Genomic DNA, 454724 nt, shown 5'->3' on the forward strand with positions numbered 1-454724 from the left:
CCCTGCAGACGCGCGAGCTGGAGGTGACGGGCACCTTCCGCTACGCCAACACCTGGCCGGCCGCCATCGCGCTGGCCGCCGCCGGGCGCGTCGAGCTGGACGCCCTGGTCACCGGCCACTTCGGGCTGGACCGGGTCGAGGACGCGCTCACCGCGGGAACGCGCGACCCCGAGCTGGTCAAGGCAGTGGTCCGGCCGCAGGAGTGAGCGCGTGGCCAGGGCCAGGACCACGACCGCCGGTCTGGAGGAGCGCAGGCGGGCGGTGCTCGCCCGCGTGGCCGAGAAGGGGGAGATGGGCATCGCCGAGCTGGCGGAGGAGTTCGGGGTCAGCGTCATGACCATGCACCGCGACCTGGACGCCCTGGCGAGCGGCGCGCTGCTGCGCAAGTCGCGCGGCCGCGCGGCGGCCGTCGCCGCCGTGACCATGGAGGTCGCCCCCGAGCTGCGCAGGCGCACGCGGCTGGCGGAGAAGGAGGCGATCGGCGAGGCCGCCCTGCGCGAGCTGCCGCGCCGGGGCGTGCTCCTCATGGACGACTCGACCACGCTGTTCCCGCTGGCCCGGCGGCTCGACGAGCGCGGCGCCTACACCGTGGTGACCAACTCCGTGGGCATCGCCCGGCTGGTCGCGGCCACCGAGCACAGCTCGGCGATCCTGCTGGGCGGCGACTACCACGGCGTCTTCGACTCGACGACCGGGCCCGAGGTGACCCGCGCCCTGCAGCGCATCCGCGCCGACGTCGCCCTCATGTCGGCGGTCGCGGTCACGGCCGGCCGCCTCTACCACCCCATCCAGGGCTACGCCGCGGTCAAGGAGGCGATGCTCGACGCCGCCCAGGGGCACCTGCTGCTCGTCGACTCCTCCAAGTTCGGGCGGCACGCGCCCTTCAGCCACCGCGACGTGAGCGCGTACGACGTGGTGATCACCGACAGCGGTGTGCCGCGCGACGAGGAGCGGACGCTGCGCAAGCTCGCCGCGCGGCTGCTGCTCGTGGACGTCGGGCACGGCCGCTCGTCGCCCCTGACCACGACGGGCTCCTACCGAGGTCCGTACTGATCGTTTGAGGAGAAGACCGATGGCCAAAGTTCTCTACGACGAGGCGACCCGCGTCTACCCGGGGTCCGAGCGGCCCGCGGTGGACGCCCTCGACCTCGACATCAAGGACGGCGAGTTCCTGGTGCTCGTCGGCCCGTCCGGCTGCGGGAAGTCCACCTCGCTGCGCATGCTCGCCGGGCTCGAACGCGTCGACGGCGGCAGCATCAGCATCGGCGAGCGGGACGTCACGCACCTCGCGCCGCGCGACCGGGACATCGCGATGGTGTTCCAGAACTACGCGCTCTACCCGCACATGACGGTGGCCGACAACATGGGCTTCGCCCTGCGGGTGATGAAGGCGCCCAAGGAGGAGCGCGACCGGCGGGTGCGCGAGGCCGCCCGCCTGCTCGACCTGGAGGAGTTCCTGGACCGCAAGCCCAAGGCGCTGTCCGGCGGCCAGCGGCAGCGCGTGGCGATGGGCCGCGCCATCGTGCGCGAGCCGAAGGTGTTCCTCATGGACGAGCCGCTGTCGAACCTGGACGCCAAGCTGCGGGTGCAGACCCGCACGCAGATCGCCGCCCTGCAGCGCCGGCTCGGGGTGACGACGGTGTACGTGACGCACGACCAGGTCGAGGCCATGACGATGGGCGACCGGGTGGCCGTGCTCAAGGACGGCATCCTGCAACAGGTGGACACGCCGCTGCGGCTCTACCAGCACCCGGCCAACGTCTTCGTCGCCGGCTTCATCGGCTCGCCGGCCATGAACCTGGCCGAGTACCGCGTGGAGGGGGAGGAGGCCGTGCTCGGCGACCAGCGGATCCGGCTCGGCCGCGAGACGCTCCAGGCGCTGCGCAAGGAGGGCGGCGACCGCGTCATCCTCGGCTTCCGGCCGGAGTCGGTCGAGATGGTCGGCGACGGCGAGGGCGACCCCTCCACGTTCCCGATCACCGTCACGGTCGTCGAGGAGCTGGGCTCGGACGCCTTCCTGTACGGCCAGTACGCCCAAGCCACCGACCCGGCGCTGGCCGCGCAGACGGTCATCGCCCGCGTCGACCCGAACGCCCCGCCCGGCAAGGGCGACCGGGTCAACCTGCGGATCCTGCCGGGGAAGGAGCGGCTGTTCTCGGCGGCCACGGGGCGTTGCCTGCCCACGTGAGCGGGTTGACTATCCGGACCGCGGTCCGGTACGTTCCTGCCAAACATCCGGACTGCGGTCCGATTATTGGCAGGAAGGCATCCCCATGCTCAAGAAGCTCGTGCCGGCCACCCTGGCCGCCTCGCTGGCCCTCGTGGCGGTCGCGACGCCCGGCTCGTCCGCCCAGCCGCGGCCCGCGCCGGCGTCCGGCGCGGTCGTCTACCACCACCACGGCAAGGGCGGCTCGCCCTGCGAGGGCCTGGCGGGCTGCACGTTCGTCCAGCTCCAGGGCGACCCGAAGACCGGCGCCTCGGAGGCGATGTTCACGCTCAAGGCCGGCACGCCGTTCTCCCCACACTGGCACACCAGCCCCGAACGCGTCGTCGGCGTCTCCGGGGTCATGCTGTGGCACGTGAAGGGCCACAAGACCTACCGGGTCGGCGCCGGCGACTACCTGTCCTACCCGTCGAAGGCCGTCCACTGGGGGAGGTGCGCCGCGGGCGCCGACTGCGTGTACTACGTCCACGACGAGCGGCCCTACGACTTCCACCCCGCCGAACGCTGACGCGGCTCCCCGGACGCCCGCGTTGTCCGGAACGGGCCTCGATGATCACATCGGCTGTTACAGTGAGCGCTCCATCAGCTCCCCCCGAGCCGGAGGATCATGGACGTGGACGTCGGGATCCTGGGCCCGCTGGAGGTGACCGCGGGCGCGACCCGGCTGGAGCTCGGCGGCCCGCGCCGGCAGATCGTCCTCGCGCTCCTCACGCTGGAGGCGGGCCGCCTCGTGCCGGTCGACCGGCTGATCGACGCCGTCTACGGGTCCGATCCGCCCTCCACCGCCCGCGTGCAGGTGCAGATCTGCGTCTCCGCCCTACGGCGGCTGTTCGCCCCGTACGGGGACGGCCCACGGATCGCCACCCGGCCGGAGGGATACCTGCTGCGGATCGCCGGCGAGCGCGTCGACCTGCGCCGCTTCGAGGACCAGGCGGCGCGCGGCCGGGACCTGCGCGACGCCGGGCGCCCGGCCGAGGCCGTCGCCTCCTACCGCTCGGCCCTCGCCCAGTGGCGCGGCCCCGCCCTGCACGGCCTGGACGGCGAGCTGATCCGGGCGGTCGCGAGCCGCCTCGACGAGCAGCGCGCCGGCGTCCTGGAGGACCGCGTGGAGCTGGAGCTGGAGCTGGGCCGGCACCGCGACCTGATCCCCGAGCTGACCGCGCTGGCCGAGCGCCACCCGCTGCGGGAGCGGCCGCAGGGGCTGCTCATGCTGGCGCTCTACCGGTCGGAGCGGCAGGCCGACGCCCTGGAGGTGTACCGGCGCGCCCGCCGCACGCTCGTCGACCAGCTCGGCATCGAGCCCAGCGCCTGGCTCCAGCGGCTGGAGCGCGACATCCTGACCCGCGACCCCCGCCTCGGCCCGCCGCCCGCACACGATCACAGGCTCCCGGCCGTCACCGTGCCCCGCCTGCTGCCCACCGACATCGCCGACTTCACCGGCCGCCGCCCCGAGACCGCCGCCGTCGAGCGGCACCTGACCGCGGCGGGGGAGGCCGGGCTCGCGGTGCCCCTCGTCGTGGTGAGCGGACGCCCCGGCGTCGGCAAGACGACGCTCGCGGTCCATGTGGCGCACCGCCTCACCGCCGTCCACCCCGACGGCCAGCTCTTCGTGGACCTGCGCGGGCACACCATCCGGCCCGTGGACCCCATGCGCGTCCTGGAACGGTTCCTGCGCGTCCTCGGCGTCCCCGGCACCATGCTGCCCGGCACGCTGGACGAGCGCGCGGAGATGTACCGGCACCTGCTGTCGGGCCGCCGGATCCTGGTCGTGCTGGACAACGCCGGCGACGAGGGGCAGGTGGTTCCCCTGCTGCCGGGCACGCCGCCGTCCGCCGTGCTGGTCACCAGCCGCAGCCGGCTGGCCGGGCTGCCCAGGACCGGCCACGTCGAGGTCGGGCTGCTGGACGCGGAGCACGCCGTGGAGCTGCTGTCGCGCGTCGCCGGCGCCGAACGCGTCCGCGAGGAGCCGGAGGAGGCGGCGGCGCTGGCCGGGCTGTGCGGGCGCCTGCCGCTCGCGCTGCGCGTCGCGGGGGCGCGCCTCGCCACCCGCCCGCACTGGACGCTCGCCCAGCTCGTGGAGCGGATGGAGAACGAGACGCGCCGCCTCGACGAGCTCGACCACGGCGGGCTGGGCATCCGCGCCAGCTTCTCGCTCACCTACGAAGGGCTCGGCCCGGACGCCCGCCGGCTGTTCCGCCGCCTGGCCCTTCCGGACTTCCCGCTCGTGTCCGGCTGGGCCGCCGCCGCGCTGCTCGACCGGCCGTACGCCGCGGCCCAGGACGTGCTCGACACGCTCGCCGACGCGCACCTCGTCGAGATCGCCGGCGAGGGGCGCGGCCTGCGCAGCCGGTACCGCCTCCACGACCTGATCAAGGTGTTCGCCCGGGAACGGCTGACGGCCGAGGAGCCGGAGCCCGAGCGGGACGCGGCGCTGGAGCGGGTGCTCGGCGCGCTGCTGTTCCTCACGGAGGAGGCGCACCGGAGCCTGTACGGCGACGACGCGCGCGTCCTCAGCGCCGCGCCGCGCCGGCCCCTGCCCGGCCCGCTGACCGGCCGGATCCTGGCGGAGCCGATGGAGTGGCTGGAACGCGAGCGGGGCGTCATCCTCGCCGGGGTCCGCCAGGCCGCCCAGGCCGGGCACGCGGGCCTGGCCTGGGACCTGGCCGAGTCGGCGGTGGCGCTGTACGAGGCGCGGGTCCACCTGGACGACTGGCGGGAGACGCACGCCGTCGCCCTGGAGGCGGCGCGGCGCGCGGGCGACCGGCGCGGCGAGGCGGTCATGCTGGCCTCGACCGGCTCGCTGCACATCGTGGAGCGGCGCTTCGGCGAGGCCCGGCGGAGGCTGGAGGACGCGGCCGGGCTGTTCCGCGCCGTCGGCGACGACGTGGGGGAGGCCCTGGCCGTCCGCAACATCGCGTTCGTGGACCGGCTCGGCGGCCGGCCGGACGACGCCGCGTCCCGTTACGCGCGGGCACTGGAGACCTTCCGGCGCGCCGGCGACCTGGTCTCCCAGGCGTACGTGCTGCAGAGCGTGGCCGTGATCGAGCTCGAACGCGGCGACGCGGAGGCGGCGCGGCGGACCCTCGCCGAGGCGCTCGACCTGACCCGGCGCGGCGGCAGCCGCCGCGTCGAGGCGCAGGTGCTGTACCGCCTCGGCGAGACGTACCTGGCGCTGGACCGGCCCGACGACGCGGCCGGGGCCTTCGCCGACGCGCTGGCCGTGGTGGAGGACGCCGGCGACCCGATCGGGCGGGCGTTCGCGCTGTGCGGCCTGGCCGCCGCCCGGCTGCGCCGGGGCCGGCTGGAGGAGTGCGCCGCCGCGTTGGACGACGCCCTGCGCGCCGCCGTGGACGCGGGGGACCGGCTGACCGAGGCGCGGGCCCTGCTCGGGCTGGGGGAGCTGGACCTGGCGCGGGGCGAGCCGGCGCGGGCGGCGGGCCGGCTGCGCCGCGCGCTCGGCCTGTCGCGCGGCATCCACGCCCCTGCCCTGGAGTCGCGGGTGCTGGCCCTGCTGGCCCAGGCCGACGGCGCCGGGTCCTGACGCGCCGCGCGGACGGCATCGCCGGGGCGCCGCGGCCGTGGCTTATCGCGCGGCGCCGGGCGCGATAAGCCGCCGAAAGCGCGCCGATAAGCGGGCCCTCCAGGCTGAGGGCGACCAGCCGGACGGCCGGCTGGCACGCCTCCCGAAAGGAACGGGCCATGACCGAATCGGCGACGACTCCAGGCGCCACCACGGAGTTCACCATCGTCCGCCTGCTCGACGCGCCCCGCGACCTCGTCTTCCGCGCCTGGACGGAGCCAGGGCACCTCACCCACTGGTTCGGTCCGCGCGCCCTCACCACCCCGCTGTCCATGATTTCCACGGACGTCCGGCCCGGCGGCGCCTGGGGGCTCAGCGTGGTGGACGGCGAGGGCAACGCGTACCCCCTCAGCGGCTCCTACCGCGAGATCGTCCCGCCCGAGCGGCTGGTCTTCACCACCGGCGACCCGGCCAACGGCGAGGGCGCCCTCGCCTCGGTCGTCACGCTCACCCTCGCCGACCTGGACGGCAAGACCGAGATGCGCTTCCACCAGGCCGGCGTCAACACCGACGAGGCGCACGCCGAGGCGTCCAAGGCCGGGTGGGTGGAGTTCTTCGACCGCCTGGCCGAGCACCTGGCCGCCCACGCGGACTCCCGGGGCGTCGCCCGGCGACTCGGCGACTCTCCGATGTAGCGGCGCGCGCTCCCCCGGCGACGTGAGCTGGATTCCCTCGTACGGGGGAGCCCCCCGCCGCCTCCTGACGGAAGCCTTGTGGTGTCACAGGATTCGACGTCTGGAGGGTGTGTGGCTGCTTCGCTGCGGGTTCGGGTGACGGTCTTTCTCCTGCTGTGCGGGCTGGTGCCGTGGTCGGCCGTGAAGACGGTGTGGACCCTCGGCGGGGACGCCCTGGGGGTGGCCGGGGAGGCGTGGTTGCGCGGGGTCGAGAGCGACGGGGACGCCGTCTACCGGGCGCTGGCCGCCGTCGGCGTCGATCTGACGGTGCTGGCGGCGCTGCTCGGGGTGTTCCTGGCTCTCGGACTGGTGCACCGGTGGGGGATGGTCTTCCCGCGGTGGACCCTGTTCCTCGCCGGGCGGCGGGTGCCGGCCCTGCTGCCGCTGGTCCCGGCGTGGGCGGCGGGATCGTGCCTGCTGGTGTACGGCGTGGTGCTGGTGGCCATGGTGCCGCTCAGCCTTGCCGGGATGATCGCGCGGTTCGCCCCGCTGGGGCCCTTCACCAGCGGCGCGGGCGTGACCTGGATGGTCCTGTTCGGCGGGCTGGCCTTCGGCGGGCTCGGGGGCGCTCTCGTCGTGGGGGCGTGGTCCTACGGACGGCGCGTGTCCGCGGCGAAGCGGGCCGCCGCGACGCTCATCGCGTGACCGCGGCGAAGCGGGCCGCCGCGACCCTTGCCGCGTGACCGCGGCGCGGTCGGTCAGCCGGCCCCGGTGGCGACGGGGCCGCCGTCGCCGGGCACCGGCCGCGCGGGCCGGTCGCCGCCGGCCTGCGCGCCGTCCGGGCCGAAGCGGCGCCGGTACGACAGCGGCGTGAGCCCGATCTCGCGGCGCATCAGCGCGCGCAGGTTGGCGGCGCTGCCCAGGCCGCTGCGCCGCGCGACCGTCTCGAAGCGCGCCTCGCCCAGCTCGATGAGCCGGCAGGCCAGGGCCAGCCGTTCCCCGGTGAGCCAGGCCAGTGGCGTGGTGCCGAGCTGGGCCCGGAAGCGGCGGTGCAGGGTCGCGGGGCTGACCGCGGCGTGGGCCGCCAGGTCGGCCACGGTGAGCGGCGCGTCCAGCCGCTCCTGCGCCCAGGCCAGCAGCGGCGCCAGCGACTCGTCCGGGATGTCGGGCACGGGGCGCTCGACGAACTGCCGCTGGCCGCCGTCCCGGTGCGCGGCGAAGACGAGCCGGCGGCTCACGGAGTTGGCGACCTCCGCGCCGTGGTCGCGGCGCACCACGTACAGCCCGAGGTCGAGCGCGGCCGCGCTGCCCGCCGAGGTGAGGATGTCGCCGTCGTCCACGAACAGCACGTCCGTCTCCAGCCGTACGGACGGGAAGCGGGCCCGGAAGGCGTCCGCCCACTGCCAGTGGGCGGTGGCGCGGCGCCCGTCGAGGACCCCCGCCTCGGCCAGGGTGAAGGCGCCGCTGCAGAAGCCGATCAGGCGGGCACCGCGCGCGTGGGCCGCGCGGACGGCGTCGAGCACGGCCGGGCGGCGCGGCACCTCGACGTCGGGCCGGTTGGGGACGATGAGGGTGTCCGCCGTGGCCGCCGCCTCCAGCCCGGCGACCCCCGTGAGCGTGAAGAACCCGTCGCGCATCAGCGTGCGCGGCTCGGGTGAGCACAGGCGGAAGTCGTACAGGTCGCGCCCGATCTCGGGCCGGCGCAGGCCGAAGACCTCGGTCGCGCAGCCGAGCTCGAAGGGGTTGGAGTTCCGGTCCACGACCACGACGACGCGGTGCGGTGCGGTGTGCGAGGATTCTTGCGCCATGTGCGATTCCTAGCACTCACGCCGGTCGCGCGCCAACCCCCAGAATGGGTTCATGACCACTGAACCCATCGCTCTGAGCAGCGCACTTGCCTCGTTCGACGCCCTGTGGAGCCCCCGGGTCGTCACCCGGGTCAACGACTACGACGTCCGCGTCGCCAAGGTCGAGGGCGAGCACGTCTGGCACGTCCACGACCACACCGACGAGTTCTTCCTCGTGCTCGACGGCGAGCTGTCCATCGCGCTGCGCGAGCCCGGCGGGGAGCGCACGGTCCGGCTCGCCCGCGGGTCGGTCTTCACGGTCCCTCGCGGCACGGAGCACCGGCCGTCGTCGCCCGGCGGGGCGGCGATCCTCATGTTCGAGCCGACTGGGACCTCCTCGGTGGGTGACCGCCACGACGGCGCGATCCCCGGCCACGTGGACGCCACGACGGGACACGCGCTCGGCCTCTGAGCCGAGGGCGGTCAGTCCCCGGGCTCCAGACCCAGCGACCGGACGAGCTGGGTCAGTTCTTCCTGGAATAGCTTGTCGGGGTCGACGGTCTGGGTGCGCAGGTGCCCGTAGACCTCCAGCGACACCAGGCCGTGCAGGTGGCCCCAGAGGCGCAGCGCGAGGGCGACCCCGGCCGGCGGCAGGTCGGGGAACGCGGGGCGGACCTTGCCGAGGAGCCCGTCGTCGAAGTCGGACCACTGGAAGTCGCCGTGCGCGTGCAGATGTCCGGCGTGCGGCCAGGCGGCGTCGGCGAGGGCGGCGATCCCCGTGCAGACCCGGTACGCGGCGTCCGGGGCGGCGCCGCCCTCGGGAGCCTGGTAGCCGGGCACCGGGTCGCCGTAGATGAGGCGGAACCCCTCGGGGTTGGCCAGGGCCCAGCCCCGGAAGGCGCGCGCCCACGCCTGGATCCGCCCGGCCGGACGCCCGGCGGGAGCCTGGGCCCAGGCGGCGTCCACGGTGTCGGCCAGCGCGGTGTACACCTCGTTGATCAGCGTGGTGACCAGGTCGTCGCGGGTGGCGAAGTAGCCGTAGATCGCGTTGGCGGTCATGCCCATCTCGCGGGCGATGGCCCGCAAGGTGATCGCGTCGGGCCCGCCGGAGGCCATCAGCTTGAGCGCGACCCGCTTGATCTCCGCCGTCGTCTCGGCCCGCAGCCGCTCGCGGCGTCCTCCCGTGGTTCCCACGGTCATCACTCTACAGCGTCACCTCGATGCGTTGCCGTACAGAAACTTCACGCCGTATAGTCTCCTCACACCACGCAGACACAGCGAACCGGGGGAGACCCATGCACGTCGGAGTCATCGGAGCCACGGGCGGCATCGGCAGCCGGGTCGTCGCCGAAGCCCTGGAGCGGGGGCACCACGTCACGGCGCTCACCCGCGATGCCACCGGGATCGAGGAGGAGCGCGAGAACATCGTCTGGAAGACCGTCGACGTCCTCGACGCCGGGAGCGTCGCCGCGGTCCTGCCCGGGCTGGACGTGCTGATCAGCGGATTCCAGCCCGGCAACGCCGCGCGTGACTTCGCCGACACCGTGTCGCGCTCGATCGCCGACCCCACGGTCTACGCCACCGCCGCACGGGCCCTGCTCAAGGCGCTGGAGAGCCGTCCCCGGACCCGCCTGATCGTGATCGGCGGCGCCGGCAGCCTGGGGATCGAGCCCGGCCTCACGCGAGCCGACTCCGACGAGCTCCTCCACGCGACCCTCGACGAGCTGGGGCTGCCGAGAGAGTACGCCGCCGCCGTGCGCGGGCATCGGGACGCCCTGAACGTCCTGCGCACGTCCAACCGGCTCTGGACCTACTTCAGCCCGGCCGAGGAGATCGCCCCCGGCCGGCGCACCGGCCGCTTCCGCATCGGCGGCGACCAGCCCGTCCTCGACGCCGAGGGCCGCAGCCGGATCTCCTTCGAGGACGCCGCCGTCGCCCTCGTGGACGAGGCGGAGCTTCCCCGCTTCGTCCAGCGGCGCTTCACCGTCGGCTACTGAAACCGTCGGCTGCTTGCTCGACGAGGCGGACCCGGACGGCGCCTGGACCGTCCGGGAGCGCCGCGTGAGGGCGAGGGTCAGGAGCGGACGAGGGTGAGACGGGCGACGCGGCCGTTCTCCCCGGCCGCCCAGCAGGACAGGTCGGGCGTGCAGGAGACGGTGTCGAAGGAGCCCGTGTCGAACGTCCGCCACGTCCTGCCGCCCGTGAGCGTCACGTCGCTGCCGGACGGGCCGACCGCGATGGCCGCGAAGGGCAGGTGCGGCAGCCACGTGACGCCCGACCGGTAGGCGGGAGGCGGCGTGGCGGCGGGCCGCCAGGTGGCGCCGCCGTCGCCGCTGACCGCGGCCGCCGCGGGGGACGGCTGGCCGGGCCGGTAGTCGCCGCCCACGGCCAGGCCCTGGCGCCGGTCGCGGAAGGCCAGCGCGAACACCCCGCGCGCCGGGTCGCCCGCCGGGATCGGCGTGTCGGCCACGGTCCAGGTGCGGCCGCGGTCGGCCGAGTGGAAGACGCGGGAGCGCTCGGCGCCGCCGGAGGCCAGCCAGGCGTCCCGGCCGCCCGCCGTGACCAGGCACTGGCCGCTCGCGGCGAAACCGGCCTCGCCGGGCAGCGCCTCCGGCATGCCCGAGGACGGCAGCACCCGCCAGCTCCGGCCGCCGTCCTCGGTGGCGAGGATCCGGAACCGGCCGTCGACGGGGTCGCTCATGGCCAGCCCGTGCCGTTCGTCGAAGAAGGCCATGCAGTCGTAGAACGCCTTCGGCTCGCCGTTGCGGTACGTCTCGCTCCAGGTGCGCCCGGCGTCGTCGGTCCGGTAGACCCGCGAGTCGCCGCCCTCGCCGATCGACAGCACCACGGCCCGGCGCGCGTCGAACGCCTGCACGTCCCGGAACTGCAGCGTCTCCGTGCCGGGCGGCGACACCCGCTCCCACGTGCGCCCGCCGTCGGCGGTGCGCAGCACGGCGCCCTCGCTGCCGGAGGCCCAGGCGACGTCCCGGCTGACGGGGGACAGGCCGCGCAGCCGCGCGGTCACCCCCGTCGGCCGCGGGTCCCAGCGGAGCGAGACCCCGTCGGCGTCGGGGGCGGGGCCGGGCGCGGAGGCGGGGTCGTCGGCGTGGGCGGGCAGGGGGGCGGCGAGCGCGCAGGCCGCCGCGAGCGCCGACAGCGCGATACGAAGCATCATGCGGGGCAACGTAGCAGCCGGTTTCAGGGGTGTTGAGGCCCTTGTGCGGGCTGCTTCATCGGGCCTCTCGGCCGGGTTTGATGTCCTTCATCGTGAAGTGCGAGTTGATGTTCCGCACGCGCGGGATGGTCATGACGTACCGGCTGAGGAAGGTCTCGTAGGCGGCCAGGTCGGCGACGGCCACGCGCGCGAAGTAGTCGGGGCTGCCGAACAGCCGCCGCAGCTCCAGCACCTCCTCGGCGCGCGCCAGCGTCTGCTCGAAGTAGGCGACCGTCTCGGCGTCCTGGGAGTCGAGGGTGAGGTCCACCAGCACCTCGAACGAGCGGCCCACGGCGGCCGGGTCGACGACGGCCCGGTAGCCGCGGATGACGCCCTCGGCCTCCAGCCGCTGCACCCGCCGCAGACAGGGCCCGGGCGTGAGCCCCACCCGATGGGCGAGCTCGACGTTGGTCAGGCGCCCGTCACGCTCCAGTTCGGAGATGATTGCTCTGTCTATCGCGTCCACGGTGCAAACATTGCCGTACGGGCTGGCTGTTGAGCAATTTTCGCAACCATATGGCGGCGATTCTGCGGGACCATAGAGGTGTGCAAACCGACATTTCACCCCAGATCGCCGCGCCGGCTCCCAGCCCGGCGCCGGTCACCCGGCGGCAGCAGATCGCCGCGGGGGTGCGCGACTCCTTCTCGGCGGGGCTGGGGATCTTCCCGCTGGGCATCGCCCTCGGCCTGCTGGTCCTCCAGGCCGGCCTGCCCGCGTGGTTCGCCCCGGCCCTCTCCATGGCCGCCTTCGCCGGCAGCATGGAGCTGCTGCTGGTGGGCATGGTCGCCGCCGCGACGCCGCTCGCCGCGGTCGCGCTGACCGTCCTGGTGGTCAACTTCCGGCACGTCTTCTACGCCTTCTCCTTCCCGCTGCACCTGGTCCGCGGCCGGCTGGCGAAGACGTACTCCGTGTACGCGATGATCGACGAGGCGTACGCCGTCAGCGCCTCGCTGCCGGAGTCGCAGCGCTCGGCCCCCCGCCTGCTGGCGATGCAGATCGCCAGCCAGGCCTACTGGGTCGGCGGCGGGCTGGTCGGCATCGCGCTCGGCTCGGCCCTGCCCGCGCCGGTCAAGGGCCTGGAGTTCGCCCTGTGCGCCCTGTTCACCGTGCTGACCCTGGACGCGTTCCGCTCCCGCGCGGAGATCCCGTCGGCGGTGCTGGCCGGGGTCAGCGTGGCGATCGCGCTCGTCCTCACCCCGAAGATCGCCCTGTTCACCGCGCTGCTGCTGTTCGTGGCCCTGCTGCTGGCCCGCCACGCCCTCATCGCCCGCCGCGCCGCCGCCGGCCGTCAGGCCGCCTCGCCGGCCGCCTCCCGAACCACTCCGCGGGCCTCTTCCCACGCCGCCTCCCACGCAGCCCCGCAGATCGCCTCCCACGCCGCTCCGCAGATCGCCTCCCGCGCCGCCACGGAGACCGTCGATGCCTGACGCCGCCTACCTCGCCGCCGTCCTCGCGATCGCCTTCGGCATCACCTTCGCCCTGCGTGCCGTCCCCTTCGCCGTGCTGCGCACGCTGCGTACGTCGGCGATCGTGCAGCGGCTGTCGCTGTGGATGCCGGTGGGCATCCTCGGGATCCTCGCCGTGACCTCCCTGCGCGGCGCCGTCGCCGCCGAGCCGCACACGACGCTGTACGCGCTGCTCGCGGTCGCCGTCACCGCGGGCGTCCACCTGCTGTCCGGGCGCCGGACGATCCTCAGCGTCGGCATCGGCACCACCGTGTACGTCCTGCTCGTCAACCTCCTCTGAACGCGCCCCGGCATGGCCGAGGCGGCGGCGCGAGCTGGCCGCCGCTGACACCCCGCCCTGCACCGCCCGTCAGGCGCGGTGGCGCTCGGTGCCCCGCCCCTTGCCGTAGCGGCTGAGGAGCGGCCGGCTGCGGTCCCACCGCTCCAGCCGTCCGTCCCGTTCGGCGCGCCGCCGGGCGATGCCCGACAGCGCCTCCAGCACCACGCGGCCCCCGAGCATCGCGGTCACGTCGGCGTGGTCGTGGTCCGGCGCCACCTCGACCACCTCGACGCCGACGACCGGCAGCTCGTACGACAGCCGCCGCACCGCGTCCAGCAGCTCCCGGGAGGTCAGCCCGCCCGGCTCCGGGGTGCCCGTCCCCGGGGCCATCCCCGGGTCGACGACGTCGATGTCCACCGACAGGTAGACGCCGTCGCAGTCGTCCAGGGCGGTTCGCGACGCCTCGGTCAGGCACTCGTCCAGGCCGCGTTCCACGATCTCGGTCATCTCGTACGAGCGCATCCCCTGGTCGGCCATCCAGTCGAGGGTCTCCGGCCCCGGCCAGTAGCCGCGCAGCCCGATCTGGAGGAACCGGTCGCCGCGCGCCGCCCCCGACTCGATGAGCCGGCGCATGGGCTGGCCGTGCGCGATGAGCGAGCCGTACGAGCTGTCACCGGTGTCGGCGTGCGCGTCGAAGTGCAGCACGGAGACGCGTCCCCAGCCGACGGCGCGGGCGACGCCGGTGACGTCGGGCAGGGCGATCGAGTGGTCGCCGCCCAGCACCACCGGGATGCGGCCGGCCGCCGCGACGGTGTGCACCGCCCGCTCCAGCGCCGCGTGGGAGCGCTCGGCGTCGCCGCTGAACATCATGACGTCGCCGGCGTCCTTGACGCGCAGGTCGAGCAGGCCGTCCACGTCCAGGGCCAGGGACGGGCGGGCCCCGTCGTGGCCGAGGTAGCAGGCCCGGCGCATGGCCGAGGGCCCGAACCGGGCGCCCGCCCGGTAGGTGGTCCCGCCGTCGAACGGGGCGCCCAGCACGACGACCTGGGCGTCGTCCCAGGTGGCGGGCTCGTCGAGGTCGCAGGCGGGCACGCCGAGGAAGGTGAGGTCGGGGCCGTACATCGCGCCATAACGGGTCATCGGCTGCAGATCCTTCGCAGAGGAGGTGGTCGGGCGCCGCGGCCCTTCCATCCTCACCGACGCCGGTCCGGCGCCGGAATCCCCCCGCTCTCGTCAGCGCCTCCATACGCCCTATGGAGCTCGCGCCCCGCGGCGCGCAGTTCCGCGCCGAGGCGCTCCACGACGGGAGGCGGCGGACCGGCCGGCCAGACGAAGCGGACGCTGCGCGCGCCGACGTCCTGCACCGGCACGCGCGCCACGGTGTCGTAGCCGGGCTGGAGCGCCAGCTCGGGCACGAGGGCGACGGCGCCGCCCGCCCCCACGAAGCCGTGGATGACGCCGTAGTCGTCGCTCCTCAGCACGACGCGCGGCCGGAACCCGAGGGCCTGGCAGGTGGCGAAGAGCGTCTGGTCGCTGGGGTCGTACGAGCCGCGCGAGATGATCCAGCCGTCGGCCGCCAGCGTGGCGAGGTCCACGGGCCCGGCCACCGCGGCCCGCGGATGGCGGGCGGGCAGCAGCAGCCGGTACGGGTCGTCGAACAGCGCCTCCACGTGCAGGTCGGCACCATAGCGGGCCTCGCCGCCGATGTCGTAGATCACGGCGCCGTGCAGCGACCTGGCGCGGGTCAGCGCGACCAGGTCGAGGGGCTCGGCCTCGGTCAGCTCGATCCGCACGTCCGTGCCCGCGGTGGCCCGCCGCAGCGCGCCCGGCAGCAGCCGCGAGGCCGCCGTGCCGAACGCGCCGACGCGCAGCGTGGAGACGCCGTGGCTCAGGCGCGCCTCGACGTCGGCCTCCACCGCCTCCAGGCGGTCCAGGACGAAGCCCGCGTGCTCCAGCACCAGCATCCCCACGTCCGTCAGCACGGCCCCGCTGGGACGCCGCTCCACCAGCCGCGCGCCCAGGTGCGCCTCCAGCGCGCCGAGGTGGTAGCTGATCGTGGGCTGCCCGTAGTGCAGCCGGCGGGCCGCCCCCGCCAGCGACCCGGTGACCGCGATGGCGCGCAGAACCTCGAACTGGCGGATGTCGAACATCCACACATGCTATGGAGCGACCGGCCGTCGGGTTCACGTAAGCGGTTGCAAATATTTGCGTGATCCGGCGTATAATTTGCGCATGACGCGACGACTGGCCGAGGTGGCCAAGAAGGTCGGGGTGAGCGAGGCGACCGTGAGCCGCGTGCTCAACGGCAAGCCGGGCGTGTCCGAGGCCACCCGCGAGGCCGTGCTGACCGCGCTCGACGTCCTCGGCTACGAGCGGCCCACGCAGCTGCGCGGCGACCGGGCCCGGCTGGTCGGGCTGGTGCTGCCCGAGCTGCAGAACCCGATCTTCCCGGCGTTCGCCGAGGTCGTCGGCGGGGCGCTGGCCCAGCAGGGGTTCACCGCCGTGCTGTGCACGCGCACGGTCGGCGGCGTCTCCGAGGCCGACTACGTCCACCTGCTGCTCCAGCAGCAGGTCAGCGGCGTGGTCTTCGCCGGCGGCCTGTACGCCCAGGCCGACGCCGCCCACGGGCACTACGAGCTGCTGCACGAGCGCGGCCTGCCCACGGTCCTCGTCAACGCGGCGGTGGAGCGCCTCGACTTCCCGCAGGTCTCCTGCGACGACGTCGTGGCCGCCGAGATCGCCCTGGCCCACCTGCGGGCGCTCGGCCACGAGCGGGTCGGCATGGTGCTCGGCCCGAAGGACCACGTACCGTCGCGGCGCAAGCTGGAGACGTTCCGGGCCGGCGGCGGCGACCCGGAGCTGGTCGAGCACACGATGTTCTCGCTGGAGGGCGGCCACGCGGCGGCCGCCCGGCTGGTGGCGCGCGGCGTGACCGGCGTGATCTGCGCCAGCGACCTGCTGGCGCTGGGCACCGTCCGCGCCGTGCGGCGCGCCGGGATGTCGGTGCCCGGCGACGTGTCGGTCATCGGCTTCGACGACTCGGCGCTGATGAACTGCACCGACCCCGCGCTCACCACCGTGCGCCAGCCGATCGACGCCATGGGCCGGGCCGCCGTCGACCTGCTGGTCGCGCAGATCGACAAGGCCGTGGTCCCCGCCGACGAGCTGCTCTACGAGCCGGAGCTGGTGGTCCGGGCCTCGACCGCCCGCGTCCGTGCGTAACACAGTCGTTATCTTGCAATAATTCGTCGAGATATTGCAGTTCGCGATGGGCGATCCTATGGTGTGGGCACCTCGCACCAGAAGGGTCGAACCCATGCAGAGATCCACCGGGCTCTTACTCGTCACCGTCCTCGGCCTCTCCGCCACCACCACCGCCTGCGGCGCGAGCGAACCCGCCGCGCCTTCGCCGGGCGGCGCCGCGGTGACGATCACGGTCGCGTGCCAGCCCGCGAAGACCGCGCCCAAGGAGCGCGCGGCCTGGGACGACGACGTCGCCGCGTTCATGAAGGCGCATCCCGGCGTGACGGTGAAGAGCACCGACCAGCAGCCGTGCTTCGACCCCAAGACGTTCGGCCCGAAGCTGGCGGGCGGCCAGATGGAGACCGCGTTCGTGGTGCCGGTGACCAACTACGCCGACGTGATCGGCAAGGGCCAGGCCCTGGACATCTCCGCGTACACCGGCGAGATCAAGAACTGGGACGACCTGCGCGCCGACGTCCGCGCGCTGGTCACCAAGGACGGCAAGGTCTACGGCGTCCCGAACGTCCACTACAGCGTCGGCCTCGTCTACAACCGCAAGCTGTTCGCCCAGGCCGGCCTCGACCCCGACACCCCGCCGGCCACGTGGGCGGAGATCCGCGAGGCCGCGAAGAAGATCGCCGCGCTCGGCCCCGGCCACATCGGCTACGGCGAGTACTCCGGCGGCAACACCGGCGGCTGGCACTTCACCCAGGCCCTGTACGGCCGCGGCGGCGCCGTCCTCACCGGCGACGGCAAGAAGGCCGCCTTCAACTCGCCCGAGGGCAGGGCCGTGCTCCAGACCCTGCACGACATGCGCTGGACCGACAACAGCATGGGCAGCCGGCTGCTGGTCGGCTGGGAGTCGCTGATGATGGCGATGGGCAGCGGCAAGGTCGGCATGATGCTCGGCGCCCCCGACGTGGTCACCGACGTGGTCACCAAGTTCAGGGGCGACGTCGCCGACTACGGCATCACCGGCTTCCCCGAGGCCAAGGCGTCGCTGAGCGGCGGCGAGGCGTTCATGATCAACCCGAGGGCGACCCCCGAGCAGGCCAAGGCCGCCCTCCAGTGGCTCGACTTCCGCTACAACACCGTCGGCAAGGGCCGCTTCGACTTCGCCCGCGGCAAGACCCTCGGCAACCCCGTCGGCGTCCCCGACAACGACGTCTACGGCGACTCGGCCACCGGCAAGGCGATCCAGGCCGAGCGGGAGAAGAACGCCACGCTCCCCGTGCGGAACTACGCGCCGTACGTGCGGGCCGCCGCCGGCGTGCCGCCCAAGGCCGAGCCCGCCCACGCCCAGGAGCTGTACGCGATCCTCGACGTGGTGATGTCCGGGGTGCTCAGCCGCCAGGACGCCGACCCCGGCAAGCTGCTCGCCGACGCGGAGGCCAAGGCCGACGCGCTGCTGGCCGCCAAGGGCTGACCGCGTGCGCGTCCTGAAACGCAACCTCACGGCCTACGGGTTCCTGTGCGCGGCGCTGGCCTGCTTCGCGGTGTTCGCCTGGTACCCCATGGTCAGGGAGTTCGTGCTGAGCTTCCAGCGCACCAACCTGGTGGACCCGCCCGCATGGGTCGGCCTGGACAACTTCGCGGCCGTCGTCCGGGACCCGGCGTTCGGCACGGCGTGGCTGAACACCGTGGCGTTCACGGTGCTCGCGCTGGTCTGCGGCTACGCCGTGCCGTTCGTGACCGCGCTGGTCCTCAACGAGCTGCGGCACGCCCGCGGCTACCTGCGCTTCGTCGTCTACCTGCCGGTCATGCTGCCGCCCATCGTCGCGGTGCTGCTGTTCCGGTGGTTCTTCGACCCGGGCCCCGGGCTGTTCAACCAGATCCTCGGCCTGTTCCACCTGCCCGGCCTCGCCTGGCTCGACTCCTCCTCCACCGCGCTGGTCTCGCTGGTCATCGTCTCGACGTGGATGAACATGGGCAGCGCCACGCTCATCTACCTGGCGGCGCTGCAGAACATCCCGCCCGAGCTGTACGAGGCGGCCGAGCTGGACGGGGCGGGCATCCTCGCCCGGATCCGGCACGTCACGATCCCGCAGACCCGGCTCATCCTCATGCTCATGCTGATGCTGCAGATCGTGGCCACCATGCAGGTGTTCATCGAGCCGTACATGCTGACCGGCGGCGGCCCCGAGAACGCCACCGTCACCGTCGCGTACCTGATGTACCAGTTCGCCTTCACCTACGGCGACGGCTACGGCCAGGCCGGGGCGCTCGGCATGATGCTCATGCTCGTGCTGCTGGTCTTCGCCGCGTTCCAGCTCCGGCTCACCCGCGACGAGCGCGAGGTGACGGCATGATCTCCGTCGGCGCCCGCGCCACCGAGCGCCGGGCCCGCGAGCGGCGCCGGCCCCGGCCGATCGAGGTGCGCTTCCGCACCATCGTCTCGCCGCACCAGCTCAACAGCCGGTGGGGACGGCGGATCTACTGGGCTGTCCTGCTCACCGTGCTGACCCTCTCCACGCTCGCGTTCGTCTTCCCGCTGTACTGGATGGTCACCGGCGCGATGAAGTCCGGCGAGGAGCTCGCCCTGATGCCGCCCACCCTCGTGCCGCGGGCTCCCACGCTGGACGCCTTCGCCGAGGCGTGGGAGCTGTTCGACATCGGGCTGCTGCTGCGCAACACCGCCTTCTACGCGCTGGGCGGCTGGCTGGTCACGATGGCGGTGGACGTGAGCGCCGCGTACGCGCTGTCGAAGCTGCGGCCCGCGCTCGGCAACGTCGTGCTCGGCGCCATGCTGGCGACCCTCATGGTGCCGCCCATGGTGGTGCTCATCCCGCTGTACGTCACGGTCTCCGACCTCGGGCTGCTCAACGACCCGTGGGGCCTGTGGCTGCCGGCGGCGGCCAACGGCTTCAACATCTTCCTGCTCAAGCGCTTCTTCGACTCCATACCGAAGGAGCTCGTCGAGGCGGCGCTCATCGACGGCGCCGGGCCGCTGCGGGTGCTGTGGTCGGTGATCCTGCCGGTGTCGCGGCCCATCCTCGGGGTGGTGTCCATCTTCACGATCGTCACCTCGTTCAAGGACTTCGTCTGGCCGCTGCTGGTCATGACGGACAGCGACCGGATGACGATCAGCGTCGGCCTGTCGCAGACCGCCGGAGCGGTCCCGCAGAACACGATCATGGCCGGGCTGGTGATCGCCGGGATCCCGACGGTCGTCGTGTTCTTCTTCTTCCAACGGCACATCATGGCGGGCCTGACCGCCGGAAGCATCAAAGGATGAGCATGTCGCGTACGTGGTGGCGGGGGGCCGCGATCTACCAGGTGTACCTGCGCAGTTTCGCCGACGGCAACGGCGACGGCTGCGGGGACCTGGCCGGGCTGCGCTCCCGCCTGGGATACCTCAAGGACCTCGGGATCGACGCCGTCTGGCTCAACCCGTGGTACCCGTCGCCGATGGCCGACGGCGGCTACGACGTGGCCGACTACCGGGACATCGAGCCCGTCTTCGGCACCCTGGCCGAGGCGGAGGCGTTCATCGCCGAGGCACATGAGCACGGCATCAAGGTCATCATCGACGTCGTGCCGAACCACAGCTCCACCGCCAGCGCCTGGTTCCAGGAGGCGCTGGCCGACCCGCGGGCCAGGGACCGGTTCTGGTTCCGCGACGAGCCGAACGGCTGGTCGTCGATCTTCGGCGGGCCGGCGTGGACCCAGGTGCCCGACGGGCAGTGGTACCTGCACCTGTTCGCCCCGGAGCAGCCCGACCTCAACTGGGACAACCCGGAGGTGCACCAGGAGTTCGAGGACGTGCTGCGCTTCTGGTTCGACCGGGGCGTCGACGGGTTCCGCGTGGACTCGGCGGCGCTGCTGTTCAAGTCGGAGGACGCGTACGAGGACCTGGACGGCGTGCACGACGTGTACCGGCGCTGGCGCGAGATCGCCGACGAGTACGGCGGCGTGCGGGCCGGGGACCAGGACGGCGGGCAGGGCGAGGAGCCGGGTGGCGGGCAGGGCGGCGAGCGGGTGCTGATCGGCGAGGTGTGGCTGCCCGACCAGGAGCGCTTCGCCCGCTACCTGCGCCCCGACGAGCTGCACACGGCCTTCAACTTCGACTTCCTGGCCTGCCCCTGGGACCCGGCCGAGCTGCGCCGGGTCATCGACCTGACCCTGGCCACGCACCTGCCGATCGGCGCCCCGCCGACGTGGGTGCTGTCCAACCACGACGTCACCCGCCCCGTCACCCGCTACGGCAGGGCCGACACCGGTTTCCAGCACGGCGGCCGGCTCCACGGCAGCCCCTCCGACCTGGAGCTCGGGCGGCGCCGGGCCCGGGCGGCGGCGCTGCTGGCGATGGCGCTGCCCGGCGGCGTGTACGTCTACCAGGGCGAGGAGCTCGGCCTGCCGGAGGTGGAGGACCTGCCGGACGAGGCCCGGCAGGATCCCATGTTCGCCCGGTCGGGCGGCGCCAACCCGGGCCGCGACGGCTGCCGCGTGCCGCTGCCCTGGTCGGGGGAGGAGCCGCCGTTCGGCTTCGGCGGGCCCGGCCCGTCCGCGCCGCCGTGGCTGCCGCAGCCGGAGGGCTGGCGCAAGCTCACGGCGCAGGCGCAGCTCGCCGACCTGGACTCGATGCTCAACCTCTACCGCTCGGCGCTGCGCCTGCGGCGCGAGCTGCTCGGGGACGGCACGCTGACCTGGCTGCCGTCGGAGGCCGGCGTGCTGGCCTTCCGCCGCGAGTCGGGCCTGGTGTGCGTGTCCAACCTCGGCCCCGCAGCGGTGCCGCTCCCGCCGGGGGAACTGCTGCTGGCCAGCGGGCCGGTGGAGGGCGGCGCGCTGCCACCCGACACGACCGCCTGGCTGACCGGCGCCGGGCCGGGTGTCAGCGGACGATGACCGCGGTGTCCATGCCGAGGTCGCGGTGGTCGTCCACGGGGCACCACACCTCGTAACGCCCCGGACGGAGCTTGACGGTGAGGCTGGTCCGCTGCCCCGGCGTGATCGTCCCGGACTGCCTGACACCGGGGATGCCGGGACCGTCCACGGCCATGGCGTGGGGTGTGGTGCCGGCGTTGCTCAGCAGGAAGGTGTAGGTGCCGGCGGTGAGGTCATGCCAGGGGGCCGGTCGATGCTCACATGGCGTCGCGCCGCCGCCGGTGGCGGACCCACGCGGGGAGGGTGGCAGCGGCCAGCACGGCCGCCAAGGGAAGCACCGTGACCAGGTACGCCGTCCGCAGGTCGAGCGCCGCGCCCAGCGAGGCGAGCACCGCCGGGGCGGCCAGGATCGCGGTCCCGGAGGCGAGCGCCCCGTACGCCGCCGAACGCACCGCCGGGAGCCCCGGCACCTGCAGCAGCCGGGCGAGCGTCACCGGATAGAACGGCGCGATCCCCAACCCGGCCACCACAAGCCCCGCGGCGACCGGCAGCGGGGCGTCGGCGAGGGCCACCGCGAGCGTCCCGGCCGCCGCCAGCCCGCACCCCAGCGGGACGACCGGCAGGTGCCGGGCGATCAGCCGCGGCGCCACCAGCCGTCCCGCCGCCATCCCGACCAGGAAGGCGGTGGCCGTCGCCGCGGACGCGCCCGCAGGCAACCCGGCGGCCTGGAGGCGGGCGGTGGCCCAGATCGTGAAGCAGAACTCCATGGACACGCCCACCACGATGGCCCCCCACCTCCCGGCGACCCGCCATCGCCGCGACACGCCACCCCGGCCCACCTCAGCGTCCGCTGGCGTGTCCCGGAGGTCGTCGCTTGCTGGTGCGCTATTGAGCCTGTCGTCCGTCGGCGCACCCTCGACGTCCTCGCCCGCTGGTGCGCTGCGGAGGTCGTCGTCCGCCGGTCCGCCCTTGAGGGTGTCGGACGCGAGGAGCAGCAGAGGCGGAACGGCCAGCAGGAGCGCGAGCCGACCGTTCACGGCGGGCGTGTCGAGGGCGCCGATGGCGAGCGGGCCGAGCAGGGCGCTGACGCTGCCGGCGGCGTTGGCCCGAGTCAGTTTCGCCGCCGCGTCGGGTCCGCGAAGCAAGGCCGGGATCACGAGGACGAGCCCGGCGGCGCCGAGGCCGAGCAGGAGCGCCCCGGCAGCCGCGGGCAGGGCGACGGGCGCGGTGGCGAGCAGCGCGGCCCCGGCGGCGGCGACGAGAGCGGAGCCCAGCATCGCCCGCCGCAGCCCGTACCCGAGCGCCCAGCGTCCCACGACGCCCACGACCAGCAGACCGGCCCCGAACGACGACGCCAGCCACGCCAGTTCTCCCGCGGGCGTGCGCAGGTCGCGGGCCAGCAGCACCAGACACGCGCCAAGACTGTTGACCATGAACCCGAGCGCCACCTGGGCGAACGCGACCTGCCTGACCAGCCGCCGCCCTCCCGAGCCCGCCTTTGGCTTCCGCCCCTCTTCTGCTCGGGTCGCCGGGCTCTCTCTGCCTGTCCCCGCCTTCTGCGTCTCTGCCGCTCGGGGCGCCTCGCCCCCTCCCGCCCCCGGCTCGTGCCTCTTCACCGACTCGCCCTGGGCCTCGACGTGGGCACCGGCCTGGGCCTCGACGTGGGGCCTGGCTTGGGCCGCGACCTGGGTCTCGGCTTGGGTCGGGGTCGCCCTTCCCTCCTCCCGCTCCGGTCTCTCGGCCGCACCCAAGCGGGCCACGTCGTCATCCCGCGCCTGCTGGAAAATCTCCGACGATCCCTGGAACCCCTCGCAATCCGGTACGGCCTGACGCGTCGCCTCCACCCGAGGATCCTCGTCCGGGAGCCGGCCATCCCGCGTGGCCATGTCGTCCTGACCGGCGCCCGGCTGATCACAGGCGCGGCCGGGGCTCATCGGACCCACAGGGAGGGAGCGCGTCGCGCCGCGCCACGACAGGAGGGGAGGCGGCCGGAGGCCGACACATCAGGGAAAATCGCAGGGAGCGTTTCGAGATCCAGCCGTTGTCGCCGCACAGGGGGCTCCTCCCGTTAAACTCGTGCGACGAGCATAAAGGAGGCGACCACACCCATGGCAAGCCCCGCAGGCCGTACCAGGTCCGTACGCGCCCGCGACGCCCGCTGGCGCGGTGCCCTCGCCGTCCTGGACGAGTTGCGCCGCCACCCCGGCGTCACCAGGGCGGACGTCGCCCGGCGGCTGACGCTGTCCACCGGGTCGGCCACCGAGATCACCGCCCGGCTGCGCGAGCTCGCGCTGCTCTCCGAGACCCCGGCCGCCGCCACCGGGCGGGGACGCCCCACGACCGTGCTCAACCCCCACCCCGACGGCCCGGTCGTCATCGCCGTCGACCTCCGCCAGGAGGACTGGCGGTGCGCCGTCGCGGAGATCGACGGCAGGCCCCGCGTCAGCGAGGAGGGCAGGCACGCGAGCCGTCACCCGGCCAGGGTGGTCGCCGCGGTCGGCGAGGCGGTGCGCCGCGTCCACGACCGGCTCGGCGGACGCGTGCGGGCCGTGGCGGTGGCGGTCGCCGCGACCGTACGGCATGGCGGTGTCGTGCAGTCCGCCACCCTGGGCTGGGGCGCGGTGGACCTCGGCGGGCTGGCTCCCGCTCCGGGCCTCCCGCTGCTCGTGGGCAACGACGCGACGCTGGCCGGCGCGGCCGAGGCCCGTTACGGCGCCGCCGTCGGGACCGGCACGGCGTTGCACGTCACGATCGAGGTCGGCGTCGGCGGGACGCTGGTCGTGGACGGGCTGCCGATCGAGGGGGCGACCGGAGCCGGGGGCGAGTTCGGGCACCTCCCGCTCGGCGATCCCGAGCTGCGCTGTCCCTGCGGCGCCCTGGGCTGCTGGGACCTGGCCGTGGACGGCCGCGCGATCGCCCGTCACCTGGGGGAGCCGCCGCCCCGGGACCCGCGCAGCTACGCGCAGGCGGCCCTGGCCAGGGCGGAGGAGGACCCGGCGGTGCGGTCGGCCGTGGGACGCACGGCGAGCGGGTTCGGGCGGGGGATCGCCGGACTGATCAACGCGTTGGATCCCGGCATCGTCACGCTGGGCGGCTTCGCCGAGCCGCTGCGCGCCGCGGCGCCCGAGGAGTTCGCCGAGGCGCTGACCGACGGGCTGATGCGGTTCCGTCGCGCGGATCCGCCGCCCGTGGTGGCCGCCACGCTCGGCGACGACGGCGCCCTGCACGGGGCGGCGGCCCTCGCGCTCGACCGCGTCCTCACCGAGGAGGGCCTCGACGCCTGGGCGGCCGACCACACCGGCTGACCGCCCTCCAAGCGCCCGGCTTTTGGGGTCGCCGGGGTCTCTGGGGTCGTGGTCTACGGCCTGTGACCCGCCGGAGGCCCGTGTCGTGATCCCCGCCTCTGAGTAGCGATGATCCCTGGGGCAGGTGGTCCCTGACGACCGGCCGGAGAGCGCAGGCCACACACCTCCTGCCAGTGGTGCGCACGGCGTCCTGCCGACGTCAGCCGCCTTCCTCCGCGACGGCCGCGCCCCTCGGCCTCGAAGGCGTCTGCGTCCCTCGATCGACCGGTCGGCATCGCGGGGGCGAAGGTCGTGGCGTCCTCGCGGCTCAAGGTGCGGGGAGTCTGCCTGCAGGCGTACGCCCTCGGGCCGATGTCCGACCGGCGGGTGATGGCTACGATCGACCGCGTGCTCCATGACCCGCCCCGTCCCTCTCTGCCGCAACGCGTGGACGTACGGCGGGCGCCGCCGCTGCGCTGCCCCTCACCCGGGCGGCACGCCGCACCGCCGCCGGTTCCGGAGCGGACCCCGTGACCGCCTGCGAGGAAGCGGCAGGTCAGGAAGGAGCGGCGGGCCGGGAGGTGGCGATCCGGGTCGTGCTCGCCGACGACCAGCCGCTCGTCCGCGCCGGCCTGCGCACCGTCATCGAGAGTACGGCGGACGCGCACGTGGTGGGAGAGGCCGGTACCGGCGCCCAGGCCGTACGGCTGGCCAGGGAGCTGCGCCCCGACGTGGTGCTGATGGACATCCGCATGCCCGGCATGGACGGCATCGAGGCGACCCAGATGATCACCTCGGGCGCGCCGGCGACGCGGGTCGTGATCCTCACCACCTTCGACGACGATGACAACGTCTACGCCGCGCTGCGGGCCGGGGCCAGCGGGTTCCTCGTCAAGGACATGGCGCTGGACGACATCCTGACCGCCGTCCGCGTGGTCGCCCTCGGGGACGCGCTCATCGCGCCCGGGGTCACCCGCCGCCTCATCGAGGAGTTCGCGGCCCGCCCCGCCGCCGCCCGGCGCACGCGAGGGGTCCACCGAGACCCGCATGGGCTCGGCGACGTCCAGCGCCCGCGCGAGCTCGCCGGTGTCACCGGGCGCGAGCGCGAGGTGCTGACCCTCGTCGGCCGCGGCCTGGCCAACGCCGAGATCGCGGCGAGCCTGCACATCAGCCCCGGCACCGCCAAGGCGCACGTGGCGAGCCTGCTGGCCAAGCTGGGCGCCCGCGACCGGGTCCAGCTCGTCATCGCCGCGTATGACGCCGGCCTCGTGTCGCCGTCCCGATGAAGCCCACGTGACAGCTGACAGCTGACAGCAGATGACGGATGACCGCGGTGGTCGGTCGTCGCCGCAGCCGTGTGCGGCGTCGTCGGCACCGCGGCTCAGCCTCGACGGCACGAAACCGATCAAGCCGGGCTGTGGTGCGCAAAGTGTGGAGCAGGGCCTGCATGCCCGAAGCACCCCTGACCGACACGCGTGGCGTCCCTGACCGGCTACTCGGGAAGCGGGCGGTCGGCGATGACGTGTTTCATGACGAGGGTGGACGTCAGCCGCTGGACTCCGGGCAGTCGGGCCAGCTGCTGGTCGTAGAGCTGCTGGTAGGCGGCGAGGTCGGTGATGGCGACTCGGAGGAGGTAGTCCGGTTCGCCGAAGAGGCGCTGCGCCTGGAGCACGTGCGGGACGGCCGTCACCGCCTCTTCGAAGGCGTTGACGGTGTCGGGGTTCTCCCAGCGCAGCGTGGCGAAGACGAGGGCTTCGAAGTTGAGGCCGACGGCGGCCGGGTCGACGACGGCGCGGTAGCCGCGGATCGCGCCCTCTCGTTCGAGGTCGCGCAGGCGGCGGTGGCAGGGGGAGACGCTCAGCTGCACGCGGGCGGCGAGTTCGGTGATGGTGAGGCGGCCGTCCTGCTGCAGCTCGGTAAGAATTCTCCGATCAAGGGCATCCATGGGGAGATTCTCCCCCTCCAGAGCCGATCATGGGGTAAATACGGCAACACTTTCGGGCATATCCGTCATAGCGTTCCTCGCATAGCAAAACGGGTGAGAGGGACAGGTTCGATGGACGCGACCACGCTGGCGGCCTTCCTGGCGGTGGATCTGCTGCTGGTGTTCACCCCGGGCGCGGACTGGGCCTTCGCGATCGCGGCGGGCCTGGGGGAGCGGTCGGTCGTCCCGGCGGTCGCAGGGCTGATCGCCGGGTACGCGGGATATACGCTGCTCGCGGTCGCGGGCCTGGTGGTGATCGTGGCGAGCTCGCCGACCGTGCTCACCGCGCTGACCGTCGCCGGGGCCGGTTACCTGGTGTGGCTGGGCTGGGGCGTGCTGAGGCGGCCGGCCGCCGTGGCCGCCTCGGGGGAGGCCATGGGCTCCTCCCATGCGCGGATCATGCTCAAAGGAGCCGGGACCAGCGGCCTGAACCCGAAGGCGTTGCTGCTGTACTTCTCGCTGTTCCCCCAGTTCGTCGACACCACCGGCGGCTGGCCCGTCGCCGCGCAGACCGGGCTGCTCGGTACGGTGCACATGGCGGCCTGCGCTCTGGTGTACCTCGCCGTCGGTGTCTTCGCGCGCACCGTCCTGAGGACCCGGCCCTCGGCGGCCCGGACGGTCACCCGGGCCTCGGGCGCCATGATGATCGCCATCGGCGCCTTCCTGCTGATGGAACGCCTGGCCGGCTGACGATTCTGCTGGTCCTCTTCGGAGTACACGACCAATCTGCCGGGAGGACGGCGGCCGGCGGACGTTGATGCGCGCGAGCGCATCCGCGCGGTCCGCCCGGCGTTTCCGGCATTGTGATAGCTGCGAAGCGTTCAAGGGAGGCGGTACCGGATGAGTTCCACCCGCGCGGCCGTGGGCGAGGAGGCCGGCGAGGTCCGCCGGTTCTGGGACGGGCTCGGTCTTCCCGGGCTGATCGACGTGCACACCCACTTCATGCCCGAGCGGGTCCTGCGCAAGGTCTGGGACTACTTCGACGCCAACGGGCCGCTGATCGGCGGGATGACCTGGCCGATCACCTACCGCGGGCAGGAGGCGGAGCGGACGGCTCTGCTGCGGGAGTTCGGGGTCCGGGCGTTCACCGCGATGCTCTACCCCCACAAGCCCGGCATGGCCAGGTGGCTGAACGGGTGGGCGGCCGACTTCGCCCGCCGCACCCCCGACTGCCTGCACACCGCCACCCTCTACCCCGAGCCGGACGTCGGGACTTACGTCCGCGAGGCCGTCGAAGCGGGGGCGCGCGTGTTCAAGGCTCATGTGCAGGTGGGAGCGTACGATCCGGCCGACGAGCGACTCCAGCCGGCATGGGGGCTGCTGGCCGAGGCCGGCGTCCCCGTGGTGATGCACTGCGGCTCCGGGCCGGCGCCGGGCGAGCACACCGGCCCCGAGCCCGTGGCGCGTGTGCTGGCGCGCCACCCCCGGCTGCGGCTGATCGTCGCGCACATGGGCATGCCCGAGTACGAGGACTTCCTCGGCCTCGCCGACCGGTACGACGAGGTGCGGCTGGACACGACGATGGCGTTCACCGACTTCGCCGAAGCGTTCACGCCGTTCCCCCGCCGGGCCCTGCCAAGGCTCGCCGCACTGGGCGACCGCATCCTGCTCGGCTCCGACTTCCCCAACATCCCCTACCCCTACCTGCACCAGTTGCGGGCCCTGGAACGGCTGGGGCTCGGACAGGACTGGCTGCGGGCCGTATGCCACGACAACGCGGCGAAGCTGTTCGGCCGGTAGCGCGGACAACCGCCCGAGGCTCGGGGTCTCAGCTCTCGGACTTGATGACCTCCATGGTCTGGTGGGAGATCACCCGGCTGACTCCGGGGATGGTGACGAGCCGGGTCATCTGGAAGACGGAGTAGGCGTCCGCGTCGGCGACGGCGACCCGCAGGAAGTAGTCGGGCACGCCGAACACCCGGCGTACCTCGAGGACCTCCTCGAACGAGGCGACCGTCGCCTCGAACTGCCGCAGGGTGGTGACGTCGGTGACGGCGACCTCGACGGACACGATCACCTCCGTCTTGCGCCCCAGGGCCGCCGGGTCGACGACCGCCCGGTAGCCGGAGATGACCCCCCGCTCCTCCAGTCGCTTCACCCGCCGCAGGCACGGCGGGGGCGTCAGCCCCACCCGGGACGCGAGGTCGACGTTCGACAGCCGCCCGTCGCGGCGGAGATGAAACAAAATGTCGCGATCAATGGCATCTAGCGCATCATTATTACTCACACGCGTCATATTACGTGGAAAGAGGAAATCGGATAATACATCCCTTGAATTAAAATTGCCGAGAGAAAGGGGCCGGGCGGCCGGTCTTCGGCCGCGGGTCCGACCGTGAGGGGAGACACCGATGAGCGCCCGATCCGAGCTGGTCGACGCATGGCTGGAGCCGCGAGCCGAGGAGATGACGGACTTCCTCGCCCGCCTCGTCGCCGAGCCGACCGAGAACCCGCCCGGGGTGGGGCTGGGCCGGTGCGCGCGGCTGCTGGCCGAGGAGATGCGCCGCCTCGGCCTGGAGCCGGAACTGATCGAGATCACCGGCCCGCACACCCTGGAGGAGCCCTCCATCGTGCGCGGCAGCGCCGGCGCGGGCGCCAGGCTGCTGTACTTCCACGGCCACTACGACGTGGTGCCGGTCCAGAACCGCGGGCAGTTCACCCTGCGACGTCAGGACGGCAGGCTGATCGGCCGGGGGACGGCCGACATGAAGGGCGGCATCGTCAGCATGCTCTACGGGGCGGCGGCCGCCAAGGACCTGGGACTCGTCCGTGACGGCCGGATCGTGATCCACCTCGTCCCGGACGAGGAGACCGGCAGCGTCGCCGGCGCGGGGCACCTGCGCGACCACGGCCTCATCGACCCGTCGGCGCTGGCGATGGTGACCGGAGAGCCCAGCGGCGGCACCATCTGGAACGCCGCGCGGGGCGCCATCAGCCTCAAGGTCGGCTTCGAGGGCCGGGAGGCGCACGTCGGGCAGGCCACGTTCGGCACCAACACCTTCGCCCACATGGTCCACGTGGCCCGGCCGCTGCTGGCCTACGCCGAGGAGATGGCCGGCCGGCCCACCGGCCACCCCATGGACCCCGCCGACCCGAAGGGGTCGATGGTCGTCGTCGGCGGGCTGTGCGGCGGCGGGTCGAACTTCAACGTCGTGCCCGCCGACGCCTGGTTCACCGTCGACGGCAGGTTCAACCCCGAGGAGGACCTGGACGCCGAACTGGACCGGATGACCACGATCATCCGCGACGCGGCGGCCGAGGCAGGCGCGAAGGTCACCATCGAGGTCACCCAGTTCCAGCCGCCCGCCGGGACCCCGGCCGACCACCCGGCGGGGCTCGCGCTGGCGCGCTGCGTCGGCGAGGTCCGCGACCGGCCGGCCACCTTCGAGATGTGCGGCGGCATCCTGGAGACCCGCTGGTACGACCAGCTCGGCATCCCCGCCTTCGGGTTCGGCGCCGGCCGCCTGGACGTCTCCCACGGCCCGCACGAGTACGTCGACGAGCGGGAGCTGTTCCGGGTCGCCGCCGTCTACGCCCTCTACGCGGCCGAGCTCCTCGGGTGAGACGACCGGCGCGTCACCCGGTCCCGCCGGCCCCAGCCGCGCACGACGTCCCCAGGACACTTGATCTTTCAAGGACAGGTGCCCACCATCGGAAGGGTGAGGATGAACCTGATCAGTCGCCTCATCGAGCGCAGGCTGGAGCTTCCCCCGCCGCTGACCCGCGACCTCGCCGTCCGGCGTGACCTGCGCGTGCCGATGCGTGACGGCGTCGAGCTGCTGGCCGACCGGTGGGCGCCGCGCGCCGGGGGAGAGGCGCTGCCGACCGCGCTGATCCGCTGCCCGTACGGCAGGCGCGGGCTGCTCGCCCAGGTCCTGGCCAGGCCGCTGGCCGAACGCGGCTACCAGGTGCTGATCCAGAGCACCCGCGGCGGCTTCGGCTCCGGCGGCGCGTTCGACCCGCTGCGGCAGGAGCGCGAGGACGGCCTGGCGACGCTGGACTGGCTGATCGCGCAGCCGTGGTCCGGCGGCTCGATCGTGCTGGTCGGCATGAGCTACCTGGGCTACGTCCAGTGGGCGGTGGCCGACCGGCTGCCGCCGCAGGTCAAGGCCATGATCCCGCAGGTGAGCGAGTCGGCCCTGACGCTGGAGTTCCTGCGCGAGGACGGGCTGTCGCTGGAGACGCCGTTCGAGTGGGGCGCGCTGATCGCCGTCCAGGAACGCCGCGGCGCGCTGCTCCGCCGGCCGTTCCAGACGCGCAGGGTGCGGCGCGCGCTGTCCACGCTCCCGCTGAACCGGGCCGACGTCGTCGCCGTCGGCCGGCGCTCGGCCTACATCCAGGACGTCCTCGCCCGCCCCGCCGGCGACCCGCGCTGGGCCGGCCTCGACCACCGGCACCGGGTGGCCGCGACGAGCGTGCCGGTCAGCTCGATCGCCGGCTGGTACGACATCTTCCTGCCCGGCCAGCTCCGCGACTTCCGCGCCCTCCAGGAGGCGGGCCGGCCGGCCCGGCTGACGGTCGGGCCGTGGACGCACGCGTCGTTCACGAACACCGCGGTGATCGAGGCCGTCGAGTTCGGGCTCGCCTGCGCGCGCGGCGAGCGGCCACCCGAACGCGCGCCCGTCCGCCTGTACGTGACGGGCGAGGAGACGTGGCGGGACTTCTCCTCCTGGCCGCCGGACGGCTACCCCGAGCGGCGCCTCCACCTCCAGCCGGACGGCGGCCTGTCCGCCGCTCCGCCGCCGGGGTCGGAGCCCGACCGGTACCGCTACGACCCGGCCGACCCGACGCCGGCGGTCGGCGGCGTGCGCATGTCCGGCGGCGGCCGCGCCGACAACACCGCCCTGGAGGCCCGGGCGGACGTGCTCACCTACACCACCGAGGTGCTCGACGCGGACGTCGAGGTGGTCGGCGAGATCGGCGCCGAGATCTGGTTCCGCTCCAGCCTGGCCCACGCCGACGTCTTCGTCCGGCTCTGCGACGTCGGCCCGGACGGCCGCTCGGTCAACGTGTGCGACGGCCTGACGAGCCTGTCCGGCGCCACCACGCTCACCCGCGCCGGTGTCCGGCTCTGGCCGGCCGCCCACCGCTTCCGGCGCGGCCACCGCATCCGGGTGCAGGTCTCCAGCGGCGCCTTCCCCCGTTACGCCCGCAATCCCGGCACGGGCGAGCCGCACGCCACCGCCACCACCCTCCGGGCCGCCGACCAGGCCGTCCACCACGACCCCGGGCACCCGTCCGCGGTGATCCTGCCTGCCGGGGACATCGCGCCCTGACGCGGTCAGTCCAGCGGTTGACCGCGATCATACGGACGACGCGGAGGTGGTCACGCCGTTGTCAAGGCGTGAGGCGCCACAGATGCACTCGCTCTCCGGGCCCGTTGGTGACGACCACATGAGCGCCCGTCGCCAAGGCGTGGTCCTTCACGCCCCGGATGCGTGGGGAGAGCGGTTCGCGCGCAGTCAGGTCCCACAGCTGCGAGTCCTCATCCGGGGAGAACGACACGAGCACGACGCTTCTTCCGTGGACGGTCGTCACCGTCCCGTCGTGGAGCCGCGAGCTGAACGCCTCGTCGCGAGGCTCGACCCGCAGCGGCGGCGCCAGGTCGCGACCGGTGCGCGCGTCCAGGACGCGGACAATCTTCTGGCCGGATGCGAAGACGGCGGGCGCGCATCCGAACAACCCCAGCCCCGCGATGGAGAAGTCCATCCCTGGTGGGACGTCCTCCTCCGGTGAGACGACGGTGAAGGAGGAGAGCCGGCGCCGACCCGCCACATCCCAGATCCTGACCTTTCCCGGCCGCTGCCCTGGGTCCCATGCGGCGAACACGGCGCGCCCGTCGATCAGCGACAGAGCCGACGCCGACTCCTTGGCCCCGGGGTCGAACGTGTCGATCAATCGCCGGGTCCGCAGGTCCCACGTGTACAGGACGTTGCCGCTGGAGGCTGTGACCAGAGGCTGACCGTCCCGTTGCACGAGCACCAGCCTGTCCACCGACTGTGCGTGCCGGAGGGGCAGCCGCCCCACCTCGGTCGAGGTCCTGAGATCCCAGATCCTGATGCCGCCCTGCTCGCCGGCCACCGCCACGGGGACGCCGCCCAGATCGGCCGTCACCAGCGAGGTGAGTCCCACCTGGTCCGCCTGGGGGCTCCGCCCCATCATGGGAGCGCCGGTAAGCCTGCCCGTGCTCGCGTCCCAGGTCCGCACTACGCCCCTCTCCTCACCCGTCACGACCACCGGCTCGCCGCCGACCTGGGCAACCGCTGCGAACTGCACACCGTCGACCGGCCCCCCGGGAGTGGGGCCGCCGATCTGCCGCCGGGAGGACAGGTCCCACAGCCGGACCGTGTTGTCGCCGCTGCCGCTGAGCAGCACGGGCCGCCCGTCCAGCCGCCCGGCCGCCAGAGCGGTGATCTCTCCGTCGTGGCCCCGCAGGGGTCCGAGACGTTCGCCGGTCGTCGCGTCGAACAGGTCGATGGAGTTGGGCGACGATCTGTGCTCGTCACGCCGGGAGCCACCGGCCGCGAGCGTCAGGCGGCCGTCGACATCGGTGACGGCTATGGAACGGTAGCTCCCTCCCTCCCTTCGCGCGTCTCCCTCAACCCTCAGCACGGTCTTCGGATCCTGCTCGCGGCTCAGGTCCCAGCGGTCGACCCGGGTCTCGCCGTGTGAGGCCCAGAGGAGGGGCTTGCCCGCGATCTGGCGGATGACCAGCCCGTCGGGATGGGCGTCCTCCTCCTCCCAGTCATCGAGGAAGAGATCCCGGTCGATCCTGCGACGGGACGTGAGGTCCCACAGGTCCAGCTCGGCCTGGCTGTACGACCCGCCGCCGGAGACCAGGACCGGGCGGCCGTCGAGCTGCCCGACGGCCATCATGTCCGCGCCGGGGATAGGGAGCGTTTCCAGCAGGGCGCGAGTGCGCGGGTCGACGACGCGGACGGTGCTCCCGTGGCTGACGAACAGCGCCTCGATCCCGCGGAAGGTGCCGACCGCGTAGGCCGTCTCCTTCGGGAAGCGCATCAGTACGCGGCGGCTGGTCAGATCCCACAGCCGTCCACCGTAGGTCCCCTCGGTGACAACCCCGGTCCGGCCTCCTCCCAGATCCACCGCGGTGGCCGCGGTGCCCTCCAGCGGCTCGGCCACGGGCTGCAACCCTGGCAGGCTCCAGAACCGGACGGTGCCCTCTTCGCCCGCGGAGATGGCGATCGGCTCGCCCTTCAGCCTGCCGAACGCCACGGAAGTGACGTCGGTGTGACCACCGGCGTCCAGGTATGCGGGACCGGTGAGCTCGATCTCGCCTCCGGCCGCGGGGCACGGGCCGGGGGCCGCCCACGGATCCCGCGCGGGCTCTGAGGCGCCGGAGCAAGCCGCGACTGCCGCACACAAGCATGCCAGGGCCCATCGATTGATCATCTTCACCGCTGTTAGACGCGGCCGCGTCGGCAGCAGTTGCCTGGTCCCCATGAACGTGGACGCGGGCTGTCCTGTACCGGTCGTTGAGTGCGGCGGCGAAGGCGCGGTCGCGTGGACCGGGCGGGCGGTGGCGCGGCGCCCCGCGAGGACGCCGCGCCGTACCGCTGTGAACCGCTACACGTGCCGCTTGGCGTACACCCCCGCGGCGAGGGCCACGCCGAGGGCGGCGAGCACGACCTGGATGATCAGCTCGATCCAGTCGATCCCCTTGGTCGCGGCGACGCCCAGCGCGCCGGCGATGGCGGTGCCGATGAGCGCCGCGACGATGCCGATCACGATGGTGAGCCAGATGGGGATGTTCTGGCGGCCCGGTACGACGAGCCGCCCGACGATTCCGATGATGAGCCCGATGATGAGGGCGGAGATGATGCCGGTGACCTCCACGCTGCACGCTCCCGTCAGTCGCTGCAGGTCTCGCCGAGGCCCTGAACATACCCCGGCACCTTGTGTGCTTCCCCGGCGCGGAACCCGGAAACCGCCTCGTACCCGCACATTCCGCTCACCGGCTCCCGGAGGGCCGGTGCGGACGTCAGCGGGCGCTCCACCTGATCTCGTACGGCTGGAGCGAGACCTGCCGGCCGTCCACGGTCGCGGAGACCGGCGCGTCCGCCGTGTTGACCATGAGCAGCTCGCGCGGCTGCGCCAGCACGCGGACCCGGGGGTCGGAGGAGGCGACGGCCTCCAGTTCGGCCCCCGCCGGGAACCAGCGGGCGAACTCGGCGACCAGTGTCCCGCTGGGCTGCGGCTCGCCCGTGCGGGGAGCCCACATGCAGCCCACGCAGGGGCCGTCCTTGGCCTGCGGGTTCCAGTACAGGGCGGTGGCGACGCCGGCGCGCGCGAGCTCCATCATCGAGACGGCCTGCACCGCCAGCCGCCTGGGCTCGTCCCAGGTGGTGCCGTCCTCCGGCACGAAGTACCACTCCGACCACCAGACGGGCAGGTCGCCGGTCCGCTCGCGCAGCCACGCGGTGACCGCGCCGAACTTGCCCAGGGCGCCGAACTCGTCCGGCCGCAGCTCGTGGGTCTCGGTGGGGGAGGCGCCGTCCACGACGACGAAGTCGGCGCCCTTCTTGTGCTTGAACCAGTAGTCGAAGGCGTCGAGCGCGTTCTGGTTGACCACGCCCCAGGGGCCGCGCAGCTCCGACGCGCCCTCGCTGTCGCTGTCGAACCCGATGTACGGCCCGCCGACCTGGGCGTCCGGCCGGGCCGCCTTCACCGCCGCGTACACCTTGTTGTAGAGCTCGGTGTAGCCCTTGAAGTCGGCGGGCTTGGAGTGGTCCCGCCAGAAGCCCTTGAGCTCGTTCCACACCATGAAGTACTTCACGTCGGTGTAGCGGGTGGCGACGGCGGCGGCGAGCCGGGCGAAGTCGTCGTAGTGCTCCGGGTACGGGGCGTCCTCCAGGTGCTGCTTCCAGGCCGACTCCTCGGTCGGGCCCTCGGGGCCGCCCTTCATCCAGTCGGGGGCGCAGCACAGCGTGAGGACCGGCGTGGCGCCGGACTCGCGCATGAGGCCGAGCCGGCTGTCGAGGTCCTCCCAGAAGAACTCGCCGGGTCGCGGCTCGGGGTTGAGCGCGCCGAAGCCCATGATGTGCTGGTTCTGCAGCATCGGGGTACGGGCCAGCGTCCCGGCGACCGTCCGCTCGAAGTCGGGGGTGACGTTGTTGGCGCTGACGCCGGTGTGGGTGAAGCCCCAGCGCGGCCAGCCGGCGTCCACGGGCGGGGGTTCGGCGATGGCGCCGTGCTCGGGCGGCGGGGCGGCGGACGCCCGCCCGGCCGGGGGCGTGCCGCCGGTGGCGCCGCCCGTGCCGCCGCCGGGGGAGCAGCTCGCCAGGGCGAGGGCCACCGCCATGACCGCCGCCACCACGAGCGGCCTCCGTCCGGGACGCCGGCGTGCCGCCGGCGGGAGGAAACCCGATGTCACCTGATCCCCATCCGATCCTCGGTCGATGCAGGGATGTAGCGTTCCATGCCGGGCGTAAGGCCGTCGTATCGCGGGCCCGGTTCACAGCCAATCGTTATCACCGGGCGTGAGGGGGCGAATCTACGACGTAAAGGCTGGCGGTACGGCTCAGCTGGGCAACACCGTCCATTCGAGCTCGCCGGCGACCACCTCGGGCTTCCAGTAGCCGATGGCTCGGCCCTTCTCCAGGGCGTCGGCGGTGGCCTTCAGCAGGGTGTGGTAGGAGCGGACGCGGACACCGCCGGGGGTGAAGTCCATGGTGCCCTCGTTGTCGGTGTCGCCGACGTCGTGCCGCACGGAGTCGACGACGAGGTGGTTGCCGGTTCCGTCGGAGCCGACGGGGAGCATGCGCCCGTCCCACCATTCCGAGCGCGGGTCCGACTCCTCGCCGCCGTAGTCCTGGCCGTCGACGTCGCAGAGGCCGCGCCAGGTGTCGAGCATCTCCCGGACGCTGAGGCTGGTGTTGCCGAGGAAGCCGAAACCCCAGGTGTCCTTCGAGGTGACGGCCCCGTCGTGCCGCAGGAGCGAGGCGCGCAGGTCGGCGGGCAGGCGCCGGCCCATCCGGGCCTCGACCGCCGCGACCGTGGCGGGCTCGGCGGGCCCGGCGAGCGTCCGATGGCTCTTCGGGGCGTGGGTCTTCAGCCATCGCTCGATGCGCCGCCACTGCCGGTGGACCGCCCGGGTGACTTTCGCGTCCGGCGCGAGCGCGGGGAGCGCACGGCTCCCGGGGTGGCAGTCCGGGTCGGGAGCCGTCCACGACTCCGGGTCCGGCTCCACCGGGCCGGATGCCGTCCCTCCTTCACGCAGCTCCGCGAACAGGCAGTCGGCGCCGGGCGGGTCCGTGGAGCAGGGCTTGTCCTGGGAGAGGCCCGGCTGCTTGGAGAAGACCGCCGACTCCACGAGCTGGCCGCCGCCGGCGACCAGGCAGAGCGCCAGGGCGACGGCGGCCCAGCGGATCAGGCGGCGGCGGGTGGCCGCGTCCAGCGGCTCCCTGGCGGGGCGGTCGTGGCCGCCCTGGAGGAACGCCGGGATTGTGGGCGGCCCTGCGGCGGCGTAGCGGGCGAGGTCCTCGGCGGTGGGCGTGCCGAGGACCGGGGCCGGGGGCCACCGGTCCACCGGCCGGCCGGCGGGGGGCGCGGGCTCGGCGGGCGCGTGCTCGTGCTCGTGCCGTACGGGAGCGGGGAGCGCCGGGCGGCGGCGGGAACGGACGATCAGGACGATCGCCGCCGCGACCGCGACCGCCGCGAGGGCGAGCCCCACCCTCCGAGAGATGATCATTCGCCGCACGCCCGGCAGCGTACCCCGGATCGGGCTCCAGCGTGATCACGCTTCCCCGGGCTCCCGGCGGAGCCTCACGCGGCGGCGCGGTCGCGCTGGAACAGCCGGACCCCGGCGACCGCCAGCGGCAGGAACAGCAGGGTGAACGCGGCACCCACCACATAGGTGAGCTGGACGGGGATGACCGTCATCCCGGCGAACGCGGCGAGGTAGACGGCGGTCAGCCACCAGCCGGCGACCCCCGCCCGCGCCAGCCCGGCCGACAGCGCCAGCAGCCCGAGGAAGGCGAGCATCTCGGTGCCGCTCCACAGCGGCATGAACGCCGAGCCGTCCACCGTGTCGGAGATGCGGACGGCCACGTCGAGCGGAAGCTGCCGCCCGGTGACCATCCGCCACCAGTCGTCGCGCACGGCGCCGGAGACGTTCAGCAGGCCGATCACGGTGGCCAGCGCGCCGAACAGGGTGAGCCAGGCGCCCTTGCGGCCGCGCACCAGGCCGGGCACGGCCAGGGCGCCGAGGGCCCCGGCGAGGAGGCCGTAGTGCAGCAGCATGGCCGACAGCTCGGTCGGGAACGTGTCGCGGGCCAGCGAGGTGATGTAGTCGGCCGCCGAGTCCGACGCCTGCGGCGGGCAGGCCATCATCCCGGCGAGCATGAGCGCGGGCCCGGCGACGAGGGCGCCGGCGGCCACGCGCCGCAGCACGCGGGCCGGGCGTCCGGTGTCGCCCGGCGCGCCGGCGTCGCCGTTCGCGGGGCTGGTCGAGGCGCCGTTCGCATGGCTGTGCGTGGGGTTGTTCGCGGGGCCGGTGGGGTTCGCGGCGGGGGAGAAGGCGGTCATGTCGTACCTCCGGTGAGGGGTGGCGTCTCGTTGACGTGGACCACTGTCGCGTCGGGGCCGTGCGCGGCGCGTCCGCCGTTTCGCACCGTCGTCCCTCGGCGTCCCGGCGGACGGCGGAGCGGCCGGGTCCCCCTCATGGCGGACCCGCGGGGCGGGACGGGTCCGCCGCCCGGCGGAGCCGCCGGGCGGCGGCCCTGGTTACGATCGGTGGCCATGACGACGAGACGGCTGCCCGACCCCCGCCTGATACCGCTGGTGTTCGGGCCGGTCATCGGGGTGCTGGCGGTGCTGGAGACGCGGCTGGACGACGGGTTCGGCGCGGCGGCGACGGCCACCTGGGTGACGGGGGTGCTGCTGGCCGCCGGTGTGGTGCTGGCGGCCTGGGCCCCGCTGGCGGGCGCGGTGGCGGCGGCGGTGTGCCTGCCGCTGAGCGTGGTCGTCTTCGACGGCCCCGGCATGGGCGGGGCGGGCATGATCGGGCTGATCGGCGTGGTGGCGTGGGTGGGGTGGCGGGAGCCGCCGCGTCGCTCGGCCGTCGCGCTGGGCGTGGCGGCCGTGTCGTTCACCGTCGTGTCGATCGCGGCCGGCGGCTCGGCGTGGGAGCTGTTCTTCGTGCCGGCCGTGCTGCTGCCGGGCTGGTCGATGGGGCTGCTGGCGCGGCGCAGCGGCGAGCGGGCGGTGCGCCTGGCCGAGCTGGCGGCGGCGCTGGACGCCGAGCGGGAGGCGAACGCGCAGGCGGCCGTCGCGCAGGAGCGCACGCGCATCGCGCGCGAGGTGCACGACGCGGTGGCCCACTCGGTGAGCGTGATGACGCTCCAGCTCGGCGGGCTGCGGCGGCTGCTGGCGGACCGGCCGGCCGAGCAGGAGGTCGTGGCCGGGCTGGAACGGCTGGGCCGGCAGACGGTGGAGGAGATGCGCGGCCTGGTCGGCATCCTGCGCGAGCGGGTGGACGGCGGCGAGACGGCGCCGGTGCCGTCGCTGGAGCGGGTCGAGGAGCTGGTCGGGGACGTGCGGGCCGCCGGGCTGCCGGTGCGGCTGGACGTCGCGGCGGACCTGCCCCGGCTGCCCCCGGTGCTGGATCTGACCGCGTACCGGGTGCTGCAGGAGGCGCTGACGAACGTGCTGCGGCACGCCGGGGCGGCGCCCACGACCGTCGTGCTCGGCCGCGAGGGTCAGGCGCTGCTGCTGGAGGTGCGCAACGATCCCGCCCCCGGGAGCGCCCCGGCGGCGGGCCGGCCCGCGATCCCGTCGCCGGGCGGGACGGCGGGCGGGACGGCGTCCGTGACGGCGGGCGCGGCGGCGGGCCGGACAGCGGGCGGTGGCCACGGCCTGGTCGGCATGCGGGAGCGGCTGGCGATGGTGCAGGGCACGCTGCGGACGGGCCCCGAGCCGGACGGCGGCTTCGCCGTGCGGGCCCGCTTCCCGCTGCCCAGGACGTGGGAGAGGACGACGGCGTGACGGTCTCGGTGGTGCTGGTCGACGACGAGGCGATGGTCCGCGTCGGGCTGCGCATGGTGCTGAGCGGGGAGCCGGACATCGAGGTCGTCGGCGAGGCGTCCGACGGGCTGGAGGCGCTGGACCTGGTCGCCCGGACGCGTCCCGACGTGGTGCTGATGGACGTGCGGATGCCGCGCATGGACGGGCTGGCCGCGGCGCGCCGCCTGGTGGCGGAGCATCCGGGCAGCAAGGTCGTGGTGCTGACCACGTTCGACGAGGACGAGCACGTGGCGGCGGCCCTGCGGGCCGGGGTCAGCGGGTTCCTGCTGAAGGTGTCGCCGCCGGAGCAGCTCGTCGAGGCGGTCAGGACGGTGGCGGCCGGCGGCGGGCTGCTCGACCCGGGGGTCACGCTGCGCGTCATCGCCGCGTTCGCCGGACAACCCGGCAAGGGCGACGCGCCGGACCGTACGGCGGAGCTGGCGTCGCTGACGAGCCGGGAGACGGACGTGCTGCGGCTGCTGGCGCGGGGCCTGACCAACACGCAGATCGCCGCCCGGCTCTACCTGGGGGAGGCGACGGTCAAGACGCATCTGTCGCGGGTGCTGATGAAGCTGGGGCTGACCAGCCGGGTGCAGGCCGTGGTGTTCGCCTACGAGAGCGGGCTGGTGCGTCCCGGGGAAACCGCTGGAGGCGGGGACGATTCTGGAGTATGCAGGACACCGTGACCGACGACCTGGACGTGGACGCCTTCACCTCGGCGATCGAGAACTTCAACCGCTTCTACATCCGGCTGCCGGTGCTGGAGAAGCTGTCGTTCACGACGCTGTCGGTGCTGGACACCCTCGCGTTCGCCGACGGGCCGATGCGGCTGACCGAGCTGACCAGGACGGAGCAGGTCAGCCAGCCGGCCGTCACGCAGCTCGTCACCCGTCTGGAGCGCGACGGGCTCGTGGAGCGCCGCCCCGACCCGCGTGACGGACGCGCCGTGCTGGTGCACATCACCGAGGCGGGCCGGCGGATCGGCCGGGCGCGGCACGAGGACCGTACCCGCCACCTGCTGCCGCTCGTCGCCCGGCTCACCCCCGAACAGCGGCGGGCCATCGCGGGGGCGCTGCCGGCGCTGACCCGGCTCGCCGAGCTGGGGCGGGGCGAGGCGGCGGGGGAGGGGTGACGGCGCACCGCCGGCCGGAGGCGGCGCCGGAGCTGGTCGCCCGGGCGCGGGAGGCGTTCGGATGGGGCGCGGACGTGGTGGTGACGGCGGGGCCGCGCGGCGCGCTCGGGCAGATCTGGCGGGTGGAGACCGGCGGGGCGCGCTACGCGCTGAAGGAGATCTTCGCCGAGCCGCCGTCGGTGGCGCTGGTGGAGGCGGAGCTGGACTTCACGCGGCGCGCGGCGGGAGCGGGCGTGCGGATGCCGGCGGCCCTTCCCGACCGCGCCGGACGGCACCTGCTGCCGGCGCCCGGCGGGGGATGGCTGCGCCTGTACGAGTGGGTGGACCTGCGGCCGGTGGATCCGGCGGACCGGGCGACGCCCGGCGAGCTGGGGGCGTTACTGGCGCGCCTGCACCGGTGCGCGCCGGCGACGGCCGCCGAGGCGGGTGGCGGGCGGCCCGACCCCTGGTACGACCGGGTGCCCGCGCCCGGGGCGTGGGAGCCGGTGGCGGCGTCGGACGCGGAGTGGGCGAAGCGGCTGGCCGGGCGGCTGGCCGGGCTGCCGGAGCTGGCCGCGGCGGTGGCGCCGGCCGACCCGGCGGCCCTCGTCGTGTGCCACCGCGACCTGCACCCGGAGAACGTGCTGGCCGGCCCCGGGGGCGCTCTGGTGGTCGTGGACTGGGACAACCTGGGTCCGGCCGCGCCGGCGCGTGAGCTGGCCCAGGCGTTGTTCGACTGGTTCTGCGACGGGCCGGGCCCGGACCTCGGCGCGATGCGCCGCATGTACGACGCGTACGTGCGCGAGGGCGGGCCCGGGCGGATCACCGGGCCGGCCGACTTCTCGATGCTGGTGGCGTCCCGGCTGAACTTCCTGCTGACGCAGGCCGGTGTCGCGCTCGACCCGGAGGCCGAGCCGCGGCACCGCGCCTGGGCCGAGCGGGAGATCGACCAGATGCTGCGCCTCCTGCCGGACCCGCGGTGGCTGGCCGAGACGCTGCACCTGCTGCGCGGCCGAGGCCGGGAGACGTAGTGGGCTCGGCGCCGAGGTCAGGCGACGGAGCCGTACGGGGGCTGGGCGTCGAGGTCAGGCGACGGAGCCGTAGAGGGGCTTGCCGGCCCACTCGTAGGTGACGTAGACGACGCCCGCTCCGGTGGTGGACGAACCGGTCAGCCGCAGCCCGGCCGGAGCGGTGCCCTCGGCGAACAGCCGCTTGCCCTCGCCGAGGACGACGGGGAAGACGAGCAGCCGGTACTCGTCGACCAGCTCGGCCCGCTGCAGGGTGCGGATGAGGTCGCTGCTGCCCTGGACGAGGATCACACCGTCGGTGTCGCGCTTGAGGTCGGCGACGGTCTGGGCGGCGTCGCCCACGAGGACGTGGGTGTTGTTCCACGTGGCGTCCATGGGGGTCCGTGTGGTGACGTACTTGGGCATGCCGTTGATCGTGGCGCCGCCCTCCTCGTCGGGCACGCCGGGCCAGTACGAGGCCAGGATCTCGTAGGAGCGGCGGCCGAGCAGCATGCTCGCGGCCTGGTCGAGCTGCTTGCCCATGATGCGGCCGAACCCCTCGTCCACGTGCGGGGGCAGCCAGCCGCCGTGCGGGAAGTCGTTGGAGTCGTCCTCGCCGGGGCCGCCGGGCCCCTGCATGACACCGTCCAGCGACACGAACGTCGATACCACCAGCCTGCCGGCCATCTGTCACTCCCTCGGTCGTGTTGCGTCGTTGTGCCTTCAGCCTGCCCGAACGCGTTTAAGGATTCCTTACGGTATCCCTAATGCCTCCGCGGCGGCCAAGAGCTCCTCTCTTATTCAAGAGCACTGCTCTTGACTTGTCCGCGGCCTTGCGAGAGCATTGCTCTCATCGAAGAGAGCCGCTCTGGAGGGTGTCATGAAGGTTCTTTACGCCGGTCCGTCGATCGAGCGCCTGCACGAGGAGTACGCCAAGAAGGGCCGGCTCGACGACGACGCGCCCGTCCGGTCCTCCTCGTCCGTCGTCGTGGACGCGCCCGCCGGCAAGGTGTGGCGACTGCTCGCCGACATGCGCAACTGGCCGGACTGGCGCTCCGACGCGTACGTCGTCGAACTCGGCGAGATCGAGCCGGACGCGACCTTCCGCTGGAACATCCGCGGCTCGGCGATCAGGTCCACCTTCGCCGTGGTCGACCCCGAGCGGGAGCTCACCTGGACCGGTGTGGCGATGGGGTGCTTCAAGGCCATCGACCGGATGCGGCTGGAGGAGACCGGGGACGGGCGGACCCGGGTGACCGTCGAGGAGTCCATGTCCGGTCCGCTGCTGACGCTCTTCTACAGCGACGCCAAGCTCCGGCAGGGCCACGACGACCTGCTGCGCGTGCTCAAGGCGGCGGCCGAAGCGTGAAGTGCTCTCTGTCCTGCTCGTAGGAGGCGAGCAGGGCTCGTGTCACCGTCATGCTCGACCATGGCGGTATGACGGGGCGGCGGGCAACGGGTTTGGTGGAGCGCGGCGCGGCGGGCGTCAGGCGACGGAGTGCCGGATCGTGCCCGTGTAGGTGCCGGCCACCGCGCCGCCCGGGATGTTGACCACGATGGTGGGATTCCAGGTGCAAGAGTTGCTGCCGGCCCCGCTGGTCTTGCTGAACGCGGTGTACGGCGCGTAGAGATGCTCGGCGGAGGCGGCGTTCGGCTGCCCGGGCACGAAGGTGCCCGCGCCCGTGGTGCTCGTCGCGGGGCCCGACCAGTAGGAGATCGCGCCGGCCGGGATCGTCTCGGCGCCGCTGCCGCCGCCGGTGGTGAAGCTGGTGCCGGAAACGGTCGCCACCCACGTGGCGTTCAGCGCGGCGCGCGCGTCCGACACGGTGACCGAGCCGAGGGGGCCGCTGATCTGGTCGCCGGGCGCGCCGGTGCCGATGCCGACCGGCCCGTCCGGGACGCTGATCGCCAGGCCCTGCGCCGCCGACACGCCGAACACCACCGTGGTGTCGCAGGTGGTGGCCGCCGGGCAGGTCTCGGCCAGTGCCGGGCCCGCCGTCATCCCGCCCGCCAGCGCGGCGGCCACGCCGGCCCCCATAATCCCGAAACGGCTCAAAGCCATGGTTGATCCCCCATCCACCCCGGATGACTACAAAGCACAATGTGTGATCACATCCTGCTCCTCCCGTGAGGTGCGGAAACGGGGCCTGCGCACACCTGACGACTCCTTTGTCATGATCTGATGCGTGTCCGCTTGTGAGCAATGTCGCCGTGTTCCTCGCCTCCCGGCCGCGAAGGTGTAGCGCGCACTACTGCCCCCGTCGTACGCGGAGCCCCCCGACCGGGCCCGGTGCGGTAGGGGCGAAAGCCTCCCGTGGGCGGACGCCCGCACCCGTCGCCGCGGGCGACGATGACGGGCCATGAGTCACGTTCACGAGGCCGTCGCTCGGCCACGGCCCGCCCGAGGGGAAACACCGATGTTCCTGCGTGTCGCGATCGCGCTGCAGACGCTGGCCGTCCTGGCCCAGGCCGTCACCGCCGGGCTGCTGCTGTCCTCGCCCGGAGGGCGGGCGCTGCACGCCACCACGGCGATCGTCGTGGCGGTCGCCGTGCTGTTGCACCTGGTGGCCGCGATCGTCACCCGGGGCCGGGCCGCCATCGTGCCCGCCGTCGCCATGCTGGTGATGACGCTGGTGCAGATCGCGCTCGGCGTGGGCCACGTCAAGGTCCTGCACGTGCCGGTCGGCGTCCTGATGTTCGGCGCGAGCATGATGCGGCTCGGCCAGGTGTGGCCGGCCCGCCGCGTCCCGGCGGCCACGGCATGACGACGCCACCGAGCCCGACGGATCACCGCGCCCCGGTGGCCCCGGCATGACGATGAGCAGAAGGCGGGCCCTGCGCCTGCTCGGCCTCGGCACGGCCGCCGCGCTGGCCGCGCCGGGCTGCTCGCTGCTGAGCCGCACCCCGCTGCCCCAGGTCCTGGCCAGCCGCGCGCCGCTGCCCAAGCCGTACGGCGTGCCGCTGCCGCTGCCCGTGACGGCCCGCCCGGCCAGGAGCGACGCCACCACCGACTACTACGAGCTGGTGCAGCGGGAGGCCGACGCGCAGATCCTGCCCGGCCTGCGCACGCGGGTGTGGGGCTACGACGGGCGCTTCCCCGGGCCGACCATCCGGGCCCGCTCCGGGCGCAGGACCGTCGTGCGCGTCACCAACGCCCTCGGCGCGCCGACCGTCACCCACCTGCACGGCGGTCACACGCCGCCCGAGTCCGACGGCTACCCCACCGACCTGGTGGGGCCGGGCGGCCACCGCGACTACGCCTTCCCGCTCGACCAGCGGGCGGCCACGCTGTGGTACCACGACCACCGCATGGACTACACCGGCCCGCAGGTCTGGCGCGGGCTGGCGGGGTTCTTCCTGGTCGGGGACGAGGAGGAGGCGGCGCTGCCGCTGCCGTCGGGCGAGCGGGACATCCCGCTGATGATCTGCGACCGGTCCTTCGGCGCCGACGGGAGCATGCCCTACCCGGCGAGCCCCGAGGGGCCCGGCGCGCGGGAGGCGTTCATGGGCGGCGTGCTCGGCGACGTCATCCTCGTCAACGGCGCGCCGTGGCCGTCGCTCGGCGTCGACCGGGCCCGGTACCGCTTCCGCCTGCTCAACGCCTCCAACGCGCGGGTCTACGAGCTCGCCCTGGCGCCCGCCGGGCGGCTGGTGCGCGTCGGCGGCGACGGGGGCCTGCTGGCCGCGCCGCGACCGGCGGACCGGGTGCGGCTCGCGCCGGGCGAGCGCGCGGACGTGGTCGTCGACTTCGCCGCCCACCGCGTGGGCGAGCACGTCGAGCTGCGCAACCTCCTCGGTGAGGGGCCGCAGGCGCGGGTGATGCGCTTCACCGTCGAGCGCGACGCCCGCGACGACTCGGCGATCCCCGCCACGCTGTCGCGGGTGGAGCCGCTCGACCCGGCGCGGGCGGCGGTGACCCGCGACTTCGAGTTCAGCAGCGGCAGCATGAACGGCCACAACGGCTGGCTGATCAACGGCAAGCCGTTCGACGCCCGCCGCGTGGACGCCCGGCCCAAGCTCGGCCAGGTGGAGGTCTGGCGGCTGACCAGCGACGTGGCGCACCCCGTCCACCTGCACCTGTCGCCGTTCCAGGTGCTCTCGGTCGGCGGCGAGCGGCCCGCGGGGCCGCCGGAGTGGAAGGACACCGTCGAGCTGCGGGAGGCGCAGACCGTGGAGATCGTCACCAGGTTCACCGGCTACCGGGGCCGCTACGTGATGCACTGCCACAACCTGGAGCACGAGGACATGGCCATGATGAGCACGTTCGAGGTGGTCTGACCCCCGGGCGTCCCCGGCGGCCCGCTCAGTCCAGGTCGGCGAGGTCCTCCGCGGTCAGCTTCAGCGAGCCCGCGGCGACGTTCTCCTCCAGGTGCGCCAGGGAGCCGGTGCCGGAGATGAGCAGGATGTTCGGCGAGCGGGCCAGCAGCCACGCCAGCGCCACCTGCGGCACGGTGGCGCCGTGGCGGGCGGCGACGGCGTCCAGCCGCGCGGCGGTGAGCGGCTGGAACCCGCCGACCGGGAAGAAGGGGACATAGGCGATCCCGGCCTCCGCGCAGGCGTCGACCAGCGGGTCGTCGTCGCGCCGGGCCAGGTTGTAGAGGTTCTGGACGCAGGCGATCGGCGCGATCGTCCGGGCCTGCTCGAACTCGGCGGCGGTGACGTTGGAGACGCCGAGGTGGCGGATCAGGCCCTCCTCGCGCAGCGCGAGCAGCGTCTCCAGCGGTCCGGCCAAGGGGGCCTGGTCGCGGTCGAGGTCGCCCATCCGCAGGTTGACCACGTCGAGGCGGTCCACGCCGAGCGAGCGCAGGTTCGCCTCGACGCCGCGGCGCAGGCCGTCGGGGGTGAGGCCGGTCTTCTCCGCCGCGGGCCGCGCCAGGTCGGCGCCCTCGACCAGCGCCCCGACCTTGGTCACGATCACCAGGTCGTCCGGGTACGGGGACAGGGCCTCGCGGATCAGCTCGTTGGCCGCCACCCCGTCGCGGGAGTAGTAGTGCGAGGTGTCGATGTGGTTCACCCCGAGCTCCACGGCCCGGCGCAGGACGGCCAGGGCCGTCTCCCGCCCGGGCCGCTCGCCCCTCGGCCAGCCGGTCAGCTTCATCGCGCCGTAGCCGATCCTGGCGACACCCAGGTCGCCGCCCAGCGTCCATCGTTCAGTCGTCACGACCACCCACCCTAGAGGCGGCGGCGTGAAGGGGACGCCCCGGCGTCGGCGGCGCGTGACGACCTTCCCCGGGCGGCGCCCGGATGAAAGTTTCACCTCCGTACGTCCTCCCGCCCGAGGTCCGTGCCGGTGCCCTCGCCCGCCCGGCGGGGGAGCGTTGCACGGCGGCCCCGCTCAGGAGATCGTTTGGGAGCGCTCCCACCCAACCGGTCTCACGGAGAACCGCCATGTCCATCCTTCGCACCACCACCTGGCGCCGGGTCCTGACGGCGGCGGCCGCCGCCCTGCTCGCCGGGTCCGGGCTCGCCGCCGTCCCGGCCGCCGCCGGCGCCGCCGTCTCCTGCACGGCCTCGTACGCCAAGAGCTGGGACAACGGCAGCGCGTTCGGCGCCACCATCACGGTCACCAACACCGGCGACCCGCTCACGACCTGGAGCCTCGGCTTCGACTTCCCGGACAGCCAGGTGATCACCCAGATGTGGGGCGGCGTGCCGGCCCCCGCCGTCCCCACCCCGGCGGGCGCGGCCATCACCGTAAGACCGGAGTCCTACAACGCCCGCCAGGGCACCGGCGCCACCTGGACCGTCGGCTTCAACGGCACCTACACCGGCGGCGCCAACACCGCCCCCGCCGTCTCCTGTGCCGGCAACGGCGGCGATGGCACGCAGCAGGCCCTGGTCGTCTCCTCCACCGGCGTCAGCGTGCCCGAGGGCAACACCGGCGCCTTCACCGTCCGCCTGCGGGCGCAGCCGTCCGGCAACGTGACCGTCACCAGCACCGCCGGCGCCGGTGACGGCGACATCACCGTCACCGGCGGCGCCGCCCTGACCTTCACCACCGCCGACTGGAACACCCCGCAGAGGGTGACGCTCGGCGCCGCCGAGGACAGCGACCGGACCAACGGCAGCAGGCCGATCGTCGTCGCCTCCGCCGGCCTGCCCTCCGTCACGGTCACCGCCACCGAGGCCGACAACGACGGCCCGCCCACCGGCGGCGCGGCCCCCGCCCTCCGTGTGTCCGGCAACCGGCTGGTCACCTCGACGGGCGCCACGTACCGGCTGCTCGGCGTCAACCGGGCGAGCGGCGAGTTCGCCTGCGTGCAGGGCAAGGGTATGTGGGACGGCGGCCCCGTCGACCAGGCGTCGGTGGACGCGATGAAGGCGTGGAACATCCACGCCGTGCGCGTCCCCCTCAACGAGGAGTGCTGGAACGGCACCACCGGCACGCCCAGCGGCGCCGCCTACCAGCAGAACGTCAAGGACTACGTCGCCCTGCTCGTCGCCGGCGGCATCACCCCGATCGTGGAGATGCACTGGAGCCACGGCCAGTACACCGGCCAGGGCGCCGGCTGCTCCGACACCGCCGCGACCTGCCAGAAGCCCATGCCCGACGCCCAGTACGCGCCCACCTTCTGGACCGGCGTGGCGAACGCCTTCAAGGGCGACGACGCGGTCGTCTTCGACCTGTTCAACGAGCCGTACCCGGACGCCGCCGCCAACTGGAACGCCACCGCCGCCTGGACCTGCTGGCGCGACGGCGGCACCTGCACCGGCATCGGCTACCAGGTGGCCGGCATGCAGTCCCTGGTCAACGCGGTGCGCGCCACCGGAGCCACCAACGTGATCATGCTCGGCGGGCTCGCCTGGTCCAACGACCTGAGCCAGTGGCTGACCTACAAGCCCGCCGACCCGACGGGCAACCTCATGGCCGCCTGGCACACCTACAACTTCAACTCCTGCTCCAGCGTCTCCTGCTGGGACAGCCAGGTCGGGGCCGTGGCCGCGCAGGTGCCGGTGCACGCCGGCGAGATCGGCCAGAACTCCTGCGCCCACGACTACATCGACCAGGTCATGGCCTGGGCCGACGCGCACGGCGTCGGCTACACCGCCTGGACCTGGAACCCGTGGGGCTGCGGCCAGGGCAACGTCCTCATCGAGGACTACGCCGGCACCCCCACCGGCACGTACGGCGCGGGCTTCAAGGCGCACCTGCTCACCCGGAACCCCACCTCCTGAAGGTCCCGGCCCACCGGCGCCGCTCAGCCGGTGGGCCGGGCGGCCTGGAGGCGCTCGTTGAGGTAGCGGCGGGCCGCGTTCGCGCTGACGACCATGTCGGCGACCAGGCCGGCGGTCAGGTCGGCGCAGGCCCGGGCGCCCGCCGCGGCCCGGGGCAGCATCCGGTTCTCGTAGGCGCGCACCGCCTCGTCCAGACCGTCGTGGACGACGACGGCCTCGGCGAGGTCGGCGCCGTCGAGCATGGCGAGGTTGGCGCCGATGCCGGCCGGGGGCATGAGGTGGGCGGCGTCGCCGAGCAGCGTGACCCCCGGGACGTGGTCCCAGGTGTGCCCGACGGGCAGGACGTGCAGGGGCCGGTTGGCGAAGCCGCCGTCGGAGTCGCGGATGAGGTCGAGCAGGCTGTCGTGCCAGCCGTCGAACACCGCGAGGAGGTGGCGGCGCACGGCGGCGTCGTCGTCGAGGTCCACGCCGGCGGCGACGTGCCAGTCCCGGGGGACTTCCAGCATGGCGTAGACGCGGATGTGGCCGCCGCTGTTGCGCTGGGCCGACAGCATGGTGCGGCCGGACTTGGCCACCATGGTGCCGTTGCCGATCAGGCGCGCCGACGCGGGATGGCGGGTGTCGGCGTCGTCGAGGCGGGTCTCGACGATGGTGTCGCCCAGGTAGGCGGGTCTGGCGTCCGAGAGCGCGGGCCGGATCCGCGACCACGCGCCGTCGGCGCCGACGACCAGGTCGAACTCCTCGGTCGTGCCGTCGGCGAAGCGCAGGCGGGCGGTCCCGTCGCCGGTCGGGGTGACCCCGGCGGCCGGGCGTCCCCACCGGACCGTGCCGGGGGCGAGGGATTCGAGGAACAGGCCGCGCAACTGGCCGCGGTCGATCTCGGGCGCGTTGCCCGGCCCGTCGGTGGGGTGCTCGTGGAAGATCAGCTCGCCCGTGAAGGGGTCCAGGCCGCGCAGTTCCTGCCCTTCGGGGCGGGCCAGGGCGCCGAACTCCGCGAACAGGCCCGCGGCGCGCAGCGCGGCCTGTCCGGTGTCGACGTGCAGGTCCAGCATGCCGCCCTGCCGGCGGGCGTGGGCTGAGGTCTCGCGCTCGAACACGGTGACCTGCCGGCCGTGCCGCTGGAGGGTGCGGGCGCAGGTGAGGCCGCCGATGCCGGCGCCGACGACGGCGATGCGGGGAGAGGTCATGGCGCGAAGGTCCCTTCGTCTCGGAACGCGCCGGAGGCCCGGCGCGCGACCAGGAAACCATATCCACTTCGAAAGTGTAGTGACTAGCCTTTCGAAGTAACTGCGCGTTGACGGTAGGCTGAGCCCGTGACCGAACCCCTCGGGCGCCGCGAACGCAAGAAGGCGCAGACCCGCCAGGCGCTGGCCGACGCCGCGCTGCGGCTGTTCCTCGAACGCGGCTACGACAACGTCGGCGTCAAGGACGTCGCCGAGGCCGCCGACGTGGCGGTGACCACCCTGTTCAAGCACTTCCCCAGCAAGGAGGCCCTGGTCTTCGACCTCGACGCCGACCTCGAGGCCGCGCTCGTCGCGGCGGTGCGCGAGCGCCCCGCCGGCCGGTCGATCCCGGCGGCCCTGCGGGAGCACGTCCTGGAGTGGGCGGTCAAGGTCGCCGCGGACGAGCGGGGTGCCCGCCTCGCGCGCATGGTCGAGGACACCCCGGCGCTGAGCGCGTACGCGCGGCGCATGTGGACGCGTCATGAGAGCGCCCTCGCGCGCGCCATCGCCGAGGAGACCGGGGCGCCGGCCGGCGACCTCGCCTGCGCCGCGCTGGCCCGCTTCGCGCTCGAAGCCGCCGACCTCGTCCAGCGGGACGCCGACCCGGGCGGGGCCGCGACGGTGGTCTTCGACCTGCTCGAACGGGGCTGGACGGCCGCCGGTCGCGAGCAGGCCGGCGGCGCCGAGCCATGGGCGGCGGCTACGCCGGAGGGGTGACGTACTGGGCGATGCCGTGGCCGAGCGACCAGTCGATCGGCTCGTTCTCGGTCACGGTGACGAACACGTTGCGCGGGTCGGTACCCGCGTAGGCGTGGGCGAGCTCGGCGATCCGCCGGTACATCGCCTGCTTCTGCTCGGGCGTGCGGCCGGAGCGCATGGTGATCACGACGTAGACGATGCCCTCGTCCCGGTGGATGCCCAGGTAGTCGCCGTAGCGCAGGGTGCCGTGGGCGCCGTCGTGGCCGGTGAGGATGTGGAAGCGGTCGTCGTCCGGGATGCCGATCGTCTCGACGAGGGCCTCGTGCACGGCGCGGCTGAGCGCGTCGAGCCGTCCGGGGTCGGCTCCGAGCGCGTCGATGCGGACGAGAGGCATGTCAGCGGCCCTCCTTCGCAGGGGTCTGGCGGGTGAGCAGGGTGAGGGCGCCGTCCACGGCGCGCGCGTACGCCTCGGCGGAGCCGGCGGCGCGGGCGAGCACGTAGCCGCCCTGCACCACCGCGACCAGCGCGGCGGCCGTGGCCGCCGGGTCGAGCCCGGGGCCGAGCTCGCCGCCCGCCCGGCCCTGCTCCAGCAGCCCGGCGAGCCGGTCGGTGAGCCAGGTGAAGTACTCCTCGACCGGCGCCCGCAGCCGGGGGTCGGCCATCACGTCGGGGTCCTGGGTGAGGCGGCCGACCGGGCAGCCGCGCAGGGCGTCGCGTTCCCGCCGCAGGTAGGCGGCGATCCGCCCGGCCGCGCTCCCGGGGCCGCCGAGCTCGGCCTCGGCCCTGCTCCGCGTCTCCTCGGCGCTGCGCGTGATCGCGGCGAGCGCCAGGTCGGGCTTGCCGTGGAAGTGGTGGTACATGCTGCCCTGGCCGGCTCCGGCCCGCTCCTGGATCGCCTTCGGGCTGGTGCCCACGTATCCCCGCTCCCACAGCAGCTCACGCGTGCTCTGGATCAATCGTTCCCTCGTGTCCACATCCACGAGTGTACATACTGGTAGGTACAGAGCTTGGTCAGGCGCAGATCTTCTTCTCCGGGACGCAGTGCTTGACCTCGGGGTAGCTCGCCGACGGCGCGTCGAGCAGGGGCTGCGCCGTGTTCAGCAGGTGCCGGTCGAAGAACGCGGCGACGTACGTCCGGGTGATCGCCAGCCCGCGCTCCGCGGGCAGGTCCGCGCCGGTGTCGATGCCGACCTCGGCCGCGAGGACGCCGACGTCGTTGAACGAGGCGTGCTCGGCGCCCGTCACGAGCAGCCAGCGCTTCCAGCCGGTCATGAGCTTCCAGTCCCGCTCCCAGGTGGCGGCCGGTTCCATGCCGGGGGTGTAGGTGGCGGGCTTGCCCAGGAACATGAAGGGCCGCTTCAGCTCATGGGTGAGGGCGTCGGGGGGCGTGGTGCCGTCGATGTCGATCCCGGCGCGCAGCCGCGAGTCCAGGGAGAGCGCGGTGACCGTGCTCGCGCCGCCGATGGAGTGGCCCGCCATGCCCATCCGTGACCTGTCGATCAGCCGGCCGCCCTTCCACGCCGGACGCGGCCCGGTCAGCCGGTCGAGCACGAACGAGACGTCGGCCGCGCGTACCTTGACCTGCTTCGTGGACATCGACGGGTCGTGGTCGCCCTCGCAGGGGACGCAGGTGGTGACGCGCCCGTCGGGGAAGGTCGTGGCCACGGTCTCGTAGGTGTGGTCGATCGCGGCCACCACGTAGCCGCGGCTGGCCAGGTCCTCGGCCAGGCCGGTCAGCGTGCTGCGGGGCTTGCCGGACCCGGGGGAGAGCACGACGAGGGGCAGGCCGTGCGCGCGCCCCGCCGGCTTCGCGCCGGTGAAGGCGTTGGTGCGCGTCGTGCTCAGCAGGGCGGGCGGGAGATCGGTCAGCTTGGCGTCCTTGAGGAACAGCTCGGACTCCTTCGGCGTCATGTAGGGGGCCCGCTGCCGGCCGGGCGAGCGGGCCGGGTACCACAGCGAGACCATGAGCTCGCGCGCCTTCACCGAGGGCACCCACGGGTCGGCGCGGGAGGTGTCCTTGAGGTGGAGCGACGTGGTGCCGACCGGGTGCGGGCCGGTCGGCGCGGGCAGGTGCAGCGTGTCCGGGGCGGCGGCCGGGGCGTTCGAGGCGGTCCCCGGGGCGGCGGGGGAGGCCGAGGCGGGGGACGCGGGTGACGCGGCGGCCAGGGCGCCCGCGAGGAGGAGCGCTGTCACACGACGCATGGAACATCCGTTCTTCGGAGGGGGACGGCCGCCCCGTGGGCGGCCCGGTGACGGCTTAGAAGCTAGGCGGGCGGGGCCCTCGCGCACGTCGGCCGCCGCGCCGATCTTGGATACCCCGCGCGGACGACCCGGGCCGGAGGTCATCCCTGCGATGTACTCCTCAAGGAGACCTCCCCGGTCATTCAGGACGATGCGGCACAGACCATGCCGACGCGACAATGTGCCGGTGACTGCTGACGAACGACGGCCCTGGTGGCGGCGGCTGATCGACCCGCGACTGCTCCCCTCGCGGTTGCTCTCCCTGCCGTTGCCCGACCTGGCGCGGGCGCGGGCGCGGACCGCCCGGCCGTCCCGCGAGGCCCTGGTCGCCGACGCGGTGCTCGCGGCCGTCCTGACCGTCGCGGCGCTCCTCGCGGCGGGCTCCGGCGGCGCCGGCGACCAGGCGGGGGACCGGGCGCATCCGGTGTCGGAGCTGTTGCGGCTCGGTGCCGCGCCGCTCACCTCCGTGCGGCTGCCGACGCCCCCGACGCCCCCGACGCTCCCGACGCCCCCGGAGCTCCCGAAGCCGCCCGAGCCGGGGCGGCCGGGAGACATCCGGATCGTCCCCGCCCTTCCCGACCTGGGGCCCGCGCCGGGCGAGGACGAGCCGGGACCGCCCCTGGCCCTGGCCGCGCTCACCACGCTGCCGCTGGCGGCGCGGCGCCGCTACCCCCTGGGCACGTTCTGGGCGGTGATGGCCGCCGCGCTGGCCATGACCGGCGCGCAGACCTGGATCACCGTCGCGGCCGTCGCCGTCGCCGCGTACAGCGCCGTGGCCCACGGCCGCGACCGGGTGCCCGCGGTGGCGTCCCTGCTGCTCGCCGCCGTGCTCGCCGGGGCGGCGGCCCGGGGGATCACGCCGAGCGTGCCGAGCGCCCTGGGACCGTACGTGGTGCTGGTCAGCGCCGGTGCGCTGGCCGGCTTCATCCGGTTCTGGCGGCACAGCAGGAGCCGCATCGACGAGATGCGGCGGGCGCAGGAGGAGGCCATGCGCGAGGCGGTGCAGGCCGAGCGTTCGCGGATCGCCGGCGAGCTGCACGACGTGGTGACCCACAATGTCAGCGTGATGGTGATCCAGGCCGGCGCCGCCCGCAAGGTGATGGACACGCACCCGGAGCAGTCGCGGGAGGCGCTGGTCGCGATCGAGGCCGGCGGCCGGGCCGCCATGGCCGAGCTGCGCCACGTCATGGGCCTGCTGGCCGGCTCGGAGAGCGCCGCGGCCGGGACGGGTGACGGGCTGGAGCCGCAGCCGGGGCTCGACCGGCTCGACGGCCTCGTGGAGCGGGTCCGCGCCGCCGGGCTGCCCGTGGACGCCACGGTCTGCCTGCCGGAGGAGCCGCTGCCCGCCGGGGTCGAGCTGGCCGCGTACCGGGTCGTGCAGGAGGCGCTGACCAACACGATGAAGCACGCGGCCGGCGCGGCGGCCGCCGTCACGATCGGCCATCGCGGCGGCGGCCTGGAGATCGAGGTCACCGACACCGGCGGCGCGCCGGGCCCGCAGTCCCGCACCGGGAACGGCCGCGGGCTGATCGGGCTGCGCGAGCGGGTCGCCCTCTACGGCGGGACCCTGGAGGCGGCGCCCATGCCGGGCGGCGGATTCCGCCTCAGGGCCGAGATCCCGTGGCGGCAGGCGTGAACCCGCGCGGCGGGGCGGAAGGAGCGGACGGCGTGAGCGTGGACGCGGGGAGCGGGGAGAGCCGTCCGCTGCGTGCGGTGATCGCCGACGACCAGGCGCTGGTCCGCACCGGCTTCCGGATGATCCTCATGGCCGACGGCATCGAGGTGGTGGCCGAGGCGGCCGACGGGGGCGAGGCGGTGGCCGCCGTGCGGCGCACGCGGCCTGACGTCGTGCTCATGGACGTCCGCATGCCGCACATGGACGGCATCGAGGCCACCCGCCGGATCGTGGCCGGGGGAGCCGACGACACGCGCGTGCTCATCCTGACCACCTACGACCTCGACCAGTACGTCTACGCCGCCCTCACGGCGGGCGCCAGCGGATTCCTGCTCAAGGACGTCACCCCCGAGCACCTGGTGGCCTCGGTGCGGCTGGTGCGCTCCGGCGACGCGCTGCTGGCGCCGGCGATCACCCGCCGCCTGGTGGAGCGCTTCGCCCGTCCCGCCCCGGCCGCGCCGGCCCTCCACGGCGACCTCGCCGAGCTGACGCCGCGGGAGCTGGAGGTGCTGCGCCTGCTGGCCACCGGCCTGAGCAACGCCGAGCTGGCCGACCGGCTGACGCTCAGCCCGACGACGGTCAAGACCCACGTCGCCCGGATCCTGGCCAAGCTGGGGCTGCGTGACCGGGTCCAGGCCGTCGTCCTGGCCTACGAGAGCGGCCTGGTCGCGCCCGGCCGGGGCGCCGGCTGACCCGCCGGCGCGGCTCGGTTCAGGGGGCCACGGGGACCCGTGGCCTGGTCAGGGCGTCGAGCAGGCCGGGGAACGCCTCGTCCATCTCGGCCCGGCGCAGCGCGTTCATGCGCGAGGTCCCGACGTAGTACTGCCGGATCAGCCCCGCCTCGCGCAGCACCTTGAAGTGGTGGGTGGCCGTGGACTTGCTGACCGCGATGTCGAACGTCCCGCACGCGAGGTCAGCGCCGGCGGCGTCGAGCTGCGTGACGATGCTCCGGCGTACCGGATCGACCAGGGCCTCCAGCACCTGCTGGAGGTCGAACTGCGACACGTCGGGGTGCGGCGGCGTACGTCCCATGAGCCCTATAGTACGACACTCATCGAAGTTTGACGACGGTCGTACTTCTGTGCTTCAGTTGCCCCGTTGCCAGCGGAGTGAAGGACGAGGACATGGCGAGAACGGTGCTGTTCCACGAGGTCGGCGGCCCCGAGGTGATGCGGCTGGAGGACGTCGAGCCGGGGGAGCCGGGGCCGGGCGAGGTGCTGATCCGGGTGGACGCGATCGGGGTGAACCGGGCCGAGGCGCTGTTCCGCGGCGGCCACTACATCGAGCCGGTCCGGCGGTTCCCGGGCCGGCTCGGGGCCGAGGCCGCCGGGGTGGTCGAGGCCGTCGGCCCCGGGGTGACCGGGCTGGAGGCGGGTCAGGCGGTCAGCAGCGTGCCGGCGTTCTCGCAGAACGACTACGCCGTCTACGCCGAGCGGGCCGTCGTCCCCGCCTCGGCGCTCGTGCCCCGTCCCGACGGGCTGGACGCGGTGTCCGGTGCCGCCGTGTGGATGCCCTACCTCACCGCGTACGGCGCGCTGGTGGAGGTGGGCGGCATGCGGCCCGGTGACGCGGTGGTGCTGACCGCCGCCTCCAGCGGCGTCGGGCTGGCCGCCATCCACACGGCCAACCGCGTCGGCGCCACGCCCATCGCCGTCACCCGTACCGGCGGCAAGAAGGAACGGCTGCTCAAGGAGGGCGCCGCCCACGTGATCGTCTCCGACGAGGAGGACGTGGCCGCCCGCGTGCTGGAGCTGACCGGCGGCCGGGGCGCCGAGTACGTCTTCGACGCCGTGGCCGGGCCGGGCGTCACCGGCCTCGCGCGCGCCGTGGCGCCGGGCGGGACGCTCTTCCTGTACGGGGCGCTGAGCGGGCAGCCGACCCCGTACCCGGGCTTCGACCTGGGCATGCCCGCCCTGAACATGCGCACGTACACGGTGCTGGAGACCATCAGGGACCCCCGCCGGCTGGAGCGGGCGGTGGCGTTCGTCGCCTCGGGGCTGCGCTCGGGCGCGTTCCGGCCCGTGGTGGACCGCACGTTCCCGCTGGAGGAGGTCGTGGAGGCGCACCGGTACATGGAGTCGGGCAGCCAGATCGGCAAGATCGTCCTCACCGTGGACCACTGACGCGGGCCCTCCCGCATGGCCGGTCAGGCCCGCGGCCGCTCCGGACGGGCGGCCGCCAGGGCCGCCGCGAGCTGCGCCTCGGCCTCCGGGCCGAGCGACGTCCGGATCAGCCGGCCGTGCTGCCGCAGGCGCGGCAGGATCTCCTCGGGCTCCAGGTCGCGGACGAGCAGGATCAGCGCGGCGCCGCCCGGCGGGAGGCCCTGGCGCAGCTCGTCGACGAACTCCCGCGTCACCCCCGTGTCGCCGAACGCGCTCTTCCAGATGACGCCGCCCGCGACCGCGCCGACCGCCATGCCGAACAGCGGCGCGAGCAGCAGCAGCCCGATCACGCCGCCCCAGACGGCGCCGCCGGTGACCGCCATGCCGACGCCCGGCCCGCCCTGGCGCACCTGGACGGTGCCGTCCTCGTCCCTGGTCATGACGACCAGGTCCTCGACCTGGAGCGCGCCCTCGGCGTCCGCCTCGCGGGCGTGCCGCTCGGCCAGCTCGGCGGCGGCCCGGTCGGGATAGGCGACGGCGATGAGGTCCCTCACGTGCGCACCCCTTTCGGTTCGGGTCGCCTGGTCGAGGGGAGGCGGGCGGCGGCGGCCAGGCCGACCAGGGCGAAGACCGCCAGCGTGGCCATCGCGAGCGCGTACGAGCGGTTGCCGGCGGCCAGGTCGGAGACGAGGATCGTGCCGGCGATGGCCGTGCCGAACGACGAGCCGAGGTTGGAGACGCTGCGCGACAGCCCCGAGATCTCGCCCTGCATGCTCTCGGGCACGCTGGACTGGACGATGTTGACCGACGGCGTCAGCGACACCCCGAGGCCCAGCCCGATGAGCAGCAGCCCCGGCCCGAACGCGATCACGCCCGGCGAGACGCGCACCAGGGCGAGCAGGACCGCGATCCCGCCCACCGTCACCGCGAAGCCCGTCACGATCAGCATCTTCTGGGAGCGCCTGGCGGCGAAGCGCTCGGCCGCCAGCGAGGCGACGAGCACGCCCGCGGTCGCCGGGGTGAAGATCACGCCGGTCTCGATCGCGTTGTAGCCGCGCACGGTCTGGAGGAACACGGCCACGACGAACGAGACCCCCATGAGCAGCACCCACTGGATGTTCTGCGTCACCAGACCGAGGTTGGACGTGCGGTCCCGGAACAGCGCGGTCGACAGCAGCGGCTCCTTGCCCGCCCGCTCCCACGAGCGCACGTGGGCGAAGAACCCGAGCAGGAACACGACGCCGAGGACGAGCGAGACCGTCATGAGCGCGGTGTTCTCGTCGGCCTGCAGGATGCCGAACACGACGAAGAACATGCCGGCCGCCGACAGGACCGCTCCCGTGATGTCGAAGGGACGCTGCGGGTCCGGCTCGATCGGATCGACGATCCGGCGGCTGAGCAGGATGATCGCCACGATGACGACGGTCTGGAAGAAGAACGCGGCCCGCCAGCTGATGGCCGTGGTGATGAACCCGCCGATCAGCGGCCCGGCCGCCGCGCCGATGCCGCCCATCCCGCTGATCACGCCGAAGGCCCGCGCCCGGGAGACGGTGTCGCTGAAGGCGAGCGTCGCGAAGATGTACACGGGCGGGATCAGCAGCGCCGTGCCCACGCCCTCCAGCACCGAGTTGCCGAGGATGAGGATCCCGAGACCGGGCGCGACCATGCTGAGCACGGCGCCGGCTCCGTAGAGCTGGAGTCCCAGCAGGAAGCACCGCTTGCGGCCCCAGCGGTCGGTCAGCTTGCTGCCCGGGATCATGAAGATCGCCATGATGAGCAGGAACAGCGTGATCGTGATCTGCACGCCCTTCACGGTCGTGCCCAGGTCCTCGCTGATGTCCTTGATCATCACGTTCATGTTCGAGCCGGCGAAGCTGCAGATGAACTGCGCGAGCGCGAGGGGCGCCAGCAGGCTCCGTGACGAGGCGGCGGAGCCGGAGGCGGCGGGCGTGCTGGTCATGGCCCGCTCTCCGGTGTGAGCCGGGCGATCCTCGGGGGAGGCGCGGCGACCCGGCCGGCGGGCACGCGGTGCCGCAGCACCGCCTTGATCACCTCTTCGACCACGACGAGGCTCGCCGCGATCCCCAGGCAGGTCGCCCACTGGGCGACCACCAGGTCGGTGGTGCCGAAGACGCGCTGCAGCAGTCCGATCTCGGTGACCGCGACGATGAGGACCAGCGCGAGGGCGTACCGGCGCAGCTGGGTCGGGCCCGGCAGCGCCGCCCGCGACAGGATCGTGTTCACCTGGTCGCGCGCCAGCAGCCCGGCCGCGACGTGGAAGAGCGACAGCGTCGTCAGCAGCATGGTCGCGCCCACGACGGCGCCGCCCTGCCGGGCCCCGATCTGGTACGCGGCCAGCGACCCGGCGGTCATGACGAACCCCTGGACGCACAGGCGCACCCAGTTCCCCCGCGACAGCACCGGCGCGCCGACCGGCCGGGGAGCGCGGTTCATGAGGCCCCGCGTCGGCTCGTCGAAGCCGAGGGCGATCGCGACCGGGATGTCGATGAGCATGTTGACCCACAGGATCTGCAGCGGGGTGAGCGGGATGCCGCCCGCGATCCCGAACGCCGCCGCCCCGAGGAAGATCGCGATGTAGGCGACCAGGGTGGACATCTGGAAGCGCAGGTACTTCAGCAGGTTGTCGTAGAGCGCGCGCCCGTACTCCACGGCCCCGACGATCGTCGCGAAGTTGTCGTCGGTCAGGATCATGACGGCGGCTTCCTTCGACACCTCGGTGCCGGTGATGCCCATCGCCACGCCGATGTCCGCGGCCTTCAGGGCGGGGGCGTCGTTGACCCCGTCGCCCGTCATGGCGACCACGTTGCCGGCGCGCTTGAGCAGCCGGACCAGGCGCAGCTTGTCCTCGGGGGCCACCCGGGCGACGACCCCGATCTCGTCGATCCGCGCGCGCAGCTCGTCGTCGCTCATGGCCGCGAACTCGGCCCCGGTGATCGCCCGTCCGGGGATGCCGAGCTCGCGGGCGATGGCGCCCGCGGTCGTCACGTGGTCGCCGGTGATCATCCGGACCCGGATGCCGGCCTGCGCGCAGGTGGCGATCGCGGCCTTGGCCTCGGGTCGCGGGGGATCGACGATCCCGACCATCGCGAGCAGGGTCAGCTCCCCGACCAGGCCGAACAGGTCGCCGTCCGGGTCGAAGGCCGCCGGGTCGAGGTCGCGCTGGGCCACCACCATGACCCGCTCGCCGGCCGCCGCCATGCGGTCGTTGGCCTCCAGCGCGAGCGGCCGGTTGGCGTCCGTCACCGGCACGAGCGTCCCGTCCGGGGAGCGGTAGGTGGCGGCGCGGGCGATGAGCACGTCGGGGGCGCCCTTGACGTAGCAGCGGACGACCGGCTTGCCGTCCGGGCCGGTCATCTCGTGGAAGGTCGCCATGAACTTGTAGTCGGCGTCGAACGGCACCTCCCCGACGCGGGGGTAGCTGTCGCGCGTGCTGTCGAGGTCGAGGCCGCCCTTGGCGGCCAGCACGATGAGCGCGCCCTCCGTCGGGTCGCCGATCAGGCTCTCGCCGTCCAGGACGGCGTCCGCGCACAGGATCATCGGCAGCAGGTACGGGTCGAGGTCGACGTGCGCCCCGCCCACGTGCTTGATCTCCCCGGCGGTGGAGTATCCCTCGCCGGACACGGCGTAGCGGTTCAGCCCCGGGATCACCATCTCGCGGGCCGTCATCTTGTTGAGCGTCAGCGTGCCCGTCTTGTCCGAGCAGATCATCGAGGTCGAGCCGAGGGTCTCCACCGCGGGCAGCCGCTTCATGATGGCGTTGCGGCGGGCGATCTCGCGGGTGCCGATCGACAGCAGCGCCGTCACGACCGCCGGCAGGCCGGTCGGGATGGCGGCGACCGCGAGCGCCACGCCGGTGATGAACAGGACGTCGAACGGCTTGCCGCGGATCAGGCCGAGCACGATCACGAGGGCGAGCGCGATCCCGGCGATCGTGGCGATGATCTTGGACAGGCCGTCGAGCTGCTTCTGCAGCGGCGTCTTGTCGGCCTCCGTGCCGGCGAGCAGGCCCGCGATGTGGCCGATCTCGGTGTCCATCCCGGTCTCGGTGACGACGAACTCGCCGCGCCCCCGGGTCACGGAGGTGTTCATGTACGCCAGGCAGACCCGGTCGCCGAGCGGCACGTCCTCTTCGGGCACCGGACCGGTCCGCTTGGCCACCGGCAGGCTCTCGCCGGTGAGGGCGGACTCCTCGATCTCCAGGGCCGCGGCCAGGCAGATCCGGCCGTCGGCCGGCACCCGGTCGCCCGCCTCGACCAGCACCACGTCGCCCGGCACGAGCTGCTCGGCGTCGACCTCGACGGCCTGGCCGTCCCGGCGGACCCGGGCGACCGTCTTCATCATCTGGGCCAGCGCCTGCACGCTCTCCTCGGCCTTCGCCTCCTGGCGCAGCCCGACCACCGCGTTGAAGACGGTGAGCCCGGCGAGGACGACGGAGGTCCCGGCCTCGTGCGTGACGACCAGGCTGATCACGGCCGCGGCGAGCAGCACGATCTGCATGAAGTCCCGGTACTGGCGCAGCCACGCCTGCAGGACCGACTCCTTCTTCCGGCTCGCCAGCCTGTTCGGGCCGTGGGTCTGCAGCCGGTCGCGCGCGTCCTCGGCGGTGAGGCCGCGCTCGGGCCGGACGCCGAGCTCCCGGGTCACCGCCGCCGTGTCGAGCGCGTGCCACGCGCGGTGGCCGTCATGCATCTGTTCCACGGCTGCGTCCTCCGTTGCGGAAAGCCGCCGGTCGACCCGGCGGACGTGCGCACTCGTGGGGGAGGCTCCGACCTGACTCCGAAGAAAATGCCGATACTTCGAGAAAATGTCTGGAATGTAGGTATATGTCCCTTTGGCGGCTGCGGTAACCCTGCTGCCGCCGGTGACCATGCCGGCGCTCCAGGGGCAGCACCGCGGAACCGGGCGAAGGACGGGGGCATCCATGAACGACTATCCGCCGATCGCGGACCACGGCATGATCGGAGACCTGCAGACCGCCGCTCTCGTCTCCGGCACGGGCACCATCGACTGGTGGTGCACCCCACGCTTCGACTCCCCGAGCGTCTTCGCCTCCCTGCTCGACAGCGAGCGCGGCGGCCACTTCGGCTTCGCCGCCGACCTCGACCTCATCGCCGGGGAGAGCGTCCGGCAGCTCTACCTGCCCGACACCGCGATCCTGGTGACCCGCTACATGGCGCCGAGCGGCGTCGGCGAGGTCGCCGACTTCATGGAGCCGAACCCCTCGACCGTCGCCACCGACCGGCACCGCGTCATGCGCGTCGCCCGGGTCGTCCGCGGCAGCCTGCCCTTCACCCTCGCCTGCCGCCCCCGCTTCGACTACGCGCGGGCGCCGCACACCCTGACCATGCTCGACGACGGCTCCGCCCTCTTCCGCGGCCCCGCCACGGACCTGCATCTGAGGTCCAGCGACCGCATCGCCCTGCGCCCGGACGGCGACGACGTCGTCGCCCAGTTCACCCTCCAGGCGGGCGAGACCGCCGCGATCGCCCTGACCGCGGACCGCCCCGGCGCCCACACCCCGAGCCCGCTGACCCCCGCGGAGGTGCGCGGCGGCATCGAGGCGTGCCATGACTTCTGGCTCGGCTGGCTGCGCGGCTCCCGGTACCGCGGGCGCTGGCAGGAGATGGTCAACCGCTCGGCGATCACCCTGAAGCTGCTCACGTACGCGCCCACCGGCGCGCCGATCGCCGCCGCCACCATGGGCCTGCCGGAGCAGATCGGCGGCGAGCGCAACTGGGACTACCGCTACACGTGGATCCGCGACGCCTCCCTCTCGGTCCGGGCCCTGATCGACCTCGGCTTCACCGAGGAGGCCCACGCCTTCCGCACCTGGCTGCGCGACCGCCTCGACGCCGGCGGCACTGCCTCCGGCGAGCCGCTGCAGATCATGTACCGGATCGACGGCGACCCTCACCTGACCGAGGAGGTCCTCGACCACCTGGAGGGCTATCGGAAGTCGGCGCCGGTCCGGGCCGGCAACGCCGCCGCCGACCAGATCCAGCTCGACATCTACGGCGAGGCCGCCGACGCGCTGGCCCAGTCCCAGGACATCGGCGGCATCCACGGCTGGCGGGCCTGGGCCCGGATCCTGGACTGGCTCGCCGACACCTGGGACCGCCCCGACGAGGGCATCTGGGAGACCCGCGGGGGGCGCCAGGACTTCACCTACAGCCGCCTGATGACCTGGGTCGCCTTCGACCGCGGCATCCGCATGGCGACGACCCACTCCCGTCCGGCCGACATCGTCCGCTGGACGAACACACGTGACACCGTCTTCAACCAGATCGTGCGGCGCGGCTGGAACGAGCGGCGGCAGGCGTTCGTCCAGCACTACGCCACCGACGTCCTGGACGCCTCGCTGCTGCTCATGCCCCGGGTCGGCTTCGTCGCCCCCCATGACCCGGCCTGGCTGAGCACCCTGGACGCCATGGACCAGGAGCTCGTCAGCGACAGCCTGGTCTACCGCTACGACCCCGTCGCCTCCCCGGACGGGCTGCGCGGCTCGGAGGGGACGTTCAACCTGTGCAGCTTCCTCTACGTCGAGGCCCTCGCCCGCGCCGGGCGGGTGCGGCAGGCCCGCTACGCCTTCGACAAGATGCTCACCTACGCCAACCACGTCGGCCTGTTCGCCGAGGAGATCGGGCCGTCGGGGGAGCAGCTCGGCAACTTCCCGCAGGCGTTCACCCACCTGGCGCTCGTCGCCGCGGCCATCGCCCTCGACGAGCAGCTCGACCGCGGCGACGGGCCCGCCGCCCGCCCCTCCCCGCCCTACGGCACGTGAACAGGGCCTACGACGCGTGGGCAGGGACGGCCCTCACGACGCGTGAACAGGGGCGACCGGTACGAACGCGTGCAGCTCGTAGTGGCCGTCGTGGACGACGCCGTACGTGCTCTCGGGCAGCTCGTTCCAGGCGCCCTTGAGGTCGCGCAGCGGCTCGGAGACCACGAAGCGGGACTTCGGGCCGAGCTGCTGCAGGGCGTCCAGCTCCGGGTGGAGCGCGCGGAGTTGGGAGACGCCGGTGGAGTAGAACAGCGACCTGGGCGGGCCGACGCTGGCGTAGCGGAACATCCAGAGCCGTTCGCCGTCGGCGGTGGCCACCGTCATCTGGACGGGGTCGGCGACGCCGTGGCGCCGGGCGACCTCCTCGACCAGGCCGACGGCGCGGGCCACCGCGCCCGGCGGGTCGTCGGGCAGGCCGAAGGTGAGCGCGAGGAAGAACAGCACCTCGGAGTCGGTCGATCCCTCGATGGCCGGGTACAGCACCGGGTCCACCGCCATCACCAGGTCGCGCTTGAGCCGGAAGAAGTCCCCGATGAACCCGTTGTGCATCCACAGCCAGCGCCCGTACCGGAACGGATGGCAGTTGCTGCGCTCCACCGCGGTGCCGGTCGAGGCGCGGACGTGCGCGAACAGCAGGGACGTGCGGATCTCCCCGGCCAGCTCGCGCAGGTTGCGGTCGTTCCACGCCGGCAGGATGCTCTTGAACACGGCGGGCGCGACGCCCTCGCCGTACCATCCGATGCCGAACCCGTCGCCGTTCGTGGTGTTCGGGCCGAGCCGGGCGTGCATGCTCTGGTCGATGACCGAGTGCACGGGCTGGTACAGCAGCTCGTCGGCCAGGATCGGATCTCCGCTGTACGCCATCCACCTGCACATGATCGCCCTCCGCCGTCTCGCCGGTCAGGTCTGCGGGTAGCCGGGCCGCTGGGGGTAGCCCGGCATCATGCGGTTGCGCGCCGCCATGCTCGCCCAGTGCAGCAGGTCCAGCACCACCGCCAGCGCGATCCAGACCCAGTCCCCTCCGCTGAGGTGGGCGCCGGAGATGGACAGGACGATGTACATCAGGGTCGCGAACGGCAGGAAGATCAGGCCGAGCAGGGGCCAGATCCACGTGTGGAAGACCGCGCCGACCAGAGCCGGCCGCGCGATCCAGATGATGAAGACGGCCATGCGCGGAAAGATCCCGGCGAATATGGCGAACAAGCAACCCATGGGCGCCTCCACCCCGAAAAAGCTGTCGGACCATGGTCAATGCCCTACGTCCGGCCGCGTAAAAACCGCTGGCCGCGTGTCCATCAGGAATTGGGACGGCCTTGGGAAATACGGGAGGATGCCTCATACCGGAGGGCCTGTCGCGTGAAGAGCTTTACTTCATTAGGGCAATATGTCGCCACAGGTCCGGAAATGTCCCCATGGCTCGAAAACCCAGAAGGAAGAGAGCCATGAGCAATCTCATCGTCATCGCCTACCCCGACGTCGCCACCGCCACCACCGTCCGCGACCGCCTCCTGGACCTCCAGCGGCAGAACCTCATCACCATGGAGGACGTGGCCGTCGTCGAGCGCCGCCCCGACGGCAAGATCAAGCTCCACCAGAGCGCCAACATGACCGGCATGGGCGCCGCCAGCGGCGCGCTGTGGGGCGGCCTGATCGGCCTGCTGTTCTTCATGCCGCTGTTCGGCATGGCGCTCGGCGCCGCGGCCGGTGCCGCCGGCGGCGCGATGACCGACGTCGGGGTCAACGACGACTTCATGCGGCAGGTCGCCGCCAAGATGGAGCCCGGCTCGGCCGCGCTGTTCGTGCTCGTCGTGCAGAGCACCCCCGACAAGGTCATCCCCGAGATCCAGCCGTACGGGGGGCACATCCTGCAGACCTCGCTCAGCCAGGACCAGGAGGCCCAGCTACGGGAGATGGTCCAGGGCGCGGCGGCCCCGCACTGACCGGCCCGCACGCCTCGGCGGGGAGCGCTGCGCTCCCCGCCCGCAGGCCGGCTTCGGGAAGCTGCCTTCTGGACTCGACCTCGGCCTCATGGCCCAGCGCCTCGGCCATCGGGCGAGCAGCTTCCTGGTAAGCGGCTTCCTCCGCCTTCTCGCCCTCTGTGAAGATTGACCGGATGTGGCATTCGGTCATACGGTGCATCGCGTGGAACGACTCCGTGACCCCCGCGACCGGGCCGAACGCGCCACCCGCATCCTCGACGTGGCCGCCGGGCTGCTGCTGCGCCACGGCTACCGGCGCGTGACCATCGACGACGTGGCGGCCGGGGCCGAGATCGGCAAGGGCACCGTCTACCTGCACTGGAAGACCCGCGAACAGCTCTTCGGCGCGGTCTTCACCCGCGAGGTCTGCCTCGCCATGGACGAACTGCGGCGGGCCCTGCTGGACGACCCCCGCACCTGCCTGCTCCACCGCTTCGCGCGCGTCTACTTCCTGGCCATCGCGCGGCGGCCGCTGCTGCGCGGGTTCGTGCTCGCCGACCCCGAACTGATCGGCAAGCTGACCGCCACCCTGGACGATCGGCACACCGCGATGGCCCGCGGCTACTTCGACCTGCTCGTCCGTCACGGCCTGCTCAGCGACGACCTGGGAGCGGAGGAGGCCGGTTTCGCCTACCAGGCCACGTTCGAGGGCTTCCTGCGCGCCTCCGACGACGAGCACGCCTCCGACGAGGCGTGGGAGCGGCGGGCCGACCTGCTGGCACGCACCGTGCGACGGGCCTTCGAGAACGACGCGGCACCGGACGACGCCGTGGTGCGGGAGGTCGCCGACGCGGCCGCGGCGCTGCTCACGGAGGTGATCGACGCCGACCTCGCCGCCTCCGGCATCACCGGGGAGTGAAGCAGGGGCGGGGCAGATCGACGATCCTCGCGTCGGCGTCGGCACATCGACGTGACTCGCGGCGGAGCGTGGCGACTCGCCCCCGGGCCCGTCGCACCGCCACGGTGGCGCGCTTTCCGAGCCCACAGAGACCCTGCCGTCCGGAGACTCGGCGGCCGTCCCTCCTGCGCGCCGTCGTGAGCTGCCCAGACGGCCCCCACCACGCTCGCCTTCCCATCAACCGGGGTGACCGGTCCGCCTGTCCAACAGGGCCACGAACACCCATGCCGGGCCGCACCGCACCCGAGCTCCAGGCCAGGTCCCGCCACCAGAGCCTGGCCGGCCTCGGCCGCTCCGTCCGCCTGGCGGAGGAGGGCCTCCGCCTGTATCGCCGCCCGCCATCGTGCGGCACGATGGTGGGCGGCGAGGGACGGGCGTGCGGTGCCCTTGCCGGCAACCGCTAGGCTCCAGCGTCATCTCGTCCAGCAGCCGGGGTTCCATGAGACGGCCTTGTTGCCGGAATATGTCCCCTGAGTGGTGTCGGCGACCTCGATGTGCCCGTCGCCATACTTGTAGACCAGCTTGACCGCGTACGTCTGCACGATCTCGGAGATCGTCGCGGAACGGTTCGGACCGGTGGGCATCCAGTACGGGCACTTCGACTGCAGGACTTGGGGGTGTGGCTCCCCATAGGACTGCTGAACGATGTGCGTTGTCGCGGTGGCGTTGTACGCGGTGCCGAGTCCCTTCGCCCACGGGTTGATCGACACACCGCTGCTGACGTATCTGCACACCTGGTAGTTGCCCTCGCGCCGGTAAGGGCTGCCCTCGCCGGCCGCCACTCCCCAGGTCTCCGTATCGGTACAGGATTCGTAGTAGCGCGTGGAGCCGGTGGCCGTCAGCTCGACCGTGATCGACGCGACCGTGGTCGACGGGTCGTCGGCCATGGCCGCGGTCGGTACGCAGAACAATGCCGCGGTCATGACCGCTGCGGCCGCGCCGGCACGTGCTGCCGTGTTGACGTTCATCTGATTTGTCCTTTCCTCACGAGTGTCCTTGCGACGTGTCCGGCCCTGTTGAGGGACCGTTCTGAGGTCCGGCCTCTCGGCGGAAGCGGTGTCCTCAGTGCCTGCTCGACAGTAAGGAAACGGACTTGGAGCGTGCTTGGAGCTGATCTCGCAGAACATGAGGCTGACTTGAGCATGACTGGGCGCTCGCTCGCGGCTCATCCGGCACACAACGAGGCAACGCCACCGGCCCGCCTGCTGCCCCGGCCTTCCCCAAGGTCGCACAGGCGGGCCGGCCACTCGCCGACGACTCCCCGGCACCAGCCAGCGACAAGCCGCCTCCGGCCCGGACGCCGTTCGCCTGCCGACGTGGGCCGCTTGACGTCGCGAGGCGCCCGCGTCAGCTGTGATCGCGGGCGGCGCGCGTTGACGGTGGGCGCGGTGTCCTGGCGGACGTGCGGTCCCGCTCAGGCAGCGGTGCAGGCGGTGCCGTTGAGGGTGAACGCGGTCGGTGCGCCGGCGTCGCCGGTGTGGGTGGCCTGGAAGCCGATCTGGGTCGAGCCGCCCGGCGGTATCGAGCCGTTGTAGGACAGGTTGGCCGCCGTGACCCGGCCGCCGGACGGTGTGAACGTGGCGTTCCACCCAGAGGTGATCGCCTGACCGGCGGGCAGCGTGAACGCGAGCGACCAGCCGTTCACGGCGGAGGAGCCGGTGTTGGTGATGGTGAGGTTCGCGGTCAGGCCGGTGCCCCAGGCGTTGACGGCGGTGCCGACCCGGCAGCCGCCCTGCCCGCCCCCGGGCGGCGGGGTCGGAGTGGGCGTCGGGGTGGGCGTCGGGGTCGGGGTCGGGGTCGTGCCGCCGCCTCCGTCGAGGCCGAGGAAGGCGACGGCGTAGGCCACGATGCCGTCCGTCGGCAGGGAGTGGCCGTATCCCGCGATGCTGACGCCCTCGACGGTGGCGCGGGTGCCGGCGGTCCCGTACCGGGTGCGCGTCCAGCCCGCGCGCGGCTGGTCGGTGGAGACCGGCGTCTGGCTCACCCCGTTCAGGTTCGTCCACTGCTTGATCTCCTCGCCGAAGTTCGGGTAGGCGAGCGTGGTGTCGAGGGTGCCGTGCCAGAGCTGCATCCGCGGGTAGCGGCCCGAGTAGCCGGGGTACATCGCCCGCGCCCGGTCGCCCCACTGCTGCGGGGTCCTGATGAGGTTGCCGCCCGAGCACTGGCTGTTCCACAGGGATCCGTCGGTGGTGGCGAAGCAGCCGGCCGGCACGCCGGAGAACGCCGCGCCGGCGGCGAACACGTCCGGGTACTCGGCGGCCAGCACGTTGGTCATCATCGCGCCGGAGGAGAAGCCGCTGACCACGATCCGGGCGGGGTCGACGTTGTAGCGCTGCCGGGCGTAGGCGACCATCGCCATGATGCCGGTCGAGTCGCCGCCGCCGTCGCGCCGGAGCGCGGCGGGCGTGGACACGTCGAAGCAGTGCCCGTCGCGGGTCGCCTCGGGGACCACGATGACGTACCCGTACCGGTCGGCGGCGGTGACGTAGTCGTGGCCGACGCCGTTGAAGACCCCCGCGGCCGAGCCGGTGCAGTAGTGGACCAAGAGGAGCAGGGCCGGGCGCGCCGCGACGGTGTCGGGAACGTAGAGGTACATGTTGAGGTTCGTCGGGTTGGTGCCGAAGTTGGTCACCCGGGTCAGCGACGCGGCGCCGGCGGGCCGGCCCGCCAGGAACAGGCCCGCGACGATCAGCGACGTCAGGGACACCAGGACGGCCGCCAGCCGGCTCGTGCGTGTACGCATGCTCAGGCCCTCCCAGGGGTCAGCGGGGACCGCCGCGAACGGCGCTGCGAGCGTTGACATCCATGCTGCCGATCCGTCCTTCCGTGGGCGTGCGTGGCGGTGGTGGTGGTGTGCCCGGGAGCAAATACGACCCCCGCCGAAGCCGTCAAGCGCCTCTCGGGGCGCCGGGCCCGGCGGGCGCGTTCTCCGCCGTCCTGGCTGCGCGTCGTCACTCCGGCCCTGGCGGACGGTGCTGAAAGTTTCACGGGCCCGCCGGGGACGAGAGCGGGCGAGGGCGGCACCGGCCGAAAGTTTCGGAGCCTGCGAGGCTGATCAGCGCGGCTCGGAAATCCCCTCACGGCGATGGGCGCCGAAACTTTCTGGTCACACTCTTGACATGTTTCGCCGCCCCTTCCCACACTGAGGCTCCGAGGCGGCTTCCCCGCCGGCGCTCGGTGGTGAGCGGCGGGGCCGCCCTCCGTGACACGAGCCGGAGACGGGCCCGCGTCGGCGCCCGCCGACGCCGCCTCCCGCGCTCTCCCACGTCATCCATCATGGAGGCTCAGGCATGGGCGAGAACCCCTTACATCCGCGCGCATCCGCACGTCCGCGGAGCGGCCCGCGCCGCGCCCTGGTCGCCGGCGCCCTCGCGGTCCTCGGCGCGGCCACGGCGCTGGCGGTGGCCGGTCCGGCGGGCGCCGCCGCGTCGACGCTGGGCGCCGCGGCGGCGCAGAGCGGCCGGTACTTCGGCGCCGCGATCGCGGCCGGACATCTCAACGACTCGGCGTACGTGGCGACCTGGGACCGGGAGTTCAACGCGGTCACCCCGGAGAACGAGATGAAGTGGGACGCCACCGAGCCCTCCCGCGGCTCGTTCACCTTCGGGGCGGCCGACCAGATCGTCGGCCACGCCCAGGGCAAGGGCATGCGCGTCCGCGGCCACACGCTGGTGTGGCACAACCAGCTTCCGGGCTGGGTTCAGGGGCTGTCGTCAGCGAACGACGTGCGCACCGCGATGGTCAACCACATCAACGGGGTGATGGGCCACTACAAGGGCAAGATCTACGCCTGGGACGTGGTCAACGAGGCGTTCGCCGACGGCGGCGCGGTCGGCACGCTGCGCAGCAGCGTGTTCCAGCAGCGGCTCGGCAACGGCTTCATCGAGGAGGCGTTCCGCGCCGCCCGGGCGGCCGACCCGAACGCCCGGCTCTGCTACAACGACTACAACATCGACGACGCCGCCGCGGCCAAGACCCGCGGCGTCTACAACATGGTCAAGGACTTCAAGGCACGCGGCGTGCCGATCGACTGCGTCGGCCTGCAGTCGCACTTCGGCCAGGTGCCGTCGAACTACCAGCAGAACATCGCCCAGTTCGCCGCCCTCGGGGTGGACGTCCAGATCACCGAGCTGGACGTCGGCGGCTCCGGATCGGCCCAGGCCGACGCCTACCGCCGCGTCACGCAGGCGTGCGCGGCCGTCTCCCGCTGCACCGGCATCACCGTGTGGGGCGTCACCGACAAGTACTCCTGGCGCAGCGGCGACACCCCGCTGCTCTTCGACGGCAACTACGGCAAGAAGCCCGCCTACGACGCGGTCCTGAACGCCCTCAACGCCGCGAACCCGAACCCCGACCCCACCCCGACCCCCACGCCCACCCCGACCCCCACGCCGACCCCTGTTCCGGGGTCGTGCTCGGCGACGATCGAGACGACCAACACCTGGCCGGGCGGGTTCCAGGCGACGGTGACCGTCCGCGCGGGTGACGCGCCGGTCGACGGCTGGACGGTGCGCTGGACCTGGCCGGGCGGTCAGAGCATCAGCAGTCTCTGGAACGGCGTGCAGAGCGGCTCCGGCTCGGGCGTGACCGTCCGCAACGCCGCGTACAACGGCTCCGTCGCGGCCGGATCCTCCACCACCTTCGGCTTCACCGCCAACGGCGCCGCCGCGGCCCCGGCCGCCACCTGCACCAGCCCCTGATTCCTGCGAGCGCGACCGGCCGGACAACGGACGACGAGGAGACGACAGATGCGCTCACCCTGGCGCCCCCGCGCACCGCGCCATCCCGAAGCCCCGGCGTCTCCGGAGCGGGCCGCGCCCGCCGCGTCCGTCCGGCCGGGGGCCCGGCGCCGGCTCGCGTCCGGCGCGGTCGCGCGGGAGGCGACTACAACGCGCTGCCCTGGCGGCTCGGCCTGCTCACCCAGGCGAACGCCACCTGCTGACCCGCCGCCCTCCCGGCCGTGACGCTCCTCAGGAGCCCGGGAGGGCGGAGGGCCGGGGTCAGGACAGGCGGGACTCGATGGCCTCGATGATCCGTGGGCGGAGTTCCGCGGCGCGGATGACGGCGTCGACGGAGCCCACCTCGACCGCGCGCTGGATGTTGTGCACGCGGTCGAACTCCGCGGCCACCTCACCGAGCTTCTCCGCGCGGACCGCCGAACGGAGCTCGTCGAGCTCGGCGGCCAGCGCGGCACGGTCGGTGCCGGTGGCGGCCGCGACGCGGGCCTCCAGGTCGCGCACGCGCGGGTCCGCCGCGGTGCGGGCGTTGACGTCGCCGGAGAACACCACCGCGGCGGCGGGGGCGCCGCCGAGCACCGAGGCGAATGATCCCTCCAGGGCGAGCACGGTCATGTTCGGGTTCAGGGCCTTGGAGAACACCACGAAAGCGCCGCCGTGGTAGCGCGAGATCACGCAGAACACGATGGGACCGCGGAAGTTGACGATCGCGCGGCCGATCTCGGCGCCGTACTCGAGCTGGAGCTTGCGCATGGACTCCGGCGAGCCGTCGAAGCCCGACAGGTTGGCCAGCACCACCAGCGGCCGGTTGCCGCTGGCCGCGTTGATCGCCCGGGCGACCTTCTTGGACGAGCGGGGGAACAGCGTGCCCGCGGTGTAGGTGTCCGGGCCGTCGGTGGGCGGGAAGCCGCGCCGGGGGATCGGCCGTGACTCGATGCCGAGCAGGCACACCGGCCTGCCGCCGAGATGCGCGTCCTGCACCGCCGCGGTCTCCGCGCCGGCCATGCCCGCCCAGCGCTCCAGCGTCGGGTGGTCCTGGTCGGACAGCGCGCGCATGACGGTGCGGATGTCGAACGGCTTCTTGCGGTCCGGGTTGAGCTCGGTGGAGAAGATCTCGCCGACGGTGGTGAAGTCGCTGCCCTCCACGGAGTGCGGGAAGGTGGTGATGTCGCGGTCGACGGGGTCGGTGGTCTCGGTCCGCCGCGGTGACCGCTCGCCGGGCGCGACGTAGGTGTGGTCGTAGTGCGCCATCAGCACGTCGCGCGCGGCGGCCAGGTTCGGCGCCCAGTACTGGGCCTGCCCGTTGGGGCCCATCACGCGGTCGTAGCCGCCGATGCCGAAGTTGTCCTCGGCCGAGACGCCGCCGGAGAAGTCGAGGGACTGCTTGCCGGTGAGCACCATGGCCGAGTCGGGTGTCATCACGAGGATGCCCTTGGTGTGCATGAGCATCGTCGCCTCGGCGTTCCAGTACGGCTGCGCGCCGACGTTGATCCCCGCGACGACGATGTTGATCTCGCCGCCGTCCTGGGTGAACTCCACGATCCGCTTGAGCGCCGCGGCCACCCAGTCCATGTTCTCGGTGCCCGACTCCATCGAGATCCGGGCTCCGGCCGACAGCGCGTACCACTCCAGCGGCACGCGCATCCGCTCGGCGAGGTCCAGCGCGGCGATCACCCGGCGGCACTCCGGCTCCGACAGCGCGCCGAGGGACTTCGTCGGGTCGCCGAGCAGCACGACCCTGGTGATGCCTTCGGGGTGGCGCGGGGTCGGCGTGGTGACGACGCCGGCGACGATCGCCGCGGTGTTGCGTCCCTTCGGCCTCTGGACCGGCACCAGCGTGTGGTCGTCGTCGAGGTCGTGTTCGGTGAAGTCACCGAGCAGGCCGGTCAGCTCGTACGGGTAGACGGTGTTGCGGCTGCTCGCGCGGAGCACCTTCTGCCGGTAGTCGTCCAGCGGTTCGATCGGCTCGTTCGACGGCTCGCCGATGGTCAGCTCGGGGCGCCCGGTGGCGTCGAGGGAGATGCGCACGGCGATCTTGGTGAGCAGGCCGGTCCGCGGGTCGCGTTGCCGCGCGATGAACAGGGTCTCCTCCAGGCCGGCGCCCGTGGTCGTGGGGAGCACGCGCCGGGCGATGGTCTCGATCTCCGCCCGGGTGATGCCGCTGGGCGGCCAGACGTAGATCACGATCCGGTTGGTGTCGGGGTGCTTCCTGGACGGGCGTCCCACCTGGGCGCGGCGGATGGCGTCGACGCAGGCGGCGACGGCGGTCTCGGCCGTCGGCAGCGCGACGAGGCGGCCGTCGTGGTCACGCAGCTCGGTCAGGTCGCGTACCTGGGCGAACGCGACGAGGCGGTCGTCGGACGGGTTGCCCCGCGCCACGCACCGGAAGAGGTAGACCTCCTCGTCGGTGGACGGGAGCCTGGTCAGGTCGAACTTGCTCAGCCGCTCCAGCTGCATGCGCTGCGCGATGTAGGGGTGCAGGCCGCGGATCAGCCGCTCCTCGGTCATGCCGGTGGCCGACGGGCGGTAGGTGAAGTGGTGGTGCATCACCGCCCCGCCGCGGCCGGCGAGGGTGATGGTGATCCTGCGGACCTGCTCCGGCAGCGGGTGCGCGCCGATGACCTCGTGCAGCGCGGCCGCCATCGCGTCGGACTCCTCCGGCCGCCCCTCCCAGACGAGATAGATGTCCGCGTCGACGGCGCTCTCGTCCTCGGCCAGCTCCGCCAGCCCGCGCAGCGCGCCGCTCAGCGCCTCGAAGCTCACCGCGCAGGAGACCACGCAGGAGTCGGCGCGCCCGGCGATCACGAAGGTGCAGCCCGCGGTCTCGCTGGTGCGGACGCCGGTCAGCTCCTTGTTGCCGTAGTAGCGCCGGGTCAGCACCTCCAGCATGATCGAGTTGTCCACGTCGTCGCGGACGAGGCGCTGGCCGAGCAGGCGCACCAGCGGTTCGGTGCTGCGGACCATCTCGGCGATGCGCTCGGCGCGGTCCGGCGCGTCGGGGTGGGCGTCGAGGTGGCGCAGGTGCTTGCGGACATTGGCGTAGACGCGGGCGCGGGTGCGGCGCAGCAGCGGCTGGCCGAACCAGGCGAAGACCACGCCGCGCGCCAGGTCGGAGACCACGGGGAAGCGGACCTGGGTGGCGGCCAGCAGCCGTTCCAGCGCCAGCCCGGCGGGCTCGCGCAGCGCCTCCTCCGGTGCCGTCTCCCGCAGCCAGGCCCGCAGCAGGGTCGCGACGACCGTGGCGTCGGCGGACGCGCGTTGCTGGGCCAGGAAGACGCGGAACACCGCGGCCTCGAGCTCCTTGGTGCGCTTCAGCTCGGTGACGCCGTAGTGCCTGAGCACCTTGGCGAGCTTGGCCTGGAAGGTCTGCGGCAGCCCGGCCCGCTCGACGTCGAGGCTCTGCAGGTAGGTGTGGAAGAACTCGCGCGGGCTGCGCACGTGGTCGTCGCCACCGCCGTCCTCACCCGCCGGCCGGTTACGGCTGAGCTCGGCGAGGTCGGTGAACACCTCGATCAGTTCGAGCTCCTCGGCCAGCGGCCGGTGGCCGTCCTCGGCGACCGCCCGGCGCGCGGCGAGGTAGTCGTCGAGCACGCGCTGCTCGTCGTGGGGATCGACGTCGAAGCCGAGCAGCAGGCTGCGCAGGTCCTCCTGGCCGCGGGTGGCGCGCTGCCGGGCCGTGATCCGTCCGGGCGGCTCCGGCAGGTCGAGGTGGGCGGCCGTCTCGGCCGAGGTGTCCTCGGCCTCGGCGTCGGCGAGCGGCTCCAGCCGCAGCAGCGGCGCGCCGGTCTCGACCTGGCTGCCCACCGACACGAGGCATTCCTTCAGCCGCGCCTTGAACGGCGCCCGCAGCACCGTCTCCATCTTCATGCTCTCCAGCACCAGCACCGGCGCGCCCGCCTCGACCTCGGCGCCGGCCTTGAGCGGGGTGGCGACGACCAGCGCGGGCGCGGGGGAGCGGACGACGCCGCCCTCGTCGCGGCTGACCCGGTGCGTCACGCCGTCCACCTCGACCAGGTGGATCGGCCCGTGGGTGCCGGTGAGCAGGCGGTACCGGACGCCGTTGACGATGATGTGCCCGGTGTGCCGGTCGAAGCGGTCGAGCTCGACGTCGCAGGTGAGTGCGCCGTCACCCGCTTCGAGGCCGACGCGGAAGCGGCGGGCGCCGACCCGCGCGACGCGGGCCCGGTAGCCGACGCCGCGCAGCCTGAGGTCCAGCGGCCGGCCGCTCTTGTGCTGCACCTGCGGGCGTCCGCCGAACGCCGTGGACAGCAGCCGCTGCCGCTCGGCGCGTTCCTCCTCCTCGTAGGCCTCGATGGCGGCGGCCGCCAGCGCGACGGCGGAGTGGCGGTGGGAGACGAGCCCGCCCTGGCCGCGGACGCGGTCGATCCAGCCGGTGTCGGCCTCGGCGTTGATCACTTCGGGCTGGTCGAGCAGGTCGAGCACGAAGCTCTTGTTCGTCGCGCCCCCCTCGATGATCACCGTGGTCTGCGCCATCGCGCGGCGCAGCCGGCCGAGCGCCTCGTCGCGGTCGCGGCCGTAGGCGATGATCTTGGCGATCATCGAGTCGAAGTCGGCGGGGATGGTGTCGCCCACGCTGACGCCCGTGTCGACGCGGATGCCGGGCCCGGCGGGCAGGTCCAGCCGCGCGATGCGGCCGGGCGCGGGCGCGAAGTCGCGGTCGGGGTCCTCGGCGTTCAGGCGGGCCTCGATGGCGTGCCCGCGTTCGACCGGCGGCGCGCCGTCGAGCCTGCCGCCGGAGGCCACGTGCAGTTGTGCCTTGACCAGGTCGAACCCGGTGGTGGCCTCGGTGATCGGATGCTCGACCTGCAGGCGGGTGTTGACCTCGAGGAAGGCGAACAGCTTGTCGCCGGGGTGGTAGAGGAACTCGACGGTCGCCGCGCCGCGGTAGCCGACGGCGACGGCCAGCCGCTCGGCCGACGCCTTGAGCTCGGCCGCCTGCTCGGGGCCGAGCACCGGCGACGCCGACTCCTCGATGACCTTCTGGTTGCGCCGCTGCACCGAGCAGTCGCGGACGCCGAGCGCCCAGGCCGTCTCGCCGTCGGCGATGACCTGGACCTCGACGTGCCGGGCGCCGGTGACCAGGCGCTCCAGGAACACGACGCCGCTGCCGAACGCGCGGGCGGCCTCCTGGCTGGTGCGCTCGTAGGCGTCGGCCAGCTCGGCCTCGTTCGTGATCACGCGGATGCCGCGCCCACCGCCGCCGGCGGTGGCCTTCAGCATCAGCGGGTAGCCGATCTCGGCCGCGGCGGCCAGGGCGGCGTCCAGGGACCCGACCGCTCCGCGGCTCCACGGCGCGACCGGCACGCCGACCTCCTCGGCGATCAGCTTCGCGCCGATCTTGTCGCCGAGCTTGCGCATGGCCTCCGCGCTCGGCCCGATGAAGGTGACCCCGACCTTCTCGCAGAGCTGCGCGAACGCCGGGTCCTCCGCGACGAAGCCCCAGCCGACCCACGCCGCGTCGGCGCCGGTCTCCACCAGGGCGCGCTCCAGCACCTTCAGGTCGAGGTACGGGCGCGCGGACGCGGGGCCGAGGTCGTAGGCGATGTCGGCCTCTCGGACGAACCTGGCGCCGCTGTCCACGTCGGTGTGCAGGGCGACGGTCTCGATCCGCGTGCCGGTCTCCGCGGCGATGTCCCGTACGGCGTGGATGAGCCGCATGGCGGCCTCACCACGGTTGACGATGGCGACACGACTGAACACGCGACCCAAGCCCTCCTGTAGACAACGACGTGCGCGCCGGTGACATGACGGCACCCGGCACTATGCACCCTTTCGCTTACCCGCCCGCGGCGCCATGTCGCAGACATCGCACGCCGGCCCGCTCCCATTGTGGGAAAGCGACCAAAAGCCGTGCGACCCGGGTGAGGATCCCGGCGCCGGGCGGAGCCTAGCACTGGCCGCCGCTGAGCTCCGTGGACGAGGACAGGCTCACGGTGTACGTGTCCGCCCGGTCCTCCATCGACAGCTCCATGCCGACGTCGACGCCGTCGATCACCTTGGTGTAGCAGACGTCCTCAGCCCCCGCCTCCTCGCCGGGCCTCCAGCCGTCTCCGGTGGCGGCCTCGCGGTAGAAGCCGCGCACGTCGACACGGGCCGGGGGCAGGCGGTAGACCTGTACGACGTTCACCCACAGGTCGTCGTCCTCGCAGCTCGTCGCGCGCGGCCCGGCCGGCTGGACCCCGGCGGGGCGCCGCTGGAGGACGTCCTGCGCCGCCAGGGCCTCGGTCAGCCGGTCCTCCTCCGCCCCGCAGCCGTACGACAGGACGCCGAGGACGACGACGGCGGCCCCCGCGCCGGCCAGCGCGACGGACGCGATGACGAACTGGGTCAGGAACGCCGCGACCGGGCGCAGCGGCTTCATGCCGTCACCCTACGCCTCGCAGTGTGGCCGGCGACCAGCCCGCGGTGCCCGCCACGATCCGGACGGCCGCGCGGGCCAGCGGCTCCAGCCCTTCGACGTCCACTTTGTCGAGGGTGTCGGCCGAGTCGAACAGGTACATGGGCGCCGACAGGAAGTGCACCAGCGGCACCCCCTCGGGGTGGAAGAACGCCCCGTCGGTCGGCGGCATCGGCGAGAACACGTCGGGCGGCAGCACGAACGAGCGGCGCAGCCGCTCGGCCTCCAGGGTCGTGGCGACCAGCTTCTCCAGCCGCGGCTCCGGCGTCGTGAACCACCACCTCACCTCGGGGTCGGAGGTCGGTCGCAGCACGCCGTCCACGCTCTCGCAGCGCAGCGCGGCGTGCTCCAGGTGCACCTGGAGCACCACGTCGTCGAGCAGGGGGCGGTGCCGCTCGATGAACGCCCTGGTGCCCGCGGCGTGGGCCATGTGCCCGGAGGTGAGCAGGAACATGAGGTTGTGCGGGCGCTGCGCGGCCGGCACGCGCGCCCAGTGGCGGGCGGCGGCCAGCACGAGCGCGAGCCCCGAGGCGTCCTCGACCGCCGACGCCCAGGGGCCGTCGTGGTGGGAGGCGACGACGACCCAGTGCGGCGAGGCGCCCGGCAGCGTCGCCACCACGTTGTGCGTCGTCACGGTGTCGCGGGCGGACTCGGCGACCAGCTCGCCGTGGCAGGGCAGCCGGGGGAGGAGCCGCCGGGCGTCGCCGGCGGACAGCCACAGCCCGGGGATGGGCCGCTCGACGGCGTCGTAGGGCACGTAGTAGTCGCGCGTCTCCCACGGGACGCCCGTCAGCGCGCCGACGAAGCCCGCGGCGCCCGCCTCCAGGGCGGGCTCCACCACCTCCATCATCCGGGGGCCGAACGGGATCGTCTGCACGAGCGTGTCGAAGACGCCTTCCGGGTCGTACGCCGAGGTGGCCAGGGTCCGGACGAACGACTGCGGTACCTCGGTGAAGGCCAGCTCGTCCACCGCGATGTCGCCGGGGCGCGCGTCCGCGAGCCGGGCGAGCCGCGCGCGCAGCCCGGCGGCCGGCGCGGTGAACGGCAGGGGCAGCCCCGGCAGCTCCGTGCCGTCGTCGAGCCGCAGCACCCCGGCGCCCGGCTGCCAGCGGGTCACCTCCACCGGCTCCAGCTCCGCGTCCAGCCCGAACGCGGCCAGCCGGTCGGCCAGCCACCGCTCCGTCCACGCGTCGGCCGGGTAGCCGGGGCGGCGGATCCCCTGCGACACGACGGTCTCGATCCAGCCGAGCATCTCGGCGGCGGAGGGCACGTGGTCCATGACCCCGATCCAACCATTGACAACCGCCCCCTGTGAAGCGAGAGTTCCGGTCATCCGTACAAATCTTCCGGGAGGCTGTATGAGGCTCCTTGCGGCAGCCGTCTTACTCGTGCTGGGAGTCGTCGCGAGCCCGGCCCAGGCCGCCGGCGGCGCGACGTCCCGCGCCGCCGCCGACACCGTCGAGGCCCACTACAAGGTCGCCGGCCCGTGGGCGGTCGCCACGGCCGACGCGCCGGGTGTCCGGCTGTACTACCCGGCCAACCTCGGCGCCGGGGGCTTCAAGCACCCGATCATCACCTGGGGCAACGGCACGAACGCCGTGCCCACGCAGTACAACGGCGTGCTCAACCAGCTCGCCTCCTGGGGCTTCGCCGTGGTCGCCTCGACCGACACCACGACCGGCACCGGTTCGGAGATGATCGCCGCGGCGCAGTACCTCATCGACCGGAACGCCGACTCCTCCAGCGTCTTCTACGGCAAGCTCGACGTGACCCGGGTCGGCGCGGTCGGCCACTCGCAGGGCGCCGGCGGCTCGGTCAACACCGCCACCAAGTCCGGCGGCCTCATCGACACGGTCGTGCCCATCGCCCTGCCCGCGCCGATCTGGGTGAGCTCGGGCGACGCGTTCTCGGTGAGCAGGGTGACCTGCCCGGTGCTGTTCCTCAGCGGCGCGAACGACGTCATCATCTCGCCCAACTCCGCGGTCCAGGCGTACTACGACCAGGTGCCCGGCGCCGCCGCCAAGGCGCTGCTCAAGGGCGCCGACCACAACACCATCCAGGGCACGGGCGGCGGCTTCCTCGGCTACCTGACGGCCTGGCTGATGTACCGGCTGCAGGACGACGCGTACGCGCGGGGCGCGTTCGCGGGCGCCACCCCCGAGATCAACACCAACGCGAGCTGGCAGAACCAGGCCGAGAAGAACCTGCCCTAGGGCAACCCCTGCACCCCCTCCTGGGGAGCCGGGCGGCCACCAGACGAATGAGGCGACCTTCTCCGGGCCTCCCGTTCAGGACGCGCCGGGCGGCGTGGCCGGGACCGGCGTGGCGGGCAGGACGCCGGCGTGGCGGAGGTGGTCGCGGGCGGCGGCGATGGCCTGCGGGGTGGTGGCGAAGACATGGCCCGCCTGGTCGAGGCGGGCGATGGCACCCAGGGCGTGCAGGGGCTGGTGGTGGCCGTCGCGGATGCCGGAGACGTAGACGGTGATGCCGCGCCGCTGCAACCGGGTGATCGCGTCGGCCAGCACCAGGGCGCCGCTCGCGTCGACGGTGGTGACGCGGGACATGCGCAGGACGACCACCGACACGTCGGCGACCTCTGACAGTTGCAGCAGGAAGCGGTGGGCGGCGGCGAAGAACAGCGGCCCGTCCAGCCGGTAGGCCACGATGTGCTCGGCCAGCAGCGCGTGTTCGGCGTCGGTGTGGTCGCCGGGCAGGTCCGGGCGCAGCGGCACGGTCTCCAGGCGGACGTCGCGGGCGATGGCCCGCAGCGCCAGCCCGCCGGCGACGAGCAGACCGAGGATGACGGCCTGGACGAGGTCCAGGACGAGGGTGGCCAGGGCGGTCAACACCAGCACGACGGCGTCGCCGCGGGTGGAGCGCAGCATGGCCGCGACCGAGCCGACCTCCACCATCCGGACCGAGGTGGCCAGCAGCACGCCGGCCAGCGCGGCCAGCGGGATCTTGGCGACCACCCCGGCGGCGGCGAAGACGATCAGGCCCAGCACGGCGGCGTGGACGAGGGCGGCCAGTCGCGAGTGGGCGCCGGAGCGCACGTTGACCGCGGTGCGGGCGATCGCTCCGGTCGCCGGGACGCCGCCGAACAGCGGCGCGGCGAGGTTGGCCAGGCCCTGGCCGAACAGCTCCCTGTCCGGGTCATGCCGGTGGCTGACGCTCATGCCGTCGGCGACCGAGGCCGACAGCAGCGACTCCAGGGCGGCCAGCGCGGCCACCGCCACGGCCGGGGCGATCAGCGCGCTCAGCGCGGTGGGATCGAGGAAGGCCAGCGAGGGCGCGGGCAGCCCGGCCGGGATCTGCCCGATCCGGGCCACCGGCAGGTCGGCCAGCTCGGCGGCGAGCGTGGCGACGGCCACCGCGATCAAGGAGAAGGGAGCGGTGGGGCGCCAGCGGGCTCCGGCCAGCATCAGCACGGCCACGGCGACGGCCATCGCCGGCGCCGCCCACCCGCTCGGAGCGGAGGTGAAGCCGAGCACGGCCTTCCAGGCCACCACCACGACCTTCTCGCCGTCCGGAGCGGGCACGCCGAGCGCGGCCGGGATCTGCTGCAGCCCGATCACGCAGGCGATGCCGAGGGTGAAGCCCTCCACCACCGGAGCCGGGACCAGCGTCATGTAGCGGCCGGCCCGGGCCAGCGCCAGCGCCAGCAGCATCAACCCGGCCAGCAGGCCGACGGTCAGCACGCCGGAGGCGCCGTGCTCGTGCATGATCGGCACCAGCACCACGGTCATCGCGCCGGTCGGGCCGGACACCTGCAGCCCGGACCCGCCGAAGACAGCCGCGACCGCGCCCGCGACCACCGCGGTGGCCAGCCCGGCGGCCGCGCCCAGCCCGGAGGAGATGCCGAACCCGAGCGCCAGCGGCAACGCCACGATCGCCACCGTCAGCCCGGCCAGCAGATCCCGGCGCGGCCGCCGGCCCATCGAGACCAGATCGGCGCGGCCGGGCAACAGCGTGCGCAGGCGGGCCCAGGCCGCCCCGGTCGCGGCACTCATGAGACGCGGTCCCCGGCGCCGCGGCCCCGGTCGTCCAACAGCTCGCTGAGCAGCTCGTGCTGCCCGGTCAGCTTCTCGGCCAGCAGCTCACGCGCCGCCCGCAACAGCCCGGCCACCCGGCCGCCGGCCAGCGCGTACACCACGGTGGCGCCCTCACGCTGCGCGGTGACCATGCCCGAACGGCGCAGCACGGCCAGGTGCTGCGAGAGCCCGGTCGGCTCCACCTCGATCGCGGCGAGCAGGTCGCGCACCGGCATCGGTCCGTCCTGCAGCAGCTCCAGCACCCGAATCCGGACCGGATGGCCCAGCAGCCGGAACAACTCGGCCTTGGCCTCGTACAACGGCACCGACATCATCGGGCCGCCTTCCCCGGGCCGCTCGCCCGGCCGTCGTCCTCGCAGCCCGCCTCGATGGGCACCGCGTGCACGCGGGCCAGGCGTTGAGCGTCCTCCCACTCGGCCTCGGCCACCATGAGCGCGTGCGCGTCGTCCCCCTGACGACAGGCCTGCACCTCCTGCCATGCCAGACGGGCCCGCTCCCGGATCGCAGCAGCCAAAGCCGTGACCACGCCACACCTCCACCAGCCCGTGCCGCGCGCCCACACCGGCGCCCACCACATCACGCAATTACGAATCTTCGCAATTACGATACCGCACCCCCTCGGGGCGCGCCCCACAGATGTGCCGTGCCGGGCCTCAGAGCGCCGGGCCGCGGAGCGCGAAGGCGGCGGCCGGGTTGCCGGTCAAGGCCGCCGCCGCCACGTCGCCGAGCCCCGCGGCCTTCAGCCGCGGCACGAACCTCTCCAGCAGGTACGTCAGCCCCGGCCCGCCGCCCAGGCTCGGCCAGTACGACCGGCGCGCCAGGTCCATGCCGAACAGCAGCCGGTCGCCCAGGCCCTGCCCGGCCAGCTCCGCGACGAGCGCGACGATCTCGCCGTCCGTGCCGTACTTGATCCGGCCGGGCCGGTCGAAGGCCAGATAGGCCCCTCTCTCCGCCAAGGAGATGAGATGTCCGGCGTCGGGGTTGTGGTCGATGTGGCCGAGCACCACCCGGTCCGCCGCGACCCCCTCGGCCGCCAGCGCGTCGAGCAGCTCGTGGCCCATCGTGCCCTTGTCGCAGTGGCTCACCACCGGCACGCCGGTGGCCAGCGCGGCGGCAGCCACCGCCCCGACCAGGCGCCCCACCCCGCGGCCGAGCGCGTGGTAGCCGGTGGCGATCTTGATGGCGCCAGCCCGGGCGGGCGAGCGCCGCACCAGCGGGCCGACCAGGCCGTACTCGTCCATGCCGAGCTCGATCTCCGCCACCAGCAGCTCGGTGATCTCGTCGGCCGCGTAGCGGTGCAGCCAGTGGTCGTCGGCGTAGTAGCGGCTCTTGTGGAAGCCGGTCACGGCGACGACGTGCAGGCCGGTCCGCTCGGCCAGCTCCCTCATCAGCGACGGGCTGCGGCCGAATCCGAGGGGCGTCATCTCCACCACCGCCGACAGGCCGAGGCGGCGCGCCGCCGACACCTCCGCGACGGCCGCGTCGAGGGAGTCGAGCCGGTAGTCCGGCTCCTCGCGCACCGGCCAGCCGCCGGTCATGAACAGGTGCTCGTGCGCGTAGGTGACGCCGAGCTCCTCGACGTCTCCCAGCACGGTGCGAACCGTCACAGCGCCACCTTCCGCCCGAACCCGGCCGTCACAGCAGGGCCCCTTCCTCGCGCAGCCGCTCCCGCAGCAGGTCCGTGTCCACCTCGGCGGGCTCCACGCCCGCCTTCACCGCCAGCGCCGCGGCGGTCCCCGCCGCCTGCCCCATCGCCATGCACTGGCCCATGGAGCGGGCCGAGGCGTGCGCGTCGTGCGTGGCCGACAGGCACCGCCCGGCCACGATCAGGCCGTCCACCTCGACGGGCAGCAGGCACCGGTACGGGATGCCGTAGGTCCGGAAGTCGCGGACGTACTCCCACCGCGTGCCCGACCCCGAGTCGTGGTCCTCGATGGGCGCGCCGCAGCGGGCGATCGCGTCGGGGAAGTCCCGCCCGGCCAGCACGTCGTCCCGGGTCAGGACGTAGCGGCCGGCCAGCCGCCGCGACTCGCGCACCCCGATCCGCGTGGAGGTGCCCAGCAGCACGGCCGCGCCGTACCCGGGGACCTTCTCGCGCAGGAACCGGACGTACGCGCCGACCTGCCGCCGTCCCTCCCGCTCCGCCCGCGACAGCTCGAACGGGTCGGTCGGGTCGAGGCCGCTGACCCGGGTGAGGTTGGTGTGCACGATGCCGTCGTTGACGGTCCGGTGGATCGACCCCTCACGGCGCGGCAAGTCCGCGCCGGCCATGAGCGCGTGCAGCTCCGCCGTGCTCGTGAGCGACGGGTCCACCCCGCCGAGCCGGAAGGTCGTCGTCATCGGCTGGCGCCGCATGCCCGGACGGTCGAGGGCCGCCCCGGCCCGCCAGGCCACCTCGGCGTCGCCGGTGGCGTCCACCACCACCCGCGCCCTGACCAGGAACCGCCCCGCCACCGTCTCCACGACGACGCCCTCGCCCGGCACGACGTCGCAGACCCGGGCGTGCAGCAGCACCTCGGCGTCCGCGGTCAGCTCGTCCCAGACGACCTTGAGCTCCTCCGGCTCGTACGTCACCCCGGTCCCCGCGCCGTAGGTGTTGGGCCGCTCGAAGGCGGCCCCGGCCGCGAACAGCCGCTCGCACACGTCCCAGCCGACGCCGCCGACGACCCGCGGCGCCTGCGGGCCGGGGGAGTAGAAGCCGTAGAAGGTGTCGAGCACCGCGGCGCCCGTGCCGCCGAGGAACCCGGCCGACTCCACCAGCAGGCACGACGCCCCGGACCGCGTGGCGGCCACGGCGGCCGCGCATCCCGCGCTGCCGCCGCCCGCCACCACCACGTCGCCTTCCCACAGCACGTTCATCGCAGGTGCCACCCTCCGTCGACGGGGATCACCGCGCCCGTGGTCCGCCCGGAGGCCGGTGACAGCAGCCAGAGCACGGCCTGCGCCACCTCCTCCGGACGGCACGGCCGGGCGCCGAGCGGCATGAGCGCGGGCATCCGGGCCCGGATGGCCGCCGACTCCCGCGCCCGGCGGCTCATCGGCGTGGCCACCAGCCCGGCCGAGACCAGGTTGATCCGCACCCCGCGCGGCGCCGCCTCCCGCGCCGCCACCCTGATCAACGGGATCAGGCCGCCCTTGGCCGAGGCGTAGGCCACGGTGCGGAAGTCGTCGTCGATCGAGCTGCCCAGCGCCGAGCCGATCACCACGATCGACCCGCCCTCCGGCATGGCCGGGATCGAGGCGCGCAGCAGCCGGAACACCGACTCGTGGTTGACGCGGTGCACCTCGCTCCACGCCGCGTCGGTGCACTCGGCCACGCCGCCGTCGCCGAGGGACCTGCCGGACATGCCGATCGCGTGGACGACGCCGGAGACCGAGCCGTGCGCCTCGGCCGCGCGGGCGAGCGCCTTCTCCGCCCCGCCGGGCCGGGTGATGTCGATCCCGTCGGCCAGGTCCACCCCGACCGCCGGCATCCCGGACGCCTCCACCGCCTCGACGCAGGCGCGGCCGATGCCGCCCGCCGAGCCGGCCACCAGGACCGCGCTCATGGCTTCCTGAGCACGTCGGCGGCGCGGCGGGCATGCTCCAGGTAGGCGGCCTCGAACAGCTCGTCCGAGCGGGGACCGCCGACGAGCTTGGCGCTGGAGATCACCGGCGGCGTCCACCCGCCCGCGACCAGCAGCTCGGCCGTCCGCACCTTGATCTCGTTGACCACGGAGACCGCGGCCAGCGTGCTGCCAGGGCCGACCGGCTCGGCCAGCCCCTCCACCGAGCACAGCGCGTCGCCCACCGGGGTGCGCAGGTCGATCACCACGTCGGCGTGGTCGGCCAGCCGCGTCCCGCTCGGATGGCCCGGCGCGACGGCCATGGTCTCCCGCATCGAGGTCACGGCCACCACCGACAGCCCGGCCTTGCGCAGCCCCATCGCCATCTCGATCGGCACGGCGTTCAGCCCGCTGACGCTGAAGATGATCGCGGCGTCGCTCGGCCGCAGCTCGAAGTTGGCCAGGATGGCGTCGGCCAGCCCCTCGACCCGCTCGATGAACATCGCCTGCCGCATCCCGTTCGACCCCGCGACCTGCGTGTAGAACGTCGTCGACAGGTCCACGACGGGGTGGAAGCCCGGGTAGGAGCCGTAGCGGGGGAACATCTCCTCCACGCCCATCCGCGAGTGGCCGGTGCCGAACGTGTGCACCACCCCGCCGCCGCCGATGGCCGCCGCCGCGATGCGCGCCGCCGCCGCCAGCGACTCCTCCTGTGTCTCCTCGATCTCGCCGAGCAACTCCATCGCGCGCCGTATCCACCTCATCGGCGTCTCCCTCCGTAGCCGTTCATCCGGACATCCCTCCACACAGCGCGGCGCCGATCGCCCCGGCCCGCGGGCCGAGGACGGCGGGCAGCACCGCGACGTCACCGATGAGCGGGCGCCGCCGCCCCAGCTCGCGTTCCAGGGCGGGACGCATGAGGTCGAGCGCGCCGGAGACGCCGCCGCCCACCACGGCCGCACTCACGCCGAACAGCGCGGCGGCGTCGCCCAGCGCCACGCCGAGCGCCCGGCCCGCCCCGGCCAGCACGTCGGCGGCCCGCTCGTCGCCGGCCCGCGCGGCGGCGGCGACCGCGGCGGCCGGCCCGGAGCCGAAGGCGCGCACGATGCCGGGCCCGCCGGCGAACGTCTCCGCGCAGCCCCGGTTGCCGCAGCAGCACGGCGGCCCCGACGGGTCGACCGTGACGTGCCCGATCTCCCCGAGGTTGTCGCGCGGCCCGACGAGGACCGCGCCGCGCAGCGCCACCGCGCCGCCCACCCCGGTGCCGAGCACGGCGAACAGCGCGTCCGCCAGCCCCCTGGCCGTGCCCAGCAGCAGCTCGGCGTGCGCGAACGCCCGCGCGTCGTTGACGACGGCCACCGGCCGGCCGGTCAGGGCGCTCAGCCGCGGGCCGGCCGGGTAGCCGTCCCAGTCTCCCGGCGGGTTCGGCACGAACAGCGCCGTCCCGCTCGCCCGGTCCACGTGGCCGGGCAGCGCGATCCCGATGGCCTCGACCGACGGGTCGGCCAGCGACGCCACGAGCGTCATCGTCTCGCCGGGGCCGGGCGGTGTGGGCACCGTGCCCGCCGCCGCCACCGTGTCGCCGTCGAGCACGACCCACTTGGTGTCGGTCCCGCCGACGTCGACGCCGAGCCGGCGGCCGGCGTGCGTCACGCGCCCACCGTCAGGACGCGCGAGGAGAAGACGGCGCCGTCGCCGCGCGGGGCCGGGCCGAAGGGCTCCACGCCGAGCAGCCGCAGGTAGGCCAGCAGCGGCTGGGAGTGGCTGTGCAGGTTGGCGACCGGGTACGCCTGCATGGCGACGCCGAGGTCGGCCAGCTCCCAGGTGCGGCCGGGGCGGTCGGTCTCGGGCGCCAGATAGGCGTCCGGGCCGGACAGGGTGCCCTCCCAGACCTCCGGGTAGGCGGCCGTGTGCGCGGCCAGCGTCATCCGGCGCCACCAGCGCCAGCCCAGCTCTGGCACGTGCCGGGCGGCGGCCCAGACGAGGGTCATGTTGATCGCGTACCAGATCGTGCCGATGCCGCCCGGGCCGTACCTGTCGAGGGCGGGCCAGCGCAGCCGGGCGCCCAGCGGCGAGTCGGCGGCGGCGGTGGCCTCGATCGTGCGCAGCAGCTCCTCCGCCCGGTCCGGCGAGGCGGCGCCGCAGAGGATGGCCCACGGCTGCACCTCCAGCCACAGGTCGGCGTCGCCGACGACCGCCTCGGGGCCGTAGGCGCGCCGGAACCACCGCCCGTTCCACTCGCCGGCCACCAGCCTGCGCAGCTCCTCGCCGAGCTTGCGGGCCTCCGCGCCGGTCGCCTGGTCGCCGAGCCGCTCGGCCAGCACCGCGTAGCGCGGCAGCACCCAGGCGGCCATCGCGGAGTTCAGCACGGACTCGCCCCGCTCGATCATCAGGTCGCGCCGGACGCCGCTCTCGGTGATGGCCAGGTCGTTCCAGTCGGCGTTGAGGATGCGCACGTGGCCGTGCTCGCCGCGCCCGACCACGTCGGCGAAGAAGCGGAACTGGCGGCGCAGGTGCTCGCCGAGCGGCGCCGGCGCCGCCCCGTGGACCGGGTGGTACGGCACCGGCTCGGCGAAGGCGGCCGCGTCGCCCGTGGCGGACAGGTACTCGGCCGCCAGCCACAGGGCCCACAGGTTCTGGTCCGACGGCCGGAACAGGTCGGTCCACGGCCGCTTGTCCGGCCCGAGGGCGTAGGGCAGGTCGCCGTCGGGACCGCCCCAGGCGCACGTGTTGCGCAGCACCGACAGGGCCAGGTCGGGCTCGATGTGGACCAGCGGCAGCGCGTGCTGGAGCGGGTCGCGGGCGGCGCCGTTGAAGCCGTGGCGGAAGGAGTAGCAGGAGCCCTGGTCGAGGGTGTGGCCGCCGAGCACGCCGTCGGCGCAGGCGCCGCCGGTCAGCAGGGCGGCGTGCCACGGGATCTCGCGCTCGGCCTCGGGCGCCCGGGGCGCGGACGCGCGCGGCAGCCGCTCGCGCAGGGCGGCCAGGCTCTCCTCGAAGTCCGGGCTCTCCTCCAACAACGGGGCCCCGGCCTCCGCCGTCGGGGGGAGCAGGCCGTAGCGGAACTCGACCAGCCGCTCGCCGCCGCCCTCCAGGTCGAGGGCGACGTCCATCCTTCCGGACGCGGTCCGCCGCGGCCCGTCCTCGCCGCCGGTCAGAAGCTCCAGCTCCAGGCCGGGGTCCTCGGCGGGCTCGGCGCCGGTGATGAGCGCGATCCGGGCGGGCCTGGCCGCCCACTCCTCGGTCAGCGTCAGCCGTACGGGCTCGCCGAGCAGGTTGCGCACGCGCAACCGGACGAGCACCCACGGCGCCTCGCCCTCGGGGCAGAGCACGGTGCGCTCCAGCGCCACCCGCTCGCCGGCGACCCGGACGGTCGCGAACGTGGGCCCGAACGTCCGCTCCGACGTCGAGACGTCCGTCGCCAGGCCGTCCACCCGGCTGACGCCCGCGCCGCGGGTGAGCCACAGCAGCCCCGTGTGCTCGTCGAACAGGTCGCTCAGGCCCTGGTTGTCGGCCACCAGCGTGATCCGCCGGTTGCCCAGGTGGACCATGTGCCGCCGGGTGGGCGGGTCGAGGACGGGGTCCCACTCCGCGCGCGGGTCCCGTTCCTGGTCCGTCGTGTACGAGAAGGCGGGCAGCCCGTACGCGGTGGTCCACGCGCCGAACGCGCTCATTTCTTGACTCCTCCAAGCGTCAGCCCGGCCACGTAGTAGCGCTGCAGGACGAACATGAGCACCAGCGGCGGCACGGCCGTGACCAGCGCGGCGGTGCCGACGAGGCCGGCGCTGAAGTCGTACTCCGTCTGGAGCTGCGACAGGCCCACGGGCAGCGGCCACAGGCCCGGCCTGTTGGCCACGACGAGCGGCCAGAGCAGGTTGTCCCACTGCGCGAGGAACTGCAGCAGGAAGAGCGTCAGCAGCGCCGGCCGCAGCAGCGGCACCGCGACGCGCAGGAAGACGCGCAGCTCGCCCGCGCCGTCCACGCGCGCCGACAGCAGCAGCTCGCGCGGCAGGGAGAGCGCGAACTGCCGGACGAGGAACACGCCGAACGCGCTCATCGCGAACGGCACGATCATCCCCTGGAACGAGTCGATCCAGCCGAGCTGCCTGACGACCAGGTACATCGGCACGAGCACCACGATCGGCGACAGCGACAAGGTGCCCACGACGACCGCGAACAACACCCGCCGGCCGGGGAAGGGGAGCTGCGCGAGGGCGTACCCGGCCGCCCCGGAGAAGACCACCTCCAGGACGGCCACCCCCAGCGACAGGATCACGCTGTTGCGCAGGTAGAGCGGGAAGCCGCCCTGGCCGAACAGCTGCGACAGGTGCTCGCCGAAGCGGGCGGCGTCGAAGCCGAGCCCGCCGAGGTCGGTGGCGTCGGAGGCGGAGGCGACGGCGAGCATCGCGTACACCGGCAGCAGCATGACCGCCACGACCAGCGACAGCAGCGTGCCTCGCACGGCGCTCCCCAAGCGGGACGGCCTCATCCGTCATCGCCTCCCCGCAGCACGCCGAACTGGACGAGCGACAGCGCGAGCATGGCCACGAGCAGCACCATGGCGATCGCCGAGGCGTATCCCATGCGCTCGAAGCCGAAGCCGGTCGCCCACAGGTAGAGCGGCAGCACCTCGGTGGCGCCCGCCGGGCCGCCCTTGGTCAGCAGGAAGGCCGGCACGAACGACTGCATCGCCCCGATCACCGCGATGACCAGCACGAACAGCAGTGTGCGGCGTAACAGCGGGAGGGTGATGCGGGCGAAGATCCGCACGGGCCCGGCGCCGTCGATGGCGGCCGCCTCGAACACGCCGGACGGCAGCCCCTGCAACCCGGCGGTCAGGATGATCACGAACAGGCCGAGGTGCTTCCACGTCGTCATGATCACCAGGGCCCAGAGAGCGAGCCGCTCGTCGGTCAGCCACGGCCGCGGCCCGATGCCCACCAGCCCGATCAGCGTGTTGGCCAGGCCCTCGTCCGCGAAGATCGCCGACCACACCATCGAGGTGGCCACGAGCGGCATCGCCGCCGGGATCATGACCAGCGCGCGCAGCACGCCGTTGACCCGGCCCGGCCGGCTCAGCGGGACCGCGATCGCCAGCGCGAGCACGATCGACGGGACCACGGAGGCGACCGTGTACAGCGCGGTCACCCGGGCCGAGTTCCAGAAGCCGGGGTCACCGAGCAGCCGGCGGTAGTTGTCCAGGCCGGTCCACGCGGGCACGCCGGCCAGCTCGTAGTCGGTGAAGCTGAGCCAGACCGCGCCGGCGAACGGCACGACCCAGAAGACCAGGAAGTACACCGCCGCGGGCAGCGCCAGCAGGCTCCCGGCGCGCGCCTCGGCCCACCGCTGCCCCCGGCCGGAGACCGTGGCGGCGGGCCCGGGCAGCCGGACGGTGAGGGTCACAGCGCGATCCGCATCGCCTGGTCGAAGTCCGCGGCGGCCCGCTCGGGCGGCTTCTTGCCGAAGGCGACCGCGTCGCCGGCGTCGGTCAGCGCCTTGGCCATCTCCTGCCAGACCGGCGTCCGCGGGCCGAAGTCGGCGTGCGGGGCGGCGGCCGCCATGATCTCCATGGCCTTGGGGTCGGCGCCCGGCAGCTTCTCCCAGCCCTTGACCGGGGTGAGCAGGCTCGCGTCCTTGAGCTGCCGGGCCGCGACGTCCTCACGCTGGAGGTAGTCGATGAAGTGCCAGGCGGTGTACGGCAGCTTCGACTGCTCGGCCACGGCCCAGCCCCAGGTGTAGGCGGGGGCGACGGGCTGCCCGCCGTCCCAGTGCGGCAGCGGCGCGATGTCGAAGGACTCGCCGAAGACGAGCTGCTTGTTCAGCGCCGGGAACAGGTCCATGGCGAACAGCCCGGAGACCACCATCGCCGCCTGGCCGGTGGCGAACAGCCCGAAGCCCGACAGCGGGTTCGACAGCTTCGCGTTGCCCACGCTGCCGTAGTAGCGCAGCGCCTCGACGCCGGCGTCCGAGGCGAGCGTGGCGGTGCCCGCGTCGGCGCTGAGTATCCCGCCGCCCTTGCCCTTCACCAGCGCGAGCAGCTGCATCAGCGTCCACTGCGGGTTGCCCAGGATCCACTGCAGGCCGACCTTCCTGCCGTCGGCCGAGGTGAGCCGCTTGCTGTACTCGGCGACCTCCTCCCAGGTGGCGGGCGGCTTGTCCGGGTCGAGCCCGGCCTCGGCGAACCTGTCCCTGCGGTAGTAGAGGCAGCAGATCGTGTAGTCGATGGGGACGCCGTAGAGCCGGCCCTGGTAGGAGAGGGAGGAGATGGCGTTCTGGTCGTACTGGGCGACCAGCGCCTTCTCGTCGGGCACGCCCATGGCCTTGGGGATGATCGGGGCCAGGCGGCCCTTGCGGGCGTGGCCGGCGATCGTCCAGCCGCCGATCTTGAACAGGTCGGGGGGCGCGTCGCCCGCGAAGGCGGTCAGCAGCTTGGCGTCGAGCTTGTCGACCGGCACGTAGAGGGGGGTGACGTCGACGCCGCCGAACTCCTGGACGTAGCTGTGCAGCAGCTTCGTGAACACCGCGTCGTACGCCTTGGTCTGGTGCAGCCAGACGGAGAGCTTGCCCCGCGGGACGCCGTCGGCCGGGACCGCCGCCTCGGGTTCGGAGCCGCCGCACGCGGCGAGGAGGCCGGAGGCCGTGGTCAGCGCGGCCGCGGCGAGCAGGCGGCGCCGGGTCAACAGGGTCATGCTCAACCTCCGGAAGGCAGCGCTTCGCCGCCGGGGCGGCGGCGCCGCACCGGGATCCGGCGAGGGGGGTTACTGGCCCATCAGGGCGTTGTTGGCGTCGTTGAGCTCCACGGAGAACACGGCGACGTCGCCGCGGGCGTGGCGGATGGTGTACTCGAGCGCGACCGCGCTCTCGGTGCTGGTGCTGCGGGAGGTGACCAGCAGGGCCGCGGCGATCGGCACGCGCAGCAGCTCGGCGAGCCGGTAGTCGGCGTTGACGGCGCCGATCGTCTCCCGGCCGCTGGCCGGGGTCAGGCCGTACTTCATGCGCAGCAGGTCGTACAGCGAGCCGGTCAGGTCCTCGTCGAGGATGTCCGGCACCAGGTCGGCGGGCAGATGGGCGCTCTCCACCATGCAGGGGGCGTCGTCGAGCAGCCGCAGCCGCTCGATGAAGACGACCTCCTGCGACTCGCTCAGGCCGAGCGCGACGCCGACGTCGGTGCCCGCCGGCTGGCGGTGCGCCCTGAGCACGCGCGTCGTGGGCCTGCGCCCGAGCCGCGCCATCGTCTCGGTGAAACCGGCCGGGCGCGCGCCCAGTTCGGGGGCCACGGCCATCGGGGCCGTGTAGGTGCCGCTGCCCTGCCGGGCCACGAGCAGCCCCTCCTGGACGAGGTCGCCGATCGCCCGGCGGGCCGTGGCCCTGCTCACGCCCGCGTAGACCATGAGGTCCTTCTCGGCCGGGATCAGGGTGTCGGGCTCGCAGTCGCGGATGACGGCCCGCAGCCGCTCACGCAGCTGGTAGTAGAGCGGCACGGCGGCTGACGGGTCGAGGGCCAGGCGGCGTTCCCAGTCGGTCATGTCGTCCATCCTTATTTGTACGGACGACCGTATCTTTTCCGTCCGGGCGGGTCGTGTCAACAGGTGGAGTGACCTCCGTTACGGCCGGACCTCGTAGACGAGGTTGAAGGGCGTCTCGGCGGCCCGCCGGAACCGGGTGAAGCCCGCCTCGCGGGTCAGCTCGCGCAGCCTGGCCTCACCCGCCTGCGCGCCCAGGGCGTACCCGCCCGGCTGGGACAGCGCGTTGGGCACGCAGAGGAACGTGGACCCGCTGTAGTAGATCCGGCCCACGGGGGTGAAGTTGTCCTCCACCGCGTCGGCGGCGTACGGCTCGACCAGCAGCCACGTGCCGTCCGGGGCCAGCGCCTCCCGCACCCGCCGGGCCGCGCCCAGGGGGTCGCCCATGTCGTGCAGGCAGTCGAACATCGTGACCAGGTCGTAGTCGGCGCCGGTGAAGGTGTGCGCGGTGGCCACCTCGAAGTCGACCCGGTCGTCCACCCCGGCCTCGGCGGCGCGCTGGCGGGCCAGCTCGACGGACTCGGCGTGGTAGTCGGAGCCGGCGACGGTGGTGCGCGGGTAGGACTGCGCCATCAGGATCGAGGACGAGCCGAGGCCGCAGCCGACGTCCGCGACCAGGGCCCCCGCCCTGAGCTTCTCCTCGGCGTCCGTCAGCGCCGGGATCCAGCTCGACACCAGGGCGGCCACGTACGCGGGCCGGTAGAACGCGTCGCACCCGACGAAGACGTCCTCGGCGTGCTCGTGCCAGCCGAAGCCGGCGCCGGTGCGGAACGCCTCGGTGATGTGCGGCTCGGCCCGCAGCATGCCCAGCGCGATCAGGAACGCGGCCGGCACGTTCGGGCCGGCCGGGTCGGCCAGGCAGAACGCCTGCTCCTCCGACAGCGAGAACCGGCCCGTGCCCGGGTCGTAGGAGACGTAGCCACCGGCGGCCTGGCCGCGCAGCCACTCGGTGAGGTAGCGCGGATGGCACCCGGTGCGCCCGGCGAACTCCTCGGGCGTCGCGGGACCCTCGGCGAGCGCGCGGTACAGGCCGAGCCGGTGGCCGATCACGACGCAGCCCGCCGCCTCGGTCGCCCCCAGGTCGCTCACGAACCTGCCCAGGAACTCCGTCACCCTGTCGTCGTCCATCTGCGGGCCTCCTCCCGCCCGAGGTGCTGACAGGGGTGAGTTTTCCCTGGTCACAGAGGTGTTAGTCGTGCCGGGGCCGCGGCCGGGCGCGCAGGCGGTCCATCTGGACGTGGCTGAGGTCGTGCGCCCGGCGCATGTGCCGGGTGATCACCTCCAGCTCCTCCTCGGTGTGCTCGTCGTAGAGCGCCTGCCAGGAGGCGCCCAGGTCGTCCCAGAGCGCGCTGACATGGGAGAGGCGCTCGGGAACCGGGGCGACCAGGACCCGGCGCCGGTCCTGCCGGTCGGGGGTGCGGGCCACGTAGCCGCCGCGTTCGAGCCGGTCGACCAGGCGGGTCGCCGAGCCCGTGGTCAGGCCGGTCAGCTCGGCGATCTGCTTCACGGTGAGCGGCTCGGGCGACGCCGTCAGCAGGCTCAGGCACTGCACGTCGGTCGGGTGCAGCCCGAGGTGGTCGGCGACGGCCTGGTTGAACAGCACGTACGCCGCCATGTAGCGGCGTGAGGCCATAGCCAGCTCCTCGTACAGCCGCTCCCGGCGTGTGCCCGTCATCGCGATCACCGTCCTCCAGATAGCTGCACGACGCAGCTATTTGTGTGTTAATCTTCTGCGTGACGCAACTAATGCGTCACGCAGAAATCTTACCCACCTGGAGACCTCCATGCTCACCGTCGCCGTCACCGGTGCCACCGGCGCCCAGGGCGGGGCCACCGCCCGCGCCCTCCTCGACAGCGGCCACCGGGTGCGCGCGCTCACCCGCGACCCCGGCTCGCCCGCCGCCGAGGCGCTCAAGGCCCTCGGCGCCGACGTCCGCCGCGCCGGCTTCGACGACCGCACCTCCCTCGACGCCGCGCTCGCCGGAGCCGACGCGCTGTTCGCGGTCACCACCCCGTTCGGCACCGACATCGCCACCGAGGTCCGGCAGGGCAAGGCCCTCGTCGACGCCGCCGCGGCCGCCCGCCTCGGGCACGTCGTGCTCACCTCCGCCGCCCACGCCGACCGCGACACCGGTGTCCCGCACTACGAGAGCAAGCGGCTCGTCGAGCAGCACCTGCGCGCCTCCGGCGTGCCGTGGACGGTGATCGCGCCGGCCGCGTTCATGGACAACTACGCGAGCGGCTGGACCCTCGACGGGCTGCGCGAGGGCACGTTCGCCTGGCCGATGCCCGCCGACCGGCCGCTCACGCTCATCTCCGCCGCCGACATCGGCGCGTTCGCCGCGCTGGTCCTCCGGCGCCGCGAGGAGTTCACCGGCCGCCGCGTCGACATCGCCTCCGACGAGCGCACCCCCGCTCAGATGGCCGAGATCCTCACCGCCGCCATCGGCGCCCCGATCGCCCACCGGGAGGTGCCTCTCGCGTACGTCAGGCAGCGGTCGGACGACCTGGCAGCCATGTTCGCGTACTTCACCGAGGTGGGCCTCGACGTGGACGTCGCCGGGCTGCGCCGCGACCACCCGGAGGTCGGCTGGCACGGCTTCGCCGACTGGGCCGCCGCGCAGGACTGGCCCGCCCTCCTGTCGTCCGCGCCCGCCGCCTCCCACCACTGAACGGAGCACTCTCCATGAAGCCGATCGGCTACTGGCTCAACCGCGCCGACCAGGCCCTGACCCGCCACATGAACGGCATGCTCGCGGAGTTCGGCCTGACCCGGCTCGCCTGGCAGGTCCTGAACGTCGTCCAGGACGGCTCGCGCGTCACCGAGATCGCGGACGCCGTCCGAGGCGGGTCGTGGGTCGCCGGGCGTCCGGGCGCCGCCGTCCGGGACGCCCCGGATGTCGCCGACGCCGAGGTCGTGTCGGTACTCGCCGCCAACGCCGACGCCGCCGCGCTGGCCGCCGCGATCGACGCCGTGCTGGCCGACGGATGGGCGGCCCGCCCCGCGCCGGGCCGGCTCGCCCTCACCCCCGAGGGCGCCCGGCGCCTGGAGCGGGTGGCCGAGCGGGTCGGCGCGTTCCGCGAGCTGTCCATGTCGGGCATCTCGCTCGACGAGTACCGGACGGCCGTCAGCGTGCTTGAACGCATGACGGCCAACCTCGAACCGGCCCCCGACCCTCGCCTCGCGCCGTGAGGCCGTACCGGCGCGGCGTGAGGTCCTCGGCGGGGCCGCGTTCCTAGGGCGTCGCCCCGGCCCTGTCGCGTCCGGACCCGTCGCGTCCGGCCCCGTCACGCCCGGTCCTGTCGCGTCCGAAATGGTGCGCCGCCAGGTGGTCGGCCCAGCGCAGGAGCGAGGTGGTGACGTCGGGCATGGCCAGGCCGTGCCGGGCGGCCAGGGCGTTCGCCGGCCCGGTCGGGTAGCGGTCGCTCGACAGGAACGTCAGCGTCTCCGGGTCCGTCTTCGTGATCCGGCGGGGCAGCCGCCTGAGGAGCGGCACGGGCACGCGCGCCCACGGCACCTTGACCCCGTAGTGCCGCGCGACCAGGGTGAGCAGGTCGGGCAGCGCGGGCGTGTCGTCGTCGAGCACCCAGTACGAGCCGCGCTCGGCGCTCTCGTCCACCGGCAGCAGCGTCATGAACCGGGCCAGGAAGTCCACCGTGACGACCGGCACGAACGTGCGCGCACCGCCCGGCAGCGCCGGCATGGCGCCCCGCCAGATCTCCTCCACGCTCGACGCGAGCCCGAGCAACTGGTCCGACTCGCCGGTGACGCTGTCGCCGATCACGCTGGACGGGTTCACGACCGACCACGGGACGCCCGCCTCGTCCGCGACCGCCTGCAGGACGGCGTCCGCCTCCACCTTCGACGCCTCGTACGCGCCGAGGGCCCGATAGACGCTCCTTCGCCGCTCGTCGCTCCAGGGGACCAGCGCGGGATCCTGCCCGCCCACCCGGTAACCGGAGACGTGGACCAGGCGGCGCAGCCGCGGCAGCCGCGCCGCGAAGGCGACGACCGCGCGGACGCCGTCGACGTTGGCGCGCCGGGCCTCCTCGGCCGTCATCCCGAACCGGTAGGCGCCGGCGCAGTTGTAGACCTCGGTGACGTCGTCCCACGCCGTGACGTCGTCCCGGGTGAGCGTCGGCACGCCGAAGTCGACGCGCAGATCGGCCGGAGCCGGGTGGTGACCGTGCCCGGCCAGCCAGGCGGCGAGCCGCCGGTACGACTCGCCGCTCCGGGTGGCCGTGGCCACCCGCACGCCGGCCCGGCCGAGGGCGAGGACCAGGTGGCGGCCGATGAACCCGGTCGCCCCGAACACCAGGGCGCGCCGCTCCTCCGGCCTGACGCCGGGGCTCTCTCTGTCGCCGCGCCGGTCCGGCCTCACGACGCCGCCCTCACTGCCGTCGCGCCGGTCCGATCTCACGACGCCGCTCTCACCGGCGCCGCCTCGGGGCGGCCTCACGACGCCGCCTTCGGGGTCGTCGCGTCGGGCCCGTCCAGCAGCAGGGTGACGGCGTGGGCGGCGCAGCGCAACGGCTCCACCGACCGCTGGGCGCGCGAGACGATCATCGCGCCCTCCACCGTGCTGACCACGGCCGTCGCCAGGACGCGGGCCTCGGGCAGGGGGCGGCCGTGGGCGGCGAGGTGGTCGGCCACGGGCGTGATCCAGGAGTCGAAGGCGTTCGCGCAGGCGTCGCGCAGCCGCTCGCTCTGCGCGCCCATCTCCAGCGTGACCACCGAGACCGGGCAGCCGAGCTGGTAGTCGCTGTCCTCGACCATCCGGGCCAGCACGTCGATCACCCGCCACACCACGGCGCCGGCGCCCTCCGCCCCGGTCGCCGGGCCGTCCGGGGCCGCCGCCGACTCGGCCAGCAGGTCGCGGAACCTGCCGGCCGCGAGCTCCACGGCCCTCTCCCCGAGGGCCTCCTTGCCCTCGGGGAAGTGGAAGTACAGCGAGCCCTTGGGGGCGCCCGCGTGCTCCACCACGGTGTTGAGACCCGTGCCGGCGTACCCCCTGGCCTGGATCAGCTCCAGCATCGCCTCCACCAGCCGCGCGCTGGTCCTGGCGCCCTTCGTTTCCGTCATGCGCCAATAATAGACCAGTCTATATATTCTGTGCGACCGACAGGGAGACGTCCCACGCCTCCTGACGTACCTCCAGGTGAGGGCAGGCGCGCAGGCCGAGGAGGACCTCCCGCCACGGGGTCGCCCAGCCGGTGCGCCCGCCGAAGGCCCGGGTCAGTTCGAGGGCGAACAGAGCTCCGGACAGGTCGCCGCGGTCCGCCAGGCGCCGCGCCGCGGGCAGCGCCGTCGCGGGCGGCATGGGGCGTCCCCGGCCGTATTCGTACAGCAGCGCCGACGTGACCCGACCCGCCGTCCGCGCGGCGAGGAGCGGCCGGTCCCGGAGGAGATCGGCCAGGGCGCACAGGGCGTCGCCGAGCGCCGCGGCCCGCCCGTCCTCGTGCGCGGCGACCTCCTCGTGCGTGGAGACCTCCGCGTACGCGGCGACCTCCGCGTACGGCGAGTCCTCCTCGTCGGCGAAGCCCTCGTAGTCGTCCTCGGAGGAGTCCGCGCCCGCGGAGTCGGCGGCCAGCAGGGCCACGGCGAGCCGGGCCGCCTCGCCGAGCAGGGGCGGATGGGCGGCGAGCAGGTCCATCGCGTCCTGGGCCAGCCGCCGCTGCCACGGCTCGGCCTCTTCCTGCGTCGCGGCCAGACGCCGGACGATGACGCCCACGCGTTCCCTGGCCGGCGTCTCCACCACCTCGCCGGGCACGGCGGCGGCCAGCCGTTCCAGCACGCCGAGCGTCCTGGAACGGATCGTCCCGGCGTCCAGCAGCGCCAGGAACACCTCCACGACCCGCTCGTCCGCCCCCGGATCGGCGACCGTGTCGGCGATCTCATCCAGGTCGCCCTCGTACCAGCGGGCCCACAAGCCGAACGCCTTCCTCCCGCGGAAGCCCACCCCGGGCGCGTCGGCGGCCAGCAGCAGGCGCCGGACCAGGTCCGCGTAGCGGGGACGCGCGGCCGGGGCGTACTCCATCGGATGGGCCTGGAAGAGCGTGCGCAGCATCGCCTCGCCGGAGTGCCGCAGGGACGGGGGGACGCCCCGGCAGCAGCGCGCCAGGGCCGCCACGGCGACCCGGGAGGCGTGGCCGCCGGCGTGCGCGGCGATCACCGGCAGCGCCCGGACGGGGGCGTCCGTGTCGGCCATGGTGGTGACGGCGGCCTCGGCCAGCGGCGTCTCCTCGCGTTGCGCCCACCGTTCGAGGAGGTCGAGGTCGCCGCGGGCGCGGCCGGTGGCCCGCACCGCCGCCGCCCGGGCGGCCATGGGCAGCCGCTCGTCGTGGACGACGGCGACGAGCCGTGCCCGCACCCGGCCGAGCTGGTGCGGGGTCCAGCGGCCGGCGTCGCCGCCGCCTGTCGGAGGCACCCAGGCGGGGTCCGCGAACCGGCCGTCCCGGTCGCCGTCCAGCAGCGCGACCAGCAGGTCGGTACGCCGTCCCGCCACGGTGCGCCAGACGGCGGGCAACGTCACCACGGACGGGTCCTCGCGGAGGAGCCGGACGACCCGCTCCACGCGCTCCTCTGCCGGGTCCACCGCGGTGAGGGGAACGGTCGGCGACTCCGGTTCCGCTCGGGAGGGTGGAGGACCCTGGGTCTCGCCTTGGCGTGCCGGTCGTTGCGTGGTGAGGGGGATGGCCCGCGGCCCCGGTACCTCTCGGGAGAGCGGAGGGTCCTGGGGTTGGGGGTCGCGTTCACCTCTGGAGGACGGGGGGACCTGGGCCTGGGGGTCGCGTTCACCTCCGGAGGGCGGGAGGACCTGGTCAGGTGGCGGGGCCGGAGTGGCGGGGCGGCGGCGGGCGCGCGGGCGGGTCAGCCACAGGTCGGCCGCCTCGCGGGCGAGCGGTTCCGGTGCCGCGCCGATCGCCGCCCGCAGGTCCTCCTGGAGCTCGCCCAGCGCCCACGCGCGGCGGCCGAGGGCCCGGGCGAGGGCCACGGCCGGCGCGAAGTCCGCGCGCTCGCGCGCCGCCCGGAGGTGCGGGCGCAGGACGGTGAGAAGATCGTGCTCCTGGCCCGTGCGCAGCACCCTGTCCAGACGAAACGAATCCGGGGGAACGTCGGAATCCTCCCAGGGGCGGCGCGGGACGCGCTCCGGCGCGGGCAGGGCGGCGGCGCCGTGCCGGGCCACCAGCTTCCCGTACGCGCCCAGCGCCCACGCGGTCAACGCGGGCGCGACCGCCGGGTCGTGGTGCCGCAGGACCCGGCCGGCCAGACACCGGAGCGCCTCCCCGGTGGCGGGGGAGGAGTCCGACGCTCCGGCCACGTCGGCGGCGAGGCGTTCCAGCGTCGCGGCGCAGGAGTCGTCGAACAGCGCCGGTGAGACCTCCAGCAGGGCGGTCAGCAGGTCCCGGCGGAGCGGATCCTGCTCGTTGGCGACGCGCGGGACCAGCTCGGTCAGGAGCGTCCGGAACACCGCCCGGTCCCGGGTGCGGGCCGCGCACCGGATCAGCAGCGACCTCGCCAGGCCCCGCCGTCGCGGGTCGCCGCCCACGGCCGCCTCCCGGAGCGGCCCGGCCGCCTCCTCGTACGGCAGGTACGAGGTGATGGTCAGAGGGATGTCCGGATTGTCCAGCCGGCGCCGGGCCGAATGCCAGACCGACCCGTACCAGGCCAGCATGCGCCGGGCCTCGGCCGCGGCCATGTCGGCGCGCAGCCACCTGAGCAGCCGCAGCCCCCACAGACCGGTCGATCCGCCCCGCCGCGCGGCGACCGCCTGGAAGACCGCGCCCCGGCGGGCGGGCGGCAGCGACCGCAACACCGGCCCGATCCGGTCCTCGGCCGAGGCGAGGCGCAGCACCTCGGCGTCGGGAGCCGACCGGAGGTGGCGGAGCAGCGCCTTCGGCGGTTCCTGCCAGCGAATGAGCGAGGCGTCGACGAGCAACGCCCGGGCCCGGCCGGCGTCCGCCCTGAACAGGGCGTTGAGCGCCGGAGCGGGCAGCTCGCCGGCGGCGCGCCGCAGGTCGTACCGTTCCAGCAGGGCCAGCATGCGTTCGGGCTCGGCGGGCGCCGCGAGCTCCACGCCCGTTCCGCGGCGCCGCCACCAGGTCAGCGCGTGGACGCCCCTGGACAGCTCGTCCTCGGCCACCGCCATGACGGCGCCCGGGTGCCGCTTGGCCAGCGCCCGCCAGGACGTCACCGCGTGCGCGACCTCGGGCAGCCCGCGCGCGACCGTGGCGGGGCCGCAGGCGGGCAGCAGCGCGGCGGCCTCACGGTCCCCCCACCGGGCGCGGACCTCCGGCAGCAGCGCCTCGGCCAGCGCGCGCCGGCAGGAGTGCGCCAGCGTGCGGTACAGCGCGAGCCGCAGCCGGGTGGGCGCGTCCCGGAGCGCGGCGGCCACCGCCGCGTCCGGCACGGGGAGGGTGCGCGCCGCGCGCAGGGCCGCGCGCCGCAGCTCCAGGTCGGGTCCGGCGAGGACCCGTTCGATGTGTCCGAGGTCGCGGGCCGCCATGGCCAGGTGCAGCGCCGTGCGCCTGGCGTACCGGTCCTGCCCGGACAGCTCGTCCAGCAGGACACGCAACCGCGGGGTGCCCGCCAGACGGCGGGCGTGGAGGGCCAGCGCCCGCATGCGCAGCGGGTACGGGAGGGGTTCGAGCAGCGCCGCCAGGGCGTCGGCGCGGATGTCGAAGGGGACGTCGATGTCGTGGGCCGGCTGCTCAGCCGGCTCCAGAGGCCTCAACGGCCTGGGCGGGGACCGCCCTTTCCACTCGTCATGCCGACGATGGTGGCCGATCATCCCCTTGCCGCGCAACCCCGTCCTCGCGCCGGGCAGTACGGTTGATCATGTGGGCCGCGAGAACGAGGAGTGTGGCCGACGACATGACGAATCCCCCCGAGGAGCCGAAGCGGAGACCCGCCTGACCTTCACCGGGTACCACGGGCCCTTCCAGCCCGCGGCGTCCTTCGTCGCCGAGGACGAGGGCCGCGCCGCGGGCGCCTCCCTGGTGACGGTGTGGCAGGAGGTGCCGCTCCTGGCGTTCGTCTTCACCGCCCCCTCGCACGCGGGGCGCGGGCTGGGGCGGCGGCTGGTCGAGGCGAGCATGCGCGCGCTCGGCGAGCGGGGCCACGGCCTGCTGTCGCTCGCGGTCACGGAGGACGACGTCCGGGCCCGCCGCCTCTACGAATCCCTCGGTTTCGCCCCGCACCAGGACGGCTGAGCCCGCCCGGTCACGACGGCGTGGCGGCGAAGACGCAGGACAGGGCGCGGGTCAGGACGGCGGCGAAGGAGTCGGTGTTGCCGGGCGCGAGCCAGTGGCGTCCGGCCACGCGGATCGCGCCGGCGACCGAGGCCGCCGTGACGGCCGGGAACAGGTCGCGCGCGGGGTCGGTGCCGGTGCGCGCCGCGATGGCCTCCGCCAGCGGGCCTTCGGCCATGGTGAACGCCTTCAGCGCCTCGCCCTCCAGCTCGGGCGTCGACATGATCATGCGCAGGCCGGCCCGGTCGGGTTCGGGGTCGGTGTAGAGCTCGACCATCGCGGCGACGACGGCCCGTTCGAGCGGCTCGTCGTCGGGTCGCGCCCGCAGCGCCTGCCCGGCGCGCCCGGCCTGGTCGGCCTGGAGGGCGCAGATCGCCTCCTCCCTGCTGGAGAAGTAGTTGTTGTACGTGCGGGGGGAGACGCCCGCAGCCGAGGCGATGTCGTGGACGCGGACCAGGGCCAGCCCGCTGGGGCCCTGCTCGATGGCCAGGCGCAGCGCGGCGTTGCTGATCGCGTCCCGGGTGGCCCGCTTGTTGCGCGCCCGCAGATCCATGGCGTCGTCGGTCATGGGCACACTCTATCCGATGTTGCGTGGCACGCACTTGATGCGCGGCACGCAAGTATGTGGGTAGAGTGCGGGAGACGCCTGGCACTCACCTGTCGAGAGTGCCAACCGCACACGTGTGCCGGGAGGGCGAGGACCGTCGTGCCCGGCGGGCCGTCCGTCGCGGGCGCCGTCCCGGCATGCCCCCATCATGAGCAGGAGCAGCGATGACCCCGAAGATGATCGCGTTCGACGAGGAGGCCCGGCGCGGCCTGGAGCGCGGCATGAACCGGCTCGCCGACGCCGTCAAGGTGACCCTCGGCCCCAAGGGCCGCAACGTCGTGCTGGAGAAGAAGTGGGGCGCCCCCACGATCACCAACGACGGTGTCTCCATCGCCAAGGAGATCGAGCTCGAGGACCCGTGGGAGAAGATCGGCGCCGAGCTGGTCAAGGAGGTCGCCAAGAAGACGGACGACGTCGCGGGCGACGGCACCACCACGGCCACCGTGCTCGCCCAGGCGCTGGTGCGCGAGGGGCTGCGCAACGTGGCGGCCGGCGCCAACCCGATGGCCCTGAAGAAGGGCATCGAGATCGCCGTCGAGCGCGTCGGCGAGGAGCTGTCCCGTCTGGCCAGGGACGTGGAGACCAAGGAGCAGATCGCCTCCACCGCCTCCATCTCCGCCGCCGACCCCGAGATCGGCTCGCTCATCGCCGAGGCGATGGACAAGGTCGGCAAGGAGGGCGTCATCACCGTCGAGGAGAGCAACGCCTTCGGCCTCGAACTGGAGCTCACGGAGGGCATGCGTTTCGACAAGGGCTACCTCGCCCCGCACTTCGTGACCGACTCCGACCGGCTGGAAGCGGTCCTGGACGATCCCTACGTCCTCGTCGTCAGCGGCAAGATCGCCGCGAACCGGGACCTGGTGCCGCTGCTCGACCAGGTGGTCCAGGCGGGCGGGTCGCTGCTCGTCATCGCCGAGGACGTCGAGGCGGAGGCCCTGGCCACGCTGATCGTCAACAAGCTGAAGGGGGTCCTGCGGTCGGTGGCGGTCAAGGCGCCGGGCTTCGGTGACCGCCGCAAGGCCATGCTCGGCGACATCGCCATCCTCACCGGTGGCCAGGTCATCGCCGAGGAGCTGGGCCTGAAGCTGGAGAGCACCACGCTCGACCGGCTCGGCCGCGCCCGCAAGGTCGTGGTGACCAAGGACGAGACCACCGTCGTCGACGGCGCCGGCGACCCCGGCGCCATCGCGGGCCGCGTCAACGAGATCCGCGCCGAGATCGAGCGCACCGACTCCGAGTACGACCGCGAGAAGCTCCAGGAGCGCCTGGCCAAGCTGGCCGGCGGCGTGGCCGTCATCAAGGCCGGCGCCGCGACCGAGGTCGAGCTCAAGGAGCGCAAGCACCGCATCGAGGACGCCGTCCGCAACGCGAAGGCGGCCGTCGAGGAGGGCGTCGTCCCCGGCGGTGGCGTGGCGCTGCTGCAGGCGGGCGCCAAGGCGTTCGACGAGCTGGAGCTCGACGGCGACGAGGCCACCGGTGCCGCGATCGTCCGCAAGGCTCTGGAGGAGCCGCTCAAGCAGATCGCCGTCAACGCCGGGCTCGAGGGCGGCGTGGTCGCCGAGCGCGTGCGCGGCCTGGAGCCCGGCCGGGGGCTCGACGCGGTGACCGGCGCGTACGTGGACCTGTTCGAGGCGGGGATCATCGACCCGGCCAAGGTGACGCGCTCGGCGCTGCGCAACGCCGCCTCCATCGCGGCGCTCTTCCTCACCACCGAGGCCGTCATCGCCGAGAAGCCGGAGAAGACCCCGGCCGCCCCCGCCCTGCCCGGCGGCGGCGACATGGACTTCTGAGCGCGGGCGGTCGGAGTGCCGGGGCGGGCCGGGCCCGCGCCGGCACGCGGCGTATGTGCCAGTCCATAGATTTTTCCAGTTGCTGGAACTTTCCAGTGAGCGTATATTCGCGGTCATGGAGGAGTCGCGGCGCGATCGGAAGAAGCGGCTGACCCGGCAGCGCATCGCCATGGCGGCCGTCGCGCTGTTCGTGGAGCAGGGGTACGAGGAGACCACGGTGGCGCAGATCGCCGCCGCCGCCGACGTCGACCCCAAGACGTTCTTCAACTATTTCGGCAGCAAGGACGAGGTGCTGTTCGCCGACCTGGACCACGTCCACGAGCTGCTGCTCGGAGCCCTCGTCCGGCGCCACCCGGACGAGGGCCCGGGCGAGGTGCTCGTGCGGATGGTCCAGGACTACGCCGCCCGGCGCCGGCCCGAGGTCGCCCCGAAGCGGCCCGAGGAGCTGTCGGCGTGGTCCAGGCTCGTCCTGACCAGCCCGGCCCTGCAGGCGAAGGGGCTGTACGTGCTGCTCGACCTCCAGCGGCGGATCGCCGCCGCGCTGCTGGAGGCGTTCCCCGGCGAGCTCGACCCGATCACGGCGGCGGCCATGACGGGGGCGCTGATCGGCGCCATCCAGCAGACGACGCTGGAGAGCGTCCGGCTCGGCCGCACGCAGGACGAGATGTGGGAGGCGTCCCGGCGCGCCGTCGAGGTCGCCGCGCGCGGCCTGCTCTCGGTGCGGCCGTCCGCCGAAGGCCCCTGACCCGAAGCCCCCTGACCCGCGTCTCCTGACCCGAGTTCCGTGACGTGAGTTCCCCTGACGCGACGTCTCTGACGCGACCTCACTGACGCGACTTCACTGACGCGAGTTCCCCGACGAGGACGCGACCCAGCCCCGGCGGCGCCCGAGCGGTGCCGGCGTGCCGCGCCCGCGATCCCGGAGAAAGGACCCGATTCATGATGAGCGAAAGCGTCCGGCGGATCGCCCGCGACGCCCGGCAGGCCGTCCGGCAGGGCTCCGAGGCGATCGAGCGGCGGCGGCGCGCGCGGCTGGCCGAGATGGTGGCCCACGCCCGCGCCTCCTCGCCGTACTACCGCGAGCTGTACCAGGGCCTGCCGGAACGGGTCGACGACCCGGCGCTGCTCCCGGTCACCGACAAGAAGGCGCTGATGGCCCGTTTCGACGACTGGGTCACCGACCGCGAGGTCACGCTGGAGCGGGTGCGGGAGTTCGTGGCCGACCCCGCGCGGGCGGGGGAGGCGTTCCTGGGGCGGTACATGGTGGCCACCACCTCCGGCACCAGCGGCGTGCGCGGCCTGTTCGTGCAGGACGAGCGGTGCCTGGCCGTGCACACCGCCCTCGGGTCGCGCGCCGGCGGCGGTCTCGGCGTCCGCGACGTGCTCCGCCTCGCCGCCCGCGGGGGCCGCACCGCGATCGTCACCGCGCCCGGCGGCCACTTCTCCACCGTCGTCTCGGCGGCGTGGTTCCGCAGGGAGAGGCCCCTGATGGGGCGGGTCCTCCGGGTCTTCTCGATCAACCAGCCGCTTCCCGGCCTGGTCGCCGAGCTCAACCGCTACAACCCCGCCAGCGTCGCCGGTTTCCTCGGCATGCTCACGCTGCTGGCCCAGGAGCAGGAGGCCGGACGCCTGCGCATCCGCCCCGCGATGGTCATCCCCGGCGGCGAGACGGCGACGCCGGAGGCCCTGGAGCGGCTGGCCAGCGCCTTCCGGGCCAAGGTCCGGGCCGCGTACGCCGCCACGGAGTGCGGATACCTCAGCTCCGGCTGCGCGTACGGCTGGTACCACGTCAACAGCGACTGGGCGGTGGTCGAGCCGGTCGACGCCGACCACCGGCCGGTCCCCGCCGGGCAGCCGTCGCACACGGTCCTGATCAGCAACCTCGCCAACCGGGTCCAGCCGATCCTGCGCTACGACCTCGGCGACAGCGTCGTGCTCCGCCCCGACCCGTGCCCGTGCGGCAGCCCGCTGCCCGCCATCCGCGTGCGGGGCCGCGCCGCCGACCTGCTCAGCTTCCCCGCCCGCGACGGCGAGCAGGTGAGCCTCTCGCCCATGCTGTTCGGCACCCTGCTGGACCGGTCGCCCGGCGTGGAGGGGTTCCAGCTCGTCCAGACCGCGCCCACCACCCTGCGCGTACGCCTGCGGGTCGGCGACGGCGCGGACGCCGACGCCGTGTGGGGGACGGTGCGCGGCGAGCTCGCCCACCTGCTGGCCGAGCACGAGGCCGGCAACGTCACGCTGGAGCGGGCCGAGGAGCCGCCGCAGCAGTCGCCGGGCGGCAAGCTCCGCAGGATCATCCCCCTGACCAGGCCCTGACGGCGGCGCGTCATGGAGGACCGAGCACCGGCGGGCTGATGAGGGCGCGGGCGGCGTCGGCGAAGTAGCGCTCGGAGGCGCGCTCCTCGCCCGCGTCCCCCTCGGAGGCACCTCCCTCGGAGGCGTGCGGCCCGGACACGTCCGGCTCGGGGGAGTCGGGCTCGGGCGCGTCGGGTCCGGACGCGCCGGGTTCGGGGGCGACGGGTTCGGGGGCGACGGGTTCGGGGGCGACGGGTTCTGGGGCCGCGCCGATCAGGCCCAGGACCACCCCCTGGCTGAGGCCGACGAGCAGGCCCCGCAGGGCCGTGGCCAGGCGTCGCGCCTGACGCGGGGTGAGCGCGGCCCCGTCGTGGACGCGGCCGGTGAACAGCGCGGTCAGCCGCTCCTCGTGGGCCCGTACGGAGGCGGCGAACCTGGGCCCCAGCCCGGGGTCACGCAGCGCCATGTCCTGCACGCTGATCTCGAACGACAGGTGCCGCCGCGCGTCGGGGTCGTCGCACAGACGGCGGTAGTGGCGGGCGAAGGCGCCGACCGCGTCCGCCAGGCCGAGCTCCGGCGGGACTGCCTGCTCCAGGTCCTCGTAGTGGGGGCCCAGGTAGTCGGCGAGCAGCGCGATCAGCAGTCCGTTCTTGCTGCCGAACAGCGAGTAGACGGCGCCGGTCGTCAGGCCCGCCAGCTCGGCGATCTCCTCCAGCCTGGCCCGGTGGCCGTCCCTGGCGACGATCCGGCGCGCGGAGTCCAGCAGCGCCCGCCGGTTGCGCTCCTTGGCCTCCGCCCTCGACACTCTCATAATCCTATTATTACCGTAATCTCGTTATTAATCCGGCCATAGGAGCACCACCATGGACGTCGCCGCCGCCATCGCCGCCGAACGCCGGGAACTGGCGGACCTGCTGGAAGATCTCCCGCCCGCGCTGTGGGAGGCGCCCAGCCTGTGCGCCGGCTGGCGGGTGCGGGAGGTCGCTGCGCACATGTCGCTGGGCTTCCGCCTCTCACTTCCCCGGATGGCCCTCGAACTCGTCAAGGCGCGCGGTGGCATGAACCGGATGACCGACCGGCGGGCCCGCCGGGACGCCGCCGCCATGTCCGCGGCCGAGCTGGTCGCCGCGATCCGCGACAACGCGCACCACCCCTGGCGGCCGCCGGTCGGCGGGCTCCCGGCCGCGCTCGGCCACGACGTGGTCCACGGGCTCGACATCACCGTCGGCGCCGGGATCGATCGCCGGGTCCCCGAGGAGCGCGTACGCCTGCTGCTGGAGCAGGTCACCCCGCGCGGCGCGCGGTTCTTCGGCGCCGACCTGAGCGGCGTGCAGCTGCGCGCCGACGACCTCGACTGGACCTTCGGCGCCGGCGCGCCCGTGACCGGCGCCGCCCAGGACCTCCTGCTCGTCGCCTACGGCCGCAGACTCCCGCCGGGACGCCTGCGCGGCGAGGCGAGCGACCGCTACGCCACCGCGTGAGTGACCACTACGCCACCGCGTGAGCGACCGCCACGCCGCCGCGTGAGTGACCGCCACGCCGCCGCGTGAGTGACCGCTGCGCCACCGCATTAGCGACCGCCCTCACCAGCGCGCGGACCGCGCCGCAGCCGGCCCGCGCGGGTCCGTGCTTCGCGCCGGCCGCGCGAACTGCTCCGGCCGTGCGGAGTGCTCCGGCCGCGCGGAGTGCTCCGGCCGTGCGGAGTGCTCCGGCCGTGCGGCCGGCGTGGGTCACACGAGGCGGCGGATCTCGCCGTACGCCCGGTAGAAGCCGCCGCGCCCGGACCGGCGCACGCCGTCCACGACGTACCGGGCGCCCGCCTCCCGGATCTCCCGGGGGAACTGGACGTTCCAGTCCTCGTACCCGGGAGTGGCCACCCGCACCCGCAGCCGGTCGCCCTCCCGCACGCACTCCACCAGCACGCCGCCGCTCGCCTCGGTGGTGGTCTCGACGACGACCGACGGCTCGACCGGGGCGAGCGTGGCCGCGGCCTTGACGTCCACCGGCCGCGGAACCGTGCCCTCGCGGGCCGCCGCGATGGCCGCCGGGCTCGCGTCGATGCAGGCCAGCGTGCCGTCGGTGGTGACGATGTAGAGGCGGTCGTCGAGGAACTGCATGGACAGGGCGGAACCGCAGCCGGTGCCGAGCTTCCACAGCCGCTCGCCGGAGGCGTCGAAGCAGTACACCGAGGAGTGGTTGTCGCCGGCGAAGACGTGCCGGCCGTCGGGGGAGGTGGCGCAGGAGTAGACGTAGCCGTCGCACCGGTACACGGCCTCGGTGCGGCCGTCGCCCTTGGCCAGCCGGTAGACGGCCCTTCCGGCGGTGCCCGCGTACACCGAGTGCCGCTCCTGCCAGCCGAACAGCACGTCGTCGGCCTCCTTGTTCTCCCACACCAGGGAGCCGTCGGAGGCGTCGTAGCGGGCGACGCCGTTGGAGTGGCCGTGGTAGACGGCGTCGTGGTCGCACCGGACCATCCAGGCGGCGCCGCCGCGGCCGGTGCGCGCCCACTGGAACTCGTCCTCGTAGTCGATCGTGGTGATGCGCCCGTCGCGGTCGGAGACGCCGAGGATGCCGTCGCGGATGTCCAGCCAGTAGATGTCCACGTCGGCGGCGATCTCGTACGCCGAGCGCGGCACCTTGCCGCTGAGGTCGTAGACGCGGCCGTCGTCACACCCGGCGTAGATCCAGAAGTCGTCGGCGACGATGCACTTGACGCCGTCGGGCAGGCGGAAGCGGTTGGTGACGGCGCCGGAGTGGGCGACGGTGTAGACGTCGCCGCGCTGGTTGCCGACCCAGCAGCGCTCGGCGTCCACGAAGACGCCGAACGCGGCGGCGCCGCTGGCGAAGCGCCACAGCACCGGCGCCTGCCGGGCGGTGGAGCGGCTGCTGGTGACCGACCGGCGGGTGATCGCCCGGCGCTGCCGCACCCCGCGCACGGCCGGCGCGTACCCCTTGCGGGTCTTCTCGCCGATCTTCTTGTCGGCCGCCGCCCGCGCCTTGGCCTCCGTCGGGAAGGCGGTGACCTTGGTCTGGCCGGCCTCGCCGATGCGTCCGTACGTGATCGTCACCTGGGTGCCGGAGACCGTCACCTCGTAGAACTTGTGCGATCCGCCGTCGTCCTCCGACAGCTCCAGGTACGTCATGTCCGCTCTCTCCGCCCTCGGGGTGATCAACTGCCCGGGAGACTAGAGGACCACGGCGACAAATCATGATCTGTCCTGTTCAGCGGGTCTTCCACGGCCCTCGGCCGGCGACGTCCAGCGCCACCAACAGGACCGCCAGGGCGGCCGTCCAGCCGTGGTGCACGGTCTCCCAGGCCGGCTCGCGCGGGTAGAGCCACGGCCAGTACGGCCCGCGCAGGACCAGCGTGACCGCGAACACCGCCAGCAGGCCGCCCATCCCGGCCAGCGCCGCGGCCCTGCCCTCGTACCGGCGCGCGGCGACCGTGGCCGCCAGCAGACCGGCCACGACGCACGCCGCGGCCTCCACCGCGATCCCCGGCACCGGCAGGACACCCCCGGCGGGGAGCCGCGCCACCGCGATCGCGCACGCGGCCGCCCAGCACGCCCCGGCGGTCAGGGCGCCGGCCGCGCAGCGGATCCGGTGACGCAGCACGCGGGGGACCGGGCTCGCGGCGGTGCTCGCGGCCATCTCGTCGAGGACGGTGAAGCCCGCGGCGGCGCCCAGCAGCGGTCCGGCCATCCTGAGCAGGGTCAGGGCGGTGCCGGAACCCAGCGGGGAGCCCGCGTCGAGCACGCTGACCAGCACCACGACCAGGAGGCCGGAGACGAGCACGGGGATCCAGTCGACGGCCCGCGCCACCGGCCCGATGAGGCGGATCACCCGCACGGCCGCCCCCTCACGGGCCCGGCGGCCGTCTCGGGGCGCTTGGGCGCCGGGGTCGCCTCCGGGCGCAGCCCGAGCAGCGGCAGCGCCTGCTCGATGCCGGTGCGCGGGTCCATCAGCGTGTCCCAGTGCGCCCAGACGCGTGCCCGCGCGCCGGGCGAGGCCAGCAGCCGCCTGGCGTACCCCACCTCGGCCGAGCCGTAGCCGACGCCGAGGGGGAAGGGCCCCGCGGCGTAGGAGGAGCCGCCGATCTGGACCAGCCGGTCCTGCGGCAGCGCGGGCGGGACGACCTGTCCGAGCAGCCAGAGCGCCACGACCGTGCGCGCCTGGCCGCGGGCGTCGCAGCCCTCGCCCCCCGAGGTGTTCCCCCGCCGCAGCCCTGTCACCAGGTCGATCAGGCCGGCGGCGAGGAGCGCGCGGTGGTCCTCTCCGGTGCCGCCGCGGCCCCACACCATGAACGCCCTGACGGACGGCGCGTCGTCGTCCTCGTACGTCGCCCAGCTCTCGGCCCACTGCCGCACGACCGGCAGGCGGTCGCGCCGCCACGGGGGCAGCGCCTCCGCGACCGGTCCGGCAGCCGCGGCCCACAACGGGATCCACGGCTCGTAGCCCGGGAAGGCGCAGTACGTGAGGAGCCCGCGCCGCTCGCACCGCCGGCTCCCCGGGGCCAGGTAGTGGTCGCGCACCCAGGCGGGCAGCCGCTCCGGCCGGGCGGCCGCGGCGAAGCGCAGGGCGTTGACCTCGGCGCCGGGGGCCCGCGCCGTGGCGACGGCCCCGGCGGGCACCGCCACCGCCGCGGCGGCCACCGCCGCGACCACCCGCGCCGGACGCGGTCCGTGCCGCAGCAGCGCCAGCGCGCCCATCAGCGCGACCGCCGCCACCAGGTAGACCACGTGCAGCCCCGACGGCCGGCCGGGCCAGTCGGGGCCGTGGAACAGCACGACCGGCAGGAACCAGCCGCCGTAGCCGCTCTGGTTGCCGTCGAGGTACGTGAACGCGCCCACCACGAACACCGCCAGCGGCGCCGCGACCGCCCACCGGACCCAGCGCGCCAGCACCGCGCCCAGGGCGGCGGCGAACGGCACCGCCAGGACCCCGGCCACCGCCTCGAACGGGTCCAGCCTCCCGGCCACCGGCCCCATGAACGCGCGGATCACCAGGTAGAGCGCCATCACCAGGGCCGCGATGCCGGTACCGGCGGCCACGACCGCGGCGACGGCGGCCGAGGTGCGCGACGCGGCGCGGCCGGGCAGCGCGGCCAGCGCCTCCGGCACGCTCCGGCGCCGGTCGCGGGCGACGGCGAGGTGGGCGGACAGCAGCCCCGCCGCGGCGAGCAGCAGCATGGCCCCCGACATGCTCACCGGATCGATCGTCAGGTCCGGCAGCCACTCCCACACGGCCACCAGCCGCAGCACCAGGCAGAGGACGGCCGCGCCCCACAGGAGGGGGCTGCGCAGCGCCCTGCGCAGCTCGAAGACGAACAACGCCGCCGCGCCCGGCCACCCCCCGGCCGCTCCTCCTGCGCCCGGCGGCCTCCTGGCCGTCTCTCCTCCGCCAGGCTGCCTCCTGGCCGCGTCTCCTGCGTCCGGCCATCTTCTGGCCGTCCCTTCTCCGGCCGGCCACCTCCTGAGCGCCCCTCCTCTGACCGGTCGTTCCGTGGTCGACCCCTCTCGGCCCGGCCGTTCACGGCCCGGCCACACCATCCGGCGCCCGGTCATGCCACGGCCTCCGCCCGCGCGCCGAGCAGCAGCAGGTAGCCGTCCTCGATGGCGGGCTCGGCCGGGGCGGCGCCCGCGGGGCGCTCGCCGACGACGCGGTGACGGCCCTCGGCCGTCCGCCACCGCAGCACGGCGCCGGTGGGCGGCTCGTCGCAGATCCACACCTTCCCGGCCGCGACCCCGGCCAGGCCGCGCGGCGTCCCGTCGAACACGACACCGCCGCCGGACATCACGACCACGTGGTCGCACAGGGCGGCCACGTCCTCGGTCTGGTGGGTGGACAGCAGCACGGTGCGGTCCTCGCCGAGCCGGGAGACCAGGGCGCGGAAGCGCATGCGCTGCTCGGGGTCGAGGCCCACGGTGGGTTCGTCGAGGACGAGCAGCTCGGGGTCGGCGAGCAGGGCCTGCGCCAGCGCCAGGCGTTGCCTCATGCCGCCCGAGAGCGTGCGCACCTTCGCGTGGGCGCGCCCGGCCAGGTCCGTCTCCTCCAGCACCCGGCGCACCTCGCGGTGGCGGCGCGCGCGGTCGGTCAGCTCCTTGAGGATCGCGACGTAGTCGAGCAGCTCGAAGACGGTGAAGCGCGGGTAGAAGCCGGGGTCCTGCGGCAGGTAGCCCAGGCGGCGGCGCAGCGCGGTGCGCTGCTCGCGCCGGGCCGGGTCCAGGCCCAGCGCGGTGATCCGGCCGCCGTCGGGGGCCAGGGTGGTGGCCAGGCAGCGCAGCAGGGTCGTCTTGCCCGCGCCGTTCGGGCCGAGCAGCCCGGTCACGCCGGGCCCGATGCTCAGGTCGGCGCGGTCGAGCACGGTGTTGCGTCCGAAGCGCTTGGTCAGCGCGCGGATCTCCACGGTGGCGTTCACCGGCGTTCTCCCAGGGTGAGGCGGCGGTGCCGCAGGCGGACGAGGACGAGCAGGGCGAGCACGGCGCCGCCGTACAGGGGCTGTGACGCCGGATGGAACGGCAGGAACCGGTCGTGGAGCGCGCCGTCGCAGAGCAGCACCGCGGCGAACCACCCGGTGGTGAGCAGTGCGCCGGCGAGCAGCGGCGGCAGGCGACCCGACAGGGCCAGCAGGGCGAGGCCGAGCGTGAGCGCCGGCAGCAGCCAGGCGGCGCTCAGCCCGAGCGGCCCGGGGAGCAGCAGCGTCGCCGCGCCGGTCATCCCGAGCGCGACGGACAGCACGGAGACGGCCCGCAGCAGGAAGAGCCGCGCCCCGGCCATCGGGGTGGCGGCGTGCAGCTCGTACGCGGGGTCCACCGAGCGGCCGTAGGCCAGCGCGATCCCCGCCACCGGCAGCACCGGCGCGGTCACCAGGAAGGCCAGCAGCACGTCGGGGTCGCCGGAGGTGGCCCGGGCCGCGACCACCGCGAACGCCAGCACGGCGGTCACCGCCACCAGCCACGCGCGGGTCAGGGAGGGCGTGGCCGTGAGCAACCGGGCCGTGTGCTCCGGCACCCCGGCCCGGACCAGGAGCCGCGTGCCGGGTCCCGGCCGCGGCCGGTCCACGACGTCCTCGATCCGTTCCCAGGCCGCCGCCAGCCACTCCTCCTCGTACGGCACGGCCGCGCGGCAGCGGGCGCACCGGGCGACGTGCGCCTCCACCGACATGACCTGGACGGGATCGAGACGCCCCGCCGTGTAGCGCCGCACCAGGTCGGCGGGCGGATGCCAGACAGCGCTCACGCGAGGAACCCCCTGAGCTGTGCTTTGGCCCGCATGACGCGGGTCTTGACGGTGCCCTCGGGGACGCCGAGGAGGCGGGCGGCCTCGCGCACGGTCAGGCCGTCCAGGACGGTCGCCTGGATGGCGGCCCGCAGGTCGGGGGAGAGCCGGGCCAGCGCCGTGCCGAGATCGCCGTGCTCGACCCCGACCAGGACCGCGTCCTCGGCCGACTCGGTGACGCCGCCCGCCGCGCCGATCCAGCCCGCCGCACCGATCCAGCCCGCCGCGCCGGACCAGCCGTTCCCCGAGCCGGACCAGCCGCTCGCCGTGCCCGACCCGACGCCCGACCCGACGCCCGGGAGGCCGCCCGGCGCGGGGGCGGCGCCGCTCTTGCGCAGCAGCGAGACGAGCCGGCGGACGGCGATCGTCCACATCCACGCCGCGGCGTCCCCCTGAGTGGCGCGGTAGCGGTGGGCGCCGCGCCAGATGGCCACGAAGGCGTCCTGGAGCGCCTCGTCCACCAGGCCGGGATCCGCGCAGCGGCGGGCCAGCCGGGCCCGCAGCCAGGGCGCGTGCCGCCGGTGCAGGATCTTCAGCGCCTCGGTCCGCTCGGCGGCCACGGCCTGGAGGAGTTCGGCGTCGTCACTGTCGGGCCCGATGGGAGGGGGCTCCCTGCGCCGGGCGAGGAATCGGTGCACATCTCCCTCTATCGCGGCGCCGACGCCGTCCGGTTCCCCGAACCGGGAAAAAGTGCTACTTGACGTTCATGAGCAAGTACTTGCTATCGTCTGTCAAGTGAGTACGAGTGAGGAGCACGTCGCGCTCGCCAGGGAGCTGGCCGCGCTGGTCGAGCGGCGGGTCGTCGATCCACTGGAGATCCTCTTCGGCGGCGGCCCGGGTGACGGGGACGGCGACCCCGTCGGCCTGGTCCGCGAGCGCCTGCGGATCGAGTCCGAGGTGTGGGCCGCGCAACTGCTGGGGCCCGACCAGCGGACGGCGGTCCACGCCGCGGCGCGGCTGATCGCGGCGCTCTATCCCGGCGACGGCCCGTTCGACCCGCCCGACGCGTGGTGGGGCACGGCCTTCGGCAGGGCGGTGGCCCGGCGCGCCGGTCACCCCGGCCGGGACGCGGTGCCGTTCGCCACCGCCGGGGCGATGCTCGGCATCACCCGGCAGGGCGTCCACGACCTCGTCAAGCGGGGCAAGCTCGACCGGCACCCCGACGGCGGGGTGACCACCCGATCCGTCCAGGAACGACTCAACCGACCTCAGGAGCGCCATGCCGCACGACCTGACCATCACTGACCACGACGTCCCCCTCGCCGTGCGCGACCACGGCGGGCCCGGCGACCCGGTGCTCCTCCTCCACGGGCTCGGCGGCACGCTGGACGCCTGGGACGGTCTCGACCTGGGTGGCCGCCGGGCCGTGGCCGTGGATCTGCGCGGCCACGGCCGCTCCGGCGACGGGCCGTGGACGTGGGAGCGCGTGCTGGACGACGTCGAGGCCGTGGCGCGGGCCCTGGACCTCGGGGAGCCGGCGATCGTCGGGCACTCGCTCGGCGGGATGCTCGCCGTCCAGTGGGCCCTGCGCCATCCCGCCTGCCCGGGCGTCGTGAACCTCGACGGCCTGCGCTCGGCCGAGAGCGACCCGGGCGACTACCCGGGCATGGACCCGGCCGCGCGGGACGAGGAGCTGGCCAAGCTCCGGGCCATGTTCGACGCGCAGGCCGCGGCCATGGGCGGCCCGCTGCCCGCCGAGGCCCGGGCGATGTTCCCCGCCAGGGCCCTGGTGGAGAGGGACGGGGAGACGTACGCCCGGCCCGGCCCGGAGCTGCTGGAAGCGGTGCGGTACACGCCGGAGTTCCGCGACACGATCCCGCTGCTGCGCCGGGTGGCCTGCCCCGCGCTGGTGGTGATCCCCACCCAGGACCCGCCGGGCATGCCGGGCGGTGAGCTGATGGCGGCCTTCCGGAGAGGGGTGCGGCGCGACCTCGCCGGGCTGCCGCCCCACATCCGCGTGGAGGAGCTGGACGCGAGCCACGACATGCTCGCCGAGCGGCGGGACGCGGTCGCCGCGCTCGTACGCGACTTCCTCGCGGCCTGACCGGACGGGCGGCGGGACCAGACGGGCGGCGGGACCAGACGGGCGGCGGGACCGGACGGGCGGCAGGACCGGACGGGCGGCGTGACCGGGCCCCGGGGGCTCAGCCTCTGCGGGTGAAGCCGCCCTGCGGCCCGGTGGCGATGTCGGTGAAGTAGCTGTCGTGCTCGACGAAGAAGCGGGCGCGTTCCTCGTCGGTGAGCCCGGCCAGTTCGGTGATGCCCTCGAAGTAGCCCTCGCGCGGCGCCCCCGGCGCGAACAGCATGAGCATCGAGGCCGGCTCGCCGGAGTCGTTGCGGAAGGCGTGCAGCCCGCCGACGGGGACGTAGAGGAAGTCGCCCGCGGTGGCCTCGACCCAGCGTTCGCCGTCGAACAGGCTCATCCGGCCGGACAGGATGAAGAACGACTCCGAGATCGTCCGGTGGAAGTGCAGGCTGGGCCCGCCGGGGGCGCCGTTCATGTCGACGCGGTACAGGCCGAACTCGCCGTCGGTGGAGGCGGTGGTGGCCAGGTAGTGGTACGCGCCGCCGCCCGTGACCAGGTCGGGTGTCGCGGTCGCGGGACGGAAGGCGGCGTTGATCTCGCCGGTCTCGCCGTAGTAGCGGGGGCTGGGGTAGGTCATGGCAGGCTCCTCAGGCGGTGATGAAGTCGCGGGTCAGGCCGATGATCCGGGAGGGGTCGGTGAACCAGTCCATGTGCCCCTCGCCCTCGATCTCGACCAGCCGGCTGTCCTTGATCCCGGCGTGCAGGTGCCGGGAGCCCTCGATGGGCACCATCTCGTCGGCGGTGAAGCCGACGACCAGGGTGGGCGCCACGACGCGGGACAGCCGCTCGCGCAGGTCCACCTGCAGGCAGACCTCGATCTGCTTGTCCACGCCCGCGGGCCACACGTCGTTCTGGGCGGCGGCCAGCGCCTCGTGGCCCCAGCCGTCCAGGACGCGCGGCGCGAACCCCTGCAACGCCATGAACCGCTTGTAGAGGCCGAGGTCGGTGGCGTACAGGTCGCGCCAGAAGGAGAAGTTGAACCGGTCGCGCGGTCCGGTGGTGTGCGCCCACGAGCCGACCAGGACGAGCCGGCGCACCAGCTCGGGGTGCTCGGCGGCGACCGCGGCGGCGATGGCGCCGCCGAGGGAGAAGCCGAGCAGGTCCACGGGCTCGCCGCCGCCGGTCGCGCGGATGGCGGCGACGGCCTGGGCGGTCAGCAGTTCGACGCTCGGCGCCGCGGTGCCGTCCTCGGTGTCGCCGCTGCCGGAGAAGTTGGGCCGCACCACGGTGCGGATGCCGGTGAAGTGGTCGACGACGTTGCCGAACACCCGGTCGGCGTCGCCGCCGGTGCCGTGCAGCAGCACCAGGCCGGGGCCGTCGCCGGCGATCTCGTAGTGGACGCGGCCGCCGCCGAGCGCGACAGAGGTCATGGGCATGACGTTCTCCAGAACGATCAGAGGGAGGGCAAGGCGGCCGCCTTTGCTAAAATCTCAACGTTAAGAGAACATCACATCGACCGTCTCAACGTCAAATCTCTTAATGTTGAGACAGTGAGCATTGAGGGATCTGCCGTGGATGACGCGACCGACATGCTGATGGCCCAGTGGCGTCGCGAACGCCCCGACCTGGACTTCTGGCCGGTGGGGGTCGTGGGCCGGGTGACCCGGCTGGCCGCCCTGCTGCAGAAGGAGTTCAGGGAGTTCTTCGCCCGGCACGGCCTGGAGAAGGGCGAGTGGGACGTCATGGCGCTGCTGCGCCGGTCCGGCGAGCCGTACGAGCTGAGCGCGGGCGCCCTGCTGAAGGAGACCATGGTCACCTCCGGGGCGATCACCAACCGCATCGACCGGATGGAGGCCAAGGGGCTGGTCGAGCGGGTCCGGGATCCCGCCGACCGCCGGTCCGTCATCGTCCGCCTGACGCGGCGCGGCGTGGAGGCGTGCGACGAGGTGATCGCGCTGCACATGGCCAACGAGGCGCGCCTGCTGGCGGCGCTGGGCGAGGACGACCGCGAGGACCTGGCGGCCCTGCTGCGCCGGGTCCTGGTCGACCTCGGCGACACATCCCTGTGACGCCCGGGGCCGGGTTCCCGCGCGCGCGAGCCCGGCCCCGGACGAGTGGTCAGGAGGCGGGGATGCGGGACATCATGCGCTCCATGCCGTTGACCCAGTTGTCGCGCAACGCCTGGACGGCCTCGGCCCGGTCGCCGGTCATGAGCAGTTCGGCCACCCGGCAGTGCTCGGCGGCCTCGCGTTCGAGCGGCGTGTCGTCGCTCGCCAGCAGGTGGGCGTAGCGGCGCAGCCCCGCCTTGACGCTGGTGATGAGGTCGATCAGCCGCTCGTTGCGGCAGCCGCTGACGAGCAGGTCGTGCCACTCGTCGTCGTGGCGCTCTATCACGTGCTGCTCGGCGATCCGGTCGGGGAAGTCGCGCGCCATCCGCAGCAGCTCGGGCGCGATCTCGCGCAGGTAGGCCGGATCGGAGCGGTCGAGGGCCAGCGCCTCCAGCCCCGCCACGATCTCGCAGAGCTCCCTGAACTCCTTCCTGCTCACCGGGGCGAACCGGAATCCGCGCCCCTGGGTGCTCTCCAGGACGCCCTCGCCCGCCATGGTGATCAGCGCCTCGCGCAGGGGGGTGCGGCTGACACCGAGCTCGGCCGCCAGCGCGACCTCGTTGATGTCGGTGCCCGCGGCGAAGTCTCCCCGGTCGAGCCTGCCCAGCAGCTCTTCGCGGATCTGCTCGCGTAGCGGTCGCCGGTCGATCGGCATGACGCTCCTTCGGTTTCGGCCGTGCCCAATACTAGCCCTTGACGTGATTCAAAATACTGCACTATGAATTCTGAATACAAAAGACAGGAGGGAGTGTCGAGTGGGTCTGACCCGGGTGCCGGGGCTGCTGTACGGCGGCGACTACAACCCCGAGCAGTGGCCTGAGGAGGTCTGGGCCGAGGACGTGCGCCTCATGGCCGAGGCCGGGGTCACCATGGTCACCGTGGCGGTGTTCGCCTGGTCGCGGCTGGAGCCCGAGCCGGGCGCGTACGACTTCGGCTGGCTCGACCGCGTGCTCGGCCTGCTGCACGAGCACGGCATCGCCGCCGACATCGCCACCGCGACCGCCACCCCGCCCCCGTGGCTGGTGCGCCGCCATCCCGACGTCATGCCGGTCGACGCCGCGGGCACCCGCCTGGAGTTCGGCTCCCGGCAGGGCTACTGCCCCAGCTCGCCGGTCTTCCGCGAGCACGCCGTACGGCTGGCGACCGCCATGGCCACCCGCTACGGCGACCACCCGGCGCTGGCCCTGTGGCACGTGGGCAACGAGTACGCCGACCACACCCTCGAATGCTTCTGCCCCGAGTCGGCCCGCCACTTCCGCGCCTGGCTCCAGACCCGCTACGGCACGGTCGCCGGGCTCAACGCCGCCTGGGGCACCTCCTGCTGGGGCCAGCACTACACCGGCTTCGACCAGGTCGAGCCGCCCCGCAAGGCGCCGGGGCCGGTCAACCCCGCCCAGCTCCTCGACTGGCGGCGCTTCTGCAGCGACGCCCTGCTGGAGCTGTTCACCGCCGAGCGCGACGCGCTGCGCGCCGTCACCCCGGACGTGCCGGTCACCACGAACTTCATGAGCATCCTGCACGGCCTCGACTACTGGGCCTGGGCGCAGGCCGAGGACCTGGTGAGCGACGACGCCTACCCCGACCCGGCCGACCCGGCCTCGCACGTGGCGGTCGCGCTCAGCTACGACCTCATGCGCTCGCTCAAGCGGCGGCCCTGGCTGCTCATGGAGTCCGCGCCGTCGGCCGTGTCGTGGCGCGAGGTCAACGCCCCCAAGCCGCCCGGCGTGATGCGCCTGCACAGCCTGCAGGCCGTCGCCCACGGCGCCGACGGCGTGATGTTCTTCCAGTGGCGGCAGGCCAAGTACGGGCCGGAGAAGTTCCACTCCGCGCTGCTGCCGCACGGCGGCACCGCCACGCGCGGCTGGCGCGACACGCTGCGGCTCGGCGCGGACCTGCGCCGGCTCGCGGAGGTCGCGGGCGGCCACACCCGCGCCGACGTGGCGCTGGTGTTCGGCTGGGACAGCTGGTGGGGGCTGGAGGCGCCCGAGTCGATGCCCTCCGACCGGCTCAAGCTCAAGGACCTGCTGCTGTCCTGGTACGCGCCGCTGCACGCCCGTGGCATCGCCGTCGACCTCGCGCCGCCCGGCGCCGACCTGTCGGGCTACCGCGTGGTGATCGTGCCCAACCTCTACCTGTGCACCGCCGAGCAGGCCGCGGCGCTCGCCGACGTGACCGGGGAGCTGGTCGTCGGCCCGTTCAGCGGCGTGGTGGACGAGGCCGACCAGGTGCACGACGGCGGCGCGCCCGGCCCGCTGCGCGACCTGCTGGGCGTCGCGGTCGAGGAGTTCTGGCCGCTGCCCGACGGCGTCACCCAGCCCCTGCGCCACGCCGGCGGCGGCGCGGGCGCGGCCCGGACCTGGGCCGAGTGGCTGCGCCCCGACGAGGGCACGGCCGTGCTCGCCCGCTTCGAGGGCGGTGACCTGGACGGGCTGCCCGCGATCACCCGCAAGGGCAACGCCACCTACCTCGGCTGCCTGCCCGCCGACCTGACGCCCGTGCTGGACCGCGTGCTCGCCGGGGTCCCGGCGATCGCCGTGCCCGCCGGGGTGGAGGCGGTCCGGCGGGGCCGCCACCTGTTCCTGCTCAACCACACCACCGACGAGCAGCGGATCGCCCTGCCGTACCCCGGCCGGGACCTGCTCACCGACACCGACCTGCGAGGCGACGCCGTCCTCGCCCCGCGCGACGCCGTCGTGCTCAGGATCGAAGGAGACACGTGACGCACCCGTACATCCCGAACGCCGAACCCGGCGTGCGGGCCGAGATGCTCGCCGCGATCGGCGCGGAGAGCGTCGAGGAGTTCTACGCCGGCATCCCCGCGGACCTGCGCCTGGACCGGCCGCTCGACCTGCCGGAGCCCCTCACGGCCGAGTCCGACCTGGTCCGCCACATGAACGGCCTGCTCGGCCGCACCACCGGCACCGACGAGGCGCTGAGCTTCCTCGGCCACGGCTGCTACCCGCACCACGTGCCCGCCGTCTGCGACGAGGTCAACTCCAGGAGCGAGTTCCTGACCGCGTACGCCGGCGAGCCGTACGAGGACCACGGCCGCTTCCAGGCCCTGTTCGAGTACGTCAGCATGATGGGCGAGCTGCTCGAGATGGACGTCGTCAACGTCCCCACCTACGACGGGTTCCAGGCGGCGGGCACCGCGCTGCGCATGGCCTGCCGTTACACCGGCCGCTCGAAGGTGCTGGTCAGCGCGGCCGTGGCCGCCGACAAGCTGAGCAAGCTGCGCGACTTCCTCGCCCCGGACGTCGAGATCGTGCCCGCCCCCGTGGGCGACGACGGCCAGCTCGCCGTCCCCGCCTTCGACGACTCGTACGCCGCGATCTACCTGGAGACGCCGAACGTGTACGGCGTCGTCGAGACGCGCGGCCGGGAGCTGGCCGACCTGGCCCACGCCCAGGGCGCCCTGCTCGTCGTCGGCGCCGACCCGATCTCCCTGGGCGTGCTCGCCCCGCCCGCCGCGTACGGCGCCGACATCGCCTGCGGCGACATCCAGTCGCTCGGCATGCACCAGAGCTTCGGCGGCGGCCACGCCGGCTACATCGCCACCCACGACCACGAGCCGCTGGTCGCCGAGTTCCCCTCCCGGCTGTTCGGCATCGCGCCGACGAAGGTGCCCGGCGAGTACGGCTTCGGCGACGTCTTCTACGACCGCACGTCCTTCGCCCACCGCGAGGAGGGAAAGGAGTGGGTGGGCACCGCCGCCGCCCTGTGGGGCATCACGGCAGGCGTCTACCTCGCGCTCATGGGCCCGCACGGCATGCGCGAGCTGGGGGAGACGATCCTCGCCCGCACCAGGTACGCGATGGACGCCCTGGCCCGGTCTGTTACCGTTCTGCACCCGGACGCGGTGCACTTCCGCGAGTTCGCCGTGGAGGTGCCCTCCAGCGCCGCCCTGCTCGACCGGCTGCGCGAGCGCGGCATCTACGGCGGGGTGCCCCTCGACGACCGCACGGTGCTGGTCTGCGTGACCGAGCGCCATTCCATCGCCGACATCGACCGCCTCGCCGCAGAAATCGCCGAGATCGCCGCCACCCAGGAGACGCTGTGAACACCGCGGAGCCCTTCGCCGAGCTGCCCGTCGCGCCGAAGCCGCCGCTGCGCCGCTTCCACCAGGCCCGCTGGGACGAGCCGATGATCTTCGAGCTGTCCAGGCCGGGCCGCCGCGGCGTCGCCGTGCCCGAGCCCGGCGCCCCCCGGGTCGAGCTGCCGGAGTCGGTGCGCCGCGCCGAGCCGCCGAAGCTGCCCGAGCTGGCGCAGCCGCACGTGGTCCGCCACTACCTGCGCCTGTCGCAGGAGAACCTGGGCAACGACCTCAACATCGACGTCGGCCAGGGCACCTGCACGATGAAGTACAGCCCCAAGGTCAACGACCGGTTCGCCGCCGCGGTCGCCGAGCTGCACCCGCTCCAGCACGAGGACACCGTGCAGGGCGTGCTGGAGATCTACTGGCGGATGGAGCGCATGCTGGCCGAGATCTCCGGCATGTCCCGGGTCTCGCTCCAGCCGGCCTCCGGCTCGGCCGCCATCTACGCGAACATCGCCATGATCCGCGCCTACCACGCGGCCCGCGGCGAGACCCACCGCGACCAGGTCATCACCACGATCTTCTCCCACCCGTCGAACGCGGCGTGCGCAAAGGTCGCCGGCTTCGAGGTCATCACCCTGATGCCGGACGCCGACGGCCTGCCGGACATCGAGGCGCTGCGCGCGGCCGTCGGGCCCCGCACCGCCGCCCTGATGATCACCAACCCGGAGGACACCGGCATCTTCAACCCGCGCATCCGGGAGTTCGTGGACCTCGTCCACGAGGCGGGCGGCCTGGCCTGCTACGACCAGGCCAACGCCAACGGCATCCTCGGCATCACCCGGGCCCGCGACGCCGGGTTCGACCTGTGCCACTTCAACCTGCACAAGACCTTCTCCACCCCGCACTCCTGCGGCGGGCCCGCGGCCGGGGCGTGCGGCGTGTCGGCCGACCTGGCGCCCTTCCTGCCCGGCCCGGTCGTCGTCTTCGACGGCTCGGCGTACCGGCTGGAGACCCCGGAACGTTCCATCGGCAAGGTGCGGCCGTTCCTCGGCGTCACCCAGAACATCGTGCGCGCCTACGCCTGGATCATGTCGCTCGGCGCGGAGGGCCTGCGCCAGGTGGCCGAGACGGCCGCGCTCAACAACAACTACCTGATGCGCAAGATCATCGCCATCCCCGGCGCGTCGGCGCCCTGGGGCACGCGGCGCATCGAGCAGGCGCGTTACTCCTGGCAGGAACTGGCGGAGGAGACCGGGGTCCACTCCGAGGAGATCGGCGTGCGGGCGGCGGACTTCGGCGTGCACTACTGGACCAGCCACCACCCGTACCTGGTGCCGGAGCCGTTCACGCTGGAGCCGACCGAGTCGTACTCCATGGAGGACCTCGACGAGTACGCCGCGATCCTCGCCCACGTCGCGGACGAGGCCCGCCGCGATCCCGAGATGGTCAAGGGCGCCCCCTACAACCAGAGCGTGCACAAGATCGACCCGTCGCCGCTCGACGACCCCAAGGCGTGGGCGCCCACCTGGCGCGCCTACGTCCGCAAGCACCTGTCATGAGCGCGGGGGTGTCGGTGGGCCTGGTCGTCAACCCGGTCGCCGGGCTGGGCGGGGCGGCGGGCCTGAAGGGCAGCGACGGCGCCGAGGTGCAGCGCGCGGCCCTGGCCCGGGGCGCCACGCCGCGGGCGGGGGAGCGGGCCGAGCGGGCGGTGCGCGCGCTGCTGGCGCGCCGTCCCGGCACGCGCCTGGTCACGGCGCCGGGCCCGATGGGCGAGCACAGCGCCCGTGCCGCCGGCGCCCCCCATGATCTGGTACGTTCCACGGCCGGCCCGCACTCCGCCGGAACACCGGCGGACTCCCTCGGCTCAGGGGCCGGCGCGCCCACGACGGCGCGGGACACCCGGGAGGCCGTCCTGGCGATGGCCGGGGTGGACCTGCTGCTGTTCGCGGGCGGCGACGGGACGGCGCGCGACGTGCTCGACGCGGTCCGCGAGCTGCGCGAGCGCGGCGAGCGCGTCCCGCCGGTGCTGGGGATCCCGGCCGGGGTGAAGGTGTACTCCGGCTGCTTCGCGGTCAGCCCGGCCGCGGCGGGGTTCCTCGCCGCGGCGTACCTCTCCGGGGCCTCCGGCGTCTCCGGCCCGGCGCTCGCCGAGGCCGAGGTGGTGGACCTCGACGAGGACCGCTACCGGCAGGGGCTGGTGAGCCCGGTCCTCTACGGCGCCGTCCTGGTTCCCGCCGCCCCCGCCGCGCTGTCGGGCCGCAAGGCCGGCTCGTCCGGGACGGCGCCCGGCACGGTCGAGGGCATCGCCCGGGAGGTCGTCTCCCGGATGCGGCCCGGCGTCCGCCACGTCCTGGGACCCGGCGCCACCACGCGGGCCGTCGGCCGCGAGCTCGGCCTGGCCACCACCCTCCTCGGTGTGGACGTCGTCGAACGCGCCGAACGCGACGGACGCGACGGCCACGGCGAACGTGACGGCGGCGGCCGGCTGGTGGCGGCCGACGTCTCGGAGGAGGAGCTGTCCGCGCTGGTCGCCGGCCGGGAGACGGTCCTCGTGCTGTCGGTGATCGGCGGCCAGGGGTTCGTGCTCGGCCGCGGCAACCAGCAGGTGTCGCCGCGCGTGCTGCGCGCCGTCCTCGGCGACACCCCCGGCGCGCGGGCCGACGGGCGGCTGCTCGTCCTGGCCACCCAGCAGAAACTGGCCGCCCTCGGCGGCCGCCCGCTGCTCGCCGACAGCGGCGACGAGGACCTCGACCGGATGCTCGCCGGGCACGTCCAGGTGATCACCGGTCACCACGAAAGCACGATCTACCGCATCAGTGCGGCAAGTGAGGAGTTGAACGGATGAACGCCCAGCTCGAGGGCAAGGTCGCGATCGTCACCGGCGGTGCCTCCGGCATCGGGCGCGCCACCGCGCTGCTCTTCGCCGGGGAGGGCGCCCGGGTGGTCGTCGCCGACATCGACGGCCCGGGGGCCGAGACCACCGCCGCGCGGATCAACGACGCCCGGCCCGGGGCCGCGGTGGCGATCCGCGCCGACGTGTCGGCCCCCGACGACTGCCGGCTCGTCGTGGACACCGCCACCGGGACCTTCGGCGGGCTGCACGTCCTGTTCAACAACGCCGGCATCATCCGCCGCACCACGGCCCTGGACCTCGACGTCGAGGAGTGGGACCGCGTCATGGCGGTCAACGTCCGCTCCGTCTTCCTCATGTGCAAGTACGCCGTCCCGGCGATGACCGAGGGCGGCTCGATCGTCAACACCGGGTCGGGCTGGGGCCTCAAGGGCGGCGGCAACGCCCTGTCCTACTGCGCCTCCAAGGCGGCCGTGGTCAACATGACCCGGGCGCTGGCCATCGACCACGCCCGCGCCGGGATCCGGGTCAACTCCGTCAACCCCGGCGACACCGACACGCCCATGCTGCGCGACGAGGCCCGCCAGCTCGGCGAGGACTGGACCGCGTTCGCGAGCGACGCGGCCGACCGGCCGATGGGCCGCGCCGGAACCCCGGAGGAGATCGCCCGCGCCGTGCTGTTCCTGGCGGCCGACGCCTCCAGCTACGTCACCGGATCCGCCCTCGTCGTCGACGGCGGCGGACTCGCCTGACACCCCCCGCAAGAAAGATCGAAGGAGCCACCATGAAGCGTGCGCTGACCGTCCTGGGCGCCCTCGCCCTCGCCACCACCGCGTGCAGCGGAAGCGGCGGGAACGTTCCCGGCGCGGGCACCGGCCAGGGCCCGGTGACCGTGCGCTGGTCCACCTGGGGATCGGCCGAGGACGTGAAACTCTACGAGAAGTTCACCGAGGACTTCCAGCGGCGCCACCCCGGCATCCGGCTCAAGCTGGAGTCGGTGGCGAAGTACGAGGACTACCACCCCAAGCTGCTCACCCAGCTCACCAGCAAGACCGCGCCCGACGTGTTCTTCGTGGGCGACGACAACATCGGCAAGTTCGTCTCCGCGGGTGTGCTCACGCCGCTCGACGACAAGCTCGCCGGCCCCGACTCCAAGAGCCGCCCCGAGGACTTCTTCGACGGCGTGTACGGCGGCGCCAAGCGCGACGGCAAGATCTACGCCGTGCCGAACGACACCAACCCCGAGGTGCTCTGGTACGACAAGAAGGCGCTCAAGGACGCCGGCATCACCGAGGACCCGGCCACGCTCAACGAGAGCGGCCAGTGGACCATGCCGAAATATCTGGAGATGAACGCCAAGCTCAAGGCCGCGGGCAAGGCCGGCTCCATCTTCTGGAACTGGTACGGCTCCACGTACTCGATGATCAACGGCTTCGGCGGCAAGGTCTGGGACGGCGGCAAGTTCGTCGCCACCACCGACCCCAAGGCCCGCGAGGCGCTGAGCACGCTCGCCAAGGGCTACCAGGACAAGACCTTCCTCAGCGCCGACACGCTGCCCGACAGCAACGGCCCGAGCACGCAGTTCCTCAAGCACAAGGCCGGCTTCTACGCGGGTGGCCGCTGGGTGATCGACTCCCTGCGCAAGGGCGGCGAGCTCGACGACTACGACATCGCGCCGTTCCCCTCGCCGACCGGCGCGCCCATGCCGGGCGCGGTGGCCGCCTCCTACCTGGCGCTCAACAAGGACACGAAGCTGCCCAAGGAGGCGTTCACCTTCCTCACCGAGTTCGTCGGCAAGGAGGGCCAGATCCTGCGGCTCAAGGACGGCGGCGCCGTGCCGTCCGTCAAGGGCGCCGAGTCGGTCGTGCTGGCGGACAACTACCCCAAGCACGCCCAGACCTTCATCGACGTGCGCGACACCGGCTTCGCCAACTACCCCGAGGAGGTCGCGGTGCCCGGCCTCACCGCCGCCATCAACGAGCACCTCATGAAGGTGTGGAGCGGCAAGGTCGGCTTCGACCAGGGCATGACCGAGCTCCAGCAGCTCGTCCAGGGCAAGCTGGGCTGAGGCCGTGGCAGTTCTCACCCGTGCCCGCCCCCGGGCGGGCCGGCGCCGGGCCCCCGGCGTGCGCAACCGGGACGGCTGGTGGGCGGCGTTCTTCCTCGCCCCGCAGGTCGTGGCCCTGGCCGTGTTCCTGGTCTTCCCGCTCGGCTTCGCCGTGGTGCTGGCGTTCATGCGCTGGGACGGCCTCGGCCGCAAGGAGTGGGCCGGCCTGGACAACTTCGCCGCCCAGCTCTCCGATCCCGAGTTCGGGCTGGCGGTGTGGAACACGGTCAAGCTCGCCCTGCTCACCGTGCCCGTCGGCCTGGCCCTGGCGCTGCTCATCGCGGTCGCGCTGAACAACGTGCGCGGCGGCTCCTTCTACCGGGTGCTCTACTTCATGCCGGTGGTCACCAGCTCGGTGGCCGTCGCGCTGATGTGGCAGATCATCCTGGCCGGCGACGAGAACGGCGTGCTCAACAACACGCTGCGGAGCTGGTTCGGCCTCAATCCGCCCGACTGGCTGGGTGACACCGGCTGGGTGATCGTGGCCATCGCCGTCGTGACGATCTGGTCGTCGCTCGGCCTCAATGTGGTGATCTTCCTGGCGGGGCTGCAGACCATCCCGCCGCAGATCGTCGAGGCCGCCCGGATGGACGGCGCGGGCAGCCTGCGGATCTTCCGCTCGGTCACCCTGCCGCTGCTCTCGCCCACGATCTTCTTCTCCACCGTGGTCGCCGTGATCAGCTCGTTCCAGGCGTTCGACCAGATCTACGTGCTGGTGCGGCCGGAGGACAACGAGGGTGCCCGCACGATCGTCTACCAGGTCTACGAGCTGGGCTTCAAGGACTTCGAGTTCGGCATGAGCAGCGCCGCCGCGCTCATCCTGCTGGTGCTGACGCTGCTCGTGACGCTCGTCCAGTTCGCCGCGCAGAAGCGCCTGGTCCACTACGACTCGTGAGGGAGAGCTGATGCGACTCCGGCAGGCGGCCCTGCACGCCGCGCTCACGGCCGGCGGGCTGGCCATGGTGTTCCCGTTCGTCTGGATGCTGCTGACGTCGTTCAAGGGCGTGCGGCAGATGCTGAACAGCCCGCTCGACTGGCTGCCCCACCCCTGGCGCTGGCAGAACTACCCCGACGCGCTCGCGGCGATGCCGTTCGGCACCGCGTACTGGAACAGCTTCTACATCGCCGCGCTCAACGTCACGCTCACCCTGCTGACCTCCGCCATGGCGGCCTACGCCTTCGCCCGGATCCGCTTTCGCGGCTCGGGCGTGCTGTTCGTGGTGTTCCTGGCCACGCAGATGGTGCCGGCGCAGGTGACGATCGTGCCGCTGTACCTCATGCTGGCCCGCTTCGGCTGGATCGACTCGCACCTGTCGCTGATCCTGCCGTCGGTGGCCAACCCCTTCGCGGTGTTCCTGCTGCGCCAGTTCATCAGGGCCGTGCCGGTGGAGCTGGAGGAGGCGGCCCGCATCGACGGGGCGGGCCGCTGGCGGTGCTTCTGGAACGTCGTGCTGCCCAACATCCGCCCCGGCCTGGGCGCCCTGGGCATCATCGCCTTCCTGGCCTCGTGGAACTCGTTCTTCTTCCCGTTGATCTTCCTGAACTCGCCCGAGCTGGCCACCGTGCCGCTGCTGCTCAGCCAGTTCTCCGGGCAGCACACCGCGGTCGACTACGGGCTCATCCTGGCCGGGTCGGCGATCGCCGTGGTGCCCACGCTGATCGCCTTCCTGTTCGGCCAGCGGAAGATCATCAATTCGATGGCGGCCTCCGGACTGGGCGGGCGATGATGCTGGACCTGCGCGAACGACCGTTCACCGACCGCGGGTCGCGGCTGCTGGTGATGGCGGCCGACGACGGCTCCCTGTGGATCGCCGCCGCCCGCTACGAGACGCCGCTGCGCGAGACGACCGTCCTGACCGGCCTGCGGGTCCTCGCCGGCGACCGGGAGCTGCCCGTACGGCGGGCGCTGCCGGACCGGGTGGAGTTCGCGGGCGGCGTGGCCCTGGCCTTCGCCGGCCCCGACACGCTCGTGCTGACCGGCGACGGCGGCGACGGCGGTGAGGGCGGCGACGGCGTGCGGGCCGTGTGGGACGGCGGCCGGGCATCCGTCGGCGACGCCCTCGTCCTGGTGGGACCCGGCGGGGACGGCACGCACGTGGCCGCCCCCGGCGGCCCGCCGCCCGACGGCCGGGCGGTGCTGGAGGCGGCCGCCGCGCGCTGGCGCGACTGGTTCGCCCGCATGCCCGCCGTCCCGTCCGATCTGCGGGAACGGGCCGAGCAGGCGTGGTGGACGCTCGCGGTCAACCTCGTGCCGATCCAGGGCCGGGAGTCGCTGATCCCCTCCAAGTACGGCTACGTCGGCCTCTGGAACTGGGACTCCTACTTCCACGCCATCGCCCTGCGGCACGCCGACCCGGGCCTGGCCAGGGAGCAGATCCGCATCCTGCTCGACCACCAGCGCCCCGACGGGCTGATCCCCGACGTGGTCCACGACCACGGGGTGCTGGCCGAGACCACCGACCTGCCCCGCTCCGACCTGGCCCGGCTGGCCCAGCACGTCGGCGGGCCGCCGGTCCGCGAGGCCGTGCCGGTCACCAAGCCGCCGCTCACCGCCTGGGCCGTGTGGAAGATCCACCAGGCCGACCCCGACCCGGGCTTCCTCGCCGAGGTGTACGAGCCGCTGGTCCGGGCGCAGGAGTGGTGGTTCACCCGCTCCGACCCCGACGGCGACGGCCTGGCCGAGTACCTGCACCCGTACTCCTCGGGCCTGGACGACAGCCCGATCTGGGACGGCGGGCCGCGCGCCGAGCCGCCCGACCTCAACTCCTACCTCGCCCTGCAGTACGACCGGCTCGGCGACATCGCCGAGGCGCTCGGCCGCGACCCGGGGGAGTGGCGGGCCAGGGCCCAGGCGCTGGTGGACCGCATGGTGGCGCGGCGATGGACCGGCGCCCGCTTCGCCACCCTGGTCGGCGGGCGGGAGGCGGACGTCCGCACCCCGCTGGACCTGCTGCCGCTGCTGACCGGACGGCTGCCCGCCGACATCGCCGACCGGCTCGTGGCCGACCTGCGCTCGCCGAGCTTCTGGGGCGAGCGGCCGGTGCCCACGGTCGCTTTCGACGACCCCCGCTTCGACCCGGACGCCATGTGGCGTGGGCCGGTCTGGCTCAACGTGAACTACCTGCTCATCGAGGGCCTGCGCCGCTCCGGCCATCCGGGGACGGCCCGCGAGCTGCGCGAGCGCACGCTGGCGATGGTGCGCGACGGCGGCGGCCTGTACGAGTACTGGAACCCGCTGACGGGCCGCCGGGCGGGCCGGGCGACGAGCGGGTTCGGCTGGTCGGCCGCGCTGTTCCTGGACCTCGCCCACGAGGCGTTCACCGACTCGGCCGGATCTGCCGGCTCCGCCGGCCGGGAGGGATGACGGCGTTCAGACGACGGGGTGGGACTCCGGGTGGGCGTCCCACCACCGCCGGAACGCCGGGTTGTCGTCCACGTGGTCCGCGAAGGCGGCGGCGAACCCGCGGTACAGCGCGGCCGCGTCCGCCGGCCCGAGGCGGTCGCGGCGCCAGGCCACGGAGAGCCGCGCCACCTGCGGGTCACCGGCCAGCGGCAGCACCACCGTGCCCTCCGCCGCGGGCCAGGTCGGATCGACGAGGCGCACCCCGTGTCCCGCCGCCACCAGCGGCCGTCCGGCCCCGCTCGGGGCGTCGTAGCGGATGTCCGGCTCGAAGCCCGCGGCGCGGCAGGACGCGCGCAGCGCCGCCAGCGAGCCGTCGTCGCCGCCCGGCGGGCTGATCCACCTCTCCCGCGCCAGGTCGCACAGCCGTACGGCGGCGCTGCCCGCCAGCGGGTGCGCCGCCGACAGCGCCACGAAGATGGGATGGCGGGGGATGAGCGTGCGCGTGACGATGGGCGAGCGCAGCGGGATCTCCGTCCCCTCGATGACGCCCAGGAGGGCCGCGTCGAGCTCGCCGTGGGCCAGCGCGTCGGCCAGCAGCGCCGTGGACGGCTCGATCCACAGCGACACGGTCCGCCCGGGCAGCGCCTCGCCGACCCGCTCGACGACGCTCGCGACGCACGCCAGGTGGTTGCAGCCCAGCCTGAGCGCCGAGGACGGCGCGTGCGTCCCGCGCAGGTCGTGGACGAGCGCGTCCACCTCGTGCAGCACGATCCGGGCCCGGGCGACGACCTGGTGACCCAGCGGGGTCGGCCGGGTGCCCGTACGGGACCGGGCGAACAGCTCGCCCCCCAGCAGCCCCTCGATCTGGCGGAGCTGGTGGGTGGCCGCGGGCTGGGACAGCTCCAGGCGCGCGGCCGCCCTGGTGAGGCTGCCGGTCTCGGCGATGGCGCAGACCAGGCGGAGGTGTCTCAGGTCAAGGTCCACAAATAGGAGTATGTGACATACGACAACCCGCTTCCATAGGGGCACAAAATGCCCGCCCCCGGGTCAGCTCCGCGCCGGATCGTGCTTGCTGACCCAGACAGCGACCTGAGTACGGGAGTCGAGCCCGAGCTTGTCCAGAATGTGCTCGACGTGTCCCTCGGCGGTGCGCTGGGCGATCATCAGGGACCTCCCGATCTCCTTGTTGCTCAGCCCCTGGGCGATCAGCCGGGCGATCTGCGTCTCCCGCGCCGTGAGCGGCGGCAGCCGGTCGTCACCGTCCGCCGACCCGGGATCGGCCGGCTCCTCCTCGTCCAGGGCGTACGCCAGCGCCTCCTCGTAGTCCAGCTCGGCGCCCCTGGCGTACTCCGCCTCGAAGGCCGGCTCGCCGAGGTCGTGCCGGGCCCGGGACCTCGACTGCTCACCGTGCGCGGCGGAGTGCAGGTATCCGGAGGGCGGGGGGTCGCCGATCCGCGCCCAGAGCGTCCCCAGGATCCCGTACAGGCGGGCCGCCCGCCGCAGCCGGCCCTGCGTCGTGGCGATCCAGGCGAGGATTTCCAGGTCCAGGCCGACGCCCCGCTGGTCGCGCAGCGACCGGTTGAACCGCACCGCCTCCGACACGAGCGCGGCGGCGTGCCGGGCGTCCCCCTGCTCGCAGACCGCGACGCCCAGCACGGCCAGCGTGTACGCCTTGTGCCAGCCCAGCCCGTGCCGGTCGCAGACGGCCAGCGACTGCTCGCCGATGGAGACGGCGAGCGCGTGCTCGCCCGTGGAGCGGTGGGCGACGCAGAGCCGGATGAGCGCCTCCACGACGCCGATCGGGTCGTCCGCGGCGCGGAAGAGCCGCACTGCCTCCTCCAGGAGGGGGATCGCGGAGACCGCGTCCTCGCGGCCCAGGGCCAGCAGCCCCTCGCCCAGGGCGACGTAGGCCAGGGCCATCAGGTCCCCGGGGCCATCCGCCAGAGCCCGGCATTCCCGCAGGTCCGCCTCGGCGGAGGGCAGGTCCGCCTGGATGATGGCCAGGACGCCGTCGGTCCACAGCGCCCGGACGCGGACGTCGCTGGGCTCGGTCTCGACCGCCAGCCCCCGCCTGAGCCAGGCGCGGCCTTCCCCCAGGTAGACGCCGTTGACCCAGTGGTACATCAGGTCGGCGGCCATGGCCAGGCCGGTCCGCGTCTGCCCGGGCTCGGTGTAGCAGTGCTCCAGGGCCAGCCGCAGGTTCGCGTGGTCGGCGCCGAGGCGGGCGAGCCAGGACATCTGCTCCGGGCTCGTCATCCGGGCCCGGCTCTGGCTCGCCAGCCGCCGGTAGTGGTCCCGATGGCGCCGGCGCAGCGCCGCCGCCTGCCCGGACTCCTCCAGCCGCTCCAGCCCGTAGTCGCGGATCGTCTCCAGGAGCCGGTAGCGGACGCCCTCCCCGTCGTGCCGCGAGATGAGGATCGACTTGTCGACCAGGCTGCTCAGCAGGTCGACGACGTCGTGGGCGGCGAGCCCGTCACCGCCGCACACGGCCTCGGCCGCCTCCAGGTCCAGGTTCCCCGCGAAGACCGACACGCGGGACCACAGCAGCCGCTCCTCCTCCGTGCACAGCCCGTGGCTCCAGTCGATCAGCGCGCGCAGTGTCCGATGATGCGCCGGCCGGGCCCCCGGAGCGGGCAGCAGCCCGAACCGGTCCTCCAACTGGGCGAGCAGCCGCTCGATCGACAGGGTCCGCAGCTGCGCCGCGGCCAGTTCGATGGCGAGCGGGATCCCGTCGAGGCGGCGGCAGATCTCCACCACCGCGTCGCCGTTGGCCTCCGTGACGGCGAAACCGGGCGCGGCGGCCGCGGCCCGTTCCGCGAACAACCGCGGCGCGTCGGCGCGGGCGAGCCGCGCGGCGGACGGCCGCGCGTCACCCGGCAGGCCGAGGGGCGGCACCTCCAGCAGCCGCTCGCCGGGGACCCGCAGCGACTGACGGCTGGTCGCGATGATCCGCAGGTCCGGAGCCGACCGCAGGACCGCCCGCGCCACGACGGCGCACTCGCCGACCAGGTGCTCGCAGTTGTCGAGGATCATCAGCAGCCGCCGGTCCTTCAGGTGGCCGGTGAGCACCTCCAGCGGCGGTCGGGCGGTCTGGTCGCGGATCCCGAGCGCCTCGACGATCGCCGGCGCCAGCAGCTCCCGGCTGCGCAGTGCGGCGAGGTCGACCATCCACACGCCGTCGGGGAACGCGCCTTCCAGGGACGCCGCGGCCCGCGAGGCGAGTCTCGTCTTGCCCACGCCTCCCGGACCCGTCAGCGTCACGACGGGCGCGGCCGACAGCATCCGCCTGATCTGGGCGATCTCCCGCCGGCGGCCGACGAAGCTCGTCCGCTCCGCCGGGAGCCCGTGCGTGCGCCCCCGCGTGCCGGTGTCCCTCGTCCCCATCCCCCCAGGTCATGCTCGGTGCCGCCGACCGGTCCGTACCCCAGCACCCCAGAATTACCCGACATGTCACCTAAGCGCCTCCTGGGGGTCATCCACGAGATTTATGGGACCACTGATGACGACGCGGCGCTCGCCGCCCCGACACTCGAAACGGCCGCGAACCCAGCCGAACACCCCCAGGAGGTTCCCGTGCGCCGCCTCTTATCCCTGCTCGCCACCTGTCTCGTCGCCTGCTCCCTGACCTCGGCGCCCGCGCGGGCGCAGGCCGAGCCGCCCCCGTCCCTCCCCGACACCGCCTCCCGGCACGCCGCGTCCCCGCATGACCCGCCGCACGTGCGCAAGACGCGGCAGGACCTCGCCGACCGCCCGCCGCGACCCGCCGCCACCGACGCGCTCCGCGAGGACTACGACGAGCCCGCCAGCGCGCCGCGACACCCCAGACCCTCGGCCAAGGTGAAGGCCGCCGCGGCGGCCTGCAGCGCGGCCGACTTCACCAGCCGCACCGGCGGTGCCCTGGTGCAGCAGATCAAGGCGAGCACCACCGACTGCGTCAACACGCTGTTCACCCTGACCGGCGCCGACGCCTACCACGCCTTCCGCGAGGCGCAGATGACGAGCGTCGCCTACGCCCTGCGCGACAACGCCGCCTCCTACCCGGGCGACAACACCACCTCGACCGCGCAACTCGTGCTCTACCTGCGGGCCGGCTACTACGCGCACTGGTACCACCCCACCGACGTCGGCGGCTACGGCCAGGCGCTCACCACGGCCGTCCAGGCCGGCCTCGACGCGTTCTTCGCCAACACCCGTGCCTGGACGGTCAGCGACGCCAACGGCGAGGTCCTGGCCGAGTCGGTCACCCTGATCGACAGCGCCGAGCAGAACGCCCGCTACCTCTTCGTCGTCAAGCGCCTGCTCGACGGCTACAACAGCTCCTACGACGCCTCCTGGTGGATGCTCAACGCGGTCAACAACGTCTACACCGTGCTCTTCCGCGGCCACCAGCTCCCCGCGTTCGCCGCCGCCGTCCAGGCCGACCCCAGCGTCCTGACCACCCTGCGCTCCTTCGCGGCCGGCCACCTGGCGCTCCTGGGCACCGACCGCGCCTACCTGACCTCGAACGCGGGACGGGAGCTCGGCCGCTTCCTGCAGCACCAGCCCCTGCTCGCGACGGTGCGGCCGCTGGCCAAGGACCTGCTCGGCCGCAGCTCCATGACGGGCCCGACCGCCCCGCTGTGGGTGGGCGTCGCGGAGATGACCGACACCTACGACAAGGCCTACTGCGCCTCCTACGACACGTGCGACCTGCAGCGGCGCCTGGCCGCCGGCGTGCTCCCGATCACCCACACGTGCAGCGCGAGCATCAGGATCCGCGCCCAGGACATGACCTCGGGCCAGCTCGCGGGCACCTGCGCCAGCCTGGCCAACCAGGACGCCTACTTCCACAACCTGGTCAGGGACACCGGCCCCGTCGCCGGTGACGGCAACACCACCCTCGAAGTGGTCGTGTTCGACTCCAGCACCGACTACCAGACCTACGCCGGAGCCCTGTTCGGCATCGACACCAACAACGGCGGCATGTACCTGGAGGGCGACCCGTCAGCGGCCGGCAACCAGCCGCGCTTCATCGCCTACGAGGCCGAGTGGCTGCGCCCCGACTTCCAGATCTGGAACCTCAACCACGAGTACACCCACTACCTCGACGGCCGCTTCGACATGTACGGCGACTTCAACGCCGGGGTCAGCACGCCGACGATCTGGTGGATCGAGGGCTTCGCCGAGTACGTCTCCTACTCCTACCGCAGGCAGACCTACGACGCCGCCATCACCGAGGCGGGCCGGCGCACCTACGCCCTCAGCACGTTGTGGGACACCACCTACGCCCACGACACCACCCGCGTCTACCGCTGGGGCTACCTGGCCGTCCGTTACATGTTCGACAGGCACCCCGGCGACCTGTCCACGCTGCTCGGCCACTACCGGACCGGCGCGTGGAGCGCCGCCCGGTCGTTCCTGACCGGATCGATCGGCAACCGCTACGACTCCGACTGGTACACCTGGCTGGCCGCCTGCGCCTCGGGCGCCTGCGCCGGCGGGGACGGCGGCGGCTCCGCCTCCGAGTGCACCGGCGCCGACACCCGGCAACTGGACCGCGGCTGCCGGCGCAGCAACCTGTCGGGCCGCCAGGGCGACTACGCCTACTTCTACCTGTACCTGCCCGCCGGCGTCTCCAGGCTGACCATCACGGCCTCCGGCGGCACCGGCAACGCCGACCTCTACTACAACCCCACCGGCTGGGCCACCACCGGCTCGTACACCCAGCGCTCCACCGCCTCGGGCAACGCCGAGACGCTGACCGTCACCGGCCCGCCCGCCGGGTACGTCTACATCAGCCTCTACGGAGCGGCGAGCTTCTCCGGCGCGGCCGTCACGACCGAGTACTGACACGCCGGTGGCGGGGACGGGGGTGACCCCGTCCCCGCCACGCCGGGTCACCTCACGAGATAGGCGTCGGAGACGACCTGCTGGACGGCGTTGCCGTCCCTGTCCTTCGCCTCCACCTTGACCCACACGCCGCCCGGCCCCTTGGGGTTGAGCGCGACCACCCGGTCACCGGGCAGCACGGCGGCCTTCGTCCAGTGCGCGCCCTTGTCGCCGGAGACCCAGGCGGCCCGCAGCGACGGCGAGCGGCCGCCCTCCGGCGTGACGGTGAAGGTGAACGGCCTGCCGCCCTGCACGGTGTCGTCCCCCGGCAGCCGCAGGCCGTACCGCAGCCGGATCAGCGGCACCTGGGCGCACGGCTGCTTGTCGCCCCACAGCACGGTGTCCAGGCAGGGGTACGGCGTGCCGCCGCTCGCCGGGCGGGCCGAGCGGAACGTCCACGTGGTCTCCACGCCCGTGCCGGGGTGCTTGCCGGGGAAGGCGTCCTTCCACGAGTCCGTCAGCCGGTACGTGCCCGGCCCGGCGGGCACGGTGTAGTAGGGCACGCCCAGGTCGTCGTAGCCCGGCTTGACCTCGGTGTCGCCGTCGAACAGGTGGACCTCCTCGGTGCCCGGCGCGCTCTGGTAGGTGTGGCTCGGGTCGGAGGCGTCGGAGTAGTACCCGAAGCCGACCGCGCTGAGCGCCCGCAGCCGGAGCCGGTCACCCTGGCGGCAGCCGTCGCAGTAGAAGCTCTCGCCGAGCCAGCCCGGCATGCCGGGACCGGTCGTGAGCTGGGCCGGCACGACGGCCTCGTTCCAGTCCTCCCGCTCCTGCGTGGCCCGGGTGAACCCGCGCAGGGAGGAGGCGAAACGGGTGGCGTCCGTGCCCGGGTCGAAGAACATGTAGGCGCGCTCCCACAGCACGTCCTCGCCCGTGGTGTTGTAGTACTCGGTCCGCGCCGCGGGAGCGGCGAAGGCGTGCGAGCCGCGCACGCTGAGCCGCTGGTCGTTCGTGTAGGTGTGGCTGACCTCGGTGAAGTTCGAGGTCGGCCCCCACGTGCCCGCCAGCGGGGCGAACTGGGCGTGGTAGGTGGTGTCGATCGCGGTGAGGTCGCGCGCCTTGGGGGCGAAGCGGAGCCGGCCCGCCGTGGTGCCCTGCACGTAGTGGACCAGCTTGTACTCGTACGGGGTGGTCGGCGTGACGTGCAGCGCCGCGCTCGGGTACGGCTTGCGGGCCAGGACCTTGCCCAGCCGGTCGGCCTCGCCGCTGTCCAGCCACAGCACCGGGATCTTGTTCTGGGCCGTGTACGCCGAGGCGCTGAGCACCCAGGCGAACCGGTCGCTGGTGACCACGCCCGCGGCCCCCGCCTTGATGGCCAGGTCCAGGTCCGCGAGCAGGAGCTGGAGCGAGTCCCGGGCGGGGAGGTGGACGAGCCGGCCGCGGACGTCGGCGCCGGCGCGCAGGTCGTCGCCCGTGGCGAGGGGGAGGCGCCGGTCGGCGGCGAACTTCGGCATCAGCGCGTCGTGCTCGCTGACGTAGCGCGGGTTGAGCGAGACGCCGGGCACGCTCAGCTCGACCTCGGGGGCGCGGCGCACCTGGTCGAACAGCATCGTGAAGGTGCCGACCGCGGGCGCCTTGGTGACCGGGGTGACCCAGTAGCGGCCGGTGACGGCCGGCTCGTAGCTGAGCACCGACGCGCCGGCGTACATGCGGCCCCCGGCGGTCGTGCGGGCGAAGTTCACGTTCAGGAACACCGGCTCCGACGGGCGGGGCGTGCTGATCTCCAGCGGCTCGGCCTTGGTCGCGTCCATGATGACCGTGGTGTCGGCGTCGAGCTTCAGCTCGGGCACGGTGAGGAAGCCGTACTGCAGGACGCGGTCGGGCTTGGTGTACCACCAGGGCGTCTCGCCGATGTAGTAGACGCCGCCGTGGGCGAGCCTGAGCTCGGTCTCCAGGACGCCCGGCGTGCCGGTGGTGTGCCAGTCCTCGGTCCACGTGGCCGTCGGCTCGCCCTCGAGGAGCGGGTCGGTGTCGCTGATGCGCGCGGCGGACACGGCCCCGGGGTTGATCGTCCACTCCGGCCGGCCGACGAACCTGACCTTCAGGGTGTGCATCCTGGCCTGCTTGCGGAACGCGATCGGCGCCGTCAGCCGGGTGGCGCCGGCGGTGGCGGTCAGGCGTCCCTCGTACCAGCCGGGCTCGCCCAGCGTGGGCTCGACGGTGAGGTCCGCGGTCGCGGTGCCGCCCGCCGGGACGGTCAGCGACGACGGCGTCAGCGTGGCCATCCCGGCCGGCGGCTGCGCGTCACCGTGCTTCAGCGTCAGCGACAGGTCCAGGGTGACCGGCTCCTTGCCGGTGTTGCGGAAGGTCACCTTCCTGGTCATCGTCTGGCCGGTGTACGGGTCGGTGAACCCGGCGTAGACCGACGCCACGTCGTCGAAGACCTGCTGGGTGACGGCCTGCCCGATGTCCAGCCGGCCCGCGCCCTGGTCGTAGACCGTGGCGTCGCCCGGCTTCGCGGTCGCGGTCAGCGCGGTCTTGAGCTGCTCGGGCGTCCAGTCGGGGTGCTGGGCGGACAGGATGCCCGCGGCGGCCGCCACGTGCGGGCTGGCCATCGAGGTGCCGGACGCCGCCGTGTAGTGCTCGTCGATCGGGCCGCCGCCCGGGACGCTGCTGCCCTCGCCGAGCGAGGTGCCGGCCGCGCGCGCCGCGACGATGTTCACGCCGGGCGCGGTGATCTCCGGCTTGATCGCGAAGTCCTCGCTCAGGCGCGGCCCGCGGCTGGAGAACGAGGCGATCCGGTCGGCGGAGTCCACCGCGCCGACGGTGAGCGCCGCGGCGGCCGCGCCGGGGGAGGCGATGGTGTAGCGGCCGGGGCCCGCGTTGCCCGCGGCGACCACGAACAGCGTGCCGTACGCGGCGGTCAGCTCGTTGGCCGCCTGGCTCAGCGGGTCGGTGCCGTCGGTCGGGTTGCTGCTGCCCAGGCTCATGTTGACCACGCGCACGTGCTGGGTGGCCGCCTGCCACTGCATCGCCGCGATGATCTCGGAGTTGTTGCCGCTGCCCGTGTCGTCCAGGGCCTTGGCGATGGTGAGCCGGGCTCCGGGCGCGACGCCCTTGTACTTGCCGTTCGAGGCGGCGCCGCTGCCCGCGATGATGGACGCCACGTGGGTGCCGTGGCCGACGCGGTCGGTCACCTCGTCGGCGTTGCCGCCGCCGGGGCTGCCCGCGGGCACGAAGTTGCGGGCGGCGGCGATCCTGCCCTGCAGGTCGGGGTGGGCGGCGTCGACGCCGGAGTCGATGACGCCGACCGTCGCGCCCGTCCCGTCGAAGCCGGCCGCCCAGGCCGCGGGCGCGCCGATCTGCGGGTTGCTGACGTCGTCGAGCGCCTTGACCTTGCCGTCGAGCCACACCTTGCGCAGGTCGCCGGTCAGGGCCTTGGCGGCGGCCTGGCCCTCTCCGCCGAGCGACCGCCAGAAGGCGGTGGCCTGCTTCTTGTCCACCTTGACGGCGGCCCCGTCGATGCTCTCCAGCGCCAGCGGCTCCGAGCCGCCCTTCAGCGCCCTGGCCTTGCCCGCCAGGTCGGCCGCCTTGGTCCGGGGCCCGTACTGGACGATGAGCGGGATCTTCGGGGACCCGGCGTCGGCGTAGCCGTTGGCCGCCAGGTAGTCCACGTTGAACAGCTCCTTGTCCAGGAGCCCCTTGGCGAGGTAAGGACCGGCGTCAGCGGGGATGACGTAGTAGCCGTGCTCGTCCTGCTGAGCCTGGTACGTCCGCGCCTCCCCGCTCTCGCCGGGGTCCAGGGTGGCCGACGCGCGGCCCGCGGCGTCCTTGGAGTAGACGACGGTGTCGCCGGTGATCAAGGTGATCCGGACCGGCGGTATGGCCTTGACCGGCGCGTTCGCAGGCGCGGCCGGCGGTGTGAACGTTGTCACGGTCGCCGCGCCGGCCGTTTCCGGGAGCGCGACGAGAGGTACGGCGAGAACAGCCCCGAGTAAGGCCACGAGTCCGCGGCGCCGGGGGGATGGCAGCATGCGCACAACTTTCTCCAGACAGGTGAAACACGGCCATCGTCGCCCGCGCGCGATGGAGATCGTTTCAACGCTGACCTAATCTGGTGATCAGTCAGGGCACAAGTCCGCCGGACGGGCCAAAACCCGCCAGGTGGCGGTAACCCGCCAGCGCCGTCGGCGCGCGCAGCGCCGCCCGGCGCCGCCCGGCGGGAGAAGGGGGGCGCGCCGATGCTCGAAGCGATCGGCCTGTCACCGGCCGAGAGCCGCCTGTACGCGACGCTCGTCGAGAACCCGCGCTCGTCCGCCGCCGAGCTGGCCCCGCTCTGCGGCGTCTCGACGCTCCTGGCGGCCCGCACGCTGGCGGCCTTCGCGCGGCGCGGCCTGGCCAGCAGGCTGCCCGGCCGACGCGCCCGGTACGTCGCCGTCGCCCCCGACATCGCGATCAGGCCGCTGCTCACCCGCCAGGAGGAGGACCTGCACCGGGTGCGCACGGCGATCCACGAGCTGACCACGTCGTTCCACCTGGCCTCGCGCTACGCGACCCACCCGGCCGAGCAGGTCGAGGTCGTCACGGGCACCGACAACATCATCAGCCGGGCGTACGCGCTGCAGGACAGCGCCCAGACGATGTTCCGCAACATCGACAAGCCGCCGTACGTCATGCGCGACCACGGCGACAACGTCGAGCGGGAGCGGCGGATGCTCAAGTCCGGCATCGACTACCGCAGCGTGTACGACCTGGAGTCGCTGGCCGTGCCGGGGAAGCTGCGGCTGGTCCAGGACTCGATGGCGCGCGGCGAGAAGGTCCGCGTGGTGGCCGACGCGGCGGCGAAGATGTGGATCGCCGACGACGCGCTCGCGCTGATCCCCATCCGCAACGGGGCGTACGCGATCGACGCGGCGTTCATCCTGCACCAGTCGGCCCTGCTCGACGCGCTGATCGCGCTGTTCGAACGGGAGTGGAGCCGCGGCTTCCCCTTACGCGCCGCCCCCGCGTCCGCGTCCGCGCCGGCGGTCGCGGAGCCGGACGAGCCGACCAGGGAGCTGCTGGCGCTGCTGGCCGGCGGCCTGACGGACGAGGCCATCGCGCGGGCCCTGGGGCTGGGCCTGCGCACGGTGCAGCGCCGCATCCACGCGGTCATGCGCGACCTGAACGCCATCACCCGCTTCCAGGCGGGCCTGGCGGCCAGGGAACGCGGCTGGCTATAAGTCGTGTAATTTTCACGAAAATGCCCATTCCCGCCGTCTGGAACGGTCCGGGAAAGGGGATGATGTTGACAAGGAATGGGAGCGCTCCCATATTGAACTCCATTCGTGGGAAAGGGGAGTTCGGTGGAGTTGCTGAAGAAGAACCAGGACCTTTTCCTGGCCCTGTACCGGATCGTGCTGGGCCTGCTGTTCGCCTGCCACGGCGCGGCCACCCTGTTCGACGTGCTGGGAGGATCGCAGGGCGGGACGCCCGGCTTCGGGCAGTGGCCCGGATGGTGGGCCGCCGTCATCGAGCTGGTCGGCGGCGTCCTCGTCCTGCTCGGGCTGGCCGCCCGCGCCGCCGCCGTCATCTGCTCGGGCACCATGGCCTACGCCTACTTCACCGTCCACCAGCCGCAGGCGTTGTTCCCGATCGAGAACGGCGGGGAGAAGGCCGCGCTCTTCTGCTGGGGCTTCCTGCTCATCGCCGTCCTCGGACCCGGCCGCTGGGCGTTGTCCGCACTGTTCACGCCGGCGCGAACCCTCGTGGAGGACAGAGGATAGGCCGCCTTCCCCCAGGGAGCGGGGGCCGGAATATGCGCGACCCCGTTCCGGGACAATGGGGTCTTTGATATTGCTACCGTCATGGACACCAGCCAGTTGCTGCCCTACGGCGGCGCCCTGCTCGGGTTGTTCGTGGTCCTGTGGTTGCTCGACAAGTTCACCGGCGGCATCGTCGAGGAGCTCGGCAAGCGCACCGTGGACCGCCTCCTGCGCGGGCCGAGGCGGCCGGCGCTGGGACGGCGCGCGCTGGGCCGCTACGCCAAGCTGGTGCGCCACACGTTCGGCACGCACACCATGGGCTTTCGCCCGGGCGACGCCCCGGTGACGGTCGAGGAGGTCTACGTCCCGCTGCACTACGAGTCCGGCGGCCTCCGGCTGGACATCGAGCGGCTGGTCCGCTCCCGCGATCGCGTGGTCATCCTGGGGGAGCCGGGCGCGGGCAAGTCGATGCTGCTCAAGCACCTCATGCTCGACTGGGCGAACGACCCGCGCCAGGACCGGCCCGTGCCCATCCTGATCGATCTCCACCGCTTCGGCAGAGCCACGTTACGCGAGCTGCTCGCCGAGACGCTGGGGCACGGCAGAGGGCCGGTCCGCGACGACCGGCTGCACCACGCGCTGACGGGCGGGCGGCTGCGCCTGTTCTTCGACGGGCTGGACGAGGTGCCACGCGACCACCTGCCCGCCGTGCTGGGCGAGCTCAGAGAGCTGGCCGGCCGCTACGAGCGCTGCCCCATGGTGGTCACGTGCCGGGAGTCCGTCTACAAGGGGGCGCTGGCCGCGGAGTTCGGCGCTCCCGTCATGGTGGCCGACCTCGACGACGCGTCGCTGCGGGTGCTCGTACGCCACCTGGTCGCCGACGACGTGCGCGCGCACCACCTGATCGCCGCGCTGAGCGACACCCGGCCGGTGCTGGAACTGGCGCGCAGCCCCATGCTCCTCACCATGACCTCCTATCTGTTCCTGGAGGGCGTCTTCGGCGAGCAGGCGGAGGGACTGCCCAGGTCCCGGACCGGGTTCTACGAGCTGGCCATCCGCTACCTGCTCGGCCGCGACACCGCGCGCGGGCTGGAGGCGATGACCCGCTTCGACCCCGACGTCAAGCTCGTCGTCCTGCGGCGGCTGGCGCTGCTGCTGATGAACCAGGACGACGGGCGGACCGTCGCGCACCGCGACCTCGTCGCGCTGATCAGGACGGAGGCCGCCGACCTCCTTCAGGAGGCGCAGGCCGACCGGCTGATCGACGAGATCGTGGACCGTGGCCGCCTGCTGGTCCGGCTGTGGCAGGGCGGCGGCCGCAGTTACGTCTTCCGCCACCTCACGCTGCAGGAGTACCTCGCCGCCGTCGAACTCGCCGGGCGCGGCGAGGAACTGCTGGACCACTACCGGCGTTCCCCGGCGCTCTGGCAGGAAGTCGTCCGCCTGTGGTGCTCCATCGTCCCCCACGACTGCACCTGGCTGCTGCGCGAGCTCTACGCCGACCCCAGCTCGCGGGTGCTCGTCCTGCGGTGCCTGGCCGAGGCCGGGAAGGTCGAACCGGCCTTCGCCGACGACGTCATCGTCGACTTCGTCGCCCCGGTCTCGTGCGGCATCGAGCTTCCGGGGCCCGCGCTGCGCGCGCTCGGCGCGCTGGCCGCCGTCGACAACGCCCGCGGCAACCAGACGCTCGCCCAGCTCGTGGGCAGTGCGCAGGCCGACCACCCGGCGATCTACCACGTCCTGGCCGCCTCCGGCCGGCGCGAGGCGCTGGACCGGCTGCTGGAGGCCGCGGGCACCTCCACCCACGCTCGCGGCGCGCTGCGCGCGATGGGCGACCTGGCCGTCCCGGAGCTGGAACGCGTGAAGCGTGCCTGGGCCGTCGACGAGCTGGGACGGATCGGGACGCCGGCCGCGGCCGAGGCGCTGGCCGGGCTCACCGATGACCCGCGCGCCGTGTGGTGGCTGGCCGCGCTGCTGAACAGCGAGGACGTTCGCGCCGCCCTGGCGTTCGGGGCCGGCCGGGGAGGGACGACCTGGGTCAGCCGGCCGTACCGCGACGACTGGCCGCCCCGGCTGTGCGAGATCATGGAGTCGGTGGTCAGCCGGTTGCGCGCGCACGACACGCCCGTACCCGCCGATCTGGACCTGCCGCCCGTCTTCCCGCCCGTCGCGCTCGCCGTCCTGGCCCACGACGACCTGATCGGCTCGGGGACGCAGGCGCTGCCCGTGTCCGAGGAGGAGGAACAGGCCCTCTACTGGTTCGAGAGAGCCGGGGTGCTGCCGCCCAGCCTCCGCAAACGTTCGATGTCCGAGCAGGTCTACCGGGGGCTGGCCGCCATCACCGCGGACCACGCCGGCAACGCCCGGCTGCGGCGCGCGGCCCTGCACCTGGCCGGCTTCGTGATGCAGCACCGCCCCGTGCGCCCCGCCACGTCCCAGTGCCTGCCCGCGCTCGACTGGACGATCTTCGCCGCCGTGGCCGGGCGTCTCGACAGGCCCTGGGGCGGCCGGCAGCGATGGAGCCTGCTGGGAGAGGAACGGCCGGAGCCCCGGACGCCCCGCCGCCTCCTGGTGACGGGCGTGACCCTGGGCACGCTGTTCACGGCCGGCACGGGGATCTTCGGCGCGATGCGGACCCTGATGGGCCACGGGACGTGGGGGCCGGTGTGGCCGGCGATCGTCACGGTGATCGCCGTGGCCGTCACCGTCGCCGGCGTGGTCGTCATCAACTCGGGGCTCGGCTGGATCTTCTTCCCCGGGGCGCTGGTGTCCTCGGCCTGTCTCATCGCCTACAGCGGAGCGATGCTCGACGACTGGCTCGCCCCCTACGGCCCCCACGCCGGCTGGGCGGCGTACGCCGTGACGGCCGCCGCCCTCGCCCTGCTGAGCGCCTACTACTTCCGCCTGAAGCGCCGCTGGGCCAACCCCTTCCGCCAGGTACTGGCCCAGTGCGCGCCGCACTGCCTTCCGGCGTCCCCTCACTGACGCCGGTTCCCCGGACGGGTCGCCGCGTCCGGCTCAGCGCAGCGGGCCGGTGACGATCCACAGGTGGCCGAACGGGTCCCGGACCCGGCCCGAGCGCCTGCCGTAGGGCCGGTTCTCGATCGGCACGACCACCTCGCCCCCGTGGGCGGTCATGCGGTGGCCGGCCGCGTCCGGGTCGTCCACCTCGATCTCCAGGAGGACCGCGGAGCCGCCGAGATCGCCGGGTGAGAGCCAGCCCCACGACGAGACGGCGGGGGAGACCCGGAAGGACGCCCCACCGGCGCGGAGCTCGACCACACTCGGCCGGCCGTCGTCGCCCGGCGGCGCGCGGAACACCTGCTCGGCGCCGAGGGCGTCCTGGTAGAAGGCCGACGCGCGGTCCGGGTCGGCCACGATGAGACGGGGGTGGAGCTGGATGTCCGGTGTCATGGACCCATCGTGCGGGCGGGGCGGCGGCGCGGTCTTGAACATCTGGGAACGGGCGGTCGGCTCACCCGCGCCGGCCGGGGCCTTCCGCGCGCAGCCACTCGGTGGGCGTGCACCCGGCCATGGCCCGCCACTCCCGGGTGAAGTGCGCCTGGTCGGCGAACCCCGACGCGGCGGCCACCGCCGCCAGATCGGCCCGTCCGGCGCCGGCGGCGGCCACCAGCCGGCCCCGGGCGGTCTCGAAGCGGACGAGCCGCTGGTACTCCTTCGGCGTCACCCCGAGCTCGGCGCGCACCGTGCCGCTCAGGTGCCGGCGGGAGCACCCGAGCAGGTCGGCGGCCTCCTGCACCCGGGCGGTCGCGGACAGGGCCGCCAGCGCGGCCCGCAGCCCGGCCGGATCGGGGCGCGCCCCGTGGCGGGCCAGGCCGGCCAGCAGGCGGCGTTCGACGAGCGCGCGGCGTTGCGGCCACGACCGGCAGGCCGCGAGCCGTTCGGGCAGGTCGGCCAGCTCCGGGGCCACGTCGGCGAGCTCGGCGACGTGGCCGGCCAGCGCCGCGGCCGGCAGCCCCAGCAGCGCGCCGGCGCCCGCGGGGCTGAGTGTCAGCCAGACGCCTCGGGTGCATCCCGGTTGTCTCAGCTCGGCGGCCTCCAGATGGAGCCCGGCCACGGCCGCCCGGAGCCGTCGCCGCGAGCCGGGCCGCCCGGCCCACGCGAGCTCCAGCGGGTCCTGCTCCGGGATCGTGACCGACACGGTGGAGGAGGGCAGCCCGCGATGAACGCCGGCCGGACCGGACCCCAGATCATAGGCGGCCAGCCGCACCACGAACGGCGCCAGGGCCGCGGACATCCGATGAGCAGGCACGTCGATCCCTCCCCGGACACCGTACCGTCCGCATGAGATCTACAATGTAAAGGCGTTCGGTCGATTGCCCCTTCCCACGCGTCATCACTGCAATACCGTGATCGACGACAAGAAGGGAAAACCGATGAGACGCACGACCGCGGCCGCCTCGCTGGCCGCCACCCTCCTGCTCGCCGGCTGTTCCGTCACCATCCCCGAGCCGGACGAGAAGGGCATCGTCTACGACGCCGGCATGTTCTCCGACACGACGTTCCAGAACTGCGTCGACCCCGGCGTCCGCGACGTGTCCGGCTGGGGCGACAAGGGCTACGTCTACCCGGCGGGGCAGCGGACGTTCGAGTTCGCCGCCGACCCGAACGACCCCGACGGCGTCAGGACCAAGCCGGGCGCCGAGTCCGGGCCGCTCACCATGTGGACCAAGGACCCGCTGGAGATGCGCGTCTCGGGCGTCGTCACCTTCTCCCTGACGGGCGACTGCAAGACGCTCCAGCAGTTCCACGAGCAGATCGGGCTCAAGTACGAGGCCTACACCGACGCGGGCTGGCGCAAGCTGCTCAGCGTCTACGTCGGCCAGCCGCTGGACCGGGCCCTCGACGCGGCCAGCAAGGAGTTCGCCTGGCGCGACCTCACCTACGTCAACCCGCAGGCCAAACAGCAGTGGGAGGCGAAGGTCGGCGAGTACATGGGGCAGTTCCTGCGCGAGCAGGGCGGCGCCGCGTTCTTCGAGAAGTTCTCGGTCACCCTGCAGCAGCCGCAGCCGCCGCAGAAGGTGCGGGAGGCGATGGCGGCGGTCCAGCAGGCGCAGGAGGAGAACACCGCCCAGAAGGCGAAGAACGCCAAGGCCCGCACCGAGCTGGAGGCGATCAAGGAGCTGAAGGACGTGCTCGGCCCGCAGGGCGCGGTGATGTGGCAGGCCGTCAAGGACGGCCGCATCCAGATCATCGTCACCGACAGCGGCCAGATCAACGTCACTCCCAACAAGCCGGGCGGCGACTGACCTCGGACCGGCGGCGGAAATTGTCGTCGCCGTGGTGCACGATGTGATCTTCCCCGAGGTGTTGAGGAGGGTCACGGGCATGGACGACGACGTGGTGGACCTGCACGAGGCGGCCGAGGACGGCTCGCTCGCGGAGGTCGTGGAGCTGGCGGGACGCGTGGCGGACGTCGACGCGGAGGACGAGGGGCGCAGTGCGCTCTGGGTCGCCGTCTACGGGGGGCGCCATGACGTCGCCCGCGCTCTCGTGGCCGCCGGGGCCGACCCGTGGCGGCCGATGATGAGCGGCTGGTCGCCCGGCCGCCTCAGCCTGGCCGGCCCGGACCCGCACCTGTTCGAGCGGCCGGCCGGGGCGCCGGGCCTGTCGGAGGACGAGGCCGCGCTGGTGGCGGAGGCCGGCCGGCTGACGGAGGCGCTGGGCGGGATCGAGCACGACGGTTTCTCCGTGGCGTGCGTGGCGGGGATCGACGCGGCCGAGGCGGTGCGGCGGCTGGAGGCCACGGTCGAGGTCATCGACCCGGAGGAGTTCCTGGACGAGATCGACCCCTTCGCCGAGGAGAGCATGCGCTTCGTCGGGGTCACGGACGTGCCCGGCGGTTGCGTCGTCAGCCAGCCGTGGGGGTACGTGCCGCGGACGCCGGACGTCGTGCGGCGCCTTTCCGCGGGCACGCTCTGCTACGCCATGTACGCCAATCCCAAGAGCGGCGACCAGGGGTGCGTCGCCCGCGACGGGGAGGTCGTCGGCTGGGACCTGCACCCCGGCGGCGAGCCGTGGGAGGACGACGAGTCCCGGGAGGTGCTCCTGTCGTACCTGTTCCAGGGCGAGCCGGTGGCCTACTGCTGCGCGTACGCGGGGCTGCGGGTGACGGAGGAGCGGGCGGTCATCGGGCCGCCCGACGTGTGGCTGTGCCTGCCGGAGCGCGACCTGTGGTCCTGAGGGCGCGGTGGCGGCGTACGGCGTCGCGGTTGGCGCACCGCTGGGAGCAGTAGCGCTGCCGTCCGGTGCGTGAGGTGTCGGCGAAGACGGTGGCGCACTCGGTGACGGCGCAGCGGCGCAGCCGGTGCATGCCGCGTCCCACCAGGTGCAGCGCGGTGCCCACGGCGATCAGGGAGGACAGCACGGTGCCGAGCGGCACCAGGTCGTCGCGGTAGTGCAGGTGCCAGCCGCTGCCGGCGTGGTCGGTGAGCCGGGGGTGGGCGGTCCAGCGCGCCAGCATGCGGTTGACCAGTTCGGCGCGCTCGTGCTCGTCGGTGGCGTCGACGACCTGCTCCCACACGTCGAGCGCGGCCAGGGTGAGGTCGAGGTCGTCGGGGAGGACCGGGCGTTGCAGCACGAGTCCGGCGGCGCGGCAGCGGTCCGCGAGCTCCTCCGCGGTCGCCGGGCGCCGGTTGGCGAGGTCCGCGGCGAGGTTCACGGCGTCCTCGCCGTAAGGGTTGAGGTGCATAAGACCATTACATCAGGGTGGTCGGCGTGACACAGCACAGGGATGTACGGCTGGGCGCGCCGGCGCGATACCGGTGGGTGGTCCTCGGGGTCGCCACCTTCACCCAGGCCGCCTCGGGTTTCTTCGTGCAGGGCATCGGGGCGATGGGCGTCCACCTGCAACGCGACCTGCACGTGGGCGCGGCGGAGCTGGGGCTGCTGCTGTCGGCGGCGCAGCTCGTGCCGCTGGCCGGGTTGCTGGTGGCGGGGGAGCTGCTGGACCGCTACGACGAGCGGTGGGTCGTCGGGATCGGCGCCTGCGTCGTGGCGGTGAGCCTGGTGGCGGGGAGCGTGGCGCCGGGGTACGCGGCGCTGCTGGTCGTGCTGCTGGTGGTGGGGGCGGGGTACAGCACGGTGCAGCCCGGCGGCAGCAAGTCGGTGGCGTCCTGGTTCGACGCGTCGCAGCGGGGGCTGGCGATGGGGGTGCGGCAGGCGGGTCTGCCGCTGGGCGGGGTCGTGGCGGCGGCGGTGCTGCCCGCGGTGGCCGCCGGGTCGGGCTGGCGGGCGTCGCTCCTGGTCGGCGGGCTGGTCGCGCTGGCGGGGGCGGTCGCCTTCATGGGCCTGTACCGCCGGCCGCCCGCTCCCGGCCTTCTTGGGGAGGGCCGGTCGCCCGTCCCGGGCCCTCCCGAGGCGGCAGGGTCGGGTGGCGGGGAGACGTCGCTCGGCGCGCGGCTGCGGATGCTGAGGGAGCCGGCCATGGTGCGGATCCTCCTGTCGGGGGCGTGCCTGGTCTCGGTGCACAGCGGCATCGGCGTCCTGACCGTGCTGCACCTGCACGAGGTGGCCTCCGTCGAGGCGGGGGCGGCGGCGCTGGTGCTCGTGGCGGTCCAGGGGGCGGGCGCCGCCGGGCGCGTGTGCCTGGCGGCCTGGAGCGACCGCGCCGGGTTCGGGCGGTACGCGTGCGTCCTGGTCTGCATGGTGGCCGTGACGGCCGGGATGGTGGCGCTGATGACGCCGCTGGGGCGTTCGCCGGTGGCGGCCTGCCTGCTGTTCGTCTGGCTGGGGTTCTTCGGCATCGGCTGGTACGGCCCGTGGGTGGCCCATCTGGCCGAGTCGGCGCCGTCCGCTCGGACGGGGTTCGCGCTCGGTCTGGCCATGGCCGTCACGCAGGTCGCCGTCATCCTGGCGCCGCCCGCGCTGGGCCTGCTCAGGGACGTGACCGGTGGCTTCGGTGCGGCCTGGGGGCTGTTGTCGGCGATGACCGCCGTCGCCGTGGCGGTCACGGCGCGGGGTGGCGGGTTCAGGCGGAGGGCCAGTTCCTGAGGGAGAGGTCGAGGGCGTCGAGTGCTCTGGACCACGAGGCGTCCACGTCGCGCGAGTGGCGCTGGAACCCGCCGGCCGTCTCCAGGCTCACGTACCCGTGGAAGGTGCCGTGCAGCATGCGCACCGCGTCGGTCTCGGCGGGCTCGGGCAGGTCGTAGCCGCGCAGGACGGCCCTGGTCAGCTCCGCGTGGCGGCGCGCGGGGGCGACGATGACGGTCTCGTCGTGGAGCTCCATCTGGCAGGCGGCGTAGCGGCCGGGGTGCCGCTTGGCGTAGTCGCGGTAGGCGTTGGCGAAGGCGGTCAGCGCGTCCTTGCCCGCGCGGCCGGCCAGGGCGGCGGCGGCCTGGTCGGCCAGCTCGGTCAGGGCCAGCGCCGCGACCCTGACCCGGAGGTCCTGGATGTCCTTGACGTGGGCGTACAGGGCCGCGGGCTGGACGCCGAACCTGCGCGCGAGCGCCGAGACGGTCACGTTCTGGAAGCCGATCTCGTCGGCCAGCTCCGCCGCGGCCCGGGTCAGGCGTTCGGCGGTGAGTCCGGCTCGCGCCATGCGTCACCTTCCCTCTGCTTACAGGTTTTAAGTATTTGCATACTACCCTTAAGGACGGCTAGCGTCGCGGCCCATGAAGCCTGTCACCGAATCCGACATCCGCTCGTCGTTCCTCAACTGCTCCAAGGGCGAGGCCAAGCGGCTCGGCCCGCCCAGGGAGCTGGACGGCCAGCCCTGGGACGACCTCGACTTCCTCGGCTGGCGAGATCCCGGCGCGCCCGAACGCGCGTACCTCGTCACCGAACGCGACGGCCGCCTCGTGGGCGTCGCGCTGCGGGTGACCTCCGGCGCGCAGCGCGCCTTCACCTCGCGCAGCATGTGCTCGCTGTGCCTGACGACGCACACCAGCGGCGGCGTGGCGCTGATGACCGCCCGCCGCACCGGCGAGGCCGGCCGCCAGGGCAACACGGTCGGGCAGTACATGTGCGCCGACCTCGCCTGCTCCCTCTACGCGCGGGGGAGGAGGGAGGCGGCGGGCGGCGGCGTCGTGGACGAGTCGCTCACGCCGGAGGAGAAGGTGGCCCGGGTGCGGGCCAACCTGTACTCCTTCCTGGACAAGGTGACCGGATCGGCGTCGTAGCGGGTCTCGTTCGCCCGGCCGGCTGCCCGCTCAGCGCGCCGGCGATCCGTGGCGTCCCGTCATCCGGCGGTCAGGCGCCACAGGGAGGTGACCTCCGCGCTTCTCGCGGCGTGGAGCGGGTCGGCGGCGTCCCTCGCCCGCGGATGCCGGGGCCGGGTGTCGATCCTGCCGAGCACACGCAGGCCGGCCGCCGCGATGGCGGCCCGCAGGTCGCCGCGCGTCCGCAGCCCGAGGTGCTCGGCCAGGTCCGACAGGACGAGCCAGCCCTCGCCGCCCGGCCGCAGGTGCCCGGCGAGCCCGTCGAGGAAGTCGCGGAGCATGGCGCCGTCCCGGTCGTAGACGCCCAGTTCGAGGGCCGAGGTCGGCCGGACGGGGAGCCACGGGGGGTTGCACACGACCAGGTCGGCGCGCCCGCCGGGGAACAGGGCCGGGCCGACGACCTCCACCCGCCCGCCCAGCCCCAGGCGGCGGACGTTGTCGCGGGCGCAGGCCAGCGCGCGGGGGCTGATGTCGGTGGCCACGACGCGGCCGGCACCCCGGCGGGCCAGGACGGCCGCGAGCACCCCGGTGCCCGTGCCGAGGTCGAACGCCGTGAGCGCCCCGGCGCGGGACCCGGCCGGCGTGGGCAGCGGAGCCCGCGCGACCAGGTCCACGTACTCTCCGCGGACCGGGGAGAAGACCCCGTAATGCGGATGGACGCGGGCGCCGAGGGCGGGGACCAGCACGCCCTTCCTGCGCCACTCGTGCGCGCCGATCACGCCCAGCAACTCCCGGAGGGGGACGAGCATCGGCTCGCGCGCCGCCCCGTACGCCTCCGCGCAGGCCAGACGCACGTCCGGCGCCCTGCGCAGGCTCAGGGAGCGGTCCTCCTCCAGGAGCACGAGCAGCCGGCCCAGCAGCCGGGCCCGGCGTCCTCGCGCCCGGCGGTGCAGGTGGAACGTCTCGGCGGGGCCGTCACCCGTGCCGGGGGGTACGCGGTCGAGACGCCGGCCCATCGCCTGCAGCAGGTGGCGTCCGTTGGGGAAGTCGCCCCGCCACAGCAGGGCGGTGCCCTCGCGGGCCAGGCGGCAGGCCGTGTCGGCCTTCGTGCGGTCGTCGGCGACGACCACCCGGGCGGGGGGCGGCGTCGCGCTCTCGGAATGCCAGCGGGCGGATCGGGGCGTGCCGGCTTCGGTCCAGTGGACGGTGGCCACCAGATGCTCCTCGTGGTCGGGCGTGCGGATGGGGCACGAGGCGCACGTCGACGAGGAGCGGGCCGGAGGCGTCCGTGCCGTGGCACGGACGCCGGGGAAAGGGCAGGAAGGGCTACCGCTCCCGCGTCGAAGCGCGCGAGGAGCGGTCGCCGAGAACCATGCCGAGTGTCACGGGTCAGCCCTTTCCGAAGACGGACCCCAAGGCTCGCACAGCCCCGCGCCCACCGGCAAACCGGCGCGGCGCGGAGCCCTGGCCGTACGGACGGGACGACGCTCGGCCGCGTCTCCCTCCTGGACTTCGGGGACGATGGGGGCGAGGGTGGAAGGGAGGCCCCCCGTGACACGACGGCGGCCGGCGGCGCGTCCGGCCGCCGGCACCGGACGGGAGGAGCCGACGCCGTGGACATGAGACTCGAGGTCGTGGTGGTCCCGGTGGCCGACGTGGACCGCTCCAAGGAGTTCTACAAGGCGCTCGGGTGGCGCGAGGACGCCGACGTCGCGGGCGGTGACGGCTTCCGGGTGGTGCAGCTCACTCCGCCCGGCTCGGCCTGCTCGGTCATCTTCGGCTCCGGGGTCACCTCGGCGGCGCCCGGCTCGGCGCAGGGCCTGCACCTGGTCGTCGACGACATCGACGCGGCACGGGCCGAGCTCGTCGGGTGCGGGGCGCGGGTGAGCGAGGTGTTCCACGACGCCGGCGGGGTGTTCCACCACGCCGGGACCGACGCGCGGGTGCCGGGTCCCGCGCCGGAGCGCCGCAGCTACGGCTCCTTCGCCTCGTTCAGCGATCCCGACGGCAACGGCTGGCTGCTCCAGGAGGTCACCACCCGCCTGCCGGGCCGGTGACGCCGGGCGGCCGTCCCACCAGGGAGGAGAAGCGAGATGTCAGTGACCTTCGAGTCCGCTGCCGAGCTGGCCGACGCGCTGCGCCGCGCGGAGGCCGCGCACGGCCGGCACGAGCAGGAGCTCGGGCACGCCGACCCGGACTGGCCGGGCTGGTACGCGCGGTACATGGTGGACGAGCAGGGCGGCGACGCGGATCCGGCGGCGAGCGGGTGACGACCGGCGCGCGCCGAGGGCGAGGGGCCGGTGGGAGGGCCGGACCTCTGGGGGCACGGGCCCTCTCCACCGGGGTGGCGGCGCTCGGCGCCGCTCAGCGGTCCACGTGTACCTGGCCGAACTCGACCAGCGGGGTGGCGCCGGCGAAGTTGCGGTCCACCTCGGCCCGCTCGGCCGCGCTCGGGTTCGCGTTCGTGCAGCTCACCGGGGCGCTGGAGCCGGACATCAGGTCGGAGCACAGGCCGGTGCGCCGGTCGGGGAGGCCGAGGATGTGGCCGATCTCGTGGGCGGCGATGCGCACCGGGTTGTAGCCCTGCGAGGTGGCCTGCCGGCCCATCCAGATGGTGCCCCGGCCGAGGCTGGTGGGCAGGGTGCGCGGCCAGCCGTTGTCGGCCGTGACGACGAAGTGGGCGGGGGTGCCGGCCACCAGGCGGACGTTCCCGACGCTGGAGTTCCAGATCTGCGCGGCCTGGTCCACCGCGCCGCGGAACTCGGCCGCCCGGCCGGCGTCGTACCGGAGGACCGTGACCAGGGCCGCGGCCTGCGCGGGCGAGGTGGCCAGCAGGAAGGCGACGGTGAGGACGAAGGAGAGCGCGAGACGGAGGGGTCTTGGCATCGTGTCACCTCGGACAGTGGGGGGTGCTGTCACGGTAGGCGCGCCGGCGCCGCCCGGGGACAAGCCAGTTTTCCTCTATCGCGGTGCTATGGCGGCGCGATGCACGCCGACGCCCGGTCCGGCGTACGCTGCGCTGGTGCACACGGTGGCGATCCTGGCGCTGGAGCGTACGGTGGTCTTCGACATGGCGGTGCCGGTCGAGGTGTTCGGCCGGGTGCGCCTGCCCGGCGGGCGGCGCCCGTACCGGGTGCTGGTGTGCGGGACGGGGCCGCGGGTGCCGACCGAGACCTTCACCATCCACGCCTCCCACGGGCTGGAGGCCCTCGCCGCCGCCGACACGATCATCGTGCCGGGCCGCGAGATCGACGGGCCGCCGCCGCTCGACGTCCTGGAGGCGCTGCGCGACGCGGCCGCCCGCGGCGCGCGCATCGCCTCCATCTGCGGCGGCGCCTTCATCCTCGCGGCCACCGGGCTGCTGGACGGCCTGGCCGCGACCACGCACTGGCTGGCCGCGCCGCGGCTCGCGCGCCTGTTCCCGAAGGTGGAGGTGCGTCCCGACGTGCTGTACGTGGACAACGGGCAGTTCCTCACCTCGGCGGGGGCGTCGGCGGGACTGGACCTGTGCCTGCACATGGTCCGCCGCGACCTGGGCTCGGCCGTGGCGGCCGACGCCGCCCGGATGGCCGTGGCCCCTCTGGAGCGCGAGGGCGGGCAGGCGCAGTACATCGTGCACGAGCAGCCGCCGCTGCCGCGCGGCTCGCTGCTCGAACCGACGCTGGCGTGGATGGAGGAGCATCTGGGCGACGAGCTCACCCTGGAGGTCATGGCCGCCCGCTGCGGCATGAGCGCGCGCACGTTCAGCCGCCGCTTCCGCGAGCAGACCGGCACCACGCCCGTGCAGTGGCTGCTGCGCGCCCGGGTCAGGCGGGCGCAGTACCTGCTGGAGCACACCGACCGCGCCGTGGAGCGGATCGCCGCCGAGGCCGGGTTCGGTTCCGCGACGGCCTTCCGCGAACGCTTCAGGCGCGTCACCGGCACGACCCCGAAGGCGTACCGCGCCGCCTTCCGCGGCACCCGCTAGAGCGGCGGCCCGTCACGACGCCGGCAGCTCGGTGGGAACGGGGCCGGAGGGGGCAGGGCCGGAAGGGACGGGCTGGGAGGGGAAGGGCTCGGCGGGAGCGGGCCGGGAGGGGACGGGCTGGGAGGGGAGGGGCTCGGCGGGAGCGGGCTCGGACCGGGACGGCCGGGGGCGCGGGTCGGCGAGCTCGTGGGCGGTGCGGGCCAGCCAGATCACCATCAGCACGCCCGTGGCCGCCGGTGCGTAGGCGTAGACGCTCGCCACGCCGCCGAGCAGCTCGCCCACCGCCCCGCCGGCGATCGGCGCCACCAGGGCGGCGACGCCGTACCGGAAGGTGGCCGGCCGCCAGCGGCCGTCCCCGCGCTGCGCCCGCAGGATCAGCGCCAGCCAGAGCAGGGCCGCCAGGGCGCAGAGCACGGACAGCACGCGGGGCACCGGCAGGCCGAAAGCGCCGAGCACCTCCAGGACGGCGGTGCCGCCGTAACCCAGCAGGCCCACGGCCCGCGCGAACCCGGCCGGCTGCAGACTGTCTCCCAGCACCGGCTGGAACAGCACCACGGACATCGCCGTCATGAGAGTGGTGAGCACCCCGGCCCACCAGGGCCATACCGGCAGGACAAGGGCGAGCGGCGTGGACGCGGCGCTCGCGTACAGCACCTGTCGCAGCAGCCGCGTGTCGCGGTCGAGCTCGGGCGGCGGTCCCGCCAGCGGGCCGCGCAGGCCCTGCCACAGCCCCTAGGCCCACGCCGCGCCGGCCAGGAGCGGGACGAGCACGTTCGGCGACGTCGCCGTGGCGCCCTCGTCCGCCCCGGCGAGCAAGGTCGGCCACCACAGCGGGCCGAGCTCACCGGTGGCCGGCGCGACCACGGCGGCGGCCACGACGGCGACGGCGTACGCGCCGGTGACGAGCAGGGCGGGAACGCCCGAACGGTATCGACGGAGCACGTGACACTTCCCAGGGGGTGAAGGGGGAGGAAAGCCTCCACCCTAGCGATCATGCACGGCTCGTCAGGGCGTCCACGAGCTCACCGGCTGTCCGCGCGCCGATCCCCGTGCGAGGATGTGCCTCCAGCCGTCCCCCTTGTCCGCGCGGAGCGGAGGCCGATGAGCGACGTCCACGACGAGGTCTACCCCAGGCTTCTCACCCGCGCCCTGCGCGATCCCGAGATCGTCGCCGCGCTGGCCGAGCCCGGCGCCCCTTCCGCCGACGAGCTCAAGCGGACCGCCTTCGAGCATCGCGCGTTCGTCCTCGCTCAGGCCAGGGCCGCGGAGGAGGAGTGGCGGCGGGCCGAGGCCGACCTGCGGGCCACCCGCCGGCGGCGGCGCCTGCGGCGGCTCGCGGCGTGGGTGTCGTGGTGCGTCGCCGTCGTGCTCGTGCTGGCGTCGTTCGTGGCGACGGCCTGGGCCGACAGGCTGCAGGCGGCGTACGGCGAGCACCGCGCCGTCGAGGTCGGCGAGGTGCTGGAGTACGTCCTGTACGCCCTGCTCGGGCTGGCGGTCATCGTCGCGGCGGTCGCCTTCGTCGTCTGGTGGGGGTACCTGGTGATGGCGGAGGCGCCCTCCGACGGCTCGCCGGACGAGATCCGCCGTCTGAAGGTGACGGTCACGACGACGGCGGTGGTGGCGTTCCTCCTTTCCGCGTTCTGGCTGGGCGAGGGCGCGAGCGACATCGTCTGGCAGTTCACCACCGGTCACGTCCCCGGCGACGACGACCGCTACGCCTGGGAGTGGCTGGTCGTCCTCGGCACGCTGGCCGTCTACGGGGCGGCCTGCACGACCGCCCTGGAGGAGCTCCAGCAGCTCGACCGCGACGACGAGGTCACCCGGCTCGCCACCGTCTGGCAGGAGACCCTGCGCGAGAGCCTGCTCGGCTTCCTGCGCGGCGAGATCAGCGGCAAGGTCACCCGCCCGCACGCCGTCAGCCTGAGCATCGGCGCCGCCCCCGGCCTCAGCAACGTGCGCTCGCCCGACGTCCACGTGCGCACCGCGGCGGAGGCCGCGCTGCTGTCGATCGCCGACGCCATGGCCGGCGGCAGCGTGGCGCTGGCCGGCCCGCGCGGGGTGGGCAAGACGGAGCTGCTCAAGGAGCTGTGCAACCCCGCCCGCAAGAACTGGCTGAGCGTGGAGGTCATGGCGCCCGTCGCCTACGACCGCCGCGAGTTCATGCTGCACCTGCTGGAGGTGCTCTGCCGCCGGGTCAGGGCGAGCGGGCTGAAGACGGCCGCGCTGGCCGAGCGGGAGCTGCGGCGCGTGCGCAGCGTGCAGACCCGCTCCAACGAGTCCAACGCGAACCTGGGCTGGAGCGGCTTCGGCGTGTCGATGAAACGCGGCACCAGCCTGGCCCACCAGCCGATGACGTACCCCGAGATCGTGAACGCGCTGCGGACGCTGCTGCGCCGGGTGGCGGCGGAGCTGCACGACGCCCCCGAACGGCGGCGGCTGGTGGTCGGCGTCGACGAGCTCGACCGCATCGCCCCGGCCACCGCGGCGCGCGACTTCCTCAACGAGCTCAAGGCCGTCTTCGACGTGCCGCACTGCCTGTTCGTCCTGTCGGTGTCCGATGAGGCGCTGCGCGAGGCCGATCTGGCCCCGCTCGGCCGCCGCGACGCCTTCGACAGCGCCATCGACGAGGTCGTCCGCGTGGACCCGCTCGACTACGAGACGTCCGTCCGCCTGCTCGACACCCGCGTCGTCGGCCTGCCCGCGCCGTTCTCGGCGCTGTTCCACTGCCTGTCGGGCGGCAGCCCCCGTGACCTGCTGCGCATGGCCCGCGCCGCGATCGCCCGGGTGACGCCCGAACGGCCGTGCCCGCTGTCGGAGGTGACCGCCGCGCTCGTCGGGCGCGAGCTGGAACGGGTCGCCAACAGCGCCGTCCCCGGCGGCCACGGGGAGGAACTGCTGCAGCTCTTCCACGCGCCGCTGGTCGCCGCGCACGGGGGCCTCGGCGAGCTGGCGGCCAACATCACCCGCCAGGCCGCGCTCACGCCCGGCGGCGACAAGCTCGGCGCCACGCTCGCCAACCGCGCCCACCACCTCGACACGATCAGCGGCATCTTCACCGACGACCTGACCGAGGCGGCGGTCACGGCGGCCGCGGACCCGGACTTCCCCGGCTCGTTCGCGGCCCTGGCGCGGGCGCAGCGCGAGATCGGCCGCACCGACGTCCTGGCCCGCTCCAGCCTCCAGCGGATCAGGGCCGCCTGGGGCCTCGCCGCGCTGCCGGAGACCGGCTAGGCCCGGCCGGGGTGCCTTCCGGACAAGGCCGAGGCCGAGGCCGGGAAGCCTTCCGGAGACGTCAGCGGGGCCGGTCCGGGATGCGCACCGTGAGCAGGGCGACGTCGTCGTCGTTGTCGGCGGGGCGTACGCGGTCGATGAGCACGTCGCCCAGCGAGCCGACCGGCCGCTGGGCGAGCGAGGCGGCGTACCGGCTCAGCCGGGCCATCCCCTCGTCCAGCGACCGGGTGGGCGACTCGATCAGGCCGTCGGTGTAGAGCACCAGCGTGGACAGGGGCGGCAGGTCGACGGCGGCGTCGGTGCGGACGGTGGGGATGCCGGTGCCCAGGAGCAGGCCGTGCCCGTCCTCCAGGAAGCGGGTGCGCCCGTCCCGCTCGACCAGCAGCGGCGGCGGGTGGCCCGCGTTGGTCCAGTGCAGCCGCCATACGCCGTCGTCGCGGTGCTCCAGCCGGGCCAGGACGGCGGTGGCCATCGTGGTCTCGGCCATGCGGGCCACCGCCCAGTCGAGCCGGTCCACGATGACGCTGGGCGGCTCCCGCTCCGCGCCCGCGTAGGCGCGCAGCATGTTGCAGACCTGCGCCATGCCGGCCGCGGCGTCCAGGTCGTGGCCGACCACGTCGCCGATCACCAGGGCGGTGGCGCCGTCGGGCAGGACGAAGGAGTCGTACCAGTCGCCGCCGACCTGCGAGGCGCGGGGCGCGGGCCGGTAGGAGGCGCTCATCTGCAGCCCGGGCACCGTCGGGAGCTGGGGGAGCAGGTGGCGCTGCATGGTCTCGGCGACCCGCCGTTGCCGCTCGTACAGGCGGGCGTTGTCCAGCGCCAGGCCCGCCCGGCGGGCGATGTCCTCCACGAGCAGCAGGTCGGCGGTGGTGAACGTGGCCGGCTGACCGGAACGTCCCACCGTCAGGGCGCCGACCACCTCCCGCACGCCGCGCAGCGGGGCGATGCACGCCGAGTGCATGCCCGTCGCCCGGAACAGCTCCTGCTGGATGACCGCGATGCCGGAGTCGGGCGGCCCCTGGTAGGTCTGCGGGCTCACGAGCGTGGCGGTGACCCCGCGCAGGGCCCGCGACAGGGGCATCGGCGACTCCTGGGGGACGGGCGGCATCGGCCCCTCCAGGTCGTCCCGGTACGTCACGAGACCGCCCTCGTGGTGCGCGACGGTGGCGCGCGCCACCCCGCCCTCCTCCGTGAGCAGGTCGACCACCGCCCAGTCCCCGAGCAGCGGCAGGACCAGGTGCACGAGCTGGCGCAGCGTCTCCTCGACGTCCAGGCTGGCGGTGAGCGTCGCGGTCGTCTCCGCGAGCAGGGCCAGCCGGTCAAGCTGCGACATCGAGGCCGTGGCGCCGGCGGCCTCGTGCGGGGGCGGCGCGGAGGCGGGCGTCTCGTGGAAGAGCACCAGCGCTCCCGTCTCTCCCGAGTCGAGCCGGCAGGGGGTGACCATCCAGGCGACCCGCATCAGCAGGCCGTCGCCGCGCTCGAACCACTCGCCCTCGCCCTGGGCGCTGCCGCCGCTGATGAGGGGCTGGCGCATCGCGCAGCGGCTGCGCGGCAGGGCCTCGCCGTACCTGCCGCGGTGCAGCAGGTCGTGGGCGTCGCGGCCGAGCAGGTCCGCGGTGGGGCGCTGCAGCAGGCGTTCGGCCTGGTCGCTGACCTCCACGATCCGACCGCGCTCGTCCACCACGTAGGCCCCGGCGTGGGCGAGGTCGGGCAGCCGGCGCAGGCGCCTGTCCTGCGCCGTCCAGGACGGCGCGGTGTCGTCGGGCACGTTCATGGACGCCGCTCCTTCCTCTGCCGCCGGTGACCGTATCGCCACAGGCAGCCTAGAGGAACGCCGCTTATGCCCGGCAAGCGTGGTCGGTCGGGAACGCGACGCCGGGCATGGGCCGGCCCCGGCCGCTGGGCGACCGGGGCCGGGTGAGCCGGAGGTCAGTCGGCGCAGATGGCGAAGACGCTGATGCCGACGTCGCTGTAGCCGTCCTGGCGGCCGAGGGCGATCCAGCCGTGGCCGTCATCGGTGGGGAACGACCCGACCAGGATCGCCCGGTTGCCGCGGGCCTCGGCGCCGCCGCCGAGGACCTTCTTACTGCCGGGGCAGTAGAGCGTGCGGCGCTGGAAGTTGGGGACGTTGGCGTTGGGCAGGGTGACGAGCTGGTAGCCGGGTGGCAGAGCCGATGGGCGGGCGGCCGCCGCGACCGGAGCCGAGGTCTGGCTGGCCATGGCGGTCGTCGTCAGGCAGGCCCCCGCCGCGAGGACGGTGAGGGGGAGGGCCAGGAACCACTTCGACTGCATCGTTCTCCTTCTGTGCTGTCCCCTGACGGCCACGGCCCCGGGCAGCGCGGCACGCCGGCGAATGCGCGCACTGGGGGTGACGGTGTGATCGCAGGGGGCAAAGGGCTGACACGATGAGTATCGGTTCTGTCACGGACCGTGTCTATGCGTAATTGTGTTCGGGTGACCTTGAGGCGGGTGGCCGACACGGCCGGCGTGACCGCCATGGCCGTCCACAAGCACTACGCGAACCGCCAGGCGCTGCTGGACGACGTGGCCGAGCGCGCCTTCCGGCGGCTGGGGGAGAGCCGGGGCCAGCGCGCCGAGGGCGCCGACGGGGAGAGCCGGGTGTTCGGGCTGCTGGAGGACTTCCTGGACTTCGCCCTGGGCGGCCCGCATCTCTACACGTTCCTGATGACCGAGCCCAGGGAGCGGACCCGGCGCTTTCCCGACGACTTCGCCGGCGACGCCTCTCCGGCGTTCACGCACCTGGTGGTGCCGTGTCCGGGCACGTACCAGGCGGGAGCGGGGCCGAGCTCGGAGACGGCACCACCTGGGTCGTCGCGGTGCACGGGCAGAACGGCAGGCGCACGGCCGAGCTGAAGGTCCTGTCGGGGGTGCGGGAGCTCGGGCTGCCGTTCCTGGTCATCTCCTACCGCAACGACGAGGGCGCTCCGCGTTCACCGGACGGGCTGATCCACCTCGGGGCCGACGAGTGGCGCGACCTGGAGGCGTCCGTACGGGCGACCCAGGGCATGGGGGCCAGGCGTTTCGTCCTGTAGGGCACGTCCATGGGCGGGGCGGTCATCGGCCGGTTCCTGACGCGCTCTCCGCTGGCCGGGACGGTGGACCGGGTCGTGCTGGACGCCCCCATGATCGACGCCGGCGTGACGAGCGACCAGGGCGCGCGCAAGCACGGCATGCCGGTGTTCTTCGGCCGGCTCTCGGCCCGCGTCGCCGCGTGGCGCACCGGCGTGGACCTCGACCGGCTCAGCCTCATCCGCCACCCGCCCGCGGTGCCTTCGTGGTGGACGGGCGCGGGACGAACGCGGGAGACTGCCTCAATGGCTGCTGAGTATGCCCAGAGTGACCAGTTCCGCGGTGCCCGCATTCATTTGTGCGACCTTGCCGGTCTGGAGATCCGCGATTGCGAGGTCAGCGGTCTGAAGATCGTCGACTGCTATGGGAGCGACGTTTACCTCGGTGGCGACTTCGAGCGTCTCGTCGTCAACGACGTCGACGTGACCGCGTACGTCGAGGCTGAGCTCGACCGGCAGCACCCCACTCGGGTGCTGGCGCGTGACGCCACGTCCCCCGACGATTACCGGGCTGCTTGGGAAGCCATCGAGACGGTGTGGGCGGAGACACTCGACCGCGCTAGGCTGCTGCCCGAGGCCAAGCTGCACGAGCAGGTCAACGGCGAGTGGTCGTTGGTCGAGACCCAACGGCACCTGCTGTTCGCCGGCGATGCCTGGCTCGGCAATGCCGTGCTGGAGGAGGAAGCGCCGTACCACCCGTTGGGCTTCCCTGCCGGCGGGATGCCGCCCGACGCGACGGCGAAGCTCGGTCTCACCCTCGAAGCCACCCCGACGCTCGACGAGGTGCTCGCGCCCCGGCTCGCCCGGATGGCCACGATGCGGCGTGCCGTCGATGGGCTCACTGAGGCCGAGCTCGACCGGGTATGCGGTCGCAAGCCCGCGGACCCGTATCCCGACCAGGAGTACGTCGTGCGCCGCTGCCTCAAGGTGGTGCTGAAGGAAGAGGCCGAGCATCACCGTTATGCGGTGCGCGACCTCGCCGTGCTCGAGGTCGGTGCCTGAATTGGCGCTGACCCGGCTTCTGCCGCGCTACCGCCACTGATCGTTCCATCCCTCCTCCAGGGCCAGGAAGCGCGTGGTGGCGGAGTCCAGGAGGGCGCCGAACTTTGCCGGGGTGGTGATCTGCGGGCATTCGATGGCGATCTCATCGTTGGTCAGGGCATCAAGGTCTGCCCAGCCGCCGCGGTACAGAACGATCTGCACCTCGGCCCATTCGTCGGCGCCACGGACACGCACGCCGATCGAGTCAGGGTCGGCAACGGGAGCGCGGTCGGTCTCCAACGGTTGAGGCCAGGGTGCGCTCTCATCGCGCCAGGTGATCGGTCCAGGGCTGAGCCCTCGCGCGGTCCAGGCAGGGAGGCGTGCAGTGATCTCGGCGGCGGCCTGATCCAGGTCGATGACGTGGTCCATGAAGAGATCTTCGCCTGTGACGCTATCTCGCGCCTCGCTCGCCCGGGCGGTCGACGTCCGGCCGTCAACAGAGTGAGGCGCGGCGACGCCTCGCCGGGCGTCAGGGCTTGCCGAGCCCCCGCGCCAGGGCCGTGGCGGTCCTGGCGATGGTCTTCTCGTCGATGGGCAGGCCGGGGGTGCGGTTGGTGTATACGGCCATCACGATCGGGGCCGCGTCCTGGCCGGGCCAGATGACGGCGATGGCGTTGCCGCCGCCGAATCCGTCGGAGTTGGTGCCGGTGCGGTCGGCGATCGTCCACGTTTTGGGCAGGCCGGCCCGGATGCGGTTGCTGCCGGTCTTGTTGGCCAGCAGCCAGGCGACGAACTGCTTGCGGTCCTCGGGGTGCAGGGCGTCGCCGAGCGCGAGCAGCCGCAGGTCGGCGGCGATGGCCGCGGGGGTGGTGGTGTCGCGCCGGTCCTTGGGGGTCCAGTCGTTGAGCGCGGGGTGCCAGCGGTCCATGCGCGAGACCGGGTCCTTCAGCGAGCGGAAGTACCTGGTCAGGCCGGCGGGGCCGCCGATCTGCCTGAGCAGCAGGTTGGAGGCGGTGCCGTCGCTGACGCTGGTGGCCGCCTCGCAGAGCTGGGCGACGGTCAGGCCGTCCTCGACGTGCTTCTCGGTGACCGGCGAGCCGGGCGTCAGGTCGTCGGTGGTCCACTTGATCAGCTTGCCCATCAGGCCGGGCTCGGCGGTGCGGGCCTTGTGCAGCACGGCGGCGCAGAGCGGCGCCTTGAACGTGGACAGCAGCGCGAAGCGCTCACCCGCCCGATAGGTGAGGGTCTTACCCGTGGCCGTGTCCACCGCGTACGCGCCGATGCGGCCCTGGAAGGCCGACTCCAGCGCGCGCAGTTCCTTGCGCACCTGGGCCTCGCCCGGAGCCGTCGCGACGACGGCCGGCGCGGCGGCCAGTGCGCCGGCCGGTGCGGCGGCGGCCGTGCCGGGCGTGGCCCCCGACAGGAGGGAGATCGCCAGGACGGCCGCGGGCAGCGCCGCGGCGGCGCGCCGGAGCCGGCGGGACTCGCGTGGCTCCGAGGACTCGGGAAATCGCATGTCGCATCCTCTGCTGATGATCGGTCAGAGGGCAGGAGCAAAACAGATGCGATCACGCGATGTCCAATACCAGTATCGAACCCGGACCCATATCGGCTCCCGTATCACCGCTGGTCGGAGACCTGCTCTCCCACCCGGCCGACGGCGGCGGCGGACACCGCTCCGAGCACCGCGAGAGCGACCAGGGCGACGGAGGCGGCGCCCGCGTCGAAGAGCCGCCCGACCAGCAGGCCGCCCGCGAACGCCACCGTCCCCGCCAGGAAGTTGACCACGCCGATGGCCGCACCGACCCGCTCGCGGGGAGCGCGACCGGCGATCGTGTGGAAGGTCCCCGTCTGCGTCAGCCCCGTGCCGAGCCCGTTGAGCACGGCCGCGGCCACCAGCACGGCCCCCTGCCGGTCCGCCGCGAGAGGCAGCGCGGCCACCAGCGGATAGCTCAGCCCGGCGCAGAGCAGCCCGGCGCGCAGCACCCAGGGCCGTCCCCCTCGCTCGCGCCGGGACAGGAACGGCTGCACGCCGGCCGCGCCGGCCGCCCCCACGCAGAAGAACAACGTGGCCTGGCCGGAGTCCGCGACGCTGAGCGGCACCACGGTCGTGACCTGGGTGGCCAGCAGGGTGCTCGGCGCGGTGACGGCGGCGAAGCGCGCGAACGCCCGGTCGCGCACGACGTCCGCCACGCCCCGCACCAGCGCGCGGGGATCGACGGGCCCGGCGCTTCGGCCGGCCCCGAGCAGCAGGCCGAACAGCACGGCCGCGACCGCCCACGCGCCCGCGGCCACGGCCGCCAGCAGCCCGAAACCCCCCGCCAGCAGCGCCAGCCCCGCCGGAGGACCCGCCACCGCCGCGATCTGACCGGACACCACGTAGATCCCGAAGCCCCCGGACCTGCTCGCGGACGGCAGCCGGGCGAGCAGCGACTGGGCGCAAGGATGCAGCAGCGCCCCGCCCACGGCGAGCGCCATCGCCGAGCCGAGGAGCGTGCCCACGTCCTGGGCGACCGCGAGCAGGCCGAACGCGACCGTCCTCAGCCCGCAGGCCAGCATCCCGGCCCGCCGCGGCCCGAGCCGGTCCACCAGCGGACCGAACGGCAGGAACAGCGCGTACTGCACCGCGACCCGCAGGCCGAGCACCAGCGCGATCGTCCCCGCGGCCAGGCCCACGCCGTCGCGCAGGTGCGCCACCAGGTGGGCCATCACCGCGTAGTAGCCGAGCGCGGCGGCCAGTTGCATGCACACGACGACCGCGACCGCACGACGCCCCGAGACGGACTCCGCGTCGGGAGACGTGGACGTACGGAGCAAGGTCACCAGCCGGGGGAGAGGGAGTCCCCAGATGATAGCCGTCGCCGGTCCACCCGCTGACCGGTCCGCCCGCGGTTGCGCTCACCCGCTCCTGAGCCGGGGAGTGATCAGAGCCGCTGGTGGTACGCCGACAGCGCGGGAGCGGTCTTGGTGGCGAGGAACTCGGTGATCTCGTGGGTGGCGACGCCCTCCACGGCGAACGGGTCCTCGGCCACGATCGCGTCCAGCTCCTCGCGCGACACGCCGGCGGCCAGGACGACCCCGCCCGTGCGCGGCACCTTGCGCCCCGATGCCAGGAACACGCCCGCCGCGTAGTTGCGGTCCAGCCACTCCACGTGGGCGGACATGAGCGCGTCGATCCGCTCCAGCGGCGAGGTGTAGTGCACCGAGACCACGAACATGACCCGAGCCTAGCTCGGCGTGCCCGGGCCGGTCACGACGCTCCCGCGGTGACCGCCCGGCGGTGGGACCCCGCGGTCACGGCGGACTCCTCGGGACGGGGCTCGTGCTCGACGTCGGAGCACTTCCCCTGGCAGAAACCCTGGGAGACGATCAGCCGAGCGCGGGCCGGCGTGTAGGCGGCGGGGTCCGCGGCGGCGATCACACCCTGGCACTTCGGGCAGATGAGCGACTGATCGGCTGTCATGAGAGCCCCTCCACGAGCCGTGTGAGCGATGAACGCCGACACCTATCCCGTGAGGCGACTTTCACACCTCCCGCAGCGCAAGAACCCGTTTGTCACCCAAGATCGGACCCCGGCGGGGTCGGCCCTGGCGTGCAGAACCCTACGGCGTGAGGACGATCTTCCCGGCCACCGTGCCCGACTCGGCCAGCCGCATGGCGTCGGCGACGCGGGCGAGCGGCAGCTCGGCGGCGATCCGCGCGGTGACGTCGCCGCGCCGCAGCGCCGCGAAGACCTGGGTGAGGTCGGCGCGCAGCCGCGCACGGAACGCGTTCCTGGCCAGGGCCCGCCCCGCCCAGACGTTGAAGAAGTACGCGCGGCGGCGGTTGGGCAGCGCGTTCCACAGCCACACCCGGGCCAGCAGCTTGAGCACGGGCCACTGCTTGGACCCGTCGTCGTCACGGGTGGAGGCGCTGCCGTACGAGACCAGCGTGCCGCCGGGCGCGAGCAGGCGCCAGGAGGCGACGATGCCGCGCCCGCCGACGTGGTCGAAGACGGCGTCCACCCCGCCGGGGGCCAGCTCGCGGACGCGCGCGGCGACGTCGGCGCGGTAGTCGACCGGGACGACGCCGCGCCGCCGCAGGGTGTCGTGGTGGCGCGCCGACGCGGTGCCGATCACCTTCACGCCCGCGGCCAGCGCCAGGTCGGCCAGGACGGAGCCCACGCCGCCGTTGGCGCCGTGCACCAGGATCGTCCGCCCCGCGCGGACCCGTGCCTTGCGGTGCAGCATCTGCCAGGCGGTGACGCCGTTGACCACCATGGTCTCCGCCTGCGCGGCGCTGATCCCCTCCGGCACCTCGACCACGTCCGCCGCCTCGACGACCACGTGGCTGGCCCAGCCGCCGACCTTGACCAGCGCGGCCACCCGGGTGCCGGCCAGCCCGGGATCGACGCCGTCACCGGTCGCGAGCACCGTGCCGACCACGTCGTAGCCGGGCACGAACGGGAACGGGGGCTGGTCGTAGTACCGGCCGCGGCGCATCTGCTGCTCGGCGAAGGAGACGCCGGTCGCCTCCATCCGGATGACGACCTGGCCGGGGCCCGCGGCCGGGACGGCTCCGTGCCTGATCAGCAATCCTTCCGGCTCCACCTTGCCGGGCAGGACGACCTCGACGAGCTCTGCGGCGTTCATGGCGACCTCCATGGGTCTGTTAGTAGCTCTCGCTTTAGTTAGAAGTTGTAACTCAAGGAACGGACGGCCGTCAAGCGCGGACGACCCACGGCACACTCCGGAACATCCGGAAGGTCTCGTTCGTCCTTCGAGATGTGACGAGCACCCCGGATCTCGACGAGCGGCTGCGCGAGGCGGCCGCCCGCACGCACCGCGCCGACCACCTGCGGCGGCTGTGTGAGGCCACGGCGGAGCAGATCCGGCAGGCCCGGGACACGCTCGCGGAGCTCGAACGGGAGCTGGCCCGGGAGGAGCACGACGTCTCCCGCCTGGAAGGCGGGCTGTCCGCCGCCCTGGCCCGTCTGCTCGGCAACCGCGAGGAGCGGCTGGCCCGCGAGCGCGCCGAGGCGGCCGCCGCCGGGCAGCGCGTCGAGGGCCACCGCGCCCGCCTGGCCCAGCTCGAGGCGGACGCCCGTGCGGCCGAGACCGAGCTGGCCGGACTGGCGAGCGCCCCCGAGGAGTACGCGCGGTTACTGGCCGAGAAGGAGCGGCTCCTCGTCAACGGCGGCGATCCCCGCGCCAGGGAGCTGGCCGACATCGACGCCGCGCTCCGCCGCGTGGCGGCGGACACCCGCGAGCACACCGAGGCCCACCGCGCCGGCCGGGCCGCGCAGGACGCCCTCGGCACGGTGCTGCGCCACCTCACCTCGGCCCGGAGCGCCTCCACCTGGGACCTGTTCGGCGGCGGCCTGATCGCCGACAGCATCGAGCACGACCGGCTGCGCACCGCCGACCAGGCCGCCTGGCACGCCCAGCGCGCCCTGGACGTCTTCTCCCGGGAGCTGGCCGACGTCGGCTTCGCCGCGCAGCCCCGCCTGCCCAAGGTCGACACGCGGTGGTTCGTCGACACCTTCTTCGACAACATCATCACCGACGCGATCAAGCATCAGCGCATCGAGAACACCCGCGCCGAGGTCGAGAAGACGGCCCGCTGGGTCCACGACATGAGCACGCTCATGAACAACCGCTGCGCGCAGTTGCTGGCCGAGCGCGGACGGCTGCTGGCCCGGCGCGAGCGGCTGCTTCGTGACTGACCCGGCCGGAGTCTCCTCACCCCACTTGTGAAGATCGGCATCGATGGGTGATCATGAACCCTCGTGACGAAAAAGATCCTTTCCAGCGTGGCCGGCATCGCCCTGGGGGCCACCGCCCTCATCGGTGTCACCGCGTCCCCCGCGGCCGCGATCAGCGGCTGCTCCAAGACCGCGAGCACCGACCACTCGGTGAGCGTGAAGTGCACCAGCGGGCTTGAGACCTACTTCCGGGTCTACGGCTACTTCTGCTCCACCTCGTCCTGCTCGTACATCCCGGGTGGCCTGGCCCCCAAGGGCGGTACGAGCAAGGCGTCCAGCGGCGCCTACTACAGCGGCAAGTGGTACGTGAAGGGCTGCTACGTGACCGACGGCTGCTGAGCCGTCCGGGCCTGGACTCCCTCTGGGGTCCAGGCCCTCATGCTTTCCGGAACACTGTTCCGACTACTGCGGTACGCGCATTCCCGCGATGAGGAGCTCGACCAGGCGGCGCGCGTCGTAGCGGGGGTCGTTGTCCGCGCCGATGCAGAGGTTGCCGACGCCGCGCATGAGCTCGTAGGCGTCCAGGCCGGACCGGATCTCGCCGGCGGCGGCCGCGGCGTCGAGCAGCCGGGCGCACACGGGCACGAGCCGGTCGAGGAAGTAGGCGTGCAGCGCGTCGAAGCCCGCCTCGTCGGACCGCAGCACCGCGGCCAGCCCGTGCTTGGTGACCAGGAAGTCGACGAACAGGTTGATCCAGCGGCCCAGCGCGGCGTGCGGAGTCGTGCTCGCCAGCAGGGCCGGACCCGCCTCGGCGCACGCCTCGACCTGATGCCGGTAGACGGCGATGATGAGCTCAGCCCGCGTCGGGAAGTGGCGGTAGATCGTGGCCACCCCGACGCCCGCCCGGGCCGCGATGTCGCGCACCGGCGCCTCCACTCCTGAGGTCACGAAGACCGCGGCGGCGGCGTCGAGCAGCGTCCGCTCGTTGCGCCGGGCGTCGGCCCGCTTGCGCGGCGCCGCACCTCCTGTGGCCTCGTGGCTGCCGTTCACCGTGCCGTCCTCTCCGTAGCCGGGCTTGCCAACCGGAACCGTGTTCCGTATCTTACGGAACACGGTTCCGGTTTCTCATGATGCCAGAGCAACCGCCCGAGCCGCCACGATCGCCTCGCAGTGGAGGAACACCCTCATGCAGTACCGCACCTTGGGCCGCACCGGCGTGCACGTCAGCTCCCTCGCGCTCGGCGCGATGAACTTCGGCGCCATCGGACGCACCACCCAGGACGAGGCCACGGCCATCGTCGACGCCGCCCTGGAGGCGGGCGTCAACCTCATCGACACCGCCGACATGTACGGCCAGGGCGACTCGGAGGAGATGGTCGGCAAGGCCATCGCCGGCCGCCGCGACGACATCGTGCTGGCCACGAAGGCCGGCATGCCGATGGGCGACGAGCGCAACCATCAGGGCGGTTCGCGCCGCTGGCTGCTCACCGCGCTGGACGACAGCCTGCGCCGCCTCGGCGTCGACCACGTCGACCTCTACCAGATCCACCGCTGGGACCCGAGCACCGGTGACGAGGAGACGCTGTCGGCCCTCACCGACCTGCAGCGCGCGGGGAAGATCCGCTACTTCGGCTCCTCGACGTTCCCGGCCTACCGGATCGTCCAGGCCCAGTGGGCCGCCCAGAGCCACCACCTGAGCCGCTACGTCACCGAGCAGCCCAGCTACTCGATCCTGCAGCGCGGGATCGAGGCCCACGTCCTGCCCGTGACCGAGCAGTACGGGCTCGGCGTGCTCGCGTGGAGCCCGCTGGCCTCGGGCTGGCTGTCAGGCGCGATCCGCGAGGGCCGGGACATCACCACCCATCGCTCGACGATCCTGCCGCAGCGCTTCGACCTCTCCCTGCCGGCCAACCGCGCCCGGCTGGACGCGGTCGAGCGGCTGGCGAAGGTCGCCGACGAGGCCGGCCTGACGATGATCCAGCTCGCGCTCGGCTTCGTGACCGCGCACCCCGCCGTGACCAGCGCGATCATCGGCCCGCGCACGCTCGACCACCTGCGCGCCCAGCTCGCCGCCGCGGACACGGTGCTCTCCGCCGACGTCCTCGACGCCGTGGACGCGATCGTCGCGCCGGGCGTGGACCTCGCCGCGCACGAGAAGTTCGATACCCCGCCCGCCCTGCTCGACCCGTCGCTGCGCCGCCGCTGAACGACCGCCGCGATCGCGTCCGTCGCGACGTCCACGCACCGGAAAGTGGCTGAGAAATTTCTCGGAGATCGTGTCGATTCCGCCGGCCCCCGATCGACGCGTAGGCGAAAGGGCAGGTGAGGAAGCCTGTCCGCGTCACACGGAGGAACCGACATGCAGAAGATCACCACCTACCTGTGGTTCGACCACCAGGCGGAGGAGGCCGCGGAGTTCTACACCTCCCTGTTCGCCGGCTCGCGCGTCCTGGACGTCGTGCGCCACGGCGAGGGCGGCCCCGCCATGATGGTGACGTTCGAGCTGGCGGGCCAGCGCTTCCTCGCGCTCAACGGCGGGCCGGAGTTCCGCTTCACCGAGGCGATCTCGCTGTACGTCGACTGCGAGTCGCAGGAGGAGGTGGACGACCTGTGGGCCAGGCTCACGGCGGACGGCGGCGAGGAGTCGCGGTGCGGCTGGCTCAAGGACAGGTACGGCCTGTCCTGGCAGATCATCCCCAGGCGGCTCGCCGAGCTCATGAGCCACCCGGACCCGGCCACGGCGCGGCGGGTGGCGGCCGCCATGCGGACCATGAACAGGATCGACGTGGCGGAGCTGGAGAAGGCCGCGGCCGGATGAGCCCGCCCGGCCGTGGGTCGCCGCACCAAGTCCGGTGCGGCGACCCACGGCCGCCCCGCTGGGCACGTCACAGAGCGGCGAGGTCGACGGCTTCGGCGATCGCGCGGTAGCCGGCGTCGTTGAGGTGGATGCCGTCTCCCGAGTCGTAGTCCGCCCGCAGGGCGTCGGGGTCGCCGGGCTCCCTGACCACGGCGTCGAAGTCGAGGACGTGGTCGTAGACGCCGCCGGTGCGGATCCACGCGTTGACCTCCTCGCGCACGGCCTCCGCAGCCGGGCTGTAGGCGAGCGCGGCGTTCTTCATGGGCATGACGGTGGCGCCGACGACCTTGACGCCCCTGGCGTGGGCGGCCTGGACGAGCCGACGGTGGCCGTCGATGAGCCGCTCGGCGGACGCCTGGTGGGGCTTGTTCCATTCGGCCAGGTCGTTGACGCCGTCCATGACGATGACGGTGCGGACGCCGGGCCGGTCGAGGACGTCGCGCCGGAAGCGGGCGAGACCGTTCTCGCCGTACTCGGGGGAGTCGGTCAGCAGGCGGTTGCCGCCGATGCCGGCGTTGACCACCGCAAGGGGACGGCCGAGGCCGGCCAGACGTTCGGCGAGCCGGTCGGGGTAACGGCGGTCGGCGCCGACGGTGGAGCCGACGCCGTCGGTGAGGGAGTCGCCGAAGGCGACCACGGTGCCGGCCCCGCGCGGGGAGGCGACCTCGACGCCGGTCAGGTAGTACCAGGAGTTCGTGGTGGCGGTGAACGCGTCGCCGCCGGTGTCGGCCAGGTGGTCGCCGCCGGCCCGGTAGGAGGTGGCCTGCGCGAAGTGGTGGAAGGTGGCCGCGCCCGTGGGCCGGGTGAAGCGCAGGGTCACCGCCAGCTTGCCGAGGGCGCGGACCGGCAGGGGGACCGGGTCGCTGAGGAGTTCGCGGCCCGGCAGGACGACGGTCGCCTCACGGCCGGCGAAGGTCAGGGGACGCGGCCGGCTCGTGGCCGCCCCCTGGAGGGCCGGGGCGATCGCGGCTCCGTCGACGGCCAGCGGGGCGGTGCCGTACACGTTGGAGAGCCTGACCCGCACGGAGGCCCCGCCGGTGCCGACCCGGACGACCTGGCGGAGGGTCTCGGCGCCCTGGCGGGCGAAGCCCTCCCGCGACCAGTTGGGGCCGTACCAGGACGTGCTCGCGGTGGCCGGCTGGGCGGCGGTTCCCCAGGCCGCCGCCCACCGCCGGGGCGCGGCCTCGGCGGGGGCGGCGGCCAGGGTCAGGGCGAGTGCGGCGGCAAGGACGGGGACGGTGAGGTTGCGCATGACGGACGCTGTCACTTTCGGGAACGCTCGCGGACGGTGGGTCAGACGGTCTTGACGGCCGACAGGTCGAACTCGAGCGTGATCTTCTCGGAGATCATCACGCCGCCCGTCTCCAGGACCGCGTTGTAGGTCATGCCGAAGTCCCTGCGGTTGATCACGGTGCCGCCCTCGAAGCCGACCCGGGTCATGCCCTGGGCGTCGACCGCGGTGCCGGTGTGGTCGAGGGAGACGGTGACCCGCCGGGTCACGCCGCGGATGGTCAGCTCGCCGGTGACCTCGAAGGTGTCGCCGCCGACGTGCTCGACGTCGGTGGACTCGAAGGTGATGTACGGGTGGGCTGCGGCGTCCAGGAAGTCGCCGGTGCGCAGGTGGTCGTCGCGCGTCTGGTTGCCGGTCTGGATGCCGGCCACGTCGAGGACCACGCGGACCTTGGAGGCGGCCGGGTCGGCGGCGTCGAGGGAGGCGGTGGCCTCGTGGACCGGGATGCTCCCGCGGACCTTGGTGACCATCGCGTGGCGGGCGGTGAAGCCGAACCGGCTGTGCGCCGGGTCGATGGCGTACGTGCCGGTGAGGTCGCTGGGGTACATGCCGAGCTCCTATTAGTTCAGCGCTGGAAGATTGAGCACGACAGTACACAGCGATATTTCAGTACGCAACTTTCCAGTACGATGACGTCCGTGACCCGATGGCTCGACGACGACGAACAGCACGCCTGGCGCACCTTCGGCCTGGCCACCCGCCTGCTGACCGACCGCCTCGAACGCGACCTGCTGACCGCGGCCGACATGCCCCCCACCTACTACGAGCTCCTGGTCCTGCTGTCGGAGGCGCCGGAGCGCACCCTGCGCATGAGCGAGCTGGCGACCTGGACCAACTCCAAGCCCAGCCGCATCACGCACGCGATCAACAAGCTCGAACAGAAGGGCTGGGTGCGCAGGGAGCACTGTGCCGACGACCGGCGCGGGTGGCTCACCGTGCTCACCGACGACGGCCTGGCCGCGCTCCGGGCCGCCGCGCCGCGCCACGTGGCCAGCGTCCGCGAGCACCTGATCGACCTGCTCACCCCCGAGCAGCTCCGGCAGCTCGCGGACATCAGCCAGGCCCTCCTCGACCACCTGACCGGACCGGCGGCGAAGGCCGGGGACTAGGAGGGCGACTCCCAGGGCCTCGGGGCGCTGCGCCGGGCGGGCCTGGTGGTGACGCGCCGGGCGGTGTCGCCGGACGGCATGATCGCAGGTCGGCAATATTCCATGTATATCCTGTAGGGAATATTGACTTTGGTCTCCCGGGCTCGTAGGTTCAGGGGCATGAGCCAGGGCCTTTACCTGACCCGGCGCCCGCACGTGGACTTCTGCCACGTCGCCAGCGCGCAGTGTCGTTGATCACGGACAGCCGACCGCGCACCTCTCCCGTTCCCGTCCCGGCGTGGCCGACGGCGCCCACGCCCTGTGCGACCCCCCTTCTTCCGCGTGCCGGCCCACCGGCGCGCCCTTCCAGAGGAACCATCCGTGATCAGAATCAGACATGCCCTTGTCGCCGTGCTGCTGGCCGCCGGAGCGGCCGCCTGCGGCTCGGCCCAGGGCGCGGCGAAACCCGGCGGAGCAGAGGTCAAAGAGCTGCGCTACCAGGGGAACGTCGGCAGCGTCACCTACCCCGAACTCGCCGAGGACCTCGGCTACCTCGGCGACATCAAGCTGAAGTGGGTCGGCAACACCACCAGCGGTCCCCAGGACATCCAGTCGGCCGCCACCGGCCAGACCGACTTCGGCGGCGCCTTCAACGGCGCGATCATCAAGCTCAAGGCCGCCGGGGCGCCGATCAAGGCGGTGATCGGCTACTACGGCTCCGACCAGCGCTCCTTCAACGGCTACTACGTGACCGAGAACAGCCCCATCCGGACCGCCCGCGACCTCATCGGCAAGAAGATCGGGGTCAACACCCTCGGCGCGCACCACGAGGCCGTCATCAAGGAGTACCTCAAGCGCGCCGGCCTGACACCGCAGGAGATCCGGCAGGTCCAGCTCGTCGTGATCCCGCCGGTCAACACCGAGCAGGCCCTGCGGCAGGGACAGCTCGACGTGGGGACGCTCGGCGGCGTCCTGAAGGACAAGGCGCTGCAGCGCGGCGGCCTGCGGCCGCTGTTCACCGACATCGACCTGTTCGGGCCGTTCACCGCGGGCTCCGTCGTCCTGCGCGAGGACTTCATCGCCCGCAACCCCACCACCACCAGGAAGTTCGTCGAGGCGTACGCCAAGGCCATCGACTGGGCGCAGACCCACCCGCGCGAGGAGGTCGTCGCCCGCTTCCAGAAGATCATCGCCAAGCGCGGGCGCAACGAGGACGCGACCACGGTGGCGTTCTGGAAGAGCACCGGCATCGCCGGCAAGGGCGGAGTGATCGCCGCCAAGGAGTTCCAGACCTGGATCGACTGGCTGGCCCGCGAGGGCGAGATCAAGCCCGGCCAGGTCAAAGCGGCCGACCTCTACACCAACGCGTACAACCCCTACGCCAACGGGAGTGGGTCATGACCACCACCGCCGTCACCAGCAAGATCGGCATCCGCGACGTGCGCAAGGTCTTCCAGGTCCGGGACGGCGGCGAGCCGTTCGTCGCGCTGGACGGCGTCGACCTCGACGTGCGCGAAGGAGAGTTCCTGGCGCTGGTGGGGCCGAGCGGCTGCGGCAAGTCCACGCTCCTCGACCTGGTCGCCGGGCTGACCGCGCCGACCGCCGGCGAGATCGTCATCGACGGCGCGCCGGTCACCGGCCCCGGCCTCGACCGGGGCATCGTCTTCCAGCAGTACGCGCTGTTTCCCTGGCGCACCGCGCAGGCCAACGTCGAGTTCGGCCTGGAGGCCAAGGCCGTGCCCCGGAGGGAACGGCGCGAGCGGGCCCGGCACTACCTCGACCTCGTCGGGCTCACCGGGTTCGAGGAGCGCTACCCGCACGAGCTGTCCGGCGGCATGCGCCAGCGGGTCGCGATCGCCCGCAGCCTCGCCTTCGACCCCGACGTGCTGCTCATGGACGAGCCGTTCGCCGCCCTGGACGCCCAGACCCGCGAGTCGCTCCAGGAGGAGCTGCTGCGCATCTGGGACAAGACCGGCAAGACCATCATCTTCATCACGCACGGCATCGACGAGGCCGTCTACCTGGGCCAGCGGGTCGCGGTCATGACCTCCCGCCCCGGGACCATCAAGGAGGTCGTCGAGGTGGCGTTCGACTCCCGGGCCGGTGACCTGCGGGCGGATCCCGCGTTCGGCGAGTACCGGCACCACGTGTGGACGTTGCTGCGCGACGAGGTCGCCGCGGCGCAGGTGCTGGAGCGGAAGGCGGCGACCGCCCGTGGCTGACCAGCGAAGCGCCCCCGCCACCGGCACCGCCCTGAGCGAGCGGGAGCCCCAGGAGCTCCCCACCGCCATCGACCGGTACGAGGCACCGGACGGGGCGGCGGCCCCCGCCGGGCCGGTGGGCGCCGCCGACCTCGTGGAGCCCGCCGTCGCCGGTGAGCCGGCCATCGCCGAAGAGTCGGTCGTCGCCGGGGAGCCGGCCGTCGCCCCTGCCCGCCGGCCGTCCGCGCTCGCGCGCCGGGCGCGCCGCGTGGCGTCGCGGGCGGCCACGAAGTCGGGGGCGATCCTGCTGCTCCTGGCCGCGTGGGAGGTGCTGCCCCGGATCGGCGTGTTCGACCGGGTGTTCGTGCCCCCGCTGTCGGAGGACCTCGTCGTCTGGTACGGGCTCCTGCTCGACGGGCCGCTGCCGGAGCACCTGCAGGCGTCGCTGATCCGCTCGCTGTCCGGGTTCGGCCTGGCCATCGCGCTGGCCATCCCGCTCGGCCTGCTGATCGGCTGGTACCGGCCGGTGGCCGACGCGCTCACCCCGCTGCTGGAGGTGTTCCGCAACACCTCGCCCGTGGCGCTGCTGCCGGTGTTCACGCTCATCCTCGGCATCGGCGAGACCTCGAAGATCACTTTCGTCCTGTACGCCTGCTCCTGGCCGATCCTGCTCAACACGGTCAGCGGCGTGAAGACCGTCGAACCCCTGCTGATCAGGTCGGCCCGCTCCATGGGCCTCGGCCCGGTCCGGCTCTTCCAGAAGGTCATCCTGCCCGCCGCCGTGCCGGCCATCTTCACCGGGGTCCGGCTGGCGGGGGCCTACTCGATCCTCGTGCTGCTGTTCGCCGAGATGGTCGGGGCCAAGGCCGGGCTCGGTTACCTCATCCTCGACACCCAGTCCAGTTTCCGCATCCCCGAGATGTACGCCGGGATCATCACGATCTCCGCGCTCGGTCTGCTGTTCAACCTGCTGCTGCTCAGGATCGAGCGCCGCTTCTCCACCTGGAGGACCACGTGACGAGAAAGCTCCACCTCAACGCCTTCCTCATGGGCGTCGGCCACCACGAGGCGGCCTGGCGGCACCCGCGCACCGAGCCGGCCAGGATCGCCGACGTCCGCCACTACCAGAACCTCGCGCAGATCGCCGAACGCGGCAAGCTCGACTCGGTCTTCCTCGCCGACGGCGTCGCCCTGTGGGGCAACGTCCGGCACAACGCCCTCGGCGGCCTGGAGCCGCTGACGCTGCTGTCGGCGATCGCCACGGTCACCGACCACATCGGCCTGATCGCCACCGTGTCCACGACCTACAACGAGCCGTACCACGTGGCCCGCAAGTTCGCCTCGCTCGACCACATCAGCGGCGGGCGGGCGGGCTGGAACATCGTCACCTCCGCCAGCGAGGCCGAGGCGCACAACTTCGGCGTCGAGCGGCCCGCGCACGCCGACCGCTACGCCAGGGCCACCGAGTTCCTGGACGTCGTCACCAAGCTCTGGGACAGCTGGGAGGACGACGCGATCCTCGGCGACCGCGCACACGGGCTGTACGCCGACACCGGCAAGATCCACCCGATCGAGCACGAGGGCGAGCACTTCCGGGTGCGCGGCCCCCTGAACGCCTCCCGCCCGCCGCAGGGGCACCCGCTCCTGGTGCAGGCGGGGTCGTCGGAGGACGGGAAGGAGTTCGCCGCCCGCTTCGCCGAGGCCGTCTTCACCGCCCAGCAGACCCTGGAGGAAGGCCAGGAGTTCTACGCCGACCTGAAGAGCCGCCTGGCCGCGTACGGCAGACGGCCGGACGAGCTGCTCGTCCTGCCCGGCATCTCGCCGATCATCGGCTCCACCGACCGGGAGGCGCGCCAACTGGAGCAGGAGCTCGAAGAGCTCATCATCCCCGCGTACGGGCTGGCCCAGCTCTCCCACATGACCGGCATCGAGCTGGGGGAGGACGCGCTCGACCGCCCGCTGCCGGACATCCCCGTCGAGACCGAGGGCGCGCAGAGCCGCCGCAAGCTCGTCGTCGACCTGGCCCGGCGGGACGGCCTCACGGTCAGGCAGCTCATCGCCCGCCTGGCCGGCGGCCGGGGCCATCGCGTGGTGGCCGGCACCCCGGAGCGGATCGCCGACGAGATCCAGGAGTGGTTCGAGGGCGGGGCCGCCGACGGCTTCAACGTCATGCCGCCGATCCTGCCCGGCGGCCTGGCCGACTTCGTGGACCACGTCGTACCGGAGCTGCAGGTCCGGGGCCTGTTCCGGTACGAGTACGAGAGCCGTACGCTGCGCGGCACCTACGGGCTCGCCCGGCCCCGCTCCCGGTACGCCCCGCAGGGTGAGGCGGAGCTGGAAGTGGCGGTGGCCGGATGAGCGTCGTCACCCTGGTCGGCAACCCCCGCGAAGGCTCCAGGACCCTGGCCGTGGCCGTGCGGGCCACCCGGGCCGTCGCCCGGCGGATCGGGTACGACGACGCCGTGCCCGGTGAGGTCGTGGACCTGTCGGCGCTAGGGCCGCACCTGCTGTCGCCCGGGCCGTACCCGGGCGTGGAGGCGGCGCTGCACCTGGTCGCCCGGTCGAGCCTGCTGGTGGTGGCCAGCCCCACCTACAAGGGCACCTACACCGGCCTGCTGAAGGTGTTCCTCGACCGGCTCCCGTCCGGGGCGCTGGCCGGGACCACGGCTCTGCCGCTGCTGGTCATGGGCGATCCCGCGCATTCCCTGGCGGTGGAGGTGCACCTGCGGCCGCTGCTGGTGGAACTGGGCGCCACCGTGCCCACCCCCGGACTGGCCCTGCTCGAATCGCAGCTCACCGACCTGGACGAGCGCCTGGACGCCTGGGCCGACCGCGTCGCGCCGCAGGTGGCGGCCGCCACGGGACCGGCCGGCGCGCCGGAAGGGGAGCCCAGGACGGGACCGGCCGGTGCTCCGGAAGGGGAGCCCAGGCAGGCGGCGGCCACGGTGGGGGCGGCGCCATGACGGAGACCCTGCCCGGCCATGCGGTGGACGCCGACCACTACCGCCGTGCCCTCGCGGTGCACGCCGCCGGCGTCGTGGTGATCACCGCGCAGTCCGACGGCATCCCGGTCGGGCTGACCGCGACCTCGTTCTCCTCGGTCAGCCTGGATCCCCCGCTGGTGTCCTTCTACGTCGACCGCGGCTCGACCACGTGGCCCTGGCTGCGCTCGGCCGACCACTTCGCGGTCAACGTGCTGGCCAGCGACCAGGAGGAGGTGGCGGCCAGGTTCGCGCGCAAGGACATCGACCGGTTCGCCGAGCCCACCCGCTGGCGTCCCGGCCCGCTGGGGGCGCCGCTGCTGCACGACGTGTCGGCCCACCTGATCTGCCTGCCGCACGAGACCGCCGACGTCGGCGACCACGTGCTGGTGGTGGGCCTGGTGGCCGAGGCCCACGTGTACAGCGCGGGACGTCCGCTCCTGTACCACCAGGGCAGGTTCGGGCGTTTCCTCGCTCATTCCTGACGCGGCTGGCGGAAGAGCAAGGCCCTCACGGGGGCGCGCTTCGCGCGAGGGTCGCTCGTGGGGGCCTACCGGTCCCCACACCCCCGGTCCTTGACGAGCCGTTCCGCGGCGAGGGGCATCACCCTGACGCCACAGGAGCACTTCTCGCCTGGAGGAACTCGGCGTCCCCCTGGGAGAGGTCCTGCCGACCAGGAAGGGCGCTCAAGCTCTCGGCGGGCTGGCGTCGGTTCCCTGGTGGCCTTCAAGAAGGCGACGGCGACCGTCCAGGCAAGCCCGAGAAGGCGACGGCGGCCGTCCGGGCGAGCCGCTGGTCGCCGTCCACCAGTGGTCCCCCGCTCAGGATGCTCCGTGTGCCCGTGGGAGTGCGTCGTCGCCGAACACGGTCGTCTGCGGGCGCAGCGCCGCGCCGCGCATCTGGCCACCGTCGCGGCGACGCACCCCGGGCAGCGCCTCCTCGGCCAGGGCGAAGAGGTCCTCGGTGACCGGGTGGCCGGTCACCGCGCGAGCCTTTCGAGGAGCCTCCCGTCGAGCTCGGCGACGGGAGGCTCCTCGCGTCTGCCCGTGCCCCGCCCGGCTCTCCAGACCTTCACGAGACAGCCGCCCCGGTCACTGTGGCGTGACCGGGGCGGCAGGGGAGGGGTGGAGGGGGAGAGGGGGGCTCAGGGGGGAGGGGGTGTCAGGCGGCGAGCGGAGAGTAGGACCCGGCGTCGCCGGACAGCACCGTGCTCGTCCGGCCGTCCACGCCGACCGGGATGTCACCGGCGATGGTCACCCGGTGCAGGCGGCGCGGCTGGTCGCCGAAGTCGTGCACCACCCGGTGCTGGGTGGCCCGGTTGTCCCAGACGGCCACGTCGCCGGGGGACCAGCGCCAGCGCACGGTGTTCTCCACCTGGGTGACGTGGCTCTGGATCAACTGGATGATCGCCGCCGACGACTGCGCGGGCAGGCCCACCAGGCGCTTGGCGAAGTCGCCGAGGAGGATCGCGCGCTCGCCCGTCTCGGGGTGGACGCGGACGACGGGATGCTCGGTCTCGAAAAGGTCGAGGTGAACACCTCCGCCTGCGCGCGGGTCCGTTCCGGATCGTCGGAGGCGGCGATGCGCACGTAGTCGTACTGGTTGGTGTGGACCGCCCGCAGCCGGTCGAGCAGGTCGCGCAGCTCGGCGGGCAGGTGCTCGTAGGCGGTGACGGTGTTGGCCCACAGCGTGTCGCCGCCGCTGGGCGGCACGGTGATCGCCCGGAGCACGGAGGCCAGCGGCGGCCGGTCGACGAAGGTGACGTCGGTGTGCCACCGATCGACCTTCTGACCGTTGCTGTAGTCCAGGTCCAGGACATGTGTGTTGCCGGCGAGCGCCGGCACGGTGGGGTGGGCCCCGGTGGGCTCGCCGAGCAGCCGGGCGAAGGCGACCTGGCGGTCCGTGTCCAGGTGGTCCTGGGCGCGGAAGAAGATCACTTTGTGCTCGAGCAGGGCGGAGCGGATCAGCGCGACGGCGTCGGCGGGCAGATCACCGTCCAGGCGCACGCCGGAGATCTCGGCGCCTATCCGGCCTGCGACGGGGCGGATGGAGAAGGGTGACATGGGTGTGGTCCTTCCGTGGGAGAGGTGGTCGCTGGAGGGCGGGGCGGAAGGAGGGACACAGGGCGCTGGCCACGCGGCAGAAGTCCACGTGACCTCGGATGGTCAGTGCCGTGGTCGTCACGCTCGCCAACGTAGACCGGCCACTCTCTAAAGTCAACACAACAGGTAGGGAATTAGGGTTTTGCTGTTACTTTCCGTTGAATCAATGTTACTCTTCGTGGTGAACGGCCGTGATGACGGCCCGACAGCATGGGAGTGGGAGTTGTCCGTGCGACGCTTTGTCTCCGCGATCGGCGTCCTCGTGGCGGCCGGGACGCTCGCCTTCGCGCAGCCCGCCGCCGCGACGCAGTCCGTCGCGGCGACCCGGGCGGCCGCGCCCGCCGCCGAGGCCCTCTTCGAGTTCGACTACCCGCCGGCCCCCGACAGGTTCGTCGTCAAGCTCACCGAGCCCGACAAGATCCAGGAAGCCAGGGACATCCTCAGCGGAGCCCAGCGGGACAGGACCCACGTCCTCGGGAGGATCGTCAAGCGGCCCGCCCCGTACAACCCTGGCTGGCAGTACCACCTCGACCCCACGTCGGTCTCGTTCTTCACCCACGCCATCGAGGTGTGCGACGCGTCCCCGCGGTATGTCGACGACCATCTCGACGAGGCGGGCGGCGCGTTCCTGCCCGGCCTGCTCTGGTGCCCCTGGGGCTCTCGCCTGCTGCGGGAGGTCTCCGTGGAGTAGGCGCTCCGCCCGTCCGGCGGCGTCGCGCCGCACGTCGCCGCCGGACGGGATCACCGCGTCCCCGCTGGACGGGCCGGCCTCGTCCCGGGCGGAAGGGACACCCCGTTCACCCTTGGACGGGTTGACCCCGTTCCGGCAGGGGCGGGGAGACCGCAGTGACCGCAGACGGGATCACGGGTTTCCCGAGAGCGGATCACGAGGTTCCTGCGAACGGGATCACGGCCCTCTCGCAGGCGGGGTCACCGCGCTGACGGAGCCGGGAGATGGGCGTCGTCACCCTTCGGTCGTGACACGTACGCCACGACGAGCAGGAGCAGGCCGCATGCGGTCACCATGATCCAGCCCGGGCGGGACGCCTGCGCGAGCCCCGCCGGGCCGGCTCCGGCGACCAGGCCGCCCGCGATGGCGATGCCGAGTGCGGAGCCGAACTGGCGCGCGGTCGAGGTGATGGCCCCGGCCACGCCGGCCCGGGCCGGAGGCAGCCCGCTCACCGCCGTGTTGGTGATCGGGGCGTTGGCGAAGCCGAACCCGATGCCGATGAGCGCGTACGCCGCCAGCAGCAGGTGCACGCCCGTGCGCTGGTCGAGTCCCACCAGGCAGAGCCCGCCCGCCGCGATGAAGCCGCCGGCCAGGGCGAGCGGCGGCCGCGGCCCGAGGCGGCCGACCAGATGCCCGGACAAGGGGGCGCAGAGGGTCGCCCCCACGGCCATGGGCAGGGTGGCCGCCCCCGCGGCCAGCGGCGTCCATCCCCGGGCGTGCTGGAGGTAGAGGGTGGTGAGCAGCAGCGTCACGTTCAGCGCGACGAAGACCGCCACCGCGCCCAGGACCGCGCCGCCGAAGACCGGCCGCCGGAAAAGACGCGGGTCCATCAGCGGCTCGCCCCGGCGGCACTCCACCCGCACGAAACCGGCCGTCGCCACGGCGGCCACCGCGTACGCGACCAGCGCCACGGGCGACGTCCAGCCGATGCGCGGCCCCTCGATGAGGACGCCCACCGAGACCCCGATGACCACGGTCAGCAACGCCTGGCCGGGCAGGTCGAGCCGCCGGGCGAGCGGCGCCCGCGACTCCGGCACGAAGATCATGCTGAGCGCGAGAGCGGCCACGATGACCGGCGCGTTGATCCAGAACACCGACCGCCAGCCGAACTCCGCGATCAGGGCGCCGCCCGTGACCGGGCCGGCGGCCATGCTGAGCCCGAAGACCGACGCCCAGACCCCGATCGCCTGCGCCCGCTCCTTCGGGTCGGGCATGGCGTTCACCACGATCGCCAGGGCCACGGGGCTGAGCATGGAGGCGCCGACGCCCTGCACGGCGCGGGCCGCGGCGAGCGCGCCGACCGACGGGGCCAGCGCGCAGGCCAGCGAGGCGGCGCCGAACACGGCCAGCCCGAGCTGGAACACGCGCCGTCGTCCGAACCGGTCCGCCAGCGCTCCGGAGGAGATCAGCAGGCTCGCCAGCACGAGGGTGTAGGCGTCCACGACCCATTCCAGGCCGCGCGTGCCGACGCCCAGGCCGCGCCCGATCGCGGGCAGGCCCACGTTGACGATGGTGGTGTCCAGGCCGACGAGGAACATGCTCAAGCAGCAGACGGCCAGCACCGTCCAGCGTCTGCGCACGCTCAGAACGGGCTGAACGGGGTGGGTTGTCGCGGTCACGGCCGGCCTTTCGGGTTCGGGAGCACTTGCCCGGCCATGCTCGGCTCGGAGGACGGCCGCCGCCCAGCACTTTTGCGGAGACTGCAAAACTGGACCCCGTGGACACGGAGCTGGAGCAGATCCTCGACGCCATCGGGCCCCGGTTGCGCGCCCTGCGCCGCGATCGCGGGCTCACCCTGGAGTCACTGGCGGGGGCAACCGGGATCTCGGTGAGCACGCTGTCGCGGCTGGAGTCGGGCAAGCGGCGTCCGACGCTGGAGCTGCTCATCCCGCTCGCGCGTGCGCACCGCGTCGCGCTCGACCAGCTGGTGGCCGCTCCGGCCAGCGGTGACCCGCGGGTGCACCTCAAGCCCCTGCGCAAAGGCCGCGGCAGCGTCCTCGTGCCGCTGACGCAGTATCCGGGGCGGGTGCAGGTGTTCAAGCAGGTGCTGGCTCCCCGCGAGCCGAAACTGGTGACCCACGACGGCTACGAGTGGCTGTACGTCCTCGCGGGCGAGCTCCGCGTCATCATCGGAGAACGGGAGTGCACCCTGCGTCCCGGCGAGGTGGCCGAGTTCGACACGCGGGAGCCGCACTGGTTCGGCCCGGCGGGCACGAACGCCGTCGAGATCCTGCACCTGTTCGGCCCGCGGGGCGACCAGGCCGTCGTCCGCACGACTTCGTCCCCGACCGGCCCCGCCTCACCGCCGGGAATGACGGCCTGACGGCCCGACCCCCGTCAGGCCGTCCCACAATCCCGGCTCCCACGCCCCGCTCACCGGCCGGTCTCATGGGCCTGTCCCTCAGGCCCGGCTCGTCAGGCATGTCGTCTCTCAGGTGGACGTCTGCCCGTCGAGCGTCTCCCGCAGGATGTCGGCGTGCCCGGCGTGCTGGGCGGTCTCGGCGATGACGTGCATGAGCACCGCGCGCACGCTGCGCGTCCCTCCCGGCTCGTGCCAGGGCGCCTCCGGCAGCGGGTGCGTCGCCGACAGGTCGGCCACGGCGGCGACGATCTCCTCGCTACGGGCGGCGACCGCCTCGTACCGGGCGAGGATCGCGGCCGGCGTGTCGCCGGGCAGCATGCGGAAGTCGTTCTGGTGGTCGATCATCCACTGCGGGATCTCGCGCGCGGTGCCGGCGGCGAGGTCGGCCCAGGTGACGCCGTCGGGCAGGTCGTGGTTCATGGCCGAGGGGCCCTCCACCACGAAGCGCATCCATCCCTCCTCCATGGACGCGACGTGCTTGATCAGGCCGCCCAGGCACAGCGCGCTGACGGTCGGGCGCTCGCCGAGCTGCTCGTCGCTCAGCCCGCGCACGGTGGTGGTCAGGGCGGAGCGCGCGGAGGCGAGCGCGGCGAGCAGTTCGCGCCGCTCGGCGTCGAGGGCCGAGGGTGAGGTGGCGGTGGTCATAACGTTCGGATCCTTCCGGTGGTCGTCTCTGACGGGCACGCGACAACTCTCACAGGGGTAGCGGCCAGGGAGTGGCCTCTTCTCCCGGCAACATGGGACCGTGCCGAAGACTTCAGCGCGACTGCTGGCGTTGCTCTCCCTGCTTCAGACGCGCCGGGACTGGCCGGGCGCGCTGCTGGCCGAGCGGCTGGACATCAGTCCGCGCACCCTGCGCCGGGACGTCGACCGCCTGCGTGAGCTGGGGTATCCCGTCGTGGCCTTCAAGGGGCCCGACGGCGGGTACCGGCTGGACGCCGGCACGGAGCTGCCGCCGTTGCTGTTCGACGACGAGCAGGCCGTCGCCCTGGCCATCGCGCTGCAGATCGCCACCACCACCGGCGCCGGCATCGAGGAGGCCGCGGCGCGCGCGCTGACCACCGTCCGGCAGGTCATGCCCGCGCGCCTGCGCCGCCGGATCGACACCCTCCAGGTCACCGCCGTCGACCAGTCCGCGACCCGGCCGGACCCCCAGGTCGACGGCGGCGTGCTCATGGCGCTCGGCGCCGCCGTCCACGCCCGCGAGGTGCTGCGGTTCGACTACACCGCCGCCCCGCCGGCAGGGGAGGAGGGCGAGGCGGTGGCGGCGTCGCCGCGCCGGGTGCAACCCCATCACCTCGTCACGTGGGGCGGGCGCTGGTACCTCGTCGCCTGGGACCTCGACCGCGAGGACTGGCGCACCTTCCGCGCCGACCGGATCATCCCGCGCACCCCCACGGGGCCCCGCTTCACCCCGCGCGAGCTGCCCGGAGGCGACGTGGCCGCCTTCATGCTCGGCAGGTTCCGCGGCTCCGACGGCTCCGGCCACTGGCCCTGCCGCGGCGAGGTGATCCTCGCCCTGCCCGCCGCCGCCGTGTCCCGCTACACCCGCGAGGGCACCGTCGAGGAGCTCGGCCCGGACCGCTGCCGGCTCGTCCTGAGCTCGTGGTCGTGGACCGCCCTGGCCTCCGCCGTCGGCAGGTTCGACGCCGACATCGAGGTCGTCGGCCCGGACGAGCTCAGGGAGGCCTTCGCGACGCTGGCCCGCCGCTACGCCCAGGCGGCTGCCCCGCCCGAAGAGAGCTGACCGAGCGTTACTGACAACGGTTTCAGTTAGCCGATCAGCCGTGCGGAGGCGGCAAGGCTTCGACGTGGGATTACGTGGGGATCTGTAACGAGTTGGAAACGCGGCATTGACACTCCGTGGCCATCTCCTGCCATCATCACTGACATCGATTTCAGTTGGGAGCTCACGTGGTCACCATCCATGACGTGGCGGCTCGGGCGGGAGTCTCTTCCGCCACGGTCTCGCGCTTCCTGCGGGGCCAGCGGGTGCGCTCGTACGAGGCGATCCAGGCCGCCATCGACGAGCTGGGCTACTGGCCGAGTGCCGCGGCGCAGTCGCTGAAGTCCGGGCGCACCAACACCATCGGCGTCGTCGTCCCGGACATCACGAACCCGTACTTCGCCGCGGTGGTCAAGGGCATGGAGTCCGTCACGCGTACGGAGCCCTACCGGATCCTGCTCGCCAACAGCGACGAGAGCAGCGAGCAGGAGGACGACGTGCTGGCGGACCTGGTGCGCCGGGTCGACGGCATCATCCTGGCCCCCGCCACCGAGCAGGACGAGACGCCGCTGCACGTCCGCGACGCCGACGTGCCGCTGGTGTTCGTGGACCGCGACCTGGCGGGCGGCGAACGGTTCGACGCCGTGCTCGTGGACAACGACGGCGGCGGCCGGCAGGCGGCCGAGCACCTGCTGTCCCTCGGGCACACCCGGGTGGCCGCGATCAGCGGCAACCTGGACACCACTCCCGGCCGGCTGCGGCGCGAGGGGTTCGTCGGCACGCTCGCCAAGGCGGGCGTCGAGGTGCCGCCCGAGTACGACCTGGTCGGCGACTTCAAGGAGCACAGCGGCTACCAGCTCACGCTGTCCCTGCTGTCGCTCCCCGAGCCGCCCACCGCCGTCTTCGCCGCCAACAACCTCATGACCCTGGGCGCGCTCAAGGCGCTGCACGACATGCGGATCGACATCCCCGGCCAGATCAGCCTGATCGGCTTCGACGACCTGGACACCGGCCCGCTGCTCAGGCCGCCGCTGACCGTCGTGGACCGGCCGATGTTCGAGCAGGGCGTGCTTGCCATGCGCCTGCTGCTGCGCCGGCTCGATCCCGGCGACGGCGGCGGCCTCGCCAGCCGCGTCGTCCTGGACACCAAGCTGATCGAACGCGCCTCCACCGCCCCGCCGGGCGGGCACCCGTCCCCGGCACGTACGAGAAAGACCCGATCGCGATGAGCGTTGCGACCACCCCGCTCGCGGACGTGGCCTCTTCGGAGGCGGCGTTGCGAGCCTTCCTGCACGGCCTGCCCGGTGTCGACCGGGTCGGCGCGGACCAGCGGGCGGCGATGCTGGGCACCCGTTCGATCAAGACGACGGCCAAGGCCCGGGCGATCGATCTGGCCATCTCCATGGTCGACCTGACCACCCTGGAAGGGGCCGACACGCGCGGCAAGGTGCGGGCCATGTGCGCCAAGGCCCTGCGCCCCGGCGGCGACGCTTCCCGCGTGGCGGCCGTCTGCGTCTACCCGGACCTGGTCGCGGTGGCGGCCGAAGCACTGCGCGGCTCCGGGGTGAAGGTGGCCTCCGTGGCCACCGCGTTCCCCAGCGGCCGTTCCTCGCTCGACGTCAAGGTGGCCGACACCGCGTTCGCGGTGGCCGCGGGCGCCGACGAGATCGACATGGTGATCGACCGGGGCGCGTTCCTGTCGGGCGACTACCTGAAGGTGTACGAGGAGATCGTCGCGGTCAAGGCGGCGTGCGGCGAGGCGCACCTCAAGGTCATCCTGGAGACCGGCGAGCTGGTCACCTACGACAACGTGCGGCGGGCGTCGTGGCTGGCGATGCTGGCCGGCGCCGACTTCATCAAGACCTCCACCGGCAAGGTCTCGCCCGCGGCGACGCTCCCGGTGACGCTGATCATGCTGGAGGCGGTGCGCGACTTCCGCGACCGGACCGGCCGTCAGGTCGGCGTCAAGCCCGCGGGCGGCATCCGCACCACCAAGGACGCGATCAAGAACCTGGTGCTCGTGCAGGAGACGGCCGGTGCGGACTGGCTGACGCCCGACTGGTTCCGGCTGGGCGCGTCCTCGCTGCTCAACGATCTGCTGATGCAGCGCGAGAAGCTGGCCACCGGCCGTTACGCCGGCCCCGACTACTTCACCCTGGACTGAGGATGACGATGTTCGAGTACGCGCCGGCCCCCGAGTCGCGCGAGATCGTCGACCTGCGGCCGTCCTACGGGCTGTTCATCGACGGCGAGTTCACCGAGGGCTCCGGCCCCGCCTTCAAGACCGTCAACCCCGCCACCGAGGAGACGCTCGCCGAGGTGGCCTGCGCCTCGGCCGACGACGTGGACCGCGCGGTGCGGGCCGCGCGCAAGGCGTTCGGCGGCTGGAGCGGCCTGCCCGGCTCCGAGCGGGCCAAGTACCTGTTCCGGATCGCGCGGATCATCCAGGAGCGCGCGCGTGAGCTGGCGGTGCTGGAGTCGCTGGACAACGGCAAGCCGATCCGCGAGTCGCGGGATGTGGACCTGCCGCTGGTGGCGGCGCACTTCTTCTACTACGCGGGCTGGGCCGACAAGCTGCAGTACGCCGGGTTCGGCACCAAGCCGCTCGGGGTGGCGGGTCAGGTCATCCCGTGGAACTTCCCGCTGCTGATGCTGGCCTGGAAGGTGGCTCCGGCGCTGGCGTGCGGCAACACGGTGGTGCTGAAGCCGGCCGAGACGACGCCGCTGACGGCGTTGCTGTTCGCCGACATCTGCCGGCAGGCCGAGCTGCCGCCGGGGGTGGTCAACATCGTGACCGGCGCGGGCGAGACCGGCGCGGCGGTGGTGGCGCATCCGGAGGTGGACAAGGTGGCCTTCACCGGCTCCACCGAGGTGGGTCGGCTGATCGCGCGCACGGTGGCGGGCACCGGCAAGAAGGTGACGCTGGAGCTGGGCGGCAAGGCCGCCAACATCGTCTTCGACGACGCGCCGATCGACCAGGCGGTGGAGGGGATCGTCAACGGGATCTTCTTCAACCAGGGGCACGTGTGCTGCGCCGGGTCGCGGCTGCTGGTGCAGGAGTCGGTGCAGGAGGAGCTGCTGGCCGCGTTGAAGCGGCGGTTGGGCACGCTGCGGCTGGGTGATCCGCTGGACAAGAACACCGACATCGGCGCGATCAACTCGGCCGAGCAGTTGGCCAGGATCCGTTCGCTGAGCGAGACCGGGGAGAGTGAGGGCGCCGAGCGGTGGTCGCCGGCGTGTGAGCTGCCCGAGCGGGGGTTCTGGTTCCCGCCGACGCTGTTCACCGGGGTGGCGCAGTCGCACACGATCGCGCGGGAGGAGATCTTCGGGCCGGTGCTGTCGGTGCTGACGTTCCGTACGCCGGCCGAGGCGGTGGAGAAGGCCAACAACACGCCGTACGGGTTGTCGGCGGGGGTGTGGACCGAGAAGGGTTCGCGGATCCTGTGGATGGCCGAGCGGTTGCGGGCCGGGGTGGTGTGGGCCAACACGTTCAACAAGTTCGACCCGGCCTCGCCGTTCGGTGGTTACAAGGAGTCCGGTTACGGCCGTGAGGGCGGCCTGCACGGGCTGGAGGCATACCTCGATGTCTGATCGACGCGTGAGCGTGCGCAAGACGTACAAGCTGTTCATCGGTGGAGCGTTCCCGCGCTCGGAGAGCGGGAGGTCCTACCCCGTGACGAGGACGGAGCACGCCGCCAGGGCCTCGCGCAAGGACGCCCGCGACGCGGTGGTCGCCGCGCGCAAGGCGTTCCCCGGCTGGTCCGGCGCCACCGCCTACAACCGCGGCCAGATCCTCTACCGCGTGGCCGAGATGCTGGAGGGCCGCCGCGCCCAGTTCGCCGACGAGCTCGGCGGCCCGCGCAAGCAGGCGCTGGAGCAGGTGGACGCCGCCGTGGACCGGCTCGTCTGGTACGCGGGCTGGTCCGACAAGATCGCCGCCGTGCGCGGCACGGCCAACCCGGTCGCGAGCCCGTACCTCAACCTGTCCTCGCCCGAGCCGGTCGGGGTGGTCGCGGTCGTCGCGCCCGCCGACCCGCTGCTGGGGCTGGTGTCGGCGGTCGCCCCCGTGATCGTCACCGGCAACACCTGCGTCGTGGTCGCCGCCGAACGGGCGCCGCTGCCCGCGATCACGTTCGCCGAGGTGCTGGCCACCTCCGACCTGCCGGGCGGCGTGGTCAACATCCTCACCGGCCACCAGGCCGAGCTGGCGCCCTGGCTGGCCGCGCACATGGACGTCAACGGGCTCGACCTCACCGGCGTGACGACCCCCGAGCAGGCCCTGGCCTGCGAGCGGGCGGCCACCGAGAACTTCAAGCGCGTGCTCACCGCGGCCGAGGACCGGGGGACGAGACGCATGACCGCGTTCATGGAGACCAAGACGGTCTGGCACCCCGCCGGGATCTGATCGACCCCGCACCCGCAAGGACACGGCGCATGGGCCGTGGCCTCGGGTCACCCATCCCCGAATCTGGAGGAACCCCCATGGAACCCACCGGTGTTCTCGTCGTCGGGAGCATCACCGCGGACGTCACGGCGTTCAGCCGGCGGCTGCCGCGGCGCGGTGAGACCGTGCTCGGCGACGACTTCACCCTCGTCCTCGGCGGCAAGGGCGCGAACCAGGCCGTGGCCGCGGCGCACTCCGGCGCCCCCACCTGGATGGCCGCCTGCGTGGGCCGGGACCCGTTCCGCGACATCGTGCTGTCCGGCCTGGAGGCCCACGGCGTCACGCTCAGCGAGGTCCGCACGGTCGAGGGCCGCACGGGCGTCGCCCACATCCGCGTGGACGCCTCGGGCGAGAACGACATCGTCATCACGCCGCTCGCCAACGCCTCCCTCGACGAGGCGATGGTCACGCAGAGCATCCAGCGGGTCCGCGACCGGGTCGGCGTCCTGCTGCTGCAACTGGAGATCCGCACCGAGGTCGCCTGCCACGCGGCGCGGGAGGGCGCGGCGGCCGGGCTGACCGTGGTCCTCGACCCGGCGCCCGCCCAGGAGCTGCCGGACGACGTGTGGCCGCACCTCGACATCGTCACCCCCAACGAGAGCGAGGCCACCCTGCTGACCGGCGTCCAGGTCACCGACCTGGAGTCGGCGGAGCGGGCGGCGGCCTGGTTCCTGGAGCGCGGCGTCCGCCACGCGATCATCACGCTGGGCTCCGGCGGCGCCCTGTCCGTGACCCGGGAGCGCACCCGCCACTTCCCCGCCTACGCCGTGACGCCCGTGGACACCACGGCGGCCGGCGACGCGTTCACCGGCTTCTTCGGCGGCGCCCTCGCCGCCGGGCTCGACGTGGACACCGCCACCCAGTACGGCATGGCGGCCGGCGCCCTGGCCACCACCAAGGCCGGGGCCAGCCCCTCGCTCCCCGGCCGGGACGAGGTCGAGCCGCTGGTCACCACCTCCATGGAAGGAGCCGCCCGATGAGGCGCAACCAGGGAACCCTCAACGCCCAGCTCGCCCGCGTCATCTCCGAGCTCGGCCACACCGACACGCTCGTCGTCACCGACGCGGGCCTGCCCATCCCGCCCGGCGTGGAGCGCGTGGACCTCGCCGTCCGGGAGAACCTGCCGCGCTTCCTCGACCTGCTCGACGCGGTCCTCGACGAGGTGGCCGTGGAGGGCGTGCTCCTGTCGGAGGAGATCAAGCAGCACAGCCCCGACATGCTGGCGGCCATCGAGGAACGCTTCGAGCGGCTCGGCCTGGCTCCGGCGTTCGTGCCGCACACCGCGTTCAAGCAGGCCACCGCCGGCGCCAGGGCGGCCGTCCGCTCCGGCGAGTTCACCCCGTACGCCAACGTCCTGCTCACCGCGGGCGTCGTGTACTGACCGCGTACTGACAGGGAGCCTGGCATGCATCTCCAGCTTGCCGATGTGCGCAAGTCCTTCGGCGACAACAGCGTCCTGCGGGGCGTCAGCTTCGACGTCGGTCCCGGCGAGGTCGTCGCGCTCGTGGGGGAGAACGGGGCGGGCAAGTCCACGCTCACCCGGGTGATCTCCGGCGCGCACCAGCCCGACTCCGGGCGGCTGCTCATCGACGGGACCCCGACGGTCCTCAAGGACCCGCAGGCCGCGATGGCCCAGGGCATCGAGGTCATCTACCAGGAGTTCCAGCAGAACCTGTTCCCGCACCTCAGCGTGGCCGAGAACATGTACGTGCTGGACCGCGAGCGTGTCTTCGGCCGCCTGTTCGTCTCCAAGCAGCGCATGGCCGCCGAGGCCGCGCGGGCGCTGCGCCGCCTCGGCATGGAGATCGACGTGCAGCGCCAGGTCGGCGAGCTGAGCGTGGCCGAGCGGCAGATGCTCGAGATCGCCAAGGCCATGACGCACGAACTACGGCTGATCATCCTCGACGAGCCCACCGCGGCGCTCGACGAGCAGGAGTCCGAGCAGCTCTTCGCCCAGGTGAACCGGCTGCGCGAGGCCGGCGTCTCGGTGATCTACATCAGTCACCGGCTGGACGAGGTCTTCGCCCTGTCGGACCGCGTCGTCGTGCTGCGCGACGGCCGGGTCACCCTCGACGCCCCCACCGGGCAGCTCACCCCGGCCCGGGTGGTCACCGCGATGGTCGGCGACGCCGTGGACGACTTCTACCCCAAGGAGCGCAACGCCCGGGACGAGGTCGTGCTGGAGGTGCGCAACGGGAACGGCGCCCGCTTCCACGACATCGACCTCCAGGTCAGGGCCGGCGAGGTGGTCGGCATCGGCGGCGTGGTCGGCTGCGGGCGCAGCGACCTGCTGCGCGCGCTGTTCGGCCTGCAGCCGCTGACCGGGTCCGTGCGCGTGGGCGGCTCCGCCGTACGCGTGGCGAGCGTCGAGGACGCGATCGGCAGCCGGATCGCCTACCTGTCGCCCGACCGGCAGGCGGAGGGCCTGTGCATGGGCCAGTCGGTCGAGGCTAACGTGTCGCTGGCCTCGCTGCGCGAGCTCAGCACCGGCGGCGGTGTGGTCTCGCGCGGCAAGGAACGCGCGGCCACCGGCGCGGTCATCTCCGACCTGCGGGTGCGCGCCGCCTCCCCGTCCATCGCGGTCAGCTCGCTGTCCGGCGGCAACCAGCAGAAGGCGCTGTTCGCCAAGTGGGTGATGACCCGGCCGCGGGTGCTGCTCATGGACGAGCCGACCCGCGGCGTGGACGTCGGGGCCAAGACCGAGATCTACCGGATCATCAACCAGCTCACCGCCGACGGCGTCGCCGTCCTGCTGGTGAGCTCCGACCTGCCGGAACTCGTCGCCATGTCCGACCGCGTGGTCGTGATGCGCGAGGGACGGTTCGTCGCCGAGCTGACCGGCGACGGCCTCGACGAGCAGTCCATCCTCAAGCACGCACTGGTAGGTGCCGCATGACCTCGAAACTCAAGACCGTCGCGGGCCGGCTGCGCGCGGTGTGGATGCTCCTCCTCGTCGGGGTCGTCCTCTCGGTGACCTCGCCGGTCTTCCTCACCCCGACGAACCTGCTCAACGTCGCGCTCGCCACCTCCGTGGCCGCGCTGCTGGCCGCCGGGCAGACGTATGTGATCATCCTCGCCGAGATCGACCTGTCGGTGGGCTCGGCGCTCGGCTTCTCCGCCGTCGTCACCGCCCTGACGCTCGGCCCGTACGGGCTGGTCCCCGCGCTGGCCGCGGGCCTGGCGACCGGCGCCGCCATCGGGCTGATCAACGGCCTCCTCGTGACCAGGACCAGGATGCCGTCGTTCATCGCGACGCTGGCCACGATGTCGGTGTTCGCCGGGCTCACCCTGCACATCACCTCGGGCAACCCGATCCCGGTGACGGACTACGACTTCCAGGGGATCGGGCAGGCGAGGTTCGCGGGCGTGCCCGTCCCGGTGTGGATCATGCTGGTGGCGTTCGGCGTCTTCGGGTTCGTCCTGGCCCGCACCCGCTTCGGCCGCTACGTCTACGCCACCGGCGACAACGTCGAGGCCGCCCGGCTGTCCGGCATCAGGGTGCACCGCGTCAAGATCCTCGCCTTCGTCATCAGCGGCGTGCTGGCGTCCCTGGCCGGGTTCATCATCACCGCCCGGCTGTCCACGGCCCAGCCGACCGCCGGCGCCGGCCTGGAGCTGGACGCGATCGCGGCCGTCATCATCGGCGGCACCAGCCTGGCCGGCGGCCGCGGCACCCTGCTCGGCACCCTCGTCGGGGCGCTCGTCCTCGGCGTCATCGACAACGGGATGAACCTGCTCGACGTCTCCCCGTTCCTGCAGGACGTGGTGAAGGGCCTGGTCATCCTGCTGGCCGTCTTCCTCGACCGCAACGTGGACGTCCTGCGCCGGCTGCTGCCGCGCAGAGCCCCCGAGACCCCCGCCCGTACCCCCGAACTCGCCCAGCACATCTAGCCGGCACATCCCTAAGGAACAGACATGCGCACTCCCCGCAAGCTCGTCGCCGTCGCGCTCCTGGCCGCCGTCTCCCTGACCGCCTGCAGCCGCGGCGGCGAGGAGACGACCACGGGCGCCCCGCAGGCGTCCGGCAAGAAGGACGCCACGATCATCATGAGCACGCTCGGCAACCCGTTCTTCATCAGCGTGAAGGACGGCGCCGAGGCGCAGGCCGCCAAGAGCGGCATCACCCTGAACGTGCAGAACGCCGACAACTCCGACGCCACCTTCCTCAACCAGGCGACGACCGCCATCTCCAAGCAGACCGGCATCCTCATCCTCGACCCGGTGGGCAGCCAGTCCGCGAGCAGCTCGGTCACCCAGGCGAACGCGGCGAGCATCCCCGTGATGGCCTTCGACCGCAAGCCGTCCGGCGGCAAGCTGGCCACGTTCGTCGGCTACGACGCCGTCCAGGCGGGCAAGAACGCGGCCGACGCGCTGGCCGAGGCCGTCGGCGGCAAGGGCAAGGTCGTCGAGATCCAGGGCATCCTCGGCACCAACGTCGCCCAGGACCGCAGCAAGGGCTTCCAGCAGCAGATCGCCACGCACCAGGACATCAAGGTCGTCGCCACGCAGGCGGCCGACTTCGACCGGGCCAAGGCCCTGAACGTGATGACGAACGTGCTGCAGGCCAACCCCGACATCGACGGCGTGTACGCGGCCAACGACGAGATGGCCATGGGCGTGCTGTCCGCGCTCAAGGCCCGCAACCTGGTGGGCAAGGTCAAGGTGGTCGGCAACGACGGCATCGCCGACGCCCTGGCCGCCGTCGCGGCGGGGGAGATGTACGCCACCAACGCCGAGTCGCCGTTCGCGCTCGGGCAGAAGGTGGTCTCGCTGGCCGGCGACGTCCTGGGCGGCAAGCAGGTGCAGGCCGACGAGACGCTGCAGGGCAAGCTGGTCACGAAGGACAACGTGAAGGAGTACGCGGACTACCTCGTCGGCCTCGGCGACAAGTCCGGCGTCCCGGACAGCCTCAAGAAGTAGCGGGCGGGCTTCCCCGGCGCCCGGCCGGAGCACTTTCGCGGTGCCCCGGCCGGGCGCCGGCGTTCACGGGAGGGTCAGCACCTTGCGCAGCAGCTCGCCGAACTCGGCGGGGTGGGTGCTGAGGCCCGTGTGCCCGCCGGGGAAGTGGACGAGCTCCGTGCCGAACCGGTCGGCCAGGAACGCGGCCGGGCGGTAGGGCAGCTCGCCGCGCGAGTCGGCCCCGCCGGCGAGCACGAGCCGGTCCGACAGGGCCTCCAGCCGGTCGAGATCCGGGGTGTAGGCCATGAAGCTCGGCACGATGCGCCCGAGGAAGTACGGCATGTTCGCCATCGTCCGCTCGACGCGCGCCCTCGCCTCCGGCGGCAGCTCGGCGATCGCCGCCCGCGGGTCGGCCGGCGGGCCGGCGGGTGGGTCGGCGGGCTCGGCGCCGGGCGGGACGGCGGGCCGGTTGGTGGGCTCGGGCTCGGCGCCGGGTGGGTCGGCGGGCTCGGCGCCGGGCCGCCTGAGGCCGGCGGCGAACACGGCCGCCGCGGGCATCAGCCCCTCCCGGCGGAAGGTGTCCTGGACGCGGGCGAGCATCGCGCGGTGCTCGGCGGCGTCCGGCAGCACCTCCACGATCGGCGGCTCGTGCGCGACGACGCGCGCGATCCGCTCGGGACGGGTGGTGAGCAGGTGCAGCGCGACGATCGCCCCCGAACTGCAGGCGGCCACGCGGGCGGGCGCGTCCGGGGACAGCAGCTCCAGCAGCCACAACGCGTCGTCGGCGTGCCGCTCGACCCGCTGCGGCGCCTCCGGGTCGTCCAGGGGGCTGCCGGACATGCCGCGCGGGTCGTAGGAGACGACCGTGTAGTCGGCGGCCAGGTCGTCGGCGACGCTGTCGAAGGCCGCCGCGCCGCCCGTGCCGCCGGGGATGAGCAGCAGCAGCGGGCCGCTTCCGCGTACCTCGTAGCGCAGGGTGGCGCCGTCCACGCGCAGGCTGCCGATGGTGGGACTGGTCATGCCGGGTCTCCTTCACGGTGTGCGTGCCAGTTGTCCAGGAGGGCGTGCAGGGCGTCGAGGCAGCGCACCCAGGAGTCCTCGACCGGGCGCGCGTGCGCGAAGCCGCCCGCCGCTTCGAGGTTGATGAAGCCGTGGAGCATGCTGCGCATCATCCGGACGGCGTCGGTGAGGTCGGGCTCGTCCAGGTGGTAGGCGCGCAGCATGCTGTAGGTCAGCTCGATCGCGCGGCGCGGGCCGGGCGCCTCGGCCAGCAGCTCGGGGTCGATGCGCATCGGGATCTGCGTCGCGGTGTACCGGCCGGGATGCTCGTGGGCGTAGTCGCGGTAGGCGTTCGCGTACGCCACCAGCGCGTCCTTGCCGGCGCGCCCGGCGGTGGCCTCCGCGATGCGGATGGTCTTCTCGTCCGCTGCCAGCAGGGCGATCCGGCCGCGCAGGTCCTCGAGGTTGCGGACGTGCACGTACAGGCTGGCGTCCTTCACCCCGAGCCGGCGCGCCACCGCCGACATGGTCACGTGGTCGAGCCCGACCTCGTCCGCCAGCTCGGCGCCGGTGAGCGTCACCCGGTCCGCGGTCAGCCCGGCCCGTGCCATGCGTGCCCTCTTTCCTAGAGTCATTAGGAAGTAACTAATGAGGCTAGGTTATATCTCGGGCATCAAGGATGTGGCAAGCCCATTCGGGCGATGGGCGGACCCCCGTCGTCGGCGTCGCCGTCAGCACCTTCCACCGCGCCCGGAAGGGTTTCTGGCATCATCCGCCCCCACGGTGTGGCCGCCGCTGGTGACGTACGGGCAGATGCGAGGCCTCGCCGCCGAGTTGCTGCCCGGCTCGGAGTACCGTCGGCACCTGCTGCTGCGCTACAGCGTCGTCTGGCGCGAGCCGTGAAGCTGAGGGATCAGGCGGGCCGGTCCTCGCCCGTGGCGGCGCGCAGGCTGCCGGCCAGGTCGGTGACCGCGGCGAGAAGCCGGTCGACCGGGGTGGCGGTGAGGTGCGCGACGGTCTCGTCGGCCAGCTCGCACCACAGGGCCTTGAGCGGCCCGATGACGTCCCGCCCGGCGTCGGTCAGGGACACCACGACGGCGCGCGCGTCCTGCTCGGACGGATGCCGGGCCACCAGGCCGGCCGCCTCCAGCTTGCGCACCATGAGGGTGATGCTCGGCGGCTCGCACCCCGCCCCGACGGACAACTGCCGCTGGGTCTGCGGGCCGTCCGCGTCCAGCAGCAGCAGGACCGCCTCGTGCCCGGGGTGCAGGCCCAGCTCGGCCAGCTTGACCGCCGCGCGGGCCCGGTGCCGGATGCTGATCGTCCTGATCGCGCCGTTGAGGGCGTCGGCCTGCTCGAAGTCCACGTTGCTCTCCCGGGGTGCCCGCGCGTCCGTCGTCCGCACAACGCTTATGCGGATAACACATTCCCACGGGAAACCCTACGCCAGGTCAGGCGACCTTCGGCGCGGCCCGCATCCCGACGTACACGCACGGAGTGCCGTTCGACAGAGTGGCGAAGACGACCGGCATGTAGTCCTCGCTGAAGGACGGACCGGCCCCCGAGGCGGCGAAGACGCCCGGCGTCACCGGGACGAGCTCCATGTCCAGCGGTGGCGACATGTCCTTCATGCCGTCCACGAACTCGTAGCGCATGCGCGGGCCGCCGTCGCCGCGGCGGACCGTGATGACGACGCCCTCGCGCCGGTAGGTCCCCAGGAGCGGGTCGAGGTCGACTGCGGGCGGCTGCGCGGGCGGTCCGAAGGGGGCGGGCATGGTGACGCCGGCGAGCTCGGCGAGGAGCTCGCGGAACAGGTCGGCGTAGAGCAGGCGGGCGCTGCCGCCGTTGGTCATCAGGACCAGGGCGAGACCGGCGTGCGGGACGACCCGCAGGTAGGCGTACTGGCCGATGGCGGCGCCGTCGTGGCCGTAGCCGGGGAGGCCGTCCCAGTCGTACAGGGTCCAGCCCAGGCCCCAGCCGTCGGCGGAGACCGTCCACTTGTCGGGGACGTCGGTCTCGCGGCGCGTCATCGCGGCGGCAGCGGCGGCCGACAGCACCCGGGTGCCGTCGGGGGCGAGGCCGCCGGCCAGGTGCATGCCGGCGAAGCGCGCCATGTCCCCGGCCGAGACGATGACCCGGCCGTACGGTCCGGCCGAGCGCGGCATCAGGTCCCAGGCCGGGGCCGGGTCGGGATCGGCGCCGTCCTCGCCCACGTGGCTCATCGCCACCCGGAAGCGCAGCGCCTCCTCCGGCAACGTCATCGAGCGCTCCAGGCCGAGCGGGGCGAACAGCAGGTCCTTGAGCGCCTGGTCCCAGGTCCGGCCGGTGAGCATCTCGACGAGGCGGCCGAGAACGACGTAGCCGAGCCCGCCGTAGGAGACGGCGGTGCCGGGCGGGCAGTCGAGCGGCACGTCCCTCGCGGCCTCGACGTATCGCGCCAGGCAGTCGTCGCCGCGGCCGCTGTCGTGGTTGAAGTCGTTGGTGACGCCGCCGGTGTGCGACAGGAGCTGCCGGACGGTGATCGTCCTGGTGGCCTCCGGGTCGGGGGTGGCGAACTCCGTCAGCACGTCCGCGACCGGCGTGTCCAGGGTGAGCCGGCCCTCGTCGATCAGTCGCATGACGAGCGTGGCCGTGTAGACCTTGGCGATCGAACCCGACAGGAACACCGAGTCCGTCGTCACCTCCACGCCGGTGCCGCGATGCAGCACGCCGCTCGCCAGCTCGTGCACCTGGCCGTCGACCAGCACGGCGAGCGTGGCGCCGGGGACGTGGTGGGCGGCGCGCAGCTCGTCCAGGCGGGCCTGCCAGCGGTCGCGCTCGAAGCGGCGGCCCGCCGAGTCGCGCATGCCCCACTCGTCCTGGGCGGTCCACTCGCCGTCGGAGTTCCAGTTCAGGGTGGCGGGCATGATGCTCTCCTCGAGATCTCGCTGGGGACGCTGTGCTCCCCTTGCGAACAGTGTACGCAGAAGCGTGGCCGCAGGGCACGGCCGCCGCGCGCCCGCGCCCCCGCCGCGCCGGTGGGGCGGAGGGGGCGGGACCTGCCGGGAACCGAGCTATCCGAGCACCGGGTAGTTCGCGCGCAGCACGTTGTGCGGGTCACGGGCCCGCTTGATCTCCCGCAGCCGCGTGAGCGTGCCGCCGGAGAAGGACTGCGCCGCCGTGTCACCGGGGGACAGCACGGTGTACGGCTTGCGACCGCTGACGTAGGCGTCCAGGTCGGCCACGACCTCGGCCTGCCTGGCGCGCGTCGCATCGGCCGCGTGCGGCAGGCCGAGACCCAGCAGGCCGAGCAGGTACGGCTCAGCCACCGCGCCGCTCGCCCCGGCCCCGTCGCCCGGCTCGGCGAGCGCTCCGCCCAGGTGCCTGATCTGCAGGTTGATGAGCGGTGCGACCGGCTTGGCCAGCAGGAGCTCCACCGCGTCCGCGTCCAGGCCGGTGAGCAGCTCCGCACGAGCGATGGACGGGGCCGGATCGGTGGGCTCGGCGGTGATGGCCCCCAGGTCGGCGACCGGGACGACGCCGCGGCTGTCGGAGATCGCGCCCCCGATCTTGTCGATGCGCGCCAGCAGATTCTCCCCCTCGGCCGCCTCACCCAGGTAGGCCAGATCCAGCGTCACCATCGGCGGTGCGCCGGGGGGCTGGAGCCGGTTGATCCAGACGCTGAGTTCACGCGGCGCCTCGGCGGTGATCTCCAGGAACGCGTCGTACACCTCCCTGGTCCGGTGCTCCGGCCAGATCACCCGCCCGCCGTACAGGACCGGCGCGGGATACAGGTCGAGTTCGAGCGCGGTCACCATCGCGAAGTCCCCGCCACCGCCGCGCAGCGCCCAGAACAGCTCGGGATCGGACTCGGCGGTCACCCGGCCCGGCTCGCCGTCGGCGTCCACGATGTCGAAGGCCCGCACGCTGTCGGAGGCGAAGCCGTACTTGCGGCTGAACCAGCCGACCCCACCGCCCAGGGTGTAGCCGGTCACGCTGACCCCCGGCGCGCTGCCGGTCAGGCCGGTCAGGCCCAGCGGACCGGCCGCCGCCAGCACCTGCCCCCACTTCACGCCCGCGCCCACCCGGACCACGCGCTCCTCCGCGCGTACCTCCACCTCGTCCAGCCGGCCGGTACGCAACAGGATCAGGCCCTCCACGTCGCCGGAGGCGCCATGCCCGCTCGGCTGCGCGGTCACCGTCATGCCCGCCCGCCGCGCGTAGCGCACGAGCGTCGCCACGTCATCGGCGTCCGCGGCCTCCACCACGGCCGCCACGGGCTGCCGGACCGTCAGATTCCACGCGGTGGCCGCCTGTTCGAAGCCGTCGTCGCCGGGCAGGAGCACGCGCCCCTTGAGGACACCGCGCACATCGTTGATCGTCATAGTCGTCTCCTTTTTCGAGTTCTCAGAAATGCGAAGGAATAAAGGAATGCCGTGCCGCACCACGGGGACGTCAGGCGGGCTGCGCGGCGGGCGCCGGGGTGGCGGTCTCCTGGGCCTTGCGCGCCTTGCCGGTCTCACGGAGGATCAGCGACCCCGTGACCGCGATCAGCGCCGAGGTCAGGCCGTGGATGCCGAACGCGGCGGCCGTGGAGCCGTGGTGGGCCAGGACGTTGACCATGTCGCCGAACGGGGCGACGGCCACCATCAGCAGGACCAGGCCCAGGGCGCGGCGGTGGCCCGTCACCAGCAGGATGCCCATGGCCAGGCCCATCGCGATCTCGCGGCTGCCCTTGATGAGAGGGAAGCCGCTGCCGTCGGAGGGCCAGGTCGGCAGGCCCGGGAAGACCGTGCCGAGAGGCAGGACGAAGGACGCTCCGAGGTAGAGCGTGAACAGGACGACGGCGGCGGCCAGGACGGTATTGATCTTCTTCGGCGACATCGTTCTTCTCCTTGCGAATGGTGTGAGCTTTGGTCAGGCGGCGCGGACGCGGCTGATGTGGCGGGCATAGCGGGGGCGGCCGATGATGTGCCAGATGCCGCGTACCGGAGCAGGAAGGGCGGACAGGAGGGTGGCTCGTTCGGCCGGGTTCGCGTCCTCCAGGACGAGACCGACGAGGGTGAGCAGGGTGAGCTTGGGCGTGTTGGCCACCAGGTGGTCACCCAGGGAGGCCCATTCCTTAGCGGTGATGTGCTCGGCCGCGAGCGGAAGGAGGGTGGCCTCCTCGTCATCGAGGTGCTCGAGAAGCACGGCCCGGTGGTCGGCCAGGGCGGCCACGAGCGTGTCGCGCTCGTCCGCCCCGGCGGCGGCCTCCCACGCCGGGACCGCCGCGTCCAACCTGGTCAGCGTGGCCGCGACGCGCTCGTGCTGGACCTCCATGCGCAGCACGATGTCGGCCTCCAGATCCACCCGGGCCAGCAGCGGCGGCCACAGCAGCTCGTCCTCGCCCTCGTGGTGGTTCTTCAGTCCCAGCCGGTAGTCGCGGAAGTGGTCGGCGATCACCTTGGCGCGAGCGGTGTCACCGGGGGCGACCGCCGCGACGAGCTCCATCAGCAGCCGCGACTCGCGACGGAAGGCGCGGTGGACGATCTCCATGTCGTGGGTGTCGACGCTCATGTGGTTCCTGCCCTTCATCGGTTGCGACGTGTCAAGCCTGCTCCGGGCGTTTGGAAGGCACTTGGAGGCGGCTTGGAACACCCACGTGCGTAGGATGATCCACGTCATGGTCTTGATCCGGGTTCTGGGCTCTTTCGGCGCCGAGGTCAACGGCGAGTCCGTCCCCCTGGGCGGACCGCGGCAGCGCGGCGTCCTGGCCCTGCTGGTCGCCGCCCGCGGACACGTCGTGTCGGTCGACCGGATGATCGAGGACCTCTGGCGCGGCGAGCCGCCATCCCGTGCGCTGGCCTCCCTGCAGGCGTACGTCTCCAACCTGCGCCGGCTGCTGGAGCCCGGCCGCCCGCCCCGAACCCCGGCCCGCCTCCTGGTGAGCGCCTCCCCCGGCTACGCGCTGCGGCTGCCGCCGGAGTCGGTGGACGCGTGGCGTTTCGAGGACCTGCTCGACGAGGCCCGCACGCTCACCGAGCCGCAGGCCGCCCGCGCCCGGCTGGCCGAGGCACTGGGCCTGTGGCAGGGGCCAGCGTTCGCCGAGGTCGCCGACGAGCCATGGGCCGCCGCCGAGACCGCCCGCCTGAACGAGCTGCGCCTGGTCGCCCGCGAGCTCCACGTCGCGGCGGGCCTGCGGACGGGCGACGCCGCCTCGGTGGTCCCCGAGGCCGAGCGCCTCACCCGTGACGAACCCCTGCGCGAGGAGGGCTGGCGGCTGCACGCGCTGGCACTGTGGAGCAGCGCCCGCCAGGCCGACGCCCTGGCGACGCTCCGCCGCGCCCGCGCCACCTTCGCCGACGAACTCGGTCTCGACCCCGGCCCCGACCTGGTCGCCCTGGAAGAGGCGATCCTCGCCCAGCGCGTCGACATCCTCCGCGCGGCCGTCCTCCCACCCCCGGCCGCCCGGCCCTCACAGGCCGCGCCTCCACGGGCCACACCCTCACACGCCACGCCCTCGCACGATGCGCGCCTGCTCGACGCGTCCGCGCACCGCACCGCCTCGTTCGACGCGTCCGCGCACCGCGCGGCCTCTTTCGTGGGGCGGGAGGGCGAGCTCGCCGCACTGACCTCGGCCGCCGGGGAGACCGCCGCCGATGGGGCTCGCGTCGCTCTGATCACCGGGGAAGCGGGGCTGGGCAAGTCGACGCTGCTGGAGCACCTCGGCGCGCGGTTGGAGCGCGACGGCTGGCTCGTCGCCGCCGGACGTTGTCCGGAGGTCGACGGCGCGCCGCCCGCGTGGGCGTGGGTCGAGGCGCTGCGGGCCGTCGCCGCGACCGTTCCTCCGGGGGAGTTCGCGCAGGACCTGGCGCCGCTGCTCTCCGACTCCATGCCGGTGGACGGAGACGCCGCCGCCGGGCGGTTCCGGCTGCGCCGGGCCGTGTGGGGCTGGCTCGCGGCGGCCGCCACGGAACGGCCGGTCGCCGTCGTGCTGGACGACCTGCACTGGGCGGACACGACCACGCTGGGGCTGCTCGGCGGCGTCGTCGGCGTGCGGGCCCCGATCCTGGTCGTCGCGGCGTACCGCCCGGACGAGGGCGAGCACCTCACCGACACGCTGGGTGCGCTCGCCCGCAGCGCACCGCTGCGGATCGCGCTGCCCGGGCTCGACGTCGCGGCGGTGGCCGAGCTCGTACGGGCCGAGAGCGAGGCCGACGACGCGACGGTGACGCGGATCGCCGAGCGCACCGGCGGCAACCCGTTCTACGTGCGGGAGAGCGCGCGGCTGCTGAACGGCGAGGGTGCGCTGGTCGCGATCTCCGAGGTCCCGGAGGGCGTACGGGACGTGCTGCGGCGGCGGCTGGCAAGGCTTCCCCCAAGCAGCGTGTCCGTCCTGCGGCTGGCGGCGGTGGCCGGCAGGGAGAGCTCGGTGGACGTGCTCGTGCGGGCCGCCGACTCCGACGGTGACAGCGTGCTGGACGCGCTGGACGCGGGCGTCATCGCCGGGTTGCTCGACGAGCCGGCGCCGGGGCGCGTCCGGTTCGTTCACGCGCTGGTCCGGGACACGCTGGTCGCCGACGTCAGCCGGTTGCGGGCCGCGAGGATGCACACCCGGATAGCCGCCGCCCTGGAGGGCACCGGCGACGTCGCGGCGCTCGCCCATCACCATGCGCGAGCGGGATCACCGAAAGCCGTCGGCTATTGCGTGCGGGCCGCCGAGCTGGCCGAGGCGCGCTACGCCCACGACGTGGCGGCCGCCCTCCTCACCGACGCGGTCGCCAACTCCAGCGAACCGGACGAGCGCGTCGGCCTGCTGGGCAGGCTGCTCCGGGCGCAGATCAGGGCCGGGGCCGTCGCCGCGGCCAGGGACACGCGCCGGCAGGCCGTGGAGTACGCCGAGTCGATCGGCCGCGACGACCTGATGATCGCCGCGTTCACCGCCTGGACCGAGCCCACTCCCTGGCAGGCCCGCAGGTACGGCACGGTCGACCGTCCCGTCGTCGACCGCCTCAGCCGCCTGCTCAAGCGGACCGATCTCGCCCCCGACGTGCGCTCCCGCCTCCTCGTCGCGTACGCCAACGAGCTGGTGGGGGAGGACGACCCGACGGTCATGGCGGCGGCGCGGGAAGCCCTCGACCTCGCCCCCGATCCCCGCCTCCGGGCCGCGGCGCTCCTGGTCCTCGCCGGCGACCCCGAGCGGGTGGAGTACTCCCGCGAGCTGACGGAGATCGGCGTCGAGCACGACCTGCCCGTCTACCGCGTGACCGGGCTGCTCAGCCAGGCCCTGAACGCCGCCGCGGCCAACGACCCGGTGACGATGCGCCGCGTCACCGAGGAGGCGCTCGACCTCGCCCGCGCCTACCGGATGCCGGAGGCCATCGGCGCCGTCGAGATCGCGCTGGCGACCCTGGCGCTCATCGAGGGCCGGTCCGCCGACGCCGAGCGCCTCTACGTCGAGGCCACCCAACGCATGGAACGCGCCGGATCGGTGCACGCCGGCTTCGCCGGCCTCGCGCTGGCGGTGATCTGGCTGAACGACGGCACGCTCGGCGACCACCTGGACGACGTGCGCGCTCTCCACGAGGCGCTCGGCCCGATGGTCGCCGACCTGTTCACGCTCGCCCTCCACGCCGCCGGCCGCAGCGACGAGGCACGCCGCGCCCGCACGTCACCGAGCCCGATCCGGCCTGACTTCTTCTTCCCCTTCCTGACCACCCTGCGCGCCATGGCCGCCATCGCGCTGAACGACACCGGCGCCGCCGAGGAGTGCTACGCGGCCCTGCTGCCCCATCGCGACGGTCCTCCGGCCGGCGCCACCAGCCTGTCGCTGGCGGTGCGCCCGCCCGCTCACACGCTCGGTGAGCTGGCGCTGCTGCTGGGCCGCGACGACGAGGCCGCCGCGCACTTCGCCCGGGCCGCCGCCATCGCCGACCGCTGGAACGCCCCTCACTGGTCCGCCTCGGCCCGCGCACATCTCTGACCGGACCGGCTCGGACGGAAGACTCACAAACCCTTGGCGCGCGGATATCCCGCGCGGATACCCTCCTCGCCATGATCACGTCTCCCGAGCGTCTTGAGCGCGGGCATCCGTTCCGGCAGTGGAAGACGTGGCGGCCGCCCGGCGCCCGCCTGACGCTCACCGGCTACTCACGCGCCAACGACAAGACGTTCTTCCACGTCCCCGAGCTGAAGCTGGCCCTCGACGCCGGGCTGGCCGAGGGCCGCCAGGTCGACACGGTGCTGCTGACGCACACGCACCTCGACCACTCCAAGGACCTCGACTACCTGGCGACCAGGCCCACCGGCGTGGACATCTACGTGCCCGGCGAGGCGTTGCCGTACGTGCGCGACTACCTGCGCGCCACGACCGAGCTGAACCAGGTGGCCGCCTTCGACCCGGCCCTCGCGGCCGGGGCCCGGCTGCACGGGGTGCGGCCGGGGGAGGAGTACCCGTTCGGCCGGAACGGCTCCCACACGGTGCGGATCCTCCAGACCGAGCACAAGGTGCCCAGCGTGGGCTACGGCGTCGCCGAGAACCGGCGCGCCCTGCTGCCGGAGGTCGAGGAGCTCAGGGCGAGGCTCGGCCCCGCCGAGTTCGGCCGGCTCGTCGCCGAGCGGCGCAGGCGGGGCGTCGCGGTCGACCGCCAGGTCCGGCGGCCGCTGTTCGCCTACCTCGGGGACACGCACGCCGGCGCGCTCGGGCGCGACGCCGCGCTGTTCGACTATCCGGTGGTCATCACCGAGTGCACGTATCTGGACGATTCCGAGCTGGATCGGGCGCGACGCGTCGGCCACACGGTGTGGAGCGAGCTCAGGCCGTTCGTCCTGGCCCATCCGGGCACCCTGTTCGTGCTGACCCACTTCAGCCTGCGCCACTCCGACCGTGAGGTCCTGGCCTTCTTCGAACGGGAGAACCTGCCCAACGTGCTGGTGTGGGCGCACGCCGAGAGCTACCTGCCGGAGCAGCACCAGCACTGACCCGGCGCCGCCGGATCGCCGCCGGCCGCGGGGATCGGCCCCCGTCAGGGATTGTCGGCGGTGGCGAAGTCGGGCAGTTCGGTGGACATCAGCCCGTCGGCGGCGCCGTCGAGGAGCCGGGCCATCTCGGTGGAGCGGGGGAGCATGGTCTGCTCGTAGGCGCGGACGGCTTCCCCGACGGTGTCGTGACGGGCGACGGCGAGGGCGAGGTCGCACGCGTCCAGCATGGCGAGGTTGACGCCGACGCCGAGCGGGGGCATGAGGTGGGCGGCGTCGCCGAGCAGGGTCACCGTGGGGTCGTGCTCCCAGATGTGGGGGACGGGCAGGGCGAAGATCGGCCGGTCCACGTACAGGCCGTCGTTGTCGGTGATCAGCCGGCGCAGGCGGGGCGACCACTCGCCGTAGCGCTCCAGGAGGAGGGCGCGGATGCCGTCGGTGTCCTGCGGGGTGAGGCCGCGGTCGGTGATCCAGCCGGCCGGGACGCGCTGGATGAGGTAGACGCGGATGTGGTCGCCGCCGTTGCGCTGGGCGAACAGGCCGCGCTCTCCGTCGGCCGCGGCGGCGCTGCCCTGGCCGACGAGCTCGGCGATCTCGGGATGCCGGGTCGTGACATCGTGGAACCAGGCTTCGAGGAAGCTCACGCCGGTGTGGCGGGGGGTGGCCTGGGAGACGGCGTGGCGGACCTTGGACCAGGCGCCGTCGGCGCCGACGACGAGGTCGGCCTCGAAGGTGGTGCCGTTCGTGAAGTGCAGCCGCCGTGGGCCTTCGGCGGGGCCGCTGACGGTCCGCAGGGTGTGGCCCCAGCGCACGGTGCCGGGCTGCAGCGAGGTGAGCAGCAGCTCGCGCAGCCGGCCGCGGTCGATCTCGGGTTTGAACCGCTCGTCCGGCTCGGGGACGTGGTGGAAGAGGATCGTGCCGGCCGGGTCCATCTGGCGCATCTCCTGGCCCTCGGGCCGGGCGAGCCGGAAGAACTCCTCCAGGAGGCCGGCTTCGCGCAGCGCGATCTGGCCGTTGTCGGCGTGCAGGTCGAGGGTGCCGCCCTGGTCGCGGGCGGTGGGGCCGGCGTCGCGGTCGTGGACGGTGGCGGTTACGCCGTGCTGCTGGAGGATGCGGGCGCAGGTCAGGCCGCCGGGGCCGGCTCCGATGATGGCGATGCGGGGGGCCGGGGTGGTGTTCATGGTGGTGCTCCGTTCGTTCGTGCGGCATCGCCGTACGGGAGGAGTCGCAGGGGGACGGCCGGGCAGCGCCTCGGAACCGCGGCTCAAGAAAAACACACCGACTCAATAAGTGCAACAGTACAACTTTTGAAGTCGGTTAATCGAGGGAGTAGGGTGCCGGTATGCCCAGCACCACGACCCACGCCGCGACGGGGCCCGCTCCCGCTCCGGTGGGGCGCCGCGAGCGCAAGAAGGCCGCCACCCGCCAGGCCATCGCCGACGCCGCGCTGCGCCTGTTCCTGGAGCGCGGATACGACGAGGTCGGCATCCGCGAGATCGCGGACGCCGCCGACGTGTCCACCACCACGCTGTTCAAGCACTTCCCGGTCAAGGAGGCCCTCGTCTTCGACGAGGACTCCGACCAGGAGGCCCGCCTGCTCGCCGCCGTACGCGAGCGGCCCGAGGGCCGGTCCATCCCCGCCGCGCTGCGCGAGCACGCCCTGACCACCCGGCTGGCCACCGGCGCCGCCGAGGACGGCGACTTCGCCGCTTTCGCCAACCTGGTGGCCACCACCCCCGCGCTGCGCGACTACGCCCAGAACATGTGGCTGCGCCACGCCGCCGCGCTCGCCCGGGTCATCGCCGAGGAGAGCGGCCTCGCCGCGGACGACCCCGTCTGCGCCGCCCTGGCCCACTTCGCCCTCGAAGCCCCCCGCGCGGCCTCCACCCACGACAACCCTCGCCAAGCCATCGTCCGGGCCTTCGACCTGCTGGAACACGGCTGGAGCGGCCACGCTCAGGCCGACGCGTGAGCAGGCGCCGCGCCGCGCGACGGCGCCGGGGCGGATCTCCCGGGACGGTCAGTCGCGGCGGTGGCGTGGCAGCAGCAGGCTGACCACCGCGATGGCCAGGCCGAGCCCGGCCGCGACGAGGAAGACCAGGTCGTAACCGGCGGCGAGAGCGGCGGGCGAGGAACTCCCGCCGGCCTGTGACGACGCCTCGATGCCGGCGACCGTCGCGAGCACCGCCAGGCCGACCGACCCGCCCACCTGGCTCGCGGTGTTGGCCAGACCGCCGACGATCCCCGCGTCACCCCCGGCGACGTCGGCGGTGGCCGCGGCCATGAGGGTGGGGAAGGTGAGCCCGATGCCGGTCGCGACGAGCAGTGTGGGCCCGAGCACGCCGGTGAGGTAGCCACTGCCGGCGTGGGCCTGGGCGAGCCAGCCGAAGCCGGCCAGGAGGCAGGCGCTCCCGGCCAGCACCAGGGGTCGCACGCCGGTGCGCGGCAGCAGGGGAGCGGCCCACCGCGCGACCACCAGGAACGTCACCGCCGCGGGCGTCTGCCCGAGCCCGGCCTGCAGGGCGCTGTGGCCCAGCACGTTCTGCAGGAAGAGCGACGTGAAGTACCACATCGCGATCGGAATCGCGCCGAACAGCAGCAGCATGCCGTTGCCGACGGCCACCCCGCGCAGCCGGAACAGCCGCAGGGGCATCATCGGCCGGCCGGCGAGACGCGCCTCCACCACGGTGAAGACGACGAGGAGGACCAGGGCCGCGGCCACCGGCCCGATGACCGGCGCCGACGTCCAGCCGTGATCGGCGCTCTGCATGAGCCCGTAGATCAACGCGGCCAGCCCGGCCGTCCCGGTGACCGCTCCGGCGAGGTCGAGCGATTCGCGCCGGGCGGTGCGCGCGCCGGTCAGGGCCATCATGGCCACGACGATCAGCGCCGCGCCGATCGGCACGTTGATGAGGAAGACCCACCGCCACGACAGGCCGGTGGTGATGGCGCCGCCCGCGATCGCGCCGGTCATCCCGCCCACGCCGCCGGCGGCGGACCATGCGCCGAACACCTTGGCCCGGGCGTTCGGCTCGGTGAAGGAGGTGTTGATCACGGCGAGCGTCGCCGGGGCCATCATGGCGGCTCCGACGCCCTGCGCGACGCGGGCCGCCACCAGGACCTGCGGAGCGGCCGCCAGGCCGCCGACCAGACTCGACGCGGAGAACACCAGCAGGCCGGCGACGAGCATCCGCCGCGGGCCGAACAGGTCGGCCGCGCGACCACCCAGCAGCATGAACCCGGCGAAGGTGAGCAGGTAGCCGTTCACCACCCAGGCCAGGCCGGTGGGTGTGAAGCCGAGTTCGTCGCGGATCGCGGGGAGGGCGAGATTGACGATGGACGAGTCCAGGATGACCATGAACTGGCAGGCGCACGCCAGCGCCATGATCATCCATGGCGGGACGGTGCGGGGCCCGGCCGCCTGAGGTGCGGCATCGGCGCGCGTCATGACCTTTGTCCTTGCCGGATGTCCTCGTCGGACGCCGCCGCTCACGCGGTCGGGGAGGTCGTCGCGGCCAGGGCCTCGGGGGCGTCCGGTGCGGCGGCGCGGTCGCCCTCCCGCAGCCGGATCGCCGTCCGGGCCAGCCTCCGTCCCTGGTACCTGGCCGCTTCCAGCGTCACGGCGTCCGGGCCGTCCATGGCGGGGCCGGTCATCGACGTGCCGTAGGGGTTGCCGCCCGCGGCGTAGACGGCCGGATCGGTGAACCCGGTCGGGACGATCAGCGCTCCCCAGTGGTAGAAGACGTTGGCCAGCGACAGGATCGTGGCCTCGCTGCCGCCGTGCCGGTTGTAGGCCGAGGTGAAGGCCGTCACCGGCTTGTCCGCCAGCTTCCCTTCCCGCCAGAGCCCGCCGGCCTGGTCGATGAACTGCTTGAGCTGCGCGGCCGGCCCGCCGAAGCGGGTCGGCGTACCGAACGCGAACGCGTCGGCCCACGCCAGGTCCTCGACCGACGCCTCGGTGATCGAACGGGTGGCGTCGGCATGCCGCCGCCACGAGGGGTTCTGGTCGATCGCGTCGTCGGGCGCCAGTTCGGCGACCCGCCGCAGCCGCACGTCGGCACCGGCCGAGGCGGCGCCCTCGGCGACCGCCTGCGCGAGTGCGTGAACGGTGCCTGTCGCGCTGTAGTAGATGACGGCGACCCTCACGGTCATGCCTGACTCCTCGATGCCCTAGGATTTTGGTTACGCAAATAATAGTTATTCAAATAACCAAGATGTCAAGGCGGTCCCGTCGACGGCGCGGAGCGCGATGAGTTTTGCGGGGACCGGCGGTCTGAGTGTGTGAGTGACCAACCGCTGAGCACGAGCTGACCCGACAAACGGAGGCACCACATGCGTCAGTTGATCCTGGGCTTCTACGTCTCGCTCGACGGCAAGAGCGCTGACGCGGACAACGGGATCCGGGACGTCATGATGAGCATCGACGACCCGGAGCAGGAGGAGTACTTCGTCAGCCGGCTGTGGGAGGCCGGGGCGTTCCTCATGGGCCGCACCACCTACGAGAGCATGGCCGGATACTGGCCGACCTCCGACCATCCGTCCGCCAGGGCCATGAACGAGATCCCCAAGGTCGTGTTCTCCCGCACCCTGAAATCGGCCGAGGACTGGCCCGAGACCCGGATCGCCAGGGGTGACACCGCGGAGGAGATCGCCAAGCTCAAGGCCGAGCCCGGCAAGGACCTCGTCGCCGCCGACGGCACCCGGTTCATGCACGCGCTGATCAGGCTCGGGGTGGTGGACGAGTACCGGCTGTGGGTGCTGCCCGCCGTCACCGGCAAGGGGGCGCCGCTGTTCCCCGAGCTGGACCAGGCGGTGAAGCTGCGGCTGGTGAAGAGCACGGCCTTCCCGTCGGGAGTCCTCGAACTGGTGTACACGCCAGTCCGGTAGCCGGCCCGGAGCGCCTGTCCGCCAGGTTGGCAGGATCGGAGAAGCGCAGGTCGTGTGGTCCGGCTAGCCTGAACGGCCCAGGGGAGCGTTGCCGTGACAGGGATGGAGACAGGGATGAGCGGGGCCACGAGGACGGATGCGGAGTCGGCGGACGGGCGGCCGGTGGCGCATGTCGCCGACAGTCATGACGTGATCCGCGTGCACGGCGCGCGGGAGAACAACCTGAAGGACGTCAGCATCGAGATTCCGAAGCGCCGGTTGACGGTGTTCACGGGTGTGTCGGGGTCGGGGAAGAGCTCGTTGGTGTTCGACACGATCGCGGCGGAGTCGCAGCGGTTGATCAATGAGACGTACAGCGCGTTCGTGCAGGGGTTCATGCCGGTGTTGCCGCGGCCGGACGTGGACGTGCTGGAGGGGCTGACGACGGCGATCATCGTGGACCAGCAGCGGTTGGGCTCTGATCCGCGTTCGACGGTGGGTACGGCGACGGACGCGAACGCGATGTTGCGGATTCTGTTCAGCCGGTTGGGGCGGCCGCACATCGGTTCGCCGAACGCGTTCTCGTTCAATGTGCCGTCGGTGCGGGGCACCGGTGCGGCGACGGTCGAGCGTGGTGCGGGCAGGAGCGTGCAGCAGGAGTTCGTGCTGACGGGCGGGATGTGCGCGCGGTGTGAGGGCCGGGGCCGGGTTTCGGACATCGACCTGACGCAGTTGTACGACGATGCGAAGTCGATCGCCGGTGGGGCGTTCACGATTCCGGGCTGGAAGTCCGACAGTTTCTGGACGGTGCGTGTCTACGCCGAGTCGGGTCTTCTCGATCCGGACAAGCCGATCCGGGAGTTCTCGGAGCAGGAGATGCGGGACTTCCTGTATCGGGAGCCGACGAAGGTGAAGGTGGAGGGGGTCAATCTCACGTATGAGGGGTTGATCCCGAAGATTCAGAAGTCGTTCCTGTCGAAGGACCGGGAGGCGATGCAGCCGCACATCCGGGCGTTCGTGGATCGGGCGGTGACGTTCACGGCGTGCCCGGACTGTGGCGGGACGCGGTTGAGTGAGGCGGCGCGTTCGTCGCGGATCGGCGATGTCAACATCGCCGACGCGTGTGCGATGCAGATCAGCGATCTGGCGGCCTGGGTGCGGGGGCTGGACGAGCCGTCGGTGGCGCCGCTGGTGGGGGCGTTGCTGCGGACGCTGGAGTCGTTCGTGGAGATCGGGCTGGGTTATCTGTCGCTGGAGCGGCCGTCGGGCACCCTGTCGGGCGGTGAGGCGCAGCGGGTGAAGATGATCCGGCATCTGGGGTCGTCGCTGACCGACACGACGTACGTCTTCGACGAGCCGACGGTCGGTCTGCATCCGCATGACATCCAGCGGATGAACGATCTGCTGCTGCGGTTGCGGGACAAGGGCAACACGGTGCTGGTGGTGGAGCACAAGCCGGAGATGATCGCGATCGCGGATCATGTCGTGGATCTGGGGCCGGGTGCGGGCGCGGCGGGTGGCGCGGTGTGCTTCGAGGGCGGTGTGGAGGGGTTGCGGGCCTCGGGCACCATCACGGGGCGTCATCTGGACGACCGGGCGGCGCTGAAGAAGGTGGTGCGCGAGCCGGTGGGCGCGTTGGAGATCCGTGGCGCGTCGGCCAACAACCTGCGGGGGGTGGACGTCGACATTCCGCTCGGAGTGCTCGTGGTGGTGACGGGTGTGGCGGGATCCGGCAAGAGTTCGCTGGTGCACGGGTCGATTCCGGCGGGGGCGGGGGTGGTCTCGGTCGATCAGGGGGCCATCCGTGGTTCGCGGCGCAGCAACCCGGCGACGTACACGGGGATGCTGGATCCGATCCGTAAGGCGTTCGCGAAGGCCAACGGTGTGAAGCCGGCGCTGTTCAGCGCGAATTCGGAGGGTGCCTGTCCGGGGTGCAACGGCGCGGGGGTGGTCTACACGGATCTGGCGATCATGGCGGGGGTGGCCACGACGTGCGTGGAGTGTGACGGCAGGCGGTTCCAGGCGTCGGTGCTGGAGTACCGGCTGGGTGGGCGGGACATCAGCGAGGTGCTGGCGATGCCGGTGGAGGAGGCGCGCGAGTTCTTCGGTTCGGGGGAGGCGCGCACGCCGGCCGCGCACGCGATTCTGGGCCGGCTGGTCGATGTGGGGCTCGGGTACGTGAGTCTGGGGCAGCCGCTGACCACGTTGTCGGGTGGTGAGCGGCAGCGGTTGAAGCTGGCCACGCACATGGCGGACAAGGGCGGTGTGTACGTGCTGGACGAGCCGACGACGGGTCTGCATCTGGCGGATGTGGAGCAGTTGCTGGGTCTGCTGGACCGGCTGGTGGACTCGGGGAAGTCGGTGATCGTGATCGAGCACCATCAGGCGGTGATGGCGCATGCCGACTGGATCATCGATCTGGGGCCGGGGGCCGGTCATGACGGTGGCCGGGTGGTCTTCGAGGGGACTCCGGCGGATCTGGTGGCGGCTCGTTCGACGCTGACGGGTGAGCATCTGGCGGCGTACGTCGGCGCCTGAGGCGGCGGGGAGGGCACCGGCGCAGGTGGCGGGGTGTTCTGTCGGTGGGCGTTGCTAGGGTCGGTGCATGACCCCGGAAGAGCTCGCCAACCTCGCTCACCTGCGCCGGGCGCGGGATCTGATCGATCGTGAGTACGCCAGGCCGTTGGACGTGCCGGCGATGGCCCGTCATGCGTTGATGTCGCCGGCGCATTTCGCGCGGCGTTTTCGGGCGGCTTACGGTGAGACGCCGTACAGCTATCTGATGACGCGCCGGATCGAGCGGGCGATGGCGTTGCTGCGCGCGGGGACGAGTGTGACCGACGCGTGCATGGCGGTGGGTTGTACGTCGCTGGGGTCGTTCAGTTCGCGTTTCACCGAGTTGGTGGGGGAGACGCCGAGTGCCTACCGTCGCCGTGAGCACAGTGCGGTGGCGGCGATGCCGGCGTGTGTGGCGAAGGTGCGGACGCGGCCGACACGCAGGCGGGTGAGCAGGATCGAAGAAGCGGGCAGGGCGGCGGCGGCCTAACGTGGGTGGCATGACCATCTCACTGAGGTACTTCCACATCACGGTCAACGACGTGGACGAGTCGCTCGGTTTCTACCGTGACGCGCTCGGTCTGGAGGTGCGTAACGACGTCGCTTCGGGCGGGTTCCGGTGGGTGACCCTGGGCAGTCCGGATCAGCGCGGCCCGGAGTACGTGCTGTCGGAGCCGCACGCCGGTCGGCCGCAGGGCGACGGTGACGCGCTGCAGGAGCTGCTGGTGAAGGGCGTCCTGCCGATGATCGTTTTCGGTACGGACGATCTCGACGCGACGTTCGAGCGGGTGCGGGCGTCGGGGGCGGAGGTGTTGCAGGAGCCCATCGACCAGCCGTGGGGGCCGCGCGACTGCGCGTTCCGTGACCCGTCGGGCAACATGGTGCGTTTCCAGCAGGAGGCCAAGGCGTAGGGGTGGGTCGTCCGGGCGCCGCCCTGCCGGGCCGCGGGTGGGGCGGGTCGGGTGTGCATATGCCGGCGATATGCGGGGCTGTCTAGGCTGCGGGTATGCGGGTGCCGGTCGCAGTGGTCATGAGGAGTCGCCCGAGGTCCAGTGCCCGGCTGAAGCTGACTCTCAGTTACGCGGGGTTCCTGCTTCTGGCCGGTGTTGTGCTGCTGGCGGTGGTGTGGCTGTACATGGTGCGGTACGCGCCCCAGGTGATCAGCACTCCTGAGGGGACGCTGGCGCACTCGGTGCGTCTGCGTTTCGCTCCCGCGGTGGCGGCGGCGCTGGCCTTCCTTCTGGGGTTCGGGCTGGTGGGGGGATGGTTCCTCGCGGGGCGGATGCTCGCGCCGCTCACCCGGATCGCGGACGCGGCGCGGATGGCGGCGAACGGATCGCTGTCGCACCGGATCCGGTTGGAGGGGCGTTCGGACGAGTTCGGGGAGCTCGCCGACGTGTTCGACACCATGCTGGAACGGCTGGAGTCGCACGTGGCGGAGCAGCAGCGTTTCGCGGCGAACGCCTCGCACGAGTTGCGTACGCCGTTGGCGATCTCGCAGGCGTTGCTGGAGGTCGCGCGTGACGATGTCACGGCCGGCCGGGCGGAGCTCATCGAGCGGCTGCGCGTGGTCAACGCGCGGGCGATCGACCTCACCGAGGCGTTGCTGCTGCTCAGTCGCGCCGATCGGGGGAGTTTCGCGCGGGAGAGCGTCGATCTGTCCCTCGTGACCGAGGAGGCCGCCGAGACGCTGCTTCCGCTCGCCGAGCAGCGGGGGATCACGCTTGAGGTGACCGGCGAGAAGGCGCAGGTGCTGGGGTCGGCGGCGCTGTTGCTGCGGATGGTGACCAATCTGGTGCAGAACGCGATCGTGCACAACGTGCCGGTCGGCGGCGTCGTCCGGGTGCACACGCGCCGGCAGTACGGGGTGTGTGTGGTGTGGGTGGAGAACACCGGTCCGGTGCTTGCGCCGGCGCTGTTGCCGACTCTCACGGAGCCTTTCCAGCGGGGGACGACGCGTATCCGTGGTGATGGGCATGCCGGTGTCGGTCTCGGGCTGGCCATCGTGGCCAGCATCGTCCGGGCGCACAGCGGAGCCCTGGATCTCACGGCTCGTCCGGCCGGCGGTCTGCTGGTCACGGTTCGGCTGCCAGGTGCGCCGCGAAAGCCATAAGCAACTTATATAAGTTGGTGATATGTTCTCCTCTGTGTCGACGTGCGAGGAGAACGGAGAGGCCGTGGGCGGCGAGCCCGGCCCGGCGAGCGCGCCGCGAGCCCGCGCCGCCGGCGTGAGCGTCACCGACCTGACCCTGGCGCTGGAGGAGTTCACCCGGATGTTCATCCGGCTGCCGTCGGTGCAGCGGCTGAGCTTCACGACGCTGTCGGTGCTGCACACGCTGGCCGGCCGCGGCCCGCAGCGGCTGACCGCGCTGGCCGCCGGCGAGCAGGTCACGCAGCCCGCCATGACGCAGATGGTGACCAAGCTGCAGCGCGACGGCCTGGTGGAGCGCCGGGCCGACCCGTCCGACAACCGCGCCGTCCTCGTGCACCTCACCGCGGCGGGCGCCGCCGTCGTGCGGGGGCGCCGCGCCGACCGCGTCGCGCACCTCGCCGAGCTCGCCGCCCACCTGACGCCGGGGGAGCAGGCCGCGATCACGGCGGCCCTGCCGGCCCTCAGGCGCCTGGTGGAGGCCGACCGGCGCCGGCAACGGGAAAGCCGGCAACAGGAGAAAGGACCATGATGACGCCGCTGCGACCGACCCCCATCCACGTACCCGACGAGGTGCTGGCCGACCTGCGGCGGCGCCTGGAGCTGACCCGCTGGCCCGATGACGCGGGCAACGAGGACGGCTTCTACGGCGTCCCCCGCGCCTACCTGCGCCCGCTCGTCGAGTACTGGCTCGACGGCTACGACTGGCGCAGGGCGGAGGCCGCGATCAACGCCTACGAGCACTACCACGTCGAGGTCGAGGGCGTGCCGGTGCACTTCATGCGCAGGCCCGGGGTGGGGCCCGCGCCGACGCCGCTGATCCTCACGCACGGCTGGCCCTGGACGTTCTGGCACTGGTCCAAGGTCGTCGACCCGCTGGCCGACCCGGGCGCCCACGGCGGCGACCCGGCCGAGGCGTTCGAGGTGATCGTCCCGTCGTTCCCGGGCTTCGGCTTCTCCAGCCCGCTGCCCGGACGCCCGGACATGAACTTCTGGAAGGTCGCCGACGTGTGGCACACCCTCATGACCGAGGTGCTCGGTCACGAGAGGTACGGGGCGGCGGGCTGCGACGTGGGCGCCCTGGTCACCGGGCAGCTCGGCCACAAGTACGCCGGCGAGCTGCACGCCATCCACATCGGTTCCGGGCAGAAGCTCACCCTGTTCAACGGCGACCGGGCCTGGGACCTCAGCGGCGGCCAGCCCATCCCCGAGGGCCTGCCCGCCGACGTCCACGCCCGCATCGTCGCGCTGGACAGGCGCTTCGCCGTCCACCTGGCCGCGCACGTGCTCGCCCCGAGCACCCTGTCCTACGGCCTGACCGACTCGCCGGCCGGGATGCTCGCCTGGATCCTGGAACGCTGGATGAAGTGGAGCGACAACGGCGGCGACGTCGAGACCGTCTTCAGCCGCGACGACCTGCTCACCCACGCCATGATCTTCTGGGTGACCAACTCGATCAGCACCTCGATCCGCACCTACGCCAACAACAACCGCTACCCCTGGACCCCCTCCCACCCCCGCCGGCCGGCCGTCGAGGCGCCCACCGGCCTCACCCTCGTCGGCTACGAGAACCCGCCCGGCGTCACGACCGACCGGCGCGTCGAGCACTTCCTGGGCAGCGACCGGGCCGGCTGGTACAACCTGGTCAACGTCGCCGCCCACGACCGCGGCGGCCACTTCATCCCGTGGGAGATCCCCGACGCGTGGGTGGATGACCTGCGGCGGACCTTCCGCGGCCGGCGCTGACCCCTGGCCCCTGGCCTCTCCCTGTCCGGCCGGTCGGCCGGGCATCCCCTTGACGAAGGAGCCCTCATGCCCGCTTACGCCCTGGCCCACCAGTTCCCCCCGGCCGAGCTGCACGAGGAGGTGTACGCGTACATGGAGCGGGTTCAGGCCACGCTGGACCCGTTCGGCGGCACGTTCCTGGTGCACGGGCAGCCGGTGGAGGTGCGCGAGGGCGACTGGCCCGGCGCGCTGGTGATCATCGAGTTCCCGGCGATCGAGCAGGCCCGGGCCTGGTACGACTCGCCCGCGTACCAGGCCATCGTCCGGATGCGCGCCGATCACATCCCCGGCGTCGTGCTGCTGGTCGACGGGGTCGAGCCGGGGCACGACTCGGCGGCGATGGCGGCCGGGATGCGCGCGGCGGCCCAGGCCGCCGCGCGCACCCGCTGACCCGCCCGGACCGGATCCGGGGTCAGTACAGCCAGACGGCGCCGCGGCGGTGCCGCGCGGGTGCGACGTCGAGCTCCTCGGCCGCCTCGACGGCGAGTCGGCCGCCGGTGGTGGCGTTGACCGCGCGGCGGATCGTCTCCAGTTCGAGCCGCAGCCGCCCGCGCGCCCGGCCCTCCTCGATGCCGGCCTGCCGCGACACCCACCGGTCGCGGAGGTCGGCCCTGGCCCAGGAGTAGACGGCCGCCCTGCTCCGGACGACGGCCGGGCGCGCCCGGCGCCCGGCTCGCCGCCCCTCGCGCAGGCAGGCGGCGCTGTAGCGCAGGTCGACGACCGTCACCGCACGGAAGGGGGCGCCCCGGGGGCCGGCCCCGCCGGGAAGGGGACGACGGATGTGATGAGCGGTGCGCGCCATTCGGATCTCCTCACGGCACCGCCAGGCATCTCCTGGCGTGCCTACGTGAAGCCGGCCGGCCCTGTTGATCGTTTGAGGGTCATGGCCGGACCCTAGCAGCGGCGCCCGTCTCCTCGACCGCGAACAGCGCCGCCGCCCGCGCCGCGGTGTCCTGGGCGCGGCGTCCGGTGCTGAGCAGGGCCAGGGCCACGATGCCGGCGCCGAGGCCGAGCGCCATCCACCACACGCCGCGCACGGCACCGGTGTAGGCGGTCGCGCCGCCGGTCAGGGACGTGCCCGCGACCGTTCCGGCGATGGCGACGCCCAGGGTGGTGCCGGTCTGCCGGCCGGCCGAGGCCAGCGAGGCGGCCACCCCGGCCATCGACCGCGGCATCGCGGAGACCGCCGTGTTGGTGATCGGGGGGTTGACGGCGCCCAGGAAGACGCCGAACAGCAGATAGCCCGCCAGCACGGCCGGCAGCGCGGTGGCGGGCCCGACCCACAGTTGCGCGCCGCCGCCCAGCGCCAGCGCGGCGCCGGAGACCACCAGCGGCAGACGGGGCCCGCGCGTCCCCACCCACCGGCCCGCCCGCGGGGACAGCGCCACGACCAGCAGCCCGACCGGCAGCAGGCACAGCCCGGCGCCGAGCGCCGACATGCCGCGTACCTCCTGCAGGTACTGGGTGGTCACGAACAGGAACGCGCCGAACCCGCACAGGGCGAACACCGCCATCACGATCGCCGCGCTGAACGGCACGCTGCGGAACAGGCGGAGCTCCAGCAGCGGGTCGGCGCGCCGCGGCTCGTAGGCCAGCACGCCCAGCACACCGAGCGCGGCGACGGCGAGCAGGCCGAGGATGACCGGGGACGTCCAGCCGAGCCACCTCGACTCGATGATCGCGTAGACGACGGCGCCCAGGACGACGACCACCAGGATCTGGCCCACCGGGTCGAACCGGCGCGCCCGGGCGGCGCGGGACTCGGGCACGAACAGCGCGGCGGCCACGATGGCGGCGGCCACGACGGGCACGTTGACCCAGAAGACCGAGGGCCAGCCGAAGGCGTCGACCAGCGCGCCGCCGAGGATCGGCCCCAGCGCCAGCGACAGGCCCGACACCGAGCCGAACACGCCGATGGCCCTGGCCCGTTCGGCCGGGACGGTGAAGGTGTTCGCGATGATCGCCATCGCGACCGGGTTGAGCATCGTCCCGCCGGCGGCCTGCAGGGCGCGCGCCGCGATGAGCCAGCCGACGCTCGGCGCCAGGCCGCACAGCAGCGACCCGACCCCGAAGGCGGCCAGGCCCGCCTGGAAGACGCGGCGGCGGCCGACCCGGTCGGCGGTGGAGCCGGCCAGCACCAGGAATCCGGCCAGGACCAGGGTGTAGGCGTCGACCGTCCATTGCAGGTCCGGCACCGAGGCGTGCAGGTCGCGGCGGATGGCCGGCAGCGCGACGTTGACGATGGAGATGTCCATGACGACGACGGCGATGGCGGCGCAGCAGATGACGAGCACCAGGAAGGGCCGGCGTCCGGCGGACTCGCCGGGCACCGGTGGCGGCAGCGGAGGAGAACTCATGACCATCGACGCTAGGATTTAGAGCGTGCTCGAAGTCAATGCGCTGCCCGGACCGGGCTCGGCCGGCCGCGGCCTGGACGGCGGAGTTCACGCGGACGCCGTCCCCGCGGACGCGGCGCAGGAGGGGCTGAGCATCGCCGAGGCCGCCCGCCGTACCGGGGTCAGCGTGCACACGTTGCGTTACTACGAACGCGCCGGCCTGGTCGTCACCCCCGTCGACCGCACCGCCGGCGGCCGGCGCCGCTACCGGCAGCTCGACCTCGACTGGATCACCGTCTGCACCAGGCTGCGGGCCACCGGCATGCCGATCAGGGCCATCCGCCGCTACGCCGAGCTGGTGGCGGCGGGGCGCGGCAACGAGGAGCAGCGGCTGGCCCTGCTGGAGGCTCACCGCGCCGAGGTGGTCGCGCGGCTGGCCGAGCTGCGGGAGAACCTCACGCTCATCGACCGCAAGATCGGCGTCTACCGGGGGCGGCTCGCCGCCGGCGACGCGGACCGGCTGTGGGCGCCGCGTCCCCAGGACGGCGCCCGCTGAGCGACGCTCCCCGCGCTCACGCGCCGGGGAGCAGGGGAGGCGCGGACGGGGTCAGCGGAACTCGGTGGTGACCTTGGCCGGGTCCGGCGCCTTGACCGACACCTTCGCGCCCCACCCGCTGTAGCGGGTGTCCACGCCGATCGTGGCGCTGCGGCCGTTCTCCGTCGCCGTGTACGAGCTCCGCAGGCTGCTCGCCAGGCCCTCGCGGGTGAGGGTGAGGGTGTAGGAGACCTTCGTGCCGTCGAACGACTTGTCCGCCTTGGCGCCCGCCCACCAGGGCGAGACCTGCTTGAGCTCCTTGAAGGTGATGGTGCCGGTGATGGAGCTGTTCGTCGCCTTCCCGTGCTTGATCAGCGCGGCGAGGGTGGTGGGCTCGGCCGGGTTGATGACCTGGCCGTAGGAGTCGTTCAGCCCGTACCTATTGACCTTGTACCAGGTCTTGCCCTCGGGGAGGACCCTCGGCATGACTCCGCCGTTGTGGTAGGTGGTCCTGCCGATGCCGATGGCGCGCTGCCGCCCGTAGTCCTCGTCGTTCCAGTGGACCTTGATGTCGAACGCGGCGACGCCCTTGCGGTCGAACTGGAAGACGCCCTGGCGGTCCTGGAGCTCCTCCTCGTCGGTGCCGTCGGACCAGGTGACCTTCTCGGTGAAGCGCACGCCGTGCCCGGGGACGAGCTCGGCCTTCAATGCGCTGACGGGGTCCTGGGGCGCCGCGTGCGCGGGGGCGGCGGCCAGGGACAAGGCGGCGGCGCACGCCGCCACCGTCGTGATCGTCTTCTTCATGGTCGGCAATCATGCCGTACGCCGATCATGAAAGATACCGGCCGCCGACCTGGCTGCGGGCGATGAGGCCGAGCACGAGGTCCCTGCTCCGGCCGAAGACGGCGAGCGTGGCGCCGGCGGCGGCCGCGACGGCCTGCCCGTCCGGGGCGACGGGCGGCTCCAGGAGCTGGGCCACGGCGTCGGCGAGGACCGCGTACGGGTCCTCGACGCCGAGCGGCGCGGTGGCCGGGGCGGACATGGCGGTGCCGAACCCGGTGAGCAGGGCGTGCATGGCGTAGCACTGGTCCGGCAGCGGGCGGTCGTGGCGGATCAGGCCGTGGCGGCGCAGGACCGGCATGACGGCCTCGCACAGGGCGCTCGGCTTGAGGCGGGCGAACACGTCGAGGTCGGCGGCCTGTCGCGTGAGCGTCCGCATCAGGTCGGTGTCGCCGTGCTTCAGCCGCGACGCCAGGGGCAGCCGCAGGCCCGCGCCGACCAGCAGCGGCGCCAGACGGCGCGGCAGCACCGTGGCCGGGTCGGCGCCGACGCGGGCGATGATCTCGTCGAGGAACGTCAGCAGCTCGCGCGCGAACAGGCCGAGGATGAGGTCTTCCTTGGCCGCCCAGTACAGGTAGACGGTGCCCTTGCCGACGCCGGCCGCGTGGGCGATCTCGCTGACCGTGACCTTGCGCACGCCGTGGTCGAGCACGAGCTCGCGCGCGCTGTCCAGGATGCGGGCGGCTTTGCGCGAGTGGTGCTCGATCAGCTGGCTCACTGGTGTCGTCCCCCGTCGTCGGTGTTGGCCGCATGAACGCGCGCGCCGGCGCTCTTCGCCCATGATGTCAGCCGCCTGACCGACGTACTGACCAAAACGGTTCTCTTGGTCAGTCGGCTGGGTTAGGCTCCCGTGCATGGGCGAGGCGCTGAGCGTGGTCGTGACGGGCGGGAACCGCGGCGTCGGGCGGGCGGTGGCGGCCGAGGCCGTCCGACGGGGGCATGAGGTGACGATCCTGGCCCGGCGGGCGGACGAGGGGGCGGCCGCGGCGCGCGAGATCGGGGCACGGCTTGTCGTCGGAGACCTGTCGTGCGTCCGCACGGCGCGCCAGGCCGCCGGGGAGATCGCCGCGGCGGTCCCCGGCATCGACGTGCTCGTCCACAACGCGGCGCTGTGGCCCAGCCGCCGCGTGCTCAACGAGGACGGCTTCGAGCAGGCGTTCTTCACCAACCATCTCGCGCCGTTCCTGCTCAACCATCTGCTGGAGGACCGGCTGCGCCGGGTCGTGCAGGTCAGCGCGGGCCTGTACGTGACGGGAAAGGTGGACCCCGAGCGGACCCCGGCGGGCGAGGACTTCCATCCCATGAGGACCTACGCCGGCACCAAGCTGGCCAACCTGCTGATGGTCCCGCTGTTCGCCGAGCGGTGGAGGCAGGCCGGGGTGACGATCGACGCGGTGCACCCCGGCGTCCTGCGGACCGGGCTCGGCGACCGCGGCGGGGTCCTCGGGCTGGTCCTGAAGGCGGTCAAGCGGACATGGAAGCCCGCCGAGCACGCCGCCCCGACCGTGGTGGACCTGCTGGCGGCGGAGGGGACGGGCCGGTACTTCGAGGAGTCCGAGCAGGTCCCGTTGCGGCCGCCGGCCCTGGACGCCGCCCTGGCGCGCCGGCTGTGGGACGACGCCGCCCGGGCCCTGGACATCGCCTGACGCTCCACGGTGAGGCGGCGCGGGGGCGACGGCGTAGACTTCGGCCGGTGAACCTCCTCTTCCGCCAGGTGGGACCTTCACCATGAGACCGGTGGACCTGGCGCGCGAGCACGGCCTGTCCACCCAGGCGATCAGGAACTACGAGGACGCCGGCATCCTGCCGGCCGCCGAACGCACCGCCCACGGCTACCGCACCTACACGCCCCTGCACGCGCAGGCCCTGCGCGCGTTCCTCGCCCTGGTCGCCGGGCACGGCCACCAGACGGCGACGTCGATCATGCAGGCGGTCAACCGGGACGCCACCGACGACGCGCTGCGGATCATCGACGAGAGCCACGCCCAGCTCCTGGACGACCGCCGCACCCTCCTGGCCGTCGAGGCCGCGCTGCGCGACCTGGCGCCCGTGCCGCAGGAGCGCGGCGACACGTTCATCGGCCCGCTGGCCAGGAGGCTGGGCATCCGCCCGGCCACGTTGCGCAAGTGGGAGCGTTCCGGGCTGGTCCGGCCGCGCCGCGACCCGCAGACCGGCTACCGGGTCTACGGCGCGGCCGACGTGCGCGACGTCCGGCTGGCCCACCAGCTCAGGCGCGGCGGCTACCTGCTGGAGCAGATCGCCCCGCTGATCGGGCAGGTCCGCTCGGCCGGGGGTGTCGCGCCGCTGGAGTCGACGCTGCGTGAGTGGGGCGAGCGGCTCTCGGCGCGGGGCCGCGCCATGCTCGCCGGCGCCGCCGCCCTGGACGCCTACCTCGACTGCCGCCCGGCCCCGAGCCCGCGCGGCGAGTGATCGCGCGGCGAGTGATCGCGGGGCGTCACTCGCCCCGGCCGTGGCCGCGGACGGCATCCTGCGCGGCTTCGGGTTCTGGGCCGCCCGGGGTTTCGAGCGCTGGGCCGCGGCGGGTGTCGGGTCCCGGGTCCCGCCAGGCCGAGGGCGTGTGTCCGCGGGCGCGCCGGAACGCCACACTGAACGCGAACGGATCCTGGTAGCCGACCCTGCGGGCCACGGCGGCGACGCTGTGCCGGCCGTCGCGGAGCAGGTCGGCCGCGAGGGTCATGCGCCAGTCGGTGAGATAGCCCAGCGGCGGCCGGCCGACCAGGTCGGCGAAGCGCCGGGCGAAGGCGGCGCGGGACATGCCGACCTTGGCGGCCAGCGCGGCGACCGTCCACCGATGGGCGGGGTCCTCGTGCAGCAGGCGCAGCGCCTCGCCGATCGCCGGATCGCCCAGCGCCCGGTACCAGGCGGGCGGCGTCGCCTCCGGCCTGGTGCACCAGGCGCGCAACGCGATCACGAGCACCAGGTCCAGGAGCCGGGCGAGGACCGCGTCCTGGCCCGGCTCGTCGCGGGCGGCCTCGGCGGACAGCAGGTCGAGCGCGGTGCGGGTGCGCGGCCCGGCGGGGACGACGGCCAGCGGCGGAAGCAGGCCGAGCAGGCGGGCGGCCACGTCGCCGTGCAGCTCGTACGCGCCGCGCAGCATGACGGTGACCCCCGGCATGCCGATCTCCTCCACGTCGGCCCCGTTCGGAGACATGTCGGCGCCGCCGCCGTACGTGCGGGGGGCCGGCATCGGACGGACCGGCGCCGGCGCGCCCGTGGGGAGGTGCTTGCGCCCGTCCCGGATCACGAACTCGGGTGAGGTCGCCGGGTCGTCGGCGATCGTGTACCCGCCGGGGGCGGTGATGAGGGCGATGTCACCCGCGGCCAGGCGGGTGGGTGCGCCGCCGGCGACCCGGATCGCGGCGTGGCCGCCGAGCGTGGCCGCGACCGTGAGCGGCGGCGCGTCGGCGTAGGTGACGCCCCATGGCGGCCGCCGGATCAGCCGCCTGACCAGGGCGTTCTGCGCGCGGGCCCGGTTCAGGAGGTCGGTCAGCACGTCCACCCGCCCAGCGTAGACGATCGCAAAGGCATTTCAGACATTCACCCATGGATCGTCTGTGGGCGATGGAGTTGACTGAGCCGCATGACGAAATCCATCGCAGTGTTCGGAACCGGTCCGGGTGTCGGCCAGGCCGTCGCCCGCCGCTACGGCAAGGAGGGGTACGAGGTCGTCCTGGTCGCCCGCCGCCGGGAGCCTCTGGAGGCGCTCGCCCGGGAGTTGACGGCCGGCGGCGTCACGGCGCACGTGGTCACCGCCGACCTGGCCCGGACCGGCGACGTCCCGGCGCTCGCCGCGCGGATCCGCGCGTGCGTCGGCGACCCCACGGCCTTCTACTACGGCCCGGCCTCCGCGGGCCCCATGTTCGTCCCCGCCGTCGGCCTCACCCCCGAGCTGCTCCGGGAACGCATGCCGATCACGATGGACACGCTCCTGGCCCTGGTCCGGGAGTTCCTGCCCGCCATGGTCGAGCGGGGCGACGGCGCGATCCTCAGCGCCCAGGGGGCCGCCGCCGTCCGGGGCCGGCCGAACATGAGCGGCTGGCCCACGGTCCTGGCAGCCCAGCGCAACTACCTCCAGTCGCTGGCGGCCGAGGTCGCCGGCAAGGGCGTCCATGTGGGCGCGCTCTACATCGGCGCCCGCATCGCCGGCACCCCTGTCGAGGCCGACTACGAGCGCCGCCGCGCCCAGGGCGAACCGGTGCCGGACATGCCGGCCGCCGACCCCGCCGAGCTGGCGGACATCCTCTGGGACATGCACACCAGGCGGGACCGCCACGAGACCGTCGTCCCGGCGGGTCTGCTGGACGGATGACGGATCACGTGGATCCGTGAGGATGCCCGGCCGCGCACGCTGCCGTGGCTCGGGTCGTACCCGAAGGTGTGACCGCGGCAGGGCACGATCACCCGGCCGCTGAGATCCGGGGGACGGCGGCCGGTGCGCCTCGCTGGTGGTGGGCGAGCGGAAAGCCGCGACGTCCAGCGAGTCGCTTGCACGAGCGTGACCGCCACCCCGCGGAGCGCGGCTCGCGGGCCGGGCCGACGGTCCTGCCGGGCTCGGGGCGGGCGGTGAGGTCAGTAGGCGAGCTCTCCGATGCCGCCATCGACGCGCAGGACGGTGCCCGCGGTGTACGCGGACTCGTCGGAAGCGAGGTAGACGGCCGCCTTCGCCAGCTCGGTGGCGGTGCCGATGCGATGCAGCGGCACGGTCTGCCGGAGTTCGTCGTAGATCGCGGCCTGCCGCTCGGGGCCGAGCGAGGCGAACGCGTCCGTGAAGGTCGGCCCCGGGCTGAGCCCGTTGACCCGGATGCCCCGATCCCTCAGCTCATAGGTCAGTCCGCGGGAGAACGACAGCAGGCCCGCCTTGGCGGCGCCGTAGACCGCCGCGTTCTCGTGCCCGATGTACGCGGAGACGGAGCCGACGAGGATGACCGAGGCTTGCCGTGACAAGAGCGGCAGCAATGCTCTGATCAGGAAGAACGGTCCCTTGAGATTGGTGGCGACGAGCCTGTCGAACGCCTCCGGAGCCCGGAACGGGTTGCGGATCCTATGGTCGCGCCTCGCGGCCGGCCTGGGCACGATGGGGCGGGCGGTTCCCGGGGACGGCGGCCGGAGGGGTGCGCGGCCGTAGGCGCTCTCCCTGCGGTCCGAACATGATCAGATACTCCACCGGTCCGCCGAGTCCGGCGTTCGCCACCCCGTGCGGGGTGCGCGTGTCGAACTCGGCGACGTCCCCGGGGGTCAGGACGAGATCTTGGCCGCCGAGCGCGAGCCACAGCCGCCCGTACAGGACGCACAGCCACTCGTAGCCGTCGTGGGAGACCTGACGGGGCCGCGCGGGCGGGTCCTGGAGGGCGGGCAGGACGTGCTTGTGGGCGTGCAGGCCGCCGACGTACCGGGTCAACGGCAGCACCACCTTGTCATCCCCGAAGCTCAGCGGCGCCGTGGCCCGCGGCTCGGCCGGGCGGGCGCGCGCGGTGCCGGCCAGCTCGTCCAGGGAGACGCCGTACTCCTTCGACAGCTGCAGCAGCGCCTCCAGGGTGGGCTTGCGCCGGCCGGTCTCCATCCGGGACAGCGTGCTGGCCGAGATGCCGGTCGCGCAGCTGACACCGGCGAGCGTCGCGCCGTGGTGCTCGCGCGCGGCCCGCAACCGGGGTCCCATCGCGGCCAGCGTGCCGTCCACGTCGTCGCCTGCCACCTTCGCCGCTCCTTCCCGCCATGCCGCTCCACCGCTCTGTCCTGTGAGTTTGCCAGAATGGCAACGCTGATCGCGTCGGGCGGGTGCCGCGCCGCATGATCGATGGGTAACGCCTCCGCCCGCGAACCGAGGAGAAGCCCATGCAGCCCGAGCCGACCGCCGAGCTCCGCCACCGCACCGTCGAGGCCCCGGCCGGGCGCCTGCACCTGGTCGAGCAGGGCACCGGCCCGCTGGTCCTGCTCGTGCACGGCTTCCCCGAGTCCTGGTACTCCTGGCGCCGCCAGCTCCCGGCCCTCGCCGCGGCCGGCCACCGGGCGGTGGCGATCGACGTGCGTGGCTACGGCCGCTCCTCCAAGCCGGAGGCGGCCGACGCCTACCGGATGCTCGACCTGGTGGAGGACAACGTCGCCGTTGTGCGCGCCCTCGGCGAGGAGAACGCGGTGGTCGTCGGCCACGACTGGGGCTCCAACATCGCCTCCGCCTCCGCCCTGCTCCACCCCGAGGTCTTCCGCGCCGTCGCCCTGCTGAGCGTCCCCTACGCGCCGCCCGGCGGCCCCCGCCCCACCGACGTCTTCGGCCGGATCGGCGGGCCCGAGCAGGAGTTCTACGTCTCCTACTTCCAGACGCCCGGGCGCGCCGAGGCGGAGATCGAGCCCGACGTCCGGGGCTGGCTCGCGGGCTTCTACGCGGCTCTGTCCGCCGACACCATGCCCGCCCAGGGCGAGCCCGACCCGCACTTCGTCGCCCGCGACGGCGGCCGGCTGCGTGACCGCTTCCCCACAGGGGTCCTCCCGGCCTGGCTGGGCGAGGACGACCTCGACGTCTACGCCGGGGAGTTCGAGCGTACGGGGATCACCGGCGCACTCAACCGCTACCGCAACATGGACCGGGACTGGGAGGACCTCGCCCCGCACCGCGGAGCCCCGATCAAGCAGCCGTCCCTGTTCATCGGCGGCGCCCTGGACGCCTCCACCACCTGGATGTCCGACGCCATCGACGCCTACCCCACCACCCTCCCCGGCCTGTCGGCCTCCCACCTCCTGGACGGCTGCGGCCACTGGATCCAGCAGGAGCGCCCCGACGAGGTCAACCGCCTGCTGACCGACTGGCTCGCCACCCTCCGGGACTGAACCAGGCGGGCCGGCCGCGTCCGGCACGCACCACATCCCGGGGCCAGGCCCTTCCCCTGCCCGATCACCCGCCGCCCGGATCGCCGACCGCGGCCGCCGCTATCTGCCCGCCGGTCTCCTTCACCACCTCGTGGACGGTTCCGTCGACGCCGAAGGTGAGGAAGCGGTCGAAGCCGGCGGGGGTGCGGCCGTGCAGGTCGGGCCGGGCGTGGGTCTGCGCGACGTGGCCGGGCGCCACCCGGGCGCCCAGCCGGGCGGACCGCTGTGCCGTACGGAGGGGAGCGCGCCGTCCGCCGCCTCGGCCGGTGCGGCGGGATCAGGCCAGATGGCGGGTGAAGAAGCGCACCGCGTCGTCGGCCTCGAAGGCCGGGACGTCCTCGTGCTTGCCGGGGTTGGCGTGCAGCGTCTTGTCGCCCGAGGCCAGGGCGTCGAACAGCGCCAGCGCGTCCGCGCGCGGGACCCGCTCGTCGTCCCACTGCACCAGGAACTGCACGGGAACGGTCACCCGCGCGGCGGCCTCGGCCGAGGCCAGGGACGTGCCGCTCAACCCCAGCACCGCCGCGCGGACACGCGGCTCGGCGGCGACCAGCGGAATGCCGAGGGCGCAGCCCAGCGACATGCCCCAGTAACCCACCGGACCGAGATCGCCGAGCGCGTCCAGGACCGAGCGCCATTCCGGGACGGTCTGGGCGGCCAGCAGCGTGTGGAGTTCGGCCAGGAGGGGGAGCGGGTCGCCGGCGCCGGCCATGCGCTCCCGCATCTCGGTGATGACGCGCTCGTGTTCGGCGCTCTTGGGGCGGCCGCCGTGAGCGGGGGCGTCGATGGCCGCCGCCGCGAACCCGCACTCGGCCGCCAGCCGGACGGCGCGGGCCGTCACGCCGGGGGCCAGCTTGTGCTGTCCGCCGCCGTGCCCGATGAGGACCAGGGCGCCGGGTTCGGCTCCGTCCGGCGTCCACAGCACGCCGGGGATCTCGCCGAAGGTGAAGGATCGTTCGGTGACGCCGTCGGCCGACGTCCGGGTGGTGAAGCGCATCTGCGTCTCAAGCCTTTCGGGATGGGGCTTGCGCGGGCGCTCCCTAGGCCATGCGAGGGAGGGAGCTCCGACCTGTCACAGCGTTGATCGGTCTCACCTCCTCCGGTTCGATGCGGTGCACGGCGCCGCTGAAGCTATCACATGGCGGGTCCGCGGCGTCGGCCTCGACAGGGGCCACGAATCGAGTCCGTGCTCCAGGGGGACGGCGGGCGCAGCACGCGCGTCCGGTTCAGCCCAGGTCGAGGCGGGCGAGTTCGGTGCGGGTGGTGACGCCGAGCTTGGGGAAGGCGCGGTACAGGTGGTGGCTGACGGTCTTGGGGCTGAGGAACAGCTGCGCGGCGATCTCCCGGTTGGTGACGCCCGTGGCCGCCAGGCGTACCACCTGCAACTCCTGTGGTGAGAGCGCGGCGGCCAGGTCGGGGGCGGCTCGCGTCACCGTCTCGCCCGCCGCGCGCAGCTCGGCGCGCGCCCGCTCGGCCCAGGGGGCGGCGCCGGCGCGTTCGAAGGTCTCCAGCGCCGAGCGCAGCCGGGTCCGCGACTCGCTCTTGCGGCGGGCGCGGCGCAGCCACTCGCCGTGCAACAGGTCGGTGCGCGCCCGTTCGAACGGCCGGTTCGCCTCGGCGTGCGCCCGCGCGGCCCGCTCCCAGTGCTGCTCGGCCGCCTGCTCGTCGTCGGCGAGCAGGGCGCGGCAGCGGTGCAGGACGGCCCGCGCCCACGGATGGCCGGCCGCCGTCGCCCAGGACTCGAAGCGGGCGAGCGGCTCGGCGGCGCGGCCCGGCAGGCCCAGCCGTACGGCGGCCTCGATCTGGTCGGGAGCGAAGTAGAAGGGCATGATCTGGTGCCGCAGCGGCCCGCGGGCGGCGGCCTCGAACCGTTCCAGCGCGACCTCGAAGCGGCCCTGCCCGAGCTCCAGCAGCCCGAGCGCCCACTCGGCCCAGCCGACGATCGTCGCCACCGGATGGGTGCTGACGTGCGCGATCGTCCGCTCGGCCAGCTCGCGGCAGTCGGGTTCGCGGCCCTCGACGGCGGCCACCATGGCCAGGACGCTGTCGAAGTGCGCGATGCGGTGCGTCTGGCCGATGTCGCCCGCCAGGCGGCGGCCCTCGGTCGCGGTGGTGCGGGCGTCGCGGAACCGCCCGAGGTACATCTGGTGGATCGCCAGCACCGCCTGGCCGAGCGGCAGCAGCCCGATGAGGCCGTCGGCGCGGCATTCCCCGATCACCGAGTGGGCGATGGCCAGCCCGTTGTCGAAGTCGCCCGAGATCCCGGCCAGCGAGCAGATGTGGATCCGCAGCGCGGCCAGGCCGGAGGGGATGGCCGCGGCCACGGCGATGAGCTCGCGAAACGGCGGCAGCGCCCGGTCCAGGTCGCCGGCCAGGAAGTCGGCCATCGCGCGGGCCGCCCCGACGAACCCGTCGAGCCCGTCCTGCGGCGTCAGTGGCAGCGCCGCCAGCCGGGCCGCGGAGTCGCCGACGGCCGCCGGGTCGCTGAGGTACCAGGCGTTGCGCACCGCGTCGAGCAGCAGCAGCGCCGCGCCCTTGCGGTCCGGCTCCGCGATGGAGGCGGCGCCGTCGAGCAGGATCCGGTGGGCGTCGTGGACCGCGCCGCGGTCGAAGGCGATCCGGCCGCGCAGCCCCGCCAGGCGGGCGAGGGTCAGCGGGTCGTCGCCGATGCGCCGGGCCTGCTCGGCCAGGACCTGGGCGTGCTCCAGGTCGCCGGCGTCGGCGGCGGACTCGGCCGCCAGGGCCAGCCGCCGGGCGCGTTCGGCCAGGGCGGGGGTGAGCCGGGCGGCCCGTTCCAGGGCGGCGGCGGCCGCGGCGTGGCCGGCGCGTTCGCGGGCGCGGCCCGCCGCCTGTTCGAGCGCGGCGGCGATCGGCTCGTCGCGGCCGGTCACGGCGGCGGCCAGGTGCCAGGCGCGGCGGTCGGCGTCCTGCTCGTCGTCGAGCGCCGCGGCCAGGGCGCGGTGCGCGGCCAGCCGCTCGTCGTAGGCCGCCCGCCGGGCCGCCGCCGTACGCATCAGCGGGTGGCCGAAGGCCAGGCGCCCGCCGGTCGTGGACAGGAAACCGGCGCGCTCGGCCGGGCCCAGGGCGGCGGCGTCGAGCCCCAGCATCCCGGCCGCGCGCAGGACGACGTCGAGATCCCCGGCGTCGTCCAGGGCGGCGACCAGCAGCATCGTCTGGGCGCCCGGCGGCAGGACGGCGATCCGCACCTCGTACGCCTCCTGGATGCGCTCCGGCAGCGGCAGCTCGTCCGGCGCGTGCCGCAACGCCTCCGCCATCCGGGGCAGCTCGATCAGGGCGAGCGGGTTCCCGCCGCTCGCGGCGAGGACCCTGTCGCGTACGGCGGGGCCCAGACCGGGCGTGTGCTCGCGCAGCAGGTCGCCGGCGGCCCGCCGGTCGAGACCTTCCAGCCGCAGCTGCGGCACCCCGTGCGCGGGGAAGGCGTCGCGGGCCGCGAACAGCAGCGCGATCCCTTCCGAGTGCAGCCGCCGGGCCGCGAACAGCAGCGCGTCGGCCGACGGCCGGTCCATCCACTGGGCGTCGTCGATGAGGCACAGCAGCGGGCCGTCCTCGGCCAGCTCGGTGAGCAGGGACAGGGCGGCCAGGCCGATGAGGAAGCGGTCCTCGGGGGCGGCGGCGCGGCCGAAGGCACCCTCCAGCGCCCTGGCCTGCGGCGCGGGCAGCCGGTCGATCCGGTCGAGGGCCGGGCGCAGCAGCAGGTGGAGCGCCGCGAACGGCAGCTCGGCCTCGGTCTCGATGCCGGTGCCGCGCAGCGGCCGCAGGCCGGGCGCCGTGCGGGCGGCGTGGTCGAGGAGCGCGGACTTGCCGATGCCGGGCTCGCCGCGCAGGATCAGGCTGCCGCTGCGGCCGGCCGCGGCCCGCGCGATCAGCGCCGCGATCTCCGCCTGTTCCCGTTCCCGCCCCACCAGCACCATCAGAATGTAGCGTCCCGGCCCTGGACGGGCCGCCAGAGGGCGCACCAGACATTCGTCCGATACCGGGCGGACGGTCCCGATCCCTAGCGTCGTCCTGTGTGAGACGCGGTCCGTACGGAGCCGCGCTCCATGCGCGGATGCCTCGGCCGACTTAGGGAGATAATCGTGGATTTCCTGATCTTTCTGGTGTTATTTGCCGCTTTGTGCGGGTGGCTCGACCAGTGGGCCACCCGCGCCGCCGAGCCCACCTCCGGAAAGGGGCACTGAGATGTTCGTCGGACACTTCGGTCTGGCCGCCGCGGTCAAGGCGTCCCAGCCGCGCGTCCCGCTGTGGTCGCTCATGCTCGCCACGCAGTTCCTGGACGTGGTCTTCGTGGTCCTGTACCTGGCGGGCGGGATCGAGTCCTTCCGCGCCGTCGCCCCGGGCACCTACGGCGAGGCGCTGATCGACGCGAGCTACACCCACTCGCTGCTGGGCGCGCTGCTGCTGTCGGCCCTGTACGGCGGGCTCGGCGCCTGGCGGTGGGGCCGCCGGGCCGGCTGGGTGCTGGGCGCGACGACGTTCAGCCACTGGCTGCTCGACCTGCTCGTCCACCGCGCCGACCTGCCGCTGCTGCCCGGCAACGCCGGCGACCTGCCGCTGCTCGGTCTCGGGCTGTGGCGGGCTCCGTGGGCCACGGCCGTCGTCGAAGGGGTCCTGCTGGTGGCCGGCGCCGTCCTGTACTTCCGCTCGGTACGGCGGCGCGCCCCGATCACCTGGCGCGCCACGCTCTCCGGCGGCGTCATGGCGCTGCTGCTCGTGCTCGGCCTGGCCGTCGACGTCCTCACCTAGGCGCGCCGAGATGTTCGTTGACGTGCCGGGCGGCCGCCTGGCCTACGACAGCGCCGGCCAGGGGCCGCTCGTCGTGTGCGTACCCGGCCTGGGGGACACCCGCGCGGCCTACCGGTCGCTGCGCCCGCCGCTGGTGGAGGCCGGCTACCGGGTGGTGACGACGGACCTGCGCGGCCACGGCGAGTCGTCGGCGGGGTGGGACGACTACTCCCAGGCCGCGGTGGGCGGCGACATCGTGGCCCTGCTGGAGGAGCTGGACGCGCCCGGGGCCGTCCTGCTCGGCAACTCCTACGCCGGGGGCGCGATCATCCACGCCGCCGCCGAGACGCCCGAGCGGGTGGCCGGCGTCGTCCCGATCGACGGATTCGTCAGAGCCGTCCCGCTCAACGTCGCCGTCCGCGCGCTGCTCAGGCTGATCGCCGCGTCCCCGCGGCTGTGGAGCGGCTACTACGCGATGGCGCACCGCACCGCCAAGCCCGCCGACCTGGCCGAGCACCGCGCCCGGCTGGTGGCCATGCTGCGCGACCGGAGCCGGCGCGAGGCGATGCGCGCCATGCTCCTCAACCGCGAGCTCGACGCCGAGCAGGCCGTCGGCCAGGTGCGCTGCCCGGCTCTGGTCCTCATGGGCGGCAAGGACCCCGACTTCCCCGACCCGGCGGCGGAGGCGCGGGCCCAGGCGTCGCTGCTGCGCGGGCAGGCCGTCGTGATGGCGGACGCGGGCCACTACCCGATGTCGGAGTTCCCGGAGCGCACGGCCGAGGCGCTGCTGCCGTTCCTGAAGAACGTCTTCTGACCGTTCCCGAGGGACCCTCGGCGCGTTCTTCGACCCGCACCTGAGGGCGGGAAGCAGCCGCTGCTCGACGGGCCGTCCCCGGCGAACCCCGAGGTCGCCTTCCACAACCCGTAGCCGCCCCGGGCGGCCGTCACCGCGCGGACGGCGTGCTCCGCGCCGGCGCCGTGACGGCCGAGCCCGCCGCGGCCCGCCGCCTCGTGACGCGGCGGCGCCGGCCCGGCAGCGCGAACGTCGGGTTGGCGACGCTCCAGGCGGCGCTCCTGCAGACCAGCTCCTTGTAGACGGCGGCGAGCCGTCCCGTCAGGACGGCCGGCACGGCGCGGTCGTCGGCGGTGACGAACTGGATCAGGCCCTGCTTGCGGCCCAGCGAGACGCACTGGTTGAAGTAGCGCGGCGACGTGTTCGGCAGCTTCCCGCCGGTCAGGCGCGCCGCGATCGCGTCGGCGGCCTGCCAGGCGGTCGGGACGCCCGAGGCGCACGACATCCGCAGCGGCTTGTCGCCGGGGCCCATCGCCAGGGCCGCGTCACCGATGGCGTACACGTCCGGGTGGGAGACCGAGCGCATGGTCGCGTCGACGACGATCTGGCCGGTGCCGCTGACCTCCAGGGCGCTGGCCCGCGCGATCGGGTGGACGGCGAAGCCGGCGGTCCACACGGTGACCTCGGCCGGGATGGCCCTGCCGTCGGCGGTGACGACGCGGTCGGCCTCGACGCCGGTGACGGCGGCGTGCTCGTGCACGGTGATCCCGAGCCCGCCGAGGACCGTCCGCAGGTGGGCGCGGCCCTTGGGCGAGAGCCAGTCGCCGAGGGCGTCGTGGGTGGCGAGGGCGACGCGGAGGTCCGGGCGGGCCTCGGCGATCTCGGTGGCGGCCTCCAGGCCGGTGAGCCCGCCGCCGACGACGACCACGCGGCCTCCGGCGTCGAGGCGGGCCAGGCGCTCGCGCAGCCGCAGCGCTCCGGCGCGGCCGGCGATCTCGTGGGCGTGCTCGGCGGCGCCGGGGACGCTCTGGGGGTTCCAGCCGCTGCCGAGGGCGTAGACGAGGGTGTCGTAGGGGAGCTCTTCGGCGCCGGGAGCGGGCGCGGTCGTCGTGGCGTCGCGCGCGGCGGTGACGGTGACGGTCTTGCGGTCGACGTCGATGCCGGTGACCCGCGCCTGCCTCAGCTCGACGCCGGTGCCCGCGAACATCTCGCCGAACGGCCGCGGCTTGAGGTCCTGGCCGGCGGCGAGCTGGTGCATGCGGACGCGTTCGACGAAGTCGGGCTCGGTGTTGACGAGGGTGATGGCGACGTCCTCGGGGTGCAGCCGCCTGGCGAGGCGGCCGGCGGCGAAGGCCCCGGCGTATCCGGCTCCGAGGACGACGATGCGGTGCCGCATGTGCTTGCTCCTGTCTCGCGGGGGTTCGCCCCTTGAACCGGGCGGCCCGCCGTTTCCTGACAGGTCCGCGGTGTGAGGCGCCTCACACCGCGGTCACCAGGAAGAGGACTCACCAGGAGGAGGACAGCGGCTCTCCGTGCTCGCCGGCCGCCCACTGGGCGGTGGCGCGGGCGAGCTTGTCGGGGTTGACCTGGCTGCGGCACGCGGTGATGCCCTCGGCGCCGACCTCCAGGCACATGACGGCGACGACCCGGCCGTCCACGACGGCCACGACGGCGGGGTCGCCGTTGGCGGTCCAGGCGTAGATCTCGGGTGTGCCGCCGACCATGGCGCGTTTGGCGTCGCTGGGTCTGAACAGGCCCCGCAGGAACGTGGCGACCGCCATGGCGCCCTCGAACGGCTTGACCCGGGCCGGGATCTTCCCGCCGCCGTCGCCCACGGCGATGGCGTCGCCGGCGAGCAGACGGACGAGCGGCTCGGTCCGGCCGCTGGCGGCGGCCACCAGGAACTCCTCGACGACCCGCCGGGCGGCGGCCTCGTCGATCTCGGCACGGGCCTTGCCGTCGGCGACGTGCTTCCTGGCGCGGTGGAAGATCTGCTGGCTGGCGGCCTCGGTGATGTCGAGGATCTCGGCGATCTCCCGGTGCGGGTAGTCGAAGGCCTCCCGCAGCACGTACACGGCGCGCTCGTTGGGGGACAGGCGCTCCATGAGGGTGAGGACGGCGTACGAGACCGAATCGCGCTGCTCGGCGGTCTCGGCGGGGCCGAGCATCGGGTCGCCGGCGAGCAGCGGCTCGGGGAGCCACCGGCCCACGTAGGTCTCGCGCCGCGCCCGCGCGGAGGTGAGCTGGTTGAGGCACAGGTTGGTGAGGACCTTCGTCAGCCAGGCCTCGGGGACCTCGATGCGGTCGACGTCGGCGGCCTGCCAGCGCAGGAACGTCTCCTGCACGGCGTCCTCGGCCTCGCCCGCTGAGCCGAGGAGGCGGTAGGCGATGGCCTCCAGGCGCGGCCTGGACGTCTCGAACCAGGTGACGTCGTCCATGGTCAGGGGCATGGCCCGATCCTAGTCGAAACGATTCCGGACCCCGCGCGACGCGGACGGCCGAGGCTCGGCCGGGTCAGCGGTCACCCGGTTCCCACCACACCAGGTGGGCGGCCGCCTGGGCCACCGGCTCGATGATCTCCCACGCCTCGGCGATCAGGCCGTCGGCGATCCGCCAGATGTCGACGACCGCGATCTCCGGCCCGCCGCCCGGGAGCCGGCGCAGTGAGTGCATCACGACGTGGTCGCCGTCGGCCAGCACGTGCCGGATGTCGACCTGCATGCCGGCGAGCGGGGGGAGCGCGGCGCGTACGGCGGCGAGCCATTCGGTCTTGGTTGAGGAGGTCGCATCCGGCCGGTGATGGAGGAAGGCGTCGCTCAGCAGCGGCGCCAGCGCATCGACGTCGCCCGTCGCGACCAGTGCCGTCAGCGCCCGCTGGACGATGCTCTTGTTGTCCGGGGTGGTGCTCTGTGTGGTCATGGGCAGCAAGTGTCGCCGTCGTCGGGACGGCTGTCGATGAAATCGCATGTCATGGCGTTCCGCCGGGTGAGGAGTAGCATCGGCGGCCATGCGCACGGTGGGGGAGATGTTGCGGCACTGGCGGCGGCGTCGCGGGCTCAGCCAGCTCGATCTGGCGATCGCCGCCGACGTCTCGGCCCGTCACGTCAGCCTGGTGGAGACCGGCAAGTCCAACCCGAGCGCCGACATGATCCTTCGGCTCGCCGCCCAGCTCGACGTGCCGTTACGGGAGCGCAACCGGCTGCTGCTCGCCGCCGGCTTCGCGCCCCGCTACGCCGAGCGCCCGCTCGACGGGCAGGCGCTGTCGGCGGCCTGGGACGCGGTCGCGAGGGTGCTGCGCGCGCACGAGCCGTACCCGGCGCTGGTCATCGACCGCCGGTGGAACATCGTGATGACCAACCGCGCCATCGACCCCTTCCTCGCGCACGTCGCCCCCCACCTGCTCCGGCCGCCGATCAACATGCTGAGGCTGGGGCTGGACCCGCGCGGGCTCGCCCCGCACATCGTCAACCTGGCCGAGGTGCGCTCACTGCTCCGCACCCGGATCACGCGCCGGCTCGCCGCCGCCCCCGACCCCGAGCTCACCGCGCTCTACGAGGAACTACTGGCGCCCGGCCGAGACGACGCGAGCCACCCGCTCGCATCCGAGGTCACGGTCCCGATGATCTTCAATTTCGGGGGACGGGAGCTGCGGCTGTTCTCGACCACCACCACGTTCGGCACCCCGATGGACATCACCTTGGACGAGGTCGCGATCGAGTCGTACTACCCGACGGACGCCGAGACCGCCGCCTACTTCACCACGCCCGAGACCGGCGCTCCAACCGCCACGTAGCCCGTCACTCGCTGAACGCCTCGAACAGCTCCGCGAAGGCGGCAGATGACGCGGCCACCCCGGACTCGGTGCGGGCCATCCACGACTTCTGGACCACCCTCTACCAGGCGATCGACGACTGACCCGCCCTCACGCCCCCATGATCGAACCGGCCAGGAGGAGGAACAGGGGCACGCGCCGGCGGCGGGCGAACTCGGCCGGGTCACCGTCGAGACGATCGTGACGTGGGGCGCACTCGCGCAGCGCGGTGACGGCGAAGCGCGCGCGGGTCAGGGCGGTGACGTAGTCCTCGACGGTGCGGTGGTACCAGGTGACGGTGTCGCCCATCCAGTCGCGCCGGCGCGGGCCGGTGTCGAAGTAGTCGTCCACGACCCAGTCGGTGCGCGCCTCCTTCGCGCCCCGAGGGGTCTCGTGGGAGGTGATGACGGGATGGACGACCGTGACCAGCAGCCGCCCGCCCGGGGCCAGCGCACGCCGGCAGGCCGCCAGCACGGGGTCGAGGTCCTCGACGTAGTGCAACGCCAGCCGGGAGACGATCAGATCGAAGGTGTGCGGCGGGGCCGAGAACGCCTCGATGTCCATCCGTTCCACGCGGCCCGGGGTGCCTTGGAGGGTGGCGGTGGCCGCTCGGACCATCTCGGCCGAGCCGTCGATGCCGAGATAGCCGCGGCAGCCTGAGGCGAGCAGGGTCCGGCCGATGGCGGCGTCACCGCAGCCGAGGTCCAGCACGCGCAGGCCGGAGACCGGGCCCAGTTCGTCGAAGAGCGCCGGTTCCTCCATGACGTGGTTGGGGCTGCGCGTTCCGCTGTGGCGGTGCCGCAGGTAGCGCTCCAGCACCTGGGGCGCGTCGTAGAAGGCGCCCCCTCGAACGGGATCAGGCTCCCCGGCCGCATTCGACGTGATCATGATGCGAAGGGTATTCGGCTCGTCCGGCGTCACAGCCAGCCGCGTTCCTCCGCGATCAGGGCGGCCTCCGTGCGGGTGGCCGCGCCGAGCTTGCCGATGGCCGCCGACAGGTGGTTGCGCACCGTCCCGTTGGACAGGCTCAGCGCCCTGGCGATCTCTGCGACGGTCCCGCCGCGCCGCGCCACGCGCAGCACGTCGCGCTCGCGGGCGGTCAGGGGACTGGCCCCGCTGGTCAGCGATTCGGCCGCCAGCGCCGGGTCCACGACCCGCAGGCCCGCGTGCACGCGGCGGACCGTGTCGACCAGGTGCTCGGGCGAGGAGTCCTTCACCACGAAACCGGACGCGCCGGCCCGCATCGCCCGGGTGAAGTAGCCGGGCCGTCCGAACGTGGTGCAGATGACGACCCGGCACGACGGCAGGGCGAGGCGCAGGCGTTCGGTCAGGGCCAGGCCGTCCATGCCGGGCATCTGCACGTCGATCAGCGCGACGTCGGGCCGGGTGCGCAGCGCCGCCTCCAGCGCCTCCTCGCCCGTCGCGGCCTGGGCGGCGACCTCGATGTCGGGTTCGAGGGCGAGCATCGCGGCGAGCGCGCCCCGTACCAGCGCCTGGTCATCGGCGAGCAGGAGCCTGATCATGCGCGGCTCCCCAGGAGCGGGAGCCCGGTCATGCGCGGCCCGCCCGAACGCCGGAGCCCGGTCATGCGCGCCCCGTCCGGAGCCCGGTCATGCGCCGCTCGCCCGAACGCCGGAGCGCGGTCATGCGCGCCCCCCGGAGCCCGGTCATGCGCGGCTCGCCCGGAGTAGGAAGCCGCCCTGAGGCAGCGGGCCCGCCTCCAGCAGGCCGCCCACCGCGCGGAGCCGCTCCGCCAGCCCCGCCAGACCGCTGCCCGCCAGACCGCTGCCCGCCAGGCCGCTGCCCGGCGGTCGCCCGGCGGCGCCCGTGGCGGCGGCACCGGCGGCACCGGCGGCGGTGGCGTGGCCGTTGTCGCGGATCTCCAGGCTGGTCTCGGTCAGGGTGACCTCGCAGCGGGTGGCGCCGCTGTGCCGGATGACGTTCGTGACGCCCTCGCGCAGCACGTACGCGAACGGCTCCCTGAGGTCCTCGGCCACCTGATCCACGCTCTCGGGCAGCACCGCGCCGATGCCCGCCGCCCGCAGCGCGGCCCGGACCCCGCTCAGCTCCGCCGTCAGGGACGGCCTGCGCGAGCCCGAGACCGTGGCGCGGATCTCCGCGTGCGCCTGCCGGGAGAGCCGTTCCACGTCGCGGACCTCGGCGAGCGCGAGCCCGGGATCGGCGCCGCGCTCCAGCAGGCGGCGGGCCAGCCCCGCCTTGGCGGTGATCGTGGTGAGGCTGTGGCCGAGCACGTCGTGCAGGTCGCGGGACAGGCGCTCGCGCTCGGCGGCGGTGGCCAGCGCCTCGATCTCCTTGTTGGCCTGGCCGAGCTGGACGAGCAGGCGGATCAGCAGCAGCACCGCGACCGGGGTCACGATCTGGGTCAGCACGGGCGGGAGCAGCTCCCACGACAGGGCGCCCGCCGCGCCGTACAGGGTGAGCAGCCGGATCACCGCCGCCGCCCCGGCCAGCATCAGCGCCCAGACGGTGGGCAGCAGCCAGGCGGCCGCGCTCAGGGTGAAGCCCAGCAGCGCAAGCGGCTCGCCGCCGTGGGCCGCCGGCACGGACACGCCGAGGGCGGACAGCCACACCAGCAGCGCGATCCTGGTCCTGGGCGTCCACGTCACGCCGTACGCCATGGCGGCGATCCAGCTCGCCGCGTACGCCAGCGCCAGCACGACGGCCAGCGGGCCGCGCCCCGGCCGGAACGCCTCCCACAAGGGCCAGACCAGCAGCCCGGCCAGCACCGCCAGGCCGCGCGCCCACCGCCACCGCTGGGACTCGTCGCGCTGCGGACGCCACGAGGGCCACGCACGTTCCATGCCCGCCAGCCTAAGGACGATCAGCCTGGGGACGGTCAGCGTGGGAACGACCAGCCTGGGAGCGACCAGCCTGGGGACGGTCAGCCACGGGCGCCGTCACGCCGGTAGCGCGCGATGACGGCCACGCCCAGCGCCACCGTGTACGCCGCCAGCACCGCCGGCGCCGACCCCAGCCGGCCGGAGCCGGACACGGCGCCGTGCCCGATCTCGGCCAGCCAGTAGCTCGGCAGCACCCTGGCCACCCCCGCCAGCACCGGCGGGAAGGAGGCGACCGGGATCAGCAGCCCGCCGACGAAGCCGAGCAGGAGCAGCAGCCCGCCCTGGTAGGTCTGCACGTTCCGCGCCGAGCAGAGCTGCCCGACGAGCAGCCCGAGCAGCGCGAACGGCGCCGTGCCTAGCCAGATCCCGAACACCGCCTGCGCCCACCCGGCGAAGGGCAGGCGCACGTCGGCGGTGAGCGCGGCCACCAGCGCCACCCCCACGACCGGCGGCAGCGCCACCAGCATCGCCACAGCACCCTTGGCCACCAAGTAGCCCGCGCCGGACAGCGGCGTCAGCCGGAGCTGCCGCTGCCAGCCCGCGCCCCGCTCCACGGCCGTGCGCGCGCCGGTGTCCAGCGCCGCCTTGAACGCCCCGAACGCCGCCAGCCCGCCCATCAGGTACGCGGGCGTGGCCCCCTGACTCTGGTACAGGTGCGACAGCAGCACGAACAGCCCCACCGGGAGCGCCACGGCGAACACCAGGAACCTGGAGTCCCGCACCGCCCGCCTGATCTCGAAGCGCAGGTAGCCGCCCCTCATCGCGCCGCCACCTCCTCGCCGGTGCGGCCCGCGCCCGTCAGCAGCACGAACGCCTCCTCCAGGCTCGCCGAGCGGATCTCGACGTCGCGGGCGCCGGGGTGGCGGGCCAGCAGCGCGCGCAGCGCGCCGTCGGAGTCGGAGCAGCGCAACGCGACCCGGTGGCCGTCGCCGGCCGGCCGGGCGTCCACCACGCCGGGCAGCGCCAGCAGCTCCGCCGGACGGGCCCCGGGGACGAGCGCGGTCACCGTCCGGCCGCCCACCCGCGCCATGACCGCGCCCACCGGCCCGTCGGCGACGATCGTGCCCTCCCGCATGAGCACGACCCGGTCGGCGTGGGCCTCGGCCTCCTCCAGGTAGTGGGTGGTGAACAGCACGGTGCGGCCCGTGGCGGCGAACTCGCCCATCGCGTGCCAGAACTCGCGCCGCGCCGTCACGTCCATCGCCGCCGTGGGCTCGTCCAGCACCAGCAGGCCGGGGTCGGGCACCAGCGCCATGGCCAGGCGTACGCGCTGCGTCTGCCCGCCCGACAGCCTGGCCGCCCGCCGCCGCGCGAGATCGCCGATGCCGGCCAGGCGCAACGCCTGGTCCACGGGCATCGGCGTGCGGTGCATCGAGGCGATCATGGTGAGGATCTCGCCTACGGTGGCGTCCTCCAGCAGGGTGACCTCCTGGAGCATGGCGCCCACGAGGCCGGCCGCGAGCGCCCGGCGCGGGTCCTGGCCGAAGAGGGCGATGTCGCCGGAGTCGGGCGGGGTGAGGCCGAGCAGGAGGTCGACGGTCGTGGACTTGCCCGCGCCGTTGGGGCCGAGTAGCGCCACGACCTCGCCGGGCGCGATCAGCAGGTCGATCCCGGCGACCGCCGGCCGGTCGCCGTAGCTCTTGCGCAGGCCGCTGAGGGCCACCGCGTGGGGTGTGATGCGTTCCATGCCCGCCAGCATGGGCGCGGCCGGGCGCACGTTCCTGGGCCGCCTGTCACGGTTCCGCTGTGACAGGCGTCACACGGGTAGGCGCCGCCGATCAGGCCGGGCGGTCGCCGTGCTCCAGGGCCTCGTCGGCGCGGGCGCCGGACAGGATGGCGTCGAGCAGGCCCGGATAGCGGGCGTCCAGGTCCTCGCGCCGCAGGACGAGCAGGTTCTCCCGCCCGGAGGGCCGCTGCCAGATGACGCCGCTGTCGCGCAGCACCCGCCAGTGATGGGTCATGGTCGACTTCGCGGTGATCCCGAGCGTGTTCAGGACGCTCGTGCAGTTGTGCTCGCCGCCGGCGTCGAGGACGCGCGCGACGGCCAGGCGCACGCCGTTCCCCAGCGCCGACAGCACGTCTTCGATGCGGATCTGGTCGCGGTCGGGATGACGGAAGGCCATGGTCCCACTGTACCGCGATTGTCGAACAAAGGGCTCTCGCTGTGGCATAGTTCGATCGTACGTATATCCGCGTACAGTCGTTCCAGCTCCCTCCGAAGGGCGTCGCATGTCCACACCATCCGCGCTGTCCGCACCAGCCGCCGGCCGGGCCAGGCCCCGGCTCGGCTGGACCCTGGCGCTGCTGGCCCTGGCCCAGCTCATCTACGCGCTCGACCTCAACATCGTCTTCGTCGCGCTCCCGAAGATCGGCGCCGACCTGGGCTTCCCCGGCCAGACCCAGCAGCTCGTGGTCAGCGCCTACGTCGTCTTCGCCGGCGGCTTCCTGCTGCTCGGCGGCCGGGCGGCCGACCTGCTCGGCCGCCGCCGCATGTTCGTGCTCGCCCTGGCCCTGTACGCCGTCTCCTCGCTGGCGGGCGGGCTGGCCGGCGGTCCCGTCGTCATCATCGTGGCCCGCGCCATCCAGGGCATCGGCGGCGCGCTGCTGCTGCCTTCCACGCTGGCGCTGCTCAACAGCCTGTTCGCCGAGGGCCCGCAGCGCAACCGCGCGCTGGCGGTCTGGGGCGGCGCCGGCGCCAGCGGGCTGACCATCGGCGCCCTGCTCGGCGGCCTGCTGACCCAGAACTTCGGCTGGCCCGCCGTCTTCTTCGTCAACGTCCCGCTGGCCGGGCTGGTCGCGCTGGTCGCGCTGGCCGTCATCCCGCGCGACCCGGCCAGGGGGGAGCGGCGCAGGTTCGACGTGCCGGGGGCGCTGAGCGTCACCGGCGGATCGACCCTGCTGGTCTTCGCCCTGGTCGAGGGGCCCGAACTGGGCTGGGGCAGCCCCCTGGTGGCCGGCGCGTTCCTGCTGGCCGCCGCGCTGCTGGCGGTCTTCGCGCTGGTCGAGGCCCGCAGCGCCGACCCGCTCATGCCCTTCCGGCTGTTCCGCAACCGCAGCCTGACCGTCGGCATGCTGGTGACCTTCATCTACATGGCCACCTTCGGCGTCCTGCCGTACTTCCTGACCGTGCTACTGCAGAGCATCCACGGCTACAGCGCCCTGCAGACCGGTCTCGCCTTCCTCATCCCCTCCCTGGCCATCGCCGCCGGCACCCAGGCCGGCGAACGCCTGGCCACCCGGATCGGCACCCGCACCACGCTGCTGATCGGCTTCGCGGTCGGCGTGGCCGGCACCGCCGTCCTGGCGCTCGGGTTCGACGCCGAGGCCGGCTACGGCCTGCTGGTGCCCGGCCTCGTCGTCTCCGGCGTCGGCCAGGGCGTCGTCTGGACCGCCATGTGGATCGCCGCCGCGACCGGCACCGCCGCCCACGAGCAGGGCGTGGCCAACGGCATCGCCTCCACCGCGCTCAACATCGGCAACGCCATCGGCCTGGCCGTCTTCACCGTCATCGCCGACCTCGGCACCGCGGGCAAGAGCGGCCAGGCGCTGCGCGCCGCCACGGCCGACGGCGAGTTCGTCGTCGTCCTGCTCACCGCGGCGGCGATGATCGCCGGCCTGCTGATCACGCTCACCTTGCCGCGCCTCGCCCGCCGGTCCTAAGGGCGCCGGACGCCGGCCGGGGCGTCCCTGCGCGAGCGGAAGGTGCGGCGGTAGGTGTCCGGGGGCACGCCGACCGTGCGGGCGAAATGCCGGCGCAGCGTCGTGGCGGTGCCCATGCCGGTGGCCGCCGCGATCGCCTCGACGCTGTCGTCGGTGGTCTCCAGCAGCTCCTGGGCGTGGCGGATCCGCTGCGTCAGCAGCCATTGCAGCGGGCTGGTGCCGGTCACCGCGCTGAAGTGGCGGCTCAGGTTGCGCGCGCTCATCCGGGCCCGGCGGGCCAGGTCCTCCACGGTCAGCGGCTGGTCCAGCCGTTCGATCACCCAGGGGAACAGCTCGGCGAGCGGGTGGTTGTCCGGGGCGGGCACCGGGGCGGTGACGAACTGGGCCTGGCCGCCGTCCCGGTGCGGCGGCACCACCAGGCGGCGGGCGACCGCGTTGGCGACCGACGAGCCGTGGTCGAGGCGGACGAGGTGCAGGCACAGGTCCATGGCCGCGGCCTTGCCGGCGGAGGTCAGCACGCTGCCGTTGTCCACGTACAGCACGTCCGGATCCACCTCCACCCGGGGGTAGCGGGCGGCCAGGTCGCGCGTGTGCGCCCAGTGCGTGGTCGCGCGCCTGCCGTCCAGCAGGCCGGCGGCGGCCAGCACGAACGCGCCCGTGCAGAGGGACGCCACGCGCGCGCCCGCCTCGTGCGCCGCCCGCACCGCCTCGACCAGGTCGGCGGGCGGCTCGACGTCGACGTCGGCCCAGCCCGGGACGATCACGGTGTCGGCGCGGGCGAGCCGGTCGAGGCCGTGGTCGGGCTCCAGCAGGAACCGGCCGGCCCGCACGGAGCCCGGCCCGCAGACGACGAGGCTGTACCAGCGGTCCGCGCCGGTCAGGGGGGTGCCGAAGACCTCGTACGCGAGCGACAGCTCGAAGTGCAGCATGCCGTCGGTGGCGGCCAGCGCGACAGTGTCCATGTCCGGAATTGTACGCATCATGGCGTTCCAGACACTCGTCGCGGGACGCCGTCCTCGCCAGGGTTGTCGCGACGCAGTTCCTGTGAGGACAGAGGGAGACGACCATGGCATCGGGACAGACGGTGACGGTGTACGGCGCGTACGGGCACACCGGGCGTTTCGTGGTGGCGGAGCTGCGGGAGCGCGGGTTCGTCCCGATCGCCGCCGGCCGCGACGCCGAGAAGCTGAAGGCGCTGGCGGCGGCCGAGCCCGGGCTGGAGATCCGCCAGGCGTCGGTCGACGACCCCGCCGCGCTGGACGCCGCGCTGGCCGGCACGGCGGCCGTGATCAACTGCGCCGGGCCGTTCGCCACGACGACCGCCCCCGTGATCGAGGCGGCGCTGCGCGCCGGGATCCCGTACGTGGACGTGGCGGCCGAGATCGAGGCCAACGCCGACACCTTCGCGCACTTCGCCGACCGCGCCCGCGCCGCCGGAGCGGTGGTCGTCCCCGCGATGGCCTTCTACGGCGGCCTCGGCGACCTGCTGGCCACCGCCGCGATGGGCGACTGGAGCTCGGCCGACGAGGCGCACATCGCGTACGCGCTGAGCAGCTGGCACCCCACGGCCGGGACGCGCGCCTCGGGCGCCGTCTCCCGGCAGCGGCGGGGCAGCCGGCGCATCGTGTACACCGGCGGCCGGCTGACCCACCGCGACGACGCTCCGCCGACCCTGGAGTGGACCTTCCCCGAGCCGACGGGCCCCCGGGCCGTCATCGGCGAGTTCACGATGGCCGACGTCGTGACCGTCCCCAGCCACCTGTCCATCCCCGAGGTGCGCACCTACATGACGGTCGAGGCCGCCAGGGACGTGCTGGCCCCGGACACGCCGACGCCGGCCCCGGCCGACGAGCGGGGACGGTCCGCGCAGACGTTCCTCGTGGACGTCGTCGTGCGCTCCGGCGGAAGCGAACGGCGCGCCGTGGCGCGCGGCCAGGACATCTACGCCGTCACCGCGCCGCTCGCGGTGGAGGCGGTGGACCGCATCCTCACGGGCCGCACCAGGACGGTCGGCGTCGCCTCCGCCGGCGAGATCTTCGACGCGCCGGACTTCCTGCGCGCGCTGTCCCCGCACATCACCTGGGAAGGGCCTCGCTGACCGGGCTCGAACCGGCGTCCACCCGGTCCCGAGCCGGGCGCTCTACCTCTGAGCTACAACGAGGCCACGTCCATCATGCCCGGCGCCGCGGAGTCGTTCCACCGATATACGCGCCACCGATATACGCGATCGCCCACCGTCACGGCAGGTCGCTGATCACGATCCCGGAGGCCAGCCCGTGGCAGACCTCCGGGAGGAGCTCCGGATCGACGCGCTTGCCGCTGAACACGCCCGCCCGCCTCAGCAGGGACGCCCACACCGGGTCGGCGATGCTCACGCCGTGCACCAGCTCGGGCGTCGGCCGGAACGCGGCCACCCCGCGCCGGGCCGCGGGCGCCGTCCAGCCGGACTTCTCCGGGTCCAGGCCCGCCGCGCGGCAGGCCGCCTCGACGTCGGCGCGGGTGCAGGACGCCGTCCCGTCCAGCACCTCCCAGGGCGGCGGCAACGCCGCCCACACCGCGGTGCCGGGATCGAGGCCCCCGCCGGTGCCGCGGTGCCAGGCGGCCAGGTCGGCCGCCATCAGCCGCATCGCCTTGCCGGGGCAGGCCACCTCCAGCAGCTCCAGGGCGTCCAGCGACGCCAGGCAGGCCAGCCAGCCGGCCCGGGCGGCGTTGTAGGCGCCGGCCAGGTTGTTCCAGGTGGTGGAGTCGTCGCCGCGCCGTACGATCATCGAGGCGCGGTCGACGCCGCCGGGCCGGCACGCGCGCAGCAGGGCGGCGCTCTCCCGCATGACCGCCGACCACTGGCCGAGCAGCCGTCCCCGCTCCTCCTCCGTCAGGCGCTCCAGGACGTCCGGCGTCGTGCGCACCTGGGCGATCATCCACCAGTCGCTGGAGTCCGCGCAGCGATCGAGGAGGACGGCGGCGACCTCGTCGAACGGGTTGTCGCGCCCCGCCAGGCTGAACTCCCGGCGCAGCTTGCGGCGCGCGGTGTAGTACGCGACGAAGCAGGCGGCGTCGGCGTCGGCCAGGAAGCGCTCCCGCGGGATGCCGGCGCCGAACCCGGTCACGCCGACCATGAGCAGCCGCCGCTTGTCCTGCTCGGCGCCGAGGACGCCCGCCTTGGCGGCGAGCCGGCGCAGCATGCGGAAGCGGCGGTTGTACTGCCGCTTGGACAGGTCCATGCCCGCCGCGTCCCGGGCGTGCCGGTCGAGCCGGTCGGCCAGGAAGTCGGTCCGGTCCGGCGTCCACCGCATCGGCGCTCCCAGGGCCGCCGCGAACTCCAGCAGCGCCCGCGGATCGTCCGGGTCGACCTCCAGGGATCGCTCGAACAGCCGGGTCGCCGCCGCGACCTGGCGGCTTCCGCCGACCGGCCGGGCGTAGTCGGCCGGCATCGAGGAGAACCACGCCGACCGGAGCCAGGAGTGCCGGGCGGCGCGCCCCAGCACCACGCGCTCGCGCCTCGTCAGCCGCCCCTCCAGCGCCTGCAGCACCAGCTCGGCGACGTCCTCGGGCCGGTGACGCCGATCCAGCGACTCGTGCAGTTCGGCGAGGATCTCGTGGCTGGAGCGGCCTCCGCCGCCGGTGAACCCCATGCCCGCCATCATCGCCGTCGCCCGCCCGCCAGATCGACCGGATTTTCGGCGCCGGGCGGGCGCGGCCCCGGAGCGGGGGCGGTGACGTGGGAGGGCGCCTGATCCGTTGTGAGATGCTGCTTTCGTGACGACCCAGCCTGCCGCACCGCCCCCGCGCCGCGGGCGTGGCCGTCCCGGCCACGACCAGGCGGCGGTCCTGCGCGCGGCGGTGGAGCTGTTCAACCGCAAGGGGTACGACGCCACCAGCATGGGCGACCTGGCCAAGGAGCTGGGCCTGACCAAGCCCGCCATCTACCACCACGTCACCGGCAAGGAGCAGCTGCTCGGCCAGGCCCTGGACGACGCGCTCGACGAGCTGACCGCGGTCGTGACCGAGGCGTCCGGCGAGCGGGCCGGCGGGAGCGCGTACGAGCGGCTGCGCGAGGTGGTGCGCCGCAGCGTCGAGGTCCTCGTCGCGCACCAGCCGTCCGTCACGCTCCTGCTGCGGGTGCGCGGCAACAGCGAGGTCGAGCTGGCGGCGCTGGAGCGGCGCCGCTGGCTCGACGACCGCCTGGCCGCGCTCGTCACCGACGCCGTCGCGGAGGGCGCGCTGCGCGACGACGTGCCGGCGACGCTGGTCAGCCGGCTGCTGTTCGGCATGGTGAACTCGCTGGTCGAGTGGTACCGGCCGGACGGCGCCTACGACCGGGCGATGGTCGCCGACGCCGTCACGGCCATCGCCTTCGACGGCCTGGCCCGGCACGAGAGCCGGGTCTGAAGGGGTCTCACCAGGTGTAGAAGCCCTGGCCCGTCTTACGGCCGAGATGTCCGGCGGCGACCAGGTCGCGCAGGATGCGCGGCGGCTCGAACCGGGGCCCCAGCTCGCGCGCCAGGTGCTCGGCGATCGCGAGCCGCACGTCCAGGCCCACCACGTCGGTGGTGCGCAGCGGCCCCATCGGGTGGCGGTAGCCGAGGGTCATCGCCGTGTCGATGTCGGCCGCGCTCGCGACGCCCTCCTCCAGCATCCGCATCGCCTCCAGGGCCAGGCCGACGCCCAGCCGGCTGCTGGCGAAGCCCGGAGAGTCGGCGACCGTGATCGGCGTCTTGCCCAGCTCGGCCGCCCACTCCTGGGCCCGCGTCACCAGCGCCGGATCGGTGCGCGGCCCGGTGACGATCTCAATGAGCGCGCTCACCGGGACGGGGTTGAAGAAGTGCAGCCCGAGGAAGCGCTCCGGCGCGGCCAGCCCGGAGGCCAGCGCGCCGATCGACAGGCTGCTGGTGTTCGAGGCCAGCACCGCTCCCGGCGCCGCCTTCTCGACCAGCGCGAACACCTGGGCCTTGAGCGCCGCGTCCTCCGGGACCGCCTCGATGACCAGCTCGCACGGGCCCAGCTCGCCGGGGTCGGACGTGGTGCGCAGCCGGTCGAGGGCGTCCAGGTCGGCCTTGCCCTTGGCCAAGCCGTCGCGCACCCGGGCGCGGGCCCGCTCGGCCGCCTCCGGGCCGTCCTCGACGACGATCACGCGGCTGCCCGAGGTCAGGAACACCTGCGCGATCCCCGACCCCATCCGCCCGCCGCCGAAGACGCCGACCGTCCGTGGCAGGCTCATGATCGCCGCTCCAGGAATGCCGTCATGCGCATGTGCTTCTCCTCCGTCTCGAACAGGACCGCCTGAGCCACGTCGTCCACGAACGGGTGCGCGCCCCGGGGGGCGTGGAAGACCGCCTTGGTCAGCCGGGTCGCCAGCGGCGCCCGCGCGGTGATCCGGTCGGCCAGCCGATGACCGGCCGCCAGCAGCTCCTCCGCCTCCACGACCTCGTTGAGCAGCCGTACGGCGTGCGCCTCCTCGGCCGTCAGCACGCGGCCGGCCAGCAGGATCTCCTTGGCCAGCGGCTCGCCGACCAGCTCGGCCAGCCGCCAGGCCGCCCCGGCCGCCGCCATGATGCCGAGGCCCGTCTCCGGGTTGCCGATCCGGGTGGCGGGCGTGCCGATCCGGAAGTCGCAGGCGTAGGCCAGCTCGGCCCCGCCGCCCAGGGCGTACCCGTCGAGCAGGGCCACGGTCGGCATCGGCAGCCGGTGGATCCGCTCGAAGATCTTGGAGTTGATGCCGCGCAGCGCGTCGTACAGGTCGCGTTCGCGGAGCTGGGCGATGTCGGCCCCGGCCGCGAACGTCGTGCCCTCGCCGGTGAGCAGGACGACGCGCGGCTTGTCCTCGACGGCGGCGCACGCCTCGTGGAGCCGGGCGACCAGCTCGCGGTCGATGGCGTTGCGCACCTCCGGGCGGTTGAGCCGCCACACCACCCGGTCCTCGGCCTCCTCGACGATCAGGCTGGTCATGGGCGCTCCACCAGCAGAGCGGCGCCCTGGCCGACGCCGACGCACAGGGTGGCCAGGCCGCGCCGGCCGCCGGAGCGTTCGAGCCGGCCGAGCAGGGTGACGAGGATGCGGGCGCCCGAGGCGCCCAGCGGGTGCCCGAGGGCGATCGCGCCGCCGTCGGCGTTGACGCGGTCGAGGTCGAGCCCGAGGTCGCGGACGCAGGCGAGCGACTGGGAGGCGAACGCCTCGTTCAGCTCCACGGCGTCCAGGTCGTCGACGCTCCAGCCGGCGCGCTCCAGCGCCTTGCGGGTCGCCGGGACCGGGCCGACGCCCATGATCTCCGGCGCCACCCCGGCGCTGGCCGCCGCCACCAGCCGCGCCCGGGGCGTCAGGCCGTGCCGGTCGAGGAAGCGGTCGCTGACCACGACGACGGCCGCGGCGCCGTCGTTGAGCGAGCTGGAGTTGCCCGCGGTGACGATCCCGCCGGGGCCGTTGACCGGGCGCAGCCGCGCCAGCCGCTCCAGGCTCGTGTCGGGCCGGGGCCCCTCGTCGGTGTCGACGACGCCCTCGCCGGTGGTGACCGGGACGATCTCGCCGGCGAAGCGGCCCTCCTTGGCCGCCGCGACGGCGCGTTCGTGGGAGCGCAGCGCGAACGCGTCCAGCTCCTCCCGGGTCAGGCCCCAGCGGCGCGCGACGGTCTCGGCGGTCTGCGGCATGGAGGCGGTGGTCTCGGCGTCGAAGCGGGGGTTGGTGAAGCGCCAGCCGATCGAGGTGTCGAACGAGGCGCCCGGCTTGGCGAACGCCTTGGCCGGCTTCTCGGTGACCCACGGCGCGCGGGTCATCGACTCCACCCCGCCCGCGACCACCACGTCGGCGTCACCGGCGGCGATCATGGCGCGCGCGGTCGCGACCGCGGTGAGCCCCGAGGCGCACAGCCGGTTCACGGTGAAGCCGGGCACCGAGTCGGGCAGGCCCGCCAGCAGCAGGGCCATCCGGGCAACGTTGCGGTTGTCCTCGCCGGCCTGGTTGGCCGCGCCGAGCACCACCTCGTCGACGAGCTCGGGGGAGATCCCCGCGCGGGCCACGGCCTCGCCCACGACGAGGGCGGCCAGGTCGTCGGGCCGGACGTGGGCGAGCGCGCCGCCGTAGCGGCCGATCGGCGTCCGCACGCCGGAGACGACGAAGGATTCGGGCATCACAAAGCTCCTTAGGCGTCGTAGTCGACGGTGACGCGCTCGCCGACCGGAAATGTCTGGCAGGTCAGGACGAACCCGGCGTCCAGCTCGGACTGTTCGAGGGCGTAGTTGCGGCGCATGTCCACCTCGCCGTCCCGCACGACCGCGCGGCACGTCCCGCAGACGCCACCCTTGCAGGCGAACGGCAGGTCCGCGCGCGCCGCCTGGGCGCTGTCGAGCAGCGTCGCCTCGCGCGAGACCGTCGAGGTCGTGCGCAGGCCGTCGAGGACGACCGTCAGCTCGCTCGTCGCGCCGGGCGCCACCCCGTCGGCCGCCCGTCGCGGCTGCGGCGGCGGCTCGTCGACGTAGAACAGCTCCACGTGCACGCGGGACGCCGGGACGCCCAGGTCGGCGAGGACCGCACGCGCCTCCTGGATCATCGCCAGCGGCCCGCAGAGCCAGACATGGTCGAACACCTCGACCGGCACCAGCTCGGTCAGCAGGCGGCGCAGCCGGTCGCCGTCGAGCCGCCCCGAGAACAGCTCGACGTCGCGCGGCTCCCGCGAGAGCGCGTGGACCACCTGGAGCCGGGAGCCGTACCGGTTCTTCAGGTCGCCCAGTTCCTCGGCGAACATCACGGTGCGGCTGCTGCGGTTGCCGTACAGCAGCGACACCTGGGCCTCGGGGTGGGTGAGCACGGTCGAGGCGAGCGACAGCATCGGGGTGATGCCCGATCCGGCGGCGACGCACAGGTGCCGCTCGCCCATGGCGGGGTCGGCCTGCCAGGAGCCGGTCGGCGTCTGCACCTCGATCCGCGTCCCCGGCGCGACCTCCCGCACCAGCCAGGACGAGAACAGCCCGCCCGGGATCTCCCGGACGCCGATCCGCGGCTGCGCGCCGGCCGGCGCGCAGATCGAGTACGACCGGCGCTCCTCCCGCCCGTCCACGACGCGGCGCAGGGTGAGCGACTGGCCCGCGCGGAAGGCGTACGCCTCGCGCAGCTCGTCCGGGACGGCGAAGGTGATCGCCGCGGCGTCCTCGCACAGGTGGTCCACCGCCGCCACGGTGAGCGGGTGGAAAGTGGGCATGTCAGATCTCCTTGACGTGCTCGAACGGCTCCTGGCAGCCGGTGCAGCGGTAGAGGGCCTTGCAGGCGGTCGCCCCGAACTCCGACGTCAGCCGGGTGGCCGCCGACCCGCAGCGCGGGCAGGCCGGGGCGCTCCTGGCCGGCCCCAGCGTGAGGGGGACCGGTCCGGTGCGGCGGGGGGCCGGGCCGGGCGCCGACAGCCCCGCCTCGCGCAGCGCCGCCCGGCCGCGCTCGCTGATCCAGTCGCTCGACCAGGGCGGGTCCAGCACGATCCGCACCTCGACCCGGCCGAACCCCGCCTCCCGCAGGCGGTGGACGAGGTCGTCGCGCATGGTCGCCATGGCGGGGCAGCCGGTGTACGTCGGGGTGATCGACACGACCACCTCCTCGCCCTCCTCGCCGCCGCGCACCTCGACGTCGCGCAGCACGCCGAGGTCGGCGAGGGTGAGCATGGGCATCTCGGGGTCGCGCACCTGCCGGGCGGCCTCGGCGGCCCGTTCCCCGGCGTTCACCAGCGCCCGCTCGGGTGGGCGCGGGCGACCACCTGCATCTCGGCGAGCAGCGCGGCGAGGGCCCCGGTGTGCGCGCCTTCGCCGCCGGTGCCGGGCAGCGGCGCCCGGTCCGGCCGCTCGACGCCGCTCACGGCGAAGACCTGGTCGAGGACGGCGTCCACCTCGTCGCGCACGGTCGCGGGGTCCACGCCGAAACCGGGGCGCGGGGCGACCAGTTCGGCCTGGTACGGCCACAGGGCGTCCAGCGCCGCCTCCAGCCTGCGCCGCGACTCCTCGGTGCCCTGCGCGAGGGTGAGGAACCAGCGTCCGGCCCAGTCGCGGTGGTAGGCGACCTCCTTCACGCCCTTGGCCGCGACCGCCGCCAGCACCTGGTCGGGGCTCGTGCGCAGCCGCTCCAGCACCGCGAGCCGGGCCACCGAGAACAGCAGCAGCCGGACGACGACGTGCGCGAAGTCCCCGTTCTCCACCTCGGCGAGCCGCACGTTGCGGAACTGCTCCGCGTCGCGGAAGAAGGCCAGCGCGTCCTCGGCGGGCACCGGCGAGCCCTCGGGCAGGACGGGCACCACGCCCGGGTCGGCCGCGGCGGCCCGGGTCAGCAGCAGGCGGGCCTGTCCGAGCAGGTCCAGCGCCATGTTCGCCAGCGCGATGTCCTCTTCGAGGTCGGGCGCGCGGCTGCACCACTCCGACAGGCGCTGCGACATGATCAGCGCGTCGTCGCCGAGCATGAGGCAGTAAGCGGCCAGCTCGGCGGGGTCCACGCCCGGCGGGACCGTGGTGTCGACCCCGGCCAGGGGGTCCTCGAAGCCGGTGCCGAAGGCCCACTGGGAGGAGTCGCCGGCGTATTCGTCGTTCATGAGTGCCAACCGATCACATGTGCGGGACGTTGTCGGGGATGTCGTAGAACGTCGGGTGCCGGTAGACCTTGTCGCCGCTCGGCGCGAACATCGGGTCCTTCTCGTCCGGGCTGGAGGCCGTGATGGCGTCGGCGCGGACGACCCAGATGCTCACGCCCTCGTTGCGCCGGGTGTAGACGTCGCGCGCGTGCCGCACGGCCATCGCGTCGTCGGCGGCGTGCAGGGAGCCGACGTGCACGTGGTTGAGGCCCCGCTTGCCGCGGACGAACACCTCGTACAGCGGCCACTCCCGCCGGTCGGCGCTCATCGCGCGCCCGCCCGCTCCGCGAAGGCCGACGCGGCCTCGCGCACCCAGGCGCCGTCCTCGTGCGCGGCCCGGCGGTGGGCCATCCGCTGCGCGTTGCACGGCCCCTCGCCGCGGATGACGGCGGCGAGCTCGTCCCAGTCGGGCTCGCCGAAGTCGTGGTGGCCGCGTTCCTCGTTCCAGCGCAGGTCGGGGTCGGGCAGCGTCACCCCGAGCGCCTCGGCCTGCGGGACCGTCATGTCCACGAACTTCTGGCGCAGCTCGTCATTGGAGTTGCGCTTGATGCCCCAGGCCATCGACCGGGCGCTGTTGGGGGAGTCGGTGTCCGGCGGGCCGAACATCATCAGCGCCGGCCACCAGAACCGGTTCACCGACTCCTGGACCATCTCCCGCTGGGCGTCGGTGCCGCGCATCATCGTCATCAGCAGCTCGTAGCCCTGCCGCTGGTGGAAGGACTCCTCCTTGCAGATGCGGATCATGGCGCGGCCGTACGGGCCGTAGGAGGTGCGGCAGAGCGGCACCTGGTTGCAGATGGCGGCGCCGTCGACCAGCCAGCCGATCGTCCCGACGTCGGCGTACGACAGCGTCGGGTAGTTGAAGATCGAGGAGTACTTCTGCCGGCCGGTGAGCAACAGGTCGGTCAGCTCGGCCCGGGAGACGCCCAGGGTCTCGCACGCCGAATACAGATACAGCCCGTGGCCCGCCTCGTCCTGCACCTTGGCCAGCAGGATCGCCTTGCGGCGCAGGGAGGGCGCGCGGCCGATCCACGCGCCCTCCGGCTGCATGCCGATGATCTCGGAGTGCGCGTGCTGGGCCATCTGGCGGACGAGCGTCCGGCGGTAGGCGTCCGGCATCCAGTCACGGGGCTCGATCCGGTCGTGGCGCGCGATGGTCGCCTCGAACGCGGCCTCGAGCGCTTCGGGCTCCACCGGTGTCGTCGTCATCTTTACCTCCCCAAGCATGGCGGCTTATTTACTTATCGCTCGGTCAGTAATACGGTGGCACGTGCCGGGGCTCCTGCGCAAGGTCCCCGCGGAGAGGAGAGGACGCGTGAGCGCGCTGCTGGAGAGCTACGCCGCCGGACGATGGTTCCGGGCGGCCGACGACGGAGAGCCCCTGCTCGACGCCGCCACGGGCGAGGAGGTCGCGCGGATCTCCAGCCGGGGGCTGGACGTCGCCGCGATGGTGCGCCACGCCCGCGACACCGGCGGGCCGGCGCTGCGGTCCCTGACCTTCCACGAGCGGGCCGCCCTGCTGAAGGCGCTGGCCAAGCACCTGCTCGCGGGCAAGGAGGAGCTGTACGCGCTGTCGGTGCGCACCGGCGCCACCTCGCGCGACACGATGATCGACGTGGACGGCGGCATCGGCACCCTGTTCAGCTACGCGAGCAAGGGCGTGCGCGAGCTCCCGAACGACACCGTCTTCCTCGACGGCGGCCTGGAGCGCCTGGGCAAGGGCGGCACGTTCGTCGGCCAGCACCTCTACACGTCGCGGCCGGGCGTCGCGGTGCAGATCAACGCCTTCAACTTCCCGGTCTGGGGGATGCTGGAGAAGCTGGCCCCGGCCTTCCTCGCCGGGCTGCCCTCGATCGTCAAGCCCGCCAGCCAGACGGCGTACCTGACCGAGCTGGCCGTGCGGCTGATCATCGAGTCGGGCATCCTGCCCGAGGGGGCGCTCCAGCTCGTCGCGGGCGGCGCCGGCGGGCTGCTCGACGAGCTGACCGTCCAGGACTCCGTCGCCTTCACCGGCTCCGCGCACACCGCCGGCATCCTGCGCCGCCACCCGAACGTGCTCGACGGCGGCGTCGTGCTGGGCGTCGAGGCCGACTCCCTGAACTGCTCCATCCTCGGGCCGGACGTGCGGCCGGAGGACCCGGAGTTCGACCTGTTCGTCAAGGGCGTCGTCACCGAGATGACGGTCAAGGCGGGACAGAAGTGCACCGCCATCCGCCGGGTCATCGTGCCCTCGGCCATGGCCGACCAGGTCGTCGAGGCGCTGGCCGCGCGCCTGTCGAAGGTGACCGTCGGCGACCCGCGCAACCCGGACGTCCGGATGGGCGCCCTGGCCAGCCTCGGCCAGCGCGACGAGGTGCGCAAGGCCGTCGAGGCGCTGCGGGCCAGCGCGGAGGTCGTCTTCGGCGAGCCCGCCGGCGCGTCCCTGCTCGACGGCGACGCCGAGCGCGGCGCGTTCATGACCCCGCTGCTGCTGCGCGCCCGTCCCGGTGCCACCGAGCCGCACGACGTGGAGCCGTTCGGGCCGGTCGCCACCGTGCTCGCCTACGACGGCCTGGACGCGGCCGTCGCGCTCGCCGCGCGCGGCAAGGGCAGCCTCGTCGCCTCCGTCGCCACCCACGACCCGGACGTCGCGCGCTCCGTCGTCCTCGGCCTCGCGCCGTGGCACGGCCGGGTCCTCGTCCTGGACCGCGACGACGCCAAGGAGTCCACCGGGCACGGCTCGCCGCTGCCCGTCCTCGTCCACGGCGGCCCCGGCCGGGCCGGCGGCGGCGAGGAGCTCGGCGGCGTGCGCGGGGTCCTGCACCACATGCAGCGCACCGCCGTCCAGTCCTCCCCGGACCTGCTCACCGCGGTCACCGGGCGCTGGACCACGGGCTCCGCGCGCGGCGAGTCCGGCGTCCACCCGTTCCGCAAGTCCCTGCGGGAGCTGCGGATCGGCGACACGATCGCCTCCGCGCCGCGCACGGTCTCGCTCGCCGACATCGAGCACTTCGCCGAGTTCACCGGCGACACCTTCTACGCGCACACCGACGCCGAGGCGGCGGCGCGCAACCCGCTGTTCGGCGGCATCGTCGCGCACGGCTACCTCGTCGTGTCGCTGGCCGCCGGGCTCTTCGTGGACCCGGCGCCCGGACCGGTCCTGGCCAACTTCGGCGTGGACGCGCTGCGCTTCCTCACCCCGGTGAAGGCGGGCGACACGATCGACGTGACGCTGACCGTCAAGCAGATCACGCCGCGCAGCTCGGCGGACTACGGCGAGGTCCGCTGGGACGCCGTCGTCGCCAACCAGGACGGCCAGCCGGTCGCCACGTACGACGTGCTGACCCTCGTGGCCAAGACCTGGCCGATGCCCGAACAGGAGGGCTGAGGTGGGCGAGGCTCCGCTCCGGCTGGAGCGTGACGGCGCCGTCGCCGTGCTGACCCTCGACCGGCCGGAGCGCCGCAACGCGCTGGACGGCGAGCTGAAGACGGCGCTGCGCCGGGCTCTGGAGGAGGTCGCGGCCGACGACGCCGTCCGCGCCGTGCTGCTGACCGGGGCGGGCAGCGCCTTCTGCGTCGGCCAGGACCTCGCCGAGCACGCGGCGGCCCTGCGCTCCGACGCCGGGCACGCCTTCGACACCGTCGAACGGGACTACGCGCCGGTCATCCGGCTCCTGGCCACCATGGGCAAGCCGGTCGTCGCCGCCGTCAACGGCACGTGCGTCGGCGCCGGGCTGGCCCTCGCCCTGGCCTGCGACCTGCGGGTGCTCGCGGAGGAGGCGGTCTTCGCCACGGCGTTCACGGCCATCGGGCTGACCTGCGACTCGGGGCTGTCGCTGACGCTCGCCCGGGCGGTCGGCGAGGCCAAAGCCAAGGAGCTGGTCCTGCTCGGCGAGTCGTTCGGCGCCCGGCAGGCGGTGGAGTGGGGCATCTCGGGCCGGGTCGTCCCGCGCGCGGAGGTCGGGGCGGTGGCGCGTGAGCTGGCGGCCCGGCTCGCCGCCGGGCCGACCGCCGCCTACGCCGAGTCCAAGCGGCTGATCGCGGCGGCCTGGGACCAGGACCTCGGCGCGGCGCTCACCGCCGAGGCCCGCGCCCAGGCCCGCCTGGGGCTGACCGCCGACCACGCGGGAGCGGTGGAGGCGTTCCTCGGCAAGCGGAAGCCCGCCTTCGAGGGACGCTGAACCGCGGAGGGCCCGATCGCCGGGCCCTCCGCCGTGCCGGTCAGCGTGGGGTGAGGACGCAGAACTCGTTGCCCTCCGGGTCGGCGAGGACCGTCCACGGCACGTCGCCCTGGCCGAGATCGACGTCGGTCGCGCCGAGAGCCCGCAGCCGGGCCACCTCCGCCGCCTGGTCGTCGCCGGGGTACGGCCGGAGGTCGAGATGGATGCGGTTCTTTACGATCTTCGCGTCGGGCGCGCGGAGGAACTCGAGGTAGGGCCCGACGCCCTTGGCCGAGCGCAGCGTCGCCTGGTCGTCGGTGACCCGGTGCACGGTCCAGTCCATCGCCTCGCCCCAGAACCGGGCCATGGCCCGCGGGTCGGCGCAGTCGACCACCACCGCGGCCATCGGCCCGGTGTCCCGGTAGATCTCCCGGGGCTCCAGCACGCAGAGCTCGTTGCCCTCCGGGTCGGCGAGGACCGTCCACGGCACGTCGCCCTGGCCCACGTCGGCGGGGGTCGCGCCGAGAGCCCGGAGGCGCGCGACCAGGTCGGCCTGATGGGCCGCGGAGGTGGTGGCCAGGTCGATGTGCACGCGGTTCTTCACCGTCTTGGGCTCGGGGACGGCGACGACGGCGAGGACGAGGGCGGCGGGGTCGGGGTAGGCGAGACCCTCGGGTCCGACGCCGGTCTCGCCCGGCTCCTCGTCGGCGACGGTCCAGCCGAGCGCCTCCGCCCAGAACCGGCCGAGCGTGGAGGGGTCCCGGGCGTCCATGGCCAGATGGACGAGTCGCAGCGCCATGCCGCCGATCTTATCGCCTGCATTATGCTCGTTGGGCGAGTTAATGAGCCGACGAGGAGGGCGGCATGACCGACGACGTGACCCCGTTCCATCTCGACGTCCCCGAGGCCGTGCTGGACGACCTGCGCGACCGCCTGCGGCGCGCCCGCTGGCCGGAGGAGGAGACGGCCGGCGACTGGTCGCAGGGCGTCCCCCTGGACTACCTGCGGGAGCTGTGCCGCTACTGGGCCGAGGAGTACGACTGGCGGGCCACCGAGCGGCGCCTGAACGCCCTGCCGCAGTTCCGCACCACCATCGACGGCCTCGGCGTCCACTTCCTGCACGTCCGCTCGCCGTACGAGGGCGCCATGCCGCTCGTCCTGACCCACGGCTGGCCCGGCTCGGTCGTGGAGTTCCTCGAGGTGATCGGCCCGCTCACCGACCCGGTCGCCCACGGCGGCGACGCCCGCGACGCCTTCCACGTGGTGTGCCCCTCGCTGCCCGGCTACGGCTTCAGCGACAAGCCGGCCCGGCAGGGCTGGGGCGTCGAGCGCATCGCCGACGCCTGGATCCGGCTGATGGCCCGCCTCGGCTACGACCGCTACGGCGCGGCGGGCTCCGACTGGGGCACCACCGTCACCACGCTCGTCGGCCGGCGGGACCCGGACCACGTGGCCGGCATCCACCTCGTCCCGCCGCTCGCGGCCCCGGACCCGGCCACGTTCGGCGACCTCACCGACGCCGAGGCCGCCGCGCTGGAAGCCCTCGAACGCGCCCAGGAGAGCGAGGACGGATACTCGCTGGAGCAGTCCACCCGGCCCCAGACCATCGGCTACGGCCTCGTCGACTCCCCGGTGCTGCTGTGCGCCTGGATCATCGAGAAGTTCCGCTCCTGGACCGACTGCGACGGCCACCCCGAGAACGTCCTCACCCGCGACGAGCTCCTCGACAACCTCATGTTCTACTGGCTGCCCGGGACCGGCGCGTCCGCCGCCCGGCTCTACTGGGAGAGCTTCAGGCAGGTCCAGCGGCTCTTCACCGCCGGGACGACGGACGTGGTGACGGTCCCGGCCGGCTGCTCGGTCTTCCCCAAGGAGAACCCCCGCCCCTCCCGGCGCTGGGCCGAGCGGCGCTTCACCGACATACGGCACTGGAACGAGCCGGACAAGGGCGGCCACTTCGCCGCGTTCGAGCAGCCCGAGCTGTTCGTCGAGGAGCTGCGCGCCTTCTTCCGCCTCGTCCGCTGACCGCTCGCCGGGCGCCTGTCACTGGGCGCCCGCCCCGCGGGCCTCCTCGAACACCAGCCACGTACGGGTGGCGCGCACGTTCGGGATGTCCTGGATGAGCTCCAGCACCACGTGCCGCAGGGTGGCGTTGTCCGGGGTCCTGACCAGGGCCAGGACGTCGAAGTCGCCGCCGAGCAGGGCGAAGTGCTCCACATACGGGGTATCCCGCAGCCGGGCCGACACCGCGCGCCAGGAGTTCTGCTCGATGGTGAGCGAGACGTACGCGCTGGTCCCGAGACCGGCCCGGTGCGGGGCGACCTGCGCCGTGAAGCCGGTGATCACCCCGGCGTCCATCAACCGGGTGATCCGGGCGTAGACGTTGGCGCGGGAGACGTGCACGCGCTCGGCGAGGGTGCGCATCGAGATCCGGCCGTCCCGCCGCAGCTCGGCGATGATCGACCGGTCCACCCCGTCCAGCGGCGCGGCCGAATGTCCCGCCGGCCCCTCCCCGGCGCCGTCGTTCAACGACAATTGGCCCTCCCAAAGCCTGCTTTAAACCTCTTTGTCGCTCATCATGCCCGATGTCTTGAACGCCTGGCTCCATGCGCGGACGCTTTCCCTGACAAACGTCCAGAGAAAGCGAGGGTCGCATGTCCGTCGACGTCCTTCTGCCCTCACCCGTGCCGGTGCGCTTCGTCGCCGAGGACGGCACGGCCGTCCCGCCGCCCACCGGCTACCGGGTGCCGGAGGGTGAGCGGCTGCTGGAGGGCTTCCGCCGGATGGTCGTGGGCCGCCGCTTCGACCGCCAGGCGACCGCGCTGACCAAGCAGGGACGCCTGGCGGTCTACCCGTCCAGCCGCGGGCAGGAGGCCTGCCAGATCGCCGGGGTGCTCGCCCTGCGCGACGACGACTGGCTGTTCCCGACCTACCGGGACTCCGTGGCGCTGGTCGCGCGCGGCCTCGACCCCGTCGAGGTGCTGACCCTGCTGCGCGGCGGCTGGCACTGCGGGTACGACCCCGCCGCCACCCGGGTCGCGCCCCAGTGCACCCCGCTGGCCACCCAGACCATCCACGCCGTGGGCATGGCCGACGCGCTGCGCCGCAAGGGCGAGGACGGCGTCGTCATGGCCTTCATCGGCGACGGCGGCACCAGCGAGGGCGACTTCCACGAGGCGCTCAACTACGCCGCGGTCCTGCGCGCGCCCGTCGTGTTCTTCGTGCAGAACAACAAGTACGCGATCTCCGTGCCGCTGGCCAAGCAGAGCGCCGCGCCCGCGCTCGCGTACAAGGGCATCGGGTACGGCATCCGCTCCGAGCAGGTGGACGGCAACGACCTGGTCGCGGTGCTGGCCGTCCTCGACGCGGCCGTCGAGCACGCGCGCACGGGCGGCGGCCCCTTCCTGGTGGAGGCCCACACGTACCGCATGGACCCGCACACCAACGCCGACGACGCCAGCCGCTACCGGGAGAAGCAGGAGGTCGAGCGGTGGGAGGCGGCCGACCCGCTCGCCCGCCTGGAGACCTACCTGCGTGAGCGCGGCCTCCTCGACGCCGACGCCGTCGGCGCGGCGCACGAGGCCGCCGAGAAGTTCGCCGCCCGGGTGCGCGAGGACATGAACGCCGACCCGGAGGCCGACCCGTTCGAGCTGTTCGAGCACGTCTTCGCCGAGGCCACGCCCCAGCTGCGCGAGCAGCGGGCCCTCCTGGCGTCCGAACTGGAGGACTGAGATGACCACGTCGAGCATGGCCCAGGCGCTGAACGCCGCGCTCCGGGACGCGCTGCGCGAGGACGAGCGCGTGCTCGTCTTCGGCGAGGACGTGGGCCCCCTGGGCGGCGTCTTCCGCATCACCGACGGGCTGACCAAGGAGTTCGGCGAGGAGCGGTGCTTCGACACGCCGCTGGCCGAGGCCGGGATCGTGGGACTGGCCGTCGGCCTGGCCATGGGCGGCTTCCGGCCGGTGATCGAGATGCAGTTCGACGCGTTCGCCTACCCCGCCTTCGAGCAGATCGCCTCGCACGTGGCCAAACTGCGCAACCGGACGCGCGGGCGGCTGTCGCTGCCGATGGTGATCAGGATCCCGTACGCGGGCGGCATCGGCGGCGTCGAGCACCACTGCGACTCCAGCGAGGCCTACTACGCGCACACGCCGGGCCTGAAGGTGGTGACCCCCGCGACGGCCGACGACGCGTACTGGCTGCTGCGCGACGCCATCGCCGACCCCGACCCGGTGATCTTCATGGAGCCCAAGCGCCTGTACTGGTCCAAGGGCGAGACGTCGGTGGAGGACCGGCGCGCGGCGGGGTTCGGGCGCGCGGCGGTGCTGCGCGAGGGCCGCGACGCGACGCTGGTCGCCTACGGGCCGACCGTCCCGGTGGCGCTGGAGGCCGCCGAGGCCGCGGCCCGGGACGGCCGCGACCTGGAGGTGGTGGACCTGCGGACGATCGTGCCGTTCGACGACGCGACCGTCGTGTCCTCCGTACGCAAGACCGGGCGCTGCGTGGTGATCCAGGAGGCCCAGGGGTTCGCCGGGGTGGGCGCCGAGATCGCGGCCCGCGTGCAGGAGCGGTGCTTCCACTCGCTGGCGGCGCCGGTGCTGCGGGTCACCGGGTTCGACATCCCGTACCCGCCGCCGATCCTGGAGCACTCGCATCTGCCGGACGCCGACCGCGTGCTGGACGCGGTGGACCGGCTCCAGTTCGACGACGAGCCCGATCTGCTGTACCTGGCCGGGGAGGCGTCATGACGCGGAACGTGTTCCGCCTGCCCGACCTGGGGGAGGGGCTGACGGAGGCCGAGATCGTCGACTGGAAGGTCGCCGTCGGCGACACCGTCGAGATCGACCAGATCGTGGTGGAGGTCGAGACGGCCAAGGCGGCGGTGGAGGTGCCCGTCCCGTACGCGGGGACGGTGCTGAGCCTGCACGCTCCGGCGGGGACCGTCCTGTCGGTGGGGGAGCCGCTCATCGAGGTCGGCCCGGCTGACGGCCCGGCGGACGGCGCGGGTGACGCGGAGGACCCGGCCGCGGCCCGCTACCGGGAAGAGGAACGCGCCGGATCCGGAAATGTCCTCATCGGCTACGGCACCGGGCACGCCCGCACCGGCCGTCGCCGCCGCGGCGGCTCCCGCCCGGCCCCCGCGCCCGCCGACCCGACGCCCGCCGGGCGCGATCCCCGGCCGGCTCCGGCGCCTGCCGAGCGGACGCCCGGCGTGCCGCACGCGCCGCGGGTGATCTCGCCGCTCGTGCGCAGGATCGCCCAGGATCACGGGCTGGACCTCGCCGCCGTCAGCCCCACCGGCCCCCGCGGCGTGATCCTCCGCCGCGACGTCGAACGCGCCATCGCCGACCGCGCCACGGCCTCGGTAGGCGGCGGGGCTGAGGCGGCGTCGGGCGCGGCCGAGACGATGGCCCGTACGGCTGAGACCGTGGCGGGCACGGCTGCCACGGCCCCGGGCGCGTCCGAGAGCGCCCCGCTGAGGACCGAGCGCATCCCCCTGCGCGGAGTGCGGCGGGCGGTGGCCGACAAGCTGAGCCGCAGCCGCACCGAGATCCCCGACGCCACGACCTGGGTGGACGCCGACGCCACCGGCCTGCTCGCGGTCAAGGACGCGCTCCGGCGGGACCGCCCGGAGCTCGGCATCGGCCTGCTCGCGCTGCTGGCCCGCATCTGCGTGGCCGGACTGCGCCGCTTCCCCGAGCTGAACTCCTCCGTCGACACCGAACGCGCCGAGATCGTCCGGCACGGCCACGTCAACCTCGGCTTCGCCGCCCAGACCGATCGCGGCCTGGTCGTGCCGGTGGTCCGTGACGCGCACCTGATGACGACCGCGCAGCTCGCCGCCGAGCTGACGAGGCTCACCGGCCTGGCCCGCGCGGGCACGCTGCCTCCGGCGGCGCTGACCGGCGGCACGTTCACGCTCAACAACTACGGCGTCTTCGGCGTGGACGGATCCGCCCCGATCATCAACCATCCCGAGGCGGCGCTCCTCGGCGTCGGCCGCATCGTCGACCGCCCCTGGGTGGTGGACGGCGCGGTCGTGCCGCGCAAGGTCACCCAGTTGTCCTTCACGTTCGACCACCGGGTCTGCGACGGCGGCGCGGCCGGCGGCTTCCTGCGCTTCGTGGCCGACTGCGTGGAGAACCCCGCCGTCCTGCTCGCCCACGTCTAGAAGGGAAGTGACATCAGGTGGTCGACGTACGCCCGTCCCTGCTCGACCTTCAGTCGTACGTGCCGGGACGCAAGTCGCCCGGGGCCGTCGTCCTGGCCAGCAACGAGTGCCCGTACGGCCTGCTGCCCGGCGTCGCGGCCCGCCTGGGCGAGCTGACCGGCGGGCTGTCCCGGTACCCGGACATGGGGGCCACCCGCCTGCTGGAGGCGCTGGCCGCGCGGCACGGGGTGAGCCCCGACCGCGTCGCGGTGGGGGCGGGCTCGTCGGAGGTCTGCGGGCAGATCCTGCACACGGTGTGCGAGCCGGGCGGCGAGGTGGTCTTCGGGTGGCGGTCGTTCGAGGCGTACCCGATCCTGACCACGGTGGCCGGCGGCGTCCCCGTGCGGGTGCCGCTGCGCGACCACGTGCAGGACCTGAGGGCCATGGCGGCGGCCATCACCCCGCGGACCAGGCTCGTGTTCGTCTGCAACCCGAACAACCCGACCGGCACGCCCGTCGGCGAGGCCGCCCTGCGCGCCTTCGTGGACCGGGTGCCCGGGCACGTGCTGGTCGCCGTGGACGAGGCCTATCACGAGTACGCCGATCCGTCCGTCGTGCCGGACGCGCTCGCGCTCTTCGGCGACCGGCCGAACGTCGTCGTGCTCAGGACGTTCTCCAAGGCGTACGCGCTGGCCGGGCTGCGGGTCGGCTACTGCGTCGGACCGCCGGAGATCATCGCCCAGGTCCGCAAGACGCAGACGCCCTTCAGCGTGAGCGGCCTGGCGCAGGAGGCGGCCGTCGCGGCGCTCGGGGAGCAGGAGGAGGTGGACCGGCGGGTCGCGCGCACCGTCGAGGAGCGCGACCGCGTCACCGCCGGGCTCCGGGCCCTGGGCTACGACGTGCCGCCCTCCCAGGCGAACTTCGTGTGGCTTCCGCTCGGGCGGGACAGCGTGCCCTTCGCCGACCACTGCCACGGCAACGGGGTCATCGTCCGGGCGTTCCCGGGGGAGGGCGTGCGCGTCACGGTGGGTCTGCCGGAGGAGAACGCGGCGTTCCTGGCACTGGCCGGGACCTGGCGGAAGGAGAGGTGACCCGGCGGGCTCAGGCCAGGGCCGGGATCTCGATCCGGGTGCGGTCGCCGGGGTCCACCAGGCAGGGGAGCACGGCGCCGCCCCGCTCCAGGCGTTCCCCCGTGGACGAGGTGAGCCGGGCCGTGCGCTCGATCTCGTACGGGCTGCCGGCCTTCGGGGTCACGCGGAGCCGCAGCCGCCAGACGTAGCGTCCGTTGAGCTTGTCGGACGTCTGCTCGGCCCCCAGGACCGCCGCGTCGCACGGCGTCGCGGCGGCGCGCTCCTCCGGCGTGAAGGTCCGCAGCCCGGCCGATTCCAGGCTCGCGAACGAGAGGGAGCCCATGGCGAGCATCCCCGCGGCCAGGAGCACGAACGACGCGCTGACGTACGCCCCGACCCGGGTGTGCGGTTTGCGGCGCAACACGAGGAACAGCACCGCGGCCACGATCACCGCGATGACGGCCGCTGCCCCGAAGACGATCGACGCCATCCTGCTTCCTCACGCTTGTCGTCCTTGCCTGATGCGGTAGTCGAGCAGGTGCCGCTTGCACGGCGGCTGCAACCCGCATGTCGAGGACCGCCGGCGCGAAGGTGGGGGTTCCCTCGGGGAGCCGTCGGGGGCATCCCTGATGCGGGTCAGGGGATCACCGGACAAGATTGACCGACATGAAGATCATCGCGATCGCGGGCGGGCTGCTGGCCTCGGCAACGCTGCTGAGCGGGTGCGGCCTGGGCGCCATCGCCCATCCGGACAACAAGGACACCGTCACCTACCAGGTCAAGGACAAGGTGCAGAAGCTCCAGCTCAGGAGCGGGAGCGGGGACGTGGTCGTCACCGAGTCGGACGCGCCGTACGTCAGCGTGACCGAGACGCTCTACTGGAACAACGACAAGCCGCGGACCGGGCACAAGGTGGCCGGCGACACGCTGTCGTTGTCCTACGACTGCCAGAGGTCGTGGGGCTCCTGCGGGGTGGACTACAAGGTGGAGATCCCCAAGGGGCTGCAGGTCGACCTGGACGCCGGTTCGGGCGACATGACGCTCCGGTCACTGACCGGCCCGCTGGACCTCACGGCCGACTCCGGCGACATCGTGGGCAACGGCCTGGGCGGCAAGAAGGTCGTCGCGGCGGCGGAGTCGGGCAACATCAACCTGAGATACGCGGCCGCGCCGGACAGCGTCGAGCTGTCGGCCGACTCGGGCGACGTCGCGCTCACCGTTCCCGACGGCGCCTACGACGTGAGCACCAAGGTGGATTCCGGTGACGAGCACATCTCGGTCAAGGACGACAACTCCTCGCCGCGCAAGCTCTCGCTGACCGCGGACTCGGGAGACATCACGGTGTCGGCCGGCTAACCGTCCAGCAGGCGGTGGGTCGACTGCCGCTGGCGGGCGGCGGCCTCGCCGAGGAAGTCGACGATCGCGGCCAGTTCCCGATCGTCGTAGCGGGTGACGAGCTCCGTCAGCGACGCCACGTAGTCGTCGAACAGCGGGGCGAGCGCGGCAAGCCGGTCGGGGACGGTTTCCACCAGCACGCTGCGCTTGTCCTCGGGATTGCGGACGCGGCGGGCGAACCCCTTGCGTTCCAGGCGGTCGATCAGCCCGGTCACCGAGGCCGGAGCCAGACCCGAGTGCTCGCCCAACTGCCGCGCGGTCAGCGGACCCAGGCGCTCCAGCAGGTCGAGGGCCTTCTCCTCGGTGGCGGTGAGGCCCTGGTGCGCGGCCAGGGCGGTGTGGAACATCACCGCCGCGTTGCTCAGCTCGCGCCCCGCCGTGAAAAGCCGTCCCAGCAACTCGTCCCGGTCCGTCATGACGCCAGGATACCTACTTTGTTCGGTCGAACGAAACACTTGACCGCCGCCCGGCGCGCCGTTTATGTTTCGTACGGTCGAACGAAATAACTGGCGGAGGTGCGCGATGCGAGTGCTCATCATCGGCGGCGGGGTCGCGGGGACCGTGGCCGCGCTGGCCGCCCGGAAGGCCGGCTTCGAGCCGCGGCTGTTCGAGGCGTACGACGAGAGCGCGGGCCTGAACCACGGCGTCTACCTGACCGTCGCCGTCAACGGCGTGGACGCGCTGCGCGCGGTGGACGCCCACCGCGTCGTGCTGGAGGCGGGGTTCCGCTGCGGCCGCATCCAGTTCCGCAGCGGGAGCGGCAAGCACCTGGGCTCGGTCCCGCTGGGCCCGACGCTGGAGGACGGCGCCGCCACCCACACGATCCGCCGCGCCGACCTCTACCGCGGCCTGTACAGGCTGGCCGCCGACCGCGGCATCCCCATCCAGCACGGCAAGCGCCTGACCGGCGCCGAGAGCCTGCCCGGCGGCGGCGTCCGCGCCCACTTCGCCGACGGCACGAGCGCCGAAGGGGACGTGCTGATCGGCGCGGACGGTGTCCACTCGGCCACCCGCACCGCCATCGACCCGGCCAACCCCGGCCCCCGCTACACCGGTCTCGGCAACACCGGCGGCTTCACCCGTACCGCGAACGTCGACGCCGAGCCCGGCGACTACGTGATGATCTGGGGCCGCGACTGCTTCTTCGGCTACACCGTCGCCCCCGACGGCGAGCTGTGGTGGTTCGCCAACCCGCCCGCCGGCCGGGAGCCGTCCCGCGCCGACCTGCGCCGCCTGACCACCGCCGACCTCAAGGCGCGGCTGGTCGAACTGCTGGCCGTCGACGACAGCCCGGCCGCGCAGATCGTCCGCGACACCGCCGGCGACTTCGGCCTGACCAACCAGTACGACCTGCCGACGGTCCCCACCTGGCACAACGGCTCCATGGTGGTGATCGGCGACGCCGCCCACGCGGTCTCCCCGTCCTCGGGCCAGGGGGCGTCCCTGGCCGCGGAGGACGCGGTCGTCCTGGCCCGGTGCCTGCGCGACCTGCCCACCGTGCCCGCCGCCCTGGCCCGCTACGAGTCGCTGCGCCGGGAGCGCGTGGAACGCATCGTCAAGTGGGGGGCCGGCATGAACAACACCAAGAAGCAGGGCCTCGTCGGGCGCGCGCTCCGCGACCTGGCCCTCCCGCTCATCCTCCGCAAGGCCGACGACCCCCGGGAGATGGAGAAGATGAGCTGGATGTTCCGCCACCACATCGACTGGAGCCACACGGTCCGGCCTTGACGGGCTCCTCGAGGCCGTCATCGGCCAGTAAAGTGATCATGATGATGGACACCCGGCTGGCCGCCCACCGTGACGTCTCCACGGTCATGGCCCGCTACGACGACCGGCACCTGGCCGAACTGCTCGAACGGGAGGCCGTGCCCCTCGGCACCGGCATCGGCGGGGCGTCCGCGCGGCTGGAGGTCGGCGGCATCCCGGTCTTCGTCAAACGCGTCCCTCTCACCGAGCCCGAGCTGCGCCACCCGCACTCGACCGCCGACCTGTTCGGGCTGCCGCCCTTCTGCCAGTACGGCATCGGCTCGCCCGGCTTCGGCGCCTGGCGCGAGCTGGCCGCGCACACGATGACCACCCAGTGGGTGCTGACCGGCCGGTTCCCCGGTTTCCCGCTGCTGTACCACTGGCGGGTGCTGCCCGACGCCGAGCCCGCCCCGCTGTACGGAGACCTGGCCGACATTAGCTGGACGGGCTGCTCGCACGCCTGGCCGAGGCCGGGGTCCACCCGCTCACCGGAGAGCCGATCACGATGTCGGGGCACGGGGACTGGGACGGGGCGCGGCTCGTGTACGTCCTCGATCCCGACCGCCACGTGGTCGAACTGATCCAGTTCGCCGCGCGGAGGTAGGGGTCCGGGCACGGCGCCGGTTCCACCGTGCCGGCGCCACGGGGGCAGGCGGGGGAGGAGCTCCGCGAGCCGCATGAGGCCCGGCAGCGGGATTCGGCGGCGGCTTTCGTACACTCGGCGGTCATGACAGAACGATGGCCCTTCATCCACCACGTCACCTTCATCGCCGCGGACCTCGAGGCGAGCACAAGCTTCTACACCGCCGCGCTCAAGCCTCTCGGTGTTGTCGGACAGGCGGCCGACGGCGGAGCGGAGTTCTGGGAAGAGGAGTCGGACACGCCCTCCTTCGGTCTGTATCCCGTGGGCGACGCCACGGCGACCCGGGGCGCGCACATCGCCTTCACCGCCCGCGACCGGGCCGCGGTCGACGCCTTCTACGCGGCCGCGCTGGCGGCCGGCGGCAGGTCCCGGCACGAACCCCGGCTCTGGCCCGAATACCGCGCCTATTGCGCGTTCGTCGATGACCCGGACGGCAACAACGTCGAGGCGGTGTACAAGGAGCAGGCGTAGGGCCGGCGCCGGGCGGTGATCGCGGCGGTGGCGCGCCCACGCCTGGGCCGTGACGAGACGGCTGATCGCCGCCCGGGCCGTGGTCGACGGTGTTCCACCTGCCCGTCGCCGCCTCGGCGACGCGCTCTCCCGAGCCGCGCCGGCCGATCATGGGCGTACCTGCACCCCACGTGCCGGAGCGAACCGCGATCAGCGGGACTCCCGCACCAGCATTCCGTACCGATCCAGGTCGAAGGCCACTCCCTGGGGAGGTCCGGTTGTCAAGTGGGCGCGTGCCCACTATGGTGGGCGCATGCCCACTATGCCGCAAGAGCAGCCCCAGCCGTCCGTGAACCCGCCCCACAAGGCCAGGCAGATGGCCGAATCGTTCGGAGTCGACGCCGAGCGCTACGACCGGGCCCGGCCCGGCTATCCCGATGACCTGGTGCGGCGGATCGTGGCCGCCAGCCCCGGCCCCGACGTCGTCGACGTCGGCTGCGGCACCGGCATCGAAGCCCGGCAGTTCCTGGCGGCCGGCTGCACGGTGCTGGGGGTCGAGCCGGACCCGCGGATGGCCGAGTTCGCCCGCACGACCGGGGTCGAGGTCGAGGTGGCCACGTTCGAGGAGTGGGACGCCGCCGGGCGCACGTTCGACGCGGTGGTCGCCGGACAGTCCTGGCACTGGGTGGAGCCGGTCGCGGGCGCGGCCAAGGCGGCTCAGGTGCTGCGGCCCGGCGGGCTGCTGGCGGCGTTCGCCCACGCCTACGACGCTCCGGCCCCGATCATGGAGGCGTTCACCGCCGTGATGCGGCGCGTGGTGCCCGACTCGCCGTTCAGCGGCGGGCCGCCGAGGCCGGCCCAGGAGATCTACCAGCGGATGTTCGACACGTTCGCCGAGGGCATCCGGCAGGCCGGCGCGTTCGGCGAGCCGGAGCAGTGGCGCTTCGACTGGGAGCGGCGCTACACCCGCGACGAATGGCTCGACCTGCTGCCCACCACCGGCGGGCTCACGCGGCTCTCGCCGGAGCAGTTGGCCGAGGTGCTTGAAGCGGTCGGGGCCGCCATCGACGCGGAGGGAGGCGGCTTCATCATGCCGTGCACGACCATGGCGGTCGTCGCGTCAGTGAAGCCCTGAGCGCTGCTCAGGTGTCGTCAAGGGTGGCGAGGTGGGCCGTGACGTCGTCGGCGAAGCGGGCCAGCAGGCGGCCGAGGTCCTCGCGGTCCCGCGCGGACCAGTGGGAGATGGCGCCGGTGAACCAGCCGATGAGCGTGCGCGCGTAGCGGTCGGCGGCCGCCTTGCCCTTGTCGGTCGGCTCGATGTAGCTGACGCGGCGGTCGTTGGGGTCGCCGATGCGGCGTACCAGGCCGCGGCGCTCCAGTTGCTGGACCTGCCGCGTGACGTGCGGCTGGACGAGCTGCATCTTCTCCGCGATCTCGCTGATCCGCAGCGGCCCGCCGGTCAGGTGGATGGAGACCAGGACGGAGAAGGCCGGCCGGTCCACGTCGATCCCGGCGCTCTCCATGGCGTGCTCGGTCAGGCGGCCGCGGCTGATGGCGTTGCTGAGCTGCGCGAGGTGGGGCATCACGGCCAGCACCTCGTCGCCGTCCCCGCCGGGGGGAGTGTCGGGTTCAGCGCTCATCGTGGCTCCCAGTTGCATACTTAAAACATGTATCTATATCGTGGGGACCGTGGCGGGGCCCACGGCCCCACCACGCCCGCGATAAGGATACCTAAAGCATGCATCTATTGCTGCCGCGGGCCTTTCCAGGAAGGATCCCCGATGAAGCGCACGATTCTCATCTCCGGGGCCAGCATCGCCGGCCCGTCGCTCGCGTACTGGCTGCACCGCTACGGCTTCGAGGTCACCGTCGTGGAGAAGGCCTCCCACCTGCGCGGGGGAGGGTACGCCATCGACATCCGCGGCACCGCCCGCGACGTCGCCGAACGCATGGGCCTGCTGCCGCGTCTGCGGCGGCTCCACGTGGACACCCGCCGGATCACCTTCCTCGACGCCGACGGCACCGTCCTCGCCGGCCTGCGCCCCGAGACCTTCACCGGCGGCGCCGAAGGGCTCGACCTGGAGGTACGCAGGGGCGACCTGGCCGACTGCCTCTACGACCTGGTCCGCGACAAGGTGGAGTTCCTGTTCGACGACTCCATCGCCACCCTCGACGACCGCGGCGGCCACGTGGAGGTCACCTTCGACAGCGGCCTCCGGCGCGCGTTCGACCTGGTGATCGGCGCCGACGGGCTGCACTCCAACACCCGCGCCCTGGCCTTCGGCCCGGAGGAGCGCTACCACCGCTATCTCGGCTTCTGCTTCGCCGGCTTCACCATGTCCAACGACCTCGGCCTCGCGCGCGAGGGAGTGCTGTGGAACGTTCCGGGCCGGGCCGCCGCCCTCTACGCGCACGAACCCGGCGAGCCGATGCACGGCTTCCTGACCTTCGCCCGGGACGAACCGCCGTTCACGGCCTTCCGCACCCCGCGGGCGCAGCGCGACCTCGTGGCTTCGACGTTCCCCGACACGGTGTGGGAGATCCCCCGGATGGTGGCGGCGATGCGGGCCGCCGACGACCTGTTCTTCGACGTCGTCAGCCAGATCCACATGCCCGCCTGGTCCACCGGCCGCGTCGCCCTGGTCGGCGACGCCGCCTACGCGACGTCGTTCATGTCGGGCCAGGGGTCGAGCGTGTCGCTGGTGGGGGCGTACGTCCTGGCCGGCGAGCTGGCCACCCACGACGACCACGCCACGGCCTTCGCCGCGTACGAGAAGACGGTCCGCGGCTTCGTGGAGCGCAACCAGGCCCTCGCGACGGAGGGCGGCGGCGTGGTCGCCCCGCGCACCCGGCAGCGCCTCGACGCGCGCAACGCGATGTTGCGCGGCCGGACGGCGCTGCCGTCCGGCGCCGAGGGCCGCGCCGCGAACACCGCCCTCGTCCTGCCCGGCTACGAGCACGCGCTCGGGAGCTGACCCGCGGCCGCGCCGCCCGGTCGCCTCAGGTCAGCGGTCTTCCATGTCCCGGTACCGCTTCGCCGCCGCCAGCGCGGCGCGCATCGTGTCCGCGGTGACGGTCCGGCCCGGCCCCGGGTCGGCTCCCTGCCCCAACGTCGCGGCCAGGCTGTGACCCTCGCTGAAGTACGGCTCGCTGTAGGCCGGCGTGTCGCGCTGGAAACGCCAGCCCTCGGCGAGCGGACCGGCGTCGAGCACGTCGAAGCCGATCGAATCGAGGAAGGCGGCGACGGCCCGCTTGGCCTCCGCGTCGTCGCCGGCGATCGGGAGCACCGTCCGTCCGGCGTCGCCCCCGGGCCGGGCCAGCTCGCCGAGGTGCGCGTACAGGATGTTGTTCATCGCCTTGACGACGCGTGACTCGGGCAGGTGGGCCTGGAGCAGCTCGCTGGTCGTGGTGGTCTCGTCGTCCAGCTCGGGGACGCGGTCGTCCCGCTCGGGGTAGTAGTTGTTCGTGTCGATGACGACCTTGCCGCGCAGCGGTTCGACCGGCACCGTGCGGTAGGCGTGCAGCGGGATCGTCACCACGACGATGTCCCCGGCGGCCGCCGCCTCGGCCGGTGTGGCGGCCCGGGCGTGCGGGCCCAGCTCGGCGACCAGGTCGGACAGGCTTTCGGGGCCTCGCCGGTTGCTCAGGACGACGTCGTGTCCGGCGGCGACGGCCAGCCGGGCGACGGTGCCGCCGATCAGTCCGCTGCCGATCAGTCCGATGGTGCTCATCTCGGTGCTTCCTTCGTTCGTCGGTTCGTCCCTTCCTCAGTTCGTCCGTTCCCGGCGAGCGGCGGCCCCACCGTGCCGGAGCCGGAGGGCCCCGGCGACCGCGTCGTCACGCCCGGCGCGAGGGGCGGCGTCCGTGTCAGCTCGGCGACGGTCCGGTGTCAGCGCGGCCGGCGATGGTGGACGCCATGAACGGTTCAGTGAGCCTGAGCCGGTTGAGGAGAGGAACGACCATGGCGCACACCGTCACCAAGCTGCCGACCGAGCGGCGGCCCGGCTGTCCCTTCGACCCGCCCAAGGAGCTGATCGAGGCGCGCGAGCACGGCCCGATCAGCCACCTGGCCTTCCCCGACGGACACGAGGGCTGGCTCGTCACCGGCTACGACCTGGTCCGGGCGGTCCTGGCCGACTCCCGGTTCAGCTCGCGCCGGGAGCTCATGCGCCATCACCCGCTGGTCGACTACGGCGACATCGAGGTCCCGCCGGCGCCGCCCGGCGAGTTCCTCCTCATGGACGACCCGCAGCACAGCCGCTACCGCAGGCCGCTGGTGGGCAAGTTCACCGTCCGGCGGATGCGGCAGCTCACCGAGCGCGTCGAGCAGGTCACCGCCGAGCACCTGGACGCGATGGAGCAGGCCGGGCCGTCGGTGGACCTGGTGACCGCGTTCGCCAGGCCGATCCCCGCCGTCGTCATCTGCGAGCTGCTGGGAGTGCCGTACGAGGACCGGGGCGCGTTCCAGGAGAACATCGACACGTTCCTCGGCGGGGAGGTCGGCGACGAGGAACTCCTCGCCGCCTACACCGCCACCCAGCAGTACCTCGCGGAGCTGGTGGCCGCCAAGCGCGCCGACCCCACCGACGACGTGCTCAGCGACCTCATGGACAGCGACCTGACCGACGAGGAGCTGCGCGGGATCGCCCTGATCCTGCTGTCGGCCGGGTTCGACACCACCGCGAACATGCTGGCCCTGGGCACCTTCGCGCTGCTGCGGAACCCGGAGCAACTGGCGGCGCTGCGCGCCGAGCCCGCGCTCACCGACGGGGCCGTGGAGGAGCTGCTGCGGTATCTGACCGTCGCCAAGCAGTTCACGAGGGTCGCGCTGGAGGACGTCGAGCTGGGCGGCCAGAGCGTCAAGGCCGGCTCGACGCTCATCCTGTCCTACGCCACCGCCAACCGCGACCCCGAGCGCTTCACCGACCCGCACACGCTCGACGTGCGCCGGCAGGAGGGCGGGCACCTGGCCTTCAGCCACGGCATCCACCAGTGCCTGGGCCAGCAGCTCGCCCGCGTCGAGCTGCGCGTCGCGCTTCCCGCGCTGTTCGACCGGTTCCCCACGCTGCGGCTGGCCGTGCCGGCCGACGAGGTCGCCCTGCGCCCCGAGACCGCGGACATCTACGGGGTCAAGAGCCTCCCGGTCACCTGGGACGCGTGAGCGCCCGTCACCCCAGCTTCCCCAGCCGCACGGCCCGCTTGAGGAAGACGACGCCGTCGATCAGGTCGAGCTGGGCGGCGTTCAGCGGGAAATAGGCGAAATCCTGGGAGACGCGGGGGGCGGGCTCCGTGACGGCCTCGGCCAGGCGGCGGGCGTCGACGAGCGCGTGGTCCCACGGAAGTGTGGACAGGACGCCCTCGACGGTGTCGGGGGACGGGACGTCGTCGCCGGCCGTGCCGAGGGCCGAGGCCAGGAAAGCGTACCGGTCGCCCAGGTACGTCGCGGCGATCGCCCCCGCGCTCCACCACTCCAGCCGCTGGTCGCCGAACGACATCGAGGTCCTGTTCCGCTGCAGGTGCAGGTTGCTGGCGAAGATCAGGGCGGGGCCGCGCCCGGCGACGGCGCGCAGGTTGGCGGCCATCATCGCGTCGCGCAGGGCCGACAGCCGGGTCCACCGCTCCGGGGACGCGTCGGCCATCCAGTAGTGGTAGCGGAGCAGGCCGACGGCGGTGCGCCCGTACAGTTCGGCCAGCTCCCGGTCCTCCGCGCTCAGTTGCGGCGCCTGCGTGTCGAGCAGCGCCACCAGGTCGTCGGCGATCAGCCGCAACCGCTGCGCCTCGGCGGACCGGCCGATCGACTGGGACGGGTCCATGGCCGTGGCCTCGTTCGACCACCGCTCGTCCGGGCCGAGCAGCTCGTCGAGGGTCTCCCGGGTCACCACGCCGGAGGGGAGGGGGCCGTCGAGCAGGTCGTAGAGGGAGGTGAGCGCCTGGCGGGGGCTCGCGGCCCAGTACTCCAGCGGCCCGTCGAAGCCGAAGAACCTGAGCTTGTCGTCATGCTGCTCGTTGTAGGCCCGCATCCAGCGGACCAGCTCGCGGTTGGCCGGTGAGGTGCCGAAGCGGTGGCTGAAGCCGCGTTCCATGACGTCGTCGAGCGTGCCCTCGCCCGTCGCGATGTAGTGGTCCACCACGAGGCCCATGAGGCAGTCGCTCTCGAGGGCGAACGACCGGTAGCCCTCGTGCTCGACCAGATGCCGGAACAGCTCGTTGCGCAGTTCGCCCAGTTCGTCCACGAAGTGCCGGGCCTCGCCCAGGCCGAGCAGCAGGGGCTTGGCGGGGAGCGAGCGCAGGAAGGCCGAGACGCCCGCGCCGTCGAGCGGCCGGGCTGTGTCCTTGATGTCCATGCCTTCAACGGTATCGTTGAACTTTCGGTGGAGACTTTGCCCTGGAAATCGCCCGTTTCCCCTCATGAACCCTCAATCAGCGTGGGAAAGCCCCAGATCACGCACGTCGATGCCGCCGGACAGCTCGGCCGTGATTCGGCGCACCTTGTCGGCCGCGAGGTGTCATGACGAACGTGGGGACCTGGCGTACGCCGAGACGGGCCACGCGTTCCTCGTCGGCCCGGACCGCCGAACACCCCCATGCCGACGACGACGTTGACCGCGTTGCTCATCGTGAACAGCGGGCCGGCGAACAGCCGCGGCGGCAGCAGCGCCGAGTCGCCCATCCGCCCTTCGACCAGGACGAACCCCAGCAGCCCCGCGACGCCCACACCGATCAGGGCGAGCGTGCGCGGCGACGTCCAGCCCCAGCCGGAGCCCTGCTCGGCCACGATCAGCAGGGGCGCCAGTCCGAGCAGCAGCGTCGCGGCGCCGCCGTAGTCGACGCGGTGATCGGTGCGGGTGTGCGGCAACCGGTAGAGGGAGCATGTCGGCCAGGATCGCGAACGCCGGACCGCGGGCCAGGTCGGCGGGCACGGGGAAGGCGGTCGCCCGTGCGGTGGGCCCGGAGATCGCCGGGTCCGCCGGCGATCAACGCTCCTTGATCACGCCCGGAGACGCTGCGGCTCGGGCGACAGGGCCTCGACCAGGTCGCGGATGATGCCGCGGTGATCGCCGGCCCGCCACGCGAGGGCCAGCACGCTCGGGGACAGACCCGTGACCGGGATGGTCATGATCCCCGGCCGCCGGTAGATCTCGGCGTTGCCCTCGGCGAGCAGCACGATGGTGCCGCCCGCCTCCAGCGCCGCGAAGGTCTCCTCGGCGTTCGTCACGGTCGTGCAGACCACCGGCGGCCGCCCGCCGCGCTCGTCGGTCGCGAGCCAGTGGTCGCGCAGCGGGCCGGCGCTCTCGGGGAGCGCCAGGAAGTCCTCGTCCAGCAGCTCGGCGAAGCCGACCTCGTCCCGCCCGGCCAGCCAGTGGTCGTCACGGAACGCGACCCAGCGCGGCTCGCGGGCCACCACCCGGACGTTGAGATCGTCCTGACCGGGGAACGGCAGCCACACGAACGCCACGTCCACCTCGCCCTCGGCCAGGCCCGCCGTGGGGTCGGTCCAGTTGACCTGGCGCAGCCGCAGGTCGCAGCCCGGGCGGCGGCCGGTGAACCGTTCGCGCAGCGTCGCCAGGAGGCCGCGTCCGACGCTCGTCGACATGCCCATTGTCAGCCGCGCGGCTTCGGAGGCGGCGGCGTCGCCGACGGCGCGCTGCGCCTCGTCCCACTGCTGGAGCAGCTCGCGGGCGGCCGGCAGCAGCGCCTCGCCCGGCGCGGTGAGCCGCACGGTGCGCTTGTCGCGGTCGAACAGCCTCACCCGCATCAGCTCTTCGAGCTGGCGTATCTGCTTGCTGAGCGTCGGCTGCGCGATGAACAGGCGCTCGGCCGCGCGGGTGAAGCTGAGCTCCTCAGCCACGGTCACGAAATACCTGAGGTCACGCAGATGTGCATCCATAGCCGCTGGCTATTACAGCAGATATTGGACGTGCGGCGAAGGTCGGCGCCACGATTGCGGCATGAGCACCACGGACGATCGCCTGGCGATCATCGAGACCTGCACCCGCATGGCCTGGCACGCCGACCAGCGCGAATGGGACCGCCTGGCCGGGATCTTCGCGGACTCGGTGACCCTGGACTACACCAGCCTGAACGGCGGCGAGCCCGCCGTGCTGACGCCGGCGCAGATCGTCGGGGCCTGGTCGGGCCTGCTCGGCGCGTTCGACACCACGCCACCGCGACCCCGCACACCACCGCCAGCAGCAGTTCCGTCCTCCGGTTCACGGGCATACCCCCCAATTGGTTTCAGTTGGCAACTGATCGGAGAATGGGCCAGAATGGTTTCATAACGCAACTTGTTGGAGGGGTGATGGCACGCGACGACACCGACGGGCGCGGCCCCGCGTGGACGGACCCGGGCTGCCCGGTCGCCCGCACGGTCGATCTGGTCGGCGACCGGTGGAGCCTGCTCGTCATCCGCGACGCCATGGACGGCGCCCGCTCGTTCACCGACTTCCAGCAGCGCACCGGCATCGCCCGCAACATCCTCACCGACCGGCTCCGCAGGCTGACCGCGCACGGCCTGCTCACCCAGGTCGAGGCCCCCTCGGGCAGACGCAGGCTGTACGCGCTCACCGAGGCGGGCAAGGACCTGTTCCCCGTGATCGTCACGCTGCGGCAGTGGGGCGAGCGCCACGCCTTCGAGGCGGGGGAGACGCATTCGGTGCTGGTCGACGGCGACGGCTCCCGCGTGCCCGACCTCCTGCCCGTGGCGGCGGACGGGTCACCGCTGACGAGCGACACGACCTCGGTGCGCCGGCCCGCCTGACCTCCGCGCGCGGGGCGCGGTCAGGCGACCAGGCGCAGCCAGGCCGCCGCGAGGGCGGCGTGCCCGGCCGGCGTCGGGTGCACGCCGTCCTCGGACCAGTGCTCCGGACCGGTCGTGGCGGCGAGCCCGGCGAACATGCCGTCGGCGGCCAGCAGGTGCGCGCCGTACCTGCCGGCGAGCTCCCGCACGGCCTGGATCTTCGGGTCCAGGTCGGCGCGCCACTCCTTCCGGACCTCGGCGCCGAGGCGCATGTCGCCGACCTCGACCTCGCCGCTGACCGGCAGGAGGAACGGCTCGATGAGGACCAGCTCGGCGCCGGCCTCGGCCAGCGGGGCGAGCAGGCGGTCGTAACCCGCCGCGAAGTCCTGCGCGGAGATCGGGTGGCCGTCCGGGTCGTACGTGTGCCAGCCGACGTCGTTCATGCCGACGAGGATCGACACCACGTCCGGGCGCGCGTCGAGCACGTCCGCCCGCCAGCGGGCTTCGAGGTCCATCACCTTGTCGCCCGCGACCCCGGCGTTCAGCCAGGTCACGGACCGGTCCGGGTGCCGGAGGCCCCATTCGCCGGCGACGCGCAGCGGGTAGCCGAACCCGAGGCCGTCCTCGCTCTCCAGCCGCCGGCAGTCGGTGATCGAATCGCCGGCGAACACCACGGTGCCGCCCGGTCGGAGAGTGATCGTCGTGTGCGCTCCCAAGGACTCGGTCGAGGACTGCTTCAGGACGCCGGGTGGCCGAACCAGCGGGCGGCGGCCCGCTCGAACGCCTCCCGGTCGGGGTCGCGATCGCCCGCCCAGGCGACCACGCCGTCGGGCCGGACGAGCACGGCGCCCAGGCCGAGGTCGTTCCGCGCCGGGCCGGCCGCGTACCGCACCCGGCCCGCCCAGCCCAGCGCCGCATCGCGCAGGCGCCGGTCGCCGGTGAAGTCGAGGACGACGCCGAGCCCGTCGCTCATCAGCTCGCCGAGGCGGGTGCCGTCCTCAAGGCGGAAGTCCGGGGCGTCGCGCCCGGTCAGCGGCTGGTCGCCGCCGAGGTCGTGACGGATCGTCGAGCCCGAGGTCCGGCCGAACACGTACGTCGCTCCGTCGCGGGTCCCGATCAGGTCGCGGACCACCGCCTGGATCGCCTGGGCGTGCGGGTCCGGCTTCATGACCGCCGACTGGGCGCGCGTCCAGTCGAGAGCCTGGGCGCCGAGCGGACGGCGCTCGTCGGTGTAGGTGTCGAGCAGCCCGTCCGGCGCGTGCCCGCGCACGGTCGCGGCGAGCTTCCAGCCCAGGTTCATGGCGTCGCCGATGCCGAGGTTGAGTCCCTGCGCCCCGAGGGGGGGACGGCGGCGTACGGGTGGCGCTCTGCCTGGAGACCGGCGACCTGGCCGGCGCGGAGCAGGCGCTGACGAAGGCGTACGCGGCGGCGCTGGAGACCCGGGACCTGCCGATCCTGGCGCTGGTGGCGGTGAACGCCGCCGCGCTGGCCGAGGCGCGGGGACGGCATCGCGAGTCGGCCGTCCTGCTCGGCGTCGCCTCCCGGCTGCGCGGCGCGCACGACCGCACCGACCGTCAGGTCCGCGAGCTCACCCGCCGGGGGCGGGCCGTGTTGGGCGAGGAGGCGTTCGCCGCGGCGTACGGCGAGGGCTGGGAGCTGGACCGGACGGCGGCGGTCACGGCCGCGGGGGCGGCTACGCGGACAGCCGATCCAGCCATTCCGTCAGCAGGCGCTGCTCGGCGCGGCTGAGGACGTCCTGGTCGGGCAGTGCGGCGCGCAGGGCACGGGCGGCACCGGCGGGGCCCTGCTCCTGCACGGCCGGTTCCCGGGTGGTGACGGCGGTGATCATCGCTTCGCGCATGGCGTGGAGGAGGGCGGGATCGCGCTGGGGCTCGGGCAGGGACAGCCAGGTCAGGACGGCGCCGCGGGCGGTGGCTTGGATGATCTGGGCCGCGAGGTCCTCCTCGACGCGCAGCAGGCCCGCGACGGCCAGCCGGCGGATGCGCGCCATGAGGATGTCGAGGCCGAACCGGAAGACCGTGGTGGACCTGGCGGGCTCGCCGTACATCAGCCCGTACAGCGCGGGGTTGGCCAGTCCGAACTCGACCGCGACGTCCCAGCCGGCGCGTAGTTCCCCGATCGGGTCCTGCGGGTCGGGGTCGATGTGCTTGGCGGCCAGAAACCGGGTGAGGCCGTGTTCGGCCACGGCGTCGAGCAGGCCCTCCTTGTCGCCGAACAGCCGGTACAGGGCCGGGGGTTGCAGTCCGGCCGCGTCGGCGACCGCGCGGGTGGTGAGCGCGTCGCGCCCCCCGCGTTCCAGCAGGTCGATCGCGACGTCGATGATCCGGCGGCGGGTCTGCTCGCGCGCTGTGGCGCTGGGCTCCGCGGGGTTCGGGTCAACCGGCATGTACCGATGATAACGCCGGTCGAGTACCAGGGGAATTATCAGCGTTAACAGACATATGCTCACATCGTTAGTAACGGTGATAACGTGACTTCCCATCCATTGGAAACACCAGTGCGAGGAGCGTCACCATGGCCGACCGTCTGCGGATCATCGGAGTGGAAGAGACCGTCGTCGTGCCCGCCGTTCACGAGGCGTACCGGCGGGCCGGATCCCCACAGATCCCCGCCCGCGGCTTCGGCGACGGCCCGATCGCCCGGAACCTGCGCGAGGCCGGTGAGCGGCGGCTGGCCCACATGGACGACCAGGGCATCGACGTCGCCGTGCTGTCCCTGTCGTCGCCGGGTGTGCAGGACCTGCCGGAGGCCGACGCGATCGCGGTCGCCCGTGAGGCCAACGACCAGCTCGCGGAGATCGTCGCCGCGCGCCCCGACCGCTTCCAGGCGTTCGCGGCGATCCCCACGCAGTCGCCGGCCGCGGCCGCGGCCGAGCTGGAGCGCGCGGTGGGCGAGCTGGGCTTCCCCGGCGCCATGCTGTACGGACGCACCGGGGACAAACTGGCCGACCACCCGGACAACGACGAGCTGTACGCCACCGCCGAACGGCTCGGGGTGCCGCTGCACTTCCACCCGCAGACGCCCGTCCAGCCGGTGATCGACGCCTACTACTCCGGCATCGGCCCGATCGGCACGCCGCTGGCCGGAGCGGCGATCGGCTGGTACTACGACCTGGGCGTGCAGTACCTGCGCATGATCTTCTCCGGTGTCTTCGACCGGTTCCCCGACCTGCAGGTGATCGCCGGGCACTGGGGCGAGGTCGTCCTGTTCTACCTCGACCACACCGGGTTCTTCGCGGAGGCCGGCGACCTTCAGCGGCCGCTCGCGGACTACTTCCGGCAGAACTTCTGGGTCGCGGGCAGCGGCACCAACAGCCCCCGCTACCTGCGCTGGACCGCCGAGGTCATGGGCACCGACCGGATGCTGTACTCCACCGACTACCCCTTCACCTACGGCTTCCGCCCCGGCGGCTTCCCCTATGTCGACACCAGCGGCGGCGCCGCCCGTTCCTTCCTGGAGCAGGCGCCCTTCACCGACGAGCAGAAGGCCGACATCGCGCACCGCAACTGGGAACGTCTCACCGCCCGGCCGGCGCCGGTCACTCGTCGTGAGCGGCCCGCGCGGTGACGCGTTCGATGGCCTTGACGGCGACGTCGGGCTGGTCGACGTAGATGTAGTGGCCGCTCTTGTCGGCCGTGCTCAGCTCGGCGCCGCCGGACAGCGCGAGCCATGCGCGCTGGCCCGCGGCCCACGCCCGCTCCAGGCGCGGCCCGTACTCGGGGACGGCCGCGAGGTACGGCTTCCCGTGCCGGATCACCGCCACCGGGATGTCCCCGGCGGAACGGACCTCGCCGTCGGTGACGGCGAGTTTCTCCGGGTTCTCCCCCTTGAACATCGCCAGAGTCTGCGCGCGCAGCTCGGCCGCCGGGCCGGTGGCGGACTCGGGGATCGCCTTCGTGATGTCGGCCGCCATGGTGGGCGGGGTGGCGTCCATCAGCACCAGCCCCTTGATCCTGTCCCGGTGGTCGGGGGCGTACCTGGCGGCGATCAGGCCGCCCAGCGAGTGCCCGGCCAGCACGACCGGGCCGTCACCGGCGACGCGGTCGAGCACCCCGGTCAGGACCTTCCCGGTGCCGGCGATGTCCTGGGGGCCGTCGGGCCGGTCGCTCGCGCCCGCGCCGAGCCGGTCGTAGGAGCAGACCCGGTTCCGCTCGCTCAGCGTCTTTTGAATCGCGGCCAGCTTGTCCAGCCCGTCGCCCGCCCCGTGCATCAGGACGATGACCGGCCGGCCCTTCTCCGGGCCGCCCGAGCAGGACACGTTCACCGACCGGCCCGCGACAGCGATCTTCTCGGTCCCGGAGATCGGGGCGGGACCGGCCGCCTTGGTGGCGGGGGCCAGGGGGTCCCAGTTCTCCATCGCGTCGCCGTCGCAGCCGGCGGCCCCCGCGCCGAGCACGGCGCAGCACAGTGCGGCCACAACGGATGTCCTGGTCCTGCGGAGCATGAGGTCCTCCAGTGAGGGAGTCGGCGCCGGGGTGACGCGTACGGCGGCGCGGCGAGAAGGAGCGGGGATGGGCCGTAACGCTACGGATCGGGCGCCGCGGGATCGTCCCCGTGGGGTGGACATTCGCCGGTAGCTCGTACGGGGGACAGACGAGTGTCCACCGTGCGGGGACGACTCCAGGCCGCCGGATCCCTAGCGTTTCCCGGCGTAGCGGCGGCAACCCGTCACGCGGTCCCTCCCCTCAAGGCCCCCTCACGTTAGGAACTCGTCATGCGGTTGTTGAAACAGCTCGTGCCCGTCGCGGCGGTCGCCTTCGCCGGCGGCGCCCTCGTGGGCGCGGTGCAGGGGAACCCGTTCCTCACCCTGCTCCTCGGTCTCGCGACGGCCGTGCTCGCCGTCCTCGTCTACGCCCGCGTGGTGCGGTGGTCCGAGCGCCGCGCGCCGGCGGAGGTGGCGGCGCGGGGCGCCGCCGGCGCCGTCGCGCGCGGGACGCTGATCGGGGTCGCGCTGTTCGCGGCGGTCATCCTGAACATCGCCCTCGTGGGCGGCTACCGGATCGCCGGCCAGGGGTCCCTGACGGGCGCGGCCGGGCTGTTCGGCTTCATGGCCGCCGCCGCGGTGACGGAGGAGCTGCTGTTTCGCGGCATCCTGTTCAGGATCGTCGAGGAACGCACGGGGACGTGGCCGGCGCTGGCGCTGACCGCCGTGCTGTTCGGCCTGTCGCACCTGTTCAACCCGCACGCCGACCTGTGGGGCGCGATCGCGATCGCGGTCGAGGCGGGCGGCATGCTCGCCGCCGCCTACGCCGCCACCCGCACCCTGTGGGTGCCGATCGGCGTGCACTTCGGCTGGAACTTCGCGGCGGCCGGCATCTTCGGCACCGAGGTCTCGGGCAACGGCGCGGTGCAGGGGCTGCTGCACGGCGTGACGTCGGGACCGGCCCTGCTCACGGGTGGCGCGTTCGGGCCGGAGGCGAGCGCGTACGCGGTGGTCTTCGGCCTGCTGCTGACGGCCGTGTTCATGTGGCTGGCCCGCCGGCGCGGCAACGTGGTCCCGGTCCGGCGCCGCGCGGCCGCTACGCTCACCCCATGATCGATTTACGGCGGGTCACGGACGTGTGGCGGCGGTGCGACGTCGTGGTCCGGGATCTGCCGTTCGGGGTGCTGATGGCCGTCGCGTCGCTCCTGCCGGCGCTCCACGGCAAGGGGACGCAGGTCGGCGACCTGCCGATCCGGGCGTTCGACACCCTGGCGTTCGTGGTGATCGCCCTGGAGTCGCTGCCGCTCGCCGTGCGCCGGCGGTGGCCGGCCGTGTGCCTGGCCCTGGTGTCGCTCGGCTTCGCCCTCGACCAGGTGCGCGGCTACCACGTGCTGGCGAGCAACGCGATGCCCATCGCGCTCATCAGCGCGGGCGCCCACCTGGAGCGCTTCCGGCGTGTCACCGTCATCCTCCTGTCGACGGCGTACGTGCCGCTGGCGCTGGCGCTCAACCGGCTCGGCGCGAGCGAGAAGGTGGAAGGCTACGTGGTGTTCTACCTGGCCCTGGCCCTGGCGTGGGGCATCGGGGTCTGGCTGCGCTCCACCCGCGCCGCCGAGGCGGAACGCCGCCGCCACGTCGCCGAGGCCACCCGCGCCGCCGAGCGCACCCGGATCGCCCGCGAGCTGCACGACGTCGTGACGCACCACGTGACGGCGATGGTCGTGCAGGCCGAGGCGGCCCGCTACCTGACGGCCGTGCCCGACCGCCTCGACGCGACGCTGAGCGCCGTCACCGACACCGGCCGGCGGGCCATCACCGATCTGCGGCACATGCTCGACCTGCTCAAGGCCGACCACGACACCGACGTCGGCATGCCGTCCACCGGGGAGCTCCACACGCTCGTGGAGCGGACCCGCCGGGCCGGGCAGCCGGTGGAGTTCGTAGAGGAGGGCAGCCCGGCGGAATCGGCGGGCAGCGCCGAGTTCGTGACGTACCGGGTCGTGCAGGAGGCCCTGACGAACGCCCTCAAACACGCCCACGGCAGTCCCACCGCGGTCCGGGTGCGTCACGGCGAGAAGGAGATCAGCGTGGAGGTCAGCACCGGCGGTTCCGGCTCCAGGGCCGCCTCTCCCGGCGGGAGCGGGCGGGGCCTGGCCGGGCTCCGCGAGCGGGTGGAGGCCCTGGGCGGCGAGTTCAGCGCCGACCGGCGGGCGGGCGGCGGCTTCGTGGTCCGGGCCCGCATCCCCGTGGGCGGCCGGTCGTGAGCGCGCCGGTACGGGTCCTGGTCTGCGACGACCAGGCGCTGATCCGCACCGGCTTCGCGACGATCATCGACGCGCAGCCGGACCTGGAGGTGGTGGGGGAGTGCGGCGACGGCCGCGCCGCCGTCGAGCTGGCGCGCGAGCTGCGGCCGGACATCGTCGTGATGGACGTGCGCATGCCGGTGCTCGACGGCATCGAGGCCACCCGCCGGCTGGCCGGCGCCGGCGTCGCCGATCCCGTCAAGGTGCTCGTGGTGACGACGTTCAACCTCGACGAGTACGTGTACGAGGCGCTGCGCGCGGGGGCGAGCGGGTTCCTGCTCAAGGACGCGCCGCCGGCGCAGCTCCTGCACGGCATCCGCACCGTCGCCTCGGGGGCCGCGCTGCTGGCTCCCGAGGTGACGCGGCGGCTCGTCGGCAGGTACGCGTCCCGGATCCGCCCGGCCCAGGGCACTCCCGGCGAGACCGCGCTGACGCCGCGCGAGCTGGAGGTGCTGCGGCTCATCGCCGACGGCCTGTCCAACAGCGAGATCGCCGCCACGCTGGTGATCAGCCAGGAGACCGTCAAGACGTACGTGTCGCGCATCCTGACCAAGCTCGACCTGCGTGACCGCGTGCAGGCGGTGGTCTACGCCTACCGCCGGGGCCTGGTGACCTGAGGACCACCGCCCGGAGACCTCGACCCGGCTGTCGGCGCGCGGCCGTCTCGCCCGTCGGCGTGCGGCCGTCAGCGTGTGGCCGTCGGCTCTTCCGGCGCGGCGGGTGTGCGCGGCGAGCGCGTGGCGACGACGTCGAGCAGGCTGACGAGCGGGCCGAACTGTTCCTGGTCCAGGCGGCCGACCGCGGGCGCCAGGGCCCGCCGGATGTCGTCCTCCACGCGCTCGGCGAGTTCGAGCCCGGCCGGGGTCATGTACACCTCGACGACCCGGCCGTCCTGGGGGTTCTTGCCGCGGGCCAGCAGCCCCCGGCGCTGGGCGCGGTCGATGAGGCCGGACAACGTGGACTTGTCCAGGCCGAGGTAGGCGGCCAGCTCGGTGACGCGGGCGCGGCGGTCGCGCAGGATGCCGAGCAGCCGTAGCTGGGTGAGCGACAGGTCGTGCTCGGCGGCGATGCGGGTCAGCACGCCTGCCACCTCGAAGGTTGTCCGGACGAGGACGTCCATGACGTCGTCGGCGGTGGTCATGCCGTCATGCTAGTCCGGCTTGGTTGGGAATACCAACCACAATCCGTTGACATGGTTGGTATTACCAACCATCATGAAGGTAGTTGGTAAGACAAACCATCTCTTCCGGAGGTCACCATGCACGCCGCCGTCATCCAGGCGCCCGACGCCACGCCGGTCTATCGCGACCACCCCGACCCCGCGCCACGCCACGCCGACGAGCTGGTCGTCGAGGTCCTCGCGGCCGGACTGCACCATCTGACCAGGGGCAAGGCGACCGGCGCGCACTACTCCGGCGACGGCGTGTACCCGCTGGTCCCCGGCGTCGACGGCGTGGTGCGCGACGAGGAGGGCAACGTCCGCTACGTGGTCCTGGACGACACCCCGCTGGGGACGTTCGCCGACCGCACCCTCATCGACCCCCGCCGCAGCGTGATCCTGCCCGGCGACATCGACCCCGTGCGGATCGCCGCCGCGATGAACCCGGCCATGTCGTCCTGGGTCGCGCTGCGCCGGCGGATCGACTTCCACGCCGGCCAGCGCGTCCTCGTCCTCGGCGCCACCGGCAACGCCGGACGGATGGCGGTCCAGATCGCCAAGCTGTTCGGCGCCGCGCGGGTCCTCGCCGCCGGCCGCGACACCACCCGCCTGAAGGCGCTGACCGAGCTCGGCGCCGACGAGACGATCACCTTCGACCAGGTCGCCCGGGCGGCCGACGTCGACGTGGTCATCGACTACGTGTGGGGTGAACCCGCCGCCGGCGCCATGATCCCGATGCTGACCGCCCGCGCCGACCGCGCGGCCCCGCTGACCTGGATCCAGATCGGATCCATGGCCGGCCCGGCCGCGCCGATCCCCTCCGTGGCGCTGCGCTCCGCCCGCCTGCGGATCGTCGGCAGCGGCATCGGCTCGGTCCCCGCCCGCGACTTCCTCGCCGAGCTGCCGGAGCTGGCCTCGGCGGTGGCCACGGGCGCGATCGACGTACGGGCGCGGGCCGTGCCGCTGGCCGAGGTGGCGCGGGCGTGGACCGCCGGGACCGACGAGCGCGTCGTCCTCGTCCCCTAGCCGGCCCGGCGGGCCGGGCCGGCTAGGGGGTCAGGCCGTGAGCGCGGCGCGGAGCTTGGTGAGCACCGCGCGCAGGATGCGCGAGACGTGCATCTGCGAGATCCCGAACTCCTGGGCGATCTCCGACTGGGTCATGTTGCCGTAGAAGCGCATCAGCAGGATGTTCTTCTCCCGGGCCGGCAGGGCGTCGATCAGCGGCTTGATCGCGTGCGTGTCGAGCAGGGTGTCGAGCGACTGGTCCTGCGCGGGCAGGAGGTCGCCCAGCTCGGCCGCGTCCTCGTCGCCGCCGCCGCCGACCGGGGCGTCCAGCGACAGCGCCGAGTAGGCGGTGGACGCCTCCATCGCCAGCAGCACGTCCTCCTCGGAGATGCCCAGCTTGGCGGCCAGCTCGGCGACGGTCGGCGAGTGGCCGAGAACCTGCGTCAGCTCGGCCGTGGCCTTGTTGATCTCGATGCGGCGTTCCTGGTAGACACGCGGCACCCGCACGGCCCAGGTGCGGTCGCGGAAGTGCCGCTTCACCTCGCCGAGCACGGTGACCATGGCGTAGCCCCGGAACTCGTGCCCGAGCGAGGGGTCGTAGCCGTTGACGGCCTTCATCAGCCCCACGTAGGCGGCCTGGCGCAGGTCGTCCATGGACTCGCCGCGGTAGCGGTAGCGGCGGGTGATCTCGGACACCAGTCCCTCGTGCATCTCCACCAGGCGCTCGCGGATGCGCGCCGCGTCCAGGTCGGAGATGTCCGGGTCGGCCAGGCGGGTGAGGAGGTCCTCGGCGGTGAGCTGCTCGGATGCGGTGATGGTGGTCAGGACGGGCACGTGCTTCTCCCAGATGTGCCGGCGGCCCCGTCCATGGGAAAAAGCCCATGCAGAGGCACGCCACGATTCGCGTGAGAGGAAGCCCTCTGCTGGACTTCGAGATCCACCATCCCCGCCGGAGGCCCCGCTCTCACCTGCTTTCGGTAACGGATTCATAACTGATGCAGGGGATTGTCGCTACCTGGCGGCGGACACCGGGTCCCGCCGCTCAGGACCCGTACGGGGGAGCCGCGCCGACCCAGCGGTGATAGGCGTCCATGTCGACGTTGCCGCCGCACACGACGGTGGCCACGTGCCGGCCGGCGAAGCGGTCGCGGTCCTCGAGGATCGCCGCGACACCGAGCGCGGCCGACGGTTCGACGACGAGACCGGCGTGGTCGAGGAGCATCCGCATCCCGGCCATGATCGACGCCTCCTGGACCAGGACGGCGTCGTCGGCGACCACGAGGAGGTCGTCCAGGACGGCCGGGATGGGGCGCCGGCCGGCGACGCCGTCGGCGATGGTGTCGGCCGAGTCGGTGGTGACGACGCGCCGCTGCCGCCACGAGAGCGTCATCGCCGGCGCGCCCAGCGGCTGGACGCAGATCACCTCGACGCCGGGCGCCGACGCCTTGATCACGTGGCCCACGCCGGTGGCCAGCGCCCCGCCGCCGAGGGCGACCAGGACGGCGTCGAACGGCGGCGCGGTCTCCACCAGCTCCAGGCCGATGGTCGCCGCGCCCTCGCAGGTCTCGATGTCCAGGCTGTCCTCCACCAGCCGGACGCCGTCGTGCCGCGCGATGGCCGCCGCCCGCTCGCGGGCCAGGTCGAAGTCGCCGTCCACCAGCTCCAGCCGGGCGTCCAGCGCGCGGATGCGGTCGAGCTTGGCCGCGGGCGCGAAGCGGGACGCCACGACGGTGACGTCGAGCCCGCGGCGGCGACCGGACCACGCGAGGGCCTGGCCGAGGTTGCCCGCGCTGGCGCACACCACGGCCGGCGAGCCGTCGCCGGCCAGCAGGCTCGCGACCAGCTCGGTTCCGCGGGCCTTGAAGCTGCGGACCGGGTTCGCCGTCTCGAGCTTGACGCTGACCGCGCATCCGAGGCCGGGCTCCAGCGCCTCGCAGCGGTACAGCGGGGTGTCGAGGAACACCGGGTCGATGACCTGGCGGGCCGCCCGGATGCGAGCGGTGTCGAGGCGCGTCTCCCGCATGAGTCACCCGTCCAGGTTCGACATGACGCTGTGGCCGAAGGGGACGACCATGGTCCAGCCCTCGACCAGGTCGTTCATGATCTCACCGAACCTCCGCACCGGGCCGTTGCCGATGTGGCGCTCGAAGGCGGCCCTGTCGGTGTAGGCCTCGTAGACGTACACCACGTCGGGTTCCGTCTCGACCTCCCACAGGTCGAGACGGAGGGTGCCCGGCTCGCGATCCCTGGCCACCTGGATGTTCCAGCGTGAGAACTCCAGGAACTCCGCTCGCTTTCCCGGTTTGAGGACGAGCCTGACGATCGCTCCGTACATCGGTTGCTCCTGGTCTCTGGGCGACTGCGGGAACCTTTCGGAGTTCCTTGAGGAGACCTGACTACCGTAGCATTCGAAGTTCCCTGAGGGAACCCCAATCCCTCATCGCAGCGCCCTCCCGCGATGAACGGCCATCGCCGCCCCCAGGGCGAGGGCGGCGTATCCGCAGGTCACCGCCAGACCCGCCCACGGCGGGAGCGGGTAATAGCCCCCGATCAGGGACGGATCCACGTCCACCTGCGCGAACGTGGGAACGCTCTGCGTGATCGCGAACCCGGCGGCGGGGGTGACCATCAGCAGCCATGGCGCCAGCCCCGCGGCCGCCAGCACGTACGGCACGACGACCAGCGCGACGGCCAGCCCGGCGGCGACGACGGCCCGCCCGACCAGCGCGGCGAGCCCCAGAGCCAGCACGGCGGCGGCCGCGGCCAGCGCCGCGTAGCCGACGATCATCCGCGACTCGGTCGCCAGGGTGATCGGCTGGACCGGGTTCCGGTTCGCGCGCACCATCGCCAGGCCGACCGGGATCACGACCCCAGCGGTCACCAGCCCCGCCACGAAGGCGGCCCCGCCGACCACCATGGCCCCCGCCGCCAGCAGCCGCGCCGGACGCGGCGCGCCCCCGGCTGACCGGCGCCGGCGTTCCGCCGTGACGAACGTGACCGCCACCACGAGCACCGGGATCAGCCCCACGGCCCCGCCGATCAGCAGGAGGTCGGCGCGCACACCGCCCTCCACCGTGGCGGGCCCGATGTCGCCGCCGCCGGTCACGACGAGCTTGTCGCCGGACTCCACGACCCCGCCCGGGTGATGCGGGGTTCTTCCGTCGGACTCCAGGGCGACGCCGACGTCGTCGTGGCGCCACGGCCCGTTCGCGCCCCGCAGCGTGATCTCGTCGAAGGTGGCGGTGGCCTGGGCGAAGGCCTCCGCCATGTCCCACAGGGCGCCGGGCGAGGTGACGAACAGCCCGATCTCGACGGTCTCCGGCAGCCCGGCCAGCCTGACCACGCCGATCCGGCTCCACGTCCTGCCGTCGTCCGACTCGTAGCCGGTGACGGTGTCGCCCGACCTGGTCAGCCGCAGCCACTGGGGGCCGTTGTGGGGGCCGCCGGGCACGTCGTGGGTGAAGTCGTGCTGCATCCGCACGCCGTGCTGCCCGGTGAGCATGACGGCGGCGTACGGGGTGCCCTGCCTGAGGCTCTGCCTGATGAGCAGCCCGGCCTTCGCCCACGGCACCACTCCCTGGGTGACGTTGCGCACCCCCGGCACGGCGTCCGGCAGCCGGATCTGCCCGGTCATGTCCGCCACGCGGGCGGTGATGCCGCCGTCCCCCTTGAGCGGCTGGTGGACGAAGTAGTACTTGTCGTTCACCGCCGTGCCGTCGGGTCCCACCAACGGCGCGGGGCAGGGGCCCTCCCCCTTCCCGGTCACGCAGCTCATGCGGACGCCTCCGGCGATCAGCAGTCCGAGCGACACGGTGACCAGCACGGAGGCCGCCAGGGCGAGCGCCCAGCCGCGCCTGGCGCGGAACCTGGCCCACTCGGCGCGCAGCGCCTGGGGGAAACGGTCTCGCCCGGCCGGTTCGCCGGGTCGGTGAGGGGTGGATGAACTCATGCCGACGGTTGTACGCGGCGCCCGGTTCCGGCCCGGTCGCCGCCGCTGCGACCCGGCTGCGACCGGGGATCTGCCATCGTGGGGACATGGCACCTGAACCCGGCCGCCCCGCCGGCGCGACGGCCGGCGGTGAGCGGCGGTGAGGGTCCTCGTCGTCGAGGACTTCGAGGTCCTCGCCCGCTCCGTCGGAACCGGGCTGCGCCGCGAGGGCATGGCCGTCGACGTCGTCCTGGACGGGACCGCCGCCCTCGACCGCCTGGCCGTCACCCGCTACGACGTGGTGGTCCTCGACCGCGACCTGCCCGGCGTCCACGGGGACGAGATCTGCCGGCGGCTGGCCCACAGCCGGTGCGAGACGCGGGTCCTGATGCTCACCGCCTCCGGCACGATCGAGGACCGCGTCGACGGGCTCAGCCTCGGTGCCGACGACTACCTGCCCAAGCCGTTCGCGTTCGCCGAGCTGGTCGCCCGCGTCCGCGCCCTGGGCCGCCGCGCCACCCCGCCGCTGCCGCCCACCCTGACCTGCGGGGACATCGCCCTCGACCCGGCCCGCCGTACCGCGTTCCGGGGCGGGCGGCGCCTCGACCTGAGCCCCCGGGAGTTCGCCCTGCTCGAATGCCTGCTCGCCGTGCCCGGCCTGGTCGTCTCCGCCGAGGAGCTGCTGGAGCGCGTCTGGGACGAGGCCGCCGACCCCTTCAGCAGCGCGGTCAAGCACACCGTGCACCGGTTACGGGCCAAGCTGGGCGACCCGCCGGTCATCGAGACCGTCCGCGAGGGCGGCTACCGGATCGGACCGTCATGACCGCGCGGAAGCTCGCCAGACGGTCGCTGCAGACCCGGCTCGCGCTCGCCTACGCGGCCGGCATCTACGCCGCGGGGCTGCTGGTGGTCGTCCTCGTCGACCTTCCGCTCGCCAGCATCCAGGCGGCCGTCCCCGCGGGCCGGCCCTCGCCGGGCGCGGTCTCCGGCACCGGGTCCGGGATCAGCCTGCCCCAGCTCCTCGCCGGGTCCGCGGCCGCCCTGGTGCTGCTGCTTCCCGTCGCCCTGGCCCTGGGCTGGTACGTCGCCGGCCGGTTCCTGCACCCGCTGCGCGCCATCACCGCCACCGCGCAGGTCATCTCCGCCGGAGACCTGCACCGGCGCCTCGGCCTCGGCGAGCCCGCGGACGAGCTGACCGAGCTGGGCCACACCCTCGACGACCTGTTCGCCCGCCTCGAGGCCTCCTTCGACGCCCAACGCCACTTCGTCGCCAACGCCTCCCACGAGCTGCGCACCCCGCTCGCCGGTCTGCGCGCCCTGCTCGAAGTCGCCCTCGCCGACCCCGACGCCGACGCCGAGACCCTGCGCTCGGCCTGCCAGGAGGCCATCGCCCTCGGCGAGCACCAGGAGCGGCTCGTCCAGGCGCTGCTCACCCTGGCCACCAGCGAGCGCGGCGTCACCCGCCGCGACACCCTCGACCTCGCCCACGTCGTCGAAGGGGTGCTCGCCTCCCGCCGCGACGAGGCGAGGCGGAAGGGCGTCGCCCTCGCCGCGCACCTGACGCCCGCCGTGACGGCCGGAGACCCGAGACTGATCGAAAGCCTCGTCGCCAACCTCGTCGACAACGCCGTCCGCCACAACCACGCGGGCGGGCACGTGGAGATCACCACGCGGACCTCCGGCGCGCGGGCGGCCCTCACGGTCGCCAACAGCGGGCCGGTCGTGCCCGGCGACCAGGTCCGGCGCCTCTTCCACCCCTTCCAGAGACTGGCGCCCGATCGCCACGGCACCGGCGACGGCCATGGCCTCGGCCTGGCCATCGTCGACGCCGTGACGCGGGCTCACCACGCCACCCTCACCACCGGAGCCCGCCCGGAAGGCGGTCTGTCCATCACCGTGCGGTTCGCGCCCGGTCCCTGACCTCAGATGCCGGCGGGGGCTCCGCTAGACGCGGCGGCAGTTCGCGGGCGGCTTCGGGCGGTCGTCGGTCCAGCCCGTATCGGGGGTGTAGATCATGGCGCTCATGATCCCGCCTTCGGCGAGGCCCACGGTGCTCTCTCCCGCCTTCGTGACATCGGCCAGGATCTCACCGGTCAACGGGTCGAGGACGGTCGTGTGGTCCTCGGTCACCTCGTCGTCCTCGCCGAACTCTCCGGAGTACTCGCTGCCCTTGGTGAGGTCCACGGCGAGGCCGCCGCGGCCCAGCGGGTCCTTGGCCGGCCCCAGGACGCTGGTCGTGGGCAGATCGGCGAGCAGGCGCAGGACCGCGGCCCGGGCCGCCGGGGTGAGGGGCGTCGTCAGCAGGAAGCGGGAATCGGCGAGAGCGGCCTCCTCCGTCCGCGCCGTCGCCCTCTTGGTCCGGTCGGCCTCCCAGCGGGCGCGCAGCCACGCGCGCAGCCCCTTGTCATCGGCGGGCAGCGCCGAGATCTCGGCCAGTGTGTACGGACCGAGCGGGTGAGCGGCGGGCCCGTGGTCCGGCGTGACCCCGCGCGTGTACCAGCAGTCCGTGCGCTTCGCGCGCATCGGCAGTTTCACGCAGTCGGCCGCTCTCGTGCCGGGCGTGCACACCCGCTGGACCTTGGCGGGCGATCCCGCGGCCCGCCAGGCGCGTTCGTCGGCCGGAGTCGCCGGGCGCAGGTTCGGCTCCCCGTTCTGCGTCTGCACAAGGTCCTTGGGATCGCGCGGCAGCCAGAGTTCCGTCGTCCACGAGGCCACCGCGTTGAAGGCGCGCCCCCCGGCCTGTACCCGGACCAGAGCATCGGTCCGCATCGACCTGCGCCAGTACGCGCCCCGGTCCTCCGGCAACCGTGCGACCTGGGCGGCCAACCGGCGCAGTGCCTCGTTCCCGTCGGAGGGCGCGAGCACGGGGGGAGACACGGGGGCGGGCACGGCGATCACCTTCGCGACCAGCGCGACCACGGCGAGGATGACGACGACCGCCGCGGCCGTCAACACCGGCAGCCCCCGGACACCACGACGCGGACGGATCGCGGCAGGATGCGCGACAGGCCCCAGCTTCTCAGGGGACACCAGTTCCGCGCCGGCGGAGAAGGCGTCACGGAGTCGGTCTTCGACGCTTCGGGTCATCGCTCCTCCTCTAGTTTCCCGGCAAGCACCTTCAGCGCCCGGGATGCCGTCGATTTGACCGTTCCGCGGCTGACCCCCATCACCTGGGCGATCTCCGCTTCCGACAGGTCGAGGTAGTACCGCAGCACGAGCACCTCGCGCTGGCGTCGTGGCAGAGCCCGGACGGCCAGGAACACCTGTCGCCGGGTCTCCCCGAGCAACGCCGCCGCCTCCGCCGACCAGAAGGGGACCTCGGGCCGCCCGCGGAAGCGCCCGATGACCGCCCTGCGCCGCAGGACCATCCGGCACCCGTTGACCACCGCCGTGCGCAGGTACGGCAGCATCCGCCCGCGGTCCGCGATCTTGCTCCATCGGCGGTACACCGCGGCGAACGCGTCCTGCACCACGTCCTCGGCGGTCCCCTGGTCACCCAGCAGCAGGAACGCCAGCCGGACCAGGGGGAGCCGGTGGACGGCGAACAACTCGCTCACGACCGTATCGGCCGATGCCTCGACGCCCGGAGAACCGGGGGGAGGGTGGATGATCTCGGATCTCATGCCTTCTCCATGCACGAGCTCTCGCGGAGGTTGCCTCCCCACGGCCTTCAGTCGCAGCGGACGGGCGCTCGGCCGGGGCGCTCAGTCGTCGTGGGCGATGTGCATGAGTTGCCGCCACAGCAGGACGACGAACACCGCGGAACCGGCGAAGGCGAACCAGAAGGGCGCCGCGACGCCGAGGCGGGTGGCCAGGACGCCGCCGATCAACGAGCCGACCACCAGACCGGCGTAGACGCAGACGGTGTTGACGCTGCCCACCCGGCCCTGGAGCTCGCGCGGGACCGCGCGCTGGCGGACGGTGACCGAGGTCGTGCCCCAGATGAAGGCGTGCGCGCCGAAGACCAGGAAGATGCCCCCGGCGACCCACGGCGAGTGGGTCAGGGCCAGGCCCAGATGGGTGAACGTCTCGATGATGAGCCCGATCCGCATCAGGGCGCCGAGGCTCACCCTGCGGGTGATGGCCCCGTACAGGCCGGTGCCGATCAGCCCGCCGACCCCGCCGATGGTGGTCATCAGACCGAAGCCCACCGCGCCGAGCCCGAGCTGCTCCTGGGTGTAGAGGACGAGGACCGACCAGGCCGCGCCGAACGTGAAGTTGAAGATCAGGATGGTGAGCGCGAGCGTGCGGACCGCCGCGTGCCGGAGGGTCCAGCTGAACCCGGCGATCAGCTCGCGTACGGTGCCGGGCGCGACCTCGCCGGCCTGCCGGCCGTGCGGCGGCAGGGTGATCCGGGAGACCAGCACCATCCCCGCCGCCACCAGGAGCAGCTGGCTCGCGAACGGCCACGTCAGGCCCAGGCCGAACAGCGCCGCGCCGATCGGCGGCCCGGCGAGCTGGTTGAGCGTGATGAACCCCGTGCCCAGGCGGGCGTTGGCGACGGTGAGATCCTCCTTGCCGACCATCATGGGGGTCAGCGTGGCCGTCGCGTTGTCGGCGAAGACCTCGGCGATGGACCGGAGCGTCAGCGCCGCCAGCGCCGTCGCCACCGTCACGGTGCCGGTCACCATGAGCACGACGAGCGCCGCCAGCACCAGGGCCCGGGCCGCGTTCGCGACGAGCACGATCCTGCGCCGGTCGTGCCGGTCCGACAGCACGCCCGCGTACAGGCTGAACAGCAGCGGAGGCGCCCACCCCACCAGGGCCGCCAGCGAGATCATCAACGGGTCGCGGGTCAACGTCGCGATCAGCAGCGGGCCCGCCGCGGCCGCGATGCCGTCACCGAAGTTCGTCAGCCAGCTCGAGGCCAGCAACCACCGGAATCCCGTCCCGAGCCGGGCCGGCAGGACCCGCTCCACCACTGCGATCACGAGCGCAAAACCATACGTTTTCGGAGCGTCCGCGGCAACGCGTTTTCGCGCGTTCGCGGACGTGCCGGGCCTACTTACGCCGACGACGACCCCGCGCCCCTGAGCGCGGTGACGCGCCCCTCGTGCGGGCGGAGCCCCGTGGATGTCCCCGGGTGGGTGGACAGCAGCGGTGTTCCCGGGATCGCGAGCTCCTGGGACGAGCCGGTGAGGTTGAGCGTGATCAGCAGGTCCTCGTCGGGATGCCGGCGCCGGTAGGCGAGCACGCCGTCGGGAGCCGGCGCGGGCTGGTACGACCCGTCCCTCAGCGCGGGGTGACCGCGCCGGAGTCCGAGCAGGGCGCGGGTGAGGTGGAGCGGCGAGCCGGGGTCGGCCTCCTGGGCGGCGACGTTGACGGACGGGTCGCCCAGGGGCAGCCACGGCCGCGCCCCGGGCGGGCTGAACCCGGCGTTGGGAGCGGAGGTCCAGGGCATCGGGGTGCGGGCCGGATCTCGGCCTTCCCACGGGTCGCGGGCCTGGCCGGGCGGGATCGGCACGTCGGTCATGCCGAGTTCGTCGCCGTAGTAGAGCACCGGCGTGCCGCGCAGGGTGAGCAGGAGCATCAGCGCGACGCGTACCTGGTCGGGGCCGAGCCGGGTGGCCATGCGGGAGATGTCGTGGCTGCCCAGCACCCAGTTGGGCCAGGCGTGCGCGGGCAGCGCGCGGTCGTAGGCGGTGATGAAGGTCTGGAGGTCGTGCGCTCGCCAGGGAGTGAACAGCAGCCAGAAGTTGATCGGCAGGTGCAGCATGTCGTCCTGGCCGTAGTAGCCGGCCAGCCGGGGGAGGGGGAGCCGGTACTCCACCTCGCCGATGAGCACCCGCCCGGGAAAGTCCTCCGTGATGGCGCGCAGTTCCTTGAGCAGCTCCAGGGTGTCAGGCTGGTTGAGCTGGTAGCGGGCAAGCGCGGGCTCGTAACGGCCGTGCCCGTCGAGCGGCTCGTCCCGGAAGTGCTCGTCCTTCAGCAGGTAATCGACCATGTCGATGCGGAAGCCGTCCACGCCCCGCTCCAGCCAGAACCTCATCACCCGGTGCATGGCCCGCCGCACCTCGGGGTGGCGCCAGTTCAGGTCGGGCTGCTCGGGCAGGAACGAGTGCAGGTAGTACTGCCCGGTCCGCGGCTCGAAGGTCCAGGCGGGCCCGCCGGTGACCGCCCGCCAGTTGTTGGGCGGGCCGCCGTCGACCGGATCGCGCCAGATGTACCAGTCGCGCTTGGGGTCGTCCGCGGACGTACGGGATGCGGCGAACCACGGGTGGTCGACGGAGGTGTGGTTGGGCACGAAGTCGAGGATCACGCGCAGCCCTCGGCGGTGTGCTTCGGCCAGCAGCCGGTCGAAGTCGGCGAGGGTGCCGAACAGCGGATCCACGTCGGTGTGGTCGGTGATGTCGTAGCCGAAGTCGCGCTGCGGCGAGCGGTAGAACGGCGAGAGCCAGACCGCCTCGACCCCGAGCCGGGACAGGTGGTCCAGGTGCGCGGTGATGCCGGGCAGGTCGCCCACGCCGTCGCCGTCGCTGTCGGCGAAGGAGCGGGGGTAGATGTGGTAGATCGCGCCGTGTCTCCACCAGGTCGCGGTCGTCACAGGACGCCGTACCGCTGGAAGGCGTCGGTGAGCGAGCCGCTCTCGGCGGCGGCCGCGCGGAAGGCGTCCTCGGCCGCGCGCTTGCCCGCGACCAGTTCGGCGACCCGGCCCGCGACCTCGGCCGGGACGACCGTGACCCCGTCCAGATCGCCGATCAGCACGTCGCCCGGCCGGATCGTCACGCTGCCCAGCGTGACGGGGTCGCCGTGCGCGACCACGTCGAGCCGGCCCTTGCTGTCGTAGGGCACCGTCCCCCGGCTGAAGATCGGGAAGGGCCCTCGGGCCAGTTGTGCCGCGTCCCGGATCAGCCCGTCGGTCAGGGCTCCGGCGACCCGGCGCGCCTGGCAGGCGGCGGTGATGAGCTCTCCCCACACGCCTGCCGCGTCGGACCTGCCGGTGGCGAACACGACGATCTCGTCCCCTCGCACGTGCTCCATCGCGCGCAGCAGTCCTTGGTACGGCATGGCGGGCCGGGTGTCGCGGGCCGGCTCCGCGCGCAGGCAGAAGGCCGGGCCGAGCAGCGTGTGGGAAGGGGCGAGGGGCATGACGTCCGGGTCCAGGCACTGGTTCCTCAGGTCGAGGTGGTCGAGGGCGTCGGCCGCGAGCGCGCTGGAGACGCCCGAGAACATCCGGCGGAGGGAGGGCTGTGTCATGCCGGGAGTTTGCCTGCTTTAATCTCATATGTGCAAACACCCTTGTTGCAATATATGAGACAGGTGTGAGATGTCCACCTCATTGGAGCGCGCCCTCGACGCCATGGAACTGCTGGCCGAGGGCCAGGAGACCACGCTGGCCGGGCTCGCCGGACGCCTCGGGGCCTCGCGCGCGACCGTGCACCGGCTGCTCGCCGTCCTGCAGGCACGGGGTTACGTCCGGCATGTGCCCGAGACGCACGAGTACCGGCTCGGCCCGGCTCTGACCGATCTGACGGCACGCTCGGAAGCCGGCTCGCTGACCTCCCTGGCGGCGCCGGTCATGGCCGAGCTGTCGGCGCTCACCGGCGAGACGATCAACCTCGCGGTGCTGCGGCGCGGGCGCATCGTCTGGGCGGACACCGTGGACGGCGTCCACGCGATCCGGCTGACCACCACCCTGGGCGACAGGGTGCCGCCGCACGCGACCGCGATCGGCAAGGCCATCCTGGCCGGGCTGCCGCATGCCGAATGGGGTGCGCTGCTGGGGCGCGAGCCGTACGCGCGCCACACCCCCGCCACCCGCACCACGCTGGCCGAGCTCCGCCCCGACGTCGAGTCCGCGCGCGGCTGTGGTTACGCCCTGGACGAGGAGGAGTCCGAGGTCGGCGGCATCTGCCTGGCCGCCGCGGTGATCGGCCGCGCCGGCCGGCCGATCGGGGCGATCTCGGTGTCGGCGGTCGCGGTGCGGTTCCCCAGGGCGACGTGGCCGGAGGTGGGCGAGGCGGTGTACGACGCCTGCGCGCGGTTGTCGGCGCGGATTCAGACCAGCGGCGCGGACGAGTGAGTCATCGCGACCAGCAGGTCATGTCGATGGATGAGCGAGGAGAGCACGTGCGACTGGCAGGAAAAGTAGCGATCGTCACCGGGGCGGCCGGGGGCATCGGAGCGGCGACCGCGGCCCGGTTCGCCGCCGAAGGCGCCTTCGTGACCTGCGTGGACCTGCGCGCCGAAGCGGTGGCGGAACTGGCCGGGCGGATCGGCCCCCACGCTCACGGCATCGCCGCCGACGTGGCCTCGCCCGACGACAACGCGCGGATCGTGGAGCAGACCGTCCGCCGCTTCGGCGGGGTCGACGTCTTCGTGGCCAACGCCGCGGTCCAGTTCATGGGCCGGATCGACGACACCGCCCCCGAGCAGTGGGACCGCCTGCACGCGGTCAACCTCCGCGGCGTCTACCTCGGCGTCCAGGCCGTCCTGCCGGCGCTGCGGCACAGGGGCGGAGGCTCGATCGTCATCACCGCGTCCCTGCTGGGCATCGTGGGCGACCCGGACATGCCCGCCTACGGCGCCATGAAGGGCGGCCTGCGCTCCATGGCCCGGGCGCTGGCGGCCGCCCACGGGCCCGAGGGCGTCCGCGTCAACACGATCTGCCCCGGCGACGTCGAGACCGAGCTGCTCGACGACTTCTTCGCCTTCCAGCCCGATCCCCACGCCGCGCGGGAACGGCTCGTCGAGCGCTACCCGCTGCGCCGCTTCGCCGCACCCGACGACGTGGCCGCCGCGGCGCTCTTCCTGGCCTCCGACGACGCCGCCTACATCACCGGCACGGATCTCGTCGTCGACGGCGGCCTGCTGGCCCAGATCTACTAGGAGATGATCAGATGTCGTTGCGCAGCGCCGCGTGGTTCGCGAGCGATGACCTGCCGGGATTCCTGCACCGCGCTTCCCTGCGCGCCATGGGCCTGTCCCGGGCCGCGATGTCCGGCAGGCCGATCGTCGGCATCGCGAATTCCTGGTCGGAGCTGGTCAGCTGCAACGCGCACTTCCGCGGCCTGGCCGACGCCGTCCGGCGGGGGGTGCTCCAGGCAGGCGGCCTGCCGCTGGAGTTCCCCACGATCGCCCTGGGCGAGAACCTCATGAAACCCACCGCGATGCTGTACCGCAACCTGATGGCCATCGACGTCGAGGAGAGCCTGCGCTCCTATCCCTTCGACGCGGTCGTGCTCCTGGGCGGCTGCGACAAGACCATACCGGCGCAGCTCATGGGCGCCGCCTCGGCCAACGTGCCGGCCGTGATGGTGCCCGGCGGTCCCGCCGAGCCCGCGGTCTTCCAGGGACGGCGCCTCGGCGTCGGCACCGATCTGTGGCGCTACACCGACCGGCTGCGCGCCGGGCAGATGAGCGAGACGGAGTTCGCCGAGCTGGAGCAGGCGGCGATGCCCGGAGTCGGCCACTGCACCGAGATGGGCACCGCCTCGACCATGGCCGTACTCGCGGAGGCCCTCGGCGTCGCGCTGCCCGGCTCGGCGGCCATCCCCGCCGGGGACGCACGGCGATACGCCGCCGCGGAGAGCGCGGGGGCCCGTGCGGTGACCCTGGCGGGTTCCGGGCCGCGCCCCCGCCAGGTCATCACCCGCGCCTCGCTGCTCAACGCGGCCACCGTGCTGGCCGCGATCGGCGGATCGACCAACGCGATCGTCCACCTGCTCGCGCTGGCCAGGCGCAGCGGGGTGCCCTTCTCGCTCGACGACCTCGACGCCGCCGCGGCGCGTACGCCGCTGCTCGTCAACGTCCGGCCCGCGGGTGAGCACCTGTTCGAGGACTTCTTCCGCGCGGGCGGCGTGCCGGCCCTGCTCCGCGAGCTGAGGCCGCTGCTGGACACCGACGCTCTCACCGTGGACGGCCGCACCCTGGACGAGTGGCTCTCCGTGCCCGTCACACCCGACCGCCGGGTGATCGGCACGCTCGACGAACCGTACGGCGACCCCGGCGGCCTGGCGGTGCTGCGCGGCAACCTGGCGCCCGACGGCGCGGTCATCAAGGCGTCGGCCGCCTCCCGCCGGTTGCTCCGCCATCGCGGACCGGCGCTCGTGTTCGACGGCGTGGCCGACCTGGCCGGACGGATCGACGACCCCGCGCTGCCGGTGACCGCCGAGTCCGTGCTCGTCCTGCGCAACGCCGGTCCCGTCGGCGGACCGGGCATGCCGGAATGGGGACAGCTCCCGATCCCCGCCAAACTGCTGCGCGAAGGCGTCACCGACATGGTGCGCGTCTCCGACGCCCGCATGAGCGGAACGGCGTACGGGACCGTCGTCCTCCACGTCGCACCCGAGTCCGCCGTCGGCGGCCCGCTGGCGGCCGTCCGCGACGGCGACCTCATCGAGCTCGACGTTCCCGGCCGGCGCCTGCACCTGTGCGTGCCGGACGACGAGGTCAGGCGCAGGCTCGCCGAGTCCCCGGCCCGGACCGCCCCGAACCCGTCCGGATGGACGCGCCTGTACACCAGTCACGTGCTCCAGGCCGATCAGGGCTGCGACTTCGCCTTCCACGAGCCGGAGACCGACGCCGGCACCACCCCGCTGCCGTCCGGCCTGCTGAGCGGATGGCACGGCGGCTGGTGATCCGCGCTCGGACCGTGTGACAGGGCAGAGGAGTCGGCCGCGTCGCCGTCAGGCTCCCGACGCGACGCCCGGACCCGGCTCTCGTCGGCCAGACTGAGTCCATGGAGTACGTCGTCCGAGTGCCCGCGCCCCCGCTCGACCGGTTCATCGACGACATCTACTGCCTGACCGGAGTGCCGCGTCACCGCCGGATGAACGTCCCGCCGATGCCGTCGGCCCACCTGTTCGTCAACCTGGGCGGGCCCGTCCGCCTGTGGGACTCCGACCCTTCGGTGCCGCCGGCCGTGTTCACCGACGGGTGGTTCATGGGGGTGTGGACCAGGCGTTTCCTCTTCGAGTACCCCACCCCGGTGCGGCTCGTCGGGGTGCACTTCAAGCCGTGGGGGATCTCGCCGTTCGCCGACCTGCCGGCGACCGAGCTGCGCAACCGGTGGGTGCCGGTCGACGCCGTCTGGCAGCGGTCCCTGGGCCGGATCCGCGACCGGGTCGGCGACCTCGCCTCGGCCGCCGAGACCCTGCGGGTGCTGGAGGACGAACTGCGATCACGACTCGTCGAGGCGCCGTGGCGTGGACTCGACCTCGTCCGGCACACGGGCCTGCGCCTGGAGACCTCCCACGGCGTGGTCCCGGTCGGCGCGCTGGCCGACGCCGCCGGGGTGAGCGGCAACCACCTGGCCGCGCAGTTCAAGGCTCATGTCGGGGTCACCCCGAAGCTGGTGGCGCGGATCTACCGTTTCGCCCGGCTGATCGTGTCCGTGGACGCCTCGCGGCCGGTCGACTGGTCGCGGTTCGCCCAGACGGCGGGCTACTTCGACCAGGCCCACTTCGGCAAGGAGTTCAAGGACTTCACCGGTCATACCCCGACGGAGTACCTGGAGCTGCGCCGCCGGTTCCCCGCCGAGGAGGGCTTCCCGCCGGACAACGGTCCGATGCCCGCCGATTGATTTTTTACAAGCCCCCTCGCGGCCGGTGTCGGCACGATCGGAGCCGTACACGCGAGGAGACTTCGGGAGAGCCCATGGGCGCAGTGATCATGCACAACGTGGTGTCGGTGGACGGTTTCATCGCCGACGAGAACGACGCCGTCGGGCCACTGCACGACTGGTACTTCAACGGCGACACCCCGATCACCGAGGGCGGCGACCAGGAGTACGACCATTCGGGGACCGGGAGCCGTCTCATGGTCTCCCGCGCGTCGGCGCCCTACGTCCGGTCGGTGTGGGAGTCGATCGGCACGATCGTGATGGGCCGCCGCCTGTTCGACCTGGTGAACGGCTGGGAGGGGCGGCCGCCCACGGGTGACCACGTGGTCGTGGTGTCACATCGGCCCAAGCCGGAGGGCTGGCACCCCGAGGCGTCGTACCACTTCGTCGACGACGTGACGGCTGCGATCGGCAAGGCCAGGGAACTCGCCGGGGACCGGGCCGTCGCCGTGAGCGCCGGCGAGGTGGGCGGCCAGATCCTCGCGGCCGGCCTCGTGGACGAGGTGGCGATGGATGTGGTGCCGGTGGTGTTCGGCTCGGGCAAGCGCTACTTCGGCGGCATCGACGGGCAGCATCTGCTGGAGGACCCCCACGTGGTGATCCAGGGCGAAGGGGTGCTCCATCTGGCGTTCAAGGTGCGCCGCTGACCCGGGAGGGCGCGTCTCGGCCCGTGACGGCCGCCGCGATCCGCAGGGCGGCCTGAGAGGGTGTGAGGTGCGTGGTGTCGACGACCTCGGCCTCGGCGTGCAGCCACGTGCGGGCCGCCTCGGCGTAGGGCTCAAGGTACTGGAGCCGGAAGGGGGAGGGGACGGGGCCGAGAGCGGTGTCCCCTTCGATGCGCCCGCGGAGGGTGTTCTGGTCGGCGTGGAGGACGAAGTGCCGCACCGGAATGGCGTGCCGGGCGAGGCCCGCGCTGATCTCGCGCCAGTACTGCTCGACCAGGACGGTCATGGGGATCACCAGAGTGCCGCCGGTGTAGTCGAGGACGTGGCGGGCGGTCTCGACGACGAGCGCCCGCCACGGCGGCCAGTGCTGGAAGTTGCCCAGCGAGGGCAGCCCGGGCGTGATGTCCATGAGTGTCTCGCCGACCTTCTCGGCGTCGAACACCCGGGAGCCGGGGATCAGCGGCTGCACGAGCGCGCCGGTGGTCGTCTTGCCCGCGCCGTGGGTGCCGTTGAGCCATACGATCATGGGAGCCAAGGCTAGCGCCGCCCCCGGTCTGCCGGGCCGCGGCTCAGCCGTTCGCGCGGATGATCTTGTTGATCCAGTCGCTGTACGCGGGCACGTTGGTGTAGAGGCCGGGACCCTGCTCGCAGGAGGGGCTCTTGGCGCCGGGGCCGGAGGTGACGCCGATGAGTTCCCACCGGCCGCCGCGGCCGCGCTGGATCTGGGGGCCGCCGGAGTCGCCGTTGCAGGCCATGGCCTTGGGCTTGCGGCTGATCGTGCACAGGCGGGTTTCGCCGGCGAAGCCCGGGCCGCACTCGGAGGCGGCGCCGCGGCGGGTGTCGAGCTGGCGCAGCCTCGCGGCCATCTTCCAGTCGGCCGGGTCGGTGCCGGCCCTGGTGATGCCGAAGCCGAGGATCCGGGTCGGCGTGCCGGGCTTGCCCGCCTGGCCGGCGATCTCGATGGGCTTGACGCCGACCGGGCGGTCCAGGCGGATCAGCGCGATGTCGTTCTTGTTCGGCGCGTTCTGGGCGTAGCCGGGGTGCAGGAACGCCTGCGCGATCTTGCGGACGGTCCCGCCGGACTTCCGCCGGTCGCTGCCGACGCGCACCGTGCCCTTCGGGATCGAGCCGATCTCCATGTCGAGGCAGTGCGCCGCGGTCACCACCCACTGCGGGTGGATCAGCGCCGCGCCGCAGTTGCCGTCCGTGAGGCCCGCGAGAGGGGCCGTGGTAGGGATGCTCACCATGAAGGGGTAGGACTCGGTGGGCTCGGAACCGTTGATGATCGCTCCGGCGCTCCCCGCGGTGATCGCGAGGCAGGCCGCTCCGGCCAGCGCGACGACGGCGGAGCGGGAGGCGATACGGCGGAACGTGGTGGTGCCAGACACGTGTGAAGCCCTTCATCGGTTGTTTTGGATGTGAAGAAGCTATGCGTCCGGCTGGGTCGGGGCGATCATGTCAGCAGGCCATCACGCGGTAGGGACAACCCCACCCGACCCGGGCGCGCGCGTCCAACGGCGGGCGATCCGGCGGCGACGTCGCGGCAGAGCGGGCACTGACCACCAGGAGCATCAGGCACGGCGTGGCCGCCCCGGCCGGGTGGGGCCGGGGCGGGGCGGTCAGGAAAGGCGCGCCTGCCTGACGGAGTCCGCGGCGAGCAGCGCCGCGCCCAGTTGCACGGCGACCAGCGAGCGCAGCGGGATCGGCGTGCCCATCGCCTCGGCCTCGGCCTCCTCGAACCACTCGTCGAAGCGCGCCCCGAGCCGGGCGCGCTCGGCCCGGACCGCGGGCGTCAGGTTGCCCGCGGCCAGCTCGGCGTCCAGCATGCGCAGGTACGTACCGCAGTACCTCAGCCGCATGAGGTGCACGAGCTGCCGGCTGCCGACCACCTCGGCCACCGTGGCCGGGCGGTCGGTGCCGGGGAGGCTCTCCCAGTCGGCGATGAACTCGTCGTGGGTGCCGACGAAGTCCTCCAGCGCCCGGCGGAAGGGCGACCGCACCGTCAGGTCGCCCTTGACGCGGGCGAGGGAAGCGGCCAGCTCGGCGATCAGGGCGCGCTGCCCGTCCAGGGAGCCGCGGATCGCCTCGCCGTACTCCTGATCGGTGGGTGTCTGGTCGGCGACGCGGGGGTCGGCCCAGTAGGGCAGCTCGGTGACCAGGTGCAGGGCGCCGAAGCGGTCGGCGTAGTCGACGCTGCCGCCGCCGATGCCGTACATCGCGGCGATCTGGGAGCCCCGCGGGGTCAGGTAGGCCGCCGGGCCGATCTGGACGGCGCTCGGCACCTCCGGCGGGCCCATGTGCAGGGGCAGCCCCTCGGCGGTGGCGATGGCGGTCAGGCGGGCGGCGAGCACGGGGTCGTCCTGGCTGAGGTAGTAGAACGCGCCCTGGAGCTCGCCGTTGTGCAGGGAGTAGACGAAGGCGGGCCTGACCTCGTCCATCAGCCGCATCAGCGCCTCGGTCTCCGGCAGCGTGCGGTCGAAGAAGTAGTCCTCGCCGGTCAGCGGGAAGGTCCATTCGACCTGGTCGCTCTCCGCCGGGCGGTAGAAGTGCTCGGCGTAGGCGCGGCGGTCGCTCGGGCGGGCGTACCAGCCCTCGTTGAGCCGGGCGCCGTCGGGGTCGGCGCACGGGAGGAGGTGCCAGCGGAAGCCGAAGTCCTCCCGCAGCGCGGCGTCCTCCACGAGCCGGCGCAGCAGCGTGCTGACGGTGAGCGCGCCGATGGGCTCGTTGGGGTGGGGTCCGCCGATGATCACGGCGTCGTGGGGGCCGGTGCCGATGGTGGCCACGCGCAGCGGCTCGCCCAGGCGGGACGTGCCGATGCGGCGCAGGGTCACCAGGTCGGGGTGGGCGGCGGCGAGGTCGTCGAGCTCGGCGTGCATCTGGTCCACCGTCGGGAACGCGGTGAAGTCGGGCACGCGGCTCATGTGGGAGGTGACGTCCACTTTTCGGGCCTCCTGATAATCTGGATTATTCTAGTAAATCAGATTATCTTTACGGCATGCAGGAGATGTCATGCGGCTGACCAGAGCGGAAAGCAAGGCCGCGAACAGGCGCGCGCTGATCGAGGCCGCGCGCGAGATCGTCGGCCGCGACGGCTCCAAGGCGAAGCTGGAGGACATCACCGAGCTGGCCGGCCTGACCACGGGCGCGGTCTACTCGCTGTTCGGCGGCAAGAACGGGCTGATGGCCGCCATGGTCGAGGACTATGCCGGTCCGCTCGACCTGAGCGGGGCCGAGACCGGCACGCGGCTGGAGGAGGCCGTGGCCGAGATCGCCCGCCGTTTCCTGCGCATGTCGGCCGACCCGCGGGCCGCCGGCATGATGCTGTTCGAGGCGCGCGTGCTCGACCTCGTGCTCACCGACCCCGACCTGTGCGGCAGGCTCACCGCCGCGATGAGGTCGACCGAGGTCGACCTCGCCGCCCTGTTGACCGGCCGCGAGCACGACGGCGGCGCCGTCACGGGCGAGCAGGCGCTCCGCCTGGCCCGTGCGCTGAGGGCCCTGCTGGCCGGGCTCGGCCAGGGCGTCGTGCTCGGCGCCTACGAGGCCGACGAGGAGTACTTCGTGCGGACCGCCCAGGCGCTGATCACGCCGAAGGTGCTCGGACCGGCCTAGATCACGGCCGGGGTTCGGGGGGACCACGGCCGCATGTCACCCCACCCCGAAAGGCAGAACCATGTCCAGATCCGGCTTCGGCGTCATCGGCGCGCCGGTGTTGCTCATCGGCGTCCTCCAGGCGATGGAGATGACGCTCTCGCCCGCGCTCCCGCTCGTCCAGCGGGAGTTGGCGGCCTCACCCGGCGCGCTCGCCTGGATCTTCACCGGCTCGCTGATCACCTCGGCGATCGGCACCCCGATCGTCGGCCGCCTGGCCGACATGTACGACAAGCGGCGCCTGCTGCTCGCGCTGATGGCGATCAGCGGGACCGGGGTCCTCATCGCCGGTCTGGCGCCGAACGTCACCGTGCTGATCGTGGGCATGGCGGTCGAGGGCGTCTGGCTGGGCGTGCTGCCCCTGACGGTGGGGCTGTTCCGCGACACGCTCACGCCCGAGCGCGCCGCCACCGGCAACGGCCTGGTCGTCGGCGTCGCCGCGCTGGCCAGCGCCCTCGGCCTCATCCTGGCCGGGCCGATCAGCTCGGCCCTCGGTTACCGGTGGCTGTTCCTGCTCGCCGTGGCCGGCGTGGCGGTGGCGTTCGTGTGGGCCTGGTTCACGGTGCCGGCCACCCCGCGCGCGGCCTCGGGCCGGGTCGACTGGGCCGGCGGGCTGCTGCTCGGCATCGGCCTGGCCCTGCTCATGCTGGGCCTGACCACCGCCTCCGCCTGGGGCTGGACGGCCCCGGCCACCCTCGCGCTGTTCGCCGCCGCCGTGCTCACGCTGGGCCCGTGGGCGGTCGTCGAGCTGCGCGTCGCCGACCCGCTCGTGGACCTGCGGCTGCTGGCCGGCCGCACTCCGGCCGGGGTGACGGCCATGGGGGCCTTGTTCGGCTTCGCCTCCTTCGGCCTCGGCGTCGCCCTGCCGATGATGCTGGCCGCGCCCGTCGAGACCGGCTACGGCCTGGGCGCCGACACGCTGTGGATCGGGATCTACATGTTCCCCATGGGCGTGGCGGGCACCCTGGTCGCGCCGCTGGTCGGGCCGATGAGCAGGCTGCTCGGGCGGCGCGCCGTGCTGGTGCTCGGCAGCACGCTCGTCTGCGCCGGCACCGGCCTGCTGGCCCTGGGGCACTCCTCCCCGTGGCAGATCGTGGCCGGGGTGACGATCATGGGATTGGGCGGCTCGATCGGCCTCACCGCGGGGCTCAACGCCGTGGCCTCCGACGTGCCCGGCGACCGCGCCGCCGGGGTCAGCGGCGTGGCCTTCGTCGCCAAGAGCGTCGGCGGCACGTTCGGGGCGCAGCTCGGCGGCATGGTGCTGGCCTCCGGCGCGGTGGCGGGAGTGCCCACCGAACGCGCCTTCGTCGAGACCTACCTGCTCTCGGCGGCGCTCGGCCTGCTGGCCGTCGCCGCCGCCTTCGTGATCCCCGCCGCTGTGCGGGAGGCGCAAACCGGGGACGCCGTTTCTGCCCCGGCTACGAAGCCCGTCGTACGCCCCGGTGAAAGCCTGTGACGATGACGAACGTCTACATCTCCATCGACATGGAAGGCGTGGCGGGCATCGCCACCATGGACCAGGTCTCCCGCGGCGGCCACGGCTATCCGCTGGCGCAACGCCTGATGACCGCCGAGGCCAACGCCGCCATCGAGGGCGCCTTCGCGGCCGGGGCCCGCAGCGTCCTGGTCAACGACAGCCACGGCGCCATGGACAACCTGCTGCACGAGGAGCTCGACCCGCGCGCCCGGCTGATCTTCGGCACGCCCAAGCTCGACTGCATGGCCGAGGGCATCTCGGCCGAGCACGACGTGGCCCTGTTCCTCGGCTACCACGCCGCCGCCGGATCGCCCGGCGTGCTCGCCCACACCTACTCCTCGCACTTCTACGAGGTGCGCCTCAACGGCGCGATCGTCTCGGAGGCCGAGGTCAACGCCCTTCAGGCGGCCGCCGTCGGCGTGCCGGTGGGGCTGCTCACCGGCGACGACGTCATCTGCGGCGTCGCCGGCAAGGTGCTCCCCGGGGTGCGCACCGTCGCCGTCAAGATCGCTCACGGGCACACCGCGGCCGACAGCCTCTCGCCGGCCGAGGCGCGGCGGCTGATCAAGGAGGCGGCGGCGGAGACCGTGCGCTCGGCCGGGGAGCTGCGGCCGGTCGAGCTGCCCGATGTGCTGGAGCTGGAGATCGACATGCCCACCACGCCCGCCGCCGAGCTGGGCGAGCTGGTGCCGGGCGTGCGCCGGATCGCCGACAAGACCCTCGCCGCCACCTTCGCCACCCCGAGGGAGGTGCTCGGATGCGTGACGACGTGCTACCACCTGGCGGCCGACGCCATGATCGCCAGGATGGCCCTGTACGGCAGGCCAACCCGGTAGCCCGCAGGTTTGCCGCTCCGGACAACCGTTTCGAACCCTAACGAAAAGATACTCTGACGATGGATTTCGAGCAGGTAGAACGCGCCCTCGACGACCTTCCCGGCCTCCGCCCCGGCGGGCCGGGCCTGGCGGTCGGGGTCTACGCCGACGGCAAGGCGCTGCCCACCGCGGCGAGGGGTATGGCCACGGTCGAGTTCGGCGTCCCCAACGACTCCAGCACCCGCTTCGACATCGCCTCCATCAGCAAGCAGTTCACCGCCACGTGCCTGCTGCTGCTGGAGCGCGACGGCAGGCTGAGCCTGTCGGACGACATCCGTGAGCACGTGCCCGAGCTGCGGCTCGGCGTGCCCGTCACGATCGACCAGTGCCTGAGGCACACCGGCGGCCTGCCGGAGTGGTACGGCCTGCAGGCCCTCACCGGCGTCCCGTTCCACCTGATGGACGAGGAACGCCTGGTGAAGGTGCTGGCGGGCGCGCGCCGGACCGCCTTCGAGCCCGGCACCCGCTTCTCCTACTCCAACACCGGCTACGTCCTGGCCGCCGTCGTGGTCCGGCGGGTCACCGGCCGGTCGCTGGCCGAGTTCGCCCGCGAGCGGCTGTTCGGCCCGCTCGGCATGGACGACACCGTCTTCCGCGACGACGCCTCCGTCCCGCTGCCGCGGATGGCCTACGGCTACGACGGCGCCGGCGCGCGGGCCGACACGCAGGAGAGCGCGGTGGGCGACGGCGGCCTGGTGACCAGCGTCGCCGACCTCGCCCCCTGGTTCGGCTTCCTGGCCGACGGCCGGGTGCTGGGCGCCGACGTGCGCGCCGCGCTGCTGGACCCGACCGTGCTCGCCGACGGCGCCGTCCTGCGCTACGCCCGCGGCATCTGCCACCTGGCCGCCGGCGACCTCGGCGACCTCAGCGGGTACGGCCACGCCGGCGGCATGCACGGCTACGTCGGGAACCTCATCCACCTCCCGGAGCCCGGCCTCGGCGTGGCCGTGCTGACCAACCACAGCGGCCTGGACCCCGTCGGCCTCAGCTTCCGCCTGGCCCGCGCCCTCGCCGGCCAGAAACCGGCGCACCGGCCCGCGCCCGCCGGCCGGGCGGGCGGCGAGGCGGCGCGGACCGCGCTGCTCGGGCACTGGCACGACGCGGAGACCGACGCCACGCTCACGCTCGAACCCGCCGCCGAGGGCGGGCTCGCCATGACCGGCCTCTTCGACACGGTGCTCGCCCTGGGCGACGACGGCCGATGGCGCGGGCAGGCGGGCCCGGCGGAGGTCTGGCTCGCGCCGGAGGACGGCCGGCTGCTGCTGGGCCATACCGGGTCGATCCGGTGGCCCCACGCGTACGAGCGGTGCGACCCTCCGGGGGAGGGGCCCGTCCCGCGGGGCGCCTGGCTCAACGACGAGACGGGTGTGCTCGCCGTCCTCGACGAGGGGGTGCTGCGCGTCGGCCTGACCTTCCAGACCACCGTCACACCGGGGCCCGCCGGGACGTGGCGGGCGGGCCCGTTCACCCTGCGCCTCGGCGCGGACGGCGACCTGCTGCTCAGCGGCTTCGGCCTGCTCGGCCTGCGCTTCGCCGCCCAGCCCGAGGGCACCACGCCCGTCGGCATCCCGCCTGGCCTGGTCTAGGACCGTGTTGGCCTGCAGCACGAGGCGGGGCGCGCAGAGTTTGGCTGCCTGGTCAGTGAACGAGGGATGTCGGGCTTCTAGCGTCCGTCTATCCCCGCTCATTCTCCGAGGTGGTTCCATGACATCCTCAACCGCGCTCGCCAGGCTCGCGACGGGCGTCCTGCTCGTGCTGGCAGCGGGCTGCGCCGGAGCCCCGGGCTCCGGCGCGGCCCCCGACACGCTCCGCTGGGCGTTGGGGAACGCGCCCAACAGCCTCGACATCGCCCACGGCTTCAACGACGCCTCCACGACCGTGCAGTTCGCCGTCCTCGACACGATGGTGGCCATCGGCCCGGACGGCCAGGTCGTCCCGCGCATCGCCGCCTCCTGGACCCACCCCGACCCGCACACGTACGTCTTCACCCTGCGCGAGGGGCCCCGGTTCAGCGACGGCGCGCCCGTCACCGCCGAGGACGCCGCCTACTCCCTGACCCGCCACCTCGACCCCGCCGTGACCTCCCAGGCCGCCAGCTACGTCACGCAGGTCAAGAAGGTCGAGGTCACCGGCCCGCGCACGGTGAAGGTCACCCTCCGCAAGCCCAGCCCCACCTTCCTGGCCACCGCCGCGCTGGCCTGGCAGATCGTGCCGAAGAAGCTGGCCGCCGCGCACCCGAAGGACCTCGGCTCGCCCGAGGTCGGCACCCTCGGCTCCGGCCCCTTCAAGGTCACGAAGTTCTCCCTCGCCTCGGGGGTGACGCTGGAGCGCAACGAGCTGTACTGGGGGCCCAAGCCGGCGCTGCGCCGGATCGAGGTCAAGGCGATCTCCGACCCGGAGACGCTGCGCCTGGCCGTCTCCTCCGGCGAGGTGGACGGCACCAACGACATCCAGGTCAGCGAGACGCGCAAGTGGAGCGCCCTGCGCGGCGTCACGACCGTCTTCTACCCGGCCAACCACATCGCCTACCTGTCCCTCGGCGTCCGCGAGGGCCCGACGAAGGACGTGCACGTACGCCGCGCCATCGCCCACGCACTCAACCGCGGCGCGCTGGCCACGCTCATGATCGGGGGCCACGGCGGCATCGCCGACCTGATGCTGCCCAAGCCGCAGGTCGCCGCCCTGTACGGCGACAAGCCGCCGAAACTGCCCGCCTACCCCTACGACGTGAACGCCGCCAAGGCCGAGCTGGCCAAGTCGGCCTACCCGCGGGGCTTCACTCTGGCCGCGCCGTACGACAGCGGCGGCGACGACGTCAAGGCGCTCCAGGCCATCGTCGCCGACCTGGCCGTGATCGGCGTCAAGCTCGACCTCCAGCCGCTGCCCACCGAGCAGTACCGGCAGCGGATGTTCAGCCACCAGGACACCCCGCTGCAGCTCGTCGACCTGGTCTACGGCACCCCCGACCCCGGCGAGGTGCTGCCCGACCTGGTCAGCCGCGCCTCGGCCGGGCCCCAGGGCTTCAACTTCAGCGGCTACGGCTCGCCCGAGACGGACGCCCGGCTCGACGACCTCGGCAAGCACGAGGGCGCCGACCGCGCCGCCGCCGTCACCGAGGTGCTGGCCGAGATCGCCGACCAGGTGCCGTACGTGCCGCTCTACAGCAGGGAGGCCGCCGTCGCGCTGCGCGACAGGTACACCGGCCGGTTCGGCACCTGGACCGCCGACATCTTCAGCGGCATCCGCCCGGCGGCCGGTGCCTGATGGCCTTCGTCGCCCGCCGTCTGGCCGCCGCGCTGCTCCTGCTCGGCGTGCTGTCCGTGCTCACCTACGCGCTGCTCGCGCTCGCCCCCGGCGATCCGGAGCAGGTCCTGCTCGGGCCGCGCCCCTCCACCGCGGAGTCGCGCGCCGCCGTCCGCGCCCAGTACCACCTCGACGACCCGCTGCCCGTCCGCTACGCCGCCTGGCTCGGTGACGCCGTGCGCGGCGACTTCGGCGCCTCCCTCTACAGCCGCGAGTCGGTCACCAGCGTCATCGCCGACCGCCTGCCCGTCACCGCCGGCCTGGCCGGCTACGCCATCGTCCTGACCCTGGCCGTGGGCCTGCCCGCCGGGCTGGTCGCCGCCATGCGCAGGGGAAGCCCGCTGGACCGGGGCATCACGCTCTCCGCCCTGGTCGCCCTCGCGATCCCGCCGTTCGCGATGAGCATCCTGCTGCTGTACGGCTTCGCCGTCACGCTCGGCTGGTTCCCCGTGTTCGGCGCGGGCGAGACGTTCGCCGAGCGGGTCACCCACCTGACGCTGCCCGCGATCGCGCTGGCCACCGGGCAGGCGGCGGTCGTCGTCCGGCAGATGCGGGCCGCCGCGCTCGACCTGGCCGGCCAGGACTACATGACGTTCGCCCGGGCGCGCGGGGTCGGCCGTGCCCGCTACTGGTTCGGCTACGCGCTGCGCAACACCGCGCTGCCCGTCCTCACCGTCGGCGGACTGCTGCTGGCGGCCAACCTCACCGGCGCGCTGTTCGTCGAGCGGGCCTTCGGGCTGCACGGCGTCGGCGAGCTGCTCGTCAGCGCCGTCGGGCAGAAGGACCTGCCCGTCGTCCAGGCGCTCGTCCTGATGGGAGGCGCCGTGGTGGTCGCCGTCAACCTGCTGATCGATCTGGCCTACCTCGCGGTGGACCCGCGGGTGCGCCACGGGGCGGTGGCCGCGTGAGCGTCATGCCCGGGACCGTGCGCCTCGGCGGGCGGGCGCGGCGGCTGCGCCGGAGCAGGCCGGGGCCGGTGACGCTGCTGTCGGGCGGGATCCTCGCCCTGATGGCCGCCGCCGCCCTGTTCGGGACGTGGGTCGCGCCCTACGACCCGGCCGCGCAGGACCTCGCGCTCGGCGCGACGATGCCGAGCTGGGCGCACTGGGCGGGCACCGACGAGCTGGGCCGCGACGTGCTGTCGCGCTGCCTGGCCGGTGCCCGCTCGGCGCTGCTGTGGCCGCTCGTCGTCGCCCTGGGCACGTGCGCGATGAGCACCTCGCTGGGGCTGCTGGCCGGCTACCGGCGCGGCTGGATCGACGCCGTCATGATGCGCGTGGTCGACCTGCTCATCGCGATGCCGGGCCTGCTCATGCTGATCGTCCTGGTGGGCGTGCTCGGCGGCGGCATCGGCTGGGCGGTGCTGGCGATGGCGGTGCTGTTCACGCCCGGCGACATCCGGGTGGTGCGCAGCCTCACCATGGCCCAGCGCGAGCTGGCCTACGCCGAGGCGGCCCGCACGCTCGGGCTCAGCCGCACCCGGATCATGTTCAGGCACCTGCTGCCCAACATCGCGCCCACGGTCGTGGCGGGCGCGCTGCTCAGCTTCGTCGCCGCGCTGGTCGCGCTGTCCGGTCTGTCCTTCCTGGGCATCGGCCTGCCCGCCGGCACGCCCGACTGGGGTCTGATGATCGAGGAGAACCGCGGCCTGCTCGACCTCAACCCGTGGGCCGCGGTGGTGCCCGCCGCGCTGGTCACCATCGCCGCCACCGCCGCCACCCTGCTGGGCGACCAGCTCTTCGAGAGGCTCTCCGATGCTTGAGACACGCGGCCTGCGGGTCGTCGGCGACCGGGTGCTGGTGGACGGCGTGGACCTGACGGTCGCCGCGGGCGAGACCGTCGGGCTGGTCGGCGAGTCCGGCAGCGGCAAGTCACTGACCGCCCGCGCCCTGGTCGGCCTGCTGCCGCGCGGCCTGCGCGCCGAGGGATCGGTCGAGGTCGGCGGCACCCAGGTCGTGGGCGCCTCCGAGCGGCTGCTGCGCGGCGTGCGCGGGCGGCGGATCTCGCTGCTCATGCAGGACCCCTTCACCATGCTCAACCCGCTGAGCACGGCCGGCGCGCACATCGCCGAGACCCTGCCCGGCCGGACCTCCCGGCAGGAGATCGCCCGCAGGCTGGCCGAGGTCGGCATCGACGACCCCGCCGTGGCCGGGCGCCACCCGTTCCAGCTCTCGGGAGGCATGCGGCAGCGCGTCGCCCTGGCCGCCGCGCTGGCCGGCGACCCCGAGCTGCTGATCGCCGACGAGCCCACCACCGCGCTCGACGCCACCACCCAGCACGAGATCCTGGCGCTGCTGCGCCGCGTGCAGGAGGCGCGCGGCATGGGCGTGCTGCTCATCACGCACGACCTGCGCGTGGCGTTCGCGGTCTGCGACCGCGTCGCCGTGATGTACGCCGGCCGCGTCGTCGAGCAGGGGCCGGGCGCGGAGCTGGCCGCGGCGCCCGCGCACCCGTACACGTCCGGGCTGCTGGGCGCTCTGCCGTCGGTCGAGCGCGCGATGGAGCGCCTGGTGGGCATCCCGGGCTCTGTGCCGCGGGCGGACGAGGTGGCCGGCGTCTGCGCGTTCGCCACCCGCTGCGACCTGGTCGCGGCCGCCTGCACCGAGGCCAGGCCGCCGTTGCGCCCGATCGGCCGCGACCGGCTGACCGCGTGCGTCCACGACGCCGCCGGGACCGCCCGCCCGCCGCTGGCCGAGACCGCGTCACTCACCGTGCCCACCGCCGGCCCGGCCGACGGCGAGCCGCTGCTGCACGTCGAGGGGCTGCGCAAGCGGTACGGCGCCCACACCGCCCTGGGCGGCGTCAGCCTGCACGTGAACCCGGGCGAGACCGTCGGCCTGGTGGGGGAGTCCGGCTCGGGCAAGACCACGCTGGCCCGGTCGGTGCTCGGCCTCGTCACCCCCGACGGCGGCCGGATCCGGCTCGCCGGCCTCGACATCACCGACCGCGCCGCCCTGGACCCGCGCGAGCGCGCCCGCGTGCACCGGCTCGTCCAGTGCGTCTTCCAGGACCCCTCCACCTCGCTCAACCCCGCCATGACCGTCGGCGCGGCGCTGGCCGAGGCGAGCGCCAGGGCCGCGCCCGGCGACCGGATCGGCGTGGCCGAGCTGCTGGAGCTGGTCGGCCTGCCCGCCGCGTACGCCGCCCGCCGCCCCAAGGCGCTGTCCGGCGGCCAACGCCAGCGCGTCGCCATCGCCCGGGCCCTGGCCGTCCGGCCCGCGCTGCTGATCTGCGACGAGCCGGTCGCCTCCCTGGACGTGTCGGTGCAGGCGCACGTGCTCGAACTGCTGCGCGGCATCGGCCGGGACCTGGGCACCGGGATGTTGTTCATCACCCACGACCTGGCGGTCGTCCGCCAGATCGCCGCCAGGACCGTGGTGCTGCTGAAGGGCGCGGTCGTGGAGGAGGGGACCACCTCGACGGTCCTGGACGCCCCCGCCCACGACTACACCAGGCGCCTGGTGTCCGCCGTCCGCTGACATGACCCACGAACCTCGTACCGGGAAAGGCACAACCCCATGCACGACCTCATCCTGCGCGGCGGCACCCTGCACGACGGGTTCGGCTCGCCCGGCCGTACCGCGGACGTGGCGATCGACGGCGGGCGCGTCACCGCGACCGGCCGCCACCTCGGGCGGGCGGCCCGCGTGGTCGACGTGGACGGCCTGGTCGTCGCGCCGGGTTTCATCGACCCGCACAGCCATTCCGACACCGTGCCGTTCATGGCCGGGGCGCAGCCGTTCAAGCTGTGGCAGGGCGTGACCACCGAGATCGTCGGCAACTGCGGCTTCTCCTGCGGCCCCGCCACCCCGGAGTCGGCGGGCCTCATCCCCGAGATCCTCGGCGAGCGGAGCTTCGCCACCTTCGGCGGCTACCTCGACGCCGTGGAACGGGAGGGCACCACCAACAACCTCGCCGTGCTCGTCGGTCACAACACGCTGCGCACGGCCGCCTGCGGCATGGACGCCGGCCTGTCGCCCGGCGCCCTGGAACGGATGGTCGAGCTGGCCGAGGAGGCGTTCGCCGCGGGCGCGTGCGGGCTGTCCAGCGGCCTGGAGTACGTGCCCGGCGCCTACGCCGGCACCGCCGAGCTGATCGCGCTGGCCCGCGCCGCCCGGCGCTGGAACCTCGCCTACGCCACCCACCTGCGCAGCGAGAGCGAAGGGCTGGCCGACGCGCTGGACGAGGCCGTGGAGGTGGCGGAGGCGGCCGGGGTGCGGCTGCAGGTCTCCCACTGCAAGGCGTCGGGCCGGGCCGTGCACGGCGCGTCGGCCATGCTGCTGGACAAGCTGACCGCCGCCCGGGCCAGGGGAGTGGACGTGCGGGCCGACGTCTACCCGTACCGGGCGTTCTCCACCCTGCTGGTCGCGCTGCTGCCCCCCGCCGCGTGTGAAGGCGGCGAGGAGGAGCTGGTCAGAAGGCTCGCCGACCCGGAGGAACGGCGGGCGCTGCGCGCGCTGGCCGAGGACCCGGAGCGCACGACCGGCGTCGGCCTGTGGCGCGAGGCGCACCCCGAGGACGTGCGGTTCCTCCGGCACGACTCCGCCGGCGTCACCGGCCGCAGGCTCGCCGACCTGCTGGAGGGCCGCGACCCCTGGGACGCGCTCTGCGACCTGGTCATGGCCGACCCGCGCGCCGACGGCGTCTTCCACACGATGCACGACGACGACGTCACCCGGATCATGCGGCATCCTCTCGTGTCGATCGGCTCCGACGGCGGGCCGCCCGCCCGGCCGAACCATCCGCGCACGTACGGCACCTTCCCCACCTTCCTCGGCGAGTACGTGCGCGAGCGCAGGGTCGTGCCGATGGCCGAGGCGATCCGTAAGGTCGGCTCGGCCACCGCGGCCCAGTTCGGCCTGGCCGACCGGGGCTGGCTGGGCAGGGGAGCGGTCGCCGACGTCTGCGTGTTCGACCCCGCGGCCATCCGCCACGACGGCACCTACGACGAGCCCGCGATACGCCCGGCCGGCGTCACCCACGTGCTCCTGGGCGGCCGGATGGTGATCGACGACGGCGAGTTCACCGGCGGCCGGCACGGACGCCTCCTGCGCCGGGGGCAGGAGTGAGCGCCCAGGGCCGGGTGACGCTCGGCGTGCTGCTCGACAGCCTCGGCGCGGAGGCGGTGACCGCGCTGTGCCTGCCGTCCGGCCGCCAGGCCATGGTGGGCGCGCCGGTCATCCACGGCTGCGACGAGCCGATGACCGCCTTCGCCGGAGCGCTGCTGCTGGTCACCGGCCGGCCGGAGGCGTCCCTGCCGGCGAGCGCGGCCGAGGCGGGCGCGAGCGCGGTCGTCGTGCGGGCCGGGCTCGGCGACGCCGCCGCGCTGACCGAGGCGGCCCGGGACGCGGGCGTGGCGCTGCTGGCCGCCGCCCCCGGCCTGTCCTGGGGGCAGCTCTACGCGCTGGTGGACGCCCTGCTCGCGCTCGTCGCCCCGGCCTCGGACCCGGGCGGCGCGGTGGACCTGTTCACGCTGGCCAACCAGGTCGCCACGCGCGTCGGCGGCGCGGTCGCCATCGAGGACCTCGCCATGCGCGTCCTGGCCTACTCCACGATCGGCGGCCAGCCCATCGACGAGCTGCGCAGGGAGGGCATCCTGGGCCGGCGCGTCCCCGAGCATCCCACGCACGCCGAGGAGTACGCCGCCGTCCTGCGCTGCGAGGAGGCCGTGTGGAGCCACGAGCCGCGCGAGTTCCTGCCCAGGCTGGCCATCGCCGTCCGCGCCAGGGGCGAGGCGCTCGGCACGATCTGGGCCATCCAGGGCGACGAGCCGCTCGCATCCGACGCCGCCGCCGTGCTCGCCGAGGCCGCCAGGAGCGCCGCCCCGCACCTGGCGCGCCTCAGCCTGGCCGCCGACGAGGCCCGCAGGACCAGGAACGAGTGGCTGGGCCGGCTGCTGCGCGGCACCGGGCACGTGGACGAGCTGGCCGCCTCCCTCGGCCTCCACCCGGACGAGCCGGTCCGGGTCGTGGCCGCCGGGGAGACGGGCGGGCGGGCCGACGTCTTCGCCGCCACGCACGCCGCCGACCTGCTGCGCACCGCCTACGCCGCCTACCGGATCGGGGCCGCCGTCGGCGTCGTGGACGGCCGGACGTACGCGGTCGTGGCGGCCGGCGCCGGGACCCCGTTGCTGCGGCGCGTCACTGCCGACACCCTCGGCCGGATCGCCGAACGGCTCGGCGGGCACTGGCGGGCGGGCGTCGGGCGGGCGGTGCCCTCGGTCGCGCAGGTCCCCGCCGGCGCCCGGCAGGCCGACGAGGCGCTGCGCGCGTTGTGCGGGCCGCTGCGCGGGCCGTGCGCGGCCGGCGAGGTGGGCCTGCACGAGGAGCTGGCCGCGGCGCTGTTCCTGATGGACGCGGCGGCCTCGATGCGCTCCGGCGGGGCGCTGACGGGCGAGCCGCTGTCCCTGGTGGCCGAGCACGACGCCGGGCACGGCACCGACTACGTCCACAGCCTGCGCGTCTGGCTGGCCGCCCACTACGACGTGCCGCGGGCGGCCGAGACGCTGTCGCTGCACCCCAACACGCTCAGGTACCGGCTGCGCCGCATCGGCGAGCTGATCCCGCTCGACGATCCCGACGTGCGGCTCGTGCTGGGGCTCCAGCTCCGGCTGGCCGAGATCCAGGCGTCGGGTGCGAGCGGCGGCCGGATCCCTGCGTCCGGTGCGAGCGGCGGTCAGGCCCGGGCGTCCGGTGCGGGTGGCGGTCAGGTGCGGGCGTCCGGTGCGGGTGGCGGTCAGGTGCGGGCGTCCGGCACAAACGGCGGCGGCTGAAGTTCGGCTCGCACGCCAACGATCCGGCGGCGGTCCGGCGGAATGCTGGTGGCCATGGTCGAACTTCGCATCCTCCACGGAACGTCCCAGTTCCAGGCCGCCGACCGGCTGCTGCGCCGCATCTGGAACACCAGGGCGGGCGACGATCCGCCGGTGGCCGTGGACCTCATGTGCGCCCTCGCGCACACCGGCGGCTACGTCGCCGGCGCCTTCCTCGACGGCGAGCTGGTCGCCGCCGCCTCCGGGTTCCTCGCGGAGGGGGCCAGCCTGCACTCCCACGTCGTGGGCGTGGCCGCCGAGGCGCGGGGCCGGGGGATCGGCCGGGCGATCAAGGCGCACCAGCGCGCGTGGGCCGCCGAACGCGGCCTGAACTCCATCTCCTGGACCTTCGACCCGCTCGTGCGCCGCAACGCCTTCTTCAACCTGGCCAGGCTCGGCGCCCGGGCCGAGCGGTACGTGCCCGACTTCTACGGGCCGATGAACGACGGCATCAACGGCGGCGACGTCACCGACCGCCTGTTCGCCCACTGGCCCGTGCACCCGGTCCCCGCCCCGGCCTCGCCGGCGTTCCACCCGGACCGGAGCGGGGAGGCGGAGGTGATCCTCGACGAGAGCGGGGCGCCGCGCGAGCCGGGCGGCGCGGCCGTGCTGCGCTGCGCCACGCCCGCCGACGCCGAGCGGCTGCGGCGCGAGCACCCCGAGGAGGCCGCGCGGTGGCGGACCGCCCAGCGGGCCGCCCTGGGCGGCGCGCTCGCCGACGGCTACCGGATCACCGCCTTCACCAGGGACGGCTGGTACGTACTGGAGCGTGCGGCATGAGGATCGCCGAAGCCGAGCTGCACACGGTCGCGCTGCCGTTGCTCACCCCGTTCCGCACCTCGCTCGGCACGCAGACCGTGCGCAGGGCGCTGCTGGTGCGCGTGCGCGGCGCCGACGGCGAGGAGGGCTGGGCCGAGTGCGTGGCCGACGACGAGCCCACCTACAGCCCCGAGTACCTGGAGGGCGCCGCCGACCTCATCCGGCGCTTCCTGCTGCCCGCCCTGTTCGCGGTGCCCCACCTCGACCCGGCCGGCGTCGCGCCCGCGCTGGCGCACCTGCGCGGCCATCCGATGGCCAAGTCCGCCGTCGAGACGGCCGTCCTGGACGCCGTGCTCAAGGCGCGCGGCCTGTCGCTGGCCGCGTACCTGGGAGGGGTGCGGCCCTGCGTGCGCGTCGGCGTGTCGGTCGGCATCGCCGCCACCCTCGACGACCTGCTCGACACCGTGGACCGGCACGTCAGCGCCGGGTACGCGCGGATCAAGCTCAAGATCGAGCCCGGCTGGGACCTGGAGCCGGTCCGGCTGGTGCGCGAGACGTTCGGCTCCGGCCTGATGCTCACCGCCGACGCCAACACCGCCTACTCGCCAGCCGACGCCCGCCACCTGGCCCGCCTCGACGCGTACGGGCTGGCCCTGCTGGAACAGCCCTATGCCCCGGACGACCTGCACGGCCACGCCCGGCTCGCCGCCCGCATGGAGACGCCGATCTGCCTGGACGAGTCGATCACCTCGGCGCGGGCCGCCACCGCCGCGATCAGGGCGGGCGCCTGCTCGATCATCAACATCAAGCCCGGCCGGGTCGGCGGCTACCTGGAGGCCCGCCGGATCCACGACCTCGCCCAGGCCGCCGACGTCCCGGTGTGGTGCGGCGGGATGCTGGAGACCGGGCTCGGCCGGGCGGCGAACCTGGCGCTGGCCAGCCTGCCCGGCTTCACGCTGCCCGGGGACATCTCGGCGACGGCCCGCTACTACGAGCGCGACCTCACCGCGCCGGTCGAGCTGACGGGCGACTCCATCACGGTGCCCGACGGCCCCGGGACCGGCGTCGCCCCGGACCCGGACGCCCTGAAGGCGTTCGCCACCGAGCCGCCCGTGCGCGTGACCCCCGCCGGCTGACAGCCGCCCGTCCGCCCCGCTCCTGCCGGTCACCCGCGCCGGTCGCCGCCGCGGGTGGCCTGATCCGCCCGCGTCCCGGGCCCGCCGGCCCGGGACGCGCGCGGATTGGCCGGGCAGACGTCTCCCCCTGAACGTGCCGGCGCTGCTCGCGCCGCCCGTCCCCCGAACGGTCCTCAGAGCAACGCGGCGAGCTCCGCCGGTCGCGAGAACATCGGCCAGTGGCCGGTCGGCAGCTCGACGAAGGTCCATTCGGGCGCGCCGAGCGGGGCGAACGCCGGGTTCCCCGAGGCGATCAGCTCGCGGATCAGCGCCACCGGCATCGTCGAGGCGATCATGGTCTTCGGCGTCGCCGGGATCCGCGACGGCCGCTCGACCGACTCGGTGGCCGCGCCCCACGGGTGCGGCGTCGCCTTCGCCCGGATCCGCGCCCGCTGCTCCGGGGTCAGTCCCGCGAACATCCCGTCCTCCTCCTCGAAGGAGGGCGCGTCGAGCGCGTGGCCGTCCCCGACCTGGTCGCGCCAGGTCTTCTGGGTGTCCTCGTCGTTGAAGTCGATCACCGCCACACCGGACGGCAGCGGCGCGGTGTCGACGTAGACCACCCGGCTGAGCCGCTCGGGATGCCGGTCGGCGACCGCGGTCACCGGGACGCTCGCCCCGCTGTGCCCGACCAGGACGACCTCCTCCAGCCCGTCCATCGCCGCGAGGATGTCGGCGACATGGGTCTCCACGCCGACCTCCGGCGACAGCTCCCCGGCCCGCTCCGCCAGCCCCGTCAGGGTGACCGCCCGCACCTGGTGCCCGGCGGCGCGCAGTTCCCGCGCCACCTCGTCCCAGGCCCAGGCGCCCAGCCAGAAACCGGGAACCAGCACGTAATTCGCCATCTCATCGTCCTTTCAGTGAGCCGAGGTCGCTACGCTAAAGCCAAAAGCGGACAGAAACCGCCCGGATTGAGAGGGTGACCTGTGTCATATCCGGCGACCCGGATGCTGGCGATGCTCGAACTGCTCCAGGCGCACCACGGGCTGGGCGGCCGCGACCTGGCGCAGCGGCTCGGCGTGGACGAGCGGACCGTCCGGCGTTACGCCGCCCGGCTCGCCGAACTGGGCATCCCGGTCGCCGCCGAGCGCGGCCGCTACGGCGGCTACCGGCTGATGCCCGGCTACAAGCTGCCGCCGCTGATGCTCACCGACGACGAGGCCACCGCCGTGGTCCTCGGCCTGCTCGCCGGACGCCGCCTGGGCCTGGCCGCCGCGGCCACCGAGGCCGCCCTGGCCAAGATCCGGCGGGTGCTGCCGGCCACGCTGCGCGAACAGGCCGGCGCACTGGAGGAGACCCTGGACTTCACCCTCGCCGGACGCGCGGCGCAGACCCCCGCGAGCCGGGCCGTGCTCACCCTGGCCGCCGCGATCCGCGACCGCCGCCGGGTCACCGTGCGCTACCGCTCCTGGAACGGCGCACAGACCGAACGCGAGCTGGACGGCCACGGCCTGGTCTTCCACTCCGGCCGCTGGTACGTGACCGGACACGACCACCGGTCCGGCGAGCTGCGCACCTTCCGCCTCGACCGGATCGCCTCCGTCGTCCCGGGGACGGCCTCGTACGAGATCCCCGAGGAGTCCGACCCGGTGCGGCAGGTCACCGCGTCGCTGGCCCAGGTGCCGTACGCGCACCCGGTCGAGGTCCTCCTGCACGTTCCGCTCGCCGAGGCGGCCCGCCGCATCCCGCCGTCGGTGGCCGCGCTCACCGAGACGCCGGACGGAGTCCTCCTGCGGATGCGCGCCGAGTCCCTGGACGGCATGGCCACGATGCTCGCCGGGCTCGGCTTCCCCTTCACGATCGTGTCGCCGCGGGACCTGCGCGCCGCCGTCCGGCGGCTGGCCGAGGGGCTGCTGGCGGGTACGCCGGAGTGACGATCCTTGACATGCCAGGTGATGGGCCCTTAACGTCCCGTTAACCGACAGGCACAGACGAAGACATCCCTGTCAGTGGTCTTCGTCTGTGCCTTCAGTCGTTCCCGGACCGCTGGCAGAGGGATCAACCCCTGCGAAAGGCGGCGGGCATGAACGACGGCCCTGCGAGCACGAGAACGGCGGTCATCCGCGGCGCGGGAGACGCGGCCGACCTCATCGACACCCTGAAGCGCCTGAACGGCCGCACCAACTGGATCTGGTTCCTCGCCCTGGCGGGCCTGTTCCTGGACGCCTACTCCAACGCCGCGCTCGGCGCCGGCCTGTCCCCGATGGTCAAGGAACTGGGGTTGTCGCCCACGCAGGTGGGCGTGCTCACGGCGATGGCCCCGGCGATCGCGATCGTCTCCAATCCCTTCGGCGGGTGGCTCGCCGCGCGGATCGGCCGGGTCAAGCCGCTGCTGCTGACCAAGGTCGTGTTCGCCGCCGGCGCGCTGATCACCGCCGCGGGCTCGGACTTCCAGACCGTCTTCGCGGGGCGCGCCCTGGTGGGCGTCGCCTACGGCATCGACTTCGCGGTGGCGATGGCCCTGCTCGCCGAGTACACCCCGGCCTCGCTCAAGGGCCGGCTCAACTTCTGGCAGGGCGTCTGGTACACCGCGACGACCACGAACCTGCTGCTCACGTTGCTCTTCTACAAGTCCGGTGTCGGCGCCGGCATCTGGCGCTGGTCCGTCGGCTCCGCCGCGGCCTTCGCCGTCGTGCTGCTCGCGCTGCAGCTCGCCTTCCTCGTGGAGAGCCCCACCTGGCTGGCGTCCAAGGGCAGGCTGCGCGAGGCGGCGGCGAACCTGCGCCGGATGTACGGGCTGGCCGCCCAGGAGGGGCCGCCGCTGACGGCGGCGGCCGGCGAGTCCCCCCGCCAGGTCGGGCTCGGGGACGCCGCCGTGCTCTTCCGCCGCCCCTACCTGCCGCGCACCGTGCTGTCGACCGCGATCTCGCTCACCCAGGCGATGCAGTACTTCGCCGTGGGCTGGTACCTGCCGGTGATCAGCCTTGAGCTGTTCGGCAAGGAGTTCGAGAAGGCCACGCTGGGGTCGATGGCGTTCAACGCCGTCGGCATCGTGGGCGGCTGCCTGTCGGCCTACGCCGGCCGGCGGCTCGGCCTGCGGGTCAGCTCGATGGCCGGGTACGCCGTCGTGTTCGTCGCGCTGCTCGTCATGGGCGCCACGTTCAAGGAGCTGCCCGTCGGCCTGGCCGCGCTGCTTCCGGTGCTGTTCATCTTCTTCCACTCCGCGGGCCCCGGGCCGAACGGCAAGTCGATCGCCGCGCTGTCGTACCGCAGCGACATCCGCACGCTGGGCACCGGCGTGACCGGCATGCTCGGCAGCCTCGGGTCGGTGGCCGGACTGTACCTGTTCCCGCAGCTCCAGGCGGGCCTCGGGGTCGGCGCCAGCCTGATGGTCCTGTCGGTGGTGCCGCTGGCCGGCCTGCTGACGTGCCTGGCCATCAGGTGGGATCCCACCCGGGTCGCGGTCAACCTGGAAGAAGAGGCCGTCGGCCTCCCGTCACGCCAGCCGGTGTCGGCCTGAGCGGTCGTCCGGCATCAGGAGAGGACCTTCGCGGATGACCAGGGAACGCCGTCGCGGCGTGCTCAGCATCGATGAGGGAACCACGGGCACCCGTGCCGCCGTCGTCCTGGACGACGGCGGGGCGGCGCCCGCCGCGTACCTGCCCATCTCGGTCGCCTCGCCCGACCACCTGCGCGTCGAGCAGGACGCGACGGAGATCTGGGTGAACACCGTCCGGGTCTGCCGAGAGGCGCTGGACTGGGCGGCCGCGCACCGGGTGGAGATCGCGGGGGTGTCGATCTCCACCCAGCGGGCGACGGTGCTGCTGTGGGACACGGTCACGGGAGCACCGCTCAGCAGGGCCGTCGTCTGGCAGGACCGCCGGTACGCCCGGCGGCTGCCGGAGTGGGAGGAGGAGTGGGACCGGCGCCTGATCGAGCACACCGGCCGGCCGGTCGGGTCCCGGGCGCCGCTGCTGTGGGCCGCCGAGGAGATCGCCGGGAACCCGGCCGCGCGCCGGGCCCACGACGAGGGCCGGCTGGCGTTCGGCTCGATCGACTCGTGGCTGGTGTGGAAGCTCACCGGCGGAGCGCGGCACGTCGTCTCCGCCACCAACGCCGTGGCCCTCGGCGCGTACGACCTGCGGACCGGGGACTGGCACGAACCGTGGGTGGACTTCCTCGGCTGCCCGCGCGACGTCCTGCCCCGGATCGTCGACGAGGACGGCGACCTCGGCGCCGCCGACCCCGCGGTGCTCGGCGCGGAGCTGCCCGTCCTGTCGGTCATGGGCGACCAGCACGCCGCGATGATCGCGCTCGGCGCCCACCGGCCGGGCCAGGCCACGTGCGTGCACGGGACGGGAACGTTCCTGGACGCGGTGGCGGGCGACCGGCCGCCCGCGCCGCGGCGTCCGGTGCCCGGCGTGCTGACCCTGGTCGGCTGGCGCTCGGGCGGGGTGCCGGTGTTCAGCCTGGAGGGGTACGCCGCGACGACCGGCTCCGCGGTGCGCTGGCTGTGCGAGGAGATAGGGCTGTTCGAGTCGCCGCGCCGGCTGGCCGAGCTCGCCCGCGAGCACCCCGGAGCGGCCCGCGTGCGGTTCGTGCCCGCCCTGGCCGGGCTGCGCACCCCCGTCTGGTCGCCGGAGGCCACCGGCGTGCTCACCGGGCTCAGCCTGTCCACGACCCGCGCGGAACTGGCCCGCGGCGTCCTCGACGGCTTCGCGCACTCGGTGTGCGACCTGATCGAGGGTTTGGAGGCGGTCATGGGCGGGCCGATCGGCGAGCTGATCTGCGGCGGCGGGCTGGCCACCAGCGACGTCCTGATGGCCGCGCAGGCGGACCTGGCCGGCCGGCCCGTACGGCGGGCCCTCGGCCACGAGACGGCCAGCCTGCGGGGCGCCGCCTACCTCGGCGGCGTGCGGGCCGGTCTGTGGCCGAGCGTCGCGGCGGCCGTGGCCGCCCAGCCCCCGGGACCCGTCTTCGAACCCGCCTCGTCCGACGGCGAGCGGCGCGAGGCCCGCGCCGCGTGGCGCGACCTGCTGTCCCGCCACGTCGCCGCCGGCACAGAACCACGCCCAGAAGCACGCACAGAACCCCATCGACAGGAGGAATCACCGTCGTGATCCGGCTTCCCGAACGCAAGACGAGGTCAGAGACGAGGAACGCCATCCGGCGGACGCCGCTGACCCTCGACCGCCAGGAGCAGATCGAACGGCTGGCCTCCCGCCCGGTGGACGTCCTCGTCGTCGGAGGCGGCGTGACCGGCTGCTACACCGCGCTGGACGCCGTCACCCGCGGCCTGAGCGTGGCGCTGGTGGAACGCGACGACTTCGCCTCCGGCACCTCCTCCAAGTCGTCGAAGATGGTCCACGGCGGGCTGCGCTACATCGAGCAGGGCAACCTGCCGCTGGTGCGGCGCTCGCTGCTGGAGCGGCAGCGCTTCCGCCGCAACGCGCCGCACCTGGTGCAGCGGCTGCCGTTCGTCTTCCCGGTGCTCGCCCAGGACGGCGTCTTCGACGCGCGCGTCGCCAAGGCGTTCGAGGGCCTGCTGTGGACCTACGACCTGGCCGGAGGATGGCGCATCGGCCGGCTGCACCAGCGGCTCACCGTGCCCGAGGTGCTGGCCCGCGCCCCCCGGCTGCGCGCCGACCGGCTCAGGGGCGGCCTGCTCTACTACGACAGCCGCACCGACGACGCGCGTCTCACGCTGACCATCGCCCGGACCGCCGCGCACTTCGGGGCGACCGTCCTCAACGGCGCGACCTGCCGCGGCCTGCTCCACGAGGGCGGCCGGGTGCGCGGCGCGCGCGTCGAGGTCGACGGCCGGGACGTCGAGGTGCGCGCGGGCGTCGTGATCAACGCCACCGGCGTCTGGTCGGACACGCTCGACGCCCTGTCGGACCCCGGCCACCGGCCGCGGATCCGGCCCGCGAAGGGCGTGCACATCGTGGTGCCGTGGACCCGGCTGCCCGTCGACGGCACCGTCACCGTGCCGATCCCGGGCCGGGCCCGCCGGGCGACCTGCACGCGCTGGGGGGACGTGGTCGTGGTCGGGACGACCGACACCGACTACGACGGCCCCCTCGACGAGGTGCTGTGCACCCGCGAGGAGATGGACTACCTCCTCGACGGGGCCAACACCGCCTTCGACGCGGGCCTCACCCCCGAGGACGTGGTCGGCTCGATGGCCGGGCTCCGCCCCCTGGTGGGAAGCAAGGAGGGCGCCACCCTCGACATGAGCCGCGACCACCGCGTCTCGACGGACGCGCGCGGGCTGGTCACCGTCACCGGAGGCAAGCTCACCACGAGCCGGCACATGGGCGAGCTCGTGGTGGACGAGGCGCTGAAGGTGCTGGGCCGGCGGGCCCGCTGCCGCACCGTGAGCCTGCCCCTGCTGGGAGGCGCCGGGTACGACGCCGAGGCGAGCTCGGCGACCGGCGGGCTGGGCGCCCACCTGGGCGAGCGGTACGGCACCGAGGCGAGGTTCGTGGCCGCGCTCCTCGACGAGGACCCCGCGCTCGCCGAGCCGATCGTCGAGGGCGGCCGTCACCTGCGGGCCGAGGTGGTCTACGCGGCCCGGTGCGAGCTGGCGCGCACCGTGGACGACGTGCTGTCCCGCCGCACCCGGATGCGGGTGTTCGCCAGGGACCTGTCGGTGAAGGCGGCCCCGGAGGTCGGCCGGCTGCTGCGGCGGGAGCTGGGCCTGGCCGAGGAGGAGGCAGCCCGGCAGGTCGACGACTACATCGCCGCCGTCGAGCGCGAGAAGACCGTACTGATGGAGGGACTTTCATGATCAGCAGGCAGACCGTCACGCACCCGTTCAACCGGGGCGACTACGTCGTGGGCGCGCCCACCCCGCCGCGCTGGGCCGCCGACTGCCCGCCCGGGGACGGCAAGGCCAGTCTGCAGCGCCTCGCGGTCGAGGTTCCCGCCGCGGTCGTCGCCGAGCTGCGGGCGATCGCCGCGGCCGTGCACACCGACCGGGACGAGGTGGTCCGGCGCACCCGGGACTGGTGGGCGGGCACGTCCATCGGCGAGACGGACGGCGACCCGGCGACGCCGGACGCCGTGGTCGTCGAGGCGGCCGACGAGGAGCAGGTGGCGGCCGTGGTGCGCCTGTGCCGGGACCACGGCATCCCGCTGACCGTCTCGGCCGGCCGCAGCAACGTGCTGGGCGCCGCGCTGCCGGTGTTCGGCGGGGTCGTGCTGGACGTCTGCCGGCTCAACCGGATCATCTCCTTCGACGCGGAGTCGATGATCGTCGAGGTGCAGGCGGGCATGTTCGGCGACCTGTTCGAGAAGGAGCTGCAGGAGACGCACGGCACGACCACCGGACACTGGCCCTCGGCCTTCGCCATCTCCACGGTCGGCGGCTGGGCGGCCTGCCGCGGGGCGGGCCAGTTGTCCACCCGGTACGGCAAGATCGAGGACATGGTCGTCGGCCTCGACGTGGTCCTGCCGGACGGGACCACGGCGCGTTACGGCACCTACCCCCGCGCCGCCGTCGGCCCGGACCTGCGCCAGCTGTTCATCGGCTCGGAGGGCACCCTCGGCGTGATCACCCGGCTGCGCCTGCGCACCCACCGCCTTCCCTCGTACGCGGCGGGCCTCGCCTACGGGTTCGACACGTTCGCCGCCGGCCTGGACGCCTGCCGGGAGATCCTGCAGCGCGGCGCGACCCCCGCCGTGCTGCGCCTGTACGACGCGCACGAGAGCGGCACCCACTTCGGCGAGCCCGGCACCAACCTGCTGCTCGTCGCCGACGAGGGCGACCCGGCGCTGGTGGACGCCACCATGGCCGTCGTCGCGGACGTCTGCGGCGGCCGGGCGGCGGTGACCCTCGACGGCGACGCGGTCCTGGCCCGCTGGCTGGACGAGCGGATGGTGGTCGGCAAGTCGGGCGACGGCTTCGCCAAGGGCCCCGGCTTCGTCGCCGACACGTGCGAGATCGCCGCGCCCTGGTCGTCGCTGTCCGCGATCTACGACGAGGTGACGGCCGCCATCGAGGCCGTCCCGGGGACGCTGCGCGCCTCGGCCCACCAGTCGCACGCCTACACCGACGGGGCGTGCCTGTACTTCTCGCTGCGCGGGGACGTGGAACGCGGCCGTCGCCGGGAGTGGTACCGGGCCGCCTGGGACGCCGCCAACGAGGTGCTCATCCGGCACGGCGCCGCGATCAGCCACCACCACGGCGTCGGGCTGCTGCGCTCGCCGTACGTCGAGCGCTCGCTCGGCGCCGGCTTCGGCACGCTGGTGGCGGTCAAGCGGGCCCTGGACCCGGCCGGGATCATGAACCCCGGGAAGCTGGGCCTGCCGAGCCGCTTCGACGCCCCCACCGCCGGATGAAATCCCGGAATAAGGTATATCGGTGACTTCTCGCCCCAAACGTCCCGTCGATCGACGTCTGCTGGCCGCGCTGGCCGAACACCCGGTCATGGCCTCGCTGGTCGGCGTGGCGATGGCGGAGCGGTTCACCACCACCGCGACCCCGCTCGGCATCCTCGCCTCGGTCCCGCTCGGCGACCTGACCGCGGCGGTCCGGCGGACGGTCGACGCGGGCAAGATCGTGTTCGTCAACATGGACTCGACGCCCGGCCTGGGGCACGATCCCGGCGCCCTGACCTTCCTCAAGGGGATCGGGGCGATCGGGATCTGCTCCACCCGCGCGGCGATCATCGAACGGGCGAGCGGCCTGGGCCTGCTGTCCATGCAGAAGGTCTTCGTGACCGACCGCTCCAACCTGCAACGCAGCATCCAGTCCATCGCCCGCTCGCAGCCGGACCTGGTGCAGCTCATGCCCGCGGTCGTCCTGCCGTACGTCGAGCGGCACGCCAGGGACCTCGGCGTGCCGTACCTGGCCGCCGGATTCGTTCAGGCGGCGTCCGACGTGGCCGCGGCGCTCCGGCACGGCGCGGCCGGGGTCTGCACCTCGGACGAGAACCTGTGGGAACTGCGCCGCGCGTCGCTGCGCGCGTCCTGAGACCCCGGGAAGGACCCCCATGACGCCGGCCAGGCCGGACCTGTCCACCTCGCCGTCCCCACGCGCGGAGGGAGAGCCGCGAGACGCCCGTGCCGGACGCCTCGCGGCGCTCGCGCCGCCCCTGTTCGTCGTGCTCTGGAGCAGCGCGTTCATCGCGGGCATCCCGGGCGTCAAGGTGGCGCCGCCGCTGCTGCTGATGTTCGCCCGGTTCGCCGTGGCCGGGGCGCTGCTCTCCGGGTACGCCCTGCTCACCCGCGCGCCCTGGCCAAGGGGCCGGGCCCTGGCGCACATCGCGGTGTCCGGCCTGCTGATCCAGGCCGTCCAGTTCGGCGCCTTCTACTCCGCCCTGGGCCTGGGCTTCCCCGCCGCCGTCGTCTCCCTGGTCCAGGGGCTCAACCCCGTCGTCATCGCGCTGGCCGCGCGGTTCGTCGGCGAGAGCGTCAGCGGGCGGCAGTGGATCGGCTTCCTCCTGGGCGCGTCCGGGGTGGTGCTCGCGGTCGCCGGGCGGGTGAGCCTGTCGGCCTGGGGCGTGGTGCTGTGCCTGGCGGGGCTGGCCGGGTTGAGCGCCGGCACGCTCTACCAGAAGCGCTTCGTGCGCGGCATGGATCTGCGCACCGGCACGGCGGTGCAGTTGCTCGTCAGCGCTCCGGCCGTCGGGCTGGCCTGCCTCGTGGCGGAGCAACCCCGCGTGTCGGACTGGCCGACGTTCGGCGGCTCCGTGGCGTGGATGGTGCTGGTGAACTCGATCGCGGCGTTCATCCTGCTCAACAGGATGCTGCTCCGCTCGTCCGCCAGCCGGGTGAGCACGGTGTTCTTCCTGACCCCCTCGGTGACGGCCCTGCTGGCCTGGCTGCTCGCGGGCCAGACGCTGGACCCGCTCGCCCTCGCCGGCCTGGCCCTCGGCGGCGTCGGGGTCCTGCTCGCCGGCGCCGCCTCCGGCACGCGCGGCCGGACGTCACGCGGGCGCTCGCCTTCGTGACGTCCGGGTGGGGCGGTGGTGTCGCGGCCGGTTGTCGGTGAGGATGGACGTGTGTCCGCGCGGCTGTCCTGGTTGGCTCCGGTACGACGCTCGCGCAGGGTTCCGGCCGGGGTGGCGATCGTCCTGGTGGTGCTGGGCGTCGTCGCGACCGCCGTCTCGCTGGACGCGCCGTCCGACGGCACCATCGTGCGGCTGGGCTGGTCGATGGGGCGCCTCGACGGTGTCGTGGTGGACGTGCCGGCCGCGCCCTCGGGGCCCGGGCTGCGGACCGGGGACGTGGTGGTCGCCGTCGCGGGCCGGCGCCTGGCCGACGGACTCGGCGCCGTCTCCCGTCCCGGCCTGGGCGCGAGCATCCCGTACGGCGTGGCCGGCGCGGACGCGGTCGTGGCGGTGCGCGTCGACCGGCCCGATCCGTACCCGCTGCTCGTGCAGGGCTGGGGCGATCTCGTGTTCGTCCTCACGCTGGCGGGGCTGGCGGCCGCGCTGTACCTGCGCCGGCCCGAGGCGCCCGCGACGGCCCCGCTGCTCGTGCTCGCGGCCGGGCTGCTGGGCAGCACGCTCACCGTCACCGCCGGGCTGCCCGTCCTCGCGCTGGCCACCGGCGGCCCCCAGCTCTGGCTGTTCCACATCAACGCGATCGTGTCGTACTCCATCGCCTGGGGGGCGTTCCTGGCCTTCGTGCTCGCGTTCACGGCCCGCCGGCCGCTGTCGCCCCGTACCCGGACGACGATCGCCGTCGCCTACGCCGCGCCCCTGGCCGTGATGGCCGCGTGGAGCGGGGTCGCGGCGCTGGCGGCGCCTGACGCGCTGCGGTGGCTCGGCCTGCTGCACAGCGGTCAGACGGCGGTGGTGGCGCTGGCCCTGGTGGCCGGGACGGTCTGGGGCGCGATCAGCTATCGCGGCAACCCGGACCCGCTGATGCGCGGGCGGATGCGCTGGATGCTGGGCGGCGGCGCGGTCTCGGCCGTGCTCGGCGTCGCCGGCTGGCACCTCCCGCAACTCGTCACGGCGACGCAACCGCTGCCGTGGGGCGCGCTCGGCCTGACGGGAGTGCCGTTCGTGGCCGGGATCGGGGTCGCGCTGCGCCGCCACCGCCTGTTCGACGTCGAGAGGCTGGCCAACCGCTCGCTGGTGTACGCCACCGTGGTCGCGATCCTGGTCGCCGGGTACACGGCCGTGGTCGCGCTCCTGGTCAGCGTGCTGCGGCTGTCGGGCAGCGTGGCCGCCGCGCTCGCCGCGGCCGGCGCGGCGCTGGCGCTGGCGCCGCTGCGCAACGCTGCGCAGAGCACCGTCAACCGGGTGATGTACGGCGACCGCCACGACCCGGAGGGAGCGCTGACCCGCCTGGGAACACGGCTGCAGGCGGTGCTGCTGCCCGCCGAGATGCTGCCGGCGATCGTGGAGACCGTGGCCCGGTCGTTACGCGTGCCGTACGTGGCGATCGACCTGGTGGACGACGCGGGCGAGCGCCACCCGGCGGCCCGGCACGGTGTCGCGGCGGGCGAGGTGCACGCCGAGCCGCTGCGCCACCACGGGACGCTCGTCGGGCTGCTGCTGGTCTCGGCGCGCGGCTCGGACGACCCGCTCGACCCCATCGACCTCAGCCTGATCGCCTCGCTGGCGCGGCAGGTGGGCAGCGCGGTGCAGGCGGTACGGCTGCACGACGACCTGGCCCGTTCCCGCGCCGAGGTGGTGGCCTCCCGGGAGGACGAACGCCGCCGGCTGCGCCGCGACCTGCACGACGGGCTGGGGCCGACGCTGGCCGCGATCGGGCTCAAGGCCGCGCTGGCGGCCCGCGCCGTACCGGATGACTCGGCGGCGCGTCCGCTGCTGAGCGAGATATCCGCGGAGGCGAGCGCGTCGCTGACCGACATCCGGCGCCTGGTCGAGGCGCTGCGCCCGCCCGCGCTGGACGAGCTGGGCCTCGTCGGTGCGGTACGCTCCCGAGCCGCGGCGCTGGCGGGCGCGATGCGGATCGAGGTCGTCGGCGAGGACGGCCTGCCGCCGCTGCCCGCCGCGGTCGAGACGGCGGCGTACCGGATCGCCGTCGAGGCGATCACCAACGCGGTCCGGCACAGCGGCGCGACCGGCTGCACCGCCGAGATCGCGCTGACGGCCGGCGGGGTCGAGGTGACGGTACGCGACGACGGGCGCGGGCTCGATCCCGAGCGGGCGCCCGGGGTGGGGCTGCGTTCCATGCGGGAGCGGGCCGCCGAGGTCGGCGGGGAATGGTCGATATGCTCCCTGCCCGAGGGAGGCACCTGTGTGCGCGCCTTCCTGCCGGCGGATCTGGGCGAGTCTGGGAGGGCACGATGATCCGGCTGATCCTCGCCGACGACCACCCCGTGTTCGTGTCGGGCCTGCGGGCCCTGCTCGACTCCGAGGAGGACATGACGGTGCTCGCCGTCGCCGTGACCGGCGAGGAGGCGCTGCGCGCGGCGATCGAGCACCGGCCCGACGTCGCGGTCCTCGACGTCAACATGCCCGGCGGCGACGGGCTCACCGTCACCTCCCGGATGAGGGCCGCCGCTCTGCCCACGCGTGCGCTGATCCTGACGATGTACGACGACGACGAGAACGTCCTGGCCGCCCTGCGGGCCGGCGCCCACGGTTACGCGCTCAAGGGCGCGGGCCCCGAGGAGATCACGGCCACGGTCCGCGCGGTCGCCCGCGGCGAGGCCGTCTTCGGCGCCGGCGTGGCGACGCGGCTGCTCGCGCACTTCTCCAAGGCCGTCGTGGCTTCCCCCTTCCCGCAGCTCACCGAGCGAGAACACGAGGTGCTCGGACTGGTCGCGCGGGGCCTGGACAACACGGCGATCGCGCGGCGCCTCGGCGTGAGCGCCAAGACCGTGCGCAACCACGTCTCGAACGTGCTGACCAAGTTGCAGCTCGCCGACCGGCCCGCGGCGATCGTACGGGCCCGCGAGGCGGGGCTCGGCGGAGCGCCCGAATCCTCCTGAAGCCCTCTCGCCCGTGGACGATTTCCCGGGGCGACCGGGACCCGTGACCCATGACGACGGGACACGGCCCCGCGCACCCTGAGGGTGACCGAACGACGAGCCACCGTCGGGAAAGGAGCACCCCATGCGCGGGACTCGAAGGATGCTGGGCGCCGTATCGACCGCCGCGGCCCTGATCACGGGGCTGACCTTCACCACCACCGGAACCGCCCACGCGCAGGATGCCGCCGACCTGCCCACCAAGACCTTCACCTTCGGAACGGGGCGGGCGGGCGACTGCACGATGTTCTCGGGCGCGCAATGGATCCTGCGCGCCGACGGCAGGGCGAAGTTCACCGGCAGGGTCACCAGCAGTGACGACGACGACGCCTGGCTGATGTGGGCGAAGATCAAGGACGCGGACGGCGCCGTGCTCGGCTGGCTGAGGAACTCCCACGCCAACCCCACGAACAGGACCAAGTTCGTGATGAACATGCCCAGCCACCGCGACTCGTACCGGTGGGACCTCGACTACGACGACGCGGAGTTCAGCCCCCGCCTGTTCCCGCTCATCGAGCACATGGCGCTGAGCAGCCACTGCTGAGCCCGCGCCGCCGGCCCTGACGACGGACATGCGAGCGCAGGCGCTCGGCGGGCTGGGGCTGCTGGCCTCGGCGCTGCTCTGCCTCGCCGGGACCCTGACCGCGTCCGCCGAGGTGATGTGGGGGGCGGGCGCATGGGCCGGCGCGGCGGCGACCGCGACGGTGTACCGCGACGTCGCGCGGCACGCGGGGCGGGGGCGGGCCGCCGTCGCACTGGCCCTGCTCGGAGTGGTCGCCTCGGCGTGGATGATCGCGGCGACGCTGCGGGTCGCCGGCGGGGGGCGGGTCGCGGCGCAGTCCGTCCCGCGGCTCGCCCTGGCCTGTGCCGCCGCCGCCGGCATCGCGCTGCTGGCGTACGGGCTCGCCCGCGCCGGACTGGTCCGGCCGGCGGCTGGAGCCGTCATCGCGTTCGCCGCCCTGCTCGGCCCGCTCACCGGCGATCCGGGAGCCCCCTACCTCCTGGGCGCCGGGCCCCTCGGAGCCGCCCTGCTCGCCGGCGCGATCCGGGCACGCATCCCCGCACGGCGGTCGCGGGACGGCCCGGCCGGGGACCCGCCCCCATGAACGACCCGATCCCTACGATCCGGAAGGAAAGACCGTCATGACCAACCCGAACTTCTCGTCGTGGCAGAGCCAGCAGAACGCCGCCCGGAACGCGGCCGGATCGGCCCAGTGGGCGCGCCAGTCCACCCAGGAGTCGGCGCGGCTGGCGCGCCGGTCCGGCCGCTCCGGCTTCGCCGGCAACCTGATCGCGCTGCTGGTCGTCATCGCCGTCCTCGTCGTCGCCGCGCCGTTCGTGCTGGAGATCATCGCCCGCGCCGGCTTCTGAGGCGTCTCAAGGGCCGCCCGGCCGGGCGGCCCTCACCGAGACGGTCGATCAGCGGCCGAACCTCAGCGTGACCAGCTCGAACGGGCGCAGCGACACCGCGACGGACCCGTCGGTCAGCTCCGGCGCCGTCGTGCCGTCGAGCGGACGCTCCAGCAGGTCGGTCACGGCGACGCCGGTGGCCGCGAAGCCGGGCCGGACCCGGGTCCGGGCCCGGCCGCCCCGCGACTCGTGGAAGCGGACGACCACGTCGCCGCTCCCGTCGTCGGCCAGCTTGACCGCGGTGATCACGACCGCGTCGTCGTCCACGGTGACCAGCGGCGCCACCTCGGCGTCGCCGGGCACCTCGCGTTCGGGCAGGTTGACGAACCAGCCCTCGCGCACCGCGTCGCCGATCGTCGCGCCCGGCAGCAGGGCGTGCGTGAACGTGTGCCTGCCCTGGTCGGTCTCGGGGTCGGGGAAGCGCGGGGCGCGCAGCAGCGACACCCGCAGGGTCGTGGTGGTGCCGCCGTCCTCGCGCACCGCGCGGGTGACGTCGTGGCCGTAGGTGGAGTCGGTGACCACGGCCACGCCCCAGCCGGGCTCCTCCAGGTGCACGAACTTGTGGTTGCACGCCTCGAACTTGGCCGCCTCCCAGCTCGTGTTGGTGTGGGTGGCGCGGTGGACGTGGCCGTACTGGCTCTCGGAGGCGTAGCGCTCGGCGCGCACGTCCAGCGGGAAGGCGAGCTTGAGGAACTTCTCCGTCTCGTGCCAGTCGACCTCGGTGCGGATGTCGATCCGCCCGCCCGTCAGCGTGAGCACCTGGCCGACCCGTGACGCGCCGAAGGAGCGGGTGATCCGGACCGAGCCCGGCGCGTCGCCGGCCGTCACCTCGTCGGCCTCGGTGAGGTCCACGACCGTGTTGCGGTAGAACTCGTCCACGTCCCAGGCGTCCCACATGTTCGGGAAGTCCTGGTGCAGTTGCAGCAGGTTGGCGGGCTGCCCCGGGGGCAGGCTCTCCCTGCCCGCGGCCCGGTCGTAGGCGGAGACGATCAGCCCCCGGCCGTCGATCTCCACCCGGAGCAGGTCGTCCTCCAGCACGAAACCGCCGCCGTCACGCTCGCTCCGCCGGACGCCGGGCGCGGTCGCGGCCGGCGCGGCGCCTCCGGCCGGCACGCCGTTGCGGGCGTGCGGGGCCGCGTTGAACACCAGCCGGCCGCCCGCCGAGCCGTCCCCGGCGAGCGCGCGCTGCGCCCCGGCGATGATCTCGGTCAGCTCCGCCGCCACGGCGGCATAGGTCTGCTCGGCCTCCCGGTGCACCCAGGCGATCGACGAGCCGGGCAGGATGTCGTGGAACTGGTGCAGCAGCACCGTCTTCCAGATCCGGTCGAGCCGCTCGTACGGGTACGGCGCGCCGGTCCGCACGGCGGCCGTGGCCGCCCACAGCTCGGCCTCGCGCAGCAGCGACTCGCTGCGCCGGTTGCCCTGCTTGGTCTTGGCCTGGCTGGTCAGCGTGGCCCGGTGCAGCTCCAGGTAGAGCTCGCCCACCCAGACCGGCGGATGCGGGTACTCGGCCTCGGCCTTGGCGAAGAAGGCGGCCGGCGTCTCCCAGGTGACCGTGGCCGAGCCCTCCAGGTCGCGCAGCCGGGCCGCCTTGGCCACCATCTCGCGCGTGGTGCCCCCGCCGCCGTCGCCCCATCCGGTCGGGGCCAGCGAGTGCCTGGCCACGCCCTTGTCCTTGAAGTTGCGCGCGGCGTGCGCGATCTCCTTGCCGCTCATCGAGCAGTTGTAGGTGTCGACCGGCGGGAAGTGCGTGAAGATCCGCGTGCCGTCCAGGCCCTCCCACAGGAACGTGTGGTGCGGGAAGCTGTTCGTCCTGCTCCAGGAGATCTTCTGGGTGAGCAGCCGCTTCGAGCCCGCCGCCTTGATGATCTGCGGCAGGCCCGCCGCGAACCCGAACGTGTCCGGCAGCCACACCTCCTCGTTGTCGACGCCGAACTCGTCGATGAAGAACCGCTTGCCGTGCACGAACTGCCTGGCCATCGCCTCCGAGCCGGGCATGTTGGTGTCGGACTCCACCCACATGCCGCCGGTCGGGACGAACCGCCCGCCCGCGACGGCCTTGGTCACCTTGGCCCACACCTCGGGCCGGTGCTCCTTGATCCACGCCCACTGCTGGGCCTGCGACATGGCGAAGACGAACTCCGGCTCGTCGGCCAGCAGCGCGGTCATGTTGGAGGCTGTGCGGGCCACCTTGCGCACGGTCTCGCGCAGCGGCCACAACCAGGCCGAGTCGATGTGCGCGTGCCCGACCGCGCTGATGCGGTGCGCCGACGGCGTGGCGGGGGCGGCGAGCACGCCGGTCAGCTCGGCGCGGGCCGTCGCGGCCGTGCCGTTGACGTCCTGCAGGTCGACGGCGTCCAGGGCGCGGCCGATCGCGCGCATCAGCTCCCAGCGGCGGCCGCTGTCGGCCGGCAGCTCCATCATCAGCTCGCCGGCCACCTCCAGGTCGATGACGAGCTGCCACACCGTCTCGTCGAAGACGGCCAGGTCCATGCGGGCCAGCCGGTACTGCGGCGCGCTGCCGGCCGTCTCCTTGTCGCCCAGCGTGGTGGGCAGGAACGGGTGGTAGTCGAGGATGACCGGGTTCGCGGCCGCCTCGATCCGCAGCTCGACCCGCTCGCCGCCGGCCACCGGCGCGCCGACGCGCACCCACTGGTTGCGCGGGTTGAGCCCCTTCACCGGCGTGCCGTCGGGCAGGTAGACCAGGCCCTCGCACTGGAAGCCCGGCATGTTCTGGTCGAAGCCGAGGTCGAGGATCGCCTCGACGGTCCGGCCCGCCCACTCCGCCGGGACCGTTCCCTTCACCGTGAACCAGCACGTCGCCCACGGCGCGCCCCACTCCGCGCCGACCGCGATGGGGGAGGGGGAGGCCGCCAGGCCCTCCGCCACCGGCACCGGCTCGCCGGGCGCGTGCCACACCGCCACCTCCAACGGCACGGACACGGGGTACACCGCGGGGCGGATCCGCTCGTCGAGCACCCGCTTGAGCCGGGATTCGACCAGTTCACGGTCGTCATGCATGGAGAGAGACTCCTCGTTCTCGTAACCGGTTCAGCCCTTGATCGCGCCCTGCGCGACGCCGCGGAAGAAGAAGCGCTGCAGCGAGGCGAACAGGAGCACGATGGGCAGGAAGGAGATCATGGTCCCGGCCGCGATGAGGCGGGGGTTGGCGCTGAAGGTCCCGTTGAGGTACTGCAGGCCGACGGTGAGCGTGAAGTTCTTCGGGTCGTTGAGCACGATGAGCGGCCACAGGAAGTCGTCCCACGCGCCGATGAACGCGAAGATCGTGATCACGCTCAGCATGCCCCGCACGTTCGGCAGCCCGAGCCGGATCAGCCGCTGCCAGGGCGTCGCCCCGTCGATGACCGCCGCCTCGTCCATCTCCTTGGGGATGGCCTGGAAGGCGGTGCGCATCAGCAGGACGTTCAGCATGCCGATCGCGCCCGGCAGGGCCACGCCCAGCAGCGTGTCGGCCAGGCCCATGCCGCGCACGGTGACGTACTGGGAGACGATCGTCACCTCGCCCGGCAGCACGAGCGTGGACAGGAACAGCACCAGGAGCAGCTTGGCGCCCCGGAACTCCAGCCTGGCCAGCGCGAACCCGGCCAGCGTCGCGCCCACCGCGTTGCCGCCCACCACGATGACCGCCACGATCACCGAGTTGAGCGCGTACGTCCACACCGGGATGGTGTCCGCGACCCGCGCGTAGTTCTCCAGCGTCGGCTGGAGGGGGATGAAACTCGGGGTCTGCGCGAAGACGTCCTCGTACGGCCCCTTCAGCGAGGTGGACAACTGCCACAGGAACGGCAGGACCGTGATCGCCAGCACGAACAGCAGCAGCGCGTACCGCAGCGCCAGCTCGCCCGGCCCGGTGGAGCCGAACCCGCCGCGGCGCCGGCGGCGGCCCTCGTGCCGCCCCGGCCGCGCCGCGATGACGGCGGCCGGCCGGACATCGGCCTCGCGCGTCTTCATGCCCGCCATGTCAGGCCGCCTTCCTGCTCAGGCGCGTCAGCAGGAGCATCGGGCCGATCGTGATGACGAAGAGCAGGATACTCAGCGCCGAGGCGTAACCGAAGTGCCCGTAGAAGCCCCGGCTGTAGAGCTGGATCAGCATGACCAGCGACATCGCCCGCCCGCCGGGGCCGCCCGTGCCGTTGGACAGCACGAACAGCTCCGAGAACACGCGCAGCGCCGAGACCGCCACCAGCACCGAGACCAGCAGCATCGTGTTGCGCACGCCGGGAACCGTCACGCTCCAGAAGCGGCGCACGGCGCCCGCCCCGTCCACGGCCGCGGCCTCGTGCAGGTCCCGCCGCACGTTCCCGAGCGCCGACAGATAGATGATCATGTAGTAGCCGAGGCCCTTCCACACCGTCAGCGTGATGGCGCTGAGGACCAGCAGCCAGCGGTCGGTCAGGAACGGCAGCGGCCCCTGCAGCACGCCCATCGCCTGCGCGAGCCCGTTGACCAGGCCCCGGTCGCTCAGCAGCCAGCTCCAGATCAGCGCGACCACGACGGCCGAGGCGACGACCGGCGTGTAGAAGGCGGTGCGGAAGAACGTGATGCCGGGGATCTTCTTCTCCACCAGCACCGCCAGCAGCAGCGGCAGCAGGGTGAGCACCGGCAGGCAGACCAGCATGAAGACGACGCTGTTGAGCAGCGCGTCGACGAGCTGGTCGTCGTCGAGCATGCGGCCGAAGTTGTCCAGGCCGGTGAAGTGCCCGCCGCTCAGCGGCTTGGCGTTGGTGAACGCCAGCACCAGCGTGTTCAGCGAGGGCCAGACGTTGAAGACGAACAGCCACAGCGCGGCGGGCGCCACCAGCAGCCAGGGGGTGATCCGGCGGCGGAGGGCGCCCTGCGCGGGGAGAACGGGGGCGGTCACTGGTTGAGCAGCTCGTTGCACTTGGCGGCCGCGGCGTCCAGCGCCTCCTTGGCGGAGACGTCGCCGTTGAGCGCGAGCGCGATCTGCTGGCGGATGAACTTGCTCATCGCGTCGGTCACCTCGACGGGCTGGAGCATCTTCGCCGTGGCGAGCGACTTGAACGCGATGACCTTGGCGTCGCCGCCGTTGGTGCCGTCGCTCTGGGTGAAGAACGGGTCGCCGGCCGAGGCCTTGGTGCTCGGGAAGACGCTGACCTCGTGCGCGAAGGCCGCCTGGTTCTCGGGGCTGGTCACCCAGCGGGCCAGCGCGATCGCCGCGGCCGGGTTCTTGGACTTCTTCGACACCGACAGGCCCTGTACGTACAGCGGCGGGGTTCCCATCGCGGGCGACGGCACCACCTTGGGCGCGAGGGAGGGGTTGTCGGTCTTGACGGCGATGATGTGGTTGGCGCCGGCCGTCGTCCAGGCCACGGTGCCCTCGTTGAACAGCTTGGTGTTGCCCGCGTAGGTGTCGGTCAGCACGTCGCGCGGCAGCAGGCCCTCCTTGAAGGCGGCCCGGTACTTGTCGATCACCGCGGCGGCCTCGGGGGTGTTGAAGACGAAGCTCTTGCCGTCGTCGGACAGGATCTTCACGCCCGCCTGGGCCAGGTCGCCCAGCTCGGGGCGGCGGCTCATGAGGTAGACCTTGCCGCCGGACTTCTCCTTGAAGATCCGGGCCTGCGCGACCAGCTCGTCGAACGTCGTCGGCGGTTTGGCCGGGTCGAGCCCGTTCTTCTTCATCAGCTCGGAGTTCCAGTAGTTGACGTCCGTGTTGAGGTACCACGGGTAGCCGTAGGTGCCGGTGTGGCCGCGGAACTTGTAGGCGTCGAGGCCGCCGGCGACGTACTCCTCGGCGAGCTTGGGGTCGGCCGCGGCGACGTCGAGCAGCATGTCCTGCAGGGCCAGCGGCCGGGCGAAGTCCGGCGGCAGGTTGACGACGTCCGGCAGGGTCCCGGAGGAGGCCTGGTTGAGCACCTTCTCGGAGTAGGCGTCCGGCGGCTGGTCGAGCCATTCGACCTTCGTGCCCGGGTACTTCTTCTCGAAGGCGGTGATGACGCCCTCCATGTACGCCGTGAACTTGGGCTTCAGCGCCCAGGTCTGCAGGCTGACGTTGCCCTTCACCTCACCCGTGGCAGCCCCGCTCGGAGCCGGCGCCGCCTCCGGGTCGGCCCCGCCGAGCCCGCAGCCCGAGACGACCATGGCGGCTGCGACCGCCAGCCCCGTCCAGTACCTACGCATGGCGCTCTCCTTGGTTACTAAATCGCTCTAGTTGCGGGACTATTCACCTGGCTAGACTCGTGTGTCAATAGCTGAGACGGATTCGTGAAGGAGCAGTGGTGCGCCGACCGACGATCACCGACATCGCCGAACGCGTCGGGGTTTCCAAGGGCGCGGTGTCCTTCGCGCTCAACGGCCGCCCCGGGGTCGGCGAGGCCACCCGCGCGCGAATCCTGCAGGTCGCGAAGGAGATGAACTGGCGGCCGCACAGCGCCGCCCGCGCGCTGGGCGGGGCGCGCGCGGAGGCCGTGGGGCTGGTCATCGCCCGGCCCGCCAGCGCCCTGGGCGTGGAGCCGTTCTTCGCCCAGTTACTGTCCGGCCTGCAGGCCGGGCTGTCGGCCCAGTCCGTGGCGCTGCAGCTGCTGATCGTGGAGGACGCCGAGGCCGAGATGGAGATCTACCGCGACTGGACCTCCGCGCACCGGGTGGACGGGTTCGTCATGGTGGACCTCATGGTCCGCGACCCGCGCATCGCGGTGCTGGAGGAGCTGGGCGTGCCCGCCGTGGTCCTGGGCGGCCCCGGCAAGCACGGGACCCTGTCGAGCGTGTGGGCCGACGACCGCGAGGCGATGCTGTCGATCGTGGACTACCTGGCCGCGCTCGGCCACCGCAGGATCGCGCACGTCGCGGGCCTGCCGGCCTTCCGGCACACCCAGCGGCGCACCCGCGCGCTGCGCGACCGCGCCGCGCGGCTCGCGCTGGAGGAGGCGGTGTCCGTGCACACCGACTTCAGCGACTCCGAGGGCGCCGCCGCGACGCGGGCGCTGCTGTCGCGCCCGCACCGGCCGACGGCCATCGTCTATGACAGCGACGTGATGGCGCTGGCCGGGCTGGGGGTGGCCGGCGAGATGGGGGTGAAGGTCCCCGACGAGGTGTCCATCGTGGCCTTCGACGACTCGGTGCTCACCCGGATCGCGCACCCCGCGATCACCGCGCTCTCCCGCGACACCTTCGCCTTCGGCAAGCGGCTGGCCGAGGTGATGCTGGCGGTCGTCGCCGATCCGGAGCAGCGCAGGGACGTCAAGACCGAGACTCCCCGGCTGACCGTCCGCGAGAGCACGGCGCCTCCGGCCGCCTGGCCGGGCGACCAGAACGGCTAGAAGGCCCGGCCGGAACGGCTGGAACGCCGACCTGGCAGGGCGGCCGGAACCGCTGTGGCGCCGACTTGGCAGGGCGACTAAAACGCTTTAGGCTCCGCCGGGAGATCGTACGACCCTCGGAGGACGCGTGCCCCTGCCCGACCCCATCCGCTACGGCGCCAACTACGTGCCCTCCGCCGGCTGGTTCCACAGCTGGCTCGACCTGTCGCTCGACGCCGTCCGCCGCGACTTCGAGGACCTGGCCTCGATCGGCCTGGACCACGTGCGCGTGTTCCCGATCTGGCCGTGGATCCAGCCCAACCCGGCGCTGATCCGCGAGCGCGGCGTGGACGACCTGCTGGCGCTGATCGACGTCGCGGCCGAGTTCGACCTGTCCGTCGCCGTGGACCTGCTCCAGGGGCACCTGTCCAGCTTCGACTTCCTGCCGTCGTGGGTGCTCACCTGGCACCGGCGCAGCCTGTTCACCGACCGCGGGGCGCGCGACGCCATCGCCGCCTACGCCGACCGGCTCGCCCGCGCCGTCGCCACCCGCGGCAACGTGTTCGCCGTCACGCTCGGCAACGAGGTCAACAACCTCTACCCCAGCAACGCCACCACGCCCGAGGCGTCCCGGGCGTGGGCCGCCGAGCTGATCGACGTCGTGCGCTCGGCCGCGCCCGGCCTGCTCGCGCTCCACTCGCTGTACGACGCCACGTGGTACGACCCGCAGCACCCGTTCCACCCCGCCGACAACGTGGACCTGGGCGACCTGAGCACGGTCCACTCCTGGGTGTTCAACGGCGTCTCCGCGATCGACGGCCCGCTCGGCCCCGCCACCGTCTCGCACGCCGACTACCTGGTCGAGCTGGCCGCGGCCACCTCCACCGACCCGGCCAGGCCCGTCTGGCTGCAGGAGATCGGAGTGCCCCAGCCGGACGTGCCCGAGGCCGACGCCACCGAGTTCGTCCGCCGCACCCTCGACACGGTGACCGCCAACCCCGCCCTGTGGGGCGTCACCTGGTGGTGCTCCCACGACCTCGATCGTTCCCTCGCCGACTTCCCGGAGCGGGAGTACGAGCTGGGCCTGTTCACCGTGGACCACCGTCCCAAGCCGGCGGCCAAGGAACTCGCCGCGGTCATCGGCGAGCGCCGCCGCCGTACCGAGGAGCGGCGTCCCGCCCTGCGGTGCGACGGGGACCTGCGGACCGAGCCGGAGCGCCGGGCCGAGGTCGCGCCCGGCAGCGCCTTCCACGCCGCGTGGGTGCGGCAGCGCGAGACCGGGCCGCTGGCCATCGTCGCCGGCGACCGCGCCGACGACCCCGGCCACCTCACGGCCCGGGGGATCGGCACCGTCCGCGCCCACGGTTGAGAGGCGCCGGAACGCCGGCGCCGCCGGCCACGTTCACCGCAGAAGGGAAACCCGTGTCAGTCGCCATCGTCTCCGTGGAGTCCACGGACCTGTTCACGGGCACCGAGGACGCCCCGCGCCAGGTGCTGCGCGTGACGCTCGACGGCCCGCCCGCGCGGGTCGCCGTCACCGCCCGGGCGTGGCGGGGGAGGCCGAGGGATCGGGCTCGGTCGAGGTGCCGCTGGAGATCGCCGACCCGGTCCCGGGAGCCGAGCTGCCGGTCGTGGTGACGGCGGGCGAGGCGCGCGCCGAGGCCGTGGTCGTCGTGGCCGAGCCCGGCTGGACGATGTTCATGGTCTCGCACTTCCACTACGACCCGGTGTGGTGGAACACACAGGCGGCCTACACCTCGCCCTGGGAGCTGCTGTCCGGGGACGCCACCACCCGCCCGCTGTGGGAGCGCAACGGCTTCGCCCTGGTGGACGCGCACCTGGACCTGGCGCTGCGCGACCCGGTCTACAAGTTCGTGCTGGCCGAGATCGACTACCTCAAGCCGTACTTCGACACGCACCCCGAACGCCGGGCCGACCTGCGGCTGCTGATGGGGCGCGGGCAGGTCGAGCTGGTCGGCGGGACGTACAACGAGCCCAACACCAACCTGACCGGGGCCGAGGTCACGATCAGGAACATCGTGTACGGCATCGGCTACCAGCGCGACATCCTGGGCGGGCAGCCGGCGACGGCGTGGCAGCTCGACGCGTTCGGGCACGACCCGCAGTTCCCCGGCTACCTCGCGGCGGCGGGGCTGACCGGGAGCGCGTGGGCGCGCGGGCCGTTCCACCAGTGGGGGCCGATCCAGAAGAACTTCCGCGCGGCCAAGGACGACGCCCGCGTCATGCAGTTCCCGAGCGAGTTCGAGTGGATCGCCCCGTCGGGGCTCGGGGTGCTGACGCACTTCATGCCGCACCACTACTCGGCCGGCTGGTGGATGGACTCCTCCGCCGACCTGGCCACCGCCGAGAACGCCGTGTACGAGCTGTACCGCAAGCTCAAGCCGGTCGGGGCGACGAGGAACCTGCTGCTGCCGGTCGGAACCGACTACACCCCGCCGAACAAGTGGGTCACCGAGATCCACCGCTCCTGGAACACCCGCTACGTCTGGCCGCGCTTCGTCTGCGCCACCCCGCGCGACTTCCTCGACGCGGTCCGGGCCGAGCTGGCGGCCACCGGGCGGCGCCCCAGCCCGCAGACCCGCGACATGAACCCGATCTACACGGGCAAGGACGTCTCCTACATCGACACCAAGCAGGCGCAGCGGGCGGGCGAGGTGGCCGCCGTGGACGCCGAGAAGCTCGCCACCCTCGCCGCGCTCGAAGGGCTCGGGACCTACCCCGAGGCCGCGCTGGACAAGGTGTGGCGCCAGCTCGCCTACGGGGCGCACCACGACGCGATCGATCACCGGCAGCGAGTCCGACCAGGTCTACCTGGACCTGCTGTCCGGCTGGCGCGAGGCGTACGACCTGGCGGCCGCCGTGCGCGACGTCTCGCTCGAAGCGCTCGTCGCCCGCGTGGACACCGGCGGCGAGGGCCTGGCCGTCGTCGTCGCGAACACGCTGTCGTTCGACCGGTCGGCGCCCGTGGCCGTCCGGCTGCCCGCCGGGCTCGACGGCGGACGGGTGCTCGACGACACCGGCGCGCGGGTGCCGAGCGTCGTGGACCGCGGGACGCTGCGCTTCCTGGCCGAGGACGTGCCCGCGACGGGCTGGCGCACCTGGCGCCTCCTGCCCGGCCCGCCGGAGCCCGCCTGGGTCCCCGTTCCCGGCGTGAGCGTCGAGAACGGCCGCTACCGCGTCACCGCCGACCCGCAGCGCGGCGGCTGCCTGTCCGGCGTCTTCGACAAGAAGGCCGGGCGCGGGCTGCTGCGACCGGGATGCGTCGGCAACGAGCTGCGCGTCTACGAGGAGTACCCGGCCCACCCGGACTTCGGCGAGGGCCCCTGGCACCTGGTGCCCAAGGGCCCGGTCGTCGGCGCGGCGCGGGGCGCCGCCCTGGTGCGCCGCGAGAGCTGCCCGCTCGGCGAACGCCTGGTGATCACCGGGACGGTGGACGGCATCGGCTACGAGCAGACCGTCACGCTCTGGGACGGCGTGGACCGGGTGGAGCTCGCCACCCGGGTCCTCGACTACGGCGGGGCGGACCGGCTGCTGCGGGTGAGCTTCCCCGCCGACCTGCCCGGCGCGCTCCCGGTGAGCGAGGTGGCCGGGGCCGTGGTCGGGCGCGGGTTCGCCCTGCCCGACGTGGACGCCGCCGAGGCGCCGTGGACGCTCGACAACCCCGCCAACACGTGGTTCGGCCTGGGCTCCACCGCGCGCGTCACGCTCACCGGCCCCGACGGCCGCGCCGTGGGGGAGCGGGCGCTCGGCGTGGCCGAGGTGGTCGTGCCCGCCCCCGACGACGCCGCCGGCGTCCGCGACCTGCTCGTCGCGCTGGTCAGGGCCGGGGTCACCGCGACCACGGCGAGCGCCGACTGGTCCCGGTACGGCTGGCTCGACGTCGACTCCAACCTCCCCGACTTCCGCATCATGATCGGCGGGCCGCGGGAGAACGACGCGGTCCGCGAGCTGCTGGAGCGCGCGGGCACGGCGTACGCGGAGGTCCTGGAGCGGGACGGGCGCGTCTGGGTGCCGGCCGCGCGGCCGCTGCGCGAGGTCTGGCGCCCCAACGCCGACCTGCGTGACCTGCTCGCGCTGCCCACCCTGGTCACCACCGACCCCGCCGCGCTGACCGCCGACCTCGCCGACGCCCGCGTGAGCGCCGCCTGCCCGGGCGAGGTGCCGGAGTCCGAGCTGCTCACCGACCACACCGTCGCGCTGCTCACCTACGGCCTGCCGGGGTTCGCCGTCGATCCGGCCGGGACGCTGCACCTGTCGCTGCTGCGCTCGTGCACCGGCTGGCCGTCCGGCGTGTGGATCGACCCGCCCCGCCGCACCCTGCCCGACGGCGCGGGCTTCCAGCTCATGCACGGAACCCACGAGTTCCGTTACGCGCTGGTCTCGGGCGAGGGCGACTGGCGCGCGCTGACGCTGCCCGCCCGGGGGCAGGAGTTCAACCACCCGCTGTACGCCGTGACCGCCGAGCCGCACCCCGGCCCGCTGCCGCCGACGCGGTCGTACCTGAAGGCCGAGCCCGCCCGCGAGGTGCTGGTCGGCACCGTCAAGCCGGCCGGCAACCCGACCGCGCACGGATCGGCCGCCGCCCCGGATCCGGCCTCCGGCGTGAGCGTGCGCCTGATGGAGTCCACCGGCCTCGGCCGCGACGCCGTCCTGTCGGGCGCGCTCGCCCTCACCGAGGCGTGCCGCGCCGACCTGCTCGAACGGCGCGGCGAACCCGTCCGGGACGCCGTCGCGCTGACCGGCGCCGAGGTCGCCACCGTGATCGCCGTGCCCGGCCTGCCGCCGGGCGGCCCGTCGCGCGGCGGGCCGGTGCTGGGGCCGGCGGCCGAGGCGGCGCAGCCGGTGCACGCCCGGTACTGGCTGCACAACCGGGGGCCGGCGCCGATGGGCTACCTGCCGGTGAGCGTCACGGCCGGGCCGGGACTGGTGCGGACCGGGGGAGAGCCGGCCGAGGTGTCGGTGGTGCTCTCCTCGCACCTGCTCGACGCGGACGTGGAGGGGTCCGTGGAGTTCCTCGTCCCCGACGGCTGGACGGCGAGCATCGGGCGGCGGCCGTACCGGCTGGCGGCGGGCGGGCATCTGCGGTTCCCGGTGACGGTGACCCCGCCCGCGGGCGTGGGTCCCGGGATGTACTTCGCCGCCGCCCGGCTCCGGCACGACGGCCAGACCGTCGAGGACGTGGTCACGATCGCCGTCGGCGACCCGCCCGGCGTGCTGCCCGTGCCCGGCGACGTCCCCGAGGACTGGACGGCCGCGCAGGGCAGCAAGGACAACCCCGGCCGCGACACCGGCCTGTCGGTGGACGTGACCACGCGGTCGGTGCGCGTCGCTCCCGGCGGGCGCGCCGTGCTCGGGGTGGAGCTGCGCAACCGCACGTGCGGGGAGATCCGGGGCGAGCTGCAGCTCGTCTCGCCCTGGGGGACCTGGGAGCTGGTCGCCGAGCCGGTTCGCGGGTTCGCCCTCGCGGCGGGGGAGAGCGCCGTCGCCGAGTTCGAGGTGTCCGCGCCGCGCGACGCCGCCCCGGCCTCCTCGTGGGCCCTGGCCAAGGTCATGTGGTTCGGCCGCTGCCAGTACGCCCCGACCGTCGAACTGGTGGTGACCCCGTGACGAGCGGTCGCCACGCACGGCGCCCGATCTCCGGGGCCGTCGCTGCCGAAGCTCACCGGCACGGGCACGCGATCCCCGGGTACGCGCCCGTCACCGGGGAGCCCGTCGCGCCCGGCGTGGGCCCGGTGCTCGGCTGGCTCGACGGCGACCCGCTCCCGCGTACCGAGCTGGACCGGCGGCTCGCCGCGCTGCGGGCCGGTCCCCGGGCGGCGGCGCTGCCCGCGCCGGGGACGGCCGAGGACCGGCAGCTCACGCGCTGGGTGGCCCAGGTCGTGCTCACCGAGGAGCTGTGCGCCGCCGAGGCGGCCGCCCGCGGGCTGGACCCGGGGGACGCCCCGCCCGTCCGGCTCGACCAGCGGGCCGCCGTCGAGCTGGGCTCCATCGCGGCGGCGGCCTACGAGGGCAGCGCCGCCGTCCGCGCCGTGTACGAGGCCGTCACCGCCGACGTCGCCGTCACCCGGGAGGAGGCGGACGCCTACCGGGAGTCGGCGGCCCGGCCGCCCGCCGGGCCGGTCTGGCGGCTGCGCACACCGGACGGCGCGTTCGACGCCGAGCCGGGTTCGCTGCCGGCGGACCTGGCCGAGGCGCTGGGCTCCGCCGTACCGGGTCAGACCGTGACGGCCGGCCCCTGGACCGCCACCCTCGTCGCCCGCCGTGACCCGGACCCGGACCCGCCCGTCCCTGTCGGGGGCCTCCTCGACGCCGCGCGCCGGCTGGCGTTCGTGCGCTGGCTCGACCACGCGCGCGCCCACCGGCTGCGGCTGGTGCCGGGACTCGAACATCCCGGCGACCCCGCCCAGCCCGACAACCACCACCGCCACTGATGCGGCGGAGCCGGTCACCCGATGCGCTTCGCCTTCTCCGCCGTCCTGCGGAACTGCTTGCCGTCCCACGTGTAGGTCTGCTCGACGATCAGGTCGGGGCAGCACCGGGGGGCCTTGTCGCTGAGCGCCTTGCCCCGCAGGTGCACGGTCCCGCCCTGGATCCCGACCTTCAGGGACGTGAAGTAGCGGTTCGTGCCGAGCTTGCCGAGCAGGCGCGGGGCCGAGGGCTTGGCGGCTCCGTCGTAGACGAAGGCGATCGAGGGGTTGCTGGACGTCGGGCTCGGGCACGACGACACGACGACGGTCTCCCGCCTGCCGTCGCGGGTGAGGTCGCCGACGGCCGCCACGCGGGCGCGCACGACGTTCCAGGAGGCGTGCGACCCCGCTTGGGGGCAGTGCAGAGCCGGCTTCACCACGGCCGCCCAGTCCACCCGGTCCAGCCGGCGGGCGGCGTTCGCCGCGCTGTCCGCGGTGGCCGCGTCGGCGACGCCTCCGCCGAGGACGAGCGTCAGGCAGGCGGCCAGGGAGGCGGCGCCGGTCCGGGCCGCGTATCGGCGGGCTCGGGAGTGGTTCGTGGGCTCGATGAGTGACGTCATAGTCAGTGGGACGCGGGAAACCGCGAAGATGTTGTGCCGTCGGAAGGTGAGGAAAATGACACAGATGGTGGACTACGGCCTCGACCTGTCCGGTGTCGAGCATGACCTCGCCCTGCCCGACCTGGTGGCGGAGGGAGACGAGCTCGACGCCCTGGTGTCGGCGGAGGACGACTGGACCAGGCCCACCCCGGCGGCGGGCTGGACGATCGCCCACCAGATCGCCCACCTGGCCGCGGCCGACGCGAACGTCCTCATCGCCATCCGGACCCCGGACGAGTTCGACGCCGTGCTGAAGCGGGCCGAAGCCGCGGGCAGCCGGCGCGCAGATCTCGACGCCGCCGCCGGGGCGGCGAGACCGCGGTCGGCCCTGCTGGAAGATTGGCGTGCCGGCCGAGCCGAGGTGGCGGCGGCGCTCCGTGACGTTCCCTTGGATCACGGGTTCCCGTGGTACGGCTCGCAGGTGACCGCGGCGCTCATGGTGCCGCTGCGGCTGATGGAGACCTGGGCTCACGGGCAGGACATCTACGACACCCTGGGGGTCCCGCACCGTCCGACGGGCCGGCTCCGGCATGTGGCCGCGCTGGGGGTGGTGGGACGAGAGCTGTCCTTCCACGCCGCCCAGTCGCCTCTTCCGGCGGAGCCGTTCCGGGTCGAGCTGACCGGCCCCGACGGCGAGACCTGGGCATGGGGACCGGAAGACGCCGCGCAACGGGTGCGGGGGAGTGCCCTCGACTTCTGCCTTCGCGTCACCCGGCGCAGGTCCCTGGCCGAGACCGGCCTCACGGCGGTCGGCGAGGACGCGCGGAAGTGGCTTGAGATCGCCCGCGTCTTCCTCTGACCTTCCTGGGCCTCACCGGCGCCCACCGCTACCACCGCGGGCGGTGGGCGCCGGTGGCGTCAGGCGGAGGCGCGCACGAAGTCGCTGACCGGCTGCGGGGTGATCTGCGGGTACCGGGCGTTGTCCAGGGTGTCGAACTTGCCCTTGCCGGTGACCATGCACCACTGGTACTGCAGGGCCACGTAGTCGAACGGGTTCTGGGTGAGGGCCGCCCGGCGGGCGATCTCGGCGCGCAGGTCGTCGGCGGTGCCGAGATGCCGCAGCTCCAGCTCCCGGCCGGAACCGCGCTGGACCGCCTGGTGGAACTGCCGGAAGGAGACGACCTCGCCGGCGAACCGGAACGTGCCGCTGGCCTCCGGGTCGAGGGCGACCGCGGCGGTGTAGGCCGCGGTGTCGGCCACCGAGGTCAGGTCGAGCGGCTGGTCGGGGTCGCCCCAGTGCGACAGTGTCCCGCGTTCCCAGTCGACGATCCCCATGAAGCCGACCATGACCTCGTAGAAGGCGCCGTTGAGCACGGAGACCACATCGAGGCTCGTGTCGCCGTAGACGGCGGCGGCCCGGCGACGCCAGTCGATCATGAAGTTGTCGCCGTCGTCCAGCTTGGTCACGTCGATGGCGAAGTCGGAGGGGATGAGGCGCGTGGCACCGGCCTTCTCGGCGGCCCGCGCCAGGTTGGCCTGGCCGTCCACGATCACCTCAGGGCCGCCCTGCACGGCCGAGATCACCGTGGTGGCGTCGCCCACGGCCTCGGCCAGCCGTTCGATCGGGTCGGTGATGTCGCCCTCGACCACCTCCAGTCCGCGCGCTCGCAGGGCCGCGAGCGCGGTCCTCCTCTCCTCGTCCGCGCCCGGCCGGACCAGGGCCCGGACGGCGGCGCCCCGGTCGAGCAGGGCTCCGGCGATACGGCCGCCGAGCAGGCCGGTGGCTCCGGCCAGGAAGATCTTCGATGACATGTCGTTCCTCTCCAAGGTGGGCTGAGGCGTTCAGGGGATGAGCAGGGTCTTGCCGACGGTGCCGCGCGCCTCGACGGCGGCGTGCGCGTCGGCCGCCCGCTCCAGCGGGAAGCGGCGGCCGATCACGGGCGTGAGGTGGCCGCGGACGGCCAGGCCGAGAACCTCGGTGACCAGGTCGTGCGCCAGGGCGGGCCGGTTCCAGAGGAGGCCCGAGCTGAATCCGGTGAGGGTCAGGCCCCGGCCCAGCAGCTCCATGGGCCGGACGTCCAGCGGCCTGCCGCTGGAGAGGCCGAACACGACCTGGCGTCCGGAGCCGGGCGTGAGGAGATCGAGCGACGCCCGCCCCGGCTCGCCGCCGACGTGGTCGAAGACCACCTCGACGGAGCCGCCCACGGCACGGCGGACAAGATCCGGCCAGCCGGGCAGCGAGTAGTCGACCGCGTGATCGGCCCCCAGCTCCCGGACGAGGGCCAGTTTGTGCTCGCCGCGCGCGGCACCGACCACCGTCGCGCCGGCTCGCTTGAGCACCTGCACCAGTACCATGCCGACGGCGCCCGCGGCGGCCAGCACCAGCACGCGATCGCCGGCGGTGACCCGAGCGGCCCGGACGAGGCCCTGGGCGGTGGCGCCGTACCGGTAGAGGGCGACCGCGTCCTCCAGGTCGAGGCCGGCCGGGACCGGGATGAGGCTGTCGGCGGGTACGGCGGCCGCTTCCGCGTAGCCGCCGGTGCCCTGCGTGCTGGCCAGGACCCGCGTCCCGACCAGCCCGGGGTCGCCGCCGGGGCCGACCTCGGCGACCCGGCCCGCGATCTCCTTCCCGAGGACCACCGGCAGAGGCGCTCCGCCCAGCGCCGAGCGCATCGCCCCCGAGCGGATCTGGGTTTCCAGGAACTGGACGCCGATCGCGGCGACCCGTACCGTGACCTGGCCCTCTCCGGGTCGCGGCTCGGGAACGTCCGCGACGCGCAGGCGATCCGGCGGACCGAATTCGGGCAGCACAACAGAACGCATGTGATCCCACTCCAAAGGATCGAGATGAGGTCGGCGAGAAGCGACGACGGGCAGGAGGAGACCCCCGCCCGTCGCGCGGGCACGGTGGCGTGTGCGTGTGCCGGTCCGTGGGCCGGCACACGATCAGGGAGCTACTGCGGGGTCCTCTTGATGGCCTCGGCGAAGGCGCCCAGCCCGTCGGCCAGGTGCTCGATCTCGGCGGGGTCCCAGTCGGACAGCAGCGCGGCGACGGCGGCCGTACGCGCCTTCCACAGCTCGCGGATGGCCAGCTTCCCCTCCCGGGTGACGCTCACGAGCTGCGCCCTGGCGTCCGCCGGGTCGGGCCGCCGCTCGATGAACCCCCGTGCCTCCAGGCGCTTGGCGGGGGGCGAGAGGGTGGACTTGTCCACCTCCATCAGCTCGGCCAGCACCGAGAGCCGCACCGGCGCGTGCAGGGAGACCTGAGCGAGCAGGGTGTAGTCACCCAGCGACAGCTCCAGCCCCGACGACGCCATGATCCGGCGACGCGTGGACGGCGCGAACATCCAGTTGCCGACCGTGGCCAGCGCCGCGGCCACCCGATCGGCGGCCTCCCGGCCCGAGTCATGCGCCATGATCCGCCACCCTGCATATAGTTGGTTTGGCAAAACCAACTATATGCCCCGGCTCTGTCCCATGCAAGTGCATGGATCTGTCGTCGCCCGCCGCGTCCTGCGGACGGGGGAGAGGCCCGCCGCCCAGCTCGCCGGCTGCACGGGAGCATGCCCGGGGACGCGCGGGAGGGATCAGCGAGCTGCCTGATCGTGAGCCGGGCGGCGGCTGCCCGCCCGGCGGGGCCGGAGGTCGGCGAGCACGGCCTGGGCCGCGCGCCGGCCGGAGACCAGGGCACCCTGGAGGGAGCCGGTGTCGCGGTGGTCGCCGCACACGTACAGCCCGGCGCGCAGGCGCACCGGCTTGCGCAGCGGGTGCGGCGGCGGCATCGCGGGCAGCGCCGCCGGGACCGGGTAGGTGGCCAGGTGCTCCCACCCGGAGGTGCTGCCGTAGATCTCGGTCAGGCGCCGGCGGACCGGGCCCTCGTCGGTCTCCAGGCCCAGGACCGACGTGGACACCAGCGCCCGCCCGTCGGGGGAGTAGTCCGGCGCCGCGTCCGTGACGACCAGGGTGTCGGTGATGGCCCCGGTGGCGTCGATGATCTGGATCGGCTCGCGCAGCGGGGAGCGGGGAGCGACGTGGTAAAAGGTGGTCACCGCGCGCATCGGCGGCACCTCGATCCCGCTCAGCAGGTCACCCGCCGTGGCGGGGTCGGCGGCCACCACCACGGCGGAGCCCTCGATGGTGGTGCCGTCCGCGAGCCGCACCCCGTCGGCCGCGACCTCGCTCACCCGGGCGCCGAGCGTGACGGCGCCCGGCGGCAGCCGGTCGGCCAGTTGGCGCGGGATCTGACCCATGCCGAGCGCGGGCAGGCCGATCGTGCCGCGCGCGAACGATCGCCAGAACAGGTGGAAGACCCGGCTTGAGGTCTCCAGGTCACGTTCCAGCAGCACACCGGCCAGGAAGGGACGTATCAGGCAGTCGATCATCTTGGGGGACATGCCCCACGCGCGCAGTTCCTCGTCGGTACGCCGCTCACGCCCGCCACGCAGCCGGGAACCGGGCAGGGCGAGGTCGCGTGCGGTGATCGCGGAGAGCACGGCGTTGTCGCGGAGCGTCCCGAGTCCGGCCAGCAGCCCGCTCAGGGCGTGCCGGGGATGCCGCCACGGCAGCATCACCCTGGCCCGGGCGGTGGTCCCCTGGACGATCAGCCCCGAGGCGAAGGGCCGCAGGTCGAGCGCGTCGATGTCGAGGACGCGGCGGGCCTCGGGGTAGGCGGTGTTGAACACCTGATAGCCGCGGTCCAGCCGGAAACCGGCGACGACGTCCGTGCGCACCCGGCCGCCGACGCCGTCGGACGCCTCCAGCACCCGCACCGGCACACCGGCCTCGTGCAGCCGCACCGCGCAGGCCAGCCCCGCCATCCCCGCTCCCACGACGATGACGGCATCACGCGTCCCCCGGCTCCTGTCCATGCCGGGGACCTACCCCCGCCCGCCCTGCTCAGACGCGTGCCCGAACCGCCGCCGCCTCCATCGTCCTCGACGCCCTCGCCCGACGGCGGATGTCATCTGTCGTACATGCCCCGTTGGTGGCGACTTCGCCTTTTTGATCTTTTGGCCATCCCGGCCCGTACCTAGATTGATCAGCCATGCGCATGTCAGCACTCGCCCTGGTGTTCGCCGTCGTGGCGGCGCTCTCCGCCGGGCTCGCGGCCGCCACCCCGGTGGTCGCCAACACCTTCGGCTTCTTCGTCTACCACCCCACCTGGTGCTGTCCGAAGACGGACAACCGCGACGTCTACTGGAACGGCTCCACCCTCACCAGCAACATGATCACCGCGGCCGACTACGGCATGGCCAACCTGGACTACCAGACCGACCTGCGGATCGGCGGCTACGACGACACCGCGGGCACGCACACCGACCTGGTGATGTTCGACGCCCGCTACGTCGACTACTGGGGCAAGGACTGGGACGGCTCCAGCACCGGCGTCAACATCACCGGCGCGACCAAGTGCGTCAGGGTGCTCGCCCAGATCGGCGGCGAGTACACGTGCGACCGCGCCGAGCTGCGCTTCGACCTGGCTGACATGAACACCACGACCATCCGCAGGAAGACGGCCTGCCACGAGATCGGGCACGCCATCGGCCTGGGGCACACCAACCTGACGTCCTGCATGAAGCAGGGCTCGTCCACCACCCAGACCTACAGCAGCCACGACCGCTCGCACGTCAACGGGGCGTGGTGACCGTGAAGAAGCGCCTCCCGCTGGTCCTCACCCTGGTCGCCGCCGTGGCGACCGGCACCTTCGCGGGCGCGTTCCTCAACAGCCCGCAGCCCTCCTTCTGGGCGCAGCTCCGCTACGGCGCGAGCGTGTCGGACGGGGAGTACCTGTTCGACTCGGTGGCCGACATCGTGCCCGGGGCCCCCGACTCCGGCGCCTTCAAGGCCGCCGGCGCGCTCGTCCAGGGCGCCGTCGTGGACATCGAGCCCGGCATCGCCTACGCCTCCGACGACGGGGAGAGCGGCTCGCGCGTCGTGGCCTACGACAGCGAGGAGGCCGCCATGCGCTACGCCAGCCTGGTGGTGCGCGTCGACAAGGTGCTGGCCGGGCGGCTCGGCCAGGGGTACGCCGACGGCAGGATCCGAATCCGGGTCGAGCAGCCGGCCACCACCACCCTCGCCGAGCTCAAGGAGTCCGTCGGTTCGGCGGGCACGGGCCTGATGTTCGTCCACAACCTGGCGGAACGGCAGCAGCTCCTCGGCCGCCCGGTGACCGACCCCGCCCAGCTCGCCTACGCCCGATCCGTCCACACGCCCATCGGCGAAGGTCTGTTCGTCGAGGAGTCGGCGGGCAGCCCGGTGGTCGCGCCGCTCATGGACGGTCAGCGCGCGGCGCAGCTCCTCGGGTACACCTTCGTCTCCGAGGACGACGAGGCGGAGCCGTCTCCCACGCCCGCCTGCGACGACCTCGATCCCTGCTACACGCCGACGGGCAAGCCCTCGGCCACGGCGACCTCGGTTCCCGTGGGCGGCGCCGAGCCGGCGAGCACCACCCCGCCGAGCCTGACGGCTCTGCGCTCGACGCTGGTCGCCGCGGCCTGCGCCGAGGGGACGGCGGCGGACTCCTCGTCCTGCTGAGCGCGGCTCGGCGGCGCTCGCGCCTGAGCCACGCTCAGGCGCGCTCGCGCTCGGCGCGCTGCCGGACCAGCTCCTCGACCGCGCTCGGCAGGGTCGTCTCGAAGTCGATCAGCTTCACCCAGGTCGGGGTCACCACGATCCGGACCATGCCGTCGTAGAGCGAGCGCACCTCCGCCTCCCACGCGACCCGCTGCTCGGGCGTCATCTCGTACGAGCCGTTCATCTGCAGGTACTCCTCCGGGATGCCGTCGACGACGTCCAGCTCGGCCCGGCCGCGGATCAGCAGGATCTTGGGCGGGTGCACCTCGGTGTCGATCGTCAGGGCGACCATCGGGTTCTGGCGCAGGGCAGGGAGCTTCGGGGCGTTCTTCGTCGTGCACATGACGATCTGGGAACCGTTCCAGGTGAACGCGATCGGGACGTTGCGGGGCGTGCCGTCCTTGGCCACGTACGCCAGCCGGGTCACGTCGCGCGCCAGCAGCTCCCGGCTGGTCGGCCGGTCCAGGATCTCGGTGATCTCGTTCGCTCGCACTGCCGTTCCTCCAGGGGTGTTGTCGTGATCTGCCCCAGGGACGTAGCCGCCGGAGCGTTCTCGACATCTCCCGCGCGAGAATTCGCGTCCGACTTACATCTTGACCAGCGAGTAACAACGGCGCACCATGAATCAGCCGATTCGTGAGGTGCGCTCATGTTACGCAACATCACCAGAATCATCGGGGTGGCCCTGCTGGCCACCCTGCCGTTGGCGGGCACCACCGCCCACGCCCAGACCGCCCCGGAATCCGAGGTCGGGGCGGTCGGGCAACCACCGGGATCCGCCGGTCCCGTCCGCGGCTTCGTCGACGCCCACAGCCATCTCATGGCGAACGAGGCGTTCGGCGGCAGCCTGATCTGCGGCAAGCCGTTCGACCTCGACGGCATCGAGCACGCCCTGGTCGACTGCCCCGACCACCAGCCCGACGGATCGCTCGCCTGGTTCGAGAACTTCACCCGTCACGGCACCCCGGTGGGCAAGCACGACCCGGTCGGCTGGCCGACGTTCAAGGACTGGCCGGCCCACGACTCCCTCACCCACCAGCAGGGCTACTACAAGTGGCTCGAACGGGCCTGGCGCGGCGGGCTCCGGGTCTTCGTCAACGACCTGGTCGCCAACCGGCAGCTCTGTGAGATCTACCCGCTCAAGCGCAACACCTGCGACGAGATGGCCACGCTGAAGCTGGAGGCGCAGCGCAACTTCGAGCTGCAGGACTACATCGACGCCCAGAGCGGCGGCCCGGGCCGGGGCTGGTTCCGGGTGGTGAAGTCGACCGCCGAGGCCAGGCAGGTGATCGCGGCCGGCAAGCTGGCGGTGGTCCTGGGCATCGAGACCTCCGAGCCGTTCGGCTGCCGCCAGACCTGGGGCATCCCGCACTGCACCAAGGCGCAGATCGACCGCGGCCTGGACGAGATGTACCAGATCGGCGTCCGGAGCATGTTCGTCTGCCACAAGTACGACAACGCCCTGTGCGGCGTCCGGTTCGACTCGGGGACCACCGGCGTGATCGTCAACCTCGGCAACTTCCTGGCGAGCGGCTCCTTCTGGAACGCCAGGACGTGCACGGGACCCGAGCACGACAACACGATCGACCCGGCCGGAGTGCTGCCGCCCGAGCTGGCCAAGTGGCTGCCGGCCGGCGTCGGCCTGCCGGTCTATCCGCCGGCGCCGCACTGCAACACCAGAGGCCTGACCTCGCTGGGCGCCTACATGGTCCAGGGGATGATGAAGCGCGGCATGATCGTCGAGCTCGACCACATGAGCGTCAAGGCCGCGGCCCAGACGCTCGACCTGCTGGAGAGCGCCAAGTATCCGGGCGTCATCTCCTCCCACAGCTGGGCGGACCCGAGCTACTTCCGCCGCGTCTACCGGCTCGGCGGCATGGTGACGGCGTACGGCTCGCCCGCCGACTCCTTCACCGCCGGCTGGCGCGCCACGAAGCCGCTGCGTGAGGAGTTCGGCCACCCCGGCTACGGCTACGGCCTCGACACCAACGGCATGGGCCCGCTCCCGGGACCCCGCCAGGGCGGCGCGGTCACCTATCCGTTCACGTCGCTCGACGGCGCGGTCACGCTCGACCGCCTGCGCACCGGCGAGCGGGTCTGGGACGTCAACGTCGACGGCGTGGCCCACTACGGCCTGGTCCCCGACTGGATCGAGGACATGCGCAAGTACGCCGGTGACGCGTTCGCCCAGGACATGCTGGCCGGAGCCGAGGCGTACCTGACGACGTGGGGAGGAGCCGAGGCCCGCAGGCAGACCTGAAGCCCCGAGCCCCCGGCGGGCCGCTCCCGCCGGGGGCCTCTCGGGCGGACGCGCGCCCCGGTCTAGTCCTCCCCGGCGGGGCGGAGGACCCGGCGTACGGCGCCACGCAACCACTGGTGGGCCCCGTCGGCGGCGTGGCGTGGATGCCAGGCCATGCCGATCGTCAGCGGCGGCAACGGCAGCGGGATCTCCAGCAGGCGCAGTCCCAGGGCGCGCGCCGCGTCGCTGAGGGGTGAGGGGGGCTCGCCCGGCGGCGCGGCCGGCACCAGGCATACCACGTCGCCGGCCGCGGCCAGCGTCATCGCCGCCAGGTGCCCGGGCAGCACGGCGCTGACCCGCCGGGTGAGCCCCCGCTCGGCCAGGGCCGCGTCCAGCGGGCCGGTGAAGCGTCCGCGGCGGCTGACCGCCACGTGCTCCGCGGCGGCCAGCCTGGCGGGCGTCAGGGTTCCTTCGGTGAGCGGGTGCCCGGCCCGCACGCCGGCGGCCATCCGCAGCGTGACCAGCTCCTCGACCCGGGTCTCCGGGTCGACGTGGTCGATGGCCCCGACCTCCAGGTCGACCCTGCCCTCGCGCAGCGCTGGGCCCGCCTCCCACTCCTCGGCCAGCACCCGCAGCGAGACGCCCGGCGCCCGGCGCCGGGCCAGCCCGAGCAGGCCCGGCGCCAGCGCCGCGCCGACCAGGTCCGAGGTCTGGACGGTGAAGGTGCGCCGCAGCGTGGCGGGATCGATCCCGCCGCTCGGGGTGAGCAGCGCCTCCAGCCGGCGCACCACCGCGGCGGCCTCGTCCCGCAGCTCCTCGGCGCGGGGTGTGGGGACCATCGCCTGTCCCGCCCGTACCAGCAGCGGGTCCTGAAGGACCCGGCGCAGCCGGGCCAGGGTGCGGCTCATCGCCGCGGGGGAGGTGCGCAGCCGCGCGGCGGCGCGGGTGACGCTCTGCTCGGTCAGCAGGGCGTCGAGGGCGACGGCGAGGTTGGCGTCGAGGTTCGGGTCTGGGCTGCTCACCGGGCTCATTCCATTTCGGGCAATGATCGGATGCTGAAGTTCCCATTGTGGCAATGCGGTGCGGGTCTGCACGATCAAGGGGTTGCACCGATCCCCCAGAGACCGCGAGGTTTTCATGATCGTCATTACCGCCCCCACCGGGAACATCGGCCGGCGGCTGCTGTCGCTGCTGGTCGAGGCCGCACCGGAACACGGGGAGGAGGTGCGCGTCGTGGTGCGCGATCCCGCCCGGCTCCCCGAGGCCGTGCGCGGACGGGTCGAGGTGGTCACCGGCTCGCACGGCGACGCCGCGACCGTCGAGCGCGCCTTCGCCGGGGCCGACGCCGTCTTCTGGCTGGTGCCGCCGGACGCCTCCCTCACTCCCGACGAGGCGTACAGCGGCTTCACCCGCCCGGCCGCGCGGGTGTTCGCCGCCCACGGCGTCGGCCACGTCGTCGGCGTCTCGGCGCTCGGCCGCGGCACCCCGCACGCCGGCCGGGCCGGGCTGGTCACCGCCTCCCTGGCCATGGACGACCTGATCGCCGGCTCCGGCGTCGCCTACCGCGCCCTGGCCTGCCCGTCCTTCTTCGAGAACCTGCTGGAGGAGGCGGGCTCGATCCGCGAGGACGGCGTCTTCACCGACACCGTCGCCGCGGACCGCCCGGCCCCGATGGTGGCCGTCGCCGACATCGCCGCGACGGCGGCCGGGCTGCTGCTGGACCGCTCCTGGACCGGCGTCGGCGGCGTTCCGGTGCTCGGCCCGCAGGACCTGTCGCCCGACGACCTGGCCCGCATCATGACCGAGGAGCTGGGCCGTCCGGTCCGCTACGTGCGCGAGTCGCTCGACGAGCTGCGGTCCACCATGCTCGGCCACGGCCTCAACGAGGAGTTCGTGGCGGGCATGGTGGCCATGAAGCGCGCCAAGGACCTGGGCCTGGACTCGGGTGCCGACCGCTCGCCGCGGCAGGGCCCGGCCACCGCGTTCGCGCAGTGGTGCGCGCACACCCTCAAGCCCGCCGTCCTCGCCGCTCCGGAGGCCGTCGATGCCCGCTGACCGCACCGAGCCGCCGGTCACCGCGTTCATGCTGGTCAAGACGACGCCCGAGTGGCTGGCGATGACCGTGGCCGAACGCGTCCAGGCCTTCGCCACCCAGGTCGTCCCGGTGATCGAGGCCCGCACCCGCGGCGTCCGCTCCCGCTTCTACGACACGGAGTTCTCCTCGGCGCGGGTCACCCGGCTACGCCCGCACCTACGGTGTGGAGCCGCTGGCCACCCTCTCCACCTGACGCCCGCCCCTCACCAGTTCCGCACCTCGTGGGCCCACGCGGTCAGCCCGGCCACGAGCCCCTGCCTCTCCTGAGGCGACAGGTTGTCCAGGACGCGCAGCAGAGGCGCGGCGCGGAGGGCGACGAACCGTTCGACCATGGCCCGATGGTGGGCGGCCAGCGACACCAGGGTGCGGCGGCGATTGTCCGGATCCTCCCGGCGCTCGACCAGCCCGGCCCGGCTGAGGTCGCTGACGAGCTCGCTCGCCGTCGTCAGCGACACGCCCATCCTGTCGGCCAGTTCGCTCACGCTCAGTGACGGCGCGGTCGTCAGCTGCGGAATGATCGCGCCGTGCCGGGCGGTGAGCCGGTGGCTGCGGAAGATCTCCCGCAGCTCGTCCGGCATCTCGGCCTGGGCCCGCCGGAAGTAGGCCTCCACCAGGGGCACGAAACCGAGGGCTTCCTTGACCTCCTCGGGTCGTGGCAGCCGGGGAGGCGGGGCGTCGTCCATCACGACGACAGGATACAGTTTCTCTATCCAAACAGTTCGGATATCCGAAGTGAGGTAGCCGTGATACTGGTGACCGGGGCAACGGGCAATGTCGGCCGTCATCTCGTGGACCTGCTGCTCCAGGCGGGGGAGCAGGTCCGCGCGATCAGCCGGAACCCCGAGCGGGCCGGCCTGCCCGGCGACGTGGAGGTCGTCCGAGCCGACATGTCCCGGGCGGAGGACCTGCGCCCCGCTCTCAAGGGAGTGGACCGCGCGTTCCTGTTCCCGGCCGCCGGCCAGGCGCACGGCTTCCTGTCCGAGGCCGCCAAGGCCGGGCTCGGGCACGTGGTGCTGCTGTCCGCGCTGGCGGTGACGATGCGGCAGGCGGGCGCGCTCGGCAGGGTCCACGCCGAGCACGAGCAGGCCGTGGCCGGGTCGGGGCTGCCGTGGACGTTCCTGCGCCCCGGCGCGTTCATGGCGAACGACCTGCGCTGGGCGCCCGGCATCAGGGACGACGGCGTGGTGCGCGCTCCCTTCGCCCAGGCCGCGACCGCGCCGGTCGACGAGCGCGACATCGCCGCGGTGGCGGCGCGGATGCTGCTCGACGACGGTCACGCGGGCAAGGCGTACGAGCTGAGCGGGCCCGCCTCGCTGACGACGGCCGAGCGGGTGCGGATCCTCGGCGAGGTCCTCGGCCGCGACCTGCGCCTCGAGGAGCTCACCCCCGCGCAGGCCCGCGCCCAGATGATCACGCACACCCCCGAGGTGGTCGTGGACTCGGTGCTCACGCTGTTCGCCTCGTTCGTCGGCAGGACCGCGGATGTGTCGCCGGCCGTACGGGAACTGACCGGCGGCGCCCCGCACACCTACGCCGACTGGGCGACCCGGAACGCCGCGGCGTTCCGCTGACAGGCAAAGGGGCTTGTTCGCCGGGACGCCGCCCGCCGCGCATACTGGTGCGAGTCGCTCACGGACGGAGACGCCATGCTGCGGAGGACGACCCTTGACCGGCCCCTGGAGCTTCTCCTCACGACTCGTGCTCGGCAGGCGCTCGACCTGGCCGAACAGGAGGCCAGGGCTCTGCGTCTCGCCCGCGTCACCGCGGATCACCTCCTCAAGGGCCTGGCCCGCCTGGGCGAGGGCGTGGCCGTCATGGCGCTCAGCGGCCTTGGACGCGACCTCACGGTCACGCGCGCCCAGGAGACAGGTGCCGACCTCGACCACGTCGTGGAACAGGCCCGCCGTGAAGCCGCCGGGCTCGGACACCGGTACATCGGCACCGAGCACCTCCTGCTCGGCCTCCTGCACGAGGAGAGCATGGCTGCCGCCCTGGGCGTTGATCTCCCCCGGACCCGCGCCCAGGTCATCAGGGTTCTCCAGGGCAAGGCCCGTTGAATGCGCTGCGGCGCTTGGCGGTCAGGTCGGCTGGACGCTCTCGAAGAGGGCGAGGGCTTCGGCGGGGTCCGGGCTCACGAGGCGTTCCAGGCCGGCCGTCGTGATCTCCGCCCACCTGCCGGCCCGTGCCCACATCCGTTCCTCGAAGGCGCGGACGGCCTCGTCGAGATCTCCGGGGCCGGCGGCGACGGCCTCGGCGAGTTCGGCGCCTTCGAGCATCGCGAGGTTCGCGCCCGCCCCCAAGGGCGGCATCAGATGGGCGGCGTCCCCCAGGAGCGTCACCCCGGGCACGTGGGTCCAGGTGTGGGCCACGGGCAAAACGTGGATCGGGCGGTGGACGAAAGCGGTGCCGTGGCGGAGGAGGTCGAGGACGGGAGCGGCCCAGCCGTCGAACAGGCGCAGCAGGCTCGACCGCACGGCCTCGGCATCGGCCAGGTCAAGGTCCGCGTGCCAGTCCAGCGGCGCGCGGAACCGGGCGTACACCTTGACGTGGCCGCCGCTGTTGCGCTGGGCGACGACGGCTCGGTTCACGCCGTACACGGCCACGGAGCCGTCGCCGATCAGCCGGGCGAGGCCGGGGTGGCGGTTGTCGACGTCGTCGAGGGAGGTCTCGACCGAGGTGACGCCGGTGTAGTGCGGGGTCGCCGGCGAGACCGCCGGGCGGACCCGCGACCAGGCGCCGTCCGCGCCGACCGCGAGGTCGAACGTCTCCTGCCGCCCGTCCGCGAGATGGACCCGCACGCCGTCCGGGGTCCCCGGCACCACCCGCGTCACGCTCCGGCCCCACTGGACGTCGAGAGGGCCGAGCAGCAGGTCACGGAGTTGGCCGCGGTCGATCTCGGGGTTGGCCCGCTCATCGGGACGGGGCCGCCAGTCGCGCAGGACGGTCCCGTCCGTGTCCAGGACGCGCATGGCCTGCCCCTCGGGGCGGGACAGCGCCTGGAACTCCGCCAGCAGCCCCGCCTTGTCCAGCGCGCGCTGACCCAGCCCTTCGTGCAGGTCCAGCGTGCCGCCCGGGGGGCGGGCGTCCCGGGCGGGGTCGCGTTCGAGGACGGTGACGGGGTGGCCATGGCGGTGCAGGACACGGGCGAAGGCAAGGCCGGCGGGGCCGGCCCCGACCACGGCGATACGATGTCTCATGTCGATACACTGTATTTCCACAATACGATGCATCGCAACGGGACGGTTGGGGGCGACGTCAGGCGAGATGGCGGCTGATCACCAAGCGCTGGATCTGGTTGGTGCCCTCGAAGATCTGCATGATCTTCGCCTCACGCATGTACCGCTCGACCCGGAACTCGCGCGTGTATCCGTACCCGCCGAAGACCTGGACCGCGTCGGTCGTGACCTTCATGGCCGTGTCCGTGGCCACCAGCTTGGCCACGGACGCCTGCCGCCCGTACGGCAGGCCCGCGTCGCGGCGGCGGGCCGCGTCCAGGTACGTCGCCCGCGCGCTGTCCACCCCCGCCGCCATGTCCGCGAGCAGGAACCCGAGCCCCTGATGGTCGATGATCCGCTTGCCGAACGTCCGCCGTTCCTTGGCGTAGGCCACCGCCTCGTCGAGGGCGGCCTGGGCGAGGCCGGTGGCGCAGGCGGCGATGCCGAGCCGGCCGGAGTCGAGCGCGCTGAACGCGATCTGCAGCCCCTGCCCCTCCGAGCCGATCAGCCGGTCGGGCTCCAGGACCACGCCGTCCCAGTGGGCGCCGGTCGTGGGCACCGCGTGCAGGCCCATCTTCTCCTCGGGACGCCCGAAGGTGAGCCCGTCGGCGGCGCCGGGCGCGAGGAAGCAGGAGATGCCGCGTGACCCCTCACCGGTACGGGCGAACAGGGCGTAGAAGTCGGCGATGCCCCCATGCGTGATCCACGCCTTGTTGCCGCTGATCCGGTAGCCGTCGGCGACCCGTTCGGCCTTGCAGGTCAGCGCCCCGGCGTCGGAGCCGGCCTGCGGCTCGGACAGGCTGTAGCCGCCGACCAGCCGCCCGGCCAGCATGTCCGGCAGCCACCTCTCCCGCTGCTCCGCCGTCCCGTAGGCGAAGACGGGGAAGCAGGCGAGCGTGTGCACGCTGGTCGCGACGGCGACGGACGCCCACCGCATCGCCAGCTCCTCGATGACCTGCAGGTACACCTCGTACGGCTGCCCGCCGCCGCCGAACTCCTCCGGATACGGCAGCCCGAGCAGCCCGGCCTCGCCGAGCGTGGCGAACAGCCCCGAGGGGTACGTCTCGGCGCGCTCGTGCTCGTCGACCCGCCGCGCGAGCTCCTTGTCGGCGATCTCGCGGGTCAGCTCGATGAGGTCCTTGGCGTCCTGGCCGGGCAGCAGACGGTCGACGGTCACGATCACTCCTCGATCAGGGCGGGCTCGTCCAGCCGCGCCATCGCGGTCCTGGCGCGCTCGCGGAACTCGGCGACCCGGGCGAGCTTGATGTCCTCGTACCCCCGGATCAGGTCGGGCAGGCCGGCGATCTCCGTGACGACCTCCGCGGTCGCGGGGGTCAGCCGGTTCAGGGCGGCACGCACGAGATCACGGTACTCGGCGACCAGCTCGCGCTCGACCCGGCGGACCTGCGCCCGGCCGAACACGTCGAACGCCGTGCCGCGCAGCGCTCGCGCGGCCCGCAGCCCCCGGAACAGCACCGGCGCGGAGCGGCGCAGCTCGATCTTGCGCTTCATGCCCATCGCGCGCAGCACCGGCGGGTGCAGCAGCACCGACACGACGGCGTCCGGGCCGAACTCCCGCTCCCGCCTGGCCCGCTCGACGGGGTCGAGGTGCAGGCGCGCGACCTCGTACTCGTCCTTGTAGGCCATCAGCTTGTGCAGGCCCCGGGCGTAGGCGAGGGCGATCCGCGTCCCGGCCTGCTCTCCGGCGCGCTCGACGGCGAGGGCCGTGACGCGGCGCACGTCCGCGGCGTACGTGCGGGCGTAGACCGCGTTCTGGTAGCCGGTCAGGTCCCCGACGCGGACGTTCACCACGTCCTCCAGCGTCGCGGCCGGCTCCTCGGCGGCGGGCAGGACGGCCGCGCGGACCGCCTCGGGGTCGGCCACGGCGGCGCGGCCCCAGCGGAAGGCGGCGAGGTTCTGCTCGACGGCGGCCCTGTTGAGCCTGATGGCCCGCTCGATGGCGTCGGCGGACACGGGCAGGCAGCCGTGCTGGTACGCGGCCCCGACGAGCAGCAGGTTGGCCGGCATGTGGTCGCCGAACAGCGCCTCGGCCAGCTCGTGGGCGTCCAGGCACACGGTGCGCCGGGCGGCGGACTCGACGCGGGCGACCGCGCTCGCGTGCCCCGGCACCGGCACGCGGCCGATCACCATGGCGGCGGTGGGCACGACGGAGGTGTTCAGCACCGCGACGGTGCGTTCGGGCGAGGCGACCTCCAGGTTGCCGTCGGCCGCCGCGCCCAGCAGGTCGAACCCGATCAGCACGTCGGCGCGGTTGCGCGAGGCGCGCACGGAGCCGCTGACCGGCTGCTTGGAGATCCGCACGTCGCTGACCACGGGGCCGCCCTTCTGCGCGAGCCCGGTCTGCTCCAGCCCGGCCGCGTGCAGCCCGTCGAGGTGGGCGGCCATCTGCAGGATCTGCGAGACCGTCACGACGCCGGTGCCGCCGATGCCGGGCATCCTGATCAGCGCCTCCTCGGGCCTGCCGACGGGCTCCGGCGGGTCCACGGGCAGGGCCGGGACCTCGCGCGCGGGCCTGGTTCCCGGCTCGACCAGCAGGAACGAGGGGCAGTCGCCCTTGAGGCAGCTCAGGTCGGAGTTGCAGGAGGGCTGGTGGATGTGGGTCTTGCGGCCGTACTCGGTCTCGACCGGCTGCACGGACAGGCACGTCGAGACGTCGCCGCAGTCGCCGCACCCCTCGCAGACCCGCTCGTTCACCACGACCTTCCTGACCGGGGTGGGCAGCTTGCCGCGCTTGCGCAGCCGCCGTTCCTCGGCCGCGCACCGGTCGTCGTGGATCAGCACGGTCACGCCGTCGAGCCCGGCCAGCTCCCGCTCGGCCTCCTGCAGGTCGTCGCGGTGGCGCACGGAGGCGATCGAGGCCAGCCGCACCCCTCGGTACGTCTCCGGCTCCGGCGTGGTGACCACGATGCGGCGCACGCCCTCGAGGGCCAGCTCGTGCGTGAGCGCGGGCACGTCCAGGCGGCCCTCGGCCCGCTGGCCGCCCGTCATGGCCACGGCGTCGTTGTAGAGCAGCTTGTACGTCATGCTCACCCCGGCGGCGACGGCGGCCCTGATCGCCAGGGAACCGGAGTGATGGAAGGTGCCGTCGCCGAGGTTCTGGACGAAATGCCGGTCGTCGGTGAACGGCGCCAGCCCGATCCACTGGGCGCCTTCTCCGCCCATCTGCGTGATGCCGACCTGCGTGCCGCGCCCGTGACCGTCCAGCGCGATCATGGCGTGGCAGCCGATGCCGACGCCGACCAGCGTGCCGTCGGCCGTGCGGGTGGAGGCGTTGTGCGGGCAGCCCGAGCAGAAGTACGGGGTGCGCGCGGCGACGATCGGCAGCGCCCGCCTGGCCACCCGTACGGTCTGGCGCGGCAGCCTGTCCCGGCCCACGCAGGCGGCGACGGCCTTGGCCACCTCCTCGGCGCCCAGGGTTCCGCGGGCGGTCAGCAGATCCCGGCCGGAGACCGCCGGGGGATGTTCGCTCCCGTACAGCGCCTGCTTGAGATGTCCCTCCAGGAACGGCACCTTGTCCTCGACGACCAGCACCCGGTCGAGACCGGCGGTCATGGCGGCCAGGTCCTCGTACGCGAGCGGGAACGGCATCGCCAGCCTGATCAGCCGCAGCCCGAGCTCGTCCATGGCCGCCTCGTCCAGGCCGAGGTCCGCGAGGGCCCGCAGGACGACCGCGTACGTGGTGCCGGAGGCCAGGATCCCGAGGGCGGTGTTGCCCGCTCCGGACATGACCCGGTTCAGCCCGTGCGCGCGGGCGTACTCGCGCGCCAGGTCGAGGCGCCGGGTGAGCATGTCGTGCTCGGCGTCCAGCGCGGCCGGGCCGAGCACGACGGGGTTCGGCGTGCTCTGGTCGCGGCCGGGCGCCGGGATGCCGGCCCGCAGCGGGCCGAGGTCCACGGTGGCGGAGGCGTCGGCGACGTCCGCGACGATCTTCAGGCCGGCCCACAGCCCGGTGGCGCGGGACAGGGCCACCGCGTGCAGCCCGAACTCGATGATCTCCGCGACCGAGCCGGGCGCCAGCAGCGGCATCGACAGGCTCTGGCACATCGGCTCGCACGAGCTGGGCACGGTGGAGGACTTGCAGCCGGGGTCGTCGCCGATCCAGGCCACGGCGCCGCCGAGCGGCGCGGTCCCGGCCAGGTTGGCGTGCCTGATGGCGTCGGCGGCCCGGTCGAGCCCGGGGTTCTTGCCGTACCAGAAGCCCGTCACGCCTTCGTGGCGGCGGCCCGGCACCTGGCCGAGCAGCTGCGTCCCGGCCACGGAGGTGGCGGCGAGCTCCTCGTTGAGGCCGGCCTGGAACACCACGCCCGCCTCCTGGAGGAACCGCGCCGCGCGCCCCATCTCCAGGTCCACGCCGCCCAGCGGCGAGCCCTGGTAGCCGGAGACGAAGACCCGCGTGTCGAGCCCGCGTCCGGCGTCCAGGCGGCGCTGCTCCAGCGTCAGCCGGACCAGGGCCTGGATGCCCGAGATGAGCACCCGGCCGTCGCGTGCCGTGTACTTGTCGTCGAGCGACACGGGCGTCTCGCTCACGCTGACCTCCTGGTTTCGTACGTGGGGGACCCCAAGCACAGCAACGCGGACCGGCGGTGCGCAAGGATCAGACGAAAAAGTGTGGCGAAGACGCAAACATCAGGAGGATTCTGGCCTCAGAGCTGATGTACTTTGCGACGGAGGAGGTCCGGCGTGCCCGACATGGACGAGATCGATCACCACGTGCTGCGGCTGCTGCGGGAGGACGGGCGCAGGACGTTCTCGGAGATGGCCGAGCGGGTCGGGTTGTCGGTGGCCGCGGTCAAGCGGCGGGTCGACCGGCTGCGCGAGCTCGGCGTGATCACCGGGTTCACCGTGCAGATCGACTACGCCAAGCTCGGATGGGGCATCGAGGCGTTCACCGAGCTGCGCTATCCCGGCACGACCCCGGTCAGCGAGATCGTCCGGACGGCGACGGACGTTCCGGAGGTGCAGCAGGTGTTCACGATCGCCGGGGACCCCGACGCGCTGATCCACGTGCGGGTACGCGACCTGGGGCACCTGCAGCAGGTCATCGACCGGTTGCGCAGGGCCGGCGAGGTGAACGGCACCAAGACGTTGCTGGTGCTCGGCTCGTGGACGCGCGACGCGCTGGCGCCGCGCACCCGCTGAGCCCTGCTGAGTTCACCGGCTCGTGGTGAGTCGCTGCTGCCGTACCGCCACCAGGGCGAGCAGCCCGAGGGCGGCCAGCGCGAAGAGCGCGTTGCCCATGAGGTCCACATCGGCGGGCGCCGGGAAGCTCGGCGGCTGAGGGAAGCCGTGCCACGCGTAGGTGACCAAACCGGCGGCGCCCAGGGCGAACGTGTGCCAGGGGCCCCAGCCCGTGCGCCGGGACCAGCGCAGGACGAGCAGCGCCATCGTGGCGTAGAGCGCGAGGTAGCAGCCGACCGTGAGCCACGCGGGCACGACGGACTCCAGCCGGATCCCCACCATGGCGAGCAGGCTGGGAATCCAGAACGCCAGCCCGGCCGCGATGGTGATCGCGAAGACGGTCCACGGGCCGGGCGGCGTGGCCGCGCCGTCAGCGTGCGCGGGACGGAGGGGACGGCGGCGTCGACCGGACAGGAACGCGGCGACGACCAGGGCGACGGCCGTGATCAGCGTCCAGGTGATCTGCGCGGCCGACAACGGGTGGAGGGCAGCCGGGCTCGCCAGCGCGATGGGCACCGCGCCGCCTGCCAGGAACAGGAGGGCCGACCCGGCGAGGCCCACCTTGCCGAGCCAGGGCGTGTCCGGCCGCCGTGAGCCCGCCTCCACCATCGAGATCGGCACCGCGATGCTCCACACCCCATGGATGGCCAGGACGAACACCGTCCAGTAGGCGCCGATGCCGAGCGCCGGGATGAACCCGTAGTCGAGCAACCGCAGCCCGACGTAGTCGGGATCGAACAGCGAACGGGTGAGCAGGCCCTCCTCGATCACGGCATAGGCGAGCCCGAGCAGGATGATCCCCGGCCACCCCAGCCGCCACCGGCGGGCGACCTCGCGGATCAGCAGCGCGCCACCGCCGTAGAGCGGGATCAGCCCGACGATCATCGGCAGGGCGTTGACGGCGATGTTGCCCAGCAGGTACTCGCCGACCAGCGGCGCGAGAACCAGCAGGCCAAGTGCTGGAAGAATGCGTGGGAACACGTCCGTCCTCATCGGTTGTAGCTCCTGCGGGCCCACAGATAACTGAGCAGGGCGATGCCCGCGCTCCACGCGGCCGCCTCCAGGAAGCCGGCCCCGGCCGGACGCCCGGTCAGCAGCGCGCGCAGCGTCTCGATGACGGGGGTGGCCGGCTGGTGCTCGGCGAACCACCGCAACACGCCCGGCATCGACTCGGTCGGCACGAAGCCGCTGCCGAGGAACGGCAGCAGCATCAGCGGCATCGGCAGGTTGCTGGCCGTGGCCACGTTCTTGGTGACCATGGCGAGCCCGACCGACAGCCAGGTGATGGCGAAGGCGAACATGGCCAGCACGCCGACCACCCCGAGCCAGTCCAGCGCCGAGGCGGACGGCCGGAAGCCGATCAGCACGGCCACCAGGGTCACCGCCGCGATCGCGACGAAGTTCTGCACGAGCGCGCCGAGCACGTGCCCGGTGAGCACCGAGACGCGGGCGATGGCCATGGTCTTGAACCGGGCGACGATGCCCTCGGTCATGTCGATGGCGACCGAGATCGCGGTTCCCTGCGCGGCGCCGGCGATCGTCGTGACCATGATGCCGGGGGTGAGGTAGCCGACGTAGGTGGCGCGGTCGCCGCCTATGCCCGCGCCCATGATGCCGCCGAAGACGTAGACGAACAGCAGCAGGAACACCACGGGGACGCCGGTGTAGGTGAGGATCAGCGTGGGGTAGCGCCAGAGGTGTTTGATCTGGCGGCGGGTCATCGTCACCGAGTCGGTGATCGCTCTCATCGGGAGGGCTCCTTGGGCGAGGGCCTCTGGGCCGAGGGCTCCTGGGTCAGGGTCAGGAAGACGTCGTCCAGGTCGGGGGTGTGCACCGACAGCTCGGCGACGTCGATGGCATGCGTGTCCAGCCACTCCAGGAGCTCGCGCAACGTCCGGACTCCGCCGGAGTCGGGGATCTGCACGGTGAGCCCCGCGTCGTCGCCGGAGGTGGCGCCCAGGTGGCCGGCCGCCCTGCGGTAGCCGTCGGGGTCGGCGAAGCGCACGACGATGTGGCCGCCGGGGACCATGCGCTTGAGCTCCTCCGGGCTGCCCTCGGCCACCAGCCGGCCCTGGCTGAGCAGGGCGATGCGGTCGGCCAGTTCGTCGGCCTCCTCCAGGTACTGGGTGGTCAGGAAGATGCTCACGCCGTCCCGCCGGACGAGGTCCCTGACGATCTGCCACATGGTGCGGCGGCTGCGCGGGTCCAGGCCCGTGGTCGGCTCGTCGAGGAAGATGAGCTTGGGCGTGCCGACCAGGGTCATGGCGAGGTCGAGCCGGCGGCGCATGCCGCCCGAGTAGGTGGCCGCGGGCTTGCGCGCGGCGTCGGTGAGGTCGAAGCGTTCCAGCAGCTCGCGGGCGCGGGCGCGGCCCTCGGCCCGGCCGAGGTGGAGCAGGTCGGCCATGAGCCGCAGGTTCTCCTCGCCGCTGAGGAAGCCGTCGACCGCCGAGAACTGGCCGGTGACGCCGATGGCGGCGCGTACTTCGTCGGGTTCCCTGGCCAGGTCGTGCCCGGCCACCCGGATCTCGCCCGCGTCGGGCTTGATCAGGGTGGACAGGATCTGCACCGTGGTCGTCTTGCCCGCGCCGTTAGGGCCGAGCAGCGCGAAGACGGTGCCCTGCGGGATGGTGAGGTCGACGCCGTCCAGGACGCGGTGGGCGCCGTAGGACTTGCGCAGCCCCGTCACGGAGACGACGGTTCGCATCGCGTTCATCCCCGATCCCAGGTGACGGGCAGGCTGTGCAGGCCGTACACCTGCGAGGGGTCGGTGCGCAGCGACAGCTCTTCAGCCGGTACGGCGAGCCGCAGCGTCGGGAAGCGGGTGAGTAACGCGGGGAAGGCGACGCGCATCTCGATGCGGGCGAGCTGCTGGCCGAGGCACTGGTGGACGCCGTGGCCGAAGGCCAGATGCCCGGCGGCCGAGCGGCGCAGGTCGAGCGTGTCGGGGTCGGCGAACCTGGCCGGGTCCCGGTTGGCGGCGTTGATCGCGATGATGACGGTGTCTCCTGCCTTGAGCTGCCTGCCGCCGAGCTCCACGTCCTCCAGGACGCCGCGCATGCCGGTGGCGGCGATGGACAGGTAACGCAGCAGTTCCTCCACGGCCCCGGCGGCCAGGTCGGGGTCGCCGCGCAGGCCGGCGAGCTGGGCCGGGTCGCGCAGCAGGGCGAAGGTGCCGAGCGCGAGCATGTTGGCGGTGGTGTCGAGCCCGGCGCCGAGCAGGAAGGCGGCCACGCCGCCGAGCTCCTCGTCGGTCAGGTCGCCACTGGTGGCCAGGTCGCTGAGCAGGTCGTCGGTCGGCTGGGCCCGCTTGGCGAGCGCGAGCTCCCGCAGGTACGCGCCGAGCTCGGCGAACGCGGCGTACTGCGCCTCGGCGGTCCCGGCGTCCGACAGGACCCGGGTGAAGCTCTGGAACCGATCGCGGTCCCCGTACGGCACGCCGAGCAGCTCGCAGATCATCAGCGCCGGAACCGGCTGCGCGAAGACCTCGACGAGGTCGGCGGGCGGCCCCTGCTGCTCCATCGCGTCGAGCCGCTCACGGGTGATCTCGGTGACCCGCTCGGTCAGCAGGTTCATCCTGCGGACCGTGAACTTGCCCGTCAGCAGCTTGCGGAGGCGGGTGTGCTCGGGCGCGTCCAGGCCGGTCAGGTCGCCGACGGGGGCGGGCGGCAGGTGGCCGCCCGCCAGAGGGTGGTAGTGGGTCTCGTAACGGGAGCTGAAGCGCGGGTCGGCGAGGATCCGGCGGACCAGGTCGTATCCGGTGATCACCCAGAGGCCGGGGGCGCCCTCGGGCGCGGCCAGGCGGGCGATCGGCCGCTCCGCGCGCAGGGCGGTGAGCGAAGGGGCGGGATCGAGGGGACAGGCGGGTGCGCGGTCGAGGGACAGAGCGACCGGCTCGTCGCGATAGTACGTGTTCGACATGCTTTGAAAGCTACGTTGCTTTCAGAAATTCTGTCAATCAATGGAAGCACATACTCGCAGGTCAAAGCTGATATATTGATGCGTTGACTGTGAAGATGAATGCAATGAAGCGTTGCATTGTGATGAGGACGAACGCAACAATGTCGTCATGCCAGAAGGAAGGTTGAACCGCCAGGACCGCCAGCGCATCGCGACCGGCCTGGCCGAAGGCCGCTCCTACGCCGAGATCGCCCGGCGGCTGGACCGGCCGACCTCGACGATCAGCCGCGAGGTCAGCCGGAACGGCGGCCCGGGCGACTACCGGCCCGAGCGGGCGCACCAGGCGGCGGCGCGGCGGGCACGGCGCGGCGCCCCGGCCCGCTCGCCCGCGGCCGAACCCCGGGACCGCAAGGTCTTCGAGGTGGAACAGGGAGCCGTCGAGATGGTGATCGGGATGGGCCTGCCGAAGATGATGGCCCGCGTGCTCATCGCCCTGTGGCTGAGCGAGGACGGCCGGCTCACCGCGGCCGAACTGTCGCACGGGCTGAAGGTCAGTCCCGCCTCGATCTCCATGGCAGTGCGCTACCTGACCCGGCAGAGCCTGATCAGACGCGAACGTGATCCGCGGCGACGGCGTGACATCTACGTGCTCGACGACGACACCTGGTACCACTCGACGGTGATCAGCGCCCGGCAGACGCTCACGGCAGCCGAGACGGCGAAGGCGGCGGGGGAGGCGCTGGGGCTCGACACGCCCGTGGGGCGCCGCCTGGCCAGGGGCGGTGCGTTCCTGGAGCGGATCAGCCTGGACCTCCTGGCGTCGGCCGAACGCTGGCGCGACCTCCCGCCCGGTGCGCCAGATCGTTCGGGATGAGGGTCGGGCCGGCCTCGAACGCCGCCTCGTGGTCGATCACCGGCATGTCCGCCGGCGGATCCGACTAGCATGGGGGGCATGTCGACGCCCCGAGTTTCCTAGCTGAGGACCCGCTTCCACGCCAGAAGTGTGTCCTCTAGCTTGCTCGGAGCGTAACAACATGATCACCGTTCGCGATGTGGCGCTGCGCGCGGGTGCCCGCCTGCTGCTCTCGAACATCTCCTTCACGGTGTCCCCCGGTGACCGCATCGGCCTGGTCGGCCGCAACGGCGCGGGCAAGACCACCCTGATGACCGCCCTGGCCGGGTCGGCCAAGCCGGCCGCCGGGACGATCAGCCGTACCGGGGCGGTGGAGTTCCTCGCCCAGGATTCGCGCGCGGCCGACCCGGCCGTGACCGTCACCGACCGGATCCTGTCCGCCCGCGGCCTGGACAGGGCGCTGCGCCAGGTGCGCGCGGCCGAGACCGCGATGGCCGCGGCCACCGGGCCTGCCGCGCTGGAGCGGGCGATGAACGCCTACGCCCGCGCGGAGGCCGCATTCCAGACCGGCGGCGGGTACGCCGCGGAGGCCGAGGCCGCTCGCGTCGCGGCCGGACTCGGGCTGCCCGACCGGGTGCTGACCCAGCCGGTCGGCAACCTCTCCGGCGGGCAACGCCGCCGGGTGGAGCTGGCCCGGATCCTGTTCGCCGGCCACGGCGGCACGCTGCTGCTCGACGAGCCGACCAATCACCTGGACGCCGACTCGATCGTCTGGCTGCGTACCTTCCTCCAGGGCCACCAGGGCGGTCTGGTGTTGATCAGCCACGACATCGGGCTGATCTCGAAGGTCGTCAACCGGGTCTTCCACCTGGACGCCACCCGCGCGACCATCGACATCCACAACACCGGCTGGGACGCCTACCTGACCCAGCGCGAGGCGGACCGGCGGCGACGGGAGCGGCAACGGGCGAGCGCCGAGCGCAAAGCCGCCGCGCTGCACGCGCAGGCGGACAAGATGAAGGCCCGCTCGGCCACCGCCGTCATGGCCCGCAGCATGGCCCGGCGCGCGGACCGCATGCTCGCGGAACTGGAACCGGCTCGCCGGATCGAGAAGGTGGCCAGAATCCGGCTGCCCGAGCCGGCCCCGTGCGGGCGGATACCGCTGGGCGCGGTCAGCCTGGCCAAGTCCTACGGGGGCCACCAGGTCCTCGACGGGGTCGACCTGGCCGTGGACCGGGGTAGCCGCCTGGTCGTGCTCGGTCTCAACGGCGCGGGCAAGACCACCCTGCTGCGCATCCTGGCCGGTGAGGAGCGGCCGGACTCCGGGCGGGTGGTGCGCGGGCACGGGCTGCGTCTGGGCTATTTCGCCCAGGAACACGATGTCCTGCGCCCTGATCGTACGGTCTGGCAGAACCTGACCGATGCCGCCCCGCACCTGACGGACGGCGAAGCCCGGCAGGTCCTGGGCGCGTTCCTGTTCGGCGGCGACGACGTGAGCAAGCCCGCCGGGGTGCTGTCCGGCGGGGAGAAGACCCGACTGGCCCTGGCCGGGCTGGTGCACTCCGGAGCGAACGTGTTGCTGCTGGACGAGCCGACCAACAACCTCGACCCCGCCTCCCGCGACGAAGTCCTCGCCGCAGTCGGCTCCTACCCGGGAGCGATCGTGATGGTGACCCACGACCAGGGCGCCATCGACGCGCTGCGTCCTGACCGTGTCCTGCTGCTGCCCGGCGCGGACGAGGACCTGTGGAGCGAGGACTACCGCGACCTGGTCACCCTCGCCTGACTCCGCCACGGGATGTGCCCGCCCTGGCGCGGGAGGCGCTCCGACGGAGCCGGTGGGTGTGCCGCCCGCACACCCTCGGTGCGCGAAAGGTGTGACCGGCGGCGCTGGAACGGCCGGGGCGATGCGGTGACGATGGCGGGCGTTCCCGGGTGCCGCCGCCGCGGGGGCGAGCCCGGGCGCGGCGGCATCTCGCAACCCTGTGAACAGGAGCCCCATGCGCTGCTTATGGACGGTCGCGGTGATGCTGGCCGCGCTGCTGGTGCCGACCGCGGCCCAGGCCGCGACGCCGTCGTACCTGACGCTGGAAGCGACGTACACCAGCGTCGCGAACGGCTGGTCCAGCGTGGAGAGGTACCTGGACACCACGCCGGGCTTCACCCAGGAGAGCTACCCGCCGGACGGCCGCGGTGACCAGGACGGCCAGCGCCTGACCTTCTTCGGCGGCGTCAAGCGGCCGTTCTCCGGCCGGTTCCTGCTGTACCACGCCCCTGGATGGAACACCAATCCCAAGACCACGCCGGTCCTGCTGGTGCACGGCGCCAACGACAACCCGGACCGGGCGTGGGCCAACCCCGGCGAGTCGGGCGGCTTCGGCTGCGGCGCCTCGAGCTGCCCGAGCACCGGCATGATGCAGCACCTGGCGAACGCCGGGTACCGGGTCTTCGCGATCGGGTTCGCGCACAAGGAGGGCGACAACCTGATGCAGGCCCAGGAGGTCGGCGACGCGGTCTCGATCATCAAGTCCAAGCTCGGCGTGCCCGCCGTGGACCTGGTGGGCTGGAGCAAGGGGATGATGTCGGCGCGGATGTACGCGTCGTCGGTCAAGCCGAGCTGGGGCCGTCCGTACGCCGGCGACGTGCGCAAGCTCATCACACTGGGCGGCCCGAACGGCGGGTACGACTACCCGTTCGCGCACGGCTGGGCGCACGACTTCTCGATCTGGAGCGAGTGCGGAGGCGGCGTCAACTCGCCCGCGCCGCACACGCACATGACCTGCTACGGCCTCGACGCCTACCATCCGGAGTTCTCCTTCGTGCCGGTCGGCGGGTTCGACTGCTATCCGGGGCAGCGGCAGATGCTGGCGCGCTTCGACGGCGCGTACGGCGTCGACCAGACGCAGCAGGACTGGTACACCACGTACTACGGCGGGCAGGGCTTCTACACCTCGGGGCCGGGGATCCAGGCGGCGATCGACGCGGGCTCGCTGATCTCCCGCATCCGGCAGGCGGGCGTGCCGGCGTCGGTGGCGACGTACCTGCTGGCCGGCGGTTCGCCGAGCGTCGTGGGCATCTACAACGAGAACCGCGGCCCCAGCGACGGCGTGGTGTTCGTGAGCAGTGCCCTCTCCACGGCGGGTGTCGGCACCGTGGCCGGCACCGCGCTCGTGGCCGGCGCCAACCACCTCCAGCTCGGCTGGTACCCCGCGGTCGAGTCGCAGGTCGCGAGCTGGCTCGGCTGACCGCCTCCGGCGAGGCCGGGCGGGGGAGCACCTCGCCGGCCTCGCCACCTCGCCGGCCTCGCCGGCCTCGCCATCTCGCCGGCCTCGCCGGGCGGCCGGTCATGGTCGCGCGGTCGGTGACGCTGAGGCAGGTCAGGAGCGCGCCGTCGTCGAGGTCCTCTCGGATCTCCGGCGCGGCCGCGCCGCGGGCCCGCAGCGTGGCGCTCCGGTCGACCAGGTCGCACAGCAGCGCGGCGTGCTCCGCGGTGGTGGTGGCCGTGCCGCGCGTCGGGCCATTCGGACGGACGCGCGGGGTCCGCCGCGCGTCGAGGCTTGCGCGGCGCAGCGTGCCCTGCGGGGGTTGGGCGCCGAACATACAATCCACGCCAAAGGTCTGGCGGAGCGGCATTCGGCGCATAGAGCACGCTCCTGGGGGAAGCCCTCTGTCCGCCGTCCCGGCCAGGGGGGAGGAGGCGGGCGTGGGCGACGGGGAGGTGCTGCACTGTCAGATCACGGCAGACCTGAGCATGCTGCGCCGGCGGATCGAAGCCTTCGCCGCCGCTGCCGGCCTGGCCGCAGAGCGGCTGGATGATCTGGTGCTGGCGGTCAACGAGGCGGCCGACAACGTGCTGGAACACGGCGCCGGCAGCGGGAGGATCGTCGCCCGCGCTGACTCGTCCAGCGTGTGGGTGGAGATCATCGATCCGGCCGGCACGCTGAGCGAGGGGCATCTGTACCGGCATGGTGACGGTCTGCCCCCGGCCGCCCTGCGCGGATACGGTCTGTGGATGATGCGGCGGCTGTGCGACCGGGTTGTCCTGGACCATCCGGATGGCCACGCCCGGTTGCGCCTGTACATGCGCTACCAGCCGTCCACCCCCTCTGTGCCGCCGCGCTCGCGGAAGGCTGAGTCGTGATCATCGCCCCTCCGGCCATCGGGAGGCCTCCTCCAAGCCGGAATAGGGCGGGAAGCGGTCCACCAGCCGCGTGATCGTCAACAGCCGGGCCAAGACGCCGTGCACGCCGATCAGGCGCAAGCTCCCGCCCGCCGCTTCGGCCCGGCGCTGCGCACTGATCAACTCCCACAGTCCGCTGGAGTCGCAGAAACGCAGCTCCGCGGCGTCCACCACGATTCTCGGCCTCTCGGCCGACAGCAGTTGGGTGAAAGTCTGGGCCAGCGATGCCCACGTGTTGCGGTCGATCTCGCCTCCCAGGCGCACCAGCACGAAGCCGGCGCGCCGATCCACACCGATCGAAAGCTGTCCCATCCCGGGCGTTCATCTCCATGCGTGTACCCGCCTCGACCGCGCTGTGCGGTCGCCGGCGGCGTCAGGGCCTCCTGTCGTCACGTGTCCTACCCCCACCACACAAGAGAGTCCTGAACCGGCCAGGGTGAGGCGATGCGGTGCTCCGGGACGGGGCAACCTCCATCGGGGTTGGCGGCGTCGGGTCCCGCGTCCAGAGCTACGCATCGAGACGGGCTGACGCTCATCAGGACGTACAGGACGCCCGGCCGTCGAGCGGAAGGCCGCTGACTGACGGATCGAGCTTCGGCGCTCAGGGCTTGGCCGTGCTGACGGCGGCCGAAGGGCGCGCGCTCGCCGAGCAAGACCGGGTCCTGGTGGACGTAGAGGTGGAACGCCGAGGCCGTCGCTCGCATGGAGGCCCGCCGCTTCAGGCGCCTGCCGGTCCGCTGTAGTCGGTGGCGGCATAAACCTGGAGGAGCCTCTCGACTCCGCGCAGGAAGGTCTCGCAGATCAGCACCGGGTCGAACAGGCAGCCGGCGGCCATGGCACCGTCGCGCATCATCACGAAGTGCCGGGCGGCGGACTCGGCGCCGGTCTCCTGGATCTTGGCCAGCCGTTCCGTGACGGTTTCCAGGAACCATTGGCGGTGGGCGAGCACGGCCTTGTGCACCGCGGACCGGGGGTCGGGATGCTCGGCGGCGGCGTTGAGGAAGGCGCATCCCCGGAAGCCGGGGGACTGGATGGTCTGGGCGATGGACCTGCTGAGGGCGAGGATGGTGTCGGCTGCCGGTAGTCCGGCGGCGATGGCCTCGTCCGCCTGACCCCGCATGGCTCGGTCGACCTCGTTCAGGTACGCGAGGACGAGGTCTTCCTTGCCGGGGAAGTGCCGGTAGAGGGTGGCCCGCGTCACCTGCGCTTCGGCGACGATGCGATCGATGCCGACGGCGTGGATGCCCTCCGCGTAGAAGAGCCGGGTGGCCGTGTCGAGCAGCCGGGACCGCGCTTGCGACGGCCGGCCTTCGGACCGCTGACTGCCCTGGTCGCGGGCCGCCAGGCCGACAGCGGCGCCCGTGTGCCGGGAGCGCCTTCCCGGAACGAGCAAGGCAGTCTCCTCGTCGCTCGAACTCTGAAGGGATCACCATGAGCTCCATCGCTGCTTCGCCCGGCATTTCCGGGACCGCGTCCGCGCTGCGGCGGCTGTATTTCGTCCGGTTCGTGTTCGCCGGCGTCTGGGCCCTCGTGATGTTGACGACCGCCGCGAACCTGGGCCCGCTCGCGGTCACTCTGCTCGTGCTCTACCCGCTGTTCGACGTGGCCGCCGCCATCGTCGACGCCCGCGCCTCGCGCACCACCGGATCACCTGCTCTGCTGTACGTGAACATGGCGGTCAGCCTGGTCGCCGCCATCGGCGTGGCCATCGCCTGCATGTCGGGTATCCCGGCGGTGCTGCGCGTGTGGGGCGCCTGGGCGGTCGTGGCGGGGCTGATCCAGCTGATCGTGGGGGTCACTCGCCGCAAGATGGGCGGCCAGTGGCCGATGATCATCAGCGGCGGCATCTCCGTCCTCGCCGGCGCGTCGTTCATCCTCGGTGCCTCCGCGGCCGACCCGACACTGATCAACGCGGCCGGCTACGCCGTCGCCGGGGGCATCTTCTTCCTCATCTCAGCCCTCCGCCTCGGCCGCGCCGTGAAGGGTGACTGACATGGACGGCCGCGATCACGACAATGCTGACGACGTCGTCATCATCGGGGCCGGCCCGGTCGGGGAGAACGTCGCCGATGCTCCTGCTGGGCCTGCATGCCGACGAAGGCATCGCGGGAGCGCGCGAGGCGTGACCGGCGGTCTCGACGCGGCCTCGGTGCTGGACCGCCGGGATTCCCGCGCCTCGCAGGGGAGGGATGACGATCAGGTCGGCCGGCTCGATCCGGCCGGGATCACCGTGGTCAGGGCCGGACCGTGTCCGCCGGCGTGGTCGAGGTGACCGGCGACGACGGAGTCCCGATCACGTTGACGGCCCGGCAGCGGCTGAACCCCGGCCCCGCCGCGGCTGTCGACTCCGCCCTGCCGATGTCCGGATACGACCGAAGCCGCCGGCAGCGTGCGGCGGATCGGTCTGATCCACACGTCCTCGATCTTCTCGCTAGCGGTGTGCGGTCAGGGTGTAGGCGCCCCCAGTGCAGCCCGTGATGCGCCAGCCGCCCACTGCCTGCCGGACGGCGACGCCCGTGACTCCGGTGCCACCGACGACCGGCCGGGCGTCGCCCGGGAACCAGACGTCGAGACCGCATCCGGAGCCTTCGCCCTGGGCCGTGAGGCTCGCGTGGTCCGATGTGAGGCCGGTCAGGCGGCCGGGGGCGGAGCGGGGATAGGGGCGCGAGAGCTCGGCGACGTATTCGGCGGGCGGGGGCAGGTCCTTGCCGGTGGCGCAGTCCTCGATCATGAGATTGCCGCCGGTCCTGGCCCCGGCTCCGGCGTGGGCGTCGCCGCAGGACTGCTTCCAGACCCAGAACGCGCCGCCGATGCGGTGCCGATCCTCCTGGTCGGTGTATCTCGTGATCGCAGCCGAGGCCGGGTCGCCGAACCACCCCCACTCTCCCGACCAGAGCCCGGCGCCGTAGTACGCCGCCGCCCGGCTCGCCAGGTCGAAACCCCGCTCGACGCTCGTGATGGTGAGGCCGGTGCCCTGGTCGATGGTGATCGACTCGTTGTAGAGGTGAGGGGCGAAGACGAGCAGCCGGTCATCGGTGAAGTCCCTGGGCATCGAGACCTCGAAGCCGAGCCCCGACCAGAGCACGGACGGTTCGAAGAAGACCAGGTGCGGGAAGCCCCGCCTCTCGCCCGCCCGGATCGCCTTGATCGCCCGGTCGTAGAAGCGGCTGAGCAGGACGCCGGAGGTGATCGGCGGGGCCTCGCCGAAGCCGGGCTCGTTCAGCAGGTCGTATCCGGCGACCATCGGCTCGTTCGCGAACCGCTCCGCCAGCATGCCCCAGGCGGCGACCAGGCGGGTCTGGATGCCGTCCCGGTCCTGGTAGAAGTTGGTGAAGGCGCGGGCGACGGCCGGCGAGATGTCGCGTCCGGTGAACTCGCACCTGGGGGCGCCGTCGAAGCGGTCGGCCCACGAGGGGGCGCCGTCCCAGCCGTGCATCGGGGAACCGCTGTCGCAGGTGGTGCCGGGGGCGGCGGCGACGCCCTTGCCCCAGGCGTCCTGGTGCATGTCGATGACCGTGCGCAGGCCGTGCTTGGCCGCGGTCTCGACGGCCCAGGAGATCCTGGCGAGGTAGGCCGGGTCGTAGTGGCCGGGCCGGGGTTCCAGGGCCGACCAGGACAGGGCGAGGCGGATGACGTTGAAACCCATCCGTTCCATGCCGGCGAAGTCGGCTTCGGTGAGCGGTCGCGTCACCGCCTTGTCCGGAAATTTCTGGAAGTAGTCTTCGAGCTGGTTGACGTTCACGCCACGCAGCAGCACCTCGTTGCCGTCGGCGTCGACGATCCTGCGGTCGGCTGAGAGCGTCAGGCCCTTGGTGCGCGGCGGTGGCGCGGTGGTGGTGGCGGGCCGCAGGAGCGGTACGGCGAGCGCCGCCGCGACCACGATCGCCATCATCGGTATCGGCGCGGAAGCGCTGACGCCCGTGCGCACCGGAAGAAGGGCGACGAGGGCTGCCGTCGCGAGGGCGAGGAGGGCGCCGAAGGAGAGCGTGGGGGCGAGGCGGAGCATGAGCGCCGGTGCCCAGAACGTGTCGCCGCCCGACAGGTCGCCGGGGAGCCCGATCGCCACCTCGACCAGGCCCAGCGCCGCGGCCGCCCCCAGCGCCGAGAGCCCGGCCACGACGGGCCGCGGCGCGGTGGTGGCGCCGAACCAGCGGTGCAGCGCCCAGGTCGTCACGCCCAGCAGGGTGACGGCGGCGAGGCAGCCCAGCGGTCCCGCCTCGGGCGCCGGGGCGAGCGGGGAGTCGCCGATGGCGTACCCGACGGGCGAGCCGCCCCACCACACCCCGCCGACCGACGCCCCCAGGACCACGGCCGTCCCCGCCGCCGTCCACCCCGGCCCCGCCGCCGCGAACGCCGCCGAGGCCGCGGCAGGGGCGGCCGAGGAAGGCGGGGAGGTCGAGCTCGAAGGGCGGCGGCGCGGGAGCTGGGCGAGCCAGGTGACCCCCAGGACCGGCAGGCCGAAGACCGCCGCCTTGACGCCGGTGAAGCCGGTCGACCAGATCAGGTAGACCACGTCACCGAAGGCCATCACCAGCGACATCACCAGCTTGGCCGCCATCGCCGACCACACCACCGCGCCCCACACCAGCAGTGCGGTACGCAGCGGGGCATGTCCGCGCGCGACCACCCACGTCAGCGTCCCGACTCCCGCCAGCAGCAGCGGCACGTAGACGGCCGGCGCGGCCACCTGCCAGAGCCCGGCGACGGGCAGCAGGTCGGCGCCCGTCCACGTGTACGGCGCGGCCAGCCCCGACGGGTCGAACACCGCACCCAGCGCGGTGACGGCGGCCAGCACCACCACGGCGATCGGCGACAGCCAGCGGTTCTCCATAGTGTCGGCGACCATACATGAGCATTGCTCATAAATGAAGCGGTCAGGTCGGTTCTCCTTGGCGGAACCCACCTGAGGAGCGTCCGTGGCGCGTGAACGTTCTCGTCGCCTGGCGGCGGACCGCTGGTCACAGCATGATCACCGCGACCGCCGTCCTCGGGAGACCCCTGGCGCGGGGCGGGAGGTCTCCATGTCCGGATTGCAGTGCCATGACAGGAATGGTAATCATTTTCACGACATCCGGCCAGAGGAGATGGCATGGCACACCTGTTGATGATCGAAAGCTGGGTCGGGGCGATGAGCACGCTGCTGCCACGCGCCGTCCGCGACGCGGGGCACCGCTTCACCTTCCTCACCCGCGACCTGCACCACTACCTGCGCGCCTCGCCCGGCGCCCGGTCGCACCCGCTGCTGGCGGCCGACCATGTGCTGACCGCCGAGACCAACGACCTCGCGGAGCTGCTTCCATGGGTGGAGCGGCTGCACGAGGCGCTCGGCTTCGACGGCGTGCTGTCGTCGTGCGACTACTACCTGCCCGCCGTGGCCGAGGTCGCGGCCCGCCTCGGCCTGCCGGGCCCCTCGCCGGAGTCGGTACGCCGGGCCTGTCGCAAGGACCTCGCCCGCGTCGCCCTCCGGGACGCCGGAGTCCCCGGCCCCCGGTTCGCCCGGGCCGCCACCTGGGAGGAGGCCGTGGAGGCGGCGGACGGCCTGGGCTACCCGCTCGTCGTCAAGCCGGTCGATCTGTGCGGCGGGATGTACGTACGCAAGGCCCACGACCAGGCCGGCCTGCGCGCGGCCTTCCTCGCCCTCGAGGGGTTCCCCGTCAACGCGCGCGGCCGGCGGCGGGCGCCGTTCGTCCTGCTGGAGGAGTTGCTCACCGGGCCGGAGGTGAGCGTCGAGACGGTCAGCTCCGGCGGCGACGTGCACGTGGTGGGGGTGACCGGCAAGAGCCTGGCCGGTGAGCCGTGGTTCGTCGAGAGCGGTCACGTGTTCCCCGCCGGCCTCGACGCCGCCCTGGCCGGGCAGGCTGCGGAGACCGCGGTGGCGGCGGTCGAGGCGCTGGGCCTGGAGCTGGGTGTGGCGCACACCGAGCTGCGCCTCACCCCGGCCGGCCCGGCGCTGATCGAGGTCAATCCGCGCCCGGCGGGCAACCAGATCACCGAGCTGGTCCGCCGGGTCACGGGCATCGACCTGCCGATGGTCCACGCCAGGCTGGCCGCCGGGGAGCGGCCCGGCCTCACACCCGCCGAGACCGGGGTGCGCAGCGCCGCCATCGCCTTCCTGCTGCCCGAACGCGCCGGGCGGATCGCCGCCGTGCACGGGACCGGCGAGCTCGCCGCCGCCCCCGACGTCGTCGACTGGTCGGTCCGGCCGGCCGGTCATCAGGCGGGCGAACCCACGAGCAACAACGGCTACCTCGGCCACGTCATGGTGACCGACCTCGTGGGGGGCGACGCCGGGACGCGGGCGGAGGCGCTGGTCGCGGCGCTGAAGGTCGAGTACGAACGATGAACCTGACGACGCTGACCAGGCGGGCACTCGCCGGCGAACTGGGCCCGGAACCCGCGAAGGAGCGGGTCAGCACCGCCTTCACCACCAGGCAGGGCGTACGGCACGACTCGCGTGGCCGCGCCTACCGCAATCACGTGGTCAGCCTGCGGGTGGGCCGGGCCGTGGGCTCCTGCGCCGTCGAGCCGGACGAGGTCGCCGACGTGACCGTCGAGGAGTGCGTCGGCGCGTCCGTCGCCGACCTGCTGGCCCATCAGGCGCCGGCGATCCGCGTGGCCGCGCTCGACGCCTACCTGATGTCGTCCCGTCCCCACTGGGGCGAGCGGGTCACCGTGCCGGCGGGAACGTCCCTGGACAAGTCCCTGGCACGGGCGGCGGCCGTGACGGACCTGGTGCCCGCTGACGCCGAGCGGGTCCTCGTGGTCGGCGTGGTCAACTCGTTGCTACACCGCCTGCGCGAGCGGGGTGTGCGTTACGTGCCGTGCGACCTGAAGGGCGGCTCCACCGAGTGGGGCGAGCCGGTGACCACCGACGTCACGCAGGCCCTGGACGGTTGCGACTGTGTGCTCGCCTCGGGGATGACCCTGGGCAACGGGAGCTTCTCCGTCCTTCTCGGCCATGCCCGCGACCGGGGCAAGCCGCTGGTGATGTACGCCCAGACGGGCAGCGCGATCCTGCCGCACTTCCTCGGCGCGGGAGTCACGGCGGTGTCCGCCGAGCCGTACCCGTTCTTCTGGCTCGACGGCGGCGACACCGTCGTCTTCCGTTACAGGGAGCGGCCATGAAGGACCTGTTGTCCCTGGCCGGAGGCACGCCGCTGGCCCGCATCACCACCCCGCTCCCGCACCCGCACGGCGGGTTCTGGGCGAAGCTGGAGGGATTCGGCGTCGGCTCGATGAAGGCCCGCGCCGCCGTCTCCATGCTCACCGCCGCCCTGGCCCCCGACGGCGCGCTCGTCCTGATCGTCATGCTGGTCCACCTGCCCGACATCGCCCGCCTCGTACGCGCCTGCGCCGTGGAGGCCGGCAGCCGCCCGGCCGTGGATGCCATGCGGCTGCAGGGCGAGGGCTGGTGGCGGATCACGATCGGGTTCGTCGCCCGCTCCATGGCACGGGTGCTCGCCACCGACGCGGGCACCCGGCTGACCGGCTCGCTCTATCTCATCGCCGCCGCGAGCTTCCTCGGCGTCGGGGTGCCGCCGGACGCGGGCGACTGGGCGGTGATGATCGACCGCAACCGGGGCGGGCTCTTCCTCAACCCGTGGGCGGTGCTCGCCCCCGCACTGATGATCGTCATGCTCGCCGTCGGGCTGAACCTCACCGTGGACCGCGTACTGAAGAGAGCCCATCATGCTCCACGTTGACGATCTGACGGTCACCGTACCCGGACGGACCCTGGTGGACGGCGTCAGCTTCACCCTGCCCGCCGCGCGGACCCTGGCCCTGGTCGGCGCGTCCGGCAGCGGCAAGACCACCACCGCGCTCGCCCTGCTCGGCGAACACCCACCTGGCGCCCGCGTCACCGGCCGCATCACGGTGGCCGGGCGCCCCATCACCGCCGAGCAGCCCCCGCCGCCCGGAACTGTTGGATTCATCCCGCAACATCCGGCGACCGCGCTCAACCCGGTGCTGCGCGTCGGCACCGTGCTCCGCCAGATCGCGGCGCGCCACGGCACGGCCGTGCCCGAGGCCCTGCGCAGGGCACGCCTGCCCGGCGACCGTGACTTCCTGCGACGCTTCCCCCACCAGTTGTCCGGCGGGCAGCAGCAGCGGCTCGTCCTGGCCCACGCCCTGCTGGCCGGCCCTTCCGTGATCGTCGCCGACGAGCCGACCACCGGCCAGGACGCCGTCACCCGGGCCGAGGTGGCCGCCGAACTGTCCGGGCTCGGCATCGCCGTCGTCCTGCTCAGCCACGACCTCGAACTGGTACGGGAGCTGGCCGACCAGGTCGTCGTCCTCAAGGACGGCCGCGTCGTCGAGTCCGGCCCCACGGTCCTGGACGCCCCGCGTACCGAGTACGCCAAGGCTCTGGTCACCGCGCGCCCCCGCGCGCCGGAGCCCCGCGCGCAACCGGTCGCCCTCCTGGAGATCGAAGATCTCCGCGCCGGGGTCCTGCGCGAGGTGAGCCTCGACGTCACCCGAGGCGAACGCCTGGCCGTCGTCGGCCGCTCGGGCAGCGGAAAGACGACGCTCGCCCGCTGCGTCGCCGGCCTGCGCCCCTGGTCCTCCGGCGTCGTACGCCTGGCCGGCCGCCCCCTGCCCCGGCGCCGCGACCGCACCGACCTGGCCCGCGTCCAGTACGTCTTCCAGAACGCCCTGGCCTCGTTCGACCCCTACCGCGCCGTCGTGGACCAGGTCACCCGGACCGCCGTACGCCTGCGCTCCCAGCCCGTGACCACCGCCAGGGAAGAGGCCGTGGAGGTCCTCACCAGGCTCGGCCTGGGCCACGACACCGTCCGGCGACGCCCCCACGCGCTCTCCGGCGGCGAACTCCAGCGCGCCGCCCTGGCCCGCGCCCTGCTCGCCCGCCCCGACGTACTGATCTGCGACGAGATCACCTCCGGCCTCGACCCCGTCACCCAGGCCGAGGTGCTCGACCTGCTCACCGCCCTCGACGTGACTCTCATGGTCATCAGCCACGACCTCCCCCTGGCCGCGCGGATCGCCGACCGGGTCGCGGTCCTCCACGACGGCCGCCTGATCGATCACGGCCCCGCCGCCCAGATCCTGCGCCGCCCCGCCGGCCGGGTGCTCCTCCCCGCCCCGGACGGGTGAGACACCTCCCCGGCGCCCTCGCCCAGCCGGGACGCTCCTCCGCCTCTCGGAGGTGAGTCGCTGAAGGTCTTTCACGGAAGGGACAGGGCGTCATGCGTGCGACAGGGTCGTCCGGGCCGTCGTCCCTCAGCTCGTCGGCTCCGACCGACCTCTGTCCCTCGCCGAAGTTCAAGTCCTCGACTGGAGAGCACGTCAGATCTGCAGGTGATCAACGCGCGGAAGCGGGGTGAGCACGACGAAAGGGGCCGTCACGGATGACCTGTGCGGCCCCTTCGGAGCGTCCCTTCTACTTCTCGGCCGCGGTGACTTCCACGACCGCTCCCATGTCGCCGGGGAGCGGAGCGACCAGGCGGAGCTGTACGCCCAGCGCCTTTCCTTCGTCACCGGGGTTTCCGGTGCCGAGCTTGTGCCCGTTGAGCTCCTGTCCGTAGAACTCGCCGGCCGGGGTCCCGTCCGCGTGCACGACCCGGGTCGTGTACGGCTGGCCGCCCGACGACGGCACGACGACGGACGCCGCCCCGTTGCGGAGCACAGGCTGCCCGTCCCTGATCTCCAGACCGGGGTACCACGTCTTGGCGTCGGTGAAGCGGGTGACCGGACTCTGTGCGGGAAGGCTGGTGCAGTAGACGGCCGAGTCCTCCAGGCATTCCCGCTGCGGGTAGGTGCCGAAGAAGGTGAACGCCGCGTTGGAGCTCTGGATGCGTGCGGTCATGTTCTTGTGCCAGGTGGGATCGTGCTCGGCGCCCTCTCCGCTACGGCGCAGCGGATCGAAATGCGAGTCGAGCACGAGCAGCCGTCCCTTGGACCCGATCGAGGGAGGGTCGTACCGGTAGGCGTCCACGTCGTTCCACTCGTAGCGGGCGTCGCCGTACGTCACCACCAGGCCCGGCGCGTTGTACTTGACGCGTTCGACGTTCTGGATGCCGTCCCGGCTGATGGTGTGGTCGTATCCCCAGGCCAGGCCCTTGTCGAAGCCATCGGTGTTGCGCCACTCGGCGAAGTAGTAGTGCTTGGTCCTGGCGATGCCGTCATTGAGCGTCCAGCCCGGCCCCTTGGTGTTCGCGAAGGATCCGGCGATGGCGGTCCAGCCGTTCGCGCCGCCCTCGACGTCGTCGCTCCAGACGGTGGCACCCGAGGAGGTCAGGGAGAAGTCGTCGGCCAGCCAGCCGCGCTCGTTGGTGTTGGCGTCGGTGGCGTAGCGCAGCCGCAACTGGACGGTCCTGCCCGCGTACGCCGACAGGTCGACGTAGTCGTGCCGCCAGCCGCCGGACGTGCCGGTCAGACCGTACTTCTTGTGGCCGTAGTCGCGCAGCCTCCCGTTGGGGTCGCCGTAGCCGTCGTCAGTCGAGACGAGCTGTCCCGCCTCGTTGTAGATCTTCTGCTCGGTCCAGGTCGCCCCGTTGTCGGTGGAGATCTCGACGAAGCCGTAGTCCCACTCGTTCTCGATGACGTAGTTGTCCCACATCCACCAGCGCGCGTCCGCGGGGACCTGGATCGTACGGCTCAGCCGCACGTCCGCCCAGTTCTGCGTGTTGTCCGACCACCAGGCCCTGCTCCCGCTGTGCGGAGTGGTCAGCGGGAACTCCTTGTCGGGCAGGTTGACCATGACGCCGTCCTGCGTGAACCTCGGCGTACGGGATGCCTGCCCGAGCGTCAGGTACTGGGTGCGGGAGCCGGGGTCGATCACCTTCGGGTTGGCCCAGCCGAGGATCCATTTGTCCCACAGGCCCATGTGCGTGGGCATCGACTGGAACAGCACTCCGGTGTGCGAGCCGGCCGACATCAGGTCCCAGAAGCCGACGCTGCTGTCGCTGCTCGGTCCCTGGCTGTCGTAGAGGTCGGGCAGGCCCAGGTCGTGGCCGTACTCATGGCCGAAGATGCCGACCCCGGCGTTCTCGCCCTGCATGATGTAGTTGGAGATCTTGATACCTGTCCCGGGAATCGTGGAGCCGCCCTGGACGGTGCTGGAGTGCGCCCACAAGGCGAACGTCCCCTGTGCGCCGCCCCCGGCCAGCTTGTCCTCGCCCGCGTGCACGATGACAAGGTGGTCGATGACGCCGTCGGGTTCGGCGAAGTCGCCGTCGCGGTCGGCGTCGCCCACGTCCTCGATGTCGTAGTCGGCCCACGGGAAGCTCGGATTCCGGGCGGCGAGGGCGTTGACGGCGTCGACCGGGAGTTGCTGGGCGCCGTTCGGGTAGCGGGGGTTGCTCGGGTGACCGGCGTTGTCCTGGACGGGTTGTCCGCAGCGGCCGGCGCCGTAGTAGGCCTCGGAATGCGGGAGCGTGAGCCAGCCGACGGCTTCACCGGTGATCGTGTACGCGCCCTTCGACATCTCCTGGTACAGGCCCTTGAGGCTGCCGGAGACATCGATGCCCTTCTTGCCGTCGCGCGGGTCGGTGAGGTCGGTACGGACCCGTTCGGTGATGCCGCGGTCGGAGTAGAGCATGTCGTTGTAGTGCTTGGTGCTGAAGTCCTTCACCCAGTACGTGAAGTTGTCCTTGCCGCTGGCGGCCGGGTCGGGAAGCCGGTTGTGGAGAGGCCCGCCGATCTTGGCTCCGGGGGGCTCGGTGACGCAGTCGTTCTGGTCCCCGGTGGTCTTCGGATGGCTGTAGCCGGAGAAATCGTCTCCGGCGGTGTCGCTGAACTCCACCAGTAACGTCAGCAGCTTCGCGGTCTTGGTGACCTTTGACTTCTTGTAGATGAACTCGAACGGGTTCTGCCCGGTGCGCAGCGCCTCGTCCTGCCGTGCGGCCAGCACCCTGGCAGTCACCGGGTTGCCCTCGGTGGTGCCCTTGAGGGGTCGGGGCGTGGCTGCCCGCTTGGTGCCGGGCCGCTCTTCGAGGGGGTCGGGGGCGACCAGCGGGTCGTCGTAGTTGAGGTAGTGATCAGCGGGCCGCGGCTCGTAACGGGCACCGCTCGGCTGGTCGCCGATGATCCCTCCTCCCAGGGTCGTCGCCGCGACAAGCCCGATGGCGGCTAAGAGATGCTTCGACACGGTGTTCCTCTCAGCGGGGGGCGGAGAAATGCCAAGAGGGACGTTAGAAGCCATCGACATGCAGTGCAATATCACATTGCTAACGATGCCCGACGTGCTTTGCGGCTCGGAGGCAGGACGCGCGCCCATAGTTCGGGAGCTATGGCAAGCGGGATTATCCACGCTGGAGCAGCGTGCCCACGCTTGGGACAAGACCCCCCAGCACAAGGAGTCCCCATGCGCCATGCACTCTGTATGGTGGCGAGCGCGCTGTTGATCAGTGCGCTGACCGTCAGCCCAGCCCTCGCCGAGCCTCGCCCGAACTCCGCCGGACAGCCGACCGAATGGGTGGAGGTGTTCGCCGAAGACGGGACGATCCAGCAGGTGAAGATCCCCAAGCGTGCACAGCCACGCACGTCGTTCGCCGTCCCGCCGCCGGCGAACGTGACCGCGCTCCAGCAGACCGGGCCGTCCGCTCAGCGGTTCGACCTGGTCTTCGTGGGCGACGGCTACACCAGTTCCGAACTGGGGCTCTTCCACGCGCACGCGGCGGAGAAGTGGGCGTTCCTCCAGACGGTGGAGCCGTTCAGGACGTACAAGAACTCCTTCAACGTGTGGATGGTCGACGTGATCTCCCCGCAGTCCGGAGTCGACAACGACCCGACCCAGGGCATCTCCCGTAACACCGCCCTCGGGATGGGGTTCTGGTGCGGGGGGACCGAACGCCTCCTGTGCGTGAACGAGAACGCGGCCCGGGCTTACGCGGCCAACGCCCCCCAGGCCGATCAGATCCTCGCGTTAGGCAACTCCACCAAGTACGGGGGAGCCGGCGGCGGCGTCGCCACGGCCTCGGGCGGCAACACCAGTTCCGGATGGATCGTCGCCCATGAGCTCGGCCACTCGATGGCCGATCTCGCCGACGAGTACGACTACCCCTACGGCCGCTACACCGGGGGCGAGCCCTACGAACAGAACGTCAGCGTCTACCCTGCCGAGACCCAGCGGGACTACCGGCTCAAGTGGTACCAGTATCTCGGTCAGCCCACTCCCGACGGCGGTGTGATCGGCACCTACGAGGGCGCCAGATATTACCTGTACGGCATCTACCGTCCCTCGGAGAACTCCTTGATGCGCAGTCTGGGGCGCCCGTTCAACACGATCGGGCTCAACGCCATGATCAGAGCCATCCGCGCGAAGACCGGCTGATCGGAGCGCTGTCCCGACAGCTCGACGATCACTCACTCGGCCTGAGGAAGGGAGCCGCTTCGGGCGAGCCAGGCGGCGTGGTGGGGCTGGCCGGCCAGAGCTTCGCGGTGAGCATCCGTGGCCAACCGCCACAACTCGTCACCGCGCCCGGCCAGGAGCCCTTCCCGCCGCCAGGCGATCAGGTGTCGTACGCGTAACGGAGTACCCGCCAGCGGCCGGACGGTGATGTCGGCCTCGGCGCCGAAGGTGGCCATGCAAGGCGAGATCGCACGATGGTTGGCGATCAGATCGCGGACCATGGCCACCTCGACCATCACGTGCACCATCCGCGGGGTGAATCCGGCTTCCTGGCAGGCGGTCAGCAGATATTCCGGCCAGCCCGCGCCGTCGGGCGGCGATATCACCCAGTCCTCGCCGGCCAGGTCGGTCAGGGAGACCTCCGGCCGGGAGGCGAGCGGGTGACGGCTGTTGATCGCGATGAAGACGGGCTCGGTGCCGATCGTGCGGATGTCCACGGACGGCACCGAGGGCAGTTCGTGACCGGGATAGTCGATCAGGGTGGCGGCGTCCAGGCGGCGAGCGGCGAGCAGGTCGAGCAGCAGGCGCGGAGAGTGCTCCGTATGAACGGTGAAGGCCGTTCCCAGGGCATCGTCGAGGCGCCTGAGCAGGCCGCTCAGCATCGGGGTGGCGTACCCGCCGAGACGGATGGGGCTGAGCTCCGCATCGACGTGCTCGCCCTTGAGCAGTTCGTCGAAGGTGACGAGAGCCGCGCGGGCGCGGGTCAGGACGAACTGGCCGAATGGCGTGACCGTGACACCCGAACGGCTGCGGTGGAACAGCCGGCCGCCCAGCGACTCTTCGATGCGCTGGAGCTGAGCGGTGAGTGAGGGCTGGGAGACGCCAAGACGGGCCGCGGCACGGCTGAGGCTGCCGGCCTCGGCGATGGTCACCACCGTACGTAAGTGCCGAAGTTCCAGTTGCATGCTGTTGTGTCCTTCGCATCCAGAGCCAAGAGATTAATGAGGTGGCTCTGGACATAGGCGGACCGGGGGGAGAGTAGGAGCCATCGAAGGGTGCGGACCACAATGTGAGGTGTAAAATTTCACACGCGACAGGGGTTGACAAGACCCATTTTCTGTCAGGTGAGTGGGCCGTCAGGCGGTTGCGCCTGGGGGAGGGCGCTTCGGCGGCGACGGAGGCGCGGAAGCCTCGCCAGGACACGGCTCCGTAACGCTTATTGCCTCTACTATTTCACACTACTATTTTACATGTCACACCGTCCGACGCCCACACGGAGTGGCCATGTCGAAGAAGATCGGTTTACTGGCGATCGCAGTGCTCCTGTCAGCCGCAGCTTGCGGAGGAGGCGGGAAGGCGGCCGCACCGAAGTCCGGAGCATCCTCCGCGGTCACGAAGGGCGGGACGCTCACCGTCCTGGCCGTCAGCGACTTCGACCACTTGGACCCTGCACGTAACTGGACCATGCCGGCCATCATGTTCGGCACCCGCTTGCTCTACCGGACGCTCGTCACCTTCAAGGCGGGCAGCTCGGAGATCGTGCCCGATCTGGCCACGGACCTCGGCACCTCCGAGGACGGTGGCAAGACCTGGAAGTTCACCCTCAAGGACGGCCTGAAATACGAGGACGGCACACCCGTCAAGGCCGCGGACATCAAGCACAACGTCGAGCGTTCCATGGCGCCCGACATCAGCGGTGGCCCCGACTACGCGCAACGGCTCCTTGTCGGCGGCACCGAGTACAAGGGGCCCTACGGGGGCAGGCATCTGGCGTCGGTGGAGGCCCCCGACGACAAGACCATCATCTTCAGGCTCAAGCGAGCGGCGGGCGAGTTCCCTTACACCGTCACTCTGCCGACCTTCTCGCCGGTGCCCGAGGCGAAGGACACCAAGGTCGAGTACGACAACCGGCCCTTCTCCTCCGGGCCCTACAAGATCGAGGGGTATGAGCGCGGCAAGGAACTCGTACTGACGCGCAACGAGCACTGGGACCAGGGAACCGACCCGGTACGGCTGGCGCTGCCGGACAAGATCCACGTCAAGCAGGGGCAGGACAAGGACACCATCACCGACAGGCTCATCGCCAGCTCGGGCGAGGATGCCACGAGCGTGCCGTGGGGCTCGGCCGGACCGCAGAGTCTGTCGAAGATCCTGCCCAACCCCCAGGCGAAGGAACGTCTGTTCACAGGTCCGACCGGCTGCACGAGCACGCTGGTCTTCAACCTCAACAAGAAGCCCCTGGACAATCCGAAGGTACGACAAGCGATCTACAGCGCGATCGACAAGGAGTCCGTGCAGACGGCGATGGGCGGGCCGAACATGGCCGACATCGCCACCGCCTACTTACCGCCCGCGATGACCGACGGGACCACGCAGGACGTGTTCCAGATCCCGCCCACCGGTGACGTCGCGAAGGCCAAAGCGCTCCTGGCCGAGGCCGGAGTCGCCACTCCGCTCAAACTCAAGCTCACCGCCAGCACCGGTTCGAGCACCCCCGTCGAGGTGTCGATCCAGGAGAGCCTGAAGAAGATCGGCATCGAGGTCGAGATCAACCCGGTGGACGCCTCCGTGTACTACGACACCATCGGGGATCAGGGAAAGGCCGACGAACTCGCCACCTACGGCTGGTGCCCGGACTATCCCAACGGGTCGAGCTTCCTGCCCCCGCTGTTCGACGGCCGGAGCGTGAAGCAGACCGGTAACAGCGGCAACGTCGCGTTCTTCAAGGATCCGGCGATCGACAAGAAGATCGACGAGATCTACGCCATCACCGATCCGGCGGCGTCCAAGAAGGCTTGGCGGGATCTCGACGCGCAGATCATGCAACAGCTCCCGCAGGCGCCGCTGTACCTGGAGAAGCGCGGCTACATCACCGGCAAGGACGTCGTCGGCGCGGTCAACCACCCGGTCTGGGCCGCCCAGCTCGACTACGCCGTGATCGGCGTGAAGAAGTCATCGTGAGGGTGGCGGCACGCGAGGTCGCCGCGACGACGCCACGGGCCGCGCGGTCGCCCGGCCGGCTCGCACTCGCCAGGCTGCGCGAGGATCGCCCGGCGATGGCCGGGCTGGTCGTCGTGCTGACACTGGTCCTCCTGGCCGCCCTGGCCCCCGTGATCACCGCGTGGACCGGCTGGGCTCCGGAGACCTTCGACAAGACGGCCATCGACCCGAACATGGGTGGCCTCCCCAAGGGAGCCTGGGGCGGCATCGACACCGAGCACCTTCTCGGAGTCGAGCCGGTGACCGGCCGCGACGTGCTCAGCCGCATCCTGTACGGCGGCCGGATCTCGCTGCTGATCGCGATGCTCGCCACCGCGATCACCGTCGTCACCGGTCTCGTGCTCGGCCTGCTCGCAGGCTTCCTCGGCGGCTGGGCGGACACGATGATCAGCCGGATCACGGACCTCCTCATGTCCTTCCCCAGCCTCATCTTCATGATCGCGATCCTGTCGGTCGTCCGTGACGTCAACCGCATCGTCCTGCTCGTCGCGGTTCTCTCGATTTTCGGCTGGACGGTCGTGGCCAGGATCGTGCGGGGACAGGTCCTGACCATCAAGCACCGCGAGTACGTCGAGGCCGCGCGAGTCGGGGGTGGAATGACCGGTTACATCCTTGTCAAGGAGATCCTTCCCGGCCTCACCGCGCCGATCCTTGTCTACGCGACGCAAGCCGTCCCCGCCTACGTCGGGGCCGAGGCGGCACTCAGCTTTCTCGGCGTCGGCGTGCGACCGCCCACCCCGTCCTGGGGACAGATGATCAACAACGCCCGCGGCTGGTTCATGACGGATCCCGTCTACCTGGCGGTGCCCTGCGCGTTCCTGGGGCTCACCGTGCTCGCCTGCACCCTGCTCGGTGACGGCCTGCGTGACGCCTTCGATCCGAAGGCGGTGCGATCATGATCGTCTACGCGCTTCGTCGCTTGGCTGCGATCGCCTTGATCCTGCTGGTCATCTGCGCCATCACCTTCGCCATCTTCTACTTGCTGCCCGACGACCCGGCACTGGACGCGTGCGGGAAGAGCTGCACCACCGAACGACTGGCCGACGTCCGGCACGCGATGGGTCTCGACCAGCCCGTGCTCGCCCAGTTCGTGTCCTATCTGACCGGAATCTTCGCCGGCCGTACCCTGGGGACTTCGGGCCTGGAATGCGCCGCGCCCTGCTTCGGCTATTCCTGGCAGTACGCGAGCCCCGTCTGGGATCTGCTGCTCGACCGCCTCGGGGTCAGCGCCTCCTTGGCGGCCGGTGCCGCCGTGCTCTGGCTGGTGGTGGGCGTGGTCCTGGGGATCATGGCCGCCCTGCGCAAGGGATCGCTGCTGGATCGGGGCATCGTGCTGTCCGCGCTGGCGACGACGTCGGCACCGGTCTATCTCATCGCCGCCCTGCTGATCTACTTCGTGATCCTCCAGGGTGAGCTGCTGCCCTTCCCCGACTACCAGCCAGTCCTGGACAACCCCGCCGCGTGGGCCGCCAGTTTGCTCCTGCCGTGGATCACGCTCGCCGCCCTGTACGCCGCCATGTACATCCGGCTCACGCGCGCCTCGATGATCGAGACGATGGCCGAGCCCTACATCCGGACAGCACGCGCCAAGGGCTTGCCCGAGCGGACCGTCGTGGTCAAGCACGGCCTGCGCTCGACCATGACGCCGATCCTCACGATCTTCGGTATCGACCTGGGCGGACTGCTCGCCGGAGCCATGATCACGGAGACCATGTTCGGCCTTCCCGGGCTGGGCAAGCTCACGTTCGACGCGATCGGCAAATCCGACCAGCCGGTGGTGCTCGGCGTGACCCTGCTGGCGGCTCTCTTCATCACGCTGGCCAATCTCGTCGTCGATCTCCTCTACGGCGTCATCGATCCTCGGGTGAGGTACACATGAGCCTCCTGCGCGTCGACGACCTGTCGGTCGCCTTCGGTCGCGTGCGCGTGGTGGACGGCGTGTCGTTCACCGTGGATCGCGGACGCACGCTGGGCATCGTCGGGGAGTCCGGCTCGGGCAAGTCCGTCTCCACGCTCGCGATCATGGGACTGCTTCGGGGCGCGAGCGTCACCGGCTCCGTCACCTTCGACGGTGAGGAGCTGGTGGGAGCGCCGGAAGGACGACTGCGATCGCTGCGTGGCGCACGCATGAGCATGATCTTTCAGGACCCGCTCTCGTCGCTGCATCCCTTCTACACGGTGGGGGAGCAGATCGCCGAGGCGTACCGGCTGCACAAGAAGGCCTCACGCAAGGCCGCGCACGAACGCGCCGTCGAGATGCTCGGCGAAGTGGGCATCCCGGCGCCGCGCAGACGTGCGCGCGAACACCCGCACCGCTTCTCGGGCGGCATGCGCCAGCGCGTGATGATAGCCATGGCCCTGGCGTGCGAGCCCGACCTGTTGATCGCCGACGAGCCGACCACCGCGTTGGACGTCACCGTGCAGGCGCAGATCCTGGAGCTCATCCAGCGTCTGCAGTCCGAGTACGGCCTGGGCATCATCATGATCACTCACGATCTGGGCGTCGTGGCGCGCATCGCCGACGACGTCCTGGTCATGTACGGCGGCCGAGCCGCCGAGCGCGCGGCCTCGGCGCGCGTCTTCGATGACCCGCGGCACCCCTACACGCAGGGGCTGCTCGCGTCGGTACCCGGGCTCGGGCGGGGCATTGAGGGGTCTGGCGGTGGCAGGTTGCGGGCGATCCCCGGCAGCCCACCCTCACCGTCGGCGTTCCCGCCCGGGTGCCGGTTCCATCCTCGTTGTTCGGTGGCCTTGGACATCTGCGCGACCGAACAGCCCGCCCTGCTGGGGACGGTGCGCCAGGTCGCCTGCCACCGTGAAGGAGAGATGTGATGAAAAGCGTGCGTGCGGCACTGGACGCGCCGACCGTACCGGAATCCATGCCCCTGCTGGAGGTCCGGGACCTGGCCATGACGTTTCGAGGTGGCGTCAGGGCAGTCGACGGGGTCGGGTTCGAGGTGGCGCAAGGCGAGACACTCGGCCTGGTCGGCGAGTCGGGATGTGGCAAGTCGACCACCGGCAGGATGATCGTCCGCCTGCTGGAGCCGACCTCGGGCACCGTGCATCTCAACGGGCAGGACATCACGCACCTGAGTCAGCGGGAATTGCTCCCGCTACGCGGGACCATGCAGATGATCTTCCAGGACCCGTTCTCCTCGCTCAATCCGCGGCACACGGTGAACCAGATCGTGGCCGGTCCACGCAGGGTGCTCGGCCGTGATCAGGTGATCGAACTGCTGGAGAGGGTCGGGCTCGCACCGGAGCACGCCGACCGATTCCCGCACGAGTTCTCCGGGGGGCAGGCCCAACGTGTCGGAATCGCCCGCGCGCTGGCCAACGGGCCGAAACTCATCGTGTGCGACGAAGCGGTATCGGCTCTGGACGTCTCGATCCGGGCACAGATCATCAACCTGCTCTCCGACCTCCAGGAGGAACGTGGGCTCGCCTATCTGTTCATCGCGCACGATCTTTCGATCGTCCGGCACGTATGCACCCGGGTCGCGGTGATGTACCTGGGCCGAATCGTCGAGATCGGGCCGGCGGCGTCCCTGTACTCAGATCCGGCCCATCCCTATACGCGCGCCCTGCTGTCCGCCGTACCCGTCGCGGATCCCAAGATCGAAGCGGTTCGCGAGCGGATCGTCCTGCGCGGTGATCCACCGTCGCCCGCGGCTCCACCACCTGGTTGTTCGTTCCACCCGCGCTGCGCTCTCGCTCAGCGCCGCTGCGAGTCGGAGGCCCCCCAGCTCCGTGAGGTACGAGGACGAAAGGTGGCCTGCCACTACGCAGAGACCTCAGCGTGATTCCCTCGCGGAGTCGAAGAACCGCCGATCATGATCACAATCCGACCGGGGCCGTCCGGGTGCACAGTGGTGAACGCTAACATCATGTGACACCGTACCGGTGGTGGATTGTCAGAAGTGTGAGGCGTGATGTCGGAGCCATTGAACCTTCCGGATCTCGGGGTACGCGAGAACATCCGCCAGAAGGTCGCCAACGCGTTACGCGCGGCGTTGATCGCCGGCGAGATGCGCCCCGGCGTCATCTATTCGGCACCCGCCCTGGCCGAGCAGTTCAACGTCTCCGCCACTCCCGTCCGCGAAGCGATGCTGGATCTGGTCAAGGAGGGCCTGGTCATCGCGGTGCGGAACAAGGGTTTCCGGGTGACCGAGCTCTCCGAGCGGGATCTCGACGAGATCATCGAGATCCGTGAGCTGATCGAGGTGCCCACCATCGCCAAGATCGCCGCGACGGTGCCAGCCGACCGGATCCTCAGGCTGCGGCCCTGGGCCGAGGCCATCGTGGCCGCGGCCGAGGAGGGGGACCTGGTCCGCTATGTGGAGGCCGACGAAGCCTTCCACCTGAATCTGCTGGCTCTGGCCGGCAACGCCCACCTGCTGGGAACGGTCCGCGAGCTCCGTCATCGCTCCCGGCTCTACGGCATCTCCCGCCTGGCCGAGGGAGGCAAACTCGCCGACTCCGCCCGCGAGCATCTCGACCTGCTCGATGTCGTGGCCTCCGGCGACGCCGAAGCCGCGGCTTCGCTGATGCGCAGGCACCTGCGCCACGTACGGGGCATCTGGGCCGACAGGCCCGAGTCCTGAGCCGCGCGTCATATCGAGGACCCCAGGTCGGTGGTCTTGCGGAGGATGCCGCCTGTGCCATAGGGGTACGGCCTCCGGCGGCGCCGGAGGCCGTACTTCACTGTGTGTCAGTAACGGGTGGAGATGGTCGCGCCGGAGAAGGCACTGGCCGCGTAGAGGCTGATGTAGTGGTACGTGCCGGGGCTCAGGTTGGTGACAGTGAGGGTCTCGCTGTTGCCGGAGTTGGTGGACTTGGCGGTGTAGGCGCCGGTCGTGGCCCAGTCACTCGGGTTGAAGTAGAGGTCGGCGTTGCCGCTGCCGCCCGAGACCGTGATGTTCAGCGACGTGGTGCCGGCGGGGATGTAGATGGAGAAGTAGGCGTAGTCGCCGCCGGCCGCCGAGATGTCGGCGCGCTGGCAGTTCTTGTCCATGGCCTGCGGGTTGGACCCGGTGCAGGTCGGGAGGCCGGACGAGCCGACCGTGACGGTCTTGGACGTGGTCGCGGGGGTGCCGGCGTTGTCGGTGACTTTCAGGGTGACGGTGTAGGTGCCCGCCGCGGTGTAGGTGTGCGTGGGGTTGGCGGACGTGGACGACGTACCGTCGCCGAAGGTCCAGGAGCGGGAGGCGATGCTTCCGTCGGGGTCGGTCGAGGTGTCGGTGAAGCCGGCGGTGAGCCCGCTGGTGGTCACCGTGAACGAGGCGGTGGGCGGCCTGTTGCCTGAGCCGCCGGAGAGGGTGTCGAGCCAGGCGGTGAAGTCGCTGTTGTAGTTGAGCGACTTGGTGAAGGTGTAGGCGGTGGTGTAGTCGCCGGCCCGGTAGTAGCCGAGCAGCCTGGTCACGTCGGAGCGGTGCTTTTCGAACATGTACCGGACGGCGAGGTAACCCCAGTGGTAGGTCCGGTTCACATCGGAGTTGTCATAGGTGGAATCGAACAGCGTGCTGAGCGCGTAGGTGTGCCTGGGCGCCTCGTTCAACGCGGCGGTGTACGCGAGGTCGCGGTAGGAGTAGGAGACGTATTCGGCCACGCCCTCGATCCACCAGATGTTCGGCTTGACGGTCTCGGCCACGAAGTCGCCGTAGGTGTCGTAGCGGCCGTCGAGGTAGTGCGTGTACTCGTGGTTGAGGTTCCAGACGCGGGCCGCGAAGCCGTTGTCGGTGGGCCACTGGTAGGCGATGAAACGCGGCTGGTTGCCCTGCTTGGACGGGTCGCCTTCCAGGTACATGCCGCCGTTGTTGGTGGCGATGCCGTAGAGGTAGCCGGCGTACTGCTGGTAGTCGCCGGCCGAGGCGAAGACGACGATCTCCATGTTCGCGTTGTAGTCGTTGGCGACCGGCTGTCCGCCGTCCTCGACCATCTTGTGGAAGTAGGCGTTCTGGTTGAGCATGCTGGCGCACGCGTCCTGTAACTCCTGCGTCGTCATCCGCTGGGCGACGATGTGCAGCACGCCCTGCGAGCAGGTGTGGTTCTGGGGCAGGATCGCGGCCTTCACCCGGTTGGGAAGGTCACAGGTGCCGTAGGAGGAGCAGTTGTCGGGATCCTTGTCGTTGGCGACGATCGCGACTCGTATCCACAGCGATTGCCGGGCGCCCGTGATGGAGGTGTTGTCCAGCAGCCATGTGACGAGCGGGCGTACTTTGCCACGCAGGCCGGCGTACTGGACGAAGCGGGCCAGTTCGCCGCCCGCGTTGACGTCGATGAACTCGGAGTCGCCGCCGATCAGATCCATGTGCTGCCTGGCGAAGTTCGAGAGGCTGTCCACGATGGAGGGATCCGCCTGGACGGCCGCGGGATATCCGGGCACCCATTCGCCGCGGGTCAGGACGGTGAAGGTGTTGTTCACCGCGTTACGCAGGTACCAGAGCGAGTTGTAGGCGTTGGTGTAGTTGTCGAGCAGCCGCTTCACCACGTACAGATAGCGGGCGTTCTCGCGGGCGCTGTCGATCAGGGTGACCGCTTCGCCGAGGGTCTCGCCGTTGGCGTCGGTGACGTCGTAGGCATGGCTGTTGGCGTAGAACGTGTCCAGAGCGCCCTCGATGGCGCTCGCCATCGAGCTCGTGTACGCCGGCACGGTGTCGGGATTGTAGAACTGGATGTAATAGCCCGCGCGCAGGTAGAGCACCAGTTGCTCCGTGCTCGCGGCGTTGGTGCCGTCGTACGAGGCGGCGTTGGCGCGCAACGCGTTGGCGACCGTGATCATCTGTGATTCGCGGAACGCGTAGTACTGGTTGGAGCCCGTGAGGGCGAACAGCGAGTTGATGCAGCTCACGGACGCGGCCTTGATGGCGGACACCAGGGCGCTGCCGGTGTGGTTCGTGAAGTCGGACACCGAGCAGGCGGCGGCCGCGGCGGTATCCGCCTTCAGGAGCGCTTTCGGCGCGTTCTCGGCAGGGGAGAGAAGCGGTTCGCTCTCGGCGGGACGTTGTCGTTGATTGATCGCGTCGGGTGCCTTGGGATCAGCGATCTTGGTCCTGCCGTCCACCTTCCGACCGTCCTGCTTGCGGGGGGTGGGCGCGGAGAGCGGCGTGTCAGTGCTTGCGGCGAGTGCCGGAGTGCCGGCTCCGGCTGCGATGAGAGTGATGGCGCTGAGTAGCGAGGCTACTAGTCGTCGGGCAGACATTTCCCGTCCTTCTCCTTGGGGGGCGAGGAGAGCGGCCGGCCGGGACCTCTGTGTGATGTGTAAAATTGCACATGCGACATCTTTCTGACAAGACCCATTTTCTTGGCATTCACCTGTCGGTGAGATGGATCGCCGATGATGCGCGGTCGCCGCGATCGCGTTCGACGGCGTGGCGGTCACGACCGTAGATTCCGGACGGCGCTTCGCTGACCTGCGCCGAAGAACGGGCACATCTCCGACCTGATGATGGCGCAGCTGAAGGTGATCGGACAGGCCGTGCGCAACCTCGACGGGAACCTCGCCCTCGGCAGGACCGCGACGCAGTCCAGCACGGGCTATTCACTGTCAGCCGAAAGGGCGGTGGACGGCACCACGAACGGCGACCTGGGGCTCGGGTCGGTCACCCACACCTCCGAGAATCCGTTGGAGACCAACCCGTGGTGGCAGGTGGACCTGGGTTCCTCCCAGCCGATCAGCTCGATCAAGCTGTGGAACCGCACCGACTGCTGCGCCAACCGACTACGTGACTTCTACGTGTTCGCCTCTGACACCCCCTTCGCCTCCGACGATCCGGAGATCATCAAGCAGAGCAGTGTGTGGAGCCACCGCCAGAGCGCCGCGGTGGAAAGAGCTCTCACCTTGGCGGTCGGCCGCACGGCCCGTTACGTCCGCGTCCAGTTGGTCGGCTCCGAGAGACAGCGGTCGGTCCGACCCCACCAGCTGGATGCGGATATAGCGCGCGTTCTGGCTGACCGGCACCGTCAGGGACCGGCCGACGGCGGACTTGGGGCGTGATCGAGCTGATGCGCTGGGCGGAGCCGGGGTGGACCTGCCGCCACGGACCTCATTTCGCGGATGCTGAAGCGGGCGATTAAGACGATGGTCAAGCACAAGTTGCATTTTCAACGACATAACTGCTTGAGACGTCCACCCCTCCCGCTGATCGTTACTGGCTCTTCTGAAGATCTTGTGAACGCGCGTCATGACTGAGTGGCCAGGAATTTTATCAAGACAGGAGGGTGCTGTCCGTGCGGGACGGCGCGCGGAAGCGTCTGTGGGCCTGAAAGGGCATCTGATGATCGATAAGCATTATTCTGATTTTTCTCGACAAAAGATGCTGGACTTCGCTGCACGCTGTGTCTAAATTCGGATGAAACTCGCCGCAATCTCCTCGAGATCAAGGACGGCGCATGTTTCCTCACACCCCCCGCTGGCTCGCTCGCTTGAGCGTCTTAGCCTTGGCCGTCTCCGGCATGACGACCCTGACCCTGCCGGCACGAGCCCACGACACCATCGATCCAGCCGACTACCAGGCCGTGACGCTGGCCAAGGGCTCCGCCGAGACAGGCGAGCCCATGAGCATCGCGGTGCTGCCGGATCTGTCGGTGCTCCACACCTCGCGCGACGGGACGCTTCGCCGTACCGACAAGGCCGGAACCACCAAGGTCGTCGGCGCGCTTCCGGTCTACAGCCACGACGAGGAGGGCCTGCAGGGGGTGGCCGCCGATCCGGGTTTCGCCACCAACAGGACCATCTACCTCTACTACGCGCCCAAGCTGTCGACCCCGGGCGGTGACGCACCGGCGACCGGCACCGACTGGAGTTCCTGGCAGGGAGTGAACCGGTTGTCGCGGTTCACGCTGCAGGCGGACTGGACGCTCGATGCGGCGAGCGAGAGGAAGGTCCTGGACGTCCCCGCGGATCGGGGCATCTGCTGTCACGTCGGCGGCGACATCGACTTCGACGCCCAGGGCAACCTCTACCTGTCGACCGGCGACGACACCAACCCCTTCGACTCCGCCGGCTACGCGCCGATCGACGAGCGGACCGACCGCAACCCCGCCTACGACGCCCAGCGGAGCTCGGCCAACACCAACGATCTGCGGGGCAAGATCATCCGGATCACGGTGAATCCCGCCGACGGGTCCTACACGGTGCCGTCGGGCAACCTGTTCCCGCCGGGCACGGCGAAGACCCGGCCCGAGATCTACGCCATGGGCTTCCGCAACCCGTTCAGGATGAGCGTCGACAAGAAGACCGGGGTCGTCTACGTCGGCGACTACGGTCCTGACGCGGGCGCACCCGATCCCAATCGCGGGCCATCAGGGCAGGTCGAGTTCGACAAGGTCAGCCAAGCGGGCAACTTCGGCTGGCCCTACTGCACGGGAACCAACACGCCCGCGGAGACCTACAGCGAATACGCCTTCCCCTCCGGACCGTCCGGAGCCAAGTACGACTGCGCCGGAGGCCCGACCAACAACTCCTTCCGCAACACCGGTCTGGCCAAGCTGCCGCCCGTGCAACCGGCCTGGATCAGGTACGGCGGTGACGCGGGCAGCCCGCCCGAGTTCGGCACGGGGTCGGAGTCGCCGATGGGGGGACCTGTCTACCACTACGACCCGGACCTGCAGTCCGCGGTGAAGTTCCCTCAGGATCTGGACAACATGGTCTTCCTCGGCGAGTACGGCCGCCGCTGGATCAAGGCCGTCAGTCCCGCCGACAACCACGTCACGAACTTCCCGTGGAGCGGCACCCAGGTGATGGACCTGGCCTTCGGACCCGACGGCGCGCTCTACGTGCTGGACTACGGCACCGGCAGCTTCGGCGGCGACGAGAACTCCGCGCTCTATCGCATCGAGTACATCAAGGGCCGTGACCGGAGCCCGACCGCGCAGGCGTCGGCGGACAAGACGTCAGGGCAGCCGCCGCTGACCGTCGTCTTCTCGTCCGAGGGCTCGGCCGACCCCGACGGCCAGGCGCTGAGCTACTCATGGGACTTCGGCGACGGCGGCACCTCGACCCAGGCCAATCCGACGCACACCTACACCGCCAAGGGCGAATTCCAGGCGACGCTCACGGTGAAGGATCCGGCCGGCAACTCAGGCACGGCAGGCGTGCCGATCACCGTGGGTAACACCGCGCCGACGGTCGCCTTCCCGACGCCGCGCGAGGGTCAACTGTTCGAGTGGGGCGACAAGGTGCCCTTCAAGGTGACCGTGACCGACCCCGAGGACGGCACGATCGACTGCGCAGCCGTGAAGGTGACCTACATCCTCGGTCACGACAGCCATGGTCACCCCATCACCTCCACCAACGGCTGCGAGGGCACGCTGACCATCCCCAAGGACGGCGAGCACGACAGCGCGGCCAACATCTTCGCGGTGTTCAACGCCTCCTACACCGACAGGGGCAAGCTGACCGGCAGCAAGGAGCTCATCCTGCAGCCCAGGCACCGGCAGGCCGAACACTACGCCGCCGCTTCGGGCGTCCAGAAGGTGGACAAGCAGGCGGCGGAGGGCGGCAAGACGGTCGGTTACATCGAGAACGGCGACTGGATCTCCTTCAAGCCCTACGAGCTGAGCGCCGCCAGGTCCGCCCGCTTCCGGATCTCCTCAGGGGGCGCGGGCGGAGACATCGAGATCCGCACCGGCTCGCAGAGCGGGCCGCTGGTGGGCAAGGTGGCCGTGCCGAAGACCGGCGGCTGGGAGACCTTCCAGGACGTCGAGACCGCGCTGACCGGCGTCACCACCAGGACCGACAGCCTGTTCCTGGTCTTCACCGGAGGCGCGGGCGCGCTGTTCGACGTCGACTCCTTCACCCTCTCGCCCGAGGCCGCGACGCAGCCTGTCACCGGGCCGATCGGCGGCCCCGGCGGCTGCGTCGACGTCGCGGGAGCGAACACCGCCGACTCCACCAAGGTGCAGATGTACGCATGCAACGGCACGGACGCCCAGAAGTGGACCGTGGACGGTGCCGCCGGCACGATCAAGGCGCTGGGCAAATGCCTGGACGTCAAGGGGGCCGACACCGCTGACGGCACCAAGGTGCAGATCTACACCTGCAACGCCACCAACGCCCAGAAGTGGACCGTGGACAGTGCCGCCGGCACGATCAAGGCGCTGGGCAAATGCCTTGATGCCGCCGACAAGGCGCAGTTGGTCATCCGCACGTGCGACGGGGGCGCCAACCAGAGATTCAGCCCACCGACCGGCGGCAGCGACGCCGTCGGAGACGGTGACGTCCTGGTCTTCAGCCGCACGACGGGATTCCGGCACGACTCCATCGCCGCCGGCATTCAGGCGATCAGGAACATGGGGTTCAAGGTGACCGCCACCGAGGACCCCGGCGCCTTCACCACCGCGAATCTGGCCACGTACAAGGCGGTGACCTTCCTCAACACCACGGGTGACGTGCTGAACGCCGACCAGCAGGCGGCCTTCGAGTCCTACGTCAAGGCGGGCGGCGGTTACGTGGGGGTCCACGCGGCGGCCGACACCGAGTACGACTGGCCGTTCTACGGCGAGCTCGCCGGGGCCTGGTTCTCCAGCCACCCGGCGACGCAGCAGGCCACGATCAAGGTGGAGGACCGGGCGAACCCGGCCACCGCGCACCTGGGCACCACCTGGACCAGGACCGACGAGTGGTACGACTACAAGTCCAACCCGCGTGCCACGGCGCACGTCCTGGCCACACTGGACGAGTCCTCCTACAGCGGCGGGAAGATGGGCGCCGACCATCCGATCTCGTGGTGCAAGACCTACCAGGGCGGCCGCTCGTTCTACACCGGTCTCGGCCACACCCCGGAGACCTTCTCGGAGCAGGCGTTCCTGCGGCACCTCAAGGGCGGCATCGCGTACGCGATGGGGACCGCTCAGGCCGACTGCCGCCCGGAGGCCGGTTACACCGCCCTCTACAACGGCTCGACCACCGGCTGGGAGCAGGCGGGACCCGGCGGCTTCACCAACGCCGACGCCACGCTGACCTCCACGGGCGGCATGGGCCTGTACTGGTACAAGGCCAAGGAGTTCACCAAGGGCTACTCGCTCAAGCTCGACTGGAAGGCGGCCGGAGACGACAACTCCGGGATCTTCATCGGGTTCCCGCCCTCCACCGACCCCTGGTCGGCGGTCGGCAAGGGCTACGAGATCCAGATCGACGCCACCGACGCGGCCGACAGGACCACCGGCGCGATCTACGGCTTCAAGTCCGCCGACATCGCCGCGCGCGACAAGGCGCTCAACCCGCCAGGCCAGTGGAACGCCTTCGAGATCAAGGTCGAGGGCGAACGCGTCCAGGTGCTGCTCAACGGCGTCAAGATCAACGATTTCACCAACACCGATCCGGCGCGCTCGCTCAAGGACGGGCACATCGGCATCCAGAACCACGGCGACGGCGACACCGTCTCCTTCCGCAACATCCGCGTCAAGGAACTCGGGCCGTCCACCGGCGACACCGTCATCCAGGCGGAGAACTGGTCCCAGGCCAACGGCGTCCAGACCTACCCGCACACCCCGGCGCACGGCGGAACCGTGCTCGGCTTCGTCAACCCGGGCGACTGGGCGGCCTACGACGAGGTGGACCTCGCCGGCGTCACCTCCTTCACCGCCCGCGTCGCCTCGGTCAACCCGACCGGGGGCTTCGAGATCCGCACGGACTCGCCGACCGGACCGGTGCTGGGCCGCGTGACCGTGCCCAACACCGGCGGGTGGGAGTCCTACCAGGACATCTCGACCCCCCTGACCAACGTGCCGGACAAGCCCGTCAGGCTGTACCTCACCTTCAACGGCTCGAATCTGGACGTGGACGACTTCACGCTTCGCCGCGCCTGACTCCGTGAAGGAGCCGGCGCGAGCTGACGCACCGCGCCCCTGACGGTGATGGCCTTGTTGCGGCTGTGTCCAGGATTTTCTGCGGCGGCTCTGACCTGGGGCTCTGTCGGTCGGCTGAGGCGGGCGGGAAGAACAAGACTGTTGTCCGCGGATTCTTTCGTGCACGGTTGTCGGCGTCCCCACCCCTTCCGACAGGAGTTCCAGCATGTCCGAAACCGTGCCGCTGCACCTCGCGGGCAACAACGCGCCGGTCGCCGAGGAGGTGACCCTGGAGCCGTCCAAGGTCGTCGGCGAGATCCCGGCCGAGCTGAGCGGGCAGTTCTTCCGCAACGGGCCCAACCCGCGTACCGGCTGGTCGCCGCACTCCTTCGCGGGCGACGGAATGATCCACACCATCGCGCTCGACGGCGGCAGGGCGCGCTGGTACCGCAACCGGTACGTGCGCACGCCGCTGTACGAGCACCCCGGCCAGTCCCGCTTCGCCCTCGCCTTCGACCAGGAGACCGGCCGGATCGACTACCGGGTCACCACGGCCAACACCCACCTGATCGCGCACGCGGGGCGGCTGTTCGCCCTGGAGGAGGGCGGCTTCCCGTACGAGGTGACGCCGGACCTCGCCACGATCGGGGCGCACACCTTCGATGGAGCCCTGCGAACCCCGATGACCGCGCACCCGAAGACCTGCCCGATCACGGGTGAGCTGTTGTTCTTCGGCTACCAGCTACGCCCGCCGTACCTGACCTGCTACCGCGCCTCGGCCGCCGGCGAGGTGGTGCAGACGCGGGTCGTGGACGTGCCGCGCGCGACGATGATGCACGACTTCGCCATCACCCGAAACTACATGATCTTCATGGATCTGTCGGTCGTCTTCGACCACGCCCAGGCCGCGGCGGGTGGCCCGCCGTGGCGCTGGGACGACGCGCACCGCGCCCGGTTCGGCGTGCTGGCGCGCACGGCGGGCGACGACGCGCCCGTACGCTGGTTCGACGTCGCCCCCTGCTACATGTGGCACACCATGAACGCCTTCGAGGACCCGGACGGCGACACGATCACCGTCACCGGGACCCGCGTCCCCACACTGTGGCGCGGCGGCGCCGACGACGTGGCGGGCGGGCTTCCGGTCGTGTACCGCTGGACGCTGGACCTGAGGTCGGGCGCGGTCACCGAGGAAGCGCTCGACGACACGCCCAGCGAATACCCCCGGGTGGCCGACTCGATGCTCGGGCTGCCCCACCGTTACGGCTACACGACGAGCTTCTCCCTGGACGCCGAGCCCGAGCGGTCGGAGATCTACGCCTACGACCTCACCGGCGGCGGCGAACGGGCGGTGCACCGCCTCCCTCGGGGCCACACCTGCGGCGAGGCCGTCTTCGTACCCCGGGCCGGGACCGGTGAGAACGAGGGCTTCCTGATGACGTTCGCCCACGATCGCGGCGCCGGTACGAGCTACCTGGCCATCCTGGACGCCGCCGATCTGGCCGCGCCCCCGCTCGCCGAGGTACACGTCCCGGTGCGCATCCCCACGGGCTTCCACGGCAACTGGATCCCGGTCTGAGGATCGAGGAAACCAGGTCTCACGGACAGCGGCTACGGAGCCCGTTCGGCGATGACCGCGAGGGTGTTGATCGGGCCTGTGCCGAGAAGTCGCGGCCCTCGGCCCCCGTCCAGGGCATCGCCGTGACACCGCCGAGCTGTACGAGCGGCACCATGCGGCTCTATCGTGCTGCTGCCGCTCGCCTTGGAGAAGGCCGCCGCAGTAGCACTTGCCTTCACCCCGATAAGACCGCCACGGCCCTGCCGGAACCGAGTGGACCAGAGCGTCCACCGGACAGATCGCCGTCTACGACGGCCTGAAGTGCCTGGACGCCACGGAGTCGGGCCGGGCCGACGGCACGATCCGCGGGGTTGCTTATGCCGATGGTCAAGCAAAAGCTCAAGCACAAATGGCATTATGGCGGATGAGAAAGCAAAGGAAGTGTAATCCCCCGACGGATGGAGCGCTGTTGACTGAGAGCATGCCGACCGGCACAAGCAACCAGGCGGCTGGAGCGGGGGCTCTGCTCTCCATCCTGCGCGACGGGCAGGCCCGCACCCGCGCCGAGCTGGTCGAGCTCACCGGCCTGGCGCGGTCCACGGTGTCCCTCCGGCTCGACGCCCTGTTGAGTCAGCGCTGGGTGATGCCGGCCGACGACGTGATCTCCTCCGGAGGGCGCCCCGCGACGGCGTTCGCCTTCAACACGAGTGCCCGGATCGTGCTCGCGGCCGACCTGGGGGCGACGCACGCCCGGCTCGCCGTGACCGACCTCGCGGCCGCGACGCTGGCCGAGCGGGAGGCCGAGATGCCGATCGACCGCGGTCCGGAAGCCGTCCTGACCTGGCTGGTCGACACGTTCCGTGAGCTTCTCGCCGAGTGCGGCCGTCGTCTCGCCGACGTGTGCGGCGTCGGCGTCGGCCTGCCGGGGCCGGTCGAGCACGACACCGGCAAGCCGGTCAACCCGCCGATCATGCCCGGCTGGGACGGCTTTCCGGTGCCCGAGTGGCTGGGTGCGCGGCTCGGTGTCCCCGTGCTGGTCGACAATGACGTGAACATGATGGCGCTGGGTGAGTACTGGGCCGGGCAGTCCGGGGCCGAGCATCTCATCTACGTCAAGATCGGCACCGGCATCGGCTGCGGCATCATCAGCGGCCGACGCCTGCACCGCGGTGCGCAGGGCGCGGCGGGCGACATCGGCCACATCCGGGTGCCGTCGTCCGATGAGAACGTGGTGTGCCGCTGCGGCAACATCGGCTGCCTGGAGGCGGTGGCGGGTGGCGCGGCGCTGGCCGCACGGCTGCGCGCGGGTGGTCAGGAGGCCGCCGACACCCGCGACGTCGTACGCCTGGTGCGGGCCGGCAACACCGAGGCCATCCAGATGATCCGGCAGGCGGGCCGGGAGGTCGGCGTCGTCCTGGCCTCCATCGTGAACTTCTTCAACCCCGCCGTGATCCTGCTCGGCGGCGACCTCGCGGGCGCGGGCGAGCACCTGCTCGCCGGGCTTCGCGAGGTGATCTACAGCAGGTCCCTGCCGCTGGCCACCCAGCATCTGAACATTCGCGTCAGCGAGCTCGGCGACCGTGCGGGAGTGGTCGGCGCGGCCGTGATGATGATCGAGCACATGTTGTCGCCCGAAGCCGTTGACCAGGCACTGTCCGCCTGAGGAGAAGGCACTTAGGACGAATATCGACATTCTTACGCTTGACCGTCGCTAAAAGGACTTTTACGATCCGCGTAATCGCATACCGGTATGTCCACTCATACCGGTATATGCGGATGAACAGGAGCCCCCATGCGCGAGGTCGGTGTCTGGTTCGTCGGAGCACGCGGATCCGTGGCGACCACCGCCACCCTCGGCGCCGCGGCGGTCAAGGCGGGCGCTGCACCACCCCAGGGATGCGTCACCGAGTCTCCTGACTTCCCGGTCGGCCTGGTATCGATCGCCGACCTGGTCTTCGGTGGCCATGACATCACTGAATGCCCCTTACGGAAGCGCGCTGAACAGCTGAGCAGGGCGGGAGTGGTGCCGGCGGGCCTGCCCGGACTGCTCGCCCAGGATCTCGACGCCGCCGACGCGGAGATCAGACGCGGCCATGTTCCCGGCGACGGCACCCAGGAGGCGGCCGCGGCCCGCCTGGCCGGCGACATCGCGGGCTTCCGCGACCGGCACGGGCTCGCCCGGGTGGTCGTCGTCAATGTCTCGTCGACCGAGCCGCCGGCCGCCCCACGGCCGGAGTTCCGGCGCCTGGCCGACCTCGAAGCGCGACTCGCCGCGGGCGACGACGTGCTGCCGGCAAGCTCGCTCTACGCCTACGCGGCGTTCCGCGCGGGCTGCGGCTACGTGGAGTTCACGCCGTCGACCGGGCCCGCCCTGCCGGCCCTGGCCGAGCTCGCGGAGCTGCGGGCCGTGCCGTATGCGGGCCGCGACGGGAAGACCGGTGAGACCCTGATCAAGAGCGCGCTCGCGCCCATGTTCGCCCAGCGGTCGCTGCGGGTCCGCTCGTGGTCCGGGCTCAACCTCCTCGGCGGGGGCGACGGAGCCACCCTGGCCGACCCGGCGGCGCGATCGAGCAAGACCCTCTCCAAGGAACGGGCCGTCGCCGGCATCCTCGGCGAGCCCGTCGAAGGGGAGACGCACATCGACTACGTCGAGGACCTCGGGGAGTGGAAGACCGCCTGGGACCACGTGACCTTCGAGGGGTTCCTGCGCGTGCGCATGAGCCTCCAGTTCACCTGGCAGGGCTGCGACTCGGCGCTCGCCGCGCCGCTCGTCCTGGATCTGGCCCGGCTGGTGGCCCGCGCGCACGAGCGTGGGCGGTACGGCGTGCTGGCGGACCTCGCCTTCTTCTTCAAGGACCCGTTGGGCACGGATGAGCACGCCCTCGCCGCCCAGTACGCGCGGCTGCGCGCGTTCGCCGCGGACCTGGCCGGGGACCCCTCGTGAAGGCGCTGCTCGAACTGGTCCGGGCCCCCGCCGCGCTGTCGGTGCCGGGGGACATGATGGCCGGGGCCGCCGCCGCCGGGCGGCGCGCCGCACCCGGGCTGGCCCTCGCCTCGGTGCTCATCTACTGGGCCGGCATGGCGCTCAACGACTGGGCCGACCGCGAGGCCGACGCGGTCGAACGGCCGGAACGTCCCATCCCCTCGGGGCGGGTGCGCCCGGGCGCCGCGCTCGGCATCGCGGCCGGGCTGACCGGCACGGGGCTGATCGCCGCCGCGGCGTCCGGAGGCCGCCGCGCCTTGGGCGTGGCCGGATTGCTGGCCGGTGCGGTGTGGGCCTATGACCTGGGGCTCAAACGGACCCCGCTGGGACCGGTCACGATGGCGACCTGCCGCGCGCTGGACGTGCTCCTCGGCGCGGGCTCCCGGGTCAGGGCCGCCGCTCCGATGGCGTTGGCGATCGGGGCGCACACCTACGGGATCAGCGTCCTCGGCAGGGCCGAGGTGGCCGGGGCGACGGCGACGACCGTGCGCGGCGCGCTGGCCGCGAGCACCGCCGCGGCCTGCCTGGCGGCTGTGTCCTGCCTGCGTGACGGCTCCTCCTCGAACGGCGCCGCCGCGCGGGCGGGCGCCGGGCTTCTTCTCGCCGGCCACCTCGCCGCGACCATCCCGGCCCAGGCCGGGTTACGCGCCCGCCCCCATCCCGAGCAGGTACGCAAGGCCGTCCAGGCGAGCATTCTCGGCCTGATCCCGCTGCAGGCGGCGGCGGTCGCCGGTCGCGGACGGCTGCCGGCGGCGGGAGCGCTGCTCGGCGCGCTGCCCGCGGGCAGATGGCTCTCGGCCCGGATGGCCACGTCATGACCGGGACCGGCCTGAAAGCCCTGAACTGGGCCTACTGCACGAACGGATTCTCCGGCCATCGACTCCACGAGGCTCTTGAGATCCTGTCCGAGCTGGGCTACACGGGTGCCGCCATCACCTTGGACCACGGCCACCTGGACCCCTTCGCCCCGGGCCTGAGCGCCCAGGTGAGCCGGATCGCGGGGCTGCTCGACCGGCTCGGCATGAACGCGGTCGTCGAGACGGGCGGGCGCTACACCCTGGACCCGCGGCGCAAGCACCATCCCACTCTCATCAGCGACGGCGCCGAGCGCCGTGCCGGGTTCCTGAACCAGGCCATGCGGATCGCCGCCGACCTGGGCGCTCCCGTGGTGCACCTGTGGAGCGGGATCCGGCCCGAGGACCTGCCGGAGGAAGCGGCGTGGGACCGGCTGGCGCGCCAGTGCGAAGGGCTCCTCGCCGCGGCCGACCGTCTCGGCGTCATGCTCGGGTTCGAGCCCGAACCCGGGATGCTCGTGGAAGACCTGGCCGGCTTCGACAGACTGCGTGCCATGGTGGGCGGTCATCCCCGCTTCGGGCTCACCCTCGACGTCGGGCACTGCCAGTGCCTGGAGCCGGACGATCCGCCCGACTGCGTCCGGCGGGCGCTGCCGTATCTCGTGCACGTGCAGATCGAGGACATGCGCCGGGGCGTCCACGAGCATCTGGAGTTCGGCGCGGGCGAGATCGACTTCCCGCCGGTGCTCGCCGCGCTGGCCGGCTACCGGGGACAGGTGGCCGTGGAGCTCGCCCGGCACTCCCACGCGGCACCGCAGATCGCCCGCCGATCCATCGGCTTCCTGCGGACGGCGCACGACCAACTCGGTGAGAAAGGAACCGGTCAGCATGGGCGAGACGGGGACTCGGGCGGGGGAGTGGCTGGCGTGGGCGCTGTCGAAGGTGGAGGCTGACCACGGCGCGGTCCACCTGCTCTTCCCGCAGGCCGAACGCCGGGGCGGCGCGGGCGCGCGGCGCGCGCTGCTCGGGGCGCTGCACGCCGACGAGGCGACGATACGCACGCTCTACGAGCGGGGCGACACGGGTGAGCGGCTGACGATCCTGGCGGCCCTGCCCGAGCTCGGCCTCGGCGCGGCGGCGGTCCCGCTGGTCGAGGACGCGCTGCGCACCAACGACGCGCGGCTGGTGACCGCGGCCCTCGGGCCGTACGGCGCTCGATGGCTCGACGACCACGCCTTCCGCCAGGGCGTGCTCAAGTGCGTCTTCATGGGAATCCCGCTGGCCTCCGTCTCCGGCCTCGACCGGCGGACCGACGCGGAGCTGACGCGCATGCTCTCGGACTACGCGACCGAACGGCGGGCCGCCGGACGCCCGGTTCCCCACGACATCCTGGAGAGGATCTGATGCGCATCTTCGACCCGCACATCCACATGACCTCCCGGACCACCGACGACTACCAGCGGATGCACGAGGCCGGGGTCCGCGCCGTGGTCGAACCCGCGTTCTGGCTGGGCCAGCCCCGCACCAACATGGGCAGCTTCCTCGACTACTTCGACGCGCTGCTCGGCTGGGAGCCGTACCGGGCCGCCCAGTACGGCATCCGCCACCACTGCGCGCTCGCGCTCAACCCGAAGGAGGCCAACGACCGGCGCTGCGCGGAGGTGCTGGCCGAACTGCCGCGATACCTGCTGAAGGACGCCGTCGTCGCGGTCGGCGAGGTCGGATACGACTCGGTGACCCCCGAGGAGGAACGCGCCTTCGAGGCACAACTGGCGATGGCGGGGGAGAGCGACCTGCCGGTCCTGGTCCACACCCCGCACCGCGACAAGGTCGCGGGAACCCGCCGCAGCCTCGACGTCGTCAAGGCCGCGGGGATGCCGCCCGAGCGGGTGCTCGTCGACCATCTCAACGAGCCGACCGTCGGCATGGTCGCCGATTCGGGCTGCTGGATGGGATTCTCGATCTACCCCGACACCAAGATGGATCCCGGCCGGATGGTGGCGATCCTCAGGGAGTACGGCACCGCCAGGATGCTGGTGAACTCGGCCGCCGACTGGGGGCGCAGCGACCCCCTGAAGACCCGCGAGGTCGGCGACGCCATGCTCGCGGCCGGCTTCGGGCAGGACGATGTGGATCAGGTGCTCTGGCACAATCCGGTCGCCTTCTACGGGCAGAGCGGCCGGCTCGATCTAAGGACCGGCTCAGCCGGCCTCGACTACGCCGGCAACACGATCAAGCGGGGATGACGATGCGGCTGCGCCACCCGGACGGCTCGACCGTGCACCTCGCCTACTGCACCAACGTGCACCCCGCCGAGGACCTGCCCGGCATCCATGGACAGCTCTCCGGCATCGCCGCGCGGGTCAGGCGACTGCTCGGCACCGAACGCCTCGGTCTCGGCCTGTGGCTGTCCCGGCATGCCGCCGGTGACCTGCTCGCCCGGCCCGGCGAGCTCGCCGGCCTGCGTGAGCGGCTGGCCGCTCTCGGGATGGAGGTCGTCACCCTCAACGGGTTCCCGTACCGCGGCTTCCACGACGAGATCGTGAAGTACCGCGTCTACAGCCCCGACTGGGCAGATGCGGAGCGGCTGCGCCATACCCTGGGGCTCGCCGAGATCCTGGCGGCGCTGCTGCCCGACGACGTCACCGAGGGCACGATCTCCACGCTGCCCCTCGCCTGGAGGACCGGCTGGACGGCGGAGAAGGCGGCAGCGGTCGCGGCCAACCTCGACGCCGTCGCCCGCGGACTGCGCGAGCTGGCCGAGCGGACCGGCAAGACGATCCGCCTGGGCTTCGAACCGGAGCCGGGCTGCGTCGTCGAAACCACTCCGCAGGCGGCGCGCCTGCTCGCCGGCGCCGACCGCGACCATCTCGGCGTTTGCCTGGACGCCTGCCACCTGGCCGTGGGCTTCGAGGAAGCCGCCGCGGCGGCCGGGCTCGGACTCCCCGTCGTCAAGCTCCAGGCGTCGTGCGCCCTGGAGGCCCCGCCCGGCACCCAGGACGCGCTGAAGGCATTCGACGAGCCGCGCTTCCTGCACCAGACGCGCTCACAGAGCGGATTCACCGACGACCTGGGCGAGGCACTGGCCGGCGGCCTGCCGATGGGGGAGCGCTGGCGGGTGCACTTCCACGTCCCGCTGCACGCCGCCCCACCGCCGCCGCTCACCACCACCGCGCCCCACCTGCGGGAGCTGCTGAACGCCCTGCTCGGCGGCCCCGCCCCGCTCACCCGGCACATCGAGGTGGAGACCTACACCTGGAACGTGCTCCCCGGCGCACCGCCCGACCTCGCCGAAGGCATCGCCGCCGAACTCGACTGGACCCGGCGGCAGCTCGCCGCGCTCGGGCTGAAGGAACTGTGATGGCGCCACTCGTCGTGATCAACGTCGTCGGGCTCACCCCGCGCCTGCTCGCGCACATGCCCAACGTGGCGAGGGTGGGCCCGGCCGCCCGCCTGCGTCCGGTCCTGCCGGCCGTCACCTGCTCGATGCAGGCCACACTCCTCACCGGCACGCCGCCCCGCGAGCACGGCATCGTGGGCAACGGCTGGTACTTCCGCGACCTCGGCGAGGTGCTCCTGTGGCGCCAGCACAACGCGCTCATCCAGGGCGACCAGTTGTGGAGCGCCGTGCCCGGCCTGCGCACCGCCAACGTCTGCTGGTGGTACGCGATGGGCGCCGCGAGCGACCTGCTCGTCACACCGCGCCCCATCTACCACGCCGACGGCCGCAAGTCGCCCGACTGCTACACCCGCCCGCCCTCGCTGCACGACGATCTCGAAGCCGCGCTGGGCCCGTTCCCGCTGTTCAGCTACTGGGGGCCGAACGCCGGGATCGCCTCCTCGCGGTGGATCATCGCAGCCGCCCGCCGCATCCTCTCCCGCGAACGGCCCGACCTGCTGCTCGTGTACGTCCCGCACCTCGACTACGACCTGCAACGCCACGGCCCCGACGGTCCCGAGGCGATCGCCGCGGCACGCGCCGTCGATGCCGCGCTGGCCCCGCTCCTCTCGGTGGACGCCGAGGTGGTGGTGCTGTCGGAGTACGGCATCACGCCGGCCTCCCGCCCGGTGGACATCAACCGCGCGCTCCGCGGCGCGGGCCTGCTGGAGGTCCACACCCAGGCCGGGATGGAGTACCTCGACCCGTGGACGTCCCGCGCCTTCGCCGTCGCCGACCACCAGGTGGCCCACGTGTACGTACGTGACCCCGCCGACCTCGACCGCGCGCGCGACGTCATCGCCGCCCTGCCCGGCGTGGACGAGGTTCTCGACCAGGCGAGCAAGGCGAAGTACGGCCTCGACCACGAACGCGCGGGCGAACTCGTCGCCGTGGCCGAGCCCGACGCCTGGTTCACCTACTACTACTGGCTCTCCGACGACCGGGCGCCCGACTTCGCGCGGCTGGTGGACATCCACCGCAAGCCCGGCTACGACCCCGCCGAACTGTTCATGGATCCCCGGGATCCCTTCGTCAAGCTCCGCGCGGCCGCCGCGCTGGCCAGGAAGAAGCTGGGGTTCCGGTACACGATGTCCGTCGTGCCGCTGGATCCCTCGCCGGTTCGCGGCAGCCACGGGCGACTCGCCGACGATCCCGCCGACGGCCCGGTCCTCGTCGGCCCGTTCGACGGCGACGCCTATGGAGCGACCGAGGTCAAGGGCCTGCTCACCGCCCTCATCAGCCGGTGAGCAGCCTCAAACGCCTCGAAACTCTTCAGGCTTTCGCGCTGCACCGACGATCCCAAGAACGGCAACGACCGCAATAACCCGATGTTCACAGGCGTCAAGATGCCACGCGGCTGTCCGATGACCCGCAGACAGCCGAGGACCTCACCAGCGAGGCGTTCCTCCGTACCCTTCGGACGGTTCGCGCGGCGACCGGCGGGCCATCCGAAACATGGCGCCCCTACCTTGATGCGGTCATCCGGAGCACGGCCTACGCCTGGGCGTTCGACCCGCAGCCGGATCCTCGCGGTAGCCCAACAGCTCGGCTATCGGCCCAGCCGCTTCGCCCGCGCCATGGTTCAGCAGAACGTCACGACACTCGCATTGATCATCGCGGACGTCCTCAACCCGTTCTTCCCCGAGGTCACCGCCGGCGTGCTGGACGCCGCCGACGAGCGCGGCTGGCCGGTCGTTCCCCTCAGTGCCTCAGTGGGGGAGAGGTCGTCCTGGCTGGATGAGTCCGACGGCCACCAGTCGACCAGCCATTCACCCGCTGGTCCGTCCACGAGCTGTTCGACTGCGTGGACAGCCTCTCCGGAGCGGATCTTCGCCTTCGGCAAGTTCGGCCCTCTCGGCATCCGCGCCACCGTTGGGACGCGCGGGGTGGACCCGCTGGCGACTATTCGAGCCGTCACGGCATAGAAATCTACAATGTAAAGGGGCTCGGTGGTTTCGAAAATCAACTTCTGAGAATGCAAGACCCACACCCGCGCCGGATCGATGGCAGATGAAACCTCATCAGGGATACCCGCCTAAGCGCAGCCCGCCCCAGCGGAGAGGCATACGCCAAGTACACCCTCAGCTGGCAGTTCTCCGCCCGACCGGCGGTGCCGGAGTACTGACGCTGCACCCCGATGGTCCCGCAGGTCGGTGTCGCACCGCGCCAGGGTCCCAGCGCCGCATCCGCTGCCGCCTCTGTCAATTGTCAGCCGTTCTCGCGCTCGAACGGGAAGCAATCCCATCACACGAGCCCGCGCCCACCTGCGCGGCTCCACCCGCCCGAACCGCGTGTCCAGGCCAGGCACCCAAACCCGAAGATGCCACGACGCCGTGCTGCTCAACCACGTGCACAGGGTCAAGATCGGTACAGGTCGCAGCAGCTTCACGAGGTGCCGGTGACGGAGCCCTTCTTTGGCGAGGGTACGAGAAGAAGGCCGCCGCCGCGCCGTGGGATCCGGCCGGCAACCGCCGGCAAGGGCTCGACCGCTTCATTCCTGAGCGGAGCCCCGCCACTTCAGGCGCCTGCCGGTCCTCTGTAGTCGGTGGCGGCGTAAACCTGCAGGGGCCTCTCGACTCCGCCCAGGAAGGTCTCGCAGCTCAGCAGCGGGTCGAAAGGCGCGCCGGTTCGCCGGTCAGGGTCAGCGTTGATCCGTCGTAGACGGCATGCACCTGGCTTTCCTGATCAGTACCGGCGTCGCGGTGCTGACCGCGATCCTGGCCATGCAAGACGGAGGGTGTGTCGGTTCACGTCGGCCGGCCTCGACCGGACGGCTACGGCCCCCGCCTCGCGGCGGGAGCCGTACTGCTATCCAGGGGTGATCGTGAGGGTGAGGCGGCCGGCCGTCTTCGTCTTCACGGTGAGGACGCGCCTGCCGGCGTCCCAGGTGGCCTCGCCGATGGAGGCCCGCCCGCCGTGGGGGAAGTCGCGTGCGGGCAGATAGATCTCGGTCGGGCCGGTGCTGTTGGCGTCGAAGACCAAGGTCAGCGCGCGGGACTTCTCGTCATAGGCGACGCTGACCGGCACCCCGCCGACCGCCCTGGGGTACGGCCGGGCCATCGCGGCGACCAGCGGCCCGGGCTTCCCCTTGTCGTCGTAGGGACCCCAGGGTCCGGGGTCGCGTGACCAGTACGCGTGGCCCATGTTCACCTCGTCGGTGAGCTGGAGCACCCGCTTGACCAGGTCGGGGGAGCCCGGCCGGGACATGTCCAGCCCGAACTCGCCCAGCACCACAGGGCCGCCCACGCGTTCGGCGGTGCGGAGGATGTTGTCCCGCCACCAGCCCAGCGTGCAATCGGTCCACCGACGGGAACCGGCCGTGTAGTCGTCGCCCAGGTCGAGCGGCAGCGGGTAGAGGTGCGGAGCCAGGCCGATGCGTGGCTGGCCGTCGCGCGGGTCGTCGAAGTGCGGCAGGGCCGACGGCAGACCCCAGTTGACGCCCACGGCCTGGGGTTCGAGGAAGATCCAGCCGTCGGGGTCGACCGACCTGATCTCCGCGATCGACCTGCGGTAGAGGGTGGCCAGCGGGCCGGTTTCGAACTGGGCGCCCTGGATCGAGCCGCCCCAGGGCTCGTTCATCAGGTCGTAGCCGATGACGGCGGGGTCGTCCTTGAACCTGGCGGCCACCGCCTTCCACGCCTTGGCGTAGTGGTCCATCAGTTCGGGGTGGTCACCGGTGGTGTTCCAGAAGTGGTCGAAGGCCCGTATGACGCCGGGTTCCAAGTAGTACATCTCCCAGGTGGGCTGGTCGGTGCTGACCGGGAGGCCGTCGAGGTGTGTGGCCCACCCGGGCGCGCCGTTGCCCGCGCCTTTACCGGGGGTGATGTCGCTGCCCCACAGGTCCTGGTGCATGTCCAGCATCACGTGGTAGCCGCGCTTGGCGTACCAGGCGACGCGCTCAGCCACCTTGTCCAGATATTTCGTGTCATAGGTGCCTGGGGTGGGCTCGAGCGTGCGCCACTGGATCAGGAAACGGACGAAGTTCGTCCCCATGTCCCGGTATTCACGGTCGAGGTCCGCCTCGGTGAACGTCGGCAGGCCGTCAGGCGTGCTCTTGGCGCTGCTGGCCGTGTTGAAGCCGTGCAGGAGCAGCACCCTGCCCTGATCGTCCGTGACGAACCGGGCGGCGGGCTTCGGGGCGGGTCTGGTCGCCGCGGCGACGCCGCCCCCGGCCAGGACGGCCAGCACGGCGACGGCCGTGATGAGCCGAGCACTCTTCATAGGAACTCCGGTCACCGGGAACGGGGGTCTTCCGCCAGAATCGCGGTCGCGGCTAGCCTGCCGAACATGAGCATTAGTCGCAATAGCCTCCCGGCGATCGTCACACTCGTGATCGTCCTGGCTTTCGGACTGTGGGGGAGCGCGCTGGTCACCCGGGTGGGCTATCTGGCCGTGCCGTCCGCGCTCGGCCTGCCGTACGGGCTGCCGGGTCTGCGTGTGGTGCCGCTGGGAGAGACGACCTGGCTCGTCACGCTCGCCGACAGCGTCCTCGCCTTGGTGCTGGTCGTCATGGTGGCCCGGGCCCGGGGTGGCTTCTGGCGCACGTGGGGGGCGTTCGTGCTGGGGGCGGTGGTCGCGAACCTGTTGCGAGCGGTCGTACTGTCCCAGATCACCTCGGCGGGCCTGGGGGCATACGCCGGACATCTTGTGGGCGGGCTGATCGCGGGCCTGCTATGGGGGATCGCACTGGGCTGGCTCGCCGGGCTGGCCGCCCTCCCGCGTCGGCGGCGGCAGCCCGCCGCCGCGGGAATGCCCTTGGCCGGGTGAGCACAATAAGCATCCGTCCTGAGCAGGGAGCCATGCCGCGCCTTCGCACGGCGATGCCGGGCGCAGGGCGGCGAGGACGGCGACGTCGGGGTCGAGGAAGGTGATCCGCCGGGTGTCCACGTGGAGCCGATCGGCCGGCCTTCTCCGTCCTCGTCTTCGTGCACCTGGCCGGCGGGCCGCTGCGGATCAGCGAGATCGCGGAGAAGATGCGGCTCGTCCAGCCGCACGTCACGCGGCAGGTCCAGCAACTGGAGCGCCGCGGCCTGGTACGCCGCATCGGTGACCCCAACGACCGCCGCGTCAGCTACATCGAGCCGACCGACAAGGGCAGGGCGGCCGCCGACCGCTACGCGCGCACGCTCATCGGCTGGTTCACCGGCGCGATCTCCCACTGGTCCGCGCGGGACCGCGAGGACCTCGGCCGCCTGCTGGCCCGCTTCGCCGACGACGTCACGGCCCACCTCGCCGCCCTTGACGACACCTGAGCCGTCACCCTGGGGAGGGCATCTCCTGGCCGGGGACGACGAGGCCGGACTCGTAGGCCAGGGCCACGGCCTGGGCGCGGCTGCCGAGGCCGAGCTTGGCCATGGCGCGGTTGAGGTGCGTCTTGACGGTGGCCTCGCTGACGGTCAGGAGGGCGGCGATCTCGGCGTTGGACAGAGCGTGCCCGACCAGTTTGAGCACCTCGCTCTCGCGGGCGGTGAGCAGGTCCAGCGGGGGAGAGGGCGGGGCGGCGGCCGGGACGGTCCGATGGGTGTAGGCCTCGATGAGGCGCCGGGTGACGCTGGGCGAGAAGAGCATGTCGCCGGAGGCGATCGTCTGGATGGCGGCGATGAGCCGTTCCGGCGGGGTGTCCTTGAGCAGGAAGCCCGAGGCGCCGGCGCGCAGGGCGTTGTAGACGTACTTGTCGAGGTCGAACGTGGTCAGGATGAGCACCCGAGGCCGGTGGTCGCCGTCCGCGGACAGGATGCGCTCGGTCGCCGTTACGCCGTTCATGCCCGGCATCCTGATGTCCATGAGGATCACGTCGGGGCGGGTGGCCGCCGCCAGGGAGACGGCTTCCTCGCCGCCGGCCGCCTCGCCGACGACGTCGAGCTCGGGCACGGCACGCAGCAGCGCCGTCAGTCCGGCACGGACGAGAATCTGATCGTCGACGACCATTACCTTGATCATGTGTCCGGTTCCGTGGAGGACAGGGGCAGGGTGACCACGACCTCGAATCCGCCTGACGGCCTGTCTCCGGCCGTGATCGTTCCCTTGTAGAGCTTGACGCGTTCGCGCATGCCGATCAAGCCGTGACCGTCCTCCTTGGGGGAGAGGGCCGCGCCGCTCCCGTCGTCGGTGACTCGTAACTCCAGCTCGTCGCCGTACGTCAGTGAGACCCGCGCCGTCGCGGGCCCCGCGTGTCTGAGCACGTTGGTGAGGCATTCCTGAACGACCCGGTACGCGCACAGGTCGATGCCGGACGGCAGCGGGCGCACGGCGCCGGTGATCGAGAGCTGCACCGGCACACCCGCCGAGCGCACCCGTTCGACCAGAGGTCCGAGCCGTTGCAGGCCGGGTGCCGGGTCGTAGCCGTCGGCGTCGTCGTCGGCGTCGATGCGCAGGACGGACAGCAGCCGTCTCATCTCGCCCATGACCTCGCTGCCGGTGTCGGCGATGGTGGTGAGCGCGCCACGCGCGGTCGCGGGGTCGGAGGCGAAGACGTAACGGGCGAGCCCCGCCTGGATGACGATGACCGACATGTGGTGGGCGACCACGTCGTGCAGCTCGCGGGCGATGCGCACCCGTTCTTCGGTGACGGCGCGGCGCGCCTTCTCGTCCTGCTCGTGATGCAGCCGTTCGGTGAGGTAGCCGAGCCGCCTGTTGCGCTCGACCAGCATCCTGGTGCTGTTGCCGAACGTCCAGGCGACGGCGACGAGGATGCTCGCCTGCGCGATGTTCATTCCCGTGAACGCGGGCGGGGCGAGGAACGCCGCGTGCCACCAGGAGACGGTCACGGGCAGCGCGCACGGGATCGACACGAGCGGGCGCGACCGGCTGGCCACGGTGTAGAGCGCCAGCAGCGGTGGCACCTCGTTCAGCCTGGAATCGTAACCGGCCGCGTGCAGGACGATCGCCGTGGCGCAGCAGATCCCCAGCACCGTGAGCGGCGCGCGCCGTCGCCACGCCAGCGCGAGGTTGGTCACGAGCGTCAACCCGACGCCGAGGGCGTCCAGCGGGCGCTGCGCGTAACCGAGCTCGGCCGCATCCCCGGACAGGACGAACCCGAACGCCACGGTGGTGCCGGCGACGATGACGCTGAATATCAGGTCGGTGAGGAAGGGGTTCGCCATGGCGAGCCGTCTGAGGGACGACACCACCTTTGCGCGCATCAGCGCATGCTAGCCGCCGTCGACCGGGTTCCTCATCAATCGCCCGGCTGACAGCCGCTACAACCTGGGCGGTAGACGAGCGGGCGCCGTACCGCAGCCGGTTGACCTTTCCGGCATGGCCGTACGGCGGACGTTTCAGCGATCTTCATGTCTCAGGTTGACGCTCTCAAATCCGAAATTTCCTTAGATGGTGCGAGCCGTGATCATCACCGGACGCAGATCCTCAGGAGACTTCATGCGCCGCCGCACCCCCCGCGCGCTCCTCGCCGTGGTCATGTCGTTGTGGGCCGGCGGTCTGGCCGCCGGTGGCGTCCTGAACGCCGCACCCGCCGCGCTGGCCGCGACGGCGGACACGCCGCCACGGACCGAGGCGGAGGCCCTGGACCTGGCACGCAGCAGCAAGCAGCGGGTGGAGGTGCTGTCGCTGCGTACGGAGAACCGTCAGGTGTTCGCCAACCCCGACGGCTCCTTCACCTCACAGACCTCGGCACTGCCCGAGCGGGTACGGCGGGGAGGCGGCTGGGCCGACGTCGACACGACACTGGTCTTCGCGGCGGACGGAACCGTCCACACCACGGCGACCCCGCTGGATCTCACCTTCTCCGGTGGCGGGACGGCCGCTCTGGCCGCCATCGGCGAGGGCGGCCGTTCGGTGGCGATGACGTGGCCGGGAAGCCTGCCGAAGCCGACGCTGGACGGCGACACGGCGACGTACGGCGAGGTCCTTCCGGGCGTCGACCTGAAGGTGACCGCGTCGGTGCTCGGCTTCTCCGAGGTGCTCGTGGTCAAGAACCGGGACGCCGCCGCCAACCCCGCGCTGGACAGGCTCGACTTCGGCATGCGCGCGAACGGGCTGACGGTGCGCAGGACGGCGACCGGCGGCCTGAGCGCCGTGACGCCGGCGGGATCGGAGATCTTCCACTCGCCGCCGCCGCGCATGTGGGACTCCTCCGGGACGGCGGCCGCGCCGTCGTCGCTGGTGGCGGGGCCGCGTCGCGAGGGCAGGCAGGCGGTCATGGGCGTCGATGTGGCGCAGGACCGTATCGCGCTCACGCCGGACAAGAAGCTGCTGACCGCTCCCGACACCACCTTCCCGGTGTACATCGATCCGCAGTGGTCGGGCTCCAAGCTGGCCTGGACGTACGTGGACCAGGCCTACCCCTCCCAGGAGTACTGGAACTCCAGCCACATGCCGGAGGCGGGCAACTACGGCAGCGGCCTGAAGCGGTCGTTCTTCCGGATGGACTCTGACAACGTCAACGGCAAGCACATCCTCAAGGCCACGTTCCGCATCACGCAGGTCAAGTCCTGGGGCTGCACCTCCAGCCCGCAGGCCGTGCAGCTCTGGCTCACCGGCGGCATCTCCAGCTCGACGAACTGGAGCCATCAGCCGTCCTGGACCGACCACCAGGACAGTGTGGCCTCCGACGCCGGCTACAGCTCCTCCTGCCCGGACAAGGGCATCGAGTTCAACGTGACGGGCGCGATCGTCAAGGCCGCCAAGGCCGGCTGGTCGAACACGACGTTCGGGTTGAGGGACTCCAACGACACCAGCAGCGGCGTGTGGGGGTGGAAGGGCTTCAGCACCTCTCCCAAGCTCGTCATCGACTACAACACCCCGCCGGCCGCTCCCTCGGGCATCGGCACCTACCCGGCCACTCCCTGTGCCACCGGAGCCGCCCGCCCGGCGGTCAACGCCGGCGACGCCGCCAACCCGCTCCAGCTCAAGGCCAAGATCTACGACCCGGACAAGGCCAACGACGGCGTACGGGCCGAGTTCGTCCTGCACCACTACAACGCCGCCACCGGCGTGTGGGACGACATCACCTCGGCCATGCCCGGCGACGGGAAGACCGCCTACAAGTACACCACCTCGGCCACCGACCACTCGGTCAAGCTGGCCGGGCTCACCACCGGCCACAGCTACGGCTACAAAGTCAGGGCATACGACGGCACGGACTCCAGCGCGTGGAGCAAGTGGTGCGAGTTCACCGTGGACACGATCGACCCGGCCACCCTGCCCAAGGTCAGCTCCCTCGACTACCCGGCCGACACGCCCGACACCTGGCAGGGCAGCGTGGGCTGGGCGGGCGGATTCACGCTGGCCCCCGGCGACGGTGAGACCGACGTGACGGCCTTCCGATGGGCGCTCGACGACCCGGCGCTGGCCACCGCCTCCACCCAGATCGCGATCCCCGCCGGGCAGACGAGCGTCAACGTGCGGCTCGCGCCCCGCCACGACTGGCTCAACGCCCTGTACGTCTACCCGGTCGACCGGGCGGGCAACGTCGGCAAGACCCCGGCCGTCTACAGCTTCTACGTCAACGCCGGGTTCGGCCCCGAGGGGCACTGGCGGCTGGACGAGACCGCGGGCTCCACAGCGGCCGACTCCGGAGCGACGACACACCCCGCGACGCTGGCCGGCGGCACGAACTGGGCCGGTGGGCGGGTGGCCGGAGGCCTGCACCTGGACGGCGGCACCGGGTACGGCAGCACGGACGGCCCGGTGGTGCACACCGACCGGAGCATGAGCGTCTCGGCCTGGGTGCTGCTGAACGACAAGAGCAAGAACTCCACGGTGGTCAGCCAGAACGCCGTGCGCGGCGCGGGCTTCCAGCTCTACTACTCCTCCGGCTCCAATCGCTGGATCTTCAGCAAGTTCGACGCCGACGTCGACGACAAGACCATCGTGCGGGCGATCAGCGACACCGAGCCGACGACCGGGATCTGGACGCATCTGACCGGGGTGTGGGACGCGCCGCAGCGGCAGTTGCGCCTGTACGTCAACGGCATCCCGCAGACGACGACGGGCGCCTTCCCGTACAAGCCCTGGGACGCGACCGGCCCGCTGCAACTCGGCCGGGTGCTGTCGCGCGGCGCCTACATCGAGAACTTCGCCGGCGACATCGACGACGTGAAGATCTGGAAGCGGGAGCTGTCGGACGACCCGCGCACCGTCAACGATCCCGCCCTCGGCAACGAGATCGCCGCCATGGCCAAGCAGCCGCCGATCCAGCGCGGCTGGTGGAAGCTCGACGAGACCACCGGCACCACCGCGGTCAACACGACCGACAGCCGCTGGCCGGCGACCCTCGCCGGCGGCGCCACGTGGGCCGGCGACGGCTTCGACGGCGGCGGCGCGCTCAGCCTGAACGGCACCACCGGCTACGCCGCCACGCCGTCGGCGCCGCTGCGCACCGACCACAGCTACGCGGTCACGGCCTGGGTGCGGCTGGCCGGCGACGACACCTGCGCGCTGCCGAGCCGCGCGATGACCGTCCTCGCCCAGGACGGAGCCGCCTACAGCTCCTTCTACCTCGGCTACCGGCTCATCCCCGAGAACGGCGTCGCGGTGCCGCGCTGGTCGTTCGCGACAGGCTCCAGCGCCTCCAGCGGCACCCTGACGCGCGCCAGCTCGGCCGAGCCCGTCGACTGCTCGGTGCTCAACACCTGGACCCATCTGGCCGGCGTGTACGACGAGCAGGCCAAGCAGATCCGCCTCTACGTCAACGGCCAGCTCAACGACCAGCGCCCCGTCACCGGCGGCTGGGCGGCGGGCGCGCTGCAGATCGGCCGCGCCAGGTACAACAGCGCCGCCGTGGACTACTTCGGCGGCGACATCGACGACGTCCGCGCCTACACCGGCACCCTGACCGACCGGCAGGTCGTCAACATCGCGATGAACCTGCCCATCGACGGCTGACCACGTTCCCATGATCACAAACCGGAGGAAAGCCGTGCTCGGTTCGAGGCGAGGCTGGACCCAGATCGCCGCACTCCTGGCCGTCGTGGTGCCCGCCACGCTGCTCAGCCCGATCGCCGCGCAGGCGGCCGACGACGACCCGGCATGGCACCAGGCTCAGGAGCAACACGCCGTACCCGGTCATGCCGTCAAGGCACAGGGGCTCCTGACGGATCCGGGCGCCGCGTACGACCTCAAGGGCGCGCCCGCGGTGACCTGGCCGGGGCCGGGTACGGCGGTGACCGCGGCCGGCGGTGGCTCCGCGAAGGCGCGGGCGGGGCAGCTCCCGATCTGGCTGGGACCGGCCGCCGTCCAGAAGAACGGCAAGGCCCCGGCCACCGCTGGGGCCGCCCCCGCCGTCGAGGTACGGACGCTGGACGCGCCCACCGCGGCCAGGTCGCGCATCGACGGGCTCGGCATCCGGCTGAAACCGTCCGCTCCGGCCCGGATGGCGGTCGAGGTGGATTACTCCGGCTTCCGGTACGCCTACGGCGGCGACTGGGGCTCGCGGTTACGCCTGGTCGAGCTGCCCGCGTGCGCGGCCACCACGCCGGAGCGGCCCGAGTGCCAGACCCGGACGCCGCTGCCCACGCGCAACGACGTCAAGACGGGCCGGCTGGCGGCCGACGTCGACCTCGCGGCGGGCGCGACCACGCTGGCGGCGGAGGCCGCGCCGTCCGGCTCCGCGGGCACGTACGAGGCGACGTCGCTGTCGCCGTCGGCGACGTGGAACGTGAGCAACCAGAGCGGCGCGTTCTCCTGGTCCTATCCGCTGCGCCTGCCCCCGACGCCGGGCGGCCCGACCCCGAACATCGGCTTCGTCTACTCCTCCGGCAGCATCGACGGCCGTACGGTCGCCACCAACAACCAGGTGTCCTGGATCGGTGAGGGCTTCGACTACTGGCCCGGTTTCGTCGAGCGCCGGTACAAGGCGTGCGCCGACGACGGCGTGACCCCCAAGCGCAACGACCAGTGCTGGGGCAACGACAACGCCACCCTGTCACTGAACGGCCAGGCCACCGAGCTGGTGCTGGACGACGCGACCGGCACCTGGCAGCCGAAGGACGACGACGGCTCCAAGATCGAGAAGCTGTCGGGCGCCGACAACGGCGACAAGGACGGCGAGTACTGGCGCGTCACCACCCCCGACGGCACCCAGTACTACTTCGGCCGCAACCACCTGCCGGGCTGGGCCGAGGGCAGCGCCGAGACACAGTCCACGTGGACCGTCCCGGTGTTCGGCGACGACTCCGGCGAGCCCTGCCACCAGGACTCCTTCTCCGACTCCTGGTGCAAGCAGGCGTGGCGGTGGAACCTCGACTACGTCGTCGACCCGCACGGCACCGTCAGCACCTTCTGGTACGGCCGCGAGACCAACTACTACCGCCGTGATGTCACCACCCTGACCGACGGCGTCCCGAACGGCACCCCCACCGCCTACGACCGGAGCGGCTACCTCAAGCGCATCGACTACGGGCAGCGCTCGGACGCGATCTTCTCCTCCTCGGCCCCGGCCCGGGTTGTCTTCGACGCCAAGGAGCGGTGCATCGCGACGTCGAGCTTCGACTGCGCGGAGAGCAAGTTCACCAAGGACAACGCCAAGAACTGGCCCGACGTCCCCTACGACCAGAACTGCGACTCCGGCGACAAATGTCTCGACCGGTACTCGCCCACGTTCTGGACGCGCAAGCGGCTGGCCGCCGTCACCACGCAGGTGCTGTCCGGGAGCGCGTACAAGGACGTCGACATCTGGACCCTCGACCAGCAGATGCGCGCGCCCGGGGACGGCACGGCGCCGGCGCTGTGGCTGGCCGGGATCCAGCACACCGGCAAGGTCGGCGGGACGGCGTCCCTGCCGCCGGTGAAGTTCGCCGGCGTGCAGCGGCCCAACCGGGTCGACGCGCTCGAAGGACGCCCGCCGCTGACCAAGTGGCGGATCTCGGCGATCGACAACGAGACCGGCGGCGCCCTGTCCGTCACCTACTCCGACGAGGACTGCACCGCCGGCAACACCCCCGACCCGGACTCCAACACCCGCCGCTGCTACCCGCAGTACTGGTCGCCCGAGGGCGCCACCTCGCCCAAGCTCGACTGGTTCCACAAGTACGTCGTCACCCAGATCCAGCAGATCGACCGCACCGGCGGTGCCCCCGACACGCTGGAGACGTACGAGTACCTGGGCGGCGGCGCCTGGCACCACGACGACGACGACGGACTGACCAAGGACAAGTACAAGACCTGGTCGCAGTGGCGCGGCTACGGCAAGGTGCGGGTGCTGCGCGGCGCCCCGGGGGAGCAGCGCTCCAAGGCCGAGTTCACCTACTTCCGCGGCATGGACGGCGACGAGCAGTCCGGCGGCGGCACCCGCGACGTCAAGGTCACCGACTCCACGGGAACCGCCGTGGACGACGCCGAGCCGCTGCAGGGCCGCGTCCGGGAGGAGATCCGCTACGACGGCCCCTCCGGGCCCGCCATGACGGGCACGATCACCGGCTACTGGACGAAGCAGACCGCCAAGCGGGTGCGTCCGTGGGGGACCACCACGGCGAGCATGGTGCGCGAGGACAAGGAGCGCACCCGCACCGCGCTGGCGTCGGGTGGCTGGCGGTACAACACGACCGACACCGACTACAACGGCGACGGCCTGCCCACCCAGGTCAACGACCTCGGCGACCAGGCCACCGCCGACGACGACAGCTGCGTCCGCACCACCTACGCCCGCGACGCCGCCCGCTGGATGATCTCCTACGCCGTCCGCGTCGAGACCGTCACGAAGGCGTGCACCGTCACTCCCGACCGGCCGGCCGACGTGACCTCCGACGTCCGCAAGTACTACGACGGCGGAACCTTCGGCGCGGCGCCGTCCAAGGGCGACGTCACCAGGACCGAGAAGCTCGGCTCCTGGGACGGCGGCCCCCAGTACGTCACCGCCGGCTCGACCACCTTCGACGTCTACGGCCGCCCCCTGGTGGTCACCGATCCCAACGGCACCACCACCAGGACCTCCTACACCCCGGCCACCGGCCTGGTCACCGCCAAGCAGGAGACCAACGCCCTCGGCCACGTCACCACCGCCGAGATCGAGCCCGCCTGGGGCCTGGCCACCGCGACCACCGACGCCAACGGCAAGCGCGCCGACCTGGCCTACGACCCGCTCGGCCGGCTGACCGGCGTCTGGCTGCCCGGCCACGCCAAGACCGGCTACGCCTCGACCCCGAACATGAAGTTCGGCTACCAGATCCGCGCCGACGGCCCGACCACCGTCTCCACCTCGACGCTGCGCGCCGACGGCGCCACCTACATCACCGGGTACGCCCTTTACGACGGACTCCTGCGCCCCAGGCAGAAGCAGGAGCCCGCGCCGGGCGGCGGCCGACTGATCAACGACACCCTCTACGACACCCGTGGCCTGGTCTACAAGACCAACGCCGACTACTACACCGAAGGCGACCCCGGCAGCACGCTGTGGGTCCCGGGCAGCGACGACGACGTGCCCGGCCAGAGCGTCACCGTCTACAACGGCATGGAGTGGCCGACCGCGCAGATCTTCCGCAAGCGCGGCACCGAGCAGTGGCGCACCACCACCACGTACGGCGGCGACCGCATCAGCGTCGACCCGCCCGCCGGCTCCACCCCCATCACGAAGATCACGAATGGGCAGGGCGAGACCACAGAGGTCCGCCAGTACAAGGGCGACGCCCCGACCGGCGACTACGAGGCCACCAAGTACACCTACACCCGCGCCGGACAGCCTGCCACCATCACCGACACCGCGGGCAACACCTGGACCTACCACTACGACCTGCGCGGCCGGATGGTCCAGGTCGACGACCCCGACAAGGGCACCGCCAAGCTCACCTACGACGACAAGAACGACCTGCTCACGACGGTCACCGACGCCCGTGGCTCCAGTCTGTTCCGCACCTACGACGCCCTCGGCCGCAAGACCGCCGAATACGCCGGCACCTCCGCCGCGGGCACCAAGCTCGCGGAGTGGACGTTCGACAAGCTGCCCGACGGCACCGTGGTCAAGGGCCAGCCGACCGGCTCCACCCGGTACGTCAAGAACGCGGCCACCGGTGCCATGGACGCCTACACCAGCTCGGTCACCGGCTACGACAACGCCTACCGGCCCACCGGCACCCAGACCGTCATACCCGCCGCCGAAGGCGGGTTGGCCGGCACGTACAAGACCACGACCGACTACAACCCCGACGGCACCGTCCACCGCACCGTGCTGCCCGCCGCGGGCGGCCTGCTCGGCGAGACGATCCTGTACGACTACGACCAGCTCGGCAACCCGACCACGATGCGGGGCCTGACCAACTACGTCACCTCGACGACCTACGGCAAGCTCGGCCAGGTCCTCGACATGACGATGAGCACCGGCCTGAAGCGGGTCAAGGAGACCAACTTCTACGAGGAGGGCACCAACCGGCTCACCCGTTCGGTGTTCGAGCGGGAGACCGCTCCGATCTCGGTGGCCGACACGCACTACACCTACGACCCGTCCGGCAACATCACCAAGATCGCCGACACGCCCTCCGGCCAGACGCCCGACGTGCAGTGCTTCCGTCAGGACTGGCTGCAACGCCTCACCGACGCCTGGACCTCCACCGACGACTGCGCCACCGCACCCTCGCAGAGCATCGTCGGGGGACCCGCGCCCTACTGGCAGTCCTTCGCCTACGACAGCGTCGGCAACCGCACCAAGGAGATCGACCACCAGGCGACCGGGGACATCACCAAGACCTACACCTACGCCGGACCCGGCAAACCGCAACCGCACACGCTGAGCTCCGTCGCGTACGACGGCGGCCCGCGCGACGGACAGATCGACACCTACACCTACGACAAGACCGGCAACACCACCGAACGCGGCTCAGGCCGCCTGCTGGAATGGGACGTCGAAGGCCACCTCGCGAAGTCGACCGACCCCTCCGGCGTCAGCACCTTCGTCTACGACGCCGGAGGTGAACGGCTCCTCCGCCGCGACCCGGCCTCCACCACCTTGTACGTCGCCGGCATGGAGATCCGGCTCGACACCAAGACCGGTGCCAAGAGCGCGACCCGCTACTACGACTTCGCCGGGCAGGCCATCGCCGCTCGTACCGGCAAGGGCGTGACCTGGCTCGGCGCCGACCACCACGGCACCGCGGACACCTCCGTCGACGACACCTCCACACAGGCGATGACCCGCCGCCGCTTCACCCCGTTCGGGCAGCAACGCGGCGTCGCACCGGCGTCCTGGCCCGGCCAGAAGGGCTTCGTGGGCGGCGTCATCGACGAGGCCACCGCCCTGACCCACCTCGGCGCCCGCGAGTACGACGCCGAAACGGGCCGCTTCATCTCCGTCGATCCCGTCTTCGACGCCTCGGACCCGCAGAGCTGGAACGGCTACGCCTACGCCGACAACAACCCGGTCACCGGCTCCGACCCCACGGGGCTGATGTACGACGGCGGCACCCAGTGCGGGATCATCGCCTCCAACCCGTGCAACCCGCGCTCCGGCGGCGGTGGCGGAGGCGGAGGTGGTGGCGGGGGGTCCTACTCGTCACCTCCCCCGCCGAGCAACCCGCCTCACTGCGGCCGGTGGAGCTTCGGCTGCAAGGCCAAGAAGATCTGGCACGAGCACAAGGCCACCATCGTCAACGTCACCGTCGCGGTCGTCGTCACGGTCGGCTGCGAGGCGGCCACGATGGGTGCCGGCAGCATCGGCTGCGCCGCCGCGGGCGGAGCGGCAGGCAACCTCGCGGGCTACCTGGTCTCGACACCGCGCGACGAATGGAGCGCCGGGGGAGCGTTGAAATCCGCCGCGGTCGGCGCCATCACCGGCGCGGCAGGCGGTGTCGTCGGCAAGGGCGTGAGCGCGGCACTCGGCAAACTCGCCACCACGGCGACCGGAAGGGCCGTCGCCGGAGCGGCGGGCAAGGCAGCCAGCAGAACCAGGAACGCCCTGGGCCGCGGCGGCGGGGCGGCGGCCGAGGGCGGCGAATCCGCGGGCGCCGCGGCAGCCCGCAAAGCCGGAAGCAAGGTACCGGGAGGCAAGCCCAAGGCGGCCTCGGCAGGTCCCAGGGGTTGTCCCACTCCCAACAGCTTCGTCGCCGGCACCAAGGTCGAACTCGCAGACGGTACGTACAAGGTGATCGAGAAGATCAAGGCGGGCGACAAGGTCCTCTCCACTGACCCGATCACAGGAAAGTCCGCGCCGAAGCCGGTCGTTGCGGCCTTCTCAGGTGTCGGTTACCTCAACGTCGTCCAGATCACGGTCGACACCGACGGTAACAGGGGCGATGACACCGGCGTCATTCTGGCCACCGAACACCACCTGTTCTGGGACACCAAGGACCGCCAGTGGGTCCGCGCCGATCATCTGACGGGTGCCGATCGTCTGCGCACTCCCAGTGGCGCGACGGCCCAGGTCGTCGGCACCACCGTGCAACGAAATCACCCGGCCGTCTATGACCTGACCATCGCCGACACCCATGCGTACTACGTGCTGGCCGGGACAGCTCCCGTGCTCGTTCACAACTGCGGAACCGGAACGGTCACAGATGAGGTAATGAATGAGCACATCCTTCCGCGACACTTCGCGGGTCACAAGGACGCCGGACAATGGCCTTTCAAGTCGAAGTTCGAGGACTGGGTCACGCCCGACCATATCCGTAATTGGGCCAGGCTTGCGATGAGGCAGCCGATTGACGGTACGAATATCGGTACCGGCTCCGGTCATCAGCATATCCTCCAGATCGGAAGCCGCCACCCGATCGGCTACGATGTGAATGGGAACGATCTGTTCTCCATCGCGGTATGGGTGGATGACGGCATGGTGACGAGCGTTCATCCGTATGGATGAGGTAGCTGATGATCGATGTTCAGGTGCGCACGGAATCCGGTGATATCGTGGTGCACGGATCATGCGGATTGGACTGGAAAGCGGTCGGGCGCATAGACGAAGACGAGTTCCCGTTCTTGGGTAGCCTGCTGCCGTACGCGGACACGATGTTCAACTCGCGGCAGACCGAAAGGCTTCGGCGGGAAATCGCCGACCAGTCCGTCAGTCAGATTCTCGGGCGCGATGCGGTGGCGGAGATCGAAAGACTTTGTCTGCAGGTGAAAAACGGGCCGCATCTCTATCTGTGGTTTCTGGGAGACTAGAAGTCGAAGGGGACGGGGCGGTCAGGATCATCATGGATGGTCCCCGTCCGCCTACATGATCGCCGTTGGCCTGGTCAGCCTCGCCGCGGTCATCGCCCTCAGACAGGCCCGCATCCCAGAGGCCGTCGGCTAGCCCCTCAACCAGGGGGTTTGCGCCCCGATGCAAGGGTTTTCTCCCTGTCCATACTTCCCGTCACGCTGCCTTGTGCGAGCCCGTCCGGGAACCCTCTACCTGAGGAGAGGTCAGGACCATGCGTTACGCAAGAAGGAGCCCGCTGCCCGCCGCAGCCCTGGCGATGATGGCCATGGCGCTCGCGCCGGTCCTGGCCTCTCCCGCACACGCCGACGAGCAGGGGCGGACAGCGCAGCGGGGAATCATCACCGCTGCACACGCCGATGACCCTGTTGAGACACCGCCGGACGACTCAGAGCCGGACGAGACGGCTCTCGGCGGCGACACGGTGCACACCGAAGGCTACGAGGCGCGTTTCTACATCAGGAGCGGCGGCTGCGAGGGCTGGGTCTACACCAAGAAGCGCAGCGGCCACTGGTACGCCAAGGGCGTCATCCGGTCACGCCGCAACCACTGCTTGATGCTGCTGGAAACGCGACACGGCAGTGGTGGATACGTCCAGGTCTCGAACGAGTACCGGGCCATCAACGAGACGATGAGCACTGGCTACCACTGGGATGATCGCGGCTACAGTGCGCGGGTGTGCATCCAGAATTACGACAACACCGAGGAGCAATATCGGTGCGGTAGAGGGGTCTGACAGAGCCTTCAGATGAAAAGGGCTTGACCCGCTTGGCGCGCGCCCTTGACGACCTCGAGGCGCTCTCCACACGCTCGGTTCTTCTTGGGTCCGGGCTACGTTCGGTCAACGTGGCCACGTGAAAGAAGAGATCATCGTCCTCTGACCTCCTCCGCGACGAACCGTGGCCTGCTAAGGGACTCATGGGCTGTCGGCCTTCCTACGTCGGCCGCGCCGGGTGGTATTCCGGCTGTCCGGTCGGCCGGTACACGTGCACGCCGACGCCCCTCGCGTCGGTGTGGGAGCTGACAACCTCGAGCGCGGCGTCGGGGCCATCGTCCGGAAACAGCCGCATGCCCTGTCCGAGCAGCACGGGAACGACCAGCAGCGTCAGTTCGTCGACGAGGCCGGCCGCGAGCAGCGAGCGGATCAAAATCGCGCTCCCGTGTACCTGGATCTCGCCCGATGACGATTCCTTCAGTTCCCTGATCGCCGCGGTCGCATCCCCGGACAGCAGCGTGACGGGTCCCCACGACGGCTGCTCGAGACTGTTGGATGCGACGTACTTCTGCGCCCCGTTGAGCGCGACCCCGATGGGGTGCTCCTGCATCTCCGGCCGGGTGCCCCAGGTCTCGGCGAACATCTCGTAGGTGCGCCGCCCGAACAGGAACGCATCCGCCCGCTGATAGGTCCGGGTGATCATCTCGCCGGTGTCATCGGCGAATGCCCCGAGCGCCCAGCCGTCCCGCGTGAACCCGCTCGCCAGTTCCTCGGGAGTCGCGTGACCGTTGCCCTGCATCACACCGTCCACGGTGATCTGCGTCATCGTCGTGAGTCTCATGTCTCCATCGTGGCGCGCACCGGCATCCGGCGGCAATCATGCGTGCCGAAACGGCAACAGCGCGCGCCACGGGCTGACCGGCCCTCTCTGGATGCCGCAGAGAGGGTTGATCCCGTCCGTCCGTACGACCATGCTGTTCTGGCGGCATTGTGGGAACAGGCGTGCCCAGCTTGGCCTGCTGATGCCGCCGACGAGGCTTTACCGGCTGCCGCTCGACGACCTCGTCGGCGCACCTGCCCTCGGAGATCCGGGATCCACCCGCGGACTGTCCCCTCAGTCAGCCAGGTAGGAGATCGAGCGAACCTCGTAGCCGGTGGTCCGGGAGCCGCGTACGTGCATCAGCATCGCACCGCCCTCATAGGAGTAGGCGCACGAGTAGCCCCGCGATTCCTTGCTGCAGCCCTGGAAGAAGTGGGTGACGCCGCGCGGGTCGTAGGTGACCTTGAACAGCTTCCGCACCGTGGCGGAAGTGGCGACCTCGAGCGCGCCGTACTCATCGCCCCGCTTCCAGGCGGCGAAGAGATGCTTGGCCACGGTGGACGGCTCGGTGATGTGCCGCGACAGGTAGACCTTGCTGACCTTCGAGCCGGTGACCACCATCGCGATGCCGTCGAGCCCGCCGGGCACGCGCACGCTTGTGTGCACGAACCGGCACACGTTGCCGGAACAGCCGTCGAAGCGATCGGGCGCGCGGTAGGCATAAGTGAAGATCGTCTTGACCGCGGCAGGGGTGGCTGCCTTCGCCGCGGCCGTGCGGTCGGCGGCCAGCCAGGCGTGGAACAGCTTGTTCGCCACCGTGCCGGGCGCGGGCGTCCCGGCCGAGGCGCGAGCGGCCCAGGCGGGGCCGGCGGAGGCGAGCGTCAGTGTCGCAGCCGCAGTGAGAGCGGCGCCGAGGACGAGTCGTTTGAACACACTGCGACGCTAAGGGCGGCGCCTTGCGCGGGGATTGATCCCGGCTTGCAGTGGTCCAGGCGCCTTGCGGCGGTTGCGATGCAGCCCAGGAGGCCGCTCGGGCGCTGTCGCCGGCCAGGACTCGGGCAGAGGCTTCCACGGCAGGCGCATCAGCATGCCGGCACCACAACCCGCGCAGGGTTCGGGAAGCCCTCATGTTTCCTCATCGTGAAATGCCATTTCACTTTCGCGTCCGGCGGCGCTTTCTCGGAGATATAACGCCGTCTTCCACACAGCCAGCAATGCCATTGCGACACAACGCATTCATTGCCCAAATTCCGGCAATTCTGTAAATTCGGTGGCGATACTCCTCGCCGTTCACTTATCAACCGGAACTATTCCTGATTTGGTGTCGTCCTTGCCGCCGTTACCGCGTACCGGCAGGTGACGGGCGTGCGCGTACACCCGGGATCACGGACGCATGGGGCAGGTGGGAATGACGACGGTCGGAGAACCGGATCGGGCCGCTCCCGGCGGGACGCGGCCGTGGCCGCACGGGGCGGCGCGGTGGTATCGGCGGGACCCGCTGGGGTTCGTCGAGCACGCGGCCCGCGAGCGGGGCCCGGTGTTCCGGCTGCCCGACGACGGGTCGCTGTGCGTGGCCGACCCGGCGGAGGCCCTGCGGGTGCTGCACGACGAGGAGGGCCACTACGACGACGTGTCCGACTTCTTCCACGTCCGCGGCGGCCGGCTGGAACCGCGGGAGACGCAGGTCGCGATCGGGCGGGCGGCCCGCGCGACGTTACGCGCCCATCTGGCCGCGCATCGGGAGCGGCTGCCCGCCGTGGTGGCGGAGCTGGGAGAGGTCAGCGAGTGGCCCGCGGCCGGGCGGGCCGCCGTGTACCGGTTCCTGGCCGAGGCGCTGCTGCGGCCGGACAGCCCGCCGCCCCTGCGGGAGCTGATGGAGCAGGTGGTGCGGAACGATGTCCTGATCCGTCCCAGCGGCCGGCTGGCGAGCGTGATGCGGCGGGCGCTGTGGGCACGCGTGGTGCGGGCGCTCACCGGCGAGGTGCTCGCCCGCCGGGCCGGCCCGCGGTCCGGCGGGCGGGGCGACCTGCTGGACGCCGTGATCGAGGCCGCCCCGCCCGATACGCCTGCCGCGCAGCTCGCCCAGGCGTATCTGCTGCTGTTCCGAACCTCGGTGGCGCCGGTGGGCCACGTGGTCGCCTGGGCGCTGCTGGCAGCCGCGACCGACGGCGTCGACCTGGCGGACGTGCCCGCGGAGTCGGCCGTACGGGAGTCGCTGCGGCTGTGGCCGGTGGCGTGGCTGCTGGGCCGCCCCGTCCTGCGCGCCCATCAGGTCGGCGGCGTGCGGCTGGAGCCGCGGGACAGCGTGTCGGTCTGCGCCTATCTGCTGCACCGCGACGAACGGCACTGGCCCGAGGCCACCCGGTTCCGGCCCGGCAGGTGGGACGGCCCCGGCCCCCGCGGGCCCTACCTGCCCTTCGGCGGCGGCCCGTTCACCTGCGCCGGCGCCGTCGTCGCCCGCAACCTGGCCTGCGACCTGCTCGCCGCCGTGACCGACAGCGCCCGTCTCGACGTACGCGGCGGTCGCGGACAGCCCCACGTGGCGGGCATCATCACCCCTCCCTCGTTCCGACTGCACCGGACCCCCTTCGCCCGTCGAGAAAGGAGGTGAACTCCATGAGGAAGCTGCTGCGCCGCGTCACCGGCCGCCGGATCAACCGGCAGGCCTGGTACATCTGGTAGTCCATCTCCGGCGAGCCGTGCCGGGCCCGACGGCCCGGCACGGCTCCGCTCCCGACGAGGCGGGACACCCGCCCCAGGAGGCACGCATGTCGCGGGTGGATGAGACGCTGGCCGCCTACGAGAGCATCGCGGCCCGCTACGACGAGCTGAACGCGCGGATGGACACCGCCGGCCTCGTGGCCCGCTTCGTGGAGGCGGTCGATCGGTACGGGCCAGGCGGTCGGCGGCTGCTGGACGCCGGCTGCGGCACCGGCCGCAGCAGCGTGGCCTTCCGCGAGCGCGGGTTCGAGGTGACCGGCTACGACCTGTCCCCCGCGATGGTGGCGATGGCCCGCCGCCGGCCCGGGGCCGAGGAGATCGGGTTCCTGGTGGGACGGCTGCAGGAGCCGCCGCCCGGGCTGACCGGCTTCGACGTGGTCGCGTGCGTGGACGTGCCGATGGCGTACCTGACCGGCACGGACCAGCTGCGACAGGCGCTGACGGCCGCCCGCGACCAGCTCGCCGAGGACGGGGTGCTGGTCTTCGATGTGAACACCATCGGCTACTACCGCCGCATGTTCCGCGTCCCCACGGTCGCCGACCGGGGCGACCGGTACGTGGTCCGGTTCGCGCAGTCCCCGCGGATCGAGGCCGACGCGGTCGTGGTGACGCAGTTCGACCTGTTCGAACGGAACGGCGCGGGCTGGGAGCGGCTGTCGATGCGCCACGTGCAGCAGCACCATTCCGACCGGACGGTGCGCGAGGTGGCCGAGCAGTCCGGGCTGCACGTCGTGGCCGCCCACGGGCTGGTGGGGACGTCGACGCGGGACCCGGCCGACGAGACCGACCACGACCGCATCCTGTATGTCGCCCGCCGGGCCGGCTGACGTCGGCCGGGTGACAGTGCCTCAGGAACCATGCGCCGGAGAGCCGCCGAGATGGAGCCCGGCTCGGCCGCGCTGCGCCTGGCTGCCATGATGGTCCCGCCATTCCGCCGCCGCCCCGGGAGGACCCCGTGCGCATCGCCCTCGCCGGTCTCGCCACCAGTCATCCGTACACCGACGCCCGCACCCTGGCCCGGTACGCCGAGCTGGTGGTCTGGGAGCCGGACCCCGAGCGGCTGGGGCGGTTCACCGCCGAGCACCCCTCGGCGGTGGTCGTCCCGAGCCTGGCCGAGGCGCTGGCGACCGGGCCCGACGGGGTGGTGCTGACCGTGCCCAACCCGCGCGTGCCCGACGCGCTGGCCGCGGTGCTGGAGACCGGGGCGGCCTGCTTCGTCAACAAGCCCGCCGCGGCCAGCCGTGAGCAGCTGGACCGGCTCGACCGGCTGCCGATCCACGACCGGGTGATGTCCACGTCGGTGCTGCGGTTCGCCCCGGCGTTCGCGGGCCTGAGGGTGGACCCGGCCGACGTGCAGGCCGTACGGGCCACCGTGCGGCACGACGTCGGGCTGTGGGCGACCGGCTACAACGCCTGGCAGGACACGCCGGGGGAGGGCGGCGGCACGATGGTGACCATGGGCGTCCACGGCGTCGAGCTGCTGGTCGCGCTGCTCGGGCCGGACGTCAGGCTGGCGGGGGCGGCGGGCGCCCGGCGGCACTACGCGAGCCTGCGCTCCGAGGACACCGCCGTCATGGCGCTGCGGTGGTCCCACGGCGTCACCGGCACGGTCGAGGTCCTCGGCGTCACGGAGGGGGAGTCGTACAGCGTCACCCTGCACCGGCGCGACTCCTCCGAGACCGTCGTGATCGAAGGAGGCGACGACCCGATCCAGGGCCTCGGCTACGAGGGGACGATCGCGGCGTTCCTCGACATGGTCAAGGGCGCGCCGAGCCCGGTGCCATGGACGCAGACCCGCGCCGTCCTCGACGTCCTCGTCTCGGCCCGCGAGAGCACCCTTCCCGCGCCGCCCGCGTCCTGACCGCTTCCGACACCGACCCCGTCTCCGCAAGCCCGCCCGGCCGAATCCCAGGTCCCGGTGGTGCTCCCTCGTGTCCCGGCGTCCCGGCCCTCCGGCGAGCGGCTTCCTCCGAAACGGCCCGTACCACGGTCATCTCCTCGCTCGCGTGCCGAGGCCGTTGACACGCGCACTCTGCCACAGTTACGGTCTGGACCGTAAATAACGTACAGAGGGAGACGGCGTGCGGACGACAGCGGAACTCGAGGAGCGGCTGGCGCGGCCGAGCGCCGGGCTCGTCGACGATCTCGACAGGCTCGACGGCGACATCCTGATCCTCGGCGCCGGCGGCAAGCTCGGCCCCAGCCTGGTGCGGCTGGCGCTCAACGCCACGGCCGCGGGCAGGAGCGACCGGCGGGTCATCGCCGTGTCCCGCTTCTCCGAGCCCGGCCTGGCCGACGCGCTGCGCGCGGAGGGCGCCGACGTGGTGCCCGCCGACGTCGCCGACGAGGGGGCGCTGCGCGAGCTGCCCGAAGCGGCCAACGTCGTCTTCCTGGTCGGCGCCAAGTTCGGCACCGCCGGGCGCGAGCACGCCACCTGGTTCACCAACACGTACCTGCCCGGCCGGGTCGCCGACCGCTTCCGCGGCAGCCGCATCGCCGCCCTGTCCACCGGCAACGTCTACCCGCTCGTCCCCGTGACCAGCGGCGGCAGCACCGAGGAGTCCGCCACCGGCCCGGTCGGCGACTACGCGATGAGCTGCCTCGGCCGGGAGCGGGTCCTGACCCACTTCGCCGAGACCCACGGCACCCGCATGGCGCTGATCCGCCTCAACTACGCGGTCGAGCTCCGCTACGGCGTGCTCGTGGACCTCGCCCAGAAGGTCCTCGCCGGCGAACCCGTCGACCTCGCCACCGGCCAGGTCAACGTCGTCTGGCAGGGCTACGCCAACGAGGTCACCCTCCGCTCCCTGCTGCTGGCCGGGACGCCGCCGTACGTGCTCAACGTCACCGGCCCGGAGCTGATCTCCGTACGGCAGGCGGCGCTGGCGCTGGGGGAGGCCCTCGGCAAGGAGCCGGTGTTCACCGGTGAGGAGGCGCCCACGGCGCTGCTGTCCAACGCCTCCCGCTGCCACCGGCTCTTCGGCTACCCGCAGATCACGCCGGCCGAGCTGATCGAGCACACCGCCCGCTGGGTCGCCGGCGGCGGCCCGCTGCTCGGCAAGCCGACCAAGTTCGAGCGCCGCGACGGCCGCTTCTGACCCGCGCCCGCGCACGAACTCCTGATCCGCGCGCCTCGCCCTGGTCCCTGGGCGGGGGCGCCACCAGCCACCAGCCACCAACCGTGACACAAGGGGGATCCCACGTGCTCAGCACGGCTCCAGAGGCGCAGACGTCCGTGCGCCACCTCTTCCGGCGCGGCCTCGTCATCCCCGCGCACCCGCTCGCCCTGACCGAGGACCGCAAGCTGGACGAGCGCCGCCAGCGGGCGCTGACCCGCTACTACGTCGAGGCGGGCGCCGGGGGACTGGCGGTGGGCGTCCACACCACCCAGTTCGCGATCCACGGCACCGACCTGCTCGCGCCCGTGCTCGAACTGGCCGCCCGCACGGCCGGCGAGGCGGGCCGCGAGGTGGTGCTGGTGGCCGGGGTCACCGGCCCGGCCGCGCAGGCGGTGGCCGAGGCCGAGCTGGCCCGCTCGCTCGGTTACCACATGGTTCTGCTCGGCCCCCACCGCGAGCTCGACGAGGACGCCCTGATCGAGCGCGCCCGCGCCGTCGGCGAGGTGCTGCCCGTGATCGGGTTCTACCTCCAGCCCGCGGTGGGCGGGCGCGCCCTGTCGCGCGACTTCTGGACGCGCCTGGCCGCGATCGAGTCGGTGGTCGGCATCAAGGTCGCCCCGTTCGACCGTTACCGCACGCTCGACGTGCTGCACGGCGTGGTACGCGCCGGGCGGGCGGGCGACGTCGCCCTCTACACCGGCAACGACGACCACATCCTGGCCGACCTCATCACCTCGCACCGCGTGGTGGTCGACGGGCGCGAGGTGGACGTCGAGTTCGTCGGCGGCCTGCTCGGCCAGTGGGCGGTGTGGGTGCGGCGCGCCGTGGAGCTGCTGGAGGAGGCGAAGCTCGCCCGGGGCGGTGACGACGCGGCCGTACGGCGGCTGCTCACCCTGGACGGCCACCTGACCGACGCCAACGCCGCCATCTTCGACACCGCCAACGGCTTCCACGGGTGCATCCCGGGGATCCACGAGGTGCTGCGCCGGCAGGGGCTGCTGGCCGGCCGCTGGTGCCTGGACCCCGCCGAGGAGCTCTCCCCGGGGCAGCTCGCGGAGATCGACCGGATCTGGGCGGCCTACCCGTGGCTGCGCGACGACGACTTCGTCGCCGGCGGCCTGGACCGCTGGCTGTCCTGACATGCCCGCCCGCCGACCGGACGCCGTACCCGTCTCATCAGAGGGTGAGACGGTACAGCGTGAGCGGGCGGCCGCTGGAGCCGCTGGTCAGGTTGCCGGTGCGCTCGGCCAGCCCGGCCAGCTCCAGCCGGTGCAGCATGCGGCGCGCGGTGCGCTGCTGCACGGCCAGGCGGTCGGCGATCTCCCGGGTGGTGAGCGGCTCGTCCCCGGCGGCGGCCCGCGCCTCCAGCAGCTTCTCCAGCGTGGGGACCGACAGGCCCACCCGGCGCGCGATGACCGACAGGTTGTGCTCGGCCGCCGGGGGCGCCGGCACCGACTCCAGCACGATGTCGGTGTCGGCCCGCAGCGACAGCACGGCGGCCACCTCGCCGATGCGGCGCGCCCGGGCCAGCGCCCGGCGGGCCAGGCTCTCGGCCTCGGCCGCGCTGCGCCCGAGGCCGAAGCCGATGCGGACCGCCTCGTTCTGTCCGGCCAGCCGCGCCAGCATGGGCAGGCAGGTGAAGCCGCCGGTGGCCTCGTGCAGCGGGCCGCGTGTGGTCACCAGCAGGTGCGTGCCGCCGCGGAAGGCCGCGATCGTGCCGCCCAGCGCGGCGGCCTCGCGCAGCAGGCCCTCCTCGCCGGCCACCTCGATCAGCCCGAGCGCGATCTGCGCGTCCTCCTGCGCCTGGCCCTCGGCCGTCAGCAGGAGCTGGCGCAGCGCCACGCGCACCGAGTGGACCGACGGCACCAGCCGCAGCACCTGCATCTCGTCGCGCAGCGCCTCGTGGACGCTGCTCAGGCACGTGATCACCGGGTGGCCGGGGTGGCGGCGGTGGAAGGCGACGGCGTTCCTGGAGGTCATCTCCGGCCGGTAGGGGAGCGTGCGCAGGGCGTCGGTCGGCAGGCCGGCCTCGGCGAACGTCGTCGTCACGTCGGCCGCCGACAGGGTGTCGATGGACAGCCGGGTCACGTCCACGCCCTCGTGCTGAAGCCGGACGAGGGCGCTCAGCAGCGTCGCGCCCGAGTAGTCGACGAACGACGCCGGACGCGTCAGCACGTCGGCGTCGCGGGCCAGCATGTACGGGACGATGCCGGTGAACAGCCATCCCTCCACGGACGGGGCGTGCGCCTCGACGATCGCGGGCGCCTGGGACTCGTGGTCGTAGTCCAGGCGCAACGCGGTGAGGCCGGGCTGGTCCTCGCACGTGGCCGCGACGTCGTCGACCAGATCATGCGGGCCGACGACCCCGATGACGATTCCCACCCACGTCCCCCTCTTGGCTTATTTCGGTCAAGACCGCAATCATATCCTTGCGAGGTGCCCCGGTGAAGTTCCCGTCCATGGCCGAAGCGGCCGGCCGTACCCTCGGCGACGAGGAGGTGGCCGCGGCCGAGCGGGTGATCCGCTCCGGCATGCTCAACTCCGTCTGGGGCACCGAGGCCCGGCTGCTCGAGGCGGAGGTCGCGCGGATGTACGGCCTCCCTCATGCGATCTCCTGCAGCTCCGGCACCGCGGCCCTCCACCTGTCGGTCGTGGCGGCCGCGCCGGACCCCGGAGACGAGATCATCACGACGCCGATCACGGACTTCGGGACCGTGGCCCCCATCTTGGCGCAGAACGCCGTCCCTGTCTTCGCGGACGTGGACCCCGTGGACGGGAATCTCGATCCGGACGCCGTCGCGAAGCTGATCGGGCCGCGGACGCGGGCGATCATGGCGGTGCACCTGTTCGGCGCCGCGGCCCGGGTGGACGAGCTGCGCGCCCTGGCCGACGCCCACGGCCTGGCCCTGATCGAGGACTGCGCGCAGGCGTGGCTGACCGAGTTGCCCGCCCCTGAGGGCATGACCGGCTCTCCGGGACTCGCGGGGACCGTGGGAGACGTCGCCTGCCTCAGCCTCCAGCAGTGGAAACACATCACGTGCGGCGACGGCGGGATCGCCGTCACCGCGGACGACGAGCTGGCCCGGCGCATGCGGCTGTTCGCCGACAAGGGCTGGGACCGCGCGGCCGGGCGTTCGCACGCCTCCTTCGGCCTCAACTACCGCATGACCGAGCTGCAGGCCGCGGTCGCGCGGGCCCAGCTCGCCAAGCTGCCCGGCGTGGTGGCCGCCCGGCGGCGCACCGCCGCCATGCTGCTGGACGCGCTCGGGAACGTCCCCGGCCTGCGGCTGCCCCGCCCGGACGGCCACGCCTGGTGGCTGTTCCCCCTCGTGCTGCCCGGCGGCGGCGCGCCGGAGCTGGCCGAGACCCTGAGCGCGGCCGGGATTCCGGCCCGGGCCGGGTACCTCGGCGAGCCCCTCAACCGCGCGCCCGTCTGGCACGGGCCCGTCTACGGCGCCTCACGCGGGCCCCTCGATGGCTACACGCCGGCGGACTGCCCCGAGGCCGACCGCCTCGTGGCCGACACCCTGCTGGTCATCGACTGGAACGAGCACTACACCGGCGAGCACGTCGACCTCATCGCCCGGGAGATCGCCGCGGCCCGGCCCGGTGGCCGCGCGTAGTCACGGTCGGATATCAGGCGTTGACCTGGCTCGGCGCCCCTCACTACATTTCGGTCAGGACCGGTATTACGGGAAAGGAAGCCGCCATGAGGAAGACAGCGGCAGTCGGCATCGCCGCCGCGCTGGGCGTCGCGATCGCCGGGTGCGGATCGAGCGGCTCGGACAAGAGCACCGTGACCCTCTGGATGTATCCGGTGATCGCGGACCAGGCGAAGAGCCAGGCGTTCTGGGGCAAGGTCGAGAAGGACTTCGAGGCCAAGAACCCCACCGTCGACGTCAAGGTCGACCTCCAGCCCTGGGAGGGCCGCCAGGAGAAGGTCACCACGGCCCTCATCTCGAAGAAGGGCTTCGACCTGGTCGTGCTCGGTCCCGACCAGATCCCCCAGTACGCCCAGCAGGGCACCGTCGAGGCCGTCGACGACGTGATCGCCGCCGACAAGGCGAAGTACCTGCCCAACGCGCTGAGCGCCCTCACCGTGAACGGCAGGCTGTACGGCGTGCCGATCTACCAGACCATCACCGCCCCCATCTACAACAAGAAGCTGTTCGCCGAGGCCGGCGTCGACCCGGTGCCGCGGACGCTCGCCGAGCTCAAGGCCGCCGCCCCCAAGCTGGCCGCCAAGAAGGTCGCGGTGCTGGACTACCCGGGCAAGCCCGAGGTCAGCCTCAACCAGAGCTTCTACCCGCTGCTGTGGGCCAACGGCGGCAGCGTCTTCGCCCCCGACGGCAAGAGCGTCGCCTTCAACGGTCCCGAGGGCGTCGAGAGCCTGCAGCTCCTGCTGGACCTGAAGGCCGCAGGCGGCCTGCCGGAGAACACCGCCAGCAAGGGCAACGACATCGAGGGCGGCCAGCTCGCCGCCGGCAGGACGGCGATGTACCACGCGGCCACCGCGCTCCAGGCCACCCAGCTCGGCGCCGCCATCGGCGCCGAGAACGTGGGCATCGGCCTGCCGCTGGAGGGCAGGAAGCGCGTCGCGTTCGGCATCTCCGGCGGCCTGGTGCTGGCCAAGTACTCCGAGAACAAGGACGCGGCGAAGAAGTTCGCCGCCTTCCTCGCCTCGCCCGAGGTGTCGGCGCAACTGGCGAAGGAGTCGGGCTTCTTCCCCGCGCGCACCGACGTGACCGTCCCCGGCCAGTCGGCCGAGGCCCAGGAGTTCGCCAAGTCGCTGCAGTACGCCTTCCCGGGTGACACGCACCCGAAGGCCCGCCAGGTGATGGGCGTGCTCGCCCCGCACATCCAGGCGGCGCTGCTCGGCAAGGAGGACGCCAGAACGGCTCTCGACGCCGCCGCCAAGGAGGCCGACACGCTGCTGAGCAGCGGCGGCTGACCGGAGGAGAGAGACGTTGCGTCAACGCTTGCGCGACCCGGTCACCGGGCTGCTGTTCGTGCTGCCGATGCTGGTGCTGTTCCTGATCTTCAAGATCTTCCCCACCCTCGGCGCGGCGGGCATGAGCCTGACGAACTGGAACATCGGCGGGGAGTGGAGCTTCGTCGGCGCCGACAACTACGCCCGGCTGCTCGACGACGTGACCTTCTGGACCAGCCTGCGGGTCACGCTGGTGTACGCGGCGGTCTACGTGCCGCTCACCGTGGTCGTGGCGCTCGGCACCGCGCTGCTGCTCAACCAGGTGGTGTTCCTGCGCGGGCTGTTCCGCGGCATGCTGTTCCTGCCGTACGTCACCAGCTTCGTGCTCGCCGGCATCATCTGGCGCTGGATCTACGAGTACAGCGGCCTCATCAACGGCCTGCTGGCCAAGGCCGACCTCGGGCCGGTGCCGTTCCTGGAGCAGTCGGCGCTCGTCCTGCCCGCGCTGGCCGTGGTGTCGGTGTGGAAGGGGTTCGGCTACTCGATGCTGATCCTGCTGGCCGGGCTGAAGTCCATCCCCGGCACGTACCTGGAGGCGGCCACGGTGGACGGGGCGAGCCCCTGGCAGCGGTTCCGCCGGATCACGCTGCCGCTGCTCAAGCCCACCCTGTTCTTCGTCCTGGTGATCGAGACGATCGGGGCCTTCCAGACGTTCGACACCATCTACGTGATGACCGGCGGCGGACCCGCGCGGGCCACGTACACGCTCATCTACGGCATCTACGACCACGGCTTCCGGTCCTTCGACTTCGGCTACGCGGCCACCTGGGGCATGGTGCTGTTCGCGATCGTGCTCGTCGTCTCGCTGGTGCAACGCCGCCTTCTCGACCGGGGGAACACGTGACGCTGACCGCTTCCAGGCCGCTCGTCCGGGTCGGCGGCGCCGCGGGGACGGGCCGCCGGCGGCCCAGGTGGCCGCTCGTCGCGCTGCTGGCCGTGCTGTCGGTGCTCACCGTCAGCCCGTTCGTCGTGATGGTCGTCGTGGCGCTGTCGCCGGCCGGCCGCCCCACCGTGCCGGGGAGCTGGCCCGCGTCGCTCACCTTCGACAACGTCGCGCGGGTGCTGTCGTCCAGCGGCTTCGTCGGGTGGACGGTGAACTCGCTGGTCTACTCCGTGGTGTCGGTGGTGGTCATCCTGCTCACCGCGTCCATGGCCGGGTACGCCTTCGCCAAGAAGCGCTTCCCCGGCCGGGACGCGATGTTCTGGACGTTCCTCGCGACCATGATGGTGCCGTTCCAGGCCACCCTCATCCCGACGTTCGTCCTGGTGAACGACCTGGGCGGGGTGGACACGTTCTGGGGCCTCATCGTGCCCACCCTGGCCAACTCGCAGGCCGTCTTCCTCATGCGGCAGTTCATCCTCGGCCTGCCGGACGAGCTGTTCGACGCCGCCAAGGTCGACGGCGCCTCGGAGCTGCGGGTCTACTGGACGATCGTGGTGCCGCTCACCCGGCCCATCCTGGCCACGCTGGGCGTGTTCGTGTTCCTGTGGCACTGGAACGACTTCCTGTGGCCGCTGGTCATCGGGCAGAGCGACACGACCCGGACGCTGACCGTGGGGCTCACCACGCTGCGGACCGAGGAGACGCAGCTCTCCGTGCTCATGGCGTCGGCGACCGTGTCGGTGGTGCCCTGCCTCGTGGTGTTCTTCCTGCTCCAGCGTTACCTGGTCAACAGCATCGCGATGACCGGACTGAAGTAGCCGGGCCGCCTGCCCCTAAGCTCACTGGGATGCACATCTCGGCACAGAACCTCCGCGACCGCCTGCGCGGCTCGCTCATCGCCGCGGCCGCCACCCCCATGACGGCGGCCGGGGAGGTCGACCTGGACCTGGTCTCGCGCTACCTGGCCGGGCTGGTCGCCGACGGGGCCGGCGCTCTCGCGGTGCTGGCCCACACCGGCCGGGGCCCGTACCTGGCGCCGGAGGTGCGCGCGGGGGTGATCGAGCGGGCGGTGGCGCTGGGCGTCCCCGTCCTCGTGGGCGTCGGCGGCCACCCCGCCACGGACGGCCATCCGGCCACGGACGGCCGCCCCGCCACGGACGGCTCCCCGGTGGGGGACGACGGTGTGGAGCGGACGGCCGAGGAGGCGCGGGCGGCGGCCGGGCTGGGCGCGGCGGGCGTCCTGGTGTTCCCCTCGGCCGGTGACCGTCCGGCGCTGCACGACGCCGTGTGGCGGGCGTCCGGCCTGCCGATGATCGCCTTCGACCTCTACACCCGGCCGTGCCCGCCGGAGGCGATGGCCGAGATCCTGGCCCATCCGGGGGTGGCGGGGCTCAAGACGGCCCTGCTCTCCGACGCCATGGGCTGCCAGCGGGCCATCGCGCTCACCCGCGCGGCGGGCCGGCTGGCCGTCACCGGCGAGGACCGCATGTTCGGCCCCTCCCTGCTGTGGGGCGCCGAGGCCGCGCTGGTGGGCCTCGCCGCCGCCTCGGTCGAGGTCACCGCGGCCGTGCTGGCCGCGTTCCGCGGCTCCGACCTGCGGGCCTTCGAGGAGGCGTCCGGCCGCCTGGACCGGCTGGCGCAGGTCACGTTCACCGAGCCCATGGAGGGCTACGTGCGGCGCATGCTGTGGCTGGCGGCGGCCGAGGGACGCATCCCCGACTCGCACGCCCACGACCCGTACGGGCCGCCGCTGCCCGCTGACGAGCGCGCGCGGGTGGTGCGCCATCGCGGCCGCGCCCGGCCCTCCGGCCGGGCGGGCGCGAGGCTCACGGAGTAGGTCAGGGGCGGCCGGAGATCGCGACGCGCACGAGGTCACGGCCGCGCACCCCGTACAGCGCCCGGCGCGAGGGATCCAGCGCCAGCTTGGGCTCCCCGCCGAACCACTGTCCCGCCAGCCCCTCGACGAGGGTCCTCGCCGTGAACGACCTCAGGTCGAGCTTGTAGATCTTGTCCCCGTCCGTGCAGTAGGCCACCTCACCGGTCACGAACAGCTCGCCGCCCTTCGCGCCGACCTGGAGGCGGCCGGTCACCTGCCGGCGGCGCAGGTCGAAGGCGAACACCTCGCCGGTGCTCGCCATCCCGTACAGCACGGCCCCGGCACGCCCGAGGGCGAGCGAGGTGATGGCGCGGGCGCCCGGCACGGGCTCGTGCTGCCACAGGAGCTCGCCGGCGGCGAGGTCCCAGGCCGCCAGGCGGGCCGTGGCGGTCACCGGCGGCAGGCCGAGGCCCTCCTGGATCAGGGTGCCGAGATAGGCGGTGCCGCGCCGGGTGACGACCGAGTAGACGGTCTGCCGCTCGACGGCCGGGCGGTGGGTCTCCAGCTTCCCGGTGCGCGGCGAGTAGAGCGACAGCGCGCCGTTGACGTGGCCGGGCTCCGGCTGCGTGGGCATGACGATCAGGCCGGTGCGCGCGTCGTAGGCCAGGTCGCGGGGCCGGTCCTGCTGGTTGCCGGCGCGCGCGAGCAGCCTGGCCTCGCTCTCACCGGCGCGGTGCGCGTACAGGGCGGCCTGCGTGTAGACGCCGAGGTACGTGGTGCCGCGCACGGTCAGCATGGTCTTCGGCTCGCCCGGGATGCCGAGCCGGGTCACCTTGCCGGTGGCCAGGTCGTGGATGTCGGCGCCGCTCTTGCCGCCCACGTAGACGCGTTCCCCGTCGGAGTGGACGGACATGGGCTCCTCGGGGGCGGCGCGCAGGCCGCGCTGCACGAGGTTGCGGTACTCGATCTGCCCGGTGGCGGGATCGTGGACGAACACCGCGCTGTCCTGGACGCCGTAGACGCGCCCCTCGTGCGCGAGGATCCGATGGGTGGCGGCCTCGAAGTACGGCACGCCGAGCACCTCCAGCTCGTCCCCGGCGATCGAGTAGCGGTAGAGCGTGCCGGTGGGGCGGCCGGCGAAGTAGACGTGACCGTCGTGGACCAGCACCGAGACGATGTACTTCTCGCCCGGCGCGGTGGCCTTGACGACCTTGAACCGGGAGGGATCGGCCCGGTCCATCACGAGCAGCTCGGCCAGGGAGTTCATGCCGCACGCGAGGTGGGTGCCGGACATGCTCATGCTCGCCACCCAGTCGCGGTCGGCCAGTTCCGGCGGCAGCAGCTCGCGCCGCTCGCCGGTGGCGCGGTCGATGGCGATGAGGTGGGCGTTGGCGCCGACGCCCGCGTAGACGTGCGTGGCGTCGGCCTGGATGCTGCGCACGTACGCCTCGCCGGGGCTCGCCTCACCCAGGTCGCGGCTGGTCCCGGTGGCCGGGTCGTACTCGCGGACCCGGCCCGGCTCCGAGGTGCCCAGGTAGACCTTGCCGTCGGGGGAGGCGGCCATGGTCCAGACGAAGTGGTCGGGGTACTCGGCGACCTTCGTCACCGTGCCGGCCACCGTGTCGATCCTGTACAGGTCGGACCGGGAGTGCGTGGCGGCGTAGACGTCGGTGCCCACCCGGCACATCGCCCATATGCCGATGCCCGTCGGGATCTCGAAATGGGTCGTGACCGAATCCTTGGCGAGGTCGTAGGCACCGACGACGTTCGGTGACAGGCCGCGCGAGCCGACGTAGAGGACGCCGTTCACGATCTCGGCATTGCCGAGCGGGCCGGCGACGCTGGCGGGGCCCAGGTCGGTGATGGTTCCCTCGGGTTCGCGGGCGCGGACGGCCATGGCATGCGCGGGGGCGGCGTGCGCGGGGGTGGCGGACAGGGGGACGGCCACCGCGGTGGTGGCCGCCGCCTGCAGGAAACGACGGCGGGGGATCATGTGCGGCTCCCTGATGAAGGTGGCCGCACGGTATAACGGGCTAGTCCGTAATGTCCAGCCTGAAGAGTTCGGCCGCGTTGCGCCAGGCGACCCGCTCGGCCAGGTCCGGGGCGAGCCCGGCCGCCGCCACCGCGCCGAAGGCCGACGACGGGTCGATCAGCGTGGCGTCCGTGCCGAACAGCAGCCGCCGTCCGTCCACCGCCGCCGCCACCTCGGCGATGCGGCCCGCCGGGGCGTGCGACCAGCAGGGTTCGAGGTAGAGCCGGTCGCAGGCGGCGGCCGCCTCGATGGCGTACCGGAACCCGTCGGCGCCCATGTGCCCGGCGATCACCCGCAGGTCCGGCGTGTCCAGGCAGACCTGGGCCAGGTCGAGCACCGAGGTGCCCCAGGTGTGCACGAGCGCCGGGCACCCGGCCTCGGCGACGAGCGCCAGGGCGTCGCGCAGCCGCGCCGAGGTGACGGGCGAGCCCGTGTAGTCGGTGTGGATCTTCACGCCGACGAACCGGCCGGTGGGCAGGTAGGCGTCGAGGTCGCGGGCGGCCTCGTCCAGGCGGCGCGGGTTGACCGTGACGTAGCCGAGCAGGCGGTCGTGCTCCTCCAGCACCCGGGCGAGGGCGCGGTTGCCGGCCGCGGCGTCGTAGATGACCGCCTCGGTGTGCGAGACCACGGCCCGGTCGATGCCGTAGCGGTCCATGGTGGCCAGGCTCGCCCCGGCCACGTCCATGGTGAAGAACCACGGCCCCCAGTGGGCGTGCACGTCGATGATCATGACAGGAGCCTCCTGGCGTTGCCGCCGGCCACCGCGGCGACCTCGTCGGGCGACAGCCCGCCGGTCGCCAGGCGCAGCAGGGGGACGAGGGGTTCGGCGTGCGGGGTGCGCGAGCCGTACAGCAGGCGGTCCGCCCCCACCTCCGCTGCGGCGGTCTCCAGCGCGTCGGGGGAGTTGAGCAGGCGGGTCGAGGTGTGGAAGCCGGGCTCGTCGGCGGCGGCCACGAGGAAGTCGCCCAGGTGGTAGAAGTGCGTGTCCAGGAAGACCACCCGGGCGCCGATCCCCGCGAACGGCCGCCAGAACCTGCGCACGTCGCCCCCGGTGAGCACGGTCAGGCCCAGCGCGGTCGCCCGGCGCGCCACGTGCCCGACGGACGGGAAGCCGGCCTCCACGCCCTGCTCGTCGGGGAACAGCCGGACCCCGCGGACCCCGCCGGCCGCCAGGCGCTCCAGCTCGCGCGCCGCGCCGATCGGGTCGCGCAGGTCCACCGTCCCCACCGGCACGAACGACGTCCCGTCCTGCGCCGCTCCGCGCAGGGCGAGGGCCTCGTCGTTGCCGGAGGGCACGTCGAACAGGGCCGCGCGCAGGGCGGCCACCGCGCCGGCCCGGATCCGGTGCCGGGCCAGCGTCCCGAGCACCTCGGCGGGCGTGCCGGGCGGGCCGTCGCGGTCCGGGTACGCTCCCACCAGCACGTCGACGTCGAGCGTCACCTCCAGGTCGCCGATCAGCCTCCACGCGTCGAACGCCGTCCCGGTGATACCGGCCCGATCCCTAATCGTCATGGGCGCCATCATGCCATTGACGTACCGCGCCCATAAAGTTACGGTCTGGACCTAAATCGAACAACAATGAACGCGAGGTGCTCGGCATGCTCCGACGTCTCCTGGCCGCCGTGGCCGGCCTCTTACCCGCCCTTCTCACCGTCCCGGCGGCCACGGCCGTCCCCGCCGCCGCGGCCACGACCACCCGCGCGGCGTGCACGGACCCCGCCGTGCAGACGTACGGCCCGGCCACGGTCACCGGCGCGATCGTCGGCGCCGCCGTCCACGACGGCCGCGCCTACGTCGTCACCCGCGGCCCCAAGCCGCCCGTCATCGCCGAGGTGGACCTCGGCACCCGCAAGGTGATCAGGACCGCCACCCTCCCCGACGGCCCGGCCGAGGGCGCCCCCGAGGGCGGCTGGGCCACCGCCGTCACCGGCGGCAAGGTGTACGTCGGCACCTACCCCGTCCCCGACCTCTACAGCTTCGACATCGCCACCGGCGAGGTGAAGCACCTGCGCTCGTTCGGCCGCAACGGCGGATTCGTGTGGAGTCTGGCCGCGGCCCCCGACGGCACCCTCTACGCGGGCACCTACCCGGGCGGCCGGGTCTTCGAGTACGTGCCGGCCACCGGCGCGGTCCGCGACTTCGGCGTCCTCGCGCAGGGCGAGCGGTACGTGCGCGCCGTCGCCGCCGACGCCACCTACGTGTACGCGGGCCTGCTCGACAAGGCGAAGCTCGTCCGCATCGAACGGGCCACCGGCAAGGTCACGGAGCTGGCGAGCGCCCCCACTGGCGTGGGCGCCATCACCCTGCACGGCGAGCGCGTCCTCGCCGCCGCCGGCGGCGAGCTGATCGACGTGCGCAAGGACGGCTCCGACCTGCGGCGGACGACGCTGGTGGAGGGCTCCATCGACGCGCCGGCCGCGATGGAGGACGGCACCGTCTACCTCACCTCCCGCCCCGACGGCACCGTCTACCGCTACCGGACGGGCGACACGGCGTTCACCAAGGTCGCCGACGCGCCCGCGCCCGGCGACGAGAGCCGGCGCATCCACCAGCTCGACGCCGACACGCTGCTCGGCTTCGCCGGCAGCGGCGGCCTGTGGTGGCTGGACCTGCGCTCGGGCACGTCGCAGTTCGTCGACCTGCTGGAGGCGGGGCTGCCGCCGGGCACCGAACGGGTGCAGAGCATGCTGCTCGTCCCCAACCGCGCCCTCTACGTCGGCGGCCACTTCGTGATGGAGGTGCGCGACCTGCGCACCGGCGACAAGCGCCGCTTCCGGGTGCCGGGCGAGCCCAAGGACCTGGTGCGGCGCGGCGAGAAGATCTACGCGGCCGTCTACCCCAGCGGGCAGGTGATCTCCATCGACCTGCACACCGACGAGGTGCGGGGCGTGGCCTTCCTCGGCCACGGTCAGCAGCGGCCGTGGGACATCGAGTACGACCCCGTGACCGACAAACTCCTCGTGGCCAGCGCCCCCCTCGGGGCGAACCTCAAGGGCGCGCTGACCGTCGTGGACCCCGACACCGGTGCGGTGGACTCGTACGTGGACGTCATCCCCGACCAGAGCCTCATGAGCCTGTCGCTCGACTCGGGCCGCGGCGTCGTCTATCTCGGCGGCGACGTGCTGGGCGGCGGCGGCACCCCGCCCACCCGGACCTCGGCCTCGGTCGCGGCCTTCGACCTGCGCGCGCGCAAGGTCCTGTGGAGCGTGGACCCGGTGCCGGGCCACCGCACGTTCCAGGACATCAAGGTGCACAACGGGCTGCTGTACGGCGTCTACAAGCGGGAGTCGGGCGCCTGGATCGCCCTCGACCTGGCCACGCGCAAGGTGGTGCGCCAGGGGACGATCGCCGGCTACGGCGAGCTGACCGTGCACCGGGGACGCGTCTTCGCGTCCGTCTTCCGCGGCGGCGGCAACGCCTACCAGCTGGGCACGGAGGCGAAGCTGCTGGCCACCGGCCTCGGCGACGAGTGGTACACCAACCCGCAGCTCCACTTCGAACCCGGCTCGTGGTACGCGTGGGCGCTCGTGGGCCGCGAGCTGGCCAGGATCAGGCTGGACCCGTCCTGCCCGCCCTTGACCATCCCTCCGGCGGGTAGCTAGTTTCGGTCTGTGCCGAAATCAGTCGTCGACGCCCACCGCCTGATCGGCCCGGTGCCGTTCGACGACCTGCCCGCCGACCCGCGGCCCGAGATGGACCGCCTCGGCATCGACCGGGCCTGCGTGACCCACACGCTCAGCCTCTACTCCGACCCGCGGGAGGGCAACGACGCCCTCCTGCGGCTGGACGACCCCCGGCTCGTCCCGGTGCCCGTCGTGGTGCCGGGCGTGCCGGGGGCGTCGGCCCCCTCCACCCCGGCCGAGGTGCTGGACTGGGGCGTGCCGATGGTCCGGCTCTGCCCGGAACGGCATCGCTTCGACCTCACCGGACCGGTCGCGCTGCGCTGGCTGGCCGAGCTGGACCTGCCCGTCGCCATCGACCTGGACGAGACCTCGCCCGCCCGGCTCCGCACCCTCGCCGAACGGCTGCCCGGCCTGCGGATCCTGCTCCTCAACCCCGGCTACCGGCGGCTGCGCGCGCTGGCCGAGCTGATGGCCGAGGCGCCGCGCGTGTGGGTGGAGATCGGCACGGTCAACACCCAGCGCGGCGTCGAGTGGCTGGCCGAGCGGTTCGGCGCCGGGCGGCTCGTGTTCGGCACCGGGGCGCCGGTGGCCGACGACTGCGGGCCGCGCTTCCTGCTCGACCACCTCGACCTGACGCCGGCGGAGATCGAGCTGATCGCCGCGGGCTCACTGGGGAGGCTGCTGTGACCCGCCGCCTTCCCCAAGCCCCGGTGCTGGACG

420 protein-coding genes, 1 tRNA gene and 3 pseudogenes (2 of these 424 running past the window's edge) are annotated in these 454724 nt (G+C 72.9%); 232 read left to right on the forward strand and 192 right to left on the reverse strand.

Annotation, left to right across the window (positions count from 1 at the left end; translation table 11 throughout):
- The 7 genes from HD595_RS37015 to HD595_RS37045 all read left to right on the forward strand — a co-directional run.
- A protein-coding gene (locus tag HD595_RS37015) for an NAD(P)-dependent alcohol dehydrogenase (RefSeq protein WP_253777454.1) crosses the window boundary here: on the forward strand, window positions 1-206 show its 3' end. It extends 808 nt beyond the left edge of the window; the window shows 206 of its 1014 coding nt (coding positions 809-1014); its start codon lies off the left edge, out of view; the stop codon is at window positions 204-206.
- A gap of 4 nt (window positions 207-210) precedes the next feature.
- Window positions 211-1053 carry a DeoR/GlpR family DNA-binding transcription regulator gene (locus HD595_RS37020; RefSeq protein ID WP_253777456.1) on the forward strand — a complete coding sequence of 281 codons (843 nt, stop codon included), beginning with the start codon at window positions 211-213 and terminating at the stop codon, window positions 1051-1053.
- A 19-nt stretch (window positions 1054-1072) separates the two neighbouring features.
- Window positions 1073-2188, forward strand: a complete 1116-nt coding sequence (locus HD595_RS37025) for an ABC transporter ATP-binding protein (protein WP_253777458.1) — start codon at window positions 1073-1075, stop codon at window positions 2186-2188.
- Window positions 2189-2273: 85 nt separating this feature from the next.
- On the forward strand, window positions 2274-2732 hold the full coding sequence (locus HD595_RS37030) for a cupin domain-containing protein (RefSeq protein ID WP_253777460.1): 459 nt from the start codon (window positions 2274-2276) through the stop codon (window positions 2730-2732).
- A gap of 105 nt (window positions 2733-2837) precedes the next feature.
- On the forward strand, window positions 2838-5765 hold the full coding sequence (locus tag HD595_RS37035) for an AfsR/SARP family transcriptional regulator (RefSeq protein ID WP_253777462.1): 2928 nt from the start codon (window positions 2838-2840) through the stop codon (window positions 5763-5765).
- Window positions 5766-5923: 158 nt separating this feature from the next.
- Window positions 5924-6439, forward strand: coding sequence for an SRPBCC family protein (locus HD595_RS37040; RefSeq protein WP_253777464.1), 516 nt, complete (start codon window positions 5924-5926; stop codon window positions 6437-6439).
- Between the two features lie 111 nt (window positions 6440-6550).
- Window positions 6551-7123: a hypothetical protein gene (locus HD595_RS37045; RefSeq protein ID WP_253777466.1), complete on the forward strand. Its 573-nt coding sequence runs from the start codon at window positions 6551-6553 to the stop codon at window positions 7121-7123.
- A 53-nt stretch (window positions 7124-7176) separates the two neighbouring features.
- Here HD595_RS37045 and HD595_RS37050 read toward each other — a convergent pair whose 3' ends face one another.
- Complete coding sequence (locus HD595_RS37050) at window positions 7177-8226, reverse strand: GlxA family transcriptional regulator (protein ID WP_253777468.1); 1050 nt, start codon at window positions 8224-8226, stop codon at window positions 7177-7179.
- 52 nt (window positions 8227-8278) lie between these two features.
- Between HD595_RS37050 and HD595_RS37055 the strand changes: the two genes are divergently transcribed.
- Window positions 8279-8677: a cupin domain-containing protein gene (locus HD595_RS37055; protein WP_253777470.1), complete on the forward strand. Its 399-nt coding sequence runs from the start codon at window positions 8279-8281 to the stop codon at window positions 8675-8677.
- Between the two features lie 11 nt (window positions 8678-8688).
- On the opposite strand, the gene HD595_RS46345 is transcribed toward HD595_RS37055, so the two are convergent.
- On the reverse strand, window positions 8689-9399 hold the full coding sequence (locus HD595_RS46345; RefSeq protein ID WP_308211310.1) for a TetR/AcrR family transcriptional regulator: 711 nt from the start codon (window positions 9397-9399) through the stop codon (window positions 8689-8691).
- Window positions 9400-9500: 101 nt separating this feature from the next.
- On the opposite strand from HD595_RS46345, the gene HD595_RS37065 reads away from it, so the two are divergent.
- Window positions 9501-10202 (forward strand): NAD(P)-dependent oxidoreductase, encoded by a 702-nt coding sequence (locus HD595_RS37065; RefSeq protein ID WP_253777472.1) that lies wholly within the window; start codon window positions 9501-9503, stop codon window positions 10200-10202.
- Between the two features lie 77 nt (window positions 10203-10279).
- Here the strand turns inward: HD595_RS37065 and HD595_RS37070 are convergent, their stop codons facing one another.
- Together HD595_RS37070 and HD595_RS37075 are read right to left on the reverse strand one after the other, a co-directional pair.
- Window positions 10280-11380 carry a WD40/YVTN/BNR-like repeat-containing protein gene (locus HD595_RS37070; RefSeq protein ID WP_253781480.1) on the reverse strand — a complete coding sequence of 367 codons (1101 nt, stop codon included), beginning with the start codon at window positions 11378-11380 and terminating at the stop codon, window positions 10280-10282.
- Window positions 11381-11435: 55 nt separating this feature from the next.
- Window positions 11436-11885: an Lrp/AsnC family transcriptional regulator gene (locus tag HD595_RS37075; RefSeq protein ID WP_253777474.1), complete on the reverse strand. Its 450-nt coding sequence runs from the start codon at window positions 11883-11885 to the stop codon at window positions 11436-11438.
- Window positions 11886-11965: 80 nt separating this feature from the next.
- On the opposite strand from HD595_RS37075, the gene HD595_RS46350 reads away from it, so the two are divergent.
- Entirely contained in the window at window positions 11966-12847 is an 882-nt protein-coding gene (locus HD595_RS46350) for an AzlC family ABC transporter permease (protein ID WP_308211311.1), read from the forward strand.
- Window positions 12840-13166, forward strand: a complete 327-nt coding sequence (locus HD595_RS37085; protein ID WP_253777476.1) for a branched-chain amino acid transporter permease — start codon at window positions 12840-12842, stop codon at window positions 13164-13166. Before HD595_RS46350 ends, HD595_RS37085 begins: the two co-directional genes overlap by 8 nt.
- A 69-nt stretch (window positions 13167-13235) precedes the next feature.
- Here HD595_RS37085 and speB read toward each other — a convergent pair whose 3' ends face one another.
- Both speB and HD595_RS37095 read right to left on the reverse strand, forming a co-directional pair.
- The gene (gene speB / locus HD595_RS37090; RefSeq protein WP_253777478.1) at window positions 13236-14285 is read right to left on the reverse strand and encodes an agmatinase; all 1050 of its coding nucleotides are present in this window, start codon (window positions 14283-14285) and stop codon (window positions 13236-13238) included.
- A 53-nt stretch (window positions 14286-14338) separates the two neighbouring features.
- Window positions 14339-15295 carry a LysR family transcriptional regulator gene (locus HD595_RS37095; RefSeq protein ID WP_253777480.1) on the reverse strand — a complete coding sequence of 319 codons (957 nt, stop codon included), beginning with the start codon at window positions 15293-15295 and terminating at the stop codon, window positions 14339-14341.
- 82 nt (window positions 15296-15377) lie between these two features.
- Here HD595_RS37095 and HD595_RS37100 point away from each other — a divergent pair, with 82 nt between their 5' ends.
- The 5 genes from HD595_RS37100 to HD595_RS37120 all read left to right on the forward strand — a co-directional run bounded on the left by HD595_RS37100 (window position 15378) and on the right by HD595_RS37120 (window position 21233).
- Entirely contained in the window at window positions 15378-16367 is a 990-nt protein-coding gene (locus HD595_RS37100) for a LacI family DNA-binding transcriptional regulator (protein WP_253777482.1), read from the forward strand.
- 94 nt (window positions 16368-16461) lie between these two features.
- Window positions 16462-17814, forward strand: coding sequence for an ABC transporter substrate-binding protein (locus tag HD595_RS37105; RefSeq protein WP_253777484.1), 1353 nt, complete (start codon window positions 16462-16464; stop codon window positions 17812-17814).
- 4 nt (window positions 17815-17818) lie between these two features.
- A complete protein-coding gene (locus tag HD595_RS37110; protein ID WP_253777486.1) occupies window positions 17819-18697 on the forward strand; it encodes a carbohydrate ABC transporter permease in 879 nt (292 codons plus the stop codon).
- A complete protein-coding gene (locus HD595_RS37115) occupies window positions 18694-19623 on the forward strand; it encodes a carbohydrate ABC transporter permease (protein WP_253777489.1) in 930 nt (309 codons plus the stop codon). The genes HD595_RS37110 and HD595_RS37115 overlap by 4 nt, the downstream gene beginning before the upstream one ends.
- A 2-nt stretch (window positions 19624-19625) precedes the next feature.
- On the forward strand, window positions 19626-21233 hold the full coding sequence (locus HD595_RS37120) for an alpha-amylase family glycosyl hydrolase (RefSeq protein WP_253777491.1): 1608 nt from the start codon (window positions 19626-19628) through the stop codon (window positions 21231-21233).
- Here the strand turns inward: HD595_RS37120 and HD595_RS37125 are convergent.
- Both HD595_RS37125 and HD595_RS37130 read right to left on the reverse strand, forming a co-directional pair.
- Window positions 21220-21387 (reverse strand): hypothetical protein, encoded by a 168-nt coding sequence (locus HD595_RS37125; protein WP_253777493.1) that lies wholly within the window; start codon window positions 21385-21387, stop codon window positions 21220-21222. The genes HD595_RS37120 and HD595_RS37125 overlap by 14 nt on opposite strands.
- An 82-nt stretch (window positions 21388-21469) precedes the next feature.
- A complete protein-coding gene (locus tag HD595_RS37130; RefSeq protein WP_337960026.1) occupies window positions 21470-23146 on the reverse strand; it encodes an MFS transporter in 1677 nt (558 codons plus the stop codon).
- 174 nt (window positions 23147-23320) lie between these two features.
- Here HD595_RS37130 and HD595_RS37135 point away from each other — a divergent pair, with 174 nt between their 5' ends.
- Entirely contained in the window at window positions 23321-24517 is a 1197-nt protein-coding gene (locus HD595_RS37135) for an ROK family transcriptional regulator (protein WP_253777497.1), read from the forward strand.
- A gap of 560 nt (window positions 24518-25077) precedes the next feature.
- Entirely contained in the window at window positions 25078-25782 is a 705-nt protein-coding gene (locus tag HD595_RS37140) for a response regulator (protein WP_253777499.1), read from the forward strand.
- A 206-nt stretch (window positions 25783-25988) separates the two neighbouring features.
- Here the strand turns inward: HD595_RS37140 and HD595_RS37145 are convergent, their stop codons facing one another.
- On the reverse strand, window positions 25989-26441 hold the full coding sequence (locus HD595_RS37145) for an Lrp/AsnC family transcriptional regulator (protein WP_253777501.1): 453 nt from the start codon (window positions 26439-26441) through the stop codon (window positions 25989-25991).
- A 111-nt stretch (window positions 26442-26552) separates the two neighbouring features.
- Between HD595_RS37145 and HD595_RS37150 the strand changes: the two genes are divergently transcribed.
- Both HD595_RS37150 and HD595_RS37155 read left to right on the forward strand, forming a co-directional pair.
- On the forward strand, window positions 26553-27170 hold the full coding sequence (locus HD595_RS37150; RefSeq protein ID WP_253777503.1) for a LysE family translocator: 618 nt from the start codon (window positions 26553-26555) through the stop codon (window positions 27168-27170).
- A gap of 150 nt (window positions 27171-27320) precedes the next feature.
- A complete protein-coding gene (locus HD595_RS37155; protein WP_253777505.1) occupies window positions 27321-28220 on the forward strand; it encodes an amidohydrolase family protein in 900 nt (299 codons plus the stop codon).
- A 28-nt stretch (window positions 28221-28248) separates the two neighbouring features.
- Here the strand turns inward: HD595_RS37155 and HD595_RS37160 are convergent, their stop codons facing one another.
- Window positions 28249-28716, reverse strand: a complete 468-nt coding sequence (locus tag HD595_RS37160; RefSeq protein WP_301309699.1) for an Lrp/AsnC family transcriptional regulator — start codon at window positions 28714-28716, stop codon at window positions 28249-28251.
- A 112-nt stretch (window positions 28717-28828) separates the two neighbouring features.
- Between HD595_RS37160 and HD595_RS37165 the strand changes: the two genes are divergently transcribed.
- Both HD595_RS37165 and HD595_RS37170 read left to right on the forward strand, forming a co-directional pair.
- Window positions 28829-30040 carry a M20/M25/M40 family metallo-hydrolase gene (locus HD595_RS37165; RefSeq protein ID WP_253777509.1) on the forward strand — a complete coding sequence of 404 codons (1212 nt, stop codon included), beginning with the start codon at window positions 28829-28831 and terminating at the stop codon, window positions 30038-30040.
- A 102-nt stretch (window positions 30041-30142) separates the two neighbouring features.
- A complete protein-coding gene (locus HD595_RS37170; protein WP_253777511.1) occupies window positions 30143-31753 on the forward strand; it encodes a CocE/NonD family hydrolase in 1611 nt (536 codons plus the stop codon).
- A gap of 61 nt (window positions 31754-31814) precedes the next feature.
- Here the strand turns inward: HD595_RS37170 and HD595_RS37175 are convergent, their stop codons facing one another.
- The 5 genes from HD595_RS37175 to HD595_RS37195 all read right to left on the reverse strand — a co-directional run bounded on the left by HD595_RS37175 (window position 31815) and on the right by HD595_RS37195 (window position 38024).
- Window positions 31815-33713, reverse strand: a complete 1899-nt coding sequence (locus tag HD595_RS37175; RefSeq protein WP_253777513.1) for a WD40 repeat domain-containing protein — start codon at window positions 33711-33713, stop codon at window positions 31815-31817.
- 351 nt (window positions 33714-34064) lie between these two features.
- Window positions 34065-34334, reverse strand: coding sequence for a GlsB/YeaQ/YmgE family stress response membrane protein (locus HD595_RS37180; RefSeq protein WP_253777515.1), 270 nt, complete (start codon window positions 34332-34334; stop codon window positions 34065-34067).
- Window positions 34335-34479: 145 nt separating this feature from the next.
- Complete coding sequence (locus tag HD595_RS37185) at window positions 34480-35814, reverse strand: GH39 family glycosyl hydrolase (RefSeq protein WP_253777517.1); 1335 nt, start codon at window positions 35812-35814, stop codon at window positions 34480-34482.
- Between the two features lie 204 nt (window positions 35815-36018).
- Window positions 36019-37188: an SMI1/KNR4 family protein gene (locus HD595_RS37190; RefSeq protein ID WP_253781433.1), complete on the reverse strand. Its 1170-nt coding sequence runs from the start codon at window positions 37186-37188 to the stop codon at window positions 36019-36021.
- A gap of 74 nt (window positions 37189-37262) precedes the next feature.
- On the reverse strand, window positions 37263-38024 hold the full coding sequence (locus HD595_RS37195; protein WP_253777519.1) for a hypothetical protein: 762 nt from the start codon (window positions 38022-38024) through the stop codon (window positions 37263-37265).
- Between the two features lie 213 nt (window positions 38025-38237).
- On the opposite strand from HD595_RS37195, the gene HD595_RS37200 reads away from it, so the two are divergent.
- The 4 genes from HD595_RS37200 to HD595_RS37215 are packed head-to-tail and all read left to right on the forward strand — an operon-like array spanning window position 38238 to window position 41642.
- Window positions 38238-39482 (forward strand): sensor histidine kinase, encoded by a 1245-nt coding sequence (locus HD595_RS37200; protein ID WP_253777520.1) that lies wholly within the window; start codon window positions 38238-38240, stop codon window positions 39480-39482.
- The gene (locus HD595_RS37205; protein ID WP_253777522.1) at window positions 39479-40186 is read left to right on the forward strand and encodes a response regulator; all 708 of its coding nucleotides are present in this window, start codon (window positions 39479-39481) and stop codon (window positions 40184-40186) included. Before HD595_RS37200 ends, HD595_RS37205 begins: the two co-directional genes overlap by 4 nt.
- Window positions 40171-40632, forward strand: a complete 462-nt coding sequence (locus HD595_RS37210; RefSeq protein ID WP_253777524.1) for a MarR family winged helix-turn-helix transcriptional regulator — start codon at window positions 40171-40173, stop codon at window positions 40630-40632. Before HD595_RS37205 ends, HD595_RS37210 begins: the two co-directional genes overlap by 16 nt.
- On the forward strand, window positions 40629-41642 hold the full coding sequence (locus HD595_RS37215) for a phosphotransferase enzyme family protein (protein WP_253777526.1): 1014 nt from the start codon (window positions 40629-40631) through the stop codon (window positions 41640-41642). The genes HD595_RS37210 and HD595_RS37215 overlap by 4 nt, the downstream gene beginning before the upstream one ends.
- Before the next feature lie 54 nt (window positions 41643-41696).
- Here HD595_RS37215 and HD595_RS37220 read toward each other — a convergent pair whose 3' ends face one another.
- Window positions 41697-42305 (reverse strand): dihydrofolate reductase family protein, encoded by a 609-nt coding sequence (locus HD595_RS37220; RefSeq protein ID WP_253777528.1) that lies wholly within the window; start codon window positions 42303-42305, stop codon window positions 41697-41699.
- Between the two features lie 193 nt (window positions 42306-42498).
- Here HD595_RS37220 and HD595_RS37225 point away from each other — a divergent pair, with 193 nt between their 5' ends.
- Window positions 42499-42987 (forward strand): SRPBCC family protein, encoded by a 489-nt coding sequence (locus HD595_RS37225; protein ID WP_253777529.1) that lies wholly within the window; start codon window positions 42499-42501, stop codon window positions 42985-42987.
- Window positions 42988-43104: 117 nt separating this feature from the next.
- On the opposite strand, the gene HD595_RS37230 is transcribed toward HD595_RS37225, so the two are convergent.
- Window positions 43105-43680 carry a hypothetical protein gene (locus HD595_RS37230; protein ID WP_253777530.1) on the reverse strand — a complete coding sequence of 192 codons (576 nt, stop codon included), beginning with the start codon at window positions 43678-43680 and terminating at the stop codon, window positions 43105-43107.
- A gap of 355 nt (window positions 43681-44035) precedes the next feature.
- Between HD595_RS37230 and HD595_RS37235 the strand changes: the two genes are divergently transcribed.
- Window positions 44036-44383, forward strand: a complete 348-nt coding sequence (locus tag HD595_RS37235) for a hypothetical protein (RefSeq protein WP_253777531.1) — start codon at window positions 44036-44038, stop codon at window positions 44381-44383.
- A gap of 46 nt (window positions 44384-44429) precedes the next feature.
- The gene (locus tag HD595_RS37240) at window positions 44430-45896 is read left to right on the forward strand and encodes a multicopper oxidase family protein (RefSeq protein WP_253777532.1); all 1467 of its coding nucleotides are present in this window, start codon (window positions 44430-44432) and stop codon (window positions 45894-45896) included.
- Between the two features lie 25 nt (window positions 45897-45921).
- Here HD595_RS37240 and HD595_RS37245 read toward each other — a convergent pair whose 3' ends face one another.
- Window positions 45922-46779: an oxidoreductase gene (locus HD595_RS37245; RefSeq protein ID WP_253777534.1), complete on the reverse strand. Its 858-nt coding sequence runs from the start codon at window positions 46777-46779 to the stop codon at window positions 45922-45924.
- Window positions 46780-47006: 227 nt separating this feature from the next.
- On the opposite strand from HD595_RS37245, the gene HD595_RS37250 reads away from it, so the two are divergent.
- Complete coding sequence (locus tag HD595_RS37250; RefSeq protein WP_253777536.1) at window positions 47007-48794, forward strand: cellulase family glycosylhydrolase; 1788 nt, start codon at window positions 47007-47009, stop codon at window positions 48792-48794.
- A gap of 23 nt (window positions 48795-48817) precedes the next feature.
- Here HD595_RS37250 and HD595_RS37255 read toward each other — a convergent pair whose 3' ends face one another.
- Window positions 48818-49981 carry an FAD-dependent oxidoreductase gene (locus tag HD595_RS37255; protein WP_253777538.1) on the reverse strand — a complete coding sequence of 388 codons (1164 nt, stop codon included), beginning with the start codon at window positions 49979-49981 and terminating at the stop codon, window positions 48818-48820.
- 126 nt (window positions 49982-50107) lie between these two features.
- Between HD595_RS37255 and HD595_RS37260 the strand changes: the two genes are divergently transcribed.
- Window positions 50108-50734 carry a TetR/AcrR family transcriptional regulator gene (locus tag HD595_RS37260; RefSeq protein ID WP_253777540.1) on the forward strand — a complete coding sequence of 209 codons (627 nt, stop codon included), beginning with the start codon at window positions 50108-50110 and terminating at the stop codon, window positions 50732-50734.
- On the opposite strand, the gene HD595_RS37265 is transcribed toward HD595_RS37260, so the two are convergent.
- From HD595_RS37265 to HD595_RS37275, 3 genes are read right to left on the reverse strand one after another with little or no spacing between them, the layout of a single operon-like run.
- Entirely contained in the window at window positions 50718-51110 is a 393-nt protein-coding gene (locus HD595_RS37265; protein ID WP_253777542.1) for a tautomerase family protein, read from the reverse strand. The genes HD595_RS37260 and HD595_RS37265 overlap by 17 nt on opposite strands.
- Window position 51111: 1 nt before the next feature.
- Window positions 51112-51690 carry a TetR/AcrR family transcriptional regulator gene (locus HD595_RS37270; RefSeq protein WP_253777550.1) on the reverse strand — a complete coding sequence of 193 codons (579 nt, stop codon included), beginning with the start codon at window positions 51688-51690 and terminating at the stop codon, window positions 51112-51114.
- Between the two features lie 37 nt (window positions 51691-51727).
- Entirely contained in the window at window positions 51728-52918 is a 1191-nt protein-coding gene (locus HD595_RS37275) for an alpha/beta hydrolase family protein (RefSeq protein WP_253777552.1), read from the reverse strand.
- Between the two features lie 226 nt (window positions 52919-53144).
- Between HD595_RS37275 and HD595_RS46995 the strand changes: the two genes are divergently transcribed.
- Window positions 53145-54593, forward strand: coding sequence for a sensor histidine kinase (locus HD595_RS46995; RefSeq protein ID WP_253777554.1), 1449 nt, complete (start codon window positions 53145-53147; stop codon window positions 54591-54593).
- A gap of 32 nt (window positions 54594-54625) precedes the next feature.
- A complete protein-coding gene (locus HD595_RS37285; RefSeq protein ID WP_308211313.1) occupies window positions 54626-55324 on the forward strand; it encodes a response regulator in 699 nt (232 codons plus the stop codon).
- A gap of 19 nt (window positions 55325-55343) precedes the next feature.
- Here the strand turns inward: HD595_RS37285 and HD595_RS37290 are convergent, their stop codons facing one another.
- The gene (locus HD595_RS37290) at window positions 55344-55664 is read right to left on the reverse strand and encodes an ArsR/SmtB family transcription factor (RefSeq protein WP_253777556.1); all 321 of its coding nucleotides are present in this window, start codon (window positions 55662-55664) and stop codon (window positions 55344-55346) included.
- A 92-nt stretch (window positions 55665-55756) separates the two neighbouring features.
- Here HD595_RS37290 and HD595_RS37295 point away from each other — a divergent pair, with 92 nt between their 5' ends.
- Window positions 55757-56755, forward strand: a complete 999-nt coding sequence (locus HD595_RS37295; RefSeq protein ID WP_253777558.1) for a zinc-dependent alcohol dehydrogenase family protein — start codon at window positions 55757-55759, stop codon at window positions 56753-56755.
- Window positions 56756-56778: 23 nt separating this feature from the next.
- Here the strand turns inward: HD595_RS37295 and HD595_RS37300 are convergent, their stop codons facing one another.
- The 3 genes from HD595_RS37300 to HD595_RS37310 are packed head-to-tail and all read right to left on the reverse strand — an operon-like array spanning window position 56779 to window position 61444.
- The gene (locus HD595_RS37300; RefSeq protein ID WP_253777560.1) at window positions 56779-57288 is read right to left on the reverse strand and encodes a DUF1269 domain-containing protein; all 510 of its coding nucleotides are present in this window, start codon (window positions 57286-57288) and stop codon (window positions 56779-56781) included.
- Window positions 57285-58694 (reverse strand): MFS transporter, encoded by a 1410-nt coding sequence (locus HD595_RS37305; protein ID WP_253777562.1) that lies wholly within the window; start codon window positions 58692-58694, stop codon window positions 57285-57287. Before HD595_RS37305 ends, HD595_RS37300 begins: the two co-directional genes overlap by 4 nt.
- Entirely contained in the window at window positions 58691-61444 is a 2754-nt protein-coding gene (locus HD595_RS37310; protein ID WP_253781435.1) for a cation-translocating P-type ATPase, read from the reverse strand. The genes HD595_RS37305 and HD595_RS37310 overlap by 4 nt, the downstream gene beginning before the upstream one ends.
- A 178-nt stretch (window positions 61445-61622) precedes the next feature.
- On the opposite strand from HD595_RS37310, the gene HD595_RS37315 reads away from it, so the two are divergent.
- Window positions 61623-63536, forward strand: coding sequence for a glycoside hydrolase family 15 protein (locus HD595_RS37315; RefSeq protein ID WP_301311169.1), 1914 nt, complete (start codon window positions 61623-61625; stop codon window positions 63534-63536).
- Window positions 63537-63569: 33 nt separating this feature from the next.
- Here the strand turns inward: HD595_RS37315 and HD595_RS37320 are convergent, their stop codons facing one another.
- Both HD595_RS37320 and HD595_RS37325 read right to left on the reverse strand, forming a co-directional pair.
- Window positions 63570-64400, reverse strand: coding sequence for a class II glutamine amidotransferase (locus tag HD595_RS37320; protein ID WP_253777565.1), 831 nt, complete (start codon window positions 64398-64400; stop codon window positions 63570-63572).
- Between the two features lie 36 nt (window positions 64401-64436).
- Window positions 64437-64706, reverse strand: coding sequence for a hypothetical protein (locus HD595_RS37325; RefSeq protein ID WP_253777567.1), 270 nt, complete (start codon window positions 64704-64706; stop codon window positions 64437-64439).
- 272 nt (window positions 64707-64978) lie between these two features.
- Between HD595_RS37325 and HD595_RS37330 the strand changes: the two genes are divergently transcribed.
- Both HD595_RS37330 and HD595_RS37335 read left to right on the forward strand, forming a co-directional pair.
- Window positions 64979-65476 (forward strand): DUF1269 domain-containing protein, encoded by a 498-nt coding sequence (locus HD595_RS37330; protein ID WP_253777568.1) that lies wholly within the window; start codon window positions 64979-64981, stop codon window positions 65474-65476.
- A 202-nt stretch (window positions 65477-65678) separates the two neighbouring features.
- Window positions 65679-66374, forward strand: a complete 696-nt coding sequence (locus HD595_RS37335; RefSeq protein ID WP_253777570.1) for a TetR/AcrR family transcriptional regulator — start codon at window positions 65679-65681, stop codon at window positions 66372-66374.
- Between the two features lie 452 nt (window positions 66375-66826).
- Here the strand turns inward: HD595_RS37335 and HD595_RS37340 are convergent, their stop codons facing one another.
- Window positions 66827-67381: a hypothetical protein gene (locus HD595_RS37340; protein ID WP_253777571.1), complete on the reverse strand. Its 555-nt coding sequence runs from the start codon at window positions 67379-67381 to the stop codon at window positions 66827-66829.
- 446 nt (window positions 67382-67827) lie between these two features.
- Window positions 67828-69156, reverse strand: a complete 1329-nt coding sequence (locus HD595_RS37345; RefSeq protein ID WP_253777573.1) for an extracellular catalytic domain type 1 short-chain-length polyhydroxyalkanoate depolymerase — start codon at window positions 69154-69156, stop codon at window positions 67828-67830.
- Between the two features lie 547 nt (window positions 69157-69703).
- On the opposite strand from HD595_RS37345, the gene HD595_RS37350 reads away from it, so the two are divergent.
- A complete protein-coding gene (locus HD595_RS37350; protein WP_253777574.1) occupies window positions 69704-71113 on the forward strand; it encodes a glycoside hydrolase family 10 protein in 1410 nt (469 codons plus the stop codon).
- A 300-nt stretch (window positions 71114-71413) separates the two neighbouring features.
- On the opposite strand, the gene HD595_RS37355 is transcribed toward HD595_RS37350, so the two are convergent.
- The 3 genes from HD595_RS37355 to HD595_RS37365 form a co-directional block, all read right to left on the reverse strand.
- Window positions 71414-76870 carry an ATP-binding protein gene (locus HD595_RS37355; RefSeq protein ID WP_253777576.1) on the reverse strand — a complete coding sequence of 1819 codons (5457 nt, stop codon included), beginning with the start codon at window positions 76868-76870 and terminating at the stop codon, window positions 71414-71416.
- Between the two features lie 187 nt (window positions 76871-77057).
- Entirely contained in the window at window positions 77058-77531 is a 474-nt protein-coding gene (locus tag HD595_RS37360; protein ID WP_253777578.1) for a hypothetical protein, read from the reverse strand.
- A gap of 4 nt (window positions 77532-77535) precedes the next feature.
- Window positions 77536-78846, reverse strand: a complete 1311-nt coding sequence (locus HD595_RS37365) for a M28 family peptidase (RefSeq protein WP_253777579.1) — start codon at window positions 78844-78846, stop codon at window positions 77536-77538.
- A 79-nt stretch (window positions 78847-78925) separates the two neighbouring features.
- Between HD595_RS37365 and HD595_RS37370 the strand changes: the two genes are divergently transcribed.
- Complete coding sequence (locus HD595_RS37370; protein WP_253777580.1) at window positions 78926-79780, forward strand: poly(ethylene terephthalate) hydrolase family protein; 855 nt, start codon at window positions 78926-78928, stop codon at window positions 79778-79780.
- Window positions 79781-79855: 75 nt separating this feature from the next.
- Here HD595_RS37370 and HD595_RS37375 read toward each other — a convergent pair whose 3' ends face one another.
- The 15 genes from HD595_RS37375 to HD595_RS37445 all read right to left on the reverse strand — a co-directional run bounded on the left by HD595_RS37375 (window position 79856) and on the right by HD595_RS37445 (window position 94359).
- Complete coding sequence (locus HD595_RS37375; RefSeq protein WP_253777581.1) at window positions 79856-81577, reverse strand: SulP family inorganic anion transporter; 1722 nt, start codon at window positions 81575-81577, stop codon at window positions 79856-79858.
- Window positions 81574-81930 carry an ArsR/SmtB family transcription factor gene (locus tag HD595_RS37380; protein ID WP_253781436.1) on the reverse strand — a complete coding sequence of 119 codons (357 nt, stop codon included), beginning with the start codon at window positions 81928-81930 and terminating at the stop codon, window positions 81574-81576. The genes HD595_RS37375 and HD595_RS37380 overlap by 4 nt, the downstream gene beginning before the upstream one ends.
- Window positions 81930-82145 carry a hypothetical protein gene (locus HD595_RS37385; protein ID WP_253777582.1) on the reverse strand — a complete coding sequence of 72 codons (216 nt, stop codon included), beginning with the start codon at window positions 82143-82145 and terminating at the stop codon, window positions 81930-81932. The genes HD595_RS37380 and HD595_RS37385 overlap by 1 nt, the downstream gene beginning before the upstream one ends.
- Before the next feature lie 127 nt (window positions 82146-82272).
- Entirely contained in the window at window positions 82273-83226 is a 954-nt protein-coding gene (locus HD595_RS37390; RefSeq protein WP_253777583.1) for a phosphotriesterase family protein, read from the reverse strand.
- Between the two features lie 28 nt (window positions 83227-83254).
- Window positions 83255-84478, reverse strand: coding sequence for an FAD-dependent oxidoreductase (locus HD595_RS37395; RefSeq protein ID WP_253777584.1), 1224 nt, complete (start codon window positions 84476-84478; stop codon window positions 83255-83257).
- Window positions 84475-85167 (reverse strand): SDR family oxidoreductase, encoded by a 693-nt coding sequence (locus tag HD595_RS37400; protein WP_253777585.1) that lies wholly within the window; start codon window positions 85165-85167, stop codon window positions 84475-84477. The genes HD595_RS37395 and HD595_RS37400 overlap by 4 nt, the downstream gene beginning before the upstream one ends.
- Window positions 85164-85928, reverse strand: coding sequence for a sugar isomerase domain-containing protein (locus HD595_RS37405; protein ID WP_253777586.1), 765 nt, complete (start codon window positions 85926-85928; stop codon window positions 85164-85166). The genes HD595_RS37400 and HD595_RS37405 overlap by 4 nt, the downstream gene beginning before the upstream one ends.
- A gap of 22 nt (window positions 85929-85950) precedes the next feature.
- Window positions 85951-86817 carry an ROK family protein gene (locus tag HD595_RS37410; RefSeq protein WP_253777587.1) on the reverse strand — a complete coding sequence of 289 codons (867 nt, stop codon included), beginning with the start codon at window positions 86815-86817 and terminating at the stop codon, window positions 85951-85953.
- The gene (locus HD595_RS37415; RefSeq protein ID WP_253777588.1) at window positions 86814-88835 is read right to left on the reverse strand and encodes a GH36-type glycosyl hydrolase domain-containing protein; all 2022 of its coding nucleotides are present in this window, start codon (window positions 88833-88835) and stop codon (window positions 86814-86816) included. The genes HD595_RS37410 and HD595_RS37415 overlap by 4 nt, the downstream gene beginning before the upstream one ends.
- Window positions 88832-89623: a carbohydrate ABC transporter permease gene (locus HD595_RS37420; protein WP_253777589.1), complete on the reverse strand. Its 792-nt coding sequence runs from the start codon at window positions 89621-89623 to the stop codon at window positions 88832-88834. Before HD595_RS37420 ends, HD595_RS37415 begins: the two co-directional genes overlap by 4 nt.
- 23 nt (window positions 89624-89646) lie before the next feature.
- On the reverse strand, window positions 89647-90564 hold the full coding sequence (locus HD595_RS37425; RefSeq protein ID WP_253777590.1) for a carbohydrate ABC transporter permease: 918 nt from the start codon (window positions 90562-90564) through the stop codon (window positions 89647-89649).
- Window positions 90561-91850: an extracellular solute-binding protein gene (locus HD595_RS37430; protein WP_253777591.1), complete on the reverse strand. Its 1290-nt coding sequence runs from the start codon at window positions 91848-91850 to the stop codon at window positions 90561-90563. The genes HD595_RS37425 and HD595_RS37430 overlap by 4 nt, the downstream gene beginning before the upstream one ends.
- Before the next feature lie 69 nt (window positions 91851-91919).
- Entirely contained in the window at window positions 91920-92687 is a 768-nt protein-coding gene (locus HD595_RS37435) for a GntR family transcriptional regulator (RefSeq protein WP_253777592.1), read from the reverse strand.
- Window positions 92688-92765: 78 nt separating this feature from the next.
- Window positions 92766-93812, reverse strand: a complete 1047-nt coding sequence (locus tag HD595_RS37440; protein WP_253777593.1) for a class I SAM-dependent methyltransferase — start codon at window positions 93810-93812, stop codon at window positions 92766-92768.
- Window positions 93813-93873: 61 nt separating this feature from the next.
- Window positions 93874-94359 carry a MarR family winged helix-turn-helix transcriptional regulator gene (locus HD595_RS37445; protein ID WP_253777594.1) on the reverse strand — a complete coding sequence of 162 codons (486 nt, stop codon included), beginning with the start codon at window positions 94357-94359 and terminating at the stop codon, window positions 93874-93876.
- 109 nt (window positions 94360-94468) lie between these two features.
- On the opposite strand from HD595_RS37445, the gene HD595_RS37450 reads away from it, so the two are divergent.
- Together HD595_RS37450 and HD595_RS37455 are read left to right on the forward strand one after the other, a co-directional pair.
- Window positions 94469-95356, forward strand: a complete 888-nt coding sequence (locus HD595_RS37450; RefSeq protein ID WP_253777595.1) for an NmrA/HSCARG family protein — start codon at window positions 94469-94471, stop codon at window positions 95354-95356.
- 14 nt (window positions 95357-95370) lie between these two features.
- Window positions 95371-95877: a hypothetical protein gene (locus tag HD595_RS37455; RefSeq protein ID WP_253777596.1), complete on the forward strand. Its 507-nt coding sequence runs from the start codon at window positions 95371-95373 to the stop codon at window positions 95875-95877.
- 43 nt (window positions 95878-95920) lie between these two features.
- On the opposite strand, the gene HD595_RS37460 is transcribed toward HD595_RS37455, so the two are convergent.
- From HD595_RS37460 to HD595_RS37470, 3 genes are read right to left on the reverse strand one after another with little or no spacing between them, the layout of a single operon-like run.
- Window positions 95921-97144: an SDR family oxidoreductase gene (locus tag HD595_RS37460; protein ID WP_253777597.1), complete on the reverse strand. Its 1224-nt coding sequence runs from the start codon at window positions 97142-97144 to the stop codon at window positions 95921-95923.
- Window positions 97141-97767, reverse strand: a complete 627-nt coding sequence (locus tag HD595_RS37465) for a TetR/AcrR family transcriptional regulator (RefSeq protein ID WP_253777598.1) — start codon at window positions 97765-97767, stop codon at window positions 97141-97143. The genes HD595_RS37460 and HD595_RS37465 overlap by 4 nt, the downstream gene beginning before the upstream one ends.
- A gap of 19 nt (window positions 97768-97786) precedes the next feature.
- Window positions 97787-101419, reverse strand: a complete 3633-nt coding sequence (locus tag HD595_RS37470; protein WP_253777600.1) for a hypothetical protein — start codon at window positions 101417-101419, stop codon at window positions 97787-97789.
- A gap of 106 nt (window positions 101420-101525) precedes the next feature.
- Here HD595_RS37470 and HD595_RS37475 point away from each other — a divergent pair, with 106 nt between their 5' ends.
- Window positions 101526-101897 carry a GNAT family N-acetyltransferase gene (locus HD595_RS37475; protein WP_253777602.1) on the forward strand — a complete coding sequence of 124 codons (372 nt, stop codon included), beginning with the start codon at window positions 101526-101528 and terminating at the stop codon, window positions 101895-101897.
- Window positions 101898-101907: 10 nt separating this feature from the next.
- Here HD595_RS37475 and HD595_RS37480 read toward each other — a convergent pair whose 3' ends face one another.
- On the reverse strand, window positions 101908-102504 hold the full coding sequence (locus HD595_RS37480) for a TetR/AcrR family transcriptional regulator (RefSeq protein WP_253777604.1): 597 nt from the start codon (window positions 102502-102504) through the stop codon (window positions 101908-101910).
- A 203-nt stretch (window positions 102505-102707) separates the two neighbouring features.
- Between HD595_RS37480 and groL the strand changes: the two genes are divergently transcribed.
- The 3 genes from groL to HD595_RS37495 all read left to right on the forward strand — a co-directional run bounded on the left by groL (window position 102708) and on the right by HD595_RS37495 (window position 106649).
- Window positions 102708-104333: a chaperonin GroEL gene (groL, locus tag HD595_RS37485; protein ID WP_253777606.1), complete on the forward strand. Its 1626-nt coding sequence runs from the start codon at window positions 102708-102710 to the stop codon at window positions 104331-104333.
- Window positions 104334-104448: 115 nt separating this feature from the next.
- A complete protein-coding gene (locus HD595_RS37490) occupies window positions 104449-105078 on the forward strand; it encodes a TetR/AcrR family transcriptional regulator (protein ID WP_253777608.1) in 630 nt (209 codons plus the stop codon).
- Window positions 105079-105272: 194 nt separating this feature from the next.
- Window positions 105273-106649 (forward strand): hypothetical protein, encoded by a 1377-nt coding sequence (locus HD595_RS37495; protein ID WP_253777610.1) that lies wholly within the window; start codon window positions 105273-105275, stop codon window positions 106647-106649.
- A gap of 10 nt (window positions 106650-106659) precedes the next feature.
- Here the strand turns inward: HD595_RS37495 and HD595_RS37500 are convergent, their stop codons facing one another.
- Complete coding sequence (locus tag HD595_RS37500; protein WP_253777612.1) at window positions 106660-107433, reverse strand: TetR/AcrR family transcriptional regulator; 774 nt, start codon at window positions 107431-107433, stop codon at window positions 106660-106662.
- A gap of 58 nt (window positions 107434-107491) precedes the next feature.
- On the opposite strand from HD595_RS37500, the gene HD595_RS37505 reads away from it, so the two are divergent.
- On the forward strand, window positions 107492-108109 hold the full coding sequence (locus HD595_RS37505; protein WP_253777614.1) for a maleylpyruvate isomerase family mycothiol-dependent enzyme: 618 nt from the start codon (window positions 107492-107494) through the stop codon (window positions 108107-108109).
- 249 nt (window positions 108110-108358) lie between these two features.
- Here the strand turns inward: HD595_RS37505 and HD595_RS37510 are convergent, their stop codons facing one another.
- From HD595_RS37510 to HD595_RS37535, 6 genes are all read right to left on the reverse strand, one after another.
- Window positions 108359-109771, reverse strand: a complete 1413-nt coding sequence (locus HD595_RS37510; RefSeq protein WP_253777616.1) for a WGR domain-containing protein — start codon at window positions 109769-109771, stop codon at window positions 108359-108361.
- A 79-nt stretch (window positions 109772-109850) separates the two neighbouring features.
- Window positions 109851-110477 carry a hypothetical protein gene (locus HD595_RS37515; protein WP_253777618.1) on the reverse strand — a complete coding sequence of 209 codons (627 nt, stop codon included), beginning with the start codon at window positions 110475-110477 and terminating at the stop codon, window positions 109851-109853.
- Entirely contained in the window at window positions 110468-111958 is a 1491-nt protein-coding gene (locus HD595_RS37520; protein WP_253777620.1) for a hypothetical protein, read from the reverse strand. Before HD595_RS37520 ends, HD595_RS37515 begins: the two co-directional genes overlap by 10 nt.
- Before the next feature lie 230 nt (window positions 111959-112188).
- The gene (locus HD595_RS37525) at window positions 112189-113046 is read right to left on the reverse strand and encodes an ATP-binding cassette domain-containing protein (RefSeq protein WP_253777630.1); all 858 of its coding nucleotides are present in this window, start codon (window positions 113044-113046) and stop codon (window positions 112189-112191) included.
- On the reverse strand, window positions 113043-113867 hold the full coding sequence (locus HD595_RS37530) for a zf-HC2 domain-containing protein (RefSeq protein ID WP_253777632.1): 825 nt from the start codon (window positions 113865-113867) through the stop codon (window positions 113043-113045). Before HD595_RS37530 ends, HD595_RS37525 begins: the two co-directional genes overlap by 4 nt.
- Window positions 113864-114544, reverse strand: coding sequence for an RNA polymerase sigma factor (locus HD595_RS37535; RefSeq protein ID WP_253777634.1), 681 nt, complete (start codon window positions 114542-114544; stop codon window positions 113864-113866). Before HD595_RS37535 ends, HD595_RS37530 begins: the two co-directional genes overlap by 4 nt.
- A 97-nt stretch (window positions 114545-114641) precedes the next feature.
- On the opposite strand from HD595_RS37535, the gene HD595_RS37540 reads away from it, so the two are divergent.
- Together HD595_RS37540 and HD595_RS37545 are read left to right on the forward strand one after the other, a co-directional pair.
- Entirely contained in the window at window positions 114642-115151 is a 510-nt protein-coding gene (locus tag HD595_RS37540) for a hypothetical protein (protein ID WP_253777637.1), read from the forward strand.
- Entirely contained in the window at window positions 115126-115950 is an 825-nt protein-coding gene (locus tag HD595_RS37545; RefSeq protein WP_253777639.1) for an alpha/beta fold hydrolase, read from the forward strand. The genes HD595_RS37540 and HD595_RS37545 overlap by 26 nt, the downstream gene beginning before the upstream one ends.
- A gap of 100 nt (window positions 115951-116050) precedes the next feature.
- On the opposite strand, the gene HD595_RS37550 is transcribed toward HD595_RS37545, so the two are convergent.
- Both HD595_RS37550 and HD595_RS37555 read right to left on the reverse strand, forming a co-directional pair.
- Window positions 116051-116569 (reverse strand): cupin domain-containing protein, encoded by a 519-nt coding sequence (locus HD595_RS37550; protein WP_253777641.1) that lies wholly within the window; start codon window positions 116567-116569, stop codon window positions 116051-116053.
- 10 nt (window positions 116570-116579) lie between these two features.
- Window positions 116580-117362 carry an alpha/beta fold hydrolase gene (locus tag HD595_RS37555; RefSeq protein WP_253777643.1) on the reverse strand — a complete coding sequence of 261 codons (783 nt, stop codon included), beginning with the start codon at window positions 117360-117362 and terminating at the stop codon, window positions 116580-116582.
- A 141-nt stretch (window positions 117363-117503) separates the two neighbouring features.
- Between HD595_RS37555 and HD595_RS37560 the strand changes: the two genes are divergently transcribed.
- Window positions 117504-118001: a MarR family winged helix-turn-helix transcriptional regulator gene (locus HD595_RS37560; protein WP_253777645.1), complete on the forward strand. Its 498-nt coding sequence runs from the start codon at window positions 117504-117506 to the stop codon at window positions 117999-118001.
- 49 nt (window positions 118002-118050) lie between these two features.
- Here HD595_RS37560 and HD595_RS37565 read toward each other — a convergent pair whose 3' ends face one another.
- On the reverse strand, window positions 118051-118695 hold the full coding sequence (locus HD595_RS37565) for a GntR family transcriptional regulator (protein ID WP_253777647.1): 645 nt from the start codon (window positions 118693-118695) through the stop codon (window positions 118051-118053).
- A 100-nt stretch (window positions 118696-118795) separates the two neighbouring features.
- Between HD595_RS37565 and HD595_RS37570 the strand changes: the two genes are divergently transcribed.
- The 9 genes from HD595_RS37570 to HD595_RS37610 are packed head-to-tail and all read left to right on the forward strand — an operon-like array spanning window position 118796 to window position 130401.
- A complete protein-coding gene (locus tag HD595_RS37570) occupies window positions 118796-120760 on the forward strand; it encodes a beta-galactosidase (protein ID WP_253777649.1) in 1965 nt (654 codons plus the stop codon).
- Window positions 120757-122100, forward strand: a complete 1344-nt coding sequence (gene gcvPA, locus HD595_RS37575; RefSeq protein WP_253777651.1) for an aminomethyl-transferring glycine dehydrogenase subunit GcvPA — start codon at window positions 120757-120759, stop codon at window positions 122098-122100. The genes HD595_RS37570 and gcvPA overlap by 4 nt, the downstream gene beginning before the upstream one ends.
- The gene (gcvPB, locus tag HD595_RS37580; RefSeq protein ID WP_253777654.1) at window positions 122097-123638 is read left to right on the forward strand and encodes an aminomethyl-transferring glycine dehydrogenase subunit GcvPB; all 1542 of its coding nucleotides are present in this window, start codon (window positions 122097-122099) and stop codon (window positions 123636-123638) included. The genes gcvPA and gcvPB overlap by 4 nt, the downstream gene beginning before the upstream one ends.
- Entirely contained in the window at window positions 123635-124924 is a 1290-nt protein-coding gene (locus tag HD595_RS37585) for an ATP-NAD kinase family protein (RefSeq protein WP_253777656.1), read from the forward strand. Before gcvPB ends, HD595_RS37585 begins: the two co-directional genes overlap by 4 nt.
- A complete protein-coding gene (locus HD595_RS37590) occupies window positions 124921-125682 on the forward strand; it encodes an SDR family NAD(P)-dependent oxidoreductase (protein ID WP_253777658.1) in 762 nt (253 codons plus the stop codon). The genes HD595_RS37585 and HD595_RS37590 overlap by 4 nt, the downstream gene beginning before the upstream one ends.
- A gap of 32 nt (window positions 125683-125714) precedes the next feature.
- Window positions 125715-126998: an ABC transporter substrate-binding protein gene (locus tag HD595_RS37595; RefSeq protein ID WP_253777660.1), complete on the forward strand. Its 1284-nt coding sequence runs from the start codon at window positions 125715-125717 to the stop codon at window positions 126996-126998.
- Window positions 126999-127002: 4 nt separating this feature from the next.
- On the forward strand, window positions 127003-127932 hold the full coding sequence (locus HD595_RS37600) for a carbohydrate ABC transporter permease (RefSeq protein WP_253777662.1): 930 nt from the start codon (window positions 127003-127005) through the stop codon (window positions 127930-127932).
- 10 nt (window positions 127933-127942) lie between these two features.
- A complete protein-coding gene (locus tag HD595_RS37605) occupies window positions 127943-128764 on the forward strand; it encodes a carbohydrate ABC transporter permease (RefSeq protein WP_253777664.1) in 822 nt (273 codons plus the stop codon).
- The gene (locus HD595_RS37610) at window positions 128761-130401 is read left to right on the forward strand and encodes an amylo-alpha-1,6-glucosidase (RefSeq protein WP_253777666.1); all 1641 of its coding nucleotides are present in this window, start codon (window positions 128761-128763) and stop codon (window positions 130399-130401) included. Before HD595_RS37605 ends, HD595_RS37610 begins: the two co-directional genes overlap by 4 nt.
- A 6-nt stretch (window positions 130402-130407) precedes the next feature.
- Here HD595_RS37610 and HD595_RS37615 read toward each other — a convergent pair whose 3' ends face one another.
- Together HD595_RS37615 and HD595_RS37620 are read right to left on the reverse strand one after the other, a co-directional pair.
- Window positions 130408-131364, reverse strand: a complete 957-nt coding sequence (locus HD595_RS37615; RefSeq protein WP_253777668.1) for a LysR family transcriptional regulator — start codon at window positions 131362-131364, stop codon at window positions 130408-130410.
- A gap of 63 nt (window positions 131365-131427) precedes the next feature.
- Window positions 131428-133764 carry an ATP-binding protein gene (locus HD595_RS37620; RefSeq protein ID WP_253777671.1) on the reverse strand — a complete coding sequence of 779 codons (2337 nt, stop codon included), beginning with the start codon at window positions 133762-133764 and terminating at the stop codon, window positions 131428-131430.
- Window positions 133765-133953: 189 nt separating this feature from the next.
- Between HD595_RS37620 and HD595_RS37625 the strand changes: the two genes are divergently transcribed.
- A complete protein-coding gene (locus tag HD595_RS37625) occupies window positions 133954-136209 on the forward strand; it encodes a M9 family metallopeptidase (protein ID WP_253777673.1) in 2256 nt (751 codons plus the stop codon).
- Between the two features lie 47 nt (window positions 136210-136256).
- On the opposite strand, the gene HD595_RS37630 is transcribed toward HD595_RS37625, so the two are convergent.
- Entirely contained in the window at window positions 136257-140120 is a 3864-nt protein-coding gene (locus HD595_RS37630) for a S8 family peptidase (protein WP_253777682.1), read from the reverse strand.
- A gap of 306 nt (window positions 140121-140426) precedes the next feature.
- Here HD595_RS37630 and HD595_RS37635 point away from each other — a divergent pair, with 306 nt between their 5' ends.
- The 3 genes from HD595_RS37635 to HD595_RS37645 all read left to right on the forward strand — a co-directional run bounded on the left by HD595_RS37635 (window position 140427) and on the right by HD595_RS37645 (window position 144914).
- Window positions 140427-141407, forward strand: coding sequence for a helix-turn-helix domain-containing protein (locus HD595_RS37635; RefSeq protein ID WP_253777684.1), 981 nt, complete (start codon window positions 140427-140429; stop codon window positions 141405-141407).
- Window positions 141408-141530: 123 nt separating this feature from the next.
- Window positions 141531-141950 (forward strand): DoxX family protein, encoded by a 420-nt coding sequence (locus HD595_RS37640; protein WP_253777686.1) that lies wholly within the window; start codon window positions 141531-141533, stop codon window positions 141948-141950.
- Window positions 141951-142031: 81 nt separating this feature from the next.
- The gene (locus HD595_RS37645; protein WP_253777688.1) at window positions 142032-144914 is read left to right on the forward strand and encodes an NACHT domain-containing protein; all 2883 of its coding nucleotides are present in this window, start codon (window positions 142032-142034) and stop codon (window positions 144912-144914) included.
- 33 nt (window positions 144915-144947) lie between these two features.
- On the opposite strand, the gene HD595_RS37650 is transcribed toward HD595_RS37645, so the two are convergent.
- Together HD595_RS37650 and HD595_RS37655 are read right to left on the reverse strand one after the other, a co-directional pair.
- Window positions 144948-145343 (reverse strand): VOC family protein, encoded by a 396-nt coding sequence (locus tag HD595_RS37650; protein WP_253777690.1) that lies wholly within the window; start codon window positions 145341-145343, stop codon window positions 144948-144950.
- A gap of 61 nt (window positions 145344-145404) precedes the next feature.
- Window positions 145405-146202, reverse strand: a complete 798-nt coding sequence (locus HD595_RS37655; protein WP_253777692.1) for a helix-turn-helix domain-containing protein — start codon at window positions 146200-146202, stop codon at window positions 145405-145407.
- Between the two features lie 124 nt (window positions 146203-146326).
- On the opposite strand from HD595_RS37655, the gene HD595_RS37660 reads away from it, so the two are divergent.
- Window positions 146327-147199: an SPFH domain-containing protein gene (locus HD595_RS37660; RefSeq protein WP_253777694.1), complete on the forward strand. Its 873-nt coding sequence runs from the start codon at window positions 146327-146329 to the stop codon at window positions 147197-147199.
- Between the two features lie 31 nt (window positions 147200-147230).
- Window positions 147231-148133, forward strand: coding sequence for a DUF6461 domain-containing protein (locus HD595_RS37665; RefSeq protein ID WP_253777696.1), 903 nt, complete (start codon window positions 147231-147233; stop codon window positions 148131-148133).
- On the opposite strand, the gene HD595_RS37670 is transcribed toward HD595_RS37665, so the two are convergent.
- On the reverse strand, window positions 148078-148641 hold the full coding sequence (locus HD595_RS37670) for a CGNR zinc finger domain-containing protein (RefSeq protein ID WP_253777698.1): 564 nt from the start codon (window positions 148639-148641) through the stop codon (window positions 148078-148080). The two genes, HD595_RS37665 and HD595_RS37670, sit on opposite strands and share 56 nt — an antisense overlap.
- A 26-nt stretch (window positions 148642-148667) precedes the next feature.
- On the opposite strand from HD595_RS37670, the gene HD595_RS37675 reads away from it, so the two are divergent.
- Window positions 148668-149942, forward strand: coding sequence for an MFS transporter (locus HD595_RS37675; RefSeq protein WP_253777700.1), 1275 nt, complete (start codon window positions 148668-148670; stop codon window positions 149940-149942).
- Here HD595_RS37675 and HD595_RS37680 read toward each other — a convergent pair.
- Window positions 149920-150489, reverse strand: coding sequence for a TetR/AcrR family transcriptional regulator (locus HD595_RS37680; protein ID WP_253777701.1), 570 nt, complete (start codon window positions 150487-150489; stop codon window positions 149920-149922). The genes HD595_RS37675 and HD595_RS37680 overlap by 23 nt on opposite strands.
- Before the next feature lie 73 nt (window positions 150490-150562).
- Here HD595_RS37680 and HD595_RS37685 point away from each other — a divergent pair, with 73 nt between their 5' ends.
- Window positions 150563-151069 carry an FBP domain-containing protein gene (locus HD595_RS37685; RefSeq protein ID WP_253777703.1) on the forward strand — a complete coding sequence of 169 codons (507 nt, stop codon included), beginning with the start codon at window positions 150563-150565 and terminating at the stop codon, window positions 151067-151069.
- Between the two features lie 59 nt (window positions 151070-151128).
- Here HD595_RS37685 and HD595_RS47000 read toward each other — a convergent pair whose 3' ends face one another.
- Complete coding sequence (locus HD595_RS47000) at window positions 151129-152262, reverse strand: methyltransferase (protein WP_253777705.1); 1134 nt, start codon at window positions 152260-152262, stop codon at window positions 151129-151131.
- Between the two features lie 405 nt (window positions 152263-152667).
- On the opposite strand from HD595_RS47000, the gene HD595_RS37695 reads away from it, so the two are divergent.
- Together HD595_RS37695 and HD595_RS37700 are read left to right on the forward strand one after the other, a co-directional pair.
- On the forward strand, window positions 152668-153105 hold the full coding sequence (locus tag HD595_RS37695; RefSeq protein WP_253781437.1) for a VOC family protein: 438 nt from the start codon (window positions 152668-152670) through the stop codon (window positions 153103-153105).
- Between the two features lie 36 nt (window positions 153106-153141).
- Entirely contained in the window at window positions 153142-153318 is a 177-nt protein-coding gene (locus HD595_RS37700; RefSeq protein WP_253777707.1) for a hypothetical protein, read from the forward strand.
- A 94-nt stretch (window positions 153319-153412) separates the two neighbouring features.
- Here HD595_RS37700 and HD595_RS37705 read toward each other — a convergent pair whose 3' ends face one another.
- Entirely contained in the window at window positions 153413-153934 is a 522-nt protein-coding gene (locus tag HD595_RS37705; protein WP_253777709.1) for a snapalysin family zinc-dependent metalloprotease, read from the reverse strand.
- A gap of 136 nt (window positions 153935-154070) precedes the next feature.
- Here HD595_RS37705 and HD595_RS37710 point away from each other — a divergent pair, with 136 nt between their 5' ends.
- Window positions 154071-155015 carry a GlxA family transcriptional regulator gene (locus tag HD595_RS37710; protein ID WP_253777711.1) on the forward strand — a complete coding sequence of 315 codons (945 nt, stop codon included), beginning with the start codon at window positions 154071-154073 and terminating at the stop codon, window positions 155013-155015.
- Window positions 155016-155027: 12 nt separating this feature from the next.
- On the opposite strand, the gene HD595_RS37715 is transcribed toward HD595_RS37710, so the two are convergent.
- Together HD595_RS37715 and HD595_RS37720 are read right to left on the reverse strand one after the other, a co-directional pair.
- Complete coding sequence (locus tag HD595_RS37715; RefSeq protein ID WP_253777713.1) at window positions 155028-155669, reverse strand: hypothetical protein; 642 nt, start codon at window positions 155667-155669, stop codon at window positions 155028-155030.
- A 78-nt stretch (window positions 155670-155747) separates the two neighbouring features.
- Window positions 155748-155957 (reverse strand): hypothetical protein, encoded by a 210-nt coding sequence (locus HD595_RS37720; protein WP_253777715.1) that lies wholly within the window; start codon window positions 155955-155957, stop codon window positions 155748-155750.
- A 159-nt stretch (window positions 155958-156116) separates the two neighbouring features.
- On the opposite strand from HD595_RS37720, the gene HD595_RS37725 reads away from it, so the two are divergent.
- Complete coding sequence (locus tag HD595_RS37725; protein WP_253777717.1) at window positions 156117-158246, forward strand: AAA family ATPase; 2130 nt, start codon at window positions 156117-156119, stop codon at window positions 158244-158246.
- Window positions 158247-158307: 61 nt separating this feature from the next.
- Here the strand turns inward: HD595_RS37725 and HD595_RS37730 are convergent, their stop codons facing one another.
- Window positions 158308-160020, reverse strand: coding sequence for a SpoIIE family protein phosphatase (locus HD595_RS37730; protein WP_253777719.1), 1713 nt, complete (start codon window positions 160018-160020; stop codon window positions 158308-158310).
- 155 nt (window positions 160021-160175) lie between these two features.
- Window positions 160176-160538, reverse strand: coding sequence for a hypothetical protein (locus HD595_RS37735; RefSeq protein ID WP_253777721.1), 363 nt, complete (start codon window positions 160536-160538; stop codon window positions 160176-160178).
- A 162-nt stretch (window positions 160539-160700) separates the two neighbouring features.
- On the opposite strand from HD595_RS37735, the gene HD595_RS37740 reads away from it, so the two are divergent.
- Genes HD595_RS37740 through HD595_RS37750 form a run of 3 tightly spaced genes read left to right on the forward strand, consistent with a single transcriptional unit; the run spans window position 160701 to window position 162337 of the window.
- On the forward strand, window positions 160701-161120 hold the full coding sequence (locus HD595_RS37740) for a TetR/AcrR family transcriptional regulator (RefSeq protein ID WP_253777723.1): 420 nt from the start codon (window positions 160701-160703) through the stop codon (window positions 161118-161120).
- Window positions 161084-161299, forward strand: a complete 216-nt coding sequence (locus HD595_RS37745; RefSeq protein WP_253777725.1) for a hypothetical protein — start codon at window positions 161084-161086, stop codon at window positions 161297-161299. Before HD595_RS37740 ends, HD595_RS37745 begins: the two co-directional genes overlap by 37 nt.
- A gap of 9 nt (window positions 161300-161308) precedes the next feature.
- A complete protein-coding gene (locus tag HD595_RS37750; protein ID WP_253777727.1) occupies window positions 161309-162337 on the forward strand; it encodes a DinB family protein in 1029 nt (342 codons plus the stop codon).
- 27 nt (window positions 162338-162364) lie between these two features.
- On the opposite strand, the gene HD595_RS37755 is transcribed toward HD595_RS37750, so the two are convergent.
- From HD595_RS37755 to HD595_RS37780, 6 genes are all read right to left on the reverse strand, one after another.
- Window positions 162365-162745 carry a hypothetical protein gene (locus tag HD595_RS37755; protein ID WP_253777729.1) on the reverse strand — a complete coding sequence of 127 codons (381 nt, stop codon included), beginning with the start codon at window positions 162743-162745 and terminating at the stop codon, window positions 162365-162367.
- A 100-nt stretch (window positions 162746-162845) separates the two neighbouring features.
- Window positions 162846-163832 carry a class A beta-lactamase gene (bla, locus tag HD595_RS37760; protein ID WP_253777731.1) on the reverse strand — a complete coding sequence of 329 codons (987 nt, stop codon included), beginning with the start codon at window positions 163830-163832 and terminating at the stop codon, window positions 162846-162848.
- A gap of 104 nt (window positions 163833-163936) precedes the next feature.
- Complete coding sequence (locus HD595_RS37765) at window positions 163937-165139, reverse strand: MFS transporter (RefSeq protein WP_253777733.1); 1203 nt, start codon at window positions 165137-165139, stop codon at window positions 163937-163939.
- Window positions 165140-165240: 101 nt separating this feature from the next.
- Window positions 165241-165534 (reverse strand): YciI family protein, encoded by a 294-nt coding sequence (locus tag HD595_RS37770; RefSeq protein WP_253777735.1) that lies wholly within the window; start codon window positions 165532-165534, stop codon window positions 165241-165243.
- Between the two features lie 32 nt (window positions 165535-165566).
- Window positions 165567-165779, reverse strand: a complete 213-nt coding sequence (locus tag HD595_RS37775; protein ID WP_253777736.1) for a hypothetical protein — start codon at window positions 165777-165779, stop codon at window positions 165567-165569.
- Window positions 165780-165918: 139 nt separating this feature from the next.
- The gene (locus tag HD595_RS37780; protein ID WP_253777738.1) at window positions 165919-166947 is read right to left on the reverse strand and encodes a medium chain dehydrogenase/reductase family protein; all 1029 of its coding nucleotides are present in this window, start codon (window positions 166945-166947) and stop codon (window positions 165919-165921) included.
- A gap of 134 nt (window positions 166948-167081) precedes the next feature.
- Between HD595_RS37780 and HD595_RS37785 the strand changes: the two genes are divergently transcribed.
- Window positions 167082-168020 (forward strand): hypothetical protein, encoded by a 939-nt coding sequence (locus tag HD595_RS37785; RefSeq protein ID WP_253777740.1) that lies wholly within the window; start codon window positions 167082-167084, stop codon window positions 168018-168020.
- 63 nt (window positions 168021-168083) lie between these two features.
- Window positions 168084-168398 carry a hypothetical protein gene (locus tag HD595_RS37790; protein ID WP_253777741.1) on the forward strand — a complete coding sequence of 105 codons (315 nt, stop codon included), beginning with the start codon at window positions 168084-168086 and terminating at the stop codon, window positions 168396-168398.
- A 63-nt stretch (window positions 168399-168461) separates the two neighbouring features.
- Here HD595_RS37790 and HD595_RS37795 read toward each other — a convergent pair whose 3' ends face one another.
- Window positions 168462-169049, reverse strand: a complete 588-nt coding sequence (locus HD595_RS37795) for a TetR/AcrR family transcriptional regulator (protein WP_253777743.1) — start codon at window positions 169047-169049, stop codon at window positions 168462-168464.
- Between the two features lie 136 nt (window positions 169050-169185).
- On the opposite strand from HD595_RS37795, the gene HD595_RS37800 reads away from it, so the two are divergent.
- Both HD595_RS37800 and HD595_RS37805 read left to right on the forward strand, forming a co-directional pair.
- Entirely contained in the window at window positions 169186-170205 is a 1020-nt protein-coding gene (locus HD595_RS37800) for an aldo/keto reductase (RefSeq protein WP_253777744.1), read from the forward strand.
- A 153-nt stretch (window positions 170206-170358) separates the two neighbouring features.
- On the forward strand, window positions 170359-170817 hold the full coding sequence (locus HD595_RS37805; protein WP_253777746.1) for a VOC family protein: 459 nt from the start codon (window positions 170359-170361) through the stop codon (window positions 170815-170817).
- Window positions 170818-170884: 67 nt separating this feature from the next.
- Here HD595_RS37805 and HD595_RS37810 read toward each other — a convergent pair whose 3' ends face one another.
- Window positions 170885-172123: an SGNH/GDSL hydrolase family protein gene (locus HD595_RS37810; protein WP_253777748.1), complete on the reverse strand. Its 1239-nt coding sequence runs from the start codon at window positions 172121-172123 to the stop codon at window positions 170885-170887.
- Between the two features lie 26 nt (window positions 172124-172149).
- Window positions 172150-172695: a YceI family protein gene (locus HD595_RS37815; RefSeq protein WP_253777750.1), complete on the reverse strand. Its 546-nt coding sequence runs from the start codon at window positions 172693-172695 to the stop codon at window positions 172150-172152.
- Window positions 172696-172785: 90 nt separating this feature from the next.
- Between HD595_RS37815 and HD595_RS37820 the strand changes: the two genes are divergently transcribed.
- The 7 genes from HD595_RS37820 to HD595_RS37850 all read left to right on the forward strand — a co-directional run bounded on the left by HD595_RS37820 (window position 172786) and on the right by HD595_RS37850 (window position 178902).
- Complete coding sequence (locus HD595_RS37820) at window positions 172786-173256, forward strand: MarR family winged helix-turn-helix transcriptional regulator (RefSeq protein WP_253777752.1); 471 nt, start codon at window positions 172786-172788, stop codon at window positions 173254-173256.
- Between the two features lie 360 nt (window positions 173257-173616).
- Window positions 173617-174636, forward strand: a complete 1020-nt coding sequence (locus tag HD595_RS37825; RefSeq protein ID WP_253777754.1) for an ABC transporter substrate-binding protein — start codon at window positions 173617-173619, stop codon at window positions 174634-174636.
- Window positions 174633-175457 carry an ABC transporter ATP-binding protein gene (locus tag HD595_RS37830; protein ID WP_253777755.1) on the forward strand — a complete coding sequence of 275 codons (825 nt, stop codon included), beginning with the start codon at window positions 174633-174635 and terminating at the stop codon, window positions 175455-175457. Before HD595_RS37825 ends, HD595_RS37830 begins: the two co-directional genes overlap by 4 nt.
- Window positions 175450-176454, forward strand: coding sequence for an ABC transporter permease (locus HD595_RS37835; RefSeq protein WP_253777757.1), 1005 nt, complete (start codon window positions 175450-175452; stop codon window positions 176452-176454). The genes HD595_RS37830 and HD595_RS37835 overlap by 8 nt, the downstream gene beginning before the upstream one ends.
- Window positions 176451-177794, forward strand: coding sequence for an LLM class flavin-dependent oxidoreductase (locus HD595_RS37840; protein ID WP_253777758.1), 1344 nt, complete (start codon window positions 176451-176453; stop codon window positions 177792-177794). The genes HD595_RS37835 and HD595_RS37840 overlap by 4 nt, the downstream gene beginning before the upstream one ends.
- Window positions 177791-178399 carry an NADPH-dependent FMN reductase gene (locus tag HD595_RS37845; RefSeq protein WP_253777759.1) on the forward strand — a complete coding sequence of 203 codons (609 nt, stop codon included), beginning with the start codon at window positions 177791-177793 and terminating at the stop codon, window positions 178397-178399. The genes HD595_RS37840 and HD595_RS37845 overlap by 4 nt, the downstream gene beginning before the upstream one ends.
- Complete coding sequence (locus tag HD595_RS37850; RefSeq protein WP_253777761.1) at window positions 178396-178902, forward strand: flavin reductase family protein; 507 nt, start codon at window positions 178396-178398, stop codon at window positions 178900-178902. Before HD595_RS37845 ends, HD595_RS37850 begins: the two co-directional genes overlap by 4 nt.
- A 336-nt stretch (window positions 178903-179238) precedes the next feature.
- Here the strand turns inward: HD595_RS37850 and HD595_RS37855 are convergent, their stop codons facing one another.
- The 3 genes from HD595_RS37855 to HD595_RS37860 form a co-directional block, all read right to left on the reverse strand.
- Complete coding sequence (locus HD595_RS37855) at window positions 179239-179400, reverse strand: hypothetical protein (RefSeq protein ID WP_253777762.1); 162 nt, start codon at window positions 179398-179400, stop codon at window positions 179239-179241.
- A 178-nt stretch (window positions 179401-179578) separates the two neighbouring features.
- On the reverse strand, window positions 179579-179884 hold the full coding sequence (locus HD595_RS47005; RefSeq protein WP_308211384.1) for a TauD/TfdA dioxygenase family protein: 306 nt from the start codon (window positions 179882-179884) through the stop codon (window positions 179579-179581).
- Entirely contained in the window at window positions 179812-180480 is a 669-nt protein-coding gene (locus HD595_RS37860) for a TauD/TfdA dioxygenase family protein (protein ID WP_308211319.1), read from the reverse strand. Before HD595_RS37860 ends, HD595_RS47005 begins: the two co-directional genes overlap by 73 nt.
- A gap of 268 nt (window positions 180481-180748) precedes the next feature.
- Between HD595_RS37860 and HD595_RS37865 the strand changes: the two genes are divergently transcribed.
- Window positions 180749-181210 (forward strand): BP74-related protein, encoded by a 462-nt coding sequence (locus HD595_RS37865; RefSeq protein WP_253777764.1) that lies wholly within the window; start codon window positions 180749-180751, stop codon window positions 181208-181210.
- 239 nt (window positions 181211-181449) lie between these two features.
- Here the strand turns inward: HD595_RS37865 and HD595_RS37870 are convergent, their stop codons facing one another.
- Entirely contained in the window at window positions 181450-182829 is a 1380-nt protein-coding gene (locus tag HD595_RS37870) for an MFS transporter (RefSeq protein ID WP_253777766.1), read from the reverse strand.
- Window positions 182830-182966: 137 nt separating this feature from the next.
- Here HD595_RS37870 and HD595_RS37875 point away from each other — a divergent pair, with 137 nt between their 5' ends.
- On the forward strand, window positions 182967-183572 hold the full coding sequence (locus HD595_RS37875; protein ID WP_253777767.1) for a helix-turn-helix domain-containing protein: 606 nt from the start codon (window positions 182967-182969) through the stop codon (window positions 183570-183572).
- Window positions 183573-183680: 108 nt separating this feature from the next.
- Here the strand turns inward: HD595_RS37875 and HD595_RS37880 are convergent, their stop codons facing one another.
- Complete coding sequence (locus HD595_RS37880; protein ID WP_253777769.1) at window positions 183681-184256, reverse strand: DinB family protein; 576 nt, start codon at window positions 184254-184256, stop codon at window positions 183681-183683.
- A 100-nt stretch (window positions 184257-184356) separates the two neighbouring features.
- On the opposite strand from HD595_RS37880, the gene HD595_RS37885 reads away from it, so the two are divergent.
- The 10 genes from HD595_RS37885 to HD595_RS37930 all read left to right on the forward strand — a co-directional run bounded on the left by HD595_RS37885 (window position 184357) and on the right by HD595_RS37930 (window position 194701).
- Window positions 184357-185358: a helix-turn-helix transcriptional regulator gene (locus HD595_RS37885; RefSeq protein ID WP_253777771.1), complete on the forward strand. Its 1002-nt coding sequence runs from the start codon at window positions 184357-184359 to the stop codon at window positions 185356-185358.
- 167 nt (window positions 185359-185525) lie between these two features.
- The gene (locus HD595_RS37890; RefSeq protein ID WP_253777773.1) at window positions 185526-186566 is read left to right on the forward strand and encodes a LacI family DNA-binding transcriptional regulator; all 1041 of its coding nucleotides are present in this window, start codon (window positions 185526-185528) and stop codon (window positions 186564-186566) included.
- Window positions 186563-187501 (forward strand): deoxyribose-phosphate aldolase, encoded by a 939-nt coding sequence (gene deoC, locus HD595_RS37895; protein ID WP_253777775.1) that lies wholly within the window; start codon window positions 186563-186565, stop codon window positions 187499-187501. The genes HD595_RS37890 and deoC overlap by 4 nt, the downstream gene beginning before the upstream one ends.
- Window positions 187502-187509: 8 nt before the next feature.
- Window positions 187510-188928 carry an aldehyde dehydrogenase family protein gene (locus HD595_RS37900; RefSeq protein ID WP_253781438.1) on the forward strand — a complete coding sequence of 473 codons (1419 nt, stop codon included), beginning with the start codon at window positions 187510-187512 and terminating at the stop codon, window positions 188926-188928.
- Complete coding sequence (locus HD595_RS37905; RefSeq protein ID WP_253777777.1) at window positions 188921-189742, forward strand: aldehyde dehydrogenase family protein; 822 nt, start codon at window positions 188921-188923, stop codon at window positions 189740-189742. The genes HD595_RS37900 and HD595_RS37905 overlap by 8 nt, the downstream gene beginning before the upstream one ends.
- A gap of 77 nt (window positions 189743-189819) precedes the next feature.
- Window positions 189820-190761, forward strand: coding sequence for a ribokinase (locus HD595_RS37910; protein WP_253777779.1), 942 nt, complete (start codon window positions 189820-189822; stop codon window positions 190759-190761).
- Window positions 190758-191162 (forward strand): D-ribose pyranase, encoded by a 405-nt coding sequence (gene rbsD / locus HD595_RS37915; RefSeq protein WP_253777786.1) that lies wholly within the window; start codon window positions 190758-190760, stop codon window positions 191160-191162. Before HD595_RS37910 ends, rbsD begins: the two co-directional genes overlap by 4 nt.
- A 24-nt stretch (window positions 191163-191186) precedes the next feature.
- Window positions 191187-192677, forward strand: coding sequence for a sugar ABC transporter ATP-binding protein (locus HD595_RS37920; protein ID WP_253777788.1), 1491 nt, complete (start codon window positions 191187-191189; stop codon window positions 192675-192677).
- On the forward strand, window positions 192674-193672 hold the full coding sequence (locus HD595_RS37925; RefSeq protein ID WP_253777790.1) for an ABC transporter permease: 999 nt from the start codon (window positions 192674-192676) through the stop codon (window positions 193670-193672). The genes HD595_RS37920 and HD595_RS37925 overlap by 4 nt, the downstream gene beginning before the upstream one ends.
- Before the next feature lie 24 nt (window positions 193673-193696).
- Window positions 193697-194701, forward strand: a complete 1005-nt coding sequence (locus tag HD595_RS37930) for a substrate-binding domain-containing protein (RefSeq protein WP_253777791.1) — start codon at window positions 193697-193699, stop codon at window positions 194699-194701.
- A 63-nt stretch (window positions 194702-194764) separates the two neighbouring features.
- On the opposite strand, the gene HD595_RS46365 is transcribed toward HD595_RS37930, so the two are convergent.
- The 7 genes from HD595_RS46365 to HD595_RS37965 all read right to left on the reverse strand — a co-directional run bounded on the left by HD595_RS46365 (window position 194765) and on the right by HD595_RS37965 (window position 201217).
- The gene (locus tag HD595_RS46365) at window positions 194765-195700 is read right to left on the reverse strand and encodes an alpha/beta fold hydrolase (protein ID WP_301309705.1); all 936 of its coding nucleotides are present in this window, start codon (window positions 195698-195700) and stop codon (window positions 194765-194767) included.
- A complete protein-coding gene (locus HD595_RS37940; protein WP_253777793.1) occupies window positions 195697-196290 on the reverse strand; it encodes a TetR/AcrR family transcriptional regulator in 594 nt (197 codons plus the stop codon). Before HD595_RS37940 ends, HD595_RS46365 begins: the two co-directional genes overlap by 4 nt.
- Before the next feature lie 302 nt (window positions 196291-196592).
- Window positions 196593-197045 carry a MarR family winged helix-turn-helix transcriptional regulator gene (locus tag HD595_RS37945; protein WP_253777794.1) on the reverse strand — a complete coding sequence of 151 codons (453 nt, stop codon included), beginning with the start codon at window positions 197043-197045 and terminating at the stop codon, window positions 196593-196595.
- An 85-nt stretch (window positions 197046-197130) separates the two neighbouring features.
- On the reverse strand, window positions 197131-198585 hold the full coding sequence (locus tag HD595_RS37950; protein ID WP_253777796.1) for a serine hydrolase domain-containing protein: 1455 nt from the start codon (window positions 198583-198585) through the stop codon (window positions 197131-197133).
- 147 nt (window positions 198586-198732) lie between these two features.
- Window positions 198733-200043, reverse strand: coding sequence for an FAD-binding oxidoreductase (locus HD595_RS37955; RefSeq protein ID WP_253777798.1), 1311 nt, complete (start codon window positions 200041-200043; stop codon window positions 198733-198735).
- A gap of 70 nt (window positions 200044-200113) precedes the next feature.
- Window positions 200114-200542, reverse strand: a complete 429-nt coding sequence (locus tag HD595_RS37960) for a DUF4267 domain-containing protein (RefSeq protein ID WP_253777800.1) — start codon at window positions 200540-200542, stop codon at window positions 200114-200116.
- Between the two features lie 33 nt (window positions 200543-200575).
- Window positions 200576-201217: a hemerythrin domain-containing protein gene (locus tag HD595_RS37965; protein ID WP_253777802.1), complete on the reverse strand. Its 642-nt coding sequence runs from the start codon at window positions 201215-201217 to the stop codon at window positions 200576-200578.
- A 106-nt stretch (window positions 201218-201323) separates the two neighbouring features.
- On the opposite strand from HD595_RS37965, the gene HD595_RS37970 reads away from it, so the two are divergent.
- Both HD595_RS37970 and HD595_RS37975 read left to right on the forward strand, forming a co-directional pair.
- The gene (locus tag HD595_RS37970) at window positions 201324-204623 is read left to right on the forward strand and encodes an ATP-binding protein (RefSeq protein ID WP_253777804.1); all 3300 of its coding nucleotides are present in this window, start codon (window positions 201324-201326) and stop codon (window positions 204621-204623) included.
- 71 nt (window positions 204624-204694) lie between these two features.
- Complete coding sequence (locus HD595_RS37975) at window positions 204695-205621, forward strand: MBL fold metallo-hydrolase (protein ID WP_253777806.1); 927 nt, start codon at window positions 204695-204697, stop codon at window positions 205619-205621.
- A 44-nt stretch (window positions 205622-205665) separates the two neighbouring features.
- On the opposite strand, the gene HD595_RS37980 is transcribed toward HD595_RS37975, so the two are convergent.
- Window positions 205666-206799: an FAD-dependent oxidoreductase gene (locus tag HD595_RS37980; RefSeq protein ID WP_253777808.1), complete on the reverse strand. Its 1134-nt coding sequence runs from the start codon at window positions 206797-206799 to the stop codon at window positions 205666-205668.
- Window positions 206800-206960: 161 nt separating this feature from the next.
- Between HD595_RS37980 and HD595_RS37985 the strand changes: the two genes are divergently transcribed.
- On the forward strand, window positions 206961-207590 hold the full coding sequence (locus tag HD595_RS37985) for a TetR/AcrR family transcriptional regulator (RefSeq protein WP_253777810.1): 630 nt from the start codon (window positions 206961-206963) through the stop codon (window positions 207588-207590).
- Between the two features lie 48 nt (window positions 207591-207638).
- Here HD595_RS37985 and HD595_RS37990 read toward each other — a convergent pair whose 3' ends face one another.
- A complete protein-coding gene (locus tag HD595_RS37990; RefSeq protein ID WP_253777811.1) occupies window positions 207639-209066 on the reverse strand; it encodes an MFS transporter in 1428 nt (475 codons plus the stop codon).
- 41 nt (window positions 209067-209107) lie between these two features.
- Window positions 209108-209770 (reverse strand): NAD(P)H:quinone oxidoreductase, encoded by a 663-nt coding sequence (gene wrbA, locus HD595_RS37995; RefSeq protein WP_253777813.1) that lies wholly within the window; start codon window positions 209768-209770, stop codon window positions 209108-209110.
- Between the two features lie 180 nt (window positions 209771-209950).
- On the opposite strand from wrbA, the gene HD595_RS38000 reads away from it, so the two are divergent.
- From HD595_RS38000 to HD595_RS38035, 8 genes are all read left to right on the forward strand, one after another.
- Window positions 209951-210505, forward strand: coding sequence for a dihydrofolate reductase family protein (locus tag HD595_RS38000; protein WP_253777815.1), 555 nt, complete (start codon window positions 209951-209953; stop codon window positions 210503-210505).
- A 114-nt stretch (window positions 210506-210619) separates the two neighbouring features.
- The gene (locus HD595_RS38005) at window positions 210620-213022 is read left to right on the forward strand and encodes an ATP-binding cassette domain-containing protein (RefSeq protein ID WP_253777816.1); all 2403 of its coding nucleotides are present in this window, start codon (window positions 210620-210622) and stop codon (window positions 213020-213022) included.
- A gap of 67 nt (window positions 213023-213089) precedes the next feature.
- Window positions 213090-213530, forward strand: a complete 441-nt coding sequence (locus HD595_RS38010) for a helix-turn-helix transcriptional regulator (RefSeq protein ID WP_253777818.1) — start codon at window positions 213090-213092, stop codon at window positions 213528-213530.
- A 10-nt stretch (window positions 213531-213540) separates the two neighbouring features.
- The gene (locus HD595_RS38015; protein ID WP_253777820.1) at window positions 213541-213951 is read left to right on the forward strand and encodes a VOC family protein; all 411 of its coding nucleotides are present in this window, start codon (window positions 213541-213543) and stop codon (window positions 213949-213951) included.
- A 95-nt stretch (window positions 213952-214046) separates the two neighbouring features.
- Window positions 214047-215153, forward strand: a complete 1107-nt coding sequence (locus HD595_RS38020; RefSeq protein WP_301309706.1) for a sensor histidine kinase — start codon at window positions 214047-214049, stop codon at window positions 215151-215153.
- Window positions 215154-215175: 22 nt separating this feature from the next.
- The gene (locus HD595_RS38025; protein WP_253777821.1) at window positions 215176-215721 is read left to right on the forward strand and encodes a MarR family winged helix-turn-helix transcriptional regulator; all 546 of its coding nucleotides are present in this window, start codon (window positions 215176-215178) and stop codon (window positions 215719-215721) included.
- Window positions 215718-216935, forward strand: a complete 1218-nt coding sequence (locus tag HD595_RS38030) for an epoxide hydrolase family protein (protein WP_253777823.1) — start codon at window positions 215718-215720, stop codon at window positions 216933-216935. The genes HD595_RS38025 and HD595_RS38030 overlap by 4 nt, the downstream gene beginning before the upstream one ends.
- Window positions 216936-217001: 66 nt before the next feature.
- Window positions 217002-217364 carry a DUF1330 domain-containing protein gene (locus tag HD595_RS38035; RefSeq protein WP_253777825.1) on the forward strand — a complete coding sequence of 121 codons (363 nt, stop codon included), beginning with the start codon at window positions 217002-217004 and terminating at the stop codon, window positions 217362-217364.
- Between the two features lie 22 nt (window positions 217365-217386).
- Here HD595_RS38035 and HD595_RS38040 read toward each other — a convergent pair whose 3' ends face one another.
- Together HD595_RS38040 and HD595_RS38045 are read right to left on the reverse strand one after the other, a co-directional pair.
- Window positions 217387-217776, reverse strand: coding sequence for a hypothetical protein (locus HD595_RS38040; protein WP_253777826.1), 390 nt, complete (start codon window positions 217774-217776; stop codon window positions 217387-217389).
- A gap of 79 nt (window positions 217777-217855) precedes the next feature.
- A complete protein-coding gene (locus HD595_RS38045) occupies window positions 217856-219331 on the reverse strand; it encodes an MFS transporter (RefSeq protein ID WP_253777828.1) in 1476 nt (491 codons plus the stop codon).
- A 25-nt stretch (window positions 219332-219356) separates the two neighbouring features.
- Here HD595_RS38045 and HD595_RS38050 point away from each other — a divergent pair, with 25 nt between their 5' ends.
- On the forward strand, window positions 219357-219866 hold the full coding sequence (locus HD595_RS38050; RefSeq protein WP_308211320.1) for a MerR family transcriptional regulator: 510 nt from the start codon (window positions 219357-219359) through the stop codon (window positions 219864-219866).
- A 51-nt stretch (window positions 219867-219917) separates the two neighbouring features.
- Here HD595_RS38050 and HD595_RS38055 read toward each other — a convergent pair whose 3' ends face one another.
- Together HD595_RS38055 and HD595_RS38060 are read right to left on the reverse strand one after the other, a co-directional pair.
- Window positions 219918-220649: a hypothetical protein gene (locus HD595_RS38055; protein ID WP_253777829.1), complete on the reverse strand. Its 732-nt coding sequence runs from the start codon at window positions 220647-220649 to the stop codon at window positions 219918-219920.
- Window positions 220650-220674: 25 nt separating this feature from the next.
- A complete protein-coding gene (locus HD595_RS38060) occupies window positions 220675-221403 on the reverse strand; it encodes a TetR/AcrR family transcriptional regulator (RefSeq protein WP_253777836.1) in 729 nt (242 codons plus the stop codon).
- 136 nt (window positions 221404-221539) lie between these two features.
- Between HD595_RS38060 and HD595_RS38065 the strand changes: the two genes are divergently transcribed.
- Window positions 221540-222331: an SDR family NAD(P)-dependent oxidoreductase gene (locus HD595_RS38065; protein ID WP_253777838.1), complete on the forward strand. Its 792-nt coding sequence runs from the start codon at window positions 221540-221542 to the stop codon at window positions 222329-222331.
- A gap of 82 nt (window positions 222332-222413) precedes the next feature.
- Entirely contained in the window at window positions 222414-223115 is a 702-nt protein-coding gene (locus HD595_RS38070; RefSeq protein WP_253777840.1) for a TioE family transcriptional regulator, read from the forward strand.
- Between the two features lie 25 nt (window positions 223116-223140).
- On the opposite strand, the gene HD595_RS38075 is transcribed toward HD595_RS38070, so the two are convergent.
- The gene (locus HD595_RS38075) at window positions 223141-224205 is read right to left on the reverse strand and encodes an AraC family transcriptional regulator (RefSeq protein WP_253777842.1); all 1065 of its coding nucleotides are present in this window, start codon (window positions 224203-224205) and stop codon (window positions 223141-223143) included.
- Between the two features lie 81 nt (window positions 224206-224286).
- Between HD595_RS38075 and HD595_RS38080 the strand changes: the two genes are divergently transcribed.
- On the forward strand, window positions 224287-225015 hold the full coding sequence (locus HD595_RS38080) for an SDR family NAD(P)-dependent oxidoreductase (RefSeq protein WP_253777844.1): 729 nt from the start codon (window positions 224287-224289) through the stop codon (window positions 225013-225015).
- 260 nt (window positions 225016-225275) lie between these two features.
- Here the strand turns inward: HD595_RS38080 and HD595_RS38085 are convergent, their stop codons facing one another.
- On the reverse strand, window positions 225276-225779 hold the full coding sequence (locus HD595_RS38085; protein WP_253777846.1) for an SDR family oxidoreductase: 504 nt from the start codon (window positions 225777-225779) through the stop codon (window positions 225276-225278).
- Window positions 225748-226398, reverse strand: a complete 651-nt coding sequence (locus tag HD595_RS38090) for a helix-turn-helix domain-containing protein (RefSeq protein ID WP_253777848.1) — start codon at window positions 226396-226398, stop codon at window positions 225748-225750. Before HD595_RS38090 ends, HD595_RS38085 begins: the two co-directional genes overlap by 32 nt.
- 140 nt (window positions 226399-226538) lie before the next feature.
- Between HD595_RS38090 and HD595_RS38095 the strand changes: the two genes are divergently transcribed.
- Window positions 226539-227528: an alpha/beta fold hydrolase gene (locus HD595_RS38095; RefSeq protein WP_253777850.1), complete on the forward strand. Its 990-nt coding sequence runs from the start codon at window positions 226539-226541 to the stop codon at window positions 227526-227528.
- A 64-nt stretch (window positions 227529-227592) separates the two neighbouring features.
- Here the strand turns inward: HD595_RS38095 and HD595_RS38100 are convergent, their stop codons facing one another.
- The 3 genes from HD595_RS38100 to HD595_RS38110 all read right to left on the reverse strand — a co-directional run bounded on the left by HD595_RS38100 (window position 227593) and on the right by HD595_RS38110 (window position 231496).
- On the reverse strand, window positions 227593-227766 hold the full coding sequence (locus tag HD595_RS38100) for a hypothetical protein (RefSeq protein WP_253777852.1): 174 nt from the start codon (window positions 227764-227766) through the stop codon (window positions 227593-227595).
- A gap of 78 nt (window positions 227767-227844) precedes the next feature.
- Window positions 227845-228561, reverse strand: a complete 717-nt coding sequence (locus HD595_RS38105; RefSeq protein WP_253777854.1) for a dienelactone hydrolase family protein — start codon at window positions 228559-228561, stop codon at window positions 227845-227847.
- A 229-nt stretch (window positions 228562-228790) separates the two neighbouring features.
- Window positions 228791-231496 (reverse strand): AAA family ATPase, encoded by a 2706-nt coding sequence (locus tag HD595_RS38110; protein ID WP_253777856.1) that lies wholly within the window; start codon window positions 231494-231496, stop codon window positions 228791-228793.
- Window positions 231497-231764: 268 nt separating this feature from the next.
- Here HD595_RS38110 and HD595_RS38115 point away from each other — a divergent pair, with 268 nt between their 5' ends.
- Window positions 231765-232328 carry a permease gene (locus tag HD595_RS38115; RefSeq protein ID WP_253777857.1) on the forward strand — a complete coding sequence of 188 codons (564 nt, stop codon included), beginning with the start codon at window positions 231765-231767 and terminating at the stop codon, window positions 232326-232328.
- Window positions 232329-232338: 10 nt separating this feature from the next.
- Window positions 232339-233121 carry an alpha/beta fold hydrolase gene (locus HD595_RS38120; RefSeq protein ID WP_253777859.1) on the forward strand — a complete coding sequence of 261 codons (783 nt, stop codon included), beginning with the start codon at window positions 232339-232341 and terminating at the stop codon, window positions 233119-233121.
- Window positions 233122-233251: 130 nt separating this feature from the next.
- On the opposite strand, the gene HD595_RS38125 is transcribed toward HD595_RS38120, so the two are convergent.
- The 3 genes from HD595_RS38125 to HD595_RS38135 form a co-directional block, all read right to left on the reverse strand.
- Window positions 233252-234496 (reverse strand): NAD(P)/FAD-dependent oxidoreductase, encoded by a 1245-nt coding sequence (locus HD595_RS38125; RefSeq protein ID WP_253777861.1) that lies wholly within the window; start codon window positions 234494-234496, stop codon window positions 233252-233254.
- 109 nt (window positions 234497-234605) lie between these two features.
- Entirely contained in the window at window positions 234606-235550 is a 945-nt protein-coding gene (locus HD595_RS38130) for an RNA polymerase sigma-70 factor (protein ID WP_253777863.1), read from the reverse strand.
- Between the two features lie 64 nt (window positions 235551-235614).
- Window positions 235615-236019: a nuclear transport factor 2 family protein gene (locus HD595_RS38135; RefSeq protein ID WP_253777865.1), complete on the reverse strand. Its 405-nt coding sequence runs from the start codon at window positions 236017-236019 to the stop codon at window positions 235615-235617.
- Between the two features lie 88 nt (window positions 236020-236107).
- Between HD595_RS38135 and HD595_RS38140 the strand changes: the two genes are divergently transcribed.
- Window positions 236108-236893 (forward strand): helix-turn-helix domain-containing protein, encoded by a 786-nt coding sequence (locus HD595_RS38140; RefSeq protein WP_253777866.1) that lies wholly within the window; start codon window positions 236108-236110, stop codon window positions 236891-236893.
- 129 nt (window positions 236894-237022) lie between these two features.
- On the opposite strand, the gene HD595_RS38145 is transcribed toward HD595_RS38140, so the two are convergent.
- The 6 genes from HD595_RS38145 to HD595_RS38170 form a co-directional block, all read right to left on the reverse strand.
- Window positions 237023-237799 (reverse strand): class I SAM-dependent methyltransferase, encoded by a 777-nt coding sequence (locus HD595_RS38145; RefSeq protein WP_253777868.1) that lies wholly within the window; start codon window positions 237797-237799, stop codon window positions 237023-237025.
- Window positions 237800-237828: 29 nt separating this feature from the next.
- Complete coding sequence (locus tag HD595_RS38150; RefSeq protein ID WP_253777870.1) at window positions 237829-238434, reverse strand: response regulator transcription factor; 606 nt, start codon at window positions 238432-238434, stop codon at window positions 237829-237831.
- A 144-nt stretch (window positions 238435-238578) separates the two neighbouring features.
- Entirely contained in the window at window positions 238579-239733 is a 1155-nt protein-coding gene (locus HD595_RS38155; RefSeq protein ID WP_253777872.1) for a sensor histidine kinase, read from the reverse strand.
- A gap of 80 nt (window positions 239734-239813) precedes the next feature.
- On the reverse strand, window positions 239814-240533 hold the full coding sequence (locus tag HD595_RS38160) for an ABC transporter permease (protein WP_253777874.1): 720 nt from the start codon (window positions 240531-240533) through the stop codon (window positions 239814-239816).
- Window positions 240530-241459 carry an ABC transporter ATP-binding protein gene (locus HD595_RS38165; RefSeq protein WP_253777876.1) on the reverse strand — a complete coding sequence of 310 codons (930 nt, stop codon included), beginning with the start codon at window positions 241457-241459 and terminating at the stop codon, window positions 240530-240532. Before HD595_RS38165 ends, HD595_RS38160 begins: the two co-directional genes overlap by 4 nt.
- A 91-nt stretch (window positions 241460-241550) precedes the next feature.
- A complete protein-coding gene (locus HD595_RS38170; RefSeq protein ID WP_253777878.1) occupies window positions 241551-241895 on the reverse strand; it encodes an ArsR/SmtB family transcription factor in 345 nt (114 codons plus the stop codon).
- A 106-nt stretch (window positions 241896-242001) separates the two neighbouring features.
- Here HD595_RS38170 and HD595_RS38175 point away from each other — a divergent pair, with 106 nt between their 5' ends.
- Window positions 242002-243432, forward strand: coding sequence for an MFS transporter (locus HD595_RS38175; RefSeq protein WP_253777880.1), 1431 nt, complete (start codon window positions 242002-242004; stop codon window positions 243430-243432).
- On the opposite strand, the gene HD595_RS38180 is transcribed toward HD595_RS38175, so the two are convergent.
- Window positions 243429-244394: a helix-turn-helix domain-containing protein gene (locus HD595_RS38180; RefSeq protein WP_253777882.1), complete on the reverse strand. Its 966-nt coding sequence runs from the start codon at window positions 244392-244394 to the stop codon at window positions 243429-243431. The two genes, HD595_RS38175 and HD595_RS38180, sit on opposite strands and share 4 nt — an antisense overlap.
- Before the next feature lie 104 nt (window positions 244395-244498).
- Between HD595_RS38180 and HD595_RS38185 the strand changes: the two genes are divergently transcribed.
- Window positions 244499-245530, forward strand: coding sequence for a saccharopine dehydrogenase NADP-binding domain-containing protein (locus HD595_RS38185; RefSeq protein WP_253777884.1), 1032 nt, complete (start codon window positions 244499-244501; stop codon window positions 245528-245530).
- Here HD595_RS38185 and HD595_RS38190 read toward each other — a convergent pair.
- Both HD595_RS38190 and HD595_RS38195 read right to left on the reverse strand, forming a co-directional pair.
- Window positions 245522-245593 (reverse strand) — tRNA-Pro (locus tag HD595_RS38190). The genes HD595_RS38185 and HD595_RS38190 overlap by 9 nt on opposite strands.
- Window positions 245594-245669: 76 nt before the next feature.
- A complete protein-coding gene (locus tag HD595_RS38195; RefSeq protein ID WP_253777886.1) occupies window positions 245670-247064 on the reverse strand; it encodes a hypothetical protein in 1395 nt (464 codons plus the stop codon).
- A 124-nt stretch (window positions 247065-247188) separates the two neighbouring features.
- Here HD595_RS38195 and HD595_RS38200 point away from each other — a divergent pair, with 124 nt between their 5' ends.
- Window positions 247189-247821 (forward strand): TetR/AcrR family transcriptional regulator, encoded by a 633-nt coding sequence (locus tag HD595_RS38200; RefSeq protein ID WP_253777888.1) that lies wholly within the window; start codon window positions 247189-247191, stop codon window positions 247819-247821.
- A 7-nt stretch (window positions 247822-247828) separates the two neighbouring features.
- Here HD595_RS38200 and HD595_RS38205 read toward each other — a convergent pair whose 3' ends face one another.
- From HD595_RS38205 to paaA, 8 genes are read right to left on the reverse strand one after another with little or no spacing between them, the layout of a single operon-like run.
- Window positions 247829-248650, reverse strand: coding sequence for a 3-hydroxyacyl-CoA dehydrogenase family protein (locus HD595_RS38205; protein ID WP_253777890.1), 822 nt, complete (start codon window positions 248648-248650; stop codon window positions 247829-247831).
- Complete coding sequence (locus tag HD595_RS38210) at window positions 248647-249378, reverse strand: enoyl-CoA hydratase/isomerase family protein (protein WP_253777892.1); 732 nt, start codon at window positions 249376-249378, stop codon at window positions 248647-248649. The genes HD595_RS38205 and HD595_RS38210 overlap by 4 nt, the downstream gene beginning before the upstream one ends.
- A complete protein-coding gene (locus HD595_RS38215; protein ID WP_253777894.1) occupies window positions 249375-250553 on the reverse strand; it encodes a thiolase family protein in 1179 nt (392 codons plus the stop codon). The genes HD595_RS38210 and HD595_RS38215 overlap by 4 nt, the downstream gene beginning before the upstream one ends.
- An 11-nt stretch (window positions 250554-250564) precedes the next feature.
- Window positions 250565-251620 (reverse strand): 1,2-phenylacetyl-CoA epoxidase subunit PaaE, encoded by a 1056-nt coding sequence (gene paaE / locus HD595_RS38220; RefSeq protein ID WP_253777896.1) that lies wholly within the window; start codon window positions 251618-251620, stop codon window positions 250565-250567.
- Window position 251621: 1 nt separating this feature from the next.
- The gene (gene paaD, locus HD595_RS38225) at window positions 251622-252077 is read right to left on the reverse strand and encodes a 1,2-phenylacetyl-CoA epoxidase subunit PaaD (RefSeq protein ID WP_253781441.1); all 456 of its coding nucleotides are present in this window, start codon (window positions 252075-252077) and stop codon (window positions 251622-251624) included.
- A 50-nt stretch (window positions 252078-252127) separates the two neighbouring features.
- Complete coding sequence (gene paaC, locus HD595_RS38230; RefSeq protein WP_253777898.1) at window positions 252128-252985, reverse strand: 1,2-phenylacetyl-CoA epoxidase subunit PaaC; 858 nt, start codon at window positions 252983-252985, stop codon at window positions 252128-252130.
- Window positions 252986-252998: 13 nt separating this feature from the next.
- Entirely contained in the window at window positions 252999-253292 is a 294-nt protein-coding gene (paaB, locus tag HD595_RS38235; protein ID WP_175593209.1) for a 1,2-phenylacetyl-CoA epoxidase subunit PaaB, read from the reverse strand.
- The gene (gene paaA, locus HD595_RS38240; RefSeq protein WP_253777900.1) at window positions 253289-254233 is read right to left on the reverse strand and encodes a 1,2-phenylacetyl-CoA epoxidase subunit PaaA; all 945 of its coding nucleotides are present in this window, start codon (window positions 254231-254233) and stop codon (window positions 253289-253291) included. Before paaA ends, paaB begins: the two co-directional genes overlap by 4 nt.
- A gap of 106 nt (window positions 254234-254339) precedes the next feature.
- On the opposite strand from paaA, the gene paaZ reads away from it, so the two are divergent.
- Entirely contained in the window at window positions 254340-256391 is a 2052-nt protein-coding gene (paaZ, locus tag HD595_RS38245) for a phenylacetic acid degradation bifunctional protein PaaZ (RefSeq protein WP_253777902.1), read from the forward strand.
- A 1-nt stretch (window position 256392) separates the two neighbouring features.
- Entirely contained in the window at window positions 256393-257184 is a 792-nt protein-coding gene (locus HD595_RS38250) for an enoyl-CoA hydratase/isomerase family protein (protein WP_253777904.1), read from the forward strand.
- Between the two features lie 40 nt (window positions 257185-257224).
- Here the strand turns inward: HD595_RS38250 and HD595_RS38255 are convergent, their stop codons facing one another.
- Entirely contained in the window at window positions 257225-257962 is a 738-nt protein-coding gene (locus tag HD595_RS38255; RefSeq protein ID WP_253777906.1) for a VOC family protein, read from the reverse strand.
- Window positions 257963-258027: 65 nt separating this feature from the next.
- On the opposite strand from HD595_RS38255, the gene HD595_RS38260 reads away from it, so the two are divergent.
- Complete coding sequence (locus HD595_RS38260) at window positions 258028-259188, forward strand: epoxide hydrolase family protein (protein ID WP_253777907.1); 1161 nt, start codon at window positions 258028-258030, stop codon at window positions 259186-259188.
- Between the two features lie 18 nt (window positions 259189-259206).
- Here the strand turns inward: HD595_RS38260 and HD595_RS38265 are convergent, their stop codons facing one another.
- Window positions 259207-259698, reverse strand: a complete 492-nt coding sequence (locus HD595_RS38265; RefSeq protein ID WP_253777909.1) for an Lrp/AsnC family transcriptional regulator — start codon at window positions 259696-259698, stop codon at window positions 259207-259209.
- 119 nt (window positions 259699-259817) lie between these two features.
- On the opposite strand from HD595_RS38265, the gene pdhA reads away from it, so the two are divergent.
- The 4 genes from pdhA to hisC are packed head-to-tail and all read left to right on the forward strand — an operon-like array spanning window position 259818 to window position 264406.
- Window positions 259818-260894 carry a pyruvate dehydrogenase (acetyl-transferring) E1 component subunit alpha gene (gene pdhA, locus HD595_RS38270; RefSeq protein ID WP_253777910.1) on the forward strand — a complete coding sequence of 359 codons (1077 nt, stop codon included), beginning with the start codon at window positions 259818-259820 and terminating at the stop codon, window positions 260892-260894.
- 1 nt (window position 260895) lies between these two features.
- Complete coding sequence (locus HD595_RS38275) at window positions 260896-261912, forward strand: alpha-ketoacid dehydrogenase subunit beta (protein WP_253777912.1); 1017 nt, start codon at window positions 260896-260898, stop codon at window positions 261910-261912.
- Window positions 261909-263336: a dihydrolipoamide acetyltransferase family protein gene (locus tag HD595_RS38280; protein ID WP_253777914.1), complete on the forward strand. Its 1428-nt coding sequence runs from the start codon at window positions 261909-261911 to the stop codon at window positions 263334-263336. Before HD595_RS38275 ends, HD595_RS38280 begins: the two co-directional genes overlap by 4 nt.
- A gap of 17 nt (window positions 263337-263353) precedes the next feature.
- On the forward strand, window positions 263354-264406 hold the full coding sequence (gene hisC / locus HD595_RS38285; protein WP_253777916.1) for a histidinol-phosphate transaminase: 1053 nt from the start codon (window positions 263354-263356) through the stop codon (window positions 264404-264406).
- Window positions 264407-264416: 10 nt separating this feature from the next.
- Here the strand turns inward: hisC and HD595_RS38290 are convergent, their stop codons facing one another.
- Window positions 264417-264875: a hypothetical protein gene (locus tag HD595_RS38290; protein ID WP_253777918.1), complete on the reverse strand. Its 459-nt coding sequence runs from the start codon at window positions 264873-264875 to the stop codon at window positions 264417-264419.
- A 176-nt stretch (window positions 264876-265051) separates the two neighbouring features.
- On the opposite strand from HD595_RS38290, the gene HD595_RS38295 reads away from it, so the two are divergent.
- Entirely contained in the window at window positions 265052-265741 is a 690-nt protein-coding gene (locus tag HD595_RS38295) for a DUF4097 family beta strand repeat-containing protein (protein ID WP_253777920.1), read from the forward strand.
- Here the strand turns inward: HD595_RS38295 and HD595_RS38300 are convergent.
- The gene (locus HD595_RS38300) at window positions 265738-266196 is read right to left on the reverse strand and encodes a MarR family winged helix-turn-helix transcriptional regulator (RefSeq protein ID WP_253777922.1); all 459 of its coding nucleotides are present in this window, start codon (window positions 266194-266196) and stop codon (window positions 265738-265740) included. The genes HD595_RS38295 and HD595_RS38300 overlap by 4 nt on opposite strands.
- Window positions 266197-266302: 106 nt before the next feature.
- Between HD595_RS38300 and HD595_RS38305 the strand changes: the two genes are divergently transcribed.
- The 4 genes from HD595_RS38305 (at window position 266303) to HD595_RS38320 (ending at window position 269754) form a co-directional block, all read left to right on the forward strand.
- The gene (locus HD595_RS38305; protein WP_253777924.1) at window positions 266303-267508 is read left to right on the forward strand and encodes an FAD-dependent oxidoreductase; all 1206 of its coding nucleotides are present in this window, start codon (window positions 266303-266305) and stop codon (window positions 267506-267508) included.
- 38 nt (window positions 267509-267546) lie between these two features.
- Window positions 267547-268107, forward strand: a complete 561-nt coding sequence (locus HD595_RS38310) for a hypothetical protein (protein WP_253777926.1) — start codon at window positions 267547-267549, stop codon at window positions 268105-268107.
- A gap of 146 nt (window positions 268108-268253) precedes the next feature.
- On the forward strand, window positions 268254-268640 hold the full coding sequence (locus HD595_RS38315) for a VOC family protein (protein ID WP_253777927.1): 387 nt from the start codon (window positions 268254-268256) through the stop codon (window positions 268638-268640).
- A 292-nt stretch (window positions 268641-268932) separates the two neighbouring features.
- Complete coding sequence (locus HD595_RS38320; RefSeq protein WP_253777929.1) at window positions 268933-269754, forward strand: class I SAM-dependent methyltransferase; 822 nt, start codon at window positions 268933-268935, stop codon at window positions 269752-269754.
- Window positions 269755-269761: 7 nt separating this feature from the next.
- On the opposite strand, the gene HD595_RS38325 is transcribed toward HD595_RS38320, so the two are convergent.
- Window positions 269762-270259 (reverse strand): MarR family winged helix-turn-helix transcriptional regulator, encoded by a 498-nt coding sequence (locus tag HD595_RS38325; RefSeq protein WP_253777931.1) that lies wholly within the window; start codon window positions 270257-270259, stop codon window positions 269762-269764.
- Window positions 270260-270400: 141 nt separating this feature from the next.
- On the opposite strand from HD595_RS38325, the gene HD595_RS38330 reads away from it, so the two are divergent.
- A complete protein-coding gene (locus tag HD595_RS38330; RefSeq protein ID WP_253777933.1) occupies window positions 270401-271594 on the forward strand; it encodes a Rossmann-fold NAD(P)-binding domain-containing protein in 1194 nt (397 codons plus the stop codon).
- Between the two features lie 30 nt (window positions 271595-271624).
- Here HD595_RS38330 and HD595_RS38335 read toward each other — a convergent pair whose 3' ends face one another.
- Window positions 271625-272350, reverse strand: a complete 726-nt coding sequence (locus HD595_RS38335; protein WP_253777935.1) for an NADPH-dependent F420 reductase — start codon at window positions 272348-272350, stop codon at window positions 271625-271627.
- Window positions 272351-272580: 230 nt separating this feature from the next.
- On the opposite strand from HD595_RS38335, the gene HD595_RS38340 reads away from it, so the two are divergent.
- Window positions 272581-273780, forward strand: a complete 1200-nt coding sequence (locus HD595_RS38340; protein WP_253777943.1) for a cytochrome P450 — start codon at window positions 272581-272583, stop codon at window positions 273778-273780.
- A 7-nt stretch (window positions 273781-273787) separates the two neighbouring features.
- Here HD595_RS38340 and HD595_RS38345 read toward each other — a convergent pair whose 3' ends face one another.
- The 3 genes from HD595_RS38345 to HD595_RS38355 all read right to left on the reverse strand — a co-directional run bounded on the left by HD595_RS38345 (window position 273788) and on the right by HD595_RS38355 (window position 276507).
- The gene (locus HD595_RS38345; protein WP_253777945.1) at window positions 273788-274963 is read right to left on the reverse strand and encodes an erythromycin esterase family protein; all 1176 of its coding nucleotides are present in this window, start codon (window positions 274961-274963) and stop codon (window positions 273788-273790) included.
- A 62-nt stretch (window positions 274964-275025) separates the two neighbouring features.
- Complete coding sequence (locus HD595_RS38350; RefSeq protein ID WP_253777947.1) at window positions 275026-275475, reverse strand: hypothetical protein; 450 nt, start codon at window positions 275473-275475, stop codon at window positions 275026-275028.
- A gap of 132 nt (window positions 275476-275607) precedes the next feature.
- Window positions 275608-276507: a LysR family transcriptional regulator gene (locus HD595_RS38355; RefSeq protein ID WP_253777949.1), complete on the reverse strand. Its 900-nt coding sequence runs from the start codon at window positions 276505-276507 to the stop codon at window positions 275608-275610.
- A 61-nt stretch (window positions 276508-276568) separates the two neighbouring features.
- Here HD595_RS38355 and HD595_RS38360 point away from each other — a divergent pair, with 61 nt between their 5' ends.
- Complete coding sequence (locus HD595_RS38360; RefSeq protein ID WP_253777951.1) at window positions 276569-276898, forward strand: nuclear transport factor 2 family protein; 330 nt, start codon at window positions 276569-276571, stop codon at window positions 276896-276898.
- 20 nt (window positions 276899-276918) lie between these two features.
- Window positions 276919-277377, forward strand: coding sequence for a winged helix-turn-helix transcriptional regulator (locus HD595_RS38365; RefSeq protein WP_253777953.1), 459 nt, complete (start codon window positions 276919-276921; stop codon window positions 277375-277377).
- A 20-nt stretch (window positions 277378-277397) separates the two neighbouring features.
- On the opposite strand, the gene HD595_RS38370 is transcribed toward HD595_RS38365, so the two are convergent.
- Complete coding sequence (locus HD595_RS38370) at window positions 277398-278072, reverse strand: SGNH/GDSL hydrolase family protein (RefSeq protein WP_253777955.1); 675 nt, start codon at window positions 278070-278072, stop codon at window positions 277398-277400.
- Window positions 278073-278092: 20 nt separating this feature from the next.
- Entirely contained in the window at window positions 278093-278656 is a 564-nt protein-coding gene (locus HD595_RS46370) for an aromatic-ring hydroxylase C-terminal domain-containing protein (protein WP_301309707.1), read from the reverse strand.
- A gap of 59 nt (window positions 278657-278715) precedes the next feature.
- Between HD595_RS46370 and HD595_RS38380 the strand changes: the two genes are divergently transcribed.
- On the forward strand, window positions 278716-279105 hold the full coding sequence (locus HD595_RS38380; protein WP_253777957.1) for a hypothetical protein: 390 nt from the start codon (window positions 278716-278718) through the stop codon (window positions 279103-279105).
- Here the strand turns inward: HD595_RS38380 and HD595_RS38385 are convergent.
- A complete protein-coding gene (locus tag HD595_RS38385) occupies window positions 279050-279763 on the reverse strand; it encodes a TetR/AcrR family transcriptional regulator (protein WP_253777959.1) in 714 nt (237 codons plus the stop codon). The two genes, HD595_RS38380 and HD595_RS38385, sit on opposite strands and share 56 nt — an antisense overlap.
- Before the next feature lie 128 nt (window positions 279764-279891).
- Between HD595_RS38385 and HD595_RS38390 the strand changes: the two genes are divergently transcribed.
- Window positions 279892-280944 carry an amidohydrolase family protein gene (locus tag HD595_RS38390; protein ID WP_253777960.1) on the forward strand — a complete coding sequence of 351 codons (1053 nt, stop codon included), beginning with the start codon at window positions 279892-279894 and terminating at the stop codon, window positions 280942-280944.
- Here the strand turns inward: HD595_RS38390 and HD595_RS38395 are convergent.
- A complete protein-coding gene (locus HD595_RS38395; RefSeq protein WP_253777962.1) occupies window positions 280916-281821 on the reverse strand; it encodes an alpha/beta fold hydrolase in 906 nt (301 codons plus the stop codon). The genes HD595_RS38390 and HD595_RS38395 overlap by 29 nt on opposite strands.
- A 270-nt stretch (window positions 281822-282091) precedes the next feature.
- Between HD595_RS38395 and HD595_RS38400 the strand changes: the two genes are divergently transcribed.
- Genes HD595_RS38400 through HD595_RS38410 form a run of 3 tightly spaced genes read left to right on the forward strand, consistent with a single transcriptional unit; the run spans window position 282092 to window position 284720 of the window.
- Window positions 282092-282913 carry a CPBP family intramembrane glutamic endopeptidase gene (locus HD595_RS38400; RefSeq protein WP_253777964.1) on the forward strand — a complete coding sequence of 274 codons (822 nt, stop codon included), beginning with the start codon at window positions 282092-282094 and terminating at the stop codon, window positions 282911-282913.
- Complete coding sequence (locus HD595_RS38405; RefSeq protein WP_253777966.1) at window positions 282910-284064, forward strand: sensor histidine kinase; 1155 nt, start codon at window positions 282910-282912, stop codon at window positions 284062-284064. Before HD595_RS38400 ends, HD595_RS38405 begins: the two co-directional genes overlap by 4 nt.
- A complete protein-coding gene (locus HD595_RS38410) occupies window positions 284061-284720 on the forward strand; it encodes a response regulator (protein ID WP_253777968.1) in 660 nt (219 codons plus the stop codon). Before HD595_RS38405 ends, HD595_RS38410 begins: the two co-directional genes overlap by 4 nt.
- Before the next feature lie 68 nt (window positions 284721-284788).
- On the opposite strand, the gene HD595_RS38415 is transcribed toward HD595_RS38410, so the two are convergent.
- Window positions 284789-285244: a MarR family winged helix-turn-helix transcriptional regulator gene (locus tag HD595_RS38415; protein WP_253777970.1), complete on the reverse strand. Its 456-nt coding sequence runs from the start codon at window positions 285242-285244 to the stop codon at window positions 284789-284791.
- A gap of 117 nt (window positions 285245-285361) precedes the next feature.
- Here HD595_RS38415 and HD595_RS38420 point away from each other — a divergent pair, with 117 nt between their 5' ends.
- Window positions 285362-286288, forward strand: a complete 927-nt coding sequence (locus HD595_RS38420) for a quinone oxidoreductase family protein (protein WP_253777971.1) — start codon at window positions 285362-285364, stop codon at window positions 286286-286288.
- Window positions 286289-286318: 30 nt separating this feature from the next.
- On the opposite strand, the gene HD595_RS38425 is transcribed toward HD595_RS38420, so the two are convergent.
- The 4 genes from HD595_RS38425 to HD595_RS38440 all read right to left on the reverse strand — a co-directional run bounded on the left by HD595_RS38425 (window position 286319) and on the right by HD595_RS38440 (window position 290216).
- Window positions 286319-287101: a SigB/SigF/SigG family RNA polymerase sigma factor gene (locus HD595_RS38425; protein WP_253777973.1), complete on the reverse strand. Its 783-nt coding sequence runs from the start codon at window positions 287099-287101 to the stop codon at window positions 286319-286321.
- Window positions 287102-287309: 208 nt separating this feature from the next.
- Complete coding sequence (locus tag HD595_RS38430) at window positions 287310-288290, reverse strand: threonine ammonia-lyase (protein ID WP_253777975.1); 981 nt, start codon at window positions 288288-288290, stop codon at window positions 287310-287312.
- 3 nt (window positions 288291-288293) lie between these two features.
- Entirely contained in the window at window positions 288294-288602 is a 309-nt protein-coding gene (locus HD595_RS38435) for a putative quinol monooxygenase (RefSeq protein ID WP_253777976.1), read from the reverse strand.
- A gap of 102 nt (window positions 288603-288704) precedes the next feature.
- A complete protein-coding gene (locus HD595_RS38440; protein WP_253777978.1) occupies window positions 288705-290216 on the reverse strand; it encodes a DUF1349 domain-containing protein in 1512 nt (503 codons plus the stop codon).
- Window positions 290217-290355: 139 nt separating this feature from the next.
- Between HD595_RS38440 and HD595_RS38445 the strand changes: the two genes are divergently transcribed.
- Both HD595_RS38445 and HD595_RS38450 read left to right on the forward strand, forming a co-directional pair.
- Window positions 290356-291018 (forward strand): response regulator transcription factor, encoded by a 663-nt coding sequence (locus HD595_RS38445; RefSeq protein WP_253777980.1) that lies wholly within the window; start codon window positions 290356-290358, stop codon window positions 291016-291018.
- On the forward strand, window positions 291015-292115 hold the full coding sequence (locus HD595_RS38450) for a sensor histidine kinase (RefSeq protein ID WP_253777982.1): 1101 nt from the start codon (window positions 291015-291017) through the stop codon (window positions 292113-292115). Before HD595_RS38445 ends, HD595_RS38450 begins: the two co-directional genes overlap by 4 nt.
- A gap of 24 nt (window positions 292116-292139) precedes the next feature.
- Here the strand turns inward: HD595_RS38450 and HD595_RS38455 are convergent, their stop codons facing one another.
- The 5 genes from HD595_RS38455 to HD595_RS38475 all read right to left on the reverse strand — a co-directional run bounded on the left by HD595_RS38455 (window position 292140) and on the right by HD595_RS38475 (window position 297392).
- Entirely contained in the window at window positions 292140-293282 is a 1143-nt protein-coding gene (locus tag HD595_RS38455; RefSeq protein WP_253777984.1) for a hypothetical protein, read from the reverse strand.
- Window positions 293279-293818: a SigE family RNA polymerase sigma factor gene (locus HD595_RS38460; RefSeq protein WP_253777986.1), complete on the reverse strand. Its 540-nt coding sequence runs from the start codon at window positions 293816-293818 to the stop codon at window positions 293279-293281. The genes HD595_RS38455 and HD595_RS38460 overlap by 4 nt, the downstream gene beginning before the upstream one ends.
- Window positions 293819-293899: 81 nt before the next feature.
- Window positions 293900-295126: an MFS transporter gene (locus HD595_RS38465; protein ID WP_253777988.1), complete on the reverse strand. Its 1227-nt coding sequence runs from the start codon at window positions 295124-295126 to the stop codon at window positions 293900-293902.
- Between the two features lie 74 nt (window positions 295127-295200).
- Window positions 295201-296739 (reverse strand): alpha-amylase family glycosyl hydrolase, encoded by a 1539-nt coding sequence (locus HD595_RS38470; protein ID WP_253777989.1) that lies wholly within the window; start codon window positions 296737-296739, stop codon window positions 295201-295203.
- Window positions 296736-297392: an RraA family protein gene (locus HD595_RS38475; RefSeq protein WP_253777991.1), complete on the reverse strand. Its 657-nt coding sequence runs from the start codon at window positions 297390-297392 to the stop codon at window positions 296736-296738. Before HD595_RS38475 ends, HD595_RS38470 begins: the two co-directional genes overlap by 4 nt.
- A gap of 70 nt (window positions 297393-297462) precedes the next feature.
- Here HD595_RS38475 and HD595_RS38480 point away from each other — a divergent pair, with 70 nt between their 5' ends.
- From HD595_RS38480 to HD595_RS38500, 5 genes are all read left to right on the forward strand, one after another.
- Complete coding sequence (locus HD595_RS38480; RefSeq protein WP_253777993.1) at window positions 297463-298218, forward strand: IclR family transcriptional regulator; 756 nt, start codon at window positions 297463-297465, stop codon at window positions 298216-298218.
- A 47-nt stretch (window positions 298219-298265) separates the two neighbouring features.
- A complete protein-coding gene (locus HD595_RS38485) occupies window positions 298266-299024 on the forward strand; it encodes an SDR family NAD(P)-dependent oxidoreductase (protein ID WP_253777995.1) in 759 nt (252 codons plus the stop codon).
- An 11-nt stretch (window positions 299025-299035) separates the two neighbouring features.
- Window positions 299036-300775 (forward strand): dihydroxy-acid dehydratase, encoded by a 1740-nt coding sequence (locus HD595_RS38490; RefSeq protein ID WP_253777997.1) that lies wholly within the window; start codon window positions 299036-299038, stop codon window positions 300773-300775.
- A 101-nt stretch (window positions 300776-300876) separates the two neighbouring features.
- A complete protein-coding gene (locus tag HD595_RS38495; protein ID WP_253777999.1) occupies window positions 300877-301719 on the forward strand; it encodes a helix-turn-helix domain-containing protein in 843 nt (280 codons plus the stop codon).
- A 74-nt stretch (window positions 301720-301793) separates the two neighbouring features.
- The gene (locus HD595_RS38500) at window positions 301794-302405 is read left to right on the forward strand and encodes a dihydrofolate reductase family protein (RefSeq protein WP_253778001.1); all 612 of its coding nucleotides are present in this window, start codon (window positions 301794-301796) and stop codon (window positions 302403-302405) included.
- Here HD595_RS38500 and HD595_RS38505 read toward each other — a convergent pair.
- From HD595_RS38505 to HD595_RS38515, 3 genes are all read right to left on the reverse strand, one after another.
- Window positions 302389-302949, reverse strand: coding sequence for an AAA family ATPase (locus HD595_RS38505; protein ID WP_253778003.1), 561 nt, complete (start codon window positions 302947-302949; stop codon window positions 302389-302391). The two genes, HD595_RS38500 and HD595_RS38505, sit on opposite strands and share 17 nt — an antisense overlap.
- 43 nt (window positions 302950-302992) lie before the next feature.
- Window positions 302993-303811 (reverse strand): S1 family peptidase, encoded by an 819-nt coding sequence (locus HD595_RS38510; RefSeq protein WP_253778005.1) that lies wholly within the window; start codon window positions 303809-303811, stop codon window positions 302993-302995.
- Between the two features lie 231 nt (window positions 303812-304042).
- Complete coding sequence (locus HD595_RS38515) at window positions 304043-305362, reverse strand: M14 family zinc carboxypeptidase (protein WP_253778007.1); 1320 nt, start codon at window positions 305360-305362, stop codon at window positions 304043-304045.
- A gap of 70 nt (window positions 305363-305432) precedes the next feature.
- On the opposite strand from HD595_RS38515, the gene HD595_RS38520 reads away from it, so the two are divergent.
- The 12 genes from HD595_RS38520 to menC all read left to right on the forward strand — a co-directional run bounded on the left by HD595_RS38520 (window position 305433) and on the right by menC (window position 320435).
- A complete protein-coding gene (locus HD595_RS38520; protein ID WP_253778008.1) occupies window positions 305433-306035 on the forward strand; it encodes a TetR/AcrR family transcriptional regulator in 603 nt (200 codons plus the stop codon).
- A gap of 61 nt (window positions 306036-306096) precedes the next feature.
- The gene (locus tag HD595_RS38525) at window positions 306097-307530 is read left to right on the forward strand and encodes an MFS transporter (RefSeq protein WP_253778009.1); all 1434 of its coding nucleotides are present in this window, start codon (window positions 306097-306099) and stop codon (window positions 307528-307530) included.
- Window positions 307531-307532: 2 nt separating this feature from the next.
- On the forward strand, window positions 307533-308387 hold the full coding sequence (locus HD595_RS38530; protein ID WP_253778010.1) for a M55 family metallopeptidase: 855 nt from the start codon (window positions 307533-307535) through the stop codon (window positions 308385-308387).
- A gap of 59 nt (window positions 308388-308446) precedes the next feature.
- The gene (locus tag HD595_RS38535) at window positions 308447-310012 is read left to right on the forward strand and encodes a serine hydrolase domain-containing protein (RefSeq protein WP_253778012.1); all 1566 of its coding nucleotides are present in this window, start codon (window positions 308447-308449) and stop codon (window positions 310010-310012) included.
- Between the two features lie 118 nt (window positions 310013-310130).
- A complete protein-coding gene (locus HD595_RS38540) occupies window positions 310131-311690 on the forward strand; it encodes an ABC transporter substrate-binding protein (protein ID WP_253778014.1) in 1560 nt (519 codons plus the stop codon).
- A complete protein-coding gene (locus HD595_RS38545; RefSeq protein ID WP_253778016.1) occupies window positions 311690-312637 on the forward strand; it encodes an ABC transporter permease in 948 nt (315 codons plus the stop codon). Before HD595_RS38540 ends, HD595_RS38545 begins: the two co-directional genes overlap by 1 nt.
- A 5-nt stretch (window positions 312638-312642) precedes the next feature.
- Window positions 312643-313491, forward strand: coding sequence for an ABC transporter permease (locus HD595_RS38550; protein ID WP_253781442.1), 849 nt, complete (start codon window positions 312643-312645; stop codon window positions 313489-313491).
- Window positions 313484-315208, forward strand: coding sequence for an oligopeptide/dipeptide ABC transporter ATP-binding protein (locus tag HD595_RS38555; RefSeq protein WP_253778017.1), 1725 nt, complete (start codon window positions 313484-313486; stop codon window positions 315206-315208). The genes HD595_RS38550 and HD595_RS38555 overlap by 8 nt, the downstream gene beginning before the upstream one ends.
- Window positions 315209-315247: 39 nt before the next feature.
- Window positions 315248-316798, forward strand: coding sequence for an N-acyl-D-amino-acid deacylase family protein (locus HD595_RS38560; protein ID WP_253778019.1), 1551 nt, complete (start codon window positions 315248-315250; stop codon window positions 316796-316798).
- A complete protein-coding gene (locus HD595_RS38565; RefSeq protein WP_253778022.1) occupies window positions 316795-318501 on the forward strand; it encodes a PucR family transcriptional regulator in 1707 nt (568 codons plus the stop codon). Before HD595_RS38560 ends, HD595_RS38565 begins: the two co-directional genes overlap by 4 nt.
- A gap of 54 nt (window positions 318502-318555) precedes the next feature.
- Window positions 318556-319320: a GNAT family N-acetyltransferase gene (locus HD595_RS38570; protein ID WP_253778024.1), complete on the forward strand. Its 765-nt coding sequence runs from the start codon at window positions 318556-318558 to the stop codon at window positions 319318-319320.
- Entirely contained in the window at window positions 319317-320435 is a 1119-nt protein-coding gene (gene menC / locus HD595_RS38575) for an o-succinylbenzoate synthase (protein WP_253778026.1), read from the forward strand. The genes HD595_RS38570 and menC overlap by 4 nt, the downstream gene beginning before the upstream one ends.
- 173 nt (window positions 320436-320608) lie before the next feature.
- Here menC and HD595_RS38580 read toward each other — a convergent pair whose 3' ends face one another.
- Window positions 320609-321316 (reverse strand): alpha/beta fold hydrolase, encoded by a 708-nt coding sequence (locus HD595_RS38580; protein ID WP_253778028.1) that lies wholly within the window; start codon window positions 321314-321316, stop codon window positions 320609-320611.
- Window positions 321317-321397: 81 nt separating this feature from the next.
- Between HD595_RS38580 and HD595_RS38585 the strand changes: the two genes are divergently transcribed.
- The 12 genes from HD595_RS38585 to HD595_RS38640 all read left to right on the forward strand — a co-directional run bounded on the left by HD595_RS38585 (window position 321398) and on the right by HD595_RS38640 (window position 334737).
- Window positions 321398-322345 (forward strand): helix-turn-helix transcriptional regulator, encoded by a 948-nt coding sequence (locus tag HD595_RS38585; RefSeq protein ID WP_253778030.1) that lies wholly within the window; start codon window positions 321398-321400, stop codon window positions 322343-322345.
- Window positions 322346-322494: 149 nt separating this feature from the next.
- Window positions 322495-323931 carry an MFS transporter gene (locus tag HD595_RS38590; protein WP_253778032.1) on the forward strand — a complete coding sequence of 479 codons (1437 nt, stop codon included), beginning with the start codon at window positions 322495-322497 and terminating at the stop codon, window positions 323929-323931.
- A gap of 34 nt (window positions 323932-323965) precedes the next feature.
- Complete coding sequence (locus HD595_RS38595; protein WP_253778034.1) at window positions 323966-325531, forward strand: FGGY family carbohydrate kinase; 1566 nt, start codon at window positions 323966-323968, stop codon at window positions 325529-325531.
- Complete coding sequence (locus HD595_RS38600) at window positions 325528-327201, forward strand: glycerol-3-phosphate dehydrogenase/oxidase (RefSeq protein WP_253778036.1); 1674 nt, start codon at window positions 325528-325530, stop codon at window positions 327199-327201. Before HD595_RS38595 ends, HD595_RS38600 begins: the two co-directional genes overlap by 4 nt.
- On the forward strand, window positions 327198-328754 hold the full coding sequence (locus HD595_RS38605; RefSeq protein ID WP_253778038.1) for an FAD-binding oxidoreductase: 1557 nt from the start codon (window positions 327198-327200) through the stop codon (window positions 328752-328754). Before HD595_RS38600 ends, HD595_RS38605 begins: the two co-directional genes overlap by 4 nt.
- Before the next feature lie 22 nt (window positions 328755-328776).
- Window positions 328777-329388 carry a glycerol-3-phosphate responsive antiterminator gene (locus tag HD595_RS38610; RefSeq protein WP_253778045.1) on the forward strand — a complete coding sequence of 204 codons (612 nt, stop codon included), beginning with the start codon at window positions 328777-328779 and terminating at the stop codon, window positions 329386-329388.
- A gap of 19 nt (window positions 329389-329407) precedes the next feature.
- Entirely contained in the window at window positions 329408-330367 is a 960-nt protein-coding gene (locus HD595_RS38615) for a DMT family transporter (RefSeq protein WP_253778047.1), read from the forward strand.
- 51 nt (window positions 330368-330418) lie between these two features.
- On the forward strand, window positions 330419-332683 hold the full coding sequence (locus HD595_RS47010) for a sensor histidine kinase (protein ID WP_253778049.1): 2265 nt from the start codon (window positions 330419-330421) through the stop codon (window positions 332681-332683).
- Window positions 332680-333327 carry a response regulator gene (locus tag HD595_RS38625; protein WP_253778051.1) on the forward strand — a complete coding sequence of 216 codons (648 nt, stop codon included), beginning with the start codon at window positions 332680-332682 and terminating at the stop codon, window positions 333325-333327. The genes HD595_RS47010 and HD595_RS38625 overlap by 4 nt, the downstream gene beginning before the upstream one ends.
- A 124-nt stretch (window positions 333328-333451) precedes the next feature.
- On the forward strand, window positions 333452-333910 hold the full coding sequence (locus HD595_RS38630) for a DUF6294 family protein (protein ID WP_253778053.1): 459 nt from the start codon (window positions 333452-333454) through the stop codon (window positions 333908-333910).
- Between the two features lie 28 nt (window positions 333911-333938).
- The gene (locus tag HD595_RS38635) at window positions 333939-334472 is read left to right on the forward strand and encodes a hypothetical protein (RefSeq protein ID WP_253778056.1); all 534 of its coding nucleotides are present in this window, start codon (window positions 333939-333941) and stop codon (window positions 334470-334472) included.
- Window positions 334473-334509: 37 nt separating this feature from the next.
- Window positions 334510-334737 carry a hypothetical protein gene (locus HD595_RS38640; protein WP_253778058.1) on the forward strand — a complete coding sequence of 76 codons (228 nt, stop codon included), beginning with the start codon at window positions 334510-334512 and terminating at the stop codon, window positions 334735-334737.
- A gap of 48 nt (window positions 334738-334785) precedes the next feature.
- Here the strand turns inward: HD595_RS38640 and HD595_RS38645 are convergent, their stop codons facing one another.
- The 4 genes from HD595_RS38645 to HD595_RS38660 are packed head-to-tail and all read right to left on the reverse strand — an operon-like array spanning window position 334786 to window position 340935.
- A complete protein-coding gene (locus tag HD595_RS38645) occupies window positions 334786-337797 on the reverse strand; it encodes an alpha-mannosidase (RefSeq protein ID WP_253778059.1) in 3012 nt (1003 codons plus the stop codon).
- 30 nt (window positions 337798-337827) lie between these two features.
- Complete coding sequence (locus HD595_RS38650) at window positions 337828-338748, reverse strand: carbohydrate ABC transporter permease (protein ID WP_253778061.1); 921 nt, start codon at window positions 338746-338748, stop codon at window positions 337828-337830.
- A gap of 10 nt (window positions 338749-338758) precedes the next feature.
- Window positions 338759-339658: a carbohydrate ABC transporter permease gene (locus HD595_RS38655; RefSeq protein WP_253778063.1), complete on the reverse strand. Its 900-nt coding sequence runs from the start codon at window positions 339656-339658 to the stop codon at window positions 338759-338761.
- The gene (locus HD595_RS38660; protein WP_253778065.1) at window positions 339655-340935 is read right to left on the reverse strand and encodes an ABC transporter substrate-binding protein; all 1281 of its coding nucleotides are present in this window, start codon (window positions 340933-340935) and stop codon (window positions 339655-339657) included. Before HD595_RS38660 ends, HD595_RS38655 begins: the two co-directional genes overlap by 4 nt.
- Before the next feature lie 98 nt (window positions 340936-341033).
- Between HD595_RS38660 and HD595_RS38665 the strand changes: the two genes are divergently transcribed.
- Both HD595_RS38665 and HD595_RS38670 read left to right on the forward strand, forming a co-directional pair.
- Window positions 341034-342074: a LacI family DNA-binding transcriptional regulator gene (locus tag HD595_RS38665; RefSeq protein ID WP_253778067.1), complete on the forward strand. Its 1041-nt coding sequence runs from the start codon at window positions 341034-341036 to the stop codon at window positions 342072-342074.
- 127 nt (window positions 342075-342201) lie between these two features.
- Complete coding sequence (locus HD595_RS38670) at window positions 342202-343422, forward strand: glycoside hydrolase 5 family protein (protein ID WP_253778069.1); 1221 nt, start codon at window positions 342202-342204, stop codon at window positions 343420-343422.
- Window positions 343423-343587: 165 nt separating this feature from the next.
- Here the strand turns inward: HD595_RS38670 and HD595_RS38675 are convergent, their stop codons facing one another.
- Window positions 343588-343755, reverse strand: a complete 168-nt coding sequence (locus HD595_RS38675) for a hypothetical protein (RefSeq protein ID WP_253778071.1) — start codon at window positions 343753-343755, stop codon at window positions 343588-343590.
- Here HD595_RS38675 and HD595_RS47015 point away from each other — a divergent pair.
- The 3 genes and pseudogenes from HD595_RS47015 to HD595_RS38690 form a co-directional block, all read left to right on the forward strand.
- A pseudogene (locus tag HD595_RS47015) lies at window positions 343754-344581 on the forward strand (glycoside hydrolase family 38 N-terminal domain-containing protein); the annotation flags it as partial. The gene HD595_RS38675 and the pseudogene HD595_RS47015 sit on opposite strands and share 2 nt — an antisense overlap.
- A 352-nt stretch (window positions 344582-344933) precedes the next feature.
- A complete protein-coding gene (locus HD595_RS47020) occupies window positions 344934-347681 on the forward strand; it encodes an NEW3 domain-containing protein (RefSeq protein ID WP_253778073.1) in 2748 nt (915 codons plus the stop codon).
- On the forward strand, window positions 347678-348505 hold the full coding sequence (locus HD595_RS38690) for a DUF7158 domain-containing protein (RefSeq protein WP_253778075.1): 828 nt from the start codon (window positions 347678-347680) through the stop codon (window positions 348503-348505). The genes HD595_RS47020 and HD595_RS38690 overlap by 4 nt, the downstream gene beginning before the upstream one ends.
- Before the next feature lie 14 nt (window positions 348506-348519).
- Here the strand turns inward: HD595_RS38690 and HD595_RS38695 are convergent, their stop codons facing one another.
- Window positions 348520-349101, reverse strand: a complete 582-nt coding sequence (locus HD595_RS38695) for a hypothetical protein (RefSeq protein WP_253778076.1) — start codon at window positions 349099-349101, stop codon at window positions 348520-348522.
- 55 nt (window positions 349102-349156) lie between these two features.
- Here HD595_RS38695 and HD595_RS38700 point away from each other — a divergent pair, with 55 nt between their 5' ends.
- On the forward strand, window positions 349157-349939 hold the full coding sequence (locus HD595_RS38700; RefSeq protein ID WP_253778079.1) for a TIGR03084 family metal-binding protein: 783 nt from the start codon (window positions 349157-349159) through the stop codon (window positions 349937-349939).
- A gap of 59 nt (window positions 349940-349998) precedes the next feature.
- On the opposite strand, the gene HD595_RS38705 is transcribed toward HD595_RS38700, so the two are convergent.
- The 4 genes from HD595_RS38705 to HD595_RS38720 form a co-directional block, all read right to left on the reverse strand.
- Window positions 349999-350892, reverse strand: a complete 894-nt coding sequence (locus HD595_RS38705; RefSeq protein ID WP_253778081.1) for an NmrA family NAD(P)-binding protein — start codon at window positions 350890-350892, stop codon at window positions 349999-350001.
- A 30-nt stretch (window positions 350893-350922) separates the two neighbouring features.
- Window positions 350923-351903, reverse strand: coding sequence for a zinc-binding dehydrogenase (locus HD595_RS38710; protein ID WP_253778083.1), 981 nt, complete (start codon window positions 351901-351903; stop codon window positions 350923-350925).
- Window positions 351904-352034: 131 nt separating this feature from the next.
- The gene (locus tag HD595_RS38715) at window positions 352035-352496 is read right to left on the reverse strand and encodes a MarR family winged helix-turn-helix transcriptional regulator (RefSeq protein WP_253778091.1); all 462 of its coding nucleotides are present in this window, start codon (window positions 352494-352496) and stop codon (window positions 352035-352037) included.
- 171 nt (window positions 352497-352667) lie between these two features.
- Window positions 352668-353948, reverse strand: a complete 1281-nt coding sequence (locus tag HD595_RS38720) for an NAD(P)/FAD-dependent oxidoreductase (RefSeq protein WP_253778093.1) — start codon at window positions 353946-353948, stop codon at window positions 352668-352670.
- A gap of 176 nt (window positions 353949-354124) precedes the next feature.
- Here HD595_RS38720 and HD595_RS38725 point away from each other — a divergent pair, with 176 nt between their 5' ends.
- Window positions 354125-354724: a hypothetical protein gene (locus HD595_RS38725; protein ID WP_253778095.1), complete on the forward strand. Its 600-nt coding sequence runs from the start codon at window positions 354125-354127 to the stop codon at window positions 354722-354724.
- A 2-nt stretch (window positions 354725-354726) separates the two neighbouring features.
- Window positions 354727-355617 carry a hypothetical protein gene (locus HD595_RS38730; RefSeq protein WP_253778097.1) on the forward strand — a complete coding sequence of 297 codons (891 nt, stop codon included), beginning with the start codon at window positions 354727-354729 and terminating at the stop codon, window positions 355615-355617.
- 34 nt (window positions 355618-355651) lie between these two features.
- On the opposite strand, the gene HD595_RS38735 is transcribed toward HD595_RS38730, so the two are convergent.
- On the reverse strand, window positions 355652-356149 hold the full coding sequence (locus HD595_RS38735) for a pyridoxamine 5'-phosphate oxidase family protein (protein ID WP_253778099.1): 498 nt from the start codon (window positions 356147-356149) through the stop codon (window positions 355652-355654).
- 156 nt (window positions 356150-356305) lie between these two features.
- On the opposite strand from HD595_RS38735, the gene HD595_RS38740 reads away from it, so the two are divergent.
- Complete coding sequence (locus HD595_RS38740) at window positions 356306-357916, forward strand: amidohydrolase family protein (protein ID WP_253778100.1); 1611 nt, start codon at window positions 356306-356308, stop codon at window positions 357914-357916.
- A 62-nt stretch (window positions 357917-357978) separates the two neighbouring features.
- Here the strand turns inward: HD595_RS38740 and HD595_RS38745 are convergent, their stop codons facing one another.
- A complete protein-coding gene (locus tag HD595_RS38745; RefSeq protein WP_253778102.1) occupies window positions 357979-358917 on the reverse strand; it encodes a LysR family transcriptional regulator in 939 nt (312 codons plus the stop codon).
- Window positions 358918-359032: 115 nt separating this feature from the next.
- Between HD595_RS38745 and HD595_RS38750 the strand changes: the two genes are divergently transcribed.
- Window positions 359033-359950, forward strand: a complete 918-nt coding sequence (locus HD595_RS38750; protein ID WP_253778104.1) for an NAD(P)H-binding protein — start codon at window positions 359033-359035, stop codon at window positions 359948-359950.
- A complete protein-coding gene (locus tag HD595_RS38755; protein ID WP_253778105.1) occupies window positions 359940-360257 on the forward strand; it encodes a darcynin family protein in 318 nt (105 codons plus the stop codon). Before HD595_RS38750 ends, HD595_RS38755 begins: the two co-directional genes overlap by 11 nt.
- Here HD595_RS38755 and HD595_RS38760 read toward each other — a convergent pair.
- A complete protein-coding gene (locus HD595_RS38760; protein WP_253781443.1) occupies window positions 360194-360673 on the reverse strand; it encodes a MarR family winged helix-turn-helix transcriptional regulator in 480 nt (159 codons plus the stop codon). The genes HD595_RS38755 and HD595_RS38760 overlap by 64 nt on opposite strands.
- A 69-nt stretch (window positions 360674-360742) precedes the next feature.
- Between HD595_RS38760 and HD595_RS38765 the strand changes: the two genes are divergently transcribed.
- On the forward strand, window positions 360743-361561 hold the full coding sequence (locus tag HD595_RS38765) for an NAD(P)H-binding protein (protein ID WP_253778107.1): 819 nt from the start codon (window positions 360743-360745) through the stop codon (window positions 361559-361561).
- A gap of 75 nt (window positions 361562-361636) precedes the next feature.
- Window positions 361637-362047, forward strand: coding sequence for a Clp protease N-terminal domain-containing protein (locus HD595_RS38770; protein ID WP_253778109.1), 411 nt, complete (start codon window positions 361637-361639; stop codon window positions 362045-362047).
- Window positions 362048-362068: 21 nt separating this feature from the next.
- Here the strand turns inward: HD595_RS38770 and HD595_RS38775 are convergent, their stop codons facing one another.
- Genes HD595_RS38775 through HD595_RS38785 form a run of 3 tightly spaced genes read right to left on the reverse strand, consistent with a single transcriptional unit; the run spans window position 362069 to window position 367753 of the window.
- On the reverse strand, window positions 362069-363187 hold the full coding sequence (locus tag HD595_RS38775) for an FAD-dependent oxidoreductase (RefSeq protein ID WP_253778111.1): 1119 nt from the start codon (window positions 363185-363187) through the stop codon (window positions 362069-362071).
- A gap of 58 nt (window positions 363188-363245) precedes the next feature.
- The gene (locus HD595_RS38780; protein ID WP_253778113.1) at window positions 363246-364382 is read right to left on the reverse strand and encodes an acyl-CoA dehydrogenase family protein; all 1137 of its coding nucleotides are present in this window, start codon (window positions 364380-364382) and stop codon (window positions 363246-363248) included.
- 2 nt (window positions 364383-364384) lie between these two features.
- Complete coding sequence (locus HD595_RS38785; RefSeq protein ID WP_253778115.1) at window positions 364385-367753, reverse strand: indolepyruvate ferredoxin oxidoreductase family protein; 3369 nt, start codon at window positions 367751-367753, stop codon at window positions 364385-364387.
- A gap of 162 nt (window positions 367754-367915) precedes the next feature.
- Here HD595_RS38785 and HD595_RS38790 point away from each other — a divergent pair, with 162 nt between their 5' ends.
- Window positions 367916-368365 carry an Lrp/AsnC family transcriptional regulator gene (locus HD595_RS38790; RefSeq protein ID WP_253781444.1) on the forward strand — a complete coding sequence of 150 codons (450 nt, stop codon included), beginning with the start codon at window positions 367916-367918 and terminating at the stop codon, window positions 368363-368365.
- Between the two features lie 12 nt (window positions 368366-368377).
- Here HD595_RS38790 and HD595_RS38795 read toward each other — a convergent pair whose 3' ends face one another.
- The 4 genes from HD595_RS38795 to HD595_RS38810 are packed head-to-tail and all read right to left on the reverse strand — an operon-like array spanning window position 368378 to window position 372322.
- The gene (locus HD595_RS38795; protein ID WP_253778117.1) at window positions 368378-369385 is read right to left on the reverse strand and encodes a hypothetical protein; all 1008 of its coding nucleotides are present in this window, start codon (window positions 369383-369385) and stop codon (window positions 368378-368380) included.
- Window positions 369386-369393: 8 nt separating this feature from the next.
- Window positions 369394-370152 (reverse strand): ABC transporter permease, encoded by a 759-nt coding sequence (locus HD595_RS38800; protein WP_253778118.1) that lies wholly within the window; start codon window positions 370150-370152, stop codon window positions 369394-369396.
- On the reverse strand, window positions 370149-371117 hold the full coding sequence (locus HD595_RS38805) for an ATP-binding cassette domain-containing protein (protein ID WP_253778120.1): 969 nt from the start codon (window positions 371115-371117) through the stop codon (window positions 370149-370151). The genes HD595_RS38800 and HD595_RS38805 overlap by 4 nt, the downstream gene beginning before the upstream one ends.
- Window positions 371114-372322, reverse strand: a complete 1209-nt coding sequence (locus tag HD595_RS38810; protein WP_253778122.1) for a cytochrome P450 — start codon at window positions 372320-372322, stop codon at window positions 371114-371116. The genes HD595_RS38805 and HD595_RS38810 overlap by 4 nt, the downstream gene beginning before the upstream one ends.
- Before the next feature lie 163 nt (window positions 372323-372485).
- Between HD595_RS38810 and HD595_RS38815 the strand changes: the two genes are divergently transcribed.
- The 4 genes from HD595_RS38815 (at window position 372486) to HD595_RS38830 (ending at window position 377295) form a co-directional block, all read left to right on the forward strand.
- Window positions 372486-373175, forward strand: a complete 690-nt coding sequence (locus HD595_RS38815) for a GbsR/MarR family transcriptional regulator (RefSeq protein ID WP_253778124.1) — start codon at window positions 372486-372488, stop codon at window positions 373173-373175.
- A 160-nt stretch (window positions 373176-373335) separates the two neighbouring features.
- Window positions 373336-374940 carry an ABC-F family ATP-binding cassette domain-containing protein gene (locus HD595_RS38820; protein ID WP_253778126.1) on the forward strand — a complete coding sequence of 535 codons (1605 nt, stop codon included), beginning with the start codon at window positions 373336-373338 and terminating at the stop codon, window positions 374938-374940.
- A 214-nt stretch (window positions 374941-375154) separates the two neighbouring features.
- On the forward strand, window positions 375155-376399 hold the full coding sequence (locus HD595_RS38825; RefSeq protein ID WP_253778127.1) for an esterase/lipase family protein: 1245 nt from the start codon (window positions 375155-375157) through the stop codon (window positions 376397-376399).
- A gap of 458 nt (window positions 376400-376857) precedes the next feature.
- Window positions 376858-377295 carry an ATP-binding protein gene (locus tag HD595_RS38830; RefSeq protein WP_253778129.1) on the forward strand — a complete coding sequence of 146 codons (438 nt, stop codon included), beginning with the start codon at window positions 376858-376860 and terminating at the stop codon, window positions 377293-377295.
- Here the strand turns inward: HD595_RS38830 and HD595_RS38835 are convergent, their stop codons facing one another.
- Both HD595_RS38835 and HD595_RS38840 read right to left on the reverse strand, forming a co-directional pair.
- Window positions 377296-377646 (reverse strand): STAS domain-containing protein, encoded by a 351-nt coding sequence (locus HD595_RS38835; RefSeq protein WP_253778131.1) that lies wholly within the window; start codon window positions 377644-377646, stop codon window positions 377296-377298. It abuts the gene before it with no gap.
- Window positions 377647-378052: 406 nt separating this feature from the next.
- Window positions 378053-378727, reverse strand: coding sequence for a TetR/AcrR family transcriptional regulator (locus tag HD595_RS38840; RefSeq protein WP_253778133.1), 675 nt, complete (start codon window positions 378725-378727; stop codon window positions 378053-378055).
- Window positions 378728-378765: 38 nt separating this feature from the next.
- On the opposite strand from HD595_RS38840, the gene HD595_RS38845 reads away from it, so the two are divergent.
- Window positions 378766-379326 (forward strand): hypothetical protein, encoded by a 561-nt coding sequence (locus HD595_RS38845; protein WP_253778136.1) that lies wholly within the window; start codon window positions 378766-378768, stop codon window positions 379324-379326.
- 439 nt (window positions 379327-379765) lie between these two features.
- Here the strand turns inward: HD595_RS38845 and HD595_RS38850 are convergent, their stop codons facing one another.
- Complete coding sequence (locus tag HD595_RS38850; RefSeq protein ID WP_253778138.1) at window positions 379766-382180, reverse strand: glycoside hydrolase family 5 protein; 2415 nt, start codon at window positions 382178-382180, stop codon at window positions 379766-379768.
- Window positions 382181-382423: 243 nt separating this feature from the next.
- Here HD595_RS38850 and HD595_RS38855 point away from each other — a divergent pair, with 243 nt between their 5' ends.
- The 4 genes from HD595_RS38855 to HD595_RS38870 are packed head-to-tail and all read left to right on the forward strand — an operon-like array spanning window position 382424 to window position 386448.
- A complete protein-coding gene (locus HD595_RS38855) occupies window positions 382424-383677 on the forward strand; it encodes an ATP-grasp domain-containing protein (protein WP_253778140.1) in 1254 nt (417 codons plus the stop codon).
- The gene (locus HD595_RS38860; protein ID WP_253778142.1) at window positions 383674-384459 is read left to right on the forward strand and encodes a Rossmann-like domain-containing protein; all 786 of its coding nucleotides are present in this window, start codon (window positions 383674-383676) and stop codon (window positions 384457-384459) included. The genes HD595_RS38855 and HD595_RS38860 overlap by 4 nt, the downstream gene beginning before the upstream one ends.
- Entirely contained in the window at window positions 384456-385037 is a 582-nt protein-coding gene (locus tag HD595_RS38865) for an ABC transporter permease subunit (protein ID WP_253778150.1), read from the forward strand. The genes HD595_RS38860 and HD595_RS38865 overlap by 4 nt, the downstream gene beginning before the upstream one ends.
- Entirely contained in the window at window positions 385024-386448 is a 1425-nt protein-coding gene (locus HD595_RS38870) for an ABC transporter ATP-binding protein (protein ID WP_253778152.1), read from the forward strand. Before HD595_RS38865 ends, HD595_RS38870 begins: the two co-directional genes overlap by 14 nt.
- 286 nt (window positions 386449-386734) lie before the next feature.
- On the opposite strand, the gene HD595_RS38875 is transcribed toward HD595_RS38870, so the two are convergent.
- Window positions 386735-389443: an immune inhibitor A domain-containing protein gene (locus HD595_RS38875; protein WP_253778154.1), complete on the reverse strand. Its 2709-nt coding sequence runs from the start codon at window positions 389441-389443 to the stop codon at window positions 386735-386737.
- A gap of 216 nt (window positions 389444-389659) precedes the next feature.
- On the opposite strand from HD595_RS38875, the gene HD595_RS38880 reads away from it, so the two are divergent.
- Entirely contained in the window at window positions 389660-390628 is a 969-nt protein-coding gene (locus HD595_RS38880; protein WP_253778156.1) for a M64 family metallopeptidase, read from the forward strand.
- Between the two features lie 32 nt (window positions 390629-390660).
- Here the strand turns inward: HD595_RS38880 and HD595_RS38885 are convergent, their stop codons facing one another.
- Window positions 390661-391611 carry a LysR family transcriptional regulator gene (locus tag HD595_RS38885; RefSeq protein ID WP_301309709.1) on the reverse strand — a complete coding sequence of 317 codons (951 nt, stop codon included), beginning with the start codon at window positions 391609-391611 and terminating at the stop codon, window positions 390661-390663.
- Between the two features lie 319 nt (window positions 391612-391930).
- Here HD595_RS38885 and HD595_RS38890 point away from each other — a divergent pair, with 319 nt between their 5' ends.
- The 6 genes from HD595_RS38890 (at window position 391931) to HD595_RS38915 (ending at window position 398250) form a co-directional block, all read left to right on the forward strand.
- A complete protein-coding gene (locus HD595_RS38890; protein WP_253778160.1) occupies window positions 391931-393607 on the forward strand; it encodes an ABC transporter substrate-binding protein in 1677 nt (558 codons plus the stop codon).
- The gene (locus HD595_RS38895) at window positions 393604-394545 is read left to right on the forward strand and encodes an ABC transporter permease (RefSeq protein WP_253778162.1); all 942 of its coding nucleotides are present in this window, start codon (window positions 393604-393606) and stop codon (window positions 394543-394545) included. Before HD595_RS38890 ends, HD595_RS38895 begins: the two co-directional genes overlap by 4 nt.
- Window positions 394542-395525 (forward strand): ABC transporter permease, encoded by a 984-nt coding sequence (locus tag HD595_RS38900; protein ID WP_253778164.1) that lies wholly within the window; start codon window positions 394542-394544, stop codon window positions 395523-395525. Before HD595_RS38895 ends, HD595_RS38900 begins: the two co-directional genes overlap by 4 nt.
- Entirely contained in the window at window positions 395522-396478 is a 957-nt protein-coding gene (locus HD595_RS38905; protein WP_253778167.1) for an ABC transporter ATP-binding protein, read from the forward strand. Before HD595_RS38900 ends, HD595_RS38905 begins: the two co-directional genes overlap by 4 nt.
- Window positions 396478-397449, forward strand: a complete 972-nt coding sequence (locus HD595_RS38910; RefSeq protein WP_420540737.1) for an ABC transporter ATP-binding protein — start codon at window positions 396478-396480, stop codon at window positions 397447-397449. The genes HD595_RS38905 and HD595_RS38910 overlap by 1 nt, the downstream gene beginning before the upstream one ends.
- 129 nt (window positions 397450-397578) lie before the next feature.
- Window positions 397579-398250, forward strand: coding sequence for a GntR family transcriptional regulator (locus tag HD595_RS38915; RefSeq protein ID WP_253778169.1), 672 nt, complete (start codon window positions 397579-397581; stop codon window positions 398248-398250).
- A 107-nt stretch (window positions 398251-398357) separates the two neighbouring features.
- Here the strand turns inward: HD595_RS38915 and HD595_RS38920 are convergent, their stop codons facing one another.
- Window positions 398358-400709, reverse strand: coding sequence for a collagenase (locus tag HD595_RS38920; RefSeq protein WP_253778171.1), 2352 nt, complete (start codon window positions 400707-400709; stop codon window positions 398358-398360).
- A gap of 381 nt (window positions 400710-401090) precedes the next feature.
- On the opposite strand from HD595_RS38920, the gene HD595_RS38925 reads away from it, so the two are divergent.
- The 12 genes from HD595_RS38925 to HD595_RS38980 all read left to right on the forward strand — a co-directional run bounded on the left by HD595_RS38925 (window position 401091) and on the right by HD595_RS38980 (window position 417131).
- The gene (locus HD595_RS38925; protein ID WP_253778173.1) at window positions 401091-401642 is read left to right on the forward strand and encodes a galactose-binding domain-containing protein; all 552 of its coding nucleotides are present in this window, start codon (window positions 401091-401093) and stop codon (window positions 401640-401642) included.
- Window positions 401643-402100: 458 nt separating this feature from the next.
- The gene (locus HD595_RS38930) at window positions 402101-406456 is read left to right on the forward strand and encodes a ThuA domain-containing protein (RefSeq protein ID WP_253778175.1); all 4356 of its coding nucleotides are present in this window, start codon (window positions 402101-402103) and stop codon (window positions 406454-406456) included.
- 205 nt (window positions 406457-406661) lie between these two features.
- Window positions 406662-408011: a carotenoid oxygenase family protein gene (locus HD595_RS38935; RefSeq protein WP_253778177.1), complete on the forward strand. Its 1350-nt coding sequence runs from the start codon at window positions 406662-406664 to the stop codon at window positions 408009-408011.
- A gap of 460 nt (window positions 408012-408471) precedes the next feature.
- Window positions 408472-409653 carry an ROK family protein gene (locus HD595_RS38940; RefSeq protein ID WP_253781446.1) on the forward strand — a complete coding sequence of 394 codons (1182 nt, stop codon included), beginning with the start codon at window positions 408472-408474 and terminating at the stop codon, window positions 409651-409653.
- 129 nt (window positions 409654-409782) lie between these two features.
- Window positions 409783-410934, forward strand: a complete 1152-nt coding sequence (locus tag HD595_RS38945; protein WP_253778179.1) for an inositol-3-phosphate synthase — start codon at window positions 409783-409785, stop codon at window positions 410932-410934.
- The gene (locus HD595_RS38950) at window positions 410931-411791 is read left to right on the forward strand and encodes an SCO3242 family prenyltransferase (RefSeq protein ID WP_253778194.1); all 861 of its coding nucleotides are present in this window, start codon (window positions 410931-410933) and stop codon (window positions 411789-411791) included. Before HD595_RS38945 ends, HD595_RS38950 begins: the two co-directional genes overlap by 4 nt.
- Window positions 411788-412720 (forward strand): sugar phosphate isomerase/epimerase family protein, encoded by a 933-nt coding sequence (locus tag HD595_RS38955; RefSeq protein ID WP_253778196.1) that lies wholly within the window; start codon window positions 411788-411790, stop codon window positions 412718-412720. The genes HD595_RS38950 and HD595_RS38955 overlap by 4 nt, the downstream gene beginning before the upstream one ends.
- Window positions 412656-413171, forward strand: coding sequence for an EboA domain-containing protein (locus HD595_RS38960; protein ID WP_253778199.1), 516 nt, complete (start codon window positions 412656-412658; stop codon window positions 413169-413171). The genes HD595_RS38955 and HD595_RS38960 overlap by 65 nt, the downstream gene beginning before the upstream one ends.
- A complete protein-coding gene (locus HD595_RS38965; protein ID WP_253778201.1) occupies window positions 413171-414013 on the forward strand; it encodes a TatD family hydrolase in 843 nt (280 codons plus the stop codon). The genes HD595_RS38960 and HD595_RS38965 overlap by 1 nt, the downstream gene beginning before the upstream one ends.
- 2 nt (window positions 414014-414015) lie before the next feature.
- On the forward strand, window positions 414016-415128 hold the full coding sequence (gene eboE / locus HD595_RS38970) for a metabolite traffic protein EboE (protein WP_253781447.1): 1113 nt from the start codon (window positions 414016-414018) through the stop codon (window positions 415126-415128).
- A complete protein-coding gene (locus HD595_RS38975) occupies window positions 415128-416453 on the forward strand; it encodes an alkaline phosphatase family protein (RefSeq protein ID WP_253778203.1) in 1326 nt (441 codons plus the stop codon). The genes eboE and HD595_RS38975 overlap by 1 nt, the downstream gene beginning before the upstream one ends.
- Window positions 416454-416783: 330 nt before the next feature.
- Window positions 416784-417131, forward strand: a complete 348-nt coding sequence (locus tag HD595_RS38980) for a hypothetical protein (RefSeq protein WP_253778205.1) — start codon at window positions 416784-416786, stop codon at window positions 417129-417131.
- Window positions 417132-417237: 106 nt separating this feature from the next.
- On the opposite strand, the pseudogene HD595_RS47330 reads toward HD595_RS38980, so the two are convergent.
- Window positions 417238-417550: pseudogene (locus HD595_RS47330) on the reverse strand (IS701 family transposase); the annotation flags it as partial.
- Window positions 417551-418014: 464 nt separating this feature from the next.
- Window positions 418015-419427, reverse strand: coding sequence for a cellulase family glycosylhydrolase (locus HD595_RS38985; protein ID WP_253778207.1), 1413 nt, complete (start codon window positions 419425-419427; stop codon window positions 418015-418017).
- A 108-nt stretch (window positions 419428-419535) separates the two neighbouring features.
- Between HD595_RS38985 and HD595_RS38990 the strand changes: the two genes are divergently transcribed.
- Window positions 419536-419973, forward strand: coding sequence for a hypothetical protein (locus HD595_RS38990; RefSeq protein WP_253778209.1), 438 nt, complete (start codon window positions 419536-419538; stop codon window positions 419971-419973).
- 143 nt (window positions 419974-420116) lie between these two features.
- A pseudogene (locus HD595_RS38995) lies at window positions 420117-420458 on the forward strand (MarR family winged helix-turn-helix transcriptional regulator); the annotation flags it as partial.
- 4 nt (window positions 420459-420462) lie between these two features.
- On the opposite strand, the gene HD595_RS39000 reads toward HD595_RS38995, so the two are convergent.
- Together HD595_RS39000 and HD595_RS39005 are read right to left on the reverse strand one after the other, a co-directional pair.
- The gene (locus tag HD595_RS39000) at window positions 420463-421146 is read right to left on the reverse strand and encodes a response regulator (protein WP_253778213.1); all 684 of its coding nucleotides are present in this window, start codon (window positions 421144-421146) and stop codon (window positions 420463-420465) included.
- Complete coding sequence (locus HD595_RS39005; RefSeq protein WP_253778215.1) at window positions 421143-422348, reverse strand: sensor histidine kinase; 1206 nt, start codon at window positions 422346-422348, stop codon at window positions 421143-421145. Before HD595_RS39005 ends, HD595_RS39000 begins: the two co-directional genes overlap by 4 nt.
- A gap of 235 nt (window positions 422349-422583) precedes the next feature.
- Between HD595_RS39005 and HD595_RS39010 the strand changes: the two genes are divergently transcribed.
- The 4 genes from HD595_RS39010 (at window position 422584) to HD595_RS39025 (ending at window position 434021) form a co-directional block, all read left to right on the forward strand.
- The gene (locus tag HD595_RS39010) at window positions 422584-426051 is read left to right on the forward strand and encodes a LamG-like jellyroll fold domain-containing protein (RefSeq protein ID WP_253778217.1); all 3468 of its coding nucleotides are present in this window, start codon (window positions 422584-422586) and stop codon (window positions 426049-426051) included.
- 34 nt (window positions 426052-426085) lie between these two features.
- Window positions 426086-432946, forward strand: coding sequence for a polymorphic toxin-type HINT domain-containing protein (locus tag HD595_RS47025; protein WP_253778220.1), 6861 nt, complete (start codon window positions 426086-426088; stop codon window positions 432944-432946).
- Window positions 432947-432954: 8 nt separating this feature from the next.
- On the forward strand, window positions 432955-433248 hold the full coding sequence (locus tag HD595_RS39020) for a hypothetical protein (RefSeq protein WP_253778222.1): 294 nt from the start codon (window positions 432955-432957) through the stop codon (window positions 433246-433248).
- Between the two features lie 251 nt (window positions 433249-433499).
- Window positions 433500-434021, forward strand: coding sequence for a hypothetical protein (locus HD595_RS39025; RefSeq protein WP_253778223.1), 522 nt, complete (start codon window positions 433500-433502; stop codon window positions 434019-434021).
- A 199-nt stretch (window positions 434022-434220) separates the two neighbouring features.
- Here the strand turns inward: HD595_RS39025 and HD595_RS39030 are convergent, their stop codons facing one another.
- Together HD595_RS39030 and HD595_RS39035 are read right to left on the reverse strand one after the other, a co-directional pair.
- A complete protein-coding gene (locus tag HD595_RS39030; RefSeq protein ID WP_253778225.1) occupies window positions 434221-434826 on the reverse strand; it encodes a dihydrofolate reductase family protein in 606 nt (201 codons plus the stop codon).
- Between the two features lie 288 nt (window positions 434827-435114).
- Window positions 435115-435753, reverse strand: a complete 639-nt coding sequence (locus tag HD595_RS39035) for a hypothetical protein (RefSeq protein ID WP_253778227.1) — start codon at window positions 435751-435753, stop codon at window positions 435115-435117.
- Between the two features lie 475 nt (window positions 435754-436228).
- On the opposite strand from HD595_RS39035, the gene HD595_RS39040 reads away from it, so the two are divergent.
- The 5 genes from HD595_RS39040 (at window position 436229) to HD595_RS39060 (ending at window position 441799) form a co-directional block, all read left to right on the forward strand.
- Complete coding sequence (locus HD595_RS39040; RefSeq protein ID WP_253778229.1) at window positions 436229-437431, forward strand: cytochrome P450; 1203 nt, start codon at window positions 436229-436231, stop codon at window positions 437429-437431.
- Window positions 437432-437588: 157 nt separating this feature from the next.
- Complete coding sequence (locus HD595_RS39045) at window positions 437589-438368, forward strand: class I SAM-dependent DNA methyltransferase (protein WP_253778231.1); 780 nt, start codon at window positions 437589-437591, stop codon at window positions 438366-438368.
- 128 nt (window positions 438369-438496) lie between these two features.
- Window positions 438497-439402, forward strand: coding sequence for a Gfo/Idh/MocA family protein (locus HD595_RS47030; protein WP_253778233.1), 906 nt, complete (start codon window positions 438497-438499; stop codon window positions 439400-439402).
- 220 nt (window positions 439403-439622) lie between these two features.
- Window positions 439623-440639, forward strand: coding sequence for an NAD-dependent epimerase/dehydratase family protein (locus HD595_RS39055; RefSeq protein ID WP_253778235.1), 1017 nt, complete (start codon window positions 439623-439625; stop codon window positions 440637-440639).
- Window positions 440640-440743: 104 nt separating this feature from the next.
- On the forward strand, window positions 440744-441799 hold the full coding sequence (locus HD595_RS39060; RefSeq protein WP_253778237.1) for a dihydrodipicolinate synthase family protein: 1056 nt from the start codon (window positions 440744-440746) through the stop codon (window positions 441797-441799).
- A 37-nt stretch (window positions 441800-441836) separates the two neighbouring features.
- Here HD595_RS39060 and HD595_RS39065 read toward each other — a convergent pair whose 3' ends face one another.
- Window positions 441837-443042, reverse strand: a complete 1206-nt coding sequence (locus HD595_RS39065; RefSeq protein WP_253778239.1) for a response regulator — start codon at window positions 443040-443042, stop codon at window positions 441837-441839.
- A gap of 62 nt (window positions 443043-443104) precedes the next feature.
- On the opposite strand from HD595_RS39065, the gene HD595_RS39070 reads away from it, so the two are divergent.
- The 5 genes from HD595_RS39070 to HD595_RS39090 all read left to right on the forward strand — a co-directional run bounded on the left by HD595_RS39070 (window position 443105) and on the right by HD595_RS39090 (window position 448370).
- Window positions 443105-444283 (forward strand): DegT/DnrJ/EryC1/StrS family aminotransferase, encoded by a 1179-nt coding sequence (locus tag HD595_RS39070; RefSeq protein ID WP_253778241.1) that lies wholly within the window; start codon window positions 443105-443107, stop codon window positions 444281-444283.
- A gap of 86 nt (window positions 444284-444369) precedes the next feature.
- Window positions 444370-445611, forward strand: a complete 1242-nt coding sequence (locus HD595_RS39075; protein ID WP_253778244.1) for an ABC transporter substrate-binding protein — start codon at window positions 444370-444372, stop codon at window positions 445609-445611.
- A gap of 16 nt (window positions 445612-445627) precedes the next feature.
- A complete protein-coding gene (locus HD595_RS39080; RefSeq protein WP_253778246.1) occupies window positions 445628-446494 on the forward strand; it encodes a carbohydrate ABC transporter permease in 867 nt (288 codons plus the stop codon).
- The gene (locus HD595_RS39085) at window positions 446491-447351 is read left to right on the forward strand and encodes a carbohydrate ABC transporter permease (RefSeq protein ID WP_253778248.1); all 861 of its coding nucleotides are present in this window, start codon (window positions 446491-446493) and stop codon (window positions 447349-447351) included. The genes HD595_RS39080 and HD595_RS39085 overlap by 4 nt, the downstream gene beginning before the upstream one ends.
- A gap of 29 nt (window positions 447352-447380) precedes the next feature.
- A complete protein-coding gene (locus HD595_RS39090) occupies window positions 447381-448370 on the forward strand; it encodes a beta/alpha barrel domain-containing protein (protein WP_253778250.1) in 990 nt (329 codons plus the stop codon).
- Window position 448371: 1 nt separating this feature from the next.
- Here the strand turns inward: HD595_RS39090 and HD595_RS39095 are convergent, their stop codons facing one another.
- From HD595_RS39095 to HD595_RS39105, 3 genes are read right to left on the reverse strand one after another with little or no spacing between them, the layout of a single operon-like run.
- A complete protein-coding gene (locus HD595_RS39095; protein WP_253778252.1) occupies window positions 448372-450342 on the reverse strand; it encodes a hypothetical protein in 1971 nt (656 codons plus the stop codon).
- Between the two features lie 40 nt (window positions 450343-450382).
- Window positions 450383-451111: an amidohydrolase family protein gene (locus HD595_RS39100; protein WP_253778254.1), complete on the reverse strand. Its 729-nt coding sequence runs from the start codon at window positions 451109-451111 to the stop codon at window positions 450383-450385.
- Window positions 451108-451893, reverse strand: a complete 786-nt coding sequence (locus HD595_RS39105; RefSeq protein WP_253778256.1) for an amidohydrolase family protein — start codon at window positions 451891-451893, stop codon at window positions 451108-451110. Before HD595_RS39105 ends, HD595_RS39100 begins: the two co-directional genes overlap by 4 nt.
- 86 nt (window positions 451894-451979) lie before the next feature.
- On the opposite strand from HD595_RS39105, the gene HD595_RS39110 reads away from it, so the two are divergent.
- The 3 genes in view from HD595_RS39110 to HD595_RS39120 are tightly spaced (at most 9 nt apart) and all read left to right on the forward strand, a layout consistent with a single transcriptional unit that may run on beyond the window.
- On the forward strand, window positions 451980-453983 hold the full coding sequence (locus HD595_RS39110) for an outer membrane protein assembly factor BamB family protein (RefSeq protein WP_253778258.1): 2004 nt from the start codon (window positions 451980-451982) through the stop codon (window positions 453981-453983).
- 9 nt (window positions 453984-453992) lie between these two features.
- Window positions 453993-454691: an amidohydrolase family protein gene (locus HD595_RS39115; RefSeq protein ID WP_253778259.1), complete on the forward strand. Its 699-nt coding sequence runs from the start codon at window positions 453993-453995 to the stop codon at window positions 454689-454691.
- A protein-coding gene (locus HD595_RS39120) for an amidohydrolase family protein (protein WP_253778261.1) crosses the window boundary here: on the forward strand, window positions 454688-454724 show its beginning. The gene runs 779 nt beyond the window's last position; the window shows 37 of its 816 coding nt (coding positions 1-37); the start codon lies at window positions 454688-454690; the stop codon falls past the right edge of the window. The genes HD595_RS39115 and HD595_RS39120 overlap by 4 nt, the downstream gene beginning before the upstream one ends.

Origin of the sequence: Nonomuraea roseoviolacea subsp. carminata (assembly GCF_024172185.1) — a bacterium.
In the GTDB taxonomy this organism is placed as follows: Bacteria; Actinomycetota; Actinomycetes; order Streptosporangiales; family Streptosporangiaceae; genus Nonomuraea; species Nonomuraea roseoviolacea.

Excerpts from the sequence above, each read along its gene's own strand:
- HD595_RS37025 (WP_253777458.1), top strand. The coding sequence starts at position 1,073 with ATGGCCAAAGTTCTCTACGACGAGGCGACCCGCGTCTACCCGGGGTCC.
- HD595_RS37030 (WP_253777460.1), top strand. The coding sequence starts at position 2,274 with ATGCTCAAGAAGCTCGTGCCGGCCACCCTGGCCGCCTCGCTGGCCCTC.
- HD595_RS37040 (WP_253777464.1), top strand. The coding sequence starts at position 5,924 with ATGACCGAATCGGCGACGACTCCAGGCGCCACCACGGAGTTCACCATC.
- HD595_RS37050 (WP_253777468.1), bottom strand. The coding sequence starts at position 8,226 with ATGGCGCAAGAATCCTCGCACACCGCACCGCACCGCGTCGTCGTGGTC.
- HD595_RS37055 (WP_253777470.1), top strand. The coding sequence starts at position 8,279 with ATGACCACTGAACCCATCGCTCTGAGCAGCGCACTTGCCTCGTTCGAC.
- HD595_RS37065 (WP_253777472.1), top strand. The coding sequence starts at position 9,501 with ATGCACGTCGGAGTCATCGGAGCCACGGGCGGCATCGGCAGCCGGGTC.
- HD595_RS37070 (WP_253781480.1), bottom strand. The coding sequence starts at position 11,380 with ATGATGCTTCGTATCGCGCTGTCGGCGCTCGCGGCGGCCTGCGCGCTC.
- HD595_RS37085 (WP_253777476.1), top strand. The coding sequence starts at position 12,840 with ATGCCTGACGCCGCCTACCTCGCCGCCGTCCTCGCGATCGCCTTCGGC.
- speB (WP_253777478.1), bottom strand. The coding sequence starts at position 14,285 with ATGACCCGTTATGGCGCGATGTACGGCCCCGACCTCACCTTCCTCGGC.
- HD595_RS37095 (WP_253777480.1), bottom strand. The coding sequence starts at position 15,295 with ATGTTCGACATCCGCCAGTTCGAGGTTCTGCGCGCCATCGCGGTCACC.
- HD595_RS37100 (WP_253777482.1), top strand. The coding sequence starts at position 15,378 with ATGACGCGACGACTGGCCGAGGTGGCCAAGAAGGTCGGGGTGAGCGAG.
- HD595_RS37105 (WP_253777484.1), top strand. The coding sequence starts at position 16,462 with ATGCAGAGATCCACCGGGCTCTTACTCGTCACCGTCCTCGGCCTCTCC.
- HD595_RS37115 (WP_253777489.1), top strand. The coding sequence starts at position 18,694 with ATGATCTCCGTCGGCGCCCGCGCCACCGAGCGCCGGGCCCGCGAGCGG.
- HD595_RS37120 (WP_253777491.1), top strand. The coding sequence starts at position 19,626 with ATGTCGCGTACGTGGTGGCGGGGGGCCGCGATCTACCAGGTGTACCTG.
- HD595_RS37125 (WP_253777493.1), bottom strand. The coding sequence starts at position 21,387 with ATGGCCGTGGACGGTCCCGGCATCCCCGGTGTCAGGCAGTCCGGGACG.
- HD595_RS37130 (WP_337960026.1), bottom strand. The coding sequence starts at position 23,146 with ATGAGCCCCGGCCGCGCCTGTGATCAGCCGGGCGCCGGTCAGGACGAC.
- HD595_RS37135 (WP_253777497.1), top strand. The coding sequence starts at position 23,321 with ATGGCAAGCCCCGCAGGCCGTACCAGGTCCGTACGCGCCCGCGACGCC.
- HD595_RS37145 (WP_253777501.1), bottom strand. The coding sequence starts at position 26,441 with ATGGATGCCCTTGATCGGAGAATTCTTACCGAGCTGCAGCAGGACGGC.
- HD595_RS37150 (WP_253777503.1), top strand. The coding sequence starts at position 26,553 with ATGGACGCGACCACGCTGGCGGCCTTCCTGGCGGTGGATCTGCTGCTG.
- HD595_RS37155 (WP_253777505.1), top strand. The coding sequence starts at position 27,321 with ATGAGTTCCACCCGCGCGGCCGTGGGCGAGGAGGCCGGCGAGGTCCGC.
- HD595_RS37160 (WP_301309699.1), bottom strand. The coding sequence starts at position 28,716 with ATGACGCGTGTGAGTAATAATGATGCGCTAGATGCCATTGATCGCGAC.
- HD595_RS37165 (WP_253777509.1), top strand. The coding sequence starts at position 28,829 with ATGAGCGCCCGATCCGAGCTGGTCGACGCATGGCTGGAGCCGCGAGCC.
- HD595_RS37170 (WP_253777511.1), top strand. The coding sequence starts at position 30,143 with ATGAACCTGATCAGTCGCCTCATCGAGCGCAGGCTGGAGCTTCCCCCG.
- HD595_RS37190 (WP_253781433.1), bottom strand. The coding sequence starts at position 37,188 with ATGATCATCTCTCGGAGGGTGGGGCTCGCCCTCGCGGCGGTCGCGGTC.
- HD595_RS37195 (WP_253777519.1), bottom strand. The coding sequence starts at position 38,024 with ATGACCGCCTTCTCCCCCGCCGCGAACCCCACCGGCCCCGCGAACAAC.
- HD595_RS37200 (WP_253777520.1), top strand. The coding sequence starts at position 38,238 with ATGACGACGAGACGGCTGCCCGACCCCCGCCTGATACCGCTGGTGTTC.
- HD595_RS37210 (WP_253777524.1), top strand. The coding sequence starts at position 40,171 with ATGCAGGACACCGTGACCGACGACCTGGACGTGGACGCCTTCACCTCG.
- HD595_RS37220 (WP_253777528.1), bottom strand. The coding sequence starts at position 42,305 with ATGGCCGGCAGGCTGGTGGTATCGACGTTCGTGTCGCTGGACGGTGTC.
- HD595_RS37225 (WP_253777529.1), top strand. The coding sequence starts at position 42,499 with ATGAAGGTTCTTTACGCCGGTCCGTCGATCGAGCGCCTGCACGAGGAG.
- HD595_RS37230 (WP_253777530.1), bottom strand. The coding sequence starts at position 43,680 with ATGGCTTTGAGCCGTTTCGGGATTATGGGGGCCGGCGTGGCCGCCGCG.
- HD595_RS37235 (WP_253777531.1), top strand. The coding sequence starts at position 44,036 with ATGTTCCTGCGTGTCGCGATCGCGCTGCAGACGCTGGCCGTCCTGGCC.
- HD595_RS37240 (WP_253777532.1), top strand. The coding sequence starts at position 44,430 with ATGACGATGAGCAGAAGGCGGGCCCTGCGCCTGCTCGGCCTCGGCACG.
- HD595_RS37250 (WP_253777536.1), top strand. The coding sequence starts at position 47,007 with ATGTCCATCCTTCGCACCACCACCTGGCGCCGGGTCCTGACGGCGGCG.
- HD595_RS37255 (WP_253777538.1), bottom strand. The coding sequence starts at position 49,981 with ATGACCTCTCCCCGCATCGCCGTCGTCGGCGCCGGCATCGGCGGCCTC.
- HD595_RS37265 (WP_253777542.1), bottom strand. The coding sequence starts at position 51,110 with ATGCCTCTCGTCCGCATCGACGCGCTCGGAGCCGACCCCGGACGGCTC.
- HD595_RS37275 (WP_253777552.1), bottom strand. The coding sequence starts at position 52,918 with ATGCGTCGTGTGACAGCGCTCCTCCTCGCGGGCGCCCTGGCCGCCGCG.
- HD595_RS37290 (WP_253777556.1), bottom strand. The coding sequence starts at position 55,664 with ATGGGACGTACGCCGCCGCACCCCGACGTGTCGCAGTTCGACCTCCAG.
- HD595_RS37295 (WP_253777558.1), top strand. The coding sequence starts at position 55,757 with ATGGCGAGAACGGTGCTGTTCCACGAGGTCGGCGGCCCCGAGGTGATG.
- HD595_RS37305 (WP_253777562.1), bottom strand. The coding sequence starts at position 58,694 with ATGACCAGCACGCCCGCCGCCTCCGGCTCCGCCGCCTCGTCACGGAGC.
- HD595_RS37310 (WP_253781435.1), bottom strand. The coding sequence starts at position 61,444 with ATGCATGACGGCCACCGCGCGTGGCACGCGCTCGACACGGCGGCGGTG.
- HD595_RS37315 (WP_301311169.1), top strand. The coding sequence starts at position 61,623 with ATGCCGGCGCTCCAGGGGCAGCACCGCGGAACCGGGCGAAGGACGGGG.
- HD595_RS37320 (WP_253777565.1), bottom strand. The coding sequence starts at position 64,400 with ATGGCGTACAGCGGAGATCCGATCCTGGCCGACGAGCTGCTGTACCAG.
- HD595_RS37325 (WP_253777567.1), bottom strand. The coding sequence starts at position 64,706 with ATGGCCGTCTTCATCATCTGGATCGCGCGGCCGGCTCTGGTCGGCGCG.
- HD595_RS37330 (WP_253777568.1), top strand. The coding sequence starts at position 64,979 with ATGAGCAATCTCATCGTCATCGCCTACCCCGACGTCGCCACCGCCACC.
- HD595_RS37340 (WP_253777571.1), bottom strand. The coding sequence starts at position 67,381 with ATGAACGTCAACACGGCAGCACGTGCCGGCGCGGCCGCAGCGGTCATG.
- HD595_RS37345 (WP_253777573.1), bottom strand. The coding sequence starts at position 69,156 with ATGCGTACACGCACGAGCCGGCTGGCGGCCGTCCTGGTGTCCCTGACG.
- HD595_RS37350 (WP_253777574.1), top strand. The coding sequence starts at position 69,704 with ATGGGCGAGAACCCCTTACATCCGCGCGCATCCGCACGTCCGCGGAGC.
- HD595_RS37360 (WP_253777578.1), bottom strand. The coding sequence starts at position 77,531 with ATGAAGCCGCTGCGCCCGGTCGCGGCGTTCCTGACCCAGTTCGTCATC.
- HD595_RS37365 (WP_253777579.1), bottom strand. The coding sequence starts at position 78,846 with ATGGACCACGTGCCCTCCGCCGCCGAGATGCTCGGCTGGATCGAGACC.
- HD595_RS37370 (WP_253777580.1), top strand. The coding sequence starts at position 78,926 with ATGAGGCTCCTTGCGGCAGCCGTCTTACTCGTGCTGGGAGTCGTCGCG.
- HD595_RS37375 (WP_253777581.1), bottom strand. The coding sequence starts at position 81,577 with ATGAGTGCCGCGACCGGGGCGGCCTGGGCCCGCCTGCGCACGCTGTTG.
- HD595_RS37380 (WP_253781436.1), bottom strand. The coding sequence starts at position 81,930 with ATGTCGGTGCCGTTGTACGAGGCCAAGGCCGAGTTGTTCCGGCTGCTG.
- HD595_RS37395 (WP_253777584.1), bottom strand. The coding sequence starts at position 84,478 with ATGAACGTGCTGTGGGAAGGCGACGTGGTGGTGGCGGGCGGCGGCAGC.
- HD595_RS37400 (WP_253777585.1), bottom strand. The coding sequence starts at position 85,167 with ATGAGCGCGGTCCTGGTGGCCGGCTCGGCGGGCGGCATCGGCCGCGCC.
- HD595_RS37405 (WP_253777586.1), bottom strand. The coding sequence starts at position 85,928 with ATGAGGTGGATACGGCGCGCGATGGAGTTGCTCGGCGAGATCGAGGAG.
- HD595_RS37415 (WP_253777588.1), bottom strand. The coding sequence starts at position 88,835 with ATGAGCGCGTTCGGCGCGTGGACCACCGCGTACGGGCTGCCCGCCTTC.
- HD595_RS37430 (WP_253777591.1), bottom strand. The coding sequence starts at position 91,850 with ATGACCCTGTTGACCCGGCGCCGCCTGCTCGCCGCGGCCGCGCTGACC.
- HD595_RS37435 (WP_253777592.1), bottom strand. The coding sequence starts at position 92,687 with ATGACCGACTGGGAACGCCGCCTGGCCCTCGACCCGTCAGCCGCCGTG.
- HD595_RS37440 (WP_253777593.1), bottom strand. The coding sequence starts at position 93,812 with ATGGACGACGACAGGGTGACGGAGTTCCTGGGCAGGTTCGTGAGCGAC.
- HD595_RS37445 (WP_253777594.1), bottom strand. The coding sequence starts at position 94,359 with ATGACGGGCACACGCCGGGAGCGGCTGTACGAGGAGCTGGCTATGGCC.
- HD595_RS37450 (WP_253777595.1), top strand. The coding sequence starts at position 94,469 with ATGCTCACCGTCGCCGTCACCGGTGCCACCGGCGCCCAGGGCGGGGCC.
- HD595_RS37455 (WP_253777596.1), top strand. The coding sequence starts at position 95,371 with ATGAAGCCGATCGGCTACTGGCTCAACCGCGCCGACCAGGCCCTGACC.
- HD595_RS37465 (WP_253777598.1), bottom strand. The coding sequence starts at position 97,767 with ATGACGGAAACGAAGGGCGCCAGGACCAGCGCGCGGCTGGTGGAGGCG.
- HD595_RS37480 (WP_253777604.1), bottom strand. The coding sequence starts at position 102,504 with ATGACCGACGACGCCATGGATCTGCGGGCGCGCAACAAGCGGGCCACC.
- groL (WP_253777606.1), top strand. The coding sequence starts at position 102,708 with ATGACCCCGAAGATGATCGCGTTCGACGAGGAGGCCCGGCGCGGCCTG.
- HD595_RS37490 (WP_253777608.1), top strand. The coding sequence starts at position 104,449 with ATGGAGGAGTCGCGGCGCGATCGGAAGAAGCGGCTGACCCGGCAGCGC.
- HD595_RS37495 (WP_253777610.1), top strand. The coding sequence starts at position 105,273 with ATGATGAGCGAAAGCGTCCGGCGGATCGCCCGCGACGCCCGGCAGGCC.
- HD595_RS37505 (WP_253777614.1), top strand. The coding sequence starts at position 107,492 with ATGGACGTCGCCGCCGCCATCGCCGCCGAACGCCGGGAACTGGCGGAC.
- HD595_RS37510 (WP_253777616.1), bottom strand. The coding sequence starts at position 109,771 with ATGACGTACCTGGAGCTGTCGGAGGACGACGGCGGATCGCACAAGTTC.
- HD595_RS37545 (WP_253777639.1), top strand. The coding sequence starts at position 115,126 with ATGCCGCACGACCTGACCATCACTGACCACGACGTCCCCCTCGCCGTG.
- HD595_RS37550 (WP_253777641.1), bottom strand. The coding sequence starts at position 116,569 with ATGACCTACCCCAGCCCCCGCTACTACGGCGAGACCGGCGAGATCAAC.
- HD595_RS37555 (WP_253777643.1), bottom strand. The coding sequence starts at position 117,362 with ATGACCTCTGTCGCGCTCGGCGGCGGCCGCGTCCACTACGAGATCGCC.
- HD595_RS37565 (WP_253777647.1), bottom strand. The coding sequence starts at position 118,695 with ATGCCGATCGACCGGCGACCGCTACGCGAGCAGATCCGCGAAGAGCTG.
- HD595_RS37585 (WP_253777656.1), top strand. The coding sequence starts at position 123,635 with ATGAGCGCGGGGGTGTCGGTGGGCCTGGTCGTCAACCCGGTCGCCGGG.
- HD595_RS37590 (WP_253777658.1), top strand. The coding sequence starts at position 124,921 with ATGAACGCCCAGCTCGAGGGCAAGGTCGCGATCGTCACCGGCGGTGCC.
- HD595_RS37595 (WP_253777660.1), top strand. The coding sequence starts at position 125,715 with ATGAAGCGTGCGCTGACCGTCCTGGGCGCCCTCGCCCTCGCCACCACC.
- HD595_RS37605 (WP_253777664.1), top strand. The coding sequence starts at position 127,943 with ATGCGACTCCGGCAGGCGGCCCTGCACGCCGCGCTCACGGCCGGCGGG.
- HD595_RS37610 (WP_253777666.1), top strand. The coding sequence starts at position 128,761 with ATGATGCTGGACCTGCGCGAACGACCGTTCACCGACCGCGGGTCGCGG.
- HD595_RS37620 (WP_253777671.1), bottom strand. The coding sequence starts at position 133,764 with ATGGGGACGAGGGACACCGGCACGCGGGGGCGCACGCACGGGCTCCCG.
- HD595_RS37635 (WP_253777684.1), top strand. The coding sequence starts at position 140,427 with ATGCTCGAAGCGATCGGCCTGTCACCGGCCGAGAGCCGCCTGTACGCG.
- HD595_RS37645 (WP_253777688.1), top strand. The coding sequence starts at position 142,032 with ATGGACACCAGCCAGTTGCTGCCCTACGGCGGCGCCCTGCTCGGGTTG.
- HD595_RS37650 (WP_253777690.1), bottom strand. The coding sequence starts at position 145,343 with ATGACACCGGACATCCAGCTCCACCCCCGTCTCATCGTGGCCGACCCG.
- HD595_RS37660 (WP_253777694.1), top strand. The coding sequence starts at position 146,327 with ATGAGACGCACGACCGCGGCCGCCTCGCTGGCCGCCACCCTCCTGCTC.
- HD595_RS37670 (WP_253777698.1), bottom strand. The coding sequence starts at position 148,641 with ATGCACCTCAACCCTTACGGCGAGGACGCCGTGAACCTCGCCGCGGAC.
- HD595_RS37680 (WP_253777701.1), bottom strand. The coding sequence starts at position 150,489 with ATGGCGCGAGCCGGACTCACCGCCGAACGCCTGACCCGGGCCGCGGCG.
- HD595_RS37685 (WP_253777703.1), top strand. The coding sequence starts at position 150,563 with ATGAAGCCTGTCACCGAATCCGACATCCGCTCGTCGTTCCTCAACTGC.
- HD595_RS37695 (WP_253781437.1), top strand. The coding sequence starts at position 152,668 with ATGAGACTCGAGGTCGTGGTGGTCCCGGTGGCCGACGTGGACCGCTCC.
- HD595_RS37700 (WP_253777707.1), top strand. The coding sequence starts at position 153,142 with ATGTCAGTGACCTTCGAGTCCGCTGCCGAGCTGGCCGACGCGCTGCGC.
- HD595_RS37705 (WP_253777709.1), bottom strand. The coding sequence starts at position 153,934 with ATGCCAAGACCCCTCCGTCTCGCGCTCTCCTTCGTCCTCACCGTCGCC.
- HD595_RS37725 (WP_253777717.1), top strand. The coding sequence starts at position 156,117 with ATGAGCGACGTCCACGACGAGGTCTACCCCAGGCTTCTCACCCGCGCC.
- HD595_RS37730 (WP_253777719.1), bottom strand. The coding sequence starts at position 160,020 with ATGAACGTGCCCGACGACACCGCGCCGTCCTGGACGGCGCAGGACAGG.
- HD595_RS37735 (WP_253777721.1), bottom strand. The coding sequence starts at position 160,538 with ATGCAGTCGAAGTGGTTCCTGGCCCTCCCCCTCACCGTCCTCGCGGCG.
- HD595_RS37750 (WP_253777727.1), top strand. The coding sequence starts at position 161,309 with ATGGGCGGGGCGGTCATCGGCCGGTTCCTGACGCGCTCTCCGCTGGCC.
- HD595_RS37755 (WP_253777729.1), bottom strand. The coding sequence starts at position 162,745 with ATGGACCACGTCATCGACCTGGATCAGGCCGCCGCCGAGATCACTGCA.
- bla (WP_253777731.1), bottom strand. The coding sequence starts at position 163,832 with ATGCGATTTCCCGAGTCCTCGGAGCCACGCGAGTCCCGCCGGCTCCGG.
- HD595_RS37770 (WP_253777735.1), bottom strand. The coding sequence starts at position 165,534 with ATGTTCGTGGTCTCGGTGCACTACACCTCGCCGCTGGAGCGGATCGAC.
- HD595_RS37775 (WP_253777736.1), bottom strand. The coding sequence starts at position 165,779 with ATGACAGCCGATCAGTCGCTCATCTGCCCGAAGTGCCAGGGTGTGATC.
- HD595_RS37780 (WP_253777738.1), bottom strand. The coding sequence starts at position 166,947 with ATGAACGCCGCAGAGCTCGTCGAGGTCGTCCTGCCCGGCAAGGTGGAG.
- HD595_RS37800 (WP_253777744.1), top strand. The coding sequence starts at position 169,186 with ATGCAGTACCGCACCTTGGGCCGCACCGGCGTGCACGTCAGCTCCCTC.
- HD595_RS37805 (WP_253777746.1), top strand. The coding sequence starts at position 170,359 with ATGCAGAAGATCACCACCTACCTGTGGTTCGACCACCAGGCGGAGGAG.
- HD595_RS37815 (WP_253777750.1), bottom strand. The coding sequence starts at position 172,695 with ATGTACCCCAGCGACCTCACCGGCACGTACGCCATCGACCCGGCGCAC.
- HD595_RS37830 (WP_253777755.1), top strand. The coding sequence starts at position 174,633 with ATGACCACCACCGCCGTCACCAGCAAGATCGGCATCCGCGACGTGCGC.
- HD595_RS37845 (WP_253777759.1), top strand. The coding sequence starts at position 177,791 with ATGAGCGTCGTCACCCTGGTCGGCAACCCCCGCGAAGGCTCCAGGACC.
- HD595_RS37850 (WP_253777761.1), top strand. The coding sequence starts at position 178,396 with ATGACGGAGACCCTGCCCGGCCATGCGGTGGACGCCGACCACTACCGC.
- HD595_RS37860 (WP_308211319.1), bottom strand. The coding sequence starts at position 180,480 with ATGTCACCCTTCTCCATCCGCCCCGTCGCAGGCCGGATAGGCGCCGAG.
- HD595_RS37880 (WP_253777769.1), bottom strand. The coding sequence starts at position 184,256 with ATGACCACCGCCACCTCACCCTCGGCCCTCGACGCCGAGCGGCGCGAA.
- deoC (WP_253777775.1), top strand. The coding sequence starts at position 186,563 with ATGAGCGTTGCGACCACCCCGCTCGCGGACGTGGCCTCTTCGGAGGCG.
- HD595_RS37900 (WP_253781438.1), top strand. The coding sequence starts at position 187,510 with ATGTTCGAGTACGCGCCGGCCCCCGAGTCGCGCGAGATCGTCGACCTG.
- HD595_RS37905 (WP_253777777.1), top strand. The coding sequence starts at position 188,921 with ATGTCTGATCGACGCGTGAGCGTGCGCAAGACGTACAAGCTGTTCATC.
- HD595_RS37910 (WP_253777779.1), top strand. The coding sequence starts at position 189,820 with ATGGAACCCACCGGTGTTCTCGTCGTCGGGAGCATCACCGCGGACGTC.
- rbsD (WP_253777786.1), top strand. The coding sequence starts at position 190,758 with ATGAGGCGCAACCAGGGAACCCTCAACGCCCAGCTCGCCCGCGTCATC.
- HD595_RS37920 (WP_253777788.1), top strand. The coding sequence starts at position 191,187 with ATGCATCTCCAGCTTGCCGATGTGCGCAAGTCCTTCGGCGACAACAGC.
- HD595_RS37925 (WP_253777790.1), top strand. The coding sequence starts at position 192,674 with ATGACCTCGAAACTCAAGACCGTCGCGGGCCGGCTGCGCGCGGTGTGG.
- HD595_RS37930 (WP_253777791.1), top strand. The coding sequence starts at position 193,697 with ATGCGCACTCCCCGCAAGCTCGTCGCCGTCGCGCTCCTGGCCGCCGTC.
- HD595_RS46365 (WP_301309705.1), bottom strand. The coding sequence starts at position 195,700 with ATGACCAGTCCCACCATCGGCAGCCTGCGCGTGGACGGCGCCACCCTG.
- HD595_RS37940 (WP_253777793.1), bottom strand. The coding sequence starts at position 196,290 with ATGGCACGGGCCGGGCTGACCGCGGACCGGGTGACGCTCACCGGCGCC.
- HD595_RS37950 (WP_253777796.1), bottom strand. The coding sequence starts at position 198,585 with ATGCCCGCCACCCTGAACTGGAACTCCGACGGCGAGTGGACCGCCCAG.
- HD595_RS37955 (WP_253777798.1), bottom strand. The coding sequence starts at position 200,043 with ATGACGATCAACGATGTGCGCGGTGTCCTCAAGGGGCGCGTGCTCCTG.
- HD595_RS37960 (WP_253777800.1), bottom strand. The coding sequence starts at position 200,542 with ATGTCGCCGAAGAAGATCAATACCGTCCTGGCCGCCGCCGTCGTCCTG.
- HD595_RS37965 (WP_253777802.1), bottom strand. The coding sequence starts at position 201,217 with ATGAGCGTCGACACCCACGACATGGAGATCGTCCACCGCGCCTTCCGT.
- HD595_RS37970 (WP_253777804.1), top strand. The coding sequence starts at position 201,324 with ATGGTCTTGATCCGGGTTCTGGGCTCTTTCGGCGCCGAGGTCAACGGC.
- HD595_RS37975 (WP_253777806.1), top strand. The coding sequence starts at position 204,695 with ATGATCACGTCTCCCGAGCGTCTTGAGCGCGGGCATCCGTTCCGGCAG.
- HD595_RS37980 (WP_253777808.1), bottom strand. The coding sequence starts at position 206,799 with ATGAACACCACCCCGGCCCCCCGCATCGCCATCATCGGAGCCGGCCCC.
- HD595_RS37985 (WP_253777810.1), top strand. The coding sequence starts at position 206,961 with ATGCCCAGCACCACGACCCACGCCGCGACGGGGCCCGCTCCCGCTCCG.
- HD595_RS37990 (WP_253777811.1), bottom strand. The coding sequence starts at position 209,066 with ATGACGCGCGCCGATGCCGCACCTCAGGCGGCCGGGCCCCGCACCGTC.
- wrbA (WP_253777813.1), bottom strand. The coding sequence starts at position 209,770 with ATGACCGTGAGGGTCGCCGTCATCTACTACAGCGCGACAGGCACCGTT.
- HD595_RS38000 (WP_253777815.1), top strand. The coding sequence starts at position 209,951 with ATGCGTCAGTTGATCCTGGGCTTCTACGTCTCGCTCGACGGCAAGAGC.
- HD595_RS38005 (WP_253777816.1), top strand. The coding sequence starts at position 210,620 with ATGAGCGGGGCCACGAGGACGGATGCGGAGTCGGCGGACGGGCGGCCG.
- HD595_RS38010 (WP_253777818.1), top strand. The coding sequence starts at position 213,090 with ATGACCCCGGAAGAGCTCGCCAACCTCGCTCACCTGCGCCGGGCGCGG.
- HD595_RS38015 (WP_253777820.1), top strand. The coding sequence starts at position 213,541 with ATGACCATCTCACTGAGGTACTTCCACATCACGGTCAACGACGTGGAC.
- HD595_RS38020 (WP_301309706.1), top strand. The coding sequence starts at position 214,047 with ATGCGGGTGCCGGTCGCAGTGGTCATGAGGAGTCGCCCGAGGTCCAGT.
- HD595_RS38025 (WP_253777821.1), top strand. The coding sequence starts at position 215,176 with ATGTTCTCCTCTGTGTCGACGTGCGAGGAGAACGGAGAGGCCGTGGGC.
- HD595_RS38030 (WP_253777823.1), top strand. The coding sequence starts at position 215,718 with ATGATGACGCCGCTGCGACCGACCCCCATCCACGTACCCGACGAGGTG.
- HD595_RS38035 (WP_253777825.1), top strand. The coding sequence starts at position 217,002 with ATGCCCGCTTACGCCCTGGCCCACCAGTTCCCCCCGGCCGAGCTGCAC.
- HD595_RS38040 (WP_253777826.1), bottom strand. The coding sequence starts at position 217,776 with ATGGCGCGCACCGCTCATCACATCCGTCGTCCCCTTCCCGGCGGGGCC.
- HD595_RS38045 (WP_253777828.1), bottom strand. The coding sequence starts at position 219,331 with ATGAGTTCTCCTCCGCTGCCGCCACCGGTGCCCGGCGAGTCCGCCGGA.
- HD595_RS38055 (WP_253777829.1), bottom strand. The coding sequence starts at position 220,649 with ATGAAGAAGACGATCACGACGGTGGCGGCGTGCGCCGCCGCCTTGTCC.
- HD595_RS38065 (WP_253777838.1), top strand. The coding sequence starts at position 221,540 with ATGGGCGAGGCGCTGAGCGTGGTCGTGACGGGCGGGAACCGCGGCGTC.
- HD595_RS38070 (WP_253777840.1), top strand. The coding sequence starts at position 222,414 with ATGAGACCGGTGGACCTGGCGCGCGAGCACGGCCTGTCCACCCAGGCG.
- HD595_RS38080 (WP_253777844.1), top strand. The coding sequence starts at position 224,287 with ATGACGAAATCCATCGCAGTGTTCGGAACCGGTCCGGGTGTCGGCCAG.
- HD595_RS38095 (WP_253777850.1), top strand. The coding sequence starts at position 226,539 with ATGCAGCCCGAGCCGACCGCCGAGCTCCGCCACCGCACCGTCGAGGCC.
- HD595_RS38105 (WP_253777854.1), bottom strand. The coding sequence starts at position 228,561 with ATGCGCTTCACCACCCGGACGTCGGCCGACGGCGTCACCGAACGATCC.
- HD595_RS38110 (WP_253777856.1), bottom strand. The coding sequence starts at position 231,496 with ATGGTGCTGGTGGGGCGGGAACGGGAACAGGCGGAGATCGCGGCGCTG.
- HD595_RS38115 (WP_253777857.1), top strand. The coding sequence starts at position 231,765 with ATGTTCGTCGGACACTTCGGTCTGGCCGCCGCGGTCAAGGCGTCCCAG.
- HD595_RS38120 (WP_253777859.1), top strand. The coding sequence starts at position 232,339 with ATGTTCGTTGACGTGCCGGGCGGCCGCCTGGCCTACGACAGCGCCGGC.
- HD595_RS38125 (WP_253777861.1), bottom strand. The coding sequence starts at position 234,496 with ATGCGGCACCGCATCGTCGTCCTCGGAGCCGGATACGCCGGGGCCTTC.
- HD595_RS38130 (WP_253777863.1), bottom strand. The coding sequence starts at position 235,550 with ATGCCCCTGACCATGGACGACGTCACCTGGTTCGAGACGTCCAGGCCG.
- HD595_RS38135 (WP_253777865.1), bottom strand. The coding sequence starts at position 236,019 with ATGACCACACAGAGCACCACCCCGGACAACAAGAGCATCGTCCAGCGG.
- HD595_RS38140 (WP_253777866.1), top strand. The coding sequence starts at position 236,108 with ATGCGCACGGTGGGGGAGATGTTGCGGCACTGGCGGCGGCGTCGCGGG.
- HD595_RS38145 (WP_253777868.1), bottom strand. The coding sequence starts at position 237,799 with ATGATCACGTCGAATGCGGCCGGGGAGCCTGATCCCGTTCGAGGGGGC.
- HD595_RS38150 (WP_253777870.1), bottom strand. The coding sequence starts at position 238,434 with ATGATCAGGCTCCTGCTCGCCGATGACCAGGCGCTGGTACGGGGCGCG.
- HD595_RS38155 (WP_253777872.1), bottom strand. The coding sequence starts at position 239,733 with ATGGAACGTGCGTGGCCCTCGTGGCGTCCGCAGCGCGACGAGTCCCAG.
- HD595_RS38160 (WP_253777874.1), bottom strand. The coding sequence starts at position 240,533 with ATGAGGGGCGGCTACCTGCGCTTCGAGATCAGGCGGGCGGTGCGGGAC.
- HD595_RS38165 (WP_253777876.1), bottom strand. The coding sequence starts at position 241,459 with ATGGAACGCATCACACCCCACGCGGTGGCCCTCAGCGGCCTGCGCAAG.
- HD595_RS38170 (WP_253777878.1), bottom strand. The coding sequence starts at position 241,895 with ATGGCCTTCCGTCATCCCGACCGCGACCAGATCCGCATCGAAGACGTG.
- HD595_RS38175 (WP_253777880.1), top strand. The coding sequence starts at position 242,002 with ATGTCCACACCATCCGCGCTGTCCGCACCAGCCGCCGGCCGGGCCAGG.
- HD595_RS38180 (WP_253777882.1), bottom strand. The coding sequence starts at position 244,394 with ATGGACACTGTCGCGCTGGCCGCCACCGACGGCATGCTGCACTTCGAG.
- HD595_RS38185 (WP_253777884.1), top strand. The coding sequence starts at position 244,499 with ATGGCATCGGGACAGACGGTGACGGTGTACGGCGCGTACGGGCACACC.
- HD595_RS38195 (WP_253777886.1), bottom strand. The coding sequence starts at position 247,064 with ATGGGGTTCACCGGCGGCGGAGGCCGCTCCAGCCACGAGATCCTCGCC.
- HD595_RS38205 (WP_253777890.1), bottom strand. The coding sequence starts at position 248,650 with ATGAGCCTGCCACGGACGGTCGGCGTCTTCGGCGGCGGGCGGATGGGG.
- HD595_RS38210 (WP_253777892.1), bottom strand. The coding sequence starts at position 249,378 with ATGACCAGCCTGATCGTCGAGGAGGCCGAGGACCGGGTGGTGTGGCGG.
- HD595_RS38215 (WP_253777894.1), bottom strand. The coding sequence starts at position 250,553 with ATGCCCGAATCCTTCGTCGTCTCCGGCGTGCGGACGCCGATCGGCCGC.
- paaE (WP_253777896.1), bottom strand. The coding sequence starts at position 251,620 with ATGCCCACTTTCCACCCGCTCACCGTGGCGGCGGTGGACCACCTGTGC.
- paaD (WP_253781441.1), bottom strand. The coding sequence starts at position 252,077 with ATGCCCATGCTCACCCTCGCCGACCTCGGCGTGCTGCGCGACGTCGAG.
- paaC (WP_253777898.1), bottom strand. The coding sequence starts at position 252,985 with ATGAACGACGAATACGCCGGCGACTCCTCCCAGTGGGCCTTCGGCACC.
- paaB (WP_175593209.1), bottom strand. The coding sequence starts at position 253,292 with ATGAGCGCCGACCGGCGGGAGTGGCCGCTGTACGAGGTGTTCGTCCGC.
- paaA (WP_253777900.1), bottom strand. The coding sequence starts at position 254,233 with ATGACGACGACACCGGTGGAGCCCGAAGCGCTCGAGGCCGCGTTCGAG.
- HD595_RS38255 (WP_253777906.1), bottom strand. The coding sequence starts at position 257,962 with ATGGCGCTGCGACTCGTCCATCTGGCCATGGACGCCCGGGACCCCTCC.
- HD595_RS38260 (WP_253777907.1), top strand. The coding sequence starts at position 258,028 with ATGACCGACGACGTGACCCCGTTCCATCTCGACGTCCCCGAGGCCGTG.
- pdhA (WP_253777910.1), top strand. The coding sequence starts at position 259,818 with ATGTCCGTCGACGTCCTTCTGCCCTCACCCGTGCCGGTGCGCTTCGTC.
- HD595_RS38275 (WP_253777912.1), top strand. The coding sequence starts at position 260,896 with ATGACCACGTCGAGCATGGCCCAGGCGCTGAACGCCGCGCTCCGGGAC.
- HD595_RS38280 (WP_253777914.1), top strand. The coding sequence starts at position 261,909 with ATGACGCGGAACGTGTTCCGCCTGCCCGACCTGGGGGAGGGGCTGACG.
- HD595_RS38290 (WP_253777918.1), bottom strand. The coding sequence starts at position 264,875 with ATGGCGTCGATCGTCTTCGGGGCAGCGGCCGTCATCGCGGTGATCGTG.
- HD595_RS38295 (WP_253777920.1), top strand. The coding sequence starts at position 265,052 with ATGAAGATCATCGCGATCGCGGGCGGGCTGCTGGCCTCGGCAACGCTG.
- HD595_RS38300 (WP_253777922.1), bottom strand. The coding sequence starts at position 266,196 with ATGACGGACCGGGACGAGTTGCTGGGACGGCTTTTCACGGCGGGGCGC.
- HD595_RS38305 (WP_253777924.1), top strand. The coding sequence starts at position 266,303 with ATGCGAGTGCTCATCATCGGCGGCGGGGTCGCGGGGACCGTGGCCGCG.
- HD595_RS38310 (WP_253777926.1), top strand. The coding sequence starts at position 267,547 with ATGATGATGGACACCCGGCTGGCCGCCCACCGTGACGTCTCCACGGTC.
- HD595_RS38315 (WP_253777927.1), top strand. The coding sequence starts at position 268,254 with ATGACAGAACGATGGCCCTTCATCCACCACGTCACCTTCATCGCCGCG.
- HD595_RS38320 (WP_253777929.1), top strand. The coding sequence starts at position 268,933 with ATGCCCACTATGCCGCAAGAGCAGCCCCAGCCGTCCGTGAACCCGCCC.
- HD595_RS38325 (WP_253777931.1), bottom strand. The coding sequence starts at position 270,259 with ATGAGCGCTGAACCCGACACTCCCCCCGGCGGGGACGGCGACGAGGTG.
- HD595_RS38330 (WP_253777933.1), top strand. The coding sequence starts at position 270,401 with ATGAAGCGCACGATTCTCATCTCCGGGGCCAGCATCGCCGGCCCGTCG.
- HD595_RS38335 (WP_253777935.1), bottom strand. The coding sequence starts at position 272,350 with ATGAGCACCATCGGACTGATCGGCAGCGGACTGATCGGCGGCACCGTC.
- HD595_RS38340 (WP_253777943.1), top strand. The coding sequence starts at position 272,581 with ATGGCGCACACCGTCACCAAGCTGCCGACCGAGCGGCGGCCCGGCTGT.
- HD595_RS38345 (WP_253777945.1), bottom strand. The coding sequence starts at position 274,963 with ATGGACATCAAGGACACAGCCCGGCCGCTCGACGGCGCGGGCGTCTCG.
- HD595_RS38355 (WP_253777949.1), bottom strand. The coding sequence starts at position 276,507 with ATGGATGCACATCTGCGTGACCTCAGGTATTTCGTGACCGTGGCTGAG.
- HD595_RS38360 (WP_253777951.1), top strand. The coding sequence starts at position 276,569 with ATGAGCACCACGGACGATCGCCTGGCGATCATCGAGACCTGCACCCGC.
- HD595_RS38365 (WP_253777953.1), top strand. The coding sequence starts at position 276,919 with ATGGCACGCGACGACACCGACGGGCGCGGCCCCGCGTGGACGGACCCG.
- HD595_RS46370 (WP_301309707.1), bottom strand. The coding sequence starts at position 278,656 with ATGAACCTGGGCTGGAAGCTCGCCGCGACCGTGCGCGGGCACGCGCCG.
- HD595_RS38385 (WP_253777959.1), bottom strand. The coding sequence starts at position 279,763 with ATGCCGGTTGACCCGAACCCCGCGGAGCCCAGCGCCACAGCGCGCGAG.
- HD595_RS38390 (WP_253777960.1), top strand. The coding sequence starts at position 279,892 with ATGGCCGACCGTCTGCGGATCATCGGAGTGGAAGAGACCGTCGTCGTG.
- HD595_RS38395 (WP_253777962.1), bottom strand. The coding sequence starts at position 281,821 with ATGCTCCGCAGGACCAGGACATCCGTTGTGGCCGCACTGTGCTGCGCC.
- HD595_RS38400 (WP_253777964.1), top strand. The coding sequence starts at position 282,092 with ATGCGGTTGTTGAAACAGCTCGTGCCCGTCGCGGCGGTCGCCTTCGCC.
- HD595_RS38405 (WP_253777966.1), top strand. The coding sequence starts at position 282,910 with ATGATCGATTTACGGCGGGTCACGGACGTGTGGCGGCGGTGCGACGTC.
- HD595_RS38415 (WP_253777970.1), bottom strand. The coding sequence starts at position 285,244 with ATGACCACCGCCGACGACGTCATGGACGTCCTCGTCCGGACAACCTTC.
- HD595_RS38420 (WP_253777971.1), top strand. The coding sequence starts at position 285,362 with ATGCACGCCGCCGTCATCCAGGCGCCCGACGCCACGCCGGTCTATCGC.
- HD595_RS38430 (WP_253777975.1), bottom strand. The coding sequence starts at position 288,290 with ATGCGGGAGACGCGCCTCGACACCGCTCGCATCCGGGCGGCCCGCCAG.
- HD595_RS38435 (WP_253777976.1), bottom strand. The coding sequence starts at position 288,602 with ATGTACGGAGCGATCGTCAGGCTCGTCCTCAAACCGGGAAAGCGAGCG.
- HD595_RS38440 (WP_253777978.1), bottom strand. The coding sequence starts at position 290,216 with ATGAGTTCATCCACCCCTCACCGACCCGGCGAACCGGCCGGGCGAGAC.
- HD595_RS38450 (WP_253777982.1), top strand. The coding sequence starts at position 291,015 with ATGACCGCGCGGAAGCTCGCCAGACGGTCGCTGCAGACCCGGCTCGCG.
- HD595_RS38455 (WP_253777984.1), bottom strand. The coding sequence starts at position 293,282 with ATGACCCGAAGCGTCGAAGACCGACTCCGTGACGCCTTCTCCGCCGGC.
- HD595_RS38460 (WP_253777986.1), bottom strand. The coding sequence starts at position 293,818 with ATGAGATCCGAGATCATCCACCCTCCCCCCGGTTCTCCGGGCGTCGAG.
- HD595_RS38475 (WP_253777991.1), bottom strand. The coding sequence starts at position 297,392 with ATGACACAGCCCTCCCTCCGCCGGATGTTCTCGGGCGTCTCCAGCGCG.
- HD595_RS38480 (WP_253777993.1), top strand. The coding sequence starts at position 297,463 with ATGTCCACCTCATTGGAGCGCGCCCTCGACGCCATGGAACTGCTGGCC.
- HD595_RS38490 (WP_253777997.1), top strand. The coding sequence starts at position 299,036 with ATGTCGTTGCGCAGCGCCGCGTGGTTCGCGAGCGATGACCTGCCGGGA.
- HD595_RS38495 (WP_253777999.1), top strand. The coding sequence starts at position 300,877 with ATGGAGTACGTCGTCCGAGTGCCCGCGCCCCCGCTCGACCGGTTCATC.
- HD595_RS38500 (WP_253778001.1), top strand. The coding sequence starts at position 301,794 with ATGGGCGCAGTGATCATGCACAACGTGGTGTCGGTGGACGGTTTCATC.
- HD595_RS38505 (WP_253778003.1), bottom strand. The coding sequence starts at position 302,949 with ATGATCGTATGGCTCAACGGCACCCACGGCGCGGGCAAGACGACCACC.
- HD595_RS38520 (WP_253778008.1), top strand. The coding sequence starts at position 305,433 with ATGCGGCTGACCAGAGCGGAAAGCAAGGCCGCGAACAGGCGCGCGCTG.
- HD595_RS38525 (WP_253778009.1), top strand. The coding sequence starts at position 306,097 with ATGTCCAGATCCGGCTTCGGCGTCATCGGCGCGCCGGTGTTGCTCATC.
- HD595_RS38530 (WP_253778010.1), top strand. The coding sequence starts at position 307,533 with ATGACGAACGTCTACATCTCCATCGACATGGAAGGCGTGGCGGGCATC.
- HD595_RS38535 (WP_253778012.1), top strand. The coding sequence starts at position 308,447 with ATGGATTTCGAGCAGGTAGAACGCGCCCTCGACGACCTTCCCGGCCTC.
- HD595_RS38540 (WP_253778014.1), top strand. The coding sequence starts at position 310,131 with ATGACATCCTCAACCGCGCTCGCCAGGCTCGCGACGGGCGTCCTGCTC.
- HD595_RS38545 (WP_253778016.1), top strand. The coding sequence starts at position 311,690 with ATGGCCTTCGTCGCCCGCCGTCTGGCCGCCGCGCTGCTCCTGCTCGGC.
- HD595_RS38550 (WP_253781442.1), top strand. The coding sequence starts at position 312,643 with ATGCCCGGGACCGTGCGCCTCGGCGGGCGGGCGCGGCGGCTGCGCCGG.
- HD595_RS38555 (WP_253778017.1), top strand. The coding sequence starts at position 313,484 with ATGCTTGAGACACGCGGCCTGCGGGTCGTCGGCGACCGGGTGCTGGTG.
- HD595_RS38560 (WP_253778019.1), top strand. The coding sequence starts at position 315,248 with ATGCACGACCTCATCCTGCGCGGCGGCACCCTGCACGACGGGTTCGGC.
- HD595_RS38570 (WP_253778024.1), top strand. The coding sequence starts at position 318,556 with ATGGTCGAACTTCGCATCCTCCACGGAACGTCCCAGTTCCAGGCCGCC.
- menC (WP_253778026.1), top strand. The coding sequence starts at position 319,317 with ATGAGGATCGCCGAAGCCGAGCTGCACACGGTCGCGCTGCCGTTGCTC.
- HD595_RS38580 (WP_253778028.1), bottom strand. The coding sequence starts at position 321,316 with ATGGCGAATTACGTGCTGGTTCCCGGTTTCTGGCTGGGCGCCTGGGCC.
- HD595_RS38590 (WP_253778032.1), top strand. The coding sequence starts at position 322,495 with ATGAACGACGGCCCTGCGAGCACGAGAACGGCGGTCATCCGCGGCGCG.
- HD595_RS38595 (WP_253778034.1), top strand. The coding sequence starts at position 323,966 with ATGACCAGGGAACGCCGTCGCGGCGTGCTCAGCATCGATGAGGGAACC.
- HD595_RS38605 (WP_253778038.1), top strand. The coding sequence starts at position 327,198 with ATGATCAGCAGGCAGACCGTCACGCACCCGTTCAACCGGGGCGACTAC.
- HD595_RS38615 (WP_253778047.1), top strand. The coding sequence starts at position 329,408 with ATGACGCCGGCCAGGCCGGACCTGTCCACCTCGCCGTCCCCACGCGCG.
- HD595_RS38625 (WP_253778051.1), top strand. The coding sequence starts at position 332,680 with ATGATCCGGCTGATCCTCGCCGACGACCACCCCGTGTTCGTGTCGGGC.
- HD595_RS38630 (WP_253778053.1), top strand. The coding sequence starts at position 333,452 with ATGCGCGGGACTCGAAGGATGCTGGGCGCCGTATCGACCGCCGCGGCC.
- HD595_RS38635 (WP_253778056.1), top strand. The coding sequence starts at position 333,939 with ATGCGAGCGCAGGCGCTCGGCGGGCTGGGGCTGCTGGCCTCGGCGCTG.
- HD595_RS38640 (WP_253778058.1), top strand. The coding sequence starts at position 334,510 with ATGACCAACCCGAACTTCTCGTCGTGGCAGAGCCAGCAGAACGCCGCC.
- HD595_RS38645 (WP_253778059.1), bottom strand. The coding sequence starts at position 337,797 with ATGCATGACGACCGTGAACTGGTCGAATCCCGGCTCAAGCGGGTGCTC.
- HD595_RS38650 (WP_253778061.1), bottom strand. The coding sequence starts at position 338,748 with ATGAAGACGCGCGAGGCCGATGTCCGGCCGGCCGCCGTCATCGCGGCG.
- HD595_RS38660 (WP_253778065.1), bottom strand. The coding sequence starts at position 340,935 with ATGCGTAGGTACTGGACGGGGCTGGCGGTCGCAGCCGCCATGGTCGTC.
- HD595_RS38675 (WP_253778071.1), bottom strand. The coding sequence starts at position 343,755 with ATGAACATCGTCCAGCCGGGCTCGGCCACGACGACCACGGCCTCGGCG.
- HD595_RS38695 (WP_253778076.1), bottom strand. The coding sequence starts at position 349,101 with ATGACGTCACTCATCGAGCCCACGAACCACTCCCGAGCCCGCCGATAC.
- HD595_RS38700 (WP_253778079.1), top strand. The coding sequence starts at position 349,157 with ATGACACAGATGGTGGACTACGGCCTCGACCTGTCCGGTGTCGAGCAT.
- HD595_RS38705 (WP_253778081.1), bottom strand. The coding sequence starts at position 350,892 with ATGTCATCGAAGATCTTCCTGGCCGGAGCCACCGGCCTGCTCGGCGGC.
- HD595_RS38710 (WP_253778083.1), bottom strand. The coding sequence starts at position 351,903 with ATGCGTTCTGTTGTGCTGCCCGAATTCGGTCCGCCGGATCGCCTGCGC.
- HD595_RS38715 (WP_253778091.1), bottom strand. The coding sequence starts at position 352,496 with ATGGCGCATGACTCGGGCCGGGAGGCCGCCGATCGGGTGGCCGCGGCG.
- HD595_RS38720 (WP_253778093.1), bottom strand. The coding sequence starts at position 353,948 with ATGGACAGGAGCCGGGGGACGCGTGATGCCGTCATCGTCGTGGGAGCG.
- HD595_RS38725 (WP_253778095.1), top strand. The coding sequence starts at position 354,125 with ATGCGCATGTCAGCACTCGCCCTGGTGTTCGCCGTCGTGGCGGCGCTC.
- HD595_RS38740 (WP_253778100.1), top strand. The coding sequence starts at position 356,306 with ATGTTACGCAACATCACCAGAATCATCGGGGTGGCCCTGCTGGCCACC.
- HD595_RS38750 (WP_253778104.1), top strand. The coding sequence starts at position 359,033 with ATGATCGTCATTACCGCCCCCACCGGGAACATCGGCCGGCGGCTGCTG.
- HD595_RS38755 (WP_253778105.1), top strand. The coding sequence starts at position 359,940 with ATGCCCGCTGACCGCACCGAGCCGCCGGTCACCGCGTTCATGCTGGTC.
- HD595_RS38760 (WP_253781443.1), bottom strand. The coding sequence starts at position 360,673 with ATGGACGACGCCCCGCCTCCCCGGCTGCCACGACCCGAGGAGGTCAAG.
- HD595_RS38770 (WP_253778109.1), top strand. The coding sequence starts at position 361,637 with ATGCTGCGGAGGACGACCCTTGACCGGCCCCTGGAGCTTCTCCTCACG.
- HD595_RS38775 (WP_253778111.1), bottom strand. The coding sequence starts at position 363,187 with ATGAGACATCGTATCGCCGTGGTCGGGGCCGGCCCCGCCGGCCTTGCC.
- HD595_RS38790 (WP_253781444.1), top strand. The coding sequence starts at position 367,916 with ATGGACGAGATCGATCACCACGTGCTGCGGCTGCTGCGGGAGGACGGG.
- HD595_RS38800 (WP_253778118.1), bottom strand. The coding sequence starts at position 370,152 with ATGAGAGCGATCACCGACTCGGTGACGATGACCCGCCGCCAGATCAAA.
- HD595_RS38805 (WP_253778120.1), bottom strand. The coding sequence starts at position 371,117 with ATGAACGCGATGCGAACCGTCGTCTCCGTGACGGGGCTGCGCAAGTCC.
- HD595_RS38810 (WP_253778122.1), bottom strand. The coding sequence starts at position 372,322 with ATGTCGAACACGTACTATCGCGACGAGCCGGTCGCTCTGTCCCTCGAC.
- HD595_RS38820 (WP_253778126.1), top strand. The coding sequence starts at position 373,336 with ATGATCACCGTTCGCGATGTGGCGCTGCGCGCGGGTGCCCGCCTGCTG.
- HD595_RS38825 (WP_253778127.1), top strand. The coding sequence starts at position 375,155 with ATGCGCTGCTTATGGACGGTCGCGGTGATGCTGGCCGCGCTGCTGGTG.
- HD595_RS38835 (WP_253778131.1), bottom strand. The coding sequence starts at position 377,646 with ATGGGACAGCTTTCGATCGGTGTGGATCGGCGCGCCGGCTTCGTGCTG.
- HD595_RS38845 (WP_253778136.1), top strand. The coding sequence starts at position 378,766 with ATGAGCTCCATCGCTGCTTCGCCCGGCATTTCCGGGACCGCGTCCGCG.
- HD595_RS38850 (WP_253778138.1), bottom strand. The coding sequence starts at position 382,180 with ATGGTCGCCGACACTATGGAGAACCGCTGGCTGTCGCCGATCGCCGTG.
- HD595_RS38855 (WP_253778140.1), top strand. The coding sequence starts at position 382,424 with ATGGCACACCTGTTGATGATCGAAAGCTGGGTCGGGGCGATGAGCACG.
- HD595_RS38860 (WP_253778142.1), top strand. The coding sequence starts at position 383,674 with ATGAACCTGACGACGCTGACCAGGCGGGCACTCGCCGGCGAACTGGGC.
- HD595_RS38865 (WP_253778150.1), top strand. The coding sequence starts at position 384,456 with ATGAAGGACCTGTTGTCCCTGGCCGGAGGCACGCCGCTGGCCCGCATC.
- HD595_RS38870 (WP_253778152.1), top strand. The coding sequence starts at position 385,024 with ATGCTCCACGTTGACGATCTGACGGTCACCGTACCCGGACGGACCCTG.
- HD595_RS38880 (WP_253778156.1), top strand. The coding sequence starts at position 389,660 with ATGCGCCATGCACTCTGTATGGTGGCGAGCGCGCTGTTGATCAGTGCG.
- HD595_RS38885 (WP_301309709.1), bottom strand. The coding sequence starts at position 391,611 with ATGCAACTGGAACTTCGGCACTTACGTACGGTGGTGACCATCGCCGAG.
- HD595_RS38890 (WP_253778160.1), top strand. The coding sequence starts at position 391,931 with ATGTCGAAGAAGATCGGTTTACTGGCGATCGCAGTGCTCCTGTCAGCC.
- HD595_RS38900 (WP_253778164.1), top strand. The coding sequence starts at position 394,542 with ATGATCGTCTACGCGCTTCGTCGCTTGGCTGCGATCGCCTTGATCCTG.
- HD595_RS38905 (WP_253778167.1), top strand. The coding sequence starts at position 395,522 with ATGAGCCTCCTGCGCGTCGACGACCTGTCGGTCGCCTTCGGTCGCGTG.
- HD595_RS38910 (WP_420540737.1), top strand. The coding sequence starts at position 396,478 with ATGAAAAGCGTGCGTGCGGCACTGGACGCGCCGACCGTACCGGAATCC.
- HD595_RS38915 (WP_253778169.1), top strand. The coding sequence starts at position 397,579 with ATGTCGGAGCCATTGAACCTTCCGGATCTCGGGGTACGCGAGAACATC.
- HD595_RS38925 (WP_253778173.1), top strand. The coding sequence starts at position 401,091 with ATGATGGCGCAGCTGAAGGTGATCGGACAGGCCGTGCGCAACCTCGAC.
- HD595_RS38930 (WP_253778175.1), top strand. The coding sequence starts at position 402,101 with ATGACGACCCTGACCCTGCCGGCACGAGCCCACGACACCATCGATCCA.
- HD595_RS38935 (WP_253778177.1), top strand. The coding sequence starts at position 406,662 with ATGTCCGAAACCGTGCCGCTGCACCTCGCGGGCAACAACGCGCCGGTC.
- HD595_RS38940 (WP_253781446.1), top strand. The coding sequence starts at position 408,472 with ATGCCGACCGGCACAAGCAACCAGGCGGCTGGAGCGGGGGCTCTGCTC.
- HD595_RS38945 (WP_253778179.1), top strand. The coding sequence starts at position 409,783 with ATGCGCGAGGTCGGTGTCTGGTTCGTCGGAGCACGCGGATCCGTGGCG.
- HD595_RS38955 (WP_253778196.1), top strand. The coding sequence starts at position 411,788 with ATGACCGGGACCGGCCTGAAAGCCCTGAACTGGGCCTACTGCACGAAC.
- HD595_RS38960 (WP_253778199.1), top strand. The coding sequence starts at position 412,656 with ATGGGCGAGACGGGGACTCGGGCGGGGGAGTGGCTGGCGTGGGCGCTG.
- HD595_RS38965 (WP_253778201.1), top strand. The coding sequence starts at position 413,171 with ATGCGCATCTTCGACCCGCACATCCACATGACCTCCCGGACCACCGAC.
- eboE (WP_253781447.1), top strand. The coding sequence starts at position 414,016 with ATGCGGCTGCGCCACCCGGACGGCTCGACCGTGCACCTCGCCTACTGC.
- HD595_RS38975 (WP_253778203.1), top strand. The coding sequence starts at position 415,128 with ATGGCGCCACTCGTCGTGATCAACGTCGTCGGGCTCACCCCGCGCCTG.
- HD595_RS38980 (WP_253778205.1), top strand. The coding sequence starts at position 416,784 with ATGGTTCAGCAGAACGTCACGACACTCGCATTGATCATCGCGGACGTC.
- HD595_RS38985 (WP_253778207.1), bottom strand. The coding sequence starts at position 419,427 with ATGAAGAGTGCTCGGCTCATCACGGCCGTCGCCGTGCTGGCCGTCCTG.
- HD595_RS39000 (WP_253778213.1), bottom strand. The coding sequence starts at position 421,146 with ATGATCAAGGTAATGGTCGTCGACGATCAGATTCTCGTCCGTGCCGGA.
- HD595_RS39005 (WP_253778215.1), bottom strand. The coding sequence starts at position 422,348 with ATGCGCGCAAAGGTGGTGTCGTCCCTCAGACGGCTCGCCATGGCGAAC.
- HD595_RS39010 (WP_253778217.1), top strand. The coding sequence starts at position 422,584 with ATGCGCCGCCGCACCCCCCGCGCGCTCCTCGCCGTGGTCATGTCGTTG.
- HD595_RS39020 (WP_253778222.1), top strand. The coding sequence starts at position 432,955 with ATGATCGATGTTCAGGTGCGCACGGAATCCGGTGATATCGTGGTGCAC.
- HD595_RS39025 (WP_253778223.1), top strand. The coding sequence starts at position 433,500 with ATGCGTTACGCAAGAAGGAGCCCGCTGCCCGCCGCAGCCCTGGCGATG.
- HD595_RS39030 (WP_253778225.1), bottom strand. The coding sequence starts at position 434,826 with ATGACGCAGATCACCGTGGACGGTGTGATGCAGGGCAACGGTCACGCG.
- HD595_RS39040 (WP_253778229.1), top strand. The coding sequence starts at position 436,229 with ATGACGACGGTCGGAGAACCGGATCGGGCCGCTCCCGGCGGGACGCGG.
- HD595_RS39045 (WP_253778231.1), top strand. The coding sequence starts at position 437,589 with ATGTCGCGGGTGGATGAGACGCTGGCCGCCTACGAGAGCATCGCGGCC.
- HD595_RS39075 (WP_253778244.1), top strand. The coding sequence starts at position 444,370 with ATGAGGAAGACAGCGGCAGTCGGCATCGCCGCCGCGCTGGGCGTCGCG.
- HD595_RS39090 (WP_253778250.1), top strand. The coding sequence starts at position 447,381 with ATGCACATCTCGGCACAGAACCTCCGCGACCGCCTGCGCGGCTCGCTC.
- HD595_RS39095 (WP_253778252.1), bottom strand. The coding sequence starts at position 450,342 with ATGATCCCCCGCCGTCGTTTCCTGCAGGCGGCGGCCACCACCGCGGTG.
- HD595_RS39100 (WP_253778254.1), bottom strand. The coding sequence starts at position 451,111 with ATGATCATCGACGTGCACGCCCACTGGGGGCCGTGGTTCTTCACCATG.
- HD595_RS39105 (WP_253778256.1), bottom strand. The coding sequence starts at position 451,893 with ATGACGATTAGGGATCGGGCCGGTATCACCGGGACGGCGTTCGACGCG.
- HD595_RS39110 (WP_253778258.1), top strand. The coding sequence starts at position 451,980 with ATGCTCCGACGTCTCCTGGCCGCCGTGGCCGGCCTCTTACCCGCCCTT.